The organism is Paenibacillus sp. GCM10028914 (genome assembly GCF_042666275.1).
GTDB lineage: Bacteria > Bacillota > Bacilli > Paenibacillales > Paenibacillaceae > Paenibacillus_AQ.
In genome coordinates this window covers 230,687-647,197 of sequence record NZ_JBHTFO010000017.1, presented here as the reverse complement: position 1 = coordinate 647,197, position 416,511 = coordinate 230,687, and the positions used below count along the sequence as shown (strand labels likewise).

General features: G+C 43.9%; 369 protein-coding genes, 9 tRNA genes, 2 pseudogenes, 2 riboswitches and 3 other annotated features (1 of these 385 running past the window's edge). Of the genes and pseudogenes, 287 read left to right on the top strand and 93 right to left on the bottom strand.

The genetic code is table 11. The features are described from left to right. Positions 1-128: 128 nt before the first annotated feature. From ACFQV5_RS20495 to ACFQV5_RS20485, 3 genes are read right to left on the bottom strand one after another with little or no spacing between them, the layout of a single operon-like run. A complete protein-coding gene (locus ACFQV5_RS20495) occupies positions 129-1,031 on the bottom strand; it encodes a glycine betaine ABC transporter substrate-binding protein (RefSeq protein WP_379249413.1) in 903 nt (300 codons plus the stop codon). A gap of 2 nt (positions 1,032-1,033) precedes the next feature. After that, positions 1,034-1,867, bottom strand: a complete 834-nt coding sequence (locus ACFQV5_RS20490; protein WP_379249411.1) for an ABC transporter permease — start codon at positions 1,865-1,867, stop codon at positions 1,034-1,036. Further along, positions 1,860-3,062 carry a quaternary amine ABC transporter ATP-binding protein gene (locus ACFQV5_RS20485; RefSeq protein ID WP_379249409.1) on the bottom strand — a complete coding sequence of 401 codons (1,203 nt, stop codon included), beginning with the start codon at positions 3,060-3,062 and terminating at the stop codon, positions 1,860-1,862. The genes ACFQV5_RS20490 and ACFQV5_RS20485 overlap by 8 nt, the downstream gene beginning before the upstream one ends. Before the next feature lie 365 nt (positions 3,063-3,427). On the opposite strand from ACFQV5_RS20485, the gene ACFQV5_RS20480 reads away from it, so the two are divergent. The 8 genes from ACFQV5_RS20480 (at position 3,428) to ACFQV5_RS20445 (ending at position 10,469) form a co-directional block, all read left to right on the top strand. Beyond that, positions 3,428-3,994, top strand: coding sequence for a GbsR/MarR family transcriptional regulator (locus ACFQV5_RS20480; RefSeq protein ID WP_379249407.1), 567 nt, complete (start codon positions 3,428-3,430; stop codon positions 3,992-3,994). 161 nt (positions 3,995-4,155) lie between these two features. Continuing rightward, a complete protein-coding gene (locus ACFQV5_RS20475) occupies positions 4,156-4,716 on the top strand; it encodes a GNAT family N-acetyltransferase (protein ID WP_379249405.1) in 561 nt (186 codons plus the stop codon). Between the two features lie 276 nt (positions 4,717-4,992). Next, positions 4,993-5,490, top strand: coding sequence for an ArsR/SmtB family transcription factor (locus ACFQV5_RS20470; RefSeq protein WP_379249403.1), 498 nt, complete (start codon positions 4,993-4,995; stop codon positions 5,488-5,490). 22 nt (positions 5,491-5,512) lie between these two features. After that, positions 5,513-6,841 (top strand): MFS transporter, encoded by a 1,329-nt coding sequence (locus ACFQV5_RS20465; RefSeq protein ID WP_379249401.1) that lies wholly within the window; start codon positions 5,513-5,515, stop codon positions 6,839-6,841. A gap of 155 nt (positions 6,842-6,996) precedes the next feature. Continuing rightward, entirely contained in the window at positions 6,997-8,103 is a 1,107-nt protein-coding gene (locus ACFQV5_RS20460; RefSeq protein ID WP_379249399.1) for a LolA family protein, read from the top strand. 318 nt (positions 8,104-8,421) lie between these two features. Beyond that, entirely contained in the window at positions 8,422-9,600 is a 1,179-nt protein-coding gene (gene alr / locus ACFQV5_RS20455; protein WP_379249397.1) for an alanine racemase, read from the top strand. Between the two features lie 233 nt (positions 9,601-9,833). Then, positions 9,834-10,115, top strand: coding sequence for a CopG family ribbon-helix-helix protein (locus ACFQV5_RS20450; protein ID WP_379249395.1), 282 nt, complete (start codon positions 9,834-9,836; stop codon positions 10,113-10,115). 3 nt (positions 10,116-10,118) lie between these two features. Beyond that, on the top strand, positions 10,119-10,469 hold the full coding sequence (locus tag ACFQV5_RS20445) for a type II toxin-antitoxin system PemK/MazF family toxin (RefSeq protein WP_379249393.1): 351 nt from the start codon (positions 10,119-10,121) through the stop codon (positions 10,467-10,469). Positions 10,470-10,549: 80 nt separating this feature from the next. Here ACFQV5_RS20445 and ACFQV5_RS20440 read toward each other — a convergent pair whose 3' ends face one another. Then, complete coding sequence (locus ACFQV5_RS20440) at positions 10,550-10,681, bottom strand: hypothetical protein (protein ID WP_379249391.1); 132 nt, start codon at positions 10,679-10,681, stop codon at positions 10,550-10,552. A gap of 211 nt (positions 10,682-10,892) precedes the next feature. Between ACFQV5_RS20440 and ACFQV5_RS20435 the strand changes: the two genes are divergently transcribed. Further along, entirely contained in the window at positions 10,893-13,103 is a 2,211-nt protein-coding gene (locus ACFQV5_RS20435; protein ID WP_379249389.1) for a Tex family protein, read from the top strand. 150 nt (positions 13,104-13,253) lie between these two features. Here the strand turns inward: ACFQV5_RS20435 and cmpA are convergent, their stop codons facing one another. Continuing rightward, entirely contained in the window at positions 13,254-13,382 is a 129-nt protein-coding gene (gene cmpA / locus ACFQV5_RS20430; protein ID WP_379249481.1) for a cortex morphogenetic protein CmpA, read from the bottom strand. Between the two features lie 82 nt (positions 13,383-13,464). Continuing rightward, positions 13,465-13,815 (bottom strand): hydrolase/acyltransferase, encoded by a 351-nt coding sequence (locus ACFQV5_RS20425; RefSeq protein ID WP_379249387.1) that lies wholly within the window; start codon positions 13,813-13,815, stop codon positions 13,465-13,467. Between the two features lie 205 nt (positions 13,816-14,020). On the opposite strand from ACFQV5_RS20425, the gene ACFQV5_RS20420 reads away from it, so the two are divergent. The 12 genes from ACFQV5_RS20420 (at position 14,021) to ACFQV5_RS20365 (ending at position 22,831) form a co-directional block, all read left to right on the top strand. After that, positions 14,021-14,491 (top strand): SprT family protein, encoded by a 471-nt coding sequence (locus ACFQV5_RS20420; protein ID WP_379249479.1) that lies wholly within the window; start codon positions 14,021-14,023, stop codon positions 14,489-14,491. A gap of 34 nt (positions 14,492-14,525) precedes the next feature. After that, positions 14,526-14,601, top strand: a tRNA-Asn gene (locus ACFQV5_RS20415). Positions 14,602-14,610: 9 nt separating this feature from the next. Then, positions 14,611-14,699: transfer RNA gene (locus ACFQV5_RS20410), tRNA-Ser, on the top strand. Between the two features lie 416 nt (positions 14,700-15,115). Beyond that, positions 15,116-15,190, top strand: a tRNA-Glu gene (locus ACFQV5_RS20405). A gap of 160 nt (positions 15,191-15,350) precedes the next feature. Next, a tRNA-Lys gene (locus ACFQV5_RS20400) sits at positions 15,351-15,426 on the top strand. A gap of 31 nt (positions 15,427-15,457) precedes the next feature. Continuing rightward, positions 15,458-15,540, top strand: a tRNA-Leu gene (locus ACFQV5_RS20395). Between the two features lie 178 nt (positions 15,541-15,718). Further along, positions 15,719-16,171 (top strand): KGG domain-containing protein, encoded by a 453-nt coding sequence (locus tag ACFQV5_RS20390; RefSeq protein ID WP_379249385.1) that lies wholly within the window; start codon positions 15,719-15,721, stop codon positions 16,169-16,171. Between the two features lie 284 nt (positions 16,172-16,455). Then, positions 16,456-18,099: an AraC family transcriptional regulator gene (locus ACFQV5_RS20385; RefSeq protein ID WP_379249383.1), complete on the top strand. Its 1,644-nt coding sequence runs from the start codon at positions 16,456-16,458 to the stop codon at positions 18,097-18,099. A 109-nt stretch (positions 18,100-18,208) separates the two neighbouring features. Further along, entirely contained in the window at positions 18,209-19,219 is a 1,011-nt protein-coding gene (locus ACFQV5_RS20380; RefSeq protein WP_379249381.1) for an ABC transporter substrate-binding protein, read from the top strand. A 22-nt stretch (positions 19,220-19,241) separates the two neighbouring features. Further along, entirely contained in the window at positions 19,242-20,249 is a 1,008-nt protein-coding gene (locus tag ACFQV5_RS20375) for a FecCD family ABC transporter permease (protein WP_379249379.1), read from the top strand. Next, positions 20,242-21,264 (top strand): FecCD family ABC transporter permease, encoded by a 1,023-nt coding sequence (locus ACFQV5_RS20370; RefSeq protein ID WP_379249377.1) that lies wholly within the window; start codon positions 20,242-20,244, stop codon positions 21,262-21,264. Before ACFQV5_RS20375 ends, ACFQV5_RS20370 begins: the two co-directional genes overlap by 8 nt. A gap of 16 nt (positions 21,265-21,280) precedes the next feature. Beyond that, positions 21,281-22,831: an alpha/beta hydrolase gene (locus ACFQV5_RS20365; protein ID WP_379249376.1), complete on the top strand. Its 1,551-nt coding sequence runs from the start codon at positions 21,281-21,283 to the stop codon at positions 22,829-22,831. Positions 22,832-22,911: 80 nt separating this feature from the next. Here ACFQV5_RS20365 and ACFQV5_RS20360 read toward each other — a convergent pair whose 3' ends face one another. Further along, complete coding sequence (locus ACFQV5_RS20360) at positions 22,912-23,565, bottom strand: nitrogen regulation protein NR(II) (RefSeq protein ID WP_379249374.1); 654 nt, start codon at positions 23,563-23,565, stop codon at positions 22,912-22,914. 173 nt (positions 23,566-23,738) lie between these two features. Between ACFQV5_RS20360 and ACFQV5_RS20355 the strand changes: the two genes are divergently transcribed. The 6 genes from ACFQV5_RS20355 to ACFQV5_RS20330 all read left to right on the top strand — a co-directional run bounded on the left by ACFQV5_RS20355 (position 23,739) and on the right by ACFQV5_RS20330 (position 26,376). Next, positions 23,739-24,107, top strand: coding sequence for a helix-turn-helix domain-containing protein (locus tag ACFQV5_RS20355; RefSeq protein WP_379249373.1), 369 nt, complete (start codon positions 23,739-23,741; stop codon positions 24,105-24,107). Positions 24,108-24,359: 252 nt separating this feature from the next. Next, positions 24,360-24,442 (top strand) — tRNA-Leu (locus ACFQV5_RS20350). Between the two features lie 150 nt (positions 24,443-24,592). Continuing rightward, positions 24,593-25,012, top strand: coding sequence for an organic hydroperoxide resistance protein (locus tag ACFQV5_RS20345; RefSeq protein WP_379249371.1), 420 nt, complete (start codon positions 24,593-24,595; stop codon positions 25,010-25,012). A gap of 206 nt (positions 25,013-25,218) precedes the next feature. Continuing rightward, entirely contained in the window at positions 25,219-25,461 is a 243-nt protein-coding gene (locus ACFQV5_RS20340; RefSeq protein WP_379249369.1) for a zinc ribbon domain-containing protein, read from the top strand. An 85-nt stretch (positions 25,462-25,546) separates the two neighbouring features. Continuing rightward, positions 25,547-25,825, top strand: a complete 279-nt coding sequence (locus ACFQV5_RS20335; RefSeq protein ID WP_379249367.1) for a hypothetical protein — start codon at positions 25,547-25,549, stop codon at positions 25,823-25,825. 131 nt (positions 25,826-25,956) lie between these two features. Continuing rightward, positions 25,957-26,376, top strand: coding sequence for a thiol-disulfide oxidoreductase DCC family protein (locus ACFQV5_RS20330; protein ID WP_379249365.1), 420 nt, complete (start codon positions 25,957-25,959; stop codon positions 26,374-26,376). Positions 26,377-26,409: 33 nt separating this feature from the next. Here the strand turns inward: ACFQV5_RS20330 and ACFQV5_RS20325 are convergent, their stop codons facing one another. Then, a complete protein-coding gene (locus ACFQV5_RS20325; RefSeq protein WP_379249363.1) occupies positions 26,410-27,261 on the bottom strand; it encodes a thermonuclease family protein in 852 nt (283 codons plus the stop codon). A gap of 320 nt (positions 27,262-27,581) precedes the next feature. Between ACFQV5_RS20325 and ACFQV5_RS20320 the strand changes: the two genes are divergently transcribed. From ACFQV5_RS20320 to ACFQV5_RS20275, 10 genes are all read left to right on the top strand, one after another. After that, positions 27,582-28,739, top strand: a complete 1,158-nt coding sequence (locus ACFQV5_RS20320) for a P-loop NTPase family protein (RefSeq protein WP_379249361.1) — start codon at positions 27,582-27,584, stop codon at positions 28,737-28,739. Next, complete coding sequence (locus ACFQV5_RS20315; protein ID WP_379249359.1) at positions 28,732-29,979, top strand: TadA family conjugal transfer-associated ATPase; 1,248 nt, start codon at positions 28,732-28,734, stop codon at positions 29,977-29,979. Before ACFQV5_RS20320 ends, ACFQV5_RS20315 begins: the two co-directional genes overlap by 8 nt. A gap of 68 nt (positions 29,980-30,047) precedes the next feature. Beyond that, complete coding sequence (locus ACFQV5_RS20310) at positions 30,048-30,812, top strand: type II secretion system F family protein (RefSeq protein WP_379249477.1); 765 nt, start codon at positions 30,048-30,050, stop codon at positions 30,810-30,812. 15 nt (positions 30,813-30,827) lie between these two features. After that, complete coding sequence (locus ACFQV5_RS20305) at positions 30,828-31,700, top strand: type II secretion system F family protein (protein WP_379249475.1); 873 nt, start codon at positions 30,828-30,830, stop codon at positions 31,698-31,700. 42 nt (positions 31,701-31,742) lie between these two features. Beyond that, positions 31,743-31,913 (top strand): Flp1 family type IVb pilin, encoded by a 171-nt coding sequence (locus tag ACFQV5_RS20300; RefSeq protein WP_379249357.1) that lies wholly within the window; start codon positions 31,743-31,745, stop codon positions 31,911-31,913. Beyond that, the gene (locus tag ACFQV5_RS20295) at positions 31,891-32,580 is read left to right on the top strand and encodes a TadE/TadG family type IV pilus assembly protein (protein WP_379249355.1); all 690 of its coding nucleotides are present in this window, start codon (positions 31,891-31,893) and stop codon (positions 32,578-32,580) included. The genes ACFQV5_RS20300 and ACFQV5_RS20295 overlap by 23 nt, the downstream gene beginning before the upstream one ends. Further along, positions 32,577-34,796 carry a TadE/TadG family type IV pilus assembly protein gene (locus tag ACFQV5_RS20290; protein WP_379249353.1) on the top strand — a complete coding sequence of 740 codons (2,220 nt, stop codon included), beginning with the start codon at positions 32,577-32,579 and terminating at the stop codon, positions 34,794-34,796. The genes ACFQV5_RS20295 and ACFQV5_RS20290 overlap by 4 nt, the downstream gene beginning before the upstream one ends. Before the next feature lie 19 nt (positions 34,797-34,815). After that, on the top strand, positions 34,816-35,787 hold the full coding sequence (locus tag ACFQV5_RS20285) for a TadE/TadG family type IV pilus assembly protein (RefSeq protein ID WP_379249473.1): 972 nt from the start codon (positions 34,816-34,818) through the stop codon (positions 35,785-35,787). Positions 35,788-35,837: 50 nt separating this feature from the next. Next, positions 35,838-36,350, top strand: coding sequence for an A24 family peptidase (locus tag ACFQV5_RS20280; protein ID WP_379249351.1), 513 nt, complete (start codon positions 35,838-35,840; stop codon positions 36,348-36,350). Between the two features lie 12 nt (positions 36,351-36,362). Further along, on the top strand, positions 36,363-38,243 hold the full coding sequence (locus tag ACFQV5_RS20275) for a DUF6382 domain-containing protein (protein ID WP_379249349.1): 1,881 nt from the start codon (positions 36,363-36,365) through the stop codon (positions 38,241-38,243). Between the two features lie 12 nt (positions 38,244-38,255). Here the strand turns inward: ACFQV5_RS20275 and ACFQV5_RS20270 are convergent, their stop codons facing one another. Next, positions 38,256-38,630: a hypothetical protein gene (locus ACFQV5_RS20270; protein WP_379249347.1), complete on the bottom strand. Its 375-nt coding sequence runs from the start codon at positions 38,628-38,630 to the stop codon at positions 38,256-38,258. A gap of 128 nt (positions 38,631-38,758) precedes the next feature. Next, complete coding sequence (locus ACFQV5_RS20265; protein WP_379249345.1) at positions 38,759-39,232, bottom strand: DUF2621 domain-containing protein; 474 nt, start codon at positions 39,230-39,232, stop codon at positions 38,759-38,761. Between the two features lie 269 nt (positions 39,233-39,501). On the opposite strand from ACFQV5_RS20265, the gene mscL reads away from it, so the two are divergent. The 15 genes from mscL (at position 39,502) to ACFQV5_RS20190 (ending at position 60,883) form a co-directional block, all read left to right on the top strand. Beyond that, positions 39,502-39,993 carry a large conductance mechanosensitive channel protein MscL gene (gene mscL, locus ACFQV5_RS20260; protein ID WP_379249344.1) on the top strand — a complete coding sequence of 164 codons (492 nt, stop codon included), beginning with the start codon at positions 39,502-39,504 and terminating at the stop codon, positions 39,991-39,993. A gap of 269 nt (positions 39,994-40,262) precedes the next feature. Beyond that, positions 40,263-41,384, top strand: coding sequence for a deoxyribonuclease IV (locus tag ACFQV5_RS20255; RefSeq protein ID WP_379249342.1), 1,122 nt, complete (start codon positions 40,263-40,265; stop codon positions 41,382-41,384). A 72-nt stretch (positions 41,385-41,456) separates the two neighbouring features. Next, positions 41,457-42,353 (top strand): formyltetrahydrofolate deformylase, encoded by an 897-nt coding sequence (gene purU / locus ACFQV5_RS20250; protein WP_379249340.1) that lies wholly within the window; start codon positions 41,457-41,459, stop codon positions 42,351-42,353. Between the two features lie 247 nt (positions 42,354-42,600). After that, positions 42,601-44,946 carry a DUF7408 domain-containing protein gene (locus tag ACFQV5_RS20245; protein ID WP_379249338.1) on the top strand — a complete coding sequence of 782 codons (2,346 nt, stop codon included), beginning with the start codon at positions 42,601-42,603 and terminating at the stop codon, positions 44,944-44,946. Then, complete coding sequence (locus tag ACFQV5_RS20240) at positions 44,943-45,872, top strand: ABC transporter ATP-binding protein (protein WP_379249336.1); 930 nt, start codon at positions 44,943-44,945, stop codon at positions 45,870-45,872. Before ACFQV5_RS20245 ends, ACFQV5_RS20240 begins: the two co-directional genes overlap by 4 nt. Beyond that, positions 45,869-46,801 (top strand): ABC transporter permease, encoded by a 933-nt coding sequence (locus ACFQV5_RS20235; protein ID WP_379249334.1) that lies wholly within the window; start codon positions 45,869-45,871, stop codon positions 46,799-46,801. The genes ACFQV5_RS20240 and ACFQV5_RS20235 overlap by 4 nt, the downstream gene beginning before the upstream one ends. Positions 46,802-46,829: 28 nt before the next feature. Next, a complete protein-coding gene (locus ACFQV5_RS20230) occupies positions 46,830-48,515 on the top strand; it encodes a phage tail tape measure protein (protein ID WP_379249332.1) in 1,686 nt (561 codons plus the stop codon). A 42-nt stretch (positions 48,516-48,557) separates the two neighbouring features. After that, positions 48,558-49,547 (top strand): AAA family ATPase, encoded by a 990-nt coding sequence (locus ACFQV5_RS20225; protein ID WP_379249330.1) that lies wholly within the window; start codon positions 48,558-48,560, stop codon positions 49,545-49,547. Then, on the top strand, positions 49,544-50,500 hold the full coding sequence (locus ACFQV5_RS20220) for a DUF58 domain-containing protein (protein ID WP_379249329.1): 957 nt from the start codon (positions 49,544-49,546) through the stop codon (positions 50,498-50,500). Before ACFQV5_RS20225 ends, ACFQV5_RS20220 begins: the two co-directional genes overlap by 4 nt. A gap of 92 nt (positions 50,501-50,592) precedes the next feature. Further along, positions 50,593-52,593: a vWA domain-containing protein gene (locus ACFQV5_RS20215; RefSeq protein ID WP_379249327.1), complete on the top strand. Its 2,001-nt coding sequence runs from the start codon at positions 50,593-50,595 to the stop codon at positions 52,591-52,593. Continuing rightward, complete coding sequence (locus ACFQV5_RS20210; protein ID WP_379249325.1) at positions 52,577-55,591, top strand: VWA domain-containing protein; 3,015 nt, start codon at positions 52,577-52,579, stop codon at positions 55,589-55,591. Before ACFQV5_RS20215 ends, ACFQV5_RS20210 begins: the two co-directional genes overlap by 17 nt. Before the next feature lie 218 nt (positions 55,592-55,809). Further along, positions 55,810-56,856 carry a 2,3-butanediol dehydrogenase gene (locus ACFQV5_RS20205; RefSeq protein WP_379249323.1) on the top strand — a complete coding sequence of 349 codons (1,047 nt, stop codon included), beginning with the start codon at positions 55,810-55,812 and terminating at the stop codon, positions 56,854-56,856. A 321-nt stretch (positions 56,857-57,177) separates the two neighbouring features. Next, positions 57,178-59,193, top strand: a complete 2,016-nt coding sequence (tkt, locus tag ACFQV5_RS20200) for a transketolase (protein ID WP_379249321.1) — start codon at positions 57,178-57,180, stop codon at positions 59,191-59,193. Between the two features lie 100 nt (positions 59,194-59,293). Further along, positions 59,294-59,617 carry a pyrimidine/purine nucleoside phosphorylase gene (ppnP, locus tag ACFQV5_RS20195; RefSeq protein WP_379249319.1) on the top strand — a complete coding sequence of 108 codons (324 nt, stop codon included), beginning with the start codon at positions 59,294-59,296 and terminating at the stop codon, positions 59,615-59,617. 144 nt (positions 59,618-59,761) lie between these two features. Then, the gene (locus tag ACFQV5_RS20190; RefSeq protein ID WP_379249317.1) at positions 59,762-60,883 is read left to right on the top strand and encodes a glycosyltransferase family 61 protein; all 1,122 of its coding nucleotides are present in this window, start codon (positions 59,762-59,764) and stop codon (positions 60,881-60,883) included. Positions 60,884-60,954: 71 nt separating this feature from the next. On the opposite strand, the gene ACFQV5_RS20185 is transcribed toward ACFQV5_RS20190, so the two are convergent. Then, a complete protein-coding gene (locus ACFQV5_RS20185) occupies positions 60,955-61,911 on the bottom strand; it encodes a copper amine oxidase N-terminal domain-containing protein (RefSeq protein ID WP_379249315.1) in 957 nt (318 codons plus the stop codon). 157 nt (positions 61,912-62,068) lie between these two features. Then, the gene (locus ACFQV5_RS20180; protein ID WP_379249313.1) at positions 62,069-62,968 is read right to left on the bottom strand and encodes an NAD(P)-dependent oxidoreductase; all 900 of its coding nucleotides are present in this window, start codon (positions 62,966-62,968) and stop codon (positions 62,069-62,071) included. 209 nt (positions 62,969-63,177) lie between these two features. Between ACFQV5_RS20180 and ACFQV5_RS20175 the strand changes: the two genes are divergently transcribed. The 3 genes from ACFQV5_RS20175 to ACFQV5_RS20165 all read left to right on the top strand — a co-directional run bounded on the left by ACFQV5_RS20175 (position 63,178) and on the right by ACFQV5_RS20165 (position 65,870). Next, a complete protein-coding gene (locus tag ACFQV5_RS20175) occupies positions 63,178-64,533 on the top strand; it encodes a glucose-6-phosphate isomerase (RefSeq protein ID WP_379249311.1) in 1,356 nt (451 codons plus the stop codon). Positions 64,534-64,638: 105 nt separating this feature from the next. Continuing rightward, complete coding sequence (locus ACFQV5_RS20170) at positions 64,639-65,271, top strand: YigZ family protein (protein WP_379249309.1); 633 nt, start codon at positions 64,639-64,641, stop codon at positions 65,269-65,271. Between the two features lie 5 nt (positions 65,272-65,276). Continuing rightward, the gene (locus ACFQV5_RS20165; protein WP_379249307.1) at positions 65,277-65,870 is read left to right on the top strand and encodes a TetR/AcrR family transcriptional regulator; all 594 of its coding nucleotides are present in this window, start codon (positions 65,277-65,279) and stop codon (positions 65,868-65,870) included. A gap of 155 nt (positions 65,871-66,025) precedes the next feature. Here the strand turns inward: ACFQV5_RS20165 and ACFQV5_RS20160 are convergent, their stop codons facing one another. Beyond that, entirely contained in the window at positions 66,026-66,427 is a 402-nt protein-coding gene (locus ACFQV5_RS20160) for a secondary thiamine-phosphate synthase enzyme YjbQ (RefSeq protein ID WP_379249305.1), read from the bottom strand. A 181-nt stretch (positions 66,428-66,608) separates the two neighbouring features. On the opposite strand from ACFQV5_RS20160, the gene cysT reads away from it, so the two are divergent. From cysT to ACFQV5_RS20140, 4 genes are read left to right on the top strand one after another with little or no spacing between them, the layout of a single operon-like run. After that, complete coding sequence (gene cysT, locus ACFQV5_RS20155; protein ID WP_379249304.1) at positions 66,609-67,424, top strand: sulfate ABC transporter permease subunit CysT; 816 nt, start codon at positions 66,609-66,611, stop codon at positions 67,422-67,424. After that, a complete protein-coding gene (locus ACFQV5_RS20150) occupies positions 67,421-68,218 on the top strand; it encodes a sulfate ABC transporter permease subunit (RefSeq protein ID WP_379249302.1) in 798 nt (265 codons plus the stop codon). The genes cysT and ACFQV5_RS20150 overlap by 4 nt, the downstream gene beginning before the upstream one ends. A 1-nt stretch (position 68,219) precedes the next feature. Then, positions 68,220-69,284 carry a sulfate/molybdate ABC transporter ATP-binding protein gene (locus tag ACFQV5_RS20145; protein WP_379249300.1) on the top strand — a complete coding sequence of 355 codons (1,065 nt, stop codon included), beginning with the start codon at positions 68,220-68,222 and terminating at the stop codon, positions 69,282-69,284. A 23-nt stretch (positions 69,285-69,307) separates the two neighbouring features. Continuing rightward, positions 69,308-70,375, top strand: a complete 1,068-nt coding sequence (locus ACFQV5_RS20140; protein WP_379249298.1) for a sulfate ABC transporter substrate-binding protein — start codon at positions 69,308-69,310, stop codon at positions 70,373-70,375. A gap of 58 nt (positions 70,376-70,433) precedes the next feature. On the opposite strand, the gene ACFQV5_RS20135 is transcribed toward ACFQV5_RS20140, so the two are convergent. Further along, positions 70,434-70,847, bottom strand: coding sequence for a hypothetical protein (locus ACFQV5_RS20135; RefSeq protein ID WP_379249296.1), 414 nt, complete (start codon positions 70,845-70,847; stop codon positions 70,434-70,436). A 249-nt stretch (positions 70,848-71,096) separates the two neighbouring features. Between ACFQV5_RS20135 and ACFQV5_RS20130 the strand changes: the two genes are divergently transcribed. Both ACFQV5_RS20130 and ACFQV5_RS20125 read left to right on the top strand, forming a co-directional pair. Then, positions 71,097-72,134, top strand: a complete 1,038-nt coding sequence (locus ACFQV5_RS20130) for an NADH:flavin oxidoreductase/NADH oxidase (protein ID WP_379249294.1) — start codon at positions 71,097-71,099, stop codon at positions 72,132-72,134. A 147-nt stretch (positions 72,135-72,281) separates the two neighbouring features. Then, positions 72,282-72,716, top strand: coding sequence for a MarR family winged helix-turn-helix transcriptional regulator (locus ACFQV5_RS20125; protein WP_379249293.1), 435 nt, complete (start codon positions 72,282-72,284; stop codon positions 72,714-72,716). A gap of 121 nt (positions 72,717-72,837) precedes the next feature. On the opposite strand, the gene ACFQV5_RS20120 is transcribed toward ACFQV5_RS20125, so the two are convergent. From ACFQV5_RS20120 to ACFQV5_RS20105, 4 genes are all read right to left on the bottom strand, one after another. Then, positions 72,838-73,518 carry a hypothetical protein gene (locus ACFQV5_RS20120; protein WP_379249291.1) on the bottom strand — a complete coding sequence of 227 codons (681 nt, stop codon included), beginning with the start codon at positions 73,516-73,518 and terminating at the stop codon, positions 72,838-72,840. Next, on the bottom strand, positions 73,518-74,411 hold the full coding sequence (locus ACFQV5_RS20115; protein ID WP_379249289.1) for an ABC transporter ATP-binding protein: 894 nt from the start codon (positions 74,409-74,411) through the stop codon (positions 73,518-73,520). Before ACFQV5_RS20115 ends, ACFQV5_RS20120 begins: the two co-directional genes overlap by 1 nt. A 6-nt stretch (positions 74,412-74,417) precedes the next feature. Beyond that, positions 74,418-74,780 carry a GntR family transcriptional regulator gene (locus ACFQV5_RS20110; RefSeq protein ID WP_379249287.1) on the bottom strand — a complete coding sequence of 121 codons (363 nt, stop codon included), beginning with the start codon at positions 74,778-74,780 and terminating at the stop codon, positions 74,418-74,420. A gap of 193 nt (positions 74,781-74,973) precedes the next feature. Beyond that, positions 74,974-75,537, bottom strand: a complete 564-nt coding sequence (locus ACFQV5_RS20105) for a GNAT family N-acetyltransferase (protein ID WP_379249285.1) — start codon at positions 75,535-75,537, stop codon at positions 74,974-74,976. 189 nt (positions 75,538-75,726) lie between these two features. Here ACFQV5_RS20105 and ACFQV5_RS20100 point away from each other — a divergent pair, with 189 nt between their 5' ends. From ACFQV5_RS20100 to ACFQV5_RS20085, 4 genes are all read left to right on the top strand, one after another. After that, the gene (locus ACFQV5_RS20100) at positions 75,727-76,995 is read left to right on the top strand and encodes a serpin family protein (protein WP_379249283.1); all 1,269 of its coding nucleotides are present in this window, start codon (positions 75,727-75,729) and stop codon (positions 76,993-76,995) included. 135 nt (positions 76,996-77,130) lie between these two features. Then, positions 77,131-78,162, top strand: coding sequence for a TIR domain-containing protein (locus tag ACFQV5_RS20095; RefSeq protein WP_379249471.1), 1,032 nt, complete (start codon positions 77,131-77,133; stop codon positions 78,160-78,162). Continuing rightward, entirely contained in the window at positions 78,159-78,389 is a 231-nt protein-coding gene (locus ACFQV5_RS20090; protein WP_379249281.1) for a hypothetical protein, read from the top strand. Before ACFQV5_RS20095 ends, ACFQV5_RS20090 begins: the two co-directional genes overlap by 4 nt. A gap of 107 nt (positions 78,390-78,496) precedes the next feature. Beyond that, positions 78,497-79,276, top strand: coding sequence for an MBL fold metallo-hydrolase (locus tag ACFQV5_RS20085; RefSeq protein ID WP_379249469.1), 780 nt, complete (start codon positions 78,497-78,499; stop codon positions 79,274-79,276). A 68-nt stretch (positions 79,277-79,344) separates the two neighbouring features. On the opposite strand, the gene ACFQV5_RS20080 is transcribed toward ACFQV5_RS20085, so the two are convergent. Together ACFQV5_RS20080 and ACFQV5_RS20075 are read right to left on the bottom strand one after the other, a co-directional pair. Then, entirely contained in the window at positions 79,345-80,151 is an 807-nt protein-coding gene (locus ACFQV5_RS20080; protein ID WP_379249279.1) for a Cof-type HAD-IIB family hydrolase, read from the bottom strand. 44 nt (positions 80,152-80,195) lie between these two features. Next, positions 80,196-81,098: a DMT family transporter gene (locus tag ACFQV5_RS20075; protein ID WP_379249277.1), complete on the bottom strand. Its 903-nt coding sequence runs from the start codon at positions 81,096-81,098 to the stop codon at positions 80,196-80,198. Positions 81,099-81,336: 238 nt separating this feature from the next. On the opposite strand from ACFQV5_RS20075, the gene ACFQV5_RS20070 reads away from it, so the two are divergent. Beyond that, positions 81,337-82,050: a metal-dependent hydrolase gene (locus tag ACFQV5_RS20070; protein ID WP_379249275.1), complete on the top strand. Its 714-nt coding sequence runs from the start codon at positions 81,337-81,339 to the stop codon at positions 82,048-82,050. Positions 82,051-82,174: 124 nt separating this feature from the next. Here ACFQV5_RS20070 and lplA read toward each other — a convergent pair whose 3' ends face one another. Next, complete coding sequence (gene lplA, locus ACFQV5_RS20065) at positions 82,175-83,176, bottom strand: lipoate--protein ligase (RefSeq protein ID WP_379249273.1); 1,002 nt, start codon at positions 83,174-83,176, stop codon at positions 82,175-82,177. Positions 83,177-83,494: 318 nt separating this feature from the next. Here lplA and ACFQV5_RS20060 point away from each other — a divergent pair, with 318 nt between their 5' ends. The 8 genes from ACFQV5_RS20060 to ACFQV5_RS20025 all read left to right on the top strand — a co-directional run bounded on the left by ACFQV5_RS20060 (position 83,495) and on the right by ACFQV5_RS20025 (position 93,846). Beyond that, entirely contained in the window at positions 83,495-84,934 is a 1,440-nt protein-coding gene (locus tag ACFQV5_RS20060; protein ID WP_379249271.1) for a PTS mannitol transporter subunit IIBC, read from the top strand. Positions 84,935-85,009: 75 nt separating this feature from the next. Then, positions 85,010-87,094 carry a BglG family transcription antiterminator gene (locus ACFQV5_RS20055; RefSeq protein WP_379249269.1) on the top strand — a complete coding sequence of 695 codons (2,085 nt, stop codon included), beginning with the start codon at positions 85,010-85,012 and terminating at the stop codon, positions 87,092-87,094. An 18-nt stretch (positions 87,095-87,112) separates the two neighbouring features. Further along, the gene (locus ACFQV5_RS20050; protein WP_379249267.1) at positions 87,113-87,550 is read left to right on the top strand and encodes a PTS mannitol transporter subunit IIA; all 438 of its coding nucleotides are present in this window, start codon (positions 87,113-87,115) and stop codon (positions 87,548-87,550) included. Further along, on the top strand, positions 87,547-88,704 hold the full coding sequence (locus tag ACFQV5_RS20045; RefSeq protein ID WP_379249265.1) for a mannitol-1-phosphate 5-dehydrogenase: 1,158 nt from the start codon (positions 87,547-87,549) through the stop codon (positions 88,702-88,704). Before ACFQV5_RS20050 ends, ACFQV5_RS20045 begins: the two co-directional genes overlap by 4 nt. Before the next feature lie 93 nt (positions 88,705-88,797). Next, positions 88,798-89,003, top strand: a riboswitch (cobalamin riboswitch). Positions 89,004-89,253: 250 nt separating this feature from the next. Beyond that, positions 89,254-90,300: a FecCD family ABC transporter permease gene (locus tag ACFQV5_RS20040; RefSeq protein ID WP_379249467.1), complete on the top strand. Its 1,047-nt coding sequence runs from the start codon at positions 89,254-89,256 to the stop codon at positions 90,298-90,300. Beyond that, a complete protein-coding gene (locus ACFQV5_RS20035) occupies positions 90,297-91,079 on the top strand; it encodes an ABC transporter ATP-binding protein (protein WP_379249263.1) in 783 nt (260 codons plus the stop codon). The genes ACFQV5_RS20040 and ACFQV5_RS20035 overlap by 4 nt, the downstream gene beginning before the upstream one ends. Positions 91,080-91,261: 182 nt before the next feature. Continuing rightward, positions 91,262-92,656 carry an L-cystine transporter gene (locus ACFQV5_RS20030; RefSeq protein ID WP_379249261.1) on the top strand — a complete coding sequence of 465 codons (1,395 nt, stop codon included), beginning with the start codon at positions 91,262-91,264 and terminating at the stop codon, positions 92,654-92,656. A 449-nt stretch (positions 92,657-93,105) separates the two neighbouring features. Next, entirely contained in the window at positions 93,106-93,846 is a 741-nt protein-coding gene (locus ACFQV5_RS20025; protein WP_379249259.1) for a DUF4184 family protein, read from the top strand. A gap of 130 nt (positions 93,847-93,976) precedes the next feature. Here ACFQV5_RS20025 and ACFQV5_RS20020 read toward each other — a convergent pair whose 3' ends face one another. Further along, on the bottom strand, positions 93,977-95,065 hold the full coding sequence (locus tag ACFQV5_RS20020; RefSeq protein WP_379249258.1) for a M24 family metallopeptidase: 1,089 nt from the start codon (positions 95,063-95,065) through the stop codon (positions 93,977-93,979). A 185-nt stretch (positions 95,066-95,250) separates the two neighbouring features. Here ACFQV5_RS20020 and ACFQV5_RS20015 point away from each other — a divergent pair, with 185 nt between their 5' ends. Further along, positions 95,251-95,754 (top strand): GNAT family N-acetyltransferase, encoded by a 504-nt coding sequence (locus ACFQV5_RS20015; protein ID WP_379249256.1) that lies wholly within the window; start codon positions 95,251-95,253, stop codon positions 95,752-95,754. 63 nt (positions 95,755-95,817) lie between these two features. Here the strand turns inward: ACFQV5_RS20015 and pdxR are convergent, their stop codons facing one another. After that, positions 95,818-97,296, bottom strand: coding sequence for a MocR-like pyridoxine biosynthesis transcription factor PdxR (gene pdxR, locus ACFQV5_RS20010; protein ID WP_379249254.1), 1,479 nt, complete (start codon positions 97,294-97,296; stop codon positions 95,818-95,820). Between the two features lie 106 nt (positions 97,297-97,402). Here pdxR and ACFQV5_RS20005 point away from each other — a divergent pair, with 106 nt between their 5' ends. Together ACFQV5_RS20005 and ACFQV5_RS20000 are read left to right on the top strand one after the other, a co-directional pair. Further along, a complete protein-coding gene (locus ACFQV5_RS20005; RefSeq protein ID WP_379249252.1) occupies positions 97,403-97,996 on the top strand; it encodes a GNAT family N-acetyltransferase in 594 nt (197 codons plus the stop codon). Positions 97,997-98,129: 133 nt separating this feature from the next. Next, positions 98,130-98,546: a DUF1259 domain-containing protein gene (locus ACFQV5_RS20000; RefSeq protein ID WP_379249250.1), complete on the top strand. Its 417-nt coding sequence runs from the start codon at positions 98,130-98,132 to the stop codon at positions 98,544-98,546. 79 nt (positions 98,547-98,625) lie between these two features. Here the strand turns inward: ACFQV5_RS20000 and ACFQV5_RS19995 are convergent, their stop codons facing one another. After that, complete coding sequence (locus ACFQV5_RS19995) at positions 98,626-100,260, bottom strand: GMC family oxidoreductase (RefSeq protein WP_379249248.1); 1,635 nt, start codon at positions 100,258-100,260, stop codon at positions 98,626-98,628. A gap of 260 nt (positions 100,261-100,520) precedes the next feature. Here ACFQV5_RS19995 and ACFQV5_RS19990 point away from each other — a divergent pair, with 260 nt between their 5' ends. From ACFQV5_RS19990 to ACFQV5_RS19975, 4 genes are all read left to right on the top strand, one after another. After that, the gene (locus ACFQV5_RS19990; RefSeq protein WP_379249246.1) at positions 100,521-101,444 is read left to right on the top strand and encodes an AEC family transporter; all 924 of its coding nucleotides are present in this window, start codon (positions 100,521-100,523) and stop codon (positions 101,442-101,444) included. Positions 101,445-101,565: 121 nt separating this feature from the next. Further along, on the top strand, positions 101,566-101,733 hold the full coding sequence (locus ACFQV5_RS19985) for a hypothetical protein (RefSeq protein WP_379249244.1): 168 nt from the start codon (positions 101,566-101,568) through the stop codon (positions 101,731-101,733). A gap of 165 nt (positions 101,734-101,898) precedes the next feature. Continuing rightward, positions 101,899-102,330, top strand: coding sequence for an Rrf2 family transcriptional regulator (locus ACFQV5_RS19980; protein ID WP_379249242.1), 432 nt, complete (start codon positions 101,899-101,901; stop codon positions 102,328-102,330). A 150-nt stretch (positions 102,331-102,480) separates the two neighbouring features. Next, positions 102,481-103,350: a VOC family protein gene (locus tag ACFQV5_RS19975; RefSeq protein WP_379249240.1), complete on the top strand. Its 870-nt coding sequence runs from the start codon at positions 102,481-102,483 to the stop codon at positions 103,348-103,350. A 108-nt stretch (positions 103,351-103,458) separates the two neighbouring features. On the opposite strand, the gene ACFQV5_RS19970 is transcribed toward ACFQV5_RS19975, so the two are convergent. Further along, entirely contained in the window at positions 103,459-103,977 is a 519-nt protein-coding gene (locus ACFQV5_RS19970) for a hypothetical protein (protein WP_379249238.1), read from the bottom strand. A 200-nt stretch (positions 103,978-104,177) separates the two neighbouring features. Between ACFQV5_RS19970 and ACFQV5_RS19965 the strand changes: the two genes are divergently transcribed. Together ACFQV5_RS19965 and ACFQV5_RS19960 are read left to right on the top strand one after the other, a co-directional pair. Continuing rightward, complete coding sequence (locus tag ACFQV5_RS19965; protein WP_379249236.1) at positions 104,178-104,813, top strand: ArsR/SmtB family transcription factor; 636 nt, start codon at positions 104,178-104,180, stop codon at positions 104,811-104,813. Positions 104,814-104,828: 15 nt separating this feature from the next. After that, the gene (locus ACFQV5_RS19960) at positions 104,829-105,629 is read left to right on the top strand and encodes an MBL fold metallo-hydrolase (protein WP_379249234.1); all 801 of its coding nucleotides are present in this window, start codon (positions 104,829-104,831) and stop codon (positions 105,627-105,629) included. 116 nt (positions 105,630-105,745) lie between these two features. Here the strand turns inward: ACFQV5_RS19960 and speD are convergent, their stop codons facing one another. The 4 genes from speD to ACFQV5_RS19940 all read right to left on the bottom strand — a co-directional run bounded on the left by speD (position 105,746) and on the right by ACFQV5_RS19940 (position 110,121). Then, a complete protein-coding gene (gene speD, locus ACFQV5_RS19955; protein ID WP_379249232.1) occupies positions 105,746-106,561 on the bottom strand; it encodes an adenosylmethionine decarboxylase in 816 nt (271 codons plus the stop codon). A 243-nt stretch (positions 106,562-106,804) separates the two neighbouring features. Further along, positions 106,805-107,056: a YolD-like family protein gene (locus ACFQV5_RS19950; protein ID WP_379249230.1), complete on the bottom strand. Its 252-nt coding sequence runs from the start codon at positions 107,054-107,056 to the stop codon at positions 106,805-106,807. 238 nt (positions 107,057-107,294) lie between these two features. After that, positions 107,295-108,755: a serine hydrolase domain-containing protein gene (locus ACFQV5_RS19945; protein WP_379249228.1), complete on the bottom strand. Its 1,461-nt coding sequence runs from the start codon at positions 108,753-108,755 to the stop codon at positions 107,295-107,297. Positions 108,756-109,053: 298 nt separating this feature from the next. After that, a complete protein-coding gene (locus tag ACFQV5_RS19940) occupies positions 109,054-110,121 on the bottom strand; it encodes an RluA family pseudouridine synthase (protein ID WP_379249226.1) in 1,068 nt (355 codons plus the stop codon). 180 nt (positions 110,122-110,301) lie between these two features. Here ACFQV5_RS19940 and recQ point away from each other — a divergent pair, with 180 nt between their 5' ends. The 3 genes from recQ to ACFQV5_RS19925 all read left to right on the top strand — a co-directional run bounded on the left by recQ (position 110,302) and on the right by ACFQV5_RS19925 (position 114,253). Further along, complete coding sequence (gene recQ / locus ACFQV5_RS19935; protein WP_379249224.1) at positions 110,302-112,185, top strand: DNA helicase RecQ; 1,884 nt, start codon at positions 110,302-110,304, stop codon at positions 112,183-112,185. A gap of 94 nt (positions 112,186-112,279) precedes the next feature. Continuing rightward, positions 112,280-114,040: a B12-binding domain-containing radical SAM protein gene (locus ACFQV5_RS19930; protein WP_379249223.1), complete on the top strand. Its 1,761-nt coding sequence runs from the start codon at positions 112,280-112,282 to the stop codon at positions 114,038-114,040. A gap of 45 nt (positions 114,041-114,085) precedes the next feature. Continuing rightward, the gene (locus ACFQV5_RS19925; protein ID WP_379249221.1) at positions 114,086-114,253 is read left to right on the top strand and encodes a hypothetical protein; all 168 of its coding nucleotides are present in this window, start codon (positions 114,086-114,088) and stop codon (positions 114,251-114,253) included. A 129-nt stretch (positions 114,254-114,382) separates the two neighbouring features. On the opposite strand, the gene ACFQV5_RS19920 is transcribed toward ACFQV5_RS19925, so the two are convergent. The 6 genes from ACFQV5_RS19920 to mnmL form a co-directional block, all read right to left on the bottom strand. Beyond that, complete coding sequence (locus tag ACFQV5_RS19920; RefSeq protein ID WP_379249219.1) at positions 114,383-116,095, bottom strand: SulP family inorganic anion transporter; 1,713 nt, start codon at positions 116,093-116,095, stop codon at positions 114,383-114,385. A gap of 48 nt (positions 116,096-116,143) precedes the next feature. Then, complete coding sequence (locus tag ACFQV5_RS19915) at positions 116,144-116,476, bottom strand: ArsR/SmtB family transcription factor (RefSeq protein WP_379249217.1); 333 nt, start codon at positions 116,474-116,476, stop codon at positions 116,144-116,146. Positions 116,477-116,706: 230 nt separating this feature from the next. Next, positions 116,707-117,672, bottom strand: coding sequence for an alpha/beta fold hydrolase (locus tag ACFQV5_RS19910; protein ID WP_379249215.1), 966 nt, complete (start codon positions 117,670-117,672; stop codon positions 116,707-116,709). A 112-nt stretch (positions 117,673-117,784) separates the two neighbouring features. After that, positions 117,785-118,753, bottom strand: coding sequence for a type I phosphomannose isomerase catalytic subunit (locus ACFQV5_RS19905; RefSeq protein ID WP_379249213.1), 969 nt, complete (start codon positions 118,751-118,753; stop codon positions 117,785-117,787). 80 nt (positions 118,754-118,833) lie between these two features. Continuing rightward, positions 118,834-119,424, bottom strand: a complete 591-nt coding sequence (gene mnmM / locus ACFQV5_RS19900; protein WP_379249211.1) for a tRNA 5-(aminomethyl)-2-thiouridylate-methyltransferase MnmM — start codon at positions 119,422-119,424, stop codon at positions 118,834-118,836. After that, entirely contained in the window at positions 119,424-120,377 is a 954-nt protein-coding gene (gene mnmL / locus ACFQV5_RS19895; protein ID WP_379249209.1) for a tRNA modification radical SAM protein MnmL/YtqA, read from the bottom strand. The genes mnmM and mnmL overlap by 1 nt, the downstream gene beginning before the upstream one ends. A 252-nt stretch (positions 120,378-120,629) precedes the next feature. Between mnmL and ACFQV5_RS19890 the strand changes: the two genes are divergently transcribed. Both ACFQV5_RS19890 and trmB read left to right on the top strand, forming a co-directional pair. Further along, positions 120,630-120,815, top strand: a complete 186-nt coding sequence (locus ACFQV5_RS19890; protein ID WP_379249207.1) for a hypothetical protein — start codon at positions 120,630-120,632, stop codon at positions 120,813-120,815. Between the two features lie 178 nt (positions 120,816-120,993). Continuing rightward, positions 120,994-121,707: a tRNA (guanosine(46)-N7)-methyltransferase TrmB gene (gene trmB / locus ACFQV5_RS19885; protein WP_379249205.1), complete on the top strand. Its 714-nt coding sequence runs from the start codon at positions 120,994-120,996 to the stop codon at positions 121,705-121,707. Positions 121,708-121,811: 104 nt separating this feature from the next. Here the strand turns inward: trmB and ACFQV5_RS19880 are convergent, their stop codons facing one another. Continuing rightward, positions 121,812-122,939, bottom strand: coding sequence for an MGDG synthase family glycosyltransferase (locus ACFQV5_RS19880; protein ID WP_379249203.1), 1,128 nt, complete (start codon positions 122,937-122,939; stop codon positions 121,812-121,814). A 761-nt stretch (positions 122,940-123,700) separates the two neighbouring features. Here ACFQV5_RS19880 and ACFQV5_RS19875 point away from each other — a divergent pair. The 5 genes from ACFQV5_RS19875 (at position 123,701) to ACFQV5_RS19855 (ending at position 126,793) form a co-directional block, all read left to right on the top strand. Next, positions 123,701-124,936, top strand: a complete 1,236-nt coding sequence (locus ACFQV5_RS19875; RefSeq protein ID WP_379249201.1) for a glycosyltransferase family 2 protein — start codon at positions 123,701-123,703, stop codon at positions 124,934-124,936. A 78-nt stretch (positions 124,937-125,014) separates the two neighbouring features. After that, positions 125,015-125,165 (top strand) — a sequence feature (ribosomal protein L20 leader region). 53 nt (positions 125,166-125,218) lie between these two features. Continuing rightward, entirely contained in the window at positions 125,219-125,713 is a 495-nt protein-coding gene (gene infC / locus ACFQV5_RS19870; RefSeq protein ID WP_379249199.1) for a translation initiation factor IF-3, read from the top strand. Positions 125,714-125,741: 28 nt separating this feature from the next. Then, positions 125,742-125,942 (top strand): 50S ribosomal protein L35, encoded by a 201-nt coding sequence (gene rpmI, locus ACFQV5_RS19865; protein WP_046678638.1) that lies wholly within the window; start codon positions 125,742-125,744, stop codon positions 125,940-125,942. Positions 125,943-125,972: 30 nt separating this feature from the next. After that, on the top strand, positions 125,973-126,332 hold the full coding sequence (gene rplT, locus ACFQV5_RS19860; protein WP_379249196.1) for a 50S ribosomal protein L20: 360 nt from the start codon (positions 125,973-125,975) through the stop codon (positions 126,330-126,332). A 134-nt stretch (positions 126,333-126,466) separates the two neighbouring features. Continuing rightward, the gene (locus ACFQV5_RS19855; protein WP_379249194.1) at positions 126,467-126,793 is read left to right on the top strand and encodes a hypothetical protein; all 327 of its coding nucleotides are present in this window, start codon (positions 126,467-126,469) and stop codon (positions 126,791-126,793) included. A 5-nt stretch (positions 126,794-126,798) separates the two neighbouring features. Here the strand turns inward: ACFQV5_RS19855 and ACFQV5_RS19850 are convergent, their stop codons facing one another. Continuing rightward, positions 126,799-127,242, bottom strand: a complete 444-nt coding sequence (locus ACFQV5_RS19850) for a GNAT family N-acetyltransferase (protein ID WP_379249192.1) — start codon at positions 127,240-127,242, stop codon at positions 126,799-126,801. A gap of 598 nt (positions 127,243-127,840) precedes the next feature. Between ACFQV5_RS19850 and ilvB the strand changes: the two genes are divergently transcribed. From ilvB to ACFQV5_RS19795, 11 genes are all read left to right on the top strand, one after another. Then, entirely contained in the window at positions 127,841-129,583 is a 1,743-nt protein-coding gene (gene ilvB / locus ACFQV5_RS19845) for a biosynthetic-type acetolactate synthase large subunit (protein WP_379249190.1), read from the top strand. A 4-nt stretch (positions 129,584-129,587) separates the two neighbouring features. After that, positions 129,588-130,073 carry an acetolactate synthase small subunit gene (gene ilvN, locus ACFQV5_RS19840; protein ID WP_379249465.1) on the top strand — a complete coding sequence of 162 codons (486 nt, stop codon included), beginning with the start codon at positions 129,588-129,590 and terminating at the stop codon, positions 130,071-130,073. Between the two features lie 145 nt (positions 130,074-130,218). Then, positions 130,219-131,211, top strand: a complete 993-nt coding sequence (gene ilvC, locus ACFQV5_RS19835; RefSeq protein ID WP_379249189.1) for a ketol-acid reductoisomerase — start codon at positions 130,219-130,221, stop codon at positions 131,209-131,211. Between the two features lie 107 nt (positions 131,212-131,318). Then, entirely contained in the window at positions 131,319-132,857 is a 1,539-nt protein-coding gene (locus tag ACFQV5_RS19830; protein WP_379249187.1) for a 2-isopropylmalate synthase, read from the top strand. A gap of 253 nt (positions 132,858-133,110) precedes the next feature. Beyond that, on the top strand, positions 133,111-134,190 hold the full coding sequence (leuB, locus tag ACFQV5_RS19825; RefSeq protein WP_379249185.1) for a 3-isopropylmalate dehydrogenase: 1,080 nt from the start codon (positions 133,111-133,113) through the stop codon (positions 134,188-134,190). 153 nt (positions 134,191-134,343) lie between these two features. Next, positions 134,344-134,883, top strand: a complete 540-nt coding sequence (locus tag ACFQV5_RS19820) for a peroxiredoxin (RefSeq protein WP_379249183.1) — start codon at positions 134,344-134,346, stop codon at positions 134,881-134,883. 260 nt (positions 134,884-135,143) lie between these two features. Next, complete coding sequence (locus tag ACFQV5_RS19815; RefSeq protein WP_379249181.1) at positions 135,144-135,551, top strand: hypothetical protein; 408 nt, start codon at positions 135,144-135,146, stop codon at positions 135,549-135,551. 345 nt (positions 135,552-135,896) lie between these two features. Further along, a complete protein-coding gene (locus ACFQV5_RS19810) occupies positions 135,897-136,994 on the top strand; it encodes an ATP-binding protein (RefSeq protein WP_379249463.1) in 1,098 nt (365 codons plus the stop codon). 138 nt (positions 136,995-137,132) lie between these two features. Continuing rightward, complete coding sequence (locus tag ACFQV5_RS19805; protein ID WP_379249180.1) at positions 137,133-138,089, top strand: aldolase catalytic domain-containing protein; 957 nt, start codon at positions 137,133-137,135, stop codon at positions 138,087-138,089. A 200-nt stretch (positions 138,090-138,289) separates the two neighbouring features. Beyond that, positions 138,290-138,363 (top strand) — tRNA-Pro (locus ACFQV5_RS19800). Between the two features lie 11 nt (positions 138,364-138,374). Further along, positions 138,375-138,448: transfer RNA gene (locus ACFQV5_RS19795), tRNA-Gly, on the top strand. Positions 138,449-138,630: 182 nt separating this feature from the next. Here the strand turns inward: ACFQV5_RS19795 and ACFQV5_RS19790 are convergent. Beyond that, complete coding sequence (locus ACFQV5_RS19790) at positions 138,631-139,422, bottom strand: YheC/YheD family protein (RefSeq protein WP_379249178.1); 792 nt, start codon at positions 139,420-139,422, stop codon at positions 138,631-138,633. Positions 139,423-139,592: 170 nt separating this feature from the next. Between ACFQV5_RS19790 and ACFQV5_RS19785 the strand changes: the two genes are divergently transcribed. From ACFQV5_RS19785 to ACFQV5_RS19755, 7 genes are all read left to right on the top strand, one after another. Then, positions 139,593-140,903 (top strand): phenylacetate--CoA ligase family protein, encoded by a 1,311-nt coding sequence (locus ACFQV5_RS19785; RefSeq protein WP_379249176.1) that lies wholly within the window; start codon positions 139,593-139,595, stop codon positions 140,901-140,903. A 2-nt stretch (positions 140,904-140,905) separates the two neighbouring features. After that, positions 140,906-141,883 (top strand): 2,3-diaminopropionate biosynthesis protein SbnA, encoded by a 978-nt coding sequence (gene sbnA / locus ACFQV5_RS19780; protein ID WP_379249174.1) that lies wholly within the window; start codon positions 140,906-140,908, stop codon positions 141,881-141,883. A gap of 4 nt (positions 141,884-141,887) precedes the next feature. After that, positions 141,888-142,853: a 2,3-diaminopropionate biosynthesis protein SbnB gene (locus tag ACFQV5_RS19775; RefSeq protein ID WP_379249172.1), complete on the top strand. Its 966-nt coding sequence runs from the start codon at positions 141,888-141,890 to the stop codon at positions 142,851-142,853. Between the two features lie 392 nt (positions 142,854-143,245). After that, entirely contained in the window at positions 143,246-145,099 is a 1,854-nt protein-coding gene (abc-f, locus tag ACFQV5_RS19770; protein WP_379249170.1) for a ribosomal protection-like ABC-F family protein, read from the top strand. Positions 145,100-145,320: 221 nt separating this feature from the next. Next, positions 145,321-145,593: a binding site (T-box leader), on the top strand. Positions 145,594-145,692: 99 nt separating this feature from the next. Continuing rightward, positions 145,693-146,727, top strand: coding sequence for a phenylalanine--tRNA ligase subunit alpha (gene pheS / locus ACFQV5_RS19765; protein WP_379249168.1), 1,035 nt, complete (start codon positions 145,693-145,695; stop codon positions 146,725-146,727). A gap of 29 nt (positions 146,728-146,756) precedes the next feature. Beyond that, positions 146,757-149,207 (top strand): phenylalanine--tRNA ligase subunit beta, encoded by a 2,451-nt coding sequence (gene pheT, locus ACFQV5_RS19760; RefSeq protein ID WP_379249166.1) that lies wholly within the window; start codon positions 146,757-146,759, stop codon positions 149,205-149,207. Between the two features lie 256 nt (positions 149,208-149,463). Further along, the gene (locus tag ACFQV5_RS19755; protein ID WP_379249164.1) at positions 149,464-151,287 is read left to right on the top strand and encodes a hypothetical protein; all 1,824 of its coding nucleotides are present in this window, start codon (positions 149,464-149,466) and stop codon (positions 151,285-151,287) included. A 93-nt stretch (positions 151,288-151,380) separates the two neighbouring features. Here ACFQV5_RS19755 and ACFQV5_RS19750 read toward each other — a convergent pair whose 3' ends face one another. Next, the gene (locus ACFQV5_RS19750) at positions 151,381-151,770 is read right to left on the bottom strand and encodes a cupredoxin domain-containing protein (RefSeq protein WP_379249162.1); all 390 of its coding nucleotides are present in this window, start codon (positions 151,768-151,770) and stop codon (positions 151,381-151,383) included. 182 nt (positions 151,771-151,952) lie between these two features. Further along, positions 151,953-152,312 (bottom strand): phage holin family protein, encoded by a 360-nt coding sequence (locus ACFQV5_RS19745; protein ID WP_379249160.1) that lies wholly within the window; start codon positions 152,310-152,312, stop codon positions 151,953-151,955. Between the two features lie 163 nt (positions 152,313-152,475). On the opposite strand from ACFQV5_RS19745, the gene ACFQV5_RS19740 reads away from it, so the two are divergent. The 4 genes from ACFQV5_RS19740 (at position 152,476) to ACFQV5_RS19725 (ending at position 157,561) form a co-directional block, all read left to right on the top strand. Next, positions 152,476-154,845 carry an endonuclease MutS2 gene (locus ACFQV5_RS19740; RefSeq protein ID WP_379249158.1) on the top strand — a complete coding sequence of 790 codons (2,370 nt, stop codon included), beginning with the start codon at positions 152,476-152,478 and terminating at the stop codon, positions 154,843-154,845. Positions 154,846-155,011: 166 nt separating this feature from the next. Then, positions 155,012-155,431, top strand: a complete 420-nt coding sequence (locus ACFQV5_RS19735; RefSeq protein WP_379249156.1) for a DUF350 domain-containing protein — start codon at positions 155,012-155,014, stop codon at positions 155,429-155,431. Between the two features lie 192 nt (positions 155,432-155,623). Then, complete coding sequence (locus ACFQV5_RS19730; protein WP_379249154.1) at positions 155,624-156,181, top strand: hypothetical protein; 558 nt, start codon at positions 155,624-155,626, stop codon at positions 156,179-156,181. A gap of 174 nt (positions 156,182-156,355) precedes the next feature. Further along, positions 156,356-157,561, top strand: coding sequence for an MFS transporter (locus ACFQV5_RS19725; RefSeq protein ID WP_379249152.1), 1,206 nt, complete (start codon positions 156,356-156,358; stop codon positions 157,559-157,561). Between the two features lie 93 nt (positions 157,562-157,654). Here the strand turns inward: ACFQV5_RS19725 and ACFQV5_RS19720 are convergent, their stop codons facing one another. Beyond that, the gene (locus ACFQV5_RS19720; RefSeq protein WP_379249150.1) at positions 157,655-158,881 is read right to left on the bottom strand and encodes an NAD(P)/FAD-dependent oxidoreductase; all 1,227 of its coding nucleotides are present in this window, start codon (positions 158,879-158,881) and stop codon (positions 157,655-157,657) included. 151 nt (positions 158,882-159,032) lie between these two features. On the opposite strand from ACFQV5_RS19720, the gene ACFQV5_RS19715 reads away from it, so the two are divergent. From ACFQV5_RS19715 to ACFQV5_RS19640, 16 genes and pseudogenes are all read left to right on the top strand, one after another. Further along, positions 159,033-159,269 carry a hypothetical protein gene (locus tag ACFQV5_RS19715; protein WP_379249149.1) on the top strand — a complete coding sequence of 79 codons (237 nt, stop codon included), beginning with the start codon at positions 159,033-159,035 and terminating at the stop codon, positions 159,267-159,269. Between the two features lie 22 nt (positions 159,270-159,291). Continuing rightward, entirely contained in the window at positions 159,292-159,675 is a 384-nt protein-coding gene (locus ACFQV5_RS19710) for a spore coat protein (protein ID WP_379249148.1), read from the top strand. A 182-nt stretch (positions 159,676-159,857) separates the two neighbouring features. Next, positions 159,858-160,358: an Lrp/AsnC family transcriptional regulator gene (locus tag ACFQV5_RS19705; protein ID WP_379249146.1), complete on the top strand. Its 501-nt coding sequence runs from the start codon at positions 159,858-159,860 to the stop codon at positions 160,356-160,358. A 13-nt stretch (positions 160,359-160,371) separates the two neighbouring features. Next, a complete protein-coding gene (locus tag ACFQV5_RS19700) occupies positions 160,372-161,577 on the top strand; it encodes an aminotransferase class I/II-fold pyridoxal phosphate-dependent enzyme (RefSeq protein ID WP_379249144.1) in 1,206 nt (401 codons plus the stop codon). A 118-nt stretch (positions 161,578-161,695) separates the two neighbouring features. Continuing rightward, positions 161,696-161,959 (top strand): aspartyl-phosphate phosphatase Spo0E family protein, encoded by a 264-nt coding sequence (locus ACFQV5_RS19695; RefSeq protein ID WP_379249142.1) that lies wholly within the window; start codon positions 161,696-161,698, stop codon positions 161,957-161,959. A gap of 153 nt (positions 161,960-162,112) precedes the next feature. Then, complete coding sequence (locus tag ACFQV5_RS19690; protein WP_379249461.1) at positions 162,113-162,673, top strand: cob(I)yrinic acid a,c-diamide adenosyltransferase; 561 nt, start codon at positions 162,113-162,115, stop codon at positions 162,671-162,673. 3 nt (positions 162,674-162,676) lie between these two features. Further along, on the top strand, positions 162,677-163,654 hold the full coding sequence (locus ACFQV5_RS19685; RefSeq protein ID WP_379249140.1) for an RluA family pseudouridine synthase: 978 nt from the start codon (positions 162,677-162,679) through the stop codon (positions 163,652-163,654). Positions 163,655-163,671: 17 nt separating this feature from the next. Further along, positions 163,672-164,037, top strand: coding sequence for an arsenate reductase family protein (locus ACFQV5_RS19680; RefSeq protein WP_379249139.1), 366 nt, complete (start codon positions 163,672-163,674; stop codon positions 164,035-164,037). 220 nt (positions 164,038-164,257) lie between these two features. Next, positions 164,258-165,148, top strand: coding sequence for a 5'-3' exonuclease (locus ACFQV5_RS19675; protein WP_379249137.1), 891 nt, complete (start codon positions 164,258-164,260; stop codon positions 165,146-165,148). 28 nt (positions 165,149-165,176) lie between these two features. Then, positions 165,177-165,612, top strand: a pseudogene (locus ACFQV5_RS19670) (hypothetical protein). 4 nt (positions 165,613-165,616) lie between these two features. After that, positions 165,617-166,510, top strand: a complete 894-nt coding sequence (locus ACFQV5_RS19665) for an ROK family protein (RefSeq protein WP_379249135.1) — start codon at positions 165,617-165,619, stop codon at positions 166,508-166,510. Between the two features lie 236 nt (positions 166,511-166,746). Next, positions 166,747-168,051 carry a Gfo/Idh/MocA family protein gene (locus tag ACFQV5_RS19660; protein WP_379249133.1) on the top strand — a complete coding sequence of 435 codons (1,305 nt, stop codon included), beginning with the start codon at positions 166,747-166,749 and terminating at the stop codon, positions 168,049-168,051. 109 nt (positions 168,052-168,160) lie between these two features. Then, positions 168,161-168,856 (top strand): response regulator transcription factor, encoded by a 696-nt coding sequence (locus ACFQV5_RS19655; RefSeq protein WP_379249131.1) that lies wholly within the window; start codon positions 168,161-168,163, stop codon positions 168,854-168,856. Continuing rightward, positions 168,849-169,856 carry a sensor histidine kinase gene (locus ACFQV5_RS19650; protein ID WP_379249129.1) on the top strand — a complete coding sequence of 336 codons (1,008 nt, stop codon included), beginning with the start codon at positions 168,849-168,851 and terminating at the stop codon, positions 169,854-169,856. The genes ACFQV5_RS19655 and ACFQV5_RS19650 overlap by 8 nt, the downstream gene beginning before the upstream one ends. Positions 169,857-169,954: 98 nt before the next feature. Then, complete coding sequence (locus ACFQV5_RS19645; RefSeq protein ID WP_379249459.1) at positions 169,955-170,716, top strand: ABC transporter ATP-binding protein; 762 nt, start codon at positions 169,955-169,957, stop codon at positions 170,714-170,716. Next, positions 170,706-172,655, top strand: a complete 1,950-nt coding sequence (locus ACFQV5_RS19640) for an FtsX-like permease family protein (protein WP_379249127.1) — start codon at positions 170,706-170,708, stop codon at positions 172,653-172,655. Before ACFQV5_RS19645 ends, ACFQV5_RS19640 begins: the two co-directional genes overlap by 11 nt. Before the next feature lie 66 nt (positions 172,656-172,721). Here the strand turns inward: ACFQV5_RS19640 and ACFQV5_RS19635 are convergent, their stop codons facing one another. Beyond that, positions 172,722-173,024, bottom strand: a complete 303-nt coding sequence (locus tag ACFQV5_RS19635; RefSeq protein WP_379249125.1) for a DUF3055 domain-containing protein — start codon at positions 173,022-173,024, stop codon at positions 172,722-172,724. A gap of 254 nt (positions 173,025-173,278) precedes the next feature. Here ACFQV5_RS19635 and ACFQV5_RS19630 point away from each other — a divergent pair, with 254 nt between their 5' ends. Beyond that, positions 173,279-174,286: an HRDC domain-containing protein gene (locus ACFQV5_RS19630; protein WP_379249123.1), complete on the top strand. Its 1,008-nt coding sequence runs from the start codon at positions 173,279-173,281 to the stop codon at positions 174,284-174,286. Between the two features lie 60 nt (positions 174,287-174,346). Here ACFQV5_RS19630 and corA read toward each other — a convergent pair whose 3' ends face one another. Then, complete coding sequence (gene corA, locus ACFQV5_RS19625; RefSeq protein ID WP_379249121.1) at positions 174,347-175,282, bottom strand: magnesium/cobalt transporter CorA; 936 nt, start codon at positions 175,280-175,282, stop codon at positions 174,347-174,349. A 443-nt stretch (positions 175,283-175,725) separates the two neighbouring features. Next, a riboswitch (SAM riboswitch) is annotated at positions 175,726-175,857 on the top strand. Positions 175,858-175,986: 129 nt separating this feature from the next. Here corA and metA point away from each other — a divergent pair. The 23 genes from metA to serC all read left to right on the top strand — a co-directional run bounded on the left by metA (position 175,987) and on the right by serC (position 204,911). Continuing rightward, a complete protein-coding gene (gene metA / locus ACFQV5_RS19620) occupies positions 175,987-176,904 on the top strand; it encodes a homoserine O-acetyltransferase MetA (protein WP_379249458.1) in 918 nt (305 codons plus the stop codon). Between the two features lie 37 nt (positions 176,905-176,941). Then, on the top strand, positions 176,942-178,126 hold the full coding sequence (locus ACFQV5_RS19615) for an aminotransferase class I/II-fold pyridoxal phosphate-dependent enzyme (RefSeq protein ID WP_379249119.1): 1,185 nt from the start codon (positions 176,942-176,944) through the stop codon (positions 178,124-178,126). Beyond that, complete coding sequence (locus tag ACFQV5_RS19610) at positions 178,123-179,340, top strand: aminotransferase class I/II-fold pyridoxal phosphate-dependent enzyme (RefSeq protein WP_379249117.1); 1,218 nt, start codon at positions 178,123-178,125, stop codon at positions 179,338-179,340. The genes ACFQV5_RS19615 and ACFQV5_RS19610 overlap by 4 nt, the downstream gene beginning before the upstream one ends. A gap of 153 nt (positions 179,341-179,493) precedes the next feature. Next, positions 179,494-180,627, top strand: a complete 1,134-nt coding sequence (gene mqnC, locus ACFQV5_RS19605; RefSeq protein ID WP_379249115.1) for a cyclic dehypoxanthinyl futalosine synthase — start codon at positions 179,494-179,496, stop codon at positions 180,625-180,627. A gap of 187 nt (positions 180,628-180,814) precedes the next feature. Then, a complete protein-coding gene (locus ACFQV5_RS19600; protein ID WP_379249114.1) occupies positions 180,815-181,753 on the top strand; it encodes a putative sporulation protein YtxC in 939 nt (312 codons plus the stop codon). 393 nt (positions 181,754-182,146) lie between these two features. After that, positions 182,147-184,084 (top strand): threonine--tRNA ligase, encoded by a 1,938-nt coding sequence (thrS, locus tag ACFQV5_RS19595; protein ID WP_379249112.1) that lies wholly within the window; start codon positions 182,147-182,149, stop codon positions 184,082-184,084. A 119-nt stretch (positions 184,085-184,203) separates the two neighbouring features. Beyond that, positions 184,204-184,974 (top strand): 3D domain-containing protein, encoded by a 771-nt coding sequence (locus ACFQV5_RS19590; RefSeq protein WP_379249110.1) that lies wholly within the window; start codon positions 184,204-184,206, stop codon positions 184,972-184,974. Between the two features lie 128 nt (positions 184,975-185,102). After that, positions 185,103-185,306, top strand: a complete 204-nt coding sequence (locus ACFQV5_RS19585; RefSeq protein WP_379249108.1) for a hypothetical protein — start codon at positions 185,103-185,105, stop codon at positions 185,304-185,306. A 198-nt stretch (positions 185,307-185,504) separates the two neighbouring features. Beyond that, the gene (gene liaF / locus ACFQV5_RS19580; protein ID WP_483874808.1) at positions 185,505-186,566 is read left to right on the top strand and encodes a cell wall-active antibiotics response protein LiaF; all 1,062 of its coding nucleotides are present in this window, start codon (positions 185,505-185,507) and stop codon (positions 186,564-186,566) included. A gap of 4 nt (positions 186,567-186,570) precedes the next feature. Beyond that, positions 186,571-187,650 carry a sensor histidine kinase gene (locus ACFQV5_RS19575; protein ID WP_379249104.1) on the top strand — a complete coding sequence of 360 codons (1,080 nt, stop codon included), beginning with the start codon at positions 186,571-186,573 and terminating at the stop codon, positions 187,648-187,650. Positions 187,651-187,664: 14 nt separating this feature from the next. Beyond that, positions 187,665-188,315 (top strand): response regulator, encoded by a 651-nt coding sequence (locus ACFQV5_RS19570; protein ID WP_379249103.1) that lies wholly within the window; start codon positions 187,665-187,667, stop codon positions 188,313-188,315. A gap of 172 nt (positions 188,316-188,487) precedes the next feature. Beyond that, on the top strand, positions 188,488-190,101 hold the full coding sequence (locus tag ACFQV5_RS19565) for a S1C family serine protease (protein ID WP_379249101.1): 1,614 nt from the start codon (positions 188,488-188,490) through the stop codon (positions 190,099-190,101). Between the two features lie 131 nt (positions 190,102-190,232). Further along, positions 190,233-190,919 carry a response regulator transcription factor gene (locus ACFQV5_RS19560; protein WP_379249099.1) on the top strand — a complete coding sequence of 229 codons (687 nt, stop codon included), beginning with the start codon at positions 190,233-190,235 and terminating at the stop codon, positions 190,917-190,919. Position 190,920: 1 nt separating this feature from the next. Beyond that, on the top strand, positions 190,921-192,387 hold the full coding sequence (locus tag ACFQV5_RS19555; protein ID WP_379249097.1) for a sensor histidine kinase: 1,467 nt from the start codon (positions 190,921-190,923) through the stop codon (positions 192,385-192,387). Between the two features lie 53 nt (positions 192,388-192,440). Continuing rightward, positions 192,441-193,400 carry a 4-hydroxy-3-methylbut-2-enyl diphosphate reductase gene (locus tag ACFQV5_RS19550; protein WP_379249095.1) on the top strand — a complete coding sequence of 320 codons (960 nt, stop codon included), beginning with the start codon at positions 192,441-192,443 and terminating at the stop codon, positions 193,398-193,400. Between the two features lie 222 nt (positions 193,401-193,622). Next, positions 193,623-194,579 carry an ABC transporter permease gene (locus ACFQV5_RS19545; RefSeq protein WP_379249093.1) on the top strand — a complete coding sequence of 319 codons (957 nt, stop codon included), beginning with the start codon at positions 193,623-193,625 and terminating at the stop codon, positions 194,577-194,579. A 34-nt stretch (positions 194,580-194,613) separates the two neighbouring features. Continuing rightward, positions 194,614-195,510 carry a carbohydrate ABC transporter permease gene (locus tag ACFQV5_RS19540; RefSeq protein ID WP_379249091.1) on the top strand — a complete coding sequence of 299 codons (897 nt, stop codon included), beginning with the start codon at positions 194,614-194,616 and terminating at the stop codon, positions 195,508-195,510. Between the two features lie 77 nt (positions 195,511-195,587). Continuing rightward, positions 195,588-197,246, top strand: a complete 1,659-nt coding sequence (locus ACFQV5_RS19535; RefSeq protein WP_379249089.1) for an extracellular solute-binding protein — start codon at positions 195,588-195,590, stop codon at positions 197,244-197,246. An 80-nt stretch (positions 197,247-197,326) separates the two neighbouring features. Further along, positions 197,327-198,898, top strand: coding sequence for a response regulator (locus ACFQV5_RS19530; RefSeq protein ID WP_379249087.1), 1,572 nt, complete (start codon positions 197,327-197,329; stop codon positions 198,896-198,898). Positions 198,899-198,925: 27 nt separating this feature from the next. Then, positions 198,926-200,716 carry a cache domain-containing sensor histidine kinase gene (locus ACFQV5_RS19525; protein ID WP_379249085.1) on the top strand — a complete coding sequence of 597 codons (1,791 nt, stop codon included), beginning with the start codon at positions 198,926-198,928 and terminating at the stop codon, positions 200,714-200,716. 205 nt (positions 200,717-200,921) lie between these two features. Continuing rightward, entirely contained in the window at positions 200,922-201,977 is a 1,056-nt protein-coding gene (gene aroF / locus ACFQV5_RS19520; protein WP_379249083.1) for a 3-deoxy-7-phosphoheptulonate synthase, read from the top strand. 225 nt (positions 201,978-202,202) lie between these two features. Beyond that, positions 202,203-203,627: a type I glutamate--ammonia ligase gene (gene glnA, locus ACFQV5_RS19515; RefSeq protein ID WP_379249081.1), complete on the top strand. Its 1,425-nt coding sequence runs from the start codon at positions 202,203-202,205 to the stop codon at positions 203,625-203,627. 195 nt (positions 203,628-203,822) lie between these two features. Beyond that, positions 203,823-204,911 carry a 3-phosphoserine/phosphohydroxythreonine transaminase gene (serC, locus tag ACFQV5_RS19510; RefSeq protein ID WP_379249079.1) on the top strand — a complete coding sequence of 363 codons (1,089 nt, stop codon included), beginning with the start codon at positions 203,823-203,825 and terminating at the stop codon, positions 204,909-204,911. Between the two features lie 36 nt (positions 204,912-204,947). Here the strand turns inward: serC and ACFQV5_RS19505 are convergent, their stop codons facing one another. Beyond that, positions 204,948-205,154, bottom strand: coding sequence for a hypothetical protein (locus ACFQV5_RS19505; RefSeq protein ID WP_379249078.1), 207 nt, complete (start codon positions 205,152-205,154; stop codon positions 204,948-204,950). A 78-nt stretch (positions 205,155-205,232) separates the two neighbouring features. Here ACFQV5_RS19505 and trmL point away from each other — a divergent pair, with 78 nt between their 5' ends. Beyond that, complete coding sequence (trmL, locus tag ACFQV5_RS19500) at positions 205,233-205,697, top strand: tRNA (uridine(34)/cytosine(34)/5-carboxymethylaminomethyluridine(34)-2'-O)-methyltransferase TrmL (RefSeq protein WP_379249077.1); 465 nt, start codon at positions 205,233-205,235, stop codon at positions 205,695-205,697. A gap of 197 nt (positions 205,698-205,894) precedes the next feature. After that, positions 205,895-206,149 carry an AbrB/MazE/SpoVT family DNA-binding domain-containing protein gene (locus ACFQV5_RS19495; RefSeq protein WP_379249076.1) on the top strand — a complete coding sequence of 85 codons (255 nt, stop codon included), beginning with the start codon at positions 205,895-205,897 and terminating at the stop codon, positions 206,147-206,149. Between the two features lie 297 nt (positions 206,150-206,446). On the opposite strand, the gene ACFQV5_RS19490 is transcribed toward ACFQV5_RS19495, so the two are convergent. After that, positions 206,447-207,508 (bottom strand): phosphodiester glycosidase family protein, encoded by a 1,062-nt coding sequence (locus ACFQV5_RS19490; protein ID WP_379249456.1) that lies wholly within the window; start codon positions 207,506-207,508, stop codon positions 206,447-206,449. A gap of 14 nt (positions 207,509-207,522) precedes the next feature. Then, positions 207,523-207,936 (bottom strand): hypothetical protein, encoded by a 414-nt coding sequence (locus ACFQV5_RS19485; RefSeq protein WP_379249075.1) that lies wholly within the window; start codon positions 207,934-207,936, stop codon positions 207,523-207,525. Positions 207,937-208,305: 369 nt separating this feature from the next. Here ACFQV5_RS19485 and ACFQV5_RS19480 point away from each other — a divergent pair, with 369 nt between their 5' ends. Beyond that, positions 208,306-208,962: a response regulator gene (locus ACFQV5_RS19480; protein WP_379249074.1), complete on the top strand. Its 657-nt coding sequence runs from the start codon at positions 208,306-208,308 to the stop codon at positions 208,960-208,962. Between the two features lie 102 nt (positions 208,963-209,064). Then, positions 209,065-210,279: an aminotransferase-like domain-containing protein gene (locus tag ACFQV5_RS19475; RefSeq protein ID WP_379249073.1), complete on the top strand. Its 1,215-nt coding sequence runs from the start codon at positions 209,065-209,067 to the stop codon at positions 210,277-210,279. A 152-nt stretch (positions 210,280-210,431) separates the two neighbouring features. On the opposite strand, the gene ACFQV5_RS19470 is transcribed toward ACFQV5_RS19475, so the two are convergent. Next, positions 210,432-211,271 carry a DUF2161 family putative PD-(D/E)XK-type phosphodiesterase gene (locus ACFQV5_RS19470; RefSeq protein WP_379249072.1) on the bottom strand — a complete coding sequence of 280 codons (840 nt, stop codon included), beginning with the start codon at positions 211,269-211,271 and terminating at the stop codon, positions 210,432-210,434. A gap of 263 nt (positions 211,272-211,534) precedes the next feature. Between ACFQV5_RS19470 and ACFQV5_RS19465 the strand changes: the two genes are divergently transcribed. From ACFQV5_RS19465 to ACFQV5_RS19455, 3 genes are all read left to right on the top strand, one after another. Beyond that, entirely contained in the window at positions 211,535-213,430 is a 1,896-nt protein-coding gene (locus tag ACFQV5_RS19465; protein ID WP_379249071.1) for a PrkA family serine protein kinase, read from the top strand. Between the two features lie 268 nt (positions 213,431-213,698). After that, entirely contained in the window at positions 213,699-214,733 is a 1,035-nt protein-coding gene (locus tag ACFQV5_RS19460) for a protoglobin domain-containing protein (RefSeq protein ID WP_379249070.1), read from the top strand. A 17-nt stretch (positions 214,734-214,750) separates the two neighbouring features. Then, positions 214,751-214,957, top strand: a complete 207-nt coding sequence (locus ACFQV5_RS19455) for a glycine zipper domain-containing protein (protein ID WP_379249069.1) — start codon at positions 214,751-214,753, stop codon at positions 214,955-214,957. 64 nt (positions 214,958-215,021) lie between these two features. On the opposite strand, the gene ACFQV5_RS19450 is transcribed toward ACFQV5_RS19455, so the two are convergent. Beyond that, positions 215,022-216,416: a SpoVR family protein gene (locus ACFQV5_RS19450; RefSeq protein WP_379249068.1), complete on the bottom strand. Its 1,395-nt coding sequence runs from the start codon at positions 216,414-216,416 to the stop codon at positions 215,022-215,024. A 288-nt stretch (positions 216,417-216,704) separates the two neighbouring features. Between ACFQV5_RS19450 and ACFQV5_RS19445 the strand changes: the two genes are divergently transcribed. Further along, positions 216,705-218,189, top strand: a complete 1,485-nt coding sequence (locus ACFQV5_RS19445) for a methyl-accepting chemotaxis protein (protein WP_379249067.1) — start codon at positions 216,705-216,707, stop codon at positions 218,187-218,189. Between the two features lie 55 nt (positions 218,190-218,244). Here ACFQV5_RS19445 and ACFQV5_RS19440 read toward each other — a convergent pair whose 3' ends face one another. Further along, positions 218,245-219,144 carry a hypothetical protein gene (locus tag ACFQV5_RS19440; protein ID WP_379249065.1) on the bottom strand — a complete coding sequence of 300 codons (900 nt, stop codon included), beginning with the start codon at positions 219,142-219,144 and terminating at the stop codon, positions 218,245-218,247. 284 nt (positions 219,145-219,428) lie between these two features. On the opposite strand from ACFQV5_RS19440, the gene ACFQV5_RS19435 reads away from it, so the two are divergent. The 4 genes from ACFQV5_RS19435 (at position 219,429) to ACFQV5_RS19420 (ending at position 223,110) form a co-directional block, all read left to right on the top strand. Then, positions 219,429-219,605 carry a GapA-binding peptide SR1P gene (locus tag ACFQV5_RS19435; protein ID WP_379249063.1) on the top strand — a complete coding sequence of 59 codons (177 nt, stop codon included), beginning with the start codon at positions 219,429-219,431 and terminating at the stop codon, positions 219,603-219,605. Between the two features lie 231 nt (positions 219,606-219,836). Then, positions 219,837-220,514 carry a Na-translocating system protein MpsC family protein gene (locus tag ACFQV5_RS19430; RefSeq protein WP_379249061.1) on the top strand — a complete coding sequence of 226 codons (678 nt, stop codon included), beginning with the start codon at positions 219,837-219,839 and terminating at the stop codon, positions 220,512-220,514. A 132-nt stretch (positions 220,515-220,646) separates the two neighbouring features. Next, positions 220,647-221,042 carry a response regulator gene (locus ACFQV5_RS19425; RefSeq protein ID WP_379249059.1) on the top strand — a complete coding sequence of 132 codons (396 nt, stop codon included), beginning with the start codon at positions 220,647-220,649 and terminating at the stop codon, positions 221,040-221,042. Between the two features lie 163 nt (positions 221,043-221,205). Next, on the top strand, positions 221,206-223,110 hold the full coding sequence (locus ACFQV5_RS19420) for a PAS domain S-box protein (RefSeq protein WP_379249057.1): 1,905 nt from the start codon (positions 221,206-221,208) through the stop codon (positions 223,108-223,110). 69 nt (positions 223,111-223,179) lie between these two features. Here the strand turns inward: ACFQV5_RS19420 and ACFQV5_RS19415 are convergent, their stop codons facing one another. Continuing rightward, positions 223,180-224,037 (bottom strand): DegV family protein, encoded by an 858-nt coding sequence (locus ACFQV5_RS19415; protein WP_379249055.1) that lies wholly within the window; start codon positions 224,035-224,037, stop codon positions 223,180-223,182. A gap of 145 nt (positions 224,038-224,182) precedes the next feature. Continuing rightward, complete coding sequence (locus ACFQV5_RS19410; protein ID WP_379249053.1) at positions 224,183-225,103, bottom strand: DnaJ domain-containing protein; 921 nt, start codon at positions 225,101-225,103, stop codon at positions 224,183-224,185. 246 nt (positions 225,104-225,349) lie between these two features. Between ACFQV5_RS19410 and ACFQV5_RS19405 the strand changes: the two genes are divergently transcribed. Then, positions 225,350-225,946 carry a YitT family protein gene (locus ACFQV5_RS19405; RefSeq protein ID WP_379249051.1) on the top strand — a complete coding sequence of 199 codons (597 nt, stop codon included), beginning with the start codon at positions 225,350-225,352 and terminating at the stop codon, positions 225,944-225,946. A 125-nt stretch (positions 225,947-226,071) separates the two neighbouring features. Here ACFQV5_RS19405 and ACFQV5_RS19400 read toward each other — a convergent pair whose 3' ends face one another. Beyond that, positions 226,072-226,755 (bottom strand): bifunctional 2-keto-4-hydroxyglutarate aldolase/2-keto-3-deoxy-6-phosphogluconate aldolase, encoded by a 684-nt coding sequence (locus ACFQV5_RS19400; RefSeq protein ID WP_379249050.1) that lies wholly within the window; start codon positions 226,753-226,755, stop codon positions 226,072-226,074. Positions 226,756-226,808: 53 nt separating this feature from the next. Next, the gene (locus ACFQV5_RS19395) at positions 226,809-227,774 is read right to left on the bottom strand and encodes a sugar kinase (RefSeq protein ID WP_379249048.1); all 966 of its coding nucleotides are present in this window, start codon (positions 227,772-227,774) and stop codon (positions 226,809-226,811) included. Positions 227,775-227,982: 208 nt separating this feature from the next. On the opposite strand from ACFQV5_RS19395, the gene ACFQV5_RS19390 reads away from it, so the two are divergent. After that, positions 227,983-228,852, top strand: coding sequence for a DUF421 domain-containing protein (locus tag ACFQV5_RS19390; RefSeq protein ID WP_379249046.1), 870 nt, complete (start codon positions 227,983-227,985; stop codon positions 228,850-228,852). 197 nt (positions 228,853-229,049) lie between these two features. Here ACFQV5_RS19390 and ACFQV5_RS19385 read toward each other — a convergent pair whose 3' ends face one another. Continuing rightward, entirely contained in the window at positions 229,050-229,133 is an 84-nt protein-coding gene (locus tag ACFQV5_RS19385) for a putative holin-like toxin (protein WP_379249454.1), read from the bottom strand. A gap of 271 nt (positions 229,134-229,404) precedes the next feature. Here ACFQV5_RS19385 and ACFQV5_RS19380 point away from each other — a divergent pair, with 271 nt between their 5' ends. Together ACFQV5_RS19380 and ACFQV5_RS19375 are read left to right on the top strand one after the other, a co-directional pair. After that, positions 229,405-230,565, top strand: a complete 1,161-nt coding sequence (locus ACFQV5_RS19380; protein WP_379249044.1) for a GntR family transcriptional regulator — start codon at positions 229,405-229,407, stop codon at positions 230,563-230,565. A 96-nt stretch (positions 230,566-230,661) separates the two neighbouring features. Then, complete coding sequence (locus ACFQV5_RS19375; protein ID WP_379249042.1) at positions 230,662-231,738, top strand: copper amine oxidase N-terminal domain-containing protein; 1,077 nt, start codon at positions 230,662-230,664, stop codon at positions 231,736-231,738. A 134-nt stretch (positions 231,739-231,872) separates the two neighbouring features. On the opposite strand, the gene ACFQV5_RS19370 is transcribed toward ACFQV5_RS19375, so the two are convergent. Both ACFQV5_RS19370 and ACFQV5_RS19365 read right to left on the bottom strand, forming a co-directional pair. Continuing rightward, positions 231,873-232,334: a PhoU family transcriptional regulator gene (locus tag ACFQV5_RS19370; protein WP_379249040.1), complete on the bottom strand. Its 462-nt coding sequence runs from the start codon at positions 232,332-232,334 to the stop codon at positions 231,873-231,875. A gap of 154 nt (positions 232,335-232,488) precedes the next feature. Further along, positions 232,489-233,010: a DUF2062 domain-containing protein gene (locus tag ACFQV5_RS19365; protein WP_379249038.1), complete on the bottom strand. Its 522-nt coding sequence runs from the start codon at positions 233,008-233,010 to the stop codon at positions 232,489-232,491. A 324-nt stretch (positions 233,011-233,334) separates the two neighbouring features. Here ACFQV5_RS19365 and fabV point away from each other — a divergent pair, with 324 nt between their 5' ends. The 6 genes from fabV (at position 233,335) to ACFQV5_RS19335 (ending at position 241,373) form a co-directional block, all read left to right on the top strand. Next, on the top strand, positions 233,335-234,525 hold the full coding sequence (gene fabV / locus ACFQV5_RS19360; RefSeq protein WP_379249036.1) for an enoyl-ACP reductase FabV: 1,191 nt from the start codon (positions 233,335-233,337) through the stop codon (positions 234,523-234,525). A gap of 269 nt (positions 234,526-234,794) precedes the next feature. Next, positions 234,795-235,952 (top strand): ROK family transcriptional regulator, encoded by a 1,158-nt coding sequence (locus tag ACFQV5_RS19355; protein ID WP_379249034.1) that lies wholly within the window; start codon positions 234,795-234,797, stop codon positions 235,950-235,952. A gap of 29 nt (positions 235,953-235,981) precedes the next feature. Then, a complete protein-coding gene (locus ACFQV5_RS19350; protein ID WP_379249032.1) occupies positions 235,982-236,989 on the top strand; it encodes an asparaginase in 1,008 nt (335 codons plus the stop codon). Positions 236,990-237,043: 54 nt separating this feature from the next. Beyond that, positions 237,044-238,495 (top strand): M17 family metallopeptidase, encoded by a 1,452-nt coding sequence (locus tag ACFQV5_RS19345; RefSeq protein ID WP_379249030.1) that lies wholly within the window; start codon positions 237,044-237,046, stop codon positions 238,493-238,495. Between the two features lie 31 nt (positions 238,496-238,526). Further along, positions 238,527-239,213, top strand: coding sequence for a copper homeostasis protein CutC (locus ACFQV5_RS19340; RefSeq protein ID WP_379249028.1), 687 nt, complete (start codon positions 238,527-238,529; stop codon positions 239,211-239,213). A gap of 258 nt (positions 239,214-239,471) precedes the next feature. After that, the gene (locus ACFQV5_RS19335; protein ID WP_379249026.1) at positions 239,472-241,373 is read left to right on the top strand and encodes an FUSC family protein; all 1,902 of its coding nucleotides are present in this window, start codon (positions 239,472-239,474) and stop codon (positions 241,371-241,373) included. Positions 241,374-241,405: 32 nt separating this feature from the next. Here ACFQV5_RS19335 and ACFQV5_RS19330 read toward each other — a convergent pair whose 3' ends face one another. Both ACFQV5_RS19330 and ACFQV5_RS19325 read right to left on the bottom strand, forming a co-directional pair. Beyond that, positions 241,406-242,242 (bottom strand): YitT family protein, encoded by an 837-nt coding sequence (locus tag ACFQV5_RS19330; RefSeq protein WP_379249024.1) that lies wholly within the window; start codon positions 242,240-242,242, stop codon positions 241,406-241,408. A 193-nt stretch (positions 242,243-242,435) separates the two neighbouring features. Next, a complete protein-coding gene (locus ACFQV5_RS19325; RefSeq protein WP_379249023.1) occupies positions 242,436-243,146 on the bottom strand; it encodes a hypothetical protein in 711 nt (236 codons plus the stop codon). Positions 243,147-243,304: 158 nt separating this feature from the next. On the opposite strand from ACFQV5_RS19325, the gene ACFQV5_RS19320 reads away from it, so the two are divergent. The 10 genes from ACFQV5_RS19320 (at position 243,305) to ACFQV5_RS19275 (ending at position 256,691) form a co-directional block, all read left to right on the top strand. Beyond that, complete coding sequence (locus ACFQV5_RS19320) at positions 243,305-243,832, top strand: RNA polymerase sigma factor (protein WP_379249021.1); 528 nt, start codon at positions 243,305-243,307, stop codon at positions 243,830-243,832. 6 nt (positions 243,833-243,838) lie between these two features. After that, positions 243,839-245,137 carry a DUF4850 domain-containing protein gene (locus ACFQV5_RS19315; protein WP_379249019.1) on the top strand — a complete coding sequence of 433 codons (1,299 nt, stop codon included), beginning with the start codon at positions 243,839-243,841 and terminating at the stop codon, positions 245,135-245,137. Positions 245,138-245,236: 99 nt separating this feature from the next. After that, entirely contained in the window at positions 245,237-245,692 is a 456-nt protein-coding gene (locus ACFQV5_RS19310) for a VOC family protein (RefSeq protein ID WP_379249017.1), read from the top strand. A 313-nt stretch (positions 245,693-246,005) separates the two neighbouring features. Next, positions 246,006-247,781 carry a sensor histidine kinase gene (locus tag ACFQV5_RS19305; RefSeq protein ID WP_379249015.1) on the top strand — a complete coding sequence of 592 codons (1,776 nt, stop codon included), beginning with the start codon at positions 246,006-246,008 and terminating at the stop codon, positions 247,779-247,781. A gap of 7 nt (positions 247,782-247,788) precedes the next feature. Further along, positions 247,789-249,405 carry a helix-turn-helix domain-containing protein gene (locus ACFQV5_RS19300; protein WP_379249013.1) on the top strand — a complete coding sequence of 539 codons (1,617 nt, stop codon included), beginning with the start codon at positions 247,789-247,791 and terminating at the stop codon, positions 249,403-249,405. A gap of 207 nt (positions 249,406-249,612) precedes the next feature. After that, positions 249,613-250,515: an ABC transporter permease gene (locus ACFQV5_RS19295; protein ID WP_379249011.1), complete on the top strand. Its 903-nt coding sequence runs from the start codon at positions 249,613-249,615 to the stop codon at positions 250,513-250,515. A gap of 25 nt (positions 250,516-250,540) precedes the next feature. Next, a complete protein-coding gene (locus ACFQV5_RS19290) occupies positions 250,541-251,425 on the top strand; it encodes a carbohydrate ABC transporter permease (RefSeq protein WP_379249009.1) in 885 nt (294 codons plus the stop codon). Positions 251,426-251,483: 58 nt separating this feature from the next. Further along, positions 251,484-253,046 carry an extracellular solute-binding protein gene (locus ACFQV5_RS19285; protein WP_379249008.1) on the top strand — a complete coding sequence of 521 codons (1,563 nt, stop codon included), beginning with the start codon at positions 251,484-251,486 and terminating at the stop codon, positions 253,044-253,046. Positions 253,047-253,124: 78 nt separating this feature from the next. Further along, positions 253,125-255,770, top strand: coding sequence for a glycosyl hydrolase family 95 catalytic domain-containing protein (locus ACFQV5_RS19280; protein ID WP_379249006.1), 2,646 nt, complete (start codon positions 253,125-253,127; stop codon positions 255,768-255,770). A 249-nt stretch (positions 255,771-256,019) separates the two neighbouring features. After that, a complete protein-coding gene (locus ACFQV5_RS19275; protein ID WP_379249004.1) occupies positions 256,020-256,691 on the top strand; it encodes a stalk domain-containing protein in 672 nt (223 codons plus the stop codon). A 150-nt stretch (positions 256,692-256,841) separates the two neighbouring features. Here ACFQV5_RS19275 and ACFQV5_RS19270 read toward each other — a convergent pair whose 3' ends face one another. After that, complete coding sequence (locus ACFQV5_RS19270; RefSeq protein ID WP_379249003.1) at positions 256,842-257,285, bottom strand: hypothetical protein; 444 nt, start codon at positions 257,283-257,285, stop codon at positions 256,842-256,844. A gap of 284 nt (positions 257,286-257,569) precedes the next feature. Here ACFQV5_RS19270 and ACFQV5_RS19265 point away from each other — a divergent pair, with 284 nt between their 5' ends. Together ACFQV5_RS19265 and ACFQV5_RS19260 are read left to right on the top strand one after the other, a co-directional pair. After that, complete coding sequence (locus ACFQV5_RS19265) at positions 257,570-258,187, top strand: DUF2975 domain-containing protein (protein ID WP_379249001.1); 618 nt, start codon at positions 257,570-257,572, stop codon at positions 258,185-258,187. An 18-nt stretch (positions 258,188-258,205) separates the two neighbouring features. Continuing rightward, positions 258,206-258,436 carry a helix-turn-helix domain-containing protein gene (locus tag ACFQV5_RS19260; protein ID WP_379248999.1) on the top strand — a complete coding sequence of 77 codons (231 nt, stop codon included), beginning with the start codon at positions 258,206-258,208 and terminating at the stop codon, positions 258,434-258,436. A 52-nt stretch (positions 258,437-258,488) separates the two neighbouring features. Here the strand turns inward: ACFQV5_RS19260 and ACFQV5_RS19255 are convergent, their stop codons facing one another. Next, positions 258,489-260,264 carry a Kelch repeat-containing protein gene (locus tag ACFQV5_RS19255; protein ID WP_379248997.1) on the bottom strand — a complete coding sequence of 592 codons (1,776 nt, stop codon included), beginning with the start codon at positions 260,262-260,264 and terminating at the stop codon, positions 258,489-258,491. A 108-nt stretch (positions 260,265-260,372) separates the two neighbouring features. Between ACFQV5_RS19255 and ACFQV5_RS19250 the strand changes: the two genes are divergently transcribed. Continuing rightward, a complete protein-coding gene (locus ACFQV5_RS19250) occupies positions 260,373-261,116 on the top strand; it encodes a Crp/Fnr family transcriptional regulator (RefSeq protein WP_379248995.1) in 744 nt (247 codons plus the stop codon). Between the two features lie 197 nt (positions 261,117-261,313). On the opposite strand, the gene ACFQV5_RS19245 is transcribed toward ACFQV5_RS19250, so the two are convergent. The 4 genes from ACFQV5_RS19245 to yhbH form a co-directional block, all read right to left on the bottom strand. Then, positions 261,314-262,150, bottom strand: coding sequence for a sulfurtransferase (locus tag ACFQV5_RS19245; protein ID WP_379248993.1), 837 nt, complete (start codon positions 262,148-262,150; stop codon positions 261,314-261,316). A gap of 43 nt (positions 262,151-262,193) precedes the next feature. Continuing rightward, positions 262,194-262,706, bottom strand: coding sequence for an SEC-C metal-binding domain-containing protein (locus tag ACFQV5_RS19240; RefSeq protein WP_379248991.1), 513 nt, complete (start codon positions 262,704-262,706; stop codon positions 262,194-262,196). Between the two features lie 237 nt (positions 262,707-262,943). Next, positions 262,944-264,950 (bottom strand): acyltransferase family protein, encoded by a 2,007-nt coding sequence (locus ACFQV5_RS19235; protein WP_379248989.1) that lies wholly within the window; start codon positions 264,948-264,950, stop codon positions 262,944-262,946. 384 nt (positions 264,951-265,334) lie between these two features. Then, positions 265,335-266,495 carry a sporulation protein YhbH gene (gene yhbH, locus ACFQV5_RS19230; protein ID WP_379248987.1) on the bottom strand — a complete coding sequence of 387 codons (1,161 nt, stop codon included), beginning with the start codon at positions 266,493-266,495 and terminating at the stop codon, positions 265,335-265,337. A 277-nt stretch (positions 266,496-266,772) separates the two neighbouring features. On the opposite strand from yhbH, the gene ACFQV5_RS19225 reads away from it, so the two are divergent. Both ACFQV5_RS19225 and ACFQV5_RS19220 read left to right on the top strand, forming a co-directional pair. Continuing rightward, positions 266,773-267,474, top strand: coding sequence for an MBL fold metallo-hydrolase (locus tag ACFQV5_RS19225; protein WP_379249452.1), 702 nt, complete (start codon positions 266,773-266,775; stop codon positions 267,472-267,474). 37 nt (positions 267,475-267,511) lie between these two features. Then, a complete protein-coding gene (locus ACFQV5_RS19220) occupies positions 267,512-268,093 on the top strand; it encodes a TetR/AcrR family transcriptional regulator (protein WP_379248985.1) in 582 nt (193 codons plus the stop codon). 88 nt (positions 268,094-268,181) lie between these two features. On the opposite strand, the gene ACFQV5_RS19215 is transcribed toward ACFQV5_RS19220, so the two are convergent. The 5 genes from ACFQV5_RS19215 to ACFQV5_RS19195 form a co-directional block, all read right to left on the bottom strand. Beyond that, positions 268,182-268,586, bottom strand: a complete 405-nt coding sequence (locus ACFQV5_RS19215; protein WP_379248983.1) for a DUF350 domain-containing protein — start codon at positions 268,584-268,586, stop codon at positions 268,182-268,184. A gap of 32 nt (positions 268,587-268,618) precedes the next feature. Further along, positions 268,619-269,944 (bottom strand): glutathionylspermidine synthase family protein, encoded by a 1,326-nt coding sequence (locus ACFQV5_RS19210; RefSeq protein ID WP_379248982.1) that lies wholly within the window; start codon positions 269,942-269,944, stop codon positions 268,619-268,621. A 6-nt stretch (positions 269,945-269,950) separates the two neighbouring features. After that, positions 269,951-270,325, bottom strand: coding sequence for a hypothetical protein (locus ACFQV5_RS19205; protein WP_379248980.1), 375 nt, complete (start codon positions 270,323-270,325; stop codon positions 269,951-269,953). After that, positions 270,315-270,779 (bottom strand): hypothetical protein, encoded by a 465-nt coding sequence (locus tag ACFQV5_RS19200; RefSeq protein ID WP_379248978.1) that lies wholly within the window; start codon positions 270,777-270,779, stop codon positions 270,315-270,317. Before ACFQV5_RS19200 ends, ACFQV5_RS19205 begins: the two co-directional genes overlap by 11 nt. A gap of 263 nt (positions 270,780-271,042) precedes the next feature. Further along, the gene (locus tag ACFQV5_RS19195; protein ID WP_379248977.1) at positions 271,043-271,462 is read right to left on the bottom strand and encodes a hypothetical protein; all 420 of its coding nucleotides are present in this window, start codon (positions 271,460-271,462) and stop codon (positions 271,043-271,045) included. A gap of 197 nt (positions 271,463-271,659) precedes the next feature. Between ACFQV5_RS19195 and ACFQV5_RS19190 the strand changes: the two genes are divergently transcribed. Further along, on the top strand, positions 271,660-272,040 hold the full coding sequence (locus ACFQV5_RS19190; RefSeq protein ID WP_379248976.1) for a DUF423 domain-containing protein: 381 nt from the start codon (positions 271,660-271,662) through the stop codon (positions 272,038-272,040). 72 nt (positions 272,041-272,112) lie between these two features. Here ACFQV5_RS19190 and ACFQV5_RS19185 read toward each other — a convergent pair whose 3' ends face one another. Continuing rightward, the gene (locus ACFQV5_RS19185) at positions 272,113-272,664 is read right to left on the bottom strand and encodes a hypothetical protein (protein ID WP_379248975.1); all 552 of its coding nucleotides are present in this window, start codon (positions 272,662-272,664) and stop codon (positions 272,113-272,115) included. 185 nt (positions 272,665-272,849) lie between these two features. Here ACFQV5_RS19185 and ACFQV5_RS19180 point away from each other — a divergent pair, with 185 nt between their 5' ends. Then, positions 272,850-273,152 (top strand): YunC family protein, encoded by a 303-nt coding sequence (locus ACFQV5_RS19180; RefSeq protein WP_379248974.1) that lies wholly within the window; start codon positions 272,850-272,852, stop codon positions 273,150-273,152. A 58-nt stretch (positions 273,153-273,210) separates the two neighbouring features. Here ACFQV5_RS19180 and mtnA read toward each other — a convergent pair whose 3' ends face one another. Beyond that, positions 273,211-274,299 (bottom strand): S-methyl-5-thioribose-1-phosphate isomerase, encoded by a 1,089-nt coding sequence (mtnA, locus tag ACFQV5_RS19175; protein ID WP_379248973.1) that lies wholly within the window; start codon positions 274,297-274,299, stop codon positions 273,211-273,213. Beyond that, complete coding sequence (mtnK, locus tag ACFQV5_RS19170) at positions 274,296-275,519, bottom strand: S-methyl-5-thioribose kinase (RefSeq protein WP_379248972.1); 1,224 nt, start codon at positions 275,517-275,519, stop codon at positions 274,296-274,298. The genes mtnA and mtnK overlap by 4 nt, the downstream gene beginning before the upstream one ends. A 294-nt stretch (positions 275,520-275,813) precedes the next feature. Between mtnK and ACFQV5_RS19165 the strand changes: the two genes are divergently transcribed. From ACFQV5_RS19165 to ACFQV5_RS19120, 10 genes are all read left to right on the top strand, one after another. Then, entirely contained in the window at positions 275,814-276,290 is a 477-nt protein-coding gene (locus tag ACFQV5_RS19165; protein ID WP_379248971.1) for a Dps family protein, read from the top strand. Positions 276,291-276,737: 447 nt separating this feature from the next. Then, on the top strand, positions 276,738-277,520 hold the full coding sequence (gene sufC / locus ACFQV5_RS19160) for a Fe-S cluster assembly ATPase SufC (protein ID WP_379248970.1): 783 nt from the start codon (positions 276,738-276,740) through the stop codon (positions 277,518-277,520). Positions 277,521-277,542: 22 nt separating this feature from the next. After that, positions 277,543-278,847, top strand: coding sequence for a Fe-S cluster assembly protein SufD (sufD, locus tag ACFQV5_RS19155; protein ID WP_379248969.1), 1,305 nt, complete (start codon positions 277,543-277,545; stop codon positions 278,845-278,847). Further along, positions 278,844-280,064 (top strand): cysteine desulfurase, encoded by a 1,221-nt coding sequence (locus ACFQV5_RS19150; RefSeq protein ID WP_379248968.1) that lies wholly within the window; start codon positions 278,844-278,846, stop codon positions 280,062-280,064. The genes sufD and ACFQV5_RS19150 overlap by 4 nt, the downstream gene beginning before the upstream one ends. Further along, entirely contained in the window at positions 280,054-280,485 is a 432-nt protein-coding gene (gene sufU / locus ACFQV5_RS19145) for a Fe-S cluster assembly sulfur transfer protein SufU (RefSeq protein WP_379248967.1), read from the top strand. Before ACFQV5_RS19150 ends, sufU begins: the two co-directional genes overlap by 11 nt. Before the next feature lie 22 nt (positions 280,486-280,507). Continuing rightward, positions 280,508-281,905, top strand: coding sequence for a Fe-S cluster assembly protein SufB (sufB, locus tag ACFQV5_RS19140; protein ID WP_379248966.1), 1,398 nt, complete (start codon positions 280,508-280,510; stop codon positions 281,903-281,905). Between the two features lie 200 nt (positions 281,906-282,105). Further along, positions 282,106-282,714 (top strand): hypothetical protein, encoded by a 609-nt coding sequence (locus ACFQV5_RS19135; RefSeq protein WP_379248965.1) that lies wholly within the window; start codon positions 282,106-282,108, stop codon positions 282,712-282,714. Between the two features lie 189 nt (positions 282,715-282,903). Continuing rightward, positions 282,904-284,883, top strand: a complete 1,980-nt coding sequence (locus ACFQV5_RS19130) for a peptidase U32 family protein (protein ID WP_379248964.1) — start codon at positions 282,904-282,906, stop codon at positions 284,881-284,883. Positions 284,884-284,984: 101 nt separating this feature from the next. Then, positions 284,985-286,301: an aspartate aminotransferase family protein gene (locus ACFQV5_RS19125; protein WP_379248963.1), complete on the top strand. Its 1,317-nt coding sequence runs from the start codon at positions 284,985-284,987 to the stop codon at positions 286,299-286,301. 7 nt (positions 286,302-286,308) lie between these two features. Next, complete coding sequence (locus ACFQV5_RS19120; RefSeq protein WP_379249450.1) at positions 286,309-287,187, top strand: UbiA-like polyprenyltransferase; 879 nt, start codon at positions 286,309-286,311, stop codon at positions 287,185-287,187. A gap of 69 nt (positions 287,188-287,256) precedes the next feature. Here ACFQV5_RS19120 and ACFQV5_RS19115 read toward each other — a convergent pair whose 3' ends face one another. The 3 genes from ACFQV5_RS19115 to ACFQV5_RS19105 form a co-directional block, all read right to left on the bottom strand. Then, a complete protein-coding gene (locus tag ACFQV5_RS19115; protein WP_379248962.1) occupies positions 287,257-288,303 on the bottom strand; it encodes an HD-GYP domain-containing protein in 1,047 nt (348 codons plus the stop codon). Between the two features lie 97 nt (positions 288,304-288,400). Next, entirely contained in the window at positions 288,401-289,144 is a 744-nt protein-coding gene (moaD, locus tag ACFQV5_RS19110; RefSeq protein WP_379248961.1) for a molybdopterin converting factor subunit 1, read from the bottom strand. Between the two features lie 192 nt (positions 289,145-289,336). Continuing rightward, entirely contained in the window at positions 289,337-290,062 is a 726-nt protein-coding gene (locus tag ACFQV5_RS19105) for a Crp/Fnr family transcriptional regulator (RefSeq protein WP_379248960.1), read from the bottom strand. Between the two features lie 149 nt (positions 290,063-290,211). Here ACFQV5_RS19105 and ACFQV5_RS19100 point away from each other — a divergent pair, with 149 nt between their 5' ends. The 11 genes from ACFQV5_RS19100 to ACFQV5_RS19050 all read left to right on the top strand — a co-directional run bounded on the left by ACFQV5_RS19100 (position 290,212) and on the right by ACFQV5_RS19050 (position 302,987). Further along, positions 290,212-292,017 carry a flavocytochrome c gene (locus tag ACFQV5_RS19100; RefSeq protein ID WP_379248959.1) on the top strand — a complete coding sequence of 602 codons (1,806 nt, stop codon included), beginning with the start codon at positions 290,212-290,214 and terminating at the stop codon, positions 292,015-292,017. Positions 292,018-292,192: 175 nt separating this feature from the next. Then, a complete protein-coding gene (locus ACFQV5_RS19095; RefSeq protein WP_379248958.1) occupies positions 292,193-293,623 on the top strand; it encodes a bifunctional metallophosphatase/5'-nucleotidase in 1,431 nt (476 codons plus the stop codon). Positions 293,624-293,692: 69 nt separating this feature from the next. Continuing rightward, entirely contained in the window at positions 293,693-294,520 is an 828-nt protein-coding gene (locus ACFQV5_RS19090; protein WP_379248957.1) for an undecaprenyl-diphosphate phosphatase, read from the top strand. Positions 294,521-294,622: 102 nt separating this feature from the next. Continuing rightward, entirely contained in the window at positions 294,623-295,708 is a 1,086-nt protein-coding gene (locus ACFQV5_RS19085; RefSeq protein ID WP_379248956.1) for an HD-GYP domain-containing protein, read from the top strand. Between the two features lie 25 nt (positions 295,709-295,733). Further along, complete coding sequence (locus ACFQV5_RS19080) at positions 295,734-297,962, top strand: MMPL family transporter (protein ID WP_379248955.1); 2,229 nt, start codon at positions 295,734-295,736, stop codon at positions 297,960-297,962. A gap of 163 nt (positions 297,963-298,125) precedes the next feature. Then, a complete protein-coding gene (yfkAB, locus tag ACFQV5_RS19075) occupies positions 298,126-299,268 on the top strand; it encodes a radical SAM/CxCxxxxC motif protein YfkAB (protein ID WP_379248954.1) in 1,143 nt (380 codons plus the stop codon). A gap of 23 nt (positions 299,269-299,291) precedes the next feature. Continuing rightward, positions 299,292-300,626, top strand: coding sequence for a hemolysin family protein (locus ACFQV5_RS19070; RefSeq protein ID WP_379248953.1), 1,335 nt, complete (start codon positions 299,292-299,294; stop codon positions 300,624-300,626). Positions 300,627-300,661: 35 nt separating this feature from the next. After that, positions 300,662-301,693 carry a sporulation integral membrane protein YtvI gene (gene ytvI, locus ACFQV5_RS19065; RefSeq protein ID WP_379248952.1) on the top strand — a complete coding sequence of 344 codons (1,032 nt, stop codon included), beginning with the start codon at positions 300,662-300,664 and terminating at the stop codon, positions 301,691-301,693. Positions 301,694-301,842: 149 nt separating this feature from the next. Then, entirely contained in the window at positions 301,843-302,064 is a 222-nt protein-coding gene (locus tag ACFQV5_RS19060; RefSeq protein WP_379248951.1) for a spore coat associated protein CotJA, read from the top strand. A 3-nt stretch (positions 302,065-302,067) separates the two neighbouring features. Continuing rightward, the gene (locus tag ACFQV5_RS19055; RefSeq protein ID WP_379249448.1) at positions 302,068-302,343 is read left to right on the top strand and encodes a spore coat protein CotJB; all 276 of its coding nucleotides are present in this window, start codon (positions 302,068-302,070) and stop codon (positions 302,341-302,343) included. Positions 302,344-302,417: 74 nt separating this feature from the next. Next, positions 302,418-302,987 (top strand): manganese catalase family protein, encoded by a 570-nt coding sequence (locus tag ACFQV5_RS19050; protein WP_379248950.1) that lies wholly within the window; start codon positions 302,418-302,420, stop codon positions 302,985-302,987. A gap of 108 nt (positions 302,988-303,095) precedes the next feature. Here ACFQV5_RS19050 and ACFQV5_RS19045 read toward each other — a convergent pair whose 3' ends face one another. After that, the gene (locus ACFQV5_RS19045) at positions 303,096-303,365 is read right to left on the bottom strand and encodes a hypothetical protein (protein WP_379248949.1); all 270 of its coding nucleotides are present in this window, start codon (positions 303,363-303,365) and stop codon (positions 303,096-303,098) included. Positions 303,366-303,562: 197 nt separating this feature from the next. Here ACFQV5_RS19045 and ACFQV5_RS19040 point away from each other — a divergent pair, with 197 nt between their 5' ends. Beyond that, complete coding sequence (locus ACFQV5_RS19040) at positions 303,563-304,252, top strand: HAD family hydrolase (protein WP_379248948.1); 690 nt, start codon at positions 303,563-303,565, stop codon at positions 304,250-304,252. Between the two features lie 62 nt (positions 304,253-304,314). Here ACFQV5_RS19040 and ACFQV5_RS19035 read toward each other — a convergent pair whose 3' ends face one another. The 6 genes from ACFQV5_RS19035 to ACFQV5_RS19010 all read right to left on the bottom strand — a co-directional run bounded on the left by ACFQV5_RS19035 (position 304,315) and on the right by ACFQV5_RS19010 (position 310,951). Next, positions 304,315-305,430: a YheC/YheD family endospore coat-associated protein gene (locus ACFQV5_RS19035; RefSeq protein WP_379248947.1), complete on the bottom strand. Its 1,116-nt coding sequence runs from the start codon at positions 305,428-305,430 to the stop codon at positions 304,315-304,317. Then, positions 305,412-305,948: a GNAT family N-acetyltransferase gene (locus tag ACFQV5_RS19030; protein WP_379248946.1), complete on the bottom strand. Its 537-nt coding sequence runs from the start codon at positions 305,946-305,948 to the stop codon at positions 305,412-305,414. The genes ACFQV5_RS19035 and ACFQV5_RS19030 overlap by 19 nt, the downstream gene beginning before the upstream one ends. 22 nt (positions 305,949-305,970) lie before the next feature. Then, positions 305,971-307,080, bottom strand: coding sequence for a YheC/YheD family endospore coat-associated protein (locus tag ACFQV5_RS19025; protein ID WP_379248945.1), 1,110 nt, complete (start codon positions 307,078-307,080; stop codon positions 305,971-305,973). Further along, a complete protein-coding gene (locus ACFQV5_RS19020; RefSeq protein ID WP_379248944.1) occupies positions 307,077-308,450 on the bottom strand; it encodes a YheC/YheD family endospore coat-associated protein in 1,374 nt (457 codons plus the stop codon). The genes ACFQV5_RS19025 and ACFQV5_RS19020 overlap by 4 nt, the downstream gene beginning before the upstream one ends. Further along, the gene (locus tag ACFQV5_RS19015) at positions 308,447-309,454 is read right to left on the bottom strand and encodes a YheC/YheD family endospore coat-associated protein (RefSeq protein WP_379248943.1); all 1,008 of its coding nucleotides are present in this window, start codon (positions 309,452-309,454) and stop codon (positions 308,447-308,449) included. Before ACFQV5_RS19015 ends, ACFQV5_RS19020 begins: the two co-directional genes overlap by 4 nt. Before the next feature lie 129 nt (positions 309,455-309,583). Next, positions 309,584-310,951 (bottom strand): YheC/YheD family endospore coat-associated protein, encoded by a 1,368-nt coding sequence (locus ACFQV5_RS19010; protein WP_379248942.1) that lies wholly within the window; start codon positions 310,949-310,951, stop codon positions 309,584-309,586. Positions 310,952-311,087: 136 nt separating this feature from the next. Between ACFQV5_RS19010 and ACFQV5_RS19005 the strand changes: the two genes are divergently transcribed. The 4 genes from ACFQV5_RS19005 to ACFQV5_RS18990 all read left to right on the top strand — a co-directional run bounded on the left by ACFQV5_RS19005 (position 311,088) and on the right by ACFQV5_RS18990 (position 314,590). After that, complete coding sequence (locus ACFQV5_RS19005) at positions 311,088-312,254, top strand: DUF445 domain-containing protein (protein WP_379248941.1); 1,167 nt, start codon at positions 311,088-311,090, stop codon at positions 312,252-312,254. Between the two features lie 50 nt (positions 312,255-312,304). After that, on the top strand, positions 312,305-312,652 hold the full coding sequence (locus tag ACFQV5_RS19000; RefSeq protein WP_379248940.1) for a YlbF/YmcA family competence regulator: 348 nt from the start codon (positions 312,305-312,307) through the stop codon (positions 312,650-312,652). A 132-nt stretch (positions 312,653-312,784) separates the two neighbouring features. Further along, the gene (locus tag ACFQV5_RS18995; RefSeq protein ID WP_379248939.1) at positions 312,785-313,072 is read left to right on the top strand and encodes a hypothetical protein; all 288 of its coding nucleotides are present in this window, start codon (positions 312,785-312,787) and stop codon (positions 313,070-313,072) included. A 183-nt stretch (positions 313,073-313,255) separates the two neighbouring features. Continuing rightward, positions 313,256-314,590 carry a DRTGG domain-containing protein gene (locus tag ACFQV5_RS18990; protein ID WP_379248938.1) on the top strand — a complete coding sequence of 445 codons (1,335 nt, stop codon included), beginning with the start codon at positions 313,256-313,258 and terminating at the stop codon, positions 314,588-314,590. Positions 314,591-314,687: 97 nt separating this feature from the next. Here the strand turns inward: ACFQV5_RS18990 and ACFQV5_RS18985 are convergent, their stop codons facing one another. Genes ACFQV5_RS18985 through ACFQV5_RS18975 form a run of 3 tightly spaced genes read right to left on the bottom strand, consistent with a single transcriptional unit; the run spans position 314,688 to position 315,884 of the window. Further along, positions 314,688-315,026, bottom strand: a complete 339-nt coding sequence (locus ACFQV5_RS18985) for a YtpI family protein (RefSeq protein WP_379248937.1) — start codon at positions 315,024-315,026, stop codon at positions 314,688-314,690. Positions 315,027-315,077: 51 nt separating this feature from the next. Beyond that, entirely contained in the window at positions 315,078-315,554 is a 477-nt protein-coding gene (locus ACFQV5_RS18980) for a sporulation membrane protein YtrI (protein WP_379248936.1), read from the bottom strand. A gap of 3 nt (positions 315,555-315,557) precedes the next feature. Then, positions 315,558-315,884, bottom strand: a complete 327-nt coding sequence (locus tag ACFQV5_RS18975; protein ID WP_379248935.1) for a YtrH family sporulation protein — start codon at positions 315,882-315,884, stop codon at positions 315,558-315,560. A 136-nt stretch (positions 315,885-316,020) separates the two neighbouring features. Here ACFQV5_RS18975 and ACFQV5_RS18970 point away from each other — a divergent pair, with 136 nt between their 5' ends. The 13 genes from ACFQV5_RS18970 (at position 316,021) to ACFQV5_RS18910 (ending at position 330,745) form a co-directional block, all read left to right on the top strand. Further along, positions 316,021-319,716, top strand: a complete 3,696-nt coding sequence (locus ACFQV5_RS18970; protein ID WP_379248934.1) for a DNA polymerase III subunit alpha — start codon at positions 316,021-316,023, stop codon at positions 319,714-319,716. 158 nt (positions 319,717-319,874) lie between these two features. Beyond that, positions 319,875-320,369 (top strand): phosphatidylglycerophosphatase A family protein, encoded by a 495-nt coding sequence (locus ACFQV5_RS18965; protein WP_379248933.1) that lies wholly within the window; start codon positions 319,875-319,877, stop codon positions 320,367-320,369. Between the two features lie 150 nt (positions 320,370-320,519). Beyond that, a complete protein-coding gene (locus tag ACFQV5_RS18960) occupies positions 320,520-320,708 on the top strand; it encodes a glutamate decarboxylase (protein ID WP_379248932.1) in 189 nt (62 codons plus the stop codon). Between the two features lie 90 nt (positions 320,709-320,798). Beyond that, positions 320,799-321,692, top strand: coding sequence for an acetyl-CoA carboxylase, carboxyltransferase subunit beta (gene accD, locus ACFQV5_RS18955; protein ID WP_379248931.1), 894 nt, complete (start codon positions 320,799-320,801; stop codon positions 321,690-321,692). Further along, positions 321,692-322,675, top strand: a complete 984-nt coding sequence (locus tag ACFQV5_RS18950; RefSeq protein ID WP_379248930.1) for an acetyl-CoA carboxylase carboxyltransferase subunit alpha — start codon at positions 321,692-321,694, stop codon at positions 322,673-322,675. The genes accD and ACFQV5_RS18950 overlap by 1 nt, the downstream gene beginning before the upstream one ends. A 126-nt stretch (positions 322,676-322,801) precedes the next feature. Further along, positions 322,802-324,229 carry a pyruvate kinase gene (gene pyk, locus ACFQV5_RS18945; RefSeq protein WP_379248929.1) on the top strand — a complete coding sequence of 476 codons (1,428 nt, stop codon included), beginning with the start codon at positions 322,802-322,804 and terminating at the stop codon, positions 324,227-324,229. Between the two features lie 81 nt (positions 324,230-324,310). Then, complete coding sequence (locus tag ACFQV5_RS18940) at positions 324,311-324,805, top strand: acyl-CoA thioesterase (protein ID WP_379248928.1); 495 nt, start codon at positions 324,311-324,313, stop codon at positions 324,803-324,805. Positions 324,806-324,811: 6 nt separating this feature from the next. Further along, positions 324,812-325,204 (top strand): FxsA family protein, encoded by a 393-nt coding sequence (locus ACFQV5_RS18935; RefSeq protein WP_379248927.1) that lies wholly within the window; start codon positions 324,812-324,814, stop codon positions 325,202-325,204. A 351-nt stretch (positions 325,205-325,555) separates the two neighbouring features. Continuing rightward, positions 325,556-326,668: a citrate synthase gene (citZ, locus tag ACFQV5_RS18930; RefSeq protein WP_379248926.1), complete on the top strand. Its 1,113-nt coding sequence runs from the start codon at positions 325,556-325,558 to the stop codon at positions 326,666-326,668. 144 nt (positions 326,669-326,812) lie between these two features. Continuing rightward, a complete protein-coding gene (icd, locus tag ACFQV5_RS18925) occupies positions 326,813-328,105 on the top strand; it encodes an NADP-dependent isocitrate dehydrogenase (RefSeq protein ID WP_379248925.1) in 1,293 nt (430 codons plus the stop codon). A gap of 16 nt (positions 328,106-328,121) precedes the next feature. Next, positions 328,122-329,063, top strand: a complete 942-nt coding sequence (mdh, locus tag ACFQV5_RS18920) for a malate dehydrogenase (RefSeq protein WP_379248924.1) — start codon at positions 328,122-328,124, stop codon at positions 329,061-329,063. A gap of 160 nt (positions 329,064-329,223) precedes the next feature. After that, entirely contained in the window at positions 329,224-329,649 is a 426-nt protein-coding gene (locus ACFQV5_RS18915; protein ID WP_379248923.1) for a hypothetical protein, read from the top strand. A gap of 235 nt (positions 329,650-329,884) precedes the next feature. After that, entirely contained in the window at positions 329,885-330,745 is an 861-nt protein-coding gene (locus ACFQV5_RS18910) for an SDR family oxidoreductase (RefSeq protein ID WP_379248922.1), read from the top strand. 113 nt (positions 330,746-330,858) lie between these two features. Here ACFQV5_RS18910 and ACFQV5_RS18905 read toward each other — a convergent pair whose 3' ends face one another. Further along, positions 330,859-331,227, bottom strand: a complete 369-nt coding sequence (locus ACFQV5_RS18905) for a beta/gamma crystallin family protein (RefSeq protein ID WP_379248921.1) — start codon at positions 331,225-331,227, stop codon at positions 330,859-330,861. A gap of 212 nt (positions 331,228-331,439) precedes the next feature. Here ACFQV5_RS18905 and ACFQV5_RS18900 point away from each other — a divergent pair, with 212 nt between their 5' ends. The 15 genes from ACFQV5_RS18900 (at position 331,440) to ACFQV5_RS18830 (ending at position 348,272) form a co-directional block, all read left to right on the top strand. Next, positions 331,440-333,005 (top strand): fumarate hydratase, encoded by a 1,566-nt coding sequence (locus ACFQV5_RS18900; protein ID WP_379248920.1) that lies wholly within the window; start codon positions 331,440-331,442, stop codon positions 333,003-333,005. Between the two features lie 148 nt (positions 333,006-333,153). Further along, entirely contained in the window at positions 333,154-334,149 is a 996-nt protein-coding gene (locus ACFQV5_RS18895) for a bile acid:sodium symporter family protein (RefSeq protein ID WP_379248919.1), read from the top strand. Beyond that, complete coding sequence (pnpS, locus tag ACFQV5_RS18890) at positions 334,133-335,920, top strand: two-component system histidine kinase PnpS (RefSeq protein WP_379248918.1); 1,788 nt, start codon at positions 334,133-334,135, stop codon at positions 335,918-335,920. The genes ACFQV5_RS18895 and pnpS overlap by 17 nt, the downstream gene beginning before the upstream one ends. A 92-nt stretch (positions 335,921-336,012) precedes the next feature. Beyond that, on the top strand, positions 336,013-336,744 hold the full coding sequence (locus tag ACFQV5_RS18885; RefSeq protein WP_379248917.1) for a response regulator transcription factor: 732 nt from the start codon (positions 336,013-336,015) through the stop codon (positions 336,742-336,744). A gap of 142 nt (positions 336,745-336,886) precedes the next feature. Then, positions 336,887-338,086, top strand: coding sequence for a methyl-accepting chemotaxis protein (locus ACFQV5_RS18880; RefSeq protein ID WP_379248916.1), 1,200 nt, complete (start codon positions 336,887-336,889; stop codon positions 338,084-338,086). A 106-nt stretch (positions 338,087-338,192) separates the two neighbouring features. After that, positions 338,193-339,164 (top strand): PstS family phosphate ABC transporter substrate-binding protein, encoded by a 972-nt coding sequence (locus tag ACFQV5_RS18875; RefSeq protein WP_379248915.1) that lies wholly within the window; start codon positions 338,193-338,195, stop codon positions 339,162-339,164. A 45-nt stretch (positions 339,165-339,209) separates the two neighbouring features. Continuing rightward, on the top strand, positions 339,210-340,142 hold the full coding sequence (gene pstC, locus ACFQV5_RS18870) for a phosphate ABC transporter permease subunit PstC (protein ID WP_379248914.1): 933 nt from the start codon (positions 339,210-339,212) through the stop codon (positions 340,140-340,142). Then, complete coding sequence (pstA, locus tag ACFQV5_RS18865) at positions 340,143-341,018, top strand: phosphate ABC transporter permease PstA (RefSeq protein ID WP_379248913.1); 876 nt, start codon at positions 340,143-340,145, stop codon at positions 341,016-341,018. Between the two features lie 63 nt (positions 341,019-341,081). Continuing rightward, positions 341,082-341,837, top strand: a complete 756-nt coding sequence (pstB, locus tag ACFQV5_RS18860; RefSeq protein WP_379248912.1) for a phosphate ABC transporter ATP-binding protein PstB — start codon at positions 341,082-341,084, stop codon at positions 341,835-341,837. A 39-nt stretch (positions 341,838-341,876) separates the two neighbouring features. Then, positions 341,877-342,536, top strand: a complete 660-nt coding sequence (gene phoU, locus ACFQV5_RS18855) for a phosphate signaling complex protein PhoU (protein ID WP_379248911.1) — start codon at positions 341,877-341,879, stop codon at positions 342,534-342,536. Positions 342,537-342,710: 174 nt separating this feature from the next. After that, positions 342,711-345,368, top strand: coding sequence for a DNA polymerase I (gene polA / locus ACFQV5_RS18850; RefSeq protein ID WP_379248910.1), 2,658 nt, complete (start codon positions 342,711-342,713; stop codon positions 345,366-345,368). 81 nt (positions 345,369-345,449) lie between these two features. Beyond that, positions 345,450-346,286, top strand: a complete 837-nt coding sequence (gene mutM / locus ACFQV5_RS18845; RefSeq protein WP_379248909.1) for a DNA-formamidopyrimidine glycosylase — start codon at positions 345,450-345,452, stop codon at positions 346,284-346,286. A gap of 142 nt (positions 346,287-346,428) precedes the next feature. After that, complete coding sequence (locus tag ACFQV5_RS18840; RefSeq protein WP_379249446.1) at positions 346,429-347,100, top strand: MntP/YtaF family protein; 672 nt, start codon at positions 346,429-346,431, stop codon at positions 347,098-347,100. A 9-nt stretch (positions 347,101-347,109) separates the two neighbouring features. Then, positions 347,110-347,706: a dephospho-CoA kinase gene (coaE, locus tag ACFQV5_RS18835; protein WP_379248908.1), complete on the top strand. Its 597-nt coding sequence runs from the start codon at positions 347,110-347,112 to the stop codon at positions 347,704-347,706. A 2-nt stretch (positions 347,707-347,708) separates the two neighbouring features. Then, the gene (locus ACFQV5_RS18830) at positions 347,709-348,272 is read left to right on the top strand and encodes a lytic transglycosylase domain-containing protein (RefSeq protein WP_379249444.1); all 564 of its coding nucleotides are present in this window, start codon (positions 347,709-347,711) and stop codon (positions 348,270-348,272) included. 67 nt (positions 348,273-348,339) lie between these two features. Here ACFQV5_RS18830 and ACFQV5_RS18825 read toward each other — a convergent pair whose 3' ends face one another. Further along, the gene (locus ACFQV5_RS18825; RefSeq protein WP_379248907.1) at positions 348,340-348,567 is read right to left on the bottom strand and encodes an alpha/beta-type small acid-soluble spore protein; all 228 of its coding nucleotides are present in this window, start codon (positions 348,565-348,567) and stop codon (positions 348,340-348,342) included. 138 nt (positions 348,568-348,705) lie between these two features. On the opposite strand from ACFQV5_RS18825, the gene nrdR reads away from it, so the two are divergent. The 6 genes from nrdR (at position 348,706) to ACFQV5_RS18795 (ending at position 353,116) form a co-directional block, all read left to right on the top strand. After that, entirely contained in the window at positions 348,706-349,182 is a 477-nt protein-coding gene (nrdR, locus tag ACFQV5_RS18820; RefSeq protein WP_379248906.1) for a transcriptional regulator NrdR, read from the top strand. A gap of 141 nt (positions 349,183-349,323) precedes the next feature. Further along, positions 349,324-349,399 (top strand) — tRNA-Ala (locus tag ACFQV5_RS18815). Between the two features lie 121 nt (positions 349,400-349,520). Continuing rightward, positions 349,521-349,763, top strand: coding sequence for a hypothetical protein (locus ACFQV5_RS18810; RefSeq protein WP_379248905.1), 243 nt, complete (start codon positions 349,521-349,523; stop codon positions 349,761-349,763). A gap of 68 nt (positions 349,764-349,831) precedes the next feature. Next, positions 349,832-350,308: an SRPBCC domain-containing protein gene (locus tag ACFQV5_RS18805; protein ID WP_379248904.1), complete on the top strand. Its 477-nt coding sequence runs from the start codon at positions 349,832-349,834 to the stop codon at positions 350,306-350,308. A gap of 589 nt (positions 350,309-350,897) precedes the next feature. Then, complete coding sequence (locus tag ACFQV5_RS18800; protein ID WP_379248903.1) at positions 350,898-352,526, top strand: glycosyl hydrolase; 1,629 nt, start codon at positions 350,898-350,900, stop codon at positions 352,524-352,526. Between the two features lie 233 nt (positions 352,527-352,759). Next, positions 352,760-353,116: a hypothetical protein gene (locus ACFQV5_RS18795; protein WP_379248902.1), complete on the top strand. Its 357-nt coding sequence runs from the start codon at positions 352,760-352,762 to the stop codon at positions 353,114-353,116. Between the two features lie 277 nt (positions 353,117-353,393). On the opposite strand, the gene ACFQV5_RS18790 is transcribed toward ACFQV5_RS18795, so the two are convergent. Further along, the gene (locus tag ACFQV5_RS18790) at positions 353,394-354,059 is read right to left on the bottom strand and encodes a FadR/GntR family transcriptional regulator (RefSeq protein WP_379248901.1); all 666 of its coding nucleotides are present in this window, start codon (positions 354,057-354,059) and stop codon (positions 353,394-353,396) included. Between the two features lie 285 nt (positions 354,060-354,344). Between ACFQV5_RS18790 and ACFQV5_RS18785 the strand changes: the two genes are divergently transcribed. From ACFQV5_RS18785 to ACFQV5_RS18745, 9 genes are all read left to right on the top strand, one after another. After that, a complete protein-coding gene (locus ACFQV5_RS18785; RefSeq protein WP_379248900.1) occupies positions 354,345-355,298 on the top strand; it encodes a sugar kinase in 954 nt (317 codons plus the stop codon). 11 nt (positions 355,299-355,309) lie between these two features. Further along, a complete protein-coding gene (locus tag ACFQV5_RS18780; RefSeq protein WP_379248899.1) occupies positions 355,310-355,987 on the top strand; it encodes a bifunctional 4-hydroxy-2-oxoglutarate aldolase/2-dehydro-3-deoxy-phosphogluconate aldolase in 678 nt (225 codons plus the stop codon). Then, positions 355,968-357,119 (top strand): galactonate dehydratase, encoded by a 1,152-nt coding sequence (dgoD, locus tag ACFQV5_RS18775; RefSeq protein WP_379248898.1) that lies wholly within the window; start codon positions 355,968-355,970, stop codon positions 357,117-357,119. The genes ACFQV5_RS18780 and dgoD overlap by 20 nt, the downstream gene beginning before the upstream one ends. A 119-nt stretch (positions 357,120-357,238) precedes the next feature. Next, on the top strand, positions 357,239-360,256 hold the full coding sequence (locus ACFQV5_RS18770; protein WP_379248897.1) for a glycoside hydrolase family 2 TIM barrel-domain containing protein: 3,018 nt from the start codon (positions 357,239-357,241) through the stop codon (positions 360,254-360,256). 149 nt (positions 360,257-360,405) lie between these two features. Continuing rightward, on the top strand, positions 360,406-362,118 hold the full coding sequence (locus ACFQV5_RS18765; RefSeq protein ID WP_379248896.1) for a cache domain-containing sensor histidine kinase: 1,713 nt from the start codon (positions 360,406-360,408) through the stop codon (positions 362,116-362,118). Beyond that, positions 362,076-363,278: a response regulator gene (locus ACFQV5_RS18760; protein ID WP_379248895.1), complete on the top strand. Its 1,203-nt coding sequence runs from the start codon at positions 362,076-362,078 to the stop codon at positions 363,276-363,278. The genes ACFQV5_RS18765 and ACFQV5_RS18760 overlap by 43 nt, the downstream gene beginning before the upstream one ends. 168 nt (positions 363,279-363,446) lie before the next feature. Next, the gene (locus ACFQV5_RS18755) at positions 363,447-364,772 is read left to right on the top strand and encodes an ABC transporter substrate-binding protein (protein WP_379248894.1); all 1,326 of its coding nucleotides are present in this window, start codon (positions 363,447-363,449) and stop codon (positions 364,770-364,772) included. Between the two features lie 30 nt (positions 364,773-364,802). Then, positions 364,803-365,687, top strand: a complete 885-nt coding sequence (locus ACFQV5_RS18750; protein ID WP_379248893.1) for a carbohydrate ABC transporter permease — start codon at positions 364,803-364,805, stop codon at positions 365,685-365,687. Between the two features lie 13 nt (positions 365,688-365,700). Further along, positions 365,701-366,564 (top strand): carbohydrate ABC transporter permease, encoded by an 864-nt coding sequence (locus ACFQV5_RS18745; RefSeq protein ID WP_379248892.1) that lies wholly within the window; start codon positions 365,701-365,703, stop codon positions 366,562-366,564. 135 nt (positions 366,565-366,699) lie between these two features. Here ACFQV5_RS18745 and ACFQV5_RS18740 read toward each other — a convergent pair whose 3' ends face one another. Beyond that, positions 366,700-367,605: a helix-turn-helix transcriptional regulator gene (locus ACFQV5_RS18740; RefSeq protein WP_379248891.1), complete on the bottom strand. Its 906-nt coding sequence runs from the start codon at positions 367,603-367,605 to the stop codon at positions 366,700-366,702. A 252-nt stretch (positions 367,606-367,857) separates the two neighbouring features. Between ACFQV5_RS18740 and ACFQV5_RS18735 the strand changes: the two genes are divergently transcribed. Then, complete coding sequence (locus tag ACFQV5_RS18735; protein WP_379248890.1) at positions 367,858-369,315, top strand: sulfatase family protein; 1,458 nt, start codon at positions 367,858-367,860, stop codon at positions 369,313-369,315. A gap of 161 nt (positions 369,316-369,476) precedes the next feature. On the opposite strand, the gene ACFQV5_RS18730 is transcribed toward ACFQV5_RS18735, so the two are convergent. Then, positions 369,477-370,340 (bottom strand): AraC family transcriptional regulator, encoded by an 864-nt coding sequence (locus ACFQV5_RS18730; RefSeq protein ID WP_379248889.1) that lies wholly within the window; start codon positions 370,338-370,340, stop codon positions 369,477-369,479. 140 nt (positions 370,341-370,480) lie between these two features. Between ACFQV5_RS18730 and ACFQV5_RS18725 the strand changes: the two genes are divergently transcribed. Together ACFQV5_RS18725 and ACFQV5_RS18720 are read left to right on the top strand one after the other, a co-directional pair. Then, complete coding sequence (locus tag ACFQV5_RS18725; protein WP_379248888.1) at positions 370,481-371,938, top strand: sulfatase family protein; 1,458 nt, start codon at positions 370,481-370,483, stop codon at positions 371,936-371,938. Positions 371,939-372,204: 266 nt separating this feature from the next. Further along, positions 372,205-375,945 carry a glycoside hydrolase family 2 TIM barrel-domain containing protein gene (locus ACFQV5_RS18720; RefSeq protein WP_379248887.1) on the top strand — a complete coding sequence of 1,247 codons (3,741 nt, stop codon included), beginning with the start codon at positions 372,205-372,207 and terminating at the stop codon, positions 375,943-375,945. Between the two features lie 227 nt (positions 375,946-376,172). Here ACFQV5_RS18720 and ACFQV5_RS18715 read toward each other — a convergent pair whose 3' ends face one another. Further along, positions 376,173-376,961, bottom strand: coding sequence for a hypothetical protein (locus ACFQV5_RS18715; RefSeq protein ID WP_379248886.1), 789 nt, complete (start codon positions 376,959-376,961; stop codon positions 376,173-376,175). 465 nt (positions 376,962-377,426) lie between these two features. On the opposite strand from ACFQV5_RS18715, the gene ACFQV5_RS18710 reads away from it, so the two are divergent. The 9 genes from ACFQV5_RS18710 (at position 377,427) to cysI (ending at position 395,175) form a co-directional block, all read left to right on the top strand. Then, positions 377,427-379,208 (top strand): vWA domain-containing protein, encoded by a 1,782-nt coding sequence (locus ACFQV5_RS18710; protein WP_379248885.1) that lies wholly within the window; start codon positions 377,427-377,429, stop codon positions 379,206-379,208. A 41-nt stretch (positions 379,209-379,249) separates the two neighbouring features. Further along, positions 379,250-382,639 (top strand): tubulin-like doman-containing protein, encoded by a 3,390-nt coding sequence (locus ACFQV5_RS18705; protein WP_379248884.1) that lies wholly within the window; start codon positions 379,250-379,252, stop codon positions 382,637-382,639. A gap of 2 nt (positions 382,640-382,641) precedes the next feature. After that, positions 382,642-385,023 (top strand): transcription initiation factor TFIID, encoded by a 2,382-nt coding sequence (locus ACFQV5_RS18700; RefSeq protein WP_379248883.1) that lies wholly within the window; start codon positions 382,642-382,644, stop codon positions 385,021-385,023. Positions 385,024-385,082: 59 nt separating this feature from the next. Beyond that, positions 385,083-386,366 carry a VWA domain-containing protein gene (locus ACFQV5_RS18695; RefSeq protein ID WP_379248882.1) on the top strand — a complete coding sequence of 428 codons (1,284 nt, stop codon included), beginning with the start codon at positions 385,083-385,085 and terminating at the stop codon, positions 386,364-386,366. Positions 386,367-386,386: 20 nt separating this feature from the next. Then, positions 386,387-387,028, top strand: a complete 642-nt coding sequence (locus ACFQV5_RS18690) for a beta-mannanase (RefSeq protein WP_379248881.1) — start codon at positions 386,387-386,389, stop codon at positions 387,026-387,028. Positions 387,029-387,041: 13 nt separating this feature from the next. Continuing rightward, positions 387,042-388,301, top strand: coding sequence for a TRAFAC clade GTPase domain-containing protein (locus tag ACFQV5_RS18685; RefSeq protein ID WP_379248880.1), 1,260 nt, complete (start codon positions 387,042-387,044; stop codon positions 388,299-388,301). A gap of 23 nt (positions 388,302-388,324) precedes the next feature. After that, entirely contained in the window at positions 388,325-391,186 is a 2,862-nt protein-coding gene (locus ACFQV5_RS18680; RefSeq protein ID WP_379248879.1) for a GAP1-N2 domain-containing protein, read from the top strand. Between the two features lie 301 nt (positions 391,187-391,487). Continuing rightward, positions 391,488-393,335, top strand: coding sequence for an assimilatory sulfite reductase (NADPH) flavoprotein subunit (locus ACFQV5_RS18675; RefSeq protein ID WP_379249442.1), 1,848 nt, complete (start codon positions 391,488-391,490; stop codon positions 393,333-393,335). 82 nt (positions 393,336-393,417) lie between these two features. Then, on the top strand, positions 393,418-395,175 hold the full coding sequence (gene cysI, locus ACFQV5_RS18670) for an assimilatory sulfite reductase (NADPH) hemoprotein subunit (protein WP_379248878.1): 1,758 nt from the start codon (positions 393,418-393,420) through the stop codon (positions 395,173-395,175). A gap of 64 nt (positions 395,176-395,239) precedes the next feature. Here cysI and ACFQV5_RS18665 read toward each other — a convergent pair whose 3' ends face one another. Next, a complete protein-coding gene (locus ACFQV5_RS18665) occupies positions 395,240-396,697 on the bottom strand; it encodes an MFS transporter (RefSeq protein ID WP_379248877.1) in 1,458 nt (485 codons plus the stop codon). 491 nt (positions 396,698-397,188) lie between these two features. Between ACFQV5_RS18665 and ACFQV5_RS18660 the strand changes: the two genes are divergently transcribed. The 7 genes from ACFQV5_RS18660 (at position 397,189) to tyrS (ending at position 407,903) form a co-directional block, all read left to right on the top strand. Then, on the top strand, positions 397,189-398,169 hold the full coding sequence (locus ACFQV5_RS18660) for an ABC transporter permease (RefSeq protein ID WP_379248876.1): 981 nt from the start codon (positions 397,189-397,191) through the stop codon (positions 398,167-398,169). Positions 398,170-398,235: 66 nt separating this feature from the next. Beyond that, on the top strand, positions 398,236-399,096 hold the full coding sequence (locus ACFQV5_RS18655) for a carbohydrate ABC transporter permease (RefSeq protein WP_379249440.1): 861 nt from the start codon (positions 398,236-398,238) through the stop codon (positions 399,094-399,096). A gap of 71 nt (positions 399,097-399,167) precedes the next feature. After that, complete coding sequence (locus ACFQV5_RS18650) at positions 399,168-400,865, top strand: extracellular solute-binding protein (RefSeq protein WP_379248875.1); 1,698 nt, start codon at positions 399,168-399,170, stop codon at positions 400,863-400,865. Positions 400,866-401,193: 328 nt separating this feature from the next. Beyond that, positions 401,194-402,750: an extracellular solute-binding protein gene (locus ACFQV5_RS18645; RefSeq protein WP_379248874.1), complete on the top strand. Its 1,557-nt coding sequence runs from the start codon at positions 401,194-401,196 to the stop codon at positions 402,748-402,750. A 43-nt stretch (positions 402,751-402,793) separates the two neighbouring features. Then, positions 402,794-404,368 (top strand): response regulator transcription factor, encoded by a 1,575-nt coding sequence (locus ACFQV5_RS18640; RefSeq protein WP_379248873.1) that lies wholly within the window; start codon positions 402,794-402,796, stop codon positions 404,366-404,368. A 16-nt stretch (positions 404,369-404,384) separates the two neighbouring features. Then, positions 404,385-406,232: a cache domain-containing sensor histidine kinase gene (locus ACFQV5_RS18635; protein ID WP_379248872.1), complete on the top strand. Its 1,848-nt coding sequence runs from the start codon at positions 404,385-404,387 to the stop codon at positions 406,230-406,232. Positions 406,233-406,319: 87 nt separating this feature from the next. Beyond that, positions 406,320-406,553 (top strand) — a binding site (T-box leader). Positions 406,554-406,643: 90 nt separating this feature from the next. Continuing rightward, positions 406,644-407,903, top strand: coding sequence for a tyrosine--tRNA ligase (gene tyrS, locus ACFQV5_RS18630; protein ID WP_379248871.1), 1,260 nt, complete (start codon positions 406,644-406,646; stop codon positions 407,901-407,903). A gap of 92 nt (positions 407,904-407,995) precedes the next feature. Here the strand turns inward: tyrS and ACFQV5_RS18625 are convergent. Then, positions 407,996-408,258, bottom strand: a pseudogene (locus tag ACFQV5_RS18625) (DinB family protein). Positions 408,259-408,435: 177 nt separating this feature from the next. On the opposite strand from ACFQV5_RS18625, the gene ACFQV5_RS18620 reads away from it, so the two are divergent. The 5 genes from ACFQV5_RS18620 to ACFQV5_RS18600 form a co-directional block, all read left to right on the top strand. Beyond that, entirely contained in the window at positions 408,436-408,996 is a 561-nt protein-coding gene (locus tag ACFQV5_RS18620) for an RNA polymerase sigma factor (protein ID WP_379248870.1), read from the top strand. Continuing rightward, complete coding sequence (locus ACFQV5_RS18615) at positions 408,974-409,765, top strand: hypothetical protein (RefSeq protein ID WP_379248869.1); 792 nt, start codon at positions 408,974-408,976, stop codon at positions 409,763-409,765. The genes ACFQV5_RS18620 and ACFQV5_RS18615 overlap by 23 nt, the downstream gene beginning before the upstream one ends. A 659-nt stretch (positions 409,766-410,424) precedes the next feature. Beyond that, on the top strand, positions 410,425-414,204 hold the full coding sequence (locus ACFQV5_RS18610) for an Ig-like domain-containing protein (protein ID WP_379248868.1): 3,780 nt from the start codon (positions 410,425-410,427) through the stop codon (positions 414,202-414,204). A 193-nt stretch (positions 414,205-414,397) separates the two neighbouring features. Continuing rightward, the gene (locus ACFQV5_RS18605; RefSeq protein WP_379248867.1) at positions 414,398-416,206 is read left to right on the top strand and encodes a glycoside hydrolase family 3 protein; all 1,809 of its coding nucleotides are present in this window, start codon (positions 414,398-414,400) and stop codon (positions 416,204-416,206) included. Positions 416,207-416,348: 142 nt separating this feature from the next. Next, positions 416,349-416,511, top strand: partial view of a 3'-5' exoribonuclease YhaM family protein gene (locus tag ACFQV5_RS18600; protein ID WP_379248866.1) — the beginning only. The gene runs 794 nt beyond the window's last position; 163 of the gene's 957 nt are visible here — the first part of the coding sequence; its start codon is at positions 416,349-416,351; the stop codon falls past the right edge of the window.

Genomic DNA, 416,511 nt, shown 5'->3' with positions numbered 1-416,511 from the left:
TACCGAACTCATTTAGAGAAAGCTGCCTAATGAAATAACCGTGTCTAACTTTTGGGGGTCACTTCAAATTGGGCGGCTATTTTTATGCGTAATAATTCATTCTGCAGCATTATGCTGATCAATATAAATTACTTCGTTTTCAGATCTTCGATCGAATTGATGTCCATATAAGATGGCACGACCAGTCCGGTTTTAACACCTTCCATATTCGCACCCAAGTCTTCTACTTTATCCTTGAATTTTTCCCAATAATCTGCGTGAGTCAGTGGGAGCCATGCAGAAACACTAGCATCCACGTCACCATTGGCAACACCTGTCCACATTGGACCGGCTTCAACTTGAAGAGCAGTTACTTTATACCCCAGTTTGTTTTCAAGAATGTATTGTACTAGGTGAGTGCTTGCAATTTCGGAATCCCAAGCAACGTAGCTAAGCTTAAGCTCTTTGTTGCTAACCGGTGTGATATCTTTGGTCCACTCATCAATGCGGTCTGGATGGCTTTCAGCCCATGCCTTAGCTGCTTCAGTTGGTGATGTACCTTCCTGGATGGCCGTCATGATCTCACCCATTTCGTCCGCAGTCCACTTAAAGTTCTTTAAGAACTGATAGGCTTCAGGATGGTCTGCTTCTAGACCTTTGCGAGCTAATGTGTGGATCTCCTCTGCTTCTCCGAAAGTCTTTTTGGGATCTTCTAGATATTTAAGGTCATATTTAGCAAACATCCAGTGTGGAGTCCAACCTGTAATGATAATCGGTTCTTCATTCTTCATCGCTTTAGCAAGGGTAGCTGTCATCGCTGCACCAGATCCTTCAATGAGTTTCCAGTCGGTGAGACCGTAGTCCTCAATGGCTTTTGCTGATGCTTTCATAATACCAGCACCTGGATCGATCCCGATTATTTCATAATTCACTTGTTGTCCGATTGTTTTCGTTCCGGCTTCGCCATTTGTTTTGTCGCCACTATTACCACACGCAGACAAGACAAGTACTGCAGCTAAACTAAGTACAGATAAAAGCTTTGTTTTTTTCATTCTTAAGCACCCCTTTTTTTCGTTTTAAAAATGTTCTGTGTAAAACGATCCAGTACAATGGCTAAGATAACGACGGCTAGACCAGCCTCAAAGCCTTTACCAATCTGTAGCTGTGTTACTGCACGGTATACTTCCGCTCCAATTCCCTGTGCCCCGATCATGGAAGCGATAACGACCATGGAAAGGGAGAGCATGATTGTCTGGTTGACTCCTGCCATGAGTGTAGGCATTGCCAGAGGAAGCTGAACTTTAAATAGCTTCTGACCAGCGGTGGAACCGAAGGCATCCGCAGCTTCTGTAAGTTCCTCAGATACTTGTTTAATACCGAGCTGAGTCAAGCGAATCGTTGGCGGTATAGCGAAGATTACGGACGCAATGACACCAGGTACAACGCCCAGACTGAAGAATGTAACTGCCGGTAGCAAGTACACGAACGCAGGCATTGTCTGCATGAAATCAAGCAGCGGTATAATAATTCGCGATGCGGTCTTGCTGTATGCACACCAAATTCCGATCGGTACACCTAACAGGACAGAGATAAGCGCTGAAGTAAGAACCAAGCTTAATGTATCAATCGTCTGTGTCCAGTAGCCCAAGTTATCGATAATAAGAAATCCGATGACTGTGAAGAGGGTGAGGGGAAGACGACCTGCCCAAAAGGCGAGTATCCCGAAGATAACGATGAAAATCAGCGGGTGAGGCAGCAGGAATAAATCGCTAAATGCACCTACAATACTTTCGATTACCGTAGCAATGACATCAAAGAAGCCGGCCAAATAATCTTCCATCCAGCTAACTAGGGATTCAATCCATTCTGCGAGTGGAATCTTAGGCATTTGACTTCACCTCCTCGTTCTTGTTCTCTCCAGCGAGAGCACCGAGAACTGCACCACGAACGATAACCCCAAGCAATTTACCTCCGTCATCCACGACAGCAAGTGGAACCTTCGATAAACTTGTAATTTCGAACAGCTCATTCAGAAGCGTATCCGGTCCGACTTGTGGACCATCTTGAATGATAATTTCTTCAAGTTTTTGATGGTTTCGGAGGGCGTTATTTGCATCCTCTGCCGTAATGACACCAAGAAGCCGTTTCCCCTTGTCAATAACGAATAGGTTAGATATACCGCGTTCACGCATGAGCTGCAGAGCGACGCGAGGACCGCGATCCGTAGTAATGGTTTCTGGACGGCGCATAACATGTGCAGCTGTTAACACTTTGGATAGATCCACATCCTCAACAAAGCGCTCAACATAATCGTTGGCCGGCTGTGTTAAGATTTCCTCCGGCGTACCGATCTGTACGATGGAACCGTCCTTCATCAGCGCGATTCGGTCTCCGATGCGCAGTGCTTCGTCCAAATCGTGAGTAATGAATATAATTGTTTTTTTCATTTTGTCCTGAAGTTCAATAAGCTCATCTTGCATGTCCCGGCGGATTAGCGGGTCGAGAGCACTAAAGGCTTCGTCCATAAGAAGAATTTCAGGATCATTAGCGAGGGCACGTGCTAGCCCGACACGCTGCTGCATACCACCGCTTAGTTGATCCGGCATTTTATTTTCCCAGCCTTTAAGACCAACAAGCTCCAAAGACTTCAGAGCAGCCTCCCGGCGCTGCTTCTTATCTACCTTTTGAATTTCGAGACCGTACTCCGCATTCTCGACAACTGTCCGGTGAGGGAACAAAGCAAATTTTTGAAATACCATGCTGATTGTTTTTCGTCTTACGTTTCGAAGTTGCTCTTTATTCATTTTTCTCAAATCCTGACCGTGAATCAGAATTTCTCCCGACGTTGGTTCAATCAAGCGATTTAGCAAACGCACAAGCGTAGATTTTCCGCTACCTGACAATCCCATGATGACAAAAATTTCGCCTTGTCGAATGTCAAAAGTGGCACGGTTAACCCCTACCGTTATATTTTTTTCTTTTGCGATTCGTTCTTTGGTCCAACCTTGCTGTAGCAACTCAAGTCCTTGCTCTGCATGAGGGCCGAACAGTTTGCTTACGTTGTTGACTTGCATAATGGTCAAAGATATTCCTCCTTTTATATATAGAAGTAAAAATTATTCGCCGAACACTTTGTGGTTACTATGTTTAAACCCATGTGTAACATTGTAACAATATAATACGTATTGTATCAAACGTTGAATCCGTACGTATAGAACGTACAGTAAAAACTGTACAAACTTATACTTCGATATGCTCCCGGATGCTCCGAAATACTTCACACGAGGGTTCTTTACTTTTAAAATAGCTTTCCCTACAATAGACGAGAGAATGTGTGCAAGATGGACCAAGGCGGTTATTTCCTGAAGCAGCATGACATCAATTTTCGTGAAAATAGGCAAGATAGCCATAATAGCGGGGATGGTTACAGAAAGAGGAGGCTGCAAGCATGGGCTTGTACCAGTTGGATGAAGAACGGCAGGCCGCCGTGCATAAAATTCGTAAACGTGTTATTGAGAATATTGGACGTAATATGGATTTATACGGCATATCCATGTCAACAGGGCATTTATACGGTTTGTTATATTTTGCGGACAAGCCAATGAACCTTGATGAGATGGGACAGGAAATGAAAATGAGCAAGACCAGCATGAGTACGGGTGTGCGGACTTTGCTTGATTACAAGATGGTTAATAAGGTATGGGAAAAAGGTTCTCGTAAAGATCTGTATGAAGTGGAATATGATTGGTACCAGACTTTTGCTGATTTTTTCGATACGAAATGGAGAAAATCGGTGGAGAGCAATATACTTATCTTAAGGAAAGCACTTGATGAAATTAATAAGCTGATTAAACAGCATGAAGAAGATGAACTGATGACTTCCGTATTGCTGGAAGATCAGGCCAAGATGATGGAAGCTATTGCTTACTACAAATGGTTAGATCGGTTAATCGATACATTAGTAAGCGGAGAAATTTTCAATTTGGTTCCTAAAGAACCTTCAGTGGATGAGTAAACCTATAGGGACACAGCCTGGAGATAACGGGGATGTGTCTCTTTGTTGTTTCATGAAGTAGGTCCGAGGGAGATTTGTTCCTCTGTTACGATCAAGCTATACTTGAATAAGTAAGAAGTAAGTAAACAAAGTTCAACATAAGAGGAGACTTGGAGAACGCAATGAAGATCAGACAAGCAGTAAAGGAAGATGCGCGAGAAGCAGCTCGTCTGCTTTATGATGCGCTGCACGATATTGCTCATCAGCTGACAGGGCAGGAGAGCGAAGAAGACGCAATTACCGTTCTGGAACAGTATTTTCAACAAGAAGAAGGACGTCTAAGTTACCGTCAGGCACTCACAAGTGAGGTTGAAGGAAATCTAGCTGGACTTATTGTCACCTATGGCGGAGATGAAGCAAAGGAATTGGATCGTCCAATTATAGAGCGGCTTCGGAACCTGAAGAACGATCCTTCGATTACACTGGATAAAGAAGCTGATGAAGATGAGTTCTACATCGATACACTTTCGGTGTCTCCATCCTATAATGGACAAGGCATTGGTTCAGCTTTGATTCGTGCTGCCGAGCAACGAGCGAAGGAGCGTGGTTATGACAAAATTGCGCTTGCCGTCGTTACCGATAATAAAAGAGCATACTCTTTATATTTGAGAACCGGGTATGAGGTCGATAAGGATATTATTATTAATAGACACGTCTATTTCCATATGATCAAACATCTGTAGAGGATGGATGGGAACTTACGATTTATAGAAATGTCAGCTTAATTACGATTGAGCTGGCTTTTTTTTATGTGAAATCTCTTAACTCAACATTATTAATAGAATCTCAAGGTGAGATCCAGCCGAAAAGAAATAATAGGTTTAAATTTAACACTTTACTCGAGGAAGAAAATGGATTATTATTGGTGTACACAAACGATCTAATTTTTTAGAATGAACAAATAATATAGAACATATTAATTAATTAGATCGAAATAGATCATTGAAGGAGACCATGTCATGAATTCAAAGCAAAATTCCATTCCGATCTCGGTTGAACAATCCAAACTGCTAGGCAGTGCACAACGCATAAAGATAATTGCTTCTATTGCTGAAACTGCAAAGACAGCTAAACAAGTCGCTGATGAGCTTGGTCAGTCACCAGGCAGCACGCATTACCATATCCAAAAACTGTATGATGGGGGGCTAATTGATCTAGTTGAGACGAGAACGACAGGCGGTATCGTGGAGAAGTATTACAAATCTAAAGCCAAATGGTTTGATTCGGACGATCACCGTGCACAAGATCCTGCCTTAGAAGACGGCTATGAATCTTCAAATTCCACAAGAATCAGCCTCAGACTTGTTCTAACACCAGAGCAAAGAGATGAATTGAACGAGGAGTATAAAGCCTTGATGGAAAAGTGGGTAGCCCTTACTTCGGCTTCGAAAGATGAAGGAGAAGAATTCGCTATCGGTTTTAAGATGATTTCCACAAAGAAGAGAGACGAATCATAATTCTGACAAAGAGGATGAGGGTATGGACATTTTAAAAAATCGAAATTTCTCGATTATGTTTGCTGGGCGTATTTTGACCAATATCGGAGATAGTCTTTATGCCGTTGCAGCGATGTGGCTAGTATATGATTTAGGTGGCTCTACATTGTATACCGGATTGGCAGGCTTTTTATCGATCATCCCGCGAATTATTCAGATTTTCTCAGGACCACTCATCGATCGTATTCCTATAAGAAGTATTCTAGTCTATACCCAGCTCTTTCAGGGGCTAATTCTGCTCATTGTTCCGGTCGCTTATTATTTTGGATTTCTTACCGTTGGTCTGGTGCTTACGATCACACCAATCTTATCGACATGTAATATGTTTGTGTATCCGGCGCAAATGTCGGCACTCCCTAAAATTTTGGACCAGAAATCATTAACACAAGGTAATTCGCTATTCTCTATCGCGTATCAAGGGATTGATGTTGCATGTAATGCTATATCCGGTGTATTGATCGTGGCCGTTGGTGCTGTTTCTTTATACTTTTGGAATGCAATTGGTTTCTTCATTGGCGCATTGTTATTTGCACAGATACGTCTTTCATCTCATCAAGCACAAACAAGAGCTGCGAACGATAAACCCCCGACTTCAGCAGACCCTTCTACTTATGAAGAACCTAGCTTTTTAAAACGTTATTTTTCTGAAATGACAGAAGGAATCAGATTGCTCGTGGCTACACCTTTATCCAGATTGTTGTTTGGCATTATTATGGTCAATGCTGCGGGAGGAGCGACTTTTACTGTACTTCCTGCTTTCAGTGATAGTCTGGGAGGTGCGGGTATATATGGTATGCTGCTGATGGCCCAGGCGCTTGGCAGTTTGCTCGGGGCGATTGCGGCTCCTTATCTGAAGCTGGAGCGTGTCACTTTAGGTACTTTGTATTCGGTATCATTTATGATCTGCGGATTGGCTTGGAGCCTGTCCATATTCACTCCTTGGCTATGGCTTACGATCTTCGTTTACGGTTTGGCTTGGTTCCCGGGAGGAGTTACGAATGTGATGATCAACACGGTTATTCAAAAAGGCGTACCATCCAAAAATCTCGGTTCTGTATTTGCAGCCGCTTCAGGTATGAGCGGGATTGCCATGCCTATAGGCAGTTTGATTGGCGGGGCACTCGGCATATGGATTGGCGGAAGCGGCGTGATCCTTTGGTGCGGGATCATTATCTTTTTAGTCAGTGTGTATTGGAGATTTGACCCGGTTACCCGGAAACTTCCAGCTTCAGATCAGATTAACGAATCCTTGTTTGGATTTTTCCGTGAGCCGGATTCAGTGAAATCAGAAGTGGCTACAGATATTCATTAAATTATATTCGTCTTTCTAGTAGCATTGCATCCTTGATGGGATGCTTTTTTTTTGAAGACAACTCCCGGCTTGTCATGCCCGTCTGCATAATGTGAACAAGTCCCTCATAGACATGTATCAATCAATTCAAAACATGTGCTGAAGGGGATGATGACATGCGCCGGATTTCGTGGGTGCTGCTCGCTGCTGTACTATGCTTTACCTTGGTGTTGTCGGGTTGTGGGAAGAAGGGTGCTGACGGAGTAATCAAGGATCTGGGCAAGGTAGCGGATAAGCTGGAAAGTGAAAAAGGAACTTACCAGGGTGCTGGAGTAATGACCATACATACAGGTACGACTCCCCAGCAGTATCAGGTGGAGGTATGGTATCAGTCTCCATCTTACTACCGAATCAGTTTGACGAATGGGCAAAAGGATATTACACAAATTGTACTTCGCAATGACGACGGTGTGTTCGTTTTGACACCAAGCCTTAATAAAAGCTTCCGCTTCAAGAGCGACTGGCCTGAGAATCAGGGACAGGTATACCTGTATCAGACCATGCTTGGGAGTATCTTAAGTGATAATACTCGTCAGTTTGCCGAGGATAAAGACAGCTATGTATTTGATGTTGCAGCGAATTATCATAGTCATTCTCTTGTTCGTCAAAAGATCTGGCTTGCGAAAGATAACTACACACCGAAACAGGTTCAAGTCTCTGATTCAGAGGCAAAAGTGGTTGTTGATGTGAAATTCAACTCCTTTACTTTTGATACGAATCTGACAAAAGAGTCGTTCGATACGAATCGGAATCTCAGCGCCATGAACCAAGAATCCAAAGATATGATGGCAGAAGTGGATGAGAATGGGTTACCTGTAGCTTCCACAGAAGGAACTGGAGAAGGCGAAGGGACTGAAGCAGAACCGGTTGCATCTCAGCAGCTTGGAGCTTTTGGAATCATTGAGCCTGACTATACGCCTGCTGGCGTGATGCTTACGGATACGCAAGAACTAGCGAATAGCAAGGATCATGCAGTTATTCTCCGCTATGATGGGGTGTATCAATATACAATTATGGAGTCCCGTCCGCTGGATCGTGCTGTTTCTTTGGCACCAGCAGAAGCTGTGGATTTAGGCTTTACAGTAGGCGCAATGACAGGCGATGATCAAAAAACGCTGACATGGATGTCCGAAGGGGTCGAATATCGGATTACGAGTGCGAACCTCCCGAGAATGGAAATGATTGAAATCGCTGCTTCCACACAAGAACAATCGGGTAAGTAATACGATGAAGGCGGATACCGATTATTGTAGAAGGATGAATTTCTGCAATAAAGGCCATTCGCCTCTTTCTTCAAAATATAAGGCAGGTACGTCACAACACAATTTTCCTTATATTTCAGGCAGGATTGAGTATTTCCTGCATGTCCGTTAGGCCGATAAGGTCACTGATAAGAAATGGCGCAATCGGTTGAATTGACAGTTGCCTTAAGGAACATTACCATTAATCTATTGTATTTCGAATCAATTTCATAACTCATCAAAATTGTGAAATTGATTCAAGCATGATGGTTTTTCAAAATGGTAAGAAGGTGACTGGAATTGCAAATGAATTATCGACCTACTCAAGCGGAAATCAATCTGGATCATCTTCGTGCAAATTATAACAGTTTCCGGAATTCGCTTCCGGAACAGATGAAACTACTGGCCTGTGTCAAAGCGAATGCATATGGACATGGCGCTATAGAGGTTGCGCGAGAGATGGAAGAACTGGGCGCAGACTATTTAAGTGTTGCTTTCCTGGATGAAGCGTTGGAGCTTCGCCAGGCGGGGGTGCAGCTACCGATTCTTGTACTGGGATATACGCCTCCAGAAGGCATCGAGATCGCATGGAAGCATGATGTGACCGTGACCCTGTTCAGTCCAGAAATAATCGAAGCGATAAAAGCCTTGCCAGATGTGAGAGACAAACAACTGAAGGTGCACATCAAAATTGATAGTGGAATGGGCCGATTAGGTCTACTTCCAGGTGATGGTGCTGTATCTTTTATAGAAGAGGTTTTCTCGCTGCCGCAGGTATTTGTCGAAGGCATGTTTACCCATTTTGCAAGAGCGGATGAAGAAGATAAAAGCTATACACTGGAGCAATACCGGCGATTCAAGAGCGTGGCGGATGCGCTACGGGATTTGGGTTACACCATCCCGATTATACATACGGGCAATAGTGCAGCCGCAATTGATACTCCTGATCTATCATACAATATGGTGCGATTAGGCATTGCTTTGTATGGATTGTATCCATCTGATGAGGTGAATCGAGCAGCGGTAAGCTTAAGCCCGGTCATGACGCTAAAGACGGAACTCGTCTATGTCAAAAAATTACCCCCGCATTATGGAATTAGCTATGGCAGTAACTATGTAACCGAGGAAGAAGAAGTGATTGGAACGCTTCCAATCGGTTATGCTGATGGTTATTCACGTATGCTGAGTGGTAAAGCGGAAGTACTGATACGCGGCCGTCGCGTTCCTGTCGTAGGTAATATTTGCATGGACCAGTGTATGGTATCGCTAAAATCTTTCGCCCAAGAGGCGGAACAAATTAAAGTCGGTGAAGAGGTTGTACTCATCGGTCAGCAGTCTGAATCGTGTATAACAGCAGATGAACTGGCCTCCAGTCTGGGTACCATCCCCTATGAATTGGTATGCATGATTGCCCACCGTGTACCGCGTGTGTATATGCGCGAAGGTATACCTGTTAAGCAAGTAAATCCCCTGTGGTAATTCTGCTTTTTTGTCGACAAAAGTAATTATTTTATTTGGAGGAGAAGGATTAAGTACAGTCTTTCACGAACTATGAATATAACAGTTAGTCTGTACGAACGTGCCGAATGTAGTTTATAATGAGATGCAGCATACTTGATATATCTTCGGCATATATATTCTTTTGTATAAATTTCCTTGAATAAAGTAATACTGGTGCACAGGGCAAGAAGGTTGTGGGGGTGTAATAGAAGGTGGCCAACATGCATAACACCAAACGAATCATGATCAGTTTACCTGATCATCTTTTGCAAGAAGTGGACGGGATCGCTCAGCTGGAAAATTCCAACCGTAGTGAGCTTATCAGGCAGGCCATGAAACTATACTTGAATGAGCGCAAAAAGCGTTACATTCGTGAATCCATGCAAAGAGGTTACATGGAGATGGCTAAGATCAACCTGACTATGGCATCTGAAGCGTTTCACGCGGAGGAAGATGCAGACAGCACTCTGGACCGCTTGGTAAGCGGGGTGTAGACAGTGATCGTAAAACGCGGCGACGTATTCTTTGCGGATCTTTCACCCGTTGTCGGTTCCGAGCAGGGCGGTGTAAGGCCGGTCCTTGTCATTCAGAACGATATCGGCAACCGGTTCAGTCCTACGGTAATTGTTGCGGCGATTACCGCTCAAATTCAGAAAGCCAAACTCCCGACCCACGTTGAAATTGACGCGGCGTCCCATGGATTTGACCGAGATTCCGTTATTTTACTGGAGCAGATTCGAACGATTGATAAGCAGCGACTAACCGACAAGATCACCCATCTGGACGAGGAAACAATGAGCAAGGTGGATGATTCTCTGCTAATCAGTTTGGGTTTGATTGATTTTTAACGAAGTAGATGTTTCAACATAGCAACCTTACAAACACTAGTAACCCACTGGGGATATCCCGGCGGGTTATTTGCTTTTGTTTATGATATATTATCAAAATTTTGTATGTTTGAGGCAACGCCATCGGGAATCAGAGAATAGGCTGTTGCAATAATTGCTATAAAACCAATAAAACAGATTGCAAGCAATGCCCACGCTTTCATATTGTTCATTGTGTGTAACCTCCAGTACCAGGCTGAACCAATTAGAACCTACAAGCGAAAATCTTATTATTTTTCATAAGTGTATAGCCTGAATCTTAAATTTAGATGAAAATTGGATTAAGTTATACTTAAAACAGTCAGTAACTTGGGCATGCTGGAAATAATGACGAAGATTTGGGATAATGGGTCTATAGTTTTTTTGAAGAGAGAGGGATAAACATTGTCTGAATTAGAAGCTGTCGTGGAAGTGAATGAGGAACAGATCCGCAAAGAAGAGTACGAGAGGATCGTCAAACAAATCGCCAAGGAGCTTCAGTTGTCAGTCAAGCAGGTCCGCACAACCGTTGAGCTACTGGATGAAGGAAATACAATACCGTTTATTGCGCGTTACCGCAAAGAGATGACAGGAGAACTGGATGAGAACCGCCTTCGTGATATCGAAGACCGTACCAATTATTTGCGTAACCTAGAGGTTCGTAAGCGGGAAGTTATACGGATTATAGATGAACAAGGTAAGTTGACGGATGAACTTAGAGCGTCCATTAATCAAGCTGTAAAACTCCAAGAAGTGGAAGATCTGTACCGTCCATATAAGCAAAAACGTAAGACACGTGCAAGTGTCGCCAAGGAGAAGGGGCTTGAACCACTGGCCTCTTGGATATGGAGTCAGCCGAAGCAAGGGGATGCTCTTGTAGAAGCTGCAAACTATGTGGATGAAGAGAAAGGCGTGGCTACAGCTGAAGAGGCGCTTCAGGGTGCGATGGATATTTTGGCTGAGAATATTGCAGATGACGCGACAATTCGCTCCTGGGTTCGTAGATTCAGTATAGATCACGGTATTCTAACCTCAGAAGCGAAGGATGCTGATGCAGAATCCGTATATGAGAACTACTACGATTATCGTGAGCTTGCCAAAAAAATGCCGCCTCACCGCATTTTGGCGATCAATCGTGGAGAACGCGAGAACATCCTGAAAGTCGGCCTTGAAGTTCCTTCCGAGTCCATTTATGGACATATTGGTAAGCAGGTGTTGAATGGTACTTCCGCAGTATCTGATATTCTGACTGCTGTGATCGAGGATGCATATAAACGTCTGATTGCTCCGTCCATTGAACGGGAAGTTCGCGGCGAGCTAACCGAAAAAGGCGAGAATCAAGCGATTTCTATCTTTGCTGGGAATTTACGCAGCCTTCTATTACAACCTCCAGTGAAGGGGCGTTGTGTTCTCGGGGTTGACCCTGCATATCGTACGGGTTGTAAGCTTGCGGTCGTTGATGATACAGGAAAGTTGCTCGAAGTAGCTGTTACGTATCCAACGCCTCCGAATAACAAGAAGCAAGAGGCTGCTGTTAAATTTAAAGAGCTCATTTCGAAGTATGGAATTCAGCTTATTGTTATCGGTAACGGTACAGGTTCCCGTGAAACAGAACAGTTCGTTGCTGAGGTGATTTCTGAAATCGGAGATTCGGAGCTTGCGTATTTGATCGTAAATGAAGCAGGAGCGAGTGTGTATTCGGCTTCTAAGCTTGCTCAAGAAGAATTCCCGGATCTTGATGTTGCGGAACGAAGTGCGGCTTCCATTGCACGCCGTGTTCAGGACCCGTTAGCTGAGTTGGTAAAGATTGATCCGAAATCTATCGGTGTGGGTCAATATCAGCATGATGTATCCCAGAAGCATTTGGAGGAAAGTTTGAAAGCGGTCGTGGAGTCCGCGGTTAACCATGTTGGTGTCGATGTGAATACAGCTTCACCTTCACTGCTTTCTTATGTGGCAGGTATTAATGCCACAATTGCGAAGAACATTGTGAAATACCGGGAAGAGAACGGGAAATTTGTCAGCCGGAAGCAACTGCAGAAAGTTCCTCGTCTCGGGGCGAAGACTTTTGAACAATGTGTCGGGTTTATGCGAATTTCTGAGGGAGATAACACCTTGGATAATACACCGATTCACCCGGAATCATATCCTGTTGTAGACCGGTTATTTAAGGAGCTGAATGTGAGCTCTGACAAAGTGGGGACGAAAGAGTTGTCTGAACTGCTAGACAGTCAGGCGCCGGAAGAGCTTGCTGTGAAGCTGGATGTCGGAGTGCCGACACTTCGAGACATTCTGGACAGTCTTCAGCGTCCTGGCCGAGATCCTCGTGAAGAGCTTCCACTTCCGATTTTCCGTACAGATGTACTGAAGATTGAAGACCTGCTGCCAGGTATGGAGCTTCAAGGAACGGTTCGGAATGTTATCGACTTTGGTGCTTTTGTGGACATTGGTATCAAGAGTAATGGCCTTGTTCATATTTCACAGCTTAGCGATGGTTATGTTAAACATCCTATGGATGTCGTGTCCGTTGGAGATAATGTGACCGTATGGGTACTGAATGTCGATTTGAAAAAAGGACGCGTAGGTTTGACTATGCGCCAACCAAAAGATCAGTAACACCATACAGGCCCCGATCCTATGCTGGATCGGGGCCTATTATTGTTAATTAGACAGTTACCTCATGTCTTATCGTAAAAATTTCGTTTGCAGTGAACCTAAAACAAGCCGGACACTGGGCCCGGGCTTGTTCGCATACCTCAACACCCTTTATTGGGTATCCGAGCTTTGGCCCGGGGAGTTCCGATAAAAGAACCAGCACTCGTTAAGTAATTTTATCTGGCGTCTGTCCTTTTTGCGAAAGGCACGTGTCAGTTGATTGCAGAGCCATTGCGGCAAGGATATCTCCTCCTCTTGGCGATCCGTCTGTATGGATAGCATATGGGGGAAATCCCTAAAGGGTGCAGGTCTTCATGTTTTTTTAAACAGCTTCTTCTTCATACCACTGCTCAAGCTGTGCCTGAAGGGCGCGAATTTCAGTGAGCAGGGATATAAGCGGATAGTTCGATTCATCCAAAGAAGCAAAATTCCGCTCTAATTCATTTATGTAATCAAGGCCACTTACGGTTTGTGTAGCTTCTTGGAGCAAGTCTAAGTTGTCACATTCCGCTACGGCAAGTGGTAAATCTGGTTTGTCCGGTGTTGTAAGCTTGCTAATTTCTTTGTTAAGACGTAGATTGAGCGCACTTAGCTGGTAAGCGTAATCCGCAGGCATTTCTACGAATTGCAGCTTATCGCTTAGCTGTAAAATGACATAACGCATGTTCGGCATGATTGTAAGTTCTCCCTCCATACTTTCCTGCTTCAGATTGTTGCAAACTCATTCTTATACGATTGATAAAAGCCGTTCATTTGCATCATCCTTACTTGACAGTGTAGCTTAGAGGGAAGTTAAAATTCAAGTAGCATCGTGTATGTGTTATGTGCACAATGAAGAGGAGAGAGATGAAAGGGAGAAGAGGTAAGTTATGCAAGATATGAGTAATGAGCAGCTACAGGCTTGGGTGGAGGAAATATCAATCCGGAGTTTTCACGTTCCGTTCAGGCATCGTGCTACTTTTAACCGTAGACTTTCTTCGACAGGCGGAAGGTATTTTATGAAAAGCCATAATATAGAGATTAATCCTCACCAGCTTAAGATTCATGGGAAGGATGAAGTAGAGAAAATTATAAAACATGAGCTTTGCCACTATCATCTTCACTTATCCGGACGGGGGTATAAACACCGAGATGCGGATTTCAAGGCGCTTCTTCAGGAAGTTGGAGGTAGTCGCTTCTGTAAAGCAATCGTGAAACCGGAGGATAAAAAGCGAAAGCCGGAGCCGTATCGATATATACTTCGCTGTGTGGAATGCGGAACAGAATACAAGCGGAAACGGAAAATGGATCCTGCGCGATATCGATGTGGACGATGCAGTGGTCGTCTACGTCTTCTAATGCTTGACTGATTAAAGATATCATGGTAAATTAATAACATAATGTTCCCTGATAGCTCAGTTGGTAGAGCACTCGACTGTTAATCGAGTTGTCACAGGTTCGAGTCCTGTTCGGGGAGCCATTTCTTTTTGGAGAGATACCCAAGTGGCTATAAGGGGACCCTCTGCTAAGGGGTTAGACTGCGTAAGCGGTGCGAGGGTTCGAATCCCTCTCTCTCCGTTTAGAGAAACATCGAATTTAAAGCTCCCAACGCGAAAGCGAAGGGGGCTTTTTATGTAAAGGGATGAGAACCCTCAGAAGAGGGTTCGTCGAAGCATAGGCATCGTTAGGATAAGCATCGCAGTCTCGACCGAAGGGAGAGTATCCCTCTCTCTCCGTTTAGAATAACAACTATAGAGCTCCCAACGCGAAAGCGAAGGGGGCTTTTTATGTAAAGGGATGAGAACCCTCAGAAGAGGGTTCGTCGAAGCATAAACATCGTTAGGATAAGCATCGCAGTCTCGACCCAAAAGGGAGAGAATTCTTCTCAAAAATTGGTAGTTATTTTTGGGTGAAATTTTTTAAAAAAGGGCTTGTCAACATATTTAATTTCGTGCTATACTCAATCTTGTCGTCAAGGAGACAATGATTATTAAGGCCCGTTGGTCAAGGGGTTAAGACACCTCCCTTTCACGGAGGTAACAGGGGTTCGAATCCCCTACGGGTCACCATTTTCTTAAATGCTTCAGGGGATGAGAACCCCAATGGTTCGTCGGAGCATGGACATCGTTAGGAATACTTCGCAGTCTCGAACGAAGTGAGAGTAACCCTACGGGTCACCATTTTCTTTATAATAATTTCTTTTTATGGCAGCATCATGTTTGTCATCGAGAGCCATTAGCTCAGTTGGTAGAGCACCTGACTTTTAATCAGGGTGTCGAAGGTTCGAGTCCTTCATGGCTCACCAGTTTTTTTTACAGTTTGATCCCTTTTATTATGCGGTAGTGGTGGAATGGCAGACACGCTATCTTGAGGGGGTAGTGGGTGTATACCCGTGGAGGTTCGAGTCCTCTCTACCGCATATTAAAAAGCTCCTGCAAATTGCAGGGGCTTTTTTTTGCGTTTATACGAAAAGAATAGTCCTTTATTAAAGTCTGGATTGCATGTTTATGAATGATGTTATGTTTCATAAAAATTGAATCGGTTAATACAATACCGTGGACGAACAACTTCAAAAAACCTATAAGGAGTGATTCAAAATGGCTAAAAATAATAATGGTAAGATGAGCCGTGAAGAAGCAGGACGATTAGGTGGAGAAGCAACCGCCAAGAAGCATGATAAAGAGTTTTATCAGGAAATTGGTCGCAAGGGCGGAGAAGCAACGTCAGATTCACACGATAAAGATTTCTATCAAGAGATTGGCCGTAAGGGCGGCGAATCGACCTCCGATTCACATGGTAAAGAATTTTACCAAGAAATTGGTCAAAAAGGTGGCGAGTCAACCTCTGATTCCCACGGAAAAGACTTTTATCAGGATATCGGCCGCAAAGGCGGCGAATCAACTTCCGATTCCCACGGTAAGGAATTCTATCAAGAGATCGGTCAAAAAGGCGGTGAATCCCGCAATAACTCCGATAATGACGGTAAGATGAGCCGAGAAGAAGCGGGACGCAAAGGTGGACAAGCCAGAGCTAGACAACGTCGGGGTTAAAGCCTATTAGGTTTATTGAACCGATCCAACAATAATATTGATTCAGGTTACTTTGTCAAAAATATAAGCATATGATTCTTAAACAGTCATAGCCAGGAATATCCCTGGCTATGACTGTTTTTTGTTTATCATTCAAGATCGTCTGTTTCGTAGGAATCAAAATAAGAAAATGGTCTTTTTTTCACAGTGACTTTTCTGGACAGACCGAATAGGATGTGCTATTTATATGATAATGATAACCATTCTCAAACAAAAAGGCGGAGTTTGTTTTGATATCCCCAGGAATGAAAGATATAACAAGCATAGAGAAGAAGCGGATATTCAGTTCACTGACTATGAAGCTTTGGAACATAGAGGTAATGAAACCGGAAAGTGTGATGGAGCAACAACTTACATTGCAGCCAGTTCTAATTGTCTTGCTTAAGGGTGTGGCTTCTCTAGGACGTGCAGATCGCACAACTCGTATGAGAAAAGACACAGTGTATTTTTGTCCGTCTCATACAACGTTTGGCGTGAGTGGGCCTGATGGAAATTCGGTGTCAGTCGCTATCCTTTATTTTGGGTTCTATGAAGTATCTGACTTTAGCAGCCGGAAGCAGTTAGTGGAGGTGAACGCAGATACCATTCTGCTGAAGGAGTCTGAATTTACGCTAAGCTCATCAGATCGATTATCGCTGGTCTGTCGTTCTATATACGATCATTTTCATAGTGAAGATGATTTCGAGAAGTGGCGATCTCAGCTGGAGTTTCAAGAAATGTTGTATGAGCTTGTAACTTCGAGCTCTCTTGGGACGAAAGGGGATAAGAAGAAAGGATTAGAACAGACGAGAGAATATATAGACAACCATTATAATGAAGAGTTAACGATTGACCACCTCGCGAAGATTGCCGATCTGAGCCCCAAATACTTTATTGATATTTTCAAAAAGACCTATGGTCAAAGTGCGATGGAATACCTGACTGAAGTAAGAATGAGTAAGGCGAAGCAGCTAATGCTTGGTTCCAGTCGGATTCTTAAGGACGTAGCTCACATGGTCGGGTATAAAGACGAATTTTATTTTAGTCGTAAGTTTAAGAAAGAGTTTGGCCTTTCTCCATCTGCTTATATAAAGAAACGAAAAAATAAACTAGCCGTATACGGTTCGTCTTCTCTACTCGGATATCTTAAACCCCTTAATATGGTTCCTTATGCTGCGCCGCTTCATCCCAAATGGTCGAAATATTATTATCATACCCTTGGACCGGATATCCCAGTTCATCTGGATGGATTTCGCTTGAATCATAACAAAAACGCTAATTTGGAAAAGCTTCACTTATCTCAGCCTGAGCTTATAATCTGTTCACAGGGCTTGGAATTATGGGAAAAGGAACGATTGCAGCAAATAGCCCCCATCTATGAACTACCACCGGATTCGGAAGGATGGGAGTACCAACTGCGCTGGATTGCGCACTTGCTTGATAAAGATACGGAGGCTGAGCGGTGGATTGAGTCCTACCACACCCAACTCCTGTCTTCCCGCCGTGAAACGGCGAGTACACTCCGAAATCGTCCAACACTTTTGACGGCAAGGCTTCATGATTATCAGCTGGAATCACACCGAAGCCTTGGTATGGAGGAAGTGCTGTTTGATAATCTCCAATTTACTTCTCCGAAATGGCTGGAGAATCAAGTGGATGATATTCCTTTGTCAACCGAAATGTTAAAAGAGATAGATGCTGATTATATTGTTATGCTAGTGCGGCAAGATTCCGAAACGCTTGAATATTGGAGAAAGCTTCAATCCACTTCGGATTGGATGATGATCCCTGCAGTCAGGGAAGGAAGATTTCATCTGTTACCCTCTTACCCGTGGCGAGAATATTCACCAATTGCGCTGGAGCAGATGGTGGGGGAGGCTATCCATATCTTTTCCGAAGAATGTCCATGAGTGATCTGGTGATTGTCCATGGTGTAATGGACGAACATCATTTACTATAATCAATAATGATAATCATTATCAATTGAAAAGTGGACGTGGAGAGGGGATTTAGAAAGAAATGAAGAGATTGAAATTAATACTAGGCTTAATTGTTGTGATGGCCATGATTTTGTCAGCTTGTGGAGGAGAGAAAGAAGAGAATAAGCAGGCTGTTAATAATGAGTCCAGCAGTAATGCAGCCTCAAATGAGTCACAGGATAATAAGGGAGATACCACATCAACAACAGATACGAAAGTTGTGAAGTACTTGGATCAAGAGTACACACTTCCTGCAAAAACAGAGCGAATTGTCATCACAGGTGCAGTTGAAGCGATGGAAGACTCGATCGTACTCGAGGTGAATCCTGTAGGAGCAATTACGTTCTCGGGAGAATTTCCTCCGTTGTTTGAAAGTATAACGAAAGATGCGCAGTCTATTGGAGAAAAGTTAGAGCCGAACTTCGAAACGATCTTGTCATTGAAGCCGGATGTAATCCTCGCTTCCTCTAAATTCAAACCGGAAGTGATCGAACAGTTGAGCAAAATTGCTACGACAATTCCATACTCTCATATTTCAACGAACTGGGAGAGCAACTTGAGACTGCTCGGAGAACTGAGTGGAAAAGAGGAGCAAGCAGAACAGGAAATCGCGAAATACAAAACGGATTTGGAAGCTGCTAAATCTCAGATCGGTGACTCATTAAAAGATAAGAAGGTTGTTGCGTTAAGAATTCGTCAGGGTGAGCTATACATCTATCCGGAATCTGTGTTCTTTAACCCGATATTGTATGAGGATCTTGGGATCGCAGTGCCTGCTGAAGTGAAGGCAGCTAAAGCTCAGGAATTGGTTTCGAAAGAGAAATTCGCAGAGATGAATCCAGACTATTTGTTCATTCAGTTCTCGCCGGATGAGAACAGAGATACACCGAATGCGTTGGAGGAGCTCCAGAATGATCCGATCATGAAGAATATGACTGCCTTTAAGAATGGCCATGCTTTTGTGAATGTAGTCGATCCTCTGGCTCAGGGCGGAACAGCTTATAGTAAGATAGAATTCTTGAAGCAAGCAGTAAGTAATCTTACCAAATAGATCAGTATAAGGCGTGTTGTATATGCGATTCAAAGGTTCGCTACCGGTGGTTATCCTTGCGATAACCCCGGTAGCGGTTATTTTGCTCATGATTGCTTCGATATTGTACGGAGCCAAAAATATAACGGTCGATGTCATTTGGGACTCGATATTCGCATTTGATCCGGAGAGTGTGGACCATCAGATTATCATGACATCTAGACTGCCAAGAGTCGTCGGAGCGATGCTCATCGGCTCTTTTCTTGCGATATCCGGTGCATTGATGCAAGGAATGACAAGAAACTACCTAGCGTCTCCAGCCATTATGGGAGTCTCGGACGGTTCTGTATTTGCGGTTACGCTGTTTATGGTGTTTATTCCGACAGCTGATTCGAATTGGTACATCGTCAGCTCGTTGATTGGCTCTGCCATTGGAGCATCCATCGTATTCGGTCTTGCATGGGCTATTCCCCACGGACTCTCGCCGGTTCGTCTGGCCATACTCGGTACAATTATAGGCACCTTTCTAAGTGGAACGGCAGAGGCGATTGCGACTTATTTTCAGATTTCTCAGAATATCAGCTTTTGGTATAATGCACGACTGCATCAGATGGACCCGGAACTGATCAAATTGTGTATTCCGTTTGCGATTGTGGGTTTGGGACTAGCTATCGGATTATCGAAATCGATATCGATTCTTTCCCTCGGGGAAGAGATTGCGACAGGTCTTGGTTTACGAACATGGCTTATTAAAGCACTGGCTATGCTAGCTGTTGTTATTCTTACCGGAGTTTCCGTTGCGCTTGCGGGCAAAGTTGCTTTTGTCGGATTGATTGTTCCCCATATCGCTCGATTTCTTGCAGGCTCTGATTACCGCTGGATTGTACCTGTGTCCGGAGCATTAGGCGGATTATTTCTAGCTTTATGCGATATTTTGTCACGGTTTATTAATTATCCTTTTGAAACGCCTGTTGGTGTGGTGACCGCCTTAATTGGTGTTCCCTTCTTTCTGTATCTGATCAAGACGAGAGGGGGAGAGCGCCATGCCTAGATCCTCATCTGCTCGTCTATTGACTGTTCTTATCGTAGGAATTGTAATCGTAGCCATAACATTCTATCTTAGCTTAACGAATGGAACCTTTGATATTTCAGTTATGGATGTGTTCAAAACATTATTCAGAATCGATCCTCAGCCAGAGCATGATCTCGTCGTGTTCGATTTTCGTTTACCCCGCATTGTTCTTGGAGCATTAGTTGGATTTTCCTTGGGAATCGCAGGGGCTGTGATTCAAGGAGTTACGAGAAATGGTCTCGCAGACCCCGGAATACTGGGCATCAATGCGGGTGCTGGCTTGGCTGTAGTCCTCTTTATGTTCCTGATCCAAGGCAATATGACTATGACAGGCTGGCTTGCCGTCATGATGATGCCTATGTTCGGTTTGGTAGGTGGGATGGCTGCTACAGCCGTCATCTACATGTTCGCTAGACAGAATGGTATTCTAGACCCGCAGCGTCTCATATTGGTCGGGATAGCAATTGCCTCAGGATTTGGTGCATTCACCATGTACCTCTCTCTTAAGATGAACCCGAGAGACTACGAGATGGCGGTTGTATGGCTCGCGGGAAGCCTGCATAGTGCGAACTGGAGGTTTGTTATCACGATGCTGCCATGGATTCTACTTCTTCCGATTATCATCTGGCTACGCGCTCACGTTCTAGATATATTTCAATTGAGCGAAGAGAGCGTGAAAGGTGTAGGCGTATCTGTTGAACGGGAGAAGAATATATTTTTGCTGTGCAGTGTTGGTCTGGTAAGTGCTAGCGTGGCCGTGTCTGGCAGTATTGGATTTGTGGGTCTGATCGCCCCCCATATGGCTAGACAACTGGTTGGACTTCGGCATAAACATATCATCCCGGTGAGTGGTGTAGCGGGGATGGCCATTGTAATGATCGGTGATTTTATCGGTAAAACGATATTTGCGCCAGCAGAGCTAGCGGTCGGCATTGTGGTATCTATTATTGGTGTGCCTTATTTTATTTATCTATTGATTCGATCGAAAAAATAGAGGCTGGAGGAGTATAATGAATCGATTTCATGATCTAGTCGTGGAGCAGAGAGAGGTTGTTGTATATTTACCGCCTTCTTATGAAACTTCTGGGCAGAACTACCCTGTTGCATACGTTCAGGATGGTGGTTTTCTGTTTACCGAGTGTTCCAATTATTTAGAGCATTTGTTTGCTAAAGGTGACTTGCAAGAAATGATCCTTGTGGGCGTGAAGACCGATATCCGCAATGATGAATATACGCCATGGCCTGCTGCTTCACTTATTCCAGATCGATCTCCTTTTGGCGGTAAAGGCAAGGAATATATCGATGAAGTTGCATATGTACTCAAACCCTATATTGATAATCACTACCGGACGAAAAAAGAAGCTGAGTTCACAGCGATGATCGGCGGATCATTCGGGGGGTTAATATCGTTATTTGCAGGTTACTGGAAACCTGATGTATTTGGCCAATTAGGTTTGTTATCAACTTCCTTCTGGTATGAAGGGGTCCTCGATTACATTCGACAGGAGAACGGACTGAACAAGAATTTGCGGGTTTACATGTCTGTTGGTCTGTGCGAAGGCATCTATAAACAAAATATACAGAAAAATATGGTGTTGAACACACAAGAAGCGGCGCGTTTGTTCATCGAAAAAGGATTCTCGGAGGATTCCTTGCGAATGGAATGGGTTCCAGAAGGAACGCATGATGACGTTTTTATGGTGAGACAATTTCCAGAGGCGCTGCAATGGTTGTTTAATCCTCGGTATGAAAAGCATCCTCCTATAAAGGAAAGTAAACAAGAATTTAGTATTCCAGGCACCTTCATCTGGGAAATGCAATCGAAGAATACGGCCCGTTCCTATCGGATTTTTATAGCTGAGCCGGTAGGTCCACCACCTGAAGCAGGCTATCCTGTTTTGTATACGCTGGATGCGAATGCTTCATTTGGCTCTCTCGCTGAGTCCATCCGGCTACAATCTCGTCGTCCTCATGGAATCTCACCTGCTGTTATCGTTGGAATAGGTTACGAGTCTAAAGAACCTATCGTAACGAAGGAACGTTTCTATGACTATACGGTACCTGCAGATGAAGCTGAGCTGAAGGTTCGTCCTGACGGCTCTTCGTGGCCGGAAAATGGCGGTGCCGAGGACTTCCTTACTTTTATAGAAGAAGAGCTGAAGCCGAAGGTGGAAAGTTACTTCTCTATAGACCGTTCCAAGCAGGCACTATTTGGTCATTCGCTCGGAGGTTTTTTGGCACTGTATTCTTTGTTTACACGTCCAGGTTCCTTTCAGCGTTATATTGCGGCAAGCCCATCAATCTGGTGGAAGAATCACGTTCTTTATCAGAAGTGGAATGAATGCAAGAAACAGATAGGGCTGAATGAAGTGCATGCGGCGTTATTTATGGCTGTAGGCAGTGAGGAGAAGCCTTCTATGGTGAAAGATGCGAGGGACTTGTATGACATCCTTAAGGATGATCAAGGGTTACATACGACTTTTCAAGTGGTTGAAGGGGAGGGACATGTATCGATTGTACCTTCCTTAATGAGTCCGCTTCTTCGTTTCGTCACGAAATAATTAGGCATTCTGGATTGGAGATCTAATATATAATAGCCTTAGTTGCAGTGTAAGAATACTGAACTAAGGCTATTTGATCTTTATTCCTCCGATTCGGTCGCTGTCCGCGATTCGTCGAACAGAGATGAATACTTAGGATATAGTCTTCGAATACAGCTTGGGCAAATATCGTGTGTAAATTCGACTGCAATGCGGCTCTCCAGATAGCTCTCAACCGGTTCCCAGTCCTCGACGGTCCGGACATGCTTGCATACAGCACAGATCGGAATGTGACCGTGAAGGGAACATGAGTGGTATAGAGCTTGTTCGAGTCTTAGTTGTCGCTGCTTAAATCGTGTAATATTGGTAAAGGATACGACAATCCCACCGGCTATATTCTCTGTATCGTAAACAAGAGGCCGAGCTTCGCTTAAAATCCAAATTGTATTACCGAACAAATCTAAAGAATATTCCACTGTATATTGATGATTGTTGCCTACTATAACATTCTTCAGTGAAGGGATATAAACACCCTCAAAGAAATCCTCGAATGAGGATCTTCCAAAAATTGAAGGGGGCAGTTCGAGAAATGAAATACCGTGCCAATCAAAATCGGGAGAGGCACCATATTCAGAGAGCATGAGTCTTAACGAATTGTTGATTTGGTCTATTTTGCCGTCCGGGCGAATGATCATTAGCCCAGAATTTAAGGAGTCGACAGCGTAGCACCACGGTGTAGATGAAAATTCATGCAAAACAATCGCCCCCCAATATAAAGACACATGGTAAAGAGACAACCAGCTATTAAAAATGGTATAATTTAGTTACGCATCCCCCATTTTACACTTACATAAGTCATTTATTAAGTATTAAATAGCGTACATACGTAATTATTTTTTTGTGCAGAATTGTGGAAGGCGGTTGTTTCATGCAGTCTATTTACCAACGAATCGAACATCTAATTGAAAGCCGGGGGATGACCAAGAAAGCTTTTTGTGAAAATCTCGGGATCAGCACAGGAAATTTTGGTGATTGGAAAAGAGGTAAAACAACCCCCAGCACCAATAAACTGATTGAGATTGCTCGTTATTTTGATGTTAGCCTAGACTGGCTAATTATAGGTAAGGGATTTCCGACAGCAAATATAATGGAGATTCGGGAAAGTTACGGAATAGATTATTCGAAAATCGAGAGACAGCTTCACACTTTACATCTTACTGAAGATGAGAAGAACTTTATTAAAGAATATATAGAGTTTTCTAAGTATAGGAAGAGTCAGTCGAGAAATCCAGGGTAAGGAACAGTTAGAAAAAAGCTTTTTTAGTGGTATTGATGTAGCGTTAATGGAAGGAAGCGGAGTACATATTTTTTTAAAATCCAGAATCATTTCACTTCGGGAGACGTTATGATGCTAAGGATTATATTACAGTACCCCTTGGCATCATTATGTTTCGTTCATTAATTCTCGTTTGATTTAAATGACACTTTACTTATTAAGAACAAAGTTATATAATAAGTAATGTTCTTTTAAAGAACGTCCCTTATATATGCGGTAGTGGTGGAATGGCAGACACGCTATCTTGAGGGGGTAGTGGGTGTATACCCGTGGAGGTTCGAGTCCTCTCTACCGCATCATAAATCCAAAGAACAACCTCCAGCTGAGCTAGGGGTTGTTTTTTTGTATATATTCAGAATCATCGTTCGCCATGAACTTCGTTTCATTTCCTGTCACAAGTTTAAGTGAATATAGAAGGATAAATCAGACAGAGGAGATGATCGAAGATGCAACCACTATACACAGCGGATGTAAAAGTAACAGGAGGCCGGGAAGGTGCGGTCGAATCGTCTGATGGAGTTTTGAAGCATAGCTTAAGTATGCCTAAGGAATTAGGTGGTCCTGGTGGATCTGGGACCAATCCAGAGCAGTTATTTGCAGCGGGCTATGGAGCATGTTACGAAAGTGCTTTGGCCAATGTTGCACGTAAAGAGGGCGTTGAGCTTAAAGATGTAGAGATTCATTCCCAAGTCATGATTAGTAAAGATGACAGTGACGGCGGTTTTCAATTGGCTGTGAAGATGAACATTTCGATGCCTGGTGTAGAACGGAGTCAAGCTGAGGATCTGGCTAAGAAAGCTCATGCTTTCTGCCCATATTCAAAAGCGACTCGGGGAAATATCGATGTTGATTTAAACATCGTATAAATCAAAAAAAGATTTTAGCCAAGCGATTGCGGTTATATTAGCAGTAATCGCTTAATAGGAGCCGGGTAGAGCCTCTTGAGGGCTGCCCGGCTTTATATTTTGGAAGAAAGTATTAGTCATGAACTTATTTTCCTCACTATTTGAAACGATATATGAAGCTAACCCGTAAGAATATTTATGATGTTTAAGAGAGGGGAAGTTTAACAATGCGTATTGAAGAGATGATCCAGGAACGGTTTGTTTGCTCTAAATGTGGAGGAACCCATTGTCATACGAAGGAAGTGTCCATGTCTGGTGCAGGTCTTAGCAAAATGTTCGATATACAGCATAATCATTATTTATTCGTTTCGTGTACGAATTGCGGATATGTGGAAGTATTTAACCCCGATATTTTGGAAGGAAAGAAACGTGGACAAATGGGCTCGATACTGGATGTGTTCTTTGGTTGACATCACCCTTAAAATTCTTTAATATGACTAAGTACCAGAAAGTACAAGGTAATTAAGAAGAAATTTAGATAAATGGGTGATGCATATGTCATACAAACCGCAAATTTCCAACGTGACCAAAGCCGGAAGCAACGAAAAAAATGGGCTTTACGAGTTCATTGTCAGCTTAGCTGATGGAACGAAATGCCGTGTGTTCTACAATCGTTTTCCGGAATGGAAAATGACTAATGTTAGCCGACTTGGAAAAACACCTTGTCCGGTGTGCCGCAAAGATTTCATTTGCAAATGTATGGAGAAATTCTCCACAGATATTGATCAGCAGATGAAAGATGGCGAATGGCTGAGCAATGCAGTTGCTGAGTAATTGAACAGAGTGCTACAACAGAGCGCGGGAGTATACTCCCGCGTTTTTTTCTTTCTTATATAAATCGAGATTCATTGAGGAGAGATTGTTGTATAGTAACAGGAAAAGGTTAACGCTTGGGGGGAGAGAGAATGGACAAATTGAATGAACAGACAGAACATCATGTCGTTGTATTGATTGATGGTGTGTGTCATTTATGTCAGGGGCTCACGAAATTTATTATAAAAAGGGATCCTGCCGGCGTATTCCGGTTTGCTTCACTTCAATCTGATGTAGGACAGGAATTTCTTCGGCAAGGAGGGTTGCCTGCGGATCTGATTGAAACCGTTATTGTCGTGGAGAATGGAGCTTATTATACTCGTTCCGCAGCTGCACTGCGAATATCGCGTCGATTACCTTTCCCTTGGCCGCTGTTGTATGGGTTTATTATCGTTCCTAGGGCACTTCGTGATGTAATATATAAATGGGTTGCGAAGAATCGATATCGTTGGTTCGGAAAAGACGAGGAATGTATGATACCGACACCGGATATCCGGCGTCGGTTCTTATAGAAAAAGAAGCAGATTAAATTAAAGATTTTTCAGTTAACGAGGAGCGCGGAATCCCGCCTGTTTGGCCTCTGTTTCACTGCAAAACCACTGCTCAGGAGTTGTTTTTTCGTAGTAGGGGGATTCCGGAGTGTGATATATTTTATCCCCTTTGGAACTAATATTACCTTTAATATTGCACACATTACTTGGTTGTTCGGTCTTGGCAGTCGTGTCTGAAGTTGAACTGCTCTGACTCTCCTGCTCTTCAGGATGGAAACCATCATCCTGTGCATAATTCTCGACGCTCCAAATTCCGATCGCCTTCTTACGGCTAATAGACTGAAGATCGTTAAATTTATCGACATAGCGTACATTAGGCTGATAAATATAGGCTACACGAGCCAGGCCCTGCTCGAGAAGGAGTTCCTGAACCATTTTACCGTCAGCATACACATATGCGAGTAATCGGGAGTATTTGTCCCGGTTCGGTCCGATGTCAAATTCAAGCTCAAGCTTTTTCGCTTTTTCCACAATATCCTTCGTGAATGCTTTGGCCTCCGGGCCAAATGGCTGTACACCAAGGCGAGGGTGGCTTGTTTCCGGTGTATCGACTAGCAGAAAGCGTACTTTTTCTGTTTTGCCTTCATACTTCACACTAATCGTATCACCATCCACGGCTTTAACGAGTTCCACGGGAACTCTCGCGATGTTGAGATCATCGGTAGGGTATTTTTTATTGGTGTTTGAAGCTGAAGGGTTAGAGGTGTCCGGTTTGGTTGAAGTTGTGCCTGTGGTGCTGCTTGTTTGCTCTGATGAAATATTCGTATTCTGTGTGATTCCCGGATCACTGCAACCGGATAACAGGAGCAGGCCCGTAATCATGGTCATTATGATTCGTCTTTTCAAAGGTTGTCACTCTCCTGGCTAAGATGCTGTTTAATTATGACGATAGGAGCTACTATATAGGATGACGTAATATAGAGCTGATTTTGGTGGGAACGTTCGTTCCTGCCGAGTTAATTATGACGGTATTTCTTTCTTTTAGCAAGGGCTATCTGGACAGTTTGTATATGTTTGTAAAATTACGCTTGCTGGCTTATAGTAAGTTATGATATTCTTATGTAAAATTATAACAAGACAACGGAAGCACCGTTCAATGATCGCTTAAATGCGGCTTGAATGGTGTTTTTTTGCGTTGTCTTTATGAAAGAAGGGGTCTGCTGAACATGCTACCGGTCAGGATCGTACTGGCTGTACAGGATTCAGGGTATGTCGAACCAATGCTTAACTTTATACACGGAAGTGAATACGTGAAAAGAGTGCAGGTGACGGCATTCACCCGAATGGACGCATTATTACAGTATGGAGAAATACCGGATTTGATCGTAGGTGAAGTCGAAATGCTGGAAGCTTGGTTGACCGAAGGAAGATCATCTGTACCGTGGGTCGTCCTTAGTGAAGGGGAAGACAATTCAAACCTTATCGGTGATGGCCTGACTACGGCAAAATATCAGCCTTTGCCTCAATTGTTGGATCTATGGATTGCACAAACTAGGGGGAGTCGTGTAAGCAAGAATGATTCATACACCGGCAGTACTTTGATTACCGGGTTTGTATCGGTTCTTGGTGGGAGCGGGAGAACTACCGCATCTGTAAATATGGCGAAACAACTCGGTGTACTGGGCAGGAAGGTTTTTTATTTGAATTTAGAAACGGTGAATTCGACTGCTTTATTCCCTACTGGCAGGCGACGAGAAGATGGGGGCAGCTTTTCTAGGCTTCTTTATGAGATTAAATCATCACAGGAAACGACTGAAGGAACCGAGATCTCTCTAGCACAATATGTGATGCGGCATGATGGCTTGAAATGTGATGTGTTCGAGCCGAGCGATCATCTGCAAGAATTGATGGAAATGACGGCTGGTGATGTAGAGGTGTTAATTGATTTGATCTCCAAGAGTGGCCAGTACGATGTAGTTGTAATTGATACGGATAATCAGTCAGAGGAGCGGCTTCGTACTGTGATGGAGAAGAGCAATGTACTCTTGTGGGTTTTGCTGGATGATCTGATCAGTATGTATAAGACCGGTATGCGATTTGGACATATGGAGAGAAAGGAGCCTGTCTTGTTCGGACAGATCATGGGCAAGAGCAGATTTATCGTTAACCGGTTTACAGGAAGTCTTGCTAATCCGCTGCCTCATAAAGATATGAGGGTAGATGGCATGCTGCCTTATATTCCTTCTTGGAAGCAGCTACATCAGGAAGATTTGCTGCTATGCTCACCTATTTTTCAGCGGGATATATTGAAGCTTTGCAGCGAACTGCTCGGTGAAAGTGATTGGGGTGTTACGGAAAGCCGTGGGGGACGCGTGTATGGATGAGGAGATATTCATTTCTATACGAAATGAGGTACGGGCAGGTCTGGATATTACAGCGGCCGTTGGCAATCGTGAGTTGATGCAATATATCGAAGAGATTGTCTGGGCGCGCCGTGAGTTAACCGACTTGACTGCGGCTGCAAGACGTACGTTAGTGCGAAGAATTTATGATTCTTTTCGGGGCCTGGATGTGCTTCAGCCTCTAGTTGATAACCCTGCAATTACTGAGATTATGATCAACAGTCATAAGGATGTGTTCATTGAGCAAGAAGGTGAAGTGAAGCGTTTGCCGGTTCAATTTGAATCTCAGAGCAGACTTGAAGATATTATTCAGACCATTGTAGGCACAGTAAACCGGGTTGTGAATGAATCATCACCGATTGTTGATGCCCGTTTGAAGGATGGGTCTCGGGTCAATATCGTTCTTCCGCCTATTGCCTTAAAGGGACCTACGATGACAATCCGGAAATTTCCCGCGTCGCCTATGACAATGGAGAATTTGATATCAAGAGGAGCCTTAAATGAAGAAACTGCAGATCTATTACGGACATTGGTGATTGGAAAGTACAACATTTTTATCAGTGGAGGAACGGGTTCAGGAAAGACGACCTTCTTAAATGCATTGTCTCAGTTCATTCCTGCGGATGAGAGGGTCATTACCATTGAAGATTCCGCTGAACTAAAGATTGTAACGGTACCTAATCTCGTCTCACTGGAGACGAGAAATGCGAATACAGAAGGACGCGGTGAAATATCCATTCGTGATCTGATTCGCTCTTCCCTTCGGATGAGGCCTAACCGAATTGTAGTTGGGGAGGTGCGGGGGAGTGAAGCGCTGGATATGCTGCAGGCGATGAATACCGGTCATGATGGTTCTCTATCGACAGGTCATGCCAACAGTACACGAGATATGATCAGTCGCTTGGAGACAATGGTGTTGAGCGGGGCAGATCTACCAGTCTCGGTGGTCAGACAGCAGATTAGCTCGGCGATTGATATTTTTGTGCATCTCTCCAGACTTCGTGACAGATCCCGCCGTATTACTGAAATCAGTGAAGTGATTGGGATGGACGGAGAACAGGTCATGATTAATCCGCTGTACCGTTTTCGAGAATCGGGAGAAGTTGAAGGACGCGTAATGGGAGAACTCGAGCCATGCGGTAACCCATTGATGAATGTAGACAAGTTAAGCATGGCGGGAATTACCTTCTGGCCTCTTCAGAATAAAGAGGTGGTGAGATGAAAGCAGCCGGACAAATGAGAGTCGTTTCTGAAGTCAATAAGGGCAGAGATGCAACTGCATCACCAGCTATGAAATCACGGAATAGTAAACTTCCAGATTACCGTGAGTATAACCTATCCAAAGGACAACGCGTTGGATGCATCGCTTTCGGTGGACTACTATTCTTCGTGATGGGATACCTGTTTTATCAGAATGTATTTTTATCACTCATCCTGTCGTTCGGGGGCTTAATCATACCTCGATTTTGGCGTCGTCATCTGCTTGCCAGAAGAAGAGCGACACTTAATCTTCACTTTAAGCAGGCGCTCTATTCTCTATCTTCCTCATTGTCAGCAGGACATTCGGTAGAGAATGGATTTCGAGATGCAGTGGATGATTTGCTGATGCTGGACCCCGGTGCTCAGAATGATTTGATATTTGAATTAAGGGTAATCGTTTCGAGATTGGAGTATGGTGAGCCTATCGAATCAGCACTTCAAGACTTTTCTCGAAGAGCGGGTATGGAGGATATAACGAACTTTGCGGATGTGTTTACAACTTGTAAAAGAACAGGTGGAGATCTTGTTGAAGTCATTCGTAGGACATCCTCTGTTATTGGAGAAAAGCTAGATATTCAGCAGGAAATATCAGTCATGATTGCCCAGAAGAAATTTGAATCCAAAGCATTACTTGTATCACCATTCTTGCTGTTGTTATTTATGAACCTGACTGCTTCGGATTATATGAAGCCCATGCATAGCAGTGCAGCCGGATTATTGATCTCCACGTTTGCGCTCTTCGTTCTTAGCGGTTGTTTTTGGTGGATCACGAAAATGATGAACATTAAGGTGTAGGAGGTGATGAGAGTGTTGTTGTCATGGCTGTGTGGTGCTCTACTGATTCTGCTGGTGGGAGGATGGGTGGTGCTGAATCTAAGAAGTAGAGGGCGATATCGGCATTTCAGCAGGCTGCCTATGGAGGGGCTTCGCCTAAAGAAACTAACACCTCCATTGTTGTTCATTCTGGAACAGAGCAAGATGACTACTCGGGCGCCGATACTTTTCTTTCGGATACAAAGATCGGTCCAGAAGATTTATGGTCTTCGCCACAGTGCGGAGATGAGTCTGATGTTTATGGCAGAGTGCCTTGCATACAGTTGGTTGATTCTGATTGGCGGCTGTATTTTTTCGTTAGGTACAAGCGATCCGATTGGTGTGATGGGAGGGGCCTTTTTGAGCATACTCCTTCCGGCTTCCATGGTGAAAGATCTCAGCAAAAAAGTGTTGCTCCGTGATCAAGATATCGTGATGGAACTTCCCGAGTTACTGAACAAGATGATCTTGCTTGTCGGTGCCGGCGAGAATGTTCAAAAAGCAATTGTTCATTGTGTGGGACGTAAATCAGAGGATAAGCATCCATTATATGTTGAGCTAAGAAAAATGGTCGGCGACTGGGAAGGAGGTCACTCCTTTCAGCAGGCATTTGAGCAATTCAGTAAACGATGTGCGTTGCAAGAAGTGTCAATTTTTACAACCACCGTACTGCTGAACTTCAGGCGTGGTGGGAATGATTTTGTTCTTGCACTCCGAGATCTGTCTCGTGTGCTGTGGGAGAAGCGGAAAGCTATTGCTCGTACAAGAGGGGAGCAAGCTTCCTCTAAATTGGTATTTCCGATGGTCGTTATTTTTATGGTAGTAATTGTTCTGGTCGGTGCACCTGCATTTATGATGATGAATATGTAGAAGGGTTTGGTGATAAGAATGATGTCTATTTTTCGTAATCAGATGAAGTCTTTTTGGAAGGACGAGCAAGGGATCGGAACGCTTGAAATGATCCTCATTATTGTGGTTATTTTGATTATTGCACTCTTTTTCAAAGACGAGCTATTCAAGTTGGTTAAAAAACTATTTTCAAATATCAACACTAGATCTGATGAATTCATTCAATCGAAGTAGACGCCGTTTTTGGAAGAGCAACGAGGGGAACTTCACCATTGAAGCTTCTTTTGTTCTGCCCATCGTACTGCTGGTAACAGCGCTGCTTCTGTTCCTTTGCCTGTATGTATATCAAAAATCCTTTCTTGTGCAGGCCTCTTCTGCTGCTTCGGAACGTTCGGCCTTTATATGGGACAACAGCCATAAGAATGCGGTAAATGGAGAGATAGCAGAAGGACAATATGATTCACTTTATTGGAGGCTGACAGAGGATCAATTACTCGGTTCCTTGTTTAGTTTAGGAAGTAAGAGCTCCGCGCGGACAATTTCGATTCCTGGCGGAGCGCAGAATGGTGAACTGGCAGATGTGAAATTGGCAAAAGGGGCAGAATCTGTACCCGAAGGAATGAGGGGAGAAATGATGTATGACAATAAGGTTATTTTACGACAAGTGAGCACGGAATTGTCTTGGCCTATATCGATAACTCCCCTAGCTAAGGTGATGTCTGGTGGATCAGATCTTCAGGTTAAATCTCGATCTATCGTGGTTGATCCGGTTGAATTTATTCGAACCATTGAACTGATGCGGTACTATGGTTCTAAGTTCAAAGGAATAGGAGGAAGCCGAACCGATCCTGGAACGGCTTCTGAAGTTCTACAGATGTATGGAGGTAGTCGATCGCGATGAAGCAGCGCAGTAGAAAGAATAAGCTTAACTTAGCGAAATCGGAAGGATCTGTCTCTATTTTTCTGATTATTGCGTTGTCGATGGTGTTTATGTTCGTAGCGGTCTTTATTGATTATTCAAGAATTGCAGCTATGAAGGTTCAGAGTGAGCGTTTGGCCCGTGCTGCTGTCAGGTCCGTCATGTCCTCTTATGATCCACAGCTTCAGCAAGATTATGGTCTGTATGCGTTCGGAGAGAGCAGCGGGGACTATATTATGGGGAAGATGCTCAATAACAGTTTGAGCCTTGGAGAAAGAGGAGACGCCTTTCACTTGCTTCCCATGAAACTTGATAGTTCGGGTCTTTCCCTTGAACGCCCTATCGGTAGGTATGATATTTTCAATCGTCAGATTAGTGAAGACATGAAATACAAAGCGCCAATTGATTTCACATTAGAGCTTGTGAACAAATTTAAGCCATTGTCTCAGTCGATGAAAGAGGCTTCGAATACAGTGGATGTTTTAAAGAAGCTTAGGAAGCTATATGACAAGCGGGAAGATGCACTGAATGAGATGATTGCGAAGCAACGGAAAGCAGGAGAAAGCGCAAATGTATTGCCGAGATTGATCATGAATCCACCAGGATCATCTATAACGGATACTACGTTAGGAGGAGGCGTTGATACCGCTGCCGAGGCAGCTGCCCAGTATAACGATTATCTCATTAAATCTCAAGAGGATGCATTACGCCCCTTAGAAGAGGACAAATTGTATACATTTCTCATTGCAGCCTATTTAAATGGTGTTTCCTCTGTAACTTCAGATTTGGATAGCAGGATTAGAAAGATACATCGAGAGCAAGTGAAGTTACTAAAAGAAGCAGATGAATTGCTGGAAGAAGCAAAAGCTATCAATGAAGAGATGAAACAGGTTATTAAGGATGCAGAAACCCGTTCGGTAGCGGAAGGGTATGATCAAGTAACCAATAACAAAACGCCAGGGTCAGATGATTCTAGTGCCGGGGATGCGGACATGATTCAGTCGATAGGCCGTCAAGCAGAAAAGCTCATACATACAGATGACTTGTTGAATGAGCTCAAAGGAGAAGTTACCACACAACAAAATCGCTGGTTATCAGTTGAGAGTCGGGTGTCTAACTTAGTTGCGTCTATGGGTGGAGCAGGTATGAAAGATGCTACCATTAACGCCAGTAATGCTGTGCAGGACTATCTAGGGAAATATGGAGTGTCCGGAAGTGAAAACATACCTGATCGAGAGCTTGCTATGTTGGAACAGTTTCGTTCTTCGGATAAAGAGCGAAAAGATACGGAGAAGAAGGCACAGCTCAAACTGAAGGAAGCTACTAAAGTTATTGAGGCTTTAAGTGGGTCAAATCCGCAAAATCAGGAGATATTGAAGCAGTTCCGGGAGCTTCAGCAATATTACGACGAAAGCATATCATTTAATAACGGACAGGTTGCTTCGATTGAAGGTAGGGCTTTAGCGAAGGATCCTTACGATGCAGGGAAATCTTCGATGGAAGAGATGGATAGTGTCTACGGTTCGATGGGGAATATCCTGACTGGAGTAAGGGATGAACTTTTTCAGAATGAATATGCGGTTCATTATTTTCAGCATTTTGATATCACCCAATTACAAGAGGTCGTGAAAGATCCTGCATCCGCTAAGGACTTAAGTGATGAGTTTACTGTCAGTAAACAGGAGGTTGAATACATACTATACGGATTTCATAATCCGGCAGGCAATATCGCAGCAGCCTATGGTGAAATATTTGCTTCAAGGCTTGCGATCCGGACGATGGAAGGTTTTGTGGTGAACAGTAAAATGGGTAATCCTTTACTTATATTGGCGGCAGCTATTTTGTACGGAATTGAGAAGGCGATAGAAGACATGATTCAGCTGTGCCAAACAGGCTCAATCCAATTATCAAAATACGTTCCCGTAGACATCTCTTACAGAGATCATTTGCGAATGTTTCTGTTTGTCCATAGCAATAATGACAAGAAAATGTCTCGTATGCTGGCATTAATCCGGTTTAATACAGGAGTGAATCCGATCGATCGAGGGACCTACGCGTCCGGAGAGATTGTTACAGAAATGCGATTGTGGTTCTTGCCTGGGATTACGAAAGCGATTGGATCGGCTTTTGGCAATGGCACTGATCAAGTGGAGGGGAACCGTTACCTGATAACTCGTAAAGCTGATTTTTCTTATTAGGAGTTTATCTATGAAACAGATGATCTGTATGAAGATGATTAGAAGGCAAAAAGCGACTGAATCTGAACACGGTAGTATGGTGGTTGAGGCGTCAATTGTTCTACCGATGTTTATGTTTTTTGTTATTTTTCTCATTTATATCGTTCAAATGACGCTCATTTCTACAGCTTTACAATCCACAGTATCAGATACCGTAAAAACCGTTACTTCACATATTTATCCAGTTTCGATTACTATTAATAAGGGGAGCGCTAGTAGTGAGGCCCCAAGTGAAGGAACCCAAACTTCACATTGGGAGATACCTAAGTTATCTCTTCGTGACTGGGCTTCACAGTATAGTTCTTCCCTCCCTTCACCTTTGAATCAATGGATAATGGAAGCTGCCACCGCTGGCGATGAACCTCTGCAGCAGCTTAAGAACCAGACAGCTGAGGCGGTGCTTGATCCTGTGATCAAACCGATCTTAAAGCCGTTCATGCCTGAAGGTTTGCTTGATTTCGACCGAATACATGTATCCAATGTTTTTATTCCAAATTTAAAGAGCGGGCAAAACCCGTATTTCGGGATAGAGGTCAGTTACGAACTGCCGATTAAGGTACCCTTCCTGAATAAGAAGATCGTACTGCAGGCTAAATCACAGGAACGGCTCTGGATTGGAGACACAGGTGAGGGTGGAGGCAGTGGGTCAAGTGGAGAAGGGCAGGATAGCAGCATCGAGCTGTTGGAGAAACCAGACCCAGCAGTTGCAAGTAAAAAGGCGAAGGTTAAGGTGAAGATGGAGCCGGGAGCGTCTGCTCAATTGTCTGTCTATTACAAAACCGGAAAAAGCACAGCAAAGTATTTAGGTTGGAAGACGGCGGATGAGAATGGTTATATCGAATGGGAATGGAATGTGGGCTTTAATACAACACCAGGAACGTGGCCATTTATTATCGAAACTGAAGATGGAGAACGGATGGAAGTGATGTTTACGGTCGTTGAGAGACAGTAAGGTGTACCCATGCATGTAAAGTTTAAAGATGTAAAGAAGGAGACAGATCAATGGATTTTGCTTACGCGATATGTGCGATCTATTTGACTACAGCATTTTTTACCGATGTGCGGCACATGAAAATTCCCAATCTACTGACGATGCCTGCGATTGTAATTGGCTTGATTTATCATGCGGCAACTAGCGGATGGGAAGGAGTTGTTTTTTCAATTAAAGGGATAGTCGGCGGATTTATTGTTGTATTAATCATGTATTTTATAGGTGCAGTCGGAGCGGGAGATGTGAAATTATTCGGTGGTATTGGAGCATGGTGCGGACTTTGGTTTACACTTCAGGCCATTGTTTATTCTGTGCTGTTCGCAGGACTTATTGGTTTATTTATATTAATGTGGCGGCGAGAAACATTTAAAAGACTGAGGAAGATGATTGGGAATGTTGCAGGGGTGTTTATATTCAGAAGTCTAACGCCTTGGAAAAACAGTAAAGAAGATCATTTGCGCTTTCCTTTTATGATCGCCGTTCTGCCCGGTATGATCTATACCTATATGAATTATCAATTGTAGGAGGGATGAGGATTGTTCGGGTTGACAAGGGATTTTGTAGAGCAGGGAGGGACCTTTATGGTTCTCGATCGGCCGGAGGGATTGACGTCTAGCCATCTTAGCCAGGTTCAGCTGGGTATGATTCGCTCCTCCCGCATTCCCTGTTTTTTACCTTTGCATACAAAGGAACTGGATTTTCGAGTTACGCTCCAATATAACATAACGGGTAAAAGAATGTTGTCTCAAGCGCTTAGAGGTGAGAAGCTGACGCTTACTGAATTTTATGGACTGCTGCTTCAGGTGACTACAGTCTTGAGTGATTGTTCAATGTATATGCTACGGCCGACGCAGTATATTTTGGATGAGGAATATATGTTTATCGACGGTCCTCTTCATTCAGGGAAGTTATATCTGACATATGTACCGCTAGATAAGATGGAGTCTGAACCAGAAACCGTAAAATCTGCGTTTAAAGATTTTCTGACTCGGCTTGTATCCTCAGTATCCGAACTGAGAGGAAATGGAATACAGAGTTTGATGAGTTATTGCAATGAAGAGGAGTTTAATCTGTCCGGATTAAAACGTCTGCTTATTGAATTATTGGCAGGTGAGGGGAATTATGAGCACCACTTACAAGAACAATCTTCAGGAGTGATGACAGGCTCAATGTCCTCAAAATCCACTGACAACACTCTACATGCTCTTGGTGTTAGAGATAATGCATCAGTTCTCCCGATTCGTACAAGAGTCGCGGAAGTTTCGGCAGAGCCCATGGGAAGGGTGTCACCGCACATACATCAAGGGAGCTCTCGGATCTCTGATGCAGGGTCACCCATCCAAACAAAAAGTACAGAAGCGAAGCATATACGTCATAATCATAATCAGGCCTCTGCAAGAAATGAACGGAGTACCATTGACTCAGGAAGCCCAGACCGCATTTCTGCAAGATCGCTATTTCCATCAAGGAATCAATCCGAGTGGGAGCTATCCTCCGATGAGGTGCTAGAAGAGAAGAACGTCCCATCCTCCGTTAGAACCTATTGGATATTGGGAGGCCTGCTTGGAACAGCCGCGGTGTGGCGATTTCTTTATATGAATAACCCTAGCCGTATCATGCTGTTGATTTCCATCTTAGGCACGGTTGTACTATGGGCAGTATCTCTATTGGGTTGGCAGGGGAAGATTGGAAGAGTGTCAGATGAGGAAGATCATTATTCGGAGAATCTACCTATGTTTGAATCGGGTGAACTAGGTGACGCTGGAGGACGGGAACACAGATCATTTCGGTTTAAGGTGGATAAATTGACCGGATGGTTTGATGGAAAATCCAAGGATAGAGTGCCTGATGAGGACCTTTCTGCGAATGAAGATTGGAGATGGAGGGAATCTTCACCGTCACCTTCTAATAAAGAAATACCTTCTAGAGATCTATTAGCAGATCTACTCAACAATAATATGGAGAAAGAAATCGTAGCGTCTTCGGATGATTATTATGATCAATTGCCACAACGAACTGACATGTTGTCCTTCTCTGGTGATGAAGGGACGGTTCTTCTCCAGGCCAAGACTATGGTGTCTAAGGAAGAAGAAAGGGGGGCTTCCTCACAACCGTATGCGTTTTTGGAAGTCGTTAGTTCGGATAACGGCAGAGATGAACGGGTAGAGCTCCATCAGCCGCATTTTATAATTGGCCGTTCAGCAGAGGTATCTCAGTATGTTACTCAAGCAGTTGGAACCTCACGAGCGCATGTGGAGCTCTATCGGAGCGCTGGAGGGTATATGATCAAAGATCTGGGCTCCAAGAACGGAACGATTTTGAAAGGTGAACGAATGGTGCCTTATAAAGAATATCTACTGCAAGAAGGAGATACCTTTCTTATTGCGGGAGGTAAGTATACTTTTCGTGCTTCCTGATACATATCTAACTTATTCTTTATAATAATTTACAAGTTCATCAGAATCCGTTGTTTCCAAAACGATCTCATCTTTTTCGAATAGCGTGATTTGAGGGAAATCCACCAAATCATAAATTTTCTGATAATTATATGTTTGATCCTCTCGAATGTTAATAAATGAAACATTGGTAATGGGTTTATCGATCTTTAGGTCATTATTAATATAATCTATATTTTTCTGTAATGATTCAATAAAGGAATCTTCTAATGATTTATTTGTAAAGACTACAACCGTGACATCGTTTCTTTGATTTTTCAATAAATATTGTGTCGCTTTCTCGGTGTTGTTTTCACCACAACCCGAAACTAAAATAATCATCATCAAAAAAACAATAATTTTTTTCATGTGTTTTTTCTCCTTAGCGATGAAAGAGACTGCTATTAAGCAGTCTCTTTTTGTTGACGTATAGGATACTTTTGAAGTCCTGAAGCCACTGGACTTACATGTTCATAGATTAGAGAACGAATATAATGTTACTTATTAATCAAATGCTGATAAGGCGTATAGTCGATGCCTTTTTTGTGAAGAAAGGTCATAAGGAATTTATAATCGCGTTTCGGTGTTGCTACAATGTATCCCTTGATACAGTGATCCCTTGTGACTTCGCTTGCGCCAGACTCTACGGCGATTTTACCGATTTCGGCTGCGATCGAGTGCTTGGCGATGTCTCGAAATGGACCCGGTACGGGCATAACAAGCTCACCTAGGAATGACTTGGAATCCTCAGTCCAGAGCGGACGGCTTCGTTCAACCCAATAATTCTGCCAGTCCAGCTTGGACTTGCCATCTGCCTTTGGCAGTACTTTAAGAAATTTGCGGAACATGAAGAATCCGCCGATGCACATCAGCCCAAGCATGACCCATCCCCAAAATGCAATGGTGTTCATGAACCATGACGGGGGTGCGCTGGTCGTTAACGTCCTTAGGACGGCCGCAGTGTTCAGCATCTTTATCTCACCTCTATGATTTATCTCACACGATTCTTTTAGGAGAATTATAACCCAATTATACATATATTTCGAGGGCGCAGGCAAAATTATCCTAATGCGGTAAGGGAGTTCGAAACTCTCTTCTTACAGGAATCTCTCCTGAATGCTCGAATTCATAAAGGAGGGCTTGAAGCTGGTTAATAGCTGCCGATATAATGTGTAGGGAGAAATGATAGGTTTCGGAAATAAGGCTTAAAATCAATGTATTCATATGAAGGGGGATTCCATTGAAAGGGTTTATTAATGAATTCAAAGAATTTGCAGTACGGGGGAACGTCATTGATCTGGCTGTCGGGGTCATCATCGGGGGTGCCTTCGGTAAGATTGTCACTTCCATCGTCAATGATATTATCATGCCACCAATTGGGGTATTGCTTGGCGGTGTAGACTTTAAGGATCTCATTATTAAGCTAAAGCCAGATATGCGTATGCCGGATGGCAGCGAGATCACGACTTTAGCGGATGCCAATGCTGTCGGTGCACCAGTTATCGCTATCGGACAGTTCGTAAACTCGGTTATCGATTTTGTGATTGTTGCATTCTGTATTTTTATGCTTGTTAAGGGGATCAACTGGTTGAAGAGAAAAGAACATGAGAAGCCAGAACCTGAGAAGACCACGAAGGAATGTCCTTATTGTCTCTCTGAAATTCCAGTTGCAGCTACTCGTTGCTCCCAGTGTACTTCAATGCTGGATGAACCGGAGGCAGTGCGACCATAGCGGTGGAGCAGTAGCGTTTTCTCGTAACCTTTGGCTTTAATCCGGTTCTTCATAAAGGTTCCGAATTCATATAACTACTAAATCATCGATACGAATTATTTTAGGATATCATCTAAATATGATTTAGATGATTATCATAACGAACCATATAAACGAAACAAACCTTACTGAATTTATAGGTAAGGTTTGTTTTTATCTCATCTCGCCTAGATTTATTTGCTCAATCACGCTAAAATAGGTTGATAATTGTTGAAAGAGGGGGATACCACATGCTGAAAATCGGTTCCCACGTGTCCTTTTCAGGACAGGGGCTGCTGACTGCAGCGACTGAAGCCAAATCCTATGGCTCTAGCTCGTTTATGATATATACTGGCGCACCGCAAAATACGCGTCGTAAGCCGATTGACTCGATGTTTCTGGAAGAAGGCAAAGTCATGATGCAAGAGTGCGGTATCGACGAAATTGTCGTTCACGCACCCTATATTATTAATCTAGGATCGTACAAGCCTAACACCTATGAGCTTGCGGTCAGCTTTCTTCAGGAAGAAATACGTCGTACCCATGCTGTTGGTGTGAAGAACATTGTTCTGCACCCAGGTGCTTATACGGATAAAGATGCGGTGTACGGAATCGACCGGATTGCCGAAGGCTTAAATGAAGTTCTTGGTGGTACGGACGAGACGGAAGTGAAGATTGCGCTGGAGACGATGGCTGGTAAAGGTACCGAAATGGGCCGCAGCTTCGAGGAAATTGCACAAATCATCGACAAAGTGAAATATAATGACCGTCTGGCGATCTGTCTGGATACATGTCACATTCATGATGCTGGTTACGATATCGTGAATGATCTAGATGGTGTGCTGGATGAATTCGATCGTCTGATCGGCTTGGATCGTCTTACAGTTGTTCATATTAACGACAGTAAGAATCCACGCGGTGCGGCGAAAGACCGTCACACTCCGCTTGGAACAGGGTGGATCGGATATAAAGCCATTCATAATATCGTTCATAACGAGCGATTGCAGGGCCGTCCGTTCATTCTTGAGACGCCGTGGATTGGTAAAGATGCGAAAACCCAGCGTCCGATGTATGAGATTGAAATTGCACTGCTTCGCGGTGACGTAGAGTCGCGTTTTGGTTCTGAGTTTATGGCTCAGGTCGAAGAGTTGGGACAGTTTTTTGCAAAAGAAGGTATTGAAGGTCGTTCATTCGTGCTGAGCACTTGGGATGTACTAAAAAATGACGCTAAAGCCAAAAAAGCAGACCCGCGCGAGCCGATGGAACGTCTTTATGATATGGTCACAGCTGCAGGACTTCTTCAAGATTACAATGAAGAGCAGATCAATCAGCGTATTATTGCTTGGCTGGCCGGTTCAGAGCTGAAGTCTTAATCGTAATAATAAGTAATGATGGATAGGAATTGATAGTAATAGGCAGTTACCGAGGAGGAACATGTAGTCGTTATGGATATTCACTCAAAAAAGAACCTGCCGTCCGCGGCAGATCAAAATCTTAACCGCGCCCGCATGCTCATTGCCTGTCCAGATGGACCGGGAATTGTTGCAGCGGTATCGCATTTCTTACATCAGCATGGTGCCAATATCGTTCAATCTGACCAGTATACGATGGACCCGGCTGGGGGCATGTTCTTCATGCGGATCGAGTTCGATCTGCCGGAGCTTAGTGCAAAACTTCATGATCTTGAGGAATCCTTCAGCAGTGTGGCTGAGAAATTCCAGATGGAGTGGAGCATGAATCACGTTGCACGTAAGAAACGCCTTGCTATTTTCGTATCCAAAGAAGATCACTGTCTGGTTGAGCTGCTATGGCAGTGGCAGGCTGGTGATCTGGATGCGGATATTGCGCTTGTGGTCAGTAACCATCTGGATATGAAAGAATATGTGGAATCCTTCGGAATTCCTTATCACCATATCCCGGTTACCGCGGAGACGAAACCGGAAGCAGAGAAGCGTCAGCTTGAAGTGATCGGCGATGATATCGATGTCATTATTCTAGCTCGTTACATGCAGATCATTTCACCTACCTTTATTACACATTACCGGAATCGCATTATTAATATCCATCACTCCTTCCTTCCAGCGTTTGTTGGCGGTAAACCATACGCACAAGCTTATAAACGTGGTGTGAAGATCATCGGTGCCACTGCGCACTACGTAACGGAGGAACTGGATGGCGGACCGATCATTGAGCAGGATGTTCAGCGCGTCAGCCACCGAGATGATGTGAATGAGCTTAAGCGTATCGGACGCACCATCGAACGGGTCGTACTTGCAAGAGCGGTTAAATGGCATATCGAGGATCGTATTCTTGTCCATCATAATAAAACTGTCGTTTTTTAAATGACAGCACATAAATAGATTATATTGTAAGGCTTTAGTGGAGCAGCTGAGTTTGCTGCAATTCGGACTATAAATCCCGCTCCAGTTTTGGAGTTGGGATTTTTTTTTGTCTAAAAACGGTCAAAACTCAAACTTTTGATTCAGAAAGCTCGTCATTAACTAGGAGAACGATAAAAACCATTTATCATTGGTATGATATCGATCCTGTTTTAAGTAGCAATTTTTTAAGGGAGAGGGGAATCATCACTTGTCGTTTTATAAAAAAGTAATGGGGATTATGGTATTAACAATGGTGCTGCTGCTTAGTGCAGTACTTCCATATTCGACGCAAGGCGGAACAGCTTATGCGGATGGTCCAAAGATTGAGCTGAAGATGGAGATTGGTTACAAGGGGAATCTTAAACAGGATAAGTGGAATCCACTCAACCTGACACTTACGAGTGATCGCGATATTTCGGGAGACATTGTTCTTCGAGTAACTAATAATGGTCAACAGGCGGCTTATGTTCAGCATGTCGAGCTACCAAAGGATACACCGAAAGAGCTGCTTATGGCTATTCCCGGATATTTCTACAATAAAGACAACAATGAAATTGCGTTCTATGAGGGTTCGTACAAGAACGGGAAGCAGATCGAGTTCGCTTCAGGAAAGAACAATATCGAGAAATCATCCATGTTGAATGGGCTAGTAGGGGTCCTGTCTGATGATCCAGACACGATGAATTTCCTCAGTGCACTGAATGCTAAAGGGAGCACTCTAGTGACAGTTCCGATGGACGCAGAAGACATTTCGAGTGATGCAATGCTTCTTGACGGGCTGGATGTACTGGTAATCAACAACTTTGCATCTGATACGCTTTCGAAGCAGCAGCAAGAAGCGATTAAGGCATGGGTAAAGTCCGGAGGGAATTTGGTCTTGTCCGGTGGAGCGGGATACTCCAAAACAGCAACTCCATTCTCAGACATATCTCCTGTCCAAGTAAATGGAACGATGACGGTGGATAAGCTTCCTGAGCTCCAAAAACTTGGAGAGAAGCCATTGAAGCTGGACGGTGACTTTACCATTTCAAAAGCTACAGCGGTTGAAGGAGCCAACGTTGAAAGTCAGACAGCAGGTGTACCACTTTTCGCTTCACGCAGCGTAGAGCAGGGAAACGTATGGTATGCAGCTTACGATGTGGCTATGGAACCTGTCAGCTCTTGGGCTGGTCATAGTGCTGTATGGGCTTCGGTACTAGGAAATGCGCTTCCTGTATCTAATAATATGTACTACGGATCAACAATTGATAATTTAAGTTATGTACTAGATTATTTTCCGTCTCTTAAAATGCCATCTTTTCAAATGCTGATGTGGATGCTTATCGCATATGCACTTATCGTTGCGCCGGTTCTCTACTTCATACTGAAGAAGGTGGACAAGCGCGAATGGGCTTGGTTCTTGATTCCACTTATTGCGGTTATTGCTAGTGGCACGGTATATACGATCGGTTCTTCTGATAAGACGCAAGAAATGGCTCATACGATTAATATTATGGAGCTGAATGGAGAAGGCAGTGCAGTGAAAACAACTGCTTCTGCATTTTTTACGCCGAGCAGCGGTAACTATGAACTGGAATTCCCTAAAAATACGTATTTGACGACCCAGCGGTCAGGCGGTGCCTTCGGCGGAGGAATGTCAGATAATAACTATATTCGTATTGAGGATGAACAGACAAAGCTTGAATTAAGAGACATGCCGCAGTGGTCTTTGGCTAAGCTTTTGGCGGAGAGTGCTGGAACAGAGAAGACTGGTCAACTCCAGATGGACCTGAAGCTGGACAGCAAAGGGCAGCTGACAGGTAAAGTGACGAACGAAACGACAAGCGACCTTAAAGACGTTGTGCTCGTCATTGGTGGTAAGGCATATAAGCTTGGGGATATTGCACGTAAAGATGCTGCGGAAGTACCTACCTCAGGCAACGCTGTTATGAAACATATTGGTGGAGATATAAGTTATTTGCTGTATCCGTATACCAATAATAATGATACGTATAATCGTCACCGAGATATATTAAACATGTACACGAACAGAACGAACACAACAATTAAAGATGCTTATATATTCGGCTGGAACGAGGACACCTTAACTAGCTATAAACTGAAGGGCAAGGAAGTACCAAGTGACCAACTGAACCTCTGGATTCAGCCTGTATCGTTCGAATGGGGCCAAAATGGTGAAATTAACATTCCTTACGGGTATCTCACACCGCAGGTTACGCAAGCGAACGCACCAACGTTCTTTATTAATCCGCACGGGGTGGAGCTCGCTCAAGGAACGATGATAGCCGAGTTCCCGCTTATTTCAGAAATGGATGTGAAGTATTCGGAGTTCTCGATTAAAGGGACGAAGCTTAGCGGAGGCATGACGATGGAGATCTGGAATGCTGCTGACAATGTATGGGAACCGGTATCTGATAATAAAGGTGTCTTTACCGTGAAGGACAATCCAGAGAAGTATATCTTAGATAAGAAAATTCGGTTCTCAATTACCGCTAAGGATCAGGGGAACTTTCAGATGCCGGAATTGTCGCTGAAGGGGGAAGTAATACAATGATAGAAATTAGAGACTTACGAAAGCACTATGGGAACTTTCAAGCGCTGAAAGGAATCTCCCTAGATATAGAAAAAGGTACGGTTTTTGGATTTGTCGGTCCGAACGGAGCAGGTAAATCCACGACGATGTCTATATTAGCGACACTGGCTCTTCCAAGTTCCGGAACAGCTAAAGTAGGCGGATATGAAGTAACGGAGTACCCGAAGGAAGTTCGAAAACGTATTGGTTATATGCCCGACTTCTTTGGCGTATACGATCAGTTGAAGGCAACGGAATATCTGCATTTTTATGGGGCGAGCTATGGTATTCCACGTACGGATCGGGAGAAGCTGATCCCTCAGTTGCTCGAGCTGGTCAATCTGAGTGACAAGGCCGATGCCTATGTCGATGGTCTTTCACGCGGAATGAAGCAGCGTCTATGTCTGGCGAGATGCCTCGTTCATGATCCGGACGTGCTCATTCTTGATGAGCCGGCCTCGGGTCTGGACCCAAGAGCGCGAATTGAGATGCGGGAGATTCTTAAAGAATTAAAGCTTATGGGCAAAACGATCATTATATCATCACATATTCTGCCTGAGCTCGCAGAGATGGTGGATGAGATTGGTGTTATCGAGCACGGAGAGATGATTGCGCAAGGCAAGGTATCAGATATTCAAAATCGCCTTAGAGTCAAAAAAGTCATTCATATTCGCACACTGGAGCAAGAGGATATTCTTGCAGAGAAGCTGCGTGACGAGCCGTTCGTTAGCTCAGTCTTGTCCGATAATACAGGGGTTCACGTACATTTTAGCGGTGATGATAGCCAGCAGAGTGCTCTGCTGCGTCAGGTCATCTCGTGGGGTATACCCGTGGTATCTTTCCAAGAGGCACAAAGCAACCTGGAAGATGTGTTCCTGGAAATTACGAAAGGGGGGAACCAGGCATGAATTGGAGCAGAAAAATGATTAACCCCGTGATGGATAAGGAGTTCCGGCTTCGTATGCGCTCACCTCGTTCTATGCTGTCCGTCTTGTTCTACGTACTGGCACTGGGTGCGATCGCAATGGGGTTCATATATATCTTTTTATACTTAGGGCAGGGTAACTCTCAGCGCTTTGATCCTACAAGAAGCCAACTGATGTTCTATGTACTCAGCTTCGCCCAGCTCGTATTAATAGCTTTTATGGCACCGGCACTGACAGCAGGTGTTATTAGTAGTGAAAGAGAGAAGCAGACGCTAAGTATGCTCCTTACAACGCAGCAAAGCTCAGCTACGATTGTGATCAGCAAGCTGGTATCATCCTTAAGTTTCATGACATTAATCATACTTTCGACGCTGCCTATATACAGCATCGTGTTTCTATACGGCGGTATTTCACCAAAACAATTGGTATCGGTATTCTTATTCTATCTCTTTGTGATGCTGCTCTTAGGCGCACTTGGAGTGATGTTCTCTACTATATTTAAAAAGACGATTGTCGCCATCATCGTAACCTATGGAACCGGGCTGGTTATCTTCTTGGTTACAGGTCTGATGTATTTGTTCTTCCTAGGAATTGAGCAACAAAATATGTACGGATCTGGTACAACCGTAACTCAGACCCATTCATGGGTCGGCTATTTGCTGGGACTAAATCCGGCGGGTGCGATGGTTAGTATATTTGAACCGTCGTTTTCCAAAGAAGCTTTTCTAGTTCAGGGAGGGACGCTGAATAGCAAACCTCCAATTCAGTTATGGCTTGAATTTGTTCTTGTGTATTCGGTAGTGATTGTTATTTCGTTATGGATTGCGATACGTCGAATTCGCCCCGTACGCAGAGGGAAGTTATTTGGCAAAAGAAAGGCATCAACGCCCATCCCGGACGCGGGTGCATAAGATTTAGAAGACCGGAGGGGAGCGCAAGATGGACAATATAATGCGTTTCATTGAAATGGCTCGCCGCAGACTGCAGCGTTTCCGGATGGCTGCCTATGCTTTAACAGGGCTTGCTGCCGGGTTTGCTGTAGCATTATTGCTACTAATTATCGGACGATTCGTTCCTATTTCCTGGCTTCGGGTTGCGGTGTTTGTTCTTCCAGTGACAGGAGCTGTACTAGGAATGCTGGTGGGATGGATCCGCCGTATTCCTGTTAAGGATGCAGCATCAATCATGGATGGTGCTACAGAAGGAACGGAGCGGAGTGATATGATGGTCACCGCTCTTTCCTTCAAGGAAGATGAGTCGCTCGCAGCACGGTTTCAGCGTGATCAGGCAGAGCGGTATGGCGGGCAGTTTACAGCTTCTATGAAGTATCGTTTGCCAATGCCGAGCTGGAAGAAACAGCTCTTGCTCTGCAGTGCTGGACTTGTAGCTGTGCTGATTATGGCCTTCATCCCGAATCCGATGGATAAGCAGGTGGAAGCTGCCAAGGAGCAGCAGAGCTGGGTCAAGCAGCAGGTGAAGGAGACGGAAAAACTGGCGGAAGAGCTTAAGAAAGAGCTCATAAAGCCAGAGGATAAACAGAAGCTTCAAGAGCAGATTGAGGCGCTGAGGAAGCAGCTGGAGAAAGCGAAGGATCCTGAGAAGGCGCTTGAGAAGTTGGAAGAAGTGATGAAGCAGCTGGAGAAGACGATGAAGAAACAAGAAGAACAATCTAAGGCGATCTCCGAGCTGGCGAAACAGATGAAGAACAATAAAGCCTTGGCGAACGCAGGCAAAAGCCTGCAAGAAGGCAAGGCTGAGCAGTTGAAGCAAGAAATGAAGAAGCTGACAGAGCAGGTTAAAAAGATGTCAGAGGATGAGAAGAAAAAGCTGTCTGAAGCGTTAAAGCAACTAGCTGCAGAAGCTGCTAAAAATCCGGAAGCTGACAAGTTGAAGGATGCTCTTCAAAAAGCCGCTGATGCGTTGAAGGACGGAAAGCTGACGAAGGAGCAGGAAGAAGCACTTCAGAAGCTTGCGGAAGAGCTTGCCAAAGCTGCGGAAGCGAAGCAATCATCGGACGGCGCTTCGAAGGCAGCATCCGACCTTGCGGCAGCGCTGGCTTCTCAGGGTTTGAGTCTGGCTGATCAAATGGCCGCGGCAGGCATGTCAGTGTCCGATACATGGAGTGCCGGGGGCAGCGCAGAGGCTTTAGCTCAAGCTGGTCTTTCTGAGGGCTCAAGTGAAGGGGACAGCGAAGGAGAAGGATCTGATGGAGAAGGCGCGGGTTCCGGAAGCGGTCAGGGCACTGGTTCAGGAACGGGGAGCGGTTCGGGCTCAGGAAGTGGCTTGGGATCCGGGGGCGGCGGTTCCGGAACTGGAATCGGCACAGGCGCAGGCCAAGGAGCTGGTGCAGGGTTAGGCTCCGGAGGTCGTGAGCTGGTAACGACTCCTCGAGACTTGGAGGGGAGCGGGAATGTGAAGAACGATTCCGGCGCGTTGAACGGAAAAGGTGGAGAAGTCCAAAAGGGCGGTGTATCACCGACTATACCAGGAACATCCAGACCCTATGAAGAAGTATACAAGGATTATGCTGCTGAGGCACGAAAGTCACTCGGACGGAATCCATTGCCAGAGCAGATGCAGGGACTGGTAGAGGATTATTTCACTCAGATTAATCCCAACCCTTGAATTATTGATCAAATATAGAACGACGAAGAGAGGTAGCAATCCATGTCTGAAACCACAGTTAAACCGCAGGAATGGGTAGAAAATATATCAAATCTGAGAAACCAGATCGGCGAAGTTATTGTTGGCCAACATGAAGTGGTAGAGCAGATGCTCTGGTGTATTTTTGCAGGAGGGCATGCACTGCTGGAAGGGATTCCGGGACTGGGCAAAACGATGCTCGTTCGTACGGTATCTGAGGCGCTGGATTTGTCCTTCTCAAGAATTCAGTTTACGCCGGACTTAATGCCGAGCGACATAACAGGAACGAATATATTATCCTTCGGCCAGTCGGGCAGTACAGGAATGTCCTTCCAAAAGGGACCGCTGTTCAGCAGTATCGTGCTTGCTGACGAGATCAACCGTGCAACACCAAAGACTCAAAGCGCACTGCTGGAGGCGATGCAGGAGAAGACCGTAACGGTCGGAAGTGAAACGCACCGACTTCCGAAACCTTTCTTCGTACTGGCAACGCAGAACCCCCTTGAGAACGAAGGAACGTATCCGTTACCGGAAGCCCAGCTCGACCGGTTTCTATTGAAGATTGAGGTTTCCTATCCGAGTGCAGATGAGCTCAAGGAAATAGTAAGACGAACGACTTCTTCCCATGAACCTGAGGTGCAGAGACAGATGACTGCTGAACAGCTGCTTGCCATTCAGCAGGGTGCCAAAGAGGTTCTGGTGGCTGATGAAATTCTCGACTACGCGGTCAAGCTGCTCATGATGACCCATCCGGAAGAAGCAAGTGCGCCTGATGAGGTTCGTAAATATGTTCGTTTCGGCTCAGGTCCACGTGGAGTGCAGTCCATTATATCTGTGGGTAAAGTCCGTGCTCTATGCAGCGGACGAATGCATTTATCTACTGGAGATATTCGGGCAGTAGCATTACCTGCACTTCGTCACCGTTTATTCCTGAACTTTGAAGGTCAGGCGATGGGAGTAACGACAGATCAAGTGATTCAGGCGGTTCTGGATAAGCTGGAGGGAACGGCGTGAGCGGGGCCGGGCATCTGCTTCCGCCGGAGTGGTTGACTCGCTTAGAGCGGCTTAGTCTAGGCGCAAGAACGAGGGTGGCCGGCACACTGCAAGGAAAGCGGCGTTCCCGACGTCTTGGATCGTCGCTTGAGTTCGCGGATTATCGCCTATATACCCCAGGCGACGATGTGCGGAGGTTTGACTGGGGCGTCTATTCCAGAACCGGTAAGGCATTTGTTAGACAATTTATGGATGAACAGGAGCTCATGGTCAGCATTTATGTGGATTGCTCTGCTTCCATGAATGCCAGAACATCGGCTTCTACCCAAGATTCCCCTCAGTCAGCTGGAGCTCTTGAAAAGGGTACAGAGGGAGCAAAATGGCTTCTCGCTCGGCAATTAGCTGCGAGCATTGGTTACATGGCGCTTTCATCCTATGATCGATTGCAGGTAGCTTGTTACAGCCGCACCCTTGATTCAAGGCTGCCTGTTCTTCGTGGAAAGGGTGCTGCTCACCGGTTATTCTCGCATTTGCAGCAAGCTCCTACAGGTGGAGATGGGAGTTTATCAGCGGCGCTATCAGTACCTGGTGCACTTCCAAGGCTTCCTGGTATGACTTGGATCTTCTCTGACTTCTGGCTTGAAGGCGGCGAGGAGGAGCTAAGCAGATCCTTGTCCTTATTAGCTGGTGCTGGTCAGGAAACGGTGCTGGTACATGTTCTATCAAGAGAAGAGCTTGAGCCGCGTCTTTCCGGAGACCTGCGACTGGTGGACAGTGAGCGTATGACGGGTAAGGAAGTTGCAGTGACTGGGCGTGTGCTCGATGCTTATCGTGAGGAATTGGAGAACTATCGTCAAATGCTAGCTAGGGTATGTGCGGAGCGAGGGATGACTTATGTACTCATTCCTGCGGATATGCCGCTGCAGGAAGCGGTGTTTGGCATCCTGGCGGGTGCTGGGCTGGTCAAGGGGTGAACCCCTGAAAGGATCTTTTTAGGTTCCTGATACGAAGGTTCCTTGGTTCTTTGTGGTTTACCCGGAGCAGTGGTTTTAAGGAGGAGGACTTTTTGGGAATTCAATCATGGCTTAGTCTTTGGTTCGGGCTAGCTTTACCGGCAATTGTGCTGATGTATATGTTCAAACGGAAATATATAGATACAACGGTGCCTAGCCATTTGCTGTGGGACCGGGTGCTGCGTAACCTGGAGGCAAACCGTCCTTGGCAAAAGCTCCAAAACCGGTTGTTGCTATGGCTGCAGCTGCTGGCAGCCGCTGTGATCATTTTTGCGCTGATGCAGCCTTTTGTGAAGGTGTCCGGCAGTGGAAGCCAGCATATCGTTATTGTCGCCGATACCTCGGGCAGCATGAGCGCGGAGGCGGAGCCAATAGGAGATTTAACGAAGCAGAAGGATGACGAGGGTACATACACCAGGTTAGATCTGCTGAAGGAGCGTATCCAAGCATACGTTAAAGATCAAGGGAAAGGCAAAGACATTACGCTCTTGGCGATAGGTCCAAGGCCAGTCACATTACTGTCTCGTGAAGGTGATAGAGATGCAATTCAGAAGGCAGTAGATGAAATGCAGATCTATTATGGACAAGCTTCTTACAGAGAGACGCTTTCACTTGCGTCAGCGCTAACACGTGAAGAGACGGATGCTGAGGTTATCGTGTTCACTGACGGGCAGTGGAAGGAAGATCCGGCTCAGATGGTGTTTAATGTCCCGGTTTCCGTTGAAAAAATATCTGGAGACTTGCCTCTGAATTACGCTGTAGAGCAGTTTGGCATTTCGAATAAAGACGCAGCAGGTGCTTCCAGCACGGCCATTGCCGTTATTAGCAGTAATTCAGCAGAGCCTGTAACTGTGGAAGCGAATCTGTATGGTGACGATAAGCTTCTGATCACCAGAGAAGTGGAAGTACAGTCTTCGGCGAAGTCAACGCTATCATTTGATGATATTCCATTTGCAGAGGTTTACCGTCTGGAGATTGCCGGAGCTGATGAATATGGAGCGGATAACGAGTCGTATGCTTTTGGCACGAAGCTCGGAAGCTCTAGGGTCCTGCTGCTCACCGAAGGTAACATGTTCTTGGAAAAGGCGCTGCAGCTCAGCGGAGCAGAAGTAACCAAGATTGTTGTGAATTCGGAGAGTAATGGTGGTGCCGTAGAAGATTCAGATCCGAGTAATGAGGTGCCCGTACCCGAAGGGGATTTCGACCTGATCGTAATGGATGGCTCCATGCCTGACGTGTTCAGCAAGGGGGAATGGGCATCCCTAACAGCCAAAACCCCACTCTGGACGATAGGTACACAAGGGACGAAAAAGGCGAATCCTGGAGGGAATCCTGTGATAGCCGGGCATCCGGTCACCTCATATATTACTTTGTCGGGAGTATACGTAGGTAATTTAATGGATGAACAACCCATGTGGGGTGAGCCAATCATTAAGTTTGGAGATACCCCAGTTGTCTATGCAGGCAAGGAAGGAGGGCATCCTCGTTTATCCTTTGGATTCTCATTACAGGATAGCGATCTCCCACTGTCATCTGAATTTCCTGTACTTGTGAATAATGCGTTAAAATGGTTGACCGCAGGTAAAGGAAGTGGTCTTGGCCGATACATGGCTGGGGCTGTAGCGGATATTCCAATCGCTGCAGATACTGTGAAGGCTGTTTGGGTTCCTAAAGGCGGATTGGCGCTAAAGACGGATGTCGCCGGAACCGAAGCGCTGCGTACTGATAAGGGATATTCATCGGCTCAAACGGTGCCTGAAATGCCCGGGTTATATGTTTTTGAACAAGAAAATAAAGCGGGGGAGAAAATAAGTTATTCGCTTGCTGTAACCTCCGATCCTTTTGAAGCAGAATTGTCATCTGATAAAGGTCCTCTCGTAAGTCGATCAGTTGATGGGCAGAACGAAGGAGAGACTGATGATGAAGCGACTAAATCACCAGAGAATGCGGGTACTAATGCCAATGTGGCGTCCCTTATTCCTTGGCTTGCAGCATTAGCGCTTGCTGTGATTGTAGCAGAATGGGGGGTGTACCAGCGTGGGCGTTCAATTTAGCATGCCGTGGCTTCTTTTACTGCTGATTCCGGCTGGAGCATTTCTCTACTATGCGTATAAATCGGATTTTCGGTTAGGCGGCTTCCGTAAGAAGCTGGCATTATTCTTAAGAGCGTTTGTTATTATTTTGCTTATTTTTGTATTATCAGGTCTTCATGGATTTACAATCCTCCATGATAAACAGGTGGTCTATTTGGCAGACCGGTCTGACAGCATGGGGGACACTTCCAGATTAAGTGAATGGATTCAGTCCTCTTTGAAATCGAAAGGTGAAGAGGATAGTACTGCAATTGTGTCTACGGGACTTGAAGGAGCCGTTGAACGAAAGCTTTCTTTCTCGGAAGAAGCAGGGGCTTCCCTGAATGCAGCGCTAGAGGGCAAGTTCACAGGCCTTGAGTCTGGGCTTCAGCTGGCAGGAAATCTGTTTGAAGGAACGGCGGACTCTCGCATTGTGCTTCTCTCGGATGGAGAAGAGAATGTCGGCAGTATGGTAGGGGTAGGCAGATTGTTGAAAGACCGCGGGATTGCGGTCGACGTATTGCCTGTTCCTCAGCGGGAAATCAAGGATGCAGCGGTCGAGGAACTTCGCGTACCGGATAAGCTGTACCAGGCAGAATCATTCTATGTCGAAGTGATGATTAAGAGTACCTTTAAGACAGCTGGAGAACTTCGGATTTATGAAGATAACCGGGAAATTGGACGGGAAAGGGTAGAGCTTTCTGCAGGTGAGAACCGTTTTGCTGTTAAGGGACTCGCGAAGTCAGCGGGTCTGCACAGATATAAGGCTGAAATTTTTATGGATGGCGACGAATCTGCTGCGAACAATGCCGGATATGACTTTACTCGTGTGGATGGACCGCCGAACGTGCTGATAGTGGAAGGGACTCCGGGTACTTCCGGGAACATTACGGCTGCCCTAGAATCCGGCATGATCGGGACAGAAGTCATTCCGCCGCATATGCTGCCACTTGAACCTGCTAAGTATGCCGTTTATGACAGCATTATTTTTAATAATGTTTCCGGCAGTACGGTCGGGGGCAAACAGATGGAAATGATTGAGCAGGCAGTCCGAAGCTTCGGGATCGGGTTTATGATGGTGGGCGGCGAAGACAGCTTTGGTATGGGAGGTTATTTCAAGACGCCGATTGAGAAAGCACTCCCCGTCTCTATGGAGCTGGAAGGCAAACGTGAAATTCCATCGCTTGGTCTCATTCTGGTCATCGACCGCTCGGGTAGTATGAGCGGGCAGAAGATCGAGCTTGCGAAGGAATCTGCTATGCGTACTGTGGAGCTGATGCGATCTAAAGATACCGTGGGAGTTGTTGCTTTTGATGATAGTCCATGGTGGGTCGTTCCGCCGCAGAAGCTCGGTGATAAGAAGGACGTGCTTGAATCCATTCAATCCATTCCAAGTAATGGGGGAACGAATATTTACCCGGCCGTTGAATCGGCACTGAATGAGATGCTGAACATTAAAGCACAGAGAAGGCATATCATTCTGATGACGGATGGGCAGTCAGCCCTTCAGTCCGGTTATGATGATCTGACTAGCACGATGGTGAAGAACAAAATTACATTATCGTCGGTCGCTGTCGGCGCAGATGCGGACAAGAACCTTTTGCAATATCTCGCGGATGCGGCAAAAGGCCGTTATTACTATGTGGAAGATGAAACGACTCTACCCGCCGTATTCAGCCGGGAAGCCGTGCTGATGGCGAAGTCGTACATTGTGGACAAACCATTTGTCCCAGCCGTACAGAATGCCGGGGACTGGACAGCTTTGTTCGATCAAGGTGTGCCAGGACTATACGGATATGTGGCTACGACGCCAAAATCGTCTGCCCAAACGGTGCTGGTGAGTCCAGAGCCAGATCCTGTCCTTGCAAGATGGCAGTATGGCTCCGGGCGAACCGTAGCGTGGACGAGTGACTTAAGCGGAAAATGGTCGAAGGAATGGGTGTCATGGCCTGCTTTTGCGGACACTTTGACAGAAATCGTGAAGTGGACATTCCCGCAGTTTACTTCATCGCCTTATGAAGTGACAACGACCGCAGCAGGTAATCAGGTTAAGCTGCAGGTCGAAGCGAGTAGTGATAATCCACCGGAGAAGCTGGTTGCCAAGATTGCAGGCGATGAAGCCGAGGAACAGACGGTTGATCTTGTTCAGGAAGCGCCTGGTCGTTATACAGGACAGGTGAATGTTTCGAAGCCTGGTGCGTTCCTGATGTCTCTTGAGGATGTAAGCGGCGGCGAGGCTGTTCAAGCAGCACCAAGCTCCGGGTTTGTTGTTCCCTATTCTCCTGAGTACCGGATTTCTTCCGGTGGCGGGGAAGATGGACTGAAGAAGCTGGCGGAGTTGACTGGGGGCCGGGTTCTTTCTTGGGATAAGCCGGAAGAGGTATTTGATCGTGAGGCAACGTCCAGACGGGTGCTCCATGACTGGAGCTACCCACTGCTTGTGGCGGCCCTCCTGCTGTGGGTCGCAGACATTGCCGTGCGGCGCCTGGCTCTGCCATGGGCCGCCATCGGCACTCGCATGGCTGCCCTGCTCCGCAGGCAGCCGGCTCCTGCCGCCGAGGCCGGGCAAAGCGCCGGCCTCGATCGGCTCGCTGCGCGCAAGAAGCGCGCTGCGAGCTTCTACGGCAGCAGCGGCGGCTCCGCGAAGCCGCCTGCTGCCGAAGTGCCCGCGCAGCCGCGTGATCGCGGCGCGGGCACCGGGGCAGCCTTGGGCGGGGGAACCACCGCCCCGGCTGCAAGCCCTGATCCGGCGCTGGGCCGCAAGGCCCCGCCGGAGGCGATCCCGCAGCGGCCGAAGGCGCCGCAGCGGGAAGAGCGGCCGGTCAAGGCGAAGCCGGCCGGCACGGCTGGCGGGCGCGCTGCAAGCCCGCCACCTCCGCCGCCGAAGCCTTCTGGCGACGGAAAGACAAAAGCCGCGGAAGAGCAGGGCGCTTCCGCGATGGATCGCTTGCTGAAGGCGAAGAATCGCAATTCTCGCTAAGCTAATTCTTCATCCTATTAATTTGCTCCCCGTTTTCAGGTGGAAGAACCTGAAGAACGGGGAGCATTTTTAATTACTTGCTATTAGGTAAATAATTCCCATCCCTAGATTTCAATTTACAAAGTTATAAGTTATTACCTTTGTTAAAATTTTAAATAAGGCGTAGACTTGTTATGTAAGAAGCGATTGACAAAATTTACATCAGGAGATGATTTTGGATGAAAGCTTTGAGATGGCACGGCGTGAAAGATTTAAGACTGGAAAATATTGTTGAACCGAAACCTGCTAAAGGTGAGGTTAAAATAAAGGTTGAATGGTGTGGGATTTGCGGTAGTGACTTGCACGAATATACAGCCGGCCCGATCTTTATCCCACTGGAAACGCATCCGCTAAGTGGAGATAAAGCTCCGATTGTCATGGGTCATGAATTCTCAGGACAAGTTGTTGAGGTAGGAGAAGGCGTAACTAGAGCAAGCGTTGGAGATCGGGTCGTGGTTGAACCGATTTATGCATGCGGAACTTGCGAAGCTTGTAAGCAAGGTAAATACAATTTGTGTGACAAAATGGGCTTCTACGGTCTCGCTGGCGGCGGTGGCGGTTTCTCCGAATTTGCAGCGGTGCCTGAAGTGATGATTCATAAAATTCCGGAAAGCGTATCTTACGAACAAGGCGCGCTTGTGGAACCATCTGCAGTTGCTCTACATGCGGTTCGTTCAAGTAAATTGAAAGTGGGCGACAAAGCGGCTGTATTCGGTACAGGCCCTATTGGTCTGCTGGTGATTGAAGCGCTGAAGGCATCAGGTGCTTCCGAGATTTATGCGGTTGAATTGTCTGAAGAGCGTAAGCAAAAAGCAGCCGAGCTTGGCGCTATCGTTATCGATCCGAAAGAGTATGATGCGGTTGAGGAAATTCATAAACGTACGAACGGCGGCGTTGAAGTGTCCTACGAAGTAACCGGTGTTCCACCAGTATTGACTCAAGCCATCAATTCAACAAGAATCGGCGGCGAAACGATGATTGTCAGCATTTTTGAAAAGGAAGCATCGATTCATCCGCAAAATATTGTAATGAAAGAGCGTACAGTGACCGGTATTATCGGATACCGCGATGTGTTCCCAGCTGTCATCAGCTTGATGGCTCAAGGTTACTTCCCTGCGGATAAGCTAGTGACCAAACGGATAAAACTTGATGAAGTCATTGACGAAGGTTTTGAAGGTCTGCTTAGAGAACGAAATCAAGTGAAAATTTTGGTGAAAGCCGAGTAACAGATGCAATGCTTAACCGGGATTCCACAACTGTGGAATCCCGGTTTTTTTATTATGTACAGACAACTCAGAAAAATTCAATAAATAGACATGATATCCATGCTTCAATCGGATTTTATCTGGTTATAAGCCCTATTATATCGGACATAATGCATGAAGGGCTGTCAGTCCTGAGTAAGAAAAAAAATTCGTATATGGAAATGAAATGGCTCAGGTGATACAATAAGAGTCAAAATGATATTCTCAACATTCCTAACTGCTCTAAAACCTAAAGAAGTACAGGAAAATGGAATTAAGCACCGTATTTGAGGAGGACGAATCATGACAACCAATCAGACAATTGACAACCTGTCCATTGCAACAATCCGGACACTAGCTATCGATGCTATCGAGAAAGCGAAATCTGGTCATCCCGGCATGCCGATGGGTTCTGCACCGATGGGATACCAACTCTTTGCGAAAACGATGAACCATAACCCGGATGAGCCAACGTGGATCAACCGCGACCGTTTTGTTTTGTCAGCAGGCCACGGTTCTATGCTGCTCTACAGCTTGCTTCACCTGACAGGATATGATCTGTCTTTAGAAGACTTGAAACAATTCCGTCAATGGGGTAGCAAAACTCCGGGTCACCCGGAATTTGGTCACACTGCAGGTGTTGATGCAACGACTGGACCACTGGGCCAAGGGGTTGCGATGGCTGTTGGTATGGCTATGGCTGAAGCTCACATGGGCGCAGTTTATAATAAAGACAACTATAAGGTCGTTGACCACTTCACTTATGCAATTTGCGGCGATGGAGACTTGATGGAAGGCGTGTCCGCTGAGGCAGCTTCCATGGCTGGTCACATGAAGCTTGGCAAATTGATCATGCTCTACGATTCAAATGATATTTCACTCGATGGTGAACTTAACCTTGCATTCTCCGAAAATGTAGCGAAGCGTTTTGAAGCTTATGGCTGGCAAGTGCTGCGCGTAGAAGACGGTAATGATCTGCCTGCGATTGAGAAAGCTATTGCTGAAGCTCAGGCTGACCTGAACCGCCCAACATTGATTGAAGTGAAGACTGTTATCGGTTACGGAAGCCCGAACAAACAAGGTAAAGGCGGCCATGGCGGTACTCACGGATCTCCACTCGGAACAGAGGAAGCTAAGCTGACTAAGGAATTCTACAAATGGGTATATGAAGAGGACTTCTATGTTCCTGAAGAAGTTCGCGAGCATTTTGCACAGGTTAAAGAACGCGGTATTGCTTCTTACCAAGCTTGGAAAGAGCAATTCGAGAGTTATAAAGCAGCATATCCTGAGCTTGCAGCGCAATTCGAAAGAGCAGTATCTGGTGAGCTGGCTGAAGGATGGGATAAAGATCTTCCTAAATACAGCACAGAAGATAAACCAGTATCGACCCGTATTGCTTCTGGTAAAGCACTGAATGGTCTGGTTGAAGGCGTGCCGAATCTTCTCGGTGGTTCTGCTGACCTTGAAAGCTCAACAATGACACATCTGAACGATCTTGCTTCCTTCACGCCGAAGAGCTATGAAGGACGTAACGTTTATTATGGAGTTCGTGAATTTGCAATGGCTGCTGCCATGAATGGTATTGCATTGCATGGCGGACTTAAAATTTTCGGCGGAACATTCTTTGTGTTTACCGATTACTTGCGTCCAGCAGTACGTTTGGCTGCACTCATGAAGTTGCCTGTAACTTATGTGTTGACTCATGACAGTATTGCAGTAGGCGAAGACGGTCCGACTCACGAACCGATCGAGCAACTTGCATCTCTGCGTATCATTCCAGATCTGACTGTAATTCGTCCTGCGGATGCGAACGAAACTTCCGCTGCATGGGCATTTGCTGCAGAGAGCCAAGATCGTCCGGTTGCTCTCGTACTGACTCGTCAAAACTTGCCGATTCTTGAGGCAACAGCTGAAAAAGCACGTGAAGGTATTAAACGCGGTGCATATGTTGTTGCAGATGCTAAAGAAGGCAAAGCACAGGCTCAGATTATTGCGACAGGTTCCGAAGTTCAATTGGCTGTGAAAGCACAAGAAGCGCTTGCTGAAGAAGGTATTCATGTTCGTGTAATCAGCATGCCAAGCTGGGATCTGTTTGATAAGCAGGATCAAGCATACAAAGATTCTGTCTTGCTTCCTGATGTTAAAGCACGTCTTGCAGTGGAAATGGCTCATCCGTTTGGATGGGATCGCTATGTTGGCGACAAAGGCGACATTTTGGGTATCTCCACGTTTGGTGCTTCCGCTCCTGGGGACCGCGTAATTGCAGAATATGGCTTTACAGTAGAAAATGTGGTTAGTCGCGTGAAGGCGCTCATCTAATCACCATCATTTACTATCAAGATGGATAGACCTCGACACCCGCATTTTGCGGGTGTCGATCTATATATACATACATATTCTTGAGGGGAGAGAGTCGGTTATGTCTATTCTTAGCAATGTTCAGGTTCATAAGTCAGCTAACATTTATTACGAAGGCAAGGTGACCAGTCGTACTGTCATTTTGGAAGATGGGCAGAAGGTTACTTTGGGGATCATGCTTCCAGGAAGCTATGAGTTTGGTACAGCAGGTCCAGAGATTATGGAGATTTTGTCTGGAGATCTCAAGGTGCTTCTGCCAGGTGAACAGGAGTGGCAGGAGATTCAGGAGCCAGCGACATTTTCAGTGCCTGGTAACTCCTCCTTTAAGCTGGAGATTCGGAAAGTTACCGACTATTGCTGTTCTTATCCGGCAGAGCTTTCATAAAGGCATTGGATCGTGATATTTTAGCTGGACTGCCTCTCATAAGCCCTTTTCTTGTTTAGTTAGAGCTCCCGTCGGAGTATCGAATACTATATCTTAGTGCTTAAATTCTGCACTAGACTCGAGAAAAAAGGTGATATCACCGATATGGAGCCATATGAGAAGAAGTCCTGCGGATATTATGAACTTACAGTGGATTGGATGAGGGAAATGCCAGTTGGAGATATCGCTGGCCCCTCTGTCCAATCCTTTGATTTTGGCGGTGAAACGGAATTTCGCTCTCCCGGTAGTGTGGAGCCGTGGATACATCCTTATTTAACTGCCTATCGAAAGAAACCGGAGGATGGATTCATAGCGAGTATTCCACTCGGTAAGTTGTGGGGGCACTCGGGTGCTGTGCTGACACCAGATGGTATGCTGCTCGGTGATGTATCCCGGGAATATGATGATGTTATGAATGATATGACGACAACAGAGCGGCATCCAATTTTTCAGCAGAGGGATCATACTGCGCTGGAGTTTGTCCGAGGGACAACAGCTGCGCTGGCATTTTGCGGCGGTTATAATTATTTTCACTGGATGTACGATGTGATGGCGAGATGGGGAATGCTGGTGGAAACCGGCATTGCCTACGATCGGGTCGTTGTCAAAGCGAATCCGTACGGGACATTCGCCCGGCAGACGCTTGCCATGTTGGGGCTTTCCGATGAGAAGGTTATTCGTACGCATCCGAACCTCTTTTTGCAGGCGGAACGACTCATTGTCCCATCTTTGATGATGTCCTCTCATTATCCCCAATGGGCGACCTTAATGCTGCGTAAATTGTTCTTACCACATCAGGCTGTGAACATGCCGGTGCAGGAACGAATTTTTATTAGCCGCAACAGAGCTTCGTATCGACGAATGGTCAATGAGGATGCAGTTAAGGATGTATTATCTAGTTTAGGCTTTAGTATCGTGATACTTGAAGATTTGAGCGTTGCGGAGCAGATCGCACTGTTTGTTTCTGCGCGGGTAGTCGTTGCGCCACATGGCGCGGGGCTGACCAATCTCGCTTTTTGCCAGCCGGGTACAAAAGTCGTCGAAATCTTTCATCCCGGGCATATCGTACCCGTGTACTGGATGATCAGCAATCATAATGAGCTGGATTATTATTTGATGTATGGTCAAAGCCAGAAGGTCGAGGGCGTCTACTTTGCGGGATTGGAAAATATTCAAGTTGATATTGGAACGCTTGTCAAGACACTAGAACTCGCTGGAATCGTATAGCTAGTTATGAGAAGCTGTCTAGTACACAAAAACAGGTTCAAGGTGATATGCCTTGAACCCATAATTGTTAGTTAATTGTCATCTGCTTCTTCAGGGATTTCAACGATGACACCCTCATAGTTTGGACTATGATTATCGAGTTCGACATCACCGAAGGCATATTCACCTTTACTATTTACCATACTATAGAAGGTTGAACCGACGGGATAACGGAACCTGAATCGTGCAAAGGTTAAATCCTTAATATCCGGTTGCTGTCCAATCTCTTTCGTAAAGTGATAAGGAAGAATGAAGAAGTTGCTCTTTGGATCTTTACCCTTCTCAATGTGAAGTTTAGCTTGCCATTTCAGTTCAGCAGTATTGTTTCGAATTTTGTAGTAGCTGACAAGGTCGTTGTCTAACTCGAAATACATGTCGGCTCTGTTCTTGGGAAAGTAATAGTCCTGTCCTTGCATCTCCAGATATGTCCTTTCAATCAAGTCTTGAGGGATCAAGGAAACCCGAGGCATGTATAGAGCGGCGTTCCGGGCGGTTGTTAGACTTTCACTGTGCAATCCTGCTACAACATTGGGATCAGGCTTAGCAATGAATACGGTTTTTGTAGGGGCGTTCCAGTAGATTTTGGCATGGAAGGCCATGGATACGGCACGAAGCGGAACCATCGTTTTGCCTTTATGAAGAAAAGGTGCGTTGGTTAGAGTCTTGTTGGCACCATTAACCTGCATGAGCTTACTGCCTGCTGTCACAACAACCTTAGTGTCCTTGCTGCTGATCGTGATTTGTTTTTTCGCGCTGTCGTACTTATAGGTATAGTCTCCAAGGGGTTTAAGGTCGGTTAAGGTGATGAAGGTAGTTCCTTCACGAATCAATACCTCACCGTAAGCTAAATCGCTGTTAATGAAAGCTTTTGGAGCTACAGGTGAAACAACGGTCGATGCAGCTTCGGCTTGAGGTATGAGGAATGAAGGTGTCAACAATGTTGCAAAAATAGCAGTTGCTGTTAGTCGTTTTAATCCTCTGAAGTTCATTTTGGTAATTCCTCCCTTTGTGTATATAACGCGATATACCCGCAAAGGTTGCAGTACGAAAATGTTTCAAAGGTATAAAAAAACCTGTTTTCTTATGCAACATTCCTTATTCTACAAGGAGTGACTGCTATTAGAAAACAGGTGCGAATAACTCTATTTATTGCTCATTGTTTCCGCCAATTGTCTGGCCGATCCATGCCTCATAGCATTTGACGACGGCTGAAAGATCCTCTTCGCCATAACCTTCGCTCGCCCCTGCTTGGAATAGGCTTTTCGCCAGATTCAGCATTGGGGAAGGCATGCCAATCCCATCAGTTAGGGAAGAAGCAAGCTTTAGATCTTTAAGCATGAGAGCAAGGGAGAATTGGTTGCTGAAATCGCCGTCGATAATTTTACGGCCTTTCAATTCTGCGGCTTTACTTCCGGCTGATCCTAGCTGTACGAGCTCTAGGAAGTTATCTGCTGGAATTCCTGATTTTGCTGCAATAGCGAATCCTTCGGCTAGGGCAAGATTATTGATCCCGACCACTGTATTGTGAGCAAGTTTAGCTACAGCGCCGCTTCCATTCGGTCCCATATGGATTACCTTTTTGCCAAGGGTATCGAACACATCAGCTTGGGCTTTGATCACGGCTGCATCTCCGCCAACCATAAATACGAGTGTACCGTCGATCGCTGCTGGTTTGCTGCCTGTAACGGGTGCATCAAGGAAGAAAGCTCCTTTTGCGGTTACCGCTTCTGCAATTTCCTTAACCAAGTCCGGAGAGATGGTACTGCAGTCAATAACGGTGGTGTTATTTGTAAGGGAAGAGAGAATGCCGTCTTCACCATAGTAAACGTCGCGCACCGAATCATCGTTGCTGACCATCGTAATGACTACATCTGCTCCTTCCGAAGCTTCACGTGGAGTTGGTGATGTGGAAGCTCCTTGCTCAGCGAGTGGGCGGCATTTTTCATCCGTACGGTTGTACACCGTTACTTCGTAATTTTGTTTAAGCAGATTGGAAGCCATGGGAGCACCCATCGTGCCAAGACCAATAAAACCGATTTTTTTCATAAGACATCACCTTTGTATGTAATTTCTCGAACGCGTTAATCTTAACATGTGCACTACGGTATATTCTATACCCTGCTCCTGCTCAGTGAAAAGGCGAAAAAGGGTAAAACGACAAAAAGGCAATTAAATGACAAAACTTGATCGGTCCAGAAAATTAAAGTATTCTATTATAAATGTTGACTCTCTACACAAAACAGGAGGCTGTAAATATGTCTAGAAAAGTTAAGTTTGACTATAGTAAGGCTCTTTCGTTTATTAACCAACATGAAATCGATTATTTGGCTGAGCCAATTCGTACGGCTCATGATCAGTTACATAACAAAACCGGCGTTGGTTCGGACTTCCTTGGGTGGATTGACCTTCCAACTGAATATGACAAAGAGGAATTCGCACGGATTCAGAAAGCTGCTGCGAAAATCCAAAGTGATTCTGAAGTGTTGATCGTCATCGGTATTGGTGGATCTTACCTTGGCGCTCGTGCAGCAATCGAAATGCTGTCACATTCTTTTTATAATGTTCTTCCAAAGGACAAGCGTAAGACTCCGGAAATTTATTTTGCAGGAAACAATATCAGCTCCACTTATGTAAACCACCTGCTTGAGCTTATTGAAGGTAAAGACTTCTCCGTAAACGTAATTTCGAAGTCTGGTACAACAACAGAGCCAGCTATCGCTTTCCGTATCTTCCGTGCAGCACTGGAGAAGAAATACGGTAAGGAAGAAGCTCGCAAGCGTATCTATGCAACGACAGATAAAGAAAAAGGCGCGCTTAAGAAACTTGCGAATGAAGAAGGCTATGAGTCTTTCATCATTCCAGATGATGTTGGCGGACGTTATTCGGTATTGACCGCTGTAGGCCTTCTCCCAATCGCAACAGCAGGCATTAACATTGAAGAAATGATGCAAGGTGCGGCTGATGCTGCTAAAGAATACAGCAACCCGAACGTGGCTGAGAACGAAGCATATCAGTATGCAGCTGTTCGAAATGCCTTGTACCGTAAAGGTAAAGCTATTGAAATTCTAGTTAACTATGAGCCTTCATTGCACTTTGTTTCCGAGTGGTGGAAACAATTGTACGGTGAGAGCGAAGGTAAAGACTATAAAGGTATTTATCCAGCATCTGTAGACTTCTCGACTGATCTGCATTCCATGGGTCAATTCGTTCAAGAAGGTAGCCGAAACATTTTTGAAACTGTAATTCAGGTTGAGAATGTATCTAATCATATTACAATTGAGTCCGATCCGGATGATTTGGACGGCCTTAACTTCCTGACAGGCAAAACAATGGATTTTGTTAACAAAAAAGCATTCCAAGGTACCATGTTGGCACATACTGACGGCCAGGTTCCTAACTTGATTGTTACAATTCCAGATTTTTCTCCCTATTCTTTTGGATATCTGGTATACTTTTTCGAAAAGGCCTGCGGAATCAGCGGTTATCTGCTGGGTGTGAACCCGTTTGACCAGCCAGGTGTAGAAGCGTACAAGAAGAACATGTTCGCTCTGCTTGGCAAACCGGGTTACGAGAAAGAAAAAGCCGAATTGGAAGCCAGACTTTCCGAATAACACCACACCACATTACACATCAGACATAACAGCTGAAGGAAGCAGTCTCCCGGTTTATTTTTGCCGGGGACTGCTTTCTTAGCAATAAGGGGTTGATATCGGCATATGTTGGAACGTTACAAAACGGTAAGGTCTACGGGTTCAAAGGAAATCGTCATTAAGAAATCAAGGTTTATCGGGCATATTATGCCGGTGGAAACCGAAGAAGCCGCAGTCGCCTTCATTGAGGAAATTAAGAAGAAACACTGGAATGCAACCCATAATTGTTCTGCTTACATGATCGGGGAACGGGATGAGATTCAGAAACAATCCGATGATGGAGAACCAAGCGGAACAGCAGGTAAGCCCATTCTAGAAGTGATTCGCAATCAGGGTCTTAAAAATGTAGCTATTGTTGTAACACGTTATTTTGGTGGTATTATGCTTGGAGCCGGTGGATTGATCAGAGCCTATACGGATGGTGCTGTGGCAGCCATTGAAGCTGGTGAAGCAATCACACGCGTGTTACACAGGGAAGTACTTGTTGAACTGGACTATACTTGGCTTGGCAAGGTTGAGAATGAACTGCGAAGCCGTAACACCCGAATGGGGGAAACGTTATTTGCAGATAAAGTTACACTCACTTGTCTTCCTGAGGATCGGGAAAAGGATGCCTTTATCGCTTGGATGGTTGATCTGACTCAAGGACAGTCCGTGGTTACGGAGGGAGAGCGGTTCTATTTTATTGAAGGGGAATAATTGATATGGCAAGAAGAGCGGTAGAACGGGAGTTATCTAGGGAGCGTATTTTGGAAGCGGCCAGGCATTTGTTTATTACGAAAGGATACCGGGCCATCTCGATGCGAAGCATCGGGCAGCACCTGGGTTACAGCCACGGGTCCTTATATTATCACTTTAAGGAAAAGGCGGAGCTTTTCTACGCCATTGTCATGAAAGACTTCAGCGATCTTACTATACTGCTGAATCAAGCAGCAGGAAGGACGCCTAGTGACGGTATATCAAAGCTGGAGCAGCTTCTTCTGGAGTTTATTCGATTTGGGCTGAATAATCCTTATCAGTATGAAATCATGTTTATGATTAGGGACGAAGAGCTGCTCGCATACTGTCGTAACGAACAGGGGCGCTGTTTTGATATGTTCTCCGCGTTAGTTCGTCAACATTTACTGGATGATGCTTACTGTGATGAGGAGAGGCGGAACTTCCCTCTCACTTTGTTTTTGTCGATACATGGCTTTGTTTCATTTTATATTCAGGACAAAATTAGCTTTGAGGATATTAAACCCGCTGCTCTTGCTCATGTAAAAGTATTGTGCCGAAGTCTATATAGCAGAGTCTAACGCTGTCTTTATTAATAACGGCATGAATTCTGTTAAGCTTATACTTCAATGAATTACTTCGTTGTAGCGTTGAAACGTCAATTTCCTAATGAGTCAAAAGACAGGAGTGATTTCATAAAATCACTACCTGTCTTTTTGTTGTTCTTCGTATGTTATTAACCCTGCATAATTTTCACGTAGTATTCTCGGCTTCTAGGTCCGTCAAATTCACAGAAATAGATACCTTGCCATCGACCCAAAAGCAGTTTGCCATCTGAGATGATGATTTGCTGGGATGGGCCGCAAGTGATCGATTTGAGGTGGGAGGCAGTATTGCCTTCGGCGTGTCGATATTTTGGATGCTCCCAAGGATAAACCTCGTCAAGCCGCATAAGTACATCGCGTTTAACATCCGGATCGGCATTTTCATTAATAGCAATTCCGGCTGTCGTATGTGGGCAGTAGATCAGTACTGTACCGTTCTGGATACTGCTGTCTTTCGTTAATGCGATTATCTCGCGCGTGATATCCCTCATTTCATCGCGTTTGACTGTAGATAGTGTCATATGATGCAGCATGTATCATCAGCTCCTTTTTTTTAGTTTCTATATATATTACCCGATAAAGTCCAAAAGACGGATTGACGATTACAATCTTCTTTTGGTAAAGTGTTTATAATATTAATACCAAGTATACTAATAGGAAATATGAGTTTATCTTGAAGTTGACCGGATCATCCGGAGGCAGGAGGTATGGATCTTGACAACGTTGATCCGTCATAAAGGTTGGATATGGGGTTTTAGAAGCACGATTTTGCTTTATTTTGCCGTACTTATCATTCTTCCGATTCTAGGTGTATATGTGCAGTCGTTTTCGGCGGGATGGGGTCATTTGGCGGACAGTCTGCTTGATCCAATTGCGTGGAAAGCGGTATTCCTGACCTTGAAGCTTGGAGCGCTCGCTGCGCTGATCAACATATGTATCGGAACGATGATTGCATGGGTCTTGACCAGGTATCGTTTTCCGGGAAGGACAGTGCTGAACAGTCTTGTTGACTTGCCATTTGCTCTGCCGACTGCAGTAGGTGGACTTATGATTCTGCTTCTTTTAGGACCAGGAAGCTTGATTGGGCAAGCAGCAGAAACGCTCGGGTTTGAGATTGTATTTCATCAGCCGGCGATTGTAATCGCGATGGTATTCGTAACCTTTCCTTTTGTTATAAGGGCTGTTCAGCCCCTCTTGGAGGAGATGGAACCATCGCAAGAAGAAGCTGCCTACACAATGGGGGCTTCGAAAGCTAAAACCTTCTTCCGTGTGATCCTTCCCTCGATGAGCTCAGGGATTATCAGCGGGGGGATGCTGGCGTTCTCTCGTGCTTTAGCGGAATTTGGAGCTGTTGTACTGGTGGCAGGAAATATCCCCGGAAGAACGCTTGTAGCCTCGGTTTATATTTTCGGTGAGGTGGAAAGTGATAACACGGCCGGAGCGGCAGCGGTGTCCGTCGTTCTGCTTACCTTGTCATTTGTCATCCTATGGGTCATGAACCGGGTGCAGCGTAGGGGGAAACAGGCATGAGGAGATTATGGATTGGACTGACGTATGTTGTATTCTTTATTCTGTTGATTGCACCTTTATCTAAAATTGTGACTAGTTCATTTAGCGGTGGATTCGTAGGTTTAAGTAAGGCGATTACAAGACCAGAGGCGATCCACGCACTGTTAATGACAGGAAGTATTGTTGTGATTGTAACGCTGCTGAACGCATTATTCGGTATCATGTTAGCTCTTTATCTCGTTCGGGCAACTTGGCTTAGCGAGCGGATCAAGAGCCTGTTAAACAGCATTGTGGATCTTCCATATGCGGTATCTCCTGTTATTGGTGGACTGATGATTGTATTGCTTCTGGGACCTGACAGTATTATTGGAGGTTTTCTGGAGGGAGCCGGTTTTAAGGTTGTATATGCATTTCCTGGCATGGTGATTGCAACACTCTTTGTTACGTTTCCGTTGATGGTTCGTGAAGTGATGCCTGTCCTGCAGGAGATAGGCTCAGATCAGGAACAGGCAGCTTCAACACTTGGTGCCTATGGTTTTTTAACCTTTCGTAAGGTAACGTGGCCAATGATTCGCTGGGCTGTAGTTTATGGTATGGTGCTGACCATCGCTCGATCCCTTGGAGAGTTCGGTGCTGTGCTCGTTGTTTCAGGTAACATCATGAATAAGACACAAACAGCAACAACGTTGGTGTATCAGGATGTTGAGAATTTCAATGTTGCTGCAGCGAGCAGTGTTGCATTGGTGCTGGCTGCCTTCTCAGCCGGCCTCTTGCTTCTGATGGAATGGGTCAAAAAGAGAAAGGAAGTGCATTGATATGCATGTACAAGTTCGTGATCTGAATAAACATTTCGGCACCTTTCATGCTGTAAAGGATGTTAACTTTGATATTGAAAAAGGTCACTTAATCGGACTTCTCGGGCCAAGTGGCGGCGGAAAAACATCAATTCTCCGAATGCTGGCAGGGCTTGAAACGCCAGATGCGGGTCAAATATCTTTTCATGGACAGGTCGTAAACGACATTCCACCTCAGGAGCGCGGCATCGGGTTTGTATTTCAAAACTATGCCCTATTCAAACATATGACTGTGTTCGATAATATTGCATTCGGTTTGAAGGTGAAGAAAGCTCCCAAGACCAAGATTAAAGACAGGGTAATGGAGTTGGTGGAGCTCACGGGACTAAGCGGTTTCGAACGGCGTTATCCTCATCAGCTATCAGGCGGACAGCGCCAGCGTGTAGCCTTTGCCCGTGCATTAGCACCAGAACCGCAACTGCTGCTCCTTGATGAGCCGTTTGCAGCTATTGACGCAAAAATCCGCCAAGAACTCCGCACATGGTTGCGGGAATTAATTGAGCGGGTGGGCATTACATCTATTTTTGTGACACATGATCAGGATGAAGCAATAGAAGTAGCCGATGAAATCATGATTATTAATCAAGGACGCGTGGAGCAAAAGGGAACGCCATGGGATATTTACAAAGAGCCAGCAACACCGTTTGTAGCATCTTTTATCGGGGAATCGACCGTTGTAGAGAAAGCTTCAGATTTGAAAGGGTTTAATACGAACGGGAGTGGACTCGCGACCCGTGCGTTAATACGTCCAGAGTATATTGAAATTGGCGGAGAGCATGATTTTCCGATCTTATCAGCAACAGAAAAGGGTATTGTAAGACATTTGCATTTTAGAGGTAGTGAATGGCTTATCGAAGTAGAGGTGGGCGGCCATAAGCTTATGACTTACCGTTCATTAGAGAAGGAAACGCTACAGCTGGGTCAAGAGATTCGCGTGCTTGTGCATCGTGCATATTTGTTTAATGACACGGACAGTTGGATTGAGGAAAACCAGCTGAAAGTCGATCCGATGCCGATCATGATCTGATGGGTGCAGAAAAGAGGGAGAAGATGAGGAAACGAAAAAAGACGGGGGCAAGTTTCCACAGTGTTGTTATCTTCATGATGCTGATCCTGTTTCTCCCCGTGCTTGGAGGCTGCGTCAACAGAACAGACGAAGTAAAGGCGGTGTCTTCACATTCCGGTGAACGGACTCTGGTCATTGGAGCATATAGTGTTGCTAGGGATGCCATGGCTGAAATTATTCCTGCCTTCCGGGAGGATTGGTTCCAGAAGACAGGGGAGAAAATTTTATTTCAGGAATCATATGAGGCTTCCGGTACGCAGGCTCGCTCGATTACAGGTGGATTTGAAGCGGATGTTACCCTGCTCGCACTCGAAGGAGATGTTGATAAGCTGGTGAAAGCTGGTCTTGTGAAGAAGGACTGGAACCAGCAGCCTTATGGAGGAATGGTCACGCACTCGATTGTTGTCCTTGGCACAAGGGAGGGAAACCCGAAAGGGATACAGGATTTTGAGGACCTCACAAAGCCAGGTGTGAAAGTGTTATATCCGAATCCAAAGACATCAGGCGGAGCGCAGTGGGACATCAATGCGATGTACGGTGCAGGACTTAAGAAGTCTGAGGAGCAGGGGAGTAAAGACCCTGCAGCAGCGAAAGCTTTTCTGGAACAAATACACCGCAACGTGGAGTCACTTGATAAAAGCGGCCGAGCTTCCATGGCGGCGTTTGAATACGGCGTTGGCGATGTGATCGTGACTTATGAAAATGAATTGCTTGCCCGGATTGCCAAGGGCGTGAAATATGATATCGTCATTCCAGAAAATACGATGCTGATCGAGAACCCTGCAGCAGTTGTTCATCAATATGCGGAACAGCATGGTACGCTTGATGTTGCGGAAGCTTTTGTGAAGTATTTACAGACAACGGAGGCGCAGCAAATCTTCACAAAGCATGGTTTTCGTCCGGTAGAAGAATCGGTATATGCACAGAATGAAGAGCGGTTTCCACAGCCTGCGGGGCTGTTTGATATTGAATATCTCGGCGGCTGGGACCATGTTCGTGAAACCCTGTATTCTAAGCGGGGAATTTGGTATCAGGTGCTGGCAGGAATCTAGATAGATGAGTAATGCCCCCAGCAAATATATGCTGGGGGCATCTTTAGCTTATAAATATCTATTGAATGATGTTTTTTAGCGTTTCGGAATCTTTCAAACTCAACTTTTTGTATAAATGCGATTCGGAAATATATAATTCTGCATAGCCGTTTGTAAACCATACATCGTAATTTACAGCTGCGGCTTGCCGGCTATCATCTGTTGTTTGGAGATGCAGTTTAAACGCAGGTAGTGTTTGCCATTGAAACTTGACCCTGCTCCATTCTCCATCATTTAATTTGAGTTTTGCCTCGTTTACAACTATAGTATCGTTAATTTCCTGAAGCAGTTCATAACGGTTATCTTTACCGAGACGTTGTTCAACAATCAGTTTATCGATAGAATTAGGATCATTTACGGAAAAGCCCGTTTGAGGCAGGGGACTGGACATCGTAAGGGTCACTAGAAAAATGACTAGGGTAAGAACTCGCATAAATATCCCTCCATTGCATAGTTAACCTTAGAACGTACAAGGGAAGGAGAATGTTGCAGGAATTGGAAATTTGTGAAGTGAACTATTTGCCCGGTAGGCTTCGTCGGTTTCATAAGGCAGGTGTCATGATTGACAGTGCCAATTATCTATTATAAAATTACATGCATGAGCATACATTTAATTTATTGATGCTGAATCATTTTGTATACATGAACAGAAATATTAGCTTTTATAAAGAGGAGAGATACGATGAAGGATTTATTTACCCCCTATGAAATAATGGATTTGAAATTGAAGAATCGTGTAGTTATGCCTCCAATGTGTCAATATTCGGTAACGAACAAAGACGGGATTGCAACGGATTGGCATTATAATCATTACGTAAGTCGTGCTATTGGTGGAGCAGGACTGATCATTGTTGAAATGGCGGATGTGGAACCGGATGGTCGAATTACTGATTTTGATCTTGGGGTCTGGTCGGATGAACAAATTCTTGCATTGGCTAGAATTGTTGAGGCATGTCATGCTTATGGTGCCAAAGTGGGGATTCAGATTGCCCATGCTGGACGTAAAGCGGAAGATGCAGCAGTTCCAGTATCATCATCTGCCATTCCTTTTGATGAAAACTCCAAAACCCCACATGCACTAACGACAGAAGAAGTGAAGGCGATGGTGGAGAAATTCCGGATGGGCGTAAAGCGTGCTGTACAAGCGGGATTTGATGTCATTGAGCTTCATGGGGCGCACGGTTACCTCATTCATCAGTTTCATTCACCACTAACAAATCATAGAACGGATGAATATGGTAAGGACTTAACTTTGTTCGGGTCAGAAATTATTCGTGCAGCCAAAAGTGAAATGCCTGAGGGGATGCCTTTAATCATGCGTATTTCGGCTAAGGAATATGTTGAAGGTGGTTACGGCCTTAAAGAAAGCTTGGAATTTAGCAAAGCATATAAAGAAGCGGGAGCTGATATTTTTCATATCAGTGCTGGGGGTGAAGGTCCTATTGCAGCTGCTGGAAAACCGGGAACGCATGCAGCGTATCAAGTTCCTTTAGCTAGAGAAATCAAACACAGCTTGAATGTTCCGGTTATTGCGGTGGGTAGATTGGATGAACCAGTACTTGCGAATGCGGTTATTGGTAATGAGGAAGCTGATCTTGTTGCAGTAGGTCGGGGAATGCTCAGAAACCCATACTGGACGCTCGAGGCAGGGGTTCAGCTTCAGAAAGAAGCTGGTATTCCTAAACAGTATGCTATGGGATTTCCTAGAGTGAAAAGATAAAGACGAATATGGAATAATTTATTATATATAAAGAGGCCGATTTCCTTAGAAGCGGTCTCTTTTTTTCGCAAATGGGTATATTGTGTAGTACTATAAAAGAAAAGAAAGTATAAATTATTGCCATACGCTCGGGAGATGAATAGTAAGATGGACAATATTCTTAATAATGACCTTATTGCGAATTGGTTGACGTTAACACATATACAAATGAATGTGACAAATGAATTGGAAGCTAACTTACAAGCAAAGCATGGCTTATCTATAAACGAATTCTATTTGCTGCTATTCTTGTCGGAAGCACCCGAGAAAAAGCTGAAGTTGCAAAAACTCGAATCCATGGTTGGATTAAGCCAGAGTGCGATCTCCAGGCTGGTTAGTCGATTTGAGGCTAAAGGCTGCGGAGCTTTAGAAAGAAAAGCGTGTGATGATGATCGTAGAAGCATTTATACGGCTCTGACTTCGATTGGCGAAGACAAGCTCATCCGTGCACAAGAAACCTTTAAAGATACTTTGATAAAATCTTTTCCAGAAAAAGATGTGGAGGAGCTTCTAAAGCAAATGATTCAACTGAAGAAGCTGTAAGATAAGATAGAATTGTAAGAAGAGGAGCTGGAGACGGCTCCTCTTCTTTATTGAAAAAGGCTCGACGTTATTTAGATACAAGTTAAGTTGGTGGTAATTACAACGCTGCACCCAAGTCCTTTTAGATCGTTGCTCTCCGCAGCAGTAGATATGTCACCCCTGCGAAAACAATAATGAACGGAAGCATCCAGAGAGCGTAGTCTGCAGCAGACTGCTGTATTATCCATTCAAAGATACTAGGATACCAGTTAAAATACGTGGCAAGAAAACCGATGATGGTAAATACAACAAGGAGTATGCCATAGATCATAAACAAGCCATTACGACCGGTACGCTTGTGAGTAGCTGCTATCATTAATCCTAGATAATGAAAGAACAACAAGATGATGAGAGGAATCCAGAATTGATTGATGAGAGGGCCATCGCTAAGGTATGGCAGATGAAAGAAATGAAGATCACTACCCCAAGCATTCGTCCAGCCTTCTATGAGACCGAATAGGAAGAGGAGGCAGGCAAATCCGATGTTTGTCAAAATGATCATGACAGAGGTTCCCACGAAATAATCTTTTCTGCTCACACTCATACTGAGCGCAAACGGAAAAGTCTGGGCTAGTATAACGATTCCGGCTACAAACATGTAGATATAGATGGAGGCGAGGCCACCAGTGACAAGCGGTTCATTTAGAAAAAAACTGATGAGGAGGTTAATGAAAAAGCTTGGGAGAACGACAAGCCAAGGGATGATAAACCAGGACCATTTATCTCTGATGTGCATTTTTAATACACTTGGTATTCGGTTCATTAGACTCTAGCCTCCACTCTTTGGTTTTTTCCATTGGTCAGATAAATAATGAGCTGTTGAAGAGATACTGGGGTGAGCTCAAGGCCTGATGCTTCTGCTTCTTTACGTTCTGAGGCATCCAAGTGACCAATGATGGTGGCGGATAAAAGATTGCCAAAGGATTCACGATGAATGACCTCTTTGCCTGTTATGAAGGCTTCAACCGTGTCCTTGTGACCCGCCAAGTTAAATGCCCGCCCGCGAAGCATTTCGGCATCTTCGTTAATGATTAAGGAACCATTATCAATGACCATCACATGTTCCAGAAGATGGCTAACTTCATCAATCAGATGCGTTGACAGAATGACCGTCCGTGGGTGCAGTGAATAATCCTCAATCAAGCGATCATAGAACAAGCTACGTGAGACCGCATCAAGTCCCAGATAAGGCTCATCGAATATCGTCAGCGGAGCACGGCTGGCAAGACCTACAATAATACCGACAGAGGAGAGCATGCCTCTGGATAGCTTCTTCATTCTTCGTTTGAGAGGAATCCGAAATTCCTCTGCGAGCGAGAGAGCGTAATCATGATCCCAGTTCGGGAAGAGAGTAGCAGAGGTTAGGAGCACATCGTTTACACGATATATATCGGGGTATTTCTGACTCTCCTTGACGAAACAGATCTGACTGAGTATGCGGTTGTTCTCATAAGGATCTTCTCCAAACACTTTCAGTCTGCCGCTTGTAGCGAAGATCTGGGCGGTGATCATATGCATGATCGTTGTCTTTCCTGCCCCGTTCCGGCCGAGTAATCCATAAATTTTGTTGCTCTCCATAGAAAAACTAACGTTATTGACGGCCTTTACATCTCCGTAGGATTTCATTAGTTGATCCAATTCTATGACTGTCCCCATCTCACATTACCCCCTCTTTCGGATCATTTCCGTTAATTGCTCAAGCGTAATTCCAAGCTTCTTCGCTTCACGAATCATCGTTACAACATATTCTTCGAAAAATCGTTCTTTGCGCTTTTCCATGACTTTCATTCGGGCCCCCTCTGCCACAAACATGCCAATCCCTCGTTTCTTGTACAAGATTCCTTCATCGACAAGCATATTGACGCCTTTCGCCGCAGTTGCCGGATTGATCTTGTAAAAGGCCGCGAATTGGTTCGTCGAAAGAACTTGGGACTCCTCAGCCAGTATGCCTTCTATGATGTCATCTTCGATTCGTTCTGCAATTTGAATAAATATGGGCCGGCTGTCGTCCATCAGAAACGCCATTTCTTCATCACCACCAAACTGGTTAACTACTTATGTAACTAACCATACAACCACAAGAAAATATTGTCAATATCTTTTGTTAAAAATAGGCTGATGTTGCAAGAGAGGGATACACAAAAAGCCTTATTCCAGAACACTGAAATAAGGCTACCAAGACTGTCGGTTGTATAGAATTCTCACCGACTGCTGTTATCTAAATCGTATGTAATGCGTCCCATTCTTCCCGCGTGATTCCCATTCGGATCGAGTCATAATATACGCCTTCATAATAACGACATTTCCGCATGCGTCCTTCCAATTGCATTCCGACCTTCTCCGCACAGCGCATCATTCTCGGATTTCCTGACCAGGTGGTGATTCCGACTCTGCCGATATCCAGGTTCTCAAACAGAAAACCTACCCATAGAGAAAGGGCCTCGGCACCATAACCTCCGCTCCAATGATCTGGAGAGTAAATGACAATTCCCCCCTCCAGCCAGCGAGTAGCTTGACTCTCCCAGTAGTAAGTGACTATGCCGACTATGTTACCATTCACCTCAATGAGCAGATCATCGGGAAGTTCATTAGAGCTGAAATCAGTTCCCCATCTTTCTAAAAATTGTTCATATGTTCTATGCTCATGCGGAAAGTAAGGAGCATCATATTGTTTCCATTCCGGATGCTCCATTCCGTAAATCAGATTGTAGAGTAGCGGCATATCCTCCATGGTTCGTGTCCGCAGGGTTACCTTTTTTCCAGATATTAAAACTTGTTTCATAAATGATAAACCTCCACATTGTCTGTTGATCTTTGCTTCTTGTTATCATCTTCTCTAAAGATCAAGGATCTTCCTCTATTCGATGTGCAAGTAATATTTTGGGTCTAGCAGCAACTTCCAAGAAACACCTAACGTCTGAGTAATATGGAAAATTATAGCCTTTTAACGGTGAAGGGATGGATATAGCTCATGAATAAGAAATGGATTATCTCCAGCTTATGCTTGGTACTCATGATGACAGCCTGTGGAAAAGATGAATTAATAGATAAACAACAAACCCAGCAATTGGAGAACGCACAAACTCTGGCAGCGAAGGAGAGATCCGAAATTCTAGGCAAGATGGACCCAAAAATCGTGAAGGCGGAAAATGCATTTGGTCTGCGCATTCATCAGGGATTATCCAAGCTGGGAACCGGAGAGAATGTCCTTATTTCACCATACAGCTTATCTTCGGGTCTCGCTTTGGCTTATAACGGAAGTGCGGGTGAAACTGCTAAACAAATGGAGTCGGTGCTTGGATGGACAGGTATGGAGCGTTCTAAGGTGAATGAAGCTAACAAGGGGCTGAGAATGCTTTTAGAGCAAGGGGGTGGAGTGACGCTAAGTATTGCAAATTCTATATGGATTCAGAATGGATTCAAGATGAAAGAGCCTTACTTAAATCAAGTTGAAGATGCTTATGGTGCAGAAATTAAAATGGCTGATCTAAGTCATGAGGATTCCCTTAAGGAGATTAATGGATGGGTTGATCAGAATACGAATGGAATGATTAACAGTATTTACAGTGAGCCGCCCGGAGGCAAAGCCGTGTTGATAAATGCGATTTATTTTAATGGCGGGTGGAAGGATGAATTTGATCCGGAGCTGACGGAAGAGAAGAGTTTTAGCTTAGCGGATGGCAGTGTGAAGAAGCTCCCGATGATGAACCAGGAAAATAGATTCGCCTATAAGGAAAGTGATAAATGGCAAGCGGTGCGTCTTCCATATGGGGATGGCCGCATGCATATGCTTGTTATTGTGCCGAGTAAAGAGTCATCGCTTGATGAATTACAGAAGGAGCTGTGGAAGAACTCAGAGCTTTGGCAAGACGGATATGAGCCTAATATGGTTAAGCTGGAACTGCCTAAGTTTAAGGCGGAGTTATCATCGGAACTGTCGGAACAGCTCGTGGGTGTGCTTAAGAAAGCCGGGATGACAGATGCTTTTGATGATATGAAAGCTGATTTTAGCGATATGGCTGAAGATCCCTTATATATCGAAAGGATAGGGCATAAAGTAGTAGTAGATGTGAACGAAAAGGGGACAGAAGCTGCTGCGGTCACAGCGATTGCGATGACATCTGGTGCGCCTGAGCCAACAGAGCCAGTAGAGATGATTGTAGATCGTCCATTTTTCTTCGCGATTGAAGACCGGGATACGGGAGCATGGTTGTTTATGGGTTCCATCACGAATCCATAGCATATAATAGATAATCATATATTCCCATAAAATAGGTAAATTTGTTATAATGATCGAATAATAGTGCGAGTTCTAAGCTCGGCTTTTGAATAACCTCTAATAAATTGATCAACAAGGGGAGTAAATGATGTGCCTATGTCCAATCCGAAGCCGAATTTATTCATTGGTTCTTCCAGAGAAGCCATCAAGTATGCCCGTGCCATTCATGAACAGATCAAGAGAACAGCTCAGGTAACACCGTGGTATGGTGGAACATTCGGGGCGAACAGCTACACGATGGAAGCGCTCGAGCGACAGCTGGAGCAAACGGATTTCGGTGTGTTCGTCTTTTCTCCCGATGATATTGCACTCATTCGTGGGAAGCATGTTTTTGTAACGAGAGACAATACGCTATTTGAAATGGGGTTGTTCTGGGGAAAGTTGGGAAGACGCCGAGTGTTCTGTATCGTTCCCGATTATGTTGAACCTGACGACGAGCAAATTCAGGATGTCACGATCAAGGATTATCATCTGCTGTCCGACCTGCAGGGTCTTACTTTACTGGAGTATGAGCTGCGCAGTGATCGGGATTATAAATCAGCGGTGGATGTTGCCTGCGGACATATTATAACCGCGATTGAAGCGGAGTCATTTTTTGATAATCCTGCTGAAGTCATCGAACAAAAAGATGCGGAATTAAAACGAAAACAGAGTGTTCTTCATTTTTTCTGGGAATATAATCGTAATATACACGTGACGGATCAGTCAGAGAAATATCATGCGCTTAGTGAAGCGGTACGAAATTCTCTGCTTCCGCCTGTGAATGGAGACTTCCGGGTGACCGGAGCTGCATTTTGGGCGAAATCCGGAAATGATGGAATGGCGCAAATTGGGGGTAATGTAGGAAGAGGACGATTTTTCCCTTTTCATGGTAACGGAAGCAGTGGAGGAACGCAGCAATCTATTTATGTTATAGACGTCTATAATAGCGGTAAATGGGCATTTTATCACGAAGAGGAAGTTGCGCAGGTGTATGTGTTCTGCTATCCTTTAGGTATAAACCATGTTTTATCAGTTCATTTTACAGGACATCAAACGCTATCCGAAGAAGAGCTTGGAGAAGTTGTCGAGCATAATCGTGAACTGCTTCGAACCATCAGACATTTAGTAGGAGGGGATTCCATATGAGCGGTAATGAGAAGAGGAAGAATATCGGAAGCCTTGGATCCCAGAGTGGTCATTGGGTGGTTCGCGGAAGTATCCCAATGTCGGGATCTTTGAAGCCGCGAGAGCGTTCCGTGAAGAGACAGACGAAGCCAAGCATTTATATCGGGCCATCTGTGGAAGGTACAGATAAGAAGTATGTGAAGATTATAAGCGGTGTGGTTGACGATAAGAAACCATCATTTGCATAATTCGTCATAAGGAGCCGAGCATTTCGGCGTCATTATAGATTAGAGATAGGCCGTTCGGCAGGTTGCCGAACGGCTTTTATTGAATGAGGAGTATGAGGGACGTCATGATGGATACTTTGACTTTTTTAGGTACTGGAGATGCTATGGGAGTTCCGCGTGTATATTGCGATTGTGATGTATGCACGGAGGCGCGTCAAACGGGGCACAACCGTCGTCTGCGTTCTTCGGTCATGGTGGAGAATGAGCAGGATATGTTTATGATCGATTGCGGACCGGATTGGCGCAAAATGATGGAGACAAGAGGCATTCGGCAAGTGAAACATCTGCTTATCACCCACGCTCATTTCGATCATATTGGTGGACTGCCCGAATGGGCAGATGCCTGTCGGTGGCTTGGAAGCAAGGGGAATATGTATGCGCCTCAAGAAGTACTGGATCAAATCCAGCGGCAGTATCCCTGGTTATCGAACCATATGAAGATGACAGCAATTGATGATGGCTTTACGCTTTGCGGATGGGAAATAACCGCCTGGAAAGTAAATCACGGTAAGAATGGTTTTTCTTATGCTTATCGTTTTGAGAAGAACGATTATGTATGGGTGTATAATTCGGACTCCATTCAGCTTAACGAAGAAGAGAAGAAGCCGCTCTACGGGCTTGATCTGCTCGTGCTTGGCACAAGTTTTGTTCATGAGACGGCGGAGTTTTCAACTCGTTCCGTATACGATATGAGAGAAGCAGCCGAGCTATTAGCGGAGATTAAACCAAAGCGGACGATATATACTCATATGTCACATGATGTGGATATCAGACGGGAATTGGTGCTTCCTTCGGAAACCGTATTAGCCACTGCTGGGATGAATGTGAAGCTGAAAGCGAGTAATTGAATAGAACAAAGGCCCGTTTCAGGTATGCAATCCTGTGAACGGGCCTTTTTTTGTACTATAATACGTGTCTATTCCACGTTCAGTACAAATTTCTCGATGACATGTTTCACACCATCTTCATTGTTGCTAAGTGTTACATAATCTGCGATTTCCTTGAGTGGTTCGATAGCGTTACCCATGGCAACACCAAGGCCAGCGCATTCGAGCATTTCATGATCGTTCCAAGAGTCGCCGATCGCAATGGTTTGTTCCAGTGCACAGCCGAAATGATTCGCTAGGAAAGTCAAAGCATGACCTTTTGTTCCTTCCTTATGCATGAACTCCAAAAATTGTGGTTTGGATTTTGTGATATGCATTTGGTCGCCAAGCATTTCTTGGAATACAGGAATGAGTTCATCAAGATAAGCAGGATCATCGATGATCAGCATTTTAGGTGTAGGCTGCTCAATCAATTTGATGAAATCAGGCTCAATATAATAACTTGTGCGGTTGAGTGCTGTGTAATCAATGATTTTCTGGTTCTCTTCACGAGCATACAGCTTGTCATCAATATAAGTCTGGAGATGTAAATTATGTTCTAGACAGAACTCAAACAGTTTCTTGGCAGCATCAATAGGGACATAGCGTTCATAAAGAACTTTTTCGTCCAGCAGGTTTTTAACCAACGCGCCCTGGTAAGTGATAATCGGTACGTTAAGCCCGGTTTGGCGAGCGATGGCTTGGGCGGAGGCATAAGCACGGCCTGTAGCTAGTGTCACAACAACATCTTTGGCGACAGCTTGCTCCAGTGCTTTCTGGACACCCGGAGTTACTTCTTTATCATCATTGATAAGTGTGTCATCAATGTCGATGGCGATCAATTTGTAATGGGTCATGGATTTCTCTCCTTATTTGGTCTCTATCTATTTTTATTATATATCTATTGTACCGGATGAGGAGTGGATTTCAATTCAGCCAGGAGCATTCCTAATAAAATAAGCAGACAACCCATTCCGCCGATCCATCCTAGAACTTCACCAGCGAACAGGATACCGGTTAAGGCCGCAAAAACGGGCTCCGTCGCATAAATAATAGCTACCCTTGAAGGCGTGGTGTACTTCTGGCATACCGTCTGTATCCAAAAGGCAAACGCGCTAGTTGGTCCAATAGACACAAGAAGTGCAATTACCACCTCGGGCTGGAGTATTCGTTCGGATAGATAGGATAAGCTTCCGACGTCTTCAGCTATGAGTGATGCGAACAGACTGAGGACTCCAATTACCACCATCTGGAGCGTGGCGAGTGGTAGAGCGGGATATCGTGATGCATAAAGTCCTGTATACCCGATGTGGAGCGCGAATCCAATCGCACAGATAAAGACAAGGATATCGCCCTTGTTCCAGCTCATCTCTGATCCTGCAAACGTAAGTAGATACAAGCCAACGGCTGCAAGAAGTGCACTGAACCAAGTGAATTTGGATAGGGAATGCTTAAGCAGGAAGTATGACAGGAATGGAACGATCACCACAGATAAGCCTGTAATAAAACCGGTATTTGAGGTGGTCGTATATAGCAGTCCTACAGTCTGAAAAGCGTATCCTATAAATAAAAAAAGACCCAGCAGGCAAGCATGTAGCAACATTTTGCGAGTGATCTGCCGCCATTGATCACGATAGAATAAGGTGGTTATTATTGACAACAATAGTCCGGCACCTATAAATCGAATACTGTTAAAAGCCATAGGTGGAAGGACCTGAACGGCGTGTTGAACAATTAGGAAGGTGCAGCCCCACATCATGGCGACAAGAAGTAGGCTGAGGTCTGCGATTCGAGAGCGCTTCAACGGTGTTCATCCTTTCAAAGCTTTACAATGATGGAAAATGACACAAGTGACCAAATTGTATCCCATTATCGTCAAGGTAACAATACTAATCTGTTCCTATATGGTGAATTAAACCCGGAAAATAGAAGCACATCTTGTGGAAAGGGTAGACAAAAAGAGGGTTTTTTTGCTATACTAAAATGCCGAACGTATATTCCCATATTAAAAACAACAAGAGAAAGAAAGGAAGTAATTGATCATGATGGGAAGAGCCCATTTGGTTATTAGCACCGGCGTTACTTTGTCGGTCATGGGGCTGACCGAAATTCCTGTCACACTCCCGGCTGCAGCGGTAGCCGTAGTTAGCTCGCTTCTACCAGACATCGATGAGCCGAATTCGATTTTGGTCAGGACAGCGATTCCAACGGGCTTGTTACGGGTGCTTCAACTGGCGCTTATTGCGGGAGCTATATTCATTTATTTCTATGGTCAAGACTATGCACCATGGAATTTGGCACTGGCAGGCTTGATCGCGGTTGTGTCTTTTTTGCCAGGGCGAACGTTACGTCATATTGTGATGTTTATGATTGGTCTGGGACTTCTTCAGTTCGGTCATTCATTCAGTCCATGGAATATCATCGCAGGTTCTGTATTGATGATCTCGTCACTCGTTTCTCATCGCGGGTTAACGCATTCACTATACGCTGTAGCTGGCTGGACTTTTCTGCTGTATTTCGGAGCCGAAGGAATCGCGGAGGGGGTAAGTATATGGGTTGCAGGAGGACTGTCTTACGGTCTTCATTTGGCAGCTGATATGCTGACGAACAGGGGAATACGACCGCTGCCACCTCTGAAATTCAGAATAAAATTCAAGCTGATGAGCACGGGGAGTAAATGGGGCAAAACGGTAGAAAATATGTGTATGGTGCTTACACTCATTCTACTCTGGTACGTATTCATCGCTTCTAAATAAAAGATAATGAAAGCCTCCAAGCTGGGATCAAGCAAGTTCCCGACTTGGAGGCTATTTATATTACTCGTCATGAATGAACGATTCGTATTCGTAGCGCCATACAACGGATAGAAGGCGGGTGCCTTTACTCCTCTAGAAAGATCAGACCGATAAGGTCATCAAGCTCCAAATTTCCGAAGTAATGTTTTACGTCAATGGAAGATAGGGCTTCTCTTACTTCATTCTCCACATAACGTTTTCCTCTCAGTGCATTTTCAATATCGGCTACATCGCCTACACCGAAGAAGTCGCCATAAATCTTAATTTCGCTAATATGTCCGTCTTTAATGTTCATACGAATGTCGATAATGCCGACTGGGAATTTCTTGGCGTGCTTAACGTTACTCTCCGGAGATAAGCCGTAGTTCCAATCCCAATTCTGGTAACGTTCCTTCGAAATTTGATTGATAATCTCCCAGTCTTTCTCTTCCAGGACATACTGAGGAACCTGATCCGGTTCCATGCCAAAAATGGATCGAAGCAGTTCTGCCCGGAATTGTTCAATCGTCATATCGGTTCCAAGCAGCTCTTTAATATTGGCTACACGGCTGCGGACTGATTTTGTGCTCTTAGATTTAAACTTCTCAGGGTTTACATTTAGTGAAGCTTGTACATCATCCAGGTTAAGGTCAAACATCAGTGTCCCATGACTGAACATACGTCCCCGTGTGGAGAACTGAGCATTGCCGGAAATCTTTTTCTCTCCGACTTGGAGATCATTTCGACCGCTGAGCTCAGCAGGGACACCCATTTTTTGCAGAAAATCGATAACTGGTTGTGTGAATTTCAGGAAATTGTGAAAGGATTGTCCGTCGTCCTTCGTAATAAAACTGAAGTTTAAATTACCAAGATCATGATAAACGGCACCGCCCCCTGATAAACGCCGCACTACTTGAATATTGTTATCACGAACATATTCCTGATTGATCTCTTCGATCGTATTTTGATGCTTGCCTATAATAATTGACGGTTGATTGATGTAAAAAAGCAAGTAGCTGTCATCCATAGGTAGATGCTTCAATGCGTATTCTTCAATGGCTAAATTAATGGCGGGATCATGTATTCCCTGGTTATCAATAAACAGCATATGTTACGCCTCCGTAATAGTTTCTAATCAGATGTAGTACTTATGATCTATTGTAAACCAATGTCTAGCATTTGAGCAAAGTGTCTGAGAGAAGCCAGGCATTATAGAGTGACAAAGATAGCATCAAACAGAGCGTTGTGTGGATGGTTTTTAAGAAATACATTAATTTTTAAAAAGATGTCAACAATATTCATGCCGAAACCTTGTTTTCCTTTCATTGAGTGGTGAACCAAGATGTCATAGGATGAATATAAGAACTCTTAATTAAGAATTTCTATCGAAATTCTGTTCCCAATAAACTCAACAGGAGGTTCAGTTATGTCTACAGAGACAATTAACAAAAATGAATCCGGCGGCGTACGAGTAAAAGTACAGCAGCTGGGCCGTCTGCTGAGTGGAATGGTTATGCCTAATATGGGTGCCTTTATTGCATGGGGCTTGATTACGGCATTATTCATTCCAACCGGATGGTTCCCTAATGAATACTTAGGTAAACTGGTTGACCCCATGATTACCTATCTTCTCCCTCTACTGATTGGTTATACCGGTGGACAAATGGTTCACGGCAAGCGAGGGGCCGTTATCGGTGCTATCGCTACGATTGGTGTTATCGTCGGTGCGGATATCCCGATGTTCCTTGGTGCGATGATTGTCGGACCATTAGCAGGTTGGGTACTTAAGCAACTCGATAAACTGTATGAGGGTAAAGTCAAGTCTGGCTTTGAGATGCTCGTTAATAACTTTTCTCTAGGGATTGTTGGTGCGATTCTTTCTATCGTCGCTTTCACGGGAATCGGACCGCTTGTGGAGTCCCTAACGAGACTTCTTTCCTCTGGTGTAGAAGTATTGGTTAACGCAAGCCTGCTACCGTTGGTCAACATCATTATCGAGCCGGCCAAGGTATTGTTCCTGAATAATGCAATTAACCACGGTATCATGAGTCCAATTGCTACGGAAGAAGCTGCCCGTTTAGGACAATCCGTGCTGTATATGCTCGAATCGAACCCTGGTCCTGGTTTAGGTATTTTGCTTGCTTATTGGTTTGTAGGTCGTGGTACAGCAAAAGCATCTGCTCCAGGGGCAGCTGTTATTCACTTTTTCGGTGGTATTCACGAAATTTATTTCCCTTATATTCTGATGAAACCGATTCTTATCGTTGCAGCAATTGCAGGTGGTGTTGCCGGAACATTTGTGTTTCAAATTCTTGGAGCTGGTCTGGTAGGTCCTGCATCACCGGGTAGTATATTTGCCTACTTAGCCATGGCACCGAAGGGCGGACTTATTCCGGTACTTGCCGGTGTCCTAGTAGCGACAGTTGTTTCATTCTTCGTTTCAGCAGTTTTGCTGAAAACAGGTAAAAAAGGCGAAGAGGAGCCTAATTTGGAAGAGGCTGCTGCCAAAATGAAAGAAATGAAATCAAGCGGCATGAAAGATCAGGTTGATCCTTCAGCAGCAGCGGTTGTTGCTGCCAAGGGGAAAGAGGAAGTTAATAAAATTGTATTTGCTTGTGATGCAGGGATGGGATCGAGTGCGATGGGCGCTTCTGTTCTAAGAAAGAAACTGCAACAAGCCGGTGTGAACATTACCGTTGTAAATTCAGCGGTCAGCGAAATTCCTGATGATGCGGATATTGTCATTACTCAGAAAACATTAACAGATCGTGCGATTGCTAAGCAGCCAAATGCCGAGCATATTTCAATCGATAATTTCTTGAAAAGCCCAAGATATGACGAGCTCGTTGAGCGTTTGAAAGACTAGCATTACATGACTAAACTTTGTCGCGCTGGTGAGATTCACCAGCGTGGACTCCATTTCTATTAGAAGGGAGCCGCCATGAGACAAATCACAGCCCGAAAGCGTCAGATTCTCCTGCTATTAATGGACAGGAAGGAAGGCATGACGGCTGCCGAGATCGCCTCAGAAGTCGGGGTTAGCGTCAGGACGGTTCACCGTGAAATGGAAGAGATTGAGGCGATTGTGAAAGCTTATGGACTTGTTCTTCATAAAAAATCGGGGATTGGGATTCGGATTGAGGGGCATTCAGAAGAAGATTTAGAGGAATTTAGGACAAGACTACTGTCTGATCAATCGGTAGATTTCTCAGGCGAGGAACGAAAAATTCTTATTCTATGCACTTTGTTAGACTCGGATGAGCCGGTAAAGCTATTCGCACTAGCTCATAGCTTAAAGGTGACTGTTTCAACGATTAGTAATGACTTGGATGAGTTGGAGTTCTGGACAAACAGATTTGGGTTAAAACTCATTCGACGTCGAGGTTATGGAGTGGAAATTGAGGGTGAGGAAAGCGGGAAACGCGAAGGCATATGCCAATTGGTCTTCGATAACCTCGACTATTCTGATTTGGTTGGTAACAAATATACCTACACGAATAAACCGGTGGCAGTTCGATTATTATCGATGATTGGAAAGTCACTTTTTCTCGACGTGGAGAACACTTTATGGGATATGGATTGGAGCTGGACTAACGATCTGAGCGAGAGTGCCTATACCGAAATGATTATCACCTTATCTGTTAGCGTTAGCCGAATTCGTCAGGGGAGAACGGTGACATTCAAATATGGTTCTACAGATTTTATCAAAGAGGATGGAGCTTTTGCTGGAATTAAGCAATTTACAGACCATCTTGGTAAATCACTAGGCATCCAATTTTCTACTGACGAAGTTCGGTATGTCGCCCAATTATTTAACAGAGTACAAGAGACATCGGCGATTTCCGAGCTAGCTCATGCTGACGTAGAAATGATCGAGATGGTATATCGCTTGATTGAGAGTGTTGTGAGTCGAACGGGAATACCATTTCTCGAGGATCGCTCACTTCGTCAAGGACTTGTAGAGCACATTGGAGCCGCAATAAAACGAATCCGAGAAGGCATGCGTATCCGTAACCCACTCCTCAGTGCAATAAGAAAAGACTATGAAGATCTTTTTCAGATTATTAAAGAGTCCGTAAAAGAGTTAATTCGTGGATTGGATGTCCCTGATGAGGAAATCGGATTTCTGGTTATGCATTTTGGAGCCTCCATGGAGCGGCTAAGTCAGCTTGGACGGAATGTGCGGGCGATTCTTGTATGTTCCAATGGACTAAGCTCTTCTAAGCTTTTAGGAACGAGGCTCAGCAAGGAAATGCCGCAGATTAAGGTGCTAGGCAATATTTCCTGGTACGAAGCCGCGAGAATTCCTGAAGGGAATTACGATCTCATCATATCGACGATAGATCTGCCTTTAGCTGCAGATAAATATATAAAGATAAGTCCGCTTCTCACGCAAGAAGATACGGATAAATTGTTACAGTTTATCCAGAATACGACTTTGAAAAAAAGAGGTACTGGTAGCGATTCTGATTATGGTTCGCAGAAAAATTTAGCTGACGAGGTTCGTAAAGAAACATCGCTTGTACGTCTGCGTGCACAAGCTGCACTCATGAACGAAATTGTTTCTCTGTTGGATGGATTCCATTTATACGCTCTTGATAACAAGCAGGGGGATCTAAATGAAACGTTGAATCAGGCTCTGGCTATGATCAGAAGACAAGGGAAAATAACCGATGCCTGGGCGATCCGTAAGCGGCTGCTTGAGCGCGAGCGGATGGGAAGTCAGTTAATTCCGGATACCTCACTCGCTCTGTTCCATACACGTAGCCGGTTTGTTTCTTGGCCATCGCTTACGCTATTTAGACTAAGCAACCCTGTTTCACTTGAAGATGGCGCAGAGGCCCGCGTACTCCTATTCATGTTGGCTCCAAAGGAATTACCTAGAGAGAGTTTAGAGGTGCTAAGTGAGATTAGTGCTTTGATGCTCAAGGAGGAGCTGATTGATCTGTTGGAGCAAGGAAAGCAGGAAGATATACAGGTTTATCTGGCTGAAGAATTACAACATTTCTTTAATATCAAAATTTAGAAAGAGGGACTATACATCATGAACATACTATCCAAAGATAAAGTGATCCTAAATGCAAAGGCGAACGATAAATACGAAGCAATTAGAATGGCGGGGAATTTGCTTGTTAAGGCAGGTCATGTTGACGCAGGCTATGTCGACAAAATGATTGAGCGGGAAGAGATCGTTTCCACTTACATGGGCGGAGGTTTGGCTATTCCTCACGGGACAAAAGAAGCGAAGAGCCTGGTTACTTCTACGGGGTTATCGATTGTCCGTTTTCCGGAAGGCGTGGACTTCGGTGGTGATGAGCCAGCGTTTATCGTGATCGGAATTGCTGCAGCCGGCGGAGATCATATGGAGATTTTAACGAATGTCGCTATGATTTTCACAGACGATGAAAGTATTGAACGCGTGATGAACGCTTCGAATGAAGAAGAAATCCTGGCAATCTTTGAAGGAGGAATGGAAGCATGAGAGCTGTCCATTTCGGAGCGGGTAATATAGGACGTGGGTTCATCGGTCTTCTGTTGTCCCAAGGGGGCTATGAGGTATGTTTTGTCGATGTAAACGAGGAGCTCGTATCCGAACTTCAATCGCGAGGTGAGTACCCGGTAACTCTCGCTAGCGAAGGCGGAGAGACTACGATCGTGAAGGGTGTAACCGCTCTGAACAGTGCTACCAACAGTGCCGCAGCTGCACAGGCCATCGCTGAAGCAGACTTGGTTACGACAGCGGTGGGTGTGAACATCCTGAAACATATTGCAGGCACGATCGCTGAAGGATTGAAACTGCGGTTTCAATCCGGTACAGCACCTCTTCACGTGATCGCTTGCGAGAATGCGATCGGCGGAAGCACACAGCTGAAAGAAGCTGTATATGCCTTGCTGGACGAGGAGGCGAGAAAACAGGCAGATCAATTCGTTGCTTTTCCGGATGCGGCAGTTGACCGGATCGTACCTCTTCAGAAGCACGAGGATCCTTTGAAGGTCGTTGTAGAGCCTTTTTATGAGTGGGCTGTTGACCGTTCGCAAATGTTTGAGAATTTTGTTCCGGTAGAAGGCGTTCATTATGTGGACCGTTTGGAACCATATATCGAGCGTAAATTGTTTACCGTGAACACAGGTCACTGCTCCGCGGCATATATGGGCTTTTTGAAAGGATTCGATACGATTCAGGAAGCGATGAATGATCAGGAAGTTATGGAGCATGTTCGTTCCGTGCTTGAAGAGACGGGTGCATTGCTCATAAACAAGCATTCGTTCAATGAGAGTGAACATCAGCAATACATTCATACGATTCTGGAACGTTTCAAGAACCCTGCACTAACAGATGAAGTTACTCGCGTAGGGCGTTCACCGATTCGTAAGCTGTCACCGGGTGACCGTCTTGTGTCTCCTGCGCTGCAAGCTTATGAGCGTGGACTAACATATCGTTCTCTTGCGAAATCTATGGCGGGTGCATTGTTATTCAACGTGCCAGAAGATCCAGAAAGCGTGGAGCTGCAAGCATCCATTCAAAAACTGGGCGTATTAGAGACAGCTGTTAAGTATACAGGCATAGCTGCAGATCATCCGATAATGAAGGAGATCATGGAGCAGTATAACGCGCTAAAGCCACTTGTAAAATAATAGATCCATGCCATGTCAATGAACTTCGAGGTTGTAAGCTGAGAGGATATCTCATATAATCGTCAACAGAGTAGTATGTTTGGCAAAAAGAGAATACTCAATGCTTGCGAGGGTCCTGGAGAGATAGTCTTGTTATGGTCTACTCCCGGGTTAAAAGGGAAGCCGGTTTAAGTCCGGCACGGTCCCGCCACTGTGAATCAGGGACATCTTCAATAGCCACTGGCCTATACTAGGTTCGGGAAGGCGAAGATGTTATTTCAACCTGTAAGTCAGGAGACCTGCCCCGTGATGATCTGACGGTCCTTCGAGGAGAGGAATACGTTTGACGGACCTATCGTGGACGAGTTGACTGATATGATTTCCGAAACGTAGCCCCTGATTCTCTATGGAGATATCGGGGGCTTTTTTGTGATAGATGAATAGGATTCCGTCAGAATCCAGCTTGCTTGGGTGCTTATAGTGAAGCCAGTTGCTCTCAAACTTGAGATTAGGAGAGAAACGGATGAGAGTTATAATAACGAAAACAGCTTATACGGAACGGTTGTCATGATGAGTAGAAAACTTGCCGGTTACGGAATAGCGGGTCTTCTTCTATTATTGTTAACGCTTCTAGTCTGCTTAGGCATCGGTTCAGTCCATTTACCTGTCCAAGAAATCGGAGCGATGTTACTTCACAAGTTACCTTGGATCGGAGATTCAATCGCTCCAAATTGGGAAATGGCTTCAGAGCAGATTATTATGAAGGTCCGTCTCCCTCGAATTTTATTAGGAATGCTGGTTGGAGCATCGCTTGCGGTTGCGGGTGCTGCTTTTCAAGGAGTACTTAGAAATCCGCTTGCCGACCCGTTTACACTTGGTGTATCATCCGGATCTTCACTTGGAGCTGCATTTCTGATTTTCTATGGGCTGCAATACTCGTTTGCGGGAGCCTGGACACTGCCTCTGGTGGCGTTTATGACAGGGATTTTGACCTTGTGGATCGTACTTCTGCTGGCCAAAGATAACGGGAAAATACCGACGCATGGACTGATTTTATCGGGTGTAATCATGCAGTCTTTTTTAGGGGCTGCGGTTTCTTTCTTGACAGTTATGTCGAAGGACACACTAACGGACATTCTATTTTGGACGATGGGAAGCTTGAGTATGAGAGGGTGGTCGTACATCATCGTACTTTTCCCATATTTTATCATAGGTTTTCTTTATTTATGGAGTCGAGCACGCATGTTGAATCTCTTGTCATTAGGCGAACGGCAGGCTGCTCATATGGGGCTTAATGTTGATCGGCTGAAAAGCTCTGTCCTTATTGTTGCGACACTTTTGACGGCAGCTGCGGTGTCCGTGTCTGGGGTGATTGGTTTCGTTGGATTGGTTGTGCCCCATATGATTCGTCTTGTTACCGGTTCGGATTATCGTGTCATCATTCCTTTATCGGCACTAGGAGGGGCGATCTTCATGATCTGGTCTGATACGGCGGCTAGAACATTACTATCACCAACTGAAATTCCGATCGGGGTCGTAACGGCGTTTGTTGGTGCTCCTTTCTTTGCCTATTTGTTGTATCGGAATAAGAAGCAGCGCAAGGAGGGGACTCTATGATTACACTTCAAGATGTAAGCAAGCGTTATTCACGACTGAATGCAGTGTCCGGGATCAATTGGAATGTACAAGAAGGAGAATGGTGGGGGGTTATTGGTCCGAACGGAAGCGGTAAATCCACGCTGCTACATCTCCTTTCTGGTGTGGAGACACCCTCGAACGGGTCTATTAAGCTGGATGATAGGGAAGTTTCTAGCTACAGCCGTAAGGAACTGGCCCGTATCGTTGCCGTACTGCAGCAAGAAGGTCTTGCTCCGACTGATTTCACGGTACGTGAGGTTATTGAAATGGGACGTTATCCATTTCAGGATTGGCTGGGTCGAGAGAAGAATGACTCAGGTCCGCTACTTGACCGAATTATCCGTAAGCTGGAGCTGGAAAGTCTGGAATCCAGAAGGCTAGATCAATTAAGTGGAGGTCAGAGACAGCGAGCGGCTCTTGGGAAAGTAATGGCTCAAGAGCCTACAATTCTACTGCTCGATGAACCTACGACCTATTTGGATATTCGGTATCAGTTACAATTTATGAATATGGTGGCGGAGTGGCGGAATGAAGCCGGCATAACGGTTATTAGTGTGCTGCATGACCTAAATTTAGCCTCGCAGTTCTGTGATCGGCTTCTGGTACTTAAGGATGGAGAAATTGCAGGGGAAGGGGTACCGTCCGAATTGCTGACAGAGGATTTTATCCGGCATGTCTTCCGGGTTGACCCAGCAGTCGTTATGCACCCTGAGAATGGCGCCCCCCAGGTACTTCTCACTGCGAATCGTGGAACATAATAAAGTTAAAACGATATAAGAAGCTTTTAGACGGCTGAGAGTCGTCTTTTTTATATTTACTTGGCACATCTTTTTTATAAAATAGATATCGGATCGGATTTAACGGGTAATGTTTTAAGGTGTTGGGTTTTGGACATGAATACGTAGATAGCACTTATTTCAAACAAGAGGAGGCTTCAGGCATGGAAACAGTCTGGGTTATCATTAATGTCCTTGTTCTGCTTATGCTTACCGGCATACTGTATTGGATGCAGAAGAAGCACTTTTCGTTTACAAAACGTGTGTTTGCCGGATTAGGGCTCGGTGTACTGTTTGGGGCAATCCTGCAGTTTATTTATTCAGCAGAATCTGACGTTATAGCAGAATCTTCACAATGGTTTAATTTAATCGGTTACGGATATGTTCGCTTGCTTCAAATGATGGTTATACCGCTCATTATGGTATCGATTATTTCAGCGATAATGAATTTAAAAGGTGGACGAAATCTCGGTAAAATGAGCGGTCTGATCATCGCTGTTCTGATTCTAACAACAGGTGTTGCCGCTTCTGTCGGTATAGCCACGACACTTACGTTTAATTTATCTGCTGAAAATATTCAGGCTGGCGCCGCGGAGCATGAGCAGGGACTATTGCTTGAGGAAAAGCTGGGGGACGTAGGAGACCAGACGTTGCCACAGCAAATATTGGAGTTTATCCCATCCAATCCATTTGCAGATATGACTGGAGAAAGGAAGTCTTCGACGATTGCGGTCGTGATCTTCTCGGCTTTTATAGGTATTGCCTTGCTTGGACTCGATCGTAAGCAACCAGAGCAAGCCGAAACATTTCGTAGTATGATCCGTGCTCTATACGCAGTTGTCATGCGTATGGTGACTTTAATTCTTAGACTGACACCATATGGCATATTGGCGCTCATGGCCAAGACGATTGCAAGCACGGATCTTCAAGTCATTCTCGACTTAATTGATTTTGTTCTCGCATCTTATGTAGCATTAATCGTTATGTTTATTATCCATATGATTCTGTTACTGTTGTTCCGATATAATCCGATGGTTTATATCCGAAAAGCACTGCCTGTTCTGACATTTGCATTTACTTCTCGCTCCAGTGCTGCATCTATTCCTATGAGTGTTCAGACACAGAACAAAAAGTTGGGCGTACAAGAAGGTATAGCGAATCTGTCCGCTTCTCTTGGGGCTACGATGGGGCAGAATGGTTGTGCGGGTATCTATCCTGCCATGCTGGCGGTAATGATTGCTCCTACTGCAGGGATCGATCCTACAGATTGGACATTTATACTTACACTGATTGTTGTCGTGATGATCAGCTCATTCGGCGTCGCAGGTGTTGGTGGTGGAGCGACATTTGCTTCTTTGATCGTATTGTCTACCATGAACTTGCCGGTTGCTTTGGCAGGGCTACTAATCTCAGTTGAGCCTTTGATCGATATGGGACGGACGGCCCTGAATGTGAACGGGTCGATGACGGCTGGTATGATAACCGGCAGGATTATGAAGGAAGTCGATGAGGAAGTGTTTAAAGACCGAAATCAAGATATTGATATTATGCAGACTTGAATTCAGACAACAAATGGGATGTCCCATAAGTAGGTTTACTTACTTGATAAGACAGCTCGTTTGATGAAACACTCAAAAAATAAAGAATGGCGGTGTCAGGGAGATTATCCCTACACCGCCATTTTTGACTTTTGGTAGATTCTTCGGACAGACAATCCGTTATTTAGTAGAAAACTACGTTATATGGGACTAAGCGGACTCAGTTTCCGTTAATTGCTTAAATACATCTGAATTTTTACGTATTGTATGTAATAGCGGATTCTCTGTCCTCTTACATCTTAAAAGTGACATTTTTACAGAAATAGTGGAACGTCAGTCCGCAAACAAACCAGGTTTCCACCATAACTTTAATATGCTTTTTCAATAGGGGCTTTTTTAATTTTAATAAAGATGTATGTTAGACTAGGTTTGCTGATACTAGAATAACATTTCATATATAGGAGTGACCTATGCCACTGACGTTTGCACACCCAGCAGCTGTACTGCCGTTCTCTAGAAAGAGTAAATACGTTCATTTTTCCGCATTGGTCCTTGGGAGCATGTCTCCAGATTTTGAATACTTCTTAAGAGGGCAGCCTTTAGGGGAAATCGGGCACACATTCAGAGGTTTTTTATATTTTAATCTCCCATTAGTTATCGTGATTTATTTTATTTATCATACATTTATCCATCGCACCCTCGTTAATCATTTGCCTGTTGTTCTTCAAGATTCGAATTCTCGGAGACCGAATTATAGCGGAGTATTGAGTGTGATCGTCTTTTTTTATTCTGCATTAATTGGAATGCTAACACACATCGTGTGGGACTCTTTCACCCATAAAAATGGATTTATGGTCACAGAGCTTCCTATTCTCGCGCACACGTTTAATATATCTAGTTATGACATACCTATCTATAAGCTATTACAACACGGCAGTACATTACTTGGATTATGTATCATCCTTATCTATGTGTATGTCAGAGCTTCATTGTCTAGAGAACATAACATGATGAAAGTGAGTCCTAAACAAAAAGTTTATTTCTGGTCGTCATTGTTTGTATTAGCAGCATTTATTCTCGTGCTATGGTATTTCATAGATTATGTTTCGATCATGAGTTATGGCATTGCTGTTGTAAGAGTCATAGATTCGGCTCTGCTGAGTCTGCTCATTGTTTGTCTTACCATAAAAATAAAACGTTATATGTCGTAAGATTGGTTTGTTAATAGAAGTGAAGATAGTAAAAAGGCGGCCACTCTCCCGGTATTTCGGGTAAGCGGTCGCCTTATATTTTTCAGAGAGACTCTACTGTTTAAGGGAAGGGTCTTGATCTCCGTTAAAATCAACCAATAACGGTAAGTTGTTTAGGGAAAGAAGTTAGAACTTCGACACCGTTGTCTGTTACGAGCACGTCGTCCTCAATCCGTACCCCACCAACACCCGGTATATAGATACCTGGCTCAATGGTGAAGACCGCTCCAGGTTGAAGGATATCTTGGTTCAGTCCGTGAACTGACGGATACTCATGTACATCCATTCCTAGTCCATGGCCTAATCTATGCAAGAAGGCAGGGCCATAACCAGCCGTGTCAATCACTGTTCTAGCAGCGTTATCAATCGATCCGTACGTAACACCGGGTCTCACAGCGCGGATCGCAGCTTCATTAGCCTCTAAAACGGTGTTATAAATGCGTTCTTGTTCTGGGCTGATATTGCCTACAGCAAAGGTACGGGTGATGTCTGAAGCATATCCTCCTGCGAATACCCCGAGGTCGAACATAAGCAGATCGCCTTCCTGTATTTGCCGTGATCCAGGAACCCCGTGAGGAAGAGCTGTATTCGTACCGGACAATACCATCGTATCAAATGAAGGGCCATCAGCTCCTAGTTTTTTCATCAAATATTCGAGCTCGGCAACAAGTTCAATTTCGCGCATTCCGATCTTAACCTGCTTCAAACCTTGAGCAAGCACTTCTTCCACGAGAGCAACAGCTTGTTTCATAATTGTAATCTCATCCTCGGACTTTCGGACACGCATATCACGCAGTACCTGACCTGCATCTTTATAAGATTTCGCGGGCAAGAATTGCTGAAGCTGTTCATAACGCGACACCGTAAGCTGGTCTTTTTCAAGAGCCATTGTGCCGATCGATCCTTTAATTTGCCCACGAAGCAATTCGTATGGATTATCTGTATCTTGATGCGTAATGATCGTGCTTATCGACGAAGCGGCAGCAGCTGCATCACCGTCAAGAGCGGGTACGATCAGTACAGGTTCATCGCTACGTGTCAGTAAAAGTCCAAGAAAGCGTTCATGTGGATCGCTTGCAAACCCCGTTAAATAATACACATGTTTTGGATCTGTTATAAGTAGCACATCCCAGTTTTGTAAGGACATCGCGTTTGTTAATTGATTCAATCTGGAGTTCATCGTGAAATACATCCCTTTCTGTGTGTAATGCAAATTAGTCGTTGTTATATAAGCGTAGCCTTTTCAAGGAATGAAGTAAAGTAAGGTAAGGTGCGATTGGCTTGATAGTAAAAAAATACATGTTTTTCTTACCGACCTCCTGTAAAATAAACGTACATATAATCACATCATTCGGAGGAATAGATATGGCATTGCAACAATATGAGATCGAGTACGCAGTTAAAGCAGATTTACCCGCCATTGTAGATATTTATAATTCCACCATCTCCGGCCGAATGGTTACGGCAGACTTGGAACCGGTCACGACTGAAAGCCGGATTCAATGGTTCGAGGAGCATAATACGGAACATCGTCCTTTATGGGTCATGCGGGTGGACGGCAATATCGCTGCTTGGATGAGTTTTCAATCTTTTTATGGTCGACCTGCCTATCAAGGTACGGCAGAAATTAGTATTTATGTAGACTCGAGATACCGAGGGATTGGTGCTGGGAGTATCCTGATCGAGAAAGCACTCGAAGAATGCCCACGCCTTAAAGTTAGCAATCTAGTTGGATTTGTGTTTGGACATAACGAACCGAGCTTGAGCCTGCTTAAGAAATTCGGATTCCAGCAGTGGGGCTTGCTCCCGGGTGTCGCTATACTTGATGGGATCAAAAGAGACTTGGTCATCGTTGGCCGCTCGGTTTAATGGTTTTTAAGAGTTTGATACAAAAAAAGGAGGCCGCCTTATGTGGTCGTCCTTTTTTTTGTGTTAAGGCCATGAGTCACCAGATGTGTCTGGGAGCTGCAGCCAACAATCAGCCAACCGCCGTATCCCTTCATCGATATCGCATTCTGCAATTCCGGCAAATCCCACAATAAACTCCCGATTATCACTCTTATACTCGGGGTCCTGTGTTCTTCGGATATGTGTATATTCGATAGAGTGAACACGAATTCCACGTTCTTCGGCAAGAGCTTGTAACTCGGCTTCAGAGGCTGGATGTTGCAGCGAGAGGATCAGATGAAATCCTGCTCCTGTACCTGAGATATCGGCCAGTTTGCCAAAATGCTTTCGAATCGAGGAGATGACAGCGTCATGTTTCTTACGAAGCATCGTTCTCATTCTTCGTAGATGCCTTTCTACGAGTCCGTCTCGCAAGAAGCGTTCTAATGTTCGTTGATGAAGCTTTGGTGCCGTGCATTCCAGAAACAGATGGTGTTTCAAATGATGATATTCATTAAGCAGAATGGATGGAAGTATCATGTATTGGATCCCGATGGAGGGTGACAGTACTTGTGTGAATCCACCCAAATAAATGACCCGGCTGTCAGGAAGAAGACCTTGCAGACAGGGAATGGGGCGGCCGTAATAACGGAACTCCCCATCATAATCATCCTCGATAATAAAACCATTGCAATCCTGTGCCCATTGTAGAAGTTCGAGTCGTTTAGAAATCGGCATGATCTTGCCGGTCGGGAATTGATGGGATGGAGACACAGAAACAATAGTTGCTCCGCTTGCCCGAAGTTGCTTCTGGTCAATGCTATCCTCTTGTTGTGAAATCGGGTGAATGTTAAATCCATTCTGCTTGAACAATTCTGGATACTGCGGGTAACCAGGATCCTCAACTGCAAAATCATTTCCGTATGGACGAAGCAGTCGGCCTAACAGTTCTAGTAGTGGATAGGCGTCTGAACCGATAACAACTTGCTCGGGAGAACAGGAAACGCCCCGCATACTTCTTGCATATTTGGCAATTTCATAACGAAGTCCTTCTTCGCCTTGCGGATCACCATAGAAGAGAAGATCAGAGACATTTTCCTCCTGAAGACAACGATTGTAAGCTCGCTTCCATTCCGTCAATGGAAAATACGAATAGTCATTTTTAGACATATGAAAGTCATAACGGTAAGAATGGTGACGCCGTAACAGTCTGCCTTGAGGTGGGGGCGGCTCATTAGGCACTGATGCTGGTGTGTCAACGAGTTTCTGTACAAAATAACCTCTTCGTGGTTGGCTCAGAATAAACCCCTCTGCCAGCAGCTGCTGGTAAGCCATTTCAACCGGGGTTGTACTCAAACCTAGCATATCGGCGAGTTTGCGTACAGACGGTAAACGAGCTTGATCCTGCCACTTGCCAGCTGCTATTTCATCTTTGATATATTGATACAGCTGCACGTATTGGGGGAGAGAAGAATTAACTGGTGACCCGCTCATCTCCGTCAGATTGATACTTACCTGCTTCATTTTATTATCTGTCCTTTTTATTTTATGGAATCTGTACATATGGAAATGGTCAATGCTCTGGTATATTATAGTGGATTTACAGAGAGGTGAACACAGGAGGTATAACATGAGCGAACAATTATGGAATGCAATGCCGGTCCGTTTTTTAGAAGGTGACCGACTCTATTTGAGACCGATTGGACTGGAAGACGCAGAATTTTATTTTCACAAATTATTTGATCCCGAGCTTCGTAGACTGACAGGTACTCAGAAGCACTTTACGCTAGAAGGAACGCATCGCTATATAGAGAGTGTCTCAACCGATAGCTCAGCCATATTGCTTCTGATCGCTTTGTCAGATGGAGACGAAGTCATTGGAGACATTGCCTTACAGGATATGGACAGCATAAACCGCAATGCAAGTCTCCGAATTGCTATTGATTCGGGTCAACATATGGGCAAGGGGTATGGACCGGAAGCGATCCGTCTCCTATTGGAATATGCCTTTGGCATTCTTAATTTGCACCGGATCGAGTTGCAGGTTTTTGCGTATAACGAACGGGCGATAAAGGCTTACGAAAAGGTTGGATTCATAAGGGAAGGGGTTCAGCGGGATGTGCTGTATTATAATCATGAGTATCATGATTCGATTGTGATGAGTATTTTAGAACATGAATATAGGGCGCGATATCTAAACAATAATGTTGTTGATATGAAATAATCCGAATGAAAGCACCTGCAAGAGACTAGTATATTATTTGTTAAATCTTTTTATTTTCATTTAATAGGTATGCGTATAAGCACCTTCCTTGGCTTGATCATATATTATCTCAAAACCAAGAGGAGGTATGTTCATGGCACAAGTTAGGGTGAGTCCGCGTTTTCAAAGACTATGTAATCAATTCGCTAGTATATTAGGCGGCGAACATGAAATCGATCCGGGACCTGTTTGTTTTGTTAGCCGTTCTCGGAATCTTAATGCAAAAATATTAGGTAGACGTACAACATCACCATTGGTTCGCTATCAACTATTTTCATTCGAATCACTTGATGCGTCCGGACGTGGGCTTTGCCTGGGTGAGACAGCATTGTTCCAGAATCAGGCAAATCGATTAATTAGAAATCTGCAACGGAATGGTATTACAGTGACGGCACTGCACAATCACTGGTTGAACGAAAATCCAAGATTAATGTATATTCACTGGGAATCCATCGACAATCCTATTGCATTTGCTAGAAAAACGAAATCATCTATTGCTTTCCTCGGATAAAACCAAAGAGTTATAAAACAACCTTAGTTCGGTAGCTATCGAACTAAGGTTGTTTTATTGTTTATGAAGCTGTAAGAGATTACTCTTGCATATTCTCCCGCCCAGGCTTCCGGCTGCCGGTTTTTTTGGGACGTAGCTGCTCAGCAATGGTAAGACCGATTAGATATGCTGGTGCTGAGGTATTTCCATCAACCGTAAAAGGTATGATTGAATCATCAGCTACGATTAAGTTCTTTACTCCATGAACTTCCCCGCGTCGGTTAACCACCCCTCCCTTTGAACGTGGAGCCATTCGGAGTGAACTTTGTTGGTGATGGTTATGTTCAAAGTTCTCTTTAATAAAGGTTTCGAGCATCTCATCGTCATTGATGATGTCTATCGTTGGAGAAACTAATCGGTAATTCGGATCGATAGCATTAAGCTGCTCGGCTATTGCAGTGATATAAACTCTATAGATTTGCTTTACGGCTTCCATATCGTCGATGTTTTGTAGAAAAGCCTCGTCAGCCAGTACAATTTGAAGGGGGTCATTACTTTGTAGCTTGATCGAACCACGGCTCTTAGGTTTCAGATAGATAATGACGATGGTTAAAGAGTCTTCGGCCCCGATTCCAGCAAGTTGGACCGCTCGAACATTCGGATCTGCACCCGTTGACGGATCAGGCAAGAAGGCCCCGCCTGTATAAAGAGCGTCCGGATCACTGGACGGTAGCGGTTTATCTGCGGGATTTGTGGTAAAAGTAGCAAAATTCAAAGTGTGGTTCCTAAGGTTTTTGCCCACATTTGGATTGTCTACAATAACTGAGATTCCTGAGGATTTTAGTTGTTTCTTAGGCCCGATCCCCGACAGCATGAGCAGTTGAGCACTGTTAATCCCAGCTGAAACGATCACTTTTTTTCGGGCAAACGCCTTGACGCATTTTCCTTCTTTTAGAAATTCCACGCCAACCGCACACTTGTTTTCAAAAAGAATACGTAATGCCGTTGATTTGTAGAATACAGTCAATTTACGGCCATGCAGACCACGCCCACCGGGAGTGACAATATTTGATGAAAGGAAAGCCGTTGATGAGCTCTCACGATTCCCATTCGGTTTTTGAAATAACTGCCATCTGGAGAAGGGGCCAAGTGGTGTTTCAGGGGTATTATAATCGAGTATTTCGGGGAAACCTGTTGCTTGCTCGATTGCGGAAACCAGCTTATTCGCCATGCTAGTGGGATTTTCGGGCGCCTGTCTAATGTCTATTCTTCCATGGTAGCCGTGAACGTCTGGATTGTTTGTCTCCCCATTAAATCTCTCCATTCTTTGGAATCTCCTGGTTGCACGTTCAGGTGACCAGTCAGGTCCGAGCAACTCCTCCCACTGTTCGAGCACAGCTGATGTTGGTCTAACATACTGCTCACCATTAATGGAGGTGCCTCCACCTGAGAGTCGCCCTGTTGTCCACTCAAATACGCGTCCATCAAGTTCTTCCTGAGGAATTCCCTCACCTTGCCAAAAATATTGAGGGAAAAATTCCTCTTCAAGCTCAGGAGCAAAAGTAGAATCTCTAATCGGTTTGTCTTTATCCTTATTCTCTCCAGCTTCTAATACAAGGACAGATGTCTTCTTGTCATCGGTTAAAGTTTTTGCTATTACGGCACCGGCAGGACCTGTTCCAATAACGATATAATCAAACACTAATTTTTTTTCTTGTTTAGGCAATTTGCTCACAATCAGGTCTCCTTTATTCACCAATACTTATGAACCTGTTTTAGAATATTACGAACAACTACCCAAAGTGATGAAATTAGCAAATATACGTAAACTGTAGGAGAAAATAGAGATTCGTATAGATGAATAAAAGGTGAGAAAAAAGCAGAATAGTGATTACCTATAACGTCTATAGGCATGTGGTCTTGGACGTTTTCCTTCCTTATGCGTTACGATAAAAGGAAAGTAACGAGTATACATCTTTAGGGGGATCTAAACAGATGCTATCTTCATTTTTTGTTACATTGTACAGCGTCTTTCTTCCAATCTCCCTTCCCGTAATTGCCGGTGGATTGTTAAAACGCTTTAAAGGGATGGAGACAAGAACGCTTTCTACATTATCGCTTTACGTGATGAGTCCCGCACTCATATTTGAGACGCTTGAAAAAGCTTCGATCACCTCAGGAGATGTGGCTGTGACGATTGCTTTTTGTATCCTCAATGTAATCATTCTCTGGATGATCTGCGGTGTTGCAGGAAAAATACTAAAATTGTCGCAGCCTGAACGATCTGGGCTTGGTCTGACAACGATGTTCACTAACAGTGTGAACTATGGCTTGCCTCTTGTGCTGCTCGCTTTTGGACAAGCGGGACTCGATAAAGCATCTGTATATGTCATCGTACAAATTATTATTATAAATACACTTGGTGTGTATTTAGCGGCGAGATCTCACTTCTCAGCAGCAAAAGCAGTTAAGTCTGTTTTTTTGCTTCCTTCCGTGTATGCCGCTGGACTTGCTGTACTGATGCGGATGGTAGATGCCTCATTACCAAGCGGGCTCGAGACAGGGATATCTATGCTATCGGCTGCATATGCTCCACTAGCGCTCGTTATATTAGGTGCGCAGATGATGGGTGTCCGTGACAGCAGTGATGGTTTAACGGTCTCTCGTCGTGGATTGTGGTCCGGAATGATCATGCGTATGGCTGTGGCTCCCCTTGTTGCATGGGGAATTCTCGCGGCACTGTCGGTGGAAGGGACTTTGTTTGCCGTTATTCTAATTCTGTCCGCAATGCCAGCGGCAGTGAATGCGGTTATTCTCGCGGAGCAATATGATTCGGCGCCGAGATTGATATCCATGTGTATTTTGTGGACAACGCTGGCATCTTTCATTTTTCTGCCTATTCTAATTGGTGTGCTGTAAACACTAAAGTGATAGATTGCTTGAAATAAGTGGTTCATTATCCTGTGTTGCGTGTAAAAATAAACAAACAGCCGAAACCGATTTCCTGTCAGAACAGGATAAGAAAGGAAGGTGGGGAATAATGACTTCCCGTGAGCGTCGCGATAGTGTTGAGGTAGAGACACGCAATGTGGAGGAACGAAATGATTCCAGCTTGGTAGCTTCTACGCTTATCAAATATGTAGCCTATCTGATTATCTTTTTCGGTCTACTGTATTTTCTTATCAAATACGTATTTCCGATGTTTTAAAGTCATCGAGAAGCAAGCAATCTATGAGGCCGGGTATTTCCCCGGTCTTTTTGTATTTCTTTTGGGCTCAGAGCTGAGTCCGTCCGTATTGACTTCACTGATAGATGTAACTATGATAGTTACATTCTCTGATGGGAGAAAGCTTAATTGTAGGAGGAGATTTGCTTGAATATTAGTAGTCGATTCGCTGTGGCCATTCATATATTATCAGTGCTGGAAATGAATAAATCAGGGATAAGCACATCAGATTATATTGCAGAAAGCGTGAATACAAATCCGGTAGTCATCCGAAGAATTACAGGTATGCTGAGCAAGGCTGGTCTTGTAGAGGTGCGTCCCGGGGTTGCGGGAGCCAAGATTAAGGGAGAAGCTAAGGAAATATCTTTGCTTGATATATACCGGTCTGTGCAGGTGGTGCAGGAAAATAACCTGTTTGCAGTTCATGAACATTCGAATGAAAAATGTCCTGTAGGTAAGCATATTCAGGATGCGATCGTCCCCGTGTTCTCACTTGCACAAAATGCGATGGAGAGAGTGCTCCAGGAAGTTACGCTGCAAGACATTGTGGAGAGCATTTCGGAAAAGGTTTCCGAGTAAATATAATATAATAATTGACTTTCTTTTTCTCTGTAACTATAATTAGTGCATACAACCTGTAACTAATGTGGTTACATGTTGGTGATAAAACGATTATTATTTATCCGTATACAATAATTTGAATTCGATCTAAACAAAGGAGTGTTTTTTATGTCAGCAGTATTACATCCGTCCACAGAGCTTGGACAAGTGTCATTGCGTATTAGCAATCTGGCACGATCTGCACGTTTTTATACAGAAGTAGTTGGTTTGAAAATGCTTCGTCAGCAAGGAAGAGTTGCTGAACTGACGGCAGATGGTAAGAATACATTGCTCGTGCTTGAAGAAGTAGAAGGATTGGTTCAGCAACCGGAGCGTACAGCAGCAGGTCTGTATCACTTTGCGATTCTTGTGCCTGATCGTGAAAGTCTCGGGCTAGTTATTCGTAATCTGGTGGCGCATAATATCCCGGTTGGTCAAGGAGACCACTTGGTTAGTGAGGCTCTTTATATCAGCGACCCTGATAATAACGGGATTGAAATCTATGTAGACCGTCCACGCGATACTTGGAAGCGGGATGCACAAGGTGAAATTATGATGACTACCGATCCGGTGGATGTTGAAGGACTGCTTGCTGTATCTGAAGGTAAGGAGTGGAACGGTCTTCCGGAAGGAACGGTTATCGGGCATGTTCATTTCCATGTGTCTAATCTGCAGGAGGCGAAGCGGTTTTATTGCGATATCCTTGGATTTGAATTAACAGCACATTATGGCAGTGCTGCATTGTTCATCTCGGCTGGAGGCTACCATCATCATATCGGGCTGAATGTATGGGCTGGTGTCGGAGTTCCGAGCACCCCATGGAATGCAGCGGGTATGAACTATTTTACAGTTGTGCTTCCGAATGATGAGGAACTTGAAGTGGTGAGTGGAAGAATCCGTGAAGCAGGACTGGTATTGGAAGAGCGTGATGGAGCTTTTTATGTGAAGGATCCTTCTGACATCGAGGTTAGACTGGTTGTAGAAACAACCAACGATTAAGCTCTTATAAATAGATCGATAAAAAAATCGCCCACAGTTTGATAGTAAGCGACTAAACGCTCTATCGAACTGTGGGCGATTTTTATTGTTTGTTTGGCTAAGCAAGACTTACGTAATGCGAGCTATTTCTTCAAGGGTTCGGATCATATGATCGACCAAGTTTGGAAGATCGGACATGTTATCTTCGTTTATTTTGTGAGGGAATTTCAGCTCAATTGTATTGTTGTAAATGATCGGTTCCTCACTATATACATGACTGAGTGTCTGAACCGGAGCAACCTGGGGTTCCCAGATGACCTGTATCAGGTTTGATATTCGCCGGCATTGCTCAGGCACCTTTGTAACCTTGGTGTAGAAGCGAAGGGATAGAGCGCAGCCTGGTTGTTCACCCGGCATCTCTAATATTTCCGCAGCTAGATCTTTAAGAAAAGCTTCGATCCGGATTTCAGCGGAAGTTCCCGTTTGGGGGACTAAATCGAAATTAAGACTGAAAGCCCGCGACATAACGGCCATATCCATTAGGTCTGACCGGCCCGTGACTATAATCCGCTCGTCTAGATTATCCAGATCATAGACTATATTCTCCACCGCAACCTTTAAATTTTCGAATATGGTTGGATCGAACATTCAGACACTTCCTTCTGACAGTGATGAGTAAAACCATGAATGTGGATAATATACCACACCCTGCGAGGGTGAGGAAACATCATAGCTCATTTTAAGTGTTTAAAGATGTAGTTAATAAGATTGACTGACTTCTTAGTTACGTGGTAAATTTTCCTAACAGTAAATTTTATTTTACCGGTAAAAAGTTGTGAGGTGATAATGTGACCATTACTGGAGTCTATACGATTAAGACCCATGATCAACTGAAAGCGATCGCCGACCCGCTGCGTACCAAGATTCTGATGAATCTTGTGAAGAATGAATATACCGGTCAACAGCTGGCAGAAATGCTGAACATTACCCGGAACAATATTTATTTTCATCTGAAAGAGCTGGAGAAGCACGAGGTCATACAGATTGTTAGGAAAGAAGAGAAGAACGGAATTGTTCAAAAGTATTACCGTGCGGTAGCCAGCCGTTTTATTCCGGACGATCACCTGCTTCCGAGTGAGGATCTCATTGAAACGTCCAGACAGGTGTTTATGGAAACTTTAGAAGTAACGAGGGCGAAGATCGTGAATGCGCCTGCGTCTTCTTTTGCATTGAATTCTAGTCATGAGACGAAGAGAAAGAACCTTACGGCTACGTATTCCTTACGGGGGAGTGAAGAGAGTTTTACAGCTTTCATTGAAGAATTCAAGGCTCTAGTGGATAGACATTTTCTAAAGAAGTCAGAGGCGGAAGAATTAGGCGGGGGCGGGAAGGTTCAGAGCTATTATTTATCACTTGTCGGCTTTCCGGATGATGATGAAGACATTACAATTCAATCGAGCATTTCCCCGAATGCTGAATCTTGAAGGTGAGGAGTACATATGAACAACTATCCAGTCGTTATTGACGATGCATGGTTTACAGTATCCCAGATTGACGATGAAACGTTCGTTATTAGTGAATACGGTCATTGGGAGAAGGTCCATTCTTATCTGTTAATGGGGAGCAGTAAGGCTGCACTCATCGATACTGGGCTTGGTATTGACCAGATTAAACGCATGACAGACCAGCTTACAGATCTGCCGATCGTCGTTCTAACTACGCATGTTCACGCTGACCATATTGGTAGTCACGGTCAGTTTGATCGGATCTATGTGCATGAAGCAGAAGAGGATTGGCTGGTGAACGGGATACAGAAGCTGAGTATCGAGCAGATTCGCAAAGATATATCTCGGGATATTACGCGTCTGGTACCAGATACATTCGATCCCAAGACGTATAAGCCTTATCAAGGTCAGCCAACAGGGCTGCTACAGGATGGAGATGTTATCGAGCTGGGTGATCGGAGTCTCAAGGTGTATCATACGCCAGGTCATTCACCAGGTCATATCGCTCTGTTTGATTCTAGCCGAGGGTATTTGTTTACTGGAGATCTGCTGTATGACGAGACACCGATCTATGCTTTTTATCCGACAACAGATCCTGTAGATCTTGTGAATTCACTTGAACGAATCTCTGGGCTAACTGGCGTAAGTAGAATATTCGGCGGGCATAACACCATAGGATTGGAGCCCGAATTGCTGCAGGAGGTACAGGCGGCAGTAAGACAGTTGCGGGAGCGTGATGTGGTCCGACACGGCACAGGCATTCATCGGTTTAAGGGGTTTAGTGTGCAGTTTTGAAATAGGATGAGACTCGCCATCATGCAAGTGAAGGGGATATAGAACAAGACGAATGAGGCCAAAGCTCTTAGAAGCTGGGCCTCATTGGACTGTCAGAAAGAAAATGTTAAATGTACTCAATAACTTCGATCCATATTTTTACCATAATAAATTTCGTCCATTTCAAGCTTCAGTCGCTCCGTAATGTCTTGCTGTTCCTGTGATGAAAGCTTGTCCTTCGTGTATCCGAAGAGGTAATTATCGAGATCAAACTGTTTCAGCTTACATTTGGTATGGAAGATATTCTCCTGATACACATTAACGTCGATCATATCATACAACTTTTGGATCTCGTCCGGAATATAGTTCTGGATGGAGCTGATCTCATGATCGATAAACAGCTTATGTCCGCTGATGTCTCTAGTAAATCCACGGGTCCGATAGTCGATGGTCATGATATCTGTATCAAAAGAGTGAATAAGATAATTAAGTGCTTTGAGCGGCGAAATTTCACCGCAAGTGGAGACATCAATATCTGCACGGAAAGTGCTTATGCCTTCATCTGGATGATACTCAGGATACGTATGGACTGTGATATGGCTTTTATCCAACTGCAAAACGACATTGTCAGGTAATGGACCAGGTGATTCATCGTAGGATGCTTCGGGCACTTCAACGACAGGGCCTTCGGAGACGAGCACCGTGACACTAGCCCCTTGAGGGACATAATCCTGCTGTGCCACATTAAGCACATGAGCACCGATAATATCGGAGACATTTTTTAGAATTTTGGTGAGACGGTCCGCATTGTATTGTTCATCGATATATTCGATGTATGCTTCCCGTTCTTCCTTCGTTTTTGTATAGCATATATCATACATATTAAAGCTGAGCGATTTCGTAAGATTGTTGAATCCATGCAGGGTAATTCGCTGTTCCGATTGTGGTTTCATATGCCATTTCCCCTTATGATCAAGTTTGGATGAATCCTAAGATGTTCCTATCTTTTCCACGGGCCTAAATTCTTACTCTTGAAATAAAGGATTCATGTAGATGGTACTTACAAATCTGTTTACCCGATTATTCTTCGTCTTTAACATGTCTATTGCATCTCGGATTGTAGGAATGGTATAAAAAAAGGCTGATCTCACATTGCTGTGGATCAACCTTTTGGAACGATTATAAATCGTTATGATTTAATCTCTTGGATAATTCATCGCCATAATGTCCATGAATGGAACTTTGATAACTTCTCCATTTCGAGTAACATGAACTCTGCCGGTTCGAGAATCCATCTTAATGATTTGACCTCTTACGGTTTCTTCCCAGCCCCATACGGTGAGTTCGATTTCGGATTCCTCCTGAAATGCTTCTGAAAGTTGGTTTCCGAGTTCTTCTAGTACAAATTCATCCCTTGTGGGCCTTTTTGGAACTTTAGCTCTTGCCATATTATGAGTCCTCCTGAATAATTGTAAGCCGTGATGAAATATGAAAATATTTGCTTTAACAGCTGATAAAAGAATGAGCCAGAATATATCTTATTATCATTATAATGCCTAAGTCTATCTAATCCAAAAGTAATAACTTGGAGAATAGATTTCTCATAGCAGAGACAGCCTCCACAGTTCATTTCGCGGCGCTGTCTCTCAACAGTAATTGCTATTACCGATTTTGAAGAAGATGTTGTTAAGCTTCCTTCGCTTCAGCCATTGCAGATCCTTTGATGATGATGGTTTCCATAGACTTAGAGCCGATACAATTAGAGATAGACATTTCAAGATTATGTTCCTCAAATGTAAGGGTGATATTGATTTGGAACGGAGTTTCTACAGGTCGAAGTGTTAGATAAAGTATGTTTTCCTGCTTCCAAGAGGCACGGCATGCAATGCACTCGGTAATTTTTCGGAGGATAGAGGTTTTTCCTTCAATCCAGTTTTCAGTTCCATATACGATCTGATGGTTTCCAGCTGCGTTTCCGACCGTTTGGACGATGCTTGTAGGGGCAAGGGTGTAGGAAAACGTGTTCAGTTCAAGGGGATTATCCTCTAATAGATAGGTGATGTCTGACCATTCCTGTGCACGTGGAGAAGTATTCTCATAAATAGTCGGCTCTAAAGTCAGAGAACTTAGCCTGTTCTGTAGGAAATCGAAATCTTTGGAGTCGGTGAGGAGAGGGGGCGTGGCTTCCTTAAAGGCTGGAAGTAAACCATCCCACACTGCATTTAAAACTTCATCCATCTGATTTGTAGCACTTGTAATCGCGATGACAGCATCCTGTTCAGGCATGATGATACAGAATTGTCCAAAAGCTCCGTCTCCACGATAGATCCCATGACGGCATCTCCAAAATTGATAACCGTACCCCTGATTCCAGTCATTATTCGGATCATCTCCGTTTGAAATCTGCTTGGCCGTTGCTTCTTTTACCCACTCAGATGGAATAAGCTGCTCACCTTTCCATTGTCCATGTTGGAGGTATAGTTGGCCGAATTTGGCGATATCTTCTGTTTTAATCGATAGGCCCCATCCGCCGCAGTCATAACCCAGCGGGCACTTCTCCCAGGTAGCATTCATAATACCTAGTGGTTCGAAAATACGTGGTTGCAGATAATCGATGAGCGATCCTCCAGTTAATTTTTGCAGAATAGCTCCTGCCATGTATGTAGCACCGTTGTTATATACAAAGTGTGTGCCAGGCTCGTGCGTCACCGGTGCCTGTAGGAAAGCTTCGATCGAGTTCTCGCCCAGAGCCCCGCTTAACTTCTGAAGTGGGTCTTCATCATGGCCCGTGCCCATCATGAGTAAATGCCGGAGGGTCATCGCTTCAAGGTGCTCGCTGACTGTATTCGGTAATTCTTCTGGGAAGAATGAAATAACCTTATCGTCCAAAGACAGAAGACCTTCATGTACGGCGAGTCCAATCGCTGTGGAAGTAAAGCTTTTGCTAAGAGAGAACATCATATGTGGAAGATCCTCACGATATGGTTCCCACCAGCCCTCTGCAATGATATAGCCTCCGCGTAGTGCCATGAAGCTGTGTAGCTCAATCCCTTGCTCATGAATCATATCTAGAAACCTAGAGATGATATCTGAAGATATGCCTTGGTGCTCAGGTGTGCATCGGGGCAAAACAGATGGATGATTCATATGGATTCCGCTCCTTTAATTAGGGATATCTTCATGCTATCTTAAATGGAAAATGATTACAATGACAGAGTGTACAAAAAAAGGAACGGCTCAGCATGTGCGCCAAGCCATCCCTTGATGACATTAATCTTTGGAATTCCTTCGTACAGTTTGGATCCGTTCTGGCTTATCCAGTTCATTGTGATATTCAAATAACCCTAGCCGGTTGCCCCACGGATCAGAAAATGAAGCCCACCTTACAGGCACCTCTGATCGTGAATGAATCTCAAATGGTCTACTGCTTCTAGATGAGTATCGTTCATGAATGACTTTGCCGGAAAGGAAACATAAACGATTTAGGAATCTTACTTTCAAACCGCATCAACTGACCACTTGTTGGGTGCATAAAGGCAATTACCTTAGCATGAAGCCCTAGTCTGCCGATGATTTTTGACTTGGATCCGTATTTCTTATCACCTACAATGGGATGTCCGATATCTTCCATATGTACGCGAATCTGATTTTTGCGTCCCGTTTCCAAATTGACCTCCAGCAGGGAAAAGTTCCGGTTGGATTCAATGGTTTTGTAGTGGGTGATCGCATGCTGGCCATCATTCGGGAAATGACTCGAGTACATTTTCAGTGTGCTGCTCTCTTTAAGCCATGATGTAATCGTACCTTCGGGTTTCTTAAGTGCTCCTTCAACAAGAGCAACATAGGTACGTTCCTTCACGGTGTCTTGCCAGCTATTCTGAAGCGTCTGCTGCACTTGCTCACTTTTGGCGAACATCATGACACCGGAGGTGTCGCGATCAAGACGATGGACAACGAAGATGCGTCCATTTGGATCCTGACTCCGCACATGCGCCATTAATTGACGGTAGGCCGTCATTTCATTCTCTTTAGGAGATGCAACGGACAGAAGACCGGCATCCTTTTCGATAACGATGACGTCATCATCCTCATGCAGAATGGATAGCCCTACAAGCTCTGGCTTGTCCGAGGCTTTAACTTTACTGAGCGTAATCGTCTGGCCTGGAATTAGAGCGTAGTTGTAGGCCGTGATTGCCTGTCCATCCACAAGCACTTGACCGCGGGCAAGAAGTGATTTGATCGAGTTACGACTCAAGTGAGAAACGTTGCTTAGTAGGAACGCGAGCAATTCCGAAGGCTCATTCACGTTATATGCCTTGTCTGGAGTAGGACGCGATGCGGGCTTACCCGAGCTATTCTTATAAGTACGTTCGCCAGACTTTCGTCTGTTATCTGCAGACTTGCGGGGCCTATTCGCCTGATAATCAGCACCTTGTTCTGAGAGTGTGGTTGAACGTGTATTCGGTTGTTTATATGACTTCGTTCCCTTGGCGGGACGGCGTTTGTTATCCATGGTCATTCTCCATCCTGAAGTTGATTTCAGAGTCAACTATACCATGCACTCGCGGGCAATTCCATGTATTGATGATAAGGAAGCGGTTGTTGGTTGCCCATTGAACCAAACCCCGGTAAACTTAAAGGATAGAGATGATGTTGCCAGGTAGATCCAAGAGGTTAGAGTTAGGAGTATAATATGATAAATGTGGAAGAGATTTATCCCGAATCGTTGGATTTAAATACAGCGCGAGAATATTTGCAGAAGTATTATGGCTATCCAGACTTCCGTGAAGGACAAAAAAAGATTGTATCAAGCCTTCTTATGGGTCGGGATACACTCGGTATTATGCCGACCGGTGGAGGCAAATCCATCTGTTATCAAATTCCGGCGTTGATGCGTCCGGGACTTACACTCGTTATATCACCATTGATTTCTCTGATGAAGGATCAGGTGGATGCTTTAACGACGGCTGGGATTTCAGCCGCTTACATTAACAGTACGCTTAGTGGGAAGGAAGTTAATGAGCGCATCCGTTCTGCGAAACGAGGAGAATTGAAGCTGTTATACGTAGCCCCAGAACGGCTAGAACTTGATTGGTTCCGTGAGGAGATGGCAGGACTTAATATCTCTTGTGTGGCAGTCGATGAAGCGCACTGTGTATCCCAGTGGGGACATGATTTCCGGACAAGCTATTTATCGGTTGCTCCCTTTGTGAAGGGACTGCCGGAACGTCCGATATTAGCAGCCTTTACGGCCACTGCTACCCCAGAGGTTATGGAAGATATGCAGCGCCTTCTTCGTTTAGATGAGCCACAGGTGTTTGTCACTGGGCTGGGACGTGACAATTTGGAGATGTCCGTTCTGCGCGGAGAGAACAAGCGGGAATATGTGCTAGATTATGCAGCATCGCATACTCATCAATCGGGTATCATCTATGCTGCAACTCGTAAGGAAGTAGATGATTTATGCCAGCGGCTTCAGCAGCAAGGTTTATCCGCAGGCCGTTATCATGCTGGAATGAGTGATGCGGAACGTGCTTCAAGCCAAGAGGCTTTTTTGTATGATGATATTAGGGTTATTGTAGCTACCAATGCATTTGGTATGGGGATCGATAAATCGAACGTGCGTTACGTCATTCATTACAATATGCCGAAGAATATGGAATCTTACGTCCAAGAAGCCGGTCGCGCAGGCCGTGATGGTGAGCCTAGTCAATGTATCTTGCTCTTTAGTGCCCAGGATATTATGACCCAGAAGTTTCTGATTGAGCAGAATCCACAAGATTCTGAGCGTAAGCACAATGAATACCGGAAGCTGCAGCAAATGATCGACTACTGTTACACAACACGTTGCCTCCGCAGTGCCATGCTCGATTATTTCGGTGAAGCACATGATGATAAGCCCTGTGGCACATGCAGTTCATGCACAGACGATCGTGAACTGATTGACATTACGGTAGATGCGCAGAAAATATTCTCCTGCATTCACCGAATGCGCGAGCGTTTTGGGGTTTCCATGGTGGCGTCTGTACTGAAGGGCTCACGTGCCAAAAAAGTACTGGAGTACGGTTTTGACCGTCTGCCAACTTATGGTGTCATGTCCAACCGCACAGAAAAAGAAATTTCTGAGACGATTAATGTGCTTATATCCGAAGGGTTACTTGCACTTTCAGAAGGGCAATATCCGGTAGTGAAGCTGCAAAGTGCTGCGGCTGAGGTGCTAAGAGGTCAGCGGGAAGTAATGCAGCGTGTGCCTCGTCCTTCCAAGGCTGCTTCCGGTCAGCGCCGTTCTAGTCATCGTGACTTTTCGCCATCAGCTGTTAATGAGACTGTATTCGAACAACTCCGCCTGATCCGTCGTGAGCTGGCCAGCCGGGAGCATGTACCGTCCTATATTATTTTTAATGATGCGACCTTGCGTGAAATGAGTGTTGTCTGTCCGCAAAGCGAAGATGAAATGCTGAATGTTAAAGGGGTCGGGGAAGTGAAATTCCGCAAATACGGAAAGCCGTTCCTTGATTTTTTCCTGAATATGTCGGGGGATACGGAGACTTCGGATTATCATGATGAGTATGAATAAACAGAAACTATGAAATAACCTTATATAAGGGCAAATGTACGCTAGCTCGACGAATACAAGAACCTTGAATAATTTAAAGTGAAGGTCGTGAACCATGAAAGTCATTTTGTCTACACTGAACGCCAAATACATCCATACCTCATTAGCTATCCGTTGTTTGAAAGCATACAGCGAGAAGGACTTTGACATTGAGCTGACCGAGTATACGATTAAAGATCCGGTGATGAATATCGTCTCCGATCTGTTTCAGCGGAAACCGTCGGTTATCGGGTTTTCCTGTTATATATGGAATATCGAAGAGACGATCAAGGTCATCGATATTGTCAAAAAAGTTATGCCAGAGGTCACGATCATCTTAGGAGGACCTGAAGTTTCCTATGACACAACCTACTGGATGGAACGTCTGCATAATGTTGATTTCATCATCATGGGTGAAGGAGAAGAGACGTTAAATCATCTCCTGAAGGAGATTGAAGGCGACCAGAAATATCATCTGGTATTCGGAACCGCTTATCGTAAAAATGATGAGGTTATCATCAACCCGCCACGTCCGAAAGTCGAACTGAGTGATCTGCCTTCACCGCATCGTTTTGCGGAGGATGTACCGCATCTTGGCAAACGGGTGGTGTATTTTGAGACAAGTCGTGGGTGTCCGTTTAACTGTCAGTTTTGTCTATCGAGTATTGAGGTAGGTGTTCGTTATTTCGATATCGAGCGAACGAAATCAGACATTCTGTATCTCATTGAGAATGGTGCGAAGCTGATCAAATTTGTGGACCGTACATTTAATATTAAACGGGATTATGCGCTGGAGATGTTTCAATTCTTGATTGAAAATCATCAGGGCTGCGTATTTCAATTTGAGATCACAGCGGACATCATGCGTCCAGAGGTACTTGAATACTTGTCCGAAAATGCGCCTCCGGGTGTCTTCCGTTTCGAAATTGGTGTTCAGTCAACGAATGATCCGACTAACGAGCTTGTTAAACGCCGTCAAAATTTCTCCAAGTTGTCGCGTACCGTCAACATGATTAAAAAGAGCGGGAAGATAGATCAGCATCTGGACTTGATCGCTGGTCTTCCACTGGAAGATTACGATACTTTCCGTAAGACTTTTAACGATGTATTCGCTCTTGAACCTGAGGAACTGCAGCTCGGCTTCTTGAAGATGCTGCGTGGAACGGGAATGCGTATCGATGCCCACAAATACAATTATACGTATATGGACCAAGCGCCGTATGAAATTTTGGGCAACGATGTGATGCCTTTCTCGGATATTGTTAGGCTGAAACGACTTGAGGATGTACTGGAGAAATACTGGAATGCACACCGCATGGATCATACACTTAATTATTTAATGAAACATGAATTTTCGTCACCATTTGATTTCTTTCAAGAGTTTGGGGACTATTGGGAAGCGCAAGGCTGGCAAAAAATCGGGCATCAGCTGGAGGATTTATTTACCCGTTTGACAGCATTCCTTGAAAACCGTCAAACACCGCGCATGGAGATCATTTCAGGGCTTATGAAATTCGATTATTTCCTGGGACATAAATATAAGCCGCGCAAAATTTGGTGGGATTTCGTACAGGACAAGAGCGAATGGTCTTCACAGTTGAAACAAGTGGTGGAGACACAAGGGGATTTCACGGGTGGTCTTGCTGAGCTTGGTCTTGGTGAACGCGAGCTGCAAAAGCATGCGATGATTGAGGTTCTTCCTTTTAATCTCGAGGAGCTCATTGACGGAGATGCATCTGAGACATCCTTGAAGGAGAACGCCTCTCGAACGACCCTTGTTGTGCTGTATCAACAAACAGAGGACGGTCGACCGCAATATTTTACAAGAACGGTTTAAAAATCATCTTGATCCGGCAATCTAACAGGTAGAGGAGTGATGACCATGTTAGATAATCAGCGTTCCAAACGCAAAGGGAAAGATGAAGCAACTGTTGCGCCGGGTATGGACAGGCTTGATATGCTTCAGACAGAAGCAACCGAGGATGAAATTAAGCGTGGTGACTTTACTGAGGTTACACAGCTGATTATTGATCGGACGCCTGAAGATTAGGGTATGGTTCGCAAATCTTGTAGGTGAATGTTTGATCGAATGACATGAATAAGCGGCTGCAATCCGAATGGATCGCAGCCGCTTATTTTGTATGGGAATTTACTTATAATCAAAATGATGGAGATTCATTTATTGAACAGGTGCCTGCCCGCATTCACGGAACGCAAATCTGTTGCAACCTCTGCACTTGTTATGTTGAATATTTTTTAAAGCGTAATTCAGGGCCTCACCCGTATGCTCAAAGAAACGATCTTCTCCAATCTTAGCATAGCATCCTGTCTGCATAAGCAGTTTCTTAGGTTGTGCTTGGATTCCCGATACGATAACAACAACGCCGCGCTCTTTGAGATGATGGATCAGTTTGGAGAAATTGGATTCTCCGGTTGAATCCATAAACGGTACTTGACCCATTCGAAGCAGAACGACCTTAAGATTAGGATCTGTTAATAGCTTCTGTCCAAAATCCTCAAAGGTGTTCGTCGTACCAAAGAATAAATTACCTTCGACATTGTAAATGCCAATTTGATTACAATCATGCTTATCAGTGACAACATGCGGTCGAACTTTTCCTTTAGTAGAGGAGTGATCTGGTAATACTTTCTTCACCGCGAGCATACCGCTCATTCGTTTGATGAATAAAATAACAGCTAAAGCCAGTCCAACTTGAACGGCAACTGTTAATGTAGTGAATACTGTCAGAAGGAATGTGACAACGAGAATGAGCGAATCTTCTGTCCGTGTTCTGAGCATATGTCTAAACGATCTATATTCACTCATATTCCATGCTACAACCATTAAGATCGGTGCCATACTTGCTAATGGTATATTGGACGCATAAGGGGCAAACAAGACAACAATCAACAAGACCACAATCCCGTGAATAACTCCGGAAATTGGTGATACAGCACCGCTTTTAATGTTGGTAGCAGTACGTGCAATAGCGCCGGTTGCTGGAATCCCACCGAATAGAGGAGTTGCCATGTTAGCAATACCTTGTCCGATTAATTCGCGGTTACTGTTATGCTTAGTACCCGTCATTTCGTCAGCTACAACGGCTGACAGTAACGATTCAACACTTCCCAGCATGGCGATAATTAGCGCGGGCTGAATCATCGTCACGATGCGATCCCAGCTTAGGTCCAGAGGTACAAATTCAGGAAATCCTCCAGGAATAGTTCCATAAGCTGACCCGATGGTTGTTACTTTGCCTGGGAACAGCCAGGTAGCGATCAAGGTAGTAACGACGATACCAACAAGAGAGGCTGGAACCTTACGCGAGATCTTTGGAGTAATTAAGAGTATAGCGAGACAGATGACGGCGATAAGGACACTGTACAGATTCAGGGAAGAAATCCGCATAAATATTTCCTTCATGTTATAAAAGAAATATTCGTGGCTTTCGACACCTTGTAGGCCCAGAAAATTAGAGATTTGCCCACTGAAGATAATGACAGCAATTCCTGATGTAAATCCAATCGTGACAGGCTTTGGTATGAATCTGATGAGAGAGCCTAAACGGAGAAGCCCCATAAGGACGAGAAATATCCCTGCAAGAAACCCGGCAATAAGAAGATTTTCATAACCGTACTGAAGAACGACTCCGAGCAAAATCGGAATAAAAGCTCCTGTCGGACCACCAATTTGAAATTTTGAGCCTCCGAGCAAGGAGATCAGTATGCCAGCAATGATCGTTGTATAGAGACCATATTCGGGCTTTACGCCAGAAGCGATAGCAAAGGCCATCCCTAACGGAATAGCAACAATCCCTACAATACATCCAGAAATCAAATCCTTACGAAAAGAACTTGCTGAATAATGACTAAATTGTTCAACCCATTTCATTGAAATTCCCTTCTTTTCTTATATTCAGTCTACATAGATTGTTAAGTGTTAATTTCCTTGTTTACTGATATCCTCCAAGAGTGAGATGGACTCCACCAGATGGTTGTTAAATATTTGACGGGCCACCTCAAGCAGATCACTGATGAGAGGATCTCGTAGTGAATAGATTACGGTAGTTCCTTCTTTGACGGTGAAGACTAAATTCTTAGCACGAAGCACAGCTAGCTGTTGGGACACAGCTGAGCCCTCCGATCCTAGCATCGATTGGAGCTCATTAACATTTCGCTCTCCCTGACTAAGTATTTCGAGAATTCGAATTCTCATGGGGTGAGCGAGTGCTTTGAAAAAATCTGCTTTAAACTGCTGGATGTTTCGGTCCATAGGTAGTTGCTCCTTGGTTTTATATATTTATATATATGAATTTTTGAATATTTGAGCCGGCAATCATATTATCATGAAAAGAAACACTAGAATGTGATAAATGTATCACTTCATAAGCAGAAGAATTCGTTACATAAGTGGGAAATGAGAGATGTGAGTATGAAAAAAGAGGCCGCGATCCATATGGATCACAGCCTCTTTTTGTAAGGAAGCGAAAAGAAAGTGTAGAACTACAATACAGGATCAGCAGCAGGCGAGTCTTTGCCAAAGCTCTTAACTTGCCGATCTAGCCATTCAAGTATGTGGGAAGCAACTTCATCACGGTTAATTTCATGCAGCATTTCATGACGTCCATCAGGATACAACCTGTATTCTAACTGCTCAACGCCGAGTTTTTGATAGAGATCGATAAGGTTACGAACACCTTTTCCATGCATACCTACAGGGTCCATATCTCCAGAAAAAATATATATCGGCTTATCTTTCACGAGCTTGCTTAACATCTCCGGTGTATGGATCTGCCTGAGCAAATGAAAGAACTCTTGAAAGAATCGTGCAGAGCATATTTTTCCGCAGTAAGGATCGTTAATGTAACGATCGACTTCCTGCTCGTCTCTTGACAGCCAGTCAAAAGGAGTCCGAATCGGGCCAAAACCTTTGTTATAAGGACCGAATACAATTGTATTGATCAGAACACTTCGGTGACGAGCACCCTTTATTTTGACTTGGGCTCCCGCGAGGCGTTCACCGATACGGAGTAGACCACGCGGACCATTTGAGCCTGACAGGATGAAACCATCAAAATGTTCAGCATATGTGCACATAATCTTTTGTGTGATGAAGGAGCCCATACTGTGACCGAGCAAGTAATGCGGAATGAGCGGATGCTTCTTATGAATGATGGTAGAGAGGAGGACTATATCCTCAATCATCCCCTCAAATCCATTATCCCCAGCATCGCCTAAAGCTTGAAGACTCTCAGCCGTTCTGCCGTGTCCACGATGATCATTGGCGTAGACGGCGTAACCGTTCCCGGTAAGAAGGTTAGCAAGTTCTTCGTATCGAGCACCAGTTTCACTGACACCATGTACGATTTGAAGAACACCTTTAATCTCTTTATCCGGATCTGGAAACCATTGATATACAAATACGTTCATTCCCTGGTTATTGAGCATCGTAAACGTTTCTGATTGCATCGCTTTCTGGCACCTCCACAAAACGATTAATTTCACGTGCATATTTCAGCATGCAATAAATTAATGACGAATAAGATCAATTGCAGTATGCCTTACTTATATCTAATCAAATTTACGGCAGATAAGAACGTAGAACGGTTGCGTTCCCATCAAGTGTATAGGATCCGAGATTCGCAGGCACCAGGAAGCATTGTCCGGAAGCGTATGCTTGAGAACCGCCTTCCCATTTCAAAGTACCTTCGCCGTCACACACAACTAAAATGGTGAAGCTGTCTTCCGTAGTGGTAAGGTTCCAAGGACCTTCTACGATCCCTTTTTCTACGATAAAATAAGGTGATTTGGCAAGCTCAAGCCATTCTCCTGCTACGGCACCATCAGTGCTCATGGTTGTTGCGCCAGAGCCTTCGTATGCTGTTACATTTAAGGAATCCTCGATATGTAACTCACGTGGCTTACCGTCAAGACCAGGGCGATTATAATCGAAGATGCGGTAAGTGGTGTCGGAGTTTTGCTGAATTTCAGCAACAACAACGCCAGCGCACAGTGCATGGACCGTTCCAGCCGGAATATAGAATGTATCGCCAGCTTTAACAGGTACTTCTTGGAGTGTATCCATAACCGTACCGTCCTCTAGCGCTTTTTTCAGATCCTCACGAGTAACGCCTTCCTTCAGCCCGTAAATAATTTTGGCATCCGGTTTTGCGTCCAGCACGTACCACATTTCAGTTTTACCCAATTCGCCTTTTGGTAGTCCTTCATATTCATCGGTTGGATGCACTTGAACAGATAGGTCATCATTGCAATCGAGTAACTTGATCAACAGAGGGAAACGGCCATTAACCTCAGAAAATCCTTTCTTACCGAACCATTCAGGACCGAATTGTTCACGTACCTGATCTAAACCTAATCCAGCCAGCTCGCCATTAACAACGGATGTCGTTCCGTTCGGATGATCAGCAATCATCCAGCCTTCGCCGATATGGCCTTCGGGAATTTTAAGGCCGAACTGTTCTAGGGCACGCCCGCCCCATACACGTTCTTTAAATTCTGGTTGGAATAATAGAGGATACGGTTTTGTCATGATGCTCATCTACCTTTCATAGACCAAGTATAGTATTGCTAAAACGCTTACTACAAAAACTCATTTTACAACCATGCTTATCATAACGGCTTTTTTCGCTCGAGCGCAATAAGGTAAGGTGCATTTGGTCGTTGAATCCCCCGATAAATGATGGCTTGCGCGGTACGCATAGAAAGAGCTGAAGCCCATGATTCTACCGCCGCTGCTTCTTGTCCACCGCCTTCATGTCCCGGGTAGAGGACAATGGTCACGATTCCTCCAGGTGCCAGAATGTCTAGGCTTGCTTCAAGCGCGGAGATGGTGGTGTCCGTCAAGGTGATAATATGTTTGTCCGCTTGTTCGGAAGGCAAGTATCCAAGATTAAACATAATAACAGACACCTTGCCATGGTATTCATTCGGTATACAGGTCTTCATGTTCGCATGGCTTTCTTGATATAGAGAAACTTCTGCTAACCGATCGGAAGGATCCTTGCTTAACCGTTCGCGCGTCAGCTTCAAGGCTTCTTCCTGGATGTCAAAAGCAAAAACCTGGCCTCGTGGACCTGCCGTTTTGGCAAGAAACAGGGTGTCAGCTCCTGTTCCTGCCGTAGCATCAACCGCAATGCCGCCGGAATGAAGACGCCCCTCAACAAGCTTATGGGCATAACTCAACACGGAAAGGAAGCCCATCAGCATTCCCTCCACATTTTACCCTGCCAGGTATCACGCTGCTTTAACTCGGCATCAATTGCATTTAATACTTCCCATTTCTTCAAACTCCACATCGGTCCGATCAATAGATCGCGTGGAGCGTCTCCTGTTAGACGATGAACAATCATTTCTGGCGGCAAAAATTCTAATGTATCAACAATCAGCTTAATGTATTCATCTTGTTCCAGGAAGCGAAGAAGCCCGGCTTCATATTGCTTCACCATCGGCGTTTTGCGCATAAGATGTAATAGGTGAATCTTAATGCCTTGTACGTCCATATTGGCAACAGCGCGACCTGTATCAAGCATCATTTCATGACTTTCTTGAGGAAGGCCGTAAATGATGTGTGTACACACACGGATGTTATGCTTGCGAAGTTTTTCCACAGCTTTGAGATAACATTCAGTGTCATGTGCACGGTTTATCAGTTCGGAGGTTGAATCATGAATCGTCTGCAGCCCCATTTCAACCCATAAATAGGTGCGCTCATTAAGTTCGGCCAAATACTCAACGACATCATCAGGCAAGCAATCGGGCCGCGTAGCAATGGATAAGCCAACAACACCAGGCTGCTGCAAGATAACCTCGAAGTATTCCCGAAGCTCCTCAACAGGTGCGTATGTGTTGGTATAGGCCTGAAAATAACCAATATATTTAGCATGAGGCCATTTCAGGTGCATCTTATCTCGAATGGTATTGAACTGAGTCACAAGATCGTCACGTCTGCGTCCGGCAAAATCCCCGGAACCTCTGGCACTGCAGAATGTGCAACCTCCTTTGGCGATGGTGCCATCACGATTCGGGCAAGTAAAGCCTGCATCCAACATAACTTTGAAGACTTTATCTTGAAAATGGTTTCGCATCTCATAATTCCATGTATGAAATCGTTTGTCACCCCATAATAGTGGAGCGGATCTAAGAGGTGTGTTCATGTGTTCTCCTTTAAAATTTACATTTTTCATAGCGTACATCCGATTCTTATTATATTGTAACAAAAAACGGATCTCTAAGTCATGCGGGTGCAAACTTACGTTTTCCGTCACTTGATCGTATTTCATGAAATTGCTATATTTATTATGAGAATAATCGATTCAATATTATTAGAATTGTTTAATAATCAAATAATAAGTGGAATTCATATCTGTTAGAGGTTGTGGATATACTAATACCATGAGGTGATTAGAATGAATTCGACTACAGTTAGCAAAAGTGATCCTAAAGAAAGAATCGCTGTGGAGTTTACCCCGGATGAGGCATTGGCCATGACAGGAGTAGAGTTTCATGCCAATCATGAGATCAAAGCATCAGCACAACGGAAAATCCGGGCAGCATTCGAGAAGTCATTTGAATTTGCAGCTAAAGAAACGTAAACTAACCACAGTTTAACTATCGCGGAACCCCAATTCCAAATATATAGAAAAGGGAACCATTTTTTTGTCTAGTGCAAAAGAATAAGGTTCCTTTTTCTTTTGGCTCTTTACATTTGGATGTAACTTCGTCACAATGTTTCAGTATAACAACTAAAAGGACAAGTTTCGGAGGTATATCATGCGTTTACGTGGAAGAAAAGGAATCCGGGAAAATCTGGAGCAGCAGAAGGATTTGGTTGTTCTAGATCCCCAGCAATATAAAGGGAAATGGGCTTCTCTGTTTGGCAATGACAAGCCTATTCATGTTGAATTCGGTATGGGTAAAGGGCAATTTATCAGCCAAATGAGTTATAAGAACCAAGATGTGAATTTTATCGGTGTCGATATGTACGACGAGCTGATTCGCCGCGCTAGTGAGAAGGGGCGTAATGCTTGGGCTGCTGAGAATGTGGAGACACCTCCGAATTTGAAGCTCGCTTTGATGAATATCGAGAATGTTGAGGAAGTCTTTGAGCCTGGAGAGATTGAGCGGATTTATTTAAATTTCAGTGATCCATGGCCAAAGATCAAACATGGTCGTCGTCGTTTGACTCACCCACGCTTTTTGGATAAGTACCGTGTTATTCTGAATGAACGTGGTCAAATTCACTTTAAGACAGATTCCGTAAGCTTATTTGAATTCTCACTAAACTCCTTTGCGGATTACGGATTGCAAATGACTAACATTTCCCTTGACCTTCACCGTGAAGGTCTGAATGAAGAATTCGTAATGACGGAGTATGAGACTAAATTTGTCGGACAAGGTGTTAAAATCCATCGTTGTGAAGTGATTGTCGGTGAAGAAGCTCTGGCGGCTTACCAAACTGAACGATTGAAGAAATATGGAAAATAAATAAGTTTAGCCCTGTTTTTATTTAGGGTGGAATGATGATAGCGCTTGCATCTATTTATAATAGAAGATATTCGTTCTTTGAGCTCAAAAAAGGTGCCTCCTGATCAGGAGTGCACCTTTTCGTTTTCCAGCATATCAATAATGCTGCGCGCGCTTTGCAGTGGATGATATCGCGAAATATTTTCTAAGTTTTGTAAGCGATTCTTAACAATTGTGTCGTATTGGCTGATCAGCATATTCATCCATTTACCAATCACTTCAAGGGATGATATCGGCTCTCCGAGGCCCTGTGCAGTAAAGTAGTGGAAGTTCTCTTCTTCTTGTCCGGGAAGAGGATGGTGGAACAGCATCGGAATTCCTTTGGCAAGTCCTTCTGTGCAGGTCATTCCTCCAGGTTTGGTTACGAGCAGATCAGAAACCTCCATCAACTTATCAACTTCGCGTGTAAAGCCCAATATGCGTATATTGGGATGTTGGTACCGAGGGTTATTCTCCATTTCGATACGAGCCTTGTCATTGTTCCCGAAGCAAAAGATCACCTGTATTTCTTCACGCCATCTCGTTAAATATTCATGAACCACCTGATCATTCATCATTCCCCAGCCGCCTCCCATTACGAGGACAGTAGGCATTTCAGACAGCTGAAATTGCTCACGGATTTTCGCTTTACTTGGACGTTCCCAGAAGTCAGGGTGAATCGGAATACCAGTGACTTGAATTTTGGCTTGAGAGACCCCACGATTTAGTAGCTTGCTCTTCACTTCTGGTGTCGAGACAAAATATCGATCGACCTCAGGACTGATCCATGTATCATGTGCATCATAGTCTGTTATGACGGTACATAGCGGAACATCTGTTCCAAGACGCTTTAGGCGAGAAATGACTGCACTTGGAATGAAATGGGTGCATACGATGATGTCAGGTCTCAACTGCTCTACTACATTCTTGGTACTCGTATAAAAAATTCGGTGCAGCGCAAGCGTCGTGAACCGATTAAAGGATTTTTGATGCCGATACATATAACCGATTAGCCGCGGCTGGGACGTCAGGGTTTTACGATAGGCTGAAATGATCAAGGGAGCAATCTTTGGATTAAGAAAGCTTCCGAGTTCAATGACCCTCGTTTGAATGTTCGGCGATAATTGCCGTAAACTGCTGGAGAGCGCGTGAGCGGCCTGTGTATGGCCGGCGCCGAAGCCCTCCGATAACAGTAATACTCTTTTTTTAGCCACTCTAAATTTCACCCGTTCCTGCAGCGTTATTTCATATCCATAACATATCGACTTTATGGGAAGATTGCAACTTACATCCGCCTGTTTTGCTGTTGAAAAGACTGGAATGCTTAACCGAAGGATTGAAATAGGAAGCTTCATTATTCGCTAAATTATGGAAGAAATAATGGAATTTTATTTATTAAGGACTTTTGACCTGCTTTCCCGATTTTCTATACAGCAAGTGGCCAAATGGATATTTAATGTGCGAATAAGAGGTGTGAAAAGTTTCGAACTTTGGCGGAAATAAAGGTCTGTGGTCTTTTGACTTGAAGTAAAGTTCCCGATACAATGATTCAAATGGGCGGCAAAAGTTTAAAAATTCTTGGAGTCTTGGATAAACTTTTTCTCAGTTCATTCGTCTAATTAAATAGCGGACAAAGTTTTTTTTAGAAAAAAGGGCACAAGAGAGAAATAAAAAGTAAGAAAACAGATGAAAATAAGAACTAATGCCGTTTGAATCGAAGCTTGCTGGCATGCTGAAAGCGAGCGAAGCTCTTTTTAACAAGATACTTCGAAATTAGAGCTATTCACGCTTTTGACAAATGGTCTTAAAGTGTGGAAAATCGATATGACGTGCGAAAACAGTTCTGTGACACCAGAGCTGAGATATTAAACAGAAACAGTTACAAAGGGTCATGTAAGTCAAAACTAAACTAGAGAATAGAAAAAAAACAAAAAACATCACATTCTCAGGGTATAAAAGGGGGTAATGGAGAATCATGATAGACGCCATCTTTATCGCGCTTCAACTTTTATTGGCCGCGGTTGGTGTGTACCAGTTTGTATTCTCTTTATTTGGTCTGTACAAGAAGAAGAAAAAGAAGAATTTCGAGCCGACAAAGTCATTTGCGGTGCTCGTTGCTGCCCATAATGAAGAGCAAGTTGTCGGAGCATTACTGGAAAACCTAAAACAGTTAAACTATCCTAAAGATTTATATGAAGTGTTCGTTATTTGTGATAACTGTACAGATCGTACCGCATCTATTGTCCGTGAACATGGAATGAATGCGTGTGTTCGTACGAACAAGAATCTTCGCGGTAAGGGATATGCAATTGAATGGATGCTGAAGGAACTTTGGGCTATGCCTCGTCAGTATGACGCAGTCGTTATGTTTGATGCTGACAACCTGGCACATCCGGACTTCCTGATTGAAATGAATAATGATCTTTGCTCTGGAGCTAAAGTTATCCAGGGATATATTGATACTAAGAATCCTGAAGATTCTTGGATTACAGCTGCGTATGGTGTGTCCTATTGGTACATCAACCGTCTGTGGCAGCTGTCCCGTCACAACCTGAATATGGCTAACTTCCTTGGTGGTACAGGAATGTGTTTCGAGACGAACCTGCTTAAGGAAATTGGCTGGGGTGCAACAAGTCTTGTTGAGGATTTGGAGTTTACAATGCGCAGTGTCATGCGTGGTGTGTACCCAAAATTCAACTATGATGCAAAGGTATTTGATGAGAAGCCATTAACCTTTAAGGCTTCGGCAAGACAGCGTCTTCGCTGGATGCAGGGTCACTTTACGGTAGCACGCCGTTACTTCTTTCCGCTGCTTTGGCGTGCGATTAAAGAACGTAGCATTGTAAAGCTGGATCTTGCGCTGTACGGAGTTAACGTATATATCGTGTTGCTCACGTTTGTGTTGACTGCGATACTCTGGGCAGATGCCTCGTTGTTTGATGGAAACATTGCTAATTTGTATGGTTATTTACCCCTGTGGCTTAGTTTCACTGCCATTGCGGCTAACGTTTTTACCTTCATGATTGCAATGATCCTGGAGAAAGTAACGTTTAAGAAAGTGTACGCTTATCTTATTTTGTTCCCGGTATATCTCTTGTCTTGGTATCCGATCACCGTTTATGCGTTCTTCACACAAAACAATAAACAGTGGAGCCACACAGAGCATACTCGTGTGGTGCGTTTGGAGGAAGTACAGAGCAAGCAGGGCTAATTTTAAGAAAGCTTTCGAAAAATAGTTGACTGATCCTTTGAAGGTGTGGTAAACTATTTTGGTGTTAAACTAAATACTGATTGTAAGTAGAAGCACCGCTTCTCACCTGACCGACATAATGTTGGCTGGTTTGATCACTTTATCTATGAATGAAGTAAATTCATTTTTTGAGATGTGTATCAAATAGGGATGCCGGTGATTGAATCGGTATCCCTTTATTTTTGTCTTTTGACAAATAGGATTTAATATATTTGGAGGTGGAGTACTATCAGTAAGGAACATATGATCAATGACGAAATTCGGGCGAAGGAAGTACGTTTGGTTGGCGCTGAAGGCGAACAAATCGGTATTAAATCGACTCGTGAAGCGCTACAAATGGCAATTGATCTTAATCTTGACCTGGTGAACGTGGCTCCTCAGGCGAAACCGCCTGTTTGCCGCATCATGGACTACGGAAAATTCCGCTATGAACAGCAGAAGAAAGAGAAGGAAGCCCGCAAGAACCAGAAAATCGTTGATATCAAGGAAGTATGGTTCCGAGCTAACATTGAGGAGCACGATTACCAAACGAAGCTTCGCAATGTCGTGAAATTTTTGAAAGAAGGCGACAAGGTGAAATGCTCTGTGCGTTTCCGCGGTCGTGAAATCACTCATGCCAGCATTGGCCAGAAGATTTTAGAGCGCGTTAAAGAAGAAGTTGCCGAACTGTGCATCGTGGAGCGCCAGCCTAAGCTGGAAGGCCGCAGCATGATTATGATCTTGGCTCCTAAAGCCTAAGAGACATTATGAGGAGGAAGTTGTTACTATGCCTAAAATGAAAACACACAGCAGCCTGAAAGGCCGCTTCAAAATTACCGGTACTGGTAAAGTGAAACGTTACAAAGCTTACAAAAACCATTTGCTGTCCCACAAATCCAAGCGTGCGAAACGTGTTCTCGGAACTAGCCCTGTTATGGCACCTGGAGACGTTAAACGCTTGAAACAAGGCTTGGCTAACTTGAAATAGTAAACAACAATTATTGGGAGGTCTTTTAATATGGCACGAGTTAAAGGCGGATTCGTTGTTCGTCGTAGACATAAAAAAGTATTGAAACTTGCTAAAGGTTATTTCGGTTCTAAACACCGTATCTTTAAAACTGCTAACGAGCAGGTTATGAAATCATTGGTATACGCATACCGTGACCGTCGTCAGACGAAACGTAATTTCCGCAGATTGTGGATCGTACGTATCAATGCTGCTGCACGTCTGAATGGTTTGTCTTACAGCAAAATGATGCACGGCTTGAAATTGGCTGGTGTGGATATCAACCGCAAAATGCTGGCTGATCTGGCTGTAAATGACCTAAACGCATTCAATTCTTTGGCAACTGTAGCTAAAGAAAAAGTGAATGCTTAAGATATAACTATGGAGAAGAACCGCCTTTTAGGCGGTTCTTTTTTTTGTCTTTTATTGTTAACCAAGGGCGACTAAACAAGCGTTCGATCTAATCCGGGAATACACTGGACTGTATATACCGAAGGAGGGATTTTATGCGTAAACCTGTTAGTAAAGCCGTGGTTAAACAATATTTAGGCAAAGAGATCATCGCGTATAAGAAGGACGGGAGTTTTGTTACTGGCAAGCTGGTTCGAATTTCTGGAGATCGTCTCATTTTGGAAAGCAATAAAACAAAAAAAGTTAGAACGAAGGCCTTTTTACCACTTGTGCTCTTTGATCTGTTGGCTGTAGGAACGGCACCATATGCGTTTGGTGGCGGCTATGGCCCAGGTTTTGGAGGATATCCGGGTCCAGGTTATGGCCCTGGTTATGGCCCTGGTTTTGGTTTTGGAGGTTACCCAGGAGGGTTTTTCTGGTAATTCTTTTACCATACTTTCTCCATCTCATAGCATTGACTAGGCGTGATAATACGTACGGTTTTGTAGCCAAGCTTCTGGTAAAAAGAGAGACCTTTATGATTGCCTAAATCAACCATGACCTTTGCTCGTTTGCATCCACGAGATAGAGCAAAACTCTCTGCATGCTGCATCAAGGAAACACCTAGTCGTTTCCGCTGAACGGCCGGTGCAACAGCCAACATGTCAATGTATAACAATTCTCCATGAAGCATAAAATGGACAAAAGCCACAGCAATTCCGTTCGGCTCCTTGGAGGCTACGAATGTGACACCTCGTCGGAGTCTGGTCGGTATATCTTTACTAATGATTTCCAACTCTTTGGGAGTAAGGTGCGATAATGGGATGAGTTGAGACTCAATTAATTGCAAAATAATGGGGTCATCCTGTTCTGGATTTCGATATCGAATCATTAAATCCTGCCTCCCTTCGCGGCCGCTGAACATTTCTCGAATTATCATATGTGGCAAGGGTTGGAAGCGTGTTAGCGCGAGTTTATTCAAGGGGTAAAGGCAGGCCAAGCGAAAAAAGCTAACGTATGAAGTAAAATAAATGTGTTGACTTCTCGAATCAATGAATCTTATAATGTTCCTAAACATTTTAACGAATAATTCAATCGGCAATGATGAGGACGAAGTTTAAAGGGCTCTTTTGCTCAGAGAGTGGATGGATCAGCTGCAACCTCCACCAAAATCCCTTTTATACGAGCTCACCTCGGAGCTGTTTCCCTGAAAAACGTTACGCTAATGCTTCAACGCATTAACATGACAGTGTCTATTAGGGGAAATCGACTGGTTCTCGTTACGAACCGCAGATATTGAAGCAAGGTTTTTTGGTATTGTGCTTCATACCTGCTGAGGCTTTGCATTGCGAGATGCGAGGCAAAAATGGGTGGTACCACGGAAGCTAAACCTTTCGTCCCTCACACGGAGAAATCCGGCGTGGAGGGCGGAAGGTTTTTTTGTTATTCAAGCTTTAAGTGAGATCCAATATTTGAGAGGAGGATGACTGATGAGCGCGCAAACTCCAGAAGTGCGGTCTACAGAACAATTACGTGAGAAATGGATGAAGCCCGAAGTGATTACCGGATCGGAAATCTTGCTTCGGAGCCTTCTTTTGGAAGGTGTCGAGTGTGTCTTTGGGTATCCGGGAGGAGCCGTACTGTACATTTACGATGCGATGTATGGATTTGAGGATTTCAAGCATGTCTTGACTCGCCATGAACAAGGCGCAATTCATGCGGCTGACGGATATGCCCGGGCAAGTGGCAAAGTCGGCGTCTGCATTGCAACGTCAGGACCGGGGGCAACCAACCTCGTCACCGGTATTGCAACGGCTTATATGGATTCAGTCCCAATGGTTGTGATTACGGGTAACGTAGCAACAACATTGATCGGAACAGACGCATTCCAAGAAGCCGACATCACCGGTATTACGATGCCGATCACGAAGCATAGTTATTTGGTTCGGGATGTGGAGGACCTGCCGCGAGTCATCCATGAAGCCTTTCACATCGCAAACACAGGACGTAAAGGACCTGTACTGATCGACATTCCAAAAGATGTCTCGGCAGCGAAGGCGCTATTTAACCCAGGTGAGCATATAAACCTGAGAGGTTATAATCCTCGTTCCGTTCCTAATCGCTTGCAACTCGATAAACTGTGTCGGGCAATTGAGGATGCAGAGCGGCCAATGATTCTTGCCGGCGGCGGTGTCATTTACTCAGGAGCACATGAGGAGCTGTATGAATTCGTAAAGCGGACACAGATTCCGATTACAACAACGCTTCTTGGACTTGGAGCTTTCCCAAGCGGACACGATCTGTGGACGGGAATGCCGGGGATGCATGGAACCTACACTTCCAACCAAGCTATTCAAAACTGTGATTTGCTAATTAACATTGGAGCTCGCTTTGATGACCGGGTAACTGGAAAACTCGATGGTTTTGCTCCACATGCGAAAATCGTTCATATCGATATCGATCCTGCAGAGATTGGCAAAAACGTTCCAACTGACATTCCGATTGTCGGAGATGTTAAAACCGTACTTGAAATGCTCAATCCAGATGCACCTGCTGCGACGAAGGCGGATGCATGGAGAGAACAGATCGGTAAGTGGAAGGCGGAGTACCCGTATAAATATACGGATTCCGATACAGTGTTGAAGCCGCAGTGGGTTATTGAGATGCTGGATGAAACGACAAACGGCGAAGCGATTGTAACAACGGATGTAGGTCAGCATCAAATGTGGTCTGCACAGTATTACAAATTTAACCAACCGCGTTCATGGATTACATCCGGCGGTCTTGGAACGATGGGCTTCGGGTTCCCTTCAGCGATTGGTGCTCAGATGGCGCATCCGGAACGTCTGGTTATCTCGATTAACGGAGATGGCGGCATGCAGATGTGTTCACAGGAACTTGCAATCTGTGCCATTAACAATATTCCTGTAAAAATTGTTGTTATCAACAATCAGGTACTTGGAATGGTTCGTCAATGGCAAGAGCTGATCTATGAGAACCGTTACAGTCATATCGATCTTTCAGGAAGCCCAGATTTCGTGAAGCTTGCTGAAGCATACGGAGTAAAAGGCTTGAGAGCTACAACGAAAGAAGAAGCACGTGCCGCTTGGGCAGAGGCCTTGGAAACTCCTGGACCTGTTCTCATCGATTTCGTAGTAGAGAAGGGTGAAAATGTATATCCGATGGTAACCCAGGGCTCAACAATTGATCAAATGCTGATGGGGGATGCGTAAGATGATGAGTTTAAAACATACCATTGCCGTACTCGTAAACGATCAGCCTGGCGTCCTGCAACGGGTTTCCGGACTGTTCGGCCGTAGAGGCTTCAACATTGAGAGCATCACGGTGGGTCAATCGGAGGAAGCGGGTCTATCCCGAATGGTTATTGTCACAACGGGTGATGACACAACACTGGAACAAATTGAGAAGCAGCTTTACAAGCTGATCGATGTTATCAAAGTCATTAACCTAAGTTCAAAGCCGATGGTTGCAAGAGAATTGGCACTGATCAAGGTGAAGGCTGAGCCAGCGGCAAGGCCAGAAATACTCGGTGTGGTTGATACCTTCCGTGCATCTGTTGTCGATATCGGGGCAGTCAATATGATGGTTCAAGTTGTCGGAGATACAGGGAAGATCGATGCCATGATCGAGCTACTTAAGCCATACGGAATTCGTGAACTAACCCGGACCGGAGCTACTGCGATGATTCGTGGTAATGCGTAACCAATCACTATATTAATTAACAATTAGCATGGAACACACCCGAAGCATGAGGAGCGGGTGTTTCAGAAGATCGGGGAATGCAACCGGGTCTGTTGAAATACCCGCTCATTCATGAAGGGTTTTAAATTAAAGGAGGACTTATAAAATGCCAGTAACTACTTATTATGAATCAGATGCAGAACTAAGTGTTTTGAAAGACAAAACAATTGCCGTAATCGGATACGGAAGCCAAGGCCATGCTCAAGCGCAAAACTTGCGTGATAGCGGAATTAATGTGGTTATCGGTCTTCGTGAAGGTAAATCATTCGATAAAGCAAAAAATGACGGTTTTGAAGTATTGCCTGTTGCTGAAGCTGTTAAGCTTGCAGATGTTGTACAAATCTTGATGCCTGATGAAACACAAGCTTCTGTGTACAAAAATGATATCGAACCAAACCTGAAAAAAGGTGCGGCATTGATGTTCTCACACGGATTCAATGTTCACTTTGGACAAATCGTAGCTCCAAAAGAAAACGATGTCCTTCTCGTTGCTCCTAAATCTCCAGGTCACATGGTACGTCGTACTTATGTTGAAGGCTTTGGCGTTCCGGGTCTCATCGCTGTTGAGAAAGATGCAACTGGACAAGCAAAAGAAATCGGTCTTGCTTATGCTAAAGGTATTGGCTGTACACGTGCTGGCGTTATCGAAACTTCATTCCGTGAAGAAACAGAAACAGACCTGTTCGGTGAGCAAGCTGTACTATGCGGTGGTGTATCTGCGCTGATCAAAGCTGGATTTGAAACTTTGACTGAAGCTGGATATGCTCCTGAAATGGCATACTTTGAGTGTCTGCATGAACTGAAGCTGATCGTTGATATGATCTATGAAGGTGGACTTGCTTCCATGCGTGATTCCATCAGTAACACTGCGGAGTACGGTGACTATGTAACTGGTCCTCGCATTGTAACCGAAGAAACGAAAAAAGCGATGAAAGAAGTATTGTCCGACATTCAACAAGGTAAATTCGCTCGCGACTTTATCCTTGAGAATCAATCTGGCCGTGCATTCCTGACAGCTACTCGTCGCAACGAGTCCGAGCATCCAGTTGAAGTTGTTGGTTCACAGTTGCGTGAAATGATGCATTGGATCAAGAAGTAATAGCGTATAATGTACTACTAATTATTTTAATTCCGGCGGTATGGGATGTTCGATATTCCAGCCGCCGGAAGTTTATCTAAAGCCATAAACTTCAAGGAGGTGTCAGCATGCGTAAGATTTATGTTTTTGACACAACGCTGCGGGATGGAGAGCAATCGCCCGGAGTTAACTTAAACACTCGAGAAAAAGTAGAGATTGCCCATCAGCTTGAGAAGCTGGGAATCGACCGCATGGAGGCTGGTTTTCCTGCGGCTTCGCCGGGCGATTTGGCAGCTGTGAACGCTGTAGCGCGAGCTGTGAAGAATGTGACAGTTATTGGTCTGTCTCGTTCACGTGAGCAAGATATCGATGCCGTCCGCGAAGCGCTCCAAGGTGCGCAAGATCCATGTATCCACGTATTCCTCGCGACATCACCAATTCACCGTCAGTTTAAACTGCGGATGGAGAAAAACCAGGTACTGGAAACAGCGCAGGCTGCAATCCGTTACGCCAAGAAGTATTTCTCTAAGATTGAGTTTTCGCTTGAGGATGCAGGTCGTACAGAGCGTGACTTTATGGCTGAAATGGTTGGCATGGCAGTACGTGAAGGTGTCAATGTGGTCAACATTCCGGATACCGTCGGTTATTTGAATCCGTCGGAATACGGTGCGATATTTAAATATTTGAAAGAAACAGTTCCAGATATCGAGAAGGTACAGCTGAGTGCACACTGTCATAATGACCTTGGTATGGCGACAGCCAATACACTTGCGGCTATTATGAACGGAGCAGATCAGATTGAAGGTACAGTGAATGGAATAGGAGAACGAGCAGGGAATACGGCGATAGAAGAAATCGCTATGGCCCTGGAGACCCGTCAAGAGTTCTTCCAAGCGAAGACAGGTCTGCAATTGACTGAAATCGCTCGAACTAGCCGTCTTGTGAGTAAACTGACAGGGATGGTTGTTCCTGGAAACAAAGCTATTGTAGGTGCTAATGCTTTTGCTCATGAATCTGGTATTCATCAGGATGGTATGCTGAAAGAAAAGACGACTTATGAGATTATGACTCCGGAATCGATTGGTCTCAAGGAAAGCAAATTGGTACTCGGTAAGCATTCTGGACGTCATGCCTTCCGTGAAAAGCTGTTGGATCTTGGATATGAGCTGAGCGAGGAGCAGGTGAATGAAGCTTTTGCCAAGTTCAAGGTTCTAGCTGATAAGAAAAAAGAAGTTAATGATGATGATTTGCTCGCATTGCTGGAAGAGAAGCTAACTGACACGCCGGAAGTGTTTAGGCTGGATACGATGCTTGTAACTTATGGTAATGCTTCGACTCCTAAAGCACGCGTTGCGATCGAGACGGAGAATGGAATCATTGAGGAAGAGGCGGAAGGAAACGGATCAGTTGATGCCATTTATAATGCTATTGATAAGGTAACAGCGGAAGAGGTTACTCTTTCTGATTATTCCATCAAGTCTGTATCTCGTGGTAAAGATGCATTAGGTGAAGTTCATGTGGTTCTGTCGCAAAATGATGTGGCCGCACAAGGCCGGGGGCTTAGCACAGATATCCTGGAAGCAAGTGCCCGTGCTTATGTGGATGCGGTTAATCAGTTGATCGAAAAGCGCAAAACCTTTAGTCAACGTGATCGCGTCACATTGTAACATATCATTGATTCACCTAAGCGACTGGTGAATAAACAATAAACAGGCTCCCGAGATTTCATTCGGGAGCCTGTTTATTGTTGCACGGCAGCATTAGAGCGAGCTTCTTTATGAGATAAGCGAAGGCTTATAGGAAAAACTTATAAAGTTCATAGATTCTATATCTTGGTCAAACCATTGGAATATATGTTACAACAATAACTAGGATAAACCGGACGTATAACATGTATATACCAATAAGGAGTGACTAACCATGACAGAAACGAAGAAGATCGCTGTTATTTCGGGGGACGGGATTGGACCGGAAGTTGTAGCAGAAGCAGAAAAAATTATTAAATGCACGGAAGAAATTTTCGGTCTTTCTTTTACAACAGAACACGCATTGTTCGGAGGAATTGCAATTGATCAGAAAGGAACACCACTGCCGGAAGAGACATTGAACGTATGTAAAAATGCAGATGCAGTGCTTCTCGGCGCTGTCGGCGGACCGCAGTGGGACAATAATCCAAAAGAGCTTCGTCCAGAAACTGGGTTGCTCGGTATCCGTAAGGAGCTTGGGTTATTCTCGAACCTTCGCCCAGCTGTTATCTTTGATTGTCTGAAGGATGCTTCAACATTGAAGCCGGAAGTCCTTGAAGGTACCGATCTGATGGTAGTTCGGGAACTTACAGGTGGTATCTATTTTGGAGAGAAATTCAGACGAGAGGGAGCAAGTGGAGAAGAAGCAGTAGATACTTGTGTGTACAACGTAACCGAAGTAGAACGTATTGTTCGTCAAGGTTTTGAGATTGCTCAAAAGCGTCGTAAGAAACTTGCTTCTGTAGATAAAGCGAACGTGCTTGAAACATCGCGTTTATGGCGTGAAACGGTAAACCGTGTTGCCCCAGAATATCCGGATGTAGAGCTGGAGCACGTGCTAGTCGATAACTGTGCGATGCAGTTACTAAGACGTCCTTCAAGCTTCGACGTTATCGTAACGGAGAACATGTTTGGTGATATTTTGAGCGATGAAGCAGCTATGCTTACAGGTTCCATCGGAATGCTGGCATCGGCTTCAATGGGTGAAGGGAACTATGGATTGTATGAGCCGGTCCACGGATCAGCTCCGGATATCGCGGGTCAAGGGTTGGCTAATCCGATTGCAACGATCCTATCTGTTGCGTTGATGTACCGTCTGACATTTGGTTATGCTGAAGCAGCAGATGCCATTGAGCGTGCTGTAGCAGAAGTGCTCGATGCAGGTCATCGTACGGCTGACATTGCAGTAGACAAGAGCCAAGCGTTAAGCACCACTCAGATGGGCGATTTGATTGCTAAAGCGATTCGTAAATAACAAACATCAGCCATGATTGATCCAATCCTCTGCAATTTGACTTAGATATATGCGAATGATAACATCGATCTTGTATGTTTAGGGGAACAATATTCAAGTTGACATGGGAGACTGATTTAGCTTCTTACATATAGCTCAAGGAGGAAATCAATCATGGCAGAACGTTTGGTTGGTAAGGCAGCACCGGATTTCACCATGGAAATGGTATATGGAGACGGTAAAGATTTTGGAAAAGTAAGCTTGTCAGACTACCGTGGAAAGTGGCTTGTGTTCTTCTTCTATCCGCTTGACTTCACCTTAGTATGTCCTACGGAAATTACGGCTTTGAGCGATGCATATGATCAATTTAAGGCACTGGATACTGAAGTGCTGGGGGTAAGCATTGACTCTATACACAGCCATAAAGCTTGGATCAATGCTCCTAAAGACGCTAACGGCCTCGGGTCACTGAAGTTCCCTCTTGCTTCTGACATCACTAAGAATGTTGCAAGAGAGTATGGCGTTTTGATCGAAGATGAGGGGATTGCATTACGGGGTCTGTTTATCATCGATCCAGAAGGCGAACTGAAGTATCAAGTTGTTAACCATAATGATGTAGGTCGCAGTGTTGAAGAAACGCTTCGTGTATTGCAAGCTCTGCAATCTGGTGGCCTGTGCCCGATAAACTGGAAACCAGGTGACAGACATTTGTAATTCTAGAACATTGATTTGGATTAGGAATGAACCCCAGTGTCTGTTAATTCAGGCACGGGGTTTTTTTGATAAAAGTGTGTTAGTTGATGTTTAATTCGGCTAAAATAGTTGAAATATAACATATATGTGTAGGCCTTTTTACTTTCGTGGCAGGACGATCGGACCAATTTTTTACAATGTGATTTATCTTGAAGGAATTACAAGTGGTGAAAGCGAATACAATATTTTAACAATATTCAAAACAGGGGAGGGCGAATGATATGAGTTTTTGCTGTGGGGCTAGTATGGTTGGAACTAAAGGTACGTTGAAGCATTATCGAACTCAGGTGCATAATATTCCCCTGTTGTTTTGTCCTGTTTGCCACCGAGTGGAAGTTCATTATCGGGTGGAGAGCGAGTATGAAATTTTAGCGGAATACGCACACGGAGATGGTGCGGAACATGTGGATTTTCAGGATTATGTAATGGAAGATGAGGAAACCATCTTTGAAAATGTAGTTAACATGGAGTCCGATGATGTGTTTGAGTTTGTCCAAAGTCAGATTGATATGTCACTTGATTTATTAGTGGTGGCAAAGTGGATGAAGGATGAGAAATGGCAAGGTGAGTTAAAGAGAAGGCTGGCAGTAATGAGCCAACGTAGACTTCGACTTCAACAAAAAGCGTAACCAAATGGTAAGCCCTCCATCAAGAGGGCTTTTTCGTTGAGATATAGATGAAACAAAAATTTTCAAGATTGGCAGCCATATCTCGTAAGATGCCATACTAAACACGGTCGTAGTTGCGAAAAAGTAAACGTTAACCTTGAATTTCCTGAGATCTGATTTTTTTCGACAGTATCTCTGATTGACGTTTTCCGGCAGACGTGACTATCATGAAGAATGCACTAAAAAGGCAAATACTGGTTTTTATAAAAACTAATACCAGTGTGTTTGTGTGGAAATTGTGTTTAGCGAGTTCATCTTTCTGAGAAGGAGGGAGCCATCTTGTTGAGTGAAGTCCGAGGAACTGAGATGGAGGAGATGCAATCCTTTCATCCCAACCACCTCGTAAGAACAAAGTATGAGAATATTTTGGAGAATCTCGACAGCGGAATCATTCTTTTTGATAGTGTTGGAGTGTTGGCCTTTGTAAATGTACAGATGGCCAAGCTGTTAGGTGTGCCACGTAAATCATTAATAGGCTCTACCCTTACTCAGCTTTTACGTCATCCCCAAATTACCAGATTTAAGAGGAAGAAAATAATACGAATTTACCGTGAAACGATATTTCACCGAAAAAGATTCCATGAGCTACTGGATGAGTGCGGAAGATCATGGTTAATCACGATGACATATGGTGACCAAATGGAAGGCGATTTCTTGATCAGTGTTAAGGATGTGTCTGATTTTAAGCAGATCGAGCAGACCGCTTATCAAAATGACAAGTTGGCCATGCTTGGCAAAATATCAGCCTCAATAGCACATGAAATCCGGAATCCATTGACGTCAATTCGAGGATTTATCCAGCTTCTTCGTCCTCATTTAATGAGGCTGGGAAAAGATGAATATGCAAGAATTATACTGACAGAAATCGATCGCGCAAACGATATCATATACGAGTTTCTGAACTCTTCTAAACCTTCTGCTCCGCAGACCACTATTATTCCAGTAGCTTCATTACTGAAAGAGGTAGTTCTTCTAACTGAAAGTGAAGCTCTAATGAAGAATTGTGAAATTATCCTTCAGCATTCCGAGCAGATCCCAAGCTTTATATCGGTTGATGTTAAGCAGATTAAACAGGTTATTCTAAATCTGATTAAAAACGCATTGGATGCGATTGATGGAAAGAATGATGAGAATAACAATGGAATCATTGAAATTGGTTTGGAGCAAAACGAAAAACAAGTTAACATTCTAATATCTGATAATGGCGCGGGTATGGATCAAAACACACTCAATCATCTATTTAATCCGTTCTTTACGACCAAAGAGGGCGGAACTGGGCTTGGCTTATCGGTAAGTTACCGAATTATTAAAAATCACGGAGGTTCAATTGCCGTGGATAGCCAGGTCGGAATAGGAACACAGTTTGTGATAACGCTTCCAATCATTGAAATGTCTAATACTTAATATGATACTACGCAGCACATAACAGAATAATTGCCGCAATCCGATAAAGTCCGCTAAGGTGGACTTTTTTTCTTTACTTTTCGGCAAGCGTTCAAGTATGATGAAGAGAAAAACTTGGATGAAGGGAGTTAAGTTTGGATGAAAAAGAGCAGTACTAAAATTGTAGACTGTACGATTCGCGATGGCGGATTAGTGAATAACTGGGATTTTAGCGTTGAATTTGTGCAAAATTTGTACGCTGGCCTTAATGAGGCAGGCGTGGATTATATGGAAATCGGTTATAAAAACTCTCCAAAGTTACTGAAGGGGGCCGATCAAGCAGGTCCATGGCGTTTTCTGAATGACGATTTTCTCCGTGAAGTCCTCCCTCAAAAAGGAAAAACAAAGTTGTCAGCACTCGTTGACATCGGCCGTGTTGATGAGGATGATATTTTGCCACGTGAACAAAGTATGCTCGATTTAATTCGTGTAGCTTGTTACATCAAAGATGTAGACAAAGCATTAGAACTTGTTCAGACCTTCCATGATCGCGGATATGAAACAACAATCAACATTATGGCCTTATCTAACGTTATGGAGAACGAGCTTCTGGAAGCGTTTGAAATGATCAAGGAAAGTGTGGTTGATGTTGTTTATATCGTTGATTCCTATGGAAGCCTAGATCATAATGACTTTAAATATTTGGTAGATAAATTTAAAACCCACTTACCTAATAAACGATTGGGTGTACATACACATAACAATATGCAACTCGCTTTCTCGAACACCTTGGTTGCGGCTGAGAACGGTGTGGAGTTACTGGATGCGTCTGTTTATGGGATGGGACGTGCTGCTGGTAACTGTCCGACAGAATTGCTGGTAACACATCTAAAAGGAACCAAATATACACTTCGTCCTGTACTTGATGTCATTGAGCGTTTTATGATTCCACTTCGAGAAAAAGAAGAGTGGGGCTACCTCATTCCATACATGATTACAGGTACGCTGGATGAACATCCACGTTCGGCGATGGCACTTCGGGCTTCAGCTGATAAAGATAAAGCTGTCGAGTTTTATGACAAACTGACAACGCCAGAAGTTACATTTGATAAATAATAAAGTGAAATTAAAAGGTCGAAGTCAGGAACTCTATTGAGTTGACTTCGTCCTTTTTTGAATTATGAACGTTTATATTCTCAAAATGTCGAAATTGCCGTGGGAAGAAGCCTTGGATTCAATTGTATTAAAATACCAGTTGCATTTGTCGAATCAGCATGGTATATTTATTTTTGTCTTCAGGACAGCATAAATGTTAACGGGATGTAGCTCAGCTTGGTAGAGCACCTGGTTTGGGACCAGGGGGTCGCATGTTCAAATCGTGTCATCCCGATTGTTACTTATGCGGGTGTAGTTCAATGGTAGAACTCCAGCCTTCCAAGCTGGTAGCGTGGGTTCGATTCCCATCACCCGCTCCATTATACATAATCAAGCCTTCTGTCTGCTAATTATAGCAGTGGGAGGCTTTTTTTGATAGATAAGCTATTATACTTCTATTTGTACAATATAACGGCTGTGTAGGTATCGTTGAAATGTTCGACGCCTATGCAGCCGTTTTTATATGGATAAGAAAAACCGTGTAGATAGAGGGTTCAAATCGTTAACCTCTGCTACTTCCAGGTGCTTTCTTTGCTTTAGTGCATGAGCTACGATGATGTTTTCCATAAATTTTACCGTATGCAACAATGGTTCGAATAATTTTAGGATTTGGAAGGAGAGAGAATGGTCCGGCGTCAGGAGAGGTATTGACTTCCAAAATCCATGGTTTAAGACTTCGGTCTATAGCAATGTCTAGGCCGAGTTCGTTAAGTTGGGGATGTGTCTGGCTTAGTTGAGAGGCAGTCAGATGGGCAAGTCTATTCATATGACGCAGTACAGCAGAAGTACGCGTTTGGATTAGAGGTGATAACAGCAGTGAAGGGTCGTAGATTGTTCCTCCTTGGCTTCCATTGGTCACAGCTTTGCCTGGGTGAGCAAGCCGTCCGAGTGTACCTGTACATTCCCACTTTCGTTTTGGATTACGTTGAATCATCACCCGGAAATCGAAAGGGCGACCTTTATGCTTGAGCAGATGAATCCCTTTTTGAATAATATACTTCTTATGATTGAAGTGTTTACGTAGGGAAGCATACATGGAATTAAAGGTTGTAAACGTGAAAATCTGAAGCCCGTTTTGATAACGGTAGCTTCTATTTATTTTCTCTATTCGAATGACTCCATTTCCTTGAGAGCCTTGGTCCGGTTTTACATAAACCATGCCATGTTGATCCAGCATGCTAGACAATAGATCTCTTTTCAAGCGTTTGGTAAGCGGAATATATTTTGCGAGTGTGGGATTGTTATGCATCAGATTGGTTTTGAGCATTTTACTCACCAGAATTCTTTTGGCCATGGCTGTATCCCTCCTCTTTCTTAATAGGCAGGTGGTGGATAATAGTCTATTATATGGCGAGGAATTTGGGGCGGTATGGTTTCTTACCTATTCCTTTAAGGGAGAGTACCTATAATTCATGCAGTATATTGATGTATAAGAACATGGCAGGAGCTTCTTGCATACAGTGAATGGTGATAAAACGGGCGAATGTACCTAAAGTGAAAGGGAGGCTGCTTGTGGTCACGTCAGGAGAATTACATCAGATTATTGAACGGATGGGGATGTATTGTCCTTGGTACGCCTCCTTGCTTGGATCTCTTTCGAAGAACAAAAGTCTCGAATTGAAACAGCTACCGTTGATCAGTGCATCTGTCCTAGAAAAATACTATTACTTATCCGATCAACCTCTTTCACAGTTAGGTGGTCTTCATAAATACCATACTTCTGGTACGAGCTCAGGCAAACGGAAATTAATATATTATTCTCAAGCAGATGAAGATGCCTATATGCAAATTAAGTTGGAAATATTCAGGTCCATTATGGGCTCGGCCGGCTATCAAACCGCTTTAGCAGATATGGGTACAGGTCACGCAGAGGTAACCGCAGTTGAAGTGTTCCGTCGGCTTGGGCTTGAGGCCGACTCCATTCCTTTTACCTTGCCTATTGAGCAGCATTTGGAACGGCTCGAGAGTTATAAGCCTGAGGTGCTTTACACCATGCCATCAATTTTGGATCGAATATTGCTGCAATCGGATAATCCCAAATCATATGGAATAAGGCATGTTATTCTTGTCGGGGAAATGGCGCCAGCTGGCTGGATTCGTCAGGTGGCAGGATGTCTAGGTATTGCAGAGGAGCAAATCACGGACACTTACGGCTCTATTGAAATCGGGACATTGGCGTATTACTCACATGAGTACGGTCGTTACTTGTTTGCGGATGGCATAGTTGCTGAAGGCGTGGGCACGGAAATGCTCGAAGAAGAGCTTGAGCCTTTGCCGAATCATGAGCAAGTACTCGTTCTGACATCAACGGTAAGAGAAGCTTTTCCTGCGCTTCGTTACGTAACCTATGATGTGGTGCGTGATTTACGTCCTATTATCGTAAATGGTGTGGAGAGAATGAGCTTTCAGAGCATTGTCAAACGAATTGGTCCGGATCTGAAACACGGTGAAAAAATAAGTATTTACGATATTGAAGATGTCGTTCATCAACAGCTCGGACAGATGAGCAGCATTCGAGTTCAGATGGATGGAAATAGCCTGAAGGTGATTGTATACAATCCAGACAAACCGGACTATCAGAGTCGATCCAGTGAGGCAGAAGAGCGACTGGAAGTTATAAGGCAAGCATTGGAGGAGCGTATTCCCGCAATTGGAGCCATGATTCATTCGGGAATTTTAAGCCGGATTCAGGTAGTGAGAGGCGGCTTTGATGATGAGGAACAACGGAGTAGAGTTAAACATAAAAAAATATACTATGGAAAAGTTGAGGGATAAGTATGAAGCTTGAAGGAGGGATTGTTGAAGCTATTGGTCGTACGCCCCTCATTCGATTATCTCGACTGTTTCATGGCGAGCCCTTTGATGTATACGGAAAGCTGGAGGGAATGAATCCCGGGGGGAGCGCTAAGGATCGACCAGCACTCTACTTACTGAAGGAAGCGATAAGCCGGGGGGATATAACGGAGAAAAGTGTCATTGTCGAGTCCAGCTCAGGTAATTTGGCTATTAGCTTAGCTCAATTGTGTCGTTACTTGGGCTTGCGTTTTATATGTGTGGTAGATCCTCGGACGACAGAGCAGCACAAGGATATTATTCGATGTTTCGGTGGAGAGATCGATCTTGTAACGAAGCCGGATGAGTGGACGGGGGAGTATCTTCCAGCACGAATACGCCGGGTCAAAGAGCTGGTCAGACAAATTCCATATGCCTATTGGACGAATCAGTATGGAAATCGAGATAACAGTCTGTCTCACATGGAAATGACGATGAAGGAAATTGCTGAAGAGCTCGGATCTGTGGATTATTTGTTTTGCGGAGTGAGCTCTTGCGGCACGATTCGCGGCTGTGCAGATTATATCAAGGCTAAGCAGCTGCATACGAAAATAGTGGCGGTTGATGCGGCGGGGAGTGTTATTTTTGGAGGAATGAAGGGTGCGCGTCAGTTCCCGGGTCTCGGAGCGGGTGTGATCCCTGAGCTCTACCAACAAGGGATTGCGGATGAGGTACGGTATGTAACCGACCTGGATTGTGTAGAGGGCTGTCGGCAATTACTTGACCGGGAAGCGATTATGGCGGGTGCCTCCTCAGGCGGTGTGATTTCTGTGATCTTTAAGATGAAAGCGCATATTCCAAAAGGGGCTGTATGTGCAGCAATTTTACCTGACCGAGGGGAGAGGTACTTGGATACACTATTTAATGACGAATGGGTTCAGCAGCAGCTTGGGTTTACTCCTTGCTGTAATCAGGGGGAGTAAATTAATGTTGTATTTGAACGATACTCACATTCGGGCGCTAGGTATTGATTGGTATATGTTGACGGGTGTCATTCAAGATGTCGTCAGGCTTGAGGATGAAGGAGATTGTGTGCATCCGATAAAGCCCTATTTAAGATTCAGAAATCCCGAGAATCGGATTATTGCGATGCCAGCATACGTTGGAGGAGGGCATGATCTGGCCGGGATTAAATGGATTGCGAGTTTTCCGAGTAATCATCTCCACGGCTTACCAAGAGCGCATAATACGGTCATATTAAATGATTCGGCTACGGGTGAGCCGTTAGCATTTCTGAACAGCGGACTTCTGAGTGGACTTCGAACAGCTGCAGTCAGCGGCATCATGCTTCAAGCCTACATGAGAGCCAGGCAGACCAAGGGGATTCGCTTAGCGATTATCGGCTGGGGGCCCATCGGACGACTCCATCTGGATATGTGTGCCGCTCTTCTTGGAGATGAGCTAGAGAAAGTCATTTTGTATGATCTAAGAGGCATTGATCCGGAGACGATACCATGTGAGCTGCGGGGGATTACGTTGATAGCGGAGGACTGGCGCAGTGCATATCGGCATGCTAACATCATTGCCACATGTACGGTTTCGGCTCAGCGTTACATTGATGAGGCTCCAAGTGAAGATGTATTGCTGCTTGGCGTATCTCTTCGCGATTATATGCCAGAGAGCGTTTCAGCTATACGAACGATTGTTGTTGATGATTGGAATGAAGTGTGCCGTGAGAATACAGATGTGGAGCAGCTTCATCTTCAATATGGATTACAGTCTACAGATGTTATTACGCTTACGGATGTCGTGTGTCGTGGTGCACTCATACACAGCGGGACAGAAGGCACTGTGTTTTTTAACCCTATGGGATTGGCGGTCTTCGACATTGCTGTTGCAGGTTATTATTTTCGTGAAGCACAAAGACTTGGCTTCGGAGTTAAGCTTGATTGATCTAGATGATCGTAGGTAGACAATGAGGATAGCATATTGTATAATGAGGCCAATTCATTCCAAGAAATGTGAGGTAACCTAATCCGATGAAGTAAGACACCTTTTTCTTTCGACAACTGCAAGCGTTATGCAGGCGTTTTCTCTACGGCGGTAGAGAGGAAGAATTAGTGTGTCTGAAAAAGATGATACGGTAACTTCGTATGAATCGACGAGATTATTTCGGGATTTTGCTTCTTTGATATATCCAAGAAGCGGCTGTGTGTGGAATGAACAGTCTTTGAAATATTCCCTATAACCTCGTAATGACTTTCAGATATATAATTTCCGATCATCCGCCGCAGACTGCCGTCTGCGGTTTTTTCGTGAGTTTTCACAAGGAAAGGATGAGGAATATGACAACGATTTTAAAAGCAACAGATATTAGTATTGAACTGCAGGGCGTTCTTCTGTTCTCGAATATACAATTTGAACTTGCAGAAGGAGAACGTGTAGCTCTATTTGGTAGAAATGGTTCAGGAAAATCTACGCTACTGTCTATATTGACTGGAGAGCGTGAACCTACCACCGGACGGGTGGAGGCCCGGATAACGCGCGACCGCTGGGGTTGGCTTAAGCAGCAAGATGAATCTGAAGATTGTTTAACTGCACTTGAAACCGTTCGGCAAGGCAGTAATGCATCGCTGTGGCGTTTGAAACAGCAAATGACTGAACTGGAGCAGCTTATGCAGCTCCCAAGTCAAGATGACAGTGCAGAACTGGTTGAGAAATATGGGCATCTCTTGGACCAATATGAGACGAAGAACGGTTTTCAGTGGGAAACTGAAGTGGAAAAGGCAATGACTATGCTTGGTATCAGTTCAGAGCTGTGGAACGTCCAGTTCCAGGAGCTGAGCGGAGGGCAAAAGACACGTGCTCATTTGGCTTCTCTTCTTGTATCTGAACCGCAGCTGCTTCTTCTTGATGAGCCAACCAATCATCTGGATGGAGAGAGTCTTATATGGCTTGAACAATGGCTGGTTGCCTACAAAGGGACGGTGTTGTTCGTCTCCCATGATCGGGAGTTCATGGATAAGGTGGCTACAGCAACTTGCGAACTAACGTCTGAGGGGTTAAAGAGGTACAAGGGTGGATATTCTGCGTACCGGCAAGAGAAAGAAAGGGAGCTGCGTGAACAAGAAGCGCTGAATCGAAAGCAAGAGTTAGCCCGTAAAGCACTTGAGGAGTCAATCCGTAGATATCAGGAATGGTTTCATCAGGCACATAATTCAGCCAGTCACCAAAATGAAGTGAAAATTACAGCGAGTTTCTATAAAGCCAAAGCTAAAAAGAATATCTCCCGTTACCATGCGAAGCAGAAGGAGCTTGAACGGCTTGAAGCTGAAGCTGTGGATAAGCCGCGGAATGATCCGAAGCTTAACATGAAGCTGAGTGGGGAGACTTTGGGAGCCCGAATGCTAATACGGGTGGAGGATTTAGATTTTGGTTTTGGACAGGAAAGTCTGTTCAAACATCTCCGTTTTCAATTATTTCGTGGTGACCGATTGGCTATTCGAGGTCCGAACGGAAGCGGTAAGACGACACTGCTTAAGCTTCTTATGGGTGAGATTGAACCGAATCACGGCAAGATTGTAAGGCATCCGGCTTTAAATATCGGTTATTTCTCACAGGAGTTGGATGGATTGGACTTGAACATCACGCTTCTGGATAGTTTATTAGTACTGCCAGATATGACCCAGAGTCGGGCGCGGACGCTTCTTGGATGCTTTTTATTTAGTCGAGATGATGTATTTAAGAAGATTGGTGATTTAAGTATGGGCGAGAAGTGCAGGGCTGCATTTCTTAAGTTGTATTTCAGTGGTGCCCATCTCTTGGTTCTTGATGAGCCGACCAATTATCTTGATGTAGATACTAGGGAAGTGATTGAGCAGGTGCTTGAAGATTACCCTGGAGCTATAGCGCTCGTCTCCCATGACCGTTACCTGGTTCGGAAGCTTGCGAATCGTCTGCTTACATTGAATAGAGGGCAGCAGCCCGTTTGGTTTGAAGGAAGCGTTGATGAGGAGGAGGAACAGAACTCCCGGGTCAATGTCATCAGAGGAGACAGCCAGAGAGAAAATCGGCGGATGGAGTTGGAGTTCAGAATTCAGGAGCTTCTGGAAGTGACAGCGGATAACAGTGATCAAGGGGCACAGCAATTGGCTGAAATAAGAATACTCCGTCAGGAGTTGGAACAGCTGCGCAGGTGATGATCATTTTGCATCATGCTCAGCATTAACCTGAGCATGATGCTCCTAATACTGATCTGAATCCATAGTGAGGAGATGATCCAAATGGTCGTCAGCTTGTTCAAGAGAACGCGGGTGCTTATAGACCAATAACAGGCGGTTTGTCAGGCAGCGAATTAGGCATATAAACTTGTCATGTCAGACATAATTGAATATAATATAGGCTATATAAGTTGAACAAATTAAATGCGTTGATGGAGAAGAGTAGGCAGTGCCTCTTTACAGGGAGGAGACGTCGAGGATTGAGAGCGTCTCTATAGAAACAGGCTGTTGAAGTTCGCTCCGGAGCAGTTCCTTGAACACGGCATTTGCCGCTTAAGTAGGGGATAACGGCTTCCGACACGTTATGTCGGTTAAAGTGAGCATATGGCTTAATAATGAATCAATAACGATCGTTAGGGATATCATTTCAAGCATGCTAACAAGGGTGGTACCACGGTCTTTTCGTCCCTTTCGGGAGAAAAGGCCTTTTTTTGTTGTAAGTAATTTGTGAAATACTGGTTGTGTTGAACTTGTATGTCTATTTGAGATTGATGAAGGGGGCATGAAAGGCCATGAAAGAAAAATTGGAAGCACTAAAGCAGGAGGCGTTGGCCCAACTGCAGGAGGTTACTGATCCGCAAACTTTGAATGATTTGCGTGTTAAGTATTTAGGTAAGAAAGGTGCTCTGACCGAAATTCTAAGAGGGATGGGGTCACTGAGTGCAGAAGAACGTCCTGTTATTGGTCAAGTCGGTAACGAAGTGCGCGGAGCTATTGAATCCGTGATCACGAGTAAGCAGGAGGAATTTCAGCGGAAGGAAACGGAAGAGCGCCTTCGTGCAGAGAAAGTGGACGTTACGCTGCCAGGAAGAAAGATGGCTCAAGGCTCCGTTCACCCGCTAAGTCGTGTTATTCAGGATATCGAGGATATTTTTATCGGTATGGGTTACCGTGTAGCAGAAGGTCCTGAAGTAGAAACGGATTATTTCAACTTCGAAGCGCTTAATCTGCCGAAAAACCATCCGGCTCGTGATATGCAGGACTCCTTCTACTTAACTGAGGATCTGCTTATGCGTACACAGACATCACCTGTTCAGGCTCGGACGATGCTTGACATGAAAGGGGAGACACCGGTTAAGATTATCTGCCCTGGCCGTGTATTCCGCCGTGATGATGATGATGCAACACACTCCTTCCAGTTCCACCAAATTGAAGGGCTTGTAATCGGCAGCAATATCCGCATGAGTGATTTGAAGGGTACCTTGCTGCAATTTGTTCGCGAGATGTTCGGCGAGAACACACAAATCCGTCTTCGCCCGAGCTTCTTCCCGTTCACTGAACCAAGTGCTGAAGTAGATGTATCTTGTGTAAGATGTGGCGGCAGCGGCTGTCGTGTGTGTAAGCAAACGGGTTGGCTTGAAATTTTGGGCTGTGGTATGGTTCATCCGAAAGTTCTCGAGATGGGTGGATATGATCCGGAGAAGTATAGCGGCTTTGCATTCGGTATGGGTGTAGAACGGATTGCGATGCTGAAATATGGCGTAGACGACATCCGTCATTTCTACAATAACGATATGTCATTCTTGAAGCAATTTGCACGGATATAACTTTAAACAAGAGAAGGAAGTGAACGTTCATGAGAGTATCAACCGAATGGTTGTCTGATTATGTTTCCCTGGAAGGCGTATCAGCTGAAGAGCTGGCAAGCCGCATCACCTCGGCAGGTATCGAAATCGATGTTATTGAGGATCGCAATCAAGGGATTAATAAAGTAGTTGTTGGTTATGTGAAGAGTAAGGAGAAGCATCCGGATGCTGATAAATTAAATATTTGTATTGTGGATGTAGGACAGGAAGAAGATCTGCAGATCGTATGCGGTGCTAAGAATGTCGATGCAGGTCAAAAGGTGCCTGTTGCCATGATCGGGGCTAAACTTCCGGGCGGATTTGATATTAAAAAGGCGAAGCTGCGCGGCGTACTCTCTCAGGGAATGATCTGCTCTGCGAAAGAGCTGGGTATGAACGATAAGCTGCTGCCGAAGGATTTACAAGAAGGGATTTTGGTGCTGCCGGCAGATACGGAAATCGGTGAGCCAATCACGAAGGTGCTTGGGCTTGATGATAAAGTGCTTGAGCTGGATCTGACACCGAACCGGTCCGACTGTCTTAGTATGCTAGGTGCAGCTTATGAGGTAAGTGCAATTTTGGGGCGTGAAGTATCCCTTCCTAAACCGGATAAAGAGCTTATGGAGGTTAGTGATTCGGCAGAAAACCATATTTCTATCTCTATTGAAGCGACAGAGCAGTGCCCTCACTATGCTGCCCGTTATATTACAGGTGTCACAATCGGCGCGTCACCACTTTGGATGCAGAATCGATTGATGGCAGCTGGTGTTCGTCCGATCAATAACATTGTTGATATTACCAACTACGTTATGCTCGAATACGGTCAGCCGCTGCATGCCTTCGATGCAGATCAACTGGCTGAAGGTGCAGTGCTTGTTCGGATGGCTAAAGAAGGCGAAACCATGACAACACTTGATGGTCAGGAGAGACGTCTAGAACCACATATGTTGGTCATTACAGCAGGAGGCAAGCCGGTTGCACTGGCGGGAGTTATGGGTGGATTGGATTCCGAAGTGACAGACGGCACCGTTAATATTTTCTTGGAGTCGGCTAAGTTTGACGGTGGAACCGTTCGTAAAACATCGCGCCAACTGGGACTTCGTTCTGAAGCAAGCTCCCGTTTCGAGAAGGAAGTCGATGCGGCAAGGGTCATCCCTGCTCTGGATCGCGCGGCTGCTCTTATGGCAAAATATGCTGGTGGTGCGGTTCATCAAGGAATCGTGGAGGCTGGAGAAGCTGCTGCGAAGCCAAAAGTCATTGAGCTTTCATTAGAGAAATTGAACCGCTACCTCGGAACTGATTTGTCTTTGCTTGAGGTCAAGACGATATTCGCTCGTCTACACTTTGATTGCGGGGATGTGGAAACTGGATTGATCGAAGTTCAGGTTCCAACTCGCCGTGGTGATATTCAACTTGATGTAGATCTTATTGAGGAAATTGCTCGTTTATACGGTTACGATAACATCCCGACAACCGCGATTGAAGGACCGACAACACCAGGAGCATTGACGAAGTCCCAAGCCATTCGACGTGGTATCCGGCATCTTATGACCCATGCAGGATGGCAGGAAGTACTTGGATATTCATTCATTCATCCACAACAAGCAGAAGAATTCACATCCCTTGGTGATGGGGGTAAAGCTGTAAAACTGGCGATGCCAATGAGTGAAGATCGCGGAGTTCTCCGTACAAGTCTGATTCCTCAGCTGCTAGATATCGCTGTTTACAATGCTAACCGTAAACATCCGGATCTTGCTTTGTTCGAGATCGGAAACCTGTTCCATACAGATGAAGAAACATTGACGAAGCAGCCGCTAGAAAGACCAGTTCTTGGTTTGTTATTGACCGGTCGTATTGGAAGCAAACAATGGAATGTACAGCCCGAAAAGGTCGATTTCTTTGATCTTAAGGGTGCAATTGAAACGATATTCGACTTGCTTGGTATGAATAGCGAGCTGATCACTTATGAGGCTGACCAGCCAGATGGATTCCATCCGGGACGTTCCGCATCTGTATATGTTCAGGATGGCGGGAACAAGGTGAAGCTTGGAGTACTCGGACAGGTTCACCCTCAGATTCAGCAAGATCAAGATCTTGAAGATACGTATGTTGCTGAAATTTTGCTGGAGCCACTATATGATCTTGCAAGCAGTCGTGTACAGTATCGTGATCTTCCGCGTTTCCCTGCGATGGAACGTGATCTGGCGATCGTGGTTGATGAGACAGTAGAAGCTGGGGCTCTGATTAGTGTCATTCGTGAACATGCAGGTGAGCTACTGCAGAACGTACAGGTGTTTGATGTCTTTACGGGAAGCAAGCTAGGTGAAGGCAAGAAGAGTGTCGCTATCTCCTTAACGTATCGTCATCAGGAGCGGACGCTTACCGATGAGGAAGTTGCAGCGGCTAATGAAAAGGCAGTTCAGGCACTAGAGCAAACTTTTGGTGCGGAATTGAGAAAATAGAAGGAATTGGGGAAAGCCGCATCGAATACACATTCGATGCGGTTTTTTTATGAAATATTTGAAGATTTAGAAACAAAGTGTAACAGGATAACATTTTGGGTCAGGGGAGCAGACTTCTGATCGAACCATATACAGGAAAAATACGGTCATGCGTTCTTCAAGTTCGTCTAGAGGGCCTTTCTCATATATAATGTAGAAAGAGGCACGATCGTAAAGACATCATAGAATCAACACACAATTGAAGGAGGGCACAACTGTGACTACACCAGATCGTACACGTGTTACCGTAGAAATCTACGGAACTTCCTATAAACTCGTAGGCAGCAGCGGCGAATATATGAAACAGGTAGCCAATTATGTCGATGAACGTATGCGAACAATTTCAAAAGCTCATAACCGCTTAGATACGCCGAGAATTGCGGTGCTTGCTGCCGTACATATGGCTGAAGAAGCTGTGCAGATGCAACAGTTCCAACATGAGGTGAAGCTGCTTACTGCGGAACGGAGTGAGCTCCGCTCTGAATTGGCTCGAATTCAGGCGCTGCAATCCGAACAGCAGGAAGCATTTCAAGAGAAGAAACAGGAGCTTGAAAGCAAACTAAGCGAGCAGACACTTCGTGCTTCTGAGCTTGCAGATTTGAAAGAGAAATTAACTGCGGAATCTGCTCGTAATAAAGAGCTTCTGCATAAAGAATCTGAACGCGTGACTCAGATCCAGAAGGAGAAGCAGGAATTAGAACAGCGGCTTGCTCAGCAGACTGGGGATTTAGAGAAAAGTCACAAACAGGCCATCGAAGAGTTGAAACGCCAGCATGAAAGTCAAATTCAACAATTACAGAAAAATCATAAGCAAACTATAGAGCAACTGGAGCAAAATTCAAAGCGCTCTTCTCAACAGGCTGAGCAGAAACATGCTCAGGTAGTTCAGCAGTTGGAACAGAAGTACAAGCAGTCTGCTTCGCAGCAGGATCAGCAGCATAAAACTTCTGTGCAGTCATTAGAGAAGAAAATATCTGAACTTCAGAATACCGGAAACAATCTTCAAGCTCGTTTGACTGGAACAGAGAAAGAGCTTGCCACATTAAAGGGAGAGTCAGCTAAACTGAAGGATAATCTCCAGCAGACACAGGGTCAACTTGATAGTTCAAATAAAGAGCTGCAAGCGGCTAAAGCCAATGTCCTGCAACTTACTGAAGATCGTGATCGTTTAAAGGAAGAGTCGGTGAAATCGGAAGAAGAACGGCGCCGCCTACAGAAGCTTGTTGTGGATGCCAATCAGACTTCGCGCAAGTTGCATGAGGATATTCAACGTCTGAATACAGAGGTTAAGTCATGGAGTACGCTTGCTGAACAACGCCAAGAGGAAATCGGAGATTTGGAGATGCGTATGGTTGAGGCGCTGGAGGTTTCCGAGACACTTGAAGAAGGGATGAAGAATCTTCAAGAAGAACTGAATGTACTCAAGGATGAAGCGAAGCAGGATAAAGCGAGATATCAGAGTTCCGAAGAGAAACGACATGAACTTGAACTCAAAATCGAAGAGTTGGAGAAAGTTAGCAATGAAGCGATAGCTCGTGATGAAGAGACTCAGAAAATGTATTCCATGTTGGAAGAGGAGTATGATACAGTTTCAGGTCAACTTGCTGAGCTGCGTAAGTCTGTGACTGAACGGGAAAGCCGTGATCAAGAGCAGAATGAGTTGTTAAAACTGGTTGAGGAAGAAATGGCAGAATGGCGCAGTAAATATGAAGCTCTTATCGCTGAGCGAGAAGAGTGGGGGCAGACTGAGAGGGTTTTGAGAGAGGAAATGAACTCTTGGCGACAGGAAATAGCCTCGTCACGTCAGACATGTGAGCAGCTAGAAGATGAGAAGAAAACCGCATCAGAACAGCTGTCTCAGTTAGGTGAACAGTATGAAATGGTCATGCATCAATACCGTTTACTTCAAGCGGAGCGAGAAATCCAGCTGGAGAAATCGGATAAGCTCCAAGAGGAACATCAGAAGCTGCAAGATGAGTACGCCAAGCTTCAAGTTGAGTATAATGAATGGATTGAATTGATCGAACAGGATCAACGTTAATAGTAAAACCTCCAGATTCACAAGTGATATTTCCTTGGAATTCTGGAGGTTATTGTCATGCTTATTATATTTGACTGCGCATGCTATTTGAGACTACTCTTCGATAATTAGTTTTGAGATCATTTTAGAATGGCCTGATCCGCACATGATAGAGCAGGAGATTTCGAATGTACCTGTTTTATCCGGCGTGACCACAGCTGTGTTGTTCTTGCTATTGAGCTGCAGATTTAGTGCAGGGATCATTACACCATGATTACCTTGCTCGTTCTTAAATGTGATCTGTACAGGAACGCCTTTTTTAAGCGTGTACTCTTGTTTATCAAATTGATAGTCAGTTGCGCTTATAACAAGCTCAGCTTCAGGTGCAACACCTGTATCCGTTACGCCTGTCCCATTGGATGGAGCTGCGTCTTTATCTGCACCGCAGGCTGCCAGAACAAACAACAACATGCAGGATGCGATTAATGCAAGTGCTTTTCTCATATAATTCTCTCCCAACTATTAATATTTTGTGTCATTTATCTTTATGATAACGTAAAAAAATGGTTTGTGAGCAGGAATGATTATGAATAATTGGTGAATATTACAGGAGTAGTGTCATTTATTTTTGTTATCAAATGCACAAACCCCTATTCTCAATTGAACAGGGGTTTGTGCATTTGTAGTTATTTTTTTTCAGCTCGAGTACTATCGAAGGGGGCTGCGAGTGGGATAAACAGGTCGATGATACCGATGACGAGCGCGGCGAGCAATGCTCCAAGTATCGTTACTCTGACGTCAGTGATTATAAACTGAGCCAGGTAGATGACTAGTGCACTGACCAAAAATCCTACGATACCACGTCCAAATGGCGTGACTCGTGCTCCAAACACACTTTCGATAATCCATCCTATACCTGCAATCACCAGAGCGAGCAATAGTGCACTACCAAATCCGCCAACACTGAATTGAGGAACGATCCACCCTACAAGCATCAGAACAAGCGCGGATACGATAAATCGAACGACGTGCCCTAGAAACTGCATTGGTTGTACCTCCTTATTAAGCTGCAATGAACCGCAGAATTATTGTGTTCATTTGGACTAGGAGTTATGTGTGGAAGGATTTATCGGGTAAGCGCTTATAAATGGCGAAAATTCAAGGTGTCGGATATAATAAAGGCATTGATTGAGAGGAGTTGTGAACTTCTTGGATGACAAGATTTTGCATACGTTAGAATATCGAAAAATTTTAGATACATTGTCACAGTATACGCAGACTTCCATGGGGAAGAGAATGGCAGAACAGCTGAAACCGGCGGTTCAACTGGATGATGTAAAACATCTGCTTGCAGCGACCGATCAAGCTTATACTGTCGATCGTCTGAAAGGAAGCCCTTCATTTGGTGGGATAACGGATGTTAACGATGCGTTGAAGCGCGCACGTATTGGTGGGACGCTGAATCCTCATGAATTACTTAGTGTTGCGAACACAATCTGGGGTTCACGTCGAATAAAGCGATTTATTGCTCAAATTCATGAGGATGAATCCGTTGAGATTTTATATAACCTCAGTGATTTAATCTCCGAACAAAAGCCGCTTGAAGATGCAATCAAAGCATGTATCGACGATAGCGCGGAAGTGATGGATTCGGCTAGTAGCGAACTGATGCAAATTCGCAGAGAACTTAGAAACGGTGAAGTACGTATTCGTGAAAAGCTGGACGCCATGATTCGTTCACAGTCGGTAGCTAAGATGCTGCAGGACCAGCTCATCACGATCCGGGGAGATCGGTTTGTTATCCCTGTAAAAGCTGAATACCGTTCGTATTTTGGCGGGATTGTACATGATCAGTCAGGATCAGGCGCAACTTTATTTATTGAACCAGAGTCTATCGTAGCCATGAATAATAAGCTGCGTGAGACGCGCATGAAGGAAGAGCGTGAAATCGAAGTTATTTTACAAAAATTAACCGCACTGGTTGGTGAGCAAGCTGATCTGCTCACGATTGATATCGATATTACAGGTCAGCTCGACTTTATCTTTGCTAAAGCACGGCTTGCTCATGTTATGAAGGCTTCTTTGCCGCGAATGAATGACCGTGGTTATTTGAAGCTCAAGAAAGGCCGACATCCGCTCATTCCTATGGAGCAAGTTGTACCGATTGATGTTGAATTGGGTAACTCCTACACATCTATTATCGTTACAGGTCCGAATACAGGCGGAAAGACGGTTACGCTTAAAACAATTGGTCTGCTTAATCTCATGGCAATGTCAGGGATGTTCATTCCTGCAGAAGAAGGAAGCCAAATGTGCGTGTTTGATGCCATTTATGCCGACATCGGTGATGAGCAGAGCATTGAGCAGAGTCTCAGTACCTTCTCCAGCCATATGACAAACATTATCCGTATCTTAAAAAATATGACGCCTAAAAGTCTGGTACTGCTGGATGAGGTCGGTGCGGGTACTGATCCAGCGGAAGGATCTGCGCTTGCTATTGCTATTCTAGAGCATATCCACCGGATGGAATGTCGAATGATTGCCACAACCCACTATTCTGAACTCAAGGCTTATGCGTATGAACGTAAAGGCGTTATTAATGCCAGTATGGAGTTTGATATTAATACACTAAGTCCAACTTACCGCCTGCTAGTCGGCGTTCCAGGGCGAAGCAATGCATTTGCAATCGCGGAGCGACTCGGACTTCCGGGGGTGATTCTGGACTATGCCCGAGGTGAAGTGAAGGAAGAAGATCAACGCGTCGAGCATATGATCGCTTCACTCGAGGAGAACCGTCATGCAGCTGAAATCGAGCGCGGAAAGGCGGAAGTTCTCCGTAAAGAGATGGAAGAGCTTCGAAGCCGTCATACACAGGAGCTTGCAAAGCTAGAAGAACAGCGGGACAAGCTCGTTGATAAAGCTCGGCAGGATGCGAAGAAGATTGTGGACAAGGCCCGGAGCGAAGCAGAGGAGATTATTTCCGATTTGCGTAAGCTTGCCCAAGAAGAAGGCGCTTCGGTTAAAGAACATAAGTTGATTGCCGCAAGGAAACGTCTGGATGAGGCAGAGCCAGAGCAGAAACGTAAGTCAGCGGGTCAACGGAGCGGGACTAAGGCGAAGAGATCGATTGAGCCTGGAGATGAGGTTATGGTATATAGCCTGAATCAGAAGGGTCATGTTGTTGAAATGGCAGGAGCCAAAGAAGCGCTTGTACAGCTTGGCATCATGAAGATGAAGGTGTCACTGGATGATCTGGAGCTTCTCTCTACTCCTGCTGCGAGCAAATCTCAAAGTCAGCGTCACGTGACGACAGTTAAGCGTACCCGTGATGCAAACATTCGTAAGGAGCTGGATCTTCGAGGTGCAAATCTGGAGGAAGCGCTGATTGAAGTGGACCGTTTTATGGATGAAGCATTTTTGGGGAACCTGGGTCAAGTGTCTATAATCCATGGTAAGGGAACAGGGATTTTGAGAACGGGCATTCAGGATTATTTACGCAAGCATAAGCATGTGAAAAGCTATCGTCTCGGTAATTACGGTGAGGGTGGCACGGGTGTTACAATTGCGGAGCTGAAATAACGTTAAAATAAAAATTGGGAACCGAAGGTTCGTCTAACTCGTATACAACTAAAGCAAGCATTTTGCAAAAATCCAGAAAACGTTTTTGCAAAATGCTAAAGCATCTGCATAATGACCGGTAGGCTGTTTCATAACAGCCTCCAACATCGGGGAGGAACGCGAGGGAATGACGGAGAGTATCGATCAGTTGCTGGCTCACCCATTAGGTGTGCTTGTCGGCTATTTCTCGGTTGCAATTTTAGCGTTAATCGTATATTTGTCCTGCTTCGAGCTGGTTACAAAATACAATTGTTGGGAAGAAATACGAAAAGGAAATGTTGCTGCAGCGATGGCTACAGGCGGTAAAATATTCGGTATATGCAATCTGATGCGGTATAGCATAGCTTCCAGTTCATCCGTCTATGATATGATAAAATGGTCATTCTTAGGTTTTCTATTGCTTTTGGCTGCTTATTTTCTGCTTGAATTCCTAACACCGGTGTTTTCGGTTGATGAAGAAATCGCTAAAGATAATAGGGCTGTTGGATTGATTGTATTGATTATTACCGCATCTTTGTCATTTATTATAGGTTCCAGCATTATCTAGAAAATATCTATTTTTGAGAAGGACGACGAAGTTGTGTCCGCTTGAATGGGGGAACTTAATATGAAATATTTACCTCGGATATTGTTCGCGGCAGCTCTGCTCTTTTTCTTATCGGGCGTAGTATACTTGATGTGGAATTAATGTAGCGAGTCATCATATGACTCTTTGTATAATGAAAGGGATGAATGATTTATGGAGCCAACCATATGTCCATGGTGCCAGACTGAAATTGTATGGGATGAGGAGATTGGTCCTGAAGAGAACTGTCCTCACTGTGATAACGAATTAAAGGGTTATCGAACACTCAGCGTTTCACTTGACGGAATGGAAGAAGAGACGCATTCTCACGATGATATGGATGAGTCGTTTGATGATTTTGATGAAGGAGAAATATTGAATAAGCCGTTCTGGGGAACTGAGGACGGTGTGGTTCCAGCAATACGAACACTGGACAAGTATGGGGAAGCTCATGATTTGATGGCTTATGAAGAGTCCGTGGAGAAAGTGCTGGACGGGCAGGATGAAACGCCGGAGTGCTTTCATTGTCGAGAATACATGATGCTTGCAGGAACACAACGTGTAGGTGGGGAAGGTTTTGATGCTTTGGTACTGCCGTTTATTAAAGGCCCTTTATTAAAGCCTCCGTTCGACATGAATGTATACATTTGTTCCGGGTGCTTCCAAGTGCAGTACAGCTTGGCCGAAGATGATCGTCTGCGTTTGATTGAAGGTTTAACGAAAACCAAATAAGAATTGGTATTTAGAGATGAAGGGGCAGCCACAGGCTGCCCCTTTTTGATGTGTAATGAAGCCATTTATTTAGAACAGGAAGTAATCTTTTGAGTGATTAAGTTATGAACCATTTCGATCTGGGGTAACTTAACCTTGGAATAACAAGACTGCTGTTGAGGAGGCGGGGTGCATATGAAACATCCTAGGGACCGTCAAGCTGTTTTGTTATTGGCGGTAAATGGTTTGTTTGTCTTGGCCAGTGCCTTATCCGGAACTTTTCTGAACATATATTTATGGAAAAGCAGACAAGATTACTTGATGATCGCATGGTTTTCTGTCGCGCAGCAGGTTGCACTTGGCTTGACATTTTGGATTGCTGGTAAATGGGTGAAGGAAGGCAATAAAATGAACGCCCTGAGACTGGGTATAGCCGTTTCCGGTGTGTTTTATCTGTGTATTCTCGGCACAGGACAGAATGCGATCTATTATATATGGCCGCTTGGTTTACTGCTGGGAATGTCGCTAGGATTGTTCTGGATCGCTTTTAACGTTGTTTACTTTGAGGTGACTGACGCTAAGAATCGCGATTGGTTCAATGGCTGGGTCGGATTGTTGGGATCCATGACAGGGATCGTAGGCCCTTGGTTATCAGGTTTGTTGATTACACTGATGCATGGTGACCGAGGATATCGGTTCATTTTCACATTGTCGATGGTTATATTTGCGTGCACTGTAGTCCTCAGTTTTTTTCTGAAAAAGAGAGAAGCCAGCAGCCAATACGAATGGTTAGAAGTGGTCAGACGTTTGAAAGAAGTAGATGGTTCATGGCGCACTACGATGGGCGGCTTGGTTATGCAGGGTATTCGTGAGGGTGTGTTCTCATTCCTTATCGTTCTGTTGGTTTATAGTGCTACGAATCAGGAAGCGAGATTAGGGCAGTTTATGCTAATTACCTCGGCTGTTTCTTTGCTAAGTTATTGGGCAGCTGGCAGATGGTTTAACCCCAATTATCGAAGTATCGGAATGCTGATTGGAGCGTTGATGATGCTGCTTGTGATCGTACCGCTGCTGTGGAAAGTGAACTACATGACATTGCTGATATTGGGAGTGGGTACTTCCATATTCATTCCGTTGTATATGCTGCCTGCGATTTCACTCAGTTTTGATCTAATGGGGGTAAATCCCCAGAATGCAGAGAAACGAGTAGAGCTTGTTGTTGTAAGAGAGTTCAGTCTCGTGATTGGAAGAATAACGGGATTGATTGTTTTTATTGTTGTATTGTCCATGCGGCAGGATCCTTTAACACTTACCTTGCTGTTGCTTGTGTTAGGCGCTTCTCCTATAGGGACATGGTTGTTCATGCGAAAAATGATAAAGGCGAGGCAGACAACCACTTAGATATATAAATCCCATCTACCTTAAGTAAGCCACCCGTTAAAAACGCACGGGTGGCTATGTTCATTATGATATATCGATTTTAGCGATGTTCCATTAACCTGATGCATTTATTTTTAAGGGGCGTTTGAAGGAAAACCAATTGAGTACTTCTGGCTCTTTACCGGATACTGCCTCAGCCAATAAGTCAGCGGCCAGCATGCTGTATACCGTCCCATTTCCTCCATACCCCTCGATAAAGTAACTATGAGGATAATCTGGATGGCGACCAATCATAGGGACTCCATCTTTGCTAGTTGCAAAAACGCCTGCCCAGGAATGAGATATGGAAATGTCCCCGAATGTGGGGAAAAGTTCTTGTAGTTTATTAAGGAGTTTTTGACCATTGAGCGTGATCTTATTCTGGTTTAAGCCGGCAGGGGTCAACGGTTCATCCAATCCTCCAACAAGAATCCGATTGTCTAAAGTTGTCCGCATGTATAGGTACGGGCGGTTCGTCTCCCAGATTAAGGCGCGTTCATGCCATGAAGATAAATCTTGTATGGGCTCTGTTATGATCGCATAAGTGCTGTCCAGGGAGGCTAACCGATCGGGCTTCCAATCCTGTGTGACGTACCCGGTAGCCCATATAATAGTTTTAGCCTCAATTATGCCCGATTTAGTCATTACCGTTACATTCTTATCGGAATAGGTAACGGTCTCAACGCCGCTGTTTTCAAACACTTTGAGCCCTTGTTTAACTGCATCATAGATAAGGGTTTGGATCAGCTTGAGTGGATTAGCCTCGGCGTCATTAGGAGAGTATATTGCTGCCGATTTTGAAAATGGAAAGAAGGATTTTATTCGTTCTTGGTCCCAATACTCAACATTAAACCCATGACGAGCAAGTGTATCATACTCATTACGGATTTTCCCTGCATCGTCCTCAGAAGTAGCATAATATAGACTGCTACGGCGTCTGAATTCGGTGTCGAAAGAAAGATTATTAGCAATTTTCGATAGGTTTTCGACAGCCTGTTCGCACATTTTATAAAATCCGACGCCTTTTTTTTCTCCGAATGACTGAATAAGCTCTGATAATGGATCATCATTCATAAATTGAAATAGTCCGGTATTGGCTGAACTACTGCCGGTTCCAATATGTCCTTTTTCAAGCAAAATCGTCTCGATTCCTTGTTTTGTTAGAACATAAGAGGTTAATGCACCGCTTATGCCACCGCCAATGATGACAACATCACAAGACTGTTTATTCTCCAGTTGAGGAAAGTTGAGTTTATTTATGTCTAAACCGCTCCAAGGTGTATGACCCTCTGTTAATTTCATGAAAAAGCACCTTCTTCATCGATATGGATTTACCGAAAACATCATTTTATTATGAGCTTTTCTTTCTTCAGGTATTTATTGCGCCACATAGAAATAGACAAAAAAGCCATACTAAACATGTTACTCAATATGAAAGGGGGACAATTTAATCATGCGATCTAATAACCAGATGCAGCCACTTACATCAAAGGAACTTGATTATATCGTCGACTGTATTTCTAATGAGAGTTCATTAGCTAAACATTGTGCTGCAACGGCAGCATCCATTCAAAATCCGTCTGTGCAACAGGCGCTGCTCGGATTTATGCACAAGCATGAAAACCATATGGATACTTTGATACAAACACTCCAAAGCCATCAAAGCATTGCACCTACACAAGCGCATTAAGAAAATGAAGGAGGAATTTCATATGCCGTCTCCAAGTGGTAATTCTTTTTTGCCTGAGGAAGATCTTCTTAACACCATCTTGAACGAGCTGAAACGTTCGGTAAAAGAATACACAACAGCAACAACAGAGTCCGCTTGTCAGAGCGTTCGGACAATGTTTAGTAATCTGACAGCTGATACTCTCAAAATGCAAGGGGACATGTACCAATTGATCGAACAGCAGAAGCAATATCCGGCACCTGTACCCCATGCCATGAAGAGTGAAGTGGATAAACAGCTGCAAGAGGTGCAGAAAACAAGTCAGCAAACACGCCAACTTATCCAGCAAAAAACTTCTGCACTATCTTCCATGGCTCATCAAGTTAACGTATCTCAGCATCCAACCAATGTGTCACCTACACAATAATATGTAACCTGCAATATCAAATTTTAAGCAAAAGAGAAACCGACTGTTCTTAGGCAGCTGCCAAAAGAGAAGTCGGTTTTTTCTTTGCACAGGGAACATGAATTATTGTAATATAAGTATTAATCTCTTTACAGGGAAACGGCGGTAGCCGAATTGCCTGAATAAACGCTGGAGGACTACAAATGGAAGAGCTAAGCGAATTGAAATTAAAAGTGCTTGACTTGCTGAAAGAGGATGCGAGAAGATCTCCGGCTCTGCTGTCTACTTTGCTCGGCGTGAAGGAAGAGGAAGTGAAGTCCGCAATTACGGAGCTGGAAGATGACCATGTTATCGTAAAATATGCGACGATCGTTAACTGGGGTAAGGTAGAGGAAGAGAAAGTAACCGCACTTATTGAAGTGCAGATTACACCAGAGCGAGGGAGAGGCTTTGAAGGTATTGCAGAGCGCATCTATTTATTTCCTCAAGTAAAATCCGTATATCTGATGTCAGGGGCATACGACCTGCTAGTAGAGGTGGAGGGCCGCAATTTGAGAGAGGTCGCGAACTTCGTATCAGAGAAGTTGTCTCCAATTGACTCGGTATTGTCGACCAAAACAAACTTTATTTTGAAAAAATATAAACAAGACGGGATTATCTATGAAGAACGTCAAGAAGACAATCGTCTCCTGATCTCGCCGTAAAGGAAGAGTGTGTATGATTGTGAAAGAAGAACATCTCACAGAAAATAATAGAAAGCCAATGAGCTCCTACTTGGCACCGTCGGTTCGAGAAATCAAACCATCGGGTATTCGTAAGTTTTTTGACTTGGTAAGTGGAAATAAGGATATTATTACACTTGGTGTTGGTGAACCGGATTTTGTAACACCATGGCATGTTCGTGAAGCATGTGTGTATTCACTTGAACGGGGATTTACAGGATATACCTCAAATGCAGGTATGCCGGAGCTTCGTGAAGCGATTGCCCGTTATCTGGACAGCAGCTTTCATGTTTCGTATGATCCACAGCACGAAATACTTGCAACGGTTGGCGGAAGTGAGGCAATCGACTTAGCACTGAGAGCCCTTATTTCACCAGGGGATGAAATTCTTATCCCTGAACCATGTTATATTTCTTATTCTCCGATCACGGCCATCGGTGGGGGAGTTCCTGTTGGTATTGAAACAACAGCTGAAAATCATTTTAAATTGACGGCTGAAGCGCTTGAAGCTAAGATTACGCCGAAGTCCAAAATATTGATTTTGTGCTATCCAAGCAATCCGACCGGAACAACAATGACATATGAAGATTGGCTGCCAATTGCAAAGGTAGTAGAGAAACATGATCTAATTGTTATTTCCGATGAGATTTATGCCGAATTGACTTACGATGGTAAGCATGTCAGCTTCCCTTCTATTCCAGGTATGAAAGACCGGACGATTTTGGTGAGCGGCTTCTCAAAAGCTTTTGCAATGACTGGTTGGAGAATGGGTTATGCCTGTGCGCATCCGGACCTGATCGCTGCTATGCTGAAGATTCACCAATACACGGTCATGTGTGCTCCCGTTATGGGGCAGGTGGCTGCGCTTGAGGCCCTTACGAATGGGATGGAAGAGAAGGACCGCATGATTGAGTCCTACAATCAGCGTCGTAGACTCATTGTTCAAGGGCTGTGTGATATTGGTCTGGATTGTCATGAACCTCAGGGAGCGTTTTATGCTTTCCCAAGCATTAAGAGAACGGGCTTATCCTCGGATGAATTTGCACAACGTCTTCTGACAGAGGCGAAAGTTGCAGCGGTTCCAGGTACAGCATTTGGTCTTGGTGGGGAAGGTTTTATCCGTTGCTCATATGCAACCTCCATCACCCAGCTAAATGAAGCTTTGGAGCGGATGGGGAAATTTGTCGAAAAGTTGACATAAAAAGAATATAGTTCTTGAACTTCCTTGTTTTAACAAAAGTTTTACTTTTCATTACAAATATCTATGTTATAATTTTATTTTGGGAGCATAATTTCAATTTTCCAAGGAGGGATTGCCAGTGTATAGTGATTACGAATTGTCGCCATACCGCGGTGATTTTATATCCGAAGGCCAAGACCATAATAAGTGGTCCGTCAAATCAGCTAAATCGTCTCCTCAGGATATTTCCTTGGAAGAAGAAATTCACGTGCTCCGTCGTAAGATGGAACAGATATTTTTACAGGAACAGTCTTTTACGTCCGAGATCGTTATTGAGATCAGCAGTTTGCTTGACTTAAAGATCAACGAATACATGAAGACGCACCCTAAGAAAAAAGTATAATGATGTGATTTAGAAGGAGACCTTTTTAGGTCTCCTTTTTTGATTCTAAATGAGTGAGATTCATCTACACATCAAGTTATGTTATAGTGAAACATAACCAAAATGGAAATGATATAGAACTTATAAACATAGCTGTGAACGGAGGAATGTATGATGAAGGTATATACGAAAACTGGAGATAAAGGCGAGACATCGATCATTGGGGGACGAGTACCTAAGGATGATCCGCGTATTGAAGCCTATGGAACGATAGATGAGCTAAATAGTTTTGTAGGACAGGCTGTATTTTTGGCGCAAGAAGCGGGCTTTAAAGAGCTTGTGGAACAGCTGATCCAAATACAACACGAACTGTTTGATTGTGGATCGGACCTTGCCTATGCGAAGCATAATGAGGATAAATACAAAGTGAGCGAGCCGCTGGTTGTAAGACTTGAGGAGTGGCTTGATGCATTCGAAGCAGAGAATCCGAAACTGGAACGCTTTATTTTGCCTGGAGGCAGCAGCTTGTCCGTGGCGCTTCATGTATGCCGTACCGTATGCCGCCGTGCAGAGCGCCTTACGGTCACCCTTGCTCGCCAGGTGGAGATTAATCCGGAAGTACGCAGTTATCTGAACCGTCTTTCTGATTATTTCTTTGTGACGGCTCGCACTGCCAATGTTAGAGCGGGTGTGCCGGATGTGGAATATGTGCGTAGCGGAAAGGTGTTCCGATAATTTATGGAATTGTATTACCCGCCTATATCCTATATAGTGCCTGAGAGTGATGATGGCATGTTACTAAAAACCATTTTGCAAAATAGGATGGGTGTATCACGAAAATTGTTATCTCGGCTAAAGCTGACTGAACAAGGGATTATGCTGAATGGTATACGGGTTTATATCAGTGTGAAGGTTAGTGCAGGGGATTTGGTCGAAATCCGGATGGAGCAGGAGCGGTCGGACGATATTTTACCACAACCGATGGATCTGGATATTATATATGAGGATGAGCATTTGCTTGTGCTTAATAAAGCTGCGGGTACAATCGTGCACCCAACTCATGGTCATTATACAAATACATTGGCGAACGGTGTAGTATACTACTGGCAACAGCAGGGCTGGAATTATCGTTTTCGAGCAATTCATCGTCTGGATCAGGAAACGACAGGTGTTCTGGCTATCGCCAAAAATCCATATATTCATCAACATATCTCAGAGCAAATGATCGCTGGAACCGTTGATAAAAAATACTTAGCAATCGTTCATGGTGTACCTGATCCGGAAGAAGGGAGCATTGATGGCCCCATCGACCGGGATCAGGAAGAGCCTCATCGCCGTATTGTTACACAGGACGGTTATCCTTCGTTAACCCGCTATCATGTTCGTGAAAGTTATAACAAGAAGGCCTCTCTCGTAGAACTTAAACTGGAGACGGGCCGGACTCATCAAATTCGTGTTCATATGACCAGCATAGGGTGTCCGCTAATTGGAGATAAGATGTATCGGCATCCGATATATGAGTCATTGTCTGAGACGGAGAGTAGGGCGGAATTTTCGTCTATATTCACGCTTGATGAAAGTATAAATCGGCAGGCACTACATGCGGAGCTGCTAACTTTTGAACATCCAATTGTAGGAGAGCGTATGACTTTTAGGGCGTCGATTCCTGAAGATATGAAATTGCTGCTAAATAGATTAAGTGCAGAAATAAAATAGGAGGAGAGAAATAATCTATGAGTCAACTAACTGTATATCAATATCCGAAATGCGGAACATGTAGAAATGCTGTGAAATGGTTACAAAACGAAGGACATGAGCTGACACTAAGACATATTAAAGATGAGCCTCCTACACCCGAAGAGCTGTCTGCTTTGTTTGAGAAGAGCGGTCTTGAACTTAAGAAGTTTTTCAATACAAGTGGTGAAGTGTATAAACAAATGGGGCTGAAAGACAAACTTAAGGACATGCCTAAGGAGGAGCAAATCAAGCTTTTGTCCTCGAATGGAATGCTCATTAAGCGACCCATTGTATCGGATGGAGAGCAAGTAACTGTAGGTTTCAAGGAAGAAATGTTCGAGAACGCTTGGAAGGCGAAGTAATAGAAAAGCTCTGTTCGAGTTCAATTGTTTATTGCAATATCGGCCTGGAGACGATCAAGTTTCCAGGCTTTATTTCGCGTTATCACAGGACTGGATAACCAAATATTATATACTTGCGGTGGACTCTATCATATAGGCTGATATGATATAATGACAGATGCATAATATTTGTGATATAACAAGACTTTGAACATATATACGCAAGGAGAGATGTAACACAGTGAACAACACGAAACAACCATCCCTGCTGCTAGTCGACGGTATGGCTCTATTATTCCGGGCATACTACGCTACGGCGACGAGTGGATACATCCGCCGGACTAAGGCGGGAATTCCGACAAACGCAATCTACGGATTCCTGCGCTACCTATGGGACGCTATTGATACATTTCAACCTACACATGTCGCCTGCTGCTGGGATATGCCGTCCAAAACATTTCGCAGTGAGCAGTTTGCAGCATATAAAGGAAACCGCCCTGATGCGCCAGAAGATCTCGTCCCTCAGTTCTCTCTTATTCGAGAGGTAACGGAATGCCTTGGAATTCCTAATCTTGGAGTTGAGGGGTTTGAAGCAGATGACTGTATCGGAACGTTAGCCTGTCGCTTCGGTAAAGACATGAATGTCATGGTATTATCTGGTGATCATGATCTGCTTCAACTTGTTAGTGAGCGTACTTCTGTAATCATCATGAAAAAGGGTCATGGCAATTATATGGTTTACACTCCGGAGACGCTCTATCAGGAAAAAGGTCTTCTTCCTCATCAAGTTATTGATGTTAAAGGACTCATGGGCGATACAAGTGATAACTATCCGGGGGTACGTGGTATTGGTGAAAAAACAGCTATGAAGCTGATTCAAGAATACGAGACGATTGAAGGCATTCTCGAAAATATGGATTCCCTCACCAAAAGCATCCGTAGTAAAATTGAAGCGGATATGGATATGCTTCATCTGTCACGTTCTCTTGCAGCTATTCATTGTGAAGTGCCTCTGGACTGTGACTTGGATTTATGTGTTCTGGAGATCGACCATGACCGAGTTATGTCCAAACTCGAGGAACTAGAAATGAAGAGCTTAAGTAACTTGATGGGAGTAGCAATGGTCCCTTGATGGATATTTAGCTGATGAAGTATTCTGGATGCCGGTTTGGTTGTCCGTAAAAACATCACTGTGTTCAAGCATCATTAGATTTATACTTGGAACGGTGGCAGCTCACCGGGGGAGGTTCCGTGGGAACACTTGTGGAACTTTACTGATGCTGCCGCTTGTCCTTCCTTCGACGGTTGTAGGGTTTCTGCTCTGGAAGAGCGGCAGTACCTGCATATGTTCTTGGTCTTGCTCGCGGACTGGGCGAGTTTGGAGCTACTTGGATGGTGGCGGGAAATATACCAGGCAAAACACAAACGCTGCCAACAGCCATTTATCTTGCTGTAGGAAACGGAGATACTCAACTGGCCTGGGAATGGACAGGAACGGTTGTGCTATTCTCTTGGATACTACTGGTGTGGCTGGTAACGGTCGAAGAGACCGTAATATGTCGACAAAATCATAAAGTAATACAATTACATCTTTGAGAGGATGACTGACATGATACTTGGAGCTATTGAAGCAGGCGGTACTAAATTTGTATGTGGAATTGGTAAGGAGGATGGTACTGTTATCGAACGTACCAGCTTTCCAACAACTACGCCGGAGGAAACAATGGCGCAAGTGTTTTCCTTTTTTGAAGGTAAAGGAGTAGAAGCTATTGGCGCGGGCTTTTTCGGACCGATTGATCCCGTAAAAGGAAGTCCTACATATGGTTGTATTACTACGACACCAAAGCCTCACTGGAGTAACTACAATGTCGTGAAAGCGCTAGAGGAACGTTTCAATGTACCTGTTGGTTTCGATACGGATGTAAACGGTGCTGCTCTTGGGGAACATACATGGGGCGCAGCACAAGGTCTTGACAGCTGTTTGTACATTACAATTGGTACTGGCGTTGGCGCAGGTGCTGTTGTGGACGGCAAGTTGATTCATGGTCTATCTCACCCTGAAATGGGTCATATTATTGTTCGCCGCCATCCAGAGGACAAGTACGAAGGAACTTGCCCTTACCATAGTGATTGCCTGGAAGGTTTGGCAGCGGGTCCGTCCCTTGGCAGACGCTGGGGTGTTGCAGGAGCGGAACTTACACCAGATCATCCTGCATGGGAGATGGAAGCTTACTATCTTGCTCAGGCGCTGATGAATTATGTGTTAATTCTGTCCCCACAAAGAATCGTTATGGGCGGAGGCGTTATGAAGCAGCAGCAGCTGTTCCCTATGATTCATAAGAAGCTGCAAGAATTGCTGGCAGGTTATGTACCACATCCGAGTTTGAATGAAGATATTGCACAGTTTATCGTATCGCCTAAGCTTGGTGACAATGCCGGTTTGTGCGGCGCATTGGCGCTGGCTAAGCTTGCTGCTGATGAAGCGGGAAAATAAGAAGAAAAATTGACTCATAAAAACAAACCGGCGGGATGATTCAACCGCCGGTTTGTTTTTTTATGAAATATATAGAGAACTAAAGAGGAGTGTTACGTTACAAGCAAATCCGACGGAATTTGGGATTGCAATATAATTGACAATCGTATAGAGTTCGGGTATACCATATTATGAAAGATTACTGGATGTCGTCTGAATGTAGTTTTTGCATCTATGCCTCACAAGGAGCAATCGATATGACAATAAAGGCTATCTTGATTGGTGCCGGTGTTCGAGGAGCTAATGTTTACGCACCTTATGCTCGGAATCATCCTGAGCAATTACAGTTTGCAGCGGTAGCAGAACCGGATCCCATACGAAGATCCTCTTTTGCTATAGATTACGATATACCAAATGAGCATGTTTACGAGGACTGGCGCGATGTGCTCCGGAAACCTCGGTTTGCAGATGCTGTTTGGATCTGTACCCAGGATCGAATGCATTTTGAAGTTGCCATGGCTGCACTGCAGCAAGGATACCATGTCCTGCTTGAAAAACCGATATCTCCATCACCTTTAGAGTGTTTGGAGCTCGAGGAAACTGCTCGAAAAAGTAACCGTTTACTAACCATCTGCCATGTACTCCGGTACACTCCGTTTTGGTCGGGTATTCATAAAATTGTTGAAAACGGCGATATCGGCAAGGTTGTTGATATTCAGTTACGAGAAAATATCGGATATGCCCATATGGCACACAGCTATGTGCGTGGTAAATGGAATAAAGCTGAGACGGCAAGTCCTATGATTCTGGCTAAGTCTTGTCATGACCTGGACTTAATTTCTTGGATAATGGATGAGGAATGTACTCGCCTTAGTTCTTTCGGTTCGTTATTGCATTTTAGAAAAGATCAGGCGCCAGAAGGAGCAACGGAACGTTGTTCAGATGGATGTCCGCATGTGAACAGTTGCTGTTATGTCGATTATCGTTACTATATGGGAGAAGGAAGACGCCGGGCACAGCATTTTTCTGATGATCTGTCTGATTCCATGATACGAAATCTGCTTCCACATACGCCTTATGGGCGCTGCGTCTATCACTGTGACAATGATGTTGTCGATCATCAAAATGTAAATTTGCAGTTCAGAAATGGTGCTACAGCTTCCTTCTCATTGTCTGCTTTCACCCATGACAGTTCCCGTACTGTGCAAATTTCGGGGACGCGGGGAGAGATCAGAGGAAACATGGCGAATCAGTCGTTTACAGTTTATAGCTTTGCAGACGGAGGTAGTACAGATATTCAGGTTGAAGATGGGGGCCGTGAGGGTACTGATCGAATGCTTCAAGAGTTTTGTGATCAAGTTCAGCTCTTTACAGGCAATTCATTAACTTCAGCATCCGCTTCTCTGCAAAGCCATATGATGGCTTTTGCGGCTGAGGAATCAAGGCTGGGTGATGGGCAGTGTCTGGAGCTTAGTCAGCTGGTTACCCGGTACCGAGAGGTATTGAATAGTGGCTTGAATATAGCAGGTAAAGATGGAATGAACAGTTTCTGTACGGTATAGAGGAAGGGGATGCTCCACAGTCATATCAATGACCTTGGGAACATCCCTATTTTTTTGGACATAATTAAAAGTAAGGGATGCAAGAAAAATCAGATAATGTGGTGATCATTTGTTTAAAATCATGCTAATCGAAGATGATGCAAGTCTGTTTAAAGAGGTTCAGGAAAGATTATCTCAATGGTCTTATGATGTTTATGGGGTCAAGGACTTTGGAAGTGTCTTGCAAGAGTTCACGGCTATTGGGCCTGATCTTGTCATTATAGATATCCAGCTGCCGAAATTTGATGGTTTCCACTGGTGCCGAATGATCAGAGCGCACTCTAATGTACCGATTATATTTCTGTCATCAAGGGATCATCCGACTGATATGGTCATGTCCATGCAGCTAGGAGCTGATGATTTTGTTCAGAAACCCTTTCATTTCGAAGTGCTGATTGCCAAAATCCAAGCGATTCTTCGACGTGTCTATAACTATAGTACGGAACGGACCGAACTGAAAACATGGCGCGGGGCAACTGTAGAATATGTAAAGAATACTGTTACCTTTGATAACACTTCCATTGAATTGACGAAGAATGAAATGTTAATCCTAAAAGTGCTGATTGAGCATAAGAACCAAATCGTAAGTCGGGAAGAGATCATAAGGAGCTTGTGGGATAATGAGCATTTTGTAAGTGATAATACGTTAACGGTCAACCTGAACCGCTTACGTAAGAAACTAGAGACTGTTGGGCTTCATACATATATTGAAACCAAAGTGGGGCAAGGTTACATGGCTACGGAAGAGGCACAACCATATGGTTAGAAAATATATAAAAGAACGTTGCAGTTGGATTCTGTTGTTCGTATTCTTTCATTTGCTGCTTCTCTTTGTTGCGTATATCGACTCAGCTATTCCGTTTAAGCCGGTTGTTTACATTGTGTTTCTATCTTCATTGATTTCGATCAGCTTTTTTATTATAAGGTATCACAAAGAAACGAAATTTTATAAAGGGCTTGAAGATTGGGACCAAACAACCGGGATCGAGGGCATTACGGAGGCACAGAGTCCTTTCGAGCAGATCGTTGAAACAAGCGTGACGCTGCTGAATGAACGGTATCAGAGAGAAACTTCGCAGCATCTGATTGGGTTGGAACAGGAAAAGGATGAGCTGTTATCTTGGATTCATGAAGTGAAAACACCCCTGACGGCCATGCAATTAATGATTGAGCGCATGAATGATGAAGCGTTGAAGGGGCAATTAATGTATGAGTGGCTGCGAATCCATCTCCTGCTCGATCAACAGCTTCACCAAAAGCGAATTCCTTTTATCATGAATGATTTGTATGTAGAGCTGTCTTTGCTTGAACCGATTATATTTAAAGAAATTAAGGAACTGAAATCATGGTGTATGCAAAAAGGGATTGGCTTTGATGTCTCACTTCAGGTACCTGAGGTATTAACGGATGCTAAATGGCTTGGCTTTATATTAAGACAGCTGTTAACGAACGCCGTTAAGTATAGTGAGAATTCAGATATCTTTATTGAAAGTCGTTTTGATGAGGATAACAAGACTATTGTAGAGATAAAGGACCATGGGCGCGGTATCGATCCGAAGGACCTGCCTCGAATATTCGATAAAGGATTTACTTCCACGACGAAGCATCAGGACCATGCGGCAACAGGCATGGGGCTGTATTTGGCGAAAAAGGTGGCTCGTTCTTTACATATCACCATTGATGTAACCTCGAAGCTTGGTGTTGGGACGACCTGTACACTGACGTTTCCGCAAAAGAATGATTTTGAAAGCATTAGAGGCATGTGACAACAATGTCACATGCTTTTGTAATTTGTTCGGGGAATCGAGGGAAAAGGGGAGTAGGGTGATTTATGATGAATGTATGAAGAAAAGGAGTGAGCGAATTGGTAATTCTAGAGGCGAATAAAATTTACAAAAGCTATGGAAATAAATTTAATAAGCAAGAAGTATTAAAGGGAATTGACATCACGGTAGATAAGGGCGAGTTCGTGAGCATTATGGGGGCTTCCGGTTCGGGGAAAACGACCCTGCTTAATGTACTCTCATCAATTGATAAAGTCAGTCAAGGGACGATTACCATTGAGGGAAAAGAATTTACTGGCATGAAGGATAAACAACTTGCTGAATTCAGAAAGCATCATTTAGGTTTTATCTTTCAGGAATATAACCTACTTGATACTTTAACGGTCAAAGAGAATGTACTGCTCCCACTATCTGTCAAGAAGGTATCGAAAAAAGCAGCAGATCAGAAATTTAAAACGGTAGCATCGGAGCTGGGAATTGTTGACCTTGCGAACAAATATCCGAATGAAATATCAGGGGGACAGAAACAGCGTACTTCCGCTGCCCGCGCATTTATTCATGATCCCAGCATCATATTTGCGGACGAGCCAACAGGCGCACTGGATTCAAAATCAGCATCAGATTTGCTCAACAAATTAAGCGAACTAAATCAGAAACTGACTTCCACGATCGTCATGGTTACGCATGATCCGGTGGCTGCAAGTTATTGCAGCAGAGTCATCTTTATTAAAGATGGGCAGATTTACACACAATTGAATAAAGGCGAGGAGACAAGACAGGCCTTTTTCAAAGACATTATGAAAACGCAAGGTGTTCTGGGTGGTGTTCAAAATGAACATTAATTTTATCATCTTTCGCAATTTGAAAAAGAACATAAAAAACTATTATCTCTACGTATTTGCTTTGATATTTAGTGTAGCGCTGTATTTCTCCTTTGTAACCCTTCAGTATGATCCGTCTATGGATGAAGCCAAGGGGTCAATCAAAGGTGGAGCAGCACTGGGTGCTGCTTCGATTCTGCTGGTCGCGATCGTGGCTATTTTCCTTCTGTATGCGAATAACATTTTCATTAAACGACGCAGTAAAGAAATTGGGCTGTTTCAATTAATCGGACTGACGAAAAGTAAAATATTTATGATTTTGAGTTTAGAGAACTTGATTTTATATTTCGGCTCCATGCTGATTGGTATTTTTGCAGGTTTCTCCGTTTCCCGGCTAATTCTAATGATATTGTTCAAAATTACGGGGGTGGAGGCGAATGCCACCTTGCGTTTTTCATCCGAAGCGTTGACTCAAACGGTACTCGTATTCGCTGGAGTATACATTCTCATCATGATTATGAACTTTATATTCATTAGAAGACAAAGCATATTATCCTTGTTCAGAACGGTATCTTCAACGCAGGCGAGAGTAAAGAAAATGTCCATTATGGAAATAATCATCGGCTTGCTCGGTATTGGACTTATTCTCTATGGGTATTATGTGTCCACTAGACTGTTTAGTGGTGACTTGGTTGAAATGAACGAATTATTCTTGAGTATGGTCATGATCCTGGGAGCAGTTATCATCGGAACCTACTTATTTTACAAGGGTTCGGTAAGTTTTATTTTTAATGCGATCCGTAAGAGCAAAGGTGGGTACCTGTCACTGAATGACGTTCTCTCCCTCTCTTCCATCATGTTCCGCATGAAATCCAATGCGATATTATTGACTGTAATTACGACGGTATCTGCACTGGCGATCGGACTTTTGTCGCTAAGCTATATTTCTTATTATTCCGCAGAAAAAATGGCACAGCAAACCGTGCCCAACGACTACTCAATTGTTCGTCAAGAGGATCGAGATCTTTTCACAGAAGCGTTGTCTGCCGGCGATATTGCATATACTGAGGTCGAAATCGATGTGATCCAGATGAATGTTGATGCTTCTGATATTATCGGATCTGGACTTGAAAAGGCTGCTAATGACTCGGGCGAAATGATCTTTCCTTTCGTCAGCGATAAGAGTGTCTCTGGTGTGGACATAGCTCCCGGTGAGTTTTTGTTGAAGGGTATGAGTGATGCGGTGACACAGTTCATGTCTATTAAAAATGAGGGACAAATTACGATAGAGACCAAGGGAAGTACTGACGCCTTGACTCTGAATATGAGTGGGCTAGAAAAAGGTGCTGTCGTCTCCTCATACTTCTCACACGGGATGCCAACGGCCGTCGTGGACCATAGCATCTTCGAACAGTTGGTACAAAATGTGGATCCTGAAATTCAAGGGGGCTCCACTAAATATTACGGTTTCGATATTACAGATCGAAGCGAGCTTAAAGAAGCGGAAAATATTTTTACGAAGTTGGATTTGGATAGTAAGGGGCCGAACTGGTCCCAGGCAGAAACAATTAGCTACCAGAAAACGAACATGGGATTAATGATGTTTATCGTTGGTTTCTTAGGTCTCACATTCTTAATCACGTCTGGATGCATTCTCTACTTCAAGCAGATGGATGAGGGGGAAGAGGAAAAAGCGAATTACACCATTTTGAGAAAGCTGGGCTTTACACAAGGAAATCTCCTTCGAGGCATTCAAATGAAACAGATCTTTAATTTTGGCATACCGCTCATCGTGGGACTGTTTCATAGTTATTTCGCTGTAAAATCAGGCTGGTTCTTCTTCGGAACAGAATTATGGACGCCTATGGTCTTGGTTATGCTGCTTTATACAGTTCTCTATTCTATCTTTGGGTTGTTGTCGGTTATTTTCTATAAAGGAATTATTAAAGACGCTCTGTAATTCATTATGCATAAGAAGAACCCTAAATCCTGAAATAGGATAGGGTTCTTCTTTTTCCTAAGCTTCTTAGTCGGTGAAATGGGCATCCCCTAAGACGAGTGTTAGAAATTCACGTAAATCGTCGGCTTCTTCTGGGTTGAGACTGAATGTGCGCTCTAGGTAATTGTCTTGTTCGAGATCGTCGCTAGCCAATATGGCTGTTCTTCCGAACTGAAGGTCGGTTACGAGCTTTTTCCCATAAAATAGGTTCGTTGTGGTCACTGCCAGATCAAATCGTTTGAGTGATGGGCCAATGAACGTGACGAATCGGGTAGATGTAGACTCTGTACTATCGGATAAAAAATCAAGTTGCCGTGATTCCCCGGTCATATCGGCGGTTCACTCCTTCTGCATAGATGATGTTTGTTGTCCATTATACAAGAAAAATCTAAGACAACCTATATGGGAAATTAAGATAAACAACCCAGTTGACCTTATTACAAATTATGGTATCATGTTGTTTAACAGTATAACGTTTATTCAAATTGAGGGAAGCACCTTTCTGACGCTACGGCGGGAGAGGTGCTTTTTTGCGTTGTACAGCGTGCGTTATACGGTTGATAACAATGATTGGAGGCCATGGGATGCAAATTGTATTTATGAATCAGATGTCCAGAACGAACGAATCAAGTGAAGAAAATACGGCACAAGTGTGGATTGGTGAAGAGGAAGGCGTGTGGCATCTCGGCTGGCGAGACTTTGAAGCTGACGGATATACCAAAGATGAAGATTGGTACAGTGGAAGTTCATGGAGTGAGTTGTTGTGCGTTTACCGTCATCGTCTTTCCATGAAACTCAGTGAGGGATATCGTCCTGTAATTGAAGGGATATTCCACGAACCTGAGGATGCTAAGGGAAGAAACCATGCTGCACAGAAACTGCAATGTTATAGTGAGCTATATGGTTCTGAAGCGTTGTATACGGAGCTTTGCGCGTGGCGCCGAAGAAAAGCGGCAGCTGGACGAAAGGCACCTTACTTTATAGCGAGTAACCGTGTACTTCGCTTGATAAGCGCTTTTGTGCCGCAAACAGTGGAGGAATTGCTTCAGCTACCAGGGATTGGTGCGAACAAGGCGGCAGAACATGGGGATGAATGGATTGAAATGACGATACGCTTAGAACGAACAACCTCTTTTCCTCTGGACTGGGTATTTAGTGAGTTGAAAGAAGATGAATTCTTGTCTTGGCTCTACAAGCAGAAAGAACACAAATACAAGCAAGAGTTAGAAGAATTCCGCATGGGTCGGGTGATGTTAATGGGCATAGCAGAAGGTTTATCACTAGATCAATTGGCGGAGAAGACCAGCATGTCACGGAGGGAGCTAGTTGAACAGATGGAAGTGCTTGAAAAGGAAGGGTACGATATGGAGCTTTTAATCCGTTTGGAGCTCGAGAGTTTGCCGGAAACAGAGCATTCCGCCATTTGGAAAGCGTTTGAGGATCTCGGTGATACCTTCCTTAAACCTGTAATGCAGCGGGTATATGGTCAGGAGCCAGCAGCTCAGGGTGGAATGGAAAGATTGTATGAACGGCTCCGCCTTATCCGTATACGCTTTAGACGGCAAACGATTGAGAAGCGTAGCGCAGTGTGACATATAAAAAAACGGGTTACCCTTTAATGAATAAAGAAGGATACCCGTTTTTTTGATATTTCATAGCCATTCTTTTTTGCGGAACAGATAAAACATGCCGGATCCAAGAAAAATCATTAGTCCAATAACCGCAAAATAGGAATATTTCCATTTCAACTCGGGCATAAACTCAAAGTTCATCCCGTATATTCCAGTAATAACCGTAAGCGGCATGAAGATCGTGGTCATTGCCGTAAATACCCTCATGATTTCGTTCGCACGGTTCGCAATACTGGACTGATAAGCTTCTCGAAGGTTACTCATCAGATCGCGGTAGGTTTCAAAAGTTTCGGATATTTTCACGGCATTCTCATAGATGTCGCTGAAGTATTTTTGCAGCTGATCATCGATCAGACGAAGGTCTTTTTTATTCAGTGTATTGATTACCTCTTTCTGAGGGCCAAGTACCTTTTTCAACCATAGAATTTCACTTCGAAGACCGATAATTTCGTTCAGATGTGATTTCTTGGTGTGCATGAGAATATCTTCTTCAAGCTGATCAATGCGCGCTTCGATTCGGTCACCTACCGTGAAGTAATTGTCTGTAACCAAGTCCATCAGGATGTACAGAAATCGGTCAGGTGAATTGGCTTCATCTTCCCACAGAAGTGGTTTTACAGCGCGTAATTCATTGATCTTCTGCTTTGTTACGGTAATGATGAAATGTCTCCCTAGGAAAATATTCAGAGCTCGAAGGAAGATCTCCTCATCATCAAATCGAATGCTGTTTACTACAATAAAGTAGTGGTTCTCATATATTTCAATCTTTGGACGTTGCTCTTCATCACTCTGGGTGTCTTCTACAGCCAAGTCATGTAGATTGAAGAGGGGCTGGAGTTCCGCCAAGTCTTCAACATCAGCGTCAATCCAGTAAAATCCGTCTGGTGGAGCTGTAAGTGTCGTTTCAATATTGTCTATCGGGGTGAAAACACCCGAATTTACCAACCGGATTTTCATCTGATATCACTCCTTTAATTCACTGCTTGCGCATTTCGAATCAAGGCATAGGGTATCAGCTTACCGGTATTAGCCGGGCAGAAACTCTGCACGACTCGGCATTGGGCATCTAAAAGAGCGCACGAAAAATAACGTTGCCCGCCACCGGTGAGCTGATCTTGGTCCTATGCGGTTTTGCGTCATTTACATCCAGCTTCTGGCTCGGGTCACCGTCCATCTTCCATGTCACCTCTTTCATATGGTTAATTAGCACCAATCTAGTATAACGCCGTGGTTATAACCTTTCAAGGTGGAATTAACATGTGATTCATCCTTGTACAGGGTATGGAAGATACAGGTGATTTGTTCCATTTTTTTAGCTCAAAGCTTCTTGACGAAAAAATGTTCTTGATTTAAAGTAATAATCAATAGTATTTAGGAAACAAACAACTTCATAACGCGAAATCTTATCAAGAGCAGGTGGAGGGACTAGCCCTATGAAACCCGGCAACCGGCGGCAACATCGCACGGTGCTAATTCTTGCAGGAGGTACGCGGCCTTAACACTAAGGATCGCTGCAGTCTGACAGATGAGAGAGGCGCATAGTTTACGTATACGTATATATGACCTTTCATCACAGAAAGGTCATTTTTTTGTATACTTTGGCAATCTCTTATGTTGTTTTATGCAGTATGACTATTTATTAACCTAAAGGAGGAATAATGATGCCGATTAAAATTCCAGACACACTGCCTGCAAAGGAAATTCTTGCTGGGGAGAACATTTTCGTAATGGATGAAAGCCAAGCTTTTCAACAGGATATCCGTCCGCTGCGAATTGCCATTCTGAATTTGATGCCAACCAAGGAGACAACAGAGACGCAGCTGCTAAGACTGATCGGTAATTCCCCACTCCAAGTAGATGTTGTGCTGCTTCATCCGGGATCGCATACTTCTAAAAACACTCCGGCAGAACATTTAGAGTCATTCTATAAAACGTTTGAAGAAGTCAGACATCGCCGTTTTGACGGTATGATCATCACGGGAGCTCCAGTAGAACAGTTGGATTTCGAAGATGTAAACTACTGGGATGAGCTCAAAGAGATCTTTGAATGGAGCAAGCGTAATGTAACTTCAACGCTCCATATATGTTGGGCCGCTCAAGCGGGTCTTTATTATCATTATGATGTGGCGAAGTACAGCTTGTCCGAGAAATGCTTCGGTGTGTTCCCTCATACAGTAAACGAGCCAAACGTTAAGCTGCTGCGGGGGTTTGATGAGCTGTTCTATGCACCACATTCCCGGCATACTGATGTTCGGCGAGAAGACATCGAGCGAGCGGAGAAGCTTGTGGTATTAGCTGAATCCGAAGAAGCCGGTGTTTATCTGGTAGCGTCAAAGGATGGAAAACAAATATTTGTGACAGGTCATTCAGAATATGACTCTGACTCGCTTAGATGGGAATATGAGCGAGATGTAGCCAAAGGTATGGATATTGCACTTCCACGTAACTATTATCCAAAAGATGATCCGACTCGCAAACCGCCTTCAGTCTGGAGAGCTCATGCTAATTTATTATTCTCTAACTGGCTCAATTACTATGTATATCAAGAAACACCTTATGATATCGGACCGCAAATATAGAGAGCGAAAGAACGTAATTTAAGGAGGAGTGGGTATTGTGGAGAAGAATAATTTGAAGATTGAAAGTAGGCTGGCTCAGATTGGATCTGTTGAGGAGCCTGTTACGGGTGCAATAAATTTCCCGATTTATCAAGCAACTGCATTTCGTCATCCTAAACTAGGTCAAAGTACAGGTTTCGATTATATAAGAACGAAAAGCCCGACAAGAACGGTACTAGAGGAAGCGGCGGCTGCACTGGAATCCGGCGATGCCGGATTTGCCTGTAGCTCGGGTATGGCAGCATTACAGACCGTATTTGCTCTTTTCAGACAAGGTGATCATCTTATCGTATCTTTGGATTTATACGGGGGCACCTACCGTTTAATCGAGCAAATATTGTCTCGTTATGGCATCACTGCTACCTATGTGGATACGAATGACATGGATGCGTTAGAGCAATCAAGAAAACCGAATACGAAAGCAATTATTATTGAAACGCCGACGAATCCCCTTATGATGATCACAGACATTGAAACGGTCTGTAGTTGGGCTCGTCATCACGGCTTAATAAGCGTCGTAGATAATACGCTGCTGACGCCATTCTTCCAGAGACCGATTGAGCTTGGAGCAGATATCGTTGTTCACAGCGCCACTAAATATTTAGGAGGCCATAACGATGTGCTTGCCGGGTTAATTGTTACCAAGGGAGAAGAATTATCTAAGGAGATCGCCTTTTTACATAACTCAATCGGTTCGGTGCTCGGTCCGACAGATTCTTACCAATTGATGCGCGGGATGAAGACACTGGCTTTACGCATGGAGCGTCACGAGAGCAATGCGACAGCAATTGCGTTGTTCCTGAAAGAGCATCCTGCGGTTTCTGATGTTTTCTATCCGGCACTTCCTGATCATCCGGGCTACGAAGTACAACAGAAGCAGTCTAGCGGAAATACGGGCATATTTTCATTCAAAGTGAAGGATGCCAAGTATGTTGAACCTATTTTGCGTCATATCAAGCTGATCGCTTTTGCTGAGAGTCTTGGCGGAGTAGAATCATTGATGACTTACCCGGCCGTTCAAACCCATGCCGATATCCCTCTGGAGATTCGTGAAGCCGTTGGTGTAGATGACAGATTGCTTCGATTCTCCGTCGGTATTGAACACGTGGATGATCTGATTGCAGATTTGGATGCTGCGCTAAATGCAGCAGTTGCTGAAATTGAAGGAGGAGCAGACAGATGAGCCTAGACAACCAGAATGGACATTCAAGCAAATCAGGAAACAAGGAACAAAAGGAGAGAAGTTTGGATCAGGTTCGGTTTGAAACCAAACTCCTTCACTTTGGAGGAGAGATTGATACAGCAACAGGTGCATCAAGCGTACCTCTGTATCAGGCGTCTACGTTCCATCATGAAGATATATATCATCCGCCACAGCATGATTACAGCCGATCAGGCAATCCTACACGTCAGGTACTGGAGAATTATATTGCATTACTAGAAGGTGGAGTTCAAGGGTTTGCGTATGCATCCGGTATGGCAGCAATCTCAAGTACGTTTATGATTTTGTCAGCAGGAGATCATATTATTGTAACAGAGGATGTATATGGAGGGACTTACAGGCTCCTGACAAGTATCCTGAACCGTATGGGTATGGAATGCACTTTCGTGGATATGACAGATCTTGAACAGGTAAAGGCAGCACTCAAACCAAATACCAAAGCTGTTTATATGGAAACTCCATCGAATCCAACACTGAAGATTACCGACATCGGGGCGGTTACTTCTTGGGCTAAGGAACATGGACTATTAACGATTCTTGATAATACATTTATGACGCCTTACTATCAGAGACCGATTGAGCAAGGCGTGGATATTGTTCTTCATAGCGCGACTAAGTTTCTTGGCGGGCACAGTGATGTGCTTGCAGGCCTAGCTGTGGCTCGAACCGAAGAGCTCGCTAAACAGTTGAAACAGCTTCAGAATGGTCTTGGAACCGTATTGGGTGTACAGGATTCATGGCTCCTCATGAGAGGTATGAAGACGCTAGGTGCTCGTATGGCACATAGTGAGCAAAGTGCTGCTAAGCTGGCAGCATGGCTTACAGGCCGGAGTGATATTGATCATGTGTATTATCCAGGCCTATTAAATCATCCCGGACGGGAAATCCACGAGAAGCAGTGCAGTGGTTATGGTGCAGTCGTCTCATTTGATGTAGGTTCTGGTGAACGGGCCAAGCAGGTGCTTAACGCAGTTAAGCTTCCGCTCGTAGCTGTAAGCTTGGGTGCAGTAGAGAGTATTCTCTCGTATCCTGCAATGATGTCACACGCAGCAATGGGAGAGAAAGTACGCCATGAGCGCGGGATCACGGACGGACTTCTTCGTTTCTCAGTCGGATTAGAAGATATCGACGACCTTATTGCTGATCTGGATCAGGCGCTGGAAGTAAACAGATAGCAATGATCTCTTGAAAAGGCACCCTGAATCATAGGGATGTCTTTTTTTTTAGTTCCTTTATGTGTTACGATGAAATAGATAATAGGTGAAGAACATAATACATGGGCAAGTAGAATTCATTGTCATTTAGCTATGATAAGGGAGGACCTATAAATGGGTACAGTTGACAGTATTCTGGATAAAGCGCTGCGTGGCGAGCGTTTGAATCTCGAAGATACAGTAACTCTTTTTGAAAGTGACCAGATTGAGAAGATTGGACATGCTGCTGATATTATGACCAAAAGGCTGCATCCTGATCCGATAACGACTTTTGTAATCGGACGAAATGTAAACTATACGAATGTGTGTGATGTTTACTGCCGCTTTTGCGCCTTTTACCGCAGACCCGGACACGAAGAAGGATATGTTCTATCGGATGAAGTAATCTTACAGAAAATCCAAGAAACCGTAGACGTAAATGGAACAGAGATACTAATGCAGGGCGGAACGAACCCTAATCTTCCGTTCAGCTACTATACGGATTTACTCCGGAAAATCAAGAATCGGTTCCCTAATATAACAATGCACTCCTTCTCACCAGCTGAGATTGTGAAGATGATGGACGTGTCCGGATTGAGCATGGAAGAAGTTGTTCGCGAACTCCGGGACGCAGGACTTGATTCTTTACCGGGGGGCGGAGCCGAAATCTTGGACGACCGTATTCGCCAGAAGGTCAGCAAGCTGAAAGGCAGCTGGCGTCAATGGATGGATGTTATGCAGACGGCGCATAAGCTCGGTATGAACACGACCGCAACCATGGTTATTGGCTTGGGTGAAACGATGGAGGAGAGAGCACTTCATTTGCTCCGTGTGCGAGAAGCGCAGGATGAGTGCATTCAGAATGGATGGAATTCTAAAGGGTTCCTTGCTTTCATACCTTTTACCTTCCAACCGGATAATACCAATCTGAAGCGCGAACGTGAGACTCCAGAAGCCTACCTGAAGACGGTAGCTATTAGTCGTCTGGCTATTGATAACGTGCCAAATCTACAATCTTCATGGGTAACGATGGGGCCGGAAGTTGGCAAGCTGTCTCTCTCATATGGCTGTAATGATTTCGGCAGCACCATGATGGAAGAGAATGTTGTTTCTTCCGCTGGAGCTGTGCATAAAGTGAACATTGAATCCATCTTGGAGCTGATTCGCGAAACTGGAAATATTCCTGCTCAGCGTAATACAAAGTATGACATTCTTCGTGTATTTAATGACAACAGTACGATTGAACGCGATTTTGTAATGCAGAACTAATTCGTTTATTCATACTATCGTGTCTTAATGAGGCCCTGCCTTCCGTCTTCGTTTACGGTTAGGTAGGGCCTTTATGTTTTGCCATGATCCGACGACAACGATTAACAGAGCTTTCCACTAAGGAGTTCCGTATATCCATCCTTCGGTCCCCATATACTTAAACAGGGAACCCGAAAGGAGCGATTCCATGGAACTATTCAGCATAACGGTCAATACACAGACTGACGGTGAAAAAGAAGCATTTTACCGTATCTTATCAGACAAGCAGAAAGAGCTACATAAACAATGCAAGCAGCTGAAGTTTTCATTCAGCGCTTCTGGAGATCGGGTCATATGGTCGTGTTCGGGCAAACTACAGCTTACGGCGTGGTCCTCATCTGCAGAAATGGTACGCAGATCAGTGTCCGAAGCGGCAGCGGCTTACATCCTTGAAGAGAAGGAGCAGGATCTTGCAGCTCGGTTGCTGATGACAGAGTTTGAATTTAATGATGAAGAAGAAGCTGAGCGGGTACTACAGTGGTATTTAATGCTTCTTGCGAAGGATGATAACACTTCAGAAGATTATTCGCAGCAGCGAAGAAGGAAGCTGAGAGAGAGCATTTTTGCTTGCTTGACAGAGTCACCGGATTTGAATTTAGATGGCTACATGACCTTTAGAATGCAGGCTTATTTGCAGGAGCTAAGGGAATTGGCTGAGTACGCTGTGGATGAATTTATGATGGATCAGCAATATGAGGAGTTTGTTAGTTTACTTAAATATTTTGTGTATTTTCAGGAACCGCTTATGCCTCTGGTTCACGTGATTCATAAGGGAGAAGAGGATTTTCTTCTACTGGACGGTAACCTTAGACCGATTGAAAAAGTAAGGGATGAAGGGATGGTAATGGAGCGATTAGATCAGGATATGGAAATCGAAGATATGGTCGTAAGCACGCTTATTTCCGTATCGCCTGCACGTATGATTATTCATACAAGGGAGCCTGAACTTCCCGTAATAAGTACACTTGCTCATATTTTCGACAATCGGGCGGAAGTTTGTTGCAGTTGCCTGGAGTGCAGTTCCTTTCTGGGGAGTGTAGCGAATGATGACTTGACGTTCCCGGTTAAGCGGGATTATAATAACTGATAAATTCACGTGAAAAGCATCGACAAAGACATGAGTCAAGTCGGTATTGCCGTTCAGAGAGAGGAAACTTGGCTGTAATTTCCTTCGGTACGCCACCTGATTTACCCCTTTGTAGCTGCGTTGTCGAAACATATGAGACGTGGGATTAGCGTTTCAGATGAGAGTAGGCTTCGCCGGTTCATTGCCGTTATACAATGCCAACGAAGGATCTTATGTAGTGCTTGGCTTATCTAAAGCCTCTTGTAAGCTGCTTAAGATCGAACTAGGGTGGAACCACGAGTATAACACTCGTCCCTTTGCGGGACGGGTGTTTTTTATTTTGTCCTGCAGGTGGATTATGGGATCATACGTGAAATTATACAAACAAGGATGCTTTTTAGGAGGAATAGCGGGATGGCAATTAGTATTAAACTTCCGGACGGATCTGTCCGGGAATACGCAGAAGGCAGCAATATTGGAGATGTCGCGGCATCTATTAGCAGTGGGCTTAAAAAGAATGCCGTAGCAGGTAAATTGAACGGAATCGTAGTCGATCTTTCGACACCTCTTGAAGAGGGAGCCCTTATTGAGATCGTGACACAGGATTCTCCGGATGGCCTTGAGGTTATTCGCCATAGTACAGCTCACTTGATGGCACAGGCTACAAAGCGTTTGTTCGGTGCTAAATCGGTCAAACTTGGTGTTGGTCCGGTAATCGAGGATGGTTTCTACTATGATATGGATCTGGAGGAGCCACTGAATCCTGAAGATCTCCAAAAGATTGAGAAAGAAATGGAACGCATCATTGGTGAAAACTTGCCGATCGTTCGCAAAGAAGTAAGTCGTGAAGAAGCACTTCGTATCTTCGGTGAGCTGGAGGATCCTTATAAGCTGGAACTGATTCATGCGCTGCCTGAGGACAGTATTATCTCCATTTATGAACAAGGTGAATTCTTTGACCTTTGCCGTGGGCCTCACGTGCCTTCAACAGGTAAAATTAAAGTATTCAAGCTAATGAATGTAGCTGGAGCATACTGGCGTGGAGACAGCAAGAACAAGATGCTGCAGCGTGTATATGGTACAGCATTTGCGAAAAAAGCTCAGCTTGACGAGCATCTTCATTTCTTGGAAGAGGCGAAGAAACGTGATCACCGTAAGCTGGGTAAAGAGCTGGAAATGTTCACGTTCTCCCAGCTTGTTGGTCAAGGTCTACCAATCTGGCTGCCAAATGGCGCGAAACTTCGCCGCACTCTGGAGCGTTATATCGTCGATATGGAAGAGCGTCTTGGCTATCAGCACGTGTATACTCCAGTTCTCGGAAATGTTGAGTTGTATAAGACCTCTGGACACTGGGAGCACTATCAGGAAGATATGTTTCCTAAGATGGTAATGGACAATGAGGAGCTTGTTCTCCGTCCGATGAACTGTCCACACCATATGATGGTATATAAGAGCAGCATGCACAGCTACCGTGACCTTCCTATCCGTATTGCGGAGCTTGGTATGATGCATCGTTATGAAATGTCAGGAGCCTTGACTGGTCTTCACCGTGTTCGCGCCATGACATTGAACGACTCTCATATTTTCTGCCGTCCGGATCAGATTAAAGAAGAATTTGCTCGTGTTATCGAGTTGATCCAGACTGTATACAAGGACTTTGGTATTCACGATTACCGTTTCCGCTTGTCTTATCGCGATCCGCAAGATACGGAAAAATATTTCCAAGACGACGAAATGTGGGAAATGTCTCAACGTATGCTGCGTGAAGTTGTGGAAAGCATGGATATGCCATTCTACGAAGCAGAAGGCGAAGCAGCATTCTATGGTCCGAAATTGGATGTTCAAATTAAGACAGCGCTTGGTAAGGAAGAAACATTGTCCACGGTTCAACTGGACTTCTTGCTTCCAGAACGTTTTGAGCTCGAATATGTAGGCGACGATGGACAGAAGCACCGTCCAGTTGTTATCCACCGCGGTATTATTAGTACAATGGAACGTTTTACTGCGTTCTTGCTTGAGAATTTTGCTGGAGCACTGCCGCTGTGGCTGTCACCAGTACAGGTTAAAGTTATACCGGTATCCACTGCATTTGAAGATTATGCGAAGGAAGTAACAGACAAGCTTCAGCTGGCTGGTATTTCTGTTGAGCCGGATCTTCGGAATGAAAAGCTAGGTTATAAGATCCGTGAAGCCCAGCTTGAAAAAGTCCCTTATATGTTCATCGTAGGTGAGAATGAGATGAACGCTAAGGCAGTATCTGTGCGTAAACGCGGAGAAGGCGATCTTGGAGCACAAAGTCTTGATGAAGTGATTCTCAAGCTCCGTGAAGAGATCAATACTCGCTCTGTGTAAACTCCTGAACGTATCTTCGAACGAGCAGGAACAAGTATAAACTTTCATAGACCTCTGTCATGTAACGTATAAACCATTTGAGATTTGGGAAACCTCGCAAGTAAAGGGGAGGTTATCAAATGAACAATTGGAAAACATGGCAGAGGTTTTTAATATGGATTTTTCTATCAGCATTTGTGTATAGCATAGGTGCATCGGACGTGGACGCTGCAAGAATGATGCCGATATCTCCAGACTCTTACGATATTGGAGATGTGCAAGTATACAAACAAGAAGAAGAGGTTCATGAAGAAAATAAATATGTTAAGATGACGAGTTTTTACGCATTTAGTGCTGTAGGGCTCGGTAATATCAATCATTATATGCTGCAGCCACCAGTGAATAACGAGGATGAGGCTACAGACTCCACGAATCCGATGAAAAAACAGGTCCCTTCGATACCTGTCTTAGCGCCGCGAGAAGATCAGATTCTTCATACGGTGAAGGTTACAGCAACAGGATATACGGCTGGTTTTGAATCAACAGGTAAAAAGCCTGGGCATAAACAGTATGGGATTACTTATTCAGGTGTTAAGGTGAAGCGGGATAAGAATAAGGTTTCAACGATAGCAGCTGATCCCAAAGTATTTCCACTCGGAAGCATTCTGTACATTCCTGATTACGGGTATGGCATTGTGGCTGATACGGGTTCTGCCATAAAAGGCGAGAAAATTGATCTATACTTCGCCACAACAAAACAGGTATATAGTGAATGGGGCAAAAAAGATGTAGAAGTACAGTTGATCAAGCGTGGAACAGGTAAGTGTACCGAAGCAATGCTTGAGAAACTGGGGGCCGCGATTGAAACCTATCATTTTCTTCCATCCTCTATACTCGAAGAGGCTATTTAAAGCTGGGGGATACACAATCAGCAATTTGTTCGAATAATGCCCCGCTGTCCTTCGCATACTATTCTTCGGGGAGGCGTTTTCGGTTCCCCGAAGAGGATGATGGTATTGTGGACAGGGAGGTGAATACCGTGGCCAAGAAAAACAAAGTGCAGGAAAACTACAAAACACCAAACGAAAAGTTTAATGCTGAGTTTGCTGAAGAGAACAGCGTAGTTGGCGGCGCTCAACAGGGCTCCCAGAAAGTAAAGGAGAACTACAAGACGCCAAACGAAAAGTTTGATGCTGAGTTCGCTGAAGAAAGCAGCACAACTAATAAAAGAGCAAACCGCTAGTTTGCTTTTAAGTCAGTATGAACAAAGGCCTCCGCAGAGCATTGCGGGGGCTTTTTTTAGATCCCAATAAAATATACATAAAAACCCAATCCCCTCGGTCTCGAGACTGATGCATGTTTCATCCCACCGCCGCTATTCGCAAAGTAACTCTTGTTGTACACTGTAGTCAAAGGATAAATATGAATGGAAAGCAAGGGGATGCACATGAATCGAAGAGGATGGAACCAACTGTCAGGTGGACTTCTGCTTATTGGCGTCGGGGTATACTTTATATTGCAGCAGATGGGTATTATTGATGTGAGCTTGGGCCATCTTATTTCCACGTTTTGGCCGGTCATTCTCATATGGGTTGGCCTACAGGGTTTGATAAATCGTCCGGATTTGAGTGGAGCATTATGGGGATCGGTCGTACCCCTGATCATTGGTGTATATTTTCTAGGCCGCAACCTGGATTTTATTGATTTTTCGTTTAGAGAGTTGGTTAAATATTCGGTTCCTTTATTGTTAATTGGTTTTGGTTTGACCGTTATATTTAAGCCGAAGAATCAAAAACCTCCTGGACCGCCAATACACAGTAAAAGAGAAGAATATGTTACAGTCGAGGATAGCCCTGAGGTGCCAGAAGCAACTAATTTGGAATCTTCACTTGATGAGATGTTTGAGCGGACATTTGGAAAGAAGACAGACCTTGAACAAGAGAATAAACCTGAACCTGAGCTTATTCGTGAAGAGTCTCGCCGGAAAGAGAGTGAAGATCCTTGGAAGGTACGTTGGAAAGATAACTGGAATGAACACAAGCATGAACACAAGCATGAACACAACCATGAACACACACATAAACACAGACATGGTGGACACGGACAAGGCTGGGGTCAAGGTGAGACGGTCAATAAATCGGCCTTCATCGGAGATGTACACATGGGGAATGATTATTTCACATTAAAGCCGACCAACATCTCGCAGTTTATTGGAGATACGGTGCTTGACTTAACCAAGGCGCAAATTCCATATGGTGAAACGAAGATCAATATTTCGGCATTTATCGGTGACGTAAAGGTGTTCGTTCCCAATGATTCGGATCTGGGTGTCTATGTGTCAACCAATTCATTTATTGGCGATATGTCTGTGCTGGGAGAGAAGCGGAGCGGTTTCATGAGCAATGCTGACTTGGAAAGTCCACATTATAGAGAAACAGGTAAAAAACTTCGTATCCACATTAGCGTTTTTATTGGCGATGTCAAAGTGAACAAGGTAGGGTAACTGTATGAGTTTTATAAAAAATACAAAATGGGTGATCATGCTTTACTTCTTATTGATTGGTGCCGCAGTGGCTATATTTCTGTATGTTGCGGACGAGGGAGATTACATCATTATTGAGGACAACCGGCTGTGGGTGTTTTACACGGTCGGTATTGTTCTGTTTACAGGAATCGCAGGCTATATTGCCGGGCAGCGTATTCAAAGACCGCTGGATTTGCTGCATTTGAATATGCTACAGGTTGCTAAAGGAAATCTTACGGTGCGAATGCCTGCTGCGGAAGATGCTTCCTTTGCTCGTGTATATGGAGAATTTAATGATATGACCGAAGCACTTGAGAAAAAAATGAAGCTGCTTCAGCGTCTTGGTGAACAGGACGTTATTGAGAAGGAAATTGCTGCGGAAGCTGCCGTTCTGGAGGAACGCAGGCGTATGGCTAGAGATTTACATGATACGGTTAGTCAGCAGTTATTCGCGATACATATGTCTGCTTCATCCCTGCCTGGTGTGATGCGTAAAAATCCGGAGCATGGTGATAAGGTTCTAGAACAGTTAATCTCGATGTCACATATAGCCCAGAAACAGATGAGAGCTTTAATTGCCCAATTACGTCCTGTTGAACTTGAAGGAAGGACCCTAGAAGAAGCTTTGGAGCGCTGGTTTCCTGATTATTGCCGTCAGAACGCATTAAAGGGTATGAAAGATGTTGAGTTGCAAGGAGGTATATCCGAGGCAATAGAGCATCAGCTTTTTCTAATCATCCAAGAAGCAGTGGCTAACATCGTTAAACATGCCAAGGCGAGCCTTGTGAGTATGTCACTTCATGAGGAACATAAACGAGTTGTGTTAAGCATAAGTGATGATGGCCAGGGCTTTGATGAAATGACGCAGAGACAGGGCTCGTACGGCTTGTCCACAATGCGTGAACGGGCTGAAAAGTTAGGTGGTCAAGTCGACATTATAAGCCGCAGGGGTGCAGGAACAACCATACGCGTACATATACCACTGTTTGAAAATTCGGAAGAAGACGAAGCAATGTCTGATGATACGGTTCGAGCTGGTAGTAGAGAATTATCTGAGGATTAGGGGGAAAGATTAAAATGAGTGTCATTAAAATACTACTTGTTGATGATCACGATATGGTCCGGATGGGTTTAAAAACGTATTTATCTCTAGAGCCGTCTTTTGAGGTGATCGGTGAAGCGTCCAATGGAATGGAAGTTCTCGAATATCTAAGGAACCATGAGCAAGCGCCTGATTTAATATTAATGGATCTAATGATGCCAGTTATGAATGGGGCTGAAACGACACGGGCGGTAATGAGTGAATTTCCTAATCAGAAAATAGTTATTCTTACTAGCTTTTTAGAAGATAACCTTGTGGTGGAATGTGTTGAAGCGGGTGCGGTAAGTTATGTCCTGAAAACCGTATCAGCAGATGAGCTTATTTATGCTCTGCAGGGTGCTTTTCGGGGAATGCCTGTCATGACCAAGGATGTCTCGGAGGCACTAACCCGGGGAATCCGTCAACATATGGTCCAGGGTGATCACGCAGGACTTACAGAACGCGAGAAAGAAGTTCTGCTACTTATAGCAGAAGGAAAGAGCAACAAAGAGATTGGAGAAGAACTTCATATCAGCATTAAAACGGTCAAAACACATGTTAGTAATTTGCTGATGAAATGCGAATTAGATGATCGTACACAGCTTGCGATCTTTGCGCATAGAAAAGGATGGGTTAAGACGAACTGATATTAGTTAGTTAGTTAGTTAGTTAGTTGAATAAAATTCAACCGATTTCTTTCGTTTTTATCTTACATTTAATTGTTTTTAAGGTGTCATTAAGGTTTATAGTACACAATAAGAGCAGATAAATTATTAAACCACTTGTTGTTGAACAAGTGATCTAATAGGAGGTAAGGGTATGGACGATCAAAGAAATCGGTTCGGTCAAAAAGATGAAGACCAAGATCTAAAGAACGAATCTCAGCGACAACAAGATTCGTCTTCGGACAACTCTTCTTATTATTATTCTTACGGTCCGTTTAAGTCTATTAGTGATGAGGAAGAACGGAATGAAGTTCAGGAATCTTATAAACGGCGTGAACCGGTTGAAGTGGAGGTTACTGCTCCGGAGCCGGTAAGACCAGTTCCTTCTCGAACCTATTCTGCTGGAGGTCAAGGTGATGGGGGCAGCAGAGGCGGATCTCATCCAGAGAAAAACTCTAACAGCGGACAATGGAATTACAGCAAGAAACCTAAGAGTTCGGTTAAAACAGTGCTCCTTTCTTTCCTAGCAGGTATGCTCGTGATTACCGTTCTTATGTTTACAGCAGATAGAACGAATCTATTTACTCCGGACACGGCTTTGACTTCAGAAGCAACAGGGAATGAAGAGGTAAAATCAGCTCTTGCGTCAGGAGAGGATAAGGGTAACACTACGACAACATCGGCTCAAATACCATCTCAAACTGGAGATGTCTCATCTGTCGTAGATCAAGCAAGTCCTGCGGTGGTGTTGATCGAAACGCTTGTTAACAGCAATAGCGGACAGAGCAGCTCGAATATGGATGATCCTTTGTTCCGTTACTTCTTCGGTGATCAGTCGAATAGAAGCAACGGAAACAATAACAACAATGAAAGCAATCAAGATTCGACACAGCTGCAGCCCTCAGGAATCGGGTCTGGATTTATCTTTGATAAATCGGGTTACATTCTAACGAATGAACACGTTATACACGGAGCAGACGTTATCCAGGTAACCCTGCAAGATAACAAAAAGCCTTATGAGGCTAAATTGCTCGGTTCCAGTTATGAGCTTGATTTAGCTGTACTTAAAATCGAAGATAATAAAGATTTCCCATATGTAGAGCTTGGTAATTCAGATGATCTAAAGGTTGGCGAATGGCTCGTTGCTATCGGTAACCCGCAAGGATTCGAACACACTGTAACAGCAGGTGTCTTGAGTTCCAAGGAACGTGAGATTGATATCCAAGGTACGAATGGCGAGGAAGATCGTAATTATGAACATCTACTGCAAACCGATGCTTCGATTAATCCCGGAAACTCCGGTGGACCACTTCTTAACCTGGAGGGTAAGGTTATTGGAATGAACGTGGCAGTCAGCTCGGATGCCCAAGGTATTGGCTTCGCTATTCCTTCCTCTACGATTATCGAAGTTCTGGACTATCTGAAGAACAATGAAGAGGTTCCAAAAGATCCAATTCCGTTCATTGGAGCGGGTCTGATAACCTTGACGCCGCAGGTGTCTCAGCAGCTGGGTACCGATGTAACGGAAGGCTCCTTCGTTGACAGCGTAGTGTTCCGTTCCCCGGCTTATGAGGCAGATCTTCGCCAGTATGATATTGTGACTGGTATCGATGGAACAAAATATGCTACTGCACAAGATTTGATTGAATTTATTCAATCAAAAAAGGTCGGCGATAAGATCACGTTGAATGTTGTCCGCAACGGGAAAAAGATCGATCTTCCGTTAACGATTGGTGACAAGAACGAATTTGATCTTTCTGACCAGTAATAACAACACTAGTAATATGTAAACAAGGCGACAAGCGGAAGGGAGAGTCCCTTCCGCTTGTGCTGTTCTCTGAGGCATGGATATAATGGGGTTATGAGAGTAATGATACAATAATAAGAGGAGATACCAATATGCGATCCCGGATATTAATCGTTGATGATGATGAGAAGATCATTTCTATGCTGCGAAGAGGCTTGGCCTTTGAAGGATATGATGTACATACGGCTTCAAACGGTGCCGAGGGCTTAAGAATGGTCTTAAATGAAGAACCTGATGTCGTTATACTTGATGTTATGATGCCGCAAGTGGATGGTTTTGAAGCACTGCGTAGATTAAGGGAAGGCGGTAGCAAGGTTCCGGTATTAATGCTTACCGCTAAAGATGAGGTAGAGAACAGGGTCAAGGGTCTGGACATAGGTGCAGATGACTATTTGGTGAAACCATTCGCGCTTGAAGAACTGCTTGCTCGGGTGCGTGCTCTTCTAAGACGCAAATCGGGTGTTGAGTCAGGGAATCAAAAATTGGTCTATGAAGATTTGGTCATGGATACCGATGCGCGAGAAGTCACAAGAAATGGAAGAAGATTGGAACTGACTGCGAAGGAGTTCGAATTGCTTCATCTGTTTATGATGAATCCGAAGCGGGTGCTTTCGCGAGACTTAATCATGGATAAAATTTGGGGTTATGATTATAGCGGCGAATCGAATGTGCTCGAAGTTTATATCGCCATGCTGCGTCAAAAAACGGAGGATCAAGGTGGAAAACGGCTAATTCAGACGATCCGTGGGGCAGGATATATCCTAAGAGGAGATCAGTAGCATGTCGATACGTTGGCGGCTTACAGCGTGGTATTCCGGCATCCTTTTCATCACGCTGCTCGTATTTAGCATCGCTGTATATGGATTCGTTCATTTGTATACTTACGATGAGATGAAGACAAAGATTATGCAGCAGTACAACAGAATAAAACCGGTGCTAACCATTAGTGAGGATGGAAGTTTAGCTTATGTTACCCCAGACCGAACATCTAAACAGCGTATGGAGGAAGCTGATATTTATGTTCAGATTTATACGTATCACAATCAGCTGACTTGGAAATCCGACAATATGAGGCTAAGAGGTCTTGAATTCGAGATGTCTGCTCCATCGAAAGCCGTAAAAGATCGCGGGTTTAAGAAAATGAATGTTGGCGGTTATCCGTTCTTTGTATATCAAGACTTTGTTACTACAGAAAATACGAATGAGATTGTTGGCTGGCTTCAGGTAGGTACCTATACAGGAACGGCTGAGAATACACTCAATAGACTGCGCTCCATCCTGATTACGGGATCTTTGGCGACTCTGATCATCGCTTCAACGCTTGGCCTATTCTTGGCCCGAAAATCGATGAAGCCGATTCAGAAGGTGGCCGATGCGGCGAATCAGATCCAGAAGGGAACAGATCTTAGTGTAAGGATAGAGTATGACGGTCCGCAGGATGAGATCGGAAGGCTTATCGGAACATTTAACGGCATGATTGCGAGGACCGAGGGGTTCTATAAAGAGCTCGAGGATGCCTATGCCGCCCAGCGTAGATTTGTCTCGGATGCTTCTCATGAGCTGAGAACACCGCTTACGACCATCCGGGGAAATGTGGACTTACTTCATAAAATGTGGACCTCCTCTCCATCAGATCGACCGGATCTAGATGAGGAAACCATACGCCAAATATCGATTGAGGCCGTTGGGGATATCGCGGATGAGGCGAAACGGATGAGCCGTTTGGTATCTGATATGCTCTCTCTTGCCCGTGCAGACACAGGGCAGACCTTTGAGAAGGAACCTATTGCGCTTCAGCCTCTTATCGAAGAGGTTGCCAGACGGGCAAAATTTCTCCCGAAAACAGCGGAGTGGCATGTTGGCGATTTACGTTCGCTCAATGGAGTATATGTGGTAGGAAATCGTGATTATTTGCAGCAGATGCTATTTATTTTTATAGAAAATGGCTTTAAATACACGCCAGAAGGCGAGGTACGCCTAGATGTAATCCTATATAAGGGACAAATCGGAATTCGAATCTCGGATACAGGAATCGGAATGGATAAGGATGAAATTCCGCACATCTTTGAACGATTCTATCGGGCTGATCAGTCCAGAGGAGTTACTGAAGGGACGGGTCTTGGTCTGTCCATCGCCAAATATATTATTGATATGCATAATGGCTCTGTTGAAGTCGTCACGAAGCGCGGAGAAGGCAGTACATTCATCGTCTGGCTCCCTATTATTTTTGCTCCACCACTGGAATAGGGTTATAATGAGTAGGATTGTGATTTTATTGCTTAGAAAGCAGGTGAAGACCCATGGAAGTGATCAAAATATCGCCGCGTGGTTACTGTTACGGCGTTGTCGATGCAATGGTGCTGGCACGGCAGGCAGCTAATAATTTGGATCTTCCTCGGCCTATATATATATTAGGTATGATTGTTCATAACAGTCATGTTACGCAGTCCTTTGAAGACGAAGGAATTATTACGCTCGATGGACCGAACCGGATGGAAATTCTACAGCAGGTCGATAAAGGAACCGTTATATTTACAGCTCACGGGGTTTCTCCGGAAGTACGTAAATTAGCGCGCGACAAGGGGCTGACTACACTGGATGCAACTTGTCCAGATGTAACGAAGACCCATGATCTGATCAGAGAGAAGGTCGCGGACGGATATGCAGTGATTTATATCGGTAAGAAAGGACATCCTGAGCCAGAAGGTGCTATCGGAGTTGCTCCGGAACATGTCCATCTGATCGAGAAGGAAGAAGAAATTGATAAACTGGATGTAGATGCAAGTCGAATTATCATTACCAATCAAACGACAATGAGCCAGTGGGACATCAAACATATAATGAAGCGCCTTCTGGAAAAGTTCCCAGGTGCTGAGATTCATAATGAGATATGTCTTGCTACTCAGGTTCGTCAAGAAGCGGTAGCTGAGCAGGCAGGTCAGGCTGATCTTGTCATTGTAGTAGGTGACCCGCGCAGTAATAACTCGAACCGGCTTGCCCAGGTTTCTGAAGAGATTGCAGGTGTACCTGCTCACAGAATCGGTGATGTCACAGAGTTGAAACGGGAATGGTTTGAAGGGGTCAGCAAGGTTGCTGTTACATCCGGCGCTTCAACCCCAACACCAATCACGAAGGAAGTTATTGCATATTTGGAACAATATGAACATGATCAACCGGAAACATGGGAGATTAAGAGAACAGTTAACATGAGTAAGCTACTTCCTCCAGTTAAAACAAAAACTAGCTCCTCATCCAACTAACTGTTTCGGCATCGTTATAAGTATCATTATGAGACATTATAATAACCCGCAGGCGGAAGTCGCTGCGGGTTATTTTTTTGCATTGTCAGGAGGTTTCTAGTTGAAAGCGTTTTAACTTTCGATTGTTTATTATCATTTTTAGTTGATTAGACAAATAGTAAGTGCTAAATCACTCCGCTAGAATTAGAAGCATAATAGATACTAGACGGGGGAGGAACAGAAATGGCTCAGAGATCCGCTTTGAGAGAACGTATTCCAAAACGGAAACAAAACAACATCCTGATCCGGTTATTTAAGCAGTGGGACATACAATTAATGGTGATTCCGGCGTTACTGCTCATCTTAATCTTCAGTTACATTCCGATGTATGGCGTGTTAATGGCATTTCAGGATTACAACTTATTTGGTGGTATGGCGGAGAGTCCATGGGTCGGATTAAAGCATTTTGAAATGTTCTTTGAATCTCCAGAATTTTCGAATGTTATGCGAAACACAATTGTGATCAGTCTATTGAAATTTTTCATAGGGTTTCCCGCTCCGATCTTGCTTGCTCTGATGCTGAATGAGATTAGACATATGGGGTTCAAGCGGATTGTACAAACAGTCAGTTATCTGCCGCACTTTCTATCGTGGGTCATTGTCGCTGGATTCGCAATGTCTCTGTTGTCTACAGATAACGGAAGTATCAATATGTTACTGGAAAAACTCAATCTCATCGACGAACCCGTAAGCTTTCTATCGATACCTGAATACTTCTGGGGGATTCTTGTAACGACAGGGGTCTGGAAAGAGATTGGTTTCTCATCCATCGTGTATTTAGCTGCTGTAGCAGGAATTGATCCACATATGTATGAAGCAGCCGATATGGATGGCGCTAGTAAACTCCGGCAGATTTTCACGATTACTCTTCCATCCATTATGCCGGTAGTGACGATCTTTATGATTCTTGCCATTGGTAACCTGCTTACTGCCGGTTTCGAAGACATCTTGCTCCTCGGGGTGAACCCGGTTCTGCGTGAAGTATCAGATGTTATTGATACATACGTCTATCGAGTCGGTATCCAAAACTCCAGGTTCTCATATGCGACCGCAGTCGGGTTGTTCAAAGCCGTGATCAGCGTAGGGCTTTTAACCATAGCGAACTTCGTTGCGCGTAAATCAGGAAACAGCTTATGGTAGAACTTAAGCCTCTAGATGAAAGGAGCGGTTTATCTTGGTACGTCTAGGTTTCGGAGACCGATTAATGGTCATCATCATTTATATCCTGCTGGGTTTGCTGGCATTTTCAACATTTTATCCGTTTTGGAACGCTGCAGTGATCTCATTTAACACAGGTTCTGATACAGCGCTTGGTGGTATCACATTTTGGCCTAGAGATTTTACACTTGAGAACTATGCCATCGTATTCAATGATGAGCGCCTGTTGAACGGGTTTTATATTTCGGTGATGAGAACTGTTGTAGGTACTGTATCATCAATTATTGTTACTGCGATATTTGCTTATGGTATGACGAAAAGAGAAATGATCGGCCGTAAGTTCTATATGATTATGTGTATTATTACGATGTATTTCAGTGGTGGACTCATTCCAAGCTTCCTATTGATTCGCAGCCTGGGATTGATGGATTCCTTCTGGGTGTTTATCATTCCGTCACTGGTTAGTGTCTGGAATATGATCATATTCAAAACATTTTTCCAGGGACTTCCCGGTGGTTTGGAAGAGTCGGCTAAAATCGATGGCTGTGGTAACTGGGGGACGTTCTTTAGAATCGTGCTTCCGCTATCAGGTCCGGTTATCGCTACATTGTCCTTATTCACAGCAGTTAACCATTGGAATGACTGGTTTATGCCTAGTATTTATATCAACAATGAGAATCTGATGCCGATTCAAACGATGCTGAAGCAGATTCTCAATTCGAATATCGTATCCGATCAGATCGGAAACATGGATTCAGCAGCACAGGGACAGCTTCAGAAAATGCAAAGTGTCTCATCGAAGTCATTATCGATGGCTACAATGATGGTTGCCACATTGCCTATCATTATGGTGTATCCTTTTGTCCAAAAGTACTTCGTTAAAGGCGTTCTGGTAGGTTCCTTGAAAGAGTAGGATTGATCTCATGTTCGATGTTTAAGCTGCGGCTTTTACATAAAAACCATTGAAGTGACGAGAGGGGAAACAGAGAGATGCGATTAAAGAAAAGAACATTGACGTCAACAATGGCAGCATTGGTTGCAGGTGCAGTTCTACTTGCAGGATGTTCTAGTGGTAGTGGTGGGAAAACAGCCACTGAAGAGCCTAAAACACCTGAAACTCCGCAAACAGAGAGTAAGTTTGTTGTAGGTGAACAACCATTGGAATTTTCATTCTATGGTCATTATGATTGGTATACCATGCCTCAGTGGGGTGGAGATGAAGCATCAAAATGGATTAAGGATGAGATGAAGGTTAATGTCACGCCTGTTCATTCTGGTGGTAATGCAGCTCAAAAATTCAATACAATGATTGCCTCCAATTCATTGCCAGATGTCATCTGGATGGAACGTGGATCAGATGTAGAAAAGCTGCGCCAAGCAGGTATGCTTGTTCCATTTGACGAGTATCTTGATAAATATCCGAATTTAAAGGAATGGCTCGGAGAAGCAGGGATCAATATGCTTCGTGCCGAGGACGGCAAGTTGTATCAATTCCCGAACTGGTACACGAACCAACCAAACGGTAACGCTGGTTATGTTGTGAACAAGAAAATCTATGAAGAGTTGGGATCTCCAAAACTGGAGACAACCGATGATTTGTACAATTACCTTGTCATGGTTAAAGAAAAGTATCCGAATGTGGTTCCATTCGATCCGCATTTAGCGAAAGACGGTCAAGGTTTGGATGTTCTGTACACGGCATTTGGCGAAAATACGCTAAGTCGTTGGCTCAGTATCCGTGGTGTACCACAGGGCGACAAGTTGACTTCGATCTTTACGGATCCAACTTTCCGGGAGTCCATGCAATACACAGCTAAACTTTTCCGTGAAAAGTTGATATCTCAGGACGCGATGACCCAAACAGCAGATCAGGTTAAAGAGAAGCTGAACACGGGCAGAGTTGCTGTATATGCTGCTTCCAGCCCTACAGATTATGCGATGAACGGACATGAGTTGTTGACTAAGAATGATCCAGATGCAGGTTATTTCATGATCTGGCCGATTCACAAAGAAGGTCTCGACAAGAACAAAATTTTCCCGGGCACATACACACAACTAGGTTGGAACGTAAGCGTAATTACAAAAGCAGCGAAGGATCCAGAAGCAATTTTCGCTTTCCTCGATTGGTATACAGGTCCTGAAGGACAACGTATTCAGATGTGGGGACCAGAAGGCGGATATTGGGATGGACTTGAGGAAGATGGAGTGACTCCGAAATTCACTGAAAAATATACAACCGATGCTGAAGGCTTAGCTAAATTGCAATCGACCACAACGAATCTTCAATGGAACGGAAACACCGTTTATATTGACCAAGCCAAGGCGAAGTATGAAAGCACATTGCCAGAAGAAGAGCGTAACTGGTCTACACGCTGGCAGTATGAGATCACTTGGAAGACACAAGCTAATGCAACCGAATTCATCAACTTGGATCCGATGCCGGACAGTGAAGAAGGTATTATTCGTCAACGTGTCGAAGATATCTACTTGGAAACAAGAGCAAAAGCTCTTTATGCGAAAGACGACGCAGAAGTTATTGCTATTCTAGATAAAGCAGAAGCTGATGCACAATCCGCCGGATATGCCAAATTACTAGAATTCAAGACGCAAAAATGGCAAGAAAATCTCAAAAAAATGGCAGGGAATTAATTTAGTCAATTCCTTAGCAACTAATGGGTGTACTGCTTTTTGCAGTATGCCCTTAGGGTTTTTCGAGGGGGGATAGTCTTATGTATAAAGTATTACTAGCTGATGATGAAGTTCTAGACTTGGAAGGTATGAAACAATTCATACCATGGGAGTCTCTTAGTATGTCGGTTGTAGATAGCGTGAATAACGGATTTGCAGCATGTGAAGTGTTGGAGCAGCAGCATGTCGATATTTTAGTAACAGATATCCGGATGCCTAATATGACGGGACTTGAGTTAGCCCAAAGAGCACTCGCTGCACAGGAAAATCTTCGAATCATATTTGTGAGTGGTTATCAGGACTTCGGGTATGTAAAACAAGCTATTGCCCTAAATGCCTGCAGTTATGTATTGAAACCTATGGACGATAAGGAATTAATAGATGCTTTAATTAAAGTTCGCCACGAGTTAGACCGTGATCTAGAACAACAAAAGACAGAGCTTGCATACCAGCAGATGGTACCGATCTTTAAAAATCAATATCTTCTTCAATTACTGGAAAAACCATATGAAGTTGTACCTTTAGATGTACTAAACAAGGAATATCATCTGGATGAGATTGTTTGGCCGGCTTATATTGCTTTATTGGAACTTGACGATGTATCTTGGCAGTTTAATCACGTTGACGAGAACGGGAAAAGGAATATGACCGATGCCTTCTTCTCCCGCTTACATACACTTCTTGCTGAGCACTTTATTGAGCATGTGTGCAAAGTAACGGATATGAGAACAGCGATCCTGCTGGATGAACATTCTGAGCGATCTACTATTATTAAAATCTTGGAACAATTAAAATTGGAATTCCCCTTTTCCGTAACGGTCGGAATCAGCAATGCCGCTAGTCATATCAAGGATTTGCACTCTTCTTACCTGCAAGCGGTTGCAGCACTCGATTATAAAATGTTTCATGGGAAAGGGAAATGGATACCGTATGGTGATGTACCTTCAGAGGATATAAAGGATGCTGAAAACATATATATTCGCCTCGATGCATTACTAAGCGCCATGACAAATTATGAGTTAGTCCGAATTCACGATGAGTTAGAAGCGATGCTGTTGCTTGCATCCAGTTTGCGTTCCAAGTTTACTATCCGTAATTTTGCGATGTATATCATTCTCAAACTCGATGAACATTTACATACAATTAATGAGGATTTATTTAAAATATTAGGTATGGAATTTAAAAACCTAGACATATTGCTTCAATTTGAAACAATAGATGATATATTCTCATGGCTGCGTAGAAAGGTTCTTCAAATATCGGAGCATCTTCATAACAAAAAACATTCCAAGAATGGTCGCTTGATTGAAGAGATTATGGAAGATGTAAGAGGCCGACTTCATGAGAATATTACACTCAGAGATATCGCTAATCGGTTTTCATTCTCTCCCAATTATTTAGGGGTTATTTTCAAAGAGGAAACAGGGCTTAATTTTAGTGATTATGTCATTGCGATGCGTATGGAGAAAGCAAGAGACTTGTTAATCCATACCAAGCTTAAAATATATGAAATCGCTTCACAAACGGGATATCAATATCTCCCTTATTTCAGTCGTCAATTCAAAGATACGTACGGGATGACCCCACTGGAATACCGACGGACTCATTCTTGATAGAACATTCAGGGGGTTAAAAATGAGATGTGGGCAAAACCCAAAATAAAGCAGTTACCGTTTGGATACAAATTAATGATATCATATTGTATTCTCATCATGATTGCTGTCCTCATCGTAGGTAACGTTGCTAATCGGGTATACGTCGAATCGATGAGAGAACAGACACGTAGCATCATTCAAGGAACCCTGCATCAGATGAAGAATAACATCGCATTCAAAATGGAGGATACAAAACGTATATCGGATATGCTTTATTTTGATGAACATTTAGCTAGAGTGCTTCGCCAATACGAAAAGGGTTGGAAAAGCTATGACTCGATGACAAATGTGCTCATGCCTAAATTTCAAACTGCTGTAGAAACCGCAAATCGGCGGATGTGGCTATCTATGTACCTGAAAAACGATACATTTCCAGAAGTGTATAATGTCTATGACAATAAAGATCCACTAGATATTCCAGCGAGATTATACGATATATTTCAGTACAAGAGGCTGATCGATAAAGATTGGTATATCAATTTTCCAGCCGAGGAGGTCTATGGGACGACTCTTCAATGGCGTCAAATTGAAGATGATCATAAATATGGGCGAATTTCATTACTTCGCCGGGTGATTGATGTTGGAGGGGAAGTTTATCCGTTTGAGGAAATTGGATTTATGCGGATCAGCGTAGCGTTATCGGATTTGTTTGACGGCGTGGATTTTCAAAAGATAGGGGAGGGGACAAACCTCTATATTTCGGATCTTAAGAGTAATGTTATTATTTCATCTGGAACAAATGATGTACCGGAAATGAAGATGATAAACCAGATTAGCAAAAATGAGGATGACCTGATCATTAGGGACACACTTCCGGGGTTAGACATGGAGCTTGTTGCCTTCGTACCGGCTAATCTTGTGGAGAAGGATGCTCATAAGGTTCGTAACCTGACGTTATTCATTTGTTTGGTTTGTATCATTCTATTCTTTTTTGTAAGTGTGATTGTTTCCAGGTATTTCGGAAAGCGTGTATCAAAAATTGTAATGGTGGTAGACTCCTTTCAGGAAGGGGAGTTTCACAAACGAATCCATTTTAAAGGTAATGATGAGTTCAAGAAAATCGCCTCAGCTCTGAATGAGATGGGTAGTAATATTGGGCGGTTAATTCAAGAGGTTTATTTAGCCGATTTACAGAAAAAAGAGGCAGAATTAGAGTCGCTGCATTCACAGATCAACCCCCATTTTTTATATAATACACTGTCATCGATCAGCCGCTTAGCTAAATTTGGTGAACTGGACAAATTACAGCGGATGGTTATGGATCTAGCCAAGTTTTATCGGCTATCCCTTAATGAAGGTCGGAACGTAATTCCTGTAAAAAGTGAATTGGAGCAGGCTCAGGCGTATATTGACATCCAAAAAATCAAATATGAAAGCCGGATGCAGGTTCAGTATGACATTGATCCAGAGGTTGTGCGTTATGAGACTGTGAAGCTGATATTGCAACCTTTTATCGAGAACGTGTTGGAGCATGCTTGGATGGGAGATTCCATTCATATTCGAATAAAAGGAAGAGTAGAAGACGATTATTTGGAGTTTAGAATTATCGACAACGGTGTCGGTTTCCCTGCTGGTATGAATAGAGATATTATAGGCGCACAAGAATTAAGGAATGCAGGATATGGCGTGAAGAATGTTGATCAGCGGATCAAACTGCATTATGGTGCGGAGTACGGCGTCATCCTGTTTAGCCGTCCGGGAATAGGAACGACAGTTAGAATCATCCTACCTTTGGTCAAACGGCAAACTTCAGAAGGTCGTATTAAGGGCGCGTAATCTTATTATAAGAGGCATTGTTGTTATTCTGAGTAGTTCCCCGCTTTGCAATCCATCAATTGGGCTTGACGAGCGGGGAAATATTTTGTATAGTTGCTTTATCGAATAAAAGCATAAAAGCATAAAAGCTTAAAAGCGAACAAGCGCGAAAGTGAAGTCGAATCTATAAACTCAAAATATAATAATTAGAAAGAAGGTTGTATATATGATCGTCATTACATCGAATCAAATTCCAGAGGAACAATTCAATCAAATCGTAGCAGAAATTGAGAAAGAAGGGCTTCAAGTCCATATCTCGAGAGGCACTGACAGAACCGTCATTGGTCTTATTGGTAGTGTTAACCCGAAACTTTCAGAGCATCTACGTCAAATGAAGGGTGTAGAGAATGTTGTGAAAATTTCGAAGTCTTACAAGTTGGCAAGTAGAGATTTTCATCCGGAAGATACCATCATCGATATTAAAGGTGTTAAGATTGGTGGCGGCAACCTTGTTGTTATGGGTGGTCCATGCGCGGTTGAATCTGCAGAGCAAATTGATGAAATCGCTAAATTAGTTAAAGCTGCTGGCGCGCAGGTCCTTCGTGGTGGTGCATTTAAGCCACGGACAGGACCTTATAGCTTCCAAGGAATTGGTGTGGAAGGACTTATTATGATGGCTGAAGCAGGAAAGAAGCATGGCCTGCTTACGATTACGGAAGTGATGACCCCCGAATATGTAGATATCTGTGCTGAATATGCTGATATTTTACAAGTGGGAACAAGGAATATGCAGAACTTCGATCTATTACGTAAACTAGGCACTTGCGGAAAACCTGTTTTACTAAAGCGTGGCTTTAGCTCAACCTATGATGAGTTTCTGAATGCTGCGGAATATATTCTTGCGGGCGGAAATCCAAATGTGATGTTGTGCGAACGTGGTATCCGGACATTCGAGTCATACACTCGGAACACACTGGATTTGTCGGCGATCCCAGTGCTGCAACAATTAAGCCACCTTCCAGTAATTTCGGATCCAAGTCACGGAACTGGACGTCGTGAGCTTGTAGAGCCGATGTCAAAAGCTTCGGTTGCTGCAGGAGCAGACGGACTTATTATCGAAATGCATACAGATCCGGATAACTCCATGACGGGTGATGGCGTTCAATCTTTGTTCCCTGATCAGTTTGCTGAGCTGCTTAAAGATCTGGAGAAACTTGCTCCGATTGTGGGTAAAACTTTTAATACCGATAAAGCTCCAACTGTAGAATTTCAACGGGTATAATATGCAAAAAAAGCAGGCTGCTCAATGGTTAATCCAGGGGTGGCCTGCTTTTATTTGCACAAAAGAACATATATGTTAGATAATATGACATGAATACGTAAAATACCTTACATCATCATTGACGATGCATATCCCTCCAGAATATAATGATTGAAAGAAAACGAAATAACGTGAACATTTAGTGGTGTTAATGTCTAGAATGTTCGGAATTCGGGAGGGACAGACATGTCAGTAGAGAAAATATTGCAAACAATTCAAGAGAACAACATTGAGTGGGTTGATTTTCGTTTTGTAGATTTAGCAGGGCGTGTTCATCATATTACGCTACCAGCATCCGAGGTGGATGCAGAGACTTTCGTAAATGGTGTAGCTTTTGACGGTTCTTCCATTGCAGGTTTCCGAGGGATTGAAGAATCGGATATGGTCATGATGCCAGATTCCGATACTTGTTACATCGATCCATTTACAGCACATCCAACACTGAACATTATGAGCAATATCTATACACCAGATGGTGAAGCATATGAACGGGATCCACGCGGAATTGCAGAGCGTGCAGAACAGTTTCTCCAAGACAGTGGAGTGGGCACTGCGGCGTTCTTCGCACCTGAATCGGAATTCTTCCTGTTTGACGAGGTTCGTTATGAAAGTAAGATGAACAGTTCCACTTATGTCGTTGAGTCAGAAGAAGCGGCATGGAACACGAATCGTAACGAAGAGGGCGGAAATTTAGGATTCAAGATTGGGGTCAAAGGCGGTTATGTTCCGGTTGCTCCTGTGGACACACAACAGGATATTCGTAGTGAAATGTGCCGACTACTAAATGACGCAGGTCTAAGGGTAGAACGCCATCACCATGAAGTAGCTACAGCAGGTCAAGCTGAAATTAACTTCCGTTTCGATACACTTAAGAAAACAGCAGATAACCTGCTCATCTACAAATATATCGTTCATAATACGGCACGCAAGTATGGTAAGACGGCAACCTTTATGCCCAAGCCTTTGTTTGGAGATAACGGAAGTGGGATGCACGTTCATCAATCCATCTTCAATGGGGATACTCCACTCTTCTACGAAAAAGGCGCATATGCTAACTTAAGCGAGATGGCCATGCATTATATCGGCGGGATTTTGTATCATGCTCCAGCTTTGATTGCACTGACGAATCCAAGTACCAACTCTTTTAAACGCTTGGTTCCTGGGTATGAAGCACCAGTTAACCTTGTATTCTCCAAAGGTAATCGTTCGGCTGCAATCCGGATCCCGGTAGCCGCTGTAACACCTAAGGGCTGCCGTATTGAATTCCGTACTCCAGACTCCACAGCTAACCCTTATCTCGCGTTCTCAGCAATGCTTATGGCAGGTCTGGATGGTATCAAACGCAAGATTGATCCTGTAGCATTAGGTTACGGGCCGTTTGATAAAAATATTTATGAGTTGTCCGATTCAGAGAAGAAAGAAATTCGTAGCGTTCCAGGATCACTGGATGAAGCGCTTGATGCGCTGCAAGCGGATTGTGAATTCCTGACTGAAGGCGGCGTGTTTACAAAAGAATTCCTCGATAATTTTATTGAAATGAAACGTGGAGAAGCTAAAGCGGTATCCATCCGGGTACATCCACACGAGTTCTCTCTCTACTATGATATTTAATGTTAATAGATAAGAAGAAGGAGTGTCCTGAAAGGTCTGGTGACCTGGGACACTCCTTTATGCCGTTTGTGAAAATATGATCAATCCTAGCTTCATGTCTTTAAATAGAGAAAAAAGCACTTGCCGCACTTCCCGAATATTGCTATGATATGCGATAATATTTAATGAATAGAGAAAGAAAGGGTGGAGAGTCGTTTGAACAGAAGAGCTTATAACTTTAACGCAGGTCCGGCCGCACTGCCGCTGGAAGTCCTGGAAAGAGCACAATCGGAATTTGTTGATTTCAGGGAGAGCGGCATGTCCATCATGGAAATGTCTCATCGTGGAGCCATTTACGAATCGGTACATACAGAAGCACAGGAGAGATTGCTTTCCTTGTTAGGAAATCCTAAAGGATACAAAGTACTCTTTCTTCAAGGTGGAGCCAGCACCCAGTTTGCTATGGTTCCGATGAACTTTCTAGGCCAAGGACAGCAGGCTAACTACGTCTTGACCGGCAGCTGGGCCGAAAAAGCGGTAAAAGAATCGAAATTGATCGGTGATACGCATATTGCTGCTTCTTCCGAGGCTGATAATTTCATGTCTCTGCCTAATCTAGATGACATTTCGTTATCTGACAATCCTGCCTACCTTCATATGACTTCTAATGAAACGATCGGCGGAATTCAATTTAAGCAATTTCCTAATACGGGATCGGTACCTTTGATCTGCGATATGTCGAGCGATATTTTGAGCCGGCCGCTTGATGTGAATCAATTCGGTATGATATACGCCGGAGCTCAGAAGAACCTGGGTCCATCTGGTGTAACGGTAGTGATTGCAAGAGAAGATATGATCACGAATTCACCGAAACATCTTCCAACGATGCTTCGTTATAGCACTCATACAAGTAACGACTCACTGTACAATACTCCTCCATCCTTTGGTATATATATGATTAATGAAGTGCTTAGATGGATTCAGGAACGTGGAGGTCTGGAAGGCATTCAAGTTCAGAACCGTGAAAAAGCAGGACTTCTCTATAATGCGATTGACGGCAGTGGAGGCTTCTATCGTGGTTGTGTAGATGCAGCCAGCCGTTCCGATATGAACGTTACCTTCCGTTTGGAATCAGAGGAGCTTGAAAAGGCATTTATTAAGGCTTCCGAAAAAGAAGGTTTTGTTGGTCTGAAGGGTCACCGTAGTGTTGGCGGCCTGCGAGCATCTATTTATAACGCAGTTCCAATGGAAAGCTGTAAAGCACTTGTTGATTTCATGGAGCATTTTAAACAGACTCACGGATAACATTGGTACAAGAGCGTGTTAATAATAAGGTTCAATTTAGCCTTGAAAACAGTTCAATGTGAAATATAGAATATGACGGCGCATCGGATACGATCCGTGCGCCGTCATTTTGTGTATTTGATCAATAGCATCTCCTTGAGCCAATTGTGTGCGAGTGGAGACCAAGCGGAGGGAACGAATCGATTTCAGACAAGCAACAGCGATGGTAGGAACGATTCGTACACGGAGCGTCTTCATACGCATGAAGGGCATCTCATTGCAATGAAATGGACATTTTAAGTTATAATAGAAAAAAAGATGAAAAGGGTGGATTGTTACAACATGGCATTACATATTGTACTTGTGGAGCCTGAAATACCGGCTAATACGGGAAACATCGCTAGAACTTGTGCCGCGACGGGCACACATCTGCACTTGGTACGCCCACTGGGCTTTAACACGGATGACAAAACATTAAAGCGTGCAGGGCTGGACTATTGGTACGCTGTTCATATCGAATATCATGATTCTTTTGAGGAGCTACAGGCCCTGTATCCAGATGGACGTTATTTCTATGCTTCAACCAAATCGGAAAAGAGATATTCGGATATCTCCTTCCGTGACGGGGATTTTCTTGTTTTCGGCAAAGAGACAAAGGGGCTCCCTCCTGAACTGCTGGCTGCGAATCCGGAGACATGTATTCGTATGCCGATGACGGACAAGGTACGCTCTTTGAATCTTTCAAATTCAGCAGCCATTATTGTTTATGAGGCACTTCGCCAACTCGATTTTCCAAATATGGAATAGGATAAAGTATACTGTTCGTTACATTTTATCAGACGCTTTACCTATAATATGGAGCCGAAAAGTAAAAAAACTAATAAATTCTTGAAAACTAGCAGGATTCGACAACTTTTTATCGAACTATTCTACTAGGCCCAATTTATCATGCATCTGGGAAATGTATAGACATTACTTGTTGAACGGAGAGGTGTACTATTGTTATGAAACCTGCTGGTGTTGTACGTAAGGTGGATCAGCTGGGGAGAATCGTCCTGCCCAAATCACTGCGTAAGAGATATCAAATGAACGAGGGCGATCCTGTAGAGATCCTTGTACAGGGTGACCATATTATTTTGGAACGCTACCGTCCCAAATGTGTCTTTTGCGGATCCATGGATGGAGTAAGCGAGTTTAAAGAACGTTATATATGCGTACAGTGCATGTCTGAGATGAATCAACTTTCAAGACATGGATAACGAAGTACGAATAAGCGCCGCTACATGCGGTGCTTTTTTGTTATCTGAATATAGGAAAGAAAAAAGCTTCCCCATCAAGAGGAAGCTGCGCCTTTACAGGCCTTTGGTTTTATCGTCATTGTACGAGGCAGTTAGAATACCGACCATATACAGAGCCAAAACCAATGCGACGATCCAAAAAGTTAAAGAGAAAGACATTAACGCCACCTCCTGCTATGCTCTTCCTTATTATACCTATCCTTAGTGGAAAAATAAATGAGGATATGAAGTAAATCACAGAATTATGCAGGATTATCATTATTTAAAAAACAAAAAGTGCGTAGGTACAGGACGCAACCTTCCATCTGAAGGCTTGTTTACAACTCTCCCATTCAGAATTAGGGAAGAAGAGCCTCCGCCATCCAGGTTATATGCGTCTTTTACACCAAGGTGAATGAGTTTATTTTGCAGCTCTTGCAAGGTTGCGCCGGAATTACCTTTTTCATCATATCCTTCAGTGACGATAATAAGCAGTTGATCGTCTTTATAATTGGCAATGATGGTTCTTGGGGCTCGGGCAGGTGATGTTTTCCATTTCGTTGGAATCGGCATTTTCTTACCGTTTTTTATCAACACAGGTACGAAGGTAGCTCCGAATTTGGGATCAAGCCGATCAAGTTCTTGTTGGTTTCGGAATTTACCTCCGATCAGCTGGCCTTTATTGTTCAGGCCTACGAAGGCCAGATCTTTAAAGCTCGCTTGAAAGCCGTTGATGTACTTTCCGTCAATAAAGGTTGTGCTTAAAGGATATCTTCCGTCATTACCATCTGCATATCCTCCAGCATTTATTCCAGCGACTGCACCAAATCGGTTTACGGCCTGCAGTGTCGTTTCAACAGAACCGACCTTATCTCTACCTAGTGACATCGTCATGGCGTTCGGATCTTTAAGTTTCACCTTCATTGCATAACCGTGATATGTTCCGGGATTTACCTTGAAAAGCTCTATGGTAATTCGGTCACTGTTTACTCTCTCGATTGCAGCACCCAGCTTGGTTGAGATTCTCCGGTTATATATGCGTTCAGGTACTAAAGCTTGTACTTCGGTGCTCTTAAGTATGCTATTCATCGTTTGGGTTGTTTGCTGGTACAGCCTACCGGTTTTTTCAATAGAAGCAACTGTCTTGTCCACTGTAAGAGCAGCTGTATCCAAACCTTGAACGATGATCTTTGTTTCTTCTGACAATTCGACATCCGGTGTATAAACAGAAGCATCCAACTGAAGATGAGGAGGCTCGGATAAAAGCCAAATACAGAGTGTTACACCGATAAAGGGCGCAATGGCAAGCATGAACAACCGATTAACCTGTTTGGGTGTCATTCGGCTCAGTGTTCTCACTTCAGCAGCTCCATGTTTTGTTGTAGCTTTTTAAGCTCCTTTTTCACTTCATTCAGCTGACTATATAGCTTATTGCTATTATCCGTTTTGCCACTGGCTTGGTCCTTCGTGAAGGTAAGAAGTTCATTGAAGGACTCGACCTTACTCTGCATTTCGTTCATCTGCTGGGATAACTCATTAAAACGAAGGTCATATTGAGTCTTTAGAGCGGCTAGTTCTGCTTGAGTGTCGTGTTGCAATTGTGTAACCATCTCTTCTTTTAGATGATTGCTGTATGAATAAGCTGCAAAAACCCCTAGCGCAATAAATATAAACCAAAACATCCAAAACCATCTTGCTTTTGGCCCTTTACGGGAAGCAGATTCCCGGGATGGATAAGTAGGTATTGTCTCTGTTTCCAACCTTGGCATTTCATCACTCCTTGAAATTCCTATCATTTTTTCCAGTAATCATTCTATCATGGTAAAATTAATTACGCAAAGACGAAAAAACATCTCTTAAATATCAAAAATAGATTGCTTATAACGACGAAAGTGGGATACAATTTGTATAGATTTCTTTACCAAAAGAGATACACATAAGTCGTTTGCCATGTTATCCTGCCCGGGTCTAAGCCTCTAGCATTACTTAACCTATTTTCCAATTTGAAAACTTTAAGCGGGATCATAGAGCGGCAAACAACGTAACTTCGCGTCTTATTCTTCATGATGTTACATAATTTTTAAGAATGACTATGCTTGACTCTATTATAGCCAGTAGAAACAGGGGGTTAAAGGATCATGAATCAGGTTTGGCGAGTAGTAATAGTAGGAAGTCATCCTACGAGTATGCTGGGAACCAAATTGATTTTGGAAGAAGAGAAGAAGTTGAGTGTGCTTAGTATGGTCTCATCGGCTCAAGAAGGGATTAAAGTAGTTGGAGAGATACAGCCTGATCTTGTCATGTTAGATTACCGACTTCCGGACATGACTGCCGAAACGGTACTAGAGCAGATGAAGCTTAGTTCACCGGAATCTCATATTATTGTCATGACGGATAATGATGGGTTATTTTTAATGCAAGCATTGATTAGCAGAGGGGCAAGCGGTTTATTATCCAAAGGAGCATCTCCTTTTCAGCTCATGCATATGATCGCGGGACTTCGTGAAGGGGTTACTACACTTCCACTGGATTGGATTAAGCAAGCCATATGGCCACTGAATTCTACTGCGATGAACGAGGGCGGCCTCCCGCTGTCCGAGACGGAAACATTCATCATGGAGCGCATTGTTCAAGGGATTACCTATGACAAAATCGCTCTTGAAATTGAAGTGAGTCGCCGTTCTATCGATAATTATCTTCGCAAAATATATGTGAAGCTTGGTGTAAACACGAGAGCTCAGGCCATTGAGAAGTATGCGCTGTACACCCATCAAGGGCGTCAAATGTATGCTTAAAATATAAACATAAGTTATAATGGTGAAGGACCAGGAATACTTTTAAGAGGCTGCCTGGAATAAACCGGAGGTTTTTATAACGGTTAGAAGGAGGGATTGCGGGTGCAGTATTCCTTTGCTTCCCGTGCAAAGACCCTGATGTCTTCCCCGCTGCGCAGTCTTAGAGAATTTGCGAAGCGGGATTCTTTTATTTCTCTGGCTGAAGAACTTCCTGCGGAGGAGTTATTCCCTCTTTCGTCACTCGCTGAGGCTGCCAGTAATGTATTGCATGCAGATCGGCGTTCCCTTCAGTATGGGGAGGCAGGAGGAGATGGCCTTTTGCGTGAATGGCTCAGCCGTGATTGGAACCGTCGTAAGAAGCTGAACCTATCATCGGAGCAGATTTTGCTGACTACAGGCACTCAGCAGGCACTCGATTTATTCGTCAGGGTGTATGTAGATCATGGAGATTGTGTTCTTGTTGAGAATCCGACTTCTCCCGGACTTCTTCAAGTGCTTAAGCTGCAAGGTGCACGAATTGTTCCAGTAGAAGGAGACAAGGATGGGATTTTGCCCGACTCTTTGGAGTTGCTTATCAAGGAGCATCGACCGAAGCTATTGATGGCTGCGCCTAATTTTACGAATCCTACAGGAGTCTTATGGAGCCTAGAGCGCCGAAAAGAAGTATTGCGATTGTGTACGGCATATCAATTACTGATCGTTGAAGATGATTCATTAGGGGATCTGTATTTTCCCCAAGGAGGCAACTCCCCGAAACAGCTTCCATCGCTTATTTCCTTAGAAGAGAAGCAAGGGGAGCATGTCTTATATGTTGGATCATTTAGCAAAACCATCGCTCCTGCCTTACGAACAGGATGGGCAGCGGGGAACCGCCAGATTATTGAGATGATGACAGCTGTTAAGCAAATGGCGGATTGGCAGTCCAGTATGTTAAATCAGAGGCTCCTGCATCAAATGCTCGTGTCAAAACCATTTAATTATGACGATCATATTCTGATGCTTAACAGGGAATATGGAACGCGGTTGAAGCTTATGGTTGAGCTGCTCAAACGTAGTGCGTGGAAAGATACGACTTATGAGGTTCCTTGCGGGGGTATGTTCCTGTGGGTACGACTGCCAGCAGGACTGAATGGGGATGCGCTCCTCAAGCGCTCCATGCAAAAGGGTGTCAGTTTTCTTCCAGGTTCTATGTGTTCACCGACTGATGAAGCTAGTGAGTGTATACGGCTAAACTTTACGCATCCTGGAAGAGATGAGCTGCTGCTTGGAATGAATCTGATCAGTGAAGCGGTTCTAGAGTTCACTGCTCGTAACTAGTGACTTTAGCAAAACCTTTAACTTAAAAATACGGGGCTGACCTCAATAAAGAACGGCGTCCAATTGTTAAGCATGTTTAGCAATTGGAGTTAAGTTCAATCATGAGGCAGCCCCTTTTTGTCTAATAACAACGATTATGTTTATGGGTATGATCATTCACTTGTATAAGATGCAGGCAAGGCACCAGGGATGGGGGGAACTTCCAAAACGGATGCATAGTCCTGTAATGCCTGCAATCCTGCATCTGTAAGAATATAGCGTCCACGGGCCACACGTGAGAACCATCCGTAGTAATTTTGTTGAAGCATCGAGGCTACATTACCAATCCCACTTAAGTTTCTGATTGCTGCTGGTGTAACGCCTGGTTTGGGTGGAGTTTTTGCCTTAGGTTTATGATTTTCGGGAGTACAACTGGATTCTGAATTAGAAGAGGGGAGATCAGAATGGTTCTCAGCCATGCTCAACTGCTGGAGAGCCGCTGCAACGCGCAGTGTCTTCTCTCTATAAGCGGTTACCAGTTTGGCCCTCGTAACACCCCCCGTGTTATAATCTCCGCTGCGTTCACGAAATTCTACCAACAGCCGTTCCCGCTTTCTTGGTGAATTTCGCTCTCTTCTATTTCCTTCACCGGGTTGACATAGCACTTCAACGAAGGGAGCTTTGGTCTTATAAAAAGTAACCGTGATCAGTCCGAGTCCGAGCTTTCGGCACAAGTTACTTATTTCAGACCAGCGCTGGTTAACTGCTCCTTTTTTGGCTCTGCTTTTTTCAACGGCTAAATATACATGGGAGCTCATTTTCAGGCGTTCTAGGCCCTGAAGCAGTAGTGCAAGATTAAATGTTTTCTTCATTTCTACGATAAGAGGTTCGGCCAAGCCCTCTTTCATGCCGACCATATCACAGTTGCGTACTTCGCCTTTGATATCATATCCGTGCAGTTTGAAAAAAGCCTTCAAGGGAGCGTACAGCTCGGCTTCATTTTTAATAGCCATGGCTATTCTCCTTTGTCATCGATATATCAGAAAGCGCCTTGGCACTTTATTCCCTCAGTATAACATGCTAGGAACGGATGTGCGTATGTACAAGATATATCATATTCTTTCATGGAAAGTAAGTTCTTTACTTCGAAAATATGGTCAACTATTACGATGATGCCGCATAGGTATGTAATACACTTTTTCGGTGGATTCATGGTTATAAGACGCGAGTGAAATGAAAGCCAATCCTCATAATCAGAGTCATAGGAGGTAGCGGTATGGATATTTTCGAACGCATAGCATCGTATCGGGCAGAAAGCGACCGACTGGCATGGAGCGGCACATTTAGGGAATATATTGAGTTACTTAAGAAAGATCCTTCACCCGCCATGACCGCGCATGCGCGCGTATACGACATGATTGAATCTTATGGGTTTGAGGAGAGCGGCGGCCGAAAAAAATACAAATTTTTTGAACAAGAAATATTCGGTCTTGATCGGGCAATTGAAAAGCTTGTTGAGGAATACTTTCATTCCGCAGCTCGCAGGCTCGATGTGCGTAAACGGATATTGCTGCTGATGGGCCCGGTCAGCGGTGGTAAATCGACGCTTGTCACACTCCTGAAGCGTGGACTTGAAAAACATTCTCGTACCGAACGAGGAGCTGTGTATGCGATAGCTGGCTGCCCGATGCACGAAGAACCTCTGCATCTGATTCCGCTAGAGCTTCGGCCAGAGGTAGAGAAACAGCTGGGTGTCCGTATAGAAGGAAGCTTATGTCCTTCTTGCCAGATGAGACTCAAAACGGAATATGATGGCGATATTGAATCCGTAATGGTGGAGCGTGTGCTGATCTCTGAGGAGGGGCGTACCGGTATTGGTACGTTTAGTCCTTCGGATCCAAAATCTCAAGACATAGCAGATCTGACGGGTAGTATCGATTTTTCGACCATAACAGAGTATGGTTCAGAATCCGATCCACGGGCTTACCGCTTTGATGGTGAGTTGAATAAGGCAAACCGGGGACTAATGGAATTTCAAGAGATGCTGAAGTGTGACGAGAAGTTTCTGTGGAACCTGCTTTCACTCACTCAGGAAGGCAACTTTAAGGCTGGCCGGTTTGCGCTTATTAGTGCGGATGAACTTATCGTGGCTCATACGAACGAATCGGAATATAAAGCATTCATTGCAAATAAGAAAAATGAGGCGCTACAATCCCGTATGATAGTCATGCCAATTCCTTATAACTTAAAGGTAAGTGACGAGGAGAAAATTTACGATAAGCTCATTGGACAAAGCGATATGAAGCATATCCATATTGCACCACATGCACTGCGATCGGCTGCTATTTTTTCTATCTTGACTCGATTGAAGGAAACCAAGAAACAGGGCATGGATTTAATCAAGAAAATGCGTATGTACGATGGAGAAGAAATAGAGGGTTACAAAGAAGCGGATCTGAAGGAGATGCAGAATGAATATTTGGAAGAGGGCATGTCAGGGGTAGATCCCCGTTATGTCATCAACCGAATATCGAGTGCCTTGATTAAGAGGGATCTGCAGTGTATCAATGCACTGGATGTGCTGCGTGCCATTAAAGATGGTCTCGATCAGCATGCTTCCATTACGAAGGAAGAGAGAGAACGATATTTGAATTTCATCTCCGCTGCTCGTAAGGAATATGATGATCTTGCTAAAAAAGAAGTTCAGAAGGCATTCGTGTATTCATTCGAAGAATCAGCGAAAACGTTGTTTGAGAATTATCTCGATAACATCGAGGCTTTCTGCAACTGGAGCAAAATCCGAGATCCCCTAACCGATGAGGAGATGGATCCGGATGAAAGGCTGATGCGTTCTATCGAGGAGCAGATCGGGGTATCAGAGAACGCCAAAAAAGCGTTCCGCGAGGAGATCATGATACGGATCTCAGCATACTCCCGCAAAGGAAAAAAATTCGAATACCATAATCATGAGCGTCTACGTGAAGCAATCGAGAAAAAGCTATTTTCGGATCTTAAAGATATTGTGAAAATTACGACCTCAACTAAAACGCCGGACGCTGTGCAGCTTAAGCGGATTAACGAAGTGAGTTCCCGATTAATTGAGGAGCATGGGTATTGCCCGGTATGTGCGAATGAGCTGCTTCGGTATGTAGGAAGTTTGTTGAACAGATAAAGGGATGAAGGAAGCATGGAGCCTGTATTCAAGGCATCATGCTTCTTTTGTCTGACTTTATGTTGGCGATTATCCCCAAAGCTCGATTTATGCTGAGAATGCTCGTAATTTATGATGATAATAAGAGACGGTGGAATATATTGGTGCAAATACACATCCAATTGGGACTTTGGAATTATGTTGATATAGTAAAAATAGTCTATAATAAACCCTGTGATATAAAATATTTGTGATATAGATCACCAACTTGGGAGTGAATTTGTTAACAATGATCGACGTATCCCCTGAAAGACGCAGACAGTTGGATTATCTCGGGCTGAAGGATAAGGACCTATTAATTTTAGCTAATTATCGTGATGTATTTAAAGAAGTAGTGGAGGAAGTTGTTCGACGATTCTATGATCAGATCGGCACACAGCCGGCACTGATGGGTATTATCGATAAGACTTCGACCGTTGACAGATTGAAAGAAACCCAGCGCGTATACTGGATGTCACTTGCAGATGGAATCGTTGATGAAGCATATATTAATAACCGTATTAAAATTGGACAAGTCCATTCTCGTATTGGACTATCAACCGACTATTATTTGGGAAGCTACATGGTGTATCTTGATATTGCCGTAGATTTGCTGCAACAAATCTTACCGGAAAACTGGATGCATGTCGTTCATTCCTTGAGCAAAATGTTTAACTTGGATTCACAACTTGTTCTCGAAGCTTATAATTTGAAAGAGAAAGAGCGCATCCAATCTCTTGTTAATAAACAGGAGCATATGTTGGAAGCGATAACATCAGCGGTTCAGGAACTGACCGCTATGATTGTAGAACTGGATGAGAGCGCTGCGCTGATGGCAGAGAATGCAACCAAGACAGCGGAAGCACAGGATAAAGCACATGCATTAACGGAAGAGTTGAACCATGAGATTCTTCAAATTGAGCAGATGGGGTCACTTATTCGAGAAATTTCGGATCAAAGTCACTTGCTCGGTTTGAATGCCGCAATCGAAGCTGCACATGCAGGGGAATACGGACGCGGATTTGAGGTCGTGGCTGGAGAGGTTCGGAAGCTGGCGAACCATTCCCGTAAAGCTATGGAAGAAGTTCAGACTAAAGTTTCCGGAATTATACGGAAGCTTGGACTGGTGGAACATGAATCGCAGCAGACTTCCATCAATGCCCGTAACCAGGCTGCAAGCTCGCAAGAACTATCTGCATTCGTTAAAATGATGGAGAAGCTTGCGGCAGATCTGGAAGCTCTTCAGCATAATTCTGCCCATGCGGAAGTAGTTTCACATAAATAAGTTTTGGAGAAAAGCTCGTGTTAGGTTTCGTAGCCGAGGAGGGAACGCATATGGATGGCGGGAACAAACCGGGACCGGGAAGATACATTGGAAACGGCGTGGCAATGGGGATTGCGTTAGGTACCGCCTTGGGCGTGGTATTCGATAATGTTGCCGTAGGAATCGGACTGGGTCTAGTTTTCGGAGCTGGCATTGGATCTTTTTTTTGGAATAAAAAGAAATAGGTGAGTAAAGGAGCTATCCCTTAGTAGAAAAAATCTACACGCGGGACAGCTCCTTTTTTATAAATTATAAAAAACGCCGATGCAGCTTTTTGCCGTCGTAGTAAAACAGGATCGGTTTATTCTCAATAACACTTTGCAGATGCACAGGCTTACCCCACAGGTGATAAACATAAGGAAGCGTACGCTCCATATACTTCAGATCCAGCTCCATTCCTTCGTATTGATGTTTAATCAGCAATTCACCCGAGCGATGGTAATCGCCATCTTGAACGACAAGGTATGGAGATCCGCCGTTTACGCGGGATACTACAAGTTGGTCCCGGATGTTTTCCCACGCTTTATCGGTTATTTTCCACTCAGGCCCCTTTTTCTCGAAGACATAGAGATCTAGATCATTCACCAGTTCCTTGGTCAGATAATTCCTTAGAAAGGAAATGTCGGAATCGTATTCGCGAACCTCAAACATTTTCTCACGATCCCAGCGGCGTTCAATATCCTCAAAGATTTTTAGCCCCAAATAGTAAGGATTCAGGCTGTGACGGGATGGCTGCACGACAGATGCGTTAAGTTTTGCAAATTCAACCGTTTCTTCGCTCGTCAGATCCATTTCGCGCAGGATGCGCTGATGCCAGTACGAAGCCCAGCCTTCGTTCATGATCTTGGTCTCCATTTGCGGCCAGAAGTAGAGCATTTCTTCACGCAGCATACTCATGATATCCCGCTGCCAATCCTCGAGGATTTCAGAATGCTCCTGAATAAACCACATGATATCCTTTTCTGGAATAGGTGGGAAATTCCGCTGAGATGACTCATCTTTCGCAGCTTTTGCCTTACTATTACTCTCTTCTGTGTCCCAAAGGTCGTCATACGGACCGCTGATTTTGTAGCGTTTAGCGTCGTCTTTTTGTCCTTGAATAATTCGTTCTGTGTATCTTTGTTTATCCAGTTTCTCAGGTCGGAGAATTTGAGGATCAACATGTTCTTGGATGGCTAGCACCGCATCAATAAATTGTTCTACGGCATCTGTGCCATGTTCCAGCTCGTAACGGCTTATTCGTTCAGCGGTGGCGGACATGCTCTCCACCATATTGCGATTGGAGACAGAGAAACGGGCGTTGTTCTTGAAGAAATCACAATGGGCCAGCACGTGGGCGACGATAAGCTTGTTCTGGATCAAGGAGTTTCCGTCGAGCAAAAAAGCGTAACAAGGATTGGAGTTGATAACCAGCTCGTATATTTTACTAAGTCCAAAATCGTACTGCATCTTCATTTTGTTGAAGGTTTTGCCGAAGCTCCAATGGCTGAAACGGGTAGGCATACCGTAGGCGCCAAAGGTGTATATGATGTCTGCTGGGCAGATTTCATATCGCATGGGGTAAAAATCAAGGCCAAAGCCCTTAGCGATCTCCGTTATTTCCGAAATGGACCGTTCCAATTCCGCAATCTCATCTTGGTGCACGTGAAATCCCCCCTCAGTAAGTTCAAAAATTGCTTCTTATCATATATATGGAATTTGCGCGGCGTTATGCGACTATAAGCCTCAAGTCATTTCTTGAGTCTTTCATGGGTGAGAATAAAGTCGCTTTTTATGGAAATGGACTCTATAGTTCTAAGGGTGCTTTGACAAAGCCGAAGCAAGCGTGACAAAAAATGTATACTATCGAGGTTTGATTTCTTTCACATATAAATAAATGCCGAAATTTGACGATAAATGTAATAGCGTGGATCATCTAAAGGAGAGTAGGACATGTCAAAGCAGACTAAGGAACTTGATTACATTCAAGAATTAATGGTTCGTCGAAGCACACTGATTGTTCAGTTTTTTTGGATATTGGTGGCTTTCATTGTATTAGTTATGGTTTTATCGTATCCAATCAAAGTGACTCTAGCGGTAAGTGCTATAGCCATATTGTTAGTAGGGTTACTTGATGTTACGAATAGGAAACAGTGGATAAGGCCTTTATTTCCCTACATTATCGCTTTGTTTATGGCTGTTATTATGGTGGTGTTCACTGCCGTAAAGCCAACACTTACAGTAATGGTGGCATTTGCAGCAGTTCTGACGATTTATCCTAATTATAAACCGTTATTACTTTATGGTATTGCTTCAATAGGGATTATCAACTACTTCATCATATACCCGAACGATAGAACGATGGGGGTCATAACAGGTGACAGCAATATTGAGTATTTGATTATGTTTGCGGTTTTAATGGTGATTTCTTTTTTATTCCAGCGTCTAATTCAGGATACGCACAGAAACACACAAAGGATACATGCTGCAAAAGAGCAGGTAGACAACTTATTTCTTGAATTAAAACAATCGATCACTACGCTGAGTCAATTCAATAATAAACTGCAGCAGAACGTTAAGCACACAGGAGATATCACTTCAGAGATCGCTATCGGTTTTACCGAAGTGAACAAGGGAATTGAGTATCAGGCTGTTAGTGTAGGTGAAATTTCGGGCATTCTGAATCGAGCGGATGAAGAGATTAAAGTGGTTGTAGACAGTTCAGTAGTGATGAAACAGCTATCTAGTGAGACGGTGGAAGCAGCCATGCACGGAAATCGGCAAATGGAGGAACTCTTTACAAGGGTGAGTGAGGTAGGGGATATCATACATCACCTTACGTTCTCAATGAATCAGTTAAACAGCCAGAGTAAAGAAATAGGCGCCATTCTGACTACCATTCAGGATATTGCTAAACAGACGAATCTATTGGCTTTAAATGCTGCGATTGAAGCCGCCAGAGCTGGGGAGCATGGAAAAGGTTTCGCCGTTGTTTCTGGGGAAGTAAGAAAGCTAGCTGAGCATTCGAATCGTTCTGTGGAAGAAATCGCTATAGTCCTCCGAAATATCATTGATCAGACAACATCTTTAACTGAACAGGTTATGGAAGGACAGAATGCGATTGATTTAAGTCGAAATGCAGCGTCTACATCGATGGAACTGTTCCACAAGCTAAATGGTATTGCTGGTCAGGTAGTGATTCAGGCGGATCAGGTAGAAGAAAAGACAATGATGATCAAGAATTCCTCTAGTGAAATCGTTGGAGAAGCGGAGGCGATTTCATCCGTTTCCCAGCAATCTAGTGCGGCCTCGGAAGAGATTCTTGCCAGTATGGAAGAACAGAAAGTAATGGTAAGTGAAATTGTGTCTAGCTTTCAGGAATTGGAAGCGCTGATTCGTAATCTGGAGCATTTAGTCAGCGTCTCAGATCATTCTTAAGATACAAAAAGGGAGTCTCAGGTATTGACCTGAGACTCCCTTTTTAAATTTGTTGTTAAAAATTAATAGTGACAATGGCGAGTATACCGAGTGTAATGCCGAGTTTGCCGTAGGTTGTTAGTTTTTCTCGGAAGAGAAGTACCGAGCTTAGCGTGATAGAGACAATAATACTACCTTGTACAAGTGGAAAAAGATAAGAGCTTGGGACTATGCCGGAGAGGGTAGTCATGATGATATTTCCAATCAGGGATGTGGATGCTAGCAGCACTATAGGTAATAAGTTTTGTCTTAACGCTATGCTCTCTCCCAGTAAGTTTATGTCCTCTTCTTTCTTGGCTGAAATATACTGGACGACGTAGGCCAAGATGTAAAATACAAATGCCGAACAAAAACCGACCAGCATCAAACCGGAGGATTGTGTACCATTCATTTGATGTTGATGGAATTTTTGTATCACCGCAAGAGAACCATTAAACACAAAAGTAAGAAGACAGTACAGCAGCCACTTATCACCCCTTGGGGTGACGTCTTTTTTCGAATTTGGGTTTACATTTATGAAGTAAAAAGCCGCTATAAACAATACAATCGCAGCTAAGGTAACACCTGTTATTGCCTCTTGAAATGCAATAATACCAGTGACCGTAGGGATAAGCATGCTAGCGGAGAAATAAAAAGCGGTGTAAGAAAGAGGACCTGTACTGATTGCTAGATTATAAAAAATAATAGTAAGCATAAAGCCAAGACCGAATAAACAGCCGAAAATAAGTGTCTCAAGGCTAATTTGTCTTGCCTCAGGTTGAAATAGGCTGAACAGCATCAATCCTGCCGCAGCTATAAAGGTGAAGCCTGCGTAAATCAATAACCGCTGTCTAAGGGGACCTGACTTGATGAGTTTCATAGACAAGGTTTGAGCTGAAAATAGCATGATGGAAATAAGGATAAGTAACGTATTCAAAGTAATTCCCCCAAGTGATCGTCTACAGATTATTTTTGACGTGATTACCTTGTTAGAAGAATTGTGTGCAACATCACTGCTTAACCATATCATAAATTTGTTACAGAGCAACTAGAACAGCTGGAATTCAAGTTACAAATTTTGTTCATAAGTTTATTTTTTGACAATACACTAGGGATAACAGGGTGTAAATCAGGAAAATGAATGCCTTTATTAAACGAAGAAGGACCCTGTCAGTCGGCTGTTTACGGTTTGTGAAAGCAACTAACTTGAGGAGGAATAGTATGAAAACGCTCGCAAACATGATGGGTAATGCTGACAAAAGCAAAGATATGGGGCTTATTATATGCTCCGGATGTGACGAGTTGATTGATACTTTGCCGACTGAAGGTGTAAAAATTATTCACAGCCATTGTGGTAAGGAAGATTGTAGAGGAATATGTTCTTCTGATGATTGGTGAAGGAAGATAATGATCTCATTCTATTTTTGGCTGGATCCTTGAAGGGTCCAGCTTTTTTATACATTTAAGTGTGTTTACTGATTATTCATTTCTGGTGGAGGTTTCTTAAATTGTTAGTAATCTTATTGTATTCTATTTGAAAAAGGTTACAATAGTAGAATAAGTAAAAATCTATCTATTCTAGCTTGCAAGTGAAAGTTGTTATTGATGCTGCCGGTAGGAAGTGAAATCTTGATTACGCAAACTCAGATTAATCTCGTATCCAGCTTTACGGGAAAGCTGCTTAGAGAACGTTTTGGTAAAGGTCCCGAATCTGTGCATGTATCCATCGGTGACCGAAGTATTACGCTTCACGTTCGCAATTTTATTGGACCTGTTGAGAAATTTTTGCTTAGTAAGGAAGAGGAACAAGCACTCCGTTACACTCGCGAACTGCTAATGAAATCACTTTTACCAGAATTGACAATCTATTTAAAAGATGAAATTGGCCTGGAAGTAGATGAGATGTTTTATGACTGGGGACTTCATAACGCCACTGGGATCATCGTTGGACTATTTCAGAGTGCTGTTCAAATTTCTACTCATTACGAAGGACAAGCCGAAGTTCACAAACAAATTGCCCTTCTCACTTCTAAAGTGCAGAAGGAACCTGAACAAATCGATTCCTGGTGGATGAACCCGCGAACACTGATTGTAGTTCGTGAAGGAATTTTGATTATGCTGGAAAAAGAATTAATCGGTCTCGGTTATGAAAATGTACTGAAGACCACAAAGCGTAAGCTGGAGAAGAGGGTGTTCGGGCAAGATAATCGAATAGGTCAGTTGCTCGGTAAAGAGCTTTCGGATGTTTATGTAGATTGGGATTTTGAACGAGACAAGGGGATTGTTGCTTACATTTTTCATTCCTGAATTGTTGTTCTTATACAAGTATATATTGGTGATAATGAACCAGACACCTACTTTCAGGCTGAGCTGGGCATAAGCCATTAAGAGGCAAGAACGCTTCTTTTGGCTTTTTTGCGTTTAAGGAGGAATGATCCATTGGCTTCTATCGTATTGTGTATTGAGGATAACGATTTAAATATGTTGGTCATGAAGCATGTGGTGAAAAGACTAAACGATGTGGTACTTCTCGAAGCTGTAAATGCTGAACAAGGATTGGAAATCGCGTTCTATGAAAATGTCGATCTCGTAATCATGGACATCCAGCTACCTGGAATGGACGGTTATGAAGCACTTCAGCGGTTGAAGGATCATAATAAAACTTGTCATACTCCTGTAATTGCCCTAAGTTCATTTGCTGAAAAGGTAGACATTGAACGCGGACTTACCGCAGGTTTTACGGAATATGTAACTAAACCTATTCGAGTTGCACATTTTATTGAAACTATAGAGCGATTGCTAAAGAAACGCGGAGAGATCCTCCAGGATCAATAGGGTGAAAGGATTTCTGATGTAAGCTGGATATGATAGATAATGTAATAGAGCGGCTAGTTGCCGCTCTTATTTGTTGTTTTCTACTATGTTTCTCATCTATTGATGTTACAATAAAATATGTCATGTTTTCACTTGGACCATCTAAGAGAGGAATGAAGCTGTATTGAGCGATAATCAAACTCATATCCTGGAGCAATTAATTTCGGAAGGCAGCGCATACCGATCATTGTACGAGAATCATCCTGATGCGATTTATATCATGGATACATATGGATTGTATGTTGACGTGAATAAGTCAACGGAGCGGATCACAGGGTACTCTAGAGAAGAGTTTTTAAATCTTTCGTTCGATGCCTTGTTTTGCGAGGAGAACTTAAAAAGTCGAAGCAGTCATATAGAAAAAGTGTTATCCGGTCAATTACAACAGCAATTTGATATACAGTTTAAACATAAGAATGGTGAAATACGTGATGCTCATATTACTTACGTACCGATTAAGATCGATGAAGAGATGGTAGGGGTTTATGGTATCGCCCAGGATATTACCGACCAAAAAAGAATGAAACTTGAATTGCTAGAAAGCGAACAACGCTACAAATCTCTTTTTAAATATAATCCTTCGAGTGTCTATTCATTGAATATGGAGGGAAACTATCTTTCTGTAAACAAACAGTTGGAAGTGTTAACGGGATACACGGAAGAAGAGTTAATAATGAGCTCATTTCACGGAAAGCTGATTCCAGGTGAATTGGAAAATACCATCAGACACTTTGAACTAGCTAAAAAAGGGTTGCCTCAATATTATGAGAGCAGCGTGCTCCGAAAGGATGGAGAAGAACGTCGTATTCATGTTACCAATGTACCGATCGTCGTTAACAATCAAGTTGTAGGAGTATATGGGATAGCAATGGATATAACAGATGAAAGACTATACCTTGAACAAATTGAGAAGTTGAGCAATCACCACAGCTTGATTCTGAATTCTGTTTCAGAAGGGATTTATGGTCTGGATCGTGAAGGAAAAGGAATATTTATTAATCCAGCAGGAGCAGAAATGCTTGGATATACGCTTGATGGGTTTTTAAATTTATGCAGTCATGAATGGATTCATCATACCCGAGCGGATGGGTCCCATCATGATATTGTGAATTGTCCTATTCACCAAACAATCTGTGATGGTAAGATACGTTTTGTAAATGAGGATATATTTTGGAGAAAAGATGGTTCCAGCTTTCTCGTGTCCTATCATATCAATCCAATTTATGATCAAGGCGAGATCCAAGGAGCGGTGATCGTATTTAACGATATCACAACAGAAAGGGAAATCTTAAGGGCAAAAGAATCCGCTGAACGGATGGCTCAAGCTAAATCCCAATTTCTGAATATGATGAGCCATGAAATCAGGACCCCTATGAATGGGATGATCGGAATGGCGGATTTGTTATTGGTTAGCGGTTTGACTGAGGAGCAGCAGAGCTATACAGAGATTCTTAGAACAAGCTCGGAAGCTCTCCTGGCTATTTTAAATGATATACTCGACTTCAGTAAGATGGAAGCTGGAAAAATGGTATTGAAGCCGATTATGTTTGATCTACCGGGAATGGTGCAAGAGGTAATGGAACTGTTCAAACTACAAGCATCTGAAAAAGGCATACGACTTACGGCTGAAATCGAAGAGAAGGTTCCACAGCAATTTATGGCCGATCCTATACGTTTAAGACAAATACTAGTAAACCTGATGGGAAATGCTTTAAAGTTTACAGAACGGGGAGAAGTAAGTTTAAAGATTTCACCTGTGATTTCCAGTCGTCTGGATCTTATTTCTCTTGAGTTCTCTGTATCGGATACGGGGATCGGTATTCCAGCGGATAAGCTGGATGAATTGTTTATGTCTTTTTCTCAGCTGCATCCTGTAATCAATCGTAAATATGGTGGTACAGGGCTTGGGCTTGCGATCTGCAAGCAACTTGTTGAGCTTATGGGGAGCACTATTTATGTTGATAGCACGGAAGGGGAAGGGTCAGTATTTCAGTTTTTGTTACCTGTTGCACCTTTACAGAATATATAGTGAACATAAAAGAACGGCAGCTCTGCTAAGGTGAATGCAGAACTGCCGTTTAATATGTAGTATGATAGGTTAGTTTGGTTTCTTCATATACATCAAGCCAGTGGTCTGAGGACCGCAGTGGCTGCTTATTACACAACCTGCAGTAGAGATAATGACTTGTTTGGCACCTGTCTTCTCTTGAAGCGCCTTCTGAAGGAAGCGTGCTTCCGATTCAGCCATTGAATGTACCACGATAATTAAATCGTTATCCATATCATTCACATTTTCCAGCGCATTGCTGAGCATTTGATCAAGTGCTTTCTCTTTCTTGCCACGAACTTTATATGCAGGTGTCATGCTACCATTAACGACCTTAATCACAGGTCTGATCTTTAAAAGACTGCCGATTAGGTTCTGCATACCGGAGCAGCGTCCACCTTTATACAAGTACTCAAGTGTATCAATAACAAATTCGCATTCCACTTGATTTGTAGAGCGATTTAGCAAGTCCACAATCTGTGTAACGGAAGAGCCCTCTTTAGCTGCATGGACTGCTTTCATAACGAGAAGTCCAATGCCGCTGGACAGGTTTCGTGAATCTACCACGGACACACGACCTGGTGGCAGCTCCCCAGCTGCTATAATCGCATTTTGATAAGAAGAGGACAGCTCTGAGGAAATGCTGATGTATATAATATCGTCTCCTTGTTCAATAGCCGGTGAAAATGCGGCGATAAAGTCAGATGGCGAGGGCGCAGCAGTTTTTGGAAGATTTCCTGTTTCTTCGACCTTAGCATATAGCTCAGTAGTAGTGATATCGACTCCGTCACGAAGAGAATTTTCTCCAAAAACAACATATAACGGTACAATGCCAATGTCGTATTCTTCAATCCAGTTGGATGGTAAATCGCAAGTGCTATCAGCGAATATTTTTATTTTTCCAGACATGAACATCTCCCTTTAACTCGTTCAAATTCCTTTTATTATATCAAGGTTATGTGTGATTTCAAAGGTTAGAAATAAGTGTATCAAAAAGCCCCATCTGAGGAAAATAATCCTGATCTCATGATGGGGCTTTGACGTATGAATTCGACTATTCTTTTTTCTTAGAGGATTCCAAATATTGCTTGATAAAGGCCAATGCATTAGCTTCTTTCTCAGAGTCTCCTCGGACACCAGCAATCATATCTGTTTTAGCTATAGGCAGTTCTTCAGCTAGTGGAGTGTTGCTAATATTTACTGCATAAATTTGTTCGCTTTTATCCTCAGTGATCTCGGTCTGCCTCACCATATCAGGCGTAACTAGAGATTTTAGTTCACCTGTTAATTCAGGTTCAAGATTTCGGACGATCCCCTGATTGCCAACCCAGTTAAATGCAGTTTGATCCATAATATATAAATCCGACCGCTCAGTGGCAAGCACGAGCATGGCTTTTTGAAGAAGGGCAGCATCGTTCGGTGATCCGGAATCGAGCGCTGGAACATAGGTAACGTCAACTTTAACTCGTTTCCATTCCGGGAATTGTGCCAAGATAGCATTTTCAATTTGTGTGAAATCTTGTCCACCATCTGGAGTTATATAGGAACCAAGAAACATAATGGATAGATCAATTGGTGGCAGCTTAGCAAGTCTTTCTTGTTCGGCACGATGATTGAAGATACTTATACCGATATAAATGATAATCCCTATGAGGGCGAGCACCCCAAGAACATGGTATCTATAATAGCGGAAAAAATGCTCAGTCTTCTCAGCAGCTCCTGCCATACCTTTGAATTTCCCGTATTTTTTGCGGCTGATTTCTTCTAGGGATTTGCGCTTCTCCTCTTCCAAAATATAATTGTACGCTTTGGTTACATCTGCAAATCTTTCTTCCACTTCATTTGTTTTGTCTGGATTCCGGCGCTGCTCGGAACGGGCTTGACGCATAAGCAGGGTATATCGGTTATCGACCTCTTCTGAGGTTGCGGTTTCCGGGAGTCCCAATTTCTCATACGCCTCTTTCATTTGATCCATGAATAGTTCACCTCTTCTATACTGTGAGAGTTCCTAGTTACCAGTATATAGTGTAATGGCCTTCTGGTACAATCGATAAAAAGCTTTGGGGTCTGTTTACCCCAGAGTTACCAATCTTGCGGTAGGTAGATGGCTTCTAATTGATAATGAAATCAAGTTTTTTTATAAAAATAGCTAACATAGAGTACAATTTCTGATCAGACAAGCATATGAATAGACATTCCCATTTTTTTGGAGCTGTTCATTATGCCAACAATAATCAAGTATTTCGTTATTGTACTTGGAAGCTTTCTGATTTCTGCAGGAACGAACTTTTTTCTTGTGCCTTATAAGGTACTGGATGGAGGGGTTATCGGTATTGCGCTGATTACGAATTATTTATTTGATGCGCATATCGGTTTTATTATTATATTGTGCAGCATTCCCATGTTCATAGCGGCATGGCTGTTAAACCGTGCGATCTTTTATAATAGTTTAACAGGGATGTTAATATCATCTTTTGTAATCGACTTATTGTCGCCGTTTCAACTTTTTTTTCATCAGCATGTTGCATTTGGCGCTATTCCCAGTGCGTCGGTTGGCGGGTTTTTGATCGGGACAGGGCTGGGGTTAATGCTTCGATTTGAGACAAGCACGGGGGGGACAGATCTGCTTGCTCATTTTTTATCCCGATATCTTCCTTTAAATGTTGGTATCATTATTTTATTAATGGATGCAGTGATTATTGGAATTGGAGGAGTTTTGTTGTCCAGCGAAACGTTTATTCTGTCTATATTCACGATCGTTTCAGGTGGGCTAGCTACAGGTATGTGTACACAGAAGAAATGGGGCAGGAAAAGTTGAAGCAGGGATAACAGATATTCCATAGATAAAATAGATAAAGAAGAAGGCCGCCCAAGGCAATCGTACTTGGGTGGCCTTTATTATGATGACAATCAAGTAGATTCTATGTTATAAATGCGAACACTTTATACTCGTGCTTCTAAAGATTGATGCTTTGTATCCAAAAACGCATTAACATAGGCGCGCGCCTTCTCCGTGATCAAATTGAAATCACCTGATTCAACAGCTTCTTTCGTAAGGTCAGAACCTATGCCAACGGCAAAAGCTCCCGCTTGAATCCACTGCGATAAATTATTAAGGTTGACGCCACCAGTTGGCATAATATTTGCTTGAGGCAAAGGACCGCGCAATGAAGGAATGACAGATGGAGAATACAGATTGCCAGGGAATAGCTTGACCACATCGACGCCAAGTTCGAGCGATGCTACGATGTCATGTACGGTAACAGCACCTGGCATTACAGGAACTCGATATCGGTTGCAGAGCATAATAGTTTCCTGATTAAAACTTGGAGATACAACAAATTCAGCACCGGCCAGAATGGTAAGTCTTGCAGTTTCAGGATCTAGAACAGTACCAGCACCGATAATGGCGTAATTATCTGCATTCGGATCGGCAGAAGAATAGGATTTAGATAACTCGGTAATGGCTTCGGTTGCAAATGGGATTGTCATGGTGATCTCTATGACTTTGATTCCCCCCTCAATTGCTTTATTCGCCATACGAATAACTTCTTCTGGTGAATCACCGCGCAACACAGCTACGACACCTGCATCGTGGATTTGTTGGAGCAGTTTCATCTTTTTCATTCATTTCACTCTCCTTATCAGATCACTCTCAGTTATTATCTAACTTCTGTCGATTATCGTTCGGTATGTGTCAAGTTGCCTCTGCGAAGCTCTATTTCCTCCCATGTCGGAAGCGCTTCCCAATCTCCGGTTGCCTGTATAACCATGGATCCAGTCAAGCCGCCAAGCCGAACAGCATCTTCAGGAGAATACCCTTTGGATATACCAGCAAGAAACCCTGCGCAAAATCCATCGCCAGCTCCAACCGGGTCTACAACCTCATCCACTTTTTCAAAAGGAATCGATTGTATATTGTCCTTTCTTACGATAAGGTTGTTACCCTTAAAGCTTTTGACAATAGTGAGAGCTTTGTGTTTGCGGAGATTTTGGATTATTTCATTCTCGTCATCCGTTTGATATAACAGTTTGCATTCGTCGTATCCTGGAAGAAAATAGTCACAGGCATCAGCTAACTCAAGCAAAACGGGCCGGGCTTGTTCGATATTCCAAAGCTTTAGTCTAAGATTTGGATCAAAGCTGATCTGTACTTGGTTCTCTTTGCATAGTGAAATGATGTGACGGATGGTTTGAAGACAGTTGTGACTTAAAGCCGCTGTAATTCCAGTAAAGTGAACGATTCTCGCCTGAGCAATATAGTCAGCGTCCACAAGATCTGGGGTCATTTTACTTGCCGCAGAACCAGCACGGTAATAATAGACTGACGATTGTCCTCTTACGGATTCTCGGAGCATTAGTCCAGTTGGTGCATCGCTGGTATATTTCACCCTCGATACATCGACACCCTCGCCTCGAAGCGCTTTCATAATTCCTTGTGCAATAGGATCTTTACCAAGCTGTCCAAACCATCCGGAACTACAACCTAGTCTGGCCAGGCCAATGGCAACATTACTCTCAGCTCCGCCGAAAGACTGAACCATTGTACCGCCTAGACCAATTCCGCGGGGGCCCTCAGGATATAATAGTCCCATAGATTCACCAAAAGTAATGACATCATATGAACGATGTGATTCAGTGGTCATAAACTGGCTTCCTCCTCCATCCTCTTCCTTTTTATGCAATACTTTACCTTGAAACGACAAAAAACTCAATTAAAAATAAGCGCTTTCTTTTTAAAATAGGGATTGATGGTATGAAAACTAATTTGCATGGAAGAAAATCCCTGGGTTTAGAAAAAATGAACTTACCAATAATTCAAAGTAGAATATTCTGAGGGGAGACAATGAAATTATGCAGGATTGGCTAGAAGTTGTATTGCGGACATTATGTGCCGTTGTAGTATTATTCTTATTAACGAAGCTGTTAGGAAAAAGACAGATTTCACAACTATCCTTCTTTGAATATATTACGGGAATCACGATCGGTAGTTTGGCTGCATACATATCGCTTGATTTGGATGCGAACTGGTATCTGGGTTTGGTGGCTTTGGCGGCATGGGTAGCTGTATCCCTGCTTATTGAAATACTACAAATGAAGAGTAAACGTATCAGGGATTTTATTGATTTCAAAGCGACAGCTTTGATTAAAGAAGGAAAAATATTAGAAGGGAATTTGAAAAAAGAGCGTCTGACATCGGATGAGCTTATGGAACAATTACGTAAGAAAAGTGTTTTTGATATAGCAGATGTAGAGTTTGCAATTATGGAATCCAGTGGTGAAATCAATGTCATGTTAGTGAGCGAGAAACAGCCACTGACGCCAAAACACCTTGGTATACAGACTGGAAGCATTAAGGAGCCTCACACGGTCATTATGGACGGAAAGGTGATGGAAGAGCCACTGTCATTGTCAGGAAAAAGTAAGGCATGGTTGAAGCGTGAACTGAATAAGAATAATGTCAAGCCGGATGAAGTGTATCTTGCACAGGTAGATACCAGTGGTGAGTTAGTATTAGATTTGTATGATGATCAGATTAGCCTGCCGCAGGTACGGCAGAAGGCAGCTCTGTTTGCTAACCTGAAAAAATGCGAAGCAGATTTGGAAATGTTCAGTATGGCAGCTCCAACGGAAGAATCGAAAGAGCTTTATGCGAATACGGCTAATCGGCTGCATCAGCTCTTAAGCGAGGTAAAACCGCTACTGCAACAAAAAAAGAAGTAAGGGCAGTAATATTTGCTTTTTCCGGGGAATAGGATATTTTTGTGTATCTATTCTGCATCTGTCGTTTAGTAAACTACATCACGAAAGGAGCCGGTGGCAGCCGACTCCTTTGACAACAGTCAGATTGTAAGGGGCGGATATGGTTTAGGTGCTCCAATCAACGGATAAGAAATAGATTCATTCTTTAAGGGAAGGATCTATTTCTTATTGTGAAAAGCAAGCATCGACACGACCAATGTGGCGAACGAAATCATTAAAGTTAACGCTTCATTCACGCCCATGTTTTCACCTCCTATTCTTTCGCCTCCTTACCAGCTGGTCTATTGTAATATATAATATGCCAATTGCTTACAGAAAAAGAACTAAATAGAGGAAGCGCTTTCACAATAAGTTCATATTTATTTGGAATTATCGTCATATTCAGCAGACATATCTATTTCGAATACTAAATCTGCATAAGAAGCTTGTATCCATGTTGTGGGGACAGGTTTCTTTTTGATGTGATATTATAGATTTTACTGATATAGATAGGAAGGCAGGCATGAATACCAGATGAACAATATATCGGGAAAGTTGTTCGAGCAGTTGAAAAGTCAAGTGCTTAACATCATTCTGGAGCGTGGTTTAAAGCCTCATGATCCGTTACCCTCAGAGGGGGAGCTTGCGAATCGTTTTGGCGTGAGCCGTATGACGGGCAAGCTTGCATTGCAAGCGCTTCAAGAGGAAGGGATTGTCTACCGTCTTCCAAGAAGAGGAACCTTTTTGGCAGATGTGGATTTGGAAGAACTGAAACAATCAGCAGGAATCAGACAGGTGTACAGAGCTAAGCAAGCTCGTCTTGCAGGTCATTATCTTGCTTTGATTGTTCCTGTTATTGATGATTATGTGGGCAGCATCATCACTTCTGTGGAACGGGCAGCAAAAGAGCAAGGGTTTGAATTGGTTATCAAGGTTACGGGGGATGAAGCTACCGAGGCCGAGGTCGTTCGTAGTCTCTCACATCAGAATGATATTGCGGGCATTCTATTGTTTCCAGTCGATCGTACAATATGCGGTGATCACCTTCTGAGATTAAAACTGCTGAAATACCCGATTGTTATTCTAGACCGTCAATTCAATGAAATCGGATTCGATTGCTTAACTCACGATCATTACGGAGGGGCATATGAAATGACGTCCCATTTGCTTCGTACCGGTCACAGGGAAATTGGGTTTATCACGAGTGATTTGAGTATGGCGAAGAGCCGAGAGGAGCGTTACCAAGGCTATATAGATGCGTTGCTGGATTGGAAGGTGGATATTCAAACCGGTAATATGCTCTTTTTGAGCAAAACCGACATTAGCCCTAATCGAGCAATAGATCGACAAAATGCGATCGAGTCTTTTCTTCGTACAAGTAAGAAGCTTACAGCTGTGTTCTGCTCCGATGATTTTTTAGCGATGTTAACGATGAGGATTGCGTTTGGACTGGGATTAAAACTGCCGGAACAGCTATCTATAGCCGGATTCTCTAATCATAATGTGCTTGAATACGCACCGGTTAGTATGACAACTGTTAGACAACCAATGGATGATTTCGGCAGTTCCGCTGTGCAACTACTCATGGACCGTGTAGATAACCCACCAGGTGATCCTGTATCCATTCGTCTGCAAACGGAAATAATCGTTAGAGATTCTACCATGTCTAAAATAATACAAAACTGTAACGGATGAATTTGAAATAATGTCCATATTTTATCCCTTTTTCCTAGTAAATCAGATATGATATAGGTATTAACTAGTTGTATGAAGAAGGGAATTTATATATATATGAAAAAATTGCTAAGTTCTTTAGTCGCGGCTGTCTTGATTTCCTCAGCCCTTTATATACCGAACCAATCACCGGCATCAGCTGCACCAGCTACTACTTTCTCCGTTCATGTAGACGAACAGATGTTAAGACTAGATACATACCCTGTCATTAAGAACGAAACGCCATTTCTTCCACTTTATATGACGAGAGAGTGGGCAGGGGTTACACTGAAATGGAATCAGAAAAACAAAGTTGTGACTGTATTGGTGGACGGCAAACGATATGAGATCAAGAACGGGAGTAGAAATGTAGTGTCCGGAGATACGATAATTAAACTCGATTCAGCTGCTTATATTATCAATGGCCGTGTAATGATTCCTACGTCATTGATGGAACGGATGATGGGAGCCAAGGTGGTCTGGCAAGAGAAGTATCATAACGTCTTGGTGAATTCCAAAGGAAAAGCTCCTCTTGCGGTGGCTGAGGGCCGATCAGATGTGAAACTGTACGGAAGGGATCTGAAAGATGGAGTTTATAAAGGTCTTGAGCTTGAAATCGCCGGTAAGCGCCATCGTTATAACTGGGAAACCCCAACTGGCTGGAAGGAAGTACCCGAGCTTATTGTGAGCGATCTCAATCAGGATGGAGAGTCTGAAGTTGTCGTATTACTGAATCAAGGTTCCGGGACAGGTATTCATGCACAAGATATACATGTCATTAGCATGAAAGATTTCAAAGAGATACCGATTGAATCCCAGAAAGAGACGGTTAAGAAATGGGTTTCTACAGAGCTGAAGAAGGAAGGGGATATGCTTCATGCTTCAATTCAATTGAAGGGAAAAGGCGATGATGTTATCCTGCAGATTCCGGATCTTGAGTTTGTAGAACAATCGGAAATGGGCTTTGGTGCCGTTGTATACCATAGGGTCGAGAATAATAAGCTGATCGTTAGACTGGGTGGTATGGTTCATTTCAGTATGTTCATCGGCGATTTAGAAATAACTTATGCCTTCAAAGAAGGGCGATATGTAGCCGACAAACTGCAGTTCATTCCTTTTGATGAATATAAGCCTTATGTACAGAAGTCAAACTAGGAAACCAGTCGCTGTTTAACGTTCTTTGGGGTGAGAGATACTTATACTTTGAGTGGTAAAACAGAAGAGGCGAACCGCCGATATCGGGGTTCACCTTTTCTTATAATCTCTTTGATAATAATTTTTCACTTAGATTAGTTACCAGAATTCCTAGTCAAAGAATCACCGTCACTAGATACGGTATATCCCCAAACTTCACCATCTTCACCTTCAAAATAATACTGGTAATAAACAGCTTTTTCTTCCACAAAATTAATGTACAACTGATAATCTAGTTTACCTGATTTTAAAGCATCAAAAGCTACTGCATCTCCACTTTGATTATACGTAAATGGCTTATAGGTCGTTGAATCATAAATAAATGTCATCGTTCTATCCATTATCCCAGAATACTGTTCAGTTCCAAATCGTTCTCTAACTTCATCGTAAGACAAACCGATCTTTGCGTTTTTTTCTATAAATTCTTTTGTTATCTTTGATCCTTCTTTCGTTTGTTCAACAGTAGTGTTGTCACTTTCGTCCTTTTTAACTTCGGTAGCATTTGAACAAGCAACGAGAAATAGGGAAAAAAGTAACATCATTGTTATTGTCCGCATAAGTTCCCCTCCTTTATCTGTATAAATATAACATTGATTATAAGCACATTCTAAAGTTCCTTGGATAAAGTTTCTGATCACCAAGGGATTGCAGTACAAATAACTCCCCCGTGCTACTGTGTAGTGAGCAGGGGGGAGTTATCTATGATTGAGTTTATTGGATGTGTTTGTTTCTAGCTTTTTTTATTTTATTAAGCAGAGGTTTTCGGTATTGAGACAGTAAAAAACGAACAATAAAATAAAGAACAACAGAGAATATAAGGCTATTTACAGCGGATCCTATCAGAAAGTTCACACCCATATCCCCAAGTTTGCTGAAATACCTGGCTAGAACGGAATAATCCCGATCCGGAACGGGTGTGTGGATAACGTCTACAAGATCGATAGGTGGTGGTGAAGAGAAGATATGGCTAATCAGGTAGCCAACCTTATAATTAATGAAGAATAATAGCGGCCAGAGCATGGAACCGGTGGTCGCTGCTAGTATAGCGGCTGCCATATTACCACCTATAACCCGACTAAGCGCTATGGCGATAATGATATCAACCCCAAAAGTAGGATACCAGCAGGGAAAGAATCCCGCGGAAAAACCTAGTGCGATACGGTGGTCGCTATTTTGCATACGCAATATCGTTAAGAAGTAGTATTTTAATGTTCTTAAAATTCTCCGAAGCAAGAGATTTCCTCCAGAATTGCAAGATAGTAGATATGTATATTTGCCTTGTGATGGTATTATGAGTAACAGAAAAACGAAGAGCTCGTAACAAGCATGGGCTCTTCGTTGATAAGAGTACAGTATATAAGTATAAATGATCATTTAAAGAATAGATATAAGTTACTTGTTTTTGACACATATCGCTCTATGTTAGATGGTATGATTCCTTTATTAATTTTCAATTTCAAAGGTTTCCGTTTTCGAAAAAATTGTTAGAATAGGTAAGGCAGGGTACTATGTAGTAAGGAAGATATCATTCGATTTAAAGAGAGGAATATTTAACCTATGATTATTAAACCTAGAACACGCGGTTTTATTTGTACGACAGCTCACCCAGAAGGCTGTGCTCGTCAAGTGCAGGAGCAAGTGGAGTATATTAAGTCCAAACCGGAGATTAAAGGTCCTGCTAATGTGCTCGTAATCGGTGCCTCAACAGGTTATGGTCTGTCCGCTCGTATTGCAGCTGCGTTTGGCGCTCATGCCAATACGATTGGAGTTTATCGTCCGAGTCAGGCAACGGAGAAAAGAACGGCTTCGGCTGGTTGGTACAATTCTGCTGCATTTGAGAAAGCAGCTCGAGAAGCTAATCTTAAATCATTTAGTGTGACTGGTGATGCCTTCTCCGATGAGACGAAGCAAAGAACGATTGAGTTGATCCGCAGCGAACTTGGACAAGTAGATCTCGTTGTATACAGTGTCGCTTCTGCTCGTCGCACAAATCCGAAGACGGGTGAGGCTGTAAATTCTGTTCTTAAGCCGATTGGAGAGGCGTATACGAATAAAACCGTTAATTTTCATACGGGTGAAGTAAGTGAAGTTACGATTGATCCGGCGAATGAACAAGAAGTGCGTGATACTGTGGAAGTAATGGGCGGTGAGGATTGGGAAATGTGGATCCAGCAGCTTCGTGAAGGAGGCGTACTGGCGGATAACGCAACCACGATAGCCTATTCTTACATTGGTTCCGAAATTACACAGGCCATATATCGAGATGGTTCTATTGGCCAGGCGAAAGACCATTTAGAAGCAACAGCTATTCGTTTGAATGAAGAACTGGCAGCAAGCGGAGGCCGAGCATTCGTATCGGTAAGTAAAGCACTCGTAACACAATCGAGTTCGGCAATTCCTGTTGTTCCACTCTATGTATCAGCTCTCTATAAAGTAATGAAAGAAAAGGGGCTGCATGAAGGCTGTATTGAACAGACATATCGCTTATTTGCAGATCGTTTATATTCCGGTCAGGAAACACCTGTAGATGAGAAGGGACGTATTCGTATTGATGACTGGGAGCTTCGTCCGGATGTGCAAGAAGAAGTAGAAAGACTGTGGAAACAAGTCACTACTGATAATATTTACGACCTTACGGATCTTGAAGGATATCGTCGTGAGTTCTTCCAATTATTCGGGTTCGAAACCGAAGGTGTTGATTATGAGGCGGATGTGAATCCGATTGTGGAAATTCCTGAAGCAAGGTAATTGAAATACAAATTATAAAGTACAGGCGTGGTGAAACCCAAGTGCGGGGACATCGCGCCTTTTTCATGTTGTGTGGGAATGTTGTTCGTAAAGTATTCGCTTTCATATTGACGATTCATATGAGCAGGACTATTATTATCGTGACTGGAGTAAATTGATGGATAATTAATACAATAATCAACTTTTAAGATGAGAAGTGATTCGAATTGCATGTTTTTTTGTTTTTTTATATACCATTAATCCAGTGAAGAAAATATAGGGGCATTTCAATGAAAAAGCATGATCAAGATTTTATGAGACGACAGAACAAAATCACAGTTTATGAAATGATCAAAAATTTCAGTCCCATATCCCGGGCTATGATCGCAAAGAGAACGGGAATGAGTGCAACGACGGTCAGTAGGATTGTAGGAGAGCTGAGCGAGAATGGTCATGTTTCGGAATTTGATCAAGTTTCAGCAGGATTGGGACGAAAAGCTACTATGCTTAAACTGATCGAAACCTCTGTCTTGAGCATTGGTATTGAGCTAGATAAGTATCAATTCAAAATAGGTATTGTTGATGTGAATGGTGCTTTAGTGTACAGCAGCGATCATAAACGTCTGCCTCAGGAAAGCGCGGACACAACCATCTCGAATATTGCAAGGTTACTGCAACAGATCGTAGATCTGGAAGGAGTGAATCCGTCCCGTGTTGCCGGTATTGGAATTGGTCTTCCTGGAATTGTTGATTCCGAGAGAGGCGAAGTGGTGTTTTCAGTACAGCTGGGGTGGAAAAACGTGAACATTGCAAAGCGATTGAGCGCATTGACGGGGTATAAGGTAGCGGTGGATAACGAGCTCAAGGTAAGGGCGCTTGCTGAACATATTCGGGGAGCAGCTTCAGGCTCCAAGCGAACGGCCTTGATTGGCTTTGGAACAGGGGTAGGCTCTGCTCTCATCATTGAGGGTAACATTTACCGAGGTGAATCAAACAGTGCTGGTGAGATTGGACATATAACCATTGATCCGAATGGTGCATTGTGCGAATGCGGTAAAGCAGGGTGTCTTCAGACTTACATCATTACTAGCTCACTTCTAAATGAAGCGGGTAAAATCCGTAAGGTTGCTTCTCTAGATGAAATATTTGAAGCTAGACAGTCTGGAGAACTGTGGGCGGTGCAGTTGATTGAACGAGCGCTTACTTATATGGCGATAACAATCAATAATGTGCTTTGCGTCTATAACCCGGACATGATTATTTTGAGTGGAGAATGGATTGAGAGATTTCCAGAGATTCGTCATGAAATAGAGGAATTGTGTAGTAATCGTTTTGTATGGGAGCCGCTGCGCAATACATATGGTCTTCAATGCACTTCGCTTGGTGGTGAAGGTGTCATGATCGGTTCTGGCTTACTGGCACAGACGTGTTTTTTCACATTAGAGTGATATTCATTTGACAAGAGGTGGGGATGGAGATGGCTGGATTTATACCATTGGTTGAGGAGTACCGGGGCGGAATACTTGAAAATGTACATTATGGTGCCATAAGTGTTGTTGATGAGTCAGGAAAGTTATTGTACAGTGCCGGGGATCCGGAACATATGACATTTCTCAGGTCAGCTGCGAAACCCTTTCAGGCGATTCCGGTAATGAAGCGGAGTATCGATGAGAAGTTTGGGCTTACTGGAGAAGAAGCAGCGCTATTCGCTGCCTCACATCGAGGTGAGAAGTTTCATATTGATGCTCTGGAGTCGCTGTTAAACAAAACAGGCATCGGTGAAGAAGAACTCCATTGTTGTCCGAATTACCCGCTGAATGAAGAGGCGAAAGCGGAGCGTCTTCGCAAGAATGAGGCGAAACGCCGTATTTTCCATAACTGCTCTGGGAAACATGCTGGGTTGATAGCATTATGCAAATATCAGGGATGGGATACGAAGACGTATTATCAGCTTGATCATCCTGTTCAACAAGAGATTATTGAAACCGTTGCCTTATTTGCTGACGTTCCAAAAGAAAGGATTGGTATAGGAATAGATGGCTGCGGGTTGCCTATTTTTGCGATGCCACTCTCATCCATTGCCTTATCCTATTTGAAGCTAGCTTGTCCTGAGTTGATTCAGAATGAGGAAACGCGTCTTGCTGCAAAACGGATTTCAAAGCTGATGAACGACCACCCGAATATGATAGCAGACACAAGGTTTGTATGCTCAACTTTGTTAAAAGATCCGAATCTGACAGCCAAGGGTGGCGCGAAAGGCGTATATGGAATTGGACTGCGTAAAGAACGCATCGGTATCTCGTTAAAAGTGTCAGATGGTTCAGAACAAGTGTGGCCAAGCATCATAGCTTCGATTTTGGAGTTGATTGATTACCGTAATGAGCGAACAATTGATAGTCTGTATGAACTCGTTCCGAACCAAATTACTAATGATAACGGACTAATTGTTGGGGAGCGTAAAGCTGTCTTTTCATTAAAAGGTTAGTAAAGAATTAAGGGGTTTTCAATTGACTAATAATTGGGATAAGGAGAGATACCCATGCAAATCATGTTGAAATCAGACAGAAATACGGCTGTTCACATTTACCCTTTATATAAGGATCAAAAGTTCATGTATCCTATCCGTGATGAAATTCGGAATACAGGCCGTTCAGCGTGGTTCCGAAGCCGTAGTGTTGAAGATAAAGACATTTTTGTAGTCGGTTTGGGAGAACGAAACAAGTTGGGTCTTGAAGCTATACGGCGGGCAGGTGGCTTGTCAGCAAGAAGCATTCAGAAGGAAGGCTTTAGCGAAGCTAGCCTGGTAAGAGTCATCGATGATCAAGAATCGTGCACAGAAGTATGTGTGAGTGATTGGCTTCAGGCATGGATTGAGGGGTGGCTTCTTGGTTTATATGGATTTCATAAATATCGCACTTTTACACAATCACCTAAGGAAGTGTTGCTACGAATCCATCCGGAAGACTGGCCGGAGATGACAGATTTGGAGTTGCGTCAAGTGATCAAAGTCGCTGAGATTCGCGCAGCAGGAACGATGCTTGCAAGAGATATGGTGAACGAAACACCAGATTATTTGCACCCAGGCAGGATGGTTGAGTGGGTCGTTGACCATTTTAAAGACACGCCGGTTAAGATTACCGTTTATAGCGGTGAACAGCTAAAGGAACGTCAGATGAATGGTCTTCTAAAAGTGGGGGCGGGCAGTGTTCACCCACCGGCTATGATTGAGCTCCATTATGAGGGAGATGCCTCGCTCCCGCTTATAAGTCTTGTAGGTAAAGGCATTACGTTTGATATGGGCGGTATGAATGTAAAGAGCGGGAAAGATATTAGTGATGCTCGAATGGACATGGGAGGAGCAGCTGCTGTCGCGGGTGCTATGGATATTCTTGTATCTCAGCAGGCCAAGGTAAATGTTGTGGCACTGATTGCCGTTGCGGAAAATGTGCCTGACGCTCATGCAATGCTGCCTTCTTCTATCGTATCTTTTCCGAATGGCATTACGGTACAAGCTGCGAATACGGATGCAGAAGGACGGCTTGTGCTTGCGGATAGTCTCATTCACGCTGCGGCACTGGGGGCTGTAGAAGCGGTGGATATCGCAACCTTGACTGGCAATGTGGGTCAAGCGCTTGGGCTAGGGATTGCAGGGATTTGGGGAGATGCTACCATGACACAGTGTCTTGTCTCGGTAGGTGAACGGAATGGTGAGAGACTATGGCCTATGCCGCTGATGGATGAGTATGAGTCAGAACTGCATAGTGACTACGCGGATCTGAGTAATATTGGTTCTTCATCGCTTGCTGGTGCAATTACAGCAGCACTCTTTATACGCCGATTCGTTAAGGAACCAATGAAATGGGTTCATATCGATATGGCTGGAACGGTACAATATAAAGGGGATGCGGGGTATTCCGCTTCTGGTGCTACCGGATATGGGGCACGTTTGCTTGCTGATTACGTCATGACTAAGAAGAACAACAAGATATGAAATAGAAACGGATAAATAAGGAGGGACAGTTATGTTATTGGAAGTGATTGCGACAACGCTTCAGGATGCTTTGATTGCAGAAGAATGCGGAGCAGATCGCATTGAATTGATTACGGCAATTACGGAGGGAGGTTTGACTCCTAGTATCGGGCTCATTGATCGCGTTACACAGCGTGTGCAGATTCCGGTTAATGTAATGATCCGACCTCACAGTCGAACTTTTGTAACGGACAACGAAGATTTGGAAACGATGCTGGAGGATATAACTCGTATTCAAACAACTGGTGCTGCAGGAATCGTTCTAGGGCCTTTAACACCGAAAGGTGCGATCGATGAAAGCGTTCTGAGACAGTTATTAGATGCAGCTGGATCTCTAGACGTTACATATCACCGTGCTTTTGACGAAGTTTCGGATCAGCTTGCTGCTTATGATGTTCTTAGGCGTTATCCGCAAATTTCCCGTATTCTGACTTCAGGCGGATCTGCACCTGCTCTGCAATCGATACCCCAAATACGTCGGCTTGTGGAACGCTCTAAGCAGGGAGGTCCTCGTATTCTAGCCGGGTACGGTTTGACGCCTGAAGGAATTATTTCTTTTATTGAAGAAACGGGAGTTGATGAGGTCCATTTCGGTTCATCGATTCGTGAAGGACGCACAGGTCTTGGATTGATCGATAAGCCGGCGTTGCGAGCACTGGCAGAATCGCTGCATAAATAATGCTGGGCCGAGTAGGTTTGGTGTGAGTATTAATAATCTGAATATAGCTTACTTACAAGCCGAGCGATCTCTGGGGTTAACCCGATTTCACTCGGCTTTAATTATTGTTACCTATCCATAAAGGATTGAATAAACCTATACGAACTAGTGAACTATATTCTTTACAACCGTAGACGGATGTGGGTATACTTCTTAACACTCTTTTAAACCGCATGTGTAAATAAAACAATGTATTTCAGAGAATGAAGGTAGGTTTTTATGAAACAACTCATCTATGCGAAGACAAAAATATTTATCTACATTCTTTTGTTCATATTCGTGTTCAATAGTATATTTGGCACGAATAATACGCTCATCGGTGTAACTATTATTATTGCGACGCTTATGTATCTTGAAAGAGATCTAACGGCGAACCCTTGGAAAAACTTCTTTTTCTTACTCCTTGTTAATTTACTGCAAGGGATATTTGGTTACTTTTCGGCTATCCATATGTGGTTTGCGATACCTTTAAATTTCATCTCGATGTTTATAGTTGGCTATTTCTTTTCCTTTAATTTAAAGAAGCCGCTGACGATCGCTTTCGGTTTACAGTATCTTTTTATTCTGACCACACCCGTACCTACCGAGGCATTGCCGCTTCGTCTTATCGCTCTAGGATCTGGAGCCGTCATCGTTATGCTCGCTCAATTCTATTTCAATAAAAATAAGATAGAGATTGCAGGGAATAAACTTCTTGCCGCGATCAGTGAACAGTTGATTCAAAAGCTGGAAGCCATTCAATCACAAAATGATCATAAGCATATTAATCCTTCGATTGAAAATTCCATTAGAGAAATACGAAGGATGGTTTACCATCACACTGTCGACGGTTATTATGTATCGAATGAAAGCAGAGTGTATCTTAAAATTTCAGCTTGTCTCGAAAAATTGTACCTGTTGCTGAATCGTTTTGATGAGTTAAAATGCAAAGATAACTTTGTTGAAGCACTGGCGGACGAATTAAGAAACGTAAGTCAATTCATTCGAAAAGAGACACTTCAAAGAGAGAAACTCCAACTCTTAAGTCATGTGGAGCATGCAACTAATCGCCTTTATGCCACAGAATTGATTAATGCTTTTGAATTGATTTATGAGCTGCTCGAGGAATTACATTGCACGAAAAAAGAAGAACTGCGGAAAGTTGAAAAACTGGACAATATCCCTACACTATTTAAAAAATCGTATAATCATATCGTTAATTTCAATAAAAATTCTGTACGGTTTACCTATGCGGTCAGAGTGAGTATTGCGGTTACGATCGCAGCTTTTATCTCAGATTACTTCGCTCTTGAACAGGGGAAATGGATGATATTTACGATCTTCTCTGTAACACAGCCTTATGCTGAAGTTGCTAAGTTGCGATTTTCTGAACGATTCAAAGGAACGCTCATGGGCACTGTCATTTTCTTTGTGTTATTCAGTGTGTTTAAAGATCCGACCAGCCATACCCTGATCGTGCTGCTGTTTGGGTATTTGAATAGTTTTGCGGTAGCTTATCGCACGATTATTCTTACGGCAACGGTTCCTGCACTAGGAACAGCCGCATTAGTTAGCGGCATGGAGGTCGTGACATTGGAACGTATTCTGTATGTCGTGCTTGGCATTGGTATAGGAATGCTAGCCAACCGCTTTATTCTACCGCACAGTATTGAGAAGGGCACTGCTAATCTGGTTCGAATGTACAAGGATACGTCTAAGTTTCTTATAAAGGAGTTTTATGAGTATTTAAAAAATCCAACTAATGTCCATACTATTCATCATTTGTTTGCGATCTCGGTGCTAATTGAAGATCGGATTCTGATGAATAATGAAACGAGAGAACTTAAAGATGCGAACCGCTTTTTAGAGGAACTGCGGATGATAAATCATGCGATTTATGAGCTCTTCTTACGTGTACAAAGGAAAAAAATACATCCTGCTACAGTGAAAATGATTTTAGATGAAGCTGATAAAATAAAGGATTCCACTGACGAACCGATTGAAAGCCTAAGCACTAAGCTCAAGTATCCGGTGCACAAATCATCTGAACATCCTATTTATGACACGATCTTTTTGAAAGATGTGTTGTCGATTTATCAAAAATTCAAAAAAATAATGGAATATCAACCCGAGCTTATCTAAAAGAAGCCCTCATAACTCAAGAGGGCTTCTTTTTATTTTGAAATATCAATAAATCCTTCACCGAACACATCACGTACATCATGAATCGTGACAAAAGCATTTTTATCTTCAGCTCGTACGATTTTTTTGAGGCTGGAAACCTCTTGTTTACTGATTACAATGTAAAGCACGTCTTTCGTCTGGCCGGTGTAATAACCGTATCCCCGTAATACAGTTACTCCACGATCCATAGCCTCTGTAACGCGAATAGCGATTCGATCATGGTGAGTTGAAATGATGGTCACTGCTTTTTTCGGATTCAAACCTTCGATAATGAACTCCATGGCTTTAGTCCCGATGTAAAGGAGAACCACAGTAAACATGACTTTTTCAACACCTATAACAAAGATGGACAGCCCGGCCACAATAAGATCGAAAAACAGTAGGGCATAGCTGATATTCCAGTCCCAGTATTTATTCGCAAGGCGAGCAAGGATGGTTGTGCCGGCCGTTGTGCCTCCGACCCTAATGATAAGTCCAATCCCCACACCGGCAAACAGGCCGGCAAAAATGGCATTTATGACAGGCTCGTTCGATGAAATATGCCAGTCCTCCGTTAAGTGTAGAAATAGGGAATTAAATGCGACAGCAATAATTGTGTAGTACGTCGTTTTTTTGTCCAGCAATTTGTAACCTATGATCAGTAATATTCCGTTGATGATGATGCTGACAAGTGCCGGGGACCACTGAAATAAATAATAGAGAATGATTGAAATTCCGGTAACCCCGCCTTCACCGAAATCATTGGGAATGACAAATAGGTTTACTGCTAAGGCAAAGAGAAGTGCTCCCAGCAACAGCATCATCATATCGAGTAGTCTTTTTTTCATCCAAAATACCTCCACATTCATTAAACTCACAAAAAAAGCGACTAAAGGAAAGGATATCCTTTAATCGCTTTATGCAAACATATTGCTCAGCTCTTTTGATAATCTTATCATAATAAAAAAAAATCCTAATGTAAATCGTTTAGCCATAATGATCTCAATCGTAACGAAATGAAGGTTTTTGTTTAGATTTTTTTTACCTGATTTCAATGGCTCTGAGATGCTTATTTAATGTGTTCACAGTGAGTATAACTCGATTGGCATACCTTGAGATGTATTCTAAGAATGGAGAATGGATTAGATCATCATGAAATCTCCAGCCTTGAGGAAACAGAATGATATTACCTTCGCTTTCAATATGTGGTTTTATATGAAACTCCCATATACGATCTTCCATGGAATGAGCTGATTCCAATGTTGCTGTCCCTCGAAATTTTTCTAGATCTACCTCATAATTTATTGCGTCAATTTCACCAAAGGGATGAACCTCAAAATCGTGATCAAGGTAAAAATCACTGATTACAGGATGGATAAAACGATAATCTGATGAATAACTAGTGGTCAAAACTTTCTGATATTCTTCTTTAAGCTCGCTTAATCTCACCATTGTCAGCGTGTTATCCTCGTATATACCCTTAACTGTTTCAAAATAACCAGCAATATTTTGCATGATATATTCGAAATATTCTCCAGTATTTATAGGGATTTGAAAACATTGACCTGCTCTTGGATTTAAAAAAGGAGCGATAACCCACTGTACGATATGGTTGCTCTGAAACTCTGCAATGTTCGGAGAACAGTTATTGTTGAGCGTTTTGATAGAAAATTCAGAAGCGTCATTCTCGTGTGATGCTCTATTATCCGGTTCAAATAAATCGTCTATTTCATAATACCATTGCGTTTGCATATCTCTATCCTCCTTTAAGAATTCAGAATACTACATATTCGTCTCCATAAGCCTCATCAAGGTCACCATTCTTCAGATAACTTCCAGAAAGAAAACTTTAAACATGCAACTTTTCCAATTATGCACAGGTCTAACTAGTAGAGATAAGGAGGAGCGGCATGTCAGATGAACAAAAAGAAACAATTCAAACCATGAGCAATCAAGACTTTACCGTAATAATGGAAACGTATGGTGAGGCTGTATGGAACTACTCCTACTTCTTATCACGGAATGGTGCCGTTGCAGATGATATCGCTCAAGAGACCTTTATTCGCGCTTATAAATATATGAATAATTATCGCGGGGAATCTTCGCTTAAGACTTGGTTGCTGCGTATTGCACGTAATCGTTGGTACTCCTATCGAAGTACCAGTTTCATTAAACGAGTCATACTTAAACCCGAAGCTATATCGGATATATCCGTTCAGTCGGCGGAAGATGAAGCATTAGAACAATCACTTAGTACAGAAGTGTGGAAACTTGTGTATCAACTGCCTTTAAAGGATAGAGAAGTATTAATACTAGCCATTCATTACGAGCTTACCATGGAGGAACTGGCTGATACACTCGGAATCTCGTTATCAGCAGCAAAATCAAGATTGCAGCGAGCCAGACGAAAAGCGAAAGAGCTATGGGAGAGGGGTTAAAATTTGATGAATAATGAACATTCGGAATGGGAAGATAAGATGAAAGAGAAGCCGTTTTCTAATAATCACTTCACTCCACAAATGATAAAACATGTGGAAGATCGTGTTCGAACTCAAACCCCATTCTTCAAAAGATGGATGATCTATACTGCTGCGCTACCTGTGTTGGCAGGCATTCTTTTTCTTGGCTATCATATATGGGATCGCGTGCCCGAGCAGCAGCCACTCACGCAAGCAGTGAATACTGAAGATGTCCCTGCATCTGAGGAAGTAGAAGTGGTCACGTTCCCCAGTACAAACGGCGAGGAGGTGCAGCTCCCTCTGCAAATAACTAAAGCGGAACTAAGCTTGGATAATAGCGATCTTGCTGGCAACAATGACACGGAATCCTTCAAACTTGCCGAGATGAGTTATAAGATCCCGCCGGAGATGAAGGACAAACTGCAAGCGGTACTGGTTTACCGGACAGACATGATAGGTGGTTATTTGCTGCTTGCGCCAATCGGTTGGGAAGCTTCTGCTATTGTCGGAGCTAATGGTTCCTATGGAGTAACTTTGACCGATCCGAGCAATAAAGAGCAGACGCTGGTTTATTCTGACACGGCCGGGTCTTGTCAGGGTTGTGCCATCAGCAGTATAGGTACTTATTTTCCAGATAAAGCGGGGTGGGCGGATGAACAAGGCTTTACGGTATATGATCCGTTATCATTTACAGAATGGAGTCAGCCTGGAACGGCAGGGGAAGATGCCAGAACAGCATTTTATACGACTAGTGTGAAGGAAGGATATTATCATAAGGGTGTGGCCTACTATGAAAAGGATGCAGGTGGGCAGTGGTATCTATTTCGCCAATTGAAGTTTAAGCTCTCAGAAGAGCAGCAGGTTCGGGATGATCGCCACGACATTGTAATGGACTTCTTCGAGGCTCATCATGGACCACTTATTGTATCTTCTGTTAATGCCGAGTCCATTAATAATGCGATTCCTGTTAAGATGGATCCTGGAACCATTCTCACATACCGTTTAGACCCAGAGTCAAAACTAACCTATGATTTAAAATACGATAAGTCTTATGTTAGATCACAGCAACCCCAAGTTAATGAGGAAGCTGTGGATATAGAAGGCAGGGCCGCAGAAGATGCCTATATTGAATCGCTTAAGGAGTCTGTGAAAGATTTACCTGTCATTGATCTAGGGTACGATCTTCCAGCTCCGGCTCCGGGCATCGTTGTTATGTATGGATCAGACGGATATATTAATCGTGTATATAACGAGGATGAAAATGCTGTGAATGAAAACCCATGATAAATACGTGATAAGCATATGAAGCTTTCGCATAGATATAGAGCTAGAGTGTAGTTGCAGTTATAAAATGCCCGATGAAGGGCTAAGGAGACTATATCGATGGACAATAACGTGCTCGGAACACGTACAATTACACAAATCGGTATTTTGGTAAATGATATTGAGAAGACCACACAGGCTTATGCCGATTTCTTCGGCATTGATAAGCCTTCGTGGTTCTGGACCGATACGGTAGATAAGGCACAGACGGAATATAGAGGTGAATCATCGGTCGCTCGCGCAAAGCTGGCGTTTTTTGATATGGGCTCGCTGCAGCTGGAACTGATAGAGCCGGATGGGCACCCAAGCACGTGGAGAGATCATCTTGATCAGCATGGGGAAGGTGTTCATCATATCGCATTTGTAGTGGACGGCATGAAGGAAAAGGTGGATTCTCTGGAGAAAAGCGGTATGCCGCTGATCCAAAAAGGCGAGTACACAGGTGGCCGTTACGCTTATATGGATTCGTTCAAACAGTTGAAAATAATGTTGGAGTTGCTCGAAAACGATAAATAACCAGCCGGACACGGATAGTAGGAATTTGGAGCATGCGGATATTTGATTATGAGTGCGTAAATTCTTAATATGATTGCAAAAAAGACCTACAGATCATTCTGCGGGTCTTTTTTGCATAGATCACGGGTTCTATATGTTCTTAAATAGGCCACATTCGTTTCAATCTGTAGCCCCTCATTTTTCGTCAGGATTTTAGTGAAATAACTTTCTTTCATAGAAAAACCTTATATGGTATTCTGTTGTGAAAGTGCTTCCATAAAATGCAGATCTCCTTGTTAAATTAAAATAATGCAAGTTTAGGAGAGCGGAAGGGTTGATTGGGCTGAATGTAAAAAAATCGCTGCAAACCAAATTCATCGTTAGTTTTTTGTTGGTGATCACCCCACTAGTCGCCATTCTGTTTTACAGCAATATTTACGGAAAGAATACAATTACTAGACAGGTATCGGCCTCCAATAAAAACATGATTGAAATGTTTATACGTGAGGCGGATAACTACTTGCAGCAGATCGATATGTACCTGTTCAATCTTCGCTCTAACGATCCGGATATCCGCGCTCTGGGAATGCAGGAATACCATACGATAGATTATTATTTAGCCAAATATTACGTCTATAAAAAGCTTAAAAACGATGTTGCTTTCTACAGTAAAATCGATCATTTTTTCGTGTATATGAGCCAGCCTGAGGATCTGATGACTACTTGGACGGATATGACTGATGAAGATATGAGGAAGCGTCAACAAGTCATTAAGACACTCGTCGAGAGAGGTGAGTATAATCGCTGGCAGGTCGTACCCGAGGGTGGGGCTTCTTTGATTAGGATCGTAAAGATGGATGACCAGATGTATGTCGGGGCAAGCCTGAACTTAAAAAGTTTGATTTCTCCGCTCTATTCGACAAAGCTTGGTGAGAACAGCAAGGTGCTATTTTTGAATGATCAGGGAGAAGCTCTTGCTGGAAGCTTCCTAACGGACAGGCAGAAGTCTCAGCTCAAGCAAGCACTATCCTCAAACAGCACCGAGCAGGGTGATTTCCGTTTTTTTTCCCAATTTGAGGAGAAGCAAGACTTTGTTGAGGTAGCGGAAAGATCGGAGGTGGCCGATTTTCACCTGGCCGTCATGATTCCGGAGAAACAAATACTTCAAGCCATGACATTCTTCGAGAGGATGATCGCAATCATACCGGCCGCAGTCCTGATTGTCATGCTTATCTATCTTTTTTTATTGCGCAAATTTTTGATCTTGCCCATGAAGCGATTGATGGTCGGAATGAAACGGGTATCCCGTGGTGACCTGAATGTCGAGCTTGAAGAGAAATATACTGGTGAATTTTCTTTTTTGGTGAAAACATTTAATTTCATGACCAGCGAAATCGCCGAGAAGATGAATCAAATTACGCATCTGCGTATCGATATTTACGAGGAGAAAATTAAGGCACAGCAAGCCGAATACAAGCGTCTTCAAACCCAAATTAATCCCCATTTCTATATGAATTCTCTCTACATCATGTACAATTTGGCATCGGTTCAGCAGTATGAAACCGTCCAAAAAATCGCACTTCACTTAGCTTCCTATTTCAGGTTCATTATGCAACACGATCGGGAGACCGTGACTCTACAGGAAGAAATCGATCATGTGAGAAATTACTTGGAGATTCAGAAACTACGATTTCCGAAAGTACTTACCTATGATATACAGTTGACCGATAGCGTATCTAGGTACGATATACCGCCGATTACGATTCAACCATTTGTGGAAAATAGTGTTATCCATGGTTTTAAGGACGTAGGAAAACCCTTCTGTGTTACGATTCAAATCTTTCCGGATCCAGAACGGTCAAAAGAGGCTTATCTGATATGTGTCACGGATAATGGTGTGGGCTTTGCACCGGATATGCTGAGCCGAATCAACGCAGAAGCATTTCTGAAAGAGGCAGACGGGGCTCATGTGGGAATTCGTAACGTATTGCAGAGATTACTGTTGAAGCACGAAGGGATGGAATACCAATTTTCGAACAATAAAGAAGGAGGCGCAGAAGTATGGTTGCGCCTTCCGGTAGATAAACCATCAATCGACGGCGGAGGTTAGGGGAGTTATGTATAATTTGCTCGTTGTGGATGACGAAATTTTCGTAACGATGGGTATTACGCAAGGCATCGATTGGGAATCTGCTGGTTTTGATAGGGTATTCGCCGCGAATAGCGCCGATGAAGCCAAAAACATCATGCTGCAGCAAGATATCGATATCGTTATATTTGATATTGAAATGCCCGGCACTAGTGGGCTTGAACTTGGACAGTGGGTTATCCATCATTTTTCGGAAATGGAGATCGTTTATTTAACTGGACATGCGAATTTTTCATATGCCCAGCAAGCGATTAAGCTTGGCAGTTCGGATTATCTGCTGAAGCCTGTCGACCATGCGGATTTAAAACATACGGTAATCTGTGCTCTTGATCGGGTACGGAATGCAAAAGAGTCCAAGCATTTTAACGCGATGTATCATAAATACATGCAGATGTGGGAAGCGCAGCGGCCACTTCTGCTCGAGAAGATGTGGCAGGATATTCTCAGTAGAAAAGAAACGGCAACATTAAGCCGACTGCAATCCCTTTTTTCCCTATATCAAACACCGCTGCACGAAGAATCGAGGATCGTACCGATTTTGATCAGCATAGAAGAATGGCAGAAAGAACTTTCGTTTCGAGATAATGAAGTTATGGAGCTTGCACTGAGGAATGCTGCGGCTGAGCTATTCTTGAACGATCGAGATGGTGACATTATTCGGGATAAGAGTGGGGGTGTGCTCATACTACTATTCGATCCGGACGTTTCGATCCTGGCGCAGGAGGAATGGAGAAACTGTTGTTACCAATTTATCCAGGCCTGCAGTGAATATTTTTACTGCATCGTCTCTTGTTACATTGGGGGAGAAACAAAGATATCCGAAATTCACGAAATGTACGAGCGTTTATTGCATATGGAAGGTTCAAATCCGACGATTAGCAGGGCTGTTATGAAGCTTGGTGAACAGGGATTCAGCGCTGGACCTCACGAAGGCACACTTCCGCTGGGTGATTGGCAGGTGCTGCTGGACATGAATAAAGAGGAAGAACTGCTAGAACGATTCGATCATTGGTTTGACAGATTACACACATCTCCACCTTCACCGGAGACGCTGCAAATGTTTTATTACGGTTTACTCTACGCCTTATATGGTTCTGTACAAAAGAAAGGATATTCCATCAGAGAAGCTTTTCATTCCAGTGATATTTTGGAACTGAAAAAGGCGACTAAATCATTAACGCAACTGCATCGTTGGGCAAAGAAGATGATTTCCAAATGCACGAGATTGCAATCCAAAGAGATTAATTCCGCACAAAGTCATCATTCGGGGTTGATCGATAAGATCGTCAATTATACAAGGGAGCATATGCACGAGAATTTCACGCGAGAGGATCTGGCTGCCCATGTGCATTTGAATTCGGCATATTTATCTCGCTTATTTCGCAAAGAGACGGGACAGACCTTATCAGATTTTGTGCAGAAGCTTCGGATTGAGAGAGCGAAGGAGTTGCTTAGTTATAGCGATCATAAGATTGGTGCCATCGTTGAGGCTGTTGGTTATTCCCATGCATCTCATTTTACAAAAATATTCAAGGAAGTGGTCGGCTTGACACCAGCGGAGTATCGAAAAAGCTTTAGCGTATGAGTTCTAAGTCATCATGAACCGGTAGGAAAACTTTGAATCACAAAAGCCTGAGGCATAAAGCCTCAGGCTTATTTTTATCTCATGATGTCACGGTAGTGACATTTCTGGTAACGGGAGTGTATGGCGGGCAGACTCCCAAATTTGAAATAATGACGTTAGTCAGGAAGATAGAAGATATGACCTCGGGAAAGGAGTATTTGATCGCAGATGAGCATCGTGTGGAAACAGTTGAAAGCGCATAAATATTTGTATTTACTTGGACTTCCGGGAATGATTTATTTCTTAGTATTCAAATATGCGCCTATGTATGGTATCTTGATCGCTTTTCAGGACTATTCGCCAATTGTCGGCTTTTGGGACAGTGAGTGGGTTGGCTTTAAACACTTTGCTGATTTGTTTCAGGATCCAGATTTTTGGATGATCCTCAGAAATGCACTGGCAATCAGTTTGTTAAGTTTATTACTATTTCCGGCGCCAATCATTCTAGCTTTGATGCTTAATGAAATCCGTGCACAGGTGTACAAACGGACGCTGCAGACTGTGTTGTATTTGCCGCACTTTTTATCTTGGACGGTTATCGTAAGCTTAACGTATTTGTTTCTTTCTTCTGAAATCGGTTTCTTAAACAAATTCATTGCACAATTTGGCGGCGAACGCATTGCTTTTTTGTTTAATGAGTCTCTGTTTTATCCGATCATTCTGCTTCAGGGACTGTGGAAGGAAGTGGGTTGGGAGACGATTATTTATTTGGCTGCAATTGCGAGTGTGGACCCCGCATTGTATGAGGCAGCCAAGATGGATGGAGCAGGAAGGTTCAAACAAATCTGGCATATCACCGTTCCATGCATCATTCCTACAGTTGTAATCCTATTTATTCTTAGGATGGGGAACGTACTGGACTTGAATTTCGAGCAGCTGTGGCTGATGCAAAATCCGCTTGTGCTCAAAGTGGCCGAAGTGTTCGAGACATTCGTGTATAAAGTGGGGCTCGGAGGAGCTCAGTTCAGTTACAGTACCGCTGTTGGTATGTTTAAATCCGTAGTTGGGTTCATTCTTATTTTCCTGACCAATTATTATGTCAATAAGAAAGGCCAGGAAGGAATATGGTGATCGTTATCAGAAGGGAGGAACGGAAATGAGTGCAAGAACAGGAGACAATATATTTCAATTCAGTATCAATATCGTCTTGTTTCTGATCGCGGTTACGATGTTTTTTCCGTTTCTCTATGTCGTTGCCGTCTCTTTTACAGATCCGAGCGTGTACAATATCAATTCACTTGTCCTTTGGCCCGAAAAATGGTCGTTGAAGGCCTATGAGTATATTTTGTCGGGAGGAGCTTTCTGGAATGCGTTCAAGTCATCCGTGTTCATTACGGTTGCCGGGACGATCATCGCCATTTTGGTCACATCAACCATGGGGTACATGCTATCAAAAAGTCGGCTTCCAGGAAGGAAATGGTTTTTGAGAGCCATCTTGATCACGATGCTGTTCTCACCGGGACTGATACCCAATTATTTGATCGTTCGCCAGCTCGGATTGATCGACAGTCTATGGGCAATTATTCTTCCCGGGGCGACTAGTGCTTGGAGCCTGTTGGTGTTGAAGAGCTTTTATCAGGGGATCCCCGAGGAACTTGAAGAGTCAGCAAAAATTGACGGTTCGAACGATATGGGCATCTTCTTCAAAATCATTCTTCCGCTTGCGAAGGCACCGATAGCAGCAATCACGTTGTTCTTTGCCGTAGGTTTTTGGAATGCTTATTTTTCAGCCATCGTGTACCTTCAGGATAGTATGAAATGGCCGCTTCAGGTGCTGTTGCAGCAAATTGTACTTGCTGCTAATGCAAGTCAGTTCGTCGACAGCGCTACGGCGCTGGAACTGCAGTCCCAGATCCAAATTCCGGGGGAAACGATAAAGATGGCTGCAATCGTCATCGTCATGGTTCCAATACTCGTCGTATATCCTTTTCTGCAGAAATATTTTGCTAAAGGTGTCTTGATTGGATCGGTTAAAGGATAGCGTTCTCCCGTTGTTTGTGGGGGTTGACTATACAATAAAGAAAATTTAGGAGGTCACAATGATGAAGAAAAGGGCAAGCCTTATTGCGTTGATGCTGAGTGTCACATGTGCGACTACGATTGCATGCAGTAAGCAAGCTGATCCTGCTCCCGTTAAAGAATCGCCGGGTACCGTTCCAGTTACGCAGGAAGCGAAAGGACCCACCGAATTTACCGTAATGAACATCGCTTGGGGAACTCCTCCGGTGGATGATAATCCGCAGGAACTAGCTGCCGAAGAGAAGACCAACACAAAAATAAAGTTTAACTGGGTGCCGGCTCAAGACTATTTAAACCGTCAAAATGTGGCACTGGCTACGGGGGACATTTCGGATGTGACCCAATTGCAATCTTCCGGTCTCGGCCTATTCGGACAGGAACAGCTGACGGCTGTCGAGCATGGTCTCTTTCATGATCTTACCCCTTACATCAAGTCACCGGATTTTGCAAAAAACTATCCGAATCTAGCAAAATTCCCGGATAGTTTATGGGAAAAGGTTACTTATCAAGGGAAAATTTACGGCATTCCGAGAGACACAGCGCCTGAATTTTTCGACGGATTATGGCTTCGTGAGGATTTGTTTAAGGAAGCTGGCCTGAGTGTGCCGACCACAATTGAGGAACTGGGGGAAGTCATCATTAAGCTTTCCAAGCCGCCGGAAAGATACGGATTGATGTTATCGAGCCCAAGGCTTGGAACGGCAGAGATCGCATTCACAGGAGTGCAGGGGTGGGGGATTAACGAGAACGGTGATTTTATTTACGGTGTGTTTATGCCGGAATACAAAGATTATTTAAAGTGGATGAATCATTTGTACGTCAATAAAGGGATTGATCCGGAATTTGCGATCAATTCACAGAACTCGGACTTTCAAGCAGGCAAATCAGCGGTGATGTTCCACAACTGGCATGCTTACGTCGAAGCTGAAATACCACATCAGGATTTTACGCCAGAGGCGAAGGAAAAGGGAGCCAAGGCGATGCAGATCAATCCGGTCAAAGGACCGAAAGGATATACGGTTTCGGCGGCTCGTGGTTTTAATCGTTTAACTGTAATTAGTTCAAAGGTTTCTGAAGAAAAAATCCCTGGCATTCTAAAATATATTGATTTTTCAGGCTCTGAAGAGTATGGCGATCTCATTAAATTTGGTGTCGAAGGCGTCCATCATGAAGTCAAAGACGGCAAGAAGGTTGTGAATGAGGACAAATATAAATCAGATGTCGTTGTCTCCATGAATTGGTTTAACCATATGTATCGGGATGCGCAGTATTGGGTGAATGACTTCAAGCTTCGGGGAGCAAACCAGGCATCTGTGGACCAAGGGTTTGAAATAGGTAAATTCGAGGAAAAGGTATTCAATGAGTCCGGTATTTTGAAAGATCCGACATTCAGCCTTTATTCGTCTACGGCTAATTCAAAATGGGCTCAACTGACGAAGGATATGGAAGATAACATGACGAAGGTTATTATGGGATCAATGAGTATCGATCAATGGGATCAATACGTTGCGGGTCTTGTGTCATCCGATGTCTACAAGACGATCCAACAGGAATATAAGGATGCTAACGCCGCGAAACAGTAATCAAAGGAGGCGGAGCCGACCGAAAAAGTCGGCTTTCCGTCTTTTTTAATTATGATTTGGATAAGGAGGGTATCGCATATGGAAATGGAGTCTGGTATTACTACAGCAGCAGGTTCTATTGGTTATGAGGATGTACTTATTTCACAGCAGGATGCCAATGATTTGATTTATAAAAGTCCCCCAATACGGGGACATCAGGGATGGCTGCTGGGGGACGGGACGACGGGTTACACGGTTTGGAACCCTGCAGATCAGATCATGTGTCAGATTGGGTCTACCGATCTGATCAGCGCGGAAGACAACTGGACACTGCGTCACGCGTCGCAGTTAAAGATGAAGTTTGATCTGCCGCTATTTGATAGCATGTACATGCGCAGCTATGAAGGCAGGTTATCGATTGGTGACGGTGTGTTACGGGTTAAGGGTGAAAGCGACTTTGGTTTCTTTTCTTGGACGGCAGTTCCCCTTCGTGAACCGCAGGCACTCGTGTTTGAATACGAGGATCAATGTGTTGAGGAAGTGGAAAGAACCATTTGCCTGGAACGCTTCGGAACCCGGTTGCTCGATAATTGGTATGCCGCTGTTGAACCGGGTACGGGCGTTGGGATCAAGGATACGAAATGTACCGTTCTCCCGGATGGATTGTCCATCCGCTATACAGGGGAAGGCATTGACGTGGCAACGACCATTAAAGTTGAAAGTTCAGTGGAATGGTTCGGTAAGGAGCTCTCCAGCCAGAAGGCGATTCTCAAATTGGCTCCGGCGAAGAATGTGAAGCTAAAAATTATCGCCGTACCCTGTATCGGATCAGCCGCAGCGGATACCGTGGGCGTAGGTTCTGATCAGGTCGAGGTCGTAACAGCTGCGCGCCTGCTGGCTGTGGACTCTCGTTCTACAGAGGAATGGCATCTGGAAGGACGTCAGCAAAACCGATCAAACTGGGCCCCATCTTTCGTGCATCTCCCTGAAGATCCGTATTATGCCCAGCTGTGGTATTTAGCGCGATATCACCTTCACATCAGTTCGGGTGGGCATTATCCGGCTTTTTTCATTAATGGACCTTGGGGCTTTGAGCGAGACGTTCGGGCATGGGCTTCAAGTTGGTTTCACTGGAATATGCATCCCGTTGTCTTGCCTCTGATTACGAGCGGGGACTATTCATTTATGAAGCCCTACGTAGATTGGAGAATGAGACAGTTCAATTTCGCACAGACTTACGCGGCAGAGCAGTATGGCCAGCCCGGTGCTGCATTCGTGGATTACGCATCGCCGCTCGGGGAGCAGCGCAGCAGCTATCGAACAACGCATTACGGATTGAGCGTTGGACCGATGCTGTGTATTCAGCTTTATCGTTTATGGAAGCATTCCGGAGATACCGTACTGCTTCGAGATATCCTCTATCCCGTATTTCGGGAGGTCATTGCCTTTTGGAAGGGATATTTGGAGGAGGATACCGAGGGTTATCTTCATGTGTCCCGGTCGACACCTTATGAATTCCATGGAGGATACCAATTTAGGGATTGCTTGACCGATCATGTCCACTTACGTCAAATACTGCCTCTCTTTAATGAGCTCGTACAAGAAAACGGGGCTGAGGCACCGGAGGATGATGATCTAGCCGCATGGTGCAGCAAGGCAGTAGGCAAGCTGTATCCTATGCAATCGAGACCGGTTCCAGCGTGGCCGACAACGTTGCAGGAGGACGGTCGCCGGGTGTACGATAATCCTTTTTTCTACGGTGAGACTTATCAAGAACAAGATAAAGTAGCAGCGATTGGCTGGTCTCTTCGGGATGAAAAGTGGGTGAGCCATATCGATACACATGCTGACAATACTTCGGGTTTCGGTGCTTTTTGTTCCTCACAGACAGCTCAAAGTTATCCTTGCGCCATTGTGACAAGCGACCATTCACCCGAATGGTCTGATACCACAGAAGCTACGCAAGAAGAGAGGGAACTTTGGGAGATGACCCGAAATGCATTAAGGACAATTCGCCGCTATCCAGCAGGACAAATGATGAACGAGCCTGGCAAGTGGCAGGTTGCAGAGGAAAAGATTGCTTGGACAGGACACAGTTTGGAGCTTCCATCGTTTGCGAGACTAGGGTTAACAGATTCACTAGAACGAGCGATGGCTTTCTATGTGGATCGGTACCAAATGTTTCCTCAGGGGATGTGGAACTATCATCCGAAGAAGCGATGGTTTATGTCATCCAGTTTTCCACGTAAGCATGGAACATCGGAACAGCTTCACTTGGAACATGATCCGTGGGCATTGCATTTTGGTCTGGAACCGCAGGGCATATTCAGCGAGACAGTTAACGAAATGCTCCTTGGAAGCTGGGGAGGCTTGCTTCGCCCGTTTCAGGCGTATGCGAAGGACGGTTACTTCCGGCTGCCTGCATGGGGCGGTTTCTGGGTGATGGCCGAGCAGAAGAACGGAAAACTTTTGTACGTGAATATCTTAAGTGAAAGGGGAGGAGTCTGCCGGGTACGGGTACCTTGGAAACAAGCATGGATTACACAGGATGGACAAGAGCCTTGCGTATTTAATGTGGAGAAAGGGATCTGCGTCTTCGAAAGTGAGAAGGGAGTCACCTATCATCTGACGGACGTAATAGCTCCGGTAACTTCTGTGGATCTTGAGAATAAGCTAGAGAAGATCCCTGAGGCTTCGCCAAAGAGCTGGCAATCGGCTTCGCTTGGGACCTTTCTTCGGATGTAAGCACCAGACTATTCGGGAAGCACGAACTCTGTATCATTCGTATCGCTGATCCACTGTCTCAAACGGTCACTTAAACGGTTCTTGACCGATTCGTATGTTGTATATTGGCTAAATTGACCTGTTCATACGGATCATAAGTTACGACCTTATCTCGCATTAAGGTTTTAATTATATTGCCTATGTAGAAAAAAATGGGTATAATCTCCCTAATTCATCTTAAAATTTTAATAATTGGAAGGGGATTGCGATTTGAAAAAGAAGGTGGCAATTACATTAACCTCCTTAGCTATGCTGGGGTGTCTTGGTACAGGCGTTTATGCCGGTTCCAATCTTCAGGAAATCAAAGCTTACCTAAATCCCGGCATCAAGTTCAAAGTGGATGGACAATCCGTTCAACTTAAAAACAGCAGCGGCGCAGTTATTACTCCCATTACTTATAACAATACTACATATTTACCAGTCCGGGCGATATCCGACCTCTTGGGCGTAACCGTGAATTTTGACGGAAAATCCAATACGATTCATTTGGGCGAACAGTCCGAAGGCGTCTCTATCGCGGCAGGATTCGATTCGTCCTACCATACCAAGGATCCGAGCATGACGGTTTACAACGGCAAGGATTATAAAGAGGTATACTTTGACAATGGAAGCGGCTCCCGCGGAAGCTCGTTTATGCTTTATCCGAAAGGGAAGTATCAAAAGCTGTATCTTCAAGTGGCGGCGATCGGTTCGGACATTACAGACTTCGAGGTACAGGATAGCAACAGGAAAACAGTGTTGAAAAAGCAGGATATTTCGGTAGAAGATGGCCTGATCACTATTGAGGTCAATATCGCCGGAGTGGATTCACTGTTCGTGCATGGCGATGTTGAGAAGGGCGGTTCTGTATTTATCCCGTTAACAACCTCTTATTATAAATAAGTTGAGAAGGAGACACCTGTCGGTGTCTTCTTTTTTGCGCATTTTGAATTTAGATGAAAAAAAAAGAACCCGCGCACCGCGCGAGTTCTTGCATATTACTCTTTCCCTGTCGCCACTGGATTCTCCGGATATGACACCCAATCGCCCCAGCTACCGGCTGGGTCCGGATACTTTTTGTAAGGTCAGCAAATCGGCATCGATGATCACAGAAAAGTCGAAAAAGTGCTTACTGTATCCCTCCATCCAGTCGGCAGGTGCATCTTCGGAATAAAACCAGAAGTGTAGCAGCCGTCGCCGTTCGGGAGTATGGATATACTCCTCTGCACAGTCGATGGAGCACAGCGACAGATCAAGGGAAAGCGGCGGTGACCAGTGCTGCGCTGCTTCAGCCAGCTCTGCTTCCCACTGCTGCGCTGCTTCTACAGCGATGAGCAGAGGAAGTGCATAATCTGTACCCGCCAGCTGTTCCGCAATCATATCTTGCTGCTTTAGGTGCATGGCTGATAGAAGAGCAGGAACATGCTTGCGGTTGATATTGAGAATGCTGTTCGGAAATTGCAGATCTGAATTTGTTCCATGATATTGATCTGGCATTATAGTCACCTCTTCCAACGGATCTCATTAGGATATGACGACACAGAAATTCTTGCTTGATACCAAGCCCATAGACATGTGTTACTACGTAAAATCAGGGTCTGAGGTTCCTATTTCTTTCCTCTCTGTGAACGTTCAATCACGATAAACAACCACCTGAAGCCCTTCGTGCTCCAAGTGGTGCATTTACCAAAAAATTAATGTTTATCATTAAATAATTATTGTTTTTCATGAATGAATCACTTAATATATTGTTATAAGTTCCCAAAAAAAGGAGGTTGCGCATGAACGGAATCGAATTCAAAGCTAAACCTGGCTTCAAAAGAATGCACACAGTGCTTCAGATTGGATACTGGGGAGGAATAGGGCTGCTTCTTGCAATCGTCTGTTTCAATTTATGGATTGGATTGAAGCCCCAGGAGCTGTTCTCTGCAGAGAAGGGAATCGCGCACTGGTTCTTTTCAGTACCGTTATCGGATACGGTGACAAAGAGCGTCATGGTGCCTTTCACTTATTTTCAACCAATCAATCCCGAGATGTTCGATGCCAAGAACGCTTATCTGGTCGTCAGCTTGACCAATGCCATGCTTGTCTTCTGTACCTACATCTACTCGATCGGCCAGCTTCGCTATATAATAGGAAGCATACTTAGTGGAAGTAGTCCGTTTAGCTTGGCGAATGCAGCCCGTCTGAGAAGGCTGGGAATCGTCGTTATCCTGTATTCTTTGCTGGCGAAGCTCGTTCTCAATATTCTGATCTGCCTGTTCGTTACTCGCATCTTCTCAATCAATCTGGGCGGTATCTCTTTAATCGGAATTATCATCGGCATACTAGTGCTGTTCGTCTCCGAGATTTTCAAATACGGGGCTCTTCTGCAGGAAGAGCATGATTCGACTTTATGAGAATGGAGACTGATGATTGTGCCGATTATTATACGTCTGGACCGAGTTCTGGCCGACAAAAAAATGAAATTAAATGACCTGGCTGACAAGGTAGGGATATCGAACGTCAATTTGTCCAATCTGAAGACGGGGAAAGTGAAGGCGATCCGCTTCTCCACCTTGGAAGCGATCTGCGAAATTCTGGACTGTCAGCCAGGAGACATTCTGGAATATGTTCCGGCCGATAGCGACAATTGTGAAAACGATTGAAGGGGAAGAATCCTCACTTCAATCGTTTTTTTTGCATGGGATCTCTACGGCTTTAACGTTTTTGAATTATTATTTTTATAGAATCTTCTCCTGATCCAGAGAAAGCCTTGCTTCTGCTTATTGTGAACAGATGACCTCCTGACTCAATCTTATTATTATTAATCTTTCCTGGTGAGCTCAGGAGGCTAGTGATTTTATTATTAGTGGTTATTCCTTTCGCTTTTAAATAATCACTTGTTATTTTGGACGATGTCTCGCTTAGTTTTCCTTCTTTATATACTCTAAGGTAAATTTCCGTCGTTTTGTTATCCGCATATTTCAAAAAGAAACTGTCCGAATACTGGCCCTTTGTAATAAACAGGACACCGCTTCCATCTGAATCAATAAATACTTTGGTGTTTTTTTTCATATTGCTCTCTTTCAGAAGCTCAGATTTGTATTTACTGAGGATCTTCTCTAGCAAAAGGCTATTGTCGGCTCTCCACTTAGCTGCTTTTTTCGCTTCAGAGCTTTGAACGAGCTGTAAACCTGCCGGATACATCAGTTCAGTAGTAAACAGATCTTCTTTAATATAAGAAATGCCACCGATAGTCATAATTCGGCCATCAGATAGTAATGCAGCGGCAGCTTGATCTCTGTTATGTAACAGTTCCGGTCCTTTGACCCAACTTCGTTCCTTAGGTTTGTATATTACAGTTGTTTTTAGAGTGGCTTCATAGGCGTCATTGTTCAATCCCCCGATTAACATGATATCGCCATTGGGTAGAGTGAGATTTGCATAACTGGTTTTTGGTTCCGGTAGACTTGCTGTCTTGCTCCATTTGTCATTTTGAATACTGTAAATATAACTATCAGACGACTGCTTGGTAACATTCTTCCAGCCGCCAGCAAATAAAACATCACCGTTTGGCAGTGTGCCAGCAAATTCTAGGTGTTGCAATTCAGATGTTGTTGGGTATGATGCCATTGTTCTACGCTGCTTCGTTTCTATATTGTAAATAACCCCAGCCTTGTACTGTGTAAGCAAGATCTCATTATTCATCAATATATTGTATTGTACCAATGAAGAGCCTACCAATTTGAAGTCTATCGGTTGTTCACTAAGATCCCACTTCTTTGTCTGTAAATGGAGTCGAACAGGCTTGATGACTTCATCCATGTTGGAAAAGGTTAGAGAATAGGAACTCTTTCGGTTATCTACTTCTTGAGTTCTTACCATAAAAATAACTTCACCAGAGTTTTCAGCTACTGCATCAATGTATTTCCAATGGCTTGATCCTTGAATGAGTTCATTCATATCCTCTCTCATCGTTTCCTGACTGGTTTTCGTCGGTTCAAGTATGTCTGAAATATCAGTAATTTGGTTCCAAACATTATACTTTTGAGCGATTTGATCTAACATAAGACGAGTGTCATCTTGTTTATTGGATCTACGGGCAAGCTCTTTCAAGGATAGATCACTGGGGGATAGTAAATAGAATACATATTCAGAACTCAGCTTATCCACAATGAGGGCTTGGCCATCAGATAACGCTATTGCAGTTTCAATATTTAGAGCTTTGTTTAACATAATCCATCTATCCGCTGCCGGATCATAAACTTGTGGACTAATAGGATCGAGTTGCCGCGGACTGTATGCTAACAGCTTTCCATCTTTCAATTGAATCACTTTGGTATAGTCGAGTGGTACATTTAATGATGGACCATTCATCCATTTCCCGTTGTAATAATCCAGTTTTTCCTTGGCTCCTATTTCGGAGGTTACAGTAATTAGGCTGATCGAAAATAATAACAAACATAATGTAATTATTCTTGAAGATTCTTTCATCGTTATCCCACCTTATTATGTGCTAATAGAATAGTTCGGATATGCTAGAATAGACTTAGATTTCCAAGCAAAATAATGAAGCGACCACATCAAAGGAGTCTTACCAGTATGTATAACTCTGTTGCAGACACACCCTTCTTCAAAGAACTGATTGACGAGAAAGACCGAGCCTATGTTGAATCCAAATTCACCATAAGGTCTTATCCGAAAGGGCATATCCTATATTTTCACGGCGAAGAAGGACATGAAATGTTTATTATTAAGTCAGGTGCCCTCAAAATCTATCGTCATGATGATAACCGCGAGATTATATTCGGTCATCAGTTTCCTGGCGAAGCCATTGGAGAATTGGAACTATTCCATCATGACAATCAACGTACTGCTTCTGTAGCCACCATTGAGCCAACAAAGCTTTGGATGATAAAACGTCATGATATGGAAGAGATCGTGAAAAGGTATCCTGAAATTTTACGCAAAGTCATCTACATACTTAGTGAGCGGCTTACGCAGGCGGATCGCAAACTTGAATATCTAGCCTTTTTGGACACACGGGTGCGCGTGGCTAATTTATTGCTAGATTTGTACTCCAACTTTGGCATTGAAACAGAAGAGAGTTTACTAATAAATTGGAAAATTACACAGCAGCACCTTGCACATATGATTGGCGTAGGCAGAGAATCAGCAGCAAGAGTGCTTCAAGAGTTCCAAACTGAAGGCATTATATGTTTAATAAAAAGGCAAATTCATATTTTGAAACTGGAGATTCTACAATCCATCGCGGGTGTACAGCAGGATAGTGCAGAAAGGCGCGTTTGGCATTCCGCCCATAAATATGATACCAATTCTCTTTAAATTGTTCTGTATAGCAAACAACAGATAATTTGTGCTCCAGAACACAAACGCTCGTTCTATATCCGGGAAAGCATCTTGTTCCCGGTCCCTATTTGTATCCTCGAAATTCATTCTGGTTATATCAAATTCAAACTACTGAGAGTATGTCGCCATAGCCCAAATAAAAAGAACCCACGCTTTGCGTGGGTTCTTTCATATTATTCAATTCCTGTAGCCACTGGATTCTCCGGATAGGAAACCCAGTCGCTCCAGCTACCTCCATATAGCTTCACGTTCTTCAAACCAGCTTCGTTTAGTGCGAGCACGTTCGGGCAGGCCGATACACCTGAACCGCAATAGACGATAACATCCTTGTCTTTCGGAACAGACGCAAAGCGTTTCTGGATATCTTCTATGCTAAGCCATTTTCCCTGATCATCGAGCAGGTCTTTCCAGAAGTAGTTCACGGCGCCTGGAATGTGGCCAGCGACAGGATCAATAGGTTCCTCTAGGCCCTCATAACGACGAGGCTCCCGAGAATCAATCAGATAGGATGTGTCATCCTTTAGGACCTGTCTAACCGTGTCGACATCGACAAGCATATCCGCTTGCACATCTGGCACATAACGGACCGGGATAACAACAGGCGTCTCCACTGTAACCGGGAAATTTGCCTGGCTCCAAGCTGTAAAGCCTTCGTCCATCACATAAACGCTTTTGTGTCCCGTATACTTCAGCATCCACCAAAGCCGGCTGGCGACCATTCCACCCTGATCATCATAGATGACAACACGTTTATCATGATCAATACCCGCGAGGCCGAGTTTACCGGCAAACACTTGCAGATCCGGCATGGGATGACGTCCACCATGTGATGAAAGCGAAGAGGAAAGGTCTTTATCCAGATCCAAGTATACAGCGCGAGGGATATGCGCCTTCTCGTATGCTAATCTTCCAGCATCGGGCTGTCCCAATGTAAAGCGACAATCAACGATAACGATATCCGATTCGTACATTCTGGCTAGCAGCCATTTCATGGATACGATGTTCTTCATCAAAATTGCACCGCCTTTGATAGAATGTGCAAGTGAAGCATATCTATTGAGATACGGTCAGCTGCTCCATAAATTCGCTGAGTTGACCTGAAGATTTGGATAATGTTGTGGTAGCCACTTCATATTTTGCAGCAAGATCAGCCTGCGTGACTGGAATGTCGAGAGCTTTAGTGAAAAGTTGCTCCAAAGCTGCTTTGAAGCCGCCTGGCTTGCGGAATCGCGGAGACTCCTTACGGCAGAAGCCGTTCCAAATAATGAGCGCGTTATAAAGAACGAATAATTTCTCATCCTCTTTATGCTCGTAGTCCTTGTATAGCTGCGGGAATAGTTCCTCCGCTAACTGACGGTACGATTCGTTATCCCATTTCATATCCTTAAGCGCTGCCATGAACTCCGTCATATTTGACGGTGCATTAAGCATCGCTTGCTTCTCTTCATGGGAAGGTTCGATATGATGGGGCTGTCTTTCTGCCTGGCGGTCTTTCTCTAGACAACATTTTTTATACTTCTTGCCGCTGCCGCAGTGACAGGCATCATTTCTACCTATCTTGTTCAAAAAACTCACTCCTCAATTGGTTGTTTCGGATAGCTAGTTATTTTCGCATCTATATCATCATAAAAGATAAATTTATTTTTGACCACCTGTTTACTTGGGTTTAACCCTAATTTTCGATACTTTATTATAAAAAAAGACAAAATTTAAGTCTTATTCCCCTATTTTAAAGAGGGGGAATAAGACTTTTATGGTAATATTTATATTTATTTCTAAATAATAAGTATAAGTTCAGATCGTTTACTTCTTGATTGCACTCATGATAAGTGCCGTGTAGGCAGCAGCTCCTGAGGGCTCTAGGTGTACATGATCCGGTCTGAAATATTCCGGATGGTCTTTACTCGCAGCATGCCAATCAACAAGCGTGGTGTTCGGGTATTGTTGGCTAATCTCAGCCAACATGGTATTAACACTACGTTCCCAATCCCGTGGAACCTTCGTATTTATAAGAATAACCTGTTTAGCGGAACTGAGAGAATCGAGTAGGGACTCCAGTTTCTTGCTGGAAAAAGCTCCATTCGTACCAAGTCCGATGATAACCGTTCCATTTAGGCGCCCATTCGCTTTAAGACCCGGAATAAGATCCTCTGCCTGAGCCATTTGCCGACCAACCTTGGCGTCAATGAATATTCCCGGTAGCTGTTTTTCCAGATAAGGGGCAACACCAAGCATAACAGAGTCGCCGATGGCTGTGATGGATTTCCCACTTTGTGGTTTGGAGTTCTTATCCGTTTGCCCCCCCTGAGTTGAGGATTGATCTACAGCGGGGTCTTTCGGTTCTGGTTTATCTTCTGGTGCCTCAGCTGGATTCTTGTTTGGTTTCTGGACCAGTTCCTCTTGATTCTGCTGCTGTCCTGATGAAGGTGGACTGTCTGGTGGTGACACGCTATCATCTGGAGAATGATTCTCTGTATTCTTGTTTGGGTCAGGTGTAAGCGGTGGTGTTTCCGGAACTGTTTGATTTGGTATCGTTACTGGTTCATCAGGTGATACAATCATGTCCTCAAACGCCGATTCTGTATTTGTAGCTCCAGATATACTTGTCATCATCCCTGTGCAAGAAATTCCGATCAACAGCAGGGTGCTGCAAGCAATGATCCAGTTTTTCAGCGAGATTAGTCCTGGGCGCCACTGTGGATGACGTATTTTGTACCACATTACTTTAAGAGCCCCGTGCCGAATAGGTTCCTCGATATACTTCCAAGATAGAGAGGCTAGAATTACGCTGGCAACAATCTGTAAAGCTGTATGTAGTGCGCTATTCTCTATTGGACTTCCATTAGGGCTTGTAAGAATGATAACCGGGTAATGCCATAAGTAAATACCGTACGAACGAACCCCGATCCAGCGGAGTGGCTTTATGCCCATTACTTTTCCGAGCAATGATGCCGGATGAGCAAGAACAGCTACGACTACAGCAACAGTAAGGGAGAGAATGACCATGCCTCCTTGATACAAGGTAGCATCGTAACGATCGGTATTATGCATCATATATATTACATACAATAGTGCAGTTATACCAACAACATCCAGACTGATCCGAACGATAGGTGATGTCGTAGACGTTCTCTTATAACTAGGCCAAACAATGGCGAGAGCGGAACCGATCAACAGTCCGAAAGCCCGTGTGTCTGTACCGAAATATACACGACTCGGATCGCTGCCGGGATCATAAATCAGCCCCATAGCCAATGCAGAGATGCCCGCAAGTACCAGGATGAATTGAAACATTTGACCGCGTCGAGGAAATAAATATAGGCCGATCAACATAATGAGTGGCCATAATAGGTAAAATTGCTCTTCAACTGCAAGAGACCACATATGTCCCAGTGGAGATGGAGGACCGAAAGCATCGAAATAAGATATATCTTGAAAAATAAATTGCCAGTTGCTTATGTAAGTTACGGCGCCGACAACATCTCCGCGAAGCGATGACAACCGAGTGTGATCAAATAGGGTGACCCAAGCTACAACGATGAGTAGCATTGTAAACATGGCGGGCAGAAGGCGTCGGAATCTTCTGTACCAGAAATCTTTTAGATCGATCCGTCCGTAGTTGCGCCATTGTGAGGCTAGAATATCCGTGATCAAGTAACCTGAAAGAACGAAGAATATGCTAACTCCTAAAAAACCACCTGGTGCAAAATCAAAGCCCCAATGATAGCTCATAACACCGATGAGGGCTAAAGCTCGGAGACCATCCAGTCCCGGCATGTAGCGGGTTTGCTTTTTCAGCGGTTCAGACACAGGTTATCACCTCTGTCTTACTTGAGTTGCATAAGATGTTGTCGATTAATTGCCGGGTTCCCGTAGTGAAGTTCATATTCACAAACGTCTGGATGCCGTTAGTCAAGATAGTCATTTGGAACATGTGTAAATCTTCCCTTTCCAAAACATGTTGTCGTAGGTTTTATACTAGCATTCCAACGTGAAAAGGAGATGACAAAAAGGTAAAGCCTAGGATACATAGCGATGTCAATAAAAAGACAGAATTTTAATTAACTATAGCGTCAAATTAATTCAAATAGGGAAGAGGTGTGGCAGGTCGTTGTTATCTAACTTAAGGCGGTTCATAAAGAAGAGGAGGCCATAACCCCCCTCTTAATCGTAATTCCCTTATACCAATATTTACTAAACGGAGATTCCTGTTCTTTTACGGAAAAATGTTTTAAGTGCCTCGTAAACCTCGCTTTTATCCTTGATCACATGGAATAGAAACTGATCCATCTTAATGTTCTTATACGCTGACATCAACGTGCTGCTTCGATTGTATTGATTTACTTCACCGTATCCGAACATATTGCTAACTTTAAGCAACTCCCCAATTAGTTTGACACAGCGTTCATTGTCGGATGTAAGGTTATCACCGTCTGAAAAGTGAAAAGGATAGATGTTGTAGTGGGCCGGAGGATAACGGCGATTAATAATCTCAAGTGCTTTAAGGTAAGCAGAGGAACAAATCGTGCCACCGCTTTCGCCTCGTGTAAAAAACTCCTCTTCAGTAACTTCCTTCGCTTCAGTGTGATGTGCAATGAATACAATGTCGACTTTTTCATATTGTCGTCTAAGAAACCGGGTCATCCAGAAAAAGAAACTGCGTGCACAGTATTTTTCAAAGGAGCCCATGGAACCGGATGTATCCATCATGGCAATGATCACCGCACTTGATTCAGGTATGACTTTGTCATCCCATGTTTTATAACGCAGATCGTCAGGACTGATGTGATGGATTCCGGGACTTCCGGTAGTCGCGTTTCGCCGGAGGTTTTCCAGAATCGTTCTTTTTTTGTCGATATTAGACATGATACCTTTTTTACGAATATCGTTGAAGACAATCGATTGCGTTTCAATCTGTTCTTTATCCTTGGGTTGAAGCAGGGGGAGTTCCAGCTCCTCAAATAACATGTTTTCCAGTTCCTCGATGCTTATCTCTGTCTCAACGACATCTTTGCCTGGCTGGTCGCCGGCCTTCTCGCCCTTCCCTGGAGACTGCTGTGAATTATCGCGTCCCAATACATCGCCAACTTGACTGTCACCATCTCCTTGCCCAACATGTTTCTGCTTTTGGAAGTTATAAATGAACCGGTATTCGTCAAGACTGCGAATCGGCACTTTGATGATCTGTTTTCCATCGGAGAGGATAATGTTCTCCTCGGTGATGAGATCAGGAAGGTTTTGCTTGATGACTTCTTTTATTTTACGTTGATGGCGAACTTGGTCCTGGTAACCTTTACGGTGGAGCGACCAATCTTCACGGGATACGACAAACGACAGGGAATCTTCTTTTTTCACGGTCAGGCACCTCCCACTTTCGGCCTTTTGCTTAAATAAAGGTGATAAGGTCTGTAGTATCTCATTATATTCTCGCGTCCTGCCGTTATGTGAGTGTATGAGGGGGTGAACGACTATTTCAGCTTGGACTATTTTTAAAACTAATAGTAATAGTTTGTGGCAAAGATTTAATCTTAAAGTATTAATTAAATTTGTTTACAGACTAATCAAATTAGTTTAAAGTTAAATATTGTTAATGAATGAGAGTGTTATACTAATTCGCATGGGAGTGGTTTTCATCAAAGTTACAAAAATTCAAACCACGTATCAACTCGCATTCCTTCCAAGGCTTTTTCCCGTGAACTGTTATTTTGTAGAAGAGAAGGACGGATTGACACTTATCGATGCGGGAATGTCATTTTGTCTCAAAGGAATTATGCTTGTGGCAAGTCAAATTGGTAAGCCGATTCGCCGTATTGTGTTGACTCATGCACATGAAGATCATGTGGGAGCACTTGATGCACTCAAGGAGCGGTTGCCAGATGTCACCGTGTATATATCTCATCGAGATGCACCTTTATTAAGTGGAGATACTTCTTTGCTTCCAACGGAACCGAATGTACCGATAAGAGGCGGTATACCAAAGAAGATAAAGACTCAAGCAGATGTGCTGCTTCGAGATGGAGATCGTATTGAATCTCTGATTGCTGTAGATGCACCAGGACATACCCCAGGCTCAATGGTATTTCTTGATACTCGAAACCGCATACTTATAGCAGGCGATGCATTCCAGACACGTGGAGGCATTGCCGTATCAGGCCAATTAAAGCTAAGTTTTCCGTTTCCAGCCATGGCCACTTGGCATAAGCCTACTGCATTGGAGAGTGCCAAGAAGTTAAGTGAACTTCAGCCTACACTGCTTGCTGTTGGTCATGGCGTTATGATTGAGAATCCGGTAAAAGCGATGTTTCAATCCATTTCAGAGGGGATGCGGGTTTGATTCTTGCATAAACACATATGAAGAAGGAGTAACGATTATGGCGTCTAAAAATGGAATTACTTTAAACAAGATAATACTTGCAGCGACGGAAATCGTTGATACGGGCGGAGTAGAGGAACTGACGCTAACATCATTAGCTCAGAAACTGGAGATTCGTTCTCCATCTTTATACAATCACTTTGATGGCCTGAACGGAATTCGAAAGTTACTTTCTGTATATGGTCTAGAGCAACTTCTATCTGTTCTCATGCGTGCTGCAATTGGCCGTTCAGGTGATGAAGCAATACGTGAAATGGCGATAGCCTATATTGGTTTTGCTCGTATGCATCCAGGTCTGTATGAAGTCACTCTAATGTCCTCAATAGATCAGGATGAAGAGCTGGCTAAGGTTGGTCAAGAGATTGTCAATTTAGTTACACAGGTGCTTGAAGCATACCATTTGGAAAAAACGGATTCGATCCATGTTGCTAGATCCTTAAGAAGTTTATTGCATGGCTTTGCTTCTTTGGAACAAAAAGGCGGCTTTGGATTACCGATTGACCTAGATGACAGTATCATGCATATGATTGATACATTTTTAGCTGGACTTCATACACGTTATCTTCAAGGTAAAAAATGATTGTTCTTCTTTACAGACAACAAAAAAGCCTACCTTAGCCTACATGGAATGTAAGCTAGGGTGGGCTTAGGATGTCTTTGAGTTATTTTTACATTAAAAAAGTGCCTACAACGATGGAAACACCAATAATAATAGATCTGAGAAGCTGGGCTACGGCTAAGTTACCCTTTTCAATTTCATCGCACACCTTAAACTGTGGTGTGATCCAATCGAAGATCAAATAGACGAGACATAGGATGGCCATCCCAATCACGGACCAAATGATCATTTGTAACCAGGAATGAGAGCTATATGATACCATTGCAACGATAATACAGAGACCAAGGAGCTTGCTTCCCATGTAAAGACCTGCTGCTGCATTTCCACCAGCGATTTCTTTGCGGTCATTGAAGCGGGTCAGGGAACTAAATACGAAATAACCAACGATAAGTATACCAATAATGATTACTAGGCCAATCAAGACATTGAGAATATCAGAGCCGAACGTTTCCAAAACGAAGTCCTCCTTATAAAAAAATAGTTCATTTATTGTTCTGCAGGAATGATCGCGGCAGGGCAGTAGTAAGCACCGTCTCCTGTTACTTTGTCACCAATTCTGGACAAAACCCCGCCAAATTGGCCGCCTACAACAAAAGCTCCAGTTAGGAGATGGCCGTTATATGTACCTTTTTCCGTATTGACCTGTGCTAAAGGCATGGTCCAGTACTGCTGATAAATTTTCGGTTGATTGTTGTAATATGCGATTAATTCCTCGTCTTCTTCTAATTCAGGATTGTTTTTCATCGAGTAAGGGTCTTCACTACCGTGCAGCGAAGTTCCTTTACCTTCACGACCCCAGTAACTTTTGGCCGCATAGGGAATATCTTTGAGTTCGAATGGCTCTGCAGTGAAATAGGTCGGCAGACAATAAGTTGAGATCATAGCAAGTTCCTCAGGTTCGAACAATGTAAATCCACAGTATTCAAAGGTCTGATGATTTCGTTCATACAGCGACCATAGTGTCGCGAGGAAGCCCTTGCTCTGCATGATGAAATTTTGAGCCGGATTGATCAGTCCGATCTTACCTTGAGCAACCAACTCCAGAAGTGCTATACCAACCTGAATCCCTGAAGTCTCATCACGATCTTCCGTAAGATACTCGAGCGGATAAAGTCGGTACCAGATATCAATCTGGCGCCCGTTATGATAAAGTCCTTTACCAGGGATAATCTCAAGTTCTTCCAGTGGGGCGTAGTGGACAGTAACACCCATCCTACGTAGCTGTTCCATTAAATAAAATGTGTTGAACCGATCCTCTTGATGCCAATCGTAACAGCTGAATGTCACTGACGGCTTAAGTCCAGACTTCTTATAATAATTAGTGAAACCGAGCAGTTCTTCTGCTAGAAGGTTCGCAAGATTACCCGAAGGTCCTTCCCAGGAAGTATGTTTCTGAACAATTTGCCCTTCCAGATAAGCTGATTCGGGGATGCCTGTTGGTGTGTCCGCATTAATCTCAATGATTTTTAACCCCTGGGGCCCCAAAATCCAATCTTGTCTCGTAATACCGCTTAAAGGAATTTCCTCACGCACTAGCGGCAGAAGTGAAGGTGGAATACCCAGCTGGTGGGTCAAATAATGGTCTGGCATATAGCGCTGTACAAAACGCAATGTTTTACGGAATATAGCATCCATCGATTTTGAAGCGAAGCTCAGCTCTGCTATTTCTTCTGAAGTATAAAGAGAGACTGAAGGGAGACAGTATGCTTTTCCATACATACGGTGATACGGCACAATATTAGAGGTTTCACCTGCATACACGGCTTCTTGGGTTAATCCTAGGGAGTAGATTTGCCTTGTACAATGATTCACGGTCTATCAGCCTCCAGCTCTTATACCGCTTGAGCCGCCACTACCGAATCCTTTATGGCTTTTAGAAGAGCGGATGGAATCGCTTTGAGAGCGGGTAAGAGGTGTACCTGAACCATGATAAACGCCGGATCCACCGTTATAGTAGTAATAGCCTCCAGACGAATTATATTCGCAGTATTCAATATTTGGGTCACATTCTTCATAGCTTTGACCGCATCCGGTCAGGGTCGCTGGTACAGACAGCATCAAGGCGAATGCAGCGAGCCTTACTTTAGAACCTGGGGCAGAAGATGGAGAAGAGGCAGACTCCATAGGTTCAGCAGGCACTTGATGAATGCCTGTGTTGTGTTTTATTAAACCAGCATTGCTGTTATTGTTCATCGCTTTCAGCCTCCTTCAGAAACAGTAAAACCCTGTCTTTGGCCTTGTCATAAATGCTAAATAATACTTCATAAGTGATATTGCTGAATACCAAGTAATGATTGAGAAGATAAGCGGCAATATCTCGTTTGAACGTTGGTAACGGAAAAAGTTGCTGTGGTGCTTGAAATGAAGCTCCATTCCATAACAGATACTCGACTCTTGAAGAAACAACGGAATTTGTATTAATGGTGGATTCCACAGCATTACCGTAGGTTTCCAGATCCTCGGAATTAAAGGGAGTAATATAGATTAATTCTCCTGCTTGATCATCACTTTCATGAGATAAATGGATATACAGTTGATCGGATAACAGTGTAGCGTCAACTAATTTTCTAATAAATAGCTCATCCTGTGATACAGATGATTCATCAATCAACTTCGATTTTTCACGTTGTTCTTCCGGCCAAATCACATATTTTAATAAATAATAAATGACAATTACCTTCCTTTCTTTATAATCTCTGTAATTCTCCGGATTACAAAAGATATACCTCAAAGCAACATACGGTTGGATAGACGCTTTAACTGAAGGTACAATTTATTCGTTTTTTGTATCCTGATATTAACTTGCTTGGATATTATATACGGGATATACGCACACCTGCCATAAAAAGATTCAGTGAATTTAGCATCCAACAAGAAAGGCTGTCCTATTGGGACAGCCTCTCTAAACGATTATCCGTTTAATACAACCAAGAATATGATTAGTATCGTGATCAGTACAACCCCGTTAATGATTGCACCGATAATAGAATATGATTTTTTCTGTTTTTTAGAGAAAGCGCCTACCATACCAAGAATGAATCCAATGAGATTAATACCAGCGATGATAAAGAATACGGCAGCAAGCGATGTCATCGCTTCGATTGCTTCCTGAGTTGGTTGATGAACGCCTTCTGGAGTGACATAGGCCTGAAGCATAACACTGCCTAAAGAAGCCATAATGATGTAACCAATCAATGAGATAACGGAAAGGATAAAGGATGTAATTCCAAGTCCGGAATGCTTCTTCTCCACTGGGGGTATAAATGTAATCTTAGGCTGCTGCGAGGGTTCCTTTGACTCCGCGGGACTGGATGGGGGCTGCTTTTTCATGAATTGGCTTCGCTCCTTATCAGTAATTCGTTAAGAATAGTATCTGTACTAATCTTTCACATAATAGCCTTGAAATCAAGTGTTTTCCTTTCGTTTAAGCAGTGGTAAACCTCTATACGATCAGTTAAACTAAATATTAGTGAATATTTTGGAGTGTGCCTTGTACTCGCAAACGTCAAAAGGAGTTGTTCCACAGGATGCAGAAAACATTTATGGCATGGGGAGCCGTTATTATGGCTTTGTCTGTCGCAATCGGCGCATTCGGTGCTCATATGCTGGAAGATAGAATCGGTGTAGATGCTATGGCAGTTTATGAAACCGGAGTGCAGTATCATATGATTCATGGTATTGCCATTATTATTACAGGACTTGCGGCAGGTTTGTTCGGTGAATCCAGAAAATTATTCTGGGCAGGCGTGCTGTTTATCGCAGGAACTATTATTTTCTCAGGAAGCTTATATGTGCTGAGTATAAGTGGTGTTAAATGGCTTGGTGCGATCACACCGATTGGTGGCGTATCCTTTATTGCTGGCTGGCTTATTCTTATGTCTTCGGCATTGTCTAGAAAAAAAGTATAAGAGCGTTACATACAAAAAAGCGGCTTGTCTACCCGAATAGGGGAGGCGGAGCCGTGTTTTTTGTGAGAATTATTAGCTAGCACTAAATTCATCGATTTCGTTCACATTAAAAGTATAGACCTGTTTCTCATCCACATGATAAACATTCATGATTTGAGTATTGTCATCGTAGTTGAGAATACGACAAGGCAGACTAACTTGCTTGCCATTTCGGTTGGCCGTTAATCGAATCAGGCGGTTGTCCTTAGAATATATTTTAATCCATTCGTAGGGATCGCCTTTAGTAGATTGTGAAACGTTGTCAACAGGCTTTGTTTTCTTTAGAGGTATGCTCGGATTCTTCTGGGTACTTATAGGGGGACTTACACTATTAGCAGACGAAGAGTCATTCAACATAGAAGTTTTAGAAACTTTAGATATGACAGAACGCATTTTTGCTTGTACCAAACTGTCGATAATTTCACCAAGCTCTAATCCTGATTTCACACGGAAATCAATGACTTCCTCCGTCTGATTCAGCATCTCAAGCAGTTGTTGCAAGGCTAGAGCATTAGAAGGGCTTTTAATTAAAATATCAACATTAAATAAAAAACCGTTATCATCTGTAGTTGCATTGTTATTCATAGCTATACGGTTCACCAGCTTTCAAAATCTTTCCTATACACAACTATATCATACCTGACAGATTTTGATAGTCCTAATGTCATGTATATGTTCATGAAAATCCATTTTTTATGTAGAGACATTCGCACCATACCGAATCCTTTGGAATACACATGATCTTAACCATGTGAGGGGAGGTGTGTTTCATGGTTACCCTGTTGCCAATTGACATAGAGGGACATACCGTTATGGGTGTTGAGGTAAAGCTGCCCAAGACTACGTTGCTTGCGGTTTATACGTCTCGTGGATATATCATGTGTGGTGCTTTGGATGTAGGACTTCTTAACCAAAAACTTTCGGATCGCCAGATTATCGCTGGTCGGGCTGTTGGTGTTAGAACGCTGGAAGATCTGCTTGAGGCACCGCTGGAGTCAGTTACATTTGAAGCAGAGAAATGGGGGATTCACCCTGGTTTGAAAGGTAAAGATGCGATCATCCGGATGCTATAATACCAAAAAAAAGGACGATTCGGCAGGGAATCGTCCTTAACGTGCTTATTCAGCTGTTTTAGGAAAACAGAGCTTTCAGATTATCTGAATATGGGGCCTCGATGATGCCCTTCTCCGTAATGATCGCTGTTACATATTCATGAGGAGTAATGTCAAATGCAGGATTATATACTTTAACATCAGCTGGGGCAGTACGTTTACCGAATCCTTCAGTGATTTCCTCAGCTGGACGTTCTTCTATTGGAATGTCGGCACCTGTCGGTGTGTTCAAATCGATTGTAGACAAAGGACAAGCTACATAGAAAGGTATACCATGTGCTTTCGCCAGCACGGCCACCCCGTAGGTTCCAATCTTGTTAGCAACATCACCGTTGGCTGCAACCCGGTCCGTTCCAACAATAACAGCCTGTATCCATCCCTTGGACATGACCATAGCTGCCATGTTATCTGCTAGAAGAGTTACATCAATTCCAGCTTGTTGAAGCTCAAACGCCGTAAGCCGAGCACCTTGAAGGACAGGTCTTGTTTCGTCAGCGAAAACTTTGAAAGAGATGCCTTTCTCATGAGCAAGATACATAGGAGCAAGAGCAGTACCATATCTTGCAGTTGCAAGCCCACCTGCGTTGCAGTGTGTAAGAATACCCATTCCTTCTTGAATAAGAGGGAGTGCATGTTCTCCAATCTGTCTACATACTTCCTCATCTTCTAGACGAATGGCATGAGCTTCAGCAAGTAAGCCATCTGTTAGATTAGCGATATTATTATCATTTGAGGCGTCTGCTGATAGTTTCTCAGCTGCGAGCTTCATACGATCCAGCGCCCAAAATAAGTTGACTGCGGTTGGACGCGATGTAGCAAGGTAGTCACAAATCTTATAGACGTGCTTTACCCACTCGGATGAGTCGTTGCCCGTAAAGCTTTGAGCACCCAGAACAGCACCATATGCTGCTGCGATGCCTATAGCAGGAGCACCACGAACCTTCATGGAATGAATTCCTTCCCATACGTCTTCTGGGGTATAAAGCTTGAGATTTACAATTTCCCCCGGTAAAAGACGCTGATCCAGCATAATAAGGTGATCGCCACCCCAATCTAGAGATCTTAGCGGACCTGTTGTTGTATCTGTCATTGTGTTCGTATTGCTCATTTCGACACCCCGATTTCAGTAGATGCTAGTTGTACTAGCTTGAGTATATCATATATGGAATTAACACTTCGGTTGTGTCGAACTAGATTTTTACCGATAGCAAGTGCCTTACGCTGAGCTGCTTCACGTACTGAATCATCTTGAATGCCATCAATGTCTGCGACATGAGACAGTCCGACAATTCTACGTATCATTTTACATCCAGCGAAACCGGCAGTATCTCGTAGTAATTCTGTCAGATAATGATCCTGGTAACCTGGTGTTTGAAACATTTCATCTAGAATCTCATTATTCCACAGAGTGCGGAAGGAAGATTCAAAATTCGTCCATACGTCTTTAGCCATTTCAAGCAAGCGATCCTCCCGAATTGTCAGATCCTCGCCGTTTTGATTCCACCCTGGTTGAGCTACATAGTTAAGCAATAGATTTCCAATGACGGCTCCGATATCGAAACCCATGGGCCCGAAGAAAGCGAATTCGGGATCGATAACTTTGGTGGATTCCGTTGTTACGAATATACTTCCCGTATGCAGATCACCATGCAGCAGCGCTTGGGCATGTGTTAGAAACTTTTCTCGCAACAAAGCTACTTCTAAATGAAGGGGAATATCATTTCGGAGCGCCTCTGCTTCATCTTCGATGCTGGCTGAATAGTTATTGTTTGCAGATGCGCGGTAAGGATCTTCGAAGATGAGGTCTTCTGTTATTTTACAGAGGTCAGGATTAACGAATCGACCTGCAAGTTCTTTCTTCTCCTGTTGGTTCATGCCTAAGTCAGAAGTGAAGAATAAGGTTCTTGCGAGAAATTGTCCAATATGCTCCGCGAAATTGGGATAGATATTGCCGTCAATCAATCCTTTTCGCATAATGGTGTATTCACTTAAATCTTCCATAGCTGTATATGCTAGATCATCCGAATAGCTATAGACCTGTGGAACCAAATCAGGACATAGTCGGTGTTGTATCTCTAAAGATTGGCGCTCTATACGCGCTCGGTCAAGGGATAATGGCCATGATTCCCCTACAACTTTTGCATAAGGAACGGCTTGTTTGATGATGATGCTTTCGGTTGAATTTTCCGACGTTACATGAAATACGAGATTGAGATTTCCATCACCGATTTCCCTGCAGTTAAGTACAGTGCTTTCAGAGAAGATGCCAGGGATGCTTTTTGCAAGCGAGATGGCTTCCTCATTGTTAAGTGAATGATATGTGGACATCGATAGTCACCTCCATATATAATAGAAAGAACAAAAGCCAACTTTTCTAGTAGGTATAATTAGTATACCGGGAAAGCTAGCATTTTGTACAATTTTTTAACAATGAACCGAGTACATAATTTGATTCGGAGAATGGTTGCTGGGGTAAACTACAAATAGACGCCCGGTTATTCCAAACACATAATAATGAAGAAATATGGTGGGACAGTAATATTGTACTGCCGAAAGATACGATCGGGAATCTTCATGTACTTCATTAGAGGGTGAATCATATAGAAAAGGAAGGGATTCATTATGGCTAAAACAGGCTCAAGCAAAACAAACAGCAAAACTAAAAACGCTGGTGTAGAGCAATTTCTGAACCAGCAGGTAGCGAATCTTAATGTTCTTTATGTGAAGCTCCATAACTATCATTGGTATGTGAAAGGTGAGCAATTCTTCTCCCTTCATGTGAAATTTGAGGAGCTGTATAATGAAGTCACTTTGAAAATGGATGAGGTGGCTGAACGTATGCTGGCTATCAAAGGGAAGCCGGCTGCGACGATGAAAGAATATCTTGAGCTATCCACAATTCAAGAAGCCACAGGAAATGAAGATACTCGCGGGATGGTACAGCAGCTCGTAGAGGACTTAGCAACGCTGTCTGAGGAGCTTCAAGAGGGTATTGATATGACTGAAAAAGCTGAAGATATGTCGACTTCTGATATGTTGACAGGCTTCAAAACGGACTTCGAAAAACATATGTGGATGCTTCGCTCTTTTCTAGATTAAGACTGAGTTCTGCTAGTACGATAAGAGGTTCGAAAGTTCAAGATTTATGTTAAATCATACGAAGACCTGTGAGGTACGACTGTCGCCTTAACCTTTAGAATGTAACAACCGTCTGGTGACGAATGCGTTTGAAGTACGGTACCAGACGCTGCTCCAAAGGGAGAGTGTGCGAATTACAGCGTTCAGCTTTACGGCTGACAGGTCATAAAATAACAGGCTTGGCCGCATCCATCGGTCGAGCCTGTTTTTATAATGATTGCAATGACAAATATCACACAAAAGCCTGTCCGGTTGAATAAAAGTACCGTTTATTATAAAATGACTTGAGAATCACTGAGAATCAGTTTAGAATAATTATAAATAAGTTTTTGTGATAAATCAGGGCGACCAATCCTGTTATCAGATATACAATACCACTATAACTTTATAAGGCGGAGGGAATATAACATGTCAACGAAGTTTGTCATTGAAGGTTTGAAAGCACAAATCGAAGGCAAAGAAATACTTAAGGGTATCAACCTGGAGATGAATGGCGGAGAAATCCATGCCATTATGGGACCGAACGGAACAGGTAAAAGTACTCTAGCATCTGCTTTAATGGGACATCCGAAATATGAAGTTACAGAAGGCAGCGCAACTTTGAACGGTGAAGACTTGCTCGAAATGGAAGTAGACGAGCGCGCATTGGCAGGACTGTTCCTTGCTATGCAATATCCAAGCGAAATCGCTGGTGTAACAAATTCCGACTTCCTTCGCAGTGCGATTAACGCACGCCGCGGTGAAGGTAATGAGATTTCTCTCATTAAATTTATCCGTCAAATGGAAGGTAAGATGAAAGAGCTTGAGATGAATCCTGAATTCGCTCATCGTTACCTGAACGAAGGCTTCTCCGGCGGTGAGAAGAAACGTAATGAAATTCTGCAAATGATGATGATCGAGCCGAAAGTCGTTATTTTGGATGAAATCGACTCCGGACTTGATATCGACGCCTTGAGAATTGTGGCTGACGGTGTTAATGCAATGAAAGCGGAAGATCGCAGTTTCTTGATCATTACCCACTATCAACGTTTGCTTAACTATATTACTCCAGATTATGTACACGTGATGATGCAAGGACGCATTGTTAAATCCGGTGGTCCTGAACTTGCACAACGTTTGGAAGCAGAAGGTTATGATTGGATTAAAGAAGAGCTTGGCATTACTGACGAAACTGTAGGTCAAGAAGCGTAAATAGACGGGAGGAGGAGACGAAATGACAACACAAACGATTCTTCCGGTCAACGCTGAGGATTTGAAGGCACTGTCCGCAAGCAAGCAGGAACCTGCTTGGTTAACGGAAAGCCGCCTTGCAGCTCTGGAACTGGCCGGCCAGTTGGAACTGCCTAAGCTGGAGAAACAGCGGATCGATCGCTGGAATATCCAAGCATATGGTGAAAATAAGAAAAATGAGCAATTGTCATCTTTTGATGATCTTCCAGAGGAAGCTACAAAGCTTGTCGAAGGTTCAAGAGAAGGCGGACTGGTTATCCAGCGCAATTCAGGGGCAGTATATACTAAGCTTTCTGAAGAACTTGCAGCACAAGGTGTTATTTTCACAGATTTAGAAACGGCTGTTAAAGAGCATGAAGAACTGGTGAAGCCTTATCTGTACCAAGCTGTAAAGAGTGATGAACATTCACTTGCAGCCCTACACGCGGCAACATGGAACGGCGGGGTGTTCCTGTATGTTCCTAAGAACGTAGAGGTAGAAGTACCACTGCAAGCTGTTATGTTGACAGATGATGCAGAAGCACTGTTTGCTCCTCACGTACTTATTGTTGCTGAGACCAACAGCCGCGTTACTTATGTAGACAACTATCTTTCCAACGGTTTGTCAGGGCATGTAACTCATAACGGAGCTGTTGAAGTATTTGTTAAAGACGGAGCTAAAGTTCGTTTCGCATCTGTTCACCAGTTTACTTCAGAAACGACAGATATCATATACCGCCGTGCAGTTGTAGAAAACGATGGATCCATCGAATGGATTGTTGGTGAAATGAATGATGGCGATACAGCAAGTGATACGATGAGTATTTTGCAAGGAAAAGGTTCCTTGTCTGATGCGAAGGTTATTGCTGTAGGTTCCGGTTCGCAGAAGATTAATTATACGACACAAGCTCGTCATTTCGGTAAAAATACTTCGAGCCAAATGATTACACGTGCAGTTATGCGTGAAGAGGCTCAAGCGATTATTAACGGAATCACGAAAATTGAGAAGGGTGCTACGAAATCTGACGGACAGCAAACGGAACGTGTACTGATGCTTAGTCCAAAAGCACGTGGTGACGCAAACCCGATTCTTCTGATTGATGAAGATGATGTTACTGCAGGTCACGCTGCATCTGTTGGACAAGTAAATCAAGAACAAATTTACTATTTGATGTCCCGTGGTATTTCCCGTTCGGCTGCTGAAATTTTAATTATTTACGGTTTCTTGGCACCGGTTGTTAGCGAGATTCCTTTGGAAGGACTTCGCGATCAGCTTCAAGGGCTTGTTGAAAGGAAGCTGGGACAATGAATGCTAACGTCCGAGAACAGTTTCCCATCCTACAGCAGGAAATAAACGGACATCCGCTGGTGTATCTTGATAATGCCGCAACTTCTCAGAAGCCGCGTGCTGTCATCGATGCCGTGAAGCACTATTACGAGTGGGAGAATGCTAACGTACACCGTGGCGTTCATACACTTGGAAGTCGTGCGACTGATGCGTACGAAGGAGCACGCGAGAAGGTAGCACGCTTCATTAATGCGAGAAGCACGGAGGAAATTATTTTTACCCGCGGTACGACGACTGCCCTTAACCTGGTCGCCTCGTCGTATGCTCGTTCTGTCTGCGGGCCAGGTGATGAAATCGTTCTGACGGAGATGGAGCATCATAGTAATCTCATTCCGTGGCAGCAGGCGGCGATTGCCGTCGGTGCCACGCTGAAATATATACCGATTCAACCAGATGGTACGATTACACTGGAAGATGTAGAGAATACCGTAACGGATCGAACTAAGGTTGTGGCTATTGCATATGTATCTAATGTAATGGGTGTAGTTCATCCGGTAAAAGAAATTGCTGAGATTGCACACCGTCATGGTGCGGTGATCGTTGTCGATGGAGCCCAGAGCACACCGCATATGAAAGTTGATGTTCAAGATTTGGACTGTGACTTCTATGCTCTTTCAGGGCATAAGATGTGTGCTCCAACCGGTATAGGTGCTCTATACGGTAAAAAGGCGCTGTTGGAAGGAATGGATCCTATAGAGTTCGGTGGAGAGATGATCAACGATGTTGGTCTTTACGAATCGAACTGGAAGGAGCTGCCGTGGAAGTTTGAAGGTGGCACTCCGATTATTGGCGGAGCTGTTGGTCTCGGAGCAGCGATTGATTTTCTGGAAGAGATCGGCATGGACGAAATTGAAAAGCATGAAAGTCGATTGGCGACATATGCTATGGATCGGCTTAGTGAGATTGAAGGTATTAGCTTATACGGTCCGCGTAAGCGGGAAGTTGGTCTGGTCACATTTAATCTTGGTGATGTTCACCCTCACGATGTTGCAACTGTGCTAGATGCACAAGGGATTGCCATTCGTGCTGGTCATCATTGCTGCCAACCGCTGATGCGCTGGCTTAAGGTATCATCCACTGCACGTGCAAGTTTTTATCTGTATAATACAGAGGACGAAGTCGACCAGCTTGTCAGCGCCTTAATTCAGACAAAGGAGTATTTTGGCGATGCAACTTGACGATTTGTATAGACGTGTTATTATGGACCACTATAAAAATCCTCGTAACCGTGGGAAATTCGAAGACGACGCTGTGACGATTGATTTGAATAATCCGACATGCGGAGACCGGATTTCACTACAATTGAAAGTAGAAGACGGTATTGTAAAAGATGCCAAGTATACGGGTGAAGGTTGCTCGATCAGTATGTCTTCTGCTTCCATGATGACGGAAGCTGTTAAAGGTAAGACGTTTGAGGAAGCGATTGAAATGGCATCCAGATTCTCTTCCCTGATGAAAGGCGAAGAGGTAGAGTTCAACGACTACGAGGATATCGAAGCCCTATCTGGAGTGAATAAGTTCCCAGCACGCATTAAATGCGCCACACTTGCCTGGAATGCACTTCGAAAAGGAATAGACGGTACAGAAGAGAAACATTAAGAACGATAGGGAGGTAAGATTAATGGCTAAAAAAGCTCCTGAAATTGAAGAATATAAATATGGTTTCCGCGATGAGCATAAAGCTATTTTTCAGACTGGTAAAGGTCTGACACGTGAAGTCGTAACCGAGATTTCCAAAATCAAAAATGAACCTGAGTGGATGCTTGATTTCCGCTTGAAGGCTCTTGAGCAATTCGAAAAAATGGAAATGCCTAAATGGGGCGGAAATCTAGATGAACTGGATTTTAATGATATTCAATACTATGTAAGACCTTCTGAAAGACAAGGTAAAACATGGGAAGAGGTTCCTTCCGAAATTAAAGAAACTTTTGATAAACTGGGCATTCCTGAAGCGGAGCAGAAGTTCCTTGCAGGTGTATCGGCTCAGTACGAGTCTGAAGTTGTATATCACAACATGCAGAAAGAACTTGAGGATCAAGGTGTTATCTTTACAGATACCGATACAGCGCTAAGAGAGCACCCAGAAATCTTCAAGGAGTATTTCTCCACGGTTGTTCCAACTACGGACAATAAGTTCGCGGCTCTGAACAGCGCAGTATGGTCAGGCGGAAGCTTCATCTACGTTCCAAAAGGTGTGAAGTGTGAAATTCCACTCCAAGCTTACTTCCGGATTAACTCTGAGAACATGGGACAATTCGAACGTACACTGATCATTGCTGATGAAGACAGCTTTGTTCACTACGTTGAAGGATGTACGGCTCCTATTTACAGCACGAACTCACTTCACAGTGCAGTTGTTGAGATTATTTGTAAGAAAAATGCACGTGTTCGTTATACAACGATCCAAAACTGGGCGCCTAACATTTACAACCTGGTTACGAAACGTGCCGTTGCAGAAGAGAATGCAACAATGGAATGGGTTGATGGTAACATCGGCTCCAAGCTGACGATGAAATATCCTGCTGTTATCTTGAAAGGACGCGGTGCGAAAGGTATGGTGCTTTCCATCGCTGTAGCAGGTAAAGGTCAGCATCAGGATGCGGGTGCTAAGATGATTCACTTGGCTCCAGATACAACATCCACAATCGTTTCTAAGTCCATCAGTAAGCATGGTGGTAAAGTCACATACCGCGGACTTGCATCCTTCGGTCGTAACGCCGAGGGCGCAAAAGCGAACATTGAGTGTGATACGCTTATTTTGGATAATGAATCCACTTCAGATACGATTCCTTACAACGAGATTAAGAACGATAATGTAACGCTTGAGCATGAAGCGAAGGTATCCAAGGTTTCTGAGGAGCAGTTGTTCTATCTCATGAGCCGGGGACTAAGTGAAGCGGAAGCGACACAAATGATCGTTATGGGCTTTATCGAGCCGTTCACCAAAGAACTGCCGATGGAGTATGCGGTTGAGATGAATAGATTGATCAAGTTTGAAATGGAAGGCTCCATTGGTTAATTGGGAGCTTCAATTGAAGAAGTAACAAAGGGGCACCCCCAAAGGATCTAAGATCTTGCGGGAGGGCCCCTTTTTGCTATTGTCCGGATGCTTCCTTTAGGAATCGTTCGTTTTTTTGTTTATCTACAGTCTGTGATATAATACCTAAAGTTTACATTTATTGGGCGGGAATAAAATTGCTCTTTTAGGAGGTCGAAGATATGAAACGAATGCCATTTACTCCACCAACTGCGTATTACGATGAACGAATTAAAGACATCGATGAACAATTATGTAGCTTAATCAAACGTCGTAAGGAGACTTCGAACGAAAATCCGGGGTTTCCAAATGAGCAGTTTATTAAACAATGGGCGTCAAAATATAGCTTGTATGAGGATTTATTAAATAGTTTCTTTTCGCTCTTTCTAAATGAACAGCTGTTTAAACCACAGATCGAACCTAAAGGATTTCGCAGGAATATTCCAGTACTAAAATCCTTTGAACAGGATGAAGTATTCTATTCCGTAACTTTTGTGCGGCAGTTTGAAAATGCAAGTGTCGTTCATTTTAACATCGATCAAGTTATTGCTGATGATGATTTGGGAAGAGGGCTTAACGAGCATAAAGCACATACTTTTTATGAGCTGTCGATTAAGGGCCAGTCAATACAATATGATTGCCGACTTGAATATGGTGGAGGCTGCGGAGGACATACATCATCTTCGTTTATCGTATCGCCAGCTTTACCGGATGATCTAACTAATGTAAGATTTTACTTTACGGAGTATAAAGAATCCCTTAAACCAACGGGATTTGAAATAATTATATAATAATGCCTTAAATGCGAGTGATAGAAATATATATTTAGTGATGTTCGTCATAGATCGATTGTTTTTAAAGCGGTTTCACCGCTTTACATTTAACAATTTGTGAATTGCATCACAATCTTATTTTTCAATGCTATAATAATGATAATTAAAATTTTAAGATGTTTACTCAGAGGTTAAGGAGGAACGACTGTGGCCAGATTTTTTAACGGAAAAGAAGTAGAACTGTTGGCTCCTGCCGGTACATTTGATATTTTCAAATCAGTTATTGATATGAATTGTGATGCAGTTTACTTTGGTGGACCTTCCCTGAATATGCGTATGATGCGTAAAGGATATAATCTGAGTTATGAGGAAGTGCGCGAAGCGATCCAAATGGCGCATGAACGTGGTAAGCGTGCGTATGTTACAGTGAATAACCTGATGAACGAAGAGGACCTGGAAGAAGCGAAGCGGTATTTCCACTTTTTAAATGAGGTTGGTCCAGATGCCATTATTGCACAGGATTTAGCTGTGTTTCCACTCATTCAAAACCTAAATCTAACGAACATCCCTGTACATTCTTCCGTTATGATGAATGTTCATAATCTGGATATGATAGAGGCATTGAAAGAAATGGGTGTCACGCGTGTTGTAGCTTCGCGTGAGATGGATTTGCATACAGCTGAGCTTTTGCAATCTAAAACAGGCATGGAGTTTGAATATTTTGTTCACGGTGACATGTGTACGGTACACGGTGCGAACTGTTATTTCAGTTCCATGCTGTTTGGAAACAGCGCAAATCGCGGCCGCTGCATGAAGCCTTGCCGCTGGGATTACCGAGTGAAGAAAGATGGTCATATCTATCCAACAGAATATCCGTTAGCAGCGAAGGATATGTACATGTATGAACATATCCCAGAACTGATCAAGTCTGGAATCACCTCTTTCAAAATTGAAGGACGGATGCGTGATGAGGAGTTTCTTCGCACGTTAGTAGATACCTATGGAGATGCGATTGACCGATATATAGAAGATCCGATTGGATTTAATCGTAAACAGGATGCAGAGACGCTATATCATAACCGTAAGCGTGACTTCTCTACGGCATATGCATTTGGAAAGCCTGGCCTCAGTTACATTAACCGTCGTTATGAAGGTACAGGTAAGTTCTATAGCACAGGAAAGGTATTCAGTACACCGACGGCAGAACGTGAGATTAAACCTGAACGTTTAAATCAAGTACGGGAAACACTTGAAAGTGTAAAACGTACAGGGAAAGCACAGGTAGCTCCTCAGGTGAGTGTCCATGTGAACAATATTGAACAAGCTCGTGCTGCTCTAGCAGCTGGCGCTGATCTGATTTACCTGACTGGTGATGTGTTCCAACCTGATCGTCCTTTTACTCGTCAAGAAATTGAGACTCTCACTGCTGAGAAGGGGCAAGCGAAGATTCTACTCGGTATGCCGAGAATGATGACAGAACTTCATATGGAGCAGTACAATCAATTCCTTCGCGCGGGTGCGAACAATGGATTTTATGGATTAGACGGTCTGCTCGTAACAAACATCGGTGCCATGCATAAGTTCCGTGATATACAGCTGCCGATGATAGCAGATTATAACTTGAACGTGTTTAATAATATGTCGGCTGCACTGTATCATGAGCGTTTTAAAATGGAGCGTGTTCATACCTCATTAGAGCTTCCTGTAAACGATCTAACGAAGCTGTTGAACAATACAAAAGTTCCGGTTGAAGTGATTGTTCACGGATCACCAATTGTGATGTATCTTGAGCTTGATCTATATGAGAATGCAGAAGTTTTTGAATCAATCGGAGAAGAGGATAATAAATACGTCGATAATCAGTATCTTGTATTGATGACCGATAAAGGTGAGAATCCTGTATATCGCGATTGGAGCGGCCGTAATCACCTGGCTCTGTCTAAAGAATTATGTTTCTTGCCGATGCTAAAGGAACTACATGAAGCTGGAGTCAATCACTTCCGTATCGAAGGCAAGACTTATACGCCAGAACAACTAAACCATATTGTCTCAGTATACAAAAAAGCTTTACAGGATCTTGATCAATGCGAGTCATTGTTTGAACAATTAAAACCTGTTTACGCTGGTTATACACTAGGTTCGTTGCAGTTTGGTCAAGCACTTAAGCTGGAACTTACCGAGGTATAAGAGTAGATTATTTATGAATTTATCGCAGCACTCAGTGAGAGCGGCAGACAACCTGTCTGCCGCTTCTTGCAAAATTATGATTTTCAAGGGGTGGAATGAGCGTGAGCAATTTGAATCAAGAACACGGTAAGGAAGCATATATCGGTCCAGAAGCAGTACTCGAAAAGCGCAAACATTATTTTTTCCCATGTACGCATCACTTCTATAAAAAGCCACCACAGATTGTGCGAGGAGAGATGCAGTATCTGTACGATGATGAAGGAAATAAGTATGTAGACTTCTTCGCTGGGGTGTCTGTTGTTGCCTGTGGACACTGTAATGAACAGATAACCGCGAAGACAATCGAGCAGCTGCAGACATTGCAGCATACGACAACAATCTACTTGACACAACCTATGGTAGACCTAGCTGAACGGTTAGCGAACGGTATCCTTCCAGGAAAACTGAAACGTACCTTTTTCTGCAATAGTGGTTCTGAAGCGAATGAAGGTGCTATGTTACTTGCTCGCTTATACACGAAGCGTCGAGATTTTATCGCACTAGAGCATGGATTGCATGGTCGTACCTATCTGACGATGGGGGTAACGGGTATTCCAATGTGGCGTTCGGATGATTATCTAGATACGGGTGTTACATTCATTCCACGCCCGTATGATCCGGAATTAGATGATGAAGTGGCGGCACGACACTCGCTTGAAGCTCTTCGTGAAGTACTGGCTGCGAAGGGAGACACGATTGCAGCGATGATTGTGGAGCCTATTCAGGGCAATGGTGGCATGATTACACCGCCGGATTGGTACTTCCGTGAGGTGAAGATGTTACTTGAACGCTATGGTGTTCTACTCATTGCAGATGAGATACAGACCGGTTTTGGCCGTACAGGTAAAATGTTTGCTATGGACCATTACGGTGTTGTGCCTGACATTATCTCGATGGCAAAGGCACTTGGCAACGGAGTCCCTATCGGAGCGTTTGCTACGACAGATGAAATTGCAGCAAGTTTCAATCGTCCGTCGGCATCTACTTTTGGGGGGAATCCAGTATCTGCAGTAACAGCTCTGGCTGTGCTCGATTATATCGAGAATGAAGGTTTGGTTGAGCGTGCGGAAATGGTGGGTGGTCGCCTTTTGAACGGACTTCGTGTTCTGCAAGAGAAGCATTCACTTATTGCAGATGTAAGAGGAAAAGGTTTTATGTGTGGAGCAGAGCTGCGTGGAACAGATGCTCAGGAGAGTGCAGCTCTAACAGATGCTGTGCTTGAGAAAATGAAGGATCGTGGCTACATTATCGGCAAAAACGGTACAGGACGTAATGTGCTGGCTTTCCAGCCACCGATTATAATGCCTTCAGAGGACGTTAATGCCATGCTTAATACGCTGGACGATGTACTTACTGCAATCGAAGCAGAGGGGTGCTGATACGGTCATGGAAGTGATCCGGAAAGTTGCAACCAAGACAAGAATGTTCGGTGAGCTCGTTATGTTCTCACATACGTTGTTCTCTTTGCCCTTTGCTCTCATCTCAATGGTGTGGGCAGCGGGAGGAGTTCCGTCTTGGTATGTAATATTATGGTCTCTCATTGCGCTTATCGCGGCACGCAATGGAGCCAACGCCTTTAACCGACTTGTTGATCGGAAGTTTGACGCGGCTAATCCGCGAACCGCACATCGTCACCTTCCACGAAAACTATTACATGAACGAGAAGTAATCATCTTTGTAGTGGTTAACTTTGCGATCTTTATCCTTGCAGCAGGGATGCTGAATCCGCTCTGCTTGTGGTTATCGCCGGTAGCCATTGTGCTAATCTGCTCATACTCGTATACGAAGCGGTTTACATGGCTTTGCCATCTGTATCTTGGTTTCACAATTGCATCCGCACCAATCGGCGCCTGGTTCGCTGTAACAGGAGAATTTGCATTCACTCCCTTCGTAATTGGTACGATTGTGATGTTGTGGATAGGCGGTTTCGATATCATATATGCTACGCAAGATATTGATTTCGATCGTAAGACAGGTCTCTGGAGTGTGCCTCAAGCTTTTGGCCTGGATGGAGCGCTCTTTATTTCACGCAGCTTGCATACAATCATGGTGCTACTATTATTCTTCTTGTACATTCTTCAAGATCTCGGTTGGCTATATCTAATAGGCATTTTGCTCGCGACGCTTCTGCTAGCTGTTGAGCATAACATTATTAAGCCATCAAGCCGTAGACGAATGAATGTGGCGTCCTATAATTTGAACCAGGTGATAAGTATGGTGATCCTTTTCTGTACAATGGCAGATTATTTTTTAATAAACGGTTAGACATATCGTCACCTAACAAATAAAGAGGCGTCCCAAACTTGGGACGCCTCTTCTTCTTAGAATGTTTCTCTATAACAGTATTTCTTGAATTGCTGAATCCCGCTCCTTAGAGAGATCGATAAAACGTTGGTTAGTTCGAACCAGAGGACGGAAGTAGTCAAGTTGGTTATTCATAACGATTGTTCCCGATTCTCCTGAAGTGAGAACGACCTTTTTTCCAATGAAGTTGGGGAGCATGTGCTGGATAAAAGCGTGTGAAGGTTTGGCGTTTAATTTACCAAAACTGAGACTGTGAAGTTCTCTTAATACGTGAAGAAGCTGTTGTTTGGATTGATAGGTTCGGTTGGTTGTCATGGCGCTATAAACATCGGCTACTGCTGCGATATGGGAGTAGGGGTGAATTTTATCTTCATGAATTCGATTCGGATATCCTGATCCGTCGTCTCGCTCGTGATGCTGGAGAGCAACAAGAGCCGTTAGTTCATCGTCAATAGATTCACGAATAATCTCGTAACCATATGTGGTATGGAGCTTAATTACCTCATACTCTTCGGAAGTTAGCTTCCCAGGCTTATCGAGTATTTCTTTAGGAATTCTACTCTTGCCGATATCGTGCAGATATCCCGCTTTACCAATATCATAAGCCTCATTAGTGGAATAACCCATCCAGGTAGCAAGGTAGTAGGAGAGCATTCCGACCTGCATCGAGTGTTTGTATGTGTAATCATCTTTATCATTTAGCAACAATAAAAGAGAAACGACATCTTTTTGTTCCATTAAAGAGCCAACAACAGGTTGGAATGAATCATGAACGGACCTTTCGTTGAACTTTCCAGTTTTTAATGCCTCTGTAAAGACAGAGGCGATCCCCTCGATCGCTTGGTCAAATTGTGGTTTAACCTTGCTGAGAGATTCTGGTGTTTCGGAGGCTGGATCGACAGACAGGATAATCTCGCGGTTCTCAATGTCGATATAATCGATGCTATGCTGTATAAGCTTCGATATTTCCTCGATGCGAAGAATTGTTCCTTTTTGCAAGACGTGGACACCATTGCTGTTGAAAATTTCACGCTGTATTTGATCTCCGGGCATCAGGTCAGTGACGTGTACTTTCAAATCGTTGCACCTCTTACCTGTAATTAAATAGATTAATCAGTCATAAACCCATCTTATCAAGAAAATTTTGGATTTACAATGACTTATTAACTACAGGTTATTTTTTTAGTGGGTCCCAAGTCCCGGTTTGAGCACCCTTCCATTCGGAACCATTTTCCCATATTTCTTTTTTCCAAATGGGTACCGTTCTTTTTAATTCCTCAATTGCGTATCGGCTTGCTTCATAACAAATATTGCGATGAGGAGAAGATACTGCAATAACAACACTAATTTCACCGATGTCTACCTTTCCGATCCTATGCGATATTGCGCAGAAGGTTCCGGGCCATTGTTCCTGAATGTTTGAACGAATTTTTTGCATTTCATGAAGGGCCATAGGGATGTATGCCTCATATTCCAATGTAAGAGTGCGAAGGCTTCCAGTCATTTCCCTTGTTGTTCCAACAAAATTTAATGAAGCTCCGTGGTTAGGATGGAGAACTTTTCGCAGTGTATCTTCAGGTGAGAGTTCTTCTGAAGTGATCAAACACATTTTATCCGGCGTAGATTCACATAGGCAATTTGTGCTTTCTTTATCCAATAATCCGTCACCTCCGGAAACGGGAGGGATTAGTGCAACTTCGTCGCCTTCTGAAATAAGACGTTCATCAGTTGCGTACTCTTGGTTTACAGCAGCAAATGAAATATCGATAAGCGCTTCGGCTTGTGGATATGAGTCACGAATCATCCTTTTCAAGTCACGCGTAGTGATTGGAAGTTCATTAACAGTTATGTTCAGTGTGGTTGTACCAATACGGTCTGCTAAACCAGCAAAAAGTAAGACTTGTATATTATTTTTCATTGTATTCACCTCGAATTCTTATGGGCTACAATATACCATAATTCTGGTTAGAATGTTATGTTTGTGGATCGAAGAAAAGTGGAAAATGGTATGTGAGAAGCTTATCCCGGCTTGGTTTATCTCATTAATAAAAAGGCTTGCTCGAAAGTCATCACTTCTTCGAGCAAGCCTTTTTATATTGTCCCATAAATTTTATACGGTAACTGCAGTGTTCATGTAATCTAAGCATGACTGCTCACATAATTCAACAAGAGCGTCGAAATCTTTTATAATCCATGGTCTTGGGTTCGTGCTTAGGATGTTATCTGCACAGAGTAGACTCAGTACGCGTGTAACTGTAACTCTCGTTGTCCCAGCATATTTTGCTAACAGTTCATGGGTTATTGGAATCGTAATTACAATCCCTTCCGCAGTCGAGTTACCAAATTGGTTGAGCAATCGAAGAAGATATTTTAGTACACGTGTCTCCGCACTGAAATAGGAATCTCCCATATGTACAGCCAGATTTCGATGAGTCATTTCGAGAACGCGATATAGATGAATAAGCAGCTTAGGTTCAAGTTCAACTTGTTGAAGAAACTTAGTTTTATTTATAGAGAGAATGGTACAAGGTTGTATCGCTCGAGCATTGGCAATATAAACATCGTGGAACAATGTGTTATGACCAAGAATATCACCTACTGAGAAGAAACGCCGAATACGTTCATGCCCGTCCTGATCGGCGAGATAAGTAATTGCAATACCTTTTTGAATCATAAATATCTGATCCGCTGGATCGTTACTATGAAAGAGATGTTCATTTTTACGACACTGTCGTATGTGGCCAAGGTTATGTTTGTGTATCAACGATAACAGCTCTGTTATGTATTGTGGCAGCTGTTTATGATCAAGCGAGTTGCCGAATTTGAGTTTATTCATAGCTGTGCACCTCATTATGACATGATTCATTTTTGTATACACCGATACAGAATAATTTTTATGATCGTGGATAATAAGTGTAGGTATTTTGAGTGCTTGACTTTGTGAATTGTATCACAAAATAAAACAAGAAGAAACAGGGGGGCATTATGAATTATTTTAAAAAGAGCTTATCCGGGGTTTTGGTAGCAGCCATGATGTTAACATCCATTGTGGGATGCTCAAGCGGAAAATCCAGTTCACCATCAGATGCTGCAAGTGTTGAAGGTGCATTAAAAGCAGGCGTGTATGCTGCTGAAGCAGAAGGTTTTCATGGCAATATTAAAATTGAACTAACAGTGGACGATGCAGGTAAAGTTGGAGCCATTAACGTACTTGAGCATGGTGAGACTGCGGGTGTCGGTGATGTTGCTATCAAACAAATTCCTGAAGATGTTGTTGAGTATCAGAGTTTGAATGTGGATAGTGTATCAGGCGCAACATTTAGTAGTAACGGAATTAAAGAAGCAATTGCCACTGCGCTGAAAGATGCAGGCGCAAATGTTGATGAATGGAAGAGTAGAGAAGTTGTTAAAGCAGCAAAAGATGCTATCGAGAAAACCGCTGACGTAATCGTCATTGGAGCAGGAGGAGCAGGCCTAGCCGCTGCACAATCTGCGAAGGAAAATGGGGCTTCGGTAATCGTTATCGATAAAATGGACCGTATTGGTGGAAACACAGCATTAGCAGGTGGAGCGTACAATGCGGTAGACCCAGAGCGTCAATCCAAGCAAGGTATCGAAGATTCCTTGGATAAGCATTTCACACAAACCTTCAAGGGTGGTGACGAAAAAGCGAATCCAGAGTTGGTACAGTATCTGGTTGATAACGCACTTGATGGTATTCACTGGCTTGAAGGTCTCGGGTTAGAGTTTTCCGATGAGGTATTTACGGTTGCTGGTGCTCTATGGCCTCGTAGTCATCGTCCTGTAAACGAGCATGGTGGTTTTATTACAGCTCTTCAAGCTTCGCTAGAGAAAAGCGATATTGAAATCATGACGAAGACGGAAGCGAAAGAACTAATTATTGAGAACGGTAAAGTAGTAGGGATGAAAGGTGTCTCTGATGGCGCAGATATTACCCTTCGCGCTAATAAAGGTGTCATCTTAGCAACGGGTGGTTACGCAGCAAGTCTTGAAATGCGTCATAAATATAATCCTGAAATTCCCGATACGGTCAAAACAACGAATCACCCAGGGGCAACAGGAGATGGTCTTGTACTTGGTCAACAAGCAGGAGCTAATCTAGTAGGTATGGAGTATCTTCAAAGCTTGCCGCTGGGCGATCCAGAAACAGGAAGTTTGACAGGGTGGTTGGCAAAGGGTGTTGAATCTTATATGTTCGTGAATAAATCAGGTGAACGTTTTATTCGTGAAGATGCACGTCGTGATGAAATGACGCAAGCATTAATGCAACAAGAAGATTCTTTGATGTATGTTATTTCTGACAGCAACACATTTACACCTGGAACTAAAAACAATTTTGATGAAACAATTGAACAACTTGTTGAATCAGGAAAGGTTGTTCAAGCGGATAGCCTCGATGAATTAGCTGAAAAAATCAATGTTGATCCTGAGACGTTCAAAGCAACCATTGCGTATTATAACCAAACTGTTGACACCCAAAAAGATGAGGAATTTGGACGCGAAATTCTTGTCAAGAAAATAGACAAAGCACCTTTCTTTGCAAGTCCAAGGGTACCAACAGCTCATCATACAATGGGTGGATTGGAGATTAACACAAATACAGAAGTGATCAATACCGAAGGCAATGTGATTCCTGGTTTGTATGCGGCGGGTGAAGTGACGGGCGGAATTCATGGTTCTAATCGTCTTGGAGGTAATGCAATTGCAGATACGATTGTATTCGGTAGAACAGCAGGAGCCCAAGCAGCGAAATATGAACCCGAATCATAACATAACATTTATTCACAGAAAATATTTTTGATATAGCAAGAAATGTGTTACGCAGTTAGCGTGTGCCAATATGATTTGGCACACGCTTTTTGATCTGCAATATACCATAATTCTGGTTAAAATGTTATGCTTGTAAGACCGAAAAAAAACGAATTGTGATACGGGAGGAGCCGCAATGAATCAAATGGTGAACGAAAAGATAACGATACTGCACACCAATGATATTCACAGCCATTTTGAAATGATGAGTGCGAATGCGGCGGTTATTTCCCGGGAAAGGAAAGCTGCTGGGGAAGACTCTGTTATCGTACTCGATATTGGCGATCATATGGACAGAGCGGCCGTGGAAACGGAAGGAACGATGGGACAGGCCAATGTGGATGTGATTAATCTAACGGGTTATGATGCTATTACAATAGGCAATAACGAAGGTCTAACAGTTCCGCTAAAAGCATTGGAAGTAGCTTATGCAGGTCTCCAATGTCCAGTAGTATGCTGTAACATTTTCGAAGAGGACGGAAGTAACCCCCCTGTCTGGATGAAAGAGCATATAATCTTGGAGAAGAACGGAATTAAAATCGGAATTACCGGTGCAACAGCTGCATTTGAAAGCTTCTATACACTTTTAGGATGGGACTCCAGAGATCCGATTAAATCAATTGCAAGACAAGTACAGCTATTGAGAGAACAGGTGGACGTTGTGATTGTGATGTCACATCTGGGGATTAAAGCCGATAAAATGATGGCGGAGCAAATATCCGGAATTGACCTGATTTTAGGTGGACATACTCATCATCTATTGGAAGAGCCGTTGTTTATTCAAGGAACGGCCATTTGTGGAGCCGGGAAATTTGGAAATTATGTAGGGAAAGTAGTGATTGAAAGACATCCTGCTCAAGATCGTTTTACCGTAACGAGTGGAGGATGTATTCCAGTAGATCGTACAGAGTTTGACCCAAGGGTGGAAAGCGCAGTGTTATTTCACCGAGAGCAAGCTATAGAGCATTTGAAAGAAACAGTAGCTGTAACGGATCGAGATCTAGAGATCAGGTATGATCAAGAATCTTCTTTTGCCAATCTGCTTGCACAAGCGGTCCGACATCATACGAAGGCGGATATCGCAATTGTAAATGCAGGACAGCTGCTTGGATCTTTACCTGCTGGTGAGATCAGTATGGGCATGATTCATTCCGTATGTCCATCTCCGATCAATCCTTGCGTAGTAAAGCTAAGTGGAGCACATATTGTTCAAGCACTTGAAGAAAGCCTGCTTCCCGATTTTTATCATAAACAGATCACGGGATTTGGCTTTCGCGGTAAAGTACTTGGGGTACTTGCTGTGGACGGTTTGGAAGTGATATTTAAAGAAGGTAGCAGCTATCACAACATCGTTCAGGTTTCCGTGCATGGTGTCCCTATGGAGAAGGATCGTCTATATAACGTAGGAACACTCGATATGTTTACGTTCAAGGTGGGCTATGAGAGCTTGGCTGAGGGCCAAGACATAATATATATGCTTCCAGAATTCATTCGTGATTTACTTAGACAAGAACTGTCCAGGCCTGGGGCACTTGAAGAAAGCTTTCTTCCCCGCTGGTCATTCTGATCCTCGACTATCTTCCTTTGTCCGAGCATACATATAGATGGACAAAGCTGAAAGATGAGGGGGATGGGAATGGATTTTATCGCATCTATTATTCTGGGAATTGTTGAGGGGCTGACTGAATTTATTCCAGTATCATCGACAGGTCATATGATTTTAACAGCCAAGTTGATGGGATATGACGATCAGACGCCGATCATGAAGACGTTTGAAATTGTCATTCAACTTGGCGCGATTCTTGCAATCGCGATTGTTTACTGGCGCCGAATTTTGAATTTATTGGGCTGGAGTCATAGTGAACCATTGTCTAAACAGGTGGGGAGTGTAAAGAGACTCAATCTGATACATGTAATATTAGGAATAACTCCAGCGCTCATGGTTGCCTTTTTTGCTAAGGATTATATTAAAAGTTTATTTAGTGCCCAGACCGTGCTGTATGCGCTTGTAGCAGGCGGTATATTTATGATGTTCGCGGAATGGTACAATAGAACAAAATCCAGAATTACGTCGCATGACCTGGATGATCTGACTTACAAGCAGGCGCTTCTCATTGGCCTATATCAGATTATATCAGTGCTGTGGCCGGGCTTCTCACGTTCAGGATCAACGATTTCTGGGGGCATGCTTAGCGGGGTCAGTTATAAAGCATCGGCAGACTTTTCTTTTTTAATCGCGATTCCGATCATGTGTGCCGCCGCTGGCTATGAACTTCTAGAATCATACCGTTATTTCACATCGGACGTACTCGGTCTGTTTGTAGTCGGTTTTATTATTTCTTTTGTCGTTGCTTACTTTGTTGTTTTGGCATTTATGAAGTTGATTCAAAAAATCCGTCTAACTCATTTCGCGATCTATCGTTTTGTTTTGGCGGCAGTATTTTGGCTGTTTATTATGCAGTAGGGGAAAGTGCAACAAGTTTGATCGATTTATTCAAAGTTATCGGCTTCGATAATGCTGTGGCGCTAAACAATTCTTATATTGAATGCAGAGGAAGTGTAAGTTTTGCGTCTTATACCCATATCTTTATTAAAACCGGGAATGGTTCTCGGCAAAAAAATATACAGTAACGAGGGATTGATTCTATTAGCGGAAGGTGTGAAGTTGACGGATAGCCTGATTCGCCGTTTGGGTGGCTTGGATCTAAGTTACATTTATATCGAGGATGCCAAGACAGAAGATATCATAATTCCGGATATGCTTACTGAGCAAACGAGGCTTCAGGCTATTAGCTCTATCCGCACGGGTTTTAAGAATCTGGAGGAGCGTCCCAAAGTAAAGGGGAGTTTTCTTCATCTTGGCAAAACCTTCTCTGGTATGATGGAGAATATGATGGATGAAATATCATCTGTCAATGAATCAATGGTGCTACTTACTGACATGAATACGAATGACTATAATTTGTATCAGCATTCGTTAAATGTCTGTTTATATACGATGGTACTTGGTATCTCCTACGGCTATAGCAGGGAAGAGATAAGGACTCTTGGGCTCGGAGCGCTTCTGCACGATATCGGCAAGACCCGAATAGCCATGTCTCTCATTCAGAAGCCTGGTCGGCTTACAGATGCCGAATTTCGGGAGGTTCAGAAGCATACCGAAATTGGATTTCAAATATTAAAGGATGAGCCGAATATACCTCTTCTTTCAGCTCATTGTGCACTGCAGCATCATGAACGTCTGGACGGATCCGGTTATCCCCGGGGGTTGGAAGGTTCAGAAATCCATGAATACGCGAAGTGGATCGCAATAACGGATTCTTATGATGCGATGACAACACATCGGGTGTATAAGCCTGCGATGTTGCCGCATCAAGCAGTAGAAATGATGTACGCCGGTTCGGGAACGCTGTATGAACAAAAATTTCTTGCAATGTTCCGGGATCGGGTTGCGATATACCCTCCGGGGATGACCGTTCGACTCTCTACAGGGGAAACCGGTGTAGTTTCCAAGATTAACAATAACGTACCTCATCGACCTTTTATTCGTATCTTGAATAACTCGTATGGGGAGGAGCTTCCTGTTCCTTATGAGATTGATTTGTCGGAATCTCTTGCTGTCATGATCTCAGGTACAGGACAGACCAACTAAGATAAGATGCTAAGGAGGACAAACTGTGAAACAACATGGCGAAGAAACACTGCTTAACAGGTGGGGACGTTTGGTTTACCGCTTCCGCCGTGCCATTGTTGCTGCATGGTTTGTTTTGTTCTGCTTTATGATCCCCTTTGCTCTGTATTTGCCATCACAATTACAGCAAAATGGGTTCACTCCAGATGACAGTCCATACCTTGTGGGGATCGACAAGCTTGAGGAAGGTCTGGGTCTATCTTCGACTGCACTTGATATTGTAATTGTTAGCAATACAGGCGAGAATCTGACCACGGGAAAAGAGCAGAGAAGAATTCTTGAAGAGCTCTCTCCACTTATGGACAAGCCTTATATAAGTGATATGTACATTAATATTGCTTCTAGACAGCCAGGGCAAGATCATATCATTTCAGTAAGTGTGTTGTTAAAAGAAGAAACATCTGAGGCGTTGGAGCATTTTGAGGAGATAAGAGAGGATATTCCACCGATTACAGGAGCAGATACATATTTGACGGGGAATACGGCTGTGTTTGCGGATATGAATGAAGCTGTGAAGAATGATATTTTTCAGGCGGAGATGATTGGGCTCCCCCTCGCTTTTCTCATTCTTCTTCTTGTCTTTGGTACACTTACCGCGGCAATCCTTCCACTGATCGCAGGAGTAGTTAGTGTTACGGTAACGATGGGAATTCTTTATTTTGTCGCAATTCTTGATGGTTCGATAAGTAATTTCCTTCCGAATGTAGTCACCATGCTTGGGCTTGCGGTAGGAATTGATTACGCTCTATTTGTTGTCAGTCGATTTCGAGAAGAAATTGGCAAAGGCAATACAGAACGGGCAGTTGCCATTTCATGTGCTTCAGCTGGAAAGTCTGTAATATTTTCTGGAGTAGCTGTTTGGATTGGTTTTTTAGCGATGGCATTTATTGATTTGCCGATTTTCCGCTCTTTTAGTATTGGTGGAATCACGGTTGTAATTATTTCTGTACTTGCAGCAAATACATTATTGCCAGCCTTATTGGCTATGTTGGGACCAAGAATTAACTCGTTACCTGTCTTCGGTAACAGGTTCCGTACAGCTCTTCATCGACAGACCCCTGGTGTATGGCGTAAAATCTCTGCCTTTGTTATGGCCAGACCACTCATTATTTCAATTACCGTCATTGCTTTATTATTGTTAGCCATGCTTCCGATCAAATCAATGAAAGTTGAAATTCCTGCCGCTGAAGTGTTACCGCCTACTTACGAATCCCGTTTAGGTTATGACTTGTTGAAACAGGCATACGATATTAGGGAGTTAAATTCGATTTTGGTGGCTGTAGAACTGCCGGGTCCATATGGATCGGTTAAAAGCATTGAAGCAATTAAGAACTACATGGATCAGGTTCGTCAGCTTCCTGGAGTACAAAGAGTCGAGAGTTACACGAGTGTATCCCGGGGGACTGTGGAACAGGTTGCAGATTATTTGTCGAATACAGAAATCCGTGGGCAGTTAGAGAAATATCATATTGTACGAGATCACATGGCTGCAATAGCGATCGTGCCTAAATATGGAGATTCCCATAAGACAACAGAAGAACTTATCGGTCATTTGCGCAGTATGGCAACACCCGAGATTCAGACTTATGTAACGGGCATTCCTGCGTATAAACTGGATATTGTTGATAAAATTGAGCAGGGAGTACCCTACGTCCTTACATTTGTGTTTATTACGACTTATATTGTGCTGTTATTTGCCTTCCGTTCAGTGATTATCCCATTGAAAGCTGGAATTATGAACATGCTCAGTCTTGGTGGAGGGCTTGGGATCGTGGTCTGGGTGTTTCAGGAAGGCGTAGGTGCCGAGTGGTTTAGTGTAACCAATACCGGCTCCATATTTGCACTTCTACCCATTTTGATCTTTTGTGTCGTGTTCGGTATCTCTATGGATTATGAGGTTATTCTATTGTCTCGAATCATGGAGAGTTATGAGTCTACAGGTGATAATGAGCTGAGCACAGCTGAAGGGTTGGAAAAGACAGGCGGGATGATTACGAGTGCTGCTTTAATTCTGGCTTTTGTTGTAGGAGCATTTATTTTTACGGACAATGAAGTGATGAAAGCAATTGGACTTGGTCTAACCGCTGCAGTTCTATTAGATGCGACCGTAATTCGAATTTTGCTTGTCCCGTCTTTCATGAAGCTGCTTGGAAAAGTGAATTGGTGGAGTCCCAAGTGGATGTTTCGACAGCATAAAAATAGAAAAAATTCTTGAGTTGACGACTTGAGGTCTACTCTAAAGATTCGATATTAATATGCTATAATATTGTGATGGACCATGTAATCGCTCGTAATGACGTCAGTATTCTGTAGAATGCTAACTTAAATCGATTGCTTTTCGAGCATTCGGTTAATAAATGGAATAAAGGTGGAAAACAATGAGTAATACAGCAAGTTCCTTTCAGCAGCCCGTCTTAAGGAGAATTTCTCCAAGTTACGATCCCTGGGATCCGATTACTTCTTTACGTGATCACGGACGGCATGTGCTGACGAGTGTAGAGATGACGGTAACTCATCTATGTAATATGCGTTGTGAGCATTGCGCAGTTGGCGATATGCTAGTCATGAAAGAAGCACCAATGCTTCCCTTGGACATGATGTTGAAACGACTGGATGAAGTGGAGCATCTGCAGACAATCAGTCTTACAGGTGGAGAACCAGCTTTTTTGGGTAAAACAGTAGATAACGTTATCGTTCCATTGTTGAAGTACGCGAAGGAACGCGGTATCCGTACCCAGTTGAACTCCAACCTGACTCTTGAACTTGGAAGATACGAGAAAATGCTTCCGTACCTGGATGTTATGCATATCTCATTCAATTATTTGAATGGTGATGATTTTCATGAAGTCGGCTTTGCTAATAGTGGTCATCCTGTTTCGAAAGAGGCTGCATATCGACTCTATGACACGATGATTCGGAATACGGAGCAACTGAGTAAGGAAGGCATGTTTATCTCTGCAGAGTCTATGATTAACTACCGTACACATGAGAAGTTAGATGGAATTCATCAGTTGATTGGGCAAATGGGATGTAAACGTCATGAAGTACATCCGATGTACGCATCGAATTTTGCCGCTTCACTACCGGTTCTGTCACTAGATGATATGAAACGGTCTATCCACCGCTTGTTAGATACCCGTGATCCGGATATTTGGATGCTGTTCGGTACGCTTCCTTTCTTCGCTTGCAGTCATGATGAAAGTGATCAGGAGTTAATCAACCGTCTTCGTAACGAGCCTAATGTAACCGTACGTAATGATCCGGATGGACGAAATCGGGTGAATGTGAATTTATTTTCTGGTGATGTTTACGTAACTGATTTTGCTGATATTCCTCCTTTTGGAAACATTAAAGAACAAAGACTCGATGAAGTATTTGATGCATGGTCAACGGGTCACCCGCTGAATCAGACGGTTAACTGCCACTGTGATGCAGCAAGCTGCTGCGGTCCGAATTTGCTGGTTGCGGATATGTATTATAAGGGTATTGATTTTAAAACAAGAAAAGCTATTACAAACTAGAATCCGGAAAGAAGGCGTATTGCATGGAGGAGTTTGAGGTCGGGAAACTGATTTTAAACCTGCTCTTGGTTTTCCTGCTTGTTTTATTAAATGGTGTATTTGTAGCTGCTGAATTTTCGCTTGTAAAAATGCGGACGTCCAGGCTAACTCAATTGGTTAGCGAAGGTAATCGCATGGCTGGGGTAGCGCTTAAGGTGAATCGCAAGCTGGATGCCTATCTATCGGCTACCCAGCTTGGGATCACACTTACCTCTCTGGGACTTGGTTGGATTGGTGAACCGGCAATTTCAGAATTGTTGGTGACGCCACTGATGCATAATTTGGGAATGACAGATGAAGTGCTCATTACAACGATTTCTGTGGCAATCGGATTCTGTATCATTACATTCCTACATATAGTGTTAGGAGAGCTTGCACCAAAATCGTTAGCTATTCAACGAACAGAAGGAACAGCTCTTCTATTATCGGGTCCACTACTGTGGTTTTATCGTATTTTTCTTCCCGTAATATGGTTATTAAACAAATCTGCTAACGGGATTCTTCGATTAGTAGGGATTGAACCGGCAAGTGAATCAGAAGCTGCTCACTCCGAGGAGGAAATACGCATTCTGATGAATGAGAGTGCCAAAAGCGGCGTGATCGATGAGAACGAGATGAAATTGATGGACAACCTGTTTGATTTTTCAGATCTGCGTGCTAGAGAGATCATGCTGCCGAGGACGGATATGGACGTTTTGTACACGAATCAATCCTTGGATGAGAATTTGAGAATTATGAATGAAACGAAGCATTCTCGTTATCCTGTTGCTTCAGAGAACAAGGATCGGATTATTGGATTCATTCATATTACAGATTTACTCATGGCTACTGCTGAAGAGCAGAAAGATCTTGCGTCTCTTGTGCGGCCGATTATGGATGTACCTGAATCCATGGAAGTTAGCCAGGTGCTTCGTTTAATGCAGACAAGGCATGAGCAGATGGCACTGGTCGTTGATGAGTATGGGGGAACGGCTGGTATCTTGACTGCTGAGAAGATCCTTGAGGAAATTGTTGGTGATTTATATGATGAATTTGAGGACGAGCGGCCAGAAGTTGAGATAAACGGTGATATTATTTCTGTTGATGGTCGGATGCTTATTGAGGATGTTAATGATCTGGTGGGAACGGCGATTGAAGAACAGAAGGTTGACTCGATTGGTGGCTGGTTGTTTAAAGAGCTGGAAGGCAGTCCGATGAAAGGCAAGAAAATTTCGTTTGATGGGGTTATCTTTGAAGTTGAAGAAGCTACTCGATTGCGCGTTACACGCATCATTATTCACAGGAAGGCGACTACATCAGAAGTGTCAAATCCGGAATAATGAATAAGGGAATTTGATGGATAAGGAAGTGGGCTATGCCTTTAAAGCAGTTAATTTTTATCGGTCTGGGCTTGCTATTGATTTACGGCATGTTTACTGTTGGGGCTCCCTTTTTACTAGCGTTGATCCTTGCTATTTCACTTGAACCGTTTAACCGCCTCTTAATGAAAAGAGTTCGTTTAAATCGGACGGTGGCAGCTACAATTACCTGCACACTATTCTTGCTTCTACTTATGCTGTTAGCGTATTTAATGGGTGTACAGGTCTTTGCTCAGCTTGTAGAGTATTGGAGTAAAGCACCAGAATACTTTGAAAGTGCGAACCAGTTTTTACAGAATACGATATTACAAGCACAGGGTATGCTAAATGGCATTCAGCCAGGTCTTGCAGACAGCTTGACAGCTTTTATGTCCAATATATCTTCATACGTTCAGTCTTTGGTTAATACCCTTTCATCTACATTTTTATCTTTTGCCAAAACACTGCCGAACCTGTTTGTAACATCGATTGTATTCTGTGTTGCACTTTATTTATTCAGTCTTAGTCTGGATACAATGCGGCAAAGCGTACTCTCATTCTTTGATGAGGCGTCGCAGTCACAAGTTAATGAAGTTCTGGGCAGCCTGAAAAATTCGATATTTGGATTTTTACGAGCTCAATTGATTCTCAGTTTGTTCACGTATGTGATTACCCTGCTGGGGCTCCTCGTACTGGGTGTCAACTTCCCACTTGCCATTGCATTGTTGGTGACGGTTGTTGATATTTTGCCAATACTCGGTGTGGGATCAGTACTTATTCCGTGGGCGATTTACTTGCTGGTTGTTGGTGATCTGTTCACAGGGATAGGGCTCGTTATCTTATTCATTCTCATTACTGTGATCAGGCGTGTGCTTGAACCTAAGGTAATAGGAGATGCGGTTGGTATTGGAGCACTTCCTGCTCTGATTAGCATGTATGTAGGTTTTAAATTAGTTGGAGTTATCGGGTTCTTTATCGGACCTTTGGTTATCATTTTATATTCAGCTATGCGTAAGGCAGGTTTATTCCAAATTAAGATCAAGTTTTAATTAGAATTTCGAGAACCCTTTTTTTCGCTTTTTTGCGGAGAAAAGGGTTTTTTGTAGTTTCGGAGTTCATTTTCTGGGCGGATGACATATGTTAGTTACGAAGAGATTTAGCGTTTGAGGTAAAGTCCGAATGAAGGAGGATTAATTTTGTGAAACTGAATCCCGAAGAGCGCATGTACGTCCCTTATCGAGGCCCGTTTGACCCATGCCCTCCACTACCGTATAGAACATATGTTGTTCCTGTAAATCAATTTATCGTGTTTCAACCTGCAGATTTACCGCAGTTTAGTCCGGCTGAAGCATTGAGGCATGGGACGTTATGGCCAGCACTGTACAGTCCGTATAACTCAAGAAGTCAGAAAGGAGAGTAGATGATGGAAAAAGAAAGGCCGCAGGCCGGCGATCCGCATTACTATGAGCTTCTGGAACAATTGCAAGCCATTGACTTTGTTTTGCTGGAACTTAACTTGTTTCTTAATACGCATCCGAATGATCTGAAGAGTATTGAGCAGTACAACAAGCTGGCGCAAGAGAGAATGGTACTGGCTAAACATTTCCAAGAACTATATGGTCCTTTGCAAAATTTTGGGCATTCTTTTTCCAGATATCCATTTGAATGGTCCCAGGCTCCTTGGCCTTGGCAGGTGTAAATATGGTGGCCGGGTTGCTTAGCAGTAATAAGCCCCGGCTGCCAGCAAAATTTATATAGGAGGCGGTTCATCCCATGTGGGTATATGAGAAAAAGCTGCAGTATCCCGTAAGGGTCGGCAAGTGTGACCCGATGATGGCTAAATTCCTAATCGAGCAATATGGAGGGGCCGATGGAGAATTAGCAGCGGCACTTCGTTATTTGAATCAGCGCTATACGATTCCTGATAAAGTGATCGGTGTACTCAATGATATCGGAACAGAAGAATTTGCCCACCTCGAGATGATCGCAACGATGGTATACAAGCTGACAAAGGATGCGACGGTAGAGCAGCTGAAGGCGGTAGGGCTGGGAGCTCATTATGCAAATCATGATAAGGCTCTTTATTATGAAAATGCGGGAGGTGTTCCGTTTACAGCAGCCTATATTCAAGCTAAAGGTGATCCTATCGCGGACCTTTATGAAGACATTGCAGCTGAGGAGAAAGCGAGAGCTACATATCAATGGCTTATCGATATGACTGATGATGTGGATTTGCAGGATAGCTTGAAGTTTCTGAGGGAGCGGGAAATCATACATGCGATTCGTTTCCGGGAAGCCGTTGAAATTATTAAGGAAGACCGTAATCATAAGAAGATATTTTAGGAACTGCATATACGACAGTTCTTCTTATTCAGCAATTCTCCAGTGAGTGGAGGGTTGCTGTTTTGCATGAGTTGGCGAGGTTCATTGTATTCATCTTACAGCGGGATATTACCCTTCTAAATAAAGCGAAGACCATATGAAAGTGATAAACAGCATGATCGGCAGAACGATTCCTCCACCTATAAGGAGCCATATGTATGGAGGAGAGAAGGCCTGCTTTATATCCTCCATACGGTTAATCATCCGTCTTTTCTTCTTTAGTCGTAGTAAGAACTGTTTGAGAATTGCAGCTTGTTCAAGATCGCTATAATTCTCAAGTTCTTCCTTTATCTTTTTGTTCAGTTCATTATGCTTCAGGGTAAGATTCTCTTGCTCCATTCTCACTCAATCCTTTCTTGCTTAAATCGTATATTCTATTAACAATCAGACTTATAGAGAAGTTGTGATTTATTTTCTGTGTACATGAATTAATTCAATATTTTGAAGTGTGATATGATTTGCACAGGTGAAGACCTTCCTATATGATGATGAAAGGTCTACATAACATCTTGAGGAATGAAGGGAATGACAGAGAGATGGAGAGAACTGAGAGGCTGATTAAACCAGAAGCGATGATTTTTGATATGGATGGGACATTATTTCAGACAGAGACACTACTCTTGCCCGCCTATCATAAGTTGTTCGATACTTTGCGAGCAGAAGGTCTTCATAAGGGTGAAACGCCGAAAGAAGAATTGATGCTTGGATGTTTGGGGATGCTGCTCGATGATATTTGGAAAACCGTCATGCCAGAAGGAACTCCAGAAGCACACCGACGCGCCGACGAGCTCCTGCTTCAATTCGAACTTGAAGGATTAAACGGTCCTGATGCGGTATTGTATCCGGGAGTAGTAGAGACACTACAGGAACTAAAACGCCGTGGTGTGAGATTGTTTGTGGCAAGCAATGGGCTTGAGCATTATGTGAAGGGTGTTGCTGAGACACGGAAGATTATGCCTTTATTTGAGGAGCTCTACAGTGCGGGACAGCATGGCACAGCAACAAAGGTGGAGCTTGTGTCCCTTTTGCTTAAGAATCATGGGATTGAACGCGCCTGGATGGTAGGAGATCGTTCATCAGATGTCGAGGCAGGCAAGCAGAATGGACAGACTGTTATCGGATGCCAATATGCAGGTTTTGGAAATGACGAGGAGCTGAAAGGGTCGGATGTTATCATTACTTCTTTCTCAGAGCTGCTGGATCTGTATGAATCATCTGTGGAATAAGTGAGTAATACAGGGCCATCCCCAAGGTCTATGATCCTTGGGGATGGCCCTGTTTCGTCCGTTTAAGCGTTTTTTGCTTTCTTTCGGTTCTTATACACCCATAAGGCATATTCAAGTGGTCTAACAAGCGATACACGATAAGCTTCCATATCACCCACTTGTGAAAATACCTCGCGAGAAGGTTTAGGGTTTACTTCGAGAAGTAAAGTGCGGCCTGTTTTGTCTACAGCTATATCAAGCGCAAGTTCGCATAGTGCTCCGTATTTTTCTTCCAAATATCTTGATACATCGACGCCCAAGCTTGCGACATCCCCTCGAACCTTCTCCCGTTTCAGATCGTCAGAAATCCATTCATCCAGCAATTCATTCATTCCAGTTGCTCTTCCGCCACCATGTAAATTCGATGTCACACTGTTTATCGCTCCTACGCGGCCAACGCAACCGGTCACTTCCCATTCACCAAAACCGTTTTTTTGCACGAGCATTCGATAATCGTGAACTCTTCCGTTTGGAAGTTCAAGCGGAATTCCTTCCTGGACCAAGTAACGACCTTTGATATCCCAGCTGGATAAGTAGGGGCCGAGCATAGCAGAAGAAAGTCGTTTTGGAGTGATAATGCTCCGGTTTTGGTTTCGACCACGAATTTCATAAGAGCCTTTATCACCTATGCTTTTGGAAATTCGTAATATCCCGCGGCCGCCTGTTCCGTTGATTGGTTTCAAGTAGACTGCGTGATGTTTGACTAGCATCCGGTTTACGTCCCCAATACTGTTTACTAGCATTGTCTCGGGCAAATGGGGCTTGAAACGCTTCACACCGGATAAGGTCTGATGAACGGTCCACTTGTTACGAAGTGGTCTATTCAGAAATAAAAGATGTCTGTAGTTAGAACGGAATCGTAACAATTGTTGAAAACGTTCGCTCTTTTGAATGCGGCAGCGATCAAATATCATTTGAGGAATTGGCCTCAGGCGTCTGCTCCATTTGCGGGTATCTGGGTTAAACTGCATGGCGTGGACGAGTCCTTGAGATGAATTCACATCGGCAGGTGTAAATACAAACACATCCAGCCCCATTTCGCGACCTTCTGAAATCATTCGTTCATAGACAGGGACTTCTTCAAGCCTCTTACGGTTGTTCAAATACAGGGTCAGGATACCTAAAACGGGTTGAGACACAGTGATTCACCTTCTTGCGTAGAGTCTGAGTCTAAGTCGTAAAGGGCTCTAGCTAACAGAGAAGAACCTCCACTCATGATGAGTGTTGCTTTACCTGTAGGCCCATTTTCTATTGCCACAGCATGCATGCCGGCTTGAAAACACATTTTAAGACTTGAATAATTATCCGTAGCTACTTTACATTGCAAACGACCGAGTTTTAACTGCTGGGAGAGGATCAGGGAGGTACCAATACCTTTGTTCCGGTATAGAGGATGGACGGCAATTAAGCAAGCAGTCTCTCCAAATCCGGCGACGAAACAGATACCAACAGGGATTCTACCTTCTTCTCCCCGTACGGTAGCTGAAATCAGCGATGTACCTGGCTGGTTCAATTGTTGGAACGACAGTTTCTGCAGATTGCTGCATCCTTCGCGGGTAAGTCGGCGATTGCCATAACGGCACATGAACTCATAACATTGCTCACGAATGTCACACCAGTCTGATTCATTTCTGGCTGATATGGACGTAATCTCCACATGATCCCCTCCTTTAAATAAATTAACGTTTCTTTGTAAGATGATCACAGTAATTGAATATTCGTTCGAGTGAGCGTTTGCGGATAGCAGGTTCATCGAATTTCATCGGTCTGGAGTTTGCTTCAAAGAACCAGATTTCTCCGGATGTGTCCAATCCGAGATCCATGGACATTTCTCCCAAACTGTATCGGCAACCACGTTCGATTTGTTTGGCAATGTGCACAGCGGCGTTTCGAACTTTGCTTAAGATCACATCGGCTTCTTCTGACCCAAATAAGGACGTGAGAAGTTTGTCGGGGTCTTCGATTGTGCCTCCACGAGGTACATGCGTGGTTATGCTGTGCGAACCTGCCATGCGGGCACCGACTCCGGTGACTACCCAAGCACCAAGATCCGATTTTTGTACCAACAGCCGAAGATCGAAGGCGCGTCCGTGCAGGGTAGTTAGCTCAATTCCTTGTTGTATAATGTAGGGCTCCCCTTTGGTTTCTTTATACACTCTGTCCCAAAGCCGATCCAGTGTTGCTGCTTTATACGTGGTGCTGTTTTTATTATTTTGAATTTGAAGACGATAGGGCATAGATTTGTTTTTTTGGTATCTCAATCGCATGATTCCTTGACCCGCCTTGCCTTCTTCCGGTTTTAGATAGAGATATGAGCAGTGTCTTATCATTTCATATAGAGATGACAAGCCTTTCAGTTTTTTGGTAACTGGAGCCCATTTTCTAGTTAATTGGGATTTGTTTAGCCAGGAAAACAATTGACGTTTGTTAAAGAAATAAGGATTGTAAATATCTATATTGGGGTGACGTAAACATGCCTTTATCTTACGGCGTACCTGGGGCTTCATTTCATCCTCTCGATACGGAATCCGGTTATAGATGACCCGGGGCAGCGGAAACATCCTCTGCTCCCAGGATTGGTGATCACTGCCCGTTGTGAAACCTCTGACCATTTCCGACCTGAGTTTCAAATCGCGAACCGTGACAACGTATACGAGATACCCCATGTCTTTGCCAGTCTTGATGATTTCCTGAAAGTTTTGCCTATTCCCTCTAAACATACGAATGGAGTCATGCATCGTAAGAATTGCGATGACAGGCTTCGAATCCTCCCCAAATCGGTTACTCACGAGTCATTCCCCCTGTGGAACCCGCTGAGATACAAGCAGTGCTCAAAAATATGTTCAACCGAGGCTTTACCTTCCGCGCGTAAGGAAGGGTGGCTGAAGATCGACCTGCCCGGTTTAGAATTCGCCTCAAACATCCAGATTTTCTCATCCTCGTCGATGCCAATATCAAAGCCGATTTCGGCAAGGACATGGGAGTGATGGTTTTCAATGGCTTCTGATAAAATGATAGCCGTTTGTTTAGCTCGCTCCAGTACTTCTCGAGACTTGGATCCAAATACACGGCCTAGAGCCTGCTCCGGAGTCATCAGTGACCCGCCGTTTTTAATGTGTGTCGTTACACTGCCACGTCCGGCCTTCTTGGCTCCAATCCCGACGGCTGACCAGCGATTCTTACCGTCTTTATGCATATGGAACCTGAAGTCGATAGGACATCCATCAATTTCAATCAACCGAATACCTTGCTGGATGACGTAGTTTTTCAAACTGGAACCGTGTCTGGATTGAAGCATTCGCATGAGACTCGTAAATGTAGGGAATTTAAGGAGAGTATTTCCTCCAGAACTTCTATACCGGGCAAAGTAACCCTTTTTGGGTTGATAGGTAAGACGATAAATTCCGTTTCCCAGACTTCCTGCGGAAGGCTTATAGTATACGAATCTGTGGCGTTCCATCATATCCTTGATTCGTTCAGGGCTTGGATTTGAATAAGTCTCAGGCACATATCGCCCTGCTTGAACGTCGTTCTCCAATTGATTGTAAATATCGGATTTATTAAAGAATGCCCAGTTGAAAAAAGGGATGTTCCGCTTAGAAAATCGTTCTCTAAGTTGATTCGTAAAAGCTGAGAAGTCCGTACGTCTGCTCGGCAGCCGATTGTAGACGACATCCGGAAGCGGTACAGTTTTGCGGATGAATTCTCCTCTTGCGCCTAACATATAAGCATAAACGGTTTCCCTCTGCCAGTTGATATCCCTTGGGGCAAAGGCATAAACATACATCTTTTTGTTTCCTTCACGTAGAAGCTGCTTAATATACGCTGTACGCGAACCGAAGGGACTGGAGGGGTTGGAAGGTCCATCAGATAAGATACCGACCATGGGTCCAATCTGAATTTCTCCTTCCCTTGGCATATGAATATATGCGGGCCCGTTTCTTGGGATCGGAATGCTGCTGCGGATACCAGAGCTCAGATGAATTTGTTTTCCCGAGCGATTTATAGGTTTCAAAGTGGCCGATACAGCATCTCTGCCCAAACGGAGCAGGATTTGTCTCTTGTTAGTAAGCCCCAGGCTTCTCATGAGCGTGCTGGACATAAAGACCACTTTTTCGGGCTGATTCGAGAAATGAACGCTACTGAAAGTCAAACTCATGTATTAACCCTCCTAAGTTGTCGAAGCAATAAATAACGTGCATAACGGAGAGGATTCTCCACGGACAGTTTTGCTGCGGGAATATCTCCTGTTTGTCTGAATACGCGCCGCCCTGGTTTCGAATTTACCTCAAGCAGCCATACCTTTCCGGAGCAGTCTATTCCGAAATCGATGCCGAGTTCGCCTAGACGGCCAAATCCGTTCTCCAAGAGCGGTGGTATGCATTCACTTAGATGGTTGATGCAAGCAATAATTTCGCCTGCCAAGGAAACGCCGAACTCAGATTCCAGAAAGGACGGGGCCGACATAGCCGTTCCCCCGCCATGAAGGTTGGAGGTCTTACCTTCAGCAGGACCCTGACGAACAGCCATACCTGTTGTTGTCCAGCGGCCTCGTGCGTTTTTTTGAGCCAGTACTCTAAGGTCAAAGGGGCTGCCTTCACGACTGGAGAGTTTGAGATAAGGCTGAATAATGAAGCGGCGGCGTCCCGTAAAATTATTGACCCAGTGGAATAGATCTCGAGCTAGAATGGTCTTTTGGAAGATGGAGTTCGAACGGTCTCTTCCTTGCAAGATAGTCTCATCTGCTCTTTTACAATTCACGTAAAGGGTATGACGACCATGAGAACCTCCGCTTGGCTTCATAAACAATTCACCATCAAATAAATCTATAGCTTTACTTAGTGATTTGCTCCCGGTATAGGATAAAGTATGTGGGAGAAAAGGCGAGAGCGCCTGTTCACGTTTGAGAAGATCATATACCCGTCGTTTTCCAGGTAACCCCCTTGACCACATAGACCAGGTGGTTTCAGGTAAACCTCCTAGGAAGGATGCGGCTACAGAAGTTTCTTTAACATTCTTAAAGAGACAGCGATCATAGATGATGTCTGGGATTGGGAAGGTTTCTTTTACCCAGCCATCACGTTTGTAGATATAGCCTGAGATTTGGTGATTCAATGTTGCCGAATCTGGCTTATCTTCAGGGAAAAATACAAACACGGACATGCCAAATCGGGAAGAGGCCAAGCTCAACTCGCGGAGGTATTCTTTTTCCGCAAAGGGAGGCGACCCTATTCTCCGACAAACCATGACTCCGATTGTTCCAAAGTTATTAGAGGACATAGGAGCTCCTTTTTAATAGCCGGTTAAATATTGGCAGTATTGGACAAGGCGGATGGCGGAAGGCCGCACCTTGTAAACATTGAGCGGAGCATCGTCACCCTTAGAGGGTTTAGAATTTACTTCAAGCAGCCAAATGCGCCCTGATGTATCCATCGCTAAATCGATCCCGAGCTCACCAAAATGGGATGGTATTGTTTCTTCTAGCCCTTGGGCAATGTTTAGTGCGGCCTGTTTCATCCGGTCGCTGGCGTTTAGTCTGGAGGATGAGGGTTTTCCACTCATAGCAAGGGCATCTTTTACCGTAGAAAGTGTTCCTCCACGGGCAAGGTTGGAAACGAAATGATTTCCTCCTGCAATTCTGGCTACAATGGATGTGACGCTCCATTTTCCTTTTTTATTTTTGTGGACGAGAGCGCGAAAATCGATATTACGTTTATGAAGTCGAACCAAGTCCAAACCTTGCTGGATCTGATAGCGGTTTTTAGTGATTTTACCGGATAGACTGCTATAAAGTTTGGCGAGTGATGGATAGCTTTTTTTCTTTACTCCCTCAAGAGAAGTGGTGAGAGTGTGGTATGATCCATCCGCTTGTCGGGTGATCCTGATAATGCCTTTACCCAGACTGCCATGAACAGGCTTTAGAAATACTGTTGGATACATGGAGCACATTTTTTTAAGAATGGTAAAGCCTTTCAGTGAATAGGATTCGGGTAGGAATTTCTTTAGCCTTTCATGTGAACCGAGTGCGTCAAAAACTTCCGTCTTATCCAGGAATTTCTCGTTAAAAACATGGGTGCCCCATCTGGATTTTACTTCTTTCATAAAATGCTGTACGCTAGGACTATTCTCCATTTTTCGCGTGGAAAGTCGGTTGTTGACGACATCTGGAGCGGGCACAAAGCCCTTTTTCCATTCTTGGTCATACAACACTGCTTGAAGAGTTGAAAGGTTTTGACCGATCATGTCCGGGGTGAAGAAGTATACATATGCGCCTAGTTTTTCGCAGGCGTTTACAAGCTCCATGCAAAATGAAGAGATGGATCCGAAGGGCTTGCTTGGATCTTCCGGATTATAACGACTTATCATGACTCCGATAACAGGACCTAGACGCAAAGTTCTTTCAGCAGCGTTATATTTGATATTCAGAACTGATCGAGGAAGAAGTCCGAAGTTATTCGATAGGGAAGGGCTGACGCGAAGCACAGTTGATGATTTCCCCGGTAGGACGTTTATCTCCTGTTTGAAGGAGCCTAAGGCGAGCTGTATCGGTTGTTCCGTAGGAATCCGCAACAGTTTGATCAGCCTTTCGCCAAGCTTGATATCGTTATCCGGCAACTTGCCCGAGCGGATCTGTTGAGCCGATATCTTGTATTTGGACATCTTGGATCTCCTTCCGACAACTACTTGATGTCTGGTGTACAGATGGGACTTCATCTGAACATTGCATGTAATTCATCATATGAGGACATATATCCCTTGGTGATTGTACGGATTTGGAAAAAGGGGGACTTTACATATGCAGACTTGGATGTATATATTACTGAACGTTGCAGTAGCTGCTTTTGTCGGCGGTATTACGAATCATTTTGCAATTAAGATGCTCTTCCATCCGCGTGAAGAAATTCGAATTCGTGGCCGGAAATTGCCTTTTACGCCAGGACTGATTCCGAAACGGAAGGAAGAGATCGCAGAATCACTTGGTAAGGTCGTCTCGGACTATCTCGTAACGAGCGAAGGACTTCAGGAAATGATACGTAAGCCTCAATTTCGTTCGAAAGCGGAGGATACCGTATCTCAGAAGCTGAAGGCATTGACGGAGAGTGAACTGACACTAAACGATATTGCTCTGAAAATTTGGAGTCCGGAGGAATGGCAACAGCTTAAGGATCGTGCTGTTCGGAAGGTTCAATCGGTGGCTGCGAGCCGAGCTGCTGCCATCTGGTCAGAGTATGGTCTGGAGGACAAGCCGATTAAGGATCTGGTTCCAGGCTGGTCTGAGGAGAAAAGGAAGCGCTGGAGTGAGGCTGCTGCTGACGCTGTACTTAAAGAACTCGGTGATACGCTCTTGTCCTCAGACGGTCAACGTTTGCTTAAAGAGATGGCTTCTGCCATGATGGATAAAGCAGGAGGATTTCTCGGCACCATGGCCGCAATTTTTGTGGATGAGGACAAGCTGGTGCAGAAGCTGACGCCAATGCTTATCGGTCAACTCGAAGGAGAAAAGGTTCGTCAAACGATCGTCTCTGTTGTTTCAGGCAAGCTTGAGCAGTATGGGGAGATGACTTTTGGTAGTGCTGTACAGACTGTTGCAGGTGAACCGGCTCTTGCTTTTATTACGAGCAAAATAGAGCATTCCATTCCGTGGTCAGCGTGGGTGGAACGACTGGAAAGCATCCGTCTTGCGGATCTGATTCAGCCTAGGCTTCCTGCAATTGAGGCAGCATTGCCGGATATGGTTGGCAAGGGTCTACGAGTACTAGAAGATGCTATTCCTACAGCCATGAAGGCGGTGAATCTTCCGAGTCTGGTACAAGAACAGGTCCAGAAATTCCCGGTTGAGCGGCTTGAAGAAGTTATTCTAAGCGTATCCGGCAGGGAATTCAGAGCGATTACTTGGCTTGGAGTACTCTTAGGCGGAATGATCGGTTTGTTCCAGTCGATGATCACCCTTCTGTGGAGATAAGAGAATAAAAAAATATAATGCGGACTTTATCCGTAAGTAGGAGGACAACTATGAACATTTATGACAAAGCAAATGAACTAGCAAAAGCAATGAAGGAAAGCCAGGAGGTACAGGAAATTACCGCTGCTATTAAGCTGATCGAGGCTGATCCTGAAAGCAAACAGATGCTGGATAACTTCCGTGAGCGTCAAATGGAAGTGCAACAGCGCATGATGTCTGGCGATATGCCATCACAAGAAGAGATGGAGAAGATGGAGAAGTTGTTTGAAGTATTGAGCCTGAACCTGAACATTCGTCGTCTCTTTGATGCAGAGCGTCGTTTGAGTATCATTATCGAAGATGTCAATAAAATCATTTCCGATAGCCTTCAGCATTTATATGGACCAGCTCAATCATAAACGTTTATTAGCCGTGGCGGTCGCTGCGGCTTTTTCTTTCCCTTTTTTACAAATCTTGTTTCATAATGTGGACCAGCTCTTCATAGAGTAGAAATATAGACTTTATTGAGGGGTAAAGGAGCTGCATGATGAATGAAAAAAAAGAAAAGCAAACTTAAGCATTTAACCTATCTCTTGATTGCTCTCGGGATGCTGGTGTATGCATTGCCTAGCATTTCGTTTGCTGGAGGTTTTTCTTGGGCATCGTTGTTTGGAGCGGTATGGGCCGGATTCGCTTTGCTGATCATTGGATCACATCTGCATATTTTGATTGGTGTTGATGAGGCGAAACAGAAAGCGCTCGATGAAATCCGAAAGGAAAAGCTGAACCAATGGCAATTGAAATGGCCGGAAGAACAGAAAAGCCATGGTGGCGCCTAGAATGCAAGGCTAGTTGCACTGTCAAAGTACGCTTATCTCTAAACATTCGTACCATAAATTCGTATTAATAAAAACCGTTCGTTAATGAGCGGTTTTTTTTGCTGGTTTAACATGTTATTTTTGTAAGATTTGTTTGGTATAATAGATACAGTATGGTACAGATAGTGTAAGGGGGTGTAACAGTTGGATGTTCGAGATGAGACAATAACGAAGCATGAACAACTGGTACAGCATATCGAGAGTTTAAAAGTAGGAACAAAGATATCAGTTCGAAGACTAGCGAAAGAGCTCGGTGTCAGTGAAGGTACAGCATATCGGGCTGTAAAAGAAGCTGAAGGACTCGGAATTGTTGTTACGAAGGAACGCATCGGAACCGTCCGGATTGAACGGAAGCCGCGTAACATATCAGAGCAGCTGACATTTGCTGATGTAGTAGAAATCGTTGAAGGTCACGTGCTTGGTGGAGCAGAAGGTCTTAATAAAAGCTTGCATAAATATGTGATCGGGGCGATGAAAGTAGAAGCGATGATTCGCTATATCGATGCCGGAAGCTTGATGATTGTTGGTAACCGGGAGGATGCACATTCGTTGGCTTTGGAGCAAGGAGCAGGGGTTCTCATCACAGGCGGATTTGGGACGAGCCGTGAAGTGAAGCTGCTTGCAGACAAGCTTGGGCTTCCAATCTTCTCTTCACGTCATGATACTTTTACCGTTGCGTCGATGATAAATCGAGCCATATTTGACCGGTTAATTAAGAAGAAAATTATGCTTGTAGAAGATATTGCAGGCGAAAAGCCTAGAATTCACGCACTTAAAAATTCAGTGACGGCATTAGAACTTAAGGAAATCGCGAGCAAAAGTGGAGATCAGCGCTTTCCTGTTACAGATGATTGGAACCGTGTCATAGGGATTGTCGGCGTAAAAGATGTAGGTGATCTTGCCGATAACCAGTCCATTGAGCGGGCAATTACACGTAATCCGGTTACAGCAACTTTGAAGACTTCACTCGCATCTGCTGCTCAGATTATGATGTGGGAGGGAATTGACTTTCTACCGATTGTTGACCGCAATCGTAAGCTCGTCGCAACGGTTACCCGTAAAGAGGTACTGGAAGCAATGCGAAATGCGCGTAACCAGCCTCAGCTTGGAGAAACCTTCGATCAGCTCATCTGGAACGGAATGGCTGAAGATCGAGATGAGGAAGGAAAGCTGTTCTTTCATGGGTTTATTACGCCTCAAATGGCGACAGAGCTAGGGACGATCTCGCAAGGAGTACTTACAACGGTTATGAGCCAAGCTGCCTTTAAAGCAGCCAAAGATATTAGCGGAAGTGATCATGTGCTGGATAATCTGTCTACTTATTTCATACGTCCGGTCCAGATCGAAGATCCTATTATGGTGACACCACATCTGTTGGAAATGAGTCGACGTACTTGCAAAATAGAGATAGAAATTAGCCACCATTCCCACTTGATTGCCAAATCAGTCATGACTTTGCAAGCAATCGATCAAGGGTAAGTACGATAGTAAGATAGTATATAAGGTCACAACACAATAGGGATATCAACCGCAGAACTAAAGGTTGATATCCCTATTTGTTAATGTCATAAGTCTCTTAGCTGCGAGCCGATTTTTGACGGCTGTAGAAGCTTCTGCTGCGCAGACCGGCAAAAATATTAAACGCCCCGAGCACCAAGAAAGCAGCTTCAACGATCACTGCAGGTGTGGAACCACTGAACATCAGCATCGAAATAAAGGCCAGAGCAACCAGCATAATACCCATACAAATGTTCATTAGAGCAAGTGAGATTCCTCGGTCTAAGGGATCAGGCTTTCGACGGGCATTGATGCTGTATAAAGCGGCGGCGATGCAGGAAAGCGCCAGGACTGCAAATAGGAGATAACGGATAATGTCATCAAGCATGGAATAACGGCACTCCTTTAGCATGGTCATAGGTAAAATAATACCTATATTGTATCATGAATCCATTCAGGTATGCACTTATCAGCCTCCGATATCTACCCAAATCTGTAGAACTCCTTCCATGACGAGCATCGTTCTGATTTTAACTTTATAATCCTTTTCACGAACCGTATATATTTTATCATCCAACAGCGTACGCGTGAGCTTGCTGTCGGTATCAATGTCAAACACGCTGCGTCCTCGTAACGCTGTAAGATCTTTTCCCATGCGTTGAATAATCTCTTTTACAACGAGAGAATCCAGAGGCTCTGCTTTTTGTTCCGTCCTGATTTTGATTTCCCTAATAACGGTCGGCTGTTTGCTATACTTCTTCAAGGTTTTGATATCCTCTTCATACTGAAGGATTTGGATTTGAAGGTCTTTGTTATTCATCCACAATTTGTTGTAACTCGCATGGTACAACGAATTATAGACGACACTTCCGATAACCATGCCAAGTACAAAGATAGATACGGCCTGAAAGAAAGGGCGATAACGTCGAAATGGAGGGATTCTCATACCTTAACTCCTTGGGGAGCAGACCCATTTAACGAGTTCGCTGCCCATATGCGCCCCTAGAAAGGCGAAGACCAGATACAAAATTTGTTTGATAGCTGGGGATAAATTACCGTCCAACATATTACTTTCTATAACGCGCATAGGATCAATGGTACCGCCTACAGCAGCAGCGAGCGCCCATATTTTAATACGATCTGCAACATCGACCATTGTCTGGGTAGGTGGCTGCATGGATAGAACAGCCCCAACTCCACCCACCATCGCTCCCCCGAGTACGATACCGAAGGCTATGAAAAAATCCAGTATGGCTTTAGATAAAAAAATGCTCATCCGTCTTGTCCCCTTTCTTGCCGGGAGGCGATGATGATCGCCTGTCCAGATGCTTCCTGTTTCATTGTATGGGCGGTAAGAGCTACATTATGATAAAATGTGAATAAGAATTTAAGCGGCGAAAGGAAGGCGAAATATGAGTACTTTCGTGCATTTGCATGTGCATAGTGAATACAGTTTGCTCGACGGGGCTGCGCGTATCGAAGAACTTGTGCGGGAAGCGGCGGCGCTTGGAATGAAATCACTCGCGCTGACCGATCACGGGGTTATGTATGGCGCCATCCCATTCTATAAATCATGCCGCAGTCATGGCATTAAGCCGATCATCGGATGTGAAGCTTACATTACAGCAGGATCACGGAAGGAACGCGGAAGCCGTAAGGACCAACCGATCTACCACCTGATTCTCCTTGCAAAGAATGAAACCGGATATCGTAATCTGATGAAGCTCTGCTCTATTGGTCATCTGGAGGGCTATCATTACAAACCTAGGATTGATATGGAGGCGCTGGCCGCCCATCATGAAGGTATTATCTGTTTAAGTGCTTGTCTTGGGGGAGAAGTCCCTCAGCATTTGCTGCATGGAAGAGAAGCTGAGGCTAGAGCAGCGGCGCTTCGTTATAAAGCGATATTCGGAGAGGATTATTTCTTGGAGCTTCAAGATCATGGACTGACCGAGCAGAAGCGGGTCAATCCTCAGCTTATTGCTTTAAGTTCGGAACTCGGGATACCGCTTGTAGCAACGAATGATGTGCATTATTTAACATCAGGGGATAGCGACGTACAGGATGTGCTGATCTGTATCGGGACCGGTAAAACGGTTGAGGATGAAGACAGGCTCAAAATTCCGACCAGTCAGCTGTATCTGAAAAGCGAAGATGAGATGAAGAGCTTATTTCCCCATGTCATGGACGCCATCGATAACACCGCAGTAATAGCGGAAAGATGTAACCTAGAGCTGGAATTCGGCCGATCGATTCTTCCGGAATACCAACCTATGCCTGAAGGGATGGATGCAGCTTCTTACTTGCGTGAGCTATGCAGTGCTGGTCTTCAGGAACGTTATGAAGGGACAGAGCGGTGGACATCTGAGGAGAGTCGGACCCAGCTAGAGCAACGACTGGATTATGAGCTCCGGACGATTGAAAGTATGGGCTTTAGCGATTACTTCCTCATTGTATGGGATTTTATCGCCTATGCTCATAAACAGGGTATTGCTGTCGGTCCTGGTAGGGGGTCTTCCGCGGGTAGTCTTGTTGCCTACACGCTGCGTATTACCAATGTGGATCCGATAAAATATAATTTGCTCTTTGAACGGTTTTTGAATCCTGAGCGTATCACGATGCCCGATATTGATATTGATTTTAGTGATGAACGGCGAGATGAAGTCATTGATTACGTGGTTCAAAAATATGGTCAGGAGCATGTAGCCCAGATTATTACATTTGGAACGATGGCTGCAAGAGCTGCTGTTAGGGATGTAGGCCGAGCCTTGAATGTACCTTTTGGGGATGTGGATAGAGTAGCCAAACTGATTCCGAACCAACTGGGAATAAGTATATCCAGAGCACTTCAGGAAAGCACGGGTCTTAAGGAACAGTACACAACGAAACCAAAGGTACGAGAACTAGTTGATATGGCGCTGAAAGTGGAGGGTATGCCCCGTCATGCATCAACGCATGCGGCAGGTGTGGTCATATCCCGCGATCCGCTAACTGATGTGGTTCCATTACAGGAAGGCAGCGAGAAAACAGCATTAACGCAGTATTCCATGGAGCATTTGGAAAGCATAGGATTGTTAAAAATGGACTTTCTTGGCCTGCGAACTTTATCGATTATTGAACGCACCATGCGCTGGATCGGCGAAGCTGCTCCTGATTTTGCAAAGGTTCCTGATGATGATCCGGACACATATCAAATGTTGGGACGAGGTGAAACGACCGGTGTTTTCCAATTGGAATCAGCTGGAATGCGCCGCGTATTAAAGGATCTGAGACCTACGGTTTTTGAGGATATTGTCTCCGTACTAGCATTGTACCGCCCAGGTCCCATGGAGTTTATACCGAAATATATTCAAATAAAGCATGGTCATATTCAGCCTGAGTATCCACATCCTGATCTGATTCCAATTCTAGGTGATACATATGGCATTATCGTATACCAAGAACAGATCATGCAGATAGCCTCCGCCATGGCAGGTTTTTCACTTGGTGAAGCGGATCTCCTAAGACGTGCTGTATCTAAAAAGAAGCGCGAAGTGCTCGATAGAGAACGGGGGCATTTTGTCTCTGGCAGCTTGAAACAGAATTACACAGAAGAAGAAGCAAACCGAGTATACGATATGATTGTAAGGTTCGCTAATTATGGATTCCCACGTGCGCATGCGGCCGCTTATGGTGTCTTGGCGTTTCAGACCGCTTATCTAAAAGCTCATTTTCCAGTTCAATTTATGGCTTCTATGATGACGGCTGTGATGGGGAATCATCGTAAAGTAGCGGAGTATGTGCTCGAATCTCATCGTATGAATATTGATGTTATGCCGCCGGATGTGAATGAGAGCTTCTCTCTCTTTACTCCTATAACCAGACATTCAGCAGATCAGGGGGAGGATTCGCTCTCTCCTGGTAACGGCGGAATTCGATTTGGACTAGCTGCTATCAAGAATGTTGGAACACAGGCCGTAGAGAACATTGTCCAGATTCGTGAGGATAAGCCATTTGAAAGTTTACTTGATTTCTGTAGACGTGTTGACTTGCGCATATGTAACAAGCGGGTTATCGAATCATTAATTCAAGCTGGCGCCTTCGATTCGCTTCCAGGTCATCGGGCTCAACTGATTGCTATGCTGGATGAAACGGTGGAAGCTGCCGTAAAATGGCGGAAAGAACGAGAAGATTTGCAGATTCAGCTGTTTGATTTTGTTGAAACGACAAATTGGGATATCGAATATCCGGACATTGCCCCGTATTCGGGAAGTCAGCAGTTGGAGCTCGAGCGTGAACTATTAGGAATGTATCTGTCTGGACATCCGCTTGATGAATACGATCAATTGTTGGAACGAGTGGGTGCTGACCGGTTGATGGATTTGACGGAAGCACCAGATGATACAATGGTTACGGTCGCCGGAATGGTTGTCTCGCTTAAGACGATTACGACCAAACAAGGTAAAGCTATGGCATTCATGGAATGGGAGGATCAGGTTGAACGCTGTGAGGTCGTTCTGTTTCCGGAAGTGTGGAAGCGGAGTGCCCATCTTATCGAAAAGGGTGTTTTACTGGCTCTTCGGGCCAAGGTTCAGCAGCAGGATGAGGATTTTAAACTGCTCGCAGAAGAGCTGGCACCATTGGAGGAAGAAAAGCTGTCTCAGCTGATCCGCCGGGGTAAAGCCCGATCTGCTTCGACTACCCAGAACATCCATAATGCTGGAAGTTCTGCGCAGAGAGCGGCAGTGAACCGGAGGACACCAGCTCAGACAGCGCGGTCGCCGGTTGCAGTCGATAGATCAGAAGACGCTCACATTATTACGAATGATGTTCCTATAGCAAACATACCTGAGAAACCTAAACAGCAACCAAACACCACACGTTCAGTTTCGAGCAAACATGAACAGCGGGTTTTTGTTAAAATTTCGCCTAAGGCAGAAGATCCCGAGTTGTTGGCTCGTCTTAAAAATCTTCTGCAGGAGCACCCAGGTCCCGTGGCGACTGTTCTTTTCTATGAACAGAGCCAGAAAGTGCTTGGTCTGAGTGACGCATATCGAATTAAGCCATCGCCTGCATTGTTTGCACAGATGGAGGAAATGCTTGGGAAGGATACTGTTAAAGTTAAATAGTGTTATCCCTAATTATATAAAATCATGAACATTTCATATCCCTCCTGCATAAACATAAGGACACCACTGGACAACGATTGCTGGAATATTGTCAGCAAGGATTATTTATTTTCCAAGGTGCGAAAGCGGCTGTTCCGGTAAATGCGGGAGGGATTATTATGTCAATGGAATTGGCTGAAGCTATGCTTAATCGAAGAGGTGTTAGCGTTGCTTCTATAGCGGATATTGTATATCGCCTCCAAAGAAAGTATCATCCGATGCTGACGATGGAGCAATGTGAAGTGAGCGTGAAGGCTGTGCTTGGAAAACGCGAAGTACAGTATACACTGTATACTGGAATTGCACTTGATGAACTGGCTGAGCAAAAATTATTGCCTGAACCGCTCCAGACCATTATGGAGAAAGATGAGCCGCTTTTTGGTGTTGACGAGACAATGGCACTTGGTGTAACGAGTATTTATGGTATGATCGGTCTAACGAGCTTCGGTTATTTGGATAAAGAAAAGATTGGGGTTATAGAAACTCTAAATGAGAAGAAGGATGGCATACATGTTTTCCTGGATGATCTTGTTGCAGGGATCGCCGCTGCCGCTTCTTCCCGTATTGCCCATAATAATCCTGATGCAACTCGTTATGCTGTGGACAAGGATTAAAAAAACCGTTGTTTCTCCTGAAAAGTAAGAGAAAATGAGCTATCAGACCCCTTCCTCTTTTGTTGAGGTAAAAAGTGAAGTATGTTATCATTATCCATTATATCGGCTCAGGATATGCCTATGGCACAAGATTAGGGGGATCTGAAAGGCATGTGGACGGTAATCTATATTGCGCCAACCGCGAAGGTTGCGGACATGATCAAAGCCAAGCTTACAGAAGAAGGTTTTTTGGTTCAGAGCCGTCCTGTGAATCTTTCCAAACAACAATTTGAGATTTTGGTTCCCTCTGGAGAGCTTGAGGAAGTTCAGGAAGTGTTGAATTCGATTTTGCACCCCTAGCTTAAAGGGATACATAGCGAAGCTTGTTAAAGGATTTATAGATTTGCTAAGTTTACGGCCATTCAAATTTGCGGCTGGAGAGGTGTAGTTGTGTTTAAAGATCTGTTTCAGAAGAAGAGAAAATATGCGACAATTCCTTCGGAGCGCCTTGGACGCTCAGGTCAGCCTGAAGAAGGCGAGCGTCCAAAACGGGAAATACCTGAAGGTCTTATGAATAAGTGCAGCAAATGCGGCACTATTCAATATAGCAAGGAACTTGAGAAGAATTTGAAAGTATGCCCGGAGTGCGGACACCATATGCGCCTTAATGCATGGGAGCGAATCAGCACAACGCTGGATGATACAGGATTTGAAGAATTCGATGCTGATATGATCTCAGTGGATCCACTGCAGTTTCCGGGATATGCCGCGAAATTAGAACAGCAGAAGATGAAATCAGGCCTTCGGGATGCGGTTATTACCGGTCAGGGTTCAATTTGTGGACAACCGGTTGTGGTAGCCGTCATGAGTTTTGATTTCTTTACCGGAAGTATGGGATCCGTTGTTGGGGAGAAAATAACCCGTGCGATTGAGTCTGCAACTGAGCAGGGGCTTCCGCTTATTATTTTCTCTACTTCTGGTGGAGCTCGAATGCAGGAAAGCATCCTCAGTTTGATGCAAATGGCTAAGACGAGTGCTGCGCTTTCCCGATTCAATGAACGTGGCGGATTGTATATTTCAGTCATAACCGACCCTACAACTGGCGGTGTTTCAGCGAGCTTCGCTACGCTTGGAGATATTAATATTGCAGAGCCGGGAGCTGTGTTCGGTTTTGCAGGACGTATTGTCATTGAACAGACGATTCGTCAAAAACTTCCTGATGATTTCCAGACAGCCGAGTTTAATTTGGCACACGGTCAGCTGGATATGGTTGTGCACCGTAAGGATCTGCGTACGATGCTTGGAAAACTGCTTGAAATGCATACTTCGAAAGGAGGATTTTGATGTCAGGCGAACTTCCTTTTGAAATGCCTCTTTCAGAAATGCGTAAGAAAATTGAAGAATTAAAACAGTTCGGCCAGGAAAAAGGTATTGATTTCACGGATGAAATTGCTCGATTAGAAGAACGCTATAGTCGATTGGAAGAAGAGATCTATTCGTCCATTTCGCCTTCACAAAAAATGCACTTAGCCCGTCATCAGCAACGACCTACTTCGCTTGATTTAATTCAGCTGGTATTCACTGATTTTATTGAACTGCATGGTGATCGGCTTTATGGAGACGATTTAGCGATAGTTGGCGGGTTGGCCAAGCTGAACGGAGTACCGGTTACTGTACTTGGACAGCAACGTGGGAAAGATACAAAGGATAATATTGCGCGTTTCTTTGGAAGTGCTCATCCGGAAGGCTTTCGCAAGGCTATGCGGCTTATGCAGCAAGCTGAGAAATTTAAACGTCCGGTGATTACATTTATTGATACTAAAGGCGCTTATCCTGGTAATACTGCTGAAGAGAGAGGTCAATCCGAAGCGATTGCTCGCAACCTGCGGGAAATGTCGGCACTGAAAGTGCCTGTTGTTTGTGTGGTCATCGGCGAAGGTGGTAGCGGCGGTGCTCTTGCGATGGCCGTAGGTAACCGTGTGCTCATGCTTGAGAATGCGATTTACGCGGCTATTTCGCCGAATGGAGCAGCTTCTATTCTTTGGAAAGATGCATCTAAAGCAGATCAGGCAGCAGAGGCGATGAAAATTACGGCTCAGGATTTGCTTGAAATGGAAGTCATTGAAGAAATTATTCCAGAGCCTAAAGGTGGGGCGCATCGTGACTACGAAGCGACTGCTTCAGCTATTCAGGATGCCCTTGTCCGTCACTTGAAAGAACTGTCCGTTATGGACGCCTGTGAGTTGAAAGAAGATCGATACCAGAAATTCCGCAAGATTGGTAGTTATGATTTTGCAGCGTCCGAACAACCTGATACAAATGTTTAAAGGACTTTAGATCATGGTTAAAAAAGTATGATGTGACAATATTCCTATACAAATGAGAAGTTTTGTAGTAAATTTAGTTGTTGGAACAGAGATAAAGAGAACTCTTGACAAACGGAGGAAACCCAAATGCGTAAAACAAAAATTGTATGTACTATCGGTCCTTCCAGTGAATCGTTGGAAAATACTAAGAAGCTCATCATGGCTGGCATGAACGTAGCCCGTCTGAACTTCTCCCACGGTGATTTTGAAGAGCATGGAAACCGAATCAAAACGATTCGCCAAGCTTCTCAAGAACTGAACAAAACGGTGGCTATCCTATTGGATACAAAAGGGCCAGAAATCCGTACCGGCAAGTTGGAAGTTGAACCAATAGAGCTAGTGCAGGATGAATACATCACCCTCACAACGGAAGAAATTCTTGGTGACAAGAATCGCATCTCCATTACTTACAAGGAGCTTCCGGAAGATGTAAGCGTCGGATCAACGATCTTGATCGATGATGGCTTGATCGGTCTTACTGTTGTAGAAGTTCAGGGCACAGAGATTAAGTGCCGTATCGTAAACGGAGGAACTATTAAGAGCAAAAAGGGCGTTAACGTACCAGGTGTGAACATTTCTCTTCCAGGTATTACTGAGAAAGACGCTAACGATATCATTTTCGGGATCGAGCAAGGCATCGATTTTATCGCAGCTTCCTTCGTTCGTAAGGCTAGTGACGTTCAAGAAATTCGTGAACTTCTTAAAAAGCATAATGCTGAGCACATTCAAATTATTTCTAAAATCGAGAACCAACAAGGTGTGGATAACCTCGATGAAATCCTTGAAGCTTCCGATGGTTTGATGGTAGCTCGTGGTGATTTGGGTGTTGAAATTCCAGCTGAAGAAGTACCTCTTGCGCAAAAACGCATGATCGAAAAATGTAACATTGCAGGTAAACCAGTTATCACTGCTACACAGATGCTGGATTCCATGCAGCGTAACCCTCGCCCGACTCGTGCGGAAGCAAGTGACGTGGCTAACGCGATCTTTGATGGTACAGACGCAATCATGTTGTCAGGTGAAACAGCTGCAGGTAAATATCCAGTTGAATCCGTTCTGACCATGTCTCGTATCGCAGAAAAAGCAGAATCAGCTCTGAACTACCGTGAGTTGTTCTTGAAACAGCGCATTGCTCAAGAAACAAGTGTTACAGAAGCAATCAGCCAATCTGTTGCTATTTCGGCGCTTGATCTGAACGCAAAAGCGATCATTTCTTCTACGGAATCTGGACAAACTGCTCGTATGGTTTCCAAATATCGTCCTAATGCTCCTATTATCGCTGTAACGACTCAAGATAGAACACTGAGACGTTTGGCATTGACTTGGGGCGTTACTCCAGTTAAAGGTGAACTGGCTACGTCTACGGATGAGATGTTCGAATATGCACTTCAAGGCGGTCAAAAATCCGGAATCGTAAAAGAAGGCGACCTGGTTGTTATTACAGCTGGTGTACCACTTGGAAAATCCGGTTCTACCAACTTGGTAAAAGTTAGCCAAATCCCAGCTCAGAATTAGTCTACTGACGGGTAACAATATATGTGACAAAGCAATGGGCGACTCTTCGCCCATTGCTTTTTCTATAATGGGGTGAAATATATGTCGAAGAAGGCAACGGAACAAATAAGTCGCTGGTTTACAACGTCCTTTCGGGTCCGTTATCAAGAAAGTGATCAGATGGGCGTGGTGTATCACGCCAATTATTTAAATTGGTTTGAAATTGGAAGAACTGAAATGATTCGTGATCTTGGATTTACGTACAGAGGAATGGAGGATGCGGGTGTTCTTCTTCCTGTTGTGGATCTGGATATTCATTATTCGAGTCCAGCACGCTATGACGATCATGTAACTATATTCACTCGAATGACAAATTTCTCACCACTTCGGATTCACTATGAATATGAAGTTCGCCGATTGAGTGACGAAGAAAGTATGAGCTCCATTAATGGAGATAAGCTTCCAGGTGAAAGGCTCGTAACAGGTACAACACGTCATGTCTGGGTAAATAAAGATTGGAAACCGACCAGACTGGATAAATGCGTCCCCAAGTTGTATGATGCTTTAAGGAGCTCTTTATTGGGAGGAAAGGAGTAAAGGTATATGTGGAAGTGGATGCTGGCGGCCATTATATTTCTGCCTGCCATTGAAATATTCGGCTTTTCATTTGTAGCGGAGCGGGTCGGTGGCATGAATACCTTATTTCTAACACTGCTTACATCCGCGATTGGCGTTGCGATGATGAGATTTGAAGGTCGTAAGGCGATGGAAGATGCCAAGTTGAAGATGAATTCGGGTGCGCCACCTGGAATACCGATGGTAGAAGGACTCTGTATATTTTTAGGTGGAATTTTACTCATCGTACCTGGTTTCGTAACTGATATTATAGGGTTTACGATGATTTTTCCTCTTACTCGCCCTTTATATCGATTCCTGCTTTTGTTGTGGATGAAGAAAAATATGAAGAATGGGAAGATAAGAATTTTTCGGCGTTAAAACGAATTGTTATCCTTTATATTGCGGCTGATCCGTCTATTTTAGAAGGGTCGGCCCTTTTTTTTGGACTAAAAATTTAAATATCATGATTCGACAATGACAAAAATCATGGTTATAATGGAATTGTAAGTGATTTCAAAAAATAGTTTATGGTATCGATAAAACATTTTAATGTAGAGAATGCTCTGACATTGTTCACATATCAGACATTATCCAGTATGATATGAGAAGGTTTTATGACTATATCATGGCTATTGGCCTCTTTACGGGTTATTCTTATTATCCAGCTTCATGAAAATGTTTTCATGAGGCCCAGCTCAGTATATTCCAGATAAAAAGGAGAGATGATGCATGACAGCTATCAAGGGTTTGGAAGGCATTGTAGCCACAACCTCCTCGATCAGCTCGATCGTTGATGGTGTTCTTACATATCGAGGCTATAACATCGATGACTTAGCAGAACATGCTAGTTTTGAAGAAGTGGCTTATTTGCTTTGGTTTGGAAAACTTCCAAATGCACAGGAATTACAATCGCTGCAGCAAGATTTGAGCGATTTCGCACCAATTCCGGATCAATTGATTGAACAAATCAAGCTTTATCCGCAAGATGCGAATACGATGGCTGCTCTTCGTTCCGCAGTATCTGCCCTAGCACTGTATGATGAGTCCGCAGATGATATGAGTAGCGAAGCTAATGAAAAGAAAGCGATTAAGCTACAAGCTCAATTGCCTACTATTGTTGCTGCTATCTCACGCGTTCGTCAGGGTAAGGAACCGATTGCTCCGAAAGCCGGCGTATCCATTGCCGAGAATTTCCTTTATATGCTTAGAGGCGAGCAACCAGATGAAACCTCGATTAAAGCTCTGGACCAAGCCCTTGTACTTCATGCTGATCATGAGCTAAATGCTTCTACATTTGCATCCCGTGTAACAGTGGCTACACTGTCCGATATTTACTCGGGTGTTACATCTGCCATTGGCGCGCTTAAAGGCCCGCTTCATGGTGGTGCTAACGAAGCGGTTATGAAAATGCTAAGCGAGATTGGTACCATCGATAAAGCGGAGTCTTATATCCAAGAGAAATTGGACAATCGCGAGAAAATCATGGGCTTTGGTCATCGAGTATATAAAAATGGAGATCCACGTGCAAAGCATCTGCAAAAAATGTCTCGTGAGCTCGGACATATGAAGGGTGACACAACCCTGTATGATATTTCCGTTCTGGTCGAAGAGACGGTAACCGGCCAGAAGGGCCTGAAGCCGAATGTTGATTTCTATTCTGCGTCCGTTTATACCCAACTTGGCATTGAGCATGAACTTTTCACCCCTATTTTTGCTATTAGCCGAGTATCGGGATGGACTGCACATATTCTGGAACAGTACGATGGCAACCGAATTATTCGTCCGCGTGCAGAGTACACAGGATTAACAGATCAACAATATATATCGATTGAACTTCGCTAATTAATTATCTTTCATGTACAATAGGGGCTGAGAAAATACTTGAGTGGCATATTGCCCGTCAAGTAGCTTTCTAAGTGCCCTTTCCCTGTGTTTGCATAGGGGGAAATAGAGATATCTACTAAATTCAAGGAGGAACTCATACTTATGAAACTAGAAAAATTCGCATTACCTACCGAAGGCGAGAAAATTACGATTGATAACGGCAAGCTGCAGGTGCCTAACAATCCGATCATTCCTTTTATTGAGGGCGACGGAACAGGCCGTGACATTTGGAGTGCATCCAAACGTGTACTTGATGCAGCTGTAGAGAAAGCTTATGGCGGTTCTAAAAGTATTGCTTGGTACGAAGTGTTTGCAGGAGAGAAGGCTTTTAATACATATGGAGAATGGCTCCCTAATGATACGCTTGAGGCAATTCGCGAGTATATCGTTGCGATCAAAGGTCCTCTTACAACACCAATCGGTGGTGGTATTCGTTCCCTGAACGTTGCTTTGCGCCAAGAACTTGATCTCTACACTTGCTTGCGCCCAGTACGCTACTTCGATGGCGTTCCATCGCCAGTAAAGCGTCCTGAACTGGTAGACATGGTTATCTTCCGTGAGAACACTGAAGATATTTATGCAGGAATCGAGTACAAAGAAGGTTCCGAAGAAGTTAAGAAAATGATTAAATTCCTTCAAGAAGAGATGGGTGCTAACAAAATCCGTTTCCCTGAAACTTCTGGTATTGGTATTAAGCCAGTTTCCTCGGAAGGTTCAAAACGTCTTGTACGCGCTGCTGTTGAATATGCAATCAAACATGACCGCAAGAGCGTAACGCTTGTTCACAAAGGTAACATCATGAAGTTTACAGAAGGTGCTTTCAAAAACTGGGGATACGAAGTTGCTGAGCAAGAGTTTGGCGATAAAGTGTTCACATGGGCACAGTACGATATCATCAAGGAAAAAGATGGCGTAGATGCAGCTAATGCAGCACAAAAAGCTGCTGAAGATGCAGGCAAAATCATCGTTAAAGATGCTATCGCTGACATTGCTCTGCAACAAGTGCTGACACGCCCTACTGATTTCGATGTGATTGCAACACTGAACCTGAATGGTGACTATCTGTCTGACGCTCTTGCAGCTCAAGTTGGTGGTATTGGTATCGCTCCTGGGGCGAATATCAACTACGTGACAGGCCATGCAATTTTTGAAGCTACTCACGGAACTGCTCCTAAGTATGCTGATAAAGACGTAGTTAACCCAGGTTCCGTTATCTTGTCCGGCGTAATGCTTCTTGAGCACCTGGGCTGGCAGGAAGCGGCTGACCTGATCTACAAAGGCATGGAGACTTCTATTAATAACAAGACTGTTACTTACGACTTTGCACGTTTGATGGAAGGCGCAACCGAAGTGAAATGCTCCGAGTTTGCGAACGAAATTATCAAAAACATGTAGGGGGGACAAAAACATCGTGGCAATTATCCGTAAAAAAATTACGGTAGTCGGTGCCGGCTTTACCGGAGCGACCACAGCACTTATGCTCGGACAAAAAGAGCTTGGTGATGTTGTTCTTTTGGATATCCCGCAACTAGAGAATCCAACAAAAGGTAAAGCTCTTGATATGATGGAAGCAAGCCCGGTACAAGGGTTTGATAGTAACATCGTTGGTACATCTAATTATGAGGATGTCGCCAGTTCCGATGTAGTCATTATTACAGCAGGCGTTGCACGTAAGCCCGGTATGAGCCGCGATGATCTTGTAAATACGAATGCGGGAATCGTGAAATCCGTGTGCGAAAACATAAAGAACTATGCCCCTAACTCCACGGTTATAGTGCTTAGTAACCCGGTGGATGCGATGACTTATGTGGCATATAATACTTTAGAGTTTCCAAAGAACCGTGTAATCGGCCAATCCGGTGTACTGGACACTGCACGTTTTTGTACATTTATTGCGCAAGAACTAAACGTATCTGTTGAAGATGTACGCGGGTTTGTTCTCGGTGGTCATGGGGATGACATGGTACCCCTCGTTCGTTACTCCAGTGTTGGAGGTATTCCAATTGACACACTGATTCCGGCTGAACGGATTCAGGAGATCGTAAAGCGTACCCGTGTTGGCGGAGGCGAGATTGTCAGTTTGCTTGGCAACGGAAGTGCTTATTATGCACCAGCTGCTTCTCTAGTACAGATGACCGAAGCGATCTTGAAGGATAAGAAACGAATCCTGCCAATCATCGCACTCCTAGAAGGTGAGTATGGCTATGACAATCTGTTCATGGGCGTTCCTGCAATCTTGGGAGGAGACGGTATTGAAAAAATATTCGAGCTGGAGTTGACTGCTGATGAACAAACGGCACTCGAAAAATCCGCTGAATCGGTCCGTAACGTAACTTCTGTGGTGAAATTGTAATATACTCCCACCCCTATATTTGTCGATTGAATGACAAAGCAATCCTGGTCTACTTTATAGAGCTGGGATTGCTTTTCTTTATGTGATTTGTTCAGTATAATAAGTTTCAGTGAATAGATGTAACAAATATCACACTATTAGGAATTGGAGGAATAATAAGATGGAGAAAATTTTCTTTCTGTTACATATGATTGGTACAGCAGCTCTTGGCTTCTACTTAATCTTGCCATTCATCGTAAGTGGTATTCAAAAATTGTCATTAAGTGCTAAAGAGGGCGGAATCAACACAGTTCGTGTGGCAAACCGTTTTGCTCAATATGGATTAGTTGTTCAGCTTATTACGGGTGGTTATATGATGTCAAAGGGTGACTACTCTGTACCTTGGATGATTATCGTCACTGTTCTGCTTCTCGCTATGTTTGCGATCGGAGGCATTATGGGCAAGCCGCTTAAGACTGCACTTGTTTCCATTCGTGAAAAGCGTGAGGTTACTGCTGAAGCAGCTAAGCTTCGTACATTCAGTATCATTCTGGCGATTCTCTTGATCGTAATGATTTATTTCATGGTTTATCCGATGTATAAATAATTTAGTTAACTTAAAGGTGTTCCATCAGCTATGAATGGCTGTTGGAGCATCTTTTTTTGCGTTATTTTTAGGAGGATTAATTGGAAACCCCAAGACTTCGTTTGAGGTTCGTTCGAATGTGGTAATTAACATAGCGTAAAGGTTCTGATTAATATGACCAAGCCTAAAGCATCCTAATAGGGAAGTAAGCTATGGAAAAAACAGAGATGAACTGACCTGAAAGGAGAAATGCAAAATGCCACAGGAAAAACAAATACTCCCCCCACAACATCAGGATCAACGACCTGGGATCGAGAGTGAAATGAATCCACTTCCGAAGTTTACATCCAGTGAATACAAAGCAGCCGGCAAGCTTGAAGGAAAGGTTGCTTTGATTACCGGAGGTGACAGCGGTATAGGTAGGGCTGTTGCGGTGACTTATGCTAAAGAAGGCGCCGATGTAGCTATTGTATATTTGAATGAGCATAAAGACGCGGAGGAAACGAAGCGTCAAGTTGAGCAGGAGGGGCGGAAATGCATCCTTATTGCTGGTGATATCGGTGATGATGCATTTTGTAGCGATTCCGTGAAAGAGACAATAAATCAACTGGGTAAACTGGATATTCTCGTTAACAATGCTGCCGAACAGCATCCTCAGAAAAAACTTGAGGATATTTCTAAGGAACAATTAGAGCGCACATTCCGTACGAACATTCTAGGGATGTTCTATATGACACAGGCCGCCATGCCTCATCTTGGCCAAGGAAGTGTGATTATTAATACAGCTTCAATTACTGCTTACCGGGGCAGCCCGGAATTGATTGATTATTCATCGACAAAAGGAGCGATTGTTTCCTTTACCCGATCACTGTCCATGAATGTCGCGGAAAAAGGGATACGAGTAAACGGAGTGGCACCTGGACCGATTTGGACTCCGCTTATCCCATCAACATTTACAGCTGAAGAGGTAAGCAAATTTGGTGCAAGTCAGCCAATGAAGCGTCCTGGTCAGCCAGAAGAATTGGCACCTGCGTATGTATATCTGGCTTCTTCTGACTCTTCTTATGTCAGTGGGCAGATTATCCATGTAAATGGCGGTGAAGTCATTAACGGGTAAGACGGTTAAGTCATTGTTGTGGGGAGCCGCTTAATCGCAGAAAGATTCTCACAGCAAAAAGACCCTGCTTTTCGCTCATAGCGAGAAGACAGGGTCTTTTTGTGAGTGATGGATTAAATCAACAAGAATCCTCGCGGCAGTATACCAGTATTGCGAATATCGCGAATCTGAGCAGCTGTAAGACGGAAGTTAGCACTAATTAAGGATTCGGCATCTTCTCCTCTAATAATATCACCTAAATCGGCGATGTTGGTGTTGCCACGAAATACTCTTACTTGGCCTCGGAAGTTAGGGCGTGAGAACAATACGTGAGTAGCATTGGGATTAGTAGAGAAGAATCGAAGACTTTCAATGTCACCAGAACGTCTCTCAAGGTTTCTAATTCCGAGGTTACCACGCAATACAAATCTTCTTCCCCGGTAATTTTCATCAGTGAACAATGTTAGCCGTGGGAAAACTTGCGAAATAGATACTTTTTGCATATTTGATCACCTCCCTTCCCAATTAATATATGTAAAGTGGATATCCATTGATTGGTTGAAAGATAGAGGAAGAGAGCTGATTTTTAATAGAATATATAAATTTTAAGTAAACCCTTTCATGAAGAATTCAGTATGATATGATAGAAATAAATACGCATTTACATAGCCTTATTTAACTTATGGTCATAAATGAAAGGGGTACGTAAACAGACATGAAGCATTTTGAAGAGAGTATATATCGACTCATCGTAGAAACCTCGACAAATCTTCCAGGAGATGTTCGTAGAGCAGTTAAACGCGGACGTGAAGCAGAGGATGCCGCTACTCGTGCTGGTTTGGCACTCGCAACGATTGCACAAAATATTGAGATGGCTGAGACTCAAGTTTCACCAATCTGTCAGGATACGGGCATGCCTACTTTTGTTGTACATACTCCTGTCGGTGCGAACCAAATTGAAATGAAGAAGGATATTTTCAATGCGGTGATCCGGGCGACCAAGGATGGCAAACTGCGTCCGAATTCTGTGGATTCACTTACTGGCAAGAACAGTGGTGATAACCTCGGTCCGGGTACACCGGTCATTCACTTTGAACAGTGGGAACAGGACTCGATAGATGTTCGGCTTATATTGAAAGGTGGAGGCTGTGAGAACAAGAATATTCAATACAGTCTGCCTACAGAGCTTGAAGGATTAGGTAAAGCAGGACGAGATCTGGACGGTATTCGTAAATGCATTTTGCATTCGGTTTATCAGGCTCAGGGTCAAGGTTGCAGTGCTGGCTTTATTGGTGTTGGTATCGGGGGAGACCGTACAACAGGTTATGAGCTTGCTAAACAGCAGCTATTCCGGCACATCGAAGATGTGAATCCGAATCCGGATTTGCAGAATCTTGAGAACTATATTTTAGAGAACGCGAATAAGCTTGGTATTGGCACAATGGGCTTTGGTGGAGAGGTAACCCTTCTCGGCTGCAAGGTTGGTGCGATGAACAGACTTCCAGCTAGTTTCTTTGTTTCAGTTGCATATAATTGCTGGGCATTCCGTCGTCAGGGTGTACTTATTGATGCAGATCATGGGGAGATCCAGGAATGGTTGTATGAAAGCGGTAGTGGGATGCGAATGACCGACACTGAGACGGAAGCTGTTACGGCTGCTTCATCGGAGTCATCTAGTGATGTTGAGGCTGGACGTGAAGGGAAAGAAATTGTCCTCCAAACGCCGATTAGTGAGGAGCAGATTCGCAGCCTTAGAGTGGGAGATGTAGTTGTTATTCGAGGAGAAATGCACACCGGCAGAGATGCTCTTCATAAATATTTGATGGACCATGATGCACCTTTGGATCTGAATGGCGCAGTTATTTATCATTGCGGCCCGGTTATGCTGAAGGATGAGGAAGGGTGGCATGTAAAGGCAGCAGGACCAACGACAAGTATCCGTGAAGAACCGTATCAAGGTGATATTTTGAAAAAGTTTGGTATTCGCGCGGTCATTGGTAAAGGTGGTATGGGACCTAAGACGCTTCAAGCTCTTCAGGAGCATGGCGGCGTATATTTGAATGCAATTGGCGGTGCTGCTCAGTATTACGCAGAGTGTATTAAAAATGTGAACGGCGTAGATTTCATGGAATTTGGAATCCCTGAAGCCATGTGGCATCTTGAAGTAGACGGTTTTGCTGCGATTGTAACCATGGATTCGCATGGTAACAGTCTGCATGCGGATGTTAGCAAAGACTCAGCAGCGAAACTTGAGATGTTCAAGGAACCTGTGTTTAGCTAGATTATCATCTGAGAACTTAATGGAATCTAAGCATTCTTCGACAATGGATGTCGGAGGGTGCTTTTTTTATGGAGATATCGTTGCAGATTAGGAAGATGAGGTTTATGATAAACAACAAACAAGAATCGAAGACCGCAGGGGGAGTAGCGTGAGAAAATTCGGATTGTCATTTGCAGCTTGGTTCGAGAAATATACCTTTCTACTGATACCCGGATCACTTGTGGCTGGCTGGTTCCTGTCAGAGCCGCTACTGCCATACATATCTTCAATTCCATACTTGTTCGGTTATATCACACTTGTGATGGCACTCGGTTGTGGTGTCTCACATTTGCGTGCGGTCATGAAGCGACCCTTGCCAGTGATCTTAACGCTGTTACTTGCTCATGCGGCAGCTCCGTTATTAGCTTACGGACTTGGAGAGTTGGTGTTTGGGCCCCACTCGGAATATACGACAGGACTTGTGCTGTTCGCGATAATACCTCTTGGTGTATCTTCTGTGTTATGGGTTGGAAGCTCAGGGGGAAGTGTGCCGTTTATTCTGTCCGTCGTTGTGCTGGACACGCTGCTCAGTCCATTGGTTGTTCCTGCTTTAATGGAGTTGTTCTTTGGTAAAGGTTCACTTTCATGGGACATGACAGCACTTGTTATTGACCTGCTTCAAATGGTCGTATTACCCACTGTCGTAGGTGTACTGTTGTATGAATTGTCGAAAGGAAGAGCGAAGGAATGGTCGGCGCCTGTCGCCCAGCCTCTATCGAAGATTGCTTTTATGCTAGTAGTGATGCTGAATGCGGCGGCAATTGCTCCACATGCAGCAGGTATGAAGCAGGAAATGATCGTCATTATACCTACTGTCATTGTTCTCATCTGCGTTTGTTATGGGCTAGGGTATTATGGCGTCTACTTGCTGCCTGAGCGAAATCGGGAGCTTCAGATTACACAGACCTATGCAGCCGGCATGCGGAATATTTCACTCGGGATGGTGCTCGCAACGGCTTATTTTACACCTCAAGCATCTGTACCTGTTGTATTATCTATTATGTTTCAACAACCAGCTGCCACGATTGTGCATGCGCTGTTCAGTAAATTCAATTCAGGACATAATACATCGTTAAAGGAAGAGATTGATGAAACCGTTTCGTAATCGACTTACGCTCATAATGATGATACTCATTGGATTATCGATGCTCGGCGCTGGATTGGCCATGGCAAATGTATTTAAAAGTTCTCATATTGAGCTGCAGGAAGAAAATATGGTTCGTGAGATTAGGTTGATCCAGGCAACCATGGAGTTTCCACCTCTAACCAAGGAACAGGCAGTCTCATATTATACTGAAAAATCTATGCAGTTCGAAACGTTGGCAGGTGCGAGAGTGACTTTTATTCAGAAAGATGGAACGGTCATCGGCGATTCCGAGAGCGATCCAACTTCTATGGATAATCATGCAGAGCGTGAAGAGATGCTGCAAGCAGAAATAGAAGGTGTTGGCCGTACAATACGATATAGCAGCACTCTAGGGGAAGATATGATCTATGTAGCAATTCCAGTAGAGCAAGGCAGTTTTGATGGGTATATCCGGCTGGCGATGAGCTTAAGTGAAGTGGATGAAAGCGTAAGACAAGGCTGGGTTGTAATGGGATGGGGACTAGTAGTTTTGTTTATTATTGCTGCATTTGTAAGCTATAGGGTCGCAGCTAGCTTAACCTCTCCTCTTGAAAAAATCACAAGTGTAGCTCGGCGAATCACGAGACAAGATTTTGACGCCCGTGTCCAGCTAAACCGTAAGGATGAGATCGGTCAACTATCTCTGGCGATTAATGCCATGGCAGATAGTCTCCAAACTCAGCTGAAAACAATTAGGGACAATGAGGATTTACTCCAAAGCGTGCTAAATAATATGACCGGCGGGATTGTAATGTTTAGTAATGATGGAACCATTGCACTCGTAAACCGGGCAGCGGAAGAAATGCTGGGGGTAAAGGCAGATTATGTAACGGGGAAGAGTTATAGAGAATTGCGCCAGCATTATGAATTGACGAAGCTTATCGAAGAAGGATTGGAGCACCGAACGAATTTCCGTGAAGAACGCAGTCTGTACTTTCCAGTTGAATCGATTGTGCGTTTAGACGGGGTGACCATGATGCAGGATGATGGATCTTACCGTGGAATGCTGTTTTTACTTCAGGATGTCACGGATATTCGGCGATTGGAAGGGATGCGAAGCGAGTTTGTGGCGAATGTATCCCATGAGCTGAAGACACCACTAGCTGCAGTGAAGGGGTTTGCAGAAACGCTTCTTGGTGGTGTGGAGGATGAGAAAACTTCCCGATCCTTCCTGCAGATTATTTATGATGAATCGGAGCGTCTAAATCGATTGATTCGGGACATTCTTGAGCTGTCCAAGATTGAGTCCAAGCGAATTGCGACGGAATACTCACCGATTCATTTATCCACATTCTTCGAATCCTTGATTGAGTTTATGAAGCCTGCGGCTGATAAGAAACAGATCAGTCTGCTTACGCAAGTACCGGAAGAACTGTTCATGGAGGGTGATGAGGATAAGCTGAGACAAATATTTACGAACCTTCTGTCCAATGCAATTAACTATACTCAAGAAGGTGGAAGAGTGCAGCTCATCGTAAGAGAAAAACAGGTGAAGGAACACGGAGATACAGTCGAGTTTATTGTACAAGATTCTGGGATCGGGATTCCGAAAAAGGATCTGCCGCGGATCTTTGAACGATTCTATCGTGTCAATAAGTCACGCTCTCGAAGCTCAGGTGGTACAGGACTTGGCTTATCCATTGTCAAACATCTGGTTGACCTTCATCATGGTTCCATTAAGGTGGAAAGTGAGCTTGGACTCGGTAGTTCTTTCATTATTGAGTTGCCTTTACTTCAGGAAAATGATTAAAACTAACGACTATCATTTAACATAGAGATAACATTCCGTTGATATACTGATACAAGGTTTAAAAAAACTATGGATTTAAGGGCGGGGTTAACATGGCTCAACGATTGCTTGTAATTGAGGATGAACCGACACTTTCACGGCTTTTGTCATACAATTTGACACAGGAAGGCTTTGATGTCACCGTGGAGGAACACGGAACGGCCGGATACGACCGGGCATGTGAGCAGTCCTTTGATCTGATTTTACTAGATGTTATGCTTCCAGGGATGAACGGGTTTACGATTCTGGAAAAGCTACGGGCACAAGGGATAAAGACACCGATCATTATTCTTACCGCTAAGAATGCGGAGGAAGAAGTTGTACAGGGTCTTAAAATGGGGGCTGACGATTATATTACAAAGCCTTTCGGTGTATCGGAGCTGCTTGCTAGGGTTACAGCCGTCATGCGAAGAGTTTCTGGCCATGTTGAGGAAGTGAAGGAAACTGAAAAACCGAGCAATGTGATTATATTAGGGCAACTCGAGATATACCCGGATAAATACGAAGTTCGGCTCGGTGGACAGAATATCAATCTTCGACCGAAAGAGTTTGAGGTATTGTTATATTTGGCTAGAAAGCCTGGGGTGGTTCTCACTCGGGATGATCTTATGAACGTTGTCTGGGGATTTGACTACATCGGTGGCCAGCGCACGGTTGATGTTCATGTCAGCTCTCTTCGAAAGAAATTAGAGTTAGATCCCGAGTCAGTTTTTATTGATTCCATTCGAGGTGTAGGTTATAAATTAGTCGTGAATCCTAAAAAAGGCGCTCATCATTTAACATAAAATGATGAGCGTTTTTTTTGTGTATTTAGCCGTATAAGCAGAATAATTTTCGTGTTTACATTTACTTCATAGTTCCAATACATTCCGTTAATACTAGTTCGATAAGATGCGTCTTAAGAACTAGATAAAGGAGTGGAGCTGCATGACACTGCTTCAGCTTAGGACATACGACGCGTTGAAATCTGTTGATGAAATGGAAAAAGAGTCATTCTCTCAGAAGAGAGAACCAATTTCTGTACGTTTTTTAAGTAGGCCTGTTCCGATAATCGGACAGGAAGAGACGTGCGGCGAAGTGAGGGACATGTTTAAGAGGGATTCTGAAGCTCCATGTATCGTATATTGCCGAGAGTCAGGAAATCCAGAGGGACTCATCATGCGAGAGGCTTTCTATAGCCGGATGAGTGGAAGATTCTCAAGAGAAATATATAATCAAAGGCCTGCTTCTTATATCGCAGATATGAATCCAATGCTTATGGATATCTCTGAGCCGATGTCGAAGCTTTTACAGAAAGCGCTGGAGCGTTCTGAATCACGATTCTATGATTGTGTGCTTTTAACTGAGCATGAAAAGCTGATCGGGGTTCTTACGGTAAAAGATTTATTGCAGCTATCCACGATTCTGCAACAGGAAGCAGAGAATAAGCGGGAGTATATTCTGGGTGAAACCCAGCGACATACACATGAAATCGAGGGGGCTTTAAGCCAAGTTGCTGAGGCAGCAGAGATTACACGAATGAAATGTGAACGAATAGAGGAATGGTCACAGACCGGTAGAAGGAGCCTTGAGCAGGTAAGCACGTCCTATATCGGATTGGTGAACGGAATGGAAGAGAGGGCGAGCTTTGTTTCAGAGCTACTCAAGAATGCTCAGAAAATTTCTTCGATCACGAGACAGATTGCCGAGCTTGCAGATCATAGCGGTCTCCTTGCAATTAATGCTTCAATTGAGGCTGCACACGCGGGTCAACACGGAAAGGGATTTCAGATCGTAGCAGGAGAGGTCCAATCTTTATCCAAGCAGACTAGGAGCTTGTCCGCAGATATTTCTCATCTTCTCGTACATATTCAACATCTTGTCAAAGAAACAGCTGAGGCTACCGATGCCAGCCTTCGGGAGATTCGTGATTGTGAGAGCATTGTTGCCGAAGGAGGCTTGATGTTTGTCAAGATGGAACAAGCCGCCCTGGAGGCTCTGGATGCCGGAAGCCAGGTACATGCTCAGGCAGATGAAGCGGCCGACCTTGTGAAGAGGGTTAGACAAGAATTGTCTGGTTTGAACATCAACTTATCTGTTGATTCGAATACTAGCCTTGAGTCTAGAAATCTCGTAAATTGTTTATGATTTTACACAGAGTTTACATTTCTCTAAAACTGAAATTACATTTGGGGATTAAGATGGTTATTGTAAATAGAAAAACAAGAGACCAGATTTTAAGGAGTGGATAAGTTTGTTTAAAAACAGGGGTCGTAAATCTGCAGGAATTCTCGTATTGATCATGATGCTTAGCACGGTTCTCGCAGCTTGCGGAGGCGGAGATAAGAATGCAGAAGGCGAAAACGCTAATGGTGGCTCAGCTGCTCTATCTGGAACGATTGAAGTTGATGGCTCAAGCACGGTACATCCGATGACTGAAGCAATCGCTGAAGAGTTCGGTGCCGAGAATAAAGACGTTCGCGTTCCAATCGGTACAGGTGGAACGGGTGCAGGCTTTAAACGTTTCATCGCTGGCGAAATTGCAATTACAAACGCATCCCGTCCTATTAAAGAAAAAGAAGCTGCGGAAGCGAAAGAAAAAGGCGTTGAATATCACGAAGTTAAGGTAGCCTATGACGGCCTTGCTGTTGTTGTTAATCCTGAGAACGACTTTATCGACAAGTTGACAATCGAAGAGCTTAAGAAGATATATGAACCAGATAGCAAAGTGAAAACATGGGCTGATGTACGTGAGGGATGGCCTGCAGAAGAAATCAAGATTTACTCTCCAGGTACAGATCACGGAACATTTGACTATTTTACAGAAGTAATTAATGGTGAGGCTCAAGTAAGCCGTAACGATAAACAGATTACATTCAGTGCAGACACGAATGCGATTGTGCAAGGTGTGGCTGGCGACAAGCAATCAATCGGGTACTTCGGTTTCTCCTTCTATGAAGAGAATCAAGATAAGTTGAAACTCGTTCCAATTGATAACGGAACAGCAACTGTAACACCAGATGCAGAAACAATTAAAGATAACAGCTACTCTCCATTGTCCCGTCCTCTATATGTCTATGTGAGTGACAAGGAATTGGAACGTCCAGAAGTGAAAGCTTTCATGGACTTCTATCTAGACAATGCAGGTGCACTGGCAAGTGAGGTTGGATTCGTTGCACTTCCAGACGAAGAATATCAGACAGAAAAAGATAAACTGGCTCAATAAGTCAAGGGACATTCCCCAGTGACGTTATAGAAAGGGAAGAGGAGAATGAATAAAACATCATCCGTGGCGGGAAGTTCCGGAAAGATGACATTTCAAAGAAGCAAAACGCGGATATCCGATAAAATCATCCCGATTTTTCTAGGATTGTGCGCAGTGCTTTCGGTCTTCACCACCATCGGTATTGTATACACACTTCTACAGGAATCCATCATCTTCTTTAAGGAAGTACCGGTTTGGGACTTCTTGACAGGAACGGTATGGAGCCCTATTCTCTCCCCTAAAGAATTCGGCGTGCTGCCCCTACTGGGCGGCACATTGCTGATTACAGGCATTGCGATTTTATTCGCAGTGCCTATCGGCTTGGCGTCCGCTATTTATCTGAATGAATACGCGCCTGCCCGAGTTCGGGGAGTTGTTAAACCAGTTCTGGAGATTCTAGCTGGTGTACCAACGATTGTGTATGGTTACTTTGCGTTAGAGACAGTTACACCTTTGTTACAAAAGATTTTCCCGAATATGGGCATCTTCAACGCACTAAGTGCGGGTATTGTGGTAGGTATCATGGTACTGCCTATGATTTCATCACTTAGTGAAGATGCAATGAGAGCCGTTCCGAAGAGCCTCCGGCACGGAGCTTATGCACTGGGTGCCACTAGGTTTGAAGTAGCTCTCAAAATTGTGCTGCCAGCAGCGATGTCTGGCGTTGTTTCTTCGTTCGTGCTGGCATTCTCGCGCGCAATCGGTGAGACGATGATCGTTACCGTTGCAGCTGGGGCCACACCACAACTGACGGCTAATCCGCTGAATAGTATTCAGACAATGACCTCTTATATTGTTCAGGTCAGCAGTGGGGATGTTCCGCGGGGAACGGTTGAATATGGAACAATTTTTGCCGTAGGTCTGACATTGTTTGTCATTACCTTTTTGCTTAACATCTTGGCGCAGTGGGTTGCTCGCCGCTTCAGGGAGGAATACTAGATGGAATCTATGAATCTGGGCGAAACCAAAGGTATTACAAGGAGACGCCGCGGCGACCGCATCCTGCACCTTGTTTTTCTCGTATGCACAAGTATTGGTATAGTAGCCTTGATGGCTTTAATCATATCGATCTTAATGGATGGTCTTCACAGATTATCACCAGAGATTTTTACGAACTATCCATCGCGTAGAGCGGAACGGGCAGGAATGAAGTCACCGATTGTAGGCACAATCTATATGCTTCTGTTGATGGCTCCCTTATCCTTTATCCTTGGGGTGGGCGCCGCAATATTCCTGGAAGAGTATGCAGGGAAAAGCCGTTGGGTGCGTTTAATCCAGCTTAATATCAGCACACTCGCAGGCGTTCCTTCTATTATATATGGTATTCTTGGACTTGCGATTTTTGTACGGGGAATGGGATTGGGAAGAAGCCTGCTGTCAGGTGCCTTGACCATGACGCTGCTTGTTCTTCCGATCATTATTGTTTCTGCACAAGAGGCGCTTCGCGCCGTACCGAAAAACCGACGAGATGGTTCTTACGCGCTCGGTGCAACGAAATGGCAAACGGTCTCGAAATCGGTTCTACCATCTGCAATGCCGGGCATTATGACAGGTGTTATTCTGGCACTTTCCCGGGCGATTGGGGAAACTGCACCACTGATCATGATTGGTGCACTGACATACGTTGCCTTTTTGCCGGAAAATCTACTGGATTCATTCACGGTCATGCCGATTCAAATATTCAACTGGGTATCAAGACCAAGTGAAGAATTCCATGATCTAGCTGCCTCGGGTATCATCTTGCTGTTAATCATGTTGTTCATCATGAACCTGACTGCCATTTGGCTGCGGAACAAATACCAGAAGAACACCTAAGACTTGACTGAATCAGCCATATTCATAACGTGAATGTTCAGAAGAAGGAGACATGATTATTCTATGGAAGCTATCATTAAAATTAAGAAATTGAATTTATATTACGACACCTATCATGCGCTAAAAAATGTGGATCTAGATATTCCTGAGAAGACCGTAACTGCCTTTATCGGTCCGTCAGGTTGTGGTAAATCAACATTGCTGCGTACACTTAATCGGATGAACGATATGATTCCGGCTACTCGTATCGAAGGTAGTGTAAAGATCGGCGGCACGGAAATTTACAGCGAGGAGGTTCATGTGGAAGCCCTTCGTAAACAGGTCGGCATGGTGTTCCAGCAGCCGAATCCTTTTCCGAAATCGATCTATGACAATATCGCTTATGGACCGCGTTTGCACGGTATTCGCAACAAGTCTGAGCTTGATGGAATCGTAGAACAAAGTTTAAAACAGGCAGCATTATGGGATGAAGTGAAAGACTACTTGAAACGGTCTGCATTCAGCCTATCCGGAGGACAGCAGCAGCGTTTGTGCATCGCACGTGCCCTTGCGGTTCAGCCTGATATTCTACTGATGGACGAAGCAACCTCTGCCTTGGACCCGATCTCTACCTTGAAAATTGAGGAATTAGTCCAGGAGCTGAAAAGTAAATATACGATAGTAATGGTAACCCACAACATGCATCAGGCTGCAAGGATATCAGGGCGTACAGTATTCTTCCTAAATGGTGAAGTGATTGAATCTGCAGATACAGATGTGTTGTTCTCAACACCTTCTGATGCACGGACAGAGGATTATATTTCTGGTCGATTCGGTTAATGATTTGTTAAAAATTACGTATTGGAGGGGCAAGATAACATGATCCGGAGAATTGAGTTTGATCAACAGCTTGATGAACTGAAATCATTATTGAGGGATATGAGTAAGCATACGGAAGAGGCTTTGACAGCGGCTGTGTCATCTCTTCAAACATTGGATACGGATAAAGCTCAAAATGTGGTTAAGCTCGATGCCGAGCTGAATGCTATGGAAGAGCAGATTATGGATATCGGGTCCCGCCTTATTCTAACACAGCAGCCTGTAGCGAAGGATCTGCGCCGTATCTTGGTTGCATTTCGAATTGCGAGCGACCTAGAGCGAATGGGTGATCTAGCTCGTGATGTCGCGAAAGTTACGATTCGATTGCAAGGTCAGAAGCTGATCAAGCCGCTCGTGGATATTCCGCGTATGGCTGAACTGGTAATATCCATGATATCGGAATCCATTGAGTCGTATTTAACTGAAAATACGGATCTAGCTTACAAAATGGCACAGGATGACGATCAGATAGACCAGCTGTACAGCGTCATACTTCATGACTTGTTCTCTCATCTGACAGGTGACCGGGAGGCTGCCAATCAAGCAATGCTGTTAGTGATGGTCGGACGATACATCGAACGGATTGCTGATCACGCAACAAACATTGGGGAGAGTACCGTATACCTAGTAACGGGTCATCGTCCTGACCTCAACCAATAAAGTCTTAATGAGCGCTGGCGTAAGCCAGCGTTTTTTTGTGGGGAAATACGTAGAATATAGGGATGAATTAAGATTTATCCGATGAATATACAAGGGGATGGTCCTCGGTCTTCGGTTTTCAGGGGAACCTATGTTATCATGTGGGAAGGAAGTTATAAAGGGGTAGGTGCCTGAATGGACAAGTTGATTGTAATTGATGGAAATAACATTATTTATCGTGCATTTTTTGCGATGCCTCCACTTACGAATGCGAGTGGGCAGCAGACCAACGCAGTCTATGGATTTACGACAATGCTGCTTCGTCTTATTGACGAGCATAAGCCTACACATATGATGGTTGCTTTTGATGCGGGGAAAGAGACGTTCCGACATGCAGATTTTCAGGATTATAAAGGGAAACGGGAGAAAACACCGCCGGAGTTGTCCGGACAGTTCCCACTTTTGAAAGAGTTGCTGCAGGGACTCGGGGTGGCTCAATTCGAGATCAGTGGGTATGAAGCGGATGATATTATCGGCACGATTACCCGATTAGCTGATGAAGAAGGACGAAAGGTCATGGTTGTTTCCGGGGATAAGGATATGCTTCAACTAGCCTCTGAGCATGTCGAAATTGCGATGGTTCGTAAAGGGGTAACGGAAATCGAGACATACGGTCCGCCGCAAATTCAGGAACGATATGGCCTTACACCAGAACAAATTATCGATTTGAAAGGCTTGATGGGCGATGCATCCGATAATATTCCAGGTGTGCCGGGTGTAGGTGAGAAAACAGCGCTCAAGCTGCTTCATGAATTCGGATCGGTTGAACAGGTCTTGGAGCGTTCGGGCGAACTAAAAGGTAAAATGAAAGAAAAAATTGAAGATAACGCGGAATCCGCTATTCTCAGTAAGAAGCTCGCGACGATCTTTCGAGAGGTTCCTCTTACACAGTCATGGTCGGATATGCAGTTTGATGGCCTGAATCAGGAAACCGCCGGTCCTGCACTTGCGAAGCTGGAATTCAAATCGCTACTAGAACGCCTTAATCTTAATGCCGGAGGGAATGGTTCGGCAGAGCAGACGCAGCCACAAGCCGAGATTGAAGTTGTAACCGTAGATGCAGATTTATTACCGAAGGTAGCTGAGATCTTGGAACAGGTACAATTCATGCATGTTGAGACTCATGGAGATAATCCACATCATGCGAGTGTGACTGGAATTGTACTTGCAGCGGAAGGTCTTCATTATTATGTCCCATTTGAAGTGCTCAAAGAAGATGGAGCAGAACCGATTCGAAACTGGCTGGCAGATAACAATGTGCCTAAACGGGGATATGATCTCCATCGGATTGATCTGGCACTGCACTGGCAGGGAATTGCTTTTGCTGGCGCTTCCTTTGATGTTCATCTGGCAGCGTATTTGCTGGATCCTACGGATTCGAACCAGACACTTAGTGGTTTAGCAGCAAAATATGGTCTCTCTTTCCTTCCTTCTGATGAAGAGGTGTTTGGTAAAGGGGCAAAGTATAAAATTCCGGATGTAGAAACGCTCAGTAAACATCTGGCGCGGAAATGTGAAGCGATAGCCAAAATTATACCGCTGCAGGAGCAGGAACTGACAAGTAATGAAATGCTGCCGCTCTTCCATGATCTCGAAATGCCACTTTCCCGAATTCTTGCTGACATGGAGAAGCAGGGAATAGCGGTTAATGTGGAGGATTTGAAGCAGCTTGGCCGTGAATTCGAAGAGCAGATCAAAGCGCTTGTTGAGAAAATATATGAGATTGCAGGAACGGAATTCAACTTGAATTCACCGAAACAGTTAGGTGAGATATTGTTCGTAAAACTGGAACTTCCGGTTATTAAAAAAACGAAGACTGGATATTCTACCGATGCGGAAGTGCTTGAGAAGCTTGCGCCGTATCATGAAATTGTACAGCATATTCTTAATTATCGTACACTTGCCAAATTGCAGTCCACTTATGTAGAAGGTTTGCTTAAAGAGATCTCAGATGAAACAGGCAAAGTGCATACGTACTATCGTCAGACGATTGCAGCGACAGGAAGGCTTAGCAGTCAATTTCCGAACCTTCAGAACATTCCGATCCGTTTGGAGGAAGGGCGCAAGCTCCGTAAAGTATTCGTTCCTTCGGAGCCAGGTTGGTCCATTCTTGCTGCGGACTATTCCCAGATTGAACTGCGTGTGCTGGCACATATTTCGGACGACGATCGCCTTAAAGAAGCGTTCCTGCACGATATGGACATACATACCAAGACTGCAATGGACGTATTTGGGGTAAGTGAGGAAGAAGTGGACTCAAATATGCGTCGTTCGGCTAAAGCCGTTAACTTTGGTATTGTGTATGGAATCAGTGACTACGGTTTGTCTCAAAACTTGAATATTACAAGAAAAGAGGCAGCTAAGTTTATCGATCAGTACTTTGAGGTATATCAAGGTGTTCGCCGTTATATGGATGAGATTGTGAAGCAGGCAAAGCAGGATGGTTATGTAAAAACACTGCTCGAACGCAGACGTTATTTGCCTGAAATTAATGCAAGCAACTTTAATCTCAGATCATTTGCTGAACGGACAGCAATGAATACGCCAATCCAAGGTACGGCAGCAGATGTCATTAAATTGGCTATGGTTCATATGGATAAAGCGCTGAACGAGCGACAGCTGAAAAGCCGTATGCTGCTTCAGGTACATGATGAATTGGTGTTTGAGGTTCCTGAAGAAGAGATGGAAACAATGAAAGCACTTGTTCCGGAAGTGATGGGCAATGCATTGAAGCTGGCTGTTCCTTTAAAAGCGGAAGTGAGCTACGGCGAGAACTGGTACGAGGCGAAGTAAGTTAGCTGGAATTCTTTTTCCAAAAACCGTGATGCAGCAAACGCTTCGTATCCGGTATAATAGGGTAGAGGTGAAGACATCATGCCGGAATTACCGGAAGTAGAAACGGTTAAAAGAACATTAAATCAACTGATTAAAGGAAAACATATAGATCGTGTCACTGTTAATTTACCGCGAATTATACAGCGACCTGACGATGCCGAAGCATTTGCTTTCATGCTCCAAGGCCATACCATCGAGGGGGTTGAAAGACGAGGCAAGTTTCTAAGAATCAAGCTGGACGGTTTAGTGCTTGTCTCCCACCTTCGGATGGAGGGGCGGTATGGCCTATACTCCTCTGATGAACCAGTAGAGAAGCATACACATGTTATTTTCCATTTTGATGATGGAACCGAATTGCGTTATAAGGATGTTCGTCAGTTCGGAACGATGCATCTATTCGCTTCAGGTGAGGAATTTAACAATCCTCCGCTTTCCAAGCTGGGCTTTGAACCGCTAGATGATACGTTTACGCTTGGGGAGTTCAAGAATATTATTAGCGGGAAAAAGACAAAGATCAAGGTTGTCTTGCTAAATCAGGCATACGTTGTTGGAATCGGTAATATTTATGTAGATGAGGCACTTTTCCGTGCGGGAATTCATCCCGAAAGGACGGCCAATTCACTAAATGATGCTGAATTAGAGTCTCTATATCACGCTATAATCGATACGCTGTCAGAGGCTGTTGAAGCTGGTGGATCGTCGATTAAATCTTATGTTAACGGGCAAGGAGAAATGGGCATGTTCCAGCATAGCCTGCGTATATACGGCCGGAAGAACGAGCCTTGCCACAACTGTGGCTTGCCTGTTGAGAAGACGGTTGTAGGCGGCCGAGGAACCCATTTCTGTCCACGTTGTCAACAACTTAAGCGCAAATAATAGGCGTGCACCCATCCTATCCTCTATCCATATACTATCGTACTTGGAGAACTAGCCGAAGACGTATGAACAAATTATACGCTTCTGGGCCGGAGGAGGGAAAAGGGTGCTCGGTCTAATTTTTGCACCAGTACTGCTGGCGATGGCACTAAGCTTGGATAGCTTTGGAGCTGGCGTTACATATGGGCTGCGTAAAACGAAAATCCCGTTATTGTCGGTATTCATTATTTCGGTATGTTCGGGTCTAGTACTCGGTATATCAATGCAAGCAGGGGCACTGCTTCAGCGTGTATTCTCACCTTCAATCGCTTCGATGTTAGGTGCGATCATTCTTATCGCTCTGGGAGGCTGGTCCGTTATCCAGCATATCCGTTCTTCACGTGAGCAAGTGGGTGAGCCTGAACAGATACCGCAACTAATACGTAAAACCGAACTTACAGAACATGTTGAAGGAACAGGTGAACAGCGACATACGGCTGTATTCTCATTAGAAATCCGTAAGCTCGGGCTTGTTATTCAAATATTGCGAAGTCCTTCTCGTGCAGATATGGATGACTCCGGTAGTATATCGTCGTGGGAGGCCATGTGGCTTGGTATCGCGTTATCTCTCGATGCCTTTGGTGCCGGGCTGGGCGCTGCGATGCTTGGATTCTCTCCATTACTGACTGCTGGAGTAGTCGCACTTTTTAGTGGAGTGTTTCTCGTGCTCGGTATGAGAACCGGGTTTCGGGTCGCTTCTAAAGGCGGTATGAGGTACATCTCGTATCTGCCAGCGTTATTATTAATCTTCATGGGTATAATGAAGCTGTTATGAGGTGAAAACATGAATATCGGTTTAACCGGGGGAATTGCGACAGGAAAGAGCACCGTGTCCTCCATGCTAATCCGGAAGGGAGCGCTTCTCGTCGATGCAGATATCATTGCTCGGGAGGTAATGCTCCCGGGTCATCCGGTGTTGGCAGAGGTGGCCGCACACTTTGGACAAGATATCATACTGGCAGATGGACAATTGGACAGGAAGAGGCTTGGAGAGATTATTTTTAATAATCATGAAGAGCGGCTTGCGTTAAATCGGATCACGCATCCTGCCATTCGCCAAGAGATTCGGAAACAGATGGCTGAGCATGAGGCAGCATATCCAGAACGGCTGGTCGTCGTGGATATTCCATTGTTGTACGAGTCGGAACTGCAGTCTCTTTTTGAGAAGGTTATTGTTGTTTATGTACCAAGAGAAAAGCAGCTTCAGCGTCTTATGGAACGAGATGATATTACGAAAGAGCGGGCTGAAGCCCGGTTGAACAGCCAGATGGATATTGAGCAGAAGAAGCAAATCGCAGATTATGTAATAGACAACAGTGGAACCATAGAAGAGACAAGCAAGCAGGTGGACAAGCTATGGAACAGGTTGTTTGAATTATGAAATTGGGATGGCTACGAAAAAAACGTGTTCTTCTGCCTCTGCTGATATCTTTTATCGCGGTACTCTTCTTAAATAACGTCTGGATGACATGGATTTATCCGATTTATTATAAAGAACAAATTAGGAAGCATTCTATTCATTATGAGGTTGATCCATTTCTTGTGGCTTCCATTATCCGTGTAGAAACAAACTATAAACCGGGTAAAGAGTCCAAGGTAGGAGCGCTAGGTATCATGCAGCTTATGCCTGATACAGCGCAATGGGCGATGGAAATGGCCAATCTGCCTACGGTGACCCTAGATGACCTTAAACATGAAGCGGATGCCAACATCCAGCTTGGTACTTGGTACATCAAGAAGCTTCATGAACAAATGGATGGAAATCCGATTGCTGCGATTGCTGCCTATAATGCTGGGCCAGGAAATGTTCGAAGCTGGATGAAAAAAGGACTATGGGACGGAACGTATGAGAACGTTAAAGACATCCCGGTTGGTGAAACCCGCCACTATGTACAAAGGGTCGTTTATTATTATAATCAATATACCGAGGTATATGATCATTTCTAATATTAAAAAGAGCGTTGGAGGGCTTGAATGATCAAGCCGCCCAACACTCTTTTGGATAAAGAATTAATTATTGACCGGAATATTGTCCAGCCAGTTGTTGCTCGGCCAGGGTTACCAGACGTTTGGTAATGTACCCCCCGATCGAACCGTTCTCGTAAGAAGTCATGTTACCTTGGTAACCGTCTTGTGGAATGCTGATGCCTAGTTCTTGAGCAACCTCATATTTCATTTGCTCCAGGGCACCGTTTGCACGAGGTACTACCAGGTTGTTAGAGCTTTTGCTTCCTTGTCCCATATCTGTTCACCTCCTTGAGTTGGTAAAAGTATTATGTCTCGGAATTGCAATCTTCATAACAACCAACCATACTACATTTTCTGGAAATTAGTTTGAAGACAATTAGATTAGTTCATTCGAAGGAAGTGATTAAGTTTTATGAAATGTCCATACTGCAGTCATGCTGGAACGAAGGTGCTTGATTCGCGTCCCGCTAATGAGAACAAGTCCATCCGCCGCCGTAGAGAATGCGAGCTGTGCAGTCGTCGTTTTACTACATTTGAGATGGTGGAGGAGACCCCGCTCATGGTCATTAAGAAAGATGGTAGCCGTGAGGAGTTCAGTCGGGAGAAAGTGCTGCGCGGATTAATCCGTGCTTGCGAGAAGAGACCTGTATCCGTGGATCAGCTGGATATGATCGTCTCCGAGGTGGAAAGTTCGCTTCGTAAGACAGCTGCTGCTGAGGTGGAGAGCCGCCAGATCGGTGAGCTTTTGATGGAACAACTGTACACGGTGGATGAAGTAGCCTATGTACGTTTCGCTTCCGTGTACCGCCAATTCAAAGACATCAACATGTTTATGAAAGAGCTAAAGGGTCTGCTGTCCAAAGACGCATTGCCTGACACAAATGGCTAATGTGTTCAACACCAGCACCCTTTAGGGAAAGGAGTCCTCATGGAATGGAGGGCTTTTTTTGTGTCTTAAATTGTGGTTGCACGTCATAAAATGCTGTGATATATTATTAAAGTACTGTTTTGAAAGAAACCTATATGTTATGGGGCCTTAGCTCAGCTGGGAGAGCGCATCGCTGGCAGCGATGAGGTCAGGGGTTCGATCCCCCTAGGCTCCACCAAAACAATAATTCAAACCACTTCTGTTGAGGTGGTTTTTTTGTTTTGGTGGATTGCCTAGGAGTGATGAACCCCTATGGGTCCGCCCGCGCTGACGGAGTGGATGAAGAAGCTTCTTAGAATTTGCCTCACGGAGGAGCACGGCGTCTGAATTTACCACTAAAGTATGCGGAGGATCGGCATCGTCAGCATACAATCGAGATTCATACATCCCCCTATGGGCTCGATCTTCATAATGCGCCAACATTGCTTGACAAAGGTACACGATTATTTGATCATATTAGTCAGGGAAGTGTCACTCTCGAATCAAATGAAGTAATCGAGGGAACGGGTATTATCCATGTTAAATATGCTGTGATTAAATGAATGAATTGAGTATGCTGTTGAACATATTTTTATAGGTGAAGAAAAAAGGGAACTAAGGAGGTAGTTACATGGTAGATGCATATACTAACAAAAGAATTGATACTGCTTCAAGAGTCATTAAGGCATCAGCACAAGTAATTTATCAGGCAATGTTGAAACCAGAAGCGCTCATTTTATGGCTTCCACCAGAAGGAATGTCTGCTCAAATCGATACATTTGATGCAAGGGAAGGCGGCGTTTATAATATGACTCTTATCTACGAAGGGGATGAAGAGATACAGGGAAAAACCTCAGAAAATAAAGATGTCACTGAAGGAGAATTTTTGGAGCTAATTCCAGATGAACGAATTGTTAAAACAGTTCATTTTCATTCAGAGGACACGCGATTCTCTGGTGAGATGATCCAAAAATGGCTACTAGAAGCCCATCCAGAAGGAACAAAAGTGACTGTCATTTGTGAGGATGTCCCTGAAGGGATACGAAAAGAAGATCATGACGTTGGTTTACGATCCACGTTGGAGAACCTTGCAATATTTACTGAGTGATAAAAGACTTTTTGTTAGAGTACATTTGACTAATTGAGGATTAAACTGATGGTGTGTAAATGAACATCCGTGGTAGAGCGCATCGCTGGCAGCGATGAGTTCAGGGGTTCGATCCCCCTAGGCTTGATAGAAGAAAACCCTTGAGGAATCAAGGGTTTTCTTGATGTTTTTTCAAGGATAATATGATATTGATGTTCGTCAATAATCAGGCTGAAAATTCTTGCGAAGACCAAAGGCTTGGATTATGACGTTGTCATCAACTGGCAAGTGGATCAAACGTAATACTATGTTTACGTTATATAAGTAATAGAAACGAAAGCTTAACTCCTCCCGTAGCCGTATGCACAGTTACGGGAGGTTATTTTACTGTAAAAAATAACGCAACACGTCGACGGGCGCCACGCTTATATTGTTGAAAGAAGTTTGCTGACATTCCACATCATAGAGAACCGCTCCTAGAAGGTTTCTTAGATTTTGCTCATTCCCCTCAGTGGTATAATCTGGTATGATAAATTTTGTTTTTATTTGACAATGTTCAACATATTTCATCACCATTCTACACGGACACAGAAGAGACGGGGGAAACATCATGCAAGGAAGGCAACTAGAAATTAGGTCAGGGAGAGCAGCGTGGCTGCTTAAAATGGTGTTAGCATTGGCTATTATGGTGCTTGGCCTAACGCCCTTCAACACAGATGAAGCACAGGCGGCCAGCGTCTGGACAGTATACAAGGAAGCGCAGAAGCTGGAGGCCAAGGGTAAGTATAACGAGGCAATAGCCAAATACAAGCGGATTGGACCGACATTTATAAAGGATAAAGAATTCGGTAATGCTGCTCAGATATACCGCCGGATCGGCGACTGTTATAAAGGGCTGAAGCAGTACGACAATGCGGTAGCCAACTGGGATTTGGAGGCCGAATATTCAGGGAGGGCGAACCAGACGCAGATCAGCATAGCTGCCAAGCGGAAGGCCAATCTGCTGCGCAGTACAGCAAAGCTTTTTGTGGAGCAGCCGGCTAGCCGAGGAACAACCTATGGCGGCACAAAATTTGTACCAACTAATGGCGCATTGATCGGTGCGTATGCAGAACTGGATAAGGCGGTGAACGACCCGAAGCAGGGCAAATACTTTACCGAGCAATTCCCACTCATGACGGGGAAGAAACATGCAGCCTATCTTCTATACTTCAACTATGGCAGCGATCCTTCTCTGCTGGCTAAACACTTAGAACGTGCGGCGGCTAGTGGCACGGCGCTTCAAATTGGACTGGAGCCAATCAAGGGGTTGGACCAGGTTAAGGATGATGCCTGCCTCCGAAACTTGGCGCGTACAATCGGAGATTCGGGCGTACCCGTTTTTCTGCGCTTTGCCAATGAGATGAACGGTGCCTGGGTGAAGTGGAATGGTGACCCGAAGAAATATATCGAGAAGTTTCGTCTGGTTGCAAAGGTGTTTCGGGAAGAAGCAAAGGACAATGTGGCGATGGTATGGGCGCCGGGTGCCAACCCGACGTATACGATCGAGTCCTATTATCCGGGTGACGCCTATGTGGATTGGGTCGGCGTAAGTCTGTATTCGATTTTTGACCCGTCTCTTGATCCGCTGAAACAGGGCGAAGACCGATCAAGCCATCTGGACAAGTTTGACCATATCTATCAGCTATATGCGGATCGTAAGCCGGTATTCATCTCCGAAGGCGGCGTGTCCTATATGTACCAGGAGAAACACCAGGATAAGACCAAGTGGGCGGTGTACAAGATGCAGGAGTTTTACGCTTCTCTGCCAATGGTCTATCCGAAAGTGAAGGGCGTGTTTTGGTTCGACAGCAACGGTAATGCTACGGAACGAATCAAATATTATATGCTTTCGGCCAATGACAAGCTGCTCAAGGCATACAAAAGGGCCGTTGCGAATCCGTTCTATCTGGGATCAATCGGCGAGAAATCCCCTATATCCTACAAATCGATCAACAACAGCACGATTAATGCCGGTAAGCTGAAGGTGTCTGCTTATGTAAAAACCTGGGCCCCCATGCTTTCGAAGGTCACCTATAAAATTGGTGGCCGTACGCTTGCCAGTACCTCGGCACTTCCTTGGAAGGCCGAGATTGATTTCCGTCCATACAAAGGCAAAAAGATTGAAATCGTCGTGCAAGCATACGACAACAAAGGCAAGCTGGTGACGACGCAGAAGGTGAAAGTGACGGTGAAATAACTTTTTATCGGAAAAAGAACCTTGCTTCTAAACAGGGTTCTTTTTTTATTCTACGTTTAAATAGTCGTCTTACGAAAACGTTTGAAAGTTTTTATAGGTCGTAAGCTCAGACCAGGAAAGGCACTCATCCTGCTCAATGTGTTCCGCTGCTTCTCAAGATGCATTGAGGGGGATATACTAATGGGTGGGTATATAATGGCGGATATATAAGGCGTGATATAAAGGAGGCAGACATGCTGAAAATAGAACCATTTAAGGATTTAATACAGGATGACCGCGGCAACTATTATACAGCTGTCCATGTAGAAGAAGGAAGCGTAACCCTGGTTAACGCAGCCGTCGAACGATCCTACAGGATGCTGATGGAATTTACAGAGGAATATACACGGAAATATGCGGATTACGAGCATCAGTTTATTGGGAAAATGATAATGGATTCGGTTCGGCATGATGTTGTATTCGCCATGAAGGATGACGGCCATGGCCGCCTGTATGACCTGCATGTAGTGGAGGAGAATTATCAGGTGAATTTTATCAATATGATCGAATTTTACAGGCACCCGCGTGAAGCCGGATCCATTGGTGAATGAGCGGATAAAGACCATCTGAAACTTGTTCTCTTTAGACAAATTGGCAAAAGAAAAGAGTCGTTTCATAACAGAAAATCTGTATGAAACGGCTTTTTTGTCAGGCATTCAGTTCTCCTTGACACCATATAATCAATAAAAACTTACATAATACGGTTCAAGCTTTTCACAGCTTTTTTCATGTTCCATTTATTCAATATAACCTCGCGTTGTGGTTAGAAATCTCAATACGTAAATCCCTGTAGCAAAGGCAGCAGGGATTTATACGTTTTTACAGCTTTTATTTTTTTAATGCTTGAAGCATGTCATGGATATGATAGTGCATCAGCTGTCTAGCCTGCTCCGGATGCCGCTCTTCGATGGCGATTGAGATCAGGATGTGATAGTTGGAAGCCTTGGTTCTCATATGGGGTAAAGTATTGGTTTGCTTGCGCCCCTCAGATAATAAAGGGTAGATCGATTCCATCATCCGCAGCAGGACGGGATGTTGAGCCGACTCGGCAATTAACCGGTGAAAAGCGAGATCCGTATCCAGGAATGGACCACCGTCTTCCATCTGAAGGACCATCGTGTCCGCCAGTTCTCGAAGCTGCTTGGCCTCTGTATGCGTAGCCCGTTCTGCACTTAATGCGGCCAGTTCAGGCTCAATCAATATTCGGGCCTCTAGCAGTTTGACGAGTGAAACATCTCCGAGTTCTTTCAAATTCGCGGTAGGGTCCTCCAACAATAAAGGGTCATTTCGGACATACATACCCCGGCCATGTTCAATGCTCACGTTCCCCTGACTCTCCAGTGCCCTCAACGCTTCTCTGACGGTAGTGACGCTGACCTCCAATTCTTTGGAGATTTGTTGGAGGGTGGGAAGCCTCGAACCGGGTGGCCACTCTCCCTCTACGATTTTCTTTTTTAGTAAATCTATCGTCGTTGTGAACGTATTTTTTTTCATCTTCGGCGTCCCCTGTAAGTTCATATATGGATCTATTTTAACATAGTTCCACATCACCCTGCGAATGAGATAGTGTATTGACACCCCTGTTTAAAGATAATATGATATCAACATAAACATAGTATCTATTTTGTTAAAAGAAGTCAATTTTTATACTTTAGTGCTTATTTATACGAAAATAATCTATTATTTTATGGATAAACATATTATTTCTCGATATAGATACTATCTATTTTCGTAAAGTTAAGCATGCGATCAATTGCTGAGACCTAGGAGGTTCTTCGGATGGAGGTAATAACTTTCGGCGAGTCGATGGTCCTGTTTAGTGGAGACCGGGAATTGCCGTTGGAGTATGTGCATCAGTTTCATAAACAGATGGCAGGGGCTGAATCGAATGTGGCGATTGGGCTGGCGAGATTAGGGCATTCCGCTGGCTGGTTTAGCAAACTGGGAGAGGATGCCTTTGGGCGTTACATAATGCAGAGCATCAGGGGCCAAGGTGTGGATACTTCCCGCTGTACATATACTGATGCAGCCCCAACGGCCGTGTTCTTTAAAGAGCGCAGGTCCAGCGGAAAGACGCAGGTGTACTATTATCGCCAAGGGTCTGCGGCAAGTTTGATGACTAAAGAGGATCTGGATGAGTCTTACCTGGCCCAGGCAAAGATTCTGCATGTTACCGGAATCACTCCGGCTTTGAGTGAAAGTTGTTTTGAGCTGACGATGCACGCAATGGATGTAGCAAAGCGCAATCAAGTATGCATTGTGTTCGATCCTAATATCCGGTGGAAGCTCTGGGATCGTGACACGGCAAAAACCAGACTACTTGAGATGGCAGCAAGAGCCGATTATATCCTTCCCGGATTAGATGAAGGCGAGTTCCTGACAGGGCAGCCTAGTCCTAAGGAAATAGCCGAATCTTTTCTTGAGCTTGGCGCTAAGGCAGTTGTCGTAAAGCTGGGCAAGGATGGGGCATATTATCAATCTTTGACGGAGAGAGGGCATGTGACATCCATTTCCGTTGAAGAGATCGATCCCGTAGGGGCGGGCGATGGCTTCGCTGCTGGATTCATTAGTGGGCTGCTCCGTAAGGATGATTTGCCAGTAGCCGTATCCAGAGCGAACGCTGTCGGAGCGATCGTAGTAGGCATTCAAGGTGATACCGAAGGCCTTCCCAATGAAGAAGAGCTTCAAGCGATGTTGTCTGGACAAGCCAATTATCAGAACGTTCAACGTTAAGGGGTGACGATATGAAGAAATATGAAATGTTATCGCTACTTAAGAAATCCGGTGTTGTTGCTGTTGTGCGCAGACCGCCTTATGACAAGGTAGTCCGTATTACGGACGCGCTTGTGGCGGGTGGAGTGACAGCACTGGAGATCACAGTGGATAGCGACAGGGCTTTTGAAATGATTGAGTCGTTAAACGAAAGGTACGGACACGAGGTTTTGGTCGGCGCAGGGACTGTTCTAGATGCCGAAACCGCAGTAAAGGCGATCGAAGCTGGAGCAAAGTTTATTTTCTCACCAATATTGGATGAGGAAACGATACAGACCACCATCAAACATAATGTAATTTCTATTCCAGGCGTCATGACGCCAACGGAGGTTGTGAAGGGACACCGGTATGGAGCCGACTTGCTCAAGATTTTTCCGGGTTCTTCTCTGGGTGTGAATTATATCAAAGAACTATCGGCGCCGCTGGGTCATATACCTATGATGCCGACGGGTGGAGTCACATTGGAGAATGTGGCCGAGTTCATTCGGGCGGGAGCTGTTGCGGTTGGACTTGGCAGCTCGCTGCTTGATAAGAAAGCAATGGAAGAAGAACGTTATGACGACATCACCAAACGTGCAGAGCAATTCATACAAGCAATTCATCAAGCAAGAGAACAGGGAGAGATCAACCGTGAAAATTACAAAGTTTAGTACTTATATCGTACCTCCGCGCTGGCTGTTTTTGAAAATCGAAACCGATGAAGGCATTGTGGGCTGGGGTGAACCCGTCATCGAAGGCAAGGCTCACACGGTACAAGCTGCGGTTAGTGAGTTAATGGATTTTCTGATCGGCAAAGATCCGCTACGTATTGAAGATCATTGGCAGGTCATGTATCGGAGCGGATTTTACCGCGGGGGCCCGATTCTAATGAGCGCAATTGCAGGTATTGACCAAGCATTATGGGATATCAAAGGGAAGGCGTTCAATGCCCCTGTCCATCAATTGCTTGGCGGTGCTTGCCGTGATTCCATGCGTGTATATTCTTGGATCGGCGGAGATCGACCAACCGATGTAGGCCTGGCTGCCTTGGAAAAACAGCAGGCGGGCTTTACGGCTATCAAAATGAATGCCACGGAAGAATTACAGTATATTGATAGTTATTCAAAAGTGGATCAGGTCGTAGAACGGGTAGCTGCCATTCGGAACGCGACGGGGCCGGACTTCGGGATCGGTGTTGATTTTCACGGACGCGTCCATAAACCTATGGCTAAAATATTGGCAAAAGAGCTTGAGCCTTACCGGCTTATGTTCATCGAAGAACCCGTGCTTCCGGAAAATAACGAGGCACTTCGTGAAATTGCCAATCACACCAGTACTCCGATCGCAACCGGAGAAAGGATGTACTCCCGTTGGGATTTTAAGACTCTGTTGCAAGACGGGTACGTCGATATCATTCAACCGGATTTATCACATGCTGGAGGAATAACAGAGTGCAAGAAAATTTTTGCCATGGCGGAAGCTTACGATGTTGCCGTTGCACCTCACTGCCCATTAGGGCCGATTGCGCTGGCAGCCTGCTTGCAGGTGGATGCAACGGCGCACAATGCGGTCATACAAGAGCAGAGTCTGGGGATTCATTATAATGCAGGCAACGACTTGCTGGATTATATTGTCGATCCCGGCGTGTTCTCCTATGACGACGGGTTCGTGAAAATTCCACAAGGACCGGGGTTAGGTATTACCGTTAATGAAGAGTATGTAATCCAAATGGCACAGGAAGCACCTCACCGTTGGAGAAACCCAGTTTGGAGACATCAGGACGGATCAGTGGCGGAATGGTAGATTGAATTTGCCTTATCGAACAAAATGACTCCGTAATCGGACAAGCGTCGGTATGAGAGCCCTTTCACTTCATATACAATATAACCAACCAAATGCAATTGGCGGAGAGGAGAACCACAATGATCCAGATTCCAAAATACTGGGAAGATCTGAACGTGCTTGAGCAAAACCGTGAAGCTCCCCGGGCTTACTATATTCCCTATTCAGACACGGAATCATCCCGCAAGCAAAAACGGGGAAGATCCCCATTTTATCGAACGCTAAACGGAAATTGGAAGTTTAAATATAAGGAGTCCGTTCGGCAGGTTGACGATGCATTTTACCGGGCTGATGCAGATGTCAGCGAATGGGACGACTTGATTGTTCCTTCATGCTGGCAGGTCAATGGGTACGACCAGTTACATTATACGAATGTCAATTATCCGTTTCCCTGCGATCCCCCTTATGTTCCTAACGATAATCCGGCAGGACTATATGTAAGAGAGTTCAATATCTCCAGCGCATGGGAAGCGAAAAGCAAATATATCGTTTTTGAAGGTGTGAATTCTTGCTTCTATTTGTGGGTGAACGGTATCTGGGTCGGATATAGTCAAGGCAGCCGCATGCCTGCGGAATTTGATATTTCGCCCTACGTTCATACCGGCACTAACAAAATCGCGGTGATGGTGCTGAAGTGGTGCGATGGCTCCTATATTGAAGACCAGGATTTGTGGAGATTTTCGGGGATATTCCGGGACGTGTATTTGCTTGCCCGGAATCCAGAGCATATTGTCGATGTATTCAACCGGGTCGAACTGGATCAAGATTATGAGTCCGGGACAGTTACTTGCGAGCTTACGGCCTCCGGACAAGCGGAGGCGGAGATCGAATTTATCGATGCCAACGGAGTACTGTTGCACAGTGAAACCGTTACTGTCGCCGGAAAAGGAAGCGTATCCTTTCAAATCGACCGTCCCAATCTATGGAGTGCTGAGACCCCATATCTATACAATCTATACATAACAGCGGCGGACGAGGTTCTTCATTTTGCGGTTGGGTTCAGGAAGATTGAAATCGTTGAAGGCGTCTTCAAGATTAACGGAACTGCTGTTAAGCTAAAAGGAGTCAACCGGCACGATTCCCATCCCGAGCTGGGACAAACGGTTCCGATTAATCACATGATCAAGGACCTGAAGCTAATGAAACTGCATAATATCAATACGATCCGGGCATCCCATTACCCGAATGATCCTCGTTTTTTGCAGCTGTGCAACGAATTCGGATTTTATGTCATCGATGAAGCCGATCTCGAGTGCCATGGAGTGTTTCATGCGATCGGGAATTTCAATATGCTGACCCGTCTTCCAGAATGGGAACATGTATTTGTCGAACGTGCCTCGCGCATGGTGGAGCGGGATAAGAACCATCCTTCCGTCATTATCTGGTCGATGGGGAACGAATCCGGTTATGACGTCAATCATATGGCGATGGCGAGATGGACAAAATCCAGGGACGCTTCAAGACCGGTTCATTACGAGGGTTCCGATCCACGGCACTTTGGAAGTCCGGACACGGAAGTGCTGGACATGGAAAGCCGGATGTATTCTTCGCCAGCTTACATTGAAGCGTATGCGAAGGATGAGAACAGCTCGAAGCCGATGTTCATGTGTGAGTATAGCCATGCGATGGGGAATGGACCAGGTGATTTAAAGGATTACTGGGACGTTATCTATAAGTATCCAAAGCTCATGGGCGGTTGCGTCTGGGAATGGAGCGATCATGGCATCCTGACGAAGAACGCTCAAGGCACACCGTATTATGCCTATGGTGGAGATTTCGGAGATCAGCCGAATGACGGGAACTTCTGCATCGACGGACTCGTTTCTCCCGATCGGGTTCCTCATACGGGATTGCTGGAACTCAAGAAGGTGATCGCTCCGATCCGTATTGAACAGGACGATTTGGCCGCTGGGGCTGTTCGAATTACCAATCTATACGACTTCTTAGACCTCTCGCATCTTACGCTCTACTGGAAAATTGAAAAAGAAGGCGAGCTGTACCGGCAAGGTCAATTCGTATTAAGCGGAGTTGCTCCGCATACTTCACAGCTCGTAAAGCTGGATTATGATTTGCCTGAGTTTTCGGAGGAAGCTTTCTACCTGACCGTCTCCTGCCGTTTGCGAGAAAATACACTCTGGTCTGAAGCCGGACATGAAGTGAGTTCCGAACAGTTCAGGTTGCCGGTTGAAATCCGGAAGTGTACTGATGAAAAACCCGAATTTGTTTATCAGCCGCTTCAGGTTACAGAGGCGGATGAGATAATAACGATTGAAGGTTTCGATTTCCGCCATATATTCGATCTCTATCAAGGTACCTTTACCTCCATAACAAAACATGGAGTTGAAATGATACACAAGCCTTTAGGCTTCAATATTTGGAGAGCACCGACAGATAATGACCGTAAAGTGAAGCGACAATGGATGGAAGAGGGCTATGACCTCGCGCTTCCTCATATTTATGAAGCGGTAGTAGTCGAACGGGATGAGAACTCTGTGCTAATCCGGGTCGCTTATTCGCTTGGAGCCTACATTAAACCGCCATTGCTCCACGGCGTAGCGATCTGGAGGGTTACCGGCAACGGGGAAATCAAGCTGAAGACGGAGGTTACCGTCAGAGAAGATCTGTTGTTCCTGCCCCGGTTCGGCCTGCAGGTTACGATGCCAGCGGGGGCTGAGGAAGTCGAGTATTTCGGAAACGGGCCGCATGAAAGCTATATCGACAAAAGCCAAAGCACGCTCAAAAGCAAATACCTGACGACGGTTGATGGTCTGTATACGCCGTATATCATGCCGCAAGAGAACGGTTCGCATGATAATACGGATTGGGTAATCGCGACGAACGAGCAAGGCATGGGTCTGAAATTTACGAGCAATCGACCATTCTCGTTCAACGCAAGTCACTATACGCCCGAAGATTTAACCCTGGCCCAGCATGATTACGAACTTGTCCGCCGGGATGAAACGATACTCCATCTGGATTACAAGATGAGCGGCGTAGGCTCCAATTCATGCGGACCAGAATTGCTGGAGGCTTACCGATTGGATGAGAAGCAGTTCACCTTCGAACTAAACATCATGCCTCTGTTTAAAGAAGACTAGAAAGTACTATATAATGGTGTCTCCTTTTTCGAAAGAATTAGGGGCACCATTTATTCAAATTTCAGATTTTGATATACTGTGAAGATTCGGTAACTTCACAAGTTGTATAGTAACTAACTCTTGTAGAAAGAAGACAGAAGAGGTATATCATGAAGCGTATTTTTGAGAGGATGATTACCCGCATCAGGAAAGCAGGCACCGTCAGAACGAAGCTCATGCTGGCTTTTTTCATTGTAGCCACGCTCCCGGTAGGAGCGCTTGGTTATTTTTCTTTTCACCAGTCATCCAAAGTCGTGAATTCTCAGTTCGGCAGTTACGTGCAATATGCTGTGGATCAGCTCAAGTTGCATGTCGATAGCAATTTTAAGCAAATGGATTATATCATTGGTAATATCCTATCCTATTTAATCTCTTCGTCCATCATTGTGGGGGATGAAGTCCCGAACACGTATGAGCAATATGTGGAGGAGCGGGATTTTCAGAATTACATTGCATCCTTGGAAAGCACGAATATTTTCAAGGTAGCCGTCATTACGCCTTCAGGCAGGGTGGTCGGAAATAATTACATTAACCCAGAAAGCCTATCCGCGTCCGCATCCTGGGCTGACATGTCACATTATTTCAATAAGCATGTTGTGATTCATAAACCGGATTATTACTCTACACCTGATAATGAATATATGATCAGCATGGTGGTGCCGTTAAACAAATCCTTTGGGCTGCCAGAGGGCAGCCGATTGTTAATCGATATGAAAGCGGATACAGTGCTGGGGCTAATTAAATCGTTCGAATTGGACACCAAGTCCCATCTGCAAATTACTGACGCTTCCGGAAATGTATTATTGCAAACTACGTCGGTATATGAAAGTCAGGAAGACGATAAAATATGGTCCCGCGATCTCGATACGGAGGGCTGGGTAGCAGAAGCAAGAGTTCCCCGTGACACCTTTTACGAGTCATCTTCGGTGATCTTGCGGTATTCGGTTATCTTTTCTATGCTGGCAGTTCTGCTTGGCGTTATGATGGCAAGCTTATATTCGATCCGCTTTACGATGCCTATTAAGAAATTGGCTCATTCTATGCGTCGGTTTGGAGAAGGTGACCTGCTAATCCGTACACCTGTTAAGTCGGCGGACGAGCTTGGGTTCTTAAGCGAATCGTTCAACAAAATGACGGAGCAACTCGTAGAGCTAGTTCATGAGATCAGCAGGACGGAAAAGCTGAAAAGTGACGCTGAACTGAAAACTTTACACTATCAGATCAATCCGCATCTTTTATTCAATACGTTAAATTCGATTCAATGGAAAGCCAAGCTGGCGAAGCAGCCTGAAATCCAAAAGATGCTTCAGCATCTTATCGTTGTACTGGACGGGAGCCTGAACTTCAAGCAAACACTGCTCTCTTTGCGGAAGGAACTCGAAATCGCCAAGCACTTCATTGAGATCCAGCGTTTCCGTTTTGATGACTCCTTTACCTTCCAGCTTGAGGTCCAGCCTGAGCTTGAAGACTGCCTGATTCCACGCATGGTGCTGCAGCCACTGTTGGAGAATATATTTTTCCATGGTTTTCAGGACGGGCAGGGGAACATTTGGATGAATATATTCGAGGAAAAAAATACGTTGTACATGATATTGGAAGACGATGGCGTAGGAGTTACTCAAGAGCATATGAAGTACATCGGAACCGGGCAGAAAGTGCCAGGCAAACGGGGTGGATTAGGCCTGCGGAATGTTGATGAACGGTTAAAGCTTCATTACGGGGATACCTATGGACTATCGATAGAATCAATCAGAAATCAAGGAACGAAGGTGACACTGAGATGGCCAAAGACTATGGAAACCCATTCCCTCTCAAAGTATTGATTGTAGATGACGAGCAACTGGTGAGGAAAGGGCTGAGGATGACAATTGATTGGGAACAGCATCATATGACCGTCGTGGATGATGCTCCGAACGGCAGGATTGGTTGGCAGAAATTTTTGGAGCATCGACCCCATTTGGTGATTACAGATATCGTGATGCCTGAAATGAACGGGATCGAGCTGGTGCAGAACATTAGAAAAGAAGCTCCCGATACGGCGATTCTGTTCCTGAGCTGTCACCGGGATTTTAACTATGCCAAGCTCGGTATTCAGTTGAACGTTGAAGATTATATCGTCAAGACGGATATGGACGACGATCATATCAATGCTTCCTTGAACCTGATTTATCGCAAATATATGGAGCCTGCGAGAGAAAATAGGGTCACTCCGGAACCGGAAGTAAAGTCGCCAGATGCGGTGAAGAAGTCCATAAATCAATGGCTGGGCAAGCAGAGTTACTCGGCTAAGGATTTTCTGCTAAAGAGACTTCGTACGGAGTGGAAGTGGATGTTGTCCTATTCCTATCTGATCCACATCTATCAATCCGGGGAGGCATCAGGTCCGCTAGAAGAATTGCTCAGTCCCTGGAAGGATTTTCCCGAGAGTTATTCTGACTGTCTGAAATTGCTGGAATTCGACGGGGATTCTGCATTTCTAGCTTGCAGTCCGGAAGTTCTAGATTATGGCTTGGCCAAGTTAGTAGAGATGAAAATAAATCATCGTGATCTGGAGTGGCGTCAAAGTAGGCCCATTTCGAGTACTGAAAGTTGGCTGGATTCCTTGAGTCGGCTGCATCGCATCCGTCAGGTGGAACAGAGCACCAGACTGTTCCGTACAGCCCATAAAGAAGATATTATTCAAGCGATTGACTTCATTGAAGAGCATCTGGACCAGGATATTCGGGCTGCAGATGTGGCTGCGAAGATTGGAGTCAGCCGCAGCTATTTCAGCACGATTTTTAAAGAGGCTACCGGCTGCAGCATCATCTCATTTATTTCTGAACGGAAGCTGAGACGGGCTAAAGAACTGCTGAGCGTGACCTCGATTCGTACGGAAGAGGTTGCGGAAAAAGTCGGGATTCAAGATGTGAAGTATTTTTCCAAATGGTTCAAGAAACAGGCGGAGATTACACCAGTTCAATATCGAATGCTAACAAAATGACGACTAAATCAAACAAATAGACACCGTTGCCCGGCTTGTCCGGGTATTTTTTTTGTTTATCGGAAAAGATCGCACTTAAATCAAACATCTGTCGGTGTGAAAGCCCTTTCAGAGGATTTATTATTAATCATGCAAGCAACGATCTAATTGACATAGGGGGTATCATTCGTGAAAAGAAAACGGGTATTGTACGTACTCATCACTTGTTTGCTGGTTTCTTTACTAACTGCTGCCTGTTCATCTGACAACAAACAGGTGGAATCCAAAGACCCCGCTACAGGTAACGAGAAGGTGAAATTAGTGGCCTGGATCTGGGAGACCGCGAAAGACGGGCTGGATTTGAATATGGAAGCCTTCAAGGCTAAGTATCCCAATATTGAAGTCGAATTCCAGACAATGAAATCAACGGATTTGTATTCCAAATATTTAATCACTTCGAGTACCGGAGATGCGGTACCGGACATAATTGCCGTGGAATCGACCAACTTGTCTCAAATCGTACAAATCGATTCATTGCTTGACATCACTGATCAGGTCGCTCCATACAAGGACAAGATGAGTGCCTATAAATGGAGAGATGCCACCAAGGACGACAAAGTTTACGCGATGCCTTGGGATAGTGGGCCAGTCGTAATGTTCTACCGCAATGATCTGTTCGCTCAGGCCGGATTACCTACTGATCCTGCCGAGGTAGCACAAAAGATTCAAACTTGGGACGATTATTACGAAGCGGCAAAATTGATCAAGGACAAAACGGGAGCGATGATGTACGGGGATTCTAAGACGAATTCCAGCAACCGGATGTTTGAATCGATGATGTGGCAACGTGGTTTGTGGTACTTCGATGATGAAGGCAATGTCGCCGTTGATTCGCCTGCAATCAAGGAAAGCGCCGATTTCCTGATCAAGATGCAGAAAGAGGGGCTTGTCTTTGATGCCCGTGCTAACACAGATCCTTGGGGAAATGCAATCCGCGATGGAAAAATTGCGACCATTGTCGGCGGTTCCTGGCATGATGCGATCATTGAAAACCAGTATTCTCCGGCAGATAAAGGTAAATGGTCCGTCACAATGATGCCTAAATGGTCCAAGGACGACAAATATACAGGTGCGAACCAAGGTGGAGCAAACCTGGCGATTAACAAAAACTCCAAACACCCCGAAGAGGCATGGCAGTTTATTGAATTCATGCTCGGAAACGAAGAGTCCCAAATCAAAATGATGACAGACGCAGGTTTGTTCCCGGCTATGATGTTGAATGATGATGATGCTTCCCTGGAGGAAAAGTCCGAGTATTTCAACAATGAGCCGATCCGCAAATTATATGGAGAGTCGCTGGCGAACACATACCCGCTTGCGTATACGTCGGATTTTCCTATGGCTAACAAGCTGATGACCGATGTCTGGGCGAAGGTATTCCTGAACAATGTCAGCTCGGAAAAAGCATTAAAAGACATGGCTGATGAGCTGCGCAGCAAAACAAAGAGAAACTAACTTCATTTTGATAGGATTGGAGGGAACGATATGAAGTCATCCAAGTGGAACAAGCAGATGCAGATTGCTCCTTACATCTACATATCACCCTATTTCATCTTGTTTTTTATCTTCTCGTTGTATCCGATTCTGTATTCGATTTATATCAGTTTGACGGATTGGAATGGATCTGGAGAGAAGCTGTTTATTGGGTTTGATAATTATGTGCAGTTGTTTAGTGACAACGACTTCTGGCTGTCGCTTTGGAACAGTACGCTGATCTTTTTGATGTATGTACCATTAATGCTGTTTGTGGGACTGATTTTGGCGTCGATGTTAAATTCCAACTGGATGGTAGGTAAGGGTTTTTTCCGGATGGCGCTGTTTGTACCGAATTTCGTCTCCGTCGTCGCCGTTTCCTTCGTCTTCATTCTGTTATTGAATACTCAGGACGGACTGATCAACAATGTACTCAGAAATATAGGTCTGATTGACAATCCCATACCATGGTTGGAATCTCCTTGGTGGGCTCGGTTCTCTGTCGCGATGATGGTGTTGTACCGCTGGCTCGGCTACAATATGCTGCTGCTCCTTACGGGCTTACAGAACATTTCGAAGGATTTGTATGAAGCCGCATACGTGGATGGAGCTACGAAAATCAAAAGCTTTTTCTATATCACCATCCCTCTGGTCAAAAAGATGTTGTTGTTCTGTACGGTACTCTCTACGATCGGAACGTTCTCGCTCTTTACCGAGCCGTTCATTCTGACCCAAGGTGGGCCGCTTAACTCAACCTTAACTCCAGTGCTCATGCTATACAGAGAAAGCTTCCAAAACTTTAATTTCGGTTACGCATCTTCCATCGCTGTCTGCTTCTTTATTCTCATGATGGTTATCTCTTTGTTGCAAATGCGTATCTTCGACGATAAAGAGTAGGCGGGAGGATACTATGGGAAAAACACTTAAATTACAAGACGCAGCCACTTCCGGTAGCAAAAGTATCTGGTCATCGTCGTTGGCTTTTGCATTAATGGTCATTGTCTCCCTGTTTACTTTGTTCCCGTTGTTCTGGTTGTTCAGTTCATCGTTAAAGGACATCAGTGAGATCTTCATAAATCCGCCGATCTGGATTCCGTCGACGCTGCATTGGGAAAACTTCAGGGAGCTATTCGTGGAGCGAAAGTTCGGGATCATTACGTGGAACAGCTTCCTGTTATCTACAACATCTACTATAATCGCCTTAATATTTTGTAGTTTGGCCGGATTTGCATTCGCCAAGTACAAGTTTAAAGGTAAGAAGTTCTTGTTTGTCCTTGTGCTGGCGTCGCTTATGATTCCACATGAAGCAACCATGGTTCCATTGTTCTCGATTTATAAAAACATGCATCTCATCGACAACATTTGGGGCGTAATTCTGCCGGATTTGGCAAATGCTTTCGGGATTTTCTTCATGCGTCAGTATTGCATGTCCCTTCCCGACGAGATGATGGAGGCCGCTCGCATCGACGGCTGTAGCGAATTCAAAATTTTCCGCCGAATCGTCCTGCCGAATCTAAGATCGGGTTTTGCTGGACTGGGGATTATTCTATTCGTGAAGCAGTGGAATAACTTCCTGTGGCCATCCGTAATTTTGAGATCCCAGGAAAATATGACTCTGTCCGTTGCGCTTAAGGCGCTTGAGGACAGTAACAATACACCTTACCATCTCATTATGGCCGGTTCGGTTATCAGCGTGCTTCCGCTGTTGATCATCGTATTGATCTTCCAGAAGCAATTGATTGCCGGAATGATCGACGGTGCGATCAAAGGCTGATGCTTATGCCCAGAAAGAGGTTGATCCTTACGGATCAGCCTCTTTTTTGTTACCAGATTGTAGGGAGGCCAGACGCCGTTAAGGGGACACGGATAGAGACCAATCCGAGGCGAAGAAGTCCTTCGCATCCATGATTTAGAATGGTTCACCTTTTTGCAATGCCTTGCGGTAGGAGAGTGGAGATTGGTCTACCATTTTACGGAAGGATCGGCTGAATTGGCTTTGATCATCGTAACCGACTCGGCGGGAGATCTCGTTCACGGTTAAGTTGGTACGAATGAGAAGCTCCTTGGCAAGTTGTATACGATAATTGCGCAAGTATTCGATTGGAGGTAACCCTAGCGTTTGCCGAAACAAGTAGTTGAAGTAACTAGGGCTGAGATAAACATGTGCGGCAAGGTCCTCCAGGCGAATCATCTCATGAACATGCTCGCGTATATAGACGCACGCTTTCGTGATTCGGGGATCTAGGTTATGTTCAGCCTCGGGGAGATGTGGTTCGTGCAAGGCAAGATACTCGATAAACCACTGATGCAGCGCCTCTTGCACCTTTAGCCAAGCAATCGATGTTGGTACATTAGGCATGAACATAGGAGAGGAGGATTCTACGAGAGAACTTGTCTCCATTTCTAACTGTTCGAAGCGTTCGATAAGGTGCTTCCATCTAAGTGTCAGAGCTGCCAGATCACCGAGCTTATACTGAGCTGTAATAAGGGGAATGGGGTGCACCTCTGTAAGGCTGAAGGGTCCCAGGTTCACATCACAGCCAAGTGACAAGTAGTGGAATCGGTTTCCTGAGGTGTCTGGAAGCAGCCGATATGTAACACCTTGCGGAAAGAGGATGAGGTTGCCGGGACTAATTCGATATATATGTTCCGCGACTTCAATCTCCCTTGTTCCTTCGAGAACTATCCAAAAGACAGGGAATGGACTGATTCCGGGACCAAAGGAGAACTTGTCCGGCTTTAACATGTTTCTAACCCATCGTAGATGAAGCTGAAGCCTAAGTACTTGAACACTTGTATCCATCATGGACTTCATCTATTTTCCTCCAAGTAATAACTAGTGAAATCTTCCATTTTGCTAATCATTATAGCATTCTAGGCAATCTTCGTCATTGTATTAAAGGCTTGTTGTCTGTGACTGACGAACCAGGGATGCCGAATCCTGGACCGTAAAAAATGCCAAAAAGACCGTCGTTGACGCCATAGTTAGAAGATCAGCTGCATGATAGGTTTAGTTATGTGTAGTGCACTAAGAGCTTTCAATAAAACACTACGAGGAGAGAGATGGATGATAAATAAAGAAACGAGCAGAAAGCCGAATATTGTCTTTATTTTGGCAGATGATCACGGTGCGTGGGCATTGGGCAGTGCAGGAAATCATGAAATACAGACCCCACACTTAGATCACTTGGCGGAGGAGGGCACCCGGTTTGATAGCTTTTTTTGTGCTTCACCCGTGTGCTCACCTGCCCGTGCATCGATTCTGACAGGAAAAATTCCCTCCCAGCATGGTGTTCATGATTGGATCAGCTCCGGCAATGTGAATATAACGGAGATCAATGAAGATATTCGAGGGAAATTTCCGGGTGAAGTAAGCGCAGTCGAATACTTGCAAGGACAGCTTACATACACGGAACTGCTTGCTAGCAGCGGGTATAATTGTGCACTGAGCGGAAAATGGCATCTCGGAAACAGCACGAAACCTCAGAAGGGCTTCAGTAATTGGTTTACCATCGCGCGCGGGGGCTGTTCCTACATGGCACCTGACGTCGTGGAGAATGGACAAGTCAAGATTGAGAATCGGTATATTACGGATCTGATTACAGAACATGCACTTCATTATTTGGATGAGCTTAGTAAAGAAGAGAAACCATTCTACTTAAGCGTGCATTATACTGCACCGCATTCGCCATGGGATCGTTCGGAGCATCCTGAGGAATACATTCAATTATACGAAAATTGCTCTTTCAACTCCGTACCTGATCTGCCTACGCATCCTGATCTATCGCCGAGTTGTCCTACAGGGCAAGGAGAGCAGCGCAAGGAACTGCTACAGGGCTACTATGCATCTGTCACCGCGATGGATGCGGGCATTGGAAGCATCTTATCCCGTATCGAAGAGCTCGGTCACAAGGAGGATACACTTGTCATCTTCATGGGTGATAATGGGATGAACATGGGGCATCACGGAATTTGGGGTAAAGGTAATGGGACATTTCCTTTGAACATGTACGATACTTCGGTTAAGGTGCCGGCGATATTTAGACATCCCGGAGTGATTCCAGCCGGAAGTATATGTGATGAGTTGGTCAGCCAATATGATATATTTCCTACGCTGTGCGACTACCTTGGAATCACCGCCCCTGAACAGGACGCTATGCCAGGTGTCAGCTTTGCTTCGCTATTGAACGGTGATGACAACAGTTGCCGCGAGGACGTAGTCATCTTCGATGAATACGGACCGGTGCGAATGATCCGTACGAAGGAATGGAAGTATGTTCATCGCTACCCTTATGGACCTCATGAACTGTATGATCTGAGAAATGATCCCGAAGAGAATGTGAACCGGGTGGATGATCCGACGTGCAAGGATTGCCTTAACGATATGCGTTCGCGTCTGGCTGACTGGTTCCGTCAATACGTGGTGCCGGAGCGCGATGGTGTGTATGCACCGGTTAGCGGTTCCGGGCAGCTTGCACCGATATGGGATGGTCGGTCCGAAGGGGAAAGGTTTAGCCGTTTATAGTTAAGCGAGCGGCGTAATGCTATGCGGATAAAAATTAATTGTTGAACAGCGGCTAGCCGAGCATAACTAGCTAGCCGCTGTTCAATGTCAGACCAGTACATAACAGGGGCGGTTCAATATCACTTCTCTAGTAATGGAGATAGTGGATAACGATTTCATATTCAATTCTTCATACTACGGCGATAAAGGAGAGGCGAAACACCTTCGTCCCTTTTAAAGAGTTTAGAAAAATAACTTTGACTACAGAATCCTGCCTCTTGAGCAACTTCTCCTAGACTGTTCTCGGACTGAGTAAGAAGCTTCTTGGCGACTCGCAGCCGGTGTTTGATGATATATTCTGTAACGGTGCAGCTCGTGGCGAGTTTGAATGTGCGAGATAAGTAACCTGGACTGATGAATACATGGTTCGCGAGTTCTTCCGTCGTTAACGGAAGGCGGTAGTTCTCTTCAATGTATTGAATTACTTGGTGAACATGCTCTGGATATCGCAGTGGTGCTCCTCTATTCGTGGAATGGTCATGTTCTGCCAAGGTGATGGCGGCATCGGTAAAAATTTGGGTCAGATGCGACGAAGCGGTAAATTCATAGCCCGGCGGTCTTTTCTCAAATAGAGACACCAGTTCTTCGAACAGTCGCCTCACCAGTACCAAATCGCGTACGTTCAGGACGGGATTTTTGGCACACTGGAGTGCCCTATAATAATCCACAGCTTGGGCTCCGCCGAAGCGAACCCATATAATCTCCCATGGATCCTCCGGGTCGGCGTAGTATTCATGCTCTTCAGTCAAATCCAGCAGGAGAAGCTGGCCCGTGCTGACCGAATGCGTCTTGCCCCGCCATACCACATACCCTCTTCCACGTAGAACGAGCCGAATCGAGTACGGCTGAAAGATACGTTTCACCCGATAATCGGGCTGGCATTGGTACCATCCCAGATCATGCACAAAGAACAGGAATTCTTTGGCCATTTGGCTTGGTGTATGGGGAATGGTTTTATAGAAATACGGATACGGATTCAATTTCATGACCTTCTCTCTTTCGAGTGATCAGGATTGTTATAAAAGTGAGTCGAATGTTTGTATACGACCTTCATCTTACATTGTAGCATAGGATAAAAACGGGCTAAATCCCCATTTATAGCCCTCATCAAGGAGGAAAACGGATTATGACAAAACAAACTCATGTATGGCTGATTACAACGGACCAAATGCGAGCCGATACCATAGGCTTCGAAAATCCCAAGGTAAAGACCCCGGTACTGGATCACCTCGCTTCCGAAGGCACAGTATTTACGAGTGCTTACTGTGCAAGCCCTGTTTGCACTCCTTCTCGTGCTTCAATCTTTACGGGACGTTACCCGCATGTTCATGGAGCATGGAATATCGGCGTCTCTTTGAATGAGGACGAAGTGACGCTGAGTGATCATCTAAAGGAGTCAGGCTACCGGACGGTGGGCGTAGGTAAGATGCATTTCCGTCCACAGTGTAAAACCGATTTCTCCACCGAATCCGAAGAGGTAAGTTACCGAGATCGCGGCCGGGAGAAGGATGGCACTTATTATGGTTTCGATGAGCATCATATTTCTGAAGATAACGCGACAGGCGAATATCTTGACTGGCTTCGGGCGCAAGATTCTGCCGTGGCTGATCGCTTTATCAAGAATCGCTGCCGTACAGAGAACGCAGACGGGGACGTGTGGGAAAGCGATATGCCTGCAGAGTTGCATCAGACCTACTGGACAGCTGAAAAGAGCATCGAGGCTATACAAGCCCATGATCCGGCACAGCCGTTATTCCTTTGGACAAGCTTTGTCGATCCGCATCATCCGTTCGATCCGCCGCAGGCGTATGCGGAACTTTACGCCAATACGGAGATTGATCTTCCGCAAGAGTTCTCAGCAGACGAACTGCGGTCACGTCCGGAGCATCTATTACGACAAGGCGACCGTGGATACTGGCCTGGAGGCGGGGAACAGCACCAGTATTCCAGTGACCGTCTAAGCAGGGTAATCCGGAATTATTACGCAATGATCACGTTTATCGATGAGCAAATTGGTCGAGTTCTTGAGGCCTGGAAGCAGAAAGGCATTGAAGATAATCTAATGGTCGTATTTACGAGTGACCATGGAGAATTGCTCGGCGATCATGGATTGATGTATAAAGGACCATGGTTCTACGAAGGATTGACTCGCGTTCCGATGATTATGCGCGTACCGGGAATGACCAAGGGCAGTCGAAGTGAAGCGTTGATTGAGCATGTTGATATTGTGCCCACTGTTCTTGAGGTGATCGGCAACGAGTGCCCTTATGGCGTGCAGGGGATTTCGCAACTCAAGGTATTGGAAGGCAGCGCGTCCAGTCTCCGGTCATCGGCACTAACTACTTACAACGCGCATGATAGAGGGGTTCATGCCAAATGTCTGCGAACCAATCGTTATAAACTGGTCATATTCGCGGGTGAGACTTACGGTGAGCTGTTCGATCTCTTCAATGATCCCGGAGAACATCTGAATTTATTTTTTGAGCCGGCTGCCAAGGAAGTGAAGCTACAGCTTATGGAGCAGCTGGTGCATCGACTCATTCAGGATGAGGATCCGCTACCGGAGCGGAAGACCAACTGGTAAAACCCAGTGAATGGTTCAGAAGTTTAAGAAAATCATGGTCAAGATAAAAAGCTCAATATAAGCTTGAAGAGCATGGTCAAGCGACTGTATAGTAAAGCTAAGTGCTGGAACTATTTTAAAGTTAACGACGGATAACAGTTAATGAAATCGCTTTAACTATTGATGGTTAGGTAGTGCCGCTGATTATTCAGGACATTTTAAGGCGATACGAAAGCTCGTTCAAGCAAATTTCGCGAACTTAACAACAGGTAAAGGAGCTGGGTTCAATGCTTAGGAAATTACACTTTAGTGAAGGTTGGCGGTTTCAACTAGAAGACGGTGAGAGCCTTGTGGAAGCCAGACAGAAAGGTTTCAACGATTCGGCTTGGCGCAGGGTGAATTTACCGCATGATTGGAGCATTGAGCTGGATTTTAATCCAGAGTCGGCTTCGACACATGAGGGGGGATATTTGGACGGCGGAATTGGATGGTACCGTAAGACGTTTGCGCTACCTCAGTGGACTGCAGGGAAGAAGTTATCCATCGATTTTGAGGGGGTATATATGAACAGCACCGTTTATCTGAATGGTGAGGTGCTTGGAACATACCCATACGGATATAATGCTTTTACCTATGACATAACCGACAAAGTTTTTACGGATGGCCGCGAGAACGTGCTTACTGTTAGGGTGGAGAACATTCAGCCAAGCAGTCGGTGGTATTCCGGAAGTGGGATTTATAGAAACGTGTATCTTACGGTTACGAACGTGGTTCATGTAGACAGGTACGGAACTTTTGTCACTTCGCCTGATTTGGAGGAGGAGCTCAAGCAGAACAGGGCATGCGTAAGCCTGAAGACGAAGGTGAAGAATGATTCAAAGGATCAATCATCTGTGACGGTGAAATCGGTGATTTATGATGGGGACGGAAATGTAGTAGCGACTTCAGAAACCGAAGATATGGTTATTGAGAGCGGTGCCATTGGACAATTTGAGGACCGTGCTTACATTCATAATCCGAAGCTGTGGAGCACAAGTGAGGATAACCGCTATCGATTGGTCACAGAAGTAGTAGCTGATGGACAGTTGATGGATGTTTATGAAACTAAGTTCGGGTTACGCTATTTCTCGTTCGATTCGAATGAAGGATTCTCACTGAATGGACAGTATATGAAGCTGCATGGAGTTTGCATGCACCATGATTTGGGGGCTTTGGGTGCGGCAGTGAACGACCGAGCTGTGGAACGGCAAATGCAAATCATGAAGGATATGGGCGTCAACGCCATTCGGGTTACCCATAATCCTGCTGCTCCCGAACTGATCGAAATCTGCAACCGACTTGGGCTTCTTGTTATAGAGGAGACATTCGACACATGGAATCTATCGAAAAAAGAATATGACTATGGTCGCTTCTTCGCTCAATGGGCAGAGCATGACACCAAGGAAATGGTAGATAGAAACAAAAATGAACCTTCCATTATCATGTGGTCGATCGGCAATGAAATATACGACACAACCAGTCCAGAAGGGGTGGAAATCGTTCGAAGTTTGGTGAAGTGGGTTAAGGAGATTGACACCACCAGGCCAACGACAATCGGGGAAGATAAAACGCGAGGCGATAAGGTATCAGTCACACCGTTAAACGAGCATATTGAGGCTATTTTTAACGAAGTCGACGTCGTTGGCCTTAATTATTCGGAAAATAATTATCTCGGATATCATGAGCAGCATCCGGAATGGAAGATCTACGGTTCAGAGACTTCATCGGCAACACGTTCAAGAGGCGTTTATACACATTCCTATGAGTATAACATGAGCACGACCTACGATGACCGGCAGCAATCGTCCTATGATAATGATTTTGTGGCCTGGGGAAGAACAGCTGAGGACGCTTGGATACATGATCGTGATTCTAAACATATTGCAGGACAATTCATATGGACAGGATTCGATTACATAGGCGAGCCTACGCCATATTACAATGCCTTCCCATCTAAGAGTTCTTATTTTGGGGCGGTAGACACAGCCGGATTCCCGAAGGATATTTACTATTATTATCAGAGCCAGTGGAGCCAGAAGAAGGTGGTGCACATCCTGCCACACTGGAATTGGAGTGAGGGGGAGACCGTTCGGGTACTCGTATATACGAATGCACGGAAAGCCGAACTACAGCTAAACGGCAAGTCGTTGGGCGAGCGAAGCTTTGAGGCGAAGACAACATCGTGGGGAAAGGTATACTTAGAAACTACGGACGGTAAGACCTATCTGGAATGGTCGGTTCCTTTTGAAAAGGGGACATTGACCGCTATAGCCAAGGATGAACACGGTCAGGTTATCGGAGAAGCAAGTGTTAAATCGGTTGGAGAACCGTTGGCGATCCGATTAACCGCAGATCGTGGCCAAATAAATGCTGACGGTCGTGACCTTGCGTTCATTACAGCAGATATTGTGGATCATGAGGGAAATATTGTGCCTACAGCTGATCACCTGATCGAATTCAGTGTTTCAGGTAAAGGCATCCTGGCTGGTGTTGATAACGGGGATGCGGCTAGCATCGAGCGGTATAAGGATAACAAGAGGAGCGCATTTAATGGTAAAGCGCTCGCTATTGTACAAGCTCTGAAGGAGTCTGGTGAGTGTGTGCTGCAGGCGAGTTCGGCAGGCCTTACCGGCAGCTATGTTGTTATTTCCACGAAGGATCAAGAGCCTTTAACCAAGCTGATCTCAGTCGATATCACGGCTTCTCAGACGAAGTTAAATGTGAATGAGACAGTAGACCTTGGCGTCATCGGAACTTTTAGTCATGGGGAGTTGGCTGAATTACCTCAAGTCGTATCTATAACTTATGAAATTGATAGCAGTGCCGCCGAAATCAAGAACGGAAGGCTTCTTGCAGCAGCAGAAGGGCAGGCCGGCGTAACGGCGACGATTACTTATGGAGACGTTGTGATGACAACGCCGAAGCTTTCGTTCCATATCCGTACGGATAGTGGGGAGGGGGCAAGTGATTCTGCCAACTTGACAGCTGATAAGGAAACTGTGGTTAGAACGGCAATTGCCTTGGAACAGGTTAGTATGGCCGTATTGGAAAACCGTCAACCACATCTCCCTGAATCGGTAACCGTATATTTTAACGATGGAACAGAGGAACGCCAAGAAGTTCAGTGGGACGAGATTTCTGCTGAGCGCCTTCAAACAGCCTCTGAATTCGAGATTGAAGGTATCGTTGCCGGTGTAGATATGAGGGCCAAAGCATGGATTCGAGTGACTGAAGAATTCGGGGTCATGCATAATATAAGCAGAGCGAAGAACGGGTACGATTATCCGAAGGCGGAAGCTTCTTATGAATGCAGCGGAGTGGGTTCGGTTAACCGTGTCGAGGTGATCCATGACGATGTCATATCGTATGAGGAATATCCGAATAACCGGTGGACGAATCACTCTGAAGCAGCACGCTCTTCTGATTGGATATCCATTACATTTGGGGATTACGGGCCTGTGGAATATGTAGTGGATCAAGTCGAGCTACACTGGTATGAGGACCGGGATTGCTCATCTCCTGCTTCGCTTAAGATCAGTTATATGCAAGGAAGCGAATGGGTCGAGGTAACGAATATGCAGAGTCCGCTGGCTGTGGTATCGAAACAACCGAATGCTTATACATTTGATCCAGTCAGAACATCGGCCATCAGAATTGATATGACTGCCAAACCGGGTAAGGCCATTGGTGTGACTGAGGTGAAAATATTCGACAAGCTTCCGAAGGCACATACTGAGGTTAAGGTTAGTGATATATTACTGGACGGTAAGAGCATTATTGGTGATTTTGTGACCAAACCAGGTGCCATCCATGAGTGTGTTGTAAAACTTGAAAGTGGAGCTAAAGTTCCAGTTATCAACGGGGCTGGGATAGACAATACCTCTATAACGGTTGTACCTGCAGCTTCACCATCGTCGCCAGCGAGATTGATTGCTCGGTCGGAGGATGGTAAGAAAACTGCCGAATATCGAGTTTATTTCAAGATCTGATAGGATTGAAAATTGAAGAAACGATTGCTTTAAGGTATTTATCTGAATATATTCATTCGTTAATAAAACCCGGCAAGAGAGCATGCCGTTTCTTCTTTTTTATTTTTTAGTTTACTTCAGATATGTGAAATGCTTTATCAATAATAAAGAGCGGAAGAGGTAAGCGTAGCTGCTTACATTCCGCTCTTTATTTATGTTCAAGGCTGCTTGATACGATTTATTGATGATTAACTCTCACGCTCATCTTTCCGAACATGTTCGTTGTTGATCCGCTGAAAGTCCTCATCCCATTTGTACTTCTCATTATAAATTCTCATTACTTCTTCATTTAATTTCTCCCATTTCGAATTGGGGTTATTCCGTACAATTCGATAGAGGCGTAGAAATCGATCCTTGGGCATCTTATGTGCGTAGCGCAGCACAAGATAAGGATACAGGGTAATATAACGCTTTAATCTGACAGCAGCTCCAGCAACACTGACTAGAATATTCTCCCCACCCGGCATTGCTAAAATCTGTTCCTCGTGGACTAGAATATAGCGGAAGGCATTCTCTTTCAGTAGATCTCGTCTGATCTTGGATAACTCACCGATATATTCAACAAGATCAGGATTGAAATGATCCAAGAGCAAAGGCTCGAGCATAAGATCCATATCCTTGCGTAGTATGAAGGATTGAAGTAACAAGATTTGCTCTACTCGAAGCTGGTCCGTATGAACGAGGGCTCCAATCTCGCGAAGCATTTCATAAGCACGAGGTTTATCACCGCTATGAAACACTTCAATAGCCTTTTCTCGGTCACGAACAAGACCTGCATACAAGTTAGAAGCCTCTTGTTTAAAAAAATGTTCTAGTTTTACTAGTAAAAGTGCAGGGGTCGACCATTTTTGAATCGTCAATAATAGTGCGAATAGCAATGTGCTGCCTAGGGCATACAGGACTAACTGTCCAGTTGACTGATTTGGAAATATACCTATGACCATAATGAACAATGCGATAAGCCGCGTTTTCCACATGGATTTTCGAAGTATAGATCTAGCCCGGTCCTCCACACTTTGGAGGGTAGTTTTCCCGCAAACTAGACATTTCTTATCACCGAGAACGGTGAAGTGTTTGCAGTGCCGACAAAATTTAAGGTTATTATAAGGATTCTGTGATTTAATATAAGGCTTAAGCACTACAGGTAGTTTTTTTGTCATTCGTGTTCACGCTGTCCACTTTTCAGAATGGAAAAGACAAGCTTATTTAATTGCTCGGGAGAAGGTGCGCGTTTCACTCGATAACGATAGTTAATGGTTGTAATCATAATAAAAAGAAACAATATTCCGAGACAGACGTAAGAAACCATATGATATACCTCGCTTACAGTAAATGTTGATTTACTTTATTAATAGTATAACATCCTAATAATAGGGATGACTAACAAGGGTTATTGGACTAGTATATTATTATCTAATATCCATATGCAAAGGAGTACTAGAATGAGTCCGTTCAAAAAAATAATACAGAAATTAATCCCGGTAGCGGTAGCGATTTTGCTGCTGCCATTCTACAGCATAACTAATGTGAATGCAGCACAGGCATCTTCTCAGATCGATGCGGTGCTCGTGCTCGATGTCAGTAATTCAATGAAGACAAGCGATCCGAATAATATCGGCAACGAAGCGATGAAGATGTTCATCGATATGTTGTCAGAGAAGGGAGACCAAGTTGGGATTGTCGCCTACACCGATACGATTCAACGGGAAAAGGCGCTGCTTGAGATTAAGTCACAAGAGGATAAAGATAACTTGAAGAGCTTTATTGACCAATTGAATCGTGGCGCCTACACCGATGTATCTGTGGGTGTGAAAGAAGCGATGCAAATATTGGAGGATGGAGCAGACCCTGATCATGAGCCGATGATTATCGTGCTCGCTGACGGTAATAACGATTTTGATGATAACTCAGGTAGAACGCAAGCGCAGTCTGACGCTGATATGGATAAAGCGATTAAAGAAGCGAATGACAGCGGCGTACCGATCTATACGATTGGGCTGAACGCCGATGGCAAATTAAATAAGGAAGCTCTAGCGGAAATATCGGACTTGACCGATGGCAAATCCTTCTCAACGAATACGGCAGATGATTTGCCCCAAATATTGAGTGAAATATTTGCCAGTCATCTCGAACTAAATATTGTGCCTGTAGATTCGTTTACTGCTAACGGAAACTATCAGGACGTGAAGATTTCTGTGCCAAACTCTAATGTACTAGAAGCCAATATATCTATTATGTCTGACAAACCCGTAGAGGCTAAGCTCTTTGATCCTTCAGGCCAAGAGGTAAGCATTCCATCGGATAAAGTCCTACGCTCCGAATCGAAGAGCTATTCGTTAATTAAGCTGTTGACTCCTGCTGAAGGAGACTGGACGCTGCAGGTGAAAGGGGTTAATCAAGACAAAATCGATATTAATCTAATCTTCAACTATGATCTAAGCCTGGCAATGGACCCGCTTGCAAAGGCGACATATTCGAAGGGGGATACAGTACAAATTAACTCTTATCTCGTTAGTGGTGGACAAAAGCTAGGGGATAAACAGCAATACAGCAACATGAGTGCAGTCTTGCTCGTTAAAGATTTAGACACCGGCACAACCACGGAAATACCGATGAACAATGCTGGTGATCATTTTGAGAGCACATACAAAATTGCCGATGAGCATGACTATGAAATCAAGGTGAAGGCTGAGGAGGCAAGCTTTTTCCGAGAGACTGATGCTGTCAACATAACAGCCAAGCCTAATGCAACGGGTCAGACAACACCGGCACAGCCTGTGGGTGAAGAAGATAGGCCATTCCCTTTGCTGCCAGTTATATTCGGTGTTATTGGACTTGCGGTACTGCTTGCAGCAATCTATTTCATTCTTAGGTACATTAAACTAGCGAATCGAGGATTTGTTGGACAGCTCGTCATTGAAATTAGAGATGAGAATACAGGAGACAAAACGTCACCTCAATATAAGAAGCTGTCGACATTCAAAGGCTCGCTTAAGCTTCATCAGCTGTTGCAGCTAGCACCAGAGCTTAAGGAGACGGAGAAAATTATTTTCAAACCGAGTAATAATGATCGGATCACGCTGCATAATGGCTCCACTTGTACGATAGAGAAGTCTGGCCGGGCTATCCAAGCTGATGGCGGATATGAATTGAAGAGCGGGGACCGCATAATGGTTTCCTTGCAGCAAGTAGATAAGACGATTTTCATTGAATATCTTATATAGGTTGAAGTAGTTTGTTATAAAACCAGGGAGGTTTTCAAAGAATGAAACCAATTGTGAGAGAGCATATACAGCAACTGGATGTTTCACTAGGCGGAGGTATTGTCAGTGAGAAAATCAGGGTGGACACGATAGATAATCCTATTCTGATTATTGGACTTGGAGGTACAGGTATTGATGCGCTGTTGCGCTTGAAATATCAGATTAACCGTCGCTTTAAGCTGCCTGAGGACCCCGTGTCTAAGAGAAAACAAGATAAGCCCGACAATGTGGAGTTTCTAGCATTTGAGACCAATGAACAAGACCGCAATAAGAAGTATAAAGGAATTGGTCTGGACCCTATTAATGAATTTGTGCTGCTGTCCAACGCGGAAGTCGGGGGATTACTGCAAAACCGCAGTATTTTGGAACCATATATTACGGATTGGCTGTCGCCTGAGCTTAGCATTACGGATGGAATGAATGGCGCTGCTGGAGTGCGGCAGGCAGGACGGTTGTTGTTATTTACGAAGATTAATCAAGTTGTACAAAGCATCGATAAGAAAATTAAGACATTGTCTGTCGGTACGAACAAAAAGCTGATGGTATTCTTGCTTACAGGATTATCCGGTGGAACGGGCAGCGGTTGCTTCCTCGATATTTCGTATATCGTAAGAGGGATCATTGAACGTGATCACGGTGCTGCAGGGATTGACCGAGTGAATATATTAGGTTATTTATTCACACCTGACATTAATCTAGCTAACAAAAGCTTGAGCGATCATACACGTGAGTATATAAAGAAAAACGGTTATGCAGCACTAAAGGAACTGGATTATTGGATGAATGTGGATAGCAGAGGGGAACGATTCAAGCAGCAATACGGCAACATACTATCCGTTAATTCGCCGCTGCCGCCATTTAATTTGTGCCACCTCATCTCAGCGACGAATGCTGAAGGTAAGCTGCTCGAGAATGCTTATGATTACTGCATGAACGTAACGGCGGAGAACATTACGAACTTTATCTCGAGTGAGGAAAAGCAATCGGGCGAGGAATTCGCCATTCATGATTATATCAGCAACATTCGGACGAACATCGCACAGATGAACAAGATGTATCCAGCGAACTATGACTACAACATTATCGGAGCTTCCTCGGCTGTATTGCCGATTGAGGAAATGACTACGTATTTGGCTTACCGTCTCTTTAATAAAATGGATAAAATGTTCCAGAAAGCGCCGACTCAGGATGACGTGGAGAAATTTGCACGCAAGCTGGGCATCGATCTAGAAACGATGATGAAGACATTCGATTCACGTGTTCCTGAGCCGCTTCCTGGATTCGAGAATAGCGAGCGTCTCAGCTACAATAATGTAATTAAGTTGCAAGCCGTGAACATGGATACCGAGTTGGAGCAAAATTTCTTGGCTCGTGCTCGTGAGGAATACATTAAAGCGAAGAAACAGCTTCCAGGCGAGATTGTTGGTCAGTTCACTGAGCAAATTCGCCGAACATTCCTTCATCCTGAGCAAGGACCATTCTACGTATCAAGACTTCTATATACAGAGAAGGGCTTCTGCTTGCTGAAGATGCTGCAGTCATACATCGAAACGCTTCGCGAAAGCCTGCTGCGATTGCCGCGGGAGATTGAAGCACAGAGCGAGATAGCTAATGAACGTATGGGCGATGCGAAGAGCGCCTTTGTATCTAAAGATAAGAAGAAAAATGCTTATATAGAAGCGAAAATCGAAGAGTACTGGCTCCGAGCCGATGTTGAACGGATGGAGCAATTAATTGAATTCTACGAGGATCTGCATACGCTTCTCAACAATGAGAATAACCGAATCTATAACGTATTTACCGAGATATTGAATGTGTTGAATTCGGTCTTCGCCAAGAATGGTGACATTCTCACAAATGGAGAAGAGCAGACGGATCATAAAGGGAACAAGACATATTACTGGAATATCGTCGGCGTACCGGACATATCCGATGTCATCAGCAAGATGATGGATAAGCGAGATGGCGATGATCTGATCCGCGACTTTACACAAGAACTGCTGGATCATTCCAATCTATGGGTGAAAGAGCAAGAAATCGATATCGTCAGCTCGATCTCGGAGTTTCTAACGGATAAATTCGGAGATCTCATCACGAGATCGATGGAAGATTTCCTTGTCATGAAATACGGGAACGACGAATCCATCGAGAAATTCGTAGAGCGCTATATTGCAAGTAAGCTGGATGAAGAAGCGGTACCTGTATTCCATCTCAGCAACAGCTCTGGTAATTTGCATGTGCCGTCATGGGGCTTCGTATCGGTGCCGGTGCAGGCTCCTAGCATTTTACGAGGGATTCGCAATTATCAGAATAACTCGATAGGTAAGTCCCATTTCACGATTAAAGAAAGTGAAGTGAAGAACCGGATATTCTGGTTGAATACAAAAAATGGTGTGCCATTGTTCGTATATACACCGCTGAAGGTTTATGAGGAAAGTTACGAGCGAACGATTCTAGACAAGGAAGGGATCGGTCGACATTTAGTACAGACTGATCAAGAGAACTGGACGTATTTGCCGTCACCTATCCCAGAGAAATCATGGGGAGATACTTACGTCAATCCTCGTGTGCAAAGCTATAATGCACGGGTACGTGCCCAGTTTGCTCAAGCGAAGGGCTATCATATTATTGTGGAGAAGGGCATCGATAATAACTTGAGCAACCGTTATGCTGTTCGTTACACGAAGTCCTTCGAGCTGTCTGAGTTTCTCAAGTCGTTCAATATGCAGCTTGATGCGGCTAAGCCGAATTTAGGTGAAGTGAAGCGTGCATTGAATGAACTGAAGCGGTTATTGTCAGAAGGACTGGAGCTTGATTCCACTAAGGATATATTCGGAAGCTTCACAGAGGAACTAGCACAAGAAAATCTGATTCGTTCACCAGAACAATTAAGAAGAGTTCGGGAAGAATTAGCGAAATACGAGTCAATCTCGAGCAAAGTTGTTGAATTGGAGCAGCTGCTTCATTTGCACCAAGATGAAGAGAAATGGCTGGATCTATTCATTGAAGCATTGTATACAGATACGATTACGAAGAAGGGTGCGCTGTATGTATACGATCGTGATCCTGAAGAAGAAGCCTGGTCACCATTCGCTAATCTGATGAAGAGTAGCAACTACGTTGAGCATGAAGTGTTCGAGAGCTTCCGTCAGTTGGACGACAAAAATCGTAGTACGTTGATGCGTAAAGCATCACGCCGAGTTACGGAAATGACAGCAACCGAGGATACTACACTACTGTTAGCGAAGCTCGAAGACTTGTTCAATAATTTCTTAGATGCACGTGAGCGTCTAGAATACGAAAAGGTAGAACTGGCCAATGGCGAAGAATTGCATCGCTTCTATAAGGAAATGACAACCAAACTTAATGAAATTCGTAGAAAGCTGAGATAGCCATGAGGGGAATATTGGATCAATTCGCGACCGACTATTCGGCCGCTGAGCAGAAGATAAGCGGCCGTGATGATGATCAGAGCAGTCTTCATTATCCTACTGTGTTTCTATTTATTGGCGATGAGGCAGAACATGCGATTGAACCGATGATCCGCTCGAACGAACTAAAATGGGACAATAATGCAGGGGTTATCTACCTGCATATTGCTTCGAGTGAGTCCGAGAAGAGTGATGGTTCATCCTATGCGTCAAATGTTATGCGAGTGGCGTTAACTGGACTCACTTCTGATGAAGGGGACAACAAGGCAAGGCGCAGAGATATAGGAATTGCATTCCATAAGGAAGATCGCCATCTCGTTCGCCTTAATCGAGTTCTGCGGCAAGTGAGCAATACGATTGCGGATTACGGTCGCTTATATGCCTCCTTTGATCGTCTTCATCTAGCTGTCATTACTAGGGTAGATGACCCAATGAACGTGCTTGCAGCGGAAATATCGCTGCTGGCGAAATCGATCTTAGAGCAGCTGTTCAAATCGGTTCAGATGGATATGTATGCATTGATTAATGAGCGAGAGCAGTCGGATACGTTCGGATATGCAGGAGCAGCAGGCATAAGCTTCCTGCGTGAGCTAGAGGGTATGCAGCGACCAGAGTATGAATACTCTGGTCGATTGCAGATAACGGGTGACGGCTTATCAATTCCAGTCGTTCACAGACCATCACCGCTGTTTGATCTCGTTTATATATTATCAGACCGTAATGAGCGAGGAATAACGGCCATTAATGGCATGCAGACCAACTATGAAATCATCTGTAATATTCTACTGCTGAAGAACCGGAAGCAGAAGGATGCACAGAATTATTCTAATGAAGGAAGCTATAACAATTCGTCATTCAAGAACAGTCTGATGACTGAATCTGGTAGGCAGGGCTTCGTATCTGCCGGACTGTCCAAGGTTAATCGGCCTAATTATTCGATTGCTTTAACAGTGCTGTATCATTTTTTCAAAGGGCTTGCTGTGCGGTTGAAAGAAACACCAGAGCTTGATCCTAAGATTAAGCTTGGTTTCTTCGGACTTGACTCCACGTCAATCGAAGGGAAGATCGCCGAGATTGTTCCTGGTGAAGATAGTCTTGCTGATATGACTGGCTTGCTAACGAGTGGGATTCGGTATGAGCAATTGCGCCGCATGTCGCTGCGCGAGGCTGAGGAGGCGTTGTATGGTGATGGTTGTACGGCGTTTTTCCGTAAACATTTCATCCATGTAGCTGAGGATCGTATTAGTCAAGTGAATGCGGCAGAAGAGCTAAGGCGTAACGTCAACCAAGCGATGCGGGGGTATCCGCAGATTGGTTTTTATCAGATTGCCGCATGGACAGATGAGCGGAATGAGGCTGGTAACGTAATCGAGTTCGTTCGTACTCGGATTCGGAATCTGGTCATTGAGATCAGCCAAGCACAGGAAGAGCTTGAGCGCAGTCATGAAACACGAGTAGAGGATTTGAAGATTCAGCGCCTGCCATTTATGGACAAGCAAAATTTACGCTCTTTTATACGTGTTTTTCTTGATACAATCTACCGGCAGCAATGGCAGTTATTGCGACTGGAAACAGAGCTGGCACTGTACCGAAAGTTTGCAGCTGAGCTGGAGTTATTACATGAAAGCTACAGCATTCGGGTGCAGCAAATGGCTGCACTGGAGGAAGAACTCAAGGAGACAGCGCTGCAAAGTATTCGCTTGGCAGATGATTATATTGGACAGAACATATTCGATTATTATGAGCGGGTTACCGAGACCGTTATGCAAGAACGTGAAGAGAAGCACGGTTCTTCGGCATTTTTTGAGGACACGCTCATGGGTAATGTCACAGATCTTCTAGAGAAAGGTAATGAGGCATTTATTGAGCGTTTGATCGGAGTATGTCGCAAGCATGTGCTGACAGCTGATCCGTTTACCCAAACTTTTGAAGAAGAGCTGCTACAACGAGCGAATGTTTCTGTAGCATATAGCAATCGTATAGCTTTATCGAAGGCTGAACTGTTCAACTTACTCTACCGCACGTTAGAAGACAATGCGGCGATTAATATTAGGCTTCTCGACTATACACATGAGCATCGTTACGAGGAAAAATATTTGTTTGGAGATCGAGAGAGTGAGTTTATCCGCTATGCACTTGGGGTCGATGAGACGTCACGTATCTACAAGCTCGGCTGTGTTCATGAGAAACGTAGCAGTGGAGTTGAGAAATTAAATTTAATGGGCGGCTTTCACTTAGAGGATCTGATGTATTATCGCAATGGCAAGGTTTATTATGAAGCCTATATGCAGAACGGGTACGAATTTCACTTCATTGATCCAGCTCTTCTGCCCGAGCTTCGCTAATATAGCGTAGGTCGATCATTGCTGCGGTTCATTTGCAAAGGGGAAAGGATGCTGTTCTAATGGAACGGAAAATAAATTTACTACTTTTATTGTTCGCGCTAATCGGTGGAACAATTGGGTTTGCATTAGGCGAGGTTATTTTAGGTTCGTTGTTGGGAGAATGGCCGCGATTTATTGTGGTTGGTCTGTACTTTGGTGTAATTGCCCTCTGCATCGGACTTTCTTGCCTGATTGCCGAATTGATATCTCCTCGACTCAGCGGTACGTCTTGGCGGCAACGGTATACCGGGTTATCTTGGATGCTCCTCGTGCCGGCTACGCTGGTGCTGCTGTTTGTGGTCAGCGGATTGCTTCAATTGACATATGGGCTAAGCTTCGGGGGTGTGAAGCAGGTCAAGGATATCGTTCTCGTTATCGATAATTCGGGGAGCATGGCAGAGACAGATCCTGACAATGAACGGTTCACAGCTGCTAAGCAGCTCATTGATAAGTTGGAAAGTGACAAGCGAGTAGCTGTCGTTCAATTTAGTGATACGGCGGAATTGCTTCAGCCCTTTACGAATCTAAGAACGCAAGCAGAGAAGGATTCTGTGAGTGCTGCGATAGAAGCACTTGAGCCGACTGATGGAGGGACGAACTTTACTCTGGCTTTGGAAGAATCCATGAAGATTATTAATGAGAAGGCAGATTCCAATCGTGGAACGATGATTATCCTGCTGTCAGATGGTTTCAGTGATTCCAGTATTGATGAGCAGATTGCTGCGTATCAAGAGCAGCGCGTTGTCGTTAACACAGTTGGCCTTAGTGTTGTTGACGCTAGAGGGACAGAATTGTTGCAGTATATAGCTGATTCCACTGGAGGAAGCTACTATGATGTGACGGAAGCAAACGGACTCACTCTCGCTTTCCAAAATATATACGATACCATCGATGATCGGACCCTCGTAACGGAACGTACAGGAGTGAATGCGGATAGTACGTTATATATGCTTCTTCGTTTATTGTCATTGACAATAATTGGAGCAGCTATAGGAGTGTCGCTCGGATTGGTGTTTGACAATCGGTTCTTGGCAGTAAGCTTTGGCGCTGGAGGAATTGTCGGCGGTTTGCTGGCAGGTTTTATTCTGGACTCTGGCTTGTCTGGACGTTCATTCTGGGATCCAGTTACCCGCTTAACTGCTGTCCTCGTACTGGCTGCAATCATCAGCCTGTTTACGTTCGTTGTTCCCATTAAGGAGAATACGGGCTCAAAACTGCGTGGCGGTGGAAGAAAGATTGGCAGCGGCAGCTCCTCCAAGAGTATGGGTAGACCGGCGAAGGATAGTCGCAGTCATGGATTTTAACTTTGCGGAGGATGATTTAGATGAGGTTTATCGATGCGGAGGATGATTCTCCGTTAATCAACGGCGTTACTTGCAACATAGAAGATAACCTCTGCACACTGCGCTGGTTATGGCCGAGTGGTATAGATGCGGTGTATGTCGGGATAATGCCTGATGAACAGGAACATGAGGGTGCCTTAGACACTAGCAACTTAAAGCTATACACCAGAGCGGAATACAAAGCGAATAATGGCTATTACAGCCGAGTAGAGGGAATCGGGCGTTATGTTTTTACAGTGTACGCTTGTCAGGAAGGTAACGGCAGCGGAGGCCCGCTGCTCATCCTTCAGCCCAATCGGGAGAATAGCATCGAGATTAGTGCAGGGAAGGCCCAAATACACTATTCGGTCCGTTACAAAACTGGGCTATTTCAAAAATATAAAAGTATCCAGATTCAAGTGACGACAGAGGTTCCAATTGACAAGGAAGTACTTTGCTATGTGAAGAAGCAAGGTAGTTATCCGGCGAATAAAGAGGATGGCATTTTGTATCCGTTTGTCGCTCCCTTTGCAGCAGGCAAGAATATATTGCCTCCGATTGAGGTCGGCAAACAAGATTACATTCGATTATTTTTCACCGATGGCCGAAAATATGGTCAGATGTACGAATTAGTATCCGTATAAAGGGGGGATCTCCATGAGTATTTTTGATTTATTCAAGAAAAAGCCTGAGGCGAAGGTAAAGCCTTTGTTCTATGACATAGTCTGCCCTTACTGCTTCAGTAAATTTTCGCCACAAGAGGTTGTTTTCCGGGCAACCCATTCTCGTGAAGATGATGAAGATTACGCGCTTGGTGAAGATGAGGAGCTGAACAAGTACAGAGAGCGATTTGGTCTCGATTCCGTATATGATATGGAAGCTGTGATCCGCCCTCAAGATGTGCCGGAGGAGCACCATGTTTACTCGGATCATGTTCTTATTGGCCTGAATGATCGTTATGGCGAACTAACGCGCAGAAGACTTTGTCCGAAATGTCATAATGAGCTGCCGGTGACGGCAGGCAAAGTTCCGAGCAATATTATTTCTATTATAGGAGCTTCACAGGTTGGCAAATCCGTGTATATGACATCATTAATTCATACTTTGCAAAATACGACTGCGGATCATTTCAATGCGGCGTGCATGCCGCTTAATGCGGAGATTAGCCGGAAATTCCGTACTTATTATGAGGAGCCATTATTCGAACGCGGCGACTTGCTTGCTTCCACTCAAAAGGAGAAGATGCAAGAGCCGTTTATTTTCCAATTCGTCTTCAAGGATGAATCTAAACCTCCGTTGACGCTCGTTTTCTTCGACGTAGCGGGTGAGGGTATGGTGGAACAGGATTATCTTGGCTTGCATGGACAGCATATTAAAAACTCGGCAGGTATTCTATTGATGGTGGACCCGCTGCAAATCCGTTCTATTCGTGAGAAGATCCGAATTAAGCTTGGCGATAAGCCGGGAGAATGGGTATCTCAGTATGATGAACCACGTGATGTTGTTCTGACGATGTTTGGCGATTTCATTGCGTATCAGGATAATAGCAAGACAGATATTCCGACAGCAGTAGTACTGACGAAGAGCGACATGCTTCATTCTCTCAGCGATGAGGACGGCGAATATATTAAACCGAACAGCAATATTTTCAAAAACATGGTTCACCGCGACTATTTCAATCTGACAGAGTTTGAGAATATCGACGGAGAAATCCGCCGTTTCATAGAGAAGGTTGATCGGCCATTCAAAGGTACGATGGATGTCTATTTCAAAGATACTGCTTATTATGCGGTGTCCGCGCTGGGTAGCAATCCCGTTGATCAAAAAATGCAGACCGTTGTTAGTCCCATTCGGGTAGATGAACCCTTCATTTGGTTGCTATATAAGCTGAACTTTATTGAGGGGAGAAGAGAATAGTGCGAGATTCTAATCCCAGCAGAATGATTCAACAGCAGATGTATGCACGAGAAAGAAGTGGGATATTTAGAACTACAGAAGGCTATGACACGATCGCCAAATCTAGCGGACTAGACCCTTCTTTTATTAAAAAAGTGCTTCATCCGTTGTGTGTATATGATGCGCCGGAGGAACTTGCAGTAAGCGGAGAGAAGGACGAAGCTGCTTATCCTGAGTCGATGCATTTGCTCCACATGGATAATGGTGACATTTTGCTTGGGAGAAGCATCTATCAGGCTACGGATTTCACGGGATTGCGTAGTGCGTTCTTCACACATAACTATTTGATCCCAGGCGGTGCTGATAAGAAGTCGTCTAATGATTACCGGAACTGGCTGCAAGCTTCGTTCGAGAGTAGTTACAATATCGTTAATGGCACCGTGATTCCGGAATTAAAGAGTTTGCCCGTTCAACCCTCGAGGTCTGTTCAACCAACACACCGATCGATTTTGTCACTGCTTAATATCGATGAAAAGCGATTCAAGCAGTTGCTATATGCGGTGATGGCGGCAGTCGGTGGCAAGAAGAAGGTATATGTGTCATTAGATGTTCCGATTAAACAGCTACCGATTATGGCAAAGCAATTACTCTCAGTGCTGTATGGGAGTCTACCTTATGCTTACCATGATAAGCTGGGATTTATCACCTATTCTAAAGAACCTCTCAGTCGTAAATCTATTCATATTACATTCGTTGAACGTGGCAGTCTACGTGCAGGTGATCGAAGCATCGAGAAGGATTATACGTTTGATTTGGCCAATGATAGGATCATGAACGTCGATCTAAATGGCATGGATCAACCGTATTTGGATTTTGCATGGGAGCAGTTAGAGCTGGAGCAACCGGATCGAGCTGACCGCTTTTTTCAATTTGCTGAGCTGATGCTGGCAGGTATGGAGCCGGAGCGTGCGATCACTGCGGCTAGTTATCATGAGTTATGCGTGTTGTTCCAAATTGAGGAAGGCAATGAGTCGCTCTATGAAGCGCATAAAACGACAGTGTTGCGAGGATTGCTTGAATACTTGCAGCCGGCAGGAGCGCTTGAATCAAAGATCCGCTTGAATGACTTGTTCCTATCACGATTTGATTATGAATATGATCAGCTAAGGTTGGGGCGAGTTCCGGAAAACTTCATTATCGATACGATTCAGAAATACTACAGACTTGACCCATATAGTGAAAATAAGATCGTCGCCTTTTTTATCCTAGCGCTTAATAACGTAATGAAGCAAAAAAAGCAGGATGCTACTGTCTACTTCTATAAAGCTATTGAGAGCAGCGAGGCATTAAGTAAGGCGTTCTTTTCGAAGCTGATGACAGACTCTCGATTAATTGAAAGCTTGTTCATTCCTTTTCTCGAGAAGAAACTTGGAGCTGCGGTTGGCGTTCAGAGTCTTCTCCAACTGATTGAACAGTGGGGGAGTAAACATTCTCAGTTGTTTGGGAACAGCCAGTTCCATACGCTTGCCCATAAGCTGCTGATGGATAAGCTCAGATATGAGGGATACTCAATAACGGCAGTGAGCAAGACCTTCAAAGAGCTGCGTCGACTCGAAGGGGGAGCCTCTTCAGGGATGAAGCCATCCTCTTATGAAGCCGTTAATCTGTATCAAGATCTAGAGTTTTCTGTTTATCGTACGATGCTGCTTGAGCTTAATTTGGACAGGCTTACACTAGATGAGCTCTCCCAAGCCGATTTCCTCGGATTCAAGGATCAATTGCAGCGTTGGCAAACTGAGATTAAAGACCCTAGACAGAAATCGGTGGCTCTTAAGCTAGTTACGCTCAATGAATGGTTCGCAGATCCTGAACCAACAGCTGATATATTTTCCAGATTGTCTCAGGTAGAGATGGATCATGTGCAGCAGGTTGGACGCCAGCTGTTGTCCGGGCAGGTTGAGTTCGTTGACTTCAATCGTATTGTGTTGGCGTTTATCCGCAGCTCGGATATGCAGACGATAGACTTCGCTCAGCTACTTGATTATTTGCAAAAGAATGCGGAGAACAAAGAAACGATCTATCGCTTCTTTCAATGGTCTGAAAATCACCCTGATTTCAGAAAATCAAGAGGTTTCGTACCAGCCTATTCTTCGGCTATTGTTAGTTATTTCAAAAAATATGATCGCAGTGCTTTCAAAAAGCGGACCTATCGAAAGCAATATTTTGACAAGGCGGGATCTGCTCTTAAAGCTGTATATAAGCAAGCTAATCATGAATTGTCTTCATCGTTGATGAAGTTTTTTCGACGGAATCGTAAAAAGGCGATGATTGCTTCCACACTTGGTATTGTAATCATAGTTGCCGCAGGCATCATGCTTTCACTTAACGATAAAGGTGAGTCTGCTAAGGGGGAAGTACCTGTACCTGAGGGGCAGCCTACAATTGACGTCAGTTCGCCGGCACCGAGTACAATCGTATATGTCGAGCAGACGGCTGCATCAGCTGGAATAGAAGCAACAACTTCACTTGTGTTCTTGTTCAAGGATGTAACGACTTGCGGGAAGTTTTCTCCGACATCATTAATTGTAGAGTCACCGGAGGGCGAAGCCGTTACTTATACAGAGCTTGAGTTATTACCGACCTGTCTTATAAGTCTTGAGCCGCCAGTGCCTACGGATTCTAATGTAGAAGCAGATACAGAAGATAAAACGCCTGAAGCGGATAATGACTCTGGCGTTGAGGCAGGGACAACCCCTGAATCAATGAATAGCAATTATGATCCAACTGATTATCCGTTTGAGTATAAGGTGAACCTTGGCAAGCAAGTGGATATTGCTGCGAATAGTATAGTCCGCATTGGCGAAGAGACATATCAACTGTTTGAAGCGCCAAATGATGAGCAATAAAAGAAAATAAGGGAGGATTTATGTGGTTATCGGCCACTTGAATCCTCCCTTTTTCTATTCTACTGCACGGTCTCATGATACAGACTGCCTTTTGTCATTTTTCCAAATGACTTGAGGACCTGAACGTCTCTTTATTAAGATCCAGGGGACCATATTTTAATTTTCAGTAAATATTTGGAGATATTCTTAAAAAAATATCGAATAATACATTGAACCTTTCATAAGTCTGAGTTAGTATAAATATAGATTAAAACAAAGTAATAAGGTCGGAATTATACATATTAATGTGAGGTGGATGTTGTTGCAACTTCAAGTGACAAATAGTCCGTTTACAAGTGAGCAAGCTGAATTAATTAATAAGCTGCTTCCAACCTTAACGGATGCCCAATTAAATTGGCTAGGCGGATATTTAACGTTTTATCATGCCGGGAGTGTTAAGTCTGCCGGAGCGGAGCTCGCTGTAACCAGTGTAGTGGAAGCTCCTGCGACCGCGGTTATATCTCAGGCTCCACGTGAAGCGACGGTACTATTCGGGTCACAGACCGGTAACGCACAGAGGCTAGCTGGCAGACTTGCTGACAGTCTCAAGGAACAAGGTTTTAACGTAACGTTGTCTGCAATGAACAAATATAAGACGAATAATCTCAAGAAAGCCGGATATCTGTTTATTCTCGTTAGTACACATGGTGAGGGCGATCCGCCGGATAATGCACTTACTTTTTATGAATTTTTATACAGTAAGCGTGCTCCTAGGCTTGAGGACACGAAATTCTCTGTTCTCGCACTGGGGGATATATCGTATGAGTTCTTTTGTAAGACCGGTCAAGATTTTGACCAAAGGCTTGCTGAGCTTGGTGCAGAGCGAATTGCTGACCGCGTAGATTGTGATGTGGACTTCGAGGATTCAGCTGCCGGCTGGATCGCAGCCGTTAACGGGGCTGTGGCTACAGCACAGGCCCCTACATCTGCTCAAGAGGTCGCTGGTACTGCATTTATTCCTTCGTCACCTGCGAGCACTTCAGATTATTCGAGAAACAATCCGTTTATGGCAGAAGTACTGGAAAATCTGAATTTGAACGGAAAAGGATCAGACCGTGAAACCCGTCATTTGGAGCTCTCGCTTGAAGGTTCGGGACTGACGTATGCACCGGGTGATGCAGTGGGTGTATATCCGCAGAATGATCCCGTATTAGTCGATAATATCCTTACATTCTTGAAATGGAATCCGGAGGAGACGGTGGTCATTGGAAAATCCGGCGAGACCTCTTCACTCCATACGGCTCTACTTCACCATTTTGAGATTACAGTGTTAACGAAACCTCTTCTAGAGAAAGCAGCTGCCTTTTCGGGAAATGGTAAACTGGCAGAACTAGTGAAGTCAGAGAATAAAGAAGAATTGAAAGCATACCTTAACGGGCGCGACCTGCTTGACCTTCTTCAAGATTATGCACCATGGACGCTTACAGCGAGCGATCTGACTTCGTTACTACGTAAATTGCCGCCGCGCTTATATTCTATAGCGAGCAGTTTGAACGCGCATCCAGATGAAGTACATCTGACAATCCGAAAAGTGGAATATGAAGCTCATCAACGCGAACGCAAAGGCGTATGCTCTGCATTTACATCTGAACGTCTAGAGCCGGGGGATACGCTTCCGATATTCATCCAGCAGAATCCGAACTTTAAGCTCCCAGTTAACCCGGATGCACCAGTCATTATGGTGGGACCAGGTACAGGAGTAGCGCCGTTCCGCGCTTTTCTTGAAGATCGGGAGGAGCTTGGCGCTACAGGAGATACATGGCTTTTCTATGGTGATCGACATTTCGTAACAGATTTCTTGTATCAGACGGACTGGCAACGGATGGTGGCGGACGAAATATTAACCAAGCTGGATGTCGCTTTCTCCAGAGATACAGACGAGAAGGTTTACGTTCAACAGCGGATGCTGGAGAATGGTCAAGAGCTTTACGAGTGGCTGGAGAACGGTGCGCATGTATATGTCTGCGGAGATGAGAAGTATATGGCGCACGATGTGCAAGCTGCACTTCTTGCGATTATCGGACAGTATGGTGGTAAATCCCCTGAAGTGGCTTCTGCATATTTAGCAGAGCTTCAAGAGCAAGGGCGATATCAACGTGATGTGTATTAAGATTAAGTGATTGTCCTGAAGCGTACATTTCTGTAGAGGCACAGAGAGCTAAACAAATCATGGGGTAAAGGAGCTAACAGCAATGGCAAAAAACCATAAGGTAGAGCCAATCGGCGGGCCGCCGAGTGATGTAGAGCTACTGAAGGAAGAGAGTAACTATTTACGCGGATCATTGACTAAATCGCTTTCTAACCGAATTACAGGTGGGTTGCCCGAACTGGATAACCGGCTCCTTAAATTCCACGGAAGCTATATGCAGGATGATCGCGACTACCGTAACGAACGGCAGAAGCAGAAGTTGGAGCCATATTTCCAATTCATGCTTCGTATTGTTACACCGGGAGGCGTATCAACTCCAGCGCAATGGCTTGTAATGGATGAGTTAGCTGACAAGTATGGAACTGGAAGTCTTCGTGTAACAACGCGTCAGGCTTTTCAGCTGCACGGCGTATTGAAATGGAATTTGAAAAAGACTATTCAAGAAATTAATGAAGCATTACTTACAACGCTCGCTGCTTGTGGTGATGTTAGCCGTAATGTTATGTGTAACCCCAATCCATACCAATCTGAAATTCATAGCGAGGTCTTCTATTGGTCGCAGCAGCTAACGACACACCTAGCACCTAAGACGCCTGCTTATCATGAAATCTGGCTGGATGGTGAGAAAGTTGTAGATAGTCTGGAGCAGACTGATGCTGCCGTTGAGGTTGAGCCTATTTACGGTCCTGTTTATCTGCCTCGAAAGTTTAAGATCGGCATTGCGGTCCCTCCGTCAAACGATGTGGATGTATATTCACAGGACCTTGGCTTTATTGCGATTGTCGAAGACGGCAAGCTTGTAGGCTTTAACGTAAGTGTTGGCGGCGGCATGGGGATGACGCATGGTGACACGGCTACGTATCCACAGTTAGCTCGTGTTATTGGCTTCGTAACACCGGATCGTATTCTGGACGTAGCGGAGAAGACAGTTACGATTCAGCGGGATTATGGCAATCGTTCCGTTCGTAAATATGCGCGTTTCAAGTATACGATTGACCGGCACGGTTTAGATTGGTTTGTGGATGAATTGCATGATCGCTTGGGGTGGGAGCTTGAGCCTGCACGTGAATTCAAGTTTGATCATACGGGTGATCGTTATGGATGGATTAAAGGCAAGGACGGAAAATGGAATTTGACATTGTATGTTCAAAGCGGACGAATCGTGGATTCTGAGGGTTACAAGCTGAAAACAGCATTGCGCGAAATCGCGAAGATCCATACTGGAGATTTCCGTCTTACAGCTAATCAGAACTTAGTGATCGCAAACGTGAATAGTCAGAAGAAAACGAAAATCGTTGCTATACTCAAGGAATACGGTATTGCAGAAGGTTCGCAGTACTCGGCACTGCGTCGTAGCGCCTTGTCTTGTGTTGCACTTCCGACTTGCGGTCTTGCGATGGCGGAGGCAGAACGATACTTGCCTACGTTAATCGACAAGCTGGAACCGATTCTTGAGGAAGCCGGCCTGCGAGATGAAGAGATTAACATCCGCATGACTGGCTGCCCTAACGGGTGCGCACGGCCTGCTTTAGGTGAAATCGCATTTATCGGAAAATCTCCCGGTAAGTACAATATGTACATGGGCGCTGGATTCTCCGGTGACCGCTTAAGCAAGCTATATCTTGAAAATATAGGTGAAGAGGAAATCATTGATACCTTGAGACCGATCATCCAGCGCTATGCGCTTGAACGTAACGAGGGTGAGCATTTTGGAGATTTTGTTGTTCGAGCGGGTTACGTAGAGTCGGTGACGAACGGCATGAACTTTCATGATCGAATAGCTACAACGGTGCAAGGATAAAGTACTGGGTTTATATCAAATAAAAAAACACGACCTTTGATAGGTCGTGTTTTTTATATGCGAGTTATGCATGAGCTCTTTGCTTTTGTTTGGTAAAGGCGATAACACCTGCAAATACGAGAAGGAGGATTCCTGTGAACGTGAAACCTCCGACGAGGTTGAAGGGAAGCCAGCCTAACACCGTAGATCCGGCAACAACACCTAGTGAAAAGAAGGCGTAGAAGTAACCATAGGCTTTGCCGCGAAGCTCTTTAGGTGTTGCTTTAATGAGCATCGTATTAATCGATGGGAACAGGAAGGCGAAGCCTACTCCATAGAGACCTAACACGATATAAAGTGCTATTGTCGATGTGGACTGTCCAATAAGAAGCTGGCTGAGTCCCATGAGACCAATCCCTATGGCCATCGTTATAGATGGAGCTACGCGATCGAAAATACGATTCGTAGGCAATACGAATACGAGAACAGCAATAATTCCAAATGCACTCATTAGGGTACCGCTCAGTTTAGAATCATATCCGAGTGTCTGGACATGCAAGGGTAATAAATAAGCGATGACACCTTGTGAGAACATCAAGAAGAATGCCCCAGCATAAGCCTTGATCACACCTGAATTGAAGATAGAGGCAAATGACGAAACAACTGGGTCATCCGTTTCCTTCTTCAAAGGCTTGTACTTGCTAAGAAAGATAGCAGACATGATAGCAAGGGCAAATCCGATTACAGAAACGCAAGTAAATACGAAGGGGACCGAGGTTTTACTTGCCATAATTCCGCTGAAAGCTGGACCGATAATGGCGGCCAGTCCGACAAAGGTTCCAGTAAGGGCGGATTTTTTGCCTTGCTGATTAGAGATTGTTGTATTCGCAGAGAATGTAAACGCAGCGGGAACAATCAATCCGGAGACGAATCCATGGATCACTCTAACGACGATTAAGATTGAGGGTTGATCAACGAGATGATAGAGAAGCAGGGCAGAACTTGAAAGAATCAAGCCAAGCATTAATATTTTGAAAGGCCCGAACTTGTCTGTCATGATACCCGATAATATATTGCCGAACGTATTGGCTAAAGAGTATAGTCCGATGACAAAACCTACAATGAAAGAACTCGCCCCGACAGAGGCGGCAAATGTACTCATGACCGGCAGCTGCGAGAATAGATCGAAAAATGAAAAGAATACGATGCTGTACACGAGTAATGCATAGTTGAAAGACTTCACATTATACTGGTGCTGTACCTTCTTCAGCTTCCAGTCCAGAACAAAGTTTCCAAGGGGAATAAATGCTGCTGCTATTGCGGCAATAGACCAAAGAAAGCTCCATTCGACTCGAAAAGCAGCATAGAGAATGGCTAAAGCATAGACAATGAATATTGCACCATGTATGCTTCCGGCAATCGATACTGCTTGATCTATACCCCCCATATATTTCAAGGGCATAGCGATGCCTAGTAACACTAATAATGATATTCCATCAAGAAGTCCTGCGATACGTAAAAAGTAGATTGGATGTGCTCTCACTTATTTTCTCCTAATGTATATTGTGGCGGATTATACTATTCTAACATTTTTGGAGGCAAGTGAGTGAATGAGAATTTTGTCAAAATGTCTACATGTCTAGTAATTCCTGTGACCGATTAGTATTTTTCAAAGATCATCTTAATTGAAAAACATAATATGCTGTGCTCTGTTAACAGCTCTTATCCGCAAAGATAAGGGCTGTTTTCTTTTTTTTAGTCATATAAGTCGCAACCTAAATGAAGGGTAATCGTTAATCCCGCAAAAGTAACACTTTTTATAAATAATTCTTTCCCATCGTTAATTTCTATAATTTCTCGAAAAAAAGTTAATGTGTAAGCGTAAAAAATCATGTTTCTATTGTCTCGTTACATGGATATGAAGGAAGTACAATTGTGTATAACGACAAGGAAAAACATTCCAGTTGGACCAAGTGTAAGCACTTCACCGGTGATAAAAAAAGAACTTCAACACTTAAGTATGGGAGGACGGTCATGTCGCAGGCAACGACAAATGAACAGTATACAAATATCCCACCTGAACACAGGTCAGAGAATAAGAAGAGTTTCTTACATCGTTGGTGGAAACAGGTCGATCTTCAATTAATGGTCTGGCCAGGAGTTATCCTAATTTTTGTTTTTGCTTACATTCCCATGTACGGCTTACTGACAGGCTTTGTGGAGTATAACATTTTTACAGGAGCAAGGATTTTTGATAACCCATGGGTAGGATTTAAGCACTTTAAGGAATTTTTTAACGCTCCGAGGTTCGGTCCGATCATGAGAAATACGCTTGCCATCAGTTTATTGAAATTTTTAATCGGTTTCCCTGCACCGATCATTCTAGCTCTAATGTTGAATGAGGTACGTAACCGAGTGTTCAAACGAACCATTCAAACGATTACATATTTGCCCTACTTCATGTCGTGGGTCATCGTGGGCAGTATCGTGATGAGCTTGCTTTCAACGGAGAATGGAAGCATTAACATGCTGCTCAAAGGAATTGGGGCAATTGATGAACCCATTAACTTTCTTTCGATGAAAGAATATTTTTGGGGGATTCTTGTAACAACCAATGTATGGAAGGATATAGGCTTTAACTCCATTCTTTATCTAGCTGCGATCGCGGGTGTAAATCCAAGTCTTTATGAAGCCGCAGAAATTGATGGAGCGACTAGATTTAAACAAATCTATCTTATTACGATTCCAACGATTATGCCTGTCATTATCATTTTTATGATCTTACAGATGGGAAGTCTATTGAACGCCGGGTTTGAAGATATTTTGATCTTGGCACAAAATCCGAGTTTACGACCGGTGTCAGACGTTATTGATACGTATGTGTATCGGGTAGGTTTACAAAATCAGAGATACGATTTTGGAGTAGCGGTCGGATTGTTTCGTGCAGTCGTAAGTGTCACTTTATTAACGATAGCTAACTACTTGGCTAGAAGATCCGGAAATAGTCTATGGTGAGTTATTTCATAAGAGAGGAGTTGACAATAGTTGGTATTCAAGCGTTTGGGATATGGTGACCGCTTCATGATTGTATTTATTTACTTGTTCCTGATTTTATTATCCTTCTCTGCTCTATATCCGTTTTGGAACACGCTCGTTGTCTCATTAAATGAAGGACTTGATACCTCTAAAGGTGGTGTAACGTTCTGGCCTAGAGAATTTACATGGAGTAATTATGAGATTGTCTTTAATAATGAACGGTTACTTCAAGCCTTTGGGATCAGTATACTTCGAACCGTAATTGGCACGATTACTGCCATTTTTATGACATCATTGCTAGCCTATGGAATGAGTAAATCACAGTTGATAGGTCGGAAATTTTTCACCGTGTTTTTTATATTCACGATGTATTTTGGCGGGGGATTAATTCCTACATTCTTGCTTATCAAATCTTTAGGCTTGATGAATAATTTTCTCGTATTTATTATTCCTGGACTGATCAGCGTGTGGAATATGATTGTTTTTCGGACGTTCTTTAAGAGTCTGCCTAATGGTCTTGAAGAGTCAGCACAGATTGATGGGTGCAGTAACTGGGGAGTGTTTCTTAAAATCGTCCTTCCGCTCTCGGGTCCTGTTATTGCGACACTCGGTTTGTTCACTGCAATTTCACACTGGAATGATTGGTTTGTCCCGACAATTTACATAACAAATCACGACTTGATGCCGATTCAAACGATACTTCGTCGAATACTGAATGCCAATCTGCTTAATGAAGCAATCGGAGCTGACAGTTTGGCGCAGGAGAGACTGGACAAGAGGAACATAACCTCCAAATCACTCATTAGCGCAACCATTATGGTTGTCTCACTGCCTATCATCGCTGTGTATCCTTTTGTTCAGAAATATTTTGTTAAAGGTGTAATGGTTGGTTCCTTGAAAGAGTAGTACGTTTTCTACGGTTTGAGGCGCTGTGCGCTTTAGACATAAATCATATTTTTGAGAGGGGAAATAATGGAGTGAAAAAAAGAAAAGCACTACTATTGATGATTACAGCATTATTCCTTCTGACGACGGTACTTGCAGGCTGCACCAAATCTGCGAGTTCTCCAGAGAAGGAACAGAATTCTTCCACACCTAACAGCTCGAATACGGATAAGAAACCAGAAGATGAGAAGCCGGCAGATATTTGGGAATTTGGTTCGAGTGAGTTGAATTTAACAGCATTTACTCACTATAGTTGGCAGGATTTCCCGGAGAAGATGGAGGACGCCCCTCTCTGGAAGTATTTAAAGGAAAACAAGAAAGTGAATATTACATCAATCCTTGCTAGTGGAAACAATGACCAATTAGTGGCCACAATGATGGCGGACAATAAGCTCCCTGATCTCATGTATGGAGATCGAAACCATCGGGATTTTCTGAAGCTCATTAAAGCAGGTAAACTTGTTGCTTTAGATGACTATATGGAAAAGTACCCGAATTTAAAGAAGTGGTTAAGTTCGGAGGCCGCAGATCTGCTTCGTTCACCGGATGGCAAGTTGTATCAATTTCCGAATTATTACACAAAGACACCTAATGGTAGTGCTGGTTATGTCGTGAATAAGAAGATATACAAAGAATTAGGTTCACCGCCTTTGGAAACCATGGATGATTTATATGATTACCTCGTTAAAGTTAAAGAAAAGTATGGAGATGAGGTTGTTCCTTTTGACCCAGAACGTGCACTAGATGCACAAGGGGTTGGTATGCTCTATACGGGCTTCCAAGAAAATGCGTATTACAGATCGCTTAACTCGAACACACTGGCCGTTATTGACTACGATAACAACAAGCTGGCCTCCTTATTTACTGATCCAACGTTCCGCGAATCTCAGAAATTTGTCTCTAAGCTTTATCGTGAGAAATTAATTAATCAAGATATGTTTACAACAACACGAGAATTAGTCCATGAAAGAGTAATGAATGGTAAGGTAGCTATCTTTGCAGGCGCGAGTCCAATGGCCGTTTCATCCAGAGCAGATGCGAATCTATCTAAAGAAGATCCGGATGCAGGCTATTTCGTAACATGGCCGATCCATAAAGCTGGATTGGATAAAAATAAAATATTCCCTGGAAGTTATGATCAATTGGGTTGGAACGTTAGCGTGATTACGACAGCTGCTAAAGAGCCAGAGAAGATCTTCGCATTCTTGGATTGGATGACAGGTCCAGAAGGCATGACCACAACGTACTATGGTCCTGAAGGCTTGTACTGGGAGGGCTTAGATGAGAATGATCAACCAATCTTTACAGATGCGTATGATGCGATTAAAGTTTCAGAGTTTGAATCTGCCAATGATAGAGTTATTATTGCAGCCAACGCTGGTTATATCGACCCTGTTAAAAAGAAGTATGAGTCGGATAAACCTTTTGAGAAAAAAGGGTGGAGCACTCGATATCAAGAATCCGTTACTTGGAAAACGCATAATGATCATACAGCGCTGGGAACCAATCTGACACCAGATGCAGGGACGGAACTCGCAGATATCAGTGTAAACATCATTGATGTCTATCAGCAAGCATTATCTGCTTCTGGAACAGCAAAGAGCGATGAAGATGTGGACAGAATTCTGGATAAAGCAGAAGCAGACGCTGTAGCGCTTGGATATAATGAGCTTCTTGAATGGCGTACTGAGCAATGGCTCAAAAATAAAGAGTTGCTAGGAATAGAGTAATCGTTCTATAGTTTTATCGAATCCATCTCGAAGGAATTATCAATAATTCCCCAGGGGTGGATTCTCTCCATTACTCGGGTCAGTGTCAAACGATGTAATTGACCCTAACCTGAGTAATGGACAACAAACAAAAAATATCTCGTGTGTTTTCAACTAATGATTGTTATAATTTGACAAAAATGCTTGTCTCTAAGCAAATTGTCAGGGGGCGCAAGGCATGTATGAAATGAAAGAGAGGTTTCTACATCTACTTTTGATTGGACTCCTATTATTTTTGCTTGCTGGGTGCAGTTCGACATCATATTCAAATAATAAGGAAGATACATCTGTGAACAAGGTTGCTTTACATGTAAAAGAAGAACAGAAATTATATCGATTTAAAGAGGAGCCGCTTGAACTAACTTTTTATGGTCACTATGATTCTTACACGATGCCGCAGTGGGGGGCTGATCCTTCATCGAAATGGATTCGAGACACATTAAATATACATATTAACGGAATAAGCTCAGATGGAAATGCGAAATTGAAGTTACAGAAGATGATCTCTAGTAAGCAGCTGCCTGATGTGATTTGGGGTGACAGAGGTTTTGATCTGCAACGAATGCGTGAAGAGGGCTTGCTGCTACCATTGGATGAATACATAGAGAAATATCCGAATTTAAAACATTGGGCAGGGAATAAAGTGCTCGATTTACTCCGGGCTCCGGATGGTAAAATATATTATTTTCCTAATTATTATACGAACAGACCTTATGGTAACGCTGGTTTTGTAATCAATAAAAAAATCTACCGGGAACTGGGGTATCCGAAATTAGAGACAACCGAAGATTTGTATGATTACTTGACAATGGTTAAAGCCAATTATCCTAATGTTGTTCCTTTCGAGACGGGGCAAGCCAAGGATGGTCATGGTATAGATCAGCTGTTCTCTGCATTCAAGGAAGATAACTATGGATTTACACGCTTGTATGCGGTTCCGGAAGACGGCCGTATGACATCGATTTATAAGGATGAAGCCTTCAGGGAATCGGCTGTTTATGTTGCTAGGCTTATGCGTGAAGGGCTTATTCCGGCAGAGGCCACCATACAGACAGAGGATCAAGTTAATGAAAAATTGACAAATGGAGAGGTGGCAATTTACGCAAGTGCCAACCCGATGATCAATGTTATGCCGGCTGATGCAGAGCAGCGAAAGATCAATCCAGACGATGGATATATGTTTATCGACCCCATTTATAAGAAGGGCCTGGATCCTTCAAAGATTTATCCAGGCACCTACAATATTCTTGGTTGGAACGTGGCGGCCATAACGACAAGTGCGAAAAAACCGGAAGCGATCTTTGCGATGTTAGATTGGATGACAGGACCGGAAGGCTCTGCAGTGCAAATGTGGGGGCCGCCGGGGCCTGAAGGATATTGGAATGGTTTTTCACAAGATGGTATAACTCCAAATTTCACTTCCAATTACAGCTCTGATCGAGCAGGATTAGCAAAAATCCAAGCGATTGCTGGGGAGATGATTTGGGTTGGAAATACAGTCTATTTGGATCAAACCAAAAGTAAGTATGAGAGCACTTTGCCTGAGGAACAACGGAACTGGGCGACCTATTGGCAGCAGAAGGTGACTTGGAAGTCTCAAGGCGATGCTACACCATTCATTAACATTCAGCCTGCATCGAACTCGAGAGAGGGACAAATTATGCGTATCATACAGGAAATCTGGATTGATGCGCGAGAGCAAGCGTTGTTCGGTCAGACCGATGAGGAGGTCCTTGCTATACTCGACGAAGCACATAGGGTTTCCATGGAGGCTGGATTTCAGAAATATTTGGACTATATCACAGTAAGATGGCAGGAAAATATGAAAGTCCTGAACGACGAATAAGCAATTAACATTTATCAGGGATGCTGCATGGGGGGGAGAAGCTATGTACAATGTGTTGTTGGTGGATGATGAAGAACTTGATCTGGAAGGAATGAAGAGATTTATTCCGTGGTCTGAACTGGGCATGGAGGTAAAGGGGTGCGTTAACAATGCGCTGTCAGCCTGTGAAGTGCTAGATCAGCATTCCATTGATATTCTTGTAAGTGATGTGAATATGCCTTATATGTCGGGGCTAGAGTTAGCACGTATTGCACTGCAGCGAAAGCCGAAGATAAGGATCATATTTGTGAGTGGCTACCAAGAATTCAGCTATGTACAGCAAGCATTATCTCTAAAAGCTTACAGCTATGTTCTCAAACCTATGGAGGATAGTGAACTCATCGCTTCGCTCATGAAAGTGAAACAGGATTTAGATGAAGAGCTTAAACTGCGTGAAGTTGAAGAGGCCTATCAGGATATGATTCCAATTGCCAAAAGTGATATGCTTCTGCGTCTTTTCGAAGGCGAAGATACGACGGATCGAGAGTATATGGAGAAATTGATGAAAACTCATGAACTACATCGACTAAAGTGGCCTATTCGCGTAGCGGTTATGGAGCTAGATCTGATATCAAGGTTAAATGACAGATCTCCATCTCGGCATGAAGGAACAAGGACATTTATGAAGCAACTTCATGAAGTTATAAGTCGAGGAGGTATCGTTCCGTATTGCAAGCTGAGTTCCCATCGAGTTGCCCTATTACTGGAAGCAGAAGGAATAGAAGACCAAATCACACGATTGCTGGACTCTGCTCAAAGGCGACTGTCTATTACGGTCACAACCGGCCTAGGGTCGGCAGTTCATGGGTCAGAACAACTTTATGAATCGTATTTGCAGGCAGTCCAAGCCGTTGAAGGGAAGATGTTTCTCGGCAAGGGAGGCGTTATTAAATTTGAAGATATAGGCGTTGAGCCTGCTATGTTGGACTTCCGCATGTTGAATGCGCGCATGAACGCATTGATGAGTGCAGTTAAAGATTATGAACTTGTCCAAATTCATGACGAATTGGAGAATCTGTTCGCTTCTGTTACAAGTTTTCGTTCCAAGTTCACAGTTCAGAATTTAACTAGTTTTTTTATCTGGAAATTGGATCAATATTTAAGCACCATAAACGAGGATCTATTCGACCTGCTTGATATCGATATTCGTAAACTTGATATTTTGCTTCAATTTGAAACGATCAATGATATCCGAAGATGGTTACTATACCGTGTATTTGAAATTTCGGAAAAGCTACACCTGAAGAATGGTACAAATGACAGCCAATTTATACGCAATGTGATGAAAACGATTAAAGAGCGGATGAGAGAAAACATTACAATCAAGGATATCGCCCAGAACTTCTCTTTTTCTCCTAGTTATTTTGGGTTTCTAGTAAGGGAGAAGTCAGGCTATACATTCAATGAGTTGCTTGTACAGCTTCGTATGGAGAGAGCCTGCGAGCTTCTGAAGATACCAGGGATGAAAATTTATGAGATCTCAGATAAGGTAGGCTATCGCCACTTGCCTTATTTTAGCAGGCAGTTCAAAGAAAAGTTTGGCATGACTCCGCTAGAATATCGGAAGAAAGTGCAGTAGTTGATGGAGGCAAAGGATGAGATTGGCTTGGATGAAAAGAAAGCAACGTGGTTATATACCGATTGGGTATAAACTAATGATGTCCTATCTCGTGTTTATTATTTTTTTGGTTACGATTAACGGATATGTTTCCCATTCCATGTACGACTCTTCTATGCGTAAACAGACGAGTGAGAATATACAGAACACCCTTGCTCAGATTCGAGATAATATAGCTTATAAGACAGATGATATGGTCCGAATTTCTACCACCCTGTATGATGATGAACAGCTTGTTGAGAACTTAAAACTGCGATATACAAATATACAGGATAAACATTTTCGCGTAAAAAGGGTTCTTATACCGAAGCTCGAAAGCGCATCGAAGTCAATAGGGATCAATCTTCGTCTTTATTTGTATTTGAAGAATAATAATATCTCGGAGATTTATTATAATTACAAACCAGGATCCGTATATTCGAATCAACAAACATTTAATATTTATCATATGGAGCGAATTAAGAATAAGTCATGGTATCAGTTGCTCCCGAATGAGGAATACGGTATTACGAAGCAATGGGAGGAAATAGAGGATGATGGAGAAAGCAATCGCATATCCATGATTCGAAGAATTATAGATTTGCAAGATCCGATTAACGTTACGGAATTAGGCATAATGAGGTTCAGTGTGAATATCGATGAATTGTTTGAAAGTGTAGATTATCGTAAGCTGGGTGAAGGATCAATGTTATTCGTTCAGGACCGAATGGGGCGAGTTATTTATGCATCCGATCGCCAGATTCAACAGGGAACCAAGGAAAACAAGACAAATCTAAGCACATTTGCATCCATGGATTCCATAGACAATTCCTATCCGGAAGGTGAATACTTGACACTCAAAGAGTATATGCCTCAGCAAGAGTGGACTATTGTAGCTCATGTTCCGTTAACAATTATTAAGCAAGAAGCAGAACGTGTCCGCACATTTATTATTGTAATATGCATATTTTGTTTCGTTATTTTCACATTTACAGGCATATATATTTCCGGGTATTTTTCCAAGAGGATTACAAAATTTGTTTCCATCCTGAACTCATTTCGTGAAGGGGACTTACATAAACGTATCGCATATAAAGGGAAGGATGAATTTTCCCAAATTGCGACTGCACTAAACAACATGGGCGAAGATTTTGAACTATTGATCGAAAAAGTATACTTAACAGAACTCGAGAAGAAGGAAGCGGAACTGGAAATGCTCCAGACTCAGATTAATCCTCACTTTCTGTATAACACCCTTTCATCCATCAATCAGCTGGCCAAGTTTGGAGAAAATGAGAAGCTGCAGAAAATGGTTGTCGAGCTAGCGAAGTTTTACCGACTAACCCTTAACTCTGGAAGAACATTAATTCCTGTCTCGTCAGAGGTTGAACAGGCTAATGCCTACCTGGATATCCAAAAAGTAAAATACGGTGATCGGCTTGAAGTAACCTTTGATATCGATGTTGAGGTCTGGAAATACGAAACGATTAAGTTAATTCTCCAGCCATTCGTCGAAAATGTGCTTAAACATGCCTGGAGTGGCGGGAATCGCATTCATATTCGGATCGTCGCAAGATTAGAGAAGGACCAGATCGTATATCAAATCATTGATGATGGTATGGGAGTAAGGCAGGAAAGCATCGCAGAGATATTAAATGCTTCGAGCGATAGCGAGACCGGATTTGGGATTCGAAATATTCATCAACGTGTTCAGCTTCAATATGGTGAGAAATATGGGGTGTCATTTTTTAGCCGAGTGGGTATTGGTACTTCGGTTACGATCCGAATTCCGGCAAGAAAACGCAGATTGTTTTTGGACAATGATGAAAGGTCTAATGAGTATTAATATAAACCTGTCTAAATTGAAGAGTTGCAAAATTACATGGGTTGACAAGAAAATACGATTTCACTATACTGTCTGTAATCTGATATGCAATATACGTTGAAAGAGCCCAGTAGCAACTTTGTCTCTGTTCCAGAAAGCCGGGGGTTGATGAGACCCGGTACATGCAAAGTAAGCGAATTACACTCTGGAGTATCTCGGGTAATGCCGAGCGGAACTGACGAACGATAACTCGTCTTAAGAGTGGTATGAATGGTACGAGGGTAAGTGTGAGTTCCATTTGTGCAATCTGGGTGGTAACACGGTTGATCAATCGTCCCTATGTCTACAATAGACATAGGGGCGTTTTTTGTTTTCCCGAGAACTTCATTTCTCGTTATAAGAATATGTAAACATTGAGGGAGTGTTATGGCTATGAATATTATCGATGAGCTGGAATGGCGCGATGCCATCAATCAACAAACGGATGCAGAAGGACTAAGGGAGTTAACGAATAAGAAAGCAGTCTCCTTGTACTGCGGTGTAGATCCAACAGGTGACAGTATGCATATTGGTCACTTGATTCCATTCATGGTACTGAAACGTTTTCAGCTAGCAGGCCACCGTCCTGTTATTCTGATTGGCGGAGCAACAGGCACGATTGGTGATCCAAGTGGTCGTTCTTCTGAGCGTTCACTTCAAACCTTGGAGCAGGTTCAAGCGAACGTGGATGCATTGACTGAACAAATGAAAAAGCTCTTTGTTACAGAAGGCGACAATCAAATCCGCATGGTGAATAACTATGATTGGACACACAAAATTAATGTGATCGAATTCCTGCGTGACTACGGCAAGAACTTTAATCTCAATTCGATGCTGGCAAAGGATGTTGTGGCGAGCAGACTGGATAGCGGTATTTCCTTTACTGAATTCTCATACCAAATCCTGCAGTCGCTTGACTACCTGCATCTGTACCAGAATGAGGATGTCCAATTGCAAATTGGCGGCTCTGATCAATGGGGGAATATTACAAGCGGTCTCGATCTGATCCGGAAAAAAGAAGGTCCTGAAGCAAAAGCCTTCGGTCTTACGATTCCGTTGATGCTGAAAGCTGACGGTACGAAGTTTGGTAAAACAGCCGGTGGAGCGATCTGGCTCGATCCGAAAAAAACAACGCCATTCGAGTTCTACCAGTTCTGGGCGAACACCGACGACCGTGACGTTGTGAAATACTTGAAGTACTTCACATTCCTATCCAAAGAGCAAATTGATTCGTTGGCAGAAAAAGTGCAGACAGAACCACATAAACGTGAAGCGCAAAAAGCGCTGGCTGAGGAAATGACAAGATTCGTGCATGGTGAGGAAATGTTGGAGCAGGCTAAGCGTATTACTGCAGCATTGTTCAGTGGCGATATTAAGTCGTTAACTGCTGATGAGATCGAGCAGGGTTTCAAAGAAATGCCAACATTCGAGGCAACGCAAGAATCGAAGAATATTGTGGACTGGCTTGTAGATCTCGGTATTGAGCCATCCAAGCGTCAAGCGCGTGAGGATATTACTAAAGGCGCAATCTCGATGAATGGTGAGCGCGTTACAGACGTGAGCTTTGAAGTGACAGCTAGCGAAGCCATTGGCGGCCGCTTTATCATCATCCGTAAAGGTAAGAAAAACTACAGCTTGGTGAAAATGGTATAGAATAAAAGCTGTAGGATGATCAAGCAGAAAGATAATAATATAATTGCCAGCACGTGTCGATAATTAATCGATGCGTGCTTTTTTGTCGTCATTTACATTGTAAATAAGCCTCTATCAATTACATTTGCTGAAATGGGTTGAATCCCAATCTCTCTAGCCCATATGGACAGCTGACCTATATGATGAATTTCGTGAGCAATGACATGACCCTTGTATTCCTCGAATCCAGCTATATTCCACATCTGAGATATGGAAAAGTGTATGAAGAATTCTGCCTGCACCAACAAATTCGTTTACGTAATAATTCTTCAGTAGGGATCTGTTTGCATAGTCAAACCATTCATTCTCTTACCATCCAGTTATAATGAAATAACTTTTCAACATAGTCACTCCTTACTTTATCAGTAATGTAGTTTAATATAGCCGATATTTTGAAAAGCGCAACTAATGATAAGAGTGTTATAGATCATTTTGTCACGATTCGTCGTTGTTATTCGTTATATATACGAGAAAGGAGGAGAGTGAGATTGATATGATTGATAAGGAGATAAAAGAGGTCATCGAAGGTAATAGTAGTGCGTTTGAGTCTATTATTAAACGTTACGAGAATCAAATCTACAAATACTGTTTTTTCTTATTAGGGAACAAGCAGGAAGCTGAGGATGCTGTACAAGAAACGTTTATTAAAGCTTTTTTTCAACTTCATACATTTCGGTACGATAAATCTTTTTCGGGGTGGCTGTATACGATTGCTTTAAATCACTGTAGAACCATGTTGAGAAAAAGAGCGAACTGGAAAGAGGTGTTATTGAATCTCGCAAGATGGCCAATGGAGCATGAATCTAGCGCTGAAAAAGAGTACTTACTTCAAAAAAGCTGTCTAGTAGAAGATTATAAAATGCTTTCTGAGATCGAAAAGACCATACTTATTCTTCATACGGTGGAGAGATATACCTTTGTCGAAATTTCAAATATTTTAAACATCCGTACCTCGACTGTCCGGAAAAAGTTTGAACGATTAAAAAATAAAATCAATACAAAAGAAAACCAAATAGTAGGGGGGCAATTAAATGAACGAAAAATCAAAATTTAATGAATTAGTTAATGATTTGGATAAGCTGGATAGGGTAGATCTATCAAGAGCGGTAATGCATAAAATAAATGCTATGCAAATGAACAGAGTTATTCCTAAAAAACGGCAAAAAGCAGTTGTATTCGTTGCGTCCATTATATTCTTTATTACAACGATTTCTGCTGGAGCGGTCTATGCATTTCCAAATCATTGGAATGGGATATTAATTTCACTAACACAAAAAAGTCCGGAGAAGAAGAACCCAATCGATTCAATTGAAAGAATGGAACAATGGTTACAGCAACCCGGTACTGTTAAAGAACAGTATCCATTAGATGTTGACAATAATGACTTGGGTTTTAAATTTCTTACGAATAGGGCAACAATCATTCCTTTGGAAGATCGGATTGCAGGGCAGATTAACCTCAATATCCCTGAAAGTAAAATTCAAACCGGAAGGCTTACTAGTACGGTTGAGATAAAGTATACACCATCCATTATTGATTTTTATAGACAACAAGATCAGTGGGTCATAGCCATTCAAAGTGAGAATTCTGATGCTTCCAAGGCGGCTCAGGGATCATTAGTGTTATCCAATGATTATATTGGCAATTGGGAAGTCATTAAAAATACTGACCATGTTTTAGCTATATATTCTGATGGAGGATATGAGAAAACCATTAACTTAAGCGTCCTGAATTCTGATAAAACAGTCATCGAACTTCAAATTATAGGAAATGTATCTAAGGAGAGTCTGGTGGGAATTATGGAAGGTTATATCTCTCAATAACAAAGGGGCTGTCCCAAAAGTAGTTCTTCTATTTTCCTCAGTTCGGTTAAACCGAGCTGAGGTTTTTTTCATTATGCAGTTCGTCGATATTCATTTGGTGACAAACCACCTAAACACGAGGACAACTTCATAAGTGCATGCTTTGTAAGATAATAACTTTCTGATTTGTAAGTACCCCAAAATTTCTCAATAGGTTGGTTGTCCAAACATCGGCTCACACGAGACATGATTTTTTTAAATCCATTCTTCACATGAAGTCGGTTGTACTCATGAGACGTGTATTGAAAGCCTCTGTCGCTTTGTAGAAGAGGGGATGCGCCGGGATTCTTAACGTAAGCCTTCTTTAGCGCATCCATGGCCCCACCAATTCGATTACGTAACAATTCTTCATTAGAGATTTGTTTACATATTTATTATAACTGGATGGTAAGAAACAAAAGGCGCTACCATATATTCACCCTAATTTGTTTTAATTCAGGTGTATTTTTTTGTGGAAAAAAGAAGTTTATATAGAACAAAAAGTATCAACTTCACATCAAAATAGATCATCTGATTGCGTTTTCACGGTTCATATAATGAAAAAGTAAAAAGAATACATCCATCAGAACTACGAAATATTGAGGCATACAGAAAGTAAGATTATTTTAGGGGGGTAGTTAATGAAAAGAAAAGGAAAACAAAAAAAGTATTTTGCAATTGTAATGACTGTACTTATGATTCTATCATCAATTGGAGCTTTTCCTCATGTTACTAATGCCGATTCAACCAATCTATCTACGAAAACTTCAATTAAGAATCTAGCGCCTGGTAAGAAGATTACAAGCAGTGTTGCATTTTCCAATATGGGGGTCATTAATGACGGTGTTAAGAACAATACGAATGCCTACTCCGAAGACTACCCAAATGGAAGCGGGCTGCAGTGGATACAGATTGATCTTGGTAAAAGCTTTGACGTTTCAGCTGTAAACATATGGCGTTATTGGAGTGACGACAGAACGTACCGTGATCTGATTGTGAGGTTATCGAACACATCTGATTTCTCAGGCGAAGTCACGACTGTATTTAATAACGACACGAATAATAGTGCGGGATTCGGTATCGGAAAAGATGCTGAATATAAGGAAACAAGCACAGGAAAGAGTGTTAGCTTCGTTCCTGTAAATGCGAAGTATGTAAGGGTTTACTCCGGCGGGAGCACGGCCAACACGAATAATCATTTTGTTGAAGTTGAAGTGATGGGGGCAGAACTACCTCCAACGGAAGCTCCAGCAACACCTACTGGATATGCATATCCAATGGGGACTTCACGAATCAATGCGAGTTGGAATGTACCCGAAGGAGCTTCGAGCTATGATATTGAGGTAGATGGTCAAGAGATATCCGATGTAAATATGCCTTTTGGACAAGAAGGGCTATCCCCTGAAACCACCCATACTTACAGAGTTAGAGCCAAGAACTTCTTAGGGACAAGTGAGTGGAGTGAACCTTTTAGCGGTACGACACTCGCGCCTGTTACCGTTGGTTCAAGGTTTATGGGACCTGATCCAGGATCGGCACAGGGGACGAATCCAGAAGAAGGTGTATATGAGTTAAGCAATTCTATACTCTCGGCCAAGTTTCAGTTGTCCGAGAACAATCTGACCCTTGCTGAATTCCGCAACAAGTTAGAAGGGGACGTTAATCCGATTAAAGCGGGGGAACTATTTTCACTAGAATTTTCAGGAGCGGCAAATCTGATCGACACCGATATGACTGCTGGGGCACCAACGTTAACGCGAATTACTGGAAAGACAAGCAGCATGAAGGTATCTGATCGTGATGATGGCTGGCAATTAAGTGTACCTTTTACCTATACAGACCAAGGTAAGACGCTGACGTTGAACTGGAGTGCTACGCTTCGGGATGGCTCCAATTACATGATTCAGGATGTATCTTACACGGCGGCTTCAGGGAATTGGAATGTGACGAAGGTTAAACTTATAGACATCACGGCAACAGGGGTTGAAAAAGCGGGTGCTGTGGATGGTTCACCATTCTTTGCAGGCAAGGTTTTCTTCGCACAGCAAACACCTGTGGCTAAGGTCAGTGTTATGGGCAATGTAGCAAAAGCATACGTGGATAGAGGAGACGAAACTCTACAGGGACAGTCCTTTGAGCAAAGTTCCGTTATCGGAATATATCCATATAACCAGAAGTTCAGAGGCTTCCAGTACTACATTGAGAGAGAAAGAGCACATGAACATTACAGCTTCCTTCACTATAATTCCTGGTATGACTTGAGTTGGATTTTTGATACGTATATGACAGAAGAGGAATCTCTAAAAACGATTAATATGTGGGGAGAGAAGTTCATCCAGCAGAGAGGTGCCCCATTAAAAAATTTCCTGTTCGATGATGGCTATGATGATTACAGCACTTCCGCAAAAACGATTTGGGATTTCAATCCGGTTACATTCCCTAATGGAGCATCTGTTCTAAAGACTGCTGCTGAGGATTATGGGGCAAGTCTTGGCTTCTGGCTTAGTCCGACGGGCGGATACTATCAGAAATTACCGGCTAGAGTTGCCATTGGGAAGAAGATGAGCTCTCCTACCGAGACTAAAGCGAGCGGCAACGAAGAAATCTTCAAAATGAGCGGCCCGAACTACTATAACGTATTTAAGGATGCGGTAACGAAGAAACAGCTGCAGGAGGGTACGAAGCATTTCAAATTCGACCGAACGGAAGGGATCGAAGACTTCCATGCACTCCTGAGGCTGACAGGAGATATGAGAGAGAACGATCCATCGGTGTTTATTAATGCTACGGTTGGATCATGGGCCTCCCCATATTTTACATTCTATGTGGATTCGATCTGGCGCGGTGGAGGAGATATGGGCAAGACAGGAACTGGGTCCATCAGACAGCAGTGGGTCAACTACCGTGACAAAGTAAGCCGTGACTTGTTACAACAGAATCCGTTCTATCCACTCAACTCCTTAATGGTCCACGGTATCGTACATTCTAGATTCGGCCAAGGAGCGTGGGTTAGCCATGAGAATGGCACAGAAAGCGGCCCATTACTAGACATGACAAAAGAGGTGAACTTAAAAGATTTCTCCGATGAGGTGTGGTCATTTTTTGCATCTGGTTATAACCTGCAAGAGTTATATATAAGGCCTACGGAAGACTACACAACGGATAAAATGTGGGATATTCTTGCCGAAGCCTCCGCATGGGCTGAATTAAACCATAATGTACTACTAGACTCCCATTTTATCGGCGGGGATCCAGGGAAAGATGCTTACGGCATCGCTTCTTATTCGACTTCCAAAGGTGTGCTGATGCTTAGAAATCCTTCGAGCACAAGCCAAACCATCTCTGTAGATGTGAGCACAGACTTCGTGTTGCCTCCAGGCGCTAAGGCAAATTATCGACTGGTCAACAAGCTTAGTGAAGGAACAGATATTCATCTTAAAGCAGGGACACCATACACCTTTACGATTCCAGCTCATTCCATTTTGTTGTATGAAGCGTATCCGGAAGGAACAGAAGTCATTCCAGGTGAGATAACAAATCATGCTCCTGTCGCGAAGAGCGGGAAATTAACAACACCGATAGATACACCTGTAAGCGGAACGATGAGTGCCAGCGATGAAGATCAAGACCCATTAACATTCAGTATTGTCAAGGAAGCTGCAAAGGGAACCGTAGTGATTGACGATGCCGAGAAAGGGACCTTTACTTACACACCGAATTCCGGAGTCGTTGGTGTGGATACCTTTACTTTCAAGGTTAGCGACGGCAAGAAAGAATCGGAAACAGCAACCGTTACGATCCATATTGGGGATGAGGTGACTGTACTCTCCACAAATCTTTCAGGTCCGAGTTCAGTCAAGGCGGGAGACAGCTTCAAAGTACAATATGGTTTAAACCATGTCGAGCCGCCTGTATTGGCCCAAGAAGTCTTAATTGACTATGACGCAGATACATTGGAGTTCATATCCGCTGAATCGCTGCTTGAGAATGTTTCGATCTTGGAACCGATCAAGAATACAGCTGGCAAGCTGCATATGATATTGTTCAGCCAAGGAATGGAGAATGCAGTTGCAGGCGATGCCCAACTTGTGGAACTGACGTTTAAAGCGAAAGATACCGAGAAGGATGTTACGAGGAAGGTATCAATCACCAAAGCTCTTCTTGGCGATGCAGAAGGTGTGGAATCTGAGGCTGCGCCATCAGACCTAAGTATCAAGGTTACTGCTCAGACCTCTGAAATTGTTCCTGATCTCAATAATGATGGAAAAGTAACGATCGGTGATTTGGCTATCGTGGCAGCTGCTTATGGTAAAAACACGGATAGCCCGGATTGGTTACAGGTGAAGAAAGCAGATATCAACAAAGACGGTAAAATTGATATCGCTGACCTCGCAGCTGTGGCTACCCGAATTTTGCAGTGACTTTATGAGCACGGATCGTAATACAGCAATAGCCCCAACCGAAGTGTTGGGGGTTTGCTGTATTTTTTTGTCTGGAGACTATTCCGTCAAAACACATGAATAACTATAAAAAATGATTCGTTTCTGTCATTGTTCCTCTGTAATCGTTGATGTATGTTGGTTGTAGTAAAAGAGCGAGGTGAGGAAGGTAACGATGAGTATGAAAAAATTCGTATTAATCATGGCTTCTATCTTGATAATCGCAGCTGTTTCTATTTACATATTGATCCCTAAGAATAGCGTGGATAGCAGTAAAGAAGAGGAGTTCGTGGAGGTAGAGTCGGTCTCAAATATTCTGAAAAACGATGACATTACCATTGAAGAAAAGGCCCGGCGGCTTGTTGCACAAATGAATGATAAGGAGAAAATTGGTCAGCTTGTGATGTATACACCCACCGATCGAGCAGATGATTTTTCGAAGAAAATGATCAAGGAGTATTTTGTTGGTAGTGCTCTATTGAACCGTCAAATCAAGAGTGCCGCTGAGAACGCACAGTTTACGAACCAGCTTCAGAAACTGGCGACAGAATCAAGATTAGGCATACCTCTTTTTATATCTGGTGATATGGAATACGGGGCGGCACAGCGGGTCCCAGAAGATGCTACAGTTCTGCCAAGGCAAATGGCGATTGGAGCTACCCGCAATGTGGAATATGCTGAACAAGCAGCTCGTATAACGGCAATTGAAGCAAAAGCTATGGGATTTCATTGGAGTTACTCACCTGTTGTAGACGTGAACTCGAATCTCAAAAATCCGGTAATCGGGGTGCGCTCGTTTGGGGAAGATACGAAACTGGTCACAGAGATGGCTGTTGCTGAGGTTAGGGGTTATCAAAGCGAAGGGATGATATCGAGTGCTAAGCATTTTCCTGGGCATGGGGATACAGGATTTGATACCCATTCGACGCTAGCCAAGGTTTCTTACAGTGAAGATGAACTGCGGAAGATACATCTTCCTCCATTTCAAGCCGCAATCGATCAAGGTATTGAGTCCATCATGACATCCCATATCATTATTGAAGCGATTGATCCTGAACTGCCAGCAACATTATCCAAGAAAGTTCTCACCGGATTACTCCGGGAAGATATGGGGTTTAACGGAATAATTATTACAGATGCAATGGTTATGGAGGCGATATCTAAGAATTGGGGTGCAGGTGAAGCAGCCGTAATGGCCATTAACGCAGGAGCGGACATTGTTATGGCTAATGGCTCTGTGGCCGACCAAATAGATACGCTAGATTCACTTTATAAAGCAATGAAATCGGGAACCATTGATCAAAACCGAGTGGATGAATCTGTAGAGCGGATTCTGACCTATAAAATAAAAATGGACTTGTTTAATCACCGAATGGTAGACGTTGATCATGCTACCCAAGTGGTGGAGAAGGAGGAGCACCAAAAAATCGCTAAGCAGATTGCACTCGATTCTGTCACACTTGTGAAAAATGATCACATATTGCCATTTGATCCTCATACAGAAGAAGCAACTCTGGTCGTGAGTATGGCATATGCAGGTCAGATTGGTAAGATGGTAAAGGAGATTACACAAGGCGCCGTATACTCCTATCAGGCTGCTCCGGCAATTGGTGAATCATTAGATGCGAATACTAAAGCGATTAAAGAAGCTGTTGAACAGGCGAACCGTGCGGATCGTATTATTGTTTTCACGCAATCAGACCGTGAGATCCCACAAGGCCAAATTGATCTTGTTAATGCGTTAATAGCAACCGGAAAACCGGTTGTTGCTGTCTCGCTCGGTAATCCAGGCGATATTCTTGGTTATCCGAATGTAAAAGCGTATCTGTCTATATATGCTTTGGATAATTGGTACTGGATGACTGCTGTTCCTGTCTCTTGGGATGCTGCTGTACAGGTAATATTCGGTTCCAAGCCTGTGGGTAAATTACCTGTTACAATCAACGCGGATTATCCGGATGGGTTTGGACTCAGCTATCCTTAACAGAGACATTCTTTCTAAGCGGTCTAATGATGACTTCTGGATTTAATCAGGAGTCATTTTTTTGTATAGAGTTATTCTAATAGACTCACATGATATGACTTTGCTATATTTAACATATTCATTGCTTCCAAGGAGGGGACAGATGAAACCTATTAATAAGTTAAACATTCAAGATGAATTCGTGGGCTTTTATTTACTAAAAGAGTTGAATCTCAGACAGACGAGCAGCACACCGCCCAAAGATTATTTCGATATCGTGCTATCGGACTCCAGCGGCCAAATCTCGGCGAAATATTGGGATGTAA

Bases quoted from the DNA above. Each gene is read 5' to 3' on its own strand.
- ACFQV5_RS19300 (WP_379249013.1), top strand. From the start codon at position 247,789: ATGTATAATTTGCTCGTTGTGGATGACGAAATTTTCGTAACGATGGGT.
- ACFQV5_RS19705 (WP_379249146.1), top strand. From the start codon at position 159,858: ATGGAAGAGCTAAGCGAATTGAAATTAAAAGTGCTTGACTTGCTGAAA.
- ACFQV5_RS18720 (WP_379248887.1), top strand. From the start codon at position 372,205: ATGCTTAGGAAATTACACTTTAGTGAAGGTTGGCGGTTTCAACTAGAA.
- pstC (WP_379248914.1), top strand. From the start codon at position 339,210: ATGAATAAAACATCATCCGTGGCGGGAAGTTCCGGAAAGATGACATTT.
- pstA (WP_379248913.1), top strand. From the start codon at position 340,143: ATGGAATCTATGAATCTGGGCGAAACCAAAGGTATTACAAGGAGACGC.
- ACFQV5_RS19120 (WP_379249450.1), top strand. From the start codon at position 286,309: ATGGAAGTGATCCGGAAAGTTGCAACCAAGACAAGAATGTTCGGTGAG.
- ACFQV5_RS20015 (WP_379249256.1), top strand. From the start codon at position 95,251: ATGGCATTGCAACAATATGAGATCGAGTACGCAGTTAAAGCAGATTTA.
- ACFQV5_RS20300 (WP_379249357.1), top strand. From the start codon at position 31,743: ATGAAGTCTTTTTGGAAGGACGAGCAAGGGATCGGAACGCTTGAAATG.
- ACFQV5_RS20295 (WP_379249355.1), top strand. From the start codon at position 31,891: ATGAATTCATTCAATCGAAGTAGACGCCGTTTTTGGAAGAGCAACGAG.
- ACFQV5_RS20150 (WP_379249302.1), top strand. From the start codon at position 67,421: ATGAGGAGATTATGGATTGGACTGACGTATGTTGTATTCTTTATTCTG.
- ACFQV5_RS20175 (WP_379249311.1), top strand. From the start codon at position 63,178: ATGTCTAGAAAAGTTAAGTTTGACTATAGTAAGGCTCTTTCGTTTATT.
- ACFQV5_RS19685 (WP_379249140.1), top strand. From the start codon at position 162,677: ATGGAATTGTATTACCCGCCTATATCCTATATAGTGCCTGAGAGTGAT.
- ACFQV5_RS19970 (WP_379249238.1), bottom strand. From the start codon at position 103,977: ATGTTCGATCCAACCATATTCGAAAATTTAAAGGTTGCGGTGGAGAAT.
- ACFQV5_RS20365 (WP_379249376.1), top strand. From the start codon at position 21,281: ATGAATCGATTTCATGATCTAGTCGTGGAGCAGAGAGAGGTTGTTGTA.
- ACFQV5_RS18795 (WP_379248902.1), top strand. From the start codon at position 352,760: ATGCTGAAAATAGAACCATTTAAGGATTTAATACAGGATGACCGCGGC.
- ACFQV5_RS18750 (WP_379248893.1), top strand. From the start codon at position 364,803: ATGAAGTCATCCAAGTGGAACAAGCAGATGCAGATTGCTCCTTACATC.
- ACFQV5_RS19700 (WP_379249144.1), top strand. From the start codon at position 160,372: ATGATTGTGAAAGAAGAACATCTCACAGAAAATAATAGAAAGCCAATG.
- ACFQV5_RS19245 (WP_379248993.1), bottom strand. From the start codon at position 262,150: ATGAAGAACATCGTATCCATGAAATGGCTGCTAGCCAGAATGTACGAA.
- ACFQV5_RS20090 (WP_379249281.1), top strand. From the start codon at position 78,159: ATGAGCGGTAATGAGAAGAGGAAGAATATCGGAAGCCTTGGATCCCAG.
- ACFQV5_RS20050 (WP_379249267.1), top strand. From the start codon at position 87,113: ATGAACATACTATCCAAAGATAAAGTGATCCTAAATGCAAAGGCGAAC.
- leuB (WP_379249185.1), top strand. From the start codon at position 133,111: ATGACAGAAACGAAGAAGATCGCTGTTATTTCGGGGGACGGGATTGGA.
- ACFQV5_RS18940 (WP_379248928.1), top strand. From the start codon at position 324,311: ATGTCGAAGAAGGCAACGGAACAAATAAGTCGCTGGTTTACAACGTCC.
- tyrS (WP_379248871.1), top strand. From the start codon at position 406,644: ATGAATATTATCGATGAGCTGGAATGGCGCGATGCCATCAATCAACAA.
- ACFQV5_RS20240 (WP_379249336.1), top strand. From the start codon at position 44,943: ATGATAGAAATTAGAGACTTACGAAAGCACTATGGGAACTTTCAAGCG.
- ACFQV5_RS20060 (WP_379249271.1), top strand. From the start codon at position 83,495: ATGTCTACAGAGACAATTAACAAAAATGAATCCGGCGGCGTACGAGTA.
- ACFQV5_RS20055 (WP_379249269.1), top strand. From the start codon at position 85,010: ATGAGACAAATCACAGCCCGAAAGCGTCAGATTCTCCTGCTATTAATG.
- ACFQV5_RS19730 (WP_379249154.1), top strand. From the start codon at position 155,624: ATGGAGCCAACCATATGTCCATGGTGCCAGACTGAAATTGTATGGGAT.
- ACFQV5_RS19385 (WP_379249454.1), bottom strand. From the start codon at position 229,133: ATGGGCGTGAATGAAGCGTTAACTTTAATGATTTCGTTCGCCACATTG.
- ACFQV5_RS20030 (WP_379249261.1), top strand. From the start codon at position 91,262: ATGGAAACAGTCTGGGTTATCATTAATGTCCTTGTTCTGCTTATGCTT.
- ACFQV5_RS18935 (WP_379248927.1), top strand. From the start codon at position 324,812: ATGTGGAAGTGGATGCTGGCGGCCATTATATTTCTGCCTGCCATTGAA.
- mtnK (WP_379248972.1), bottom strand. From the start codon at position 275,519: ATGTCCACATATCATTCACTTAACAATGAGGAAGCCATCTCGCTTGCA.
- ACFQV5_RS19570 (WP_379249103.1), top strand. From the start codon at position 187,665: ATGAGTGTCATTAAAATACTACTTGTTGATGATCACGATATGGTCCGG.
- speD (WP_379249232.1), bottom strand. From the start codon at position 106,561: ATGAAACCACAATCGGAACAGCGAATTACCCTGCATGGATTCAACAAT.
- ACFQV5_RS20100 (WP_379249283.1), top strand. From the start codon at position 75,727: ATGAATAAGAAATGGATTATCTCCAGCTTATGCTTGGTACTCATGATG.
- sufU (WP_379248967.1), top strand. From the start codon at position 280,054: ATGCAACTTGACGATTTGTATAGACGTGTTATTATGGACCACTATAAA.
- ACFQV5_RS19165 (WP_379248971.1), top strand. From the start codon at position 275,814: ATGGCTAAAACAGGCTCAAGCAAAACAAACAGCAAAACTAAAAACGCT.
- ACFQV5_RS19930 (WP_379249223.1), top strand. From the start codon at position 112,280: ATGAAAGTCATTTTGTCTACACTGAACGCCAAATACATCCATACCTCA.
- ACFQV5_RS20040 (WP_379249467.1), top strand. From the start codon at position 89,254: ATGAGTAGAAAACTTGCCGGTTACGGAATAGCGGGTCTTCTTCTATTA.
- ACFQV5_RS19815 (WP_379249181.1), top strand. From the start codon at position 135,144: ATGAGTTTTTGCTGTGGGGCTAGTATGGTTGGAACTAAAGGTACGTTG.
- ACFQV5_RS18825 (WP_379248907.1), bottom strand. From the start codon at position 348,567: ATGGGACAAGGAAGCAAAAGCTCTAACAACCTGGTAGTACCTCGTGCA.
- pheT (WP_379249166.1), top strand. From the start codon at position 146,757: ATGAGAGTATCAACCGAATGGTTGTCTGATTATGTTTCCCTGGAAGGC.
- ACFQV5_RS20025 (WP_379249259.1), top strand. From the start codon at position 93,106: ATGCCACTGACGTTTGCACACCCAGCAGCTGTACTGCCGTTCTCTAGA.
- ACFQV5_RS19290 (WP_379249009.1), top strand. From the start codon at position 250,541: ATGAGTGCAAGAACAGGAGACAATATATTTCAATTCAGTATCAATATC.
- mtnA (WP_379248973.1), bottom strand. From the start codon at position 274,299: ATGAGCAATACGAACACAATGACAGATACAACAACAGGTCCGCTAAGA.
- ACFQV5_RS19635 (WP_379249125.1), bottom strand. From the start codon at position 173,024: ATGACCGGGGAATCACGGCAACTTGATTTTTTATCCGATAGTACAGAG.
- ACFQV5_RS19380 (WP_379249044.1), top strand. From the start codon at position 229,405: ATGAACAATATATCGGGAAAGTTGTTCGAGCAGTTGAAAAGTCAAGTG.
- sufC (WP_379248970.1), top strand. From the start codon at position 276,738: ATGTCAACGAAGTTTGTCATTGAAGGTTTGAAAGCACAAATCGAAGGC.
- ACFQV5_RS20140 (WP_379249298.1), top strand. From the start codon at position 69,308: ATGAGGAAACGAAAAAAGACGGGGGCAAGTTTCCACAGTGTTGTTATC.
- ACFQV5_RS20385 (WP_379249383.1), top strand. From the start codon at position 16,456: ATGAAAGATATAACAAGCATAGAGAAGAAGCGGATATTCAGTTCACTG.
- ACFQV5_RS20355 (WP_379249373.1), top strand. From the start codon at position 23,739: ATGCAGTCTATTTACCAACGAATCGAACATCTAATTGAAAGCCGGGGG.
- ACFQV5_RS20345 (WP_379249371.1), top strand. From the start codon at position 24,593: ATGCAACCACTATACACAGCGGATGTAAAAGTAACAGGAGGCCGGGAA.
- ACFQV5_RS20320 (WP_379249361.1), top strand. From the start codon at position 27,582: ATGCTACCGGTCAGGATCGTACTGGCTGTACAGGATTCAGGGTATGTC.
- ACFQV5_RS19105 (WP_379248960.1), bottom strand. From the start codon at position 290,062: ATGAATAAACTCAAATTCGGCAACTCGCTTGATCATAAACAGCTGCCA.
- ACFQV5_RS19890 (WP_379249207.1), top strand. From the start codon at position 120,630: ATGAATTCGACTACAGTTAGCAAAAGTGATCCTAAAGAAAGAATCGCT.
- ACFQV5_RS19805 (WP_379249180.1), top strand. From the start codon at position 137,133: ATGAAAAAGAGCAGTACTAAAATTGTAGACTGTACGATTCGCGATGGC.
- ACFQV5_RS20425 (WP_379249387.1), bottom strand. From the start codon at position 13,815: ATGCCGAACATGCGTTATGTCATTTTACAGCTAAGCGATAAGCTGCAA.
- ACFQV5_RS18635 (WP_379248872.1), top strand. From the start codon at position 404,385: ATGAGATTGGCTTGGATGAAAAGAAAGCAACGTGGTTATATACCGATT.
- ACFQV5_RS18700 (WP_379248883.1), top strand. From the start codon at position 382,642: ATGAGGGGAATATTGGATCAATTCGCGACCGACTATTCGGCCGCTGAG.
- ACFQV5_RS19050 (WP_379248950.1), top strand. From the start codon at position 302,418: ATGTGGGTATATGAGAAAAAGCTGCAGTATCCCGTAAGGGTCGGCAAG.
- ACFQV5_RS18740 (WP_379248891.1), bottom strand. From the start codon at position 367,605: ATGAAGTCCATGATGGATACAAGTGTTCAAGTACTTAGGCTTCAGCTT.
- ACFQV5_RS18690 (WP_379248881.1), top strand. From the start codon at position 386,387: ATGAGGTTTATCGATGCGGAGGATGATTCTCCGTTAATCAACGGCGTT.
- ACFQV5_RS18905 (WP_379248921.1), bottom strand. From the start codon at position 331,227: ATGCAAAAAGTATCTATTTCGCAAGTTTTCCCACGGCTAACATTGTTC.
- ACFQV5_RS20460 (WP_379249399.1), top strand. From the start codon at position 6,997: ATGCGCCGGATTTCGTGGGTGCTGCTCGCTGCTGTACTATGCTTTACC.
- ACFQV5_RS18765 (WP_379248896.1), top strand. From the start codon at position 360,406: ATGAAGCGTATTTTTGAGAGGATGATTACCCGCATCAGGAAAGCAGGC.
- ACFQV5_RS19850 (WP_379249192.1), bottom strand. From the start codon at position 127,242: ATGATTCGATATCGAAATCCAGAACAGGATGACCCCATTATTTTGCAA.
- ACFQV5_RS19810 (WP_379249463.1), top strand. From the start codon at position 135,897: ATGGAGGAGATGCAATCCTTTCATCCCAACCACCTCGTAAGAACAAAG.
- ACFQV5_RS19680 (WP_379249139.1), top strand. From the start codon at position 163,672: ATGAGTCAACTAACTGTATATCAATATCCGAAATGCGGAACATGTAGA.
- ACFQV5_RS19355 (WP_379249034.1), top strand. From the start codon at position 234,795: ATGAAAAAGCATGATCAAGATTTTATGAGACGACAGAACAAAATCACA.
- ACFQV5_RS19070 (WP_379248953.1), top strand. From the start codon at position 299,292: ATGGAGGAGTTTGAGGTCGGGAAACTGATTTTAAACCTGCTCTTGGTT.
- ACFQV5_RS19940 (WP_379249226.1), bottom strand. From the start codon at position 110,121: ATGGATAACAAACGCCGTCCCGCCAAGGGAACGAAGTCATATAAACAA.
- ACFQV5_RS19945 (WP_379249228.1), bottom strand. From the start codon at position 108,755: ATGAATCATCCATCTGTTTTGCCCCGATGCACACCTGAGCACCAAGGC.
- ACFQV5_RS18995 (WP_379248939.1), top strand. From the start codon at position 312,785: ATGAAAAAAAAGAAAAGCAAACTTAAGCATTTAACCTATCTCTTGATT.
- ACFQV5_RS18950 (WP_379248930.1), top strand. From the start codon at position 321,692: ATGTCAGGCGAACTTCCTTTTGAAATGCCTCTTTCAGAAATGCGTAAG.
- ACFQV5_RS20480 (WP_379249407.1), top strand. From the start codon at position 3,428: ATGGGCTTGTACCAGTTGGATGAAGAACGGCAGGCCGCCGTGCATAAA.
- ACFQV5_RS20125 (WP_379249293.1), top strand. From the start codon at position 72,282: ATGGACAATATTCTTAATAATGACCTTATTGCGAATTGGTTGACGTTA.
- ACFQV5_RS18915 (WP_379248923.1), top strand. From the start codon at position 329,224: ATGGAGAAAATTTTCTTTCTGTTACATATGATTGGTACAGCAGCTCTT.
- ACFQV5_RS18880 (WP_379248916.1), top strand. From the start codon at position 336,887: ATGACACTGCTTCAGCTTAGGACATACGACGCGTTGAAATCTGTTGAT.
- ACFQV5_RS19470 (WP_379249072.1), bottom strand. From the start codon at position 211,271: ATGGCTATTAAAAATGAAGCCGAGCTGTACGCTCCCTTGAAGGCTTTT.
- ACFQV5_RS19135 (WP_379248965.1), top strand. From the start codon at position 282,106: ATGAAACGAATGCCATTTACTCCACCAACTGCGTATTACGATGAACGA.
- ACFQV5_RS18610 (WP_379248868.1), top strand. From the start codon at position 410,425: ATGAAAAGAAAAGGAAAACAAAAAAAGTATTTTGCAATTGTAATGACT.
- ACFQV5_RS18695 (WP_379248882.1), top strand. From the start codon at position 385,083: ATGGAACGGAAAATAAATTTACTACTTTTATTGTTCGCGCTAATCGGT.
- ACFQV5_RS20085 (WP_379249469.1), top strand. From the start codon at position 78,497: ATGGATACTTTGACTTTTTTAGGTACTGGAGATGCTATGGGAGTTCCG.
- ACFQV5_RS19055 (WP_379249448.1), top strand. From the start codon at position 302,068: ATGGAAAAAGAAAGGCCGCAGGCCGGCGATCCGCATTACTATGAGCTT.
- ACFQV5_RS20280 (WP_379249351.1), top strand. From the start codon at position 35,838: ATGGATTTTGCTTACGCGATATGTGCGATCTATTTGACTACAGCATTT.
- ACFQV5_RS19150 (WP_379248968.1), top strand. From the start codon at position 278,844: ATGAATGCTAACGTCCGAGAACAGTTTCCCATCCTACAGCAGGAAATA.
- ACFQV5_RS20035 (WP_379249263.1), top strand. From the start codon at position 90,297: ATGATTACACTTCAAGATGTAAGCAAGCGTTATTCACGACTGAATGCA.
- ACFQV5_RS18785 (WP_379248900.1), top strand. From the start codon at position 354,345: ATGGAGGTAATAACTTTCGGCGAGTCGATGGTCCTGTTTAGTGGAGAC.
- mnmL (WP_379249209.1), bottom strand. From the start codon at position 120,377: ATGAACACACCTCTTAGATCCGCTCCACTATTATGGGGTGACAAACGA.
- ACFQV5_RS20115 (WP_379249289.1), bottom strand. From the start codon at position 74,411: ATGGGGACAGTCATAGAATTGGATCAACTAATGAAATCCTACGGAGAT.
- ilvC (WP_379249189.1), top strand. From the start codon at position 130,219: ATGCCAGTAACTACTTATTATGAATCAGATGCAGAACTAAGTGTTTTG.
- ACFQV5_RS19775 (WP_379249172.1), top strand. From the start codon at position 141,888: ATGTTGTATTTGAACGATACTCACATTCGGGCGCTAGGTATTGATTGG.
- ACFQV5_RS19190 (WP_379248976.1), top strand. From the start codon at position 271,660: ATGCAGAAAACATTTATGGCATGGGGAGCCGTTATTATGGCTTTGTCT.
- ACFQV5_RS19720 (WP_379249150.1), bottom strand. From the start codon at position 158,881: ATGAAATTAACAGAGGGTCATACACCTTGGAGCGGTTTAGACATAAAT.
- ACFQV5_RS19415 (WP_379249055.1), bottom strand. From the start codon at position 224,037: ATGTCTGGAAAAATAAAAATATTCGCTGATAGCACTTGCGATTTACCA.
- ACFQV5_RS19715 (WP_379249149.1), top strand. From the start codon at position 159,033: ATGCGATCTAATAACCAGATGCAGCCACTTACATCAAAGGAACTTGAT.
- ACFQV5_RS20235 (WP_379249334.1), top strand. From the start codon at position 45,869: ATGAATTGGAGCAGAAAAATGATTAACCCCGTGATGGATAAGGAGTTC.
- ACFQV5_RS19280 (WP_379249006.1), top strand. From the start codon at position 253,125: ATGGAAATGGAGTCTGGTATTACTACAGCAGCAGGTTCTATTGGTTAT.
- ACFQV5_RS19410 (WP_379249053.1), bottom strand. From the start codon at position 225,103: ATGGATCAAATGAAAGAGGCGTATGAGAAATTGGGACTCCCGGAAACC.
- ACFQV5_RS20310 (WP_379249477.1), top strand. From the start codon at position 30,048: ATGAAATCACGGAATAGTAAACTTCCAGATTACCGTGAGTATAACCTA.
- nrdR (WP_379248906.1), top strand. From the start codon at position 348,706: ATGAAATGTCCATACTGCAGTCATGCTGGAACGAAGGTGCTTGATTCG.
- ACFQV5_RS19590 (WP_379249110.1), top strand. From the start codon at position 184,204: ATGAACAATTGGAAAACATGGCAGAGGTTTTTAATATGGATTTTTCTA.
- ACFQV5_RS19270 (WP_379249003.1), bottom strand. From the start codon at position 257,285: ATGCCAGATCAATATCATGGAACAAATTCAGATCTGCAATTTCCGAAC.
- sufB (WP_379248966.1), top strand. From the start codon at position 280,508: ATGGCTAAAAAAGCTCCTGAAATTGAAGAATATAAATATGGTTTCCGC.
- ACFQV5_RS19015 (WP_379248943.1), bottom strand. From the start codon at position 309,454: ATGTCCGTGTTTGTATTTTTCCCTGAAGATAAGCCAGATTCGGCAACA.
- ACFQV5_RS20225 (WP_379249330.1), top strand. From the start codon at position 48,558: ATGTCTGAAACCACAGTTAAACCGCAGGAATGGGTAGAAAATATATCA.
- ACFQV5_RS20255 (WP_379249342.1), top strand. From the start codon at position 40,263: ATGCTGAAAATCGGTTCCCACGTGTCCTTTTCAGGACAGGGGCTGCTG.
- mqnC (WP_379249115.1), top strand. From the start codon at position 179,494: ATGGGTACAGTTGACAGTATTCTGGATAAAGCGCTGCGTGGCGAGCGT.
- ACFQV5_RS19445 (WP_379249067.1), top strand. From the start codon at position 216,705: ATGTCAAAGCAGACTAAGGAACTTGATTACATTCAAGAATTAATGGTT.
- ACFQV5_RS19020 (WP_379248944.1), bottom strand. From the start codon at position 308,450: ATGAGTTTGACTTTCAGTAGCGTTCATTTCTCGAATCAGCCCGAAAAA.
- yfkAB (WP_379248954.1), top strand. From the start codon at position 298,126: ATGAGTAATACAGCAAGTTCCTTTCAGCAGCCCGTCTTAAGGAGAATT.
- ACFQV5_RS20370 (WP_379249377.1), top strand. From the start codon at position 20,242: ATGCCTAGATCCTCATCTGCTCGTCTATTGACTGTTCTTATCGTAGGA.
- ACFQV5_RS20185 (WP_379249315.1), bottom strand. From the start codon at position 61,911: ATGAACTTCAGAGGATTAAAACGACTAACAGCAACTGCTATTTTTGCA.
- ACFQV5_RS19650 (WP_379249129.1), top strand. From the start codon at position 168,849: ATGGTTAGAAAATATATAAAAGAACGTTGCAGTTGGATTCTGTTGTTC.
- ACFQV5_RS20390 (WP_379249385.1), top strand. From the start codon at position 15,719: ATGGCTAAAAATAATAATGGTAAGATGAGCCGTGAAGAAGCAGGACGA.
- ACFQV5_RS19990 (WP_379249246.1), top strand. From the start codon at position 100,521: ATGCTATCTTCATTTTTTGTTACATTGTACAGCGTCTTTCTTCCAATC.
- ACFQV5_RS20145 (WP_379249300.1), top strand. From the start codon at position 68,220: ATGCATGTACAAGTTCGTGATCTGAATAAACATTTCGGCACCTTTCAT.
- ACFQV5_RS18715 (WP_379248886.1), bottom strand. From the start codon at position 376,961: ATGTGGAAAACGCGGCTTATCGCATTGTTCATTATGGTCATAGGTATA.
- ACFQV5_RS20490 (WP_379249411.1), bottom strand. From the start codon at position 1,867: ATGCCTAAGATTCCACTCGCAGAATGGATTGAATCCCTAGTTAGCTGG.
- ACFQV5_RS19180 (WP_379248974.1), top strand. From the start codon at position 272,850: ATGGTTACCCTGTTGCCAATTGACATAGAGGGACATACCGTTATGGGT.
- ACFQV5_RS19630 (WP_379249123.1), top strand. From the start codon at position 173,279: ATGCAAATTGTATTTATGAATCAGATGTCCAGAACGAACGAATCAAGT.
- ACFQV5_RS19285 (WP_379249008.1), top strand. From the start codon at position 251,484: ATGATGAAGAAAAGGGCAAGCCTTATTGCGTTGATGCTGAGTGTCACA.
- ACFQV5_RS19480 (WP_379249074.1), top strand. From the start codon at position 208,306: ATGAATCAGGTTTGGCGAGTAGTAATAGTAGGAAGTCATCCTACGAGT.
- ACFQV5_RS20105 (WP_379249285.1), bottom strand. From the start codon at position 75,537: ATGAAACAAGTTTTAATATCTGGAAAAAAGGTAACCCTGCGGACACGA.
- ACFQV5_RS19505 (WP_379249078.1), bottom strand. From the start codon at position 205,154: ATGCGTATGAAGACGCTCCGTGTACGAATCGTTCCTACCATCGCTGTT.
- coaE (WP_379248908.1), top strand. From the start codon at position 347,110: ATGAATATCGGTTTAACCGGGGGAATTGCGACAGGAAAGAGCACCGTG.
- ACFQV5_RS20095 (WP_379249471.1), top strand. From the start codon at position 77,131: ATGTCCAATCCGAAGCCGAATTTATTCATTGGTTCTTCCAGAGAAGCC.
- ACFQV5_RS20070 (WP_379249275.1), top strand. From the start codon at position 81,337: ATGATGGGAAGAGCCCATTTGGTTATTAGCACCGGCGTTACTTTGTCG.
- ACFQV5_RS19820 (WP_379249183.1), top strand. From the start codon at position 134,344: ATGGCAGAACGTTTGGTTGGTAAGGCAGCACCGGATTTCACCATGGAA.
- ACFQV5_RS19310 (WP_379249017.1), top strand. From the start codon at position 245,237: ATGGACAATAACGTGCTCGGAACACGTACAATTACACAAATCGGTATT.
- ACFQV5_RS19575 (WP_379249104.1), top strand. From the start codon at position 186,571: ATGAGTTTTATAAAAAATACAAAATGGGTGATCATGCTTTACTTCTTA.
- ytvI (WP_379248952.1), top strand. From the start codon at position 300,662: ATGCCTTTAAAGCAGTTAATTTTTATCGGTCTGGGCTTGCTATTGATT.
- ACFQV5_RS19375 (WP_379249042.1), top strand. From the start codon at position 230,662: ATGAAAAAATTGCTAAGTTCTTTAGTCGCGGCTGTCTTGATTTCCTCA.
- ACFQV5_RS19550 (WP_379249095.1), top strand. From the start codon at position 192,441: ATGGAAGTGATCAAAATATCGCCGCGTGGTTACTGTTACGGCGTTGTC.
- purU (WP_379249340.1), top strand. From the start codon at position 41,457: ATGGATATTCACTCAAAAAAGAACCTGCCGTCCGCGGCAGATCAAAAT.
- pnpS (WP_379248918.1), top strand. From the start codon at position 334,133: ATGAAACCGTTTCGTAATCGACTTACGCTCATAATGATGATACTCATT.
- ACFQV5_RS20000 (WP_379249250.1), top strand. From the start codon at position 98,130: ATGGCACAAGTTAGGGTGAGTCCGCGTTTTCAAAGACTATGTAATCAA.
- ACFQV5_RS19315 (WP_379249019.1), top strand. From the start codon at position 243,839: ATGAATAATGAACATTCGGAATGGGAAGATAAGATGAAAGAGAAGCCG.
- ACFQV5_RS19790 (WP_379249178.1), bottom strand. From the start codon at position 139,422: ATGGCCAAAAGAATTCTGGTGAGTAAAATGCTCAAAACCAATCTGATG.
- ACFQV5_RS19295 (WP_379249011.1), top strand. From the start codon at position 249,613: ATGAGCATCGTGTGGAAACAGTTGAAAGCGCATAAATATTTGTATTTA.
- ACFQV5_RS18605 (WP_379248867.1), top strand. From the start codon at position 414,398: ATGAGTATGAAAAAATTCGTATTAATCATGGCTTCTATCTTGATAATC.
- ACFQV5_RS19690 (WP_379249461.1), top strand. From the start codon at position 162,113: ATGAAGGTATATACGAAAACTGGAGATAAAGGCGAGACATCGATCATT.
- ACFQV5_RS19530 (WP_379249087.1), top strand. From the start codon at position 197,327: ATGTATAAAGTATTACTAGCTGATGATGAAGTTCTAGACTTGGAAGGT.
- ACFQV5_RS19185 (WP_379248975.1), bottom strand. From the start codon at position 272,664: ATGAATAACAATGCAACTACAGATGATAACGGTTTTTTATTTAATGTT.
- polA (WP_379248910.1), top strand. From the start codon at position 342,711: ATGGACAAGTTGATTGTAATTGATGGAAATAACATTATTTATCGTGCA.
- ACFQV5_RS19665 (WP_379249135.1), top strand. From the start codon at position 165,617: ATGACTGACATGATACTTGGAGCTATTGAAGCAGGCGGTACTAAATTT.
- ACFQV5_RS19220 (WP_379248985.1), top strand. From the start codon at position 267,512: ATGGCGTCTAAAAATGGAATTACTTTAAACAAGATAATACTTGCAGCG.
- ACFQV5_RS18640 (WP_379248873.1), top strand. From the start codon at position 402,794: ATGTACAATGTGTTGTTGGTGGATGATGAAGAACTTGATCTGGAAGGA.
- ACFQV5_RS18735 (WP_379248890.1), top strand. From the start codon at position 367,858: ATGATAAATAAAGAAACGAGCAGAAAGCCGAATATTGTCTTTATTTTG.
- ACFQV5_RS19390 (WP_379249046.1), top strand. From the start codon at position 227,983: ATGCAGGATTGGCTAGAAGTTGTATTGCGGACATTATGTGCCGTTGTA.
- ACFQV5_RS19460 (WP_379249070.1), top strand. From the start codon at position 213,699: ATGATCGACGTATCCCCTGAAAGACGCAGACAGTTGGATTATCTCGGG.
- ppnP (WP_379249319.1), top strand. From the start codon at position 59,294: ATGTCTATTCTTAGCAATGTTCAGGTTCATAAGTCAGCTAACATTTAT.
- ACFQV5_RS20420 (WP_379249479.1), top strand. From the start codon at position 14,021: ATGAGTAATGAGCAGCTACAGGCTTGGGTGGAGGAAATATCAATCCGG.
- corA (WP_379249121.1), bottom strand. From the start codon at position 175,282: ATGAAAATCCGGTTGGTAAATTCGGGTGTTTTCACCCCGATAGACAAT.
- ACFQV5_RS19855 (WP_379249194.1), top strand. From the start codon at position 126,467: ATGCGTAAACCTGTTAGTAAAGCCGTGGTTAAACAATATTTAGGCAAA.
- ACFQV5_RS20380 (WP_379249381.1), top strand. From the start codon at position 18,209: ATGAAGAGATTGAAATTAATACTAGGCTTAATTGTTGTGATGGCCATG.
- mnmM (WP_379249211.1), bottom strand. From the start codon at position 119,424: ATGGGCTTCCTTTCCGTGTTGAGTTATGCCCATAAGCTTGTTGAGGGG.
- ACFQV5_RS19785 (WP_379249176.1), top strand. From the start codon at position 139,593: ATGGTGATAAAACGGGCGAATGTACCTAAAGTGAAAGGGAGGCTGCTT.
- ACFQV5_RS20045 (WP_379249265.1), top strand. From the start codon at position 87,547: ATGAGAGCTGTCCATTTCGGAGCGGGTAATATAGGACGTGGGTTCATC.
- ACFQV5_RS19545 (WP_379249093.1), top strand. From the start codon at position 193,623: ATGGCTCAGAGATCCGCTTTGAGAGAACGTATTCCAAAACGGAAACAA.
- ACFQV5_RS20290 (WP_379249353.1), top strand. From the start codon at position 32,577: ATGAAGCAGCGCAGTAGAAAGAATAAGCTTAACTTAGCGAAATCGGAA.
- ACFQV5_RS18705 (WP_379248884.1), top strand. From the start codon at position 379,250: ATGAAACCAATTGTGAGAGAGCATATACAGCAACTGGATGTTTCACTA.
- ACFQV5_RS19265 (WP_379249001.1), top strand. From the start codon at position 257,570: ATGAACGGAATCGAATTCAAAGCTAAACCTGGCTTCAAAAGAATGCAC.
- ACFQV5_RS20335 (WP_379249367.1), top strand. From the start codon at position 25,547: ATGTCATACAAACCGCAAATTTCCAACGTGACCAAAGCCGGAAGCAAC.
- pyk (WP_379248929.1), top strand. From the start codon at position 322,802: ATGCGTAAAACAAAAATTGTATGTACTATCGGTCCTTCCAGTGAATCG.
- ACFQV5_RS19045 (WP_379248949.1), bottom strand. From the start codon at position 303,365: ATGGAGCAAGAGAATCTTACCCTGAAGCATAATGAACTGAACAAAAAG.
- sbnA (WP_379249174.1), top strand. From the start codon at position 140,906: ATGAAGCTTGAAGGAGGGATTGTTGAAGCTATTGGTCGTACGCCCCTC.
- ACFQV5_RS20315 (WP_379249359.1), top strand. From the start codon at position 28,732: ATGGATGAGGAGATATTCATTTCTATACGAAATGAGGTACGGGCAGGT.
- ACFQV5_RS19010 (WP_379248942.1), bottom strand. From the start codon at position 310,951: ATGTCCAAATACAAGATATCGGCTCAACAGATCCGCTCGGGCAAGTTG.
- ACFQV5_RS20190 (WP_379249317.1), top strand. From the start codon at position 59,762: ATGGAGCCATATGAGAAGAAGTCCTGCGGATATTATGAACTTACAGTG.
- ACFQV5_RS18620 (WP_379248870.1), top strand. From the start codon at position 408,436: ATGATTGATAAGGAGATAAAAGAGGTCATCGAAGGTAATAGTAGTGCG.
- ACFQV5_RS19600 (WP_379249114.1), top strand. From the start codon at position 180,815: ATGGAACTATTCAGCATAACGGTCAATACACAGACTGACGGTGAAAAA.
- ACFQV5_RS20470 (WP_379249403.1), top strand. From the start codon at position 4,993: ATGAATTCAAAGCAAAATTCCATTCCGATCTCGGTTGAACAATCCAAA.
- ACFQV5_RS19395 (WP_379249048.1), bottom strand. From the start codon at position 227,774: ATGACCACTGAATCACATCGTTCATATGATGTCATTACTTTTGGTGAA.
- ACFQV5_RS19370 (WP_379249040.1), bottom strand. From the start codon at position 232,334: ATGCGGACAATAACAATGATGTTACTTTTTTCCCTATTTCTCGTTGCT.
- ACFQV5_RS18710 (WP_379248885.1), top strand. From the start codon at position 377,427: ATGAGTCCGTTCAAAAAAATAATACAGAAATTAATCCCGGTAGCGGTA.
- ACFQV5_RS19920 (WP_379249219.1), bottom strand. From the start codon at position 116,095: ATGAAATGGGTTGAACAATTTAGTCATTATTCAGCAAGTTCTTTTCGT.
- fabV (WP_379249036.1), top strand. From the start codon at position 233,335: ATGATTATTAAACCTAGAACACGCGGTTTTATTTGTACGACAGCTCAC.
- ACFQV5_RS18685 (WP_379248880.1), top strand. From the start codon at position 387,042: ATGAGTATTTTTGATTTATTCAAGAAAAAGCCTGAGGCGAAGGTAAAG.
- ACFQV5_RS19335 (WP_379249026.1), top strand. From the start codon at position 239,472: ATGAAACAACTCATCTATGCGAAGACAAAAATATTTATCTACATTCTT.
- ACFQV5_RS20265 (WP_379249345.1), bottom strand. From the start codon at position 39,232: ATGCTGAACACTGCGGCCGTCCTAAGGACGTTAACGACCAGCGCACCC.
- thrS (WP_379249112.1), top strand. From the start codon at position 182,147: ATGGCAATTAGTATTAAACTTCCGGACGGATCTGTCCGGGAATACGCA.
- ACFQV5_RS19950 (WP_379249230.1), bottom strand. From the start codon at position 107,056: ATGGCAAGAGCTAAAGTTCCAAAAAGGCCCACAAGGGATGAATTTGTA.
- glnA (WP_379249081.1), top strand. From the start codon at position 202,203: ATGTCAGTAGAGAAAATATTGCAAACAATTCAAGAGAACAACATTGAG.
- ACFQV5_RS19925 (WP_379249221.1), top strand. From the start codon at position 114,086: ATGTTAGATAATCAGCGTTCCAAACGCAAAGGGAAAGATGAAGCAACT.
- rpmI (WP_046678638.1), top strand. From the start codon at position 125,742: ATGCCTAAAATGAAAACACACAGCAGCCTGAAAGGCCGCTTCAAAATT.
- ACFQV5_RS19325 (WP_379249023.1), bottom strand. From the start codon at position 243,146: ATGCAAACGCAATGGTATTATGAAATAGACGATTTATTTGAACCGGAT.
- lplA (WP_379249273.1), bottom strand. From the start codon at position 83,176: ATGCTGTTTATTGATAACCAGGGAATACATGATCCCGCCATTAATTTA.
- ACFQV5_RS18760 (WP_379248895.1), top strand. From the start codon at position 362,076: ATGGCCAAAGACTATGGAAACCCATTCCCTCTCAAAGTATTGATTGTA.
- ACFQV5_RS19875 (WP_379249201.1), top strand. From the start codon at position 123,701: ATGATAGACGCCATCTTTATCGCGCTTCAACTTTTATTGGCCGCGGTT.
- ACFQV5_RS20020 (WP_379249258.1), bottom strand. From the start codon at position 95,065: ATGAACTCCAGATTGAATCAATTAACAAACGCGATGTCCTTACAAAAC.
- trmB (WP_379249205.1), top strand. From the start codon at position 120,994: ATGCGTTTACGTGGAAGAAAAGGAATCCGGGAAAATCTGGAGCAGCAG.
- cysI (WP_379248878.1), top strand. From the start codon at position 393,418: ATGGCAAAAAACCATAAGGTAGAGCCAATCGGCGGGCCGCCGAGTGAT.
- trmL (WP_379249077.1), top strand. From the start codon at position 205,233: ATGGCATTACATATTGTACTTGTGGAGCCTGAAATACCGGCTAATACG.
- ACFQV5_RS20340 (WP_379249369.1), top strand. From the start codon at position 25,219: ATGCGTATTGAAGAGATGATCCAGGAACGGTTTGTTTGCTCTAAATGT.
- ACFQV5_RS18960 (WP_379248932.1), top strand. From the start codon at position 320,520: ATGTGGACGGTAATCTATATTGCGCCAACCGCGAAGGTTGCGGACATG.
- ACFQV5_RS19830 (WP_379249187.1), top strand. From the start codon at position 131,319: ATGCGTAAGATTTATGTTTTTGACACAACGCTGCGGGATGGAGAGCAA.
- tkt (WP_379249321.1), top strand. From the start codon at position 57,178: ATGACAACCAATCAGACAATTGACAACCTGTCCATTGCAACAATCCGG.
- ACFQV5_RS19350 (WP_379249032.1), top strand. From the start codon at position 235,982: ATGGCTGGATTTATACCATTGGTTGAGGAGTACCGGGGCGGAATACTT.
- ACFQV5_RS19095 (WP_379248958.1), top strand. From the start codon at position 292,193: ATGAATCAAATGGTGAACGAAAAGATAACGATACTGCACACCAATGAT.
- ACFQV5_RS18970 (WP_379248934.1), top strand. From the start codon at position 316,021: ATGAGTACTTTCGTGCATTTGCATGTGCATAGTGAATACAGTTTGCTC.
- ACFQV5_RS20270 (WP_379249347.1), bottom strand. From the start codon at position 38,630: ATGAAAAAAATTATTGTTTTTTTGATGATGATTATTTTAGTTTCGGGT.
- pdxR (WP_379249254.1), bottom strand. From the start codon at position 97,296: ATGAAGCAGGTAAGTATCAATCTGACGGAGATGAGCGGGTCACCAGTT.
- ACFQV5_RS19250 (WP_379248995.1), top strand. From the start codon at position 260,373: ATGTATAACTCTGTTGCAGACACACCCTTCTTCAAAGAACTGATTGAC.
- ACFQV5_RS20375 (WP_379249379.1), top strand. From the start codon at position 19,242: ATGCGATTCAAAGGTTCGCTACCGGTGGTTATCCTTGCGATAACCCCG.
- ACFQV5_RS19485 (WP_379249075.1), bottom strand. From the start codon at position 207,936: ATGCCAAGGTTGGAAACAGAGACAATACCTACTTATCCATCCCGGGAA.
- ACFQV5_RS19710 (WP_379249148.1), top strand. From the start codon at position 159,292: ATGCCGTCTCCAAGTGGTAATTCTTTTTTGCCTGAGGAAGATCTTCTT.
- ACFQV5_RS20475 (WP_379249405.1), top strand. From the start codon at position 4,156: ATGAAGATCAGACAAGCAGTAAAGGAAGATGCGCGAGAAGCAGCTCGT.
- ACFQV5_RS19750 (WP_379249162.1), bottom strand. From the start codon at position 151,770: ATGAGAAAAGCACTTGCATTAATCGCATCCTGCATGTTGTTGTTTGTT.
- ACFQV5_RS19640 (WP_379249127.1), top strand. From the start codon at position 170,706: ATGAACATTAATTTTATCATCTTTCGCAATTTGAAAAAGAACATAAAA.
- ACFQV5_RS19320 (WP_379249021.1), top strand. From the start codon at position 243,305: ATGTCAGATGAACAAAAAGAAACAATTCAAACCATGAGCAATCAAGAC.
- ACFQV5_RS19205 (WP_379248980.1), bottom strand. From the start codon at position 270,325: ATGAACAATAACAGCAATGCTGGTTTAATAAAACACAACACAGGCATT.
- mutM (WP_379248909.1), top strand. From the start codon at position 345,450: ATGCCGGAATTACCGGAAGTAGAAACGGTTAAAAGAACATTAAATCAA.
- ACFQV5_RS20005 (WP_379249252.1), top strand. From the start codon at position 97,403: ATGAGCGAACAATTATGGAATGCAATGCCGGTCCGTTTTTTAGAAGGT.
- ACFQV5_RS18965 (WP_379248933.1), top strand. From the start codon at position 319,875: ATGTCAATGGAATTGGCTGAAGCTATGCTTAATCGAAGAGGTGTTAGC.
- ACFQV5_RS19555 (WP_379249097.1), top strand. From the start codon at position 190,921: ATGTCGATACGTTGGCGGCTTACAGCGTGGTATTCCGGCATCCTTTTC.
- ACFQV5_RS18745 (WP_379248892.1), top strand. From the start codon at position 365,701: ATGGGAAAAACACTTAAATTACAAGACGCAGCCACTTCCGGTAGCAAA.
- phoU (WP_379248911.1), top strand. From the start codon at position 341,877: ATGATCCGGAGAATTGAGTTTGATCAACAGCTTGATGAACTGAAATCA.
- ACFQV5_RS18805 (WP_379248904.1), top strand. From the start codon at position 349,832: ATGGTAGATGCATATACTAACAAAAGAATTGATACTGCTTCAAGAGTC.
- ACFQV5_RS20170 (WP_379249309.1), top strand. From the start codon at position 64,639: ATGTTGGAACGTTACAAAACGGTAAGGTCTACGGGTTCAAAGGAAATC.
- ACFQV5_RS19910 (WP_379249215.1), bottom strand. From the start codon at position 117,672: ATGCAATCAGAAACGTTTACGATGCTCAATAACCAGGGAATGAACGTA.
- ACFQV5_RS19195 (WP_379248977.1), bottom strand. From the start codon at position 271,462: ATGAAAAAGCAGCCCCCATCCAGTCCCGCGGAGTCAAAGGAACCCTCG.
- ACFQV5_RS20120 (WP_379249291.1), bottom strand. From the start codon at position 73,518: ATGAACCGAATACCAAGTGTATTAAAAATGCACATCAGAGATAAATGG.
- infC (WP_379249199.1), top strand. From the start codon at position 125,219: ATGATCAATGACGAAATTCGGGCGAAGGAAGTACGTTTGGTTGGCGCT.
- ACFQV5_RS18655 (WP_379249440.1), top strand. From the start codon at position 398,236: ATGATTGTATTTATTTACTTGTTCCTGATTTTATTATCCTTCTCTGCT.
- ACFQV5_RS18885 (WP_379248917.1), top strand. From the start codon at position 336,013: ATGGCTCAACGATTGCTTGTAATTGAGGATGAACCGACACTTTCACGG.
- ACFQV5_RS20135 (WP_379249296.1), bottom strand. From the start codon at position 70,847: ATGCGAGTTCTTACCCTAGTCATTTTTCTAGTGACCCTTACGATGTCC.
- ACFQV5_RS19735 (WP_379249156.1), top strand. From the start codon at position 155,012: ATGACGGAGAGTATCGATCAGTTGCTGGCTCACCCATTAGGTGTGCTT.
- ACFQV5_RS19345 (WP_379249030.1), top strand. From the start codon at position 237,044: ATGCAAATCATGTTGAAATCAGACAGAAATACGGCTGTTCACATTTAC.
- ACFQV5_RS19745 (WP_379249160.1), bottom strand. From the start codon at position 152,312: ATGCAGTTTCTAGGGCACGTCGTTCGATTTATCGTATCCGCGCTTGTT.
- ACFQV5_RS19985 (WP_379249244.1), top strand. From the start codon at position 101,566: ATGACTTCCCGTGAGCGTCGCGATAGTGTTGAGGTAGAGACACGCAAT.
- ACFQV5_RS19000 (WP_379248940.1), top strand. From the start codon at position 312,305: ATGAACATTTATGACAAAGCAAATGAACTAGCAAAAGCAATGAAGGAA.
- ACFQV5_RS19490 (WP_379249456.1), bottom strand. From the start codon at position 207,508: ATGACACCCAAACAGGTTAATCGGTTGTTCATGCTTGCCATTGCGCCC.
- ACFQV5_RS19725 (WP_379249152.1), top strand. From the start codon at position 156,356: ATGAAACATCCTAGGGACCGTCAAGCTGTTTTGTTATTGGCGGTAAAT.
- ACFQV5_RS19565 (WP_379249101.1), top strand. From the start codon at position 188,488: ATGGACGATCAAAGAAATCGGTTCGGTCAAAAAGATGAAGACCAAGAT.
- ACFQV5_RS18900 (WP_379248920.1), top strand. From the start codon at position 331,440: ATGAAGCATTTTGAAGAGAGTATATATCGACTCATCGTAGAAACCTCG.
- ACFQV5_RS19330 (WP_379249024.1), bottom strand. From the start codon at position 242,242: ATGAAAAAAAGACTACTCGATATGATGATGCTGTTGCTGGGAGCACTT.
- ACFQV5_RS18790 (WP_379248901.1), bottom strand. From the start codon at position 354,059: ATGAAAAAAAATACGTTCACAACGACGATAGATTTACTAAAAAAGAAA.
- ACFQV5_RS18800 (WP_379248903.1), top strand. From the start codon at position 350,898: ATGCAAGGAAGGCAACTAGAAATTAGGTCAGGGAGAGCAGCGTGGCTG.
- ACFQV5_RS19100 (WP_379248959.1), top strand. From the start codon at position 290,212: ATGAATTATTTTAAAAAGAGCTTATCCGGGGTTTTGGTAGCAGCCATG.
- ilvN (WP_379249465.1), top strand. From the start codon at position 129,588: ATGAGTTTAAAACATACCATTGCCGTACTCGTAAACGATCAGCCTGGC.
- ACFQV5_RS18725 (WP_379248888.1), top strand. From the start codon at position 370,481: ATGACAAAACAAACTCATGTATGGCTGATTACAACGGACCAAATGCGA.
- ACFQV5_RS18910 (WP_379248922.1), top strand. From the start codon at position 329,885: ATGCCACAGGAAAAACAAATACTCCCCCCACAACATCAGGATCAACGA.
- ACFQV5_RS19525 (WP_379249085.1), top strand. From the start codon at position 198,926: ATGTGGGCAAAACCCAAAATAAAGCAGTTACCGTTTGGATACAAATTA.
- ACFQV5_RS19090 (WP_379248957.1), top strand. From the start codon at position 293,693: ATGGATTTTATCGCATCTATTATTCTGGGAATTGTTGAGGGGCTGACT.
- ACFQV5_RS20440 (WP_379249391.1), bottom strand. From the start codon at position 10,681: ATGAACAATATGAAAGCGTGGGCATTGCTTGCAATCTGTTTTATTGGT.
- sufD (WP_379248969.1), top strand. From the start codon at position 277,543: ATGACAACACAAACGATTCTTCCGGTCAACGCTGAGGATTTGAAGGCA.
- ACFQV5_RS19495 (WP_379249076.1), top strand. From the start codon at position 205,895: ATGAAACCTGCTGGTGTTGTACGTAAGGTGGATCAGCTGGGGAGAATC.
- ACFQV5_RS20495 (WP_379249413.1), bottom strand. From the start codon at position 1,031: ATGAAAAAAACAAAGCTTTTATCTGTACTTAGTTTAGCTGCAGTACTT.
- ACFQV5_RS20130 (WP_379249294.1), top strand. From the start codon at position 71,097: ATGAAGGATTTATTTACCCCCTATGAAATAATGGATTTGAAATTGAAG.
- ACFQV5_RS20080 (WP_379249279.1), bottom strand. From the start codon at position 80,151: ATGACCCATTACAAATTGATCGCCATCGACATTGATGACACACTTATC.
- ACFQV5_RS19040 (WP_379248948.1), top strand. From the start codon at position 303,563: ATGGAGAGAACTGAGAGGCTGATTAAACCAGAAGCGATGATTTTTGAT.
- ACFQV5_RS18975 (WP_379248935.1), bottom strand. From the start codon at position 315,884: ATGAGCATTTTTTTATCTAAAGCCATACTGGATTTTTTCATAGCCTTC.
- ACFQV5_RS19465 (WP_379249071.1), top strand. From the start codon at position 211,535: ATGGATATTTTCGAACGCATAGCATCGTATCGGGCAGAAAGCGACCGA.
- ACFQV5_RS19905 (WP_379249213.1), bottom strand. From the start codon at position 118,753: ATGACAAAACCGTATCCTCTATTATTCCAACCAGAATTTAAAGAACGT.
- pstB (WP_379248912.1), top strand. From the start codon at position 341,082: ATGGAAGCTATCATTAAAATTAAGAAATTGAATTTATATTACGACACC.
- ACFQV5_RS20180 (WP_379249313.1), bottom strand. From the start codon at position 62,968: ATGAAAAAAATCGGTTTTATTGGTCTTGGCACGATGGGTGCTCCCATG.
- ACFQV5_RS18985 (WP_379248937.1), bottom strand. From the start codon at position 315,026: ATGACCATGCTAAAGGAGTGCCGTTATTCCATGCTTGATGACATTATC.
- pheS (WP_379249168.1), top strand. From the start codon at position 145,693: ATGAAAGAAAAATTGGAAGCACTAAAGCAGGAGGCGTTGGCCCAACTG.
- ACFQV5_RS19660 (WP_379249133.1), top strand. From the start codon at position 166,747: ATGACAATAAAGGCTATCTTGATTGGTGCCGGTGTTCGAGGAGCTAAT.
- ACFQV5_RS19340 (WP_379249028.1), top strand. From the start codon at position 238,527: ATGTTATTGGAAGTGATTGCGACAACGCTTCAGGATGCTTTGATTGCA.
- recQ (WP_379249224.1), top strand. From the start codon at position 110,302: ATGATAAATGTGGAAGAGATTTATCCCGAATCGTTGGATTTAAATACA.
- ACFQV5_RS19960 (WP_379249234.1), top strand. From the start codon at position 104,829: ATGAACAACTATCCAGTCGTTATTGACGATGCATGGTTTACAGTATCC.
- ACFQV5_RS20285 (WP_379249473.1), top strand. From the start codon at position 34,816: ATGATCTGTATGAAGATGATTAGAAGGCAAAAAGCGACTGAATCTGAA.
- ACFQV5_RS19255 (WP_379248997.1), bottom strand. From the start codon at position 260,264: ATGAAAGAATCTTCAAGAATAATTACATTATGTTTGTTATTATTTTCG.
- ACFQV5_RS18840 (WP_379249446.1), top strand. From the start codon at position 346,429: ATGGCACTAAGCTTGGATAGCTTTGGAGCTGGCGTTACATATGGGCTG.
- ACFQV5_RS20330 (WP_379249365.1), top strand. From the start codon at position 25,957: ATGGACAAATTGAATGAACAGACAGAACATCATGTCGTTGTATTGATT.
- ACFQV5_RS18660 (WP_379248876.1), top strand. From the start codon at position 397,189: ATGTCGCAGGCAACGACAAATGAACAGTATACAAATATCCCACCTGAA.
- icd (WP_379248925.1), top strand. From the start codon at position 326,813: ATGAAACTAGAAAAATTCGCATTACCTACCGAAGGCGAGAAAATTACG.
- ACFQV5_RS20110 (WP_379249287.1), bottom strand. From the start codon at position 74,780: ATGGCGTTTCTGATGGACGACAGCCGGCCCATATTTATTCAAATTGCA.
- aroF (WP_379249083.1), top strand. From the start codon at position 200,922: ATGATCGTCATTACATCGAATCAAATTCCAGAGGAACAATTCAATCAA.
- ACFQV5_RS19435 (WP_379249063.1), top strand. From the start codon at position 219,429: ATGAAAACGCTCGCAAACATGATGGGTAATGCTGACAAAAGCAAAGAT.
- ACFQV5_RS19535 (WP_379249089.1), top strand. From the start codon at position 195,588: ATGCGATTAAAGAAAAGAACATTGACGTCAACAATGGCAGCATTGGTT.
- citZ (WP_379248926.1), top strand. From the start codon at position 325,556: ATGACAGCTATCAAGGGTTTGGAAGGCATTGTAGCCACAACCTCCTCG.
- ilvB (WP_379249190.1), top strand. From the start codon at position 127,841: ATGAGCGCGCAAACTCCAGAAGTGCGGTCTACAGAACAATTACGTGAG.
- metA (WP_379249458.1), top strand. From the start codon at position 175,987: ATGCCGATTAAAATTCCAGACACACTGCCTGCAAAGGAAATTCTTGCT.
- ACFQV5_RS18770 (WP_379248897.1), top strand. From the start codon at position 357,239: ATGATCCAGATTCCAAAATACTGGGAAGATCTGAACGTGCTTGAGCAA.
- abc-f (WP_379249170.1), top strand. From the start codon at position 143,246: ATGACAACGATTTTAAAAGCAACAGATATTAGTATTGAACTGCAGGGC.
- ACFQV5_RS19610 (WP_379249117.1), top strand. From the start codon at position 178,123: ATGAGCCTAGACAACCAGAATGGACATTCAAGCAAATCAGGAAACAAG.
- ACFQV5_RS20230 (WP_379249332.1), top strand. From the start codon at position 46,830: ATGGACAATATAATGCGTTTCATTGAAATGGCTCGCCGCAGACTGCAG.
- moaD (WP_379248961.1), bottom strand. From the start codon at position 289,144: ATGAAAAATAATATACAAGTCTTACTTTTTGCTGGTTTAGCAGACCGT.
- ACFQV5_RS20160 (WP_379249305.1), bottom strand. From the start codon at position 66,427: ATGCTGCATCATATGACACTATCTACAGTCAAACGCGATGAAATGAGG.
- ACFQV5_RS20205 (WP_379249323.1), top strand. From the start codon at position 55,810: ATGAAAGCTTTGAGATGGCACGGCGTGAAAGATTTAAGACTGGAAAAT.
- ACFQV5_RS19915 (WP_379249217.1), bottom strand. From the start codon at position 116,476: ATGGACCGAAACATCCAGCAGTTTAAAGCAGATTTTTTCAAAGCACTC.
- rplT (WP_379249196.1), top strand. From the start codon at position 125,973: ATGGCACGAGTTAAAGGCGGATTCGTTGTTCGTCGTAGACATAAAAAA.
- ACFQV5_RS18680 (WP_379248879.1), top strand. From the start codon at position 388,325: ATGATTCAACAGCAGATGTATGCACGAGAAAGAAGTGGGATATTTAGA.
- ACFQV5_RS19560 (WP_379249099.1), top strand. From the start codon at position 190,233: ATGCGATCCCGGATATTAATCGTTGATGATGATGAGAAGATCATTTCT.
- ACFQV5_RS19005 (WP_379248941.1), top strand. From the start codon at position 311,088: ATGCAGACTTGGATGTATATATTACTGAACGTTGCAGTAGCTGCTTTT.
- ACFQV5_RS19405 (WP_379249051.1), top strand. From the start codon at position 225,350: ATGCCAACAATAATCAAGTATTTCGTTATTGTACTTGGAAGCTTTCTG.
- ACFQV5_RS20465 (WP_379249401.1), top strand. From the start codon at position 5,513: ATGGACATTTTAAAAAATCGAAATTTCTCGATTATGTTTGCTGGGCGT.
- ACFQV5_RS20165 (WP_379249307.1), top strand. From the start codon at position 65,277: ATGGCAAGAAGAGCGGTAGAACGGGAGTTATCTAGGGAGCGTATTTTG.
- ACFQV5_RS18615 (WP_379248869.1), top strand. From the start codon at position 408,974: ATGAACGAAAAATCAAAATTTAATGAATTAGTTAATGATTTGGATAAG.
- liaF (WP_483874808.1), top strand. From the start codon at position 185,505: ATGCACATGAATCGAAGAGGATGGAACCAACTGTCAGGTGGACTTCTG.
- ACFQV5_RS19975 (WP_379249240.1), top strand. From the start codon at position 102,481: ATGTCAGCAGTATTACATCCGTCCACAGAGCTTGGACAAGTGTCATTG.
- ACFQV5_RS18980 (WP_379248936.1), bottom strand. From the start codon at position 315,554: ATGAGAATCCCTCCATTTCGACGTTATCGCCCTTTCTTTCAGGCCGTA.
- ACFQV5_RS18730 (WP_379248889.1), bottom strand. From the start codon at position 370,340: ATGAAATTGAATCCGTATCCGTATTTCTATAAAACCATTCCCCATACA.
- ACFQV5_RS19400 (WP_379249050.1), bottom strand. From the start codon at position 226,755: ATGAAAAAGATGAAACTGCTCCAACAAATCCACGATGCAGGTGTCGTA.
- ACFQV5_RS18780 (WP_379248899.1), top strand. From the start codon at position 355,310: ATGAAGAAATATGAAATGTTATCGCTACTTAAGAAATCCGGTGTTGTT.